This is a genomic window from Enterobacter sp. SORGH_AS_0287 (assembly GCF_031453695.1).
GTDB lineage: Bacteria > Pseudomonadota > Gammaproteobacteria > Enterobacterales > Enterobacteriaceae > Enterobacter > Enterobacter ludwigii.
In genome coordinates, this window is the sequence record NZ_JAVIZW010000001.1 from 2,814,413 (window position 1) to 3,275,785 (window position 461,373).

427 protein-coding genes, 9 tRNA genes, 3 rRNA genes, 9 pseudogenes and 1 other annotated feature (2 of these 449 only partly in view) are annotated in these 461,373 nt (G+C 54.4%); of the genes and pseudogenes, 213 read left to right on the forward strand and 235 right to left on the reverse strand.

Features of this window, described 5'->3' with window-relative positions:
• From folA to QE396_RS13370, 8 genes are all read right to left on the reverse strand, one after another.
• On the reverse strand, positions 1 to 398 hold the 5' portion of the coding sequence (gene folA / locus QE396_RS13335; protein WP_008502023.1) for a type 3 dihydrofolate reductase. It extends 82 nt beyond the left edge of the window; 398 of the gene's 480 nt are visible here — the first part of the coding sequence; it begins with the start codon at positions 396 to 398; the stop codon falls past the left edge of the window.
• A 114-nt stretch (positions 399 to 512) separates the two neighbouring features.
• Positions 513 to 2,378: a glutathione-regulated potassium-efflux system protein KefC gene (kefC, locus tag QE396_RS13340; RefSeq protein WP_279256654.1), complete on the reverse strand. Its 1,866-nt coding sequence runs from the start codon at positions 2,376 to 2,378 to the stop codon at positions 513 to 515.
• Positions 2,371 to 2,901: a glutathione-regulated potassium-efflux system oxidoreductase KefF gene (kefF, locus tag QE396_RS13345; RefSeq protein WP_020882557.1), complete on the reverse strand. Its 531-nt coding sequence runs from the start codon at positions 2,899 to 2,901 to the stop codon at positions 2,371 to 2,373. Before kefF ends, kefC begins: the two co-directional genes overlap by 8 nt.
• Before the next feature lie 105 nt (positions 2,902 to 3,006).
• Positions 3,007 to 3,240, reverse strand: a complete 234-nt coding sequence (locus tag QE396_RS13350) for a YgdI/YgdR family lipoprotein (protein WP_010427047.1) — start codon at positions 3,238 to 3,240, stop codon at positions 3,007 to 3,009.
• A gap of 138 nt (positions 3,241 to 3,378) precedes the next feature.
• Positions 3,379 to 6,603, reverse strand: coding sequence for a carbamoyl-phosphate synthase large subunit (gene carB / locus QE396_RS13355; RefSeq protein ID WP_014168589.1), 3,225 nt, complete (start codon positions 6,601 to 6,603; stop codon positions 3,379 to 3,381).
• An 18-nt stretch (positions 6,604 to 6,621) separates the two neighbouring features.
• Positions 6,622 to 7,770 carry a glutamine-hydrolyzing carbamoyl-phosphate synthase small subunit gene (gene carA, locus QE396_RS13360; protein ID WP_020882556.1) on the reverse strand — a complete coding sequence of 383 codons (1,149 nt, stop codon included), beginning with the start codon at positions 7,768 to 7,770 and terminating at the stop codon, positions 6,622 to 6,624.
• Between the two features lie 454 nt (positions 7,771 to 8,224).
• Positions 8,225 to 9,046, reverse strand: coding sequence for a 4-hydroxy-tetrahydrodipicolinate reductase (gene dapB / locus QE396_RS13365; RefSeq protein WP_279256653.1), 822 nt, complete (start codon positions 9,044 to 9,046; stop codon positions 8,225 to 8,227).
• 133 nt (positions 9,047 to 9,179) lie between these two features.
• Positions 9,180 to 10,187 (reverse strand): LacI family DNA-binding transcriptional regulator, encoded by a 1,008-nt coding sequence (locus QE396_RS13370; RefSeq protein ID WP_020882554.1) that lies wholly within the window; start codon positions 10,185 to 10,187, stop codon positions 9,180 to 9,182.
• Between the two features lie 188 nt (positions 10,188 to 10,375).
• Here QE396_RS13370 and QE396_RS13375 point away from each other — a divergent pair, with 188 nt between their 5' ends.
• Genes QE396_RS13375 through QE396_RS13395 form a run of 5 tightly spaced genes read left to right on the forward strand, consistent with a single transcriptional unit; the run spans position 10,376 to position 14,679 of the window.
• Positions 10,376 to 12,118 (forward strand): class I mannose-6-phosphate isomerase, encoded by a 1,743-nt coding sequence (locus QE396_RS13375; RefSeq protein ID WP_309951313.1) that lies wholly within the window; start codon positions 10,376 to 10,378, stop codon positions 12,116 to 12,118.
• Positions 12,119 to 12,120: 2 nt separating this feature from the next.
• Positions 12,121 to 12,549 carry a PTS sugar transporter subunit IIA gene (locus tag QE396_RS13380; RefSeq protein WP_279256651.1) on the forward strand — a complete coding sequence of 143 codons (429 nt, stop codon included), beginning with the start codon at positions 12,121 to 12,123 and terminating at the stop codon, positions 12,547 to 12,549.
• A gap of 9 nt (positions 12,550 to 12,558) precedes the next feature.
• Positions 12,559 to 13,053 (forward strand): PTS sugar transporter subunit IIB, encoded by a 495-nt coding sequence (locus QE396_RS13385; RefSeq protein ID WP_047743385.1) that lies wholly within the window; start codon positions 12,559 to 12,561, stop codon positions 13,051 to 13,053.
• Positions 13,054 to 13,063: 10 nt separating this feature from the next.
• Positions 13,064 to 13,861, forward strand: a complete 798-nt coding sequence (locus QE396_RS13390; RefSeq protein ID WP_025205460.1) for a PTS sugar transporter subunit IIC — start codon at positions 13,064 to 13,066, stop codon at positions 13,859 to 13,861.
• On the forward strand, positions 13,861 to 14,679 hold the full coding sequence (locus QE396_RS13395; RefSeq protein WP_040018597.1) for a PTS system mannose/fructose/sorbose family transporter subunit IID: 819 nt from the start codon (positions 13,861 to 13,863) through the stop codon (positions 14,677 to 14,679). The genes QE396_RS13390 and QE396_RS13395 overlap by 1 nt, the downstream gene beginning before the upstream one ends.
• Positions 14,680 to 14,705: 26 nt before the next feature.
• Here the strand turns inward: QE396_RS13395 and QE396_RS13400 are convergent, their stop codons facing one another.
• The 8 genes and pseudogenes from QE396_RS13400 to QE396_RS13435 all read right to left on the reverse strand — a co-directional run bounded on the left by QE396_RS13400 (position 14,706) and on the right by QE396_RS13435 (position 22,191).
• The gene (locus tag QE396_RS13400; RefSeq protein WP_309951318.1) at positions 14,706 to 15,476 is read right to left on the reverse strand and encodes a glucose-6-phosphate isomerase family protein; all 771 of its coding nucleotides are present in this window, start codon (positions 15,474 to 15,476) and stop codon (positions 14,706 to 14,708) included.
• Positions 15,469 to 16,023 carry a glucose-6-phosphate isomerase family protein gene (locus tag QE396_RS13405; RefSeq protein ID WP_279256649.1) on the reverse strand — a complete coding sequence of 185 codons (555 nt, stop codon included), beginning with the start codon at positions 16,021 to 16,023 and terminating at the stop codon, positions 15,469 to 15,471. Before QE396_RS13405 ends, QE396_RS13400 begins: the two co-directional genes overlap by 8 nt.
• A gap of 158 nt (positions 16,024 to 16,181) precedes the next feature.
• Positions 16,182 to 17,132, reverse strand: a complete 951-nt coding sequence (ispH, locus tag QE396_RS13410) for a 4-hydroxy-3-methylbut-2-enyl diphosphate reductase (RefSeq protein ID WP_020882547.1) — start codon at positions 17,130 to 17,132, stop codon at positions 16,182 to 16,184.
• 1 nt (position 17,133) lies between these two features.
• Positions 17,134 to 17,583, reverse strand: coding sequence for an FKBP-type peptidyl-prolyl cis-trans isomerase (gene fkpB / locus QE396_RS13415; protein ID WP_020882546.1), 450 nt, complete (start codon positions 17,581 to 17,583; stop codon positions 17,134 to 17,136).
• 92 nt (positions 17,584 to 17,675) lie between these two features.
• On the reverse strand, positions 17,676 to 18,176 hold the full coding sequence (gene lspA, locus QE396_RS13420; protein ID WP_020882545.1) for a signal peptidase II: 501 nt from the start codon (positions 18,174 to 18,176) through the stop codon (positions 17,676 to 17,678).
• The gene (ileS, locus tag QE396_RS13425; RefSeq protein WP_047955029.1) at positions 18,176 to 20,992 is read right to left on the reverse strand and encodes an isoleucine--tRNA ligase; all 2,817 of its coding nucleotides are present in this window, start codon (positions 20,990 to 20,992) and stop codon (positions 18,176 to 18,178) included. The genes lspA and ileS overlap by 1 nt, the downstream gene beginning before the upstream one ends.
• 34 nt (positions 20,993 to 21,026) lie before the next feature.
• Positions 21,027 to 21,965: a bifunctional riboflavin kinase/FAD synthetase gene (gene ribF / locus QE396_RS13430; protein WP_014168574.1), complete on the reverse strand. Its 939-nt coding sequence runs from the start codon at positions 21,963 to 21,965 to the stop codon at positions 21,027 to 21,029.
• Positions 21,966 to 21,972: 7 nt separating this feature from the next.
• Positions 21,973 to 22,191, reverse strand: a pseudogene (locus QE396_RS13435) (DUF2575 domain-containing protein).
• Between the two features lie 102 nt (positions 22,192 to 22,293).
• Here QE396_RS13435 and rpsT point away from each other — a divergent pair.
• On the forward strand, positions 22,294 to 22,557 hold the full coding sequence (gene rpsT, locus QE396_RS13440; protein WP_008502037.1) for a 30S ribosomal protein S20: 264 nt from the start codon (positions 22,294 to 22,296) through the stop codon (positions 22,555 to 22,557).
• 59 nt (positions 22,558 to 22,616) lie between these two features.
• Here rpsT and nhaR read toward each other — a convergent pair whose 3' ends face one another.
• The 4 genes from nhaR to dnaK form a co-directional block, all read right to left on the reverse strand.
• Positions 22,617 to 23,516: a transcriptional activator NhaR gene (gene nhaR / locus QE396_RS13445; RefSeq protein WP_014168572.1), complete on the reverse strand. Its 900-nt coding sequence runs from the start codon at positions 23,514 to 23,516 to the stop codon at positions 22,617 to 22,619.
• Between the two features lie 57 nt (positions 23,517 to 23,573).
• On the reverse strand, positions 23,574 to 24,749 hold the full coding sequence (nhaA, locus tag QE396_RS13450) for a Na+/H+ antiporter NhaA (protein ID WP_279256648.1): 1,176 nt from the start codon (positions 24,747 to 24,749) through the stop codon (positions 23,574 to 23,576).
• 182 nt (positions 24,750 to 24,931) lie between these two features.
• Positions 24,932 to 26,077 carry a molecular chaperone DnaJ gene (dnaJ, locus tag QE396_RS13455; RefSeq protein WP_020882543.1) on the reverse strand — a complete coding sequence of 382 codons (1,146 nt, stop codon included), beginning with the start codon at positions 26,075 to 26,077 and terminating at the stop codon, positions 24,932 to 24,934.
• A gap of 87 nt (positions 26,078 to 26,164) precedes the next feature.
• Positions 26,165 to 28,078: a molecular chaperone DnaK gene (dnaK, locus tag QE396_RS13460; RefSeq protein ID WP_014168568.1), complete on the reverse strand. Its 1,914-nt coding sequence runs from the start codon at positions 28,076 to 28,078 to the stop codon at positions 26,165 to 26,167.
• 297 nt (positions 28,079 to 28,375) lie between these two features.
• Here dnaK and satP point away from each other — a divergent pair, with 297 nt between their 5' ends.
• Positions 28,376 to 28,942: an acetate uptake transporter gene (gene satP / locus QE396_RS13465; RefSeq protein ID WP_020882542.1), complete on the forward strand. Its 567-nt coding sequence runs from the start codon at positions 28,376 to 28,378 to the stop codon at positions 28,940 to 28,942.
• On the opposite strand, the gene QE396_RS13470 is transcribed toward satP, so the two are convergent.
• The 3 genes from QE396_RS13470 to tal all read right to left on the reverse strand — a co-directional run bounded on the left by QE396_RS13470 (position 28,919) and on the right by tal (position 32,016).
• A complete protein-coding gene (locus tag QE396_RS13470; RefSeq protein WP_279260243.1) occupies positions 28,919 to 30,241 on the reverse strand; it encodes an MFS transporter in 1,323 nt (440 codons plus the stop codon). The genes satP and QE396_RS13470 overlap by 24 nt on opposite strands.
• 122 nt (positions 30,242 to 30,363) lie before the next feature.
• On the reverse strand, positions 30,364 to 30,951 hold the full coding sequence (gene mog / locus QE396_RS13475) for a molybdopterin adenylyltransferase (protein WP_020882540.1): 588 nt from the start codon (positions 30,949 to 30,951) through the stop codon (positions 30,364 to 30,366).
• A 111-nt stretch (positions 30,952 to 31,062) separates the two neighbouring features.
• Positions 31,063 to 32,016 (reverse strand): transaldolase, encoded by a 954-nt coding sequence (gene tal, locus QE396_RS13480; RefSeq protein ID WP_014168563.1) that lies wholly within the window; start codon positions 32,014 to 32,016, stop codon positions 31,063 to 31,065.
• Between the two features lie 262 nt (positions 32,017 to 32,278).
• Here tal and QE396_RS13485 point away from each other — a divergent pair, with 262 nt between their 5' ends.
• A complete protein-coding gene (locus QE396_RS13485) occupies positions 32,279 to 33,709 on the forward strand; it encodes a sodium:alanine symporter family protein (RefSeq protein ID WP_032681687.1) in 1,431 nt (476 codons plus the stop codon).
• Positions 33,710 to 33,775: 66 nt separating this feature from the next.
• Positions 33,776 to 34,549: a peroxide stress protein YaaA gene (yaaA, locus tag QE396_RS13490; RefSeq protein ID WP_014168561.1), complete on the forward strand. Its 774-nt coding sequence runs from the start codon at positions 33,776 to 33,778 to the stop codon at positions 34,547 to 34,549.
• 31 nt (positions 34,550 to 34,580) lie between these two features.
• On the opposite strand, the gene QE396_RS13495 is transcribed toward yaaA, so the two are convergent.
• From QE396_RS13495 to yjjY, 7 genes are all read right to left on the reverse strand, one after another.
• A complete protein-coding gene (locus tag QE396_RS13495; RefSeq protein ID WP_020882537.1) occupies positions 34,581 to 34,880 on the reverse strand; it encodes a DUF2502 domain-containing protein in 300 nt (99 codons plus the stop codon).
• 211 nt (positions 34,881 to 35,091) lie between these two features.
• Positions 35,092 to 36,378: a threonine synthase gene (gene thrC / locus QE396_RS13500; protein WP_014168559.1), complete on the reverse strand. Its 1,287-nt coding sequence runs from the start codon at positions 36,376 to 36,378 to the stop codon at positions 35,092 to 35,094.
• Positions 36,379 to 36,381: 3 nt separating this feature from the next.
• Positions 36,382 to 37,311, reverse strand: a complete 930-nt coding sequence (thrB, locus tag QE396_RS13505) for a homoserine kinase (protein WP_014168558.1) — start codon at positions 37,309 to 37,311, stop codon at positions 36,382 to 36,384.
• Between the two features lies 1 nt (position 37,312).
• Complete coding sequence (gene thrA / locus QE396_RS13510) at positions 37,313 to 39,775, reverse strand: bifunctional aspartate kinase/homoserine dehydrogenase I (protein ID WP_309951329.1); 2,463 nt, start codon at positions 39,773 to 39,775, stop codon at positions 37,313 to 37,315.
• Between the two features lie 24 nt (positions 39,776 to 39,799).
• Positions 39,800 to 39,917: a sequence feature (Thr leader region), on the reverse strand.
• Complete coding sequence (thrL, locus tag QE396_RS13515) at positions 39,856 to 39,924, reverse strand: thr operon leader peptide (RefSeq protein WP_015572623.1); 69 nt, start codon at positions 39,922 to 39,924, stop codon at positions 39,856 to 39,858. It overlaps the preceding feature by 62 nt.
• Positions 39,925 to 40,135: 211 nt before the next feature.
• Positions 40,136 to 40,822 (reverse strand): tRNA/rRNA methyltransferase, encoded by a 687-nt coding sequence (locus QE396_RS13520; RefSeq protein WP_020882534.1) that lies wholly within the window; start codon positions 40,820 to 40,822, stop codon positions 40,136 to 40,138.
• 399 nt (positions 40,823 to 41,221) lie between these two features.
• Entirely contained in the window at positions 41,222 to 41,362 is a 141-nt protein-coding gene (gene yjjY / locus QE396_RS13525; RefSeq protein ID WP_001541509.1) for a protein YjjY, read from the reverse strand.
• 95 nt (positions 41,363 to 41,457) lie between these two features.
• On the opposite strand from yjjY, the gene arcA (QE396_RS13530) reads away from it, so the two are divergent.
• On the forward strand, positions 41,458 to 42,174 hold the full coding sequence (gene arcA, locus QE396_RS13530; protein ID WP_003856501.1) for a two-component system response regulator ArcA: 717 nt from the start codon (positions 41,458 to 41,460) through the stop codon (positions 42,172 to 42,174).
• 42 nt (positions 42,175 to 42,216) lie between these two features.
• Here arcA (QE396_RS13530) and creD read toward each other — a convergent pair whose 3' ends face one another.
• Genes creD through creA form a run of 4 tightly spaced genes read right to left on the reverse strand, consistent with a single transcriptional unit; the run spans position 42,217 to position 46,224 of the window.
• Positions 42,217 to 43,569: a cell envelope integrity protein CreD gene (gene creD / locus QE396_RS13535; RefSeq protein WP_014168555.1), complete on the reverse strand. Its 1,353-nt coding sequence runs from the start codon at positions 43,567 to 43,569 to the stop codon at positions 42,217 to 42,219.
• 56 nt (positions 43,570 to 43,625) lie between these two features.
• The gene (gene creC, locus QE396_RS13540; protein ID WP_279256645.1) at positions 43,626 to 45,050 is read right to left on the reverse strand and encodes a two-component system sensor histidine kinase CreC; all 1,425 of its coding nucleotides are present in this window, start codon (positions 45,048 to 45,050) and stop codon (positions 43,626 to 43,628) included.
• On the reverse strand, positions 45,050 to 45,739 hold the full coding sequence (creB, locus tag QE396_RS13545; protein WP_014168553.1) for a two-component system response regulator CreB: 690 nt from the start codon (positions 45,737 to 45,739) through the stop codon (positions 45,050 to 45,052). Before creB ends, creC begins: the two co-directional genes overlap by 1 nt.
• A 14-nt stretch (positions 45,740 to 45,753) precedes the next feature.
• Entirely contained in the window at positions 45,754 to 46,224 is a 471-nt protein-coding gene (gene creA / locus QE396_RS13550) for a protein CreA (protein ID WP_014168552.1), read from the reverse strand.
• Positions 46,225 to 46,435: 211 nt separating this feature from the next.
• Between creA and robA the strand changes: the two genes are divergently transcribed.
• On the forward strand, positions 46,436 to 47,305 hold the full coding sequence (robA, locus tag QE396_RS13555) for an MDR efflux pump AcrAB transcriptional activator RobA (protein WP_279256644.1): 870 nt from the start codon (positions 46,436 to 46,438) through the stop codon (positions 47,303 to 47,305).
• Here the strand turns inward: robA and gpmB are convergent.
• Positions 47,302 to 47,949 (reverse strand): 2,3-diphosphoglycerate-dependent phosphoglycerate mutase GpmB, encoded by a 648-nt coding sequence (gpmB, locus tag QE396_RS13560; protein WP_014168550.1) that lies wholly within the window; start codon positions 47,947 to 47,949, stop codon positions 47,302 to 47,304. The two genes, robA and gpmB, sit on opposite strands and share 4 nt — an antisense overlap.
• A gap of 50 nt (positions 47,950 to 47,999) precedes the next feature.
• Between gpmB and yjjX the strand changes: the two genes are divergently transcribed.
• Positions 48,000 to 48,515, forward strand: coding sequence for an inosine/xanthosine triphosphatase (yjjX, locus tag QE396_RS13565; RefSeq protein WP_014168549.1), 516 nt, complete (start codon positions 48,000 to 48,002; stop codon positions 48,513 to 48,515).
• Here yjjX and trpR read toward each other — a convergent pair.
• On the reverse strand, positions 48,506 to 48,835 hold the full coding sequence (trpR, locus tag QE396_RS13570; RefSeq protein WP_020885267.1) for a trp operon repressor: 330 nt from the start codon (positions 48,833 to 48,835) through the stop codon (positions 48,506 to 48,508). The two genes, yjjX and trpR, sit on opposite strands and share 10 nt — an antisense overlap.
• Before the next feature lie 54 nt (positions 48,836 to 48,889).
• The gene (gene sltY / locus QE396_RS13575) at positions 48,890 to 50,827 is read right to left on the reverse strand and encodes a murein transglycosylase (protein ID WP_014168547.1); all 1,938 of its coding nucleotides are present in this window, start codon (positions 50,825 to 50,827) and stop codon (positions 48,890 to 48,892) included.
• A gap of 227 nt (positions 50,828 to 51,054) precedes the next feature.
• Here sltY and ettA point away from each other — a divergent pair, with 227 nt between their 5' ends.
• Positions 51,055 to 52,722, forward strand: a complete 1,668-nt coding sequence (gene ettA, locus QE396_RS13580; protein ID WP_014168546.1) for an energy-dependent translational throttle protein EttA — start codon at positions 51,055 to 51,057, stop codon at positions 52,720 to 52,722.
• 67 nt (positions 52,723 to 52,789) lie between these two features.
• Here ettA and QE396_RS13585 read toward each other — a convergent pair whose 3' ends face one another.
• Positions 52,790 to 53,689 (reverse strand): LysR family transcriptional regulator, encoded by a 900-nt coding sequence (locus tag QE396_RS13585; RefSeq protein WP_014168545.1) that lies wholly within the window; start codon positions 53,687 to 53,689, stop codon positions 52,790 to 52,792.
• A 107-nt stretch (positions 53,690 to 53,796) separates the two neighbouring features.
• Here QE396_RS13585 and QE396_RS13590 point away from each other — a divergent pair, with 107 nt between their 5' ends.
• Entirely contained in the window at positions 53,797 to 54,798 is a 1,002-nt protein-coding gene (locus tag QE396_RS13590; protein ID WP_020885270.1) for a zinc-binding alcohol dehydrogenase family protein, read from the forward strand.
• Positions 54,799 to 54,856: 58 nt separating this feature from the next.
• Here the strand turns inward: QE396_RS13590 and nadR are convergent, their stop codons facing one another.
• Genes nadR through serB form a run of 3 tightly spaced genes read right to left on the reverse strand, consistent with a single transcriptional unit; the run spans position 54,857 to position 58,490 of the window.
• Positions 54,857 to 56,089: a multifunctional transcriptional regulator/nicotinamide-nucleotide adenylyltransferase/ribosylnicotinamide kinase NadR gene (gene nadR, locus QE396_RS13595; RefSeq protein ID WP_014168543.1), complete on the reverse strand. Its 1,233-nt coding sequence runs from the start codon at positions 56,087 to 56,089 to the stop codon at positions 54,857 to 54,859.
• Positions 56,090 to 56,124: 35 nt separating this feature from the next.
• Positions 56,125 to 57,510 carry a DNA repair protein RadA gene (radA, locus tag QE396_RS13600; RefSeq protein WP_014168542.1) on the reverse strand — a complete coding sequence of 462 codons (1,386 nt, stop codon included), beginning with the start codon at positions 57,508 to 57,510 and terminating at the stop codon, positions 56,125 to 56,127.
• 11 nt (positions 57,511 to 57,521) lie between these two features.
• Complete coding sequence (serB, locus tag QE396_RS13605; RefSeq protein ID WP_020885272.1) at positions 57,522 to 58,490, reverse strand: phosphoserine phosphatase; 969 nt, start codon at positions 58,488 to 58,490, stop codon at positions 57,522 to 57,524.
• A gap of 117 nt (positions 58,491 to 58,607) precedes the next feature.
• Here serB and QE396_RS13610 point away from each other — a divergent pair, with 117 nt between their 5' ends.
• The 9 genes from QE396_RS13610 (at position 58,608) to QE396_RS13650 (ending at position 67,949) form a co-directional block, all read left to right on the forward strand.
• Positions 58,608 to 59,252, forward strand: coding sequence for a YtjB family periplasmic protein (locus tag QE396_RS13610; protein WP_020885273.1), 645 nt, complete (start codon positions 58,608 to 58,610; stop codon positions 59,250 to 59,252).
• A 39-nt stretch (positions 59,253 to 59,291) separates the two neighbouring features.
• A complete protein-coding gene (gene lplA / locus QE396_RS13615) occupies positions 59,292 to 60,308 on the forward strand; it encodes a lipoate--protein ligase LplA (protein WP_309951339.1) in 1,017 nt (338 codons plus the stop codon).
• 408 nt (positions 60,309 to 60,716) lie between these two features.
• Positions 60,717 to 61,409: a DUF1120 domain-containing protein gene (locus tag QE396_RS13620; protein ID WP_014168537.1), complete on the forward strand. Its 693-nt coding sequence runs from the start codon at positions 60,717 to 60,719 to the stop codon at positions 61,407 to 61,409.
• A gap of 270 nt (positions 61,410 to 61,679) precedes the next feature.
• On the forward strand, positions 61,680 to 62,390 hold the full coding sequence (locus tag QE396_RS13625) for a DUF1120 domain-containing protein (RefSeq protein ID WP_309951343.1): 711 nt from the start codon (positions 61,680 to 61,682) through the stop codon (positions 62,388 to 62,390).
• A gap of 251 nt (positions 62,391 to 62,641) precedes the next feature.
• Positions 62,642 to 63,358, forward strand: a complete 717-nt coding sequence (locus QE396_RS13630) for a DUF1120 domain-containing protein (RefSeq protein ID WP_014168534.1) — start codon at positions 62,642 to 62,644, stop codon at positions 63,356 to 63,358.
• A gap of 71 nt (positions 63,359 to 63,429) precedes the next feature.
• Positions 63,430 to 64,134: a fimbria/pilus chaperone family protein gene (locus QE396_RS13635; protein WP_044857710.1), complete on the forward strand. Its 705-nt coding sequence runs from the start codon at positions 63,430 to 63,432 to the stop codon at positions 64,132 to 64,134.
• Positions 64,135 to 64,149: 15 nt separating this feature from the next.
• Entirely contained in the window at positions 64,150 to 66,564 is a 2,415-nt protein-coding gene (locus QE396_RS13640; RefSeq protein ID WP_309951345.1) for a fimbrial biogenesis usher protein, read from the forward strand.
• Positions 66,561 to 67,130 (forward strand): hypothetical protein, encoded by a 570-nt coding sequence (locus tag QE396_RS13645; protein ID WP_223398459.1) that lies wholly within the window; start codon positions 66,561 to 66,563, stop codon positions 67,128 to 67,130. Before QE396_RS13640 ends, QE396_RS13645 begins: the two co-directional genes overlap by 4 nt.
• A gap of 117 nt (positions 67,131 to 67,247) precedes the next feature.
• Entirely contained in the window at positions 67,248 to 67,949 is a 702-nt protein-coding gene (locus QE396_RS13650; RefSeq protein ID WP_014168530.1) for a DUF1120 domain-containing protein, read from the forward strand.
• A gap of 46 nt (positions 67,950 to 67,995) precedes the next feature.
• On the opposite strand, the gene deoD is transcribed toward QE396_RS13650, so the two are convergent.
• The 4 genes from deoD to deoC all read right to left on the reverse strand — a co-directional run bounded on the left by deoD (position 67,996) and on the right by deoC (position 72,257).
• A complete protein-coding gene (deoD, locus tag QE396_RS13655) occupies positions 67,996 to 68,718 on the reverse strand; it encodes a purine-nucleoside phosphorylase (RefSeq protein WP_013095492.1) in 723 nt (240 codons plus the stop codon).
• 103 nt (positions 68,719 to 68,821) lie between these two features.
• Complete coding sequence (gene deoB, locus QE396_RS13660; RefSeq protein ID WP_020885280.1) at positions 68,822 to 70,045, reverse strand: phosphopentomutase; 1,224 nt, start codon at positions 70,043 to 70,045, stop codon at positions 68,822 to 68,824.
• Between the two features lie 53 nt (positions 70,046 to 70,098).
• Positions 70,099 to 71,421, reverse strand: a complete 1,323-nt coding sequence (gene deoA / locus QE396_RS13665; RefSeq protein ID WP_014168528.1) for a thymidine phosphorylase — start codon at positions 71,419 to 71,421, stop codon at positions 70,099 to 70,101.
• Between the two features lie 56 nt (positions 71,422 to 71,477).
• Complete coding sequence (gene deoC / locus QE396_RS13670; protein WP_020885282.1) at positions 71,478 to 72,257, reverse strand: deoxyribose-phosphate aldolase; 780 nt, start codon at positions 72,255 to 72,257, stop codon at positions 71,478 to 71,480.
• A 261-nt stretch (positions 72,258 to 72,518) separates the two neighbouring features.
• Here deoC and QE396_RS13675 point away from each other — a divergent pair, with 261 nt between their 5' ends.
• Together QE396_RS13675 and QE396_RS13680 are read left to right on the forward strand one after the other, a co-directional pair.
• The gene (locus tag QE396_RS13675) at positions 72,519 to 74,066 is read left to right on the forward strand and encodes a YjjI family glycine radical enzyme (protein ID WP_309951353.1); all 1,548 of its coding nucleotides are present in this window, start codon (positions 72,519 to 72,521) and stop codon (positions 74,064 to 74,066) included.
• Positions 74,041 to 74,902: pseudogene (locus QE396_RS13680) on the forward strand (YjjW family glycine radical enzyme activase). Before QE396_RS13675 ends, QE396_RS13680 begins: the two are co-directional and overlap by 26 nt.
• Here the strand turns inward: QE396_RS13680 and QE396_RS13685 are convergent.
• The 8 genes from QE396_RS13685 to QE396_RS13720 all read right to left on the reverse strand — a co-directional run bounded on the left by QE396_RS13685 (position 74,897) and on the right by QE396_RS13720 (position 81,264).
• The gene (locus tag QE396_RS13685) at positions 74,897 to 75,679 is read right to left on the reverse strand and encodes a TatD family hydrolase (protein ID WP_047356946.1); all 783 of its coding nucleotides are present in this window, start codon (positions 75,677 to 75,679) and stop codon (positions 74,897 to 74,899) included. The pseudogene QE396_RS13680 and the gene QE396_RS13685 sit on opposite strands and share 6 nt — an antisense overlap.
• Entirely contained in the window at positions 75,676 to 76,728 is a 1,053-nt protein-coding gene (locus tag QE396_RS13690) for a patatin family protein (protein ID WP_025205520.1), read from the reverse strand. The genes QE396_RS13685 and QE396_RS13690 overlap by 4 nt, the downstream gene beginning before the upstream one ends.
• 120 nt (positions 76,729 to 76,848) lie before the next feature.
• A complete protein-coding gene (locus QE396_RS13695; protein ID WP_003856556.1) occupies positions 76,849 to 77,010 on the reverse strand; it encodes a DUF1328 domain-containing protein in 162 nt (53 codons plus the stop codon).
• 129 nt (positions 77,011 to 77,139) lie between these two features.
• Positions 77,140 to 77,757 carry a molecular chaperone OsmY gene (gene osmY / locus QE396_RS13700; RefSeq protein ID WP_134179300.1) on the reverse strand — a complete coding sequence of 206 codons (618 nt, stop codon included), beginning with the start codon at positions 77,755 to 77,757 and terminating at the stop codon, positions 77,140 to 77,142.
• A gap of 303 nt (positions 77,758 to 78,060) precedes the next feature.
• Positions 78,061 to 79,650 carry a peptide chain release factor 3 gene (gene prfC, locus QE396_RS13705; protein ID WP_014168520.1) on the reverse strand — a complete coding sequence of 530 codons (1,590 nt, stop codon included), beginning with the start codon at positions 79,648 to 79,650 and terminating at the stop codon, positions 78,061 to 78,063.
• A gap of 91 nt (positions 79,651 to 79,741) precedes the next feature.
• Positions 79,742 to 80,419: a pyrimidine 5'-nucleotidase gene (gene yjjG / locus QE396_RS13710; RefSeq protein WP_014168519.1), complete on the reverse strand. Its 678-nt coding sequence runs from the start codon at positions 80,417 to 80,419 to the stop codon at positions 79,742 to 79,744.
• 19 nt (positions 80,420 to 80,438) lie between these two features.
• Complete coding sequence (gene rimI / locus QE396_RS13715; RefSeq protein WP_014168518.1) at positions 80,439 to 80,882, reverse strand: ribosomal protein S18-alanine N-acetyltransferase; 444 nt, start codon at positions 80,880 to 80,882, stop codon at positions 80,439 to 80,441.
• A complete protein-coding gene (locus QE396_RS13720; protein WP_279256638.1) occupies positions 80,851 to 81,264 on the reverse strand; it encodes a DNA polymerase III subunit psi in 414 nt (137 codons plus the stop codon). The genes rimI and QE396_RS13720 overlap by 32 nt, the downstream gene beginning before the upstream one ends.
• Positions 81,265 to 81,366: 102 nt before the next feature.
• On the opposite strand from QE396_RS13720, the gene rsmC reads away from it, so the two are divergent.
• The 4 genes from rsmC (at position 81,367) to QE396_RS13740 (ending at position 82,890) form a co-directional block, all read left to right on the forward strand.
• Positions 81,367 to 82,395 (forward strand): 16S rRNA (guanine(1207)-N(2))-methyltransferase RsmC, encoded by a 1,029-nt coding sequence (gene rsmC, locus QE396_RS13725; RefSeq protein ID WP_014168516.1) that lies wholly within the window; start codon positions 81,367 to 81,369, stop codon positions 82,393 to 82,395.
• 174 nt (positions 82,396 to 82,569) lie between these two features.
• Positions 82,570 to 82,656: transfer RNA gene (locus tag QE396_RS13730), tRNA-Leu, on the forward strand.
• A 28-nt stretch (positions 82,657 to 82,684) separates the two neighbouring features.
• Positions 82,685 to 82,771 (forward strand) — tRNA-Leu (locus QE396_RS13735).
• Between the two features lie 32 nt (positions 82,772 to 82,803).
• A tRNA-Leu gene (locus QE396_RS13740) sits at positions 82,804 to 82,890 on the forward strand.
• 40 nt (positions 82,891 to 82,930) lie between these two features.
• Here QE396_RS13740 and QE396_RS13745 read toward each other — a convergent pair.
• Positions 82,931 to 83,200: a DUF1435 domain-containing protein gene (locus tag QE396_RS13745; protein WP_059306528.1), complete on the reverse strand. Its 270-nt coding sequence runs from the start codon at positions 83,198 to 83,200 to the stop codon at positions 82,931 to 82,933.
• A 215-nt stretch (positions 83,201 to 83,415) separates the two neighbouring features.
• Between QE396_RS13745 and QE396_RS13750 the strand changes: the two genes are divergently transcribed.
• Together QE396_RS13750 and fhuF are read left to right on the forward strand one after the other, a co-directional pair.
• A complete protein-coding gene (locus tag QE396_RS13750; RefSeq protein ID WP_020885291.1) occupies positions 83,416 to 84,480 on the forward strand; it encodes a GGDEF domain-containing protein in 1,065 nt (354 codons plus the stop codon).
• A gap of 94 nt (positions 84,481 to 84,574) precedes the next feature.
• Positions 84,575 to 85,363 (forward strand): siderophore-iron reductase FhuF, encoded by a 789-nt coding sequence (fhuF, locus tag QE396_RS13755; protein ID WP_020885292.1) that lies wholly within the window; start codon positions 84,575 to 84,577, stop codon positions 85,361 to 85,363.
• A 47-nt stretch (positions 85,364 to 85,410) separates the two neighbouring features.
• Here the strand turns inward: fhuF and QE396_RS13760 are convergent, their stop codons facing one another.
• The gene (locus QE396_RS13760; protein ID WP_014168512.1) at positions 85,411 to 86,757 is read right to left on the reverse strand and encodes a PTS cellobiose transporter subunit IIC; all 1,347 of its coding nucleotides are present in this window, start codon (positions 86,755 to 86,757) and stop codon (positions 85,411 to 85,413) included.
• Between the two features lie 328 nt (positions 86,758 to 87,085).
• Here QE396_RS13760 and QE396_RS13765 point away from each other — a divergent pair, with 328 nt between their 5' ends.
• Positions 87,086 to 87,544, forward strand: a complete 459-nt coding sequence (locus QE396_RS13765; protein ID WP_014168511.1) for a YbaK/EbsC family protein — start codon at positions 87,086 to 87,088, stop codon at positions 87,542 to 87,544.
• Positions 87,545 to 87,582: 38 nt separating this feature from the next.
• On the opposite strand, the gene bglJ is transcribed toward QE396_RS13765, so the two are convergent.
• Both bglJ and QE396_RS13775 read right to left on the reverse strand, forming a co-directional pair.
• On the reverse strand, positions 87,583 to 88,218 hold the full coding sequence (bglJ, locus tag QE396_RS13770; protein ID WP_032670772.1) for a DNA-binding transcriptional activator BglJ: 636 nt from the start codon (positions 88,216 to 88,218) through the stop codon (positions 87,583 to 87,585).
• Positions 88,215 to 88,952, reverse strand: coding sequence for a LuxR C-terminal-related transcriptional regulator (locus QE396_RS13775; protein ID WP_014168509.1), 738 nt, complete (start codon positions 88,950 to 88,952; stop codon positions 88,215 to 88,217). Before QE396_RS13775 ends, bglJ begins: the two co-directional genes overlap by 4 nt.
• A gap of 411 nt (positions 88,953 to 89,363) precedes the next feature.
• On the opposite strand from QE396_RS13775, the gene QE396_RS13780 reads away from it, so the two are divergent.
• From QE396_RS13780 to QE396_RS13840, 13 genes are all read left to right on the forward strand, one after another.
• On the forward strand, positions 89,364 to 90,140 hold the full coding sequence (locus QE396_RS13780; RefSeq protein WP_014168508.1) for a threonine/serine exporter ThrE family protein: 777 nt from the start codon (positions 89,364 to 89,366) through the stop codon (positions 90,138 to 90,140).
• Positions 90,131 to 90,604 carry a threonine/serine exporter gene (locus QE396_RS13785; protein WP_020885295.1) on the forward strand — a complete coding sequence of 158 codons (474 nt, stop codon included), beginning with the start codon at positions 90,131 to 90,133 and terminating at the stop codon, positions 90,602 to 90,604. The genes QE396_RS13780 and QE396_RS13785 overlap by 10 nt, the downstream gene beginning before the upstream one ends.
• 67 nt (positions 90,605 to 90,671) lie before the next feature.
• Positions 90,672 to 91,313, forward strand: a complete 642-nt coding sequence (locus QE396_RS13790) for a TetR family transcriptional regulator (RefSeq protein WP_020885296.1) — start codon at positions 90,672 to 90,674, stop codon at positions 91,311 to 91,313.
• 41 nt (positions 91,314 to 91,354) lie between these two features.
• A complete protein-coding gene (locus QE396_RS13795) occupies positions 91,355 to 91,807 on the forward strand; it encodes a MarR family winged helix-turn-helix transcriptional regulator (RefSeq protein ID WP_020885297.1) in 453 nt (150 codons plus the stop codon).
• A gap of 84 nt (positions 91,808 to 91,891) precedes the next feature.
• The gene (locus tag QE396_RS13800; RefSeq protein WP_006174091.1) at positions 91,892 to 92,320 is read left to right on the forward strand and encodes an organic hydroperoxide resistance protein; all 429 of its coding nucleotides are present in this window, start codon (positions 91,892 to 91,894) and stop codon (positions 92,318 to 92,320) included.
• Between the two features lie 148 nt (positions 92,321 to 92,468).
• On the forward strand, positions 92,469 to 93,014 hold the full coding sequence (gene dnaT / locus QE396_RS13805; protein ID WP_020885298.1) for a primosomal protein DnaT: 546 nt from the start codon (positions 92,469 to 92,471) through the stop codon (positions 93,012 to 93,014).
• Complete coding sequence (gene dnaC / locus QE396_RS13810; protein WP_014168503.1) at positions 93,011 to 93,748, forward strand: DNA replication protein DnaC; 738 nt, start codon at positions 93,011 to 93,013, stop codon at positions 93,746 to 93,748. Before dnaT ends, dnaC begins: the two co-directional genes overlap by 4 nt.
• Positions 93,749 to 93,833: 85 nt before the next feature.
• On the forward strand, positions 93,834 to 94,316 hold the full coding sequence (locus tag QE396_RS13815) for a DUF2501 domain-containing protein (RefSeq protein ID WP_309951366.1): 483 nt from the start codon (positions 93,834 to 93,836) through the stop codon (positions 94,314 to 94,316).
• A 269-nt stretch (positions 94,317 to 94,585) separates the two neighbouring features.
• Positions 94,586 to 96,877, forward strand: a complete 2,292-nt coding sequence (gene opgB, locus QE396_RS13820) for a phosphatidylglycerol--membrane-oligosaccharide glycerophosphotransferase (RefSeq protein WP_014168500.1) — start codon at positions 94,586 to 94,588, stop codon at positions 96,875 to 96,877.
• Positions 96,878 to 97,138: 261 nt separating this feature from the next.
• The gene (locus QE396_RS13825; RefSeq protein WP_025205614.1) at positions 97,139 to 97,690 is read left to right on the forward strand and encodes a helix-turn-helix transcriptional regulator; all 552 of its coding nucleotides are present in this window, start codon (positions 97,139 to 97,141) and stop codon (positions 97,688 to 97,690) included.
• 258 nt (positions 97,691 to 97,948) lie between these two features.
• A complete protein-coding gene (locus tag QE396_RS13830) occupies positions 97,949 to 98,689 on the forward strand; it encodes a winged helix-turn-helix domain-containing protein (RefSeq protein ID WP_219372664.1) in 741 nt (246 codons plus the stop codon).
• Between the two features lies 1 nt (position 98,690).
• Positions 98,691 to 99,164, forward strand: coding sequence for a hypothetical protein (locus QE396_RS13835; RefSeq protein ID WP_309951370.1), 474 nt, complete (start codon positions 98,691 to 98,693; stop codon positions 99,162 to 99,164).
• 29 nt (positions 99,165 to 99,193) lie between these two features.
• The gene (locus tag QE396_RS13840; RefSeq protein ID WP_279256636.1) at positions 99,194 to 99,700 is read left to right on the forward strand and encodes a GNAT family N-acetyltransferase; all 507 of its coding nucleotides are present in this window, start codon (positions 99,194 to 99,196) and stop codon (positions 99,698 to 99,700) included.
• A gap of 68 nt (positions 99,701 to 99,768) precedes the next feature.
• On the opposite strand, the gene tsr is transcribed toward QE396_RS13840, so the two are convergent.
• Positions 99,769 to 101,433: a methyl-accepting chemotaxis protein gene (gene tsr, locus QE396_RS13845; RefSeq protein WP_309951374.1), complete on the reverse strand. Its 1,665-nt coding sequence runs from the start codon at positions 101,431 to 101,433 to the stop codon at positions 99,769 to 99,771.
• A gap of 85 nt (positions 101,434 to 101,518) precedes the next feature.
• The gene (hpaR, locus tag QE396_RS13850; RefSeq protein ID WP_014168494.1) at positions 101,519 to 101,959 is read right to left on the reverse strand and encodes a homoprotocatechuate degradation operon regulator HpaR; all 441 of its coding nucleotides are present in this window, start codon (positions 101,957 to 101,959) and stop codon (positions 101,519 to 101,521) included.
• A 269-nt stretch (positions 101,960 to 102,228) separates the two neighbouring features.
• Between hpaR and hpaG the strand changes: the two genes are divergently transcribed.
• The 14 genes from hpaG to yjiA all read left to right on the forward strand — a co-directional run bounded on the left by hpaG (position 102,229) and on the right by yjiA (position 117,161).
• Entirely contained in the window at positions 102,229 to 103,506 is a 1,278-nt protein-coding gene (gene hpaG, locus QE396_RS13855; protein ID WP_047366578.1) for a 4-hydroxyphenylacetate degradation bifunctional isomerase/decarboxylase, read from the forward strand.
• Entirely contained in the window at positions 103,503 to 104,969 is a 1,467-nt protein-coding gene (hpaE, locus tag QE396_RS13860) for a 5-carboxymethyl-2-hydroxymuconate semialdehyde dehydrogenase (protein WP_014168491.1), read from the forward strand. The genes hpaG and hpaE overlap by 4 nt, the downstream gene beginning before the upstream one ends.
• A gap of 2 nt (positions 104,970 to 104,971) precedes the next feature.
• Positions 104,972 to 105,829 carry a 3,4-dihydroxyphenylacetate 2,3-dioxygenase gene (hpaD, locus tag QE396_RS13865; protein WP_020885307.1) on the forward strand — a complete coding sequence of 286 codons (858 nt, stop codon included), beginning with the start codon at positions 104,972 to 104,974 and terminating at the stop codon, positions 105,827 to 105,829.
• Between the two features lie 9 nt (positions 105,830 to 105,838).
• On the forward strand, positions 105,839 to 106,219 hold the full coding sequence (locus tag QE396_RS13870) for a 5-carboxymethyl-2-hydroxymuconate Delta-isomerase (RefSeq protein ID WP_047366577.1): 381 nt from the start codon (positions 105,839 to 105,841) through the stop codon (positions 106,217 to 106,219).
• A gap of 78 nt (positions 106,220 to 106,297) precedes the next feature.
• Positions 106,298 to 107,101, forward strand: coding sequence for a 2-oxo-hept-4-ene-1,7-dioate hydratase (gene hpaH, locus QE396_RS13875; RefSeq protein WP_014168488.1), 804 nt, complete (start codon positions 106,298 to 106,300; stop codon positions 107,099 to 107,101).
• Between the two features lie 9 nt (positions 107,102 to 107,110).
• A complete protein-coding gene (gene hpaI / locus QE396_RS13880; protein ID WP_014168487.1) occupies positions 107,111 to 107,908 on the forward strand; it encodes a 4-hydroxy-2-oxoheptanedioate aldolase in 798 nt (265 codons plus the stop codon).
• Between the two features lie 21 nt (positions 107,909 to 107,929).
• Positions 107,930 to 109,282, forward strand: coding sequence for a 4-hydroxyphenylacetate permease (gene hpaX / locus QE396_RS13885; protein ID WP_020885310.1), 1,353 nt, complete (start codon positions 107,930 to 107,932; stop codon positions 109,280 to 109,282).
• Between the two features lie 9 nt (positions 109,283 to 109,291).
• Positions 109,292 to 110,203 carry a 4-hydroxyphenylacetate catabolism regulatory protein HpaA gene (gene hpaA / locus QE396_RS13890; protein ID WP_032681716.1) on the forward strand — a complete coding sequence of 304 codons (912 nt, stop codon included), beginning with the start codon at positions 109,292 to 109,294 and terminating at the stop codon, positions 110,201 to 110,203.
• A 164-nt stretch (positions 110,204 to 110,367) separates the two neighbouring features.
• Positions 110,368 to 111,930 (forward strand): 4-hydroxyphenylacetate 3-monooxygenase, oxygenase component, encoded by a 1,563-nt coding sequence (gene hpaB, locus QE396_RS13895; protein ID WP_014168483.1) that lies wholly within the window; start codon positions 110,368 to 110,370, stop codon positions 111,928 to 111,930.
• A gap of 17 nt (positions 111,931 to 111,947) precedes the next feature.
• Positions 111,948 to 112,457, forward strand: coding sequence for a 4-hydroxyphenylacetate 3-monooxygenase reductase subunit (locus tag QE396_RS13900; RefSeq protein WP_020885312.1), 510 nt, complete (start codon positions 111,948 to 111,950; stop codon positions 112,455 to 112,457).
• A 178-nt stretch (positions 112,458 to 112,635) separates the two neighbouring features.
• Positions 112,636 to 113,553: a YafY family protein gene (locus QE396_RS13905; RefSeq protein WP_047366576.1), complete on the forward strand. Its 918-nt coding sequence runs from the start codon at positions 112,636 to 112,638 to the stop codon at positions 113,551 to 113,553.
• 190 nt (positions 113,554 to 113,743) lie between these two features.
• Positions 113,744 to 115,897, forward strand: a complete 2,154-nt coding sequence (locus tag QE396_RS13910; RefSeq protein ID WP_020885314.1) for a carbon starvation CstA family protein — start codon at positions 113,744 to 113,746, stop codon at positions 115,895 to 115,897.
• 96 nt (positions 115,898 to 115,993) lie between these two features.
• The gene (locus QE396_RS13915; protein ID WP_003856610.1) at positions 115,994 to 116,197 is read left to right on the forward strand and encodes a YbdD/YjiX family protein; all 204 of its coding nucleotides are present in this window, start codon (positions 115,994 to 115,996) and stop codon (positions 116,195 to 116,197) included.
• A gap of 10 nt (positions 116,198 to 116,207) precedes the next feature.
• Positions 116,208 to 117,161, forward strand: coding sequence for a GTPase (yjiA, locus tag QE396_RS13920; RefSeq protein WP_047366575.1), 954 nt, complete (start codon positions 116,208 to 116,210; stop codon positions 117,159 to 117,161).
• Positions 117,162 to 117,207: 46 nt separating this feature from the next.
• On the opposite strand, the gene QE396_RS13925 is transcribed toward yjiA, so the two are convergent.
• Complete coding sequence (locus QE396_RS13925; protein ID WP_284962710.1) at positions 117,208 to 118,566, reverse strand: esterase-like activity of phytase family protein; 1,359 nt, start codon at positions 118,564 to 118,566, stop codon at positions 117,208 to 117,210.
• A 412-nt stretch (positions 118,567 to 118,978) separates the two neighbouring features.
• On the opposite strand from QE396_RS13925, the gene QE396_RS13930 reads away from it, so the two are divergent.
• Positions 118,979 to 119,524 (forward strand): YfaZ family outer membrane protein, encoded by a 546-nt coding sequence (locus QE396_RS13930; RefSeq protein ID WP_014168475.1) that lies wholly within the window; start codon positions 118,979 to 118,981, stop codon positions 119,522 to 119,524.
• The gene (locus QE396_RS13935; protein WP_020885318.1) at positions 119,524 to 119,844 is read left to right on the forward strand and encodes a hypothetical protein; all 321 of its coding nucleotides are present in this window, start codon (positions 119,524 to 119,526) and stop codon (positions 119,842 to 119,844) included. The genes QE396_RS13930 and QE396_RS13935 overlap by 1 nt, the downstream gene beginning before the upstream one ends.
• 44 nt (positions 119,845 to 119,888) lie before the next feature.
• On the opposite strand, the gene QE396_RS13940 is transcribed toward QE396_RS13935, so the two are convergent.
• Positions 119,889 to 121,256 carry an NAD-dependent succinate-semialdehyde dehydrogenase gene (locus QE396_RS13940; protein WP_309951383.1) on the reverse strand — a complete coding sequence of 456 codons (1,368 nt, stop codon included), beginning with the start codon at positions 121,254 to 121,256 and terminating at the stop codon, positions 119,889 to 119,891.
• A gap of 154 nt (positions 121,257 to 121,410) precedes the next feature.
• On the opposite strand from QE396_RS13940, the gene QE396_RS13945 reads away from it, so the two are divergent.
• From QE396_RS13945 to QE396_RS13955, 3 genes are read left to right on the forward strand one after another with little or no spacing between them, the layout of a single operon-like run.
• Entirely contained in the window at positions 121,411 to 122,163 is a 753-nt protein-coding gene (locus QE396_RS13945; RefSeq protein ID WP_020885320.1) for an AraC family transcriptional regulator, read from the forward strand.
• A gap of 39 nt (positions 122,164 to 122,202) precedes the next feature.
• Entirely contained in the window at positions 122,203 to 122,856 is a 654-nt protein-coding gene (locus tag QE396_RS13950) for a LysE family translocator (protein WP_020885321.1), read from the forward strand.
• A gap of 3 nt (positions 122,857 to 122,859) precedes the next feature.
• The gene (locus QE396_RS13955) at positions 122,860 to 124,131 is read left to right on the forward strand and encodes a DUF445 domain-containing protein (protein WP_014168469.1); all 1,272 of its coding nucleotides are present in this window, start codon (positions 122,860 to 122,862) and stop codon (positions 124,129 to 124,131) included.
• Here the strand turns inward: QE396_RS13955 and QE396_RS13960 are convergent.
• From QE396_RS13960 to QE396_RS13990, 7 genes are all read right to left on the reverse strand, one after another.
• Positions 124,128 to 125,204, reverse strand: coding sequence for a DUF2955 domain-containing protein (locus tag QE396_RS13960; protein WP_014168468.1), 1,077 nt, complete (start codon positions 125,202 to 125,204; stop codon positions 124,128 to 124,130). The two genes, QE396_RS13955 and QE396_RS13960, sit on opposite strands and share 4 nt — an antisense overlap.
• Positions 125,194 to 126,261: an HlyD family secretion protein gene (locus QE396_RS13965; RefSeq protein WP_086533213.1), complete on the reverse strand. Its 1,068-nt coding sequence runs from the start codon at positions 126,259 to 126,261 to the stop codon at positions 125,194 to 125,196. The genes QE396_RS13960 and QE396_RS13965 overlap by 11 nt, the downstream gene beginning before the upstream one ends.
• A complete protein-coding gene (locus QE396_RS13970; protein ID WP_020885323.1) occupies positions 126,258 to 126,728 on the reverse strand; it encodes a MarR family winged helix-turn-helix transcriptional regulator in 471 nt (156 codons plus the stop codon). The genes QE396_RS13965 and QE396_RS13970 overlap by 4 nt, the downstream gene beginning before the upstream one ends.
• Positions 126,729 to 126,863: 135 nt before the next feature.
• Positions 126,864 to 127,559 (reverse strand): helix-turn-helix transcriptional regulator, encoded by a 696-nt coding sequence (locus QE396_RS13975; protein ID WP_032670779.1) that lies wholly within the window; start codon positions 127,557 to 127,559, stop codon positions 126,864 to 126,866.
• On the reverse strand, positions 127,552 to 127,929 hold the full coding sequence (locus tag QE396_RS13980) for a hypothetical protein (protein WP_020885325.1): 378 nt from the start codon (positions 127,927 to 127,929) through the stop codon (positions 127,552 to 127,554). The genes QE396_RS13975 and QE396_RS13980 overlap by 8 nt, the downstream gene beginning before the upstream one ends.
• On the reverse strand, positions 127,922 to 128,245 hold the full coding sequence (locus tag QE396_RS13985; RefSeq protein ID WP_014168463.1) for an antibiotic biosynthesis monooxygenase: 324 nt from the start codon (positions 128,243 to 128,245) through the stop codon (positions 127,922 to 127,924). The genes QE396_RS13980 and QE396_RS13985 overlap by 8 nt, the downstream gene beginning before the upstream one ends.
• Positions 128,246 to 128,353: 108 nt before the next feature.
• Positions 128,354 to 129,769, reverse strand: a complete 1,416-nt coding sequence (locus QE396_RS13990) for an aldehyde dehydrogenase family protein (RefSeq protein WP_180249697.1) — start codon at positions 129,767 to 129,769, stop codon at positions 128,354 to 128,356.
• Positions 129,770 to 129,869: 100 nt separating this feature from the next.
• On the opposite strand from QE396_RS13990, the gene QE396_RS13995 reads away from it, so the two are divergent.
• Positions 129,870 to 130,772: a LysR family transcriptional regulator gene (locus tag QE396_RS13995; RefSeq protein WP_020885327.1), complete on the forward strand. Its 903-nt coding sequence runs from the start codon at positions 129,870 to 129,872 to the stop codon at positions 130,770 to 130,772.
• Here QE396_RS13995 and QE396_RS14000 read toward each other — a convergent pair.
• Positions 130,759 to 131,238 carry a carboxymuconolactone decarboxylase family protein gene (locus QE396_RS14000; RefSeq protein ID WP_020885328.1) on the reverse strand — a complete coding sequence of 160 codons (480 nt, stop codon included), beginning with the start codon at positions 131,236 to 131,238 and terminating at the stop codon, positions 130,759 to 130,761. The two genes, QE396_RS13995 and QE396_RS14000, sit on opposite strands and share 14 nt — an antisense overlap.
• A 102-nt stretch (positions 131,239 to 131,340) precedes the next feature.
• On the opposite strand from QE396_RS14000, the gene QE396_RS14005 reads away from it, so the two are divergent.
• Together QE396_RS14005 and QE396_RS14010 are read left to right on the forward strand one after the other, a co-directional pair.
• On the forward strand, positions 131,341 to 132,729 hold the full coding sequence (locus QE396_RS14005) for a PLP-dependent aminotransferase family protein (protein WP_134179313.1): 1,389 nt from the start codon (positions 131,341 to 131,343) through the stop codon (positions 132,727 to 132,729).
• An 81-nt stretch (positions 132,730 to 132,810) separates the two neighbouring features.
• Complete coding sequence (locus tag QE396_RS14010) at positions 132,811 to 133,065, forward strand: DUF4282 domain-containing protein (RefSeq protein WP_020885330.1); 255 nt, start codon at positions 132,811 to 132,813, stop codon at positions 133,063 to 133,065.
• Positions 133,066 to 133,124: 59 nt separating this feature from the next.
• Here QE396_RS14010 and QE396_RS14015 read toward each other — a convergent pair whose 3' ends face one another.
• Entirely contained in the window at positions 133,125 to 133,286 is a 162-nt protein-coding gene (locus tag QE396_RS14015) for a DUF1127 domain-containing protein (protein WP_014168457.1), read from the reverse strand.
• Between the two features lie 176 nt (positions 133,287 to 133,462).
• Here QE396_RS14015 and QE396_RS14020 point away from each other — a divergent pair, with 176 nt between their 5' ends.
• Complete coding sequence (locus QE396_RS14020; RefSeq protein ID WP_309951395.1) at positions 133,463 to 134,878, forward strand: PLP-dependent aminotransferase family protein; 1,416 nt, start codon at positions 133,463 to 133,465, stop codon at positions 134,876 to 134,878.
• A gap of 65 nt (positions 134,879 to 134,943) precedes the next feature.
• On the opposite strand, the gene foxA is transcribed toward QE396_RS14020, so the two are convergent.
• The 3 genes from foxA to QE396_RS14035 all read right to left on the reverse strand — a co-directional run bounded on the left by foxA (position 134,944) and on the right by QE396_RS14035 (position 138,499).
• Positions 134,944 to 137,052 (reverse strand): ferrioxamine B receptor FoxA, encoded by a 2,109-nt coding sequence (gene foxA / locus QE396_RS14025; protein WP_309952635.1) that lies wholly within the window; start codon positions 137,050 to 137,052, stop codon positions 134,944 to 134,946.
• A 121-nt stretch (positions 137,053 to 137,173) separates the two neighbouring features.
• The gene (locus tag QE396_RS14030) at positions 137,174 to 138,127 is read right to left on the reverse strand and encodes an AraC family transcriptional regulator (protein WP_020885333.1); all 954 of its coding nucleotides are present in this window, start codon (positions 138,125 to 138,127) and stop codon (positions 137,174 to 137,176) included.
• 138 nt (positions 138,128 to 138,265) lie between these two features.
• Entirely contained in the window at positions 138,266 to 138,499 is a 234-nt protein-coding gene (locus tag QE396_RS14035) for a DUF2171 domain-containing protein (RefSeq protein WP_020885334.1), read from the reverse strand.
• A gap of 229 nt (positions 138,500 to 138,728) precedes the next feature.
• Between QE396_RS14035 and QE396_RS14040 the strand changes: the two genes are divergently transcribed.
• A complete protein-coding gene (locus tag QE396_RS14040; protein WP_020885335.1) occupies positions 138,729 to 138,923 on the forward strand; it encodes a DUF2767 family protein in 195 nt (64 codons plus the stop codon).
• 38 nt (positions 138,924 to 138,961) lie between these two features.
• Here QE396_RS14040 and QE396_RS14045 read toward each other — a convergent pair whose 3' ends face one another.
• From QE396_RS14045 to QE396_RS14055, 3 genes are all read right to left on the reverse strand, one after another.
• The gene (locus QE396_RS14045; RefSeq protein ID WP_047366565.1) at positions 138,962 to 140,083 is read right to left on the reverse strand and encodes a cupin domain-containing protein; all 1,122 of its coding nucleotides are present in this window, start codon (positions 140,081 to 140,083) and stop codon (positions 138,962 to 138,964) included.
• Between the two features lie 115 nt (positions 140,084 to 140,198).
• Positions 140,199 to 140,801, reverse strand: coding sequence for an ATP-dependent Clp protease proteolytic subunit (locus QE396_RS14050; RefSeq protein ID WP_014168451.1), 603 nt, complete (start codon positions 140,799 to 140,801; stop codon positions 140,199 to 140,201).
• A 63-nt stretch (positions 140,802 to 140,864) separates the two neighbouring features.
• On the reverse strand, positions 140,865 to 141,635 hold the full coding sequence (locus QE396_RS14055) for a DeoR/GlpR family DNA-binding transcription regulator (RefSeq protein ID WP_020885337.1): 771 nt from the start codon (positions 141,633 to 141,635) through the stop codon (positions 140,865 to 140,867).
• 93 nt (positions 141,636 to 141,728) lie between these two features.
• Between QE396_RS14055 and QE396_RS14060 the strand changes: the two genes are divergently transcribed.
• Positions 141,729 to 142,115 carry a VOC family protein gene (locus QE396_RS14060; RefSeq protein ID WP_020885338.1) on the forward strand — a complete coding sequence of 129 codons (387 nt, stop codon included), beginning with the start codon at positions 141,729 to 141,731 and terminating at the stop codon, positions 142,113 to 142,115.
• Positions 142,116 to 142,148: 33 nt separating this feature from the next.
• On the opposite strand, the gene QE396_RS14065 is transcribed toward QE396_RS14060, so the two are convergent.
• Together QE396_RS14065 and QE396_RS14070 are read right to left on the reverse strand one after the other, a co-directional pair.
• A complete protein-coding gene (locus QE396_RS14065; protein WP_020885339.1) occupies positions 142,149 to 143,543 on the reverse strand; it encodes an MFS transporter in 1,395 nt (464 codons plus the stop codon).
• Between the two features lie 45 nt (positions 143,544 to 143,588).
• Positions 143,589 to 144,677, reverse strand: coding sequence for a cellulase family glycosylhydrolase (locus QE396_RS14070; protein WP_047366564.1), 1,089 nt, complete (start codon positions 144,675 to 144,677; stop codon positions 143,589 to 143,591).
• A 185-nt stretch (positions 144,678 to 144,862) separates the two neighbouring features.
• On the opposite strand from QE396_RS14070, the gene QE396_RS14075 reads away from it, so the two are divergent.
• Positions 144,863 to 145,870, forward strand: a complete 1,008-nt coding sequence (locus tag QE396_RS14075; RefSeq protein WP_014168446.1) for a LacI family DNA-binding transcriptional regulator — start codon at positions 144,863 to 144,865, stop codon at positions 145,868 to 145,870.
• Here QE396_RS14075 and fosA read toward each other — a convergent pair.
• Positions 145,856 to 146,281 (reverse strand): FosA/FosA2 family fosfomycin resistance glutathione transferase, encoded by a 426-nt coding sequence (fosA, locus tag QE396_RS14080; RefSeq protein ID WP_020885342.1) that lies wholly within the window; start codon positions 146,279 to 146,281, stop codon positions 145,856 to 145,858. The two genes, QE396_RS14075 and fosA, sit on opposite strands and share 15 nt — an antisense overlap.
• Positions 146,282 to 146,480: 199 nt before the next feature.
• Between fosA and trpS the strand changes: the two genes are divergently transcribed.
• The gene (gene trpS / locus QE396_RS14085; RefSeq protein ID WP_047366563.1) at positions 146,481 to 147,482 is read left to right on the forward strand and encodes a tryptophan--tRNA ligase; all 1,002 of its coding nucleotides are present in this window, start codon (positions 146,481 to 146,483) and stop codon (positions 147,480 to 147,482) included.
• A 210-nt stretch (positions 147,483 to 147,692) separates the two neighbouring features.
• Here the strand turns inward: trpS and QE396_RS14090 are convergent, their stop codons facing one another.
• The 6 genes from QE396_RS14090 to QE396_RS14115 form a co-directional block, all read right to left on the reverse strand.
• On the reverse strand, positions 147,693 to 148,643 hold the full coding sequence (locus QE396_RS14090; protein WP_020885344.1) for an aminoimidazole riboside kinase: 951 nt from the start codon (positions 148,641 to 148,643) through the stop codon (positions 147,693 to 147,695).
• 108 nt (positions 148,644 to 148,751) lie between these two features.
• Complete coding sequence (locus QE396_RS14095) at positions 148,752 to 149,765, reverse strand: OmpG porin family protein (protein WP_020885345.1); 1,014 nt, start codon at positions 149,763 to 149,765, stop codon at positions 148,752 to 148,754.
• A gap of 12 nt (positions 149,766 to 149,777) precedes the next feature.
• Positions 149,778 to 151,271 (reverse strand): glycoside hydrolase family 32 protein, encoded by a 1,494-nt coding sequence (locus QE396_RS14100; RefSeq protein WP_047366562.1) that lies wholly within the window; start codon positions 151,269 to 151,271, stop codon positions 149,778 to 149,780.
• A 14-nt stretch (positions 151,272 to 151,285) separates the two neighbouring features.
• A complete protein-coding gene (locus tag QE396_RS14105; protein WP_020885347.1) occupies positions 151,286 to 152,551 on the reverse strand; it encodes an OmpG porin family protein in 1,266 nt (421 codons plus the stop codon).
• A 92-nt stretch (positions 152,552 to 152,643) separates the two neighbouring features.
• The gene (locus QE396_RS14110; protein ID WP_020885348.1) at positions 152,644 to 154,077 is read right to left on the reverse strand and encodes a glycoside hydrolase family 32 protein; all 1,434 of its coding nucleotides are present in this window, start codon (positions 154,075 to 154,077) and stop codon (positions 152,644 to 152,646) included.
• Positions 154,078 to 154,096: 19 nt separating this feature from the next.
• Positions 154,097 to 155,335: an MFS transporter gene (locus tag QE396_RS14115; RefSeq protein ID WP_014168436.1), complete on the reverse strand. Its 1,239-nt coding sequence runs from the start codon at positions 155,333 to 155,335 to the stop codon at positions 154,097 to 154,099.
• Between the two features lie 241 nt (positions 155,336 to 155,576).
• Between QE396_RS14115 and QE396_RS14120 the strand changes: the two genes are divergently transcribed.
• The 4 genes from QE396_RS14120 (at position 155,577) to QE396_RS14135 (ending at position 158,498) form a co-directional block, all read left to right on the forward strand.
• A complete protein-coding gene (locus QE396_RS14120) occupies positions 155,577 to 156,572 on the forward strand; it encodes a LacI family DNA-binding transcriptional regulator (RefSeq protein WP_020885349.1) in 996 nt (331 codons plus the stop codon).
• 50 nt (positions 156,573 to 156,622) lie between these two features.
• Positions 156,623 to 157,195 carry a DUF1349 domain-containing protein gene (locus QE396_RS14125; RefSeq protein WP_020885350.1) on the forward strand — a complete coding sequence of 191 codons (573 nt, stop codon included), beginning with the start codon at positions 156,623 to 156,625 and terminating at the stop codon, positions 157,193 to 157,195.
• 288 nt (positions 157,196 to 157,483) lie between these two features.
• Positions 157,484 to 157,741: a YjhX family toxin gene (locus QE396_RS14130; protein WP_014168433.1), complete on the forward strand. Its 258-nt coding sequence runs from the start codon at positions 157,484 to 157,486 to the stop codon at positions 157,739 to 157,741.
• A gap of 10 nt (positions 157,742 to 157,751) precedes the next feature.
• The gene (locus QE396_RS14135; protein ID WP_020885351.1) at positions 157,752 to 158,498 is read left to right on the forward strand and encodes a cyclopropane-fatty-acyl-phospholipid synthase family protein; all 747 of its coding nucleotides are present in this window, start codon (positions 157,752 to 157,754) and stop codon (positions 158,496 to 158,498) included.
• 95 nt (positions 158,499 to 158,593) lie between these two features.
• Here the strand turns inward: QE396_RS14135 and QE396_RS14140 are convergent, their stop codons facing one another.
• Positions 158,594 to 159,046 (reverse strand): SymE family type I addiction module toxin, encoded by a 453-nt coding sequence (locus tag QE396_RS14140; protein WP_020885352.1) that lies wholly within the window; start codon positions 159,044 to 159,046, stop codon positions 158,594 to 158,596.
• Positions 159,047 to 159,570: 524 nt separating this feature from the next.
• Positions 159,571 to 160,383, reverse strand: a complete 813-nt coding sequence (locus QE396_RS14145) for a hypothetical protein (protein WP_020885353.1) — start codon at positions 160,381 to 160,383, stop codon at positions 159,571 to 159,573.
• Between the two features lie 253 nt (positions 160,384 to 160,636).
• Between QE396_RS14145 and QE396_RS14150 the strand changes: the two genes are divergently transcribed.
• On the forward strand, positions 160,637 to 161,536 hold the full coding sequence (locus tag QE396_RS14150) for a phosphorothioated DNA-binding restriction endonuclease (RefSeq protein ID WP_309951411.1): 900 nt from the start codon (positions 160,637 to 160,639) through the stop codon (positions 161,534 to 161,536).
• Between the two features lie 155 nt (positions 161,537 to 161,691).
• On the opposite strand, the gene QE396_RS14155 is transcribed toward QE396_RS14150, so the two are convergent.
• The 11 genes and pseudogenes from QE396_RS14155 to QE396_RS14205 all read right to left on the reverse strand — a co-directional run bounded on the left by QE396_RS14155 (position 161,692) and on the right by QE396_RS14205 (position 169,778).
• Entirely contained in the window at positions 161,692 to 162,699 is a 1,008-nt protein-coding gene (locus QE396_RS14155; protein WP_004216518.1) for a restriction endonuclease, read from the reverse strand.
• A 76-nt stretch (positions 162,700 to 162,775) separates the two neighbouring features.
• Positions 162,776 to 163,606 (reverse strand): DUF4942 domain-containing protein, encoded by an 831-nt coding sequence (locus QE396_RS14160; protein ID WP_309952640.1) that lies wholly within the window; start codon positions 163,604 to 163,606, stop codon positions 162,776 to 162,778.
• A gap of 113 nt (positions 163,607 to 163,719) precedes the next feature.
• The gene (locus tag QE396_RS14165) at positions 163,720 to 164,040 is read right to left on the reverse strand and encodes a TA system toxin CbtA family protein (RefSeq protein ID WP_309951414.1); all 321 of its coding nucleotides are present in this window, start codon (positions 164,038 to 164,040) and stop codon (positions 163,720 to 163,722) included.
• 20 nt (positions 164,041 to 164,060) lie between these two features.
• Positions 164,061 to 164,417, reverse strand: coding sequence for a type IV toxin-antitoxin system YeeU family antitoxin (locus QE396_RS14170; protein WP_309951416.1), 357 nt, complete (start codon positions 164,415 to 164,417; stop codon positions 164,061 to 164,063).
• Between the two features lie 75 nt (positions 164,418 to 164,492).
• Positions 164,493 to 164,807, reverse strand: a pseudogene (locus QE396_RS14175) (antirestriction protein); the annotation flags it as partial.
• Between the two features lie 31 nt (positions 164,808 to 164,838).
• Positions 164,839 to 165,660, reverse strand: a complete 822-nt coding sequence (locus QE396_RS14180) for a DUF932 domain-containing protein (RefSeq protein WP_309951419.1) — start codon at positions 165,658 to 165,660, stop codon at positions 164,839 to 164,841.
• Between the two features lie 120 nt (positions 165,661 to 165,780).
• Positions 165,781 to 166,245: a hypothetical protein gene (locus tag QE396_RS14185; RefSeq protein ID WP_309951422.1), complete on the reverse strand. Its 465-nt coding sequence runs from the start codon at positions 166,243 to 166,245 to the stop codon at positions 165,781 to 165,783.
• 25 nt (positions 166,246 to 166,270) lie between these two features.
• Positions 166,271 to 166,744: a hypothetical protein gene (locus QE396_RS14190; protein ID WP_309951425.1), complete on the reverse strand. Its 474-nt coding sequence runs from the start codon at positions 166,742 to 166,744 to the stop codon at positions 166,271 to 166,273.
• Positions 166,745 to 166,764: 20 nt separating this feature from the next.
• Entirely contained in the window at positions 166,765 to 167,454 is a 690-nt protein-coding gene (locus QE396_RS14195; RefSeq protein ID WP_309951428.1) for a WYL domain-containing protein, read from the reverse strand.
• A gap of 214 nt (positions 167,455 to 167,668) precedes the next feature.
• Positions 167,669 to 168,544, reverse strand: coding sequence for a GTPase family protein (locus tag QE396_RS14200; protein WP_309951430.1), 876 nt, complete (start codon positions 168,542 to 168,544; stop codon positions 167,669 to 167,671).
• Positions 168,545 to 168,671: 127 nt separating this feature from the next.
• Entirely contained in the window at positions 168,672 to 169,778 is a 1,107-nt protein-coding gene (locus tag QE396_RS14205) for a hypothetical protein (protein ID WP_309951433.1), read from the reverse strand.
• A 489-nt stretch (positions 169,779 to 170,267) separates the two neighbouring features.
• Between QE396_RS14205 and QE396_RS14210 the strand changes: the two genes are divergently transcribed.
• The 5 genes and pseudogenes from QE396_RS14210 to QE396_RS14230 all read left to right on the forward strand — a co-directional run.
• Complete coding sequence (locus QE396_RS14210; RefSeq protein WP_004108780.1) at positions 170,268 to 170,474, forward strand: AlpA family transcriptional regulator; 207 nt, start codon at positions 170,268 to 170,270, stop codon at positions 170,472 to 170,474.
• Between the two features lie 96 nt (positions 170,475 to 170,570).
• Complete coding sequence (locus QE396_RS14215; RefSeq protein ID WP_309951436.1) at positions 170,571 to 171,164, forward strand: hypothetical protein; 594 nt, start codon at positions 170,571 to 170,573, stop codon at positions 171,162 to 171,164.
• 359 nt (positions 171,165 to 171,523) lie between these two features.
• Entirely contained in the window at positions 171,524 to 172,177 is a 654-nt protein-coding gene (locus QE396_RS14220) for an inovirus Gp2 family protein (RefSeq protein ID WP_309951439.1), read from the forward strand.
• 454 nt (positions 172,178 to 172,631) lie between these two features.
• The gene (locus QE396_RS14225) at positions 172,632 to 173,345 is read left to right on the forward strand and encodes an MFS transporter (protein ID WP_309951442.1); all 714 of its coding nucleotides are present in this window, start codon (positions 172,632 to 172,634) and stop codon (positions 173,343 to 173,345) included.
• Positions 173,346 to 173,422: 77 nt separating this feature from the next.
• Positions 173,423 to 173,602 (forward strand): annotated as a pseudogene (locus tag QE396_RS14230) (restriction endonuclease); the annotation flags it as partial.
• A gap of 226 nt (positions 173,603 to 173,828) precedes the next feature.
• Here QE396_RS14230 and QE396_RS14235 read toward each other — a convergent pair.
• The 13 genes from QE396_RS14235 to rraB form a co-directional block, all read right to left on the reverse strand.
• The gene (locus tag QE396_RS14235) at positions 173,829 to 174,458 is read right to left on the reverse strand and encodes a hypothetical protein (protein WP_309951445.1); all 630 of its coding nucleotides are present in this window, start codon (positions 174,456 to 174,458) and stop codon (positions 173,829 to 173,831) included.
• 57 nt (positions 174,459 to 174,515) lie between these two features.
• The gene (locus tag QE396_RS14240; RefSeq protein ID WP_309951447.1) at positions 174,516 to 175,235 is read right to left on the reverse strand and encodes a SprT family zinc-dependent metalloprotease; all 720 of its coding nucleotides are present in this window, start codon (positions 175,233 to 175,235) and stop codon (positions 174,516 to 174,518) included.
• An 18-nt stretch (positions 175,236 to 175,253) separates the two neighbouring features.
• Positions 175,254 to 178,532: a type I restriction endonuclease subunit R gene (locus QE396_RS14245; protein ID WP_309951450.1), complete on the reverse strand. Its 3,279-nt coding sequence runs from the start codon at positions 178,530 to 178,532 to the stop codon at positions 175,254 to 175,256.
• Entirely contained in the window at positions 178,529 to 179,575 is a 1,047-nt protein-coding gene (locus QE396_RS14250; RefSeq protein ID WP_309951452.1) for a RhuM family protein, read from the reverse strand. The genes QE396_RS14245 and QE396_RS14250 overlap by 4 nt, the downstream gene beginning before the upstream one ends.
• A complete protein-coding gene (locus QE396_RS14255) occupies positions 179,572 to 180,816 on the reverse strand; it encodes a restriction endonuclease subunit S (protein WP_309951455.1) in 1,245 nt (414 codons plus the stop codon). The genes QE396_RS14250 and QE396_RS14255 overlap by 4 nt, the downstream gene beginning before the upstream one ends.
• Positions 180,806 to 182,329: a type I restriction-modification system subunit M gene (locus tag QE396_RS14260; protein WP_309951459.1), complete on the reverse strand. Its 1,524-nt coding sequence runs from the start codon at positions 182,327 to 182,329 to the stop codon at positions 180,806 to 180,808. Before QE396_RS14260 ends, QE396_RS14255 begins: the two co-directional genes overlap by 11 nt.
• Positions 182,330 to 182,335: 6 nt before the next feature.
• Positions 182,336 to 182,914 (reverse strand): restriction endonuclease subunit S, encoded by a 579-nt coding sequence (locus QE396_RS14265; protein ID WP_309951461.1) that lies wholly within the window; start codon positions 182,912 to 182,914, stop codon positions 182,336 to 182,338.
• A 55-nt stretch (positions 182,915 to 182,969) separates the two neighbouring features.
• A complete protein-coding gene (locus tag QE396_RS14270; RefSeq protein WP_309951463.1) occupies positions 182,970 to 183,236 on the reverse strand; it encodes a hypothetical protein in 267 nt (88 codons plus the stop codon).
• A gap of 474 nt (positions 183,237 to 183,710) precedes the next feature.
• Positions 183,711 to 184,970, reverse strand: a complete 1,260-nt coding sequence (locus QE396_RS14275) for an integrase arm-type DNA-binding domain-containing protein (RefSeq protein ID WP_309951466.1) — start codon at positions 184,968 to 184,970, stop codon at positions 183,711 to 183,713.
• A gap of 198 nt (positions 184,971 to 185,168) precedes the next feature.
• Positions 185,169 to 185,253, reverse strand: a tRNA-Leu gene (locus QE396_RS14280).
• A 104-nt stretch (positions 185,254 to 185,357) separates the two neighbouring features.
• Positions 185,358 to 186,086 carry a hypothetical protein gene (locus tag QE396_RS14285; RefSeq protein ID WP_020885380.1) on the reverse strand — a complete coding sequence of 243 codons (729 nt, stop codon included), beginning with the start codon at positions 186,084 to 186,086 and terminating at the stop codon, positions 185,358 to 185,360.
• A 30-nt stretch (positions 186,087 to 186,116) separates the two neighbouring features.
• A complete protein-coding gene (gene miaE, locus QE396_RS14290; protein WP_020885381.1) occupies positions 186,117 to 186,875 on the reverse strand; it encodes a tRNA isopentenyl-2-thiomethyl-A-37 hydroxylase MiaE in 759 nt (252 codons plus the stop codon).
• A gap of 46 nt (positions 186,876 to 186,921) precedes the next feature.
• On the reverse strand, positions 186,922 to 187,347 hold the full coding sequence (gene rraB / locus QE396_RS14295) for a ribonuclease E inhibitor RraB (RefSeq protein ID WP_014168417.1): 426 nt from the start codon (positions 187,345 to 187,347) through the stop codon (positions 186,922 to 186,924).
• Between the two features lie 120 nt (positions 187,348 to 187,467).
• On the opposite strand from rraB, the gene argL reads away from it, so the two are divergent.
• The 3 genes from argL to xynR all read left to right on the forward strand — a co-directional run bounded on the left by argL (position 187,468) and on the right by xynR (position 189,408).
• Positions 187,468 to 187,542 (forward strand): putative translational regulatory protein ArgL, encoded by a 75-nt coding sequence (argL, locus tag QE396_RS14300; protein WP_230075062.1) that lies wholly within the window; start codon positions 187,468 to 187,470, stop codon positions 187,540 to 187,542.
• A complete protein-coding gene (argF, locus tag QE396_RS14305) occupies positions 187,512 to 188,516 on the forward strand; it encodes an ornithine carbamoyltransferase (protein WP_020885382.1) in 1,005 nt (334 codons plus the stop codon). Before argL ends, argF (QE396_RS14305) begins: the two co-directional genes overlap by 31 nt.
• 133 nt (positions 188,517 to 188,649) lie before the next feature.
• Complete coding sequence (gene xynR, locus QE396_RS14310) at positions 188,650 to 189,408, forward strand: DNA-binding transcriptional repressor XynR (RefSeq protein ID WP_020885383.1); 759 nt, start codon at positions 188,650 to 188,652, stop codon at positions 189,406 to 189,408.
• 4 nt (positions 189,409 to 189,412) lie between these two features.
• Here xynR and QE396_RS14315 read toward each other — a convergent pair whose 3' ends face one another.
• The 5 genes from QE396_RS14315 to QE396_RS14335 form a co-directional block, all read right to left on the reverse strand.
• Positions 189,413 to 191,032, reverse strand: a complete 1,620-nt coding sequence (locus QE396_RS14315; protein ID WP_020885384.1) for a glycoside hydrolase family 43 protein — start codon at positions 191,030 to 191,032, stop codon at positions 189,413 to 189,415.
• 11 nt (positions 191,033 to 191,043) lie between these two features.
• A complete protein-coding gene (locus QE396_RS14320; RefSeq protein ID WP_072126504.1) occupies positions 191,044 to 192,426 on the reverse strand; it encodes an MFS transporter in 1,383 nt (460 codons plus the stop codon).
• Positions 192,427 to 192,761: 335 nt separating this feature from the next.
• Positions 192,762 to 194,729 carry a xylonate dehydratase YagF gene (gene yagF, locus QE396_RS14325; RefSeq protein WP_020885386.1) on the reverse strand — a complete coding sequence of 656 codons (1,968 nt, stop codon included), beginning with the start codon at positions 194,727 to 194,729 and terminating at the stop codon, positions 192,762 to 192,764.
• Positions 194,730 to 194,743: 14 nt separating this feature from the next.
• Entirely contained in the window at positions 194,744 to 195,652 is a 909-nt protein-coding gene (gene yagE / locus QE396_RS14330) for a 2-keto-3-deoxygluconate aldolase (RefSeq protein WP_020885387.1), read from the reverse strand.
• A 218-nt stretch (positions 195,653 to 195,870) separates the two neighbouring features.
• The gene (locus tag QE396_RS14335) at positions 195,871 to 196,323 is read right to left on the reverse strand and encodes a YhcH/YjgK/YiaL family protein (RefSeq protein ID WP_014168409.1); all 453 of its coding nucleotides are present in this window, start codon (positions 196,321 to 196,323) and stop codon (positions 195,871 to 195,873) included.
• Between the two features lie 675 nt (positions 196,324 to 196,998).
• Here QE396_RS14335 and arcA (QE396_RS14340) point away from each other — a divergent pair.
• The 5 genes from arcA (QE396_RS14340) to QE396_RS14360 all read left to right on the forward strand — a co-directional run bounded on the left by arcA (QE396_RS14340) (position 196,999) and on the right by QE396_RS14360 (position 202,246).
• Positions 196,999 to 198,219, forward strand: a complete 1,221-nt coding sequence (gene arcA, locus QE396_RS14340) for an arginine deiminase (RefSeq protein ID WP_020885388.1) — start codon at positions 196,999 to 197,001, stop codon at positions 198,217 to 198,219.
• Positions 198,220 to 198,229: 10 nt separating this feature from the next.
• Positions 198,230 to 199,141: a carbamate kinase gene (arcC, locus tag QE396_RS14345; protein ID WP_014168407.1), complete on the forward strand. Its 912-nt coding sequence runs from the start codon at positions 198,230 to 198,232 to the stop codon at positions 199,139 to 199,141.
• A 90-nt stretch (positions 199,142 to 199,231) separates the two neighbouring features.
• Positions 199,232 to 200,236, forward strand: a complete 1,005-nt coding sequence (argF, locus tag QE396_RS14350; protein WP_020885389.1) for an ornithine carbamoyltransferase — start codon at positions 199,232 to 199,234, stop codon at positions 200,234 to 200,236.
• A 46-nt stretch (positions 200,237 to 200,282) separates the two neighbouring features.
• A complete protein-coding gene (locus tag QE396_RS14355; protein ID WP_020885390.1) occupies positions 200,283 to 201,686 on the forward strand; it encodes a YfcC family protein in 1,404 nt (467 codons plus the stop codon).
• 80 nt (positions 201,687 to 201,766) lie between these two features.
• Positions 201,767 to 202,246, forward strand: a complete 480-nt coding sequence (locus QE396_RS14360; RefSeq protein ID WP_025205741.1) for an arginine repressor — start codon at positions 201,767 to 201,769, stop codon at positions 202,244 to 202,246.
• A gap of 3 nt (positions 202,247 to 202,249) precedes the next feature.
• Here QE396_RS14360 and QE396_RS23510 read toward each other — a convergent pair.
• Positions 202,250 to 202,367, reverse strand: a pseudogene (locus QE396_RS23510) (hypothetical protein).
• Here QE396_RS23510 and QE396_RS14365 point away from each other — a divergent pair.
• From QE396_RS14365 to ridA, 4 genes are all read left to right on the forward strand, one after another.
• Positions 202,347 to 202,451: a pyrBI operon leader peptide gene (locus QE396_RS14365; RefSeq protein ID WP_168769597.1), complete on the forward strand. Its 105-nt coding sequence runs from the start codon at positions 202,347 to 202,349 to the stop codon at positions 202,449 to 202,451. The pseudogene QE396_RS23510 and the gene QE396_RS14365 overlap by 21 nt on opposite strands.
• A 34-nt stretch (positions 202,452 to 202,485) precedes the next feature.
• Positions 202,486 to 203,418: an aspartate carbamoyltransferase gene (gene pyrB, locus QE396_RS14370; protein WP_014168402.1), complete on the forward strand. Its 933-nt coding sequence runs from the start codon at positions 202,486 to 202,488 to the stop codon at positions 203,416 to 203,418.
• Positions 203,419 to 203,430: 12 nt separating this feature from the next.
• A complete protein-coding gene (gene pyrI / locus QE396_RS14375) occupies positions 203,431 to 203,892 on the forward strand; it encodes an aspartate carbamoyltransferase regulatory subunit (RefSeq protein WP_020885392.1) in 462 nt (153 codons plus the stop codon).
• 74 nt (positions 203,893 to 203,966) lie between these two features.
• Complete coding sequence (ridA, locus tag QE396_RS14380; RefSeq protein WP_014168399.1) at positions 203,967 to 204,353, forward strand: 2-iminobutanoate/2-iminopropanoate deaminase; 387 nt, start codon at positions 203,967 to 203,969, stop codon at positions 204,351 to 204,353.
• Positions 204,354 to 204,419: 66 nt separating this feature from the next.
• Here the strand turns inward: ridA and QE396_RS14385 are convergent, their stop codons facing one another.
• Both QE396_RS14385 and mgtA read right to left on the reverse strand, forming a co-directional pair.
• A complete protein-coding gene (locus QE396_RS14385) occupies positions 204,420 to 206,804 on the reverse strand; it encodes a beta-N-acetylhexosaminidase (RefSeq protein ID WP_020885393.1) in 2,385 nt (794 codons plus the stop codon).
• Positions 206,805 to 206,954: 150 nt separating this feature from the next.
• Positions 206,955 to 209,663 carry a magnesium-translocating P-type ATPase gene (gene mgtA, locus QE396_RS14390; protein WP_020885394.1) on the reverse strand — a complete coding sequence of 903 codons (2,709 nt, stop codon included), beginning with the start codon at positions 209,661 to 209,663 and terminating at the stop codon, positions 206,955 to 206,957.
• A gap of 392 nt (positions 209,664 to 210,055) precedes the next feature.
• On the opposite strand from mgtA, the gene treR reads away from it, so the two are divergent.
• The 4 genes from treR to QE396_RS14410 all read left to right on the forward strand — a co-directional run bounded on the left by treR (position 210,056) and on the right by QE396_RS14410 (position 215,138).
• Positions 210,056 to 211,003, forward strand: coding sequence for a trehalose operon repressor TreR (gene treR, locus QE396_RS14395; protein ID WP_014168396.1), 948 nt, complete (start codon positions 210,056 to 210,058; stop codon positions 211,001 to 211,003).
• 128 nt (positions 211,004 to 211,131) lie between these two features.
• On the forward strand, positions 211,132 to 212,550 hold the full coding sequence (treB, locus tag QE396_RS14400; protein WP_047366582.1) for a PTS trehalose transporter subunit IIBC: 1,419 nt from the start codon (positions 211,132 to 211,134) through the stop codon (positions 212,548 to 212,550).
• Between the two features lie 51 nt (positions 212,551 to 212,601).
• Complete coding sequence (gene treC / locus QE396_RS14405) at positions 212,602 to 214,257, forward strand: alpha,alpha-phosphotrehalase (protein ID WP_044867606.1); 1,656 nt, start codon at positions 212,602 to 212,604, stop codon at positions 214,255 to 214,257.
• 134 nt (positions 214,258 to 214,391) lie between these two features.
• Positions 214,392 to 215,138 carry an oligogalacturonate-specific porin KdgM family protein gene (locus tag QE396_RS14410; protein ID WP_025205757.1) on the forward strand — a complete coding sequence of 249 codons (747 nt, stop codon included), beginning with the start codon at positions 214,392 to 214,394 and terminating at the stop codon, positions 215,136 to 215,138.
• Between the two features lie 8 nt (positions 215,139 to 215,146).
• On the opposite strand, the gene QE396_RS14415 is transcribed toward QE396_RS14410, so the two are convergent.
• Positions 215,147 to 215,806: a MurR/RpiR family transcriptional regulator gene (locus QE396_RS14415; RefSeq protein ID WP_047366509.1), complete on the reverse strand. Its 660-nt coding sequence runs from the start codon at positions 215,804 to 215,806 to the stop codon at positions 215,147 to 215,149.
• A gap of 179 nt (positions 215,807 to 215,985) precedes the next feature.
• Here QE396_RS14415 and QE396_RS14420 point away from each other — a divergent pair, with 179 nt between their 5' ends.
• The 5 genes from QE396_RS14420 to nrdG all read left to right on the forward strand — a co-directional run bounded on the left by QE396_RS14420 (position 215,986) and on the right by nrdG (position 223,674).
• Positions 215,986 to 217,383, forward strand: a complete 1,398-nt coding sequence (locus QE396_RS14420; RefSeq protein WP_071993116.1) for a PTS fructose transporter subunit IIC — start codon at positions 215,986 to 215,988, stop codon at positions 217,381 to 217,383.
• 10 nt (positions 217,384 to 217,393) lie between these two features.
• Entirely contained in the window at positions 217,394 to 219,991 is a 2,598-nt protein-coding gene (locus QE396_RS14425; protein WP_047366508.1) for a glycoside hydrolase family 38 C-terminal domain-containing protein, read from the forward strand.
• Between the two features lies 1 nt (position 219,992).
• Positions 219,993 to 220,565, forward strand: coding sequence for a PTS sugar transporter subunit IIA (locus QE396_RS14430; protein WP_032679517.1), 573 nt, complete (start codon positions 219,993 to 219,995; stop codon positions 220,563 to 220,565).
• A gap of 367 nt (positions 220,566 to 220,932) precedes the next feature.
• Positions 220,933 to 223,071 (forward strand): anaerobic ribonucleoside-triphosphate reductase, encoded by a 2,139-nt coding sequence (gene nrdD / locus QE396_RS14435; protein ID WP_309951490.1) that lies wholly within the window; start codon positions 220,933 to 220,935, stop codon positions 223,069 to 223,071.
• A gap of 138 nt (positions 223,072 to 223,209) precedes the next feature.
• Positions 223,210 to 223,674 carry an anaerobic ribonucleoside-triphosphate reductase-activating protein gene (gene nrdG, locus QE396_RS14440; RefSeq protein WP_047366507.1) on the forward strand — a complete coding sequence of 155 codons (465 nt, stop codon included), beginning with the start codon at positions 223,210 to 223,212 and terminating at the stop codon, positions 223,672 to 223,674.
• Between the two features lie 3 nt (positions 223,675 to 223,677).
• On the opposite strand, the pseudogene QE396_RS14445 reads toward nrdG, so the two are convergent.
• From QE396_RS14445 to pmbA, 14 genes and pseudogenes are all read right to left on the reverse strand, one after another.
• Positions 223,678 to 223,961 (reverse strand): annotated as a pseudogene (locus tag QE396_RS14445) (type II toxin-antitoxin system RelE/ParE family toxin).
• Entirely contained in the window at positions 223,951 to 224,193 is a 243-nt protein-coding gene (locus QE396_RS14450; protein WP_032679513.1) for a type II toxin-antitoxin system RelB/DinJ family antitoxin, read from the reverse strand. Before QE396_RS14450 ends, QE396_RS14445 begins: the two are co-directional and overlap by 11 nt.
• Before the next feature lie 77 nt (positions 224,194 to 224,270).
• A pseudogene (locus QE396_RS14455) lies at positions 224,271 to 226,183 on the reverse strand (BglG family transcription antiterminator).
• A 19-nt stretch (positions 226,184 to 226,202) separates the two neighbouring features.
• Positions 226,203 to 227,339, reverse strand: coding sequence for a lactonase family protein (locus QE396_RS14460; protein ID WP_047366506.1), 1,137 nt, complete (start codon positions 227,337 to 227,339; stop codon positions 226,203 to 226,205).
• A 119-nt stretch (positions 227,340 to 227,458) separates the two neighbouring features.
• Positions 227,459 to 228,199, reverse strand: coding sequence for a 2-dehydro-3-deoxy-phosphogluconate aldolase (locus QE396_RS14465; protein WP_014168382.1), 741 nt, complete (start codon positions 228,197 to 228,199; stop codon positions 227,459 to 227,461).
• The gene (locus QE396_RS14470) at positions 228,196 to 229,314 is read right to left on the reverse strand and encodes a DgaE family pyridoxal phosphate-dependent ammonia lyase (protein WP_047366505.1); all 1,119 of its coding nucleotides are present in this window, start codon (positions 229,312 to 229,314) and stop codon (positions 228,196 to 228,198) included. Before QE396_RS14470 ends, QE396_RS14465 begins: the two co-directional genes overlap by 4 nt.
• Positions 229,298 to 230,431, reverse strand: a complete 1,134-nt coding sequence (locus QE396_RS14475; protein ID WP_020882901.1) for an amidohydrolase/deacetylase family metallohydrolase — start codon at positions 230,429 to 230,431, stop codon at positions 229,298 to 229,300. Before QE396_RS14475 ends, QE396_RS14470 begins: the two co-directional genes overlap by 17 nt.
• Before the next feature lie 42 nt (positions 230,432 to 230,473).
• A complete protein-coding gene (locus tag QE396_RS14480) occupies positions 230,474 to 231,115 on the reverse strand; it encodes a DUF4310 family protein (RefSeq protein ID WP_014882285.1) in 642 nt (213 codons plus the stop codon).
• A gap of 13 nt (positions 231,116 to 231,128) precedes the next feature.
• Positions 231,129 to 231,905 carry a DUF4311 domain-containing protein gene (locus QE396_RS14485; RefSeq protein ID WP_014168378.1) on the reverse strand — a complete coding sequence of 259 codons (777 nt, stop codon included), beginning with the start codon at positions 231,903 to 231,905 and terminating at the stop codon, positions 231,129 to 231,131.
• Positions 231,906 to 231,927: 22 nt separating this feature from the next.
• A complete protein-coding gene (locus tag QE396_RS14490; protein WP_006810338.1) occupies positions 231,928 to 232,227 on the reverse strand; it encodes a DUF4312 family protein in 300 nt (99 codons plus the stop codon).
• A 2-nt stretch (positions 232,228 to 232,229) separates the two neighbouring features.
• A complete protein-coding gene (locus QE396_RS14495) occupies positions 232,230 to 232,592 on the reverse strand; it encodes an SFCGS family glycine-rich protein (protein WP_003830384.1) in 363 nt (120 codons plus the stop codon).
• A gap of 10 nt (positions 232,593 to 232,602) precedes the next feature.
• Entirely contained in the window at positions 232,603 to 232,941 is a 339-nt protein-coding gene (locus QE396_RS14500) for a glycine dehydrogenase (RefSeq protein ID WP_014168376.1), read from the reverse strand.
• Positions 232,942 to 233,259: 318 nt separating this feature from the next.
• Positions 233,260 to 233,646, reverse strand: a complete 387-nt coding sequence (gene cybC / locus QE396_RS14505) for a cytochrome b562 (RefSeq protein WP_047366504.1) — start codon at positions 233,644 to 233,646, stop codon at positions 233,260 to 233,262.
• 41 nt (positions 233,647 to 233,687) lie between these two features.
• Positions 233,688 to 235,040: a metalloprotease PmbA gene (gene pmbA / locus QE396_RS14510; RefSeq protein WP_020882904.1), complete on the reverse strand. Its 1,353-nt coding sequence runs from the start codon at positions 235,038 to 235,040 to the stop codon at positions 233,688 to 233,690.
• A gap of 95 nt (positions 235,041 to 235,135) precedes the next feature.
• Here pmbA and yjgA point away from each other — a divergent pair, with 95 nt between their 5' ends.
• A complete protein-coding gene (yjgA, locus tag QE396_RS14515; RefSeq protein ID WP_014168373.1) occupies positions 235,136 to 235,687 on the forward strand; it encodes a ribosome biogenesis factor YjgA in 552 nt (183 codons plus the stop codon).
• 92 nt (positions 235,688 to 235,779) lie between these two features.
• On the opposite strand, the gene mpl is transcribed toward yjgA, so the two are convergent.
• Positions 235,780 to 237,156: a UDP-N-acetylmuramate:L-alanyl-gamma-D-glutamyl-meso-diaminopimelate ligase gene (mpl, locus tag QE396_RS14520; protein WP_014168372.1), complete on the reverse strand. Its 1,377-nt coding sequence runs from the start codon at positions 237,154 to 237,156 to the stop codon at positions 235,780 to 235,782.
• 197 nt (positions 237,157 to 237,353) lie between these two features.
• Here mpl and fbp point away from each other — a divergent pair, with 197 nt between their 5' ends.
• Together fbp and QE396_RS14530 are read left to right on the forward strand one after the other, a co-directional pair.
• Positions 237,354 to 238,352: a class 1 fructose-bisphosphatase gene (gene fbp / locus QE396_RS14525; protein WP_020882906.1), complete on the forward strand. Its 999-nt coding sequence runs from the start codon at positions 237,354 to 237,356 to the stop codon at positions 238,350 to 238,352.
• Between the two features lie 148 nt (positions 238,353 to 238,500).
• Positions 238,501 to 238,857: a LysR family transcriptional regulator gene (locus QE396_RS14530; protein WP_020882907.1), complete on the forward strand. Its 357-nt coding sequence runs from the start codon at positions 238,501 to 238,503 to the stop codon at positions 238,855 to 238,857.
• On the opposite strand, the gene QE396_RS14535 is transcribed toward QE396_RS14530, so the two are convergent.
• The 5 genes from QE396_RS14535 to ytfQ all read right to left on the reverse strand — a co-directional run bounded on the left by QE396_RS14535 (position 238,829) and on the right by ytfQ (position 245,100).
• The gene (locus QE396_RS14535) at positions 238,829 to 240,400 is read right to left on the reverse strand and encodes a methyl-accepting chemotaxis protein (protein ID WP_020882908.1); all 1,572 of its coding nucleotides are present in this window, start codon (positions 240,398 to 240,400) and stop codon (positions 238,829 to 238,831) included. The two genes, QE396_RS14530 and QE396_RS14535, sit on opposite strands and share 29 nt — an antisense overlap.
• A gap of 93 nt (positions 240,401 to 240,493) precedes the next feature.
• Positions 240,494 to 241,495, reverse strand: coding sequence for a galactofuranose ABC transporter, permease protein YjfF (yjfF, locus tag QE396_RS14540; protein WP_020882909.1), 1,002 nt, complete (start codon positions 241,493 to 241,495; stop codon positions 240,494 to 240,496).
• The gene (gene ytfT, locus QE396_RS14545; RefSeq protein ID WP_025205793.1) at positions 241,482 to 242,507 is read right to left on the reverse strand and encodes a galactofuranose ABC transporter, ATP-binding protein YtfT; all 1,026 of its coding nucleotides are present in this window, start codon (positions 242,505 to 242,507) and stop codon (positions 241,482 to 241,484) included. Before ytfT ends, yjfF begins: the two co-directional genes overlap by 14 nt.
• Before the next feature lie 10 nt (positions 242,508 to 242,517).
• On the reverse strand, positions 242,518 to 244,020 hold the full coding sequence (gene ytfR, locus QE396_RS14550; protein ID WP_020882911.1) for a galactofuranose ABC transporter, ATP-binding protein YtfR: 1,503 nt from the start codon (positions 244,018 to 244,020) through the stop codon (positions 242,518 to 242,520).
• A 123-nt stretch (positions 244,021 to 244,143) separates the two neighbouring features.
• Positions 244,144 to 245,100 (reverse strand): galactofuranose ABC transporter substrate-binding protein YtfQ, encoded by a 957-nt coding sequence (gene ytfQ / locus QE396_RS14555; RefSeq protein ID WP_020882912.1) that lies wholly within the window; start codon positions 245,098 to 245,100, stop codon positions 244,144 to 244,146.
• A gap of 309 nt (positions 245,101 to 245,409) precedes the next feature.
• Here ytfQ and ppa point away from each other — a divergent pair, with 309 nt between their 5' ends.
• On the forward strand, positions 245,410 to 245,940 hold the full coding sequence (ppa, locus tag QE396_RS14560) for an inorganic diphosphatase (RefSeq protein WP_020882913.1): 531 nt from the start codon (positions 245,410 to 245,412) through the stop codon (positions 245,938 to 245,940).
• A 128-nt stretch (positions 245,941 to 246,068) separates the two neighbouring features.
• Here ppa and QE396_RS14565 read toward each other — a convergent pair whose 3' ends face one another.
• On the reverse strand, positions 246,069 to 246,215 hold the full coding sequence (locus QE396_RS14565; protein WP_174377640.1) for a hypothetical protein: 147 nt from the start codon (positions 246,213 to 246,215) through the stop codon (positions 246,069 to 246,071).
• A gap of 472 nt (positions 246,216 to 246,687) precedes the next feature.
• Between QE396_RS14565 and QE396_RS14570 the strand changes: the two genes are divergently transcribed.
• The 3 genes from QE396_RS14570 to QE396_RS14580 are packed head-to-tail and all read left to right on the forward strand — an operon-like array spanning position 246,688 to position 248,010.
• The gene (locus tag QE396_RS14570; protein WP_020882914.1) at positions 246,688 to 247,272 is read left to right on the forward strand and encodes a hypothetical protein; all 585 of its coding nucleotides are present in this window, start codon (positions 246,688 to 246,690) and stop codon (positions 247,270 to 247,272) included.
• Positions 247,269 to 247,739, forward strand: coding sequence for a hypothetical protein (locus tag QE396_RS14575; RefSeq protein WP_020882915.1), 471 nt, complete (start codon positions 247,269 to 247,271; stop codon positions 247,737 to 247,739). Before QE396_RS14570 ends, QE396_RS14575 begins: the two co-directional genes overlap by 4 nt.
• Complete coding sequence (locus QE396_RS14580) at positions 247,717 to 248,010, forward strand: hypothetical protein (RefSeq protein ID WP_032669643.1); 294 nt, start codon at positions 247,717 to 247,719, stop codon at positions 248,008 to 248,010. Before QE396_RS14575 ends, QE396_RS14580 begins: the two co-directional genes overlap by 23 nt.
• A gap of 42 nt (positions 248,011 to 248,052) precedes the next feature.
• On the opposite strand, the gene QE396_RS14585 is transcribed toward QE396_RS14580, so the two are convergent.
• From QE396_RS14585 to tamA, 3 genes are read right to left on the reverse strand one after another with little or no spacing between them, the layout of a single operon-like run.
• A complete protein-coding gene (locus tag QE396_RS14585; protein ID WP_014168360.1) occupies positions 248,053 to 248,397 on the reverse strand; it encodes a gamma-glutamylcyclotransferase in 345 nt (114 codons plus the stop codon).
• 2 nt (positions 248,398 to 248,399) lie between these two features.
• The gene (gene tamB / locus QE396_RS14590) at positions 248,400 to 252,176 is read right to left on the reverse strand and encodes an autotransporter assembly complex protein TamB (RefSeq protein ID WP_020882917.1); all 3,777 of its coding nucleotides are present in this window, start codon (positions 252,174 to 252,176) and stop codon (positions 248,400 to 248,402) included.
• Positions 252,173 to 253,906 (reverse strand): autotransporter assembly complex protein TamA, encoded by a 1,734-nt coding sequence (gene tamA / locus QE396_RS14595; protein ID WP_020882918.1) that lies wholly within the window; start codon positions 253,904 to 253,906, stop codon positions 252,173 to 252,175. The genes tamB and tamA overlap by 4 nt, the downstream gene beginning before the upstream one ends.
• A gap of 225 nt (positions 253,907 to 254,131) precedes the next feature.
• On the opposite strand from tamA, the gene msrA reads away from it, so the two are divergent.
• Positions 254,132 to 254,773, forward strand: a complete 642-nt coding sequence (gene msrA, locus QE396_RS14600; RefSeq protein WP_020882919.1) for a peptide-methionine (S)-S-oxide reductase MsrA — start codon at positions 254,132 to 254,134, stop codon at positions 254,771 to 254,773.
• Here msrA and QE396_RS14605 read toward each other — a convergent pair whose 3' ends face one another.
• Complete coding sequence (locus QE396_RS14605) at positions 254,774 to 255,832, reverse strand: LacI family DNA-binding transcriptional regulator (protein WP_014168356.1); 1,059 nt, start codon at positions 255,830 to 255,832, stop codon at positions 254,774 to 254,776.
• A gap of 193 nt (positions 255,833 to 256,025) precedes the next feature.
• Here QE396_RS14605 and QE396_RS14610 point away from each other — a divergent pair, with 193 nt between their 5' ends.
• From QE396_RS14610 to QE396_RS14635, 6 genes are all read left to right on the forward strand, one after another.
• A complete protein-coding gene (locus tag QE396_RS14610; RefSeq protein ID WP_309951511.1) occupies positions 256,026 to 257,177 on the forward strand; it encodes a Gfo/Idh/MocA family oxidoreductase in 1,152 nt (383 codons plus the stop codon).
• Positions 257,178 to 257,193: 16 nt separating this feature from the next.
• Positions 257,194 to 258,372, forward strand: a complete 1,179-nt coding sequence (locus QE396_RS14615; protein ID WP_050737589.1) for a Gfo/Idh/MocA family protein — start codon at positions 257,194 to 257,196, stop codon at positions 258,370 to 258,372.
• 2 nt (positions 258,373 to 258,374) lie between these two features.
• Entirely contained in the window at positions 258,375 to 259,442 is a 1,068-nt protein-coding gene (locus QE396_RS14620) for a Gfo/Idh/MocA family protein (RefSeq protein ID WP_244047610.1), read from the forward strand.
• Between the two features lie 12 nt (positions 259,443 to 259,454).
• On the forward strand, positions 259,455 to 260,489 hold the full coding sequence (locus QE396_RS14625) for a Gfo/Idh/MocA family protein (protein ID WP_151887303.1): 1,035 nt from the start codon (positions 259,455 to 259,457) through the stop codon (positions 260,487 to 260,489).
• A 67-nt stretch (positions 260,490 to 260,556) separates the two neighbouring features.
• Entirely contained in the window at positions 260,557 to 262,104 is a 1,548-nt protein-coding gene (locus QE396_RS14630) for an MFS transporter (protein WP_014168350.1), read from the forward strand.
• A 193-nt stretch (positions 262,105 to 262,297) separates the two neighbouring features.
• A complete protein-coding gene (locus QE396_RS14635) occupies positions 262,298 to 263,635 on the forward strand; it encodes a hemolysin family protein (protein ID WP_014168349.1) in 1,338 nt (445 codons plus the stop codon).
• A 78-nt stretch (positions 263,636 to 263,713) separates the two neighbouring features.
• On the opposite strand, the gene QE396_RS14640 is transcribed toward QE396_RS14635, so the two are convergent.
• A complete protein-coding gene (locus tag QE396_RS14640; RefSeq protein ID WP_003856054.1) occupies positions 263,714 to 263,920 on the reverse strand; it encodes a DUF1107 domain-containing protein in 207 nt (68 codons plus the stop codon).
• Between the two features lie 324 nt (positions 263,921 to 264,244).
• Here QE396_RS14640 and QE396_RS14645 point away from each other — a divergent pair, with 324 nt between their 5' ends.
• Complete coding sequence (locus QE396_RS14645) at positions 264,245 to 264,802, forward strand: YtfJ family protein (RefSeq protein WP_014168347.1); 558 nt, start codon at positions 264,245 to 264,247, stop codon at positions 264,800 to 264,802.
• Here QE396_RS14645 and cysQ read toward each other — a convergent pair.
• Complete coding sequence (gene cysQ, locus QE396_RS14650) at positions 264,796 to 265,536, reverse strand: 3'(2'),5'-bisphosphate nucleotidase CysQ (protein ID WP_014168346.1); 741 nt, start codon at positions 265,534 to 265,536, stop codon at positions 264,796 to 264,798. The two genes, QE396_RS14645 and cysQ, sit on opposite strands and share 7 nt — an antisense overlap.
• A 190-nt stretch (positions 265,537 to 265,726) precedes the next feature.
• Between cysQ and QE396_RS14655 the strand changes: the two genes are divergently transcribed.
• The gene (locus tag QE396_RS14655; RefSeq protein ID WP_309951517.1) at positions 265,727 to 267,670 is read left to right on the forward strand and encodes a bifunctional 2',3'-cyclic-nucleotide 2'-phosphodiesterase/3'-nucleotidase; all 1,944 of its coding nucleotides are present in this window, start codon (positions 265,727 to 265,729) and stop codon (positions 267,668 to 267,670) included.
• 44 nt (positions 267,671 to 267,714) lie between these two features.
• Here QE396_RS14655 and QE396_RS14660 read toward each other — a convergent pair whose 3' ends face one another.
• Positions 267,715 to 268,101, reverse strand: a complete 387-nt coding sequence (locus QE396_RS14660; RefSeq protein ID WP_014168344.1) for a helix-turn-helix domain-containing protein — start codon at positions 268,099 to 268,101, stop codon at positions 267,715 to 267,717.
• 217 nt (positions 268,102 to 268,318) lie between these two features.
• Between QE396_RS14660 and QE396_RS14665 the strand changes: the two genes are divergently transcribed.
• The 5 genes from QE396_RS14665 (at position 268,319) to QE396_RS14685 (ending at position 274,694) form a co-directional block, all read left to right on the forward strand.
• A complete protein-coding gene (locus QE396_RS14665; RefSeq protein WP_309951519.1) occupies positions 268,319 to 269,152 on the forward strand; it encodes a TnsA endonuclease N-terminal domain-containing protein in 834 nt (277 codons plus the stop codon).
• On the forward strand, positions 269,143 to 271,275 hold the full coding sequence (locus tag QE396_RS14670) for a transposase (protein WP_309951522.1): 2,133 nt from the start codon (positions 269,143 to 269,145) through the stop codon (positions 271,273 to 271,275). Before QE396_RS14665 ends, QE396_RS14670 begins: the two co-directional genes overlap by 10 nt.
• Complete coding sequence (locus QE396_RS14675) at positions 271,272 to 272,711, forward strand: ATP-binding protein (RefSeq protein ID WP_309951524.1); 1,440 nt, start codon at positions 271,272 to 271,274, stop codon at positions 272,709 to 272,711. Before QE396_RS14670 ends, QE396_RS14675 begins: the two co-directional genes overlap by 4 nt.
• A 42-nt stretch (positions 272,712 to 272,753) precedes the next feature.
• Entirely contained in the window at positions 272,754 to 273,602 is an 849-nt protein-coding gene (locus QE396_RS14680; RefSeq protein ID WP_309951527.1) for a TniQ family protein, read from the forward strand.
• A 312-nt stretch (positions 273,603 to 273,914) separates the two neighbouring features.
• Positions 273,915 to 274,694, forward strand: coding sequence for a TniQ family protein (locus QE396_RS14685; protein WP_309951529.1), 780 nt, complete (start codon positions 273,915 to 273,917; stop codon positions 274,692 to 274,694).
• Between the two features lie 322 nt (positions 274,695 to 275,016).
• On the opposite strand, the gene hha is transcribed toward QE396_RS14685, so the two are convergent.
• The 3 genes from hha to QE396_RS14700 form a co-directional block, all read right to left on the reverse strand.
• The gene (hha, locus tag QE396_RS14690; RefSeq protein WP_309951531.1) at positions 275,017 to 275,220 is read right to left on the reverse strand and encodes a hemolysin expression modulator Hha; all 204 of its coding nucleotides are present in this window, start codon (positions 275,218 to 275,220) and stop codon (positions 275,017 to 275,019) included.
• A gap of 464 nt (positions 275,221 to 275,684) precedes the next feature.
• Positions 275,685 to 276,185: a hypothetical protein gene (locus QE396_RS14695; RefSeq protein WP_309951536.1), complete on the reverse strand. Its 501-nt coding sequence runs from the start codon at positions 276,183 to 276,185 to the stop codon at positions 275,685 to 275,687.
• Positions 276,158 to 276,973, reverse strand: a complete 816-nt coding sequence (locus QE396_RS14700) for a winged helix-turn-helix domain-containing protein (protein WP_309951539.1) — start codon at positions 276,971 to 276,973, stop codon at positions 276,158 to 276,160. Before QE396_RS14700 ends, QE396_RS14695 begins: the two co-directional genes overlap by 28 nt.
• A gap of 437 nt (positions 276,974 to 277,410) precedes the next feature.
• On the opposite strand from QE396_RS14700, the gene QE396_RS14705 reads away from it, so the two are divergent.
• The 16 genes from QE396_RS14705 to QE396_RS14780 all read left to right on the forward strand — a co-directional run bounded on the left by QE396_RS14705 (position 277,411) and on the right by QE396_RS14780 (position 303,126).
• Positions 277,411 to 278,067, forward strand: a complete 657-nt coding sequence (locus QE396_RS14705; protein WP_309951541.1) for a LuxR C-terminal-related transcriptional regulator — start codon at positions 277,411 to 277,413, stop codon at positions 278,065 to 278,067.
• Between the two features lie 117 nt (positions 278,068 to 278,184).
• The gene (locus QE396_RS14710; RefSeq protein WP_309951542.1) at positions 278,185 to 284,427 is read left to right on the forward strand and encodes a hypothetical protein; all 6,243 of its coding nucleotides are present in this window, start codon (positions 278,185 to 278,187) and stop codon (positions 284,425 to 284,427) included.
• Between the two features lie 68 nt (positions 284,428 to 284,495).
• Complete coding sequence (locus QE396_RS14715; RefSeq protein ID WP_309951545.1) at positions 284,496 to 285,074, forward strand: hypothetical protein; 579 nt, start codon at positions 284,496 to 284,498, stop codon at positions 285,072 to 285,074.
• Positions 285,075 to 285,973: 899 nt separating this feature from the next.
• Positions 285,974 to 286,474, forward strand: a complete 501-nt coding sequence (locus tag QE396_RS14720; RefSeq protein ID WP_309951548.1) for a LuxR C-terminal-related transcriptional regulator — start codon at positions 285,974 to 285,976, stop codon at positions 286,472 to 286,474.
• Between the two features lie 107 nt (positions 286,475 to 286,581).
• Positions 286,582 to 287,262, forward strand: coding sequence for a DUF1120 domain-containing protein (locus tag QE396_RS14725; protein ID WP_309951551.1), 681 nt, complete (start codon positions 286,582 to 286,584; stop codon positions 287,260 to 287,262).
• A gap of 56 nt (positions 287,263 to 287,318) precedes the next feature.
• On the forward strand, positions 287,319 to 287,990 hold the full coding sequence (locus QE396_RS14730; RefSeq protein WP_309951554.1) for a fimbria/pilus chaperone family protein: 672 nt from the start codon (positions 287,319 to 287,321) through the stop codon (positions 287,988 to 287,990).
• Positions 287,991 to 288,020: 30 nt separating this feature from the next.
• Positions 288,021 to 288,980, forward strand: a complete 960-nt coding sequence (locus tag QE396_RS14735; protein WP_309951556.1) for a fimbria/pilus outer membrane usher protein — start codon at positions 288,021 to 288,023, stop codon at positions 288,978 to 288,980.
• The gene (locus QE396_RS14740; RefSeq protein ID WP_309951559.1) at positions 288,967 to 290,454 is read left to right on the forward strand and encodes a fimbria/pilus outer membrane usher protein; all 1,488 of its coding nucleotides are present in this window, start codon (positions 288,967 to 288,969) and stop codon (positions 290,452 to 290,454) included. Before QE396_RS14735 ends, QE396_RS14740 begins: the two co-directional genes overlap by 14 nt.
• Positions 290,455 to 290,520: 66 nt before the next feature.
• On the forward strand, positions 290,521 to 291,081 hold the full coding sequence (locus tag QE396_RS14745; RefSeq protein WP_309951562.1) for a hypothetical protein: 561 nt from the start codon (positions 290,521 to 290,523) through the stop codon (positions 291,079 to 291,081).
• Between the two features lie 425 nt (positions 291,082 to 291,506).
• Positions 291,507 to 292,199: a helix-turn-helix transcriptional regulator gene (locus QE396_RS14750; RefSeq protein WP_309951564.1), complete on the forward strand. Its 693-nt coding sequence runs from the start codon at positions 291,507 to 291,509 to the stop codon at positions 292,197 to 292,199.
• A gap of 108 nt (positions 292,200 to 292,307) precedes the next feature.
• Complete coding sequence (locus QE396_RS14755) at positions 292,308 to 294,623, forward strand: Orn/Lys/Arg decarboxylase N-terminal domain-containing protein (RefSeq protein ID WP_309951567.1); 2,316 nt, start codon at positions 292,308 to 292,310, stop codon at positions 294,621 to 294,623.
• 108 nt (positions 294,624 to 294,731) lie between these two features.
• Positions 294,732 to 296,081, forward strand: coding sequence for an amino acid permease (locus QE396_RS14760; protein ID WP_309951570.1), 1,350 nt, complete (start codon positions 294,732 to 294,734; stop codon positions 296,079 to 296,081).
• Positions 296,082 to 296,448: 367 nt separating this feature from the next.
• Complete coding sequence (locus QE396_RS14765; RefSeq protein WP_309951573.1) at positions 296,449 to 297,396, forward strand: omptin family outer membrane protease; 948 nt, start codon at positions 296,449 to 296,451, stop codon at positions 297,394 to 297,396.
• Positions 297,397 to 297,838: 442 nt separating this feature from the next.
• Positions 297,839 to 298,069 carry a hypothetical protein gene (locus QE396_RS14770; RefSeq protein WP_309951577.1) on the forward strand — a complete coding sequence of 77 codons (231 nt, stop codon included), beginning with the start codon at positions 297,839 to 297,841 and terminating at the stop codon, positions 298,067 to 298,069.
• 308 nt (positions 298,070 to 298,377) lie between these two features.
• Positions 298,378 to 298,758, forward strand: coding sequence for a DUF4354 family protein (locus tag QE396_RS14775; RefSeq protein ID WP_309951578.1), 381 nt, complete (start codon positions 298,378 to 298,380; stop codon positions 298,756 to 298,758).
• A gap of 561 nt (positions 298,759 to 299,319) precedes the next feature.
• Positions 299,320 to 303,126 (forward strand): pcar, encoded by a 3,807-nt coding sequence (locus QE396_RS14780; RefSeq protein WP_309951580.1) that lies wholly within the window; start codon positions 299,320 to 299,322, stop codon positions 303,124 to 303,126.
• Positions 303,127 to 303,171: 45 nt separating this feature from the next.
• Here QE396_RS14780 and QE396_RS14785 read toward each other — a convergent pair.
• A pseudogene (locus QE396_RS14785) lies at positions 303,172 to 303,476 on the reverse strand (type II toxin-antitoxin system VapC family toxin); the annotation flags it as partial.
• A 491-nt stretch (positions 303,477 to 303,967) separates the two neighbouring features.
• Here QE396_RS14785 and QE396_RS14790 point away from each other — a divergent pair.
• From QE396_RS14790 to QE396_RS14800, 3 genes are all read left to right on the forward strand, one after another.
• A complete protein-coding gene (locus tag QE396_RS14790; RefSeq protein WP_020882926.1) occupies positions 303,968 to 304,816 on the forward strand; it encodes an SDR family oxidoreductase in 849 nt (282 codons plus the stop codon).
• An 81-nt stretch (positions 304,817 to 304,897) separates the two neighbouring features.
• A complete protein-coding gene (locus tag QE396_RS14795; protein WP_014168342.1) occupies positions 304,898 to 305,722 on the forward strand; it encodes an AraC family transcriptional regulator in 825 nt (274 codons plus the stop codon).
• 75 nt (positions 305,723 to 305,797) lie between these two features.
• Positions 305,798 to 306,763: a DMT family transporter gene (locus QE396_RS14800; protein ID WP_020882928.1), complete on the forward strand. Its 966-nt coding sequence runs from the start codon at positions 305,798 to 305,800 to the stop codon at positions 306,761 to 306,763.
• On the opposite strand, the gene QE396_RS14805 is transcribed toward QE396_RS14800, so the two are convergent.
• On the reverse strand, positions 306,760 to 308,409 hold the full coding sequence (locus tag QE396_RS14805; protein WP_014168340.1) for a methyl-accepting chemotaxis protein: 1,650 nt from the start codon (positions 308,407 to 308,409) through the stop codon (positions 306,760 to 306,762). The genes QE396_RS14800 and QE396_RS14805 overlap by 4 nt on opposite strands.
• 245 nt (positions 308,410 to 308,654) lie before the next feature.
• On the opposite strand from QE396_RS14805, the gene ytfE reads away from it, so the two are divergent.
• Positions 308,655 to 309,317, forward strand: a complete 663-nt coding sequence (ytfE, locus tag QE396_RS14810) for an iron-sulfur cluster repair protein YtfE (protein ID WP_014168339.1) — start codon at positions 308,655 to 308,657, stop codon at positions 309,315 to 309,317.
• A gap of 63 nt (positions 309,318 to 309,380) precedes the next feature.
• Here ytfE and cycA read toward each other — a convergent pair whose 3' ends face one another.
• Entirely contained in the window at positions 309,381 to 310,790 is a 1,410-nt protein-coding gene (gene cycA, locus QE396_RS14815) for a D-serine/D-alanine/glycine transporter (RefSeq protein WP_014168338.1), read from the reverse strand.
• Positions 310,791 to 311,103: 313 nt separating this feature from the next.
• Positions 311,104 to 311,724, reverse strand: coding sequence for an FKBP-type peptidyl-prolyl cis-trans isomerase (gene fklB / locus QE396_RS14820; protein WP_020882929.1), 621 nt, complete (start codon positions 311,722 to 311,724; stop codon positions 311,104 to 311,106).
• 233 nt (positions 311,725 to 311,957) lie between these two features.
• On the opposite strand from fklB, the gene QE396_RS14825 reads away from it, so the two are divergent.
• A complete protein-coding gene (locus QE396_RS14825) occupies positions 311,958 to 312,602 on the forward strand; it encodes an OapA family protein (RefSeq protein WP_020882930.1) in 645 nt (214 codons plus the stop codon).
• A gap of 45 nt (positions 312,603 to 312,647) precedes the next feature.
• On the opposite strand, the gene QE396_RS14830 is transcribed toward QE396_RS14825, so the two are convergent.
• The 5 genes from QE396_RS14830 to rpsF all read right to left on the reverse strand — a co-directional run bounded on the left by QE396_RS14830 (position 312,648) and on the right by rpsF (position 315,167).
• Positions 312,648 to 313,577 carry a DMT family transporter gene (locus QE396_RS14830; RefSeq protein WP_020882931.1) on the reverse strand — a complete coding sequence of 310 codons (930 nt, stop codon included), beginning with the start codon at positions 313,575 to 313,577 and terminating at the stop codon, positions 312,648 to 312,650.
• Positions 313,578 to 313,727: 150 nt separating this feature from the next.
• Positions 313,728 to 314,177 (reverse strand): 50S ribosomal protein L9, encoded by a 450-nt coding sequence (rplI, locus tag QE396_RS14835; protein WP_014168334.1) that lies wholly within the window; start codon positions 314,175 to 314,177, stop codon positions 313,728 to 313,730.
• Positions 314,178 to 314,218: 41 nt separating this feature from the next.
• Positions 314,219 to 314,446 (reverse strand): 30S ribosomal protein S18, encoded by a 228-nt coding sequence (rpsR, locus tag QE396_RS14840; RefSeq protein WP_000135199.1) that lies wholly within the window; start codon positions 314,444 to 314,446, stop codon positions 314,219 to 314,221.
• A 4-nt stretch (positions 314,447 to 314,450) separates the two neighbouring features.
• Complete coding sequence (gene priB / locus QE396_RS14845) at positions 314,451 to 314,765, reverse strand: primosomal replication protein N (protein ID WP_003856035.1); 315 nt, start codon at positions 314,763 to 314,765, stop codon at positions 314,451 to 314,453.
• A 6-nt stretch (positions 314,766 to 314,771) separates the two neighbouring features.
• Complete coding sequence (gene rpsF / locus QE396_RS14850; protein ID WP_014068637.1) at positions 314,772 to 315,167, reverse strand: 30S ribosomal protein S6; 396 nt, start codon at positions 315,165 to 315,167, stop codon at positions 314,772 to 314,774.
• A gap of 341 nt (positions 315,168 to 315,508) precedes the next feature.
• Between rpsF and yjfY the strand changes: the two genes are divergently transcribed.
• Positions 315,509 to 315,784: a DUF1471 family protein YjfY gene (yjfY, locus tag QE396_RS14855; protein WP_020882932.1), complete on the forward strand. Its 276-nt coding sequence runs from the start codon at positions 315,509 to 315,511 to the stop codon at positions 315,782 to 315,784.
• A gap of 142 nt (positions 315,785 to 315,926) precedes the next feature.
• On the opposite strand, the gene QE396_RS14860 is transcribed toward yjfY, so the two are convergent.
• Genes QE396_RS14860 through ulaA form a run of 6 tightly spaced genes read right to left on the reverse strand, consistent with a single transcriptional unit; the run spans position 315,927 to position 320,335 of the window.
• Positions 315,927 to 316,613, reverse strand: a complete 687-nt coding sequence (locus QE396_RS14860) for an L-ribulose-5-phosphate 4-epimerase (protein WP_020882933.1) — start codon at positions 316,611 to 316,613, stop codon at positions 315,927 to 315,929.
• Entirely contained in the window at positions 316,606 to 317,466 is an 861-nt protein-coding gene (locus QE396_RS14865) for an L-ribulose-5-phosphate 3-epimerase (protein ID WP_020882934.1), read from the reverse strand. Before QE396_RS14865 ends, QE396_RS14860 begins: the two co-directional genes overlap by 8 nt.
• A 9-nt stretch (positions 317,467 to 317,475) precedes the next feature.
• The gene (gene ulaD / locus QE396_RS14870) at positions 317,476 to 318,126 is read right to left on the reverse strand and encodes a 3-keto-L-gulonate-6-phosphate decarboxylase UlaD (RefSeq protein ID WP_008502901.1); all 651 of its coding nucleotides are present in this window, start codon (positions 318,124 to 318,126) and stop codon (positions 317,476 to 317,478) included.
• Positions 318,127 to 318,139: 13 nt separating this feature from the next.
• Positions 318,140 to 318,607: a PTS ascorbate transporter subunit IIA gene (gene ulaC / locus QE396_RS14875; RefSeq protein ID WP_014168330.1), complete on the reverse strand. Its 468-nt coding sequence runs from the start codon at positions 318,605 to 318,607 to the stop codon at positions 318,140 to 318,142.
• Between the two features lie 9 nt (positions 318,608 to 318,616).
• The gene (gene ulaB / locus QE396_RS14880) at positions 318,617 to 318,922 is read right to left on the reverse strand and encodes a PTS ascorbate transporter subunit IIB (protein WP_014168329.1); all 306 of its coding nucleotides are present in this window, start codon (positions 318,920 to 318,922) and stop codon (positions 318,617 to 318,619) included.
• Positions 318,923 to 318,934: 12 nt separating this feature from the next.
• Positions 318,935 to 320,335: a PTS ascorbate transporter subunit IIC gene (gene ulaA / locus QE396_RS14885; RefSeq protein ID WP_020882935.1), complete on the reverse strand. Its 1,401-nt coding sequence runs from the start codon at positions 320,333 to 320,335 to the stop codon at positions 318,935 to 318,937.
• A 358-nt stretch (positions 320,336 to 320,693) separates the two neighbouring features.
• On the opposite strand from ulaA, the gene ulaG reads away from it, so the two are divergent.
• Positions 320,694 to 321,758, forward strand: coding sequence for an L-ascorbate 6-phosphate lactonase (gene ulaG / locus QE396_RS14890; RefSeq protein ID WP_020882936.1), 1,065 nt, complete (start codon positions 320,694 to 320,696; stop codon positions 321,756 to 321,758).
• 111 nt (positions 321,759 to 321,869) lie between these two features.
• Positions 321,870 to 322,628, forward strand: coding sequence for an HTH-type transcriptional regulator UlaR (gene ulaR / locus QE396_RS14895; protein WP_309951600.1), 759 nt, complete (start codon positions 321,870 to 321,872; stop codon positions 322,626 to 322,628).
• Here ulaR and yjfP read toward each other — a convergent pair.
• A complete protein-coding gene (gene yjfP / locus QE396_RS14900; RefSeq protein WP_047366503.1) occupies positions 322,625 to 323,347 on the reverse strand; it encodes an esterase in 723 nt (240 codons plus the stop codon). The genes ulaR and yjfP overlap by 4 nt on opposite strands.
• 137 nt (positions 323,348 to 323,484) lie before the next feature.
• On the opposite strand from yjfP, the gene bsmA reads away from it, so the two are divergent.
• From bsmA to QE396_RS14915, 3 genes are all read left to right on the forward strand, one after another.
• Complete coding sequence (bsmA, locus tag QE396_RS14905; protein ID WP_025206249.1) at positions 323,485 to 323,814, forward strand: biofilm peroxide resistance protein BsmA; 330 nt, start codon at positions 323,485 to 323,487, stop codon at positions 323,812 to 323,814.
• A 148-nt stretch (positions 323,815 to 323,962) separates the two neighbouring features.
• A complete protein-coding gene (yjfN, locus tag QE396_RS14910; RefSeq protein WP_025206250.1) occupies positions 323,963 to 324,238 on the forward strand; it encodes a DUF1471 family protease activator YjfN in 276 nt (91 codons plus the stop codon).
• Between the two features lie 171 nt (positions 324,239 to 324,409).
• On the forward strand, positions 324,410 to 326,341 hold the full coding sequence (locus QE396_RS14915) for a methyl-accepting chemotaxis protein (RefSeq protein WP_020882939.1): 1,932 nt from the start codon (positions 324,410 to 324,412) through the stop codon (positions 326,339 to 326,341).
• Here the strand turns inward: QE396_RS14915 and QE396_RS14920 are convergent.
• Positions 326,338 to 327,960, reverse strand: coding sequence for an isovaleryl-CoA dehydrogenase (locus tag QE396_RS14920; RefSeq protein WP_020882940.1), 1,623 nt, complete (start codon positions 327,958 to 327,960; stop codon positions 326,338 to 326,340). The two genes, QE396_RS14915 and QE396_RS14920, sit on opposite strands and share 4 nt — an antisense overlap.
• 195 nt (positions 327,961 to 328,155) lie before the next feature.
• Here QE396_RS14920 and QE396_RS14925 point away from each other — a divergent pair, with 195 nt between their 5' ends.
• Positions 328,156 to 329,430, forward strand: coding sequence for an MFS transporter (locus QE396_RS14925; RefSeq protein ID WP_020882941.1), 1,275 nt, complete (start codon positions 328,156 to 328,158; stop codon positions 329,428 to 329,430).
• 67 nt (positions 329,431 to 329,497) lie between these two features.
• Here QE396_RS14925 and rlmB read toward each other — a convergent pair whose 3' ends face one another.
• From rlmB to nnr, 14 genes and pseudogenes are all read right to left on the reverse strand, one after another.
• Positions 329,498 to 330,232, reverse strand: coding sequence for a 23S rRNA (guanosine(2251)-2'-O)-methyltransferase RlmB (gene rlmB / locus QE396_RS14930; protein WP_014168319.1), 735 nt, complete (start codon positions 330,230 to 330,232; stop codon positions 329,498 to 329,500).
• A gap of 69 nt (positions 330,233 to 330,301) precedes the next feature.
• Positions 330,302 to 332,743 (reverse strand): ribonuclease R, encoded by a 2,442-nt coding sequence (gene rnr, locus QE396_RS14935; RefSeq protein WP_020882942.1) that lies wholly within the window; start codon positions 332,741 to 332,743, stop codon positions 330,302 to 330,304.
• A 38-nt stretch (positions 332,744 to 332,781) separates the two neighbouring features.
• Entirely contained in the window at positions 332,782 to 333,207 is a 426-nt protein-coding gene (nsrR, locus tag QE396_RS14940; protein ID WP_014168317.1) for a nitric oxide-sensing transcriptional repressor NsrR, read from the reverse strand.
• A 192-nt stretch (positions 333,208 to 333,399) separates the two neighbouring features.
• A pseudogene (locus tag QE396_RS14945) lies at positions 333,400 to 334,699 on the reverse strand (adenylosuccinate synthase).
• A gap of 104 nt (positions 334,700 to 334,803) precedes the next feature.
• Positions 334,804 to 335,001: a DUF2065 domain-containing protein gene (locus tag QE396_RS14950; protein ID WP_014168315.1), complete on the reverse strand. Its 198-nt coding sequence runs from the start codon at positions 334,999 to 335,001 to the stop codon at positions 334,804 to 334,806.
• A gap of 71 nt (positions 335,002 to 335,072) precedes the next feature.
• Positions 335,073 to 336,077, reverse strand: coding sequence for a protease modulator HflC (hflC, locus tag QE396_RS14955; RefSeq protein ID WP_014168314.1), 1,005 nt, complete (start codon positions 336,075 to 336,077; stop codon positions 335,073 to 335,075).
• 2 nt (positions 336,078 to 336,079) lie between these two features.
• Positions 336,080 to 337,342: an FtsH protease activity modulator HflK gene (gene hflK, locus QE396_RS14960; protein ID WP_014168313.1), complete on the reverse strand. Its 1,263-nt coding sequence runs from the start codon at positions 337,340 to 337,342 to the stop codon at positions 336,080 to 336,082.
• Positions 337,343 to 337,398: 56 nt separating this feature from the next.
• Positions 337,399 to 338,679 (reverse strand): ribosome rescue GTPase HflX, encoded by a 1,281-nt coding sequence (gene hflX, locus QE396_RS14965; RefSeq protein ID WP_020882944.1) that lies wholly within the window; start codon positions 338,677 to 338,679, stop codon positions 337,399 to 337,401.
• 74 nt (positions 338,680 to 338,753) lie between these two features.
• Positions 338,754 to 339,065 carry an RNA chaperone Hfq gene (hfq, locus tag QE396_RS14970; protein WP_014168311.1) on the reverse strand — a complete coding sequence of 104 codons (312 nt, stop codon included), beginning with the start codon at positions 339,063 to 339,065 and terminating at the stop codon, positions 338,754 to 338,756.
• Between the two features lie 85 nt (positions 339,066 to 339,150).
• A complete protein-coding gene (gene miaA, locus QE396_RS14975; protein ID WP_014168310.1) occupies positions 339,151 to 340,101 on the reverse strand; it encodes a tRNA (adenosine(37)-N6)-dimethylallyltransferase MiaA in 951 nt (316 codons plus the stop codon).
• Positions 340,094 to 341,938, reverse strand: coding sequence for a DNA mismatch repair endonuclease MutL (gene mutL, locus QE396_RS14980; protein WP_020882945.1), 1,845 nt, complete (start codon positions 341,936 to 341,938; stop codon positions 340,094 to 340,096). The genes miaA and mutL overlap by 8 nt, the downstream gene beginning before the upstream one ends.
• Before the next feature lie 9 nt (positions 341,939 to 341,947).
• Positions 341,948 to 343,285, reverse strand: a complete 1,338-nt coding sequence (gene amiB, locus QE396_RS14985) for an N-acetylmuramoyl-L-alanine amidase AmiB (RefSeq protein WP_309951608.1) — start codon at positions 343,283 to 343,285, stop codon at positions 341,948 to 341,950.
• Positions 343,286 to 343,301: 16 nt separating this feature from the next.
• Positions 343,302 to 343,763 (reverse strand): tRNA (adenosine(37)-N6)-threonylcarbamoyltransferase complex ATPase subunit type 1 TsaE, encoded by a 462-nt coding sequence (gene tsaE, locus QE396_RS14990; RefSeq protein WP_020882947.1) that lies wholly within the window; start codon positions 343,761 to 343,763, stop codon positions 343,302 to 343,304.
• Positions 343,756 to 345,279 (reverse strand): bifunctional ADP-dependent NAD(P)H-hydrate dehydratase/NAD(P)H-hydrate epimerase, encoded by a 1,524-nt coding sequence (gene nnr / locus QE396_RS14995; RefSeq protein ID WP_032669653.1) that lies wholly within the window; start codon positions 345,277 to 345,279, stop codon positions 343,756 to 343,758. Before nnr ends, tsaE begins: the two co-directional genes overlap by 8 nt.
• Between nnr and queG the strand changes: the two genes are divergently transcribed.
• A complete protein-coding gene (gene queG / locus QE396_RS15000) occupies positions 345,278 to 346,417 on the forward strand; it encodes a tRNA epoxyqueuosine(34) reductase QueG (RefSeq protein ID WP_309951613.1) in 1,140 nt (379 codons plus the stop codon). The genes nnr and queG overlap by 2 nt on opposite strands.
• A 269-nt stretch (positions 346,418 to 346,686) precedes the next feature.
• Here queG and QE396_RS15005 read toward each other — a convergent pair.
• The 4 genes from QE396_RS15005 to orn form a co-directional block, all read right to left on the reverse strand.
• A tRNA-Gly gene (locus tag QE396_RS15005) sits at positions 346,687 to 346,762 on the reverse strand.
• Positions 346,763 to 346,798: 36 nt separating this feature from the next.
• Positions 346,799 to 346,874 (reverse strand) — tRNA-Gly (locus QE396_RS15010).
• Between the two features lie 36 nt (positions 346,875 to 346,910).
• Positions 346,911 to 346,986, reverse strand: a tRNA-Gly gene (locus QE396_RS15015).
• 215 nt (positions 346,987 to 347,201) lie between these two features.
• Positions 347,202 to 347,747 carry an oligoribonuclease gene (orn, locus tag QE396_RS15020; RefSeq protein WP_020882950.1) on the reverse strand — a complete coding sequence of 182 codons (546 nt, stop codon included), beginning with the start codon at positions 347,745 to 347,747 and terminating at the stop codon, positions 347,202 to 347,204.
• Between the two features lie 107 nt (positions 347,748 to 347,854).
• On the opposite strand from orn, the gene rsgA reads away from it, so the two are divergent.
• The 3 genes from rsgA to mscM all read left to right on the forward strand — a co-directional run bounded on the left by rsgA (position 347,855) and on the right by mscM (position 353,316).
• Positions 347,855 to 348,907, forward strand: coding sequence for a small ribosomal subunit biogenesis GTPase RsgA (rsgA, locus tag QE396_RS15025; protein WP_020882951.1), 1,053 nt, complete (start codon positions 347,855 to 347,857; stop codon positions 348,905 to 348,907).
• Positions 348,908 to 349,004: 97 nt separating this feature from the next.
• Positions 349,005 to 349,973, forward strand: coding sequence for an archaetidylserine decarboxylase (gene asd, locus QE396_RS15030; protein ID WP_020882952.1), 969 nt, complete (start codon positions 349,005 to 349,007; stop codon positions 349,971 to 349,973).
• A gap of 19 nt (positions 349,974 to 349,992) precedes the next feature.
• Positions 349,993 to 353,316 carry a miniconductance mechanosensitive channel MscM gene (gene mscM / locus QE396_RS15035; RefSeq protein WP_020882953.1) on the forward strand — a complete coding sequence of 1,108 codons (3,324 nt, stop codon included), beginning with the start codon at positions 349,993 to 349,995 and terminating at the stop codon, positions 353,314 to 353,316.
• A 39-nt stretch (positions 353,317 to 353,355) separates the two neighbouring features.
• Here mscM and yjeM read toward each other — a convergent pair whose 3' ends face one another.
• On the reverse strand, positions 353,356 to 354,855 hold the full coding sequence (gene yjeM / locus QE396_RS15040; RefSeq protein ID WP_020882954.1) for a glutamate/gamma-aminobutyrate family transporter YjeM: 1,500 nt from the start codon (positions 354,853 to 354,855) through the stop codon (positions 353,356 to 353,358).
• A 200-nt stretch (positions 354,856 to 355,055) separates the two neighbouring features.
• Positions 355,056 to 356,033, reverse strand: coding sequence for an elongation factor P--(R)-beta-lysine ligase (gene epmA, locus QE396_RS15045; RefSeq protein WP_020882955.1), 978 nt, complete (start codon positions 356,031 to 356,033; stop codon positions 355,056 to 355,058).
• Positions 356,034 to 356,343: 310 nt separating this feature from the next.
• Between epmA and frdA the strand changes: the two genes are divergently transcribed.
• From frdA to frdD, 4 genes are read left to right on the forward strand one after another with little or no spacing between them, the layout of a single operon-like run.
• The gene (gene frdA, locus QE396_RS15050; protein ID WP_047366502.1) at positions 356,344 to 358,134 is read left to right on the forward strand and encodes a fumarate reductase (quinol) flavoprotein subunit; all 1,791 of its coding nucleotides are present in this window, start codon (positions 356,344 to 356,346) and stop codon (positions 358,132 to 358,134) included.
• Positions 358,127 to 358,861: a fumarate reductase iron-sulfur protein gene (gene frdB, locus QE396_RS15055; protein ID WP_020882957.1), complete on the forward strand. Its 735-nt coding sequence runs from the start codon at positions 358,127 to 358,129 to the stop codon at positions 358,859 to 358,861. Before frdA ends, frdB begins: the two co-directional genes overlap by 8 nt.
• 10 nt (positions 358,862 to 358,871) lie before the next feature.
• Entirely contained in the window at positions 358,872 to 359,267 is a 396-nt protein-coding gene (frdC, locus tag QE396_RS15060) for a fumarate reductase subunit FrdC (RefSeq protein WP_020882958.1), read from the forward strand.
• 10 nt (positions 359,268 to 359,277) lie between these two features.
• Positions 359,278 to 359,637, forward strand: a complete 360-nt coding sequence (frdD, locus tag QE396_RS15065) for a fumarate reductase subunit FrdD (RefSeq protein ID WP_020882959.1) — start codon at positions 359,278 to 359,280, stop codon at positions 359,635 to 359,637.
• Positions 359,638 to 359,666: 29 nt separating this feature from the next.
• Here the strand turns inward: frdD and ampR are convergent, their stop codons facing one another.
• A complete protein-coding gene (ampR, locus tag QE396_RS15070; RefSeq protein ID WP_020882960.1) occupies positions 359,667 to 360,542 on the reverse strand; it encodes a LysR family transcriptional regulator AmpR in 876 nt (291 codons plus the stop codon).
• A 132-nt stretch (positions 360,543 to 360,674) separates the two neighbouring features.
• Here ampR and blaACT point away from each other — a divergent pair, with 132 nt between their 5' ends.
• Positions 360,675 to 361,820 (forward strand): ACT family cephalosporin-hydrolyzing class C beta-lactamase, encoded by a 1,146-nt coding sequence (blaACT, locus tag QE396_RS15075; protein ID WP_050737605.1) that lies wholly within the window; start codon positions 360,675 to 360,677, stop codon positions 361,818 to 361,820.
• 98 nt (positions 361,821 to 361,918) lie between these two features.
• Positions 361,919 to 362,449 (forward strand): lipocalin family protein, encoded by a 531-nt coding sequence (locus QE396_RS15080; RefSeq protein ID WP_014168292.1) that lies wholly within the window; start codon positions 361,919 to 361,921, stop codon positions 362,447 to 362,449.
• Here QE396_RS15080 and sugE read toward each other — a convergent pair.
• Positions 362,446 to 362,763 (reverse strand): quaternary ammonium compound efflux SMR transporter SugE, encoded by a 318-nt coding sequence (gene sugE / locus QE396_RS15085; RefSeq protein ID WP_309951625.1) that lies wholly within the window; start codon positions 362,761 to 362,763, stop codon positions 362,446 to 362,448. The genes QE396_RS15080 and sugE overlap by 4 nt on opposite strands.
• A 262-nt stretch (positions 362,764 to 363,025) precedes the next feature.
• On the opposite strand from sugE, the gene QE396_RS15090 reads away from it, so the two are divergent.
• On the forward strand, positions 363,026 to 363,625 hold the full coding sequence (locus QE396_RS15090; RefSeq protein ID WP_014168290.1) for a LuxR C-terminal-related transcriptional regulator: 600 nt from the start codon (positions 363,026 to 363,028) through the stop codon (positions 363,623 to 363,625).
• A gap of 38 nt (positions 363,626 to 363,663) precedes the next feature.
• Here the strand turns inward: QE396_RS15090 and ecnB are convergent, their stop codons facing one another.
• The 3 genes from ecnB to efp all read right to left on the reverse strand — a co-directional run bounded on the left by ecnB (position 363,664) and on the right by efp (position 364,675).
• Positions 363,664 to 363,810, reverse strand: coding sequence for a lipoprotein toxin entericidin B (gene ecnB, locus QE396_RS15095; protein WP_014168289.1), 147 nt, complete (start codon positions 363,808 to 363,810; stop codon positions 363,664 to 363,666).
• A 108-nt stretch (positions 363,811 to 363,918) separates the two neighbouring features.
• Complete coding sequence (locus QE396_RS15100) at positions 363,919 to 364,050, reverse strand: entericidin A/B family lipoprotein (protein ID WP_025206267.1); 132 nt, start codon at positions 364,048 to 364,050, stop codon at positions 363,919 to 363,921.
• 58 nt (positions 364,051 to 364,108) lie between these two features.
• Positions 364,109 to 364,675, reverse strand: a complete 567-nt coding sequence (gene efp / locus QE396_RS15105) for an elongation factor P (RefSeq protein WP_014882207.1) — start codon at positions 364,673 to 364,675, stop codon at positions 364,109 to 364,111.
• A gap of 40 nt (positions 364,676 to 364,715) precedes the next feature.
• On the opposite strand from efp, the gene epmB reads away from it, so the two are divergent.
• Positions 364,716 to 365,744: an EF-P beta-lysylation protein EpmB gene (gene epmB, locus QE396_RS15110; protein WP_047743130.1), complete on the forward strand. Its 1,029-nt coding sequence runs from the start codon at positions 364,716 to 364,718 to the stop codon at positions 365,742 to 365,744.
• A gap of 63 nt (positions 365,745 to 365,807) precedes the next feature.
• Here epmB and QE396_RS15115 read toward each other — a convergent pair whose 3' ends face one another.
• The 3 genes from QE396_RS15115 to QE396_RS15125 all read right to left on the reverse strand — a co-directional run bounded on the left by QE396_RS15115 (position 365,808) and on the right by QE396_RS15125 (position 368,268).
• Positions 365,808 to 366,161: a DUF4156 domain-containing protein gene (locus tag QE396_RS15115; protein WP_020882965.1), complete on the reverse strand. Its 354-nt coding sequence runs from the start codon at positions 366,159 to 366,161 to the stop codon at positions 365,808 to 365,810.
• 137 nt (positions 366,162 to 366,298) lie between these two features.
• Complete coding sequence (gene groL, locus QE396_RS15120) at positions 366,299 to 367,942, reverse strand: chaperonin GroEL (protein WP_014168284.1); 1,644 nt, start codon at positions 367,940 to 367,942, stop codon at positions 366,299 to 366,301.
• Positions 367,943 to 367,974: 32 nt separating this feature from the next.
• The gene (locus QE396_RS15125; protein WP_003855929.1) at positions 367,975 to 368,268 is read right to left on the reverse strand and encodes a co-chaperone GroES; all 294 of its coding nucleotides are present in this window, start codon (positions 368,266 to 368,268) and stop codon (positions 367,975 to 367,977) included.
• Positions 368,269 to 368,446: 178 nt separating this feature from the next.
• Between QE396_RS15125 and yjeH the strand changes: the two genes are divergently transcribed.
• The gene (gene yjeH, locus QE396_RS15130; RefSeq protein WP_044867014.1) at positions 368,447 to 369,685 is read left to right on the forward strand and encodes an L-methionine/branched-chain amino acid transporter; all 1,239 of its coding nucleotides are present in this window, start codon (positions 368,447 to 368,449) and stop codon (positions 369,683 to 369,685) included.
• 42 nt (positions 369,686 to 369,727) lie between these two features.
• On the opposite strand, the gene QE396_RS15135 is transcribed toward yjeH, so the two are convergent.
• Positions 369,728 to 370,192 carry an FxsA family protein gene (locus tag QE396_RS15135; RefSeq protein WP_020882967.1) on the reverse strand — a complete coding sequence of 155 codons (465 nt, stop codon included), beginning with the start codon at positions 370,190 to 370,192 and terminating at the stop codon, positions 369,728 to 369,730.
• A 335-nt stretch (positions 370,193 to 370,527) separates the two neighbouring features.
• Here QE396_RS15135 and aspA point away from each other — a divergent pair, with 335 nt between their 5' ends.
• From aspA to QE396_RS15165, 6 genes are all read left to right on the forward strand, one after another.
• Positions 370,528 to 371,964 carry an aspartate ammonia-lyase gene (aspA, locus tag QE396_RS15140; RefSeq protein ID WP_020882968.1) on the forward strand — a complete coding sequence of 479 codons (1,437 nt, stop codon included), beginning with the start codon at positions 370,528 to 370,530 and terminating at the stop codon, positions 371,962 to 371,964.
• Positions 371,965 to 372,080: 116 nt separating this feature from the next.
• Positions 372,081 to 373,382 carry an anaerobic C4-dicarboxylate transporter gene (locus QE396_RS15145; RefSeq protein WP_309951632.1) on the forward strand — a complete coding sequence of 434 codons (1,302 nt, stop codon included), beginning with the start codon at positions 372,081 to 372,083 and terminating at the stop codon, positions 373,380 to 373,382.
• Positions 373,383 to 373,495: 113 nt separating this feature from the next.
• Entirely contained in the window at positions 373,496 to 373,819 is a 324-nt protein-coding gene (gene cutA, locus QE396_RS15150; protein WP_014168278.1) for a divalent cation tolerance protein CutA, read from the forward strand.
• Positions 373,795 to 375,498 (forward strand): protein-disulfide reductase DsbD, encoded by a 1,704-nt coding sequence (locus QE396_RS15155; RefSeq protein ID WP_309951635.1) that lies wholly within the window; start codon positions 373,795 to 373,797, stop codon positions 375,496 to 375,498. The genes cutA and QE396_RS15155 overlap by 25 nt, the downstream gene beginning before the upstream one ends.
• Before the next feature lie 49 nt (positions 375,499 to 375,547).
• Complete coding sequence (locus tag QE396_RS15160; RefSeq protein WP_020882970.1) at positions 375,548 to 376,123, forward strand: transcriptional regulator; 576 nt, start codon at positions 375,548 to 375,550, stop codon at positions 376,121 to 376,123.
• A 126-nt stretch (positions 376,124 to 376,249) separates the two neighbouring features.
• Positions 376,250 to 376,325: transfer RNA gene (locus QE396_RS15165), tRNA-Phe, on the forward strand.
• Positions 376,326 to 376,639: 314 nt separating this feature from the next.
• Here the strand turns inward: QE396_RS15165 and rrf are convergent.
• The 4 genes from rrf to QE396_RS15185 form a co-directional block, all read right to left on the reverse strand.
• Positions 376,640 to 376,755, reverse strand: a 5S ribosomal RNA gene (rrf, locus tag QE396_RS15170).
• 63 nt (positions 376,756 to 376,818) lie between these two features.
• Positions 376,819 to 379,725, reverse strand: a 23S ribosomal RNA gene (locus QE396_RS15175).
• A gap of 192 nt (positions 379,726 to 379,917) precedes the next feature.
• A tRNA-Glu gene (locus QE396_RS15180) sits at positions 379,918 to 379,993 on the reverse strand.
• An 85-nt stretch (positions 379,994 to 380,078) separates the two neighbouring features.
• Positions 380,079 to 381,618: ribosomal RNA gene (locus QE396_RS15185) — 16S ribosomal RNA — on the reverse strand.
• The 16S, 23S and 5S rRNA genes sit together here with 1 tRNA gene alongside, the layout of an rRNA operon.
• A 493-nt stretch (positions 381,619 to 382,111) precedes the next feature.
• Here QE396_RS15185 and QE396_RS15190 point away from each other — a divergent pair.
• On the forward strand, positions 382,112 to 383,065 hold the full coding sequence (locus tag QE396_RS15190) for a nickel/cobalt transporter (protein WP_032669583.1): 954 nt from the start codon (positions 382,112 to 382,114) through the stop codon (positions 383,063 to 383,065).
• Between the two features lie 32 nt (positions 383,066 to 383,097).
• On the opposite strand, the gene proP is transcribed toward QE396_RS15190, so the two are convergent.
• Positions 383,098 to 384,600, reverse strand: coding sequence for a glycine betaine/L-proline transporter ProP (gene proP / locus QE396_RS15195; protein WP_020882807.1), 1,503 nt, complete (start codon positions 384,598 to 384,600; stop codon positions 383,098 to 383,100).
• A gap of 650 nt (positions 384,601 to 385,250) precedes the next feature.
• On the opposite strand from proP, the gene kdgT reads away from it, so the two are divergent.
• Positions 385,251 to 386,243 carry a 2-keto-3-deoxygluconate transporter gene (kdgT, locus tag QE396_RS15200; protein WP_014168273.1) on the forward strand — a complete coding sequence of 331 codons (993 nt, stop codon included), beginning with the start codon at positions 385,251 to 385,253 and terminating at the stop codon, positions 386,241 to 386,243.
• A gap of 31 nt (positions 386,244 to 386,274) precedes the next feature.
• On the opposite strand, the gene QE396_RS15205 is transcribed toward kdgT, so the two are convergent.
• Positions 386,275 to 387,153 (reverse strand): diguanylate cyclase regulator RdcB family protein, encoded by an 879-nt coding sequence (locus QE396_RS15205; protein WP_014168272.1) that lies wholly within the window; start codon positions 387,151 to 387,153, stop codon positions 386,275 to 386,277.
• A complete protein-coding gene (gene crfC, locus QE396_RS15210) occupies positions 387,150 to 389,504 on the reverse strand; it encodes a clamp-binding protein CrfC (protein WP_020882809.1) in 2,355 nt (784 codons plus the stop codon). The genes QE396_RS15205 and crfC overlap by 4 nt, the downstream gene beginning before the upstream one ends.
• Positions 389,505 to 390,101: 597 nt before the next feature.
• Here crfC and QE396_RS15215 point away from each other — a divergent pair.
• The 16 genes from QE396_RS15215 to phnP all read left to right on the forward strand — a co-directional run bounded on the left by QE396_RS15215 (position 390,102) and on the right by phnP (position 401,744).
• Positions 390,102 to 390,437, forward strand: a complete 336-nt coding sequence (locus QE396_RS15215; protein ID WP_020882810.1) for a zinc ribbon domain-containing protein YjdM — start codon at positions 390,102 to 390,104, stop codon at positions 390,435 to 390,437.
• Between the two features lie 80 nt (positions 390,438 to 390,517).
• Positions 390,518 to 390,955, forward strand: coding sequence for a VOC family metalloprotein YjdN (yjdN, locus tag QE396_RS15220; protein ID WP_014168269.1), 438 nt, complete (start codon positions 390,518 to 390,520; stop codon positions 390,953 to 390,955).
• A 136-nt stretch (positions 390,956 to 391,091) separates the two neighbouring features.
• A complete protein-coding gene (phnC, locus tag QE396_RS15225) occupies positions 391,092 to 391,880 on the forward strand; it encodes a phosphonate ABC transporter ATP-binding protein (RefSeq protein ID WP_020882811.1) in 789 nt (262 codons plus the stop codon).
• Positions 391,881 to 391,904: 24 nt separating this feature from the next.
• The gene (gene phnD, locus QE396_RS15230; RefSeq protein ID WP_014168267.1) at positions 391,905 to 392,921 is read left to right on the forward strand and encodes a phosphonate ABC transporter substrate-binding protein; all 1,017 of its coding nucleotides are present in this window, start codon (positions 391,905 to 391,907) and stop codon (positions 392,919 to 392,921) included.
• Positions 392,922 to 392,973: 52 nt separating this feature from the next.
• Entirely contained in the window at positions 392,974 to 393,744 is a 771-nt protein-coding gene (phnE, locus tag QE396_RS15235; RefSeq protein WP_047366141.1) for a phosphonate ABC transporter, permease protein PhnE, read from the forward strand.
• A gap of 20 nt (positions 393,745 to 393,764) precedes the next feature.
• Positions 393,765 to 394,490 carry a phosphonate metabolism transcriptional regulator PhnF gene (gene phnF / locus QE396_RS15240; RefSeq protein WP_020882813.1) on the forward strand — a complete coding sequence of 242 codons (726 nt, stop codon included), beginning with the start codon at positions 393,765 to 393,767 and terminating at the stop codon, positions 394,488 to 394,490.
• On the forward strand, positions 394,491 to 394,943 hold the full coding sequence (phnG, locus tag QE396_RS15245) for a phosphonate C-P lyase system protein PhnG (RefSeq protein ID WP_020882814.1): 453 nt from the start codon (positions 394,491 to 394,493) through the stop codon (positions 394,941 to 394,943). It abuts the gene before it with no gap.
• Positions 394,940 to 395,524, forward strand: coding sequence for a phosphonate C-P lyase system protein PhnH (gene phnH, locus QE396_RS15250; protein WP_014168263.1), 585 nt, complete (start codon positions 394,940 to 394,942; stop codon positions 395,522 to 395,524). The genes phnG and phnH overlap by 4 nt, the downstream gene beginning before the upstream one ends.
• A complete protein-coding gene (locus QE396_RS15255) occupies positions 395,524 to 396,588 on the forward strand; it encodes a carbon-phosphorus lyase complex subunit PhnI (RefSeq protein ID WP_020882815.1) in 1,065 nt (354 codons plus the stop codon). The genes phnH and QE396_RS15255 overlap by 1 nt, the downstream gene beginning before the upstream one ends.
• Positions 396,581 to 397,426, forward strand: a complete 846-nt coding sequence (gene phnJ / locus QE396_RS15260; RefSeq protein ID WP_014168261.1) for an alpha-D-ribose 1-methylphosphonate 5-phosphate C-P-lyase PhnJ — start codon at positions 396,581 to 396,583, stop codon at positions 397,424 to 397,426. Before QE396_RS15255 ends, phnJ begins: the two co-directional genes overlap by 8 nt.
• Entirely contained in the window at positions 397,423 to 398,178 is a 756-nt protein-coding gene (gene phnK, locus QE396_RS15265) for a phosphonate C-P lyase system protein PhnK (protein WP_020882816.1), read from the forward strand. The genes phnJ and phnK overlap by 4 nt, the downstream gene beginning before the upstream one ends.
• A 9-nt stretch (positions 398,179 to 398,187) precedes the next feature.
• Complete coding sequence (gene phnL / locus QE396_RS15270; RefSeq protein ID WP_020882817.1) at positions 398,188 to 398,868, forward strand: phosphonate C-P lyase system protein PhnL; 681 nt, start codon at positions 398,188 to 398,190, stop codon at positions 398,866 to 398,868.
• Positions 398,865 to 400,001 carry an alpha-D-ribose 1-methylphosphonate 5-triphosphate diphosphatase gene (gene phnM, locus QE396_RS15275; RefSeq protein ID WP_014168258.1) on the forward strand — a complete coding sequence of 379 codons (1,137 nt, stop codon included), beginning with the start codon at positions 398,865 to 398,867 and terminating at the stop codon, positions 399,999 to 400,001. Before phnL ends, phnM begins: the two co-directional genes overlap by 4 nt.
• On the forward strand, positions 399,998 to 400,549 hold the full coding sequence (gene phnN / locus QE396_RS15280; RefSeq protein WP_040018699.1) for a ribose 1,5-bisphosphokinase: 552 nt from the start codon (positions 399,998 to 400,000) through the stop codon (positions 400,547 to 400,549). Before phnM ends, phnN begins: the two co-directional genes overlap by 4 nt.
• A complete protein-coding gene (phnO, locus tag QE396_RS15285; protein ID WP_020882818.1) occupies positions 400,542 to 400,976 on the forward strand; it encodes an aminoalkylphosphonate N-acetyltransferase in 435 nt (144 codons plus the stop codon). The genes phnN and phnO overlap by 8 nt, the downstream gene beginning before the upstream one ends.
• Positions 400,977 to 400,985: 9 nt before the next feature.
• A complete protein-coding gene (phnP, locus tag QE396_RS15290; RefSeq protein ID WP_020882819.1) occupies positions 400,986 to 401,744 on the forward strand; it encodes a phosphonate metabolism protein PhnP in 759 nt (252 codons plus the stop codon).
• A 54-nt stretch (positions 401,745 to 401,798) separates the two neighbouring features.
• Here phnP and yjdP read toward each other — a convergent pair whose 3' ends face one another.
• Positions 401,799 to 402,122, reverse strand: coding sequence for a DDRRRQL repeat protein YjdP (gene yjdP / locus QE396_RS15295; protein ID WP_014168254.1), 324 nt, complete (start codon positions 402,120 to 402,122; stop codon positions 401,799 to 401,801).
• Between the two features lie 69 nt (positions 402,123 to 402,191).
• A complete protein-coding gene (rpiB, locus tag QE396_RS15300; protein WP_032681899.1) occupies positions 402,192 to 402,641 on the reverse strand; it encodes a bifunctional allose-6-phosphate isomerase/ribose-5-phosphate isomerase RpiB in 450 nt (149 codons plus the stop codon).
• Between the two features lie 351 nt (positions 402,642 to 402,992).
• Between rpiB and alsR the strand changes: the two genes are divergently transcribed.
• From alsR to alsK, 6 genes are all read left to right on the forward strand, one after another.
• The gene (alsR, locus tag QE396_RS15305; protein ID WP_014168252.1) at positions 402,993 to 403,883 is read left to right on the forward strand and encodes a D-allose utilization transcriptional regulator AlsR; all 891 of its coding nucleotides are present in this window, start codon (positions 402,993 to 402,995) and stop codon (positions 403,881 to 403,883) included.
• Positions 403,884 to 403,947: 64 nt separating this feature from the next.
• Complete coding sequence (gene alsB / locus QE396_RS15310; protein WP_014168251.1) at positions 403,948 to 404,883, forward strand: D-allose transporter substrate-binding protein; 936 nt, start codon at positions 403,948 to 403,950, stop codon at positions 404,881 to 404,883.
• 77 nt (positions 404,884 to 404,960) lie between these two features.
• A complete protein-coding gene (alsA, locus tag QE396_RS15315; RefSeq protein WP_014168250.1) occupies positions 404,961 to 406,493 on the forward strand; it encodes a D-allose ABC transporter ATP-binding protein AlsA in 1,533 nt (510 codons plus the stop codon).
• Positions 406,472 to 407,452 carry a D-allose ABC transporter permease gene (gene alsC / locus QE396_RS15320; protein WP_014168249.1) on the forward strand — a complete coding sequence of 327 codons (981 nt, stop codon included), beginning with the start codon at positions 406,472 to 406,474 and terminating at the stop codon, positions 407,450 to 407,452. The genes alsA and alsC overlap by 22 nt, the downstream gene beginning before the upstream one ends.
• Positions 407,453 to 407,462: 10 nt before the next feature.
• On the forward strand, positions 407,463 to 408,158 hold the full coding sequence (gene alsE, locus QE396_RS15325; RefSeq protein ID WP_020882821.1) for a D-allulose 6-phosphate 3-epimerase: 696 nt from the start codon (positions 407,463 to 407,465) through the stop codon (positions 408,156 to 408,158).
• Entirely contained in the window at positions 408,142 to 409,086 is a 945-nt protein-coding gene (gene alsK, locus QE396_RS15330; protein WP_020882822.1) for an allose kinase, read from the forward strand. The genes alsE and alsK overlap by 17 nt, the downstream gene beginning before the upstream one ends.
• Here the strand turns inward: alsK and QE396_RS15335 are convergent.
• Complete coding sequence (locus tag QE396_RS15335; RefSeq protein WP_020882823.1) at positions 409,031 to 411,319, reverse strand: ATP-binding protein; 2,289 nt, start codon at positions 411,317 to 411,319, stop codon at positions 409,031 to 409,033. The two genes, alsK and QE396_RS15335, sit on opposite strands and share 56 nt — an antisense overlap.
• A gap of 181 nt (positions 411,320 to 411,500) precedes the next feature.
• On the opposite strand from QE396_RS15335, the gene QE396_RS15340 reads away from it, so the two are divergent.
• The 6 genes from QE396_RS15340 to QE396_RS15365 all read left to right on the forward strand — a co-directional run bounded on the left by QE396_RS15340 (position 411,501) and on the right by QE396_RS15365 (position 417,631).
• A complete protein-coding gene (locus QE396_RS15340) occupies positions 411,501 to 413,021 on the forward strand; it encodes a sugar ABC transporter ATP-binding protein (protein WP_309951659.1) in 1,521 nt (506 codons plus the stop codon).
• On the forward strand, positions 413,018 to 414,013 hold the full coding sequence (locus QE396_RS15345) for an ABC transporter permease subunit (RefSeq protein WP_014168244.1): 996 nt from the start codon (positions 413,018 to 413,020) through the stop codon (positions 414,011 to 414,013). The genes QE396_RS15340 and QE396_RS15345 overlap by 4 nt, the downstream gene beginning before the upstream one ends.
• Positions 414,014 to 414,043: 30 nt before the next feature.
• Complete coding sequence (locus tag QE396_RS15350; RefSeq protein ID WP_309951661.1) at positions 414,044 to 414,985, forward strand: ABC transporter substrate-binding protein; 942 nt, start codon at positions 414,044 to 414,046, stop codon at positions 414,983 to 414,985.
• Between the two features lie 84 nt (positions 414,986 to 415,069).
• Positions 415,070 to 415,756, forward strand: a complete 687-nt coding sequence (locus QE396_RS15355; RefSeq protein ID WP_020882825.1) for a D-lyxose/D-mannose family sugar isomerase — start codon at positions 415,070 to 415,072, stop codon at positions 415,754 to 415,756.
• Positions 415,757 to 415,766: 10 nt separating this feature from the next.
• Positions 415,767 to 416,627: a ketose 1,6-bisphosphate aldolase gene (locus tag QE396_RS15360; RefSeq protein ID WP_020882826.1), complete on the forward strand. Its 861-nt coding sequence runs from the start codon at positions 415,767 to 415,769 to the stop codon at positions 416,625 to 416,627.
• Positions 416,624 to 417,631, forward strand: a complete 1,008-nt coding sequence (locus tag QE396_RS15365) for a carbohydrate kinase family protein (RefSeq protein ID WP_309952645.1) — start codon at positions 416,624 to 416,626, stop codon at positions 417,629 to 417,631. Before QE396_RS15360 ends, QE396_RS15365 begins: the two co-directional genes overlap by 4 nt.
• Here QE396_RS15365 and QE396_RS15370 read toward each other — a convergent pair.
• Positions 417,628 to 418,359 (reverse strand): response regulator, encoded by a 732-nt coding sequence (locus QE396_RS15370; RefSeq protein ID WP_014168239.1) that lies wholly within the window; start codon positions 418,357 to 418,359, stop codon positions 417,628 to 417,630. The two genes, QE396_RS15365 and QE396_RS15370, sit on opposite strands and share 4 nt — an antisense overlap.
• A 255-nt stretch (positions 418,360 to 418,614) precedes the next feature.
• Here QE396_RS15370 and fdhF point away from each other — a divergent pair, with 255 nt between their 5' ends.
• Positions 418,615 to 420,762 (forward strand): formate dehydrogenase subunit alpha, encoded by a 2,148-nt coding sequence (fdhF, locus tag QE396_RS15375; protein WP_080127467.1) that lies wholly within the window; start codon positions 418,615 to 418,617, stop codon positions 420,760 to 420,762.
• 324 nt (positions 420,763 to 421,086) lie between these two features.
• Positions 421,087 to 421,761, forward strand: coding sequence for a tetratricopeptide repeat protein (locus QE396_RS15380; protein ID WP_309951664.1), 675 nt, complete (start codon positions 421,087 to 421,089; stop codon positions 421,759 to 421,761).
• A gap of 74 nt (positions 421,762 to 421,835) precedes the next feature.
• Here QE396_RS15380 and gltP read toward each other — a convergent pair whose 3' ends face one another.
• The gene (gene gltP / locus QE396_RS15385; RefSeq protein WP_013095082.1) at positions 421,836 to 423,149 is read right to left on the reverse strand and encodes a glutamate/aspartate:proton symporter GltP; all 1,314 of its coding nucleotides are present in this window, start codon (positions 423,147 to 423,149) and stop codon (positions 421,836 to 421,838) included.
• 423 nt (positions 423,150 to 423,572) lie between these two features.
• On the opposite strand from gltP, the gene acs reads away from it, so the two are divergent.
• From acs to actP, 3 genes are all read left to right on the forward strand, one after another.
• Complete coding sequence (gene acs, locus QE396_RS15390) at positions 423,573 to 425,531, forward strand: acetate--CoA ligase (protein ID WP_020882831.1); 1,959 nt, start codon at positions 423,573 to 423,575, stop codon at positions 425,529 to 425,531.
• A 71-nt stretch (positions 425,532 to 425,602) separates the two neighbouring features.
• Positions 425,603 to 425,917, forward strand: coding sequence for a DUF485 domain-containing protein (locus QE396_RS15395; protein WP_014168233.1), 315 nt, complete (start codon positions 425,603 to 425,605; stop codon positions 425,915 to 425,917).
• Positions 425,914 to 427,563, forward strand: coding sequence for a cation/acetate symporter ActP (actP, locus tag QE396_RS15400; RefSeq protein ID WP_014168232.1), 1,650 nt, complete (start codon positions 425,914 to 425,916; stop codon positions 427,561 to 427,563). Before QE396_RS15395 ends, actP begins: the two co-directional genes overlap by 4 nt.
• A 32-nt stretch (positions 427,564 to 427,595) precedes the next feature.
• On the opposite strand, the gene QE396_RS15405 is transcribed toward actP, so the two are convergent.
• Both QE396_RS15405 and QE396_RS15410 read right to left on the reverse strand, forming a co-directional pair.
• Positions 427,596 to 428,285, reverse strand: a complete 690-nt coding sequence (locus QE396_RS15405) for an LrgB family protein (protein WP_020882832.1) — start codon at positions 428,283 to 428,285, stop codon at positions 427,596 to 427,598.
• Positions 428,278 to 428,688 carry a CidA/LrgA family protein gene (locus QE396_RS15410; protein ID WP_020882833.1) on the reverse strand — a complete coding sequence of 137 codons (411 nt, stop codon included), beginning with the start codon at positions 428,686 to 428,688 and terminating at the stop codon, positions 428,278 to 428,280. Before QE396_RS15410 ends, QE396_RS15405 begins: the two co-directional genes overlap by 8 nt.
• 102 nt (positions 428,689 to 428,790) lie before the next feature.
• Between QE396_RS15410 and QE396_RS15415 the strand changes: the two genes are divergently transcribed.
• On the forward strand, positions 428,791 to 429,672 hold the full coding sequence (locus QE396_RS15415; RefSeq protein WP_020882834.1) for a LysR family transcriptional regulator: 882 nt from the start codon (positions 428,791 to 428,793) through the stop codon (positions 429,670 to 429,672).
• A 48-nt stretch (positions 429,673 to 429,720) separates the two neighbouring features.
• On the opposite strand, the gene QE396_RS15420 is transcribed toward QE396_RS15415, so the two are convergent.
• The 4 genes from QE396_RS15420 to soxR all read right to left on the reverse strand — a co-directional run bounded on the left by QE396_RS15420 (position 429,721) and on the right by soxR (position 434,598).
• On the reverse strand, positions 429,721 to 431,367 hold the full coding sequence (locus QE396_RS15420; protein WP_014168228.1) for a Na+/H+ antiporter: 1,647 nt from the start codon (positions 431,365 to 431,367) through the stop codon (positions 429,721 to 429,723).
• Positions 431,368 to 431,519: 152 nt separating this feature from the next.
• Positions 431,520 to 432,869, reverse strand: coding sequence for a guanine/hypoxanthine transporter GhxP (ghxP, locus tag QE396_RS15425; protein ID WP_020882835.1), 1,350 nt, complete (start codon positions 432,867 to 432,869; stop codon positions 431,520 to 431,522).
• A gap of 296 nt (positions 432,870 to 433,165) precedes the next feature.
• Complete coding sequence (locus QE396_RS15430) at positions 433,166 to 433,837, reverse strand: glutathione S-transferase family protein (protein ID WP_020882836.1); 672 nt, start codon at positions 433,835 to 433,837, stop codon at positions 433,166 to 433,168.
• Between the two features lie 302 nt (positions 433,838 to 434,139).
• On the reverse strand, positions 434,140 to 434,598 hold the full coding sequence (gene soxR, locus QE396_RS15435; protein WP_014168225.1) for a redox-sensitive transcriptional activator SoxR: 459 nt from the start codon (positions 434,596 to 434,598) through the stop codon (positions 434,140 to 434,142).
• Between the two features lie 98 nt (positions 434,599 to 434,696).
• Between soxR and soxS the strand changes: the two genes are divergently transcribed.
• The gene (soxS, locus tag QE396_RS15440; protein WP_013095071.1) at positions 434,697 to 435,023 is read left to right on the forward strand and encodes a superoxide response transcriptional regulator SoxS; all 327 of its coding nucleotides are present in this window, start codon (positions 434,697 to 434,699) and stop codon (positions 435,021 to 435,023) included.
• 6 nt (positions 435,024 to 435,029) lie between these two features.
• Here soxS and QE396_RS15445 read toward each other — a convergent pair whose 3' ends face one another.
• The gene (locus QE396_RS15445) at positions 435,030 to 436,595 is read right to left on the reverse strand and encodes an EAL domain-containing protein (RefSeq protein ID WP_020882837.1); all 1,566 of its coding nucleotides are present in this window, start codon (positions 436,593 to 436,595) and stop codon (positions 435,030 to 435,032) included.
• 332 nt (positions 436,596 to 436,927) lie between these two features.
• Complete coding sequence (locus tag QE396_RS15450; RefSeq protein WP_020882838.1) at positions 436,928 to 438,328, reverse strand: sensor domain-containing diguanylate cyclase; 1,401 nt, start codon at positions 438,326 to 438,328, stop codon at positions 436,928 to 436,930.
• Positions 438,329 to 438,817: 489 nt separating this feature from the next.
• On the opposite strand from QE396_RS15450, the gene QE396_RS15455 reads away from it, so the two are divergent.
• Positions 438,818 to 439,099 carry a YjcB family protein gene (locus QE396_RS15455; protein ID WP_020882839.1) on the forward strand — a complete coding sequence of 94 codons (282 nt, stop codon included), beginning with the start codon at positions 438,818 to 438,820 and terminating at the stop codon, positions 439,097 to 439,099.
• Between the two features lie 63 nt (positions 439,100 to 439,162).
• Here QE396_RS15455 and ssb1 read toward each other — a convergent pair whose 3' ends face one another.
• Positions 439,163 to 439,690 (reverse strand): single-stranded DNA-binding protein SSB1, encoded by a 528-nt coding sequence (gene ssb1 / locus QE396_RS15460; RefSeq protein WP_020882840.1) that lies wholly within the window; start codon positions 439,688 to 439,690, stop codon positions 439,163 to 439,165.
• Positions 439,691 to 439,941: 251 nt separating this feature from the next.
• Here ssb1 and uvrA point away from each other — a divergent pair, with 251 nt between their 5' ends.
• Positions 439,942 to 442,764 carry an excinuclease ABC subunit UvrA gene (gene uvrA, locus QE396_RS15465; protein WP_014168220.1) on the forward strand — a complete coding sequence of 941 codons (2,823 nt, stop codon included), beginning with the start codon at positions 439,942 to 439,944 and terminating at the stop codon, positions 442,762 to 442,764.
• A 3-nt stretch (positions 442,765 to 442,767) separates the two neighbouring features.
• Here uvrA and QE396_RS15470 read toward each other — a convergent pair whose 3' ends face one another.
• The 8 genes from QE396_RS15470 to dnaB all read right to left on the reverse strand — a co-directional run bounded on the left by QE396_RS15470 (position 442,768) and on the right by dnaB (position 449,985).
• Complete coding sequence (locus QE396_RS15470; protein WP_014168219.1) at positions 442,768 to 443,121, reverse strand: MmcQ/YjbR family DNA-binding protein; 354 nt, start codon at positions 443,119 to 443,121, stop codon at positions 442,768 to 442,770.
• Positions 443,122 to 443,123: 2 nt separating this feature from the next.
• Positions 443,124 to 443,540, reverse strand: a complete 417-nt coding sequence (locus QE396_RS15475; RefSeq protein WP_014168218.1) for a secondary thiamine-phosphate synthase enzyme YjbQ — start codon at positions 443,538 to 443,540, stop codon at positions 443,124 to 443,126.
• A 113-nt stretch (positions 443,541 to 443,653) separates the two neighbouring features.
• Positions 443,654 to 444,367 carry an acid phosphatase AphA gene (aphA, locus tag QE396_RS15480; RefSeq protein ID WP_014168217.1) on the reverse strand — a complete coding sequence of 238 codons (714 nt, stop codon included), beginning with the start codon at positions 444,365 to 444,367 and terminating at the stop codon, positions 443,654 to 443,656.
• A gap of 253 nt (positions 444,368 to 444,620) precedes the next feature.
• A complete protein-coding gene (gene tyrB, locus QE396_RS15485; protein ID WP_309951673.1) occupies positions 444,621 to 445,814 on the reverse strand; it encodes an aromatic amino acid transaminase in 1,194 nt (397 codons plus the stop codon).
• A 75-nt stretch (positions 445,815 to 445,889) separates the two neighbouring features.
• The gene (locus tag QE396_RS15490; RefSeq protein ID WP_063858545.1) at positions 445,890 to 446,900 is read right to left on the reverse strand and encodes an AAA family ATPase; all 1,011 of its coding nucleotides are present in this window, start codon (positions 446,898 to 446,900) and stop codon (positions 445,890 to 445,892) included.
• The gene (pnuC, locus tag QE396_RS15495) at positions 446,897 to 447,454 is read right to left on the reverse strand and encodes a nicotinamide riboside transporter PnuC (RefSeq protein WP_014168213.1); all 558 of its coding nucleotides are present in this window, start codon (positions 447,452 to 447,454) and stop codon (positions 446,897 to 446,899) included. Before pnuC ends, QE396_RS15490 begins: the two co-directional genes overlap by 4 nt.
• Positions 447,455 to 447,476: 22 nt before the next feature.
• Positions 447,477 to 448,556 carry an alanine racemase gene (alr, locus tag QE396_RS15500; protein ID WP_050737729.1) on the reverse strand — a complete coding sequence of 360 codons (1,080 nt, stop codon included), beginning with the start codon at positions 448,554 to 448,556 and terminating at the stop codon, positions 447,477 to 447,479.
• A gap of 16 nt (positions 448,557 to 448,572) precedes the next feature.
• Positions 448,573 to 449,985 carry a replicative DNA helicase gene (gene dnaB, locus QE396_RS15505; protein WP_008503375.1) on the reverse strand — a complete coding sequence of 471 codons (1,413 nt, stop codon included), beginning with the start codon at positions 449,983 to 449,985 and terminating at the stop codon, positions 448,573 to 448,575.
• A 66-nt stretch (positions 449,986 to 450,051) separates the two neighbouring features.
• On the opposite strand from dnaB, the gene QE396_RS15510 reads away from it, so the two are divergent.
• Complete coding sequence (locus QE396_RS15510) at positions 450,052 to 451,035, forward strand: quinone oxidoreductase (protein ID WP_014168211.1); 984 nt, start codon at positions 450,052 to 450,054, stop codon at positions 451,033 to 451,035.
• Between the two features lie 184 nt (positions 451,036 to 451,219).
• Here QE396_RS15510 and pspG read toward each other — a convergent pair whose 3' ends face one another.
• The 4 genes from pspG to QE396_RS15530 form a co-directional block, all read right to left on the reverse strand.
• Complete coding sequence (gene pspG / locus QE396_RS15515; RefSeq protein WP_020882842.1) at positions 451,220 to 451,462, reverse strand: envelope stress response protein PspG; 243 nt, start codon at positions 451,460 to 451,462, stop codon at positions 451,220 to 451,222.
• 136 nt (positions 451,463 to 451,598) lie between these two features.
• A complete protein-coding gene (gene dusA / locus QE396_RS15520) occupies positions 451,599 to 452,594 on the reverse strand; it encodes a tRNA dihydrouridine(20/20a) synthase DusA (RefSeq protein ID WP_014168209.1) in 996 nt (331 codons plus the stop codon).
• A gap of 82 nt (positions 452,595 to 452,676) precedes the next feature.
• The gene (traF, locus tag QE396_RS15525) at positions 452,677 to 453,936 is read right to left on the reverse strand and encodes a conjugal transfer protein TraF (RefSeq protein WP_153853120.1); all 1,260 of its coding nucleotides are present in this window, start codon (positions 453,934 to 453,936) and stop codon (positions 452,677 to 452,679) included.
• Between the two features lie 221 nt (positions 453,937 to 454,157).
• Positions 454,158 to 454,646, reverse strand: coding sequence for a cupin domain-containing protein (locus tag QE396_RS15530; RefSeq protein ID WP_025206396.1), 489 nt, complete (start codon positions 454,644 to 454,646; stop codon positions 454,158 to 454,160).
• A 115-nt stretch (positions 454,647 to 454,761) separates the two neighbouring features.
• On the opposite strand from QE396_RS15530, the gene zur reads away from it, so the two are divergent.
• The gene (gene zur, locus QE396_RS15535; protein WP_014168206.1) at positions 454,762 to 455,274 is read left to right on the forward strand and encodes a zinc uptake transcriptional repressor Zur; all 513 of its coding nucleotides are present in this window, start codon (positions 454,762 to 454,764) and stop codon (positions 455,272 to 455,274) included.
• 48 nt (positions 455,275 to 455,322) lie between these two features.
• On the opposite strand, the gene QE396_RS15540 is transcribed toward zur, so the two are convergent.
• The 4 genes from QE396_RS15540 to QE396_RS15555 all read right to left on the reverse strand — a co-directional run bounded on the left by QE396_RS15540 (position 455,323) and on the right by QE396_RS15555 (position 458,138).
• Positions 455,323 to 455,532, reverse strand: a complete 210-nt coding sequence (locus QE396_RS15540) for a CsbD family protein (protein ID WP_014168205.1) — start codon at positions 455,530 to 455,532, stop codon at positions 455,323 to 455,325.
• Positions 455,533 to 455,651: 119 nt separating this feature from the next.
• Positions 455,652 to 456,989: an MATE family efflux transporter DinF gene (gene dinF / locus QE396_RS15545; protein ID WP_014168204.1), complete on the reverse strand. Its 1,338-nt coding sequence runs from the start codon at positions 456,987 to 456,989 to the stop codon at positions 455,652 to 455,654.
• 63 nt (positions 456,990 to 457,052) lie between these two features.
• Positions 457,053 to 457,661, reverse strand: a complete 609-nt coding sequence (gene lexA, locus QE396_RS15550; RefSeq protein WP_014168203.1) for a transcriptional repressor LexA — start codon at positions 457,659 to 457,661, stop codon at positions 457,053 to 457,055.
• A gap of 108 nt (positions 457,662 to 457,769) precedes the next feature.
• On the reverse strand, positions 457,770 to 458,138 hold the full coding sequence (locus tag QE396_RS15555; protein WP_014168202.1) for a diacylglycerol kinase: 369 nt from the start codon (positions 458,136 to 458,138) through the stop codon (positions 457,770 to 457,772).
• A gap of 154 nt (positions 458,139 to 458,292) precedes the next feature.
• On the opposite strand from QE396_RS15555, the gene plsB reads away from it, so the two are divergent.
• On the forward strand, positions 458,293 to 460,713 hold the full coding sequence (plsB, locus tag QE396_RS15560) for a glycerol-3-phosphate 1-O-acyltransferase PlsB (RefSeq protein ID WP_309951684.1): 2,421 nt from the start codon (positions 458,293 to 458,295) through the stop codon (positions 460,711 to 460,713).
• Between the two features lie 64 nt (positions 460,714 to 460,777).
• On the opposite strand, the gene ubiA is transcribed toward plsB, so the two are convergent.
• On the reverse strand, positions 460,778 to 461,373 hold the 3' portion of the coding sequence (ubiA, locus tag QE396_RS15565; protein WP_025206398.1) for a 4-hydroxybenzoate octaprenyltransferase. 274 nt of this gene lie beyond the right edge of the window; the window shows 596 of its 870 coding nt (coding positions 275-870); its start codon lies off the right edge, out of view; the stop codon is at positions 460,778 to 460,780.

Genomic DNA, 461,373 nt, shown 5'->3' on the forward strand with positions numbered 1-461,373 from the left:
CACTCATCAGGATCGTAGTCCGGGAAATGCGTATCCCCTTCCACTTCCGCATCAATGTGGGTCAGATACAGCTTCTGTGCTTTAGGCAGGAACTGTTCGTACACACGCCCACCGCCAATCACCATGATCTCCTCGGCATTACCGCATGCGGCAATGGCCTCGTCTACGGACTTCACCCATTCGACGCGATCGTCAGTGCCAGGCTGGCTACTGATAACGATATTTTTACGGCCCGGTAATGGACGACCAATCGACTCCCAGGTCAGGCGGCCCATCACTACCGGCTTGTTTAACGTAGTACGTTTAAACCATGCGAGATCGGCAGGCAGGTTCCACGGCATGGCATTTTCCATACCGATAACACGGTCCACCGCCAGCGCTGCAATCAGACTGATCATTGAAAATTTCCCGGATGCAAAAAATTGCCGCCACTATACGGAAAGCTTAATCTTTCGTCGACTGGCGGCTGAGTAAAGATAGAGAAATTTTTTAATATTGCTGGCAACTCCACTTCACGTGGAAGGTTTACTCTCCGGTTCGTCCGCCGGATCGCCGGTATGCTTGCCCTCTTCCGTGCCCTGCCAGCCGTGACGCTGGATAAGCGACAGGTGATTGCGGTCCTCGTTAATGATTTCCGTCAGCATCGCGCTGGTGCGTTTAAACACCGCTGCACGCTCGGTGGCCGTGCTGCCCGCCATCGCCGCCATCTCTTCCACCATCTCGGTGTTAAAGCGGCGGAACAGGTCCGCACGTTCACGGGCTTCATAGGCCCCTAGCCCCAGATTTTCCAGCGCCATCCGGCCAGACTTGAGCGCACCTTCGAACGTTTCACGCTCTGGCGCCTCCACCCCTGCCTGACGCAGCCGGATGTAGTGATCCACATCGCGGGCGCGAGAGATAATGGTCAGCTCGGGGAAGTGTTCCTTGACCAGCTCCACCATCTGCATGCTGGTCTCCGGATCGTCGATTGCGTTAATCAACACTTCGGCTTTCGCCGCCCCGGCGGACTCCAGCAGATCGACACGCGTTGCATCCCCGTAAAACACTTTCATGTCGAATTTCCGCAGGGTCTCAACATGGTCGGGATCGTGGTCGAGGATCACCATTTTGACCCCGCTCGACAACAGCAAACGGCCCACGATCTGCCCGAAGCGACCAAACCCGGCGATGATCACCCGTGGCTGCTCCTCGTCGATCTCGTCGGCTTCGCGTTCTTGCTCGCTCCCCGTTTTTTCCAGACGCGCCAGCACCACCAGCAGAACAGGCGTTGCGGCCATCGACAGTGCGACGGCAAGCGTCAGCGCTTTCGCCCACTCAGCATCCAGTACGTTGGCCATCTGCGCCGCGCCAAAGACCACGAATGCAAACTCACTCCCCTGCCCCAGCAGTACGGCAAACCAACGACGCTGCTTGTTGGGCACCGTTAATGGACGCGCTATCAGCCACAACATGCCCATCTTAATGACCAGGAAACCGACCAGCAGGATGAGGATCCGCAGCGGATGCGTTACCAGCGTGCCAAAGTCGATAGACATCCCCACGCCGATGAAAAACAGCCCCAGCAATAATCCCTTAAACGGCTCGATATCACTTTCCAGCGCATGGCGATATTCAGAACTGGCCAGCAGCACCCCTGCCAGGAACGCCCCCATAGCCATCGATAAGCCGGCTTCCTCGAGCAGCAAACCAAAGCCAAACACCAGGAACAGCGCAACGGCACTGAAAACTTCACGCAGGCCGGAGCGAGCGACAAAGCGCAGCAGTGGTCGGGTCACGTAGCGGCCAAGCAGAATAACCAGCGCCAGGGCACCAACCACTTTCAGCGCGGAAAGCGCAAAAGCTCCCATGGTCGTTGAGGCACCGCTTGCGGCCAGCAGCGGGATCATCGCCACCAGCGGGATGGCTGCAATATCCTGGAACAGCAGCACCGAAAACGCGCTGCGCCCCATCTGAGAGACCGTCAGGTTGCGCTCGTTCATTGCCTGCATGGCAATGGCCGTAGAAGAGAGTGCCAACGTCAGGCCGATGAGTGTCGCGACTTTCCAGTCCATGCCCAGCAGGATACAGAACCCACCCAGCAGCAGACCACAGGCCACCATCTGTAACGCTCCCCCACCAAATACCGAAGCGCGCAGTTTCCATAACCGCCGGGGATCCAGCTCCAGGCCAATTACAAACAGCATCAGCACGACGCCGATCTCAGCGAAATGGAGAATCGCCTCGGCATCAGTCACCAGACGGAAGCCCCACGGTCCAATGACACAGCCGGCAATGAGGTAACCCAGCACCGAACCCAGTCCCAGACGTACCGCCACGGGTACAATCAGCGCAGCCGCGCCGAGGTAAATCAGCGCCTGTATCAGCGTATGGCTATCCATTGTTCGCCTCCTGCCACTCAAGTAACCGTTGTTTATAATGGCGTGCCTGCGCCTGCAACGTCTCATCATCGCAAACGAACGTACAGTGCATCGCAAAAGGAGGGAGCCAGTTCAGCCCACAATAGAGCGCCGTCGCCTGCAGCGGCTGTGACAGCACCTCAAAGCCCGGGAAAGCACCAATATCGAAGTGGCTTTCTCCCCCGCCGGTGGTCACGGCCCACATCAGGCTTTTACCTTTAAGCGCGTGACCGTTGTGGCCATACGCCCAGCCGTGGGAAAAGACTTTATCGATCCACAGTTTGAGGAGCGGAGGGGTGCTGTACCATTGCATCGGATGCTGCCAGATAATTAAATCGGCACGAGAGAGCGCCTCCTGTTCGGCGGCGATATCGATATTAAAATCGGGATAAAGTTGATAGAGGGAACGTATCTCTACGTTATCAAGCGTCCTTACCTGCTCAAGCATCCGTTTATTTGCATGCGAGTGATGCGGATACGGATGTGCGTAAATTATCAGAATCATTAATTAGCCTGTTGTTTTACTGCCTTCTTTTACCAAAAGAGTGTAGTCAGTAATTCAACAGGCTAATAGTGAATATTATTGACGGGCTAACGTCAGAAATCTGAACTAGTTATCCAGTTCGCCCATGGATTTCACCTGGTCACGGTTGATCTGTTCAGTTTGACCCGTTTCGGCGTTTTTATAGGAAACCAGACCGGTGTCATCATCGACCTGCGGCTTACCGTCAGTCACTATCGTACGGCCATCCGTGGTTTTTACTGCCTGATTAGATGAACAGCCCGCAACGGTAAACATGGCGGTGGCAGCCAGAACGGACGCGATCAGTAGTTTATTTTGCATGGTGTTTTCCCCTGCTCTCAGTTGAATTTCGTTATCGACCTAACCATTTTAGGCTAACTGACTGAATGCGGTTGGAAAACCAGAAGGTTCTGAAGGTGGGAATAATACCCGGCAGCGAATACTGCCGGGTATGTTGGCTTACTTGTTAATCTGAGCGTGCATTTCCTGAACGGAAATCACCTTCTCGGTGGCATCAGCGTTCAGTGCCATCGCGGTGGCGAAACCACCGTTCAGGGTGGTGTCGTAATGCACTTTGTACTGCAGCGCGCTGCGGCGAATCAGCTTGGAGTCTTCAATCGCCTGACGACCTGCGGTGGTGTTAATGATGTAGGTGTATTCGCCATTCTTGATGCGATCCTGAATGTGCGGACGACCTTCATGCACCTTGTTCACCAGACGCGGATTAATGCCCGCTTCACCCAGCACAATGGCCGTGCCGTGGGTTGCATCCAGCTCGAAGCCCTGTTTCAGCAGCTTAGCCGCCAGGTCAACCACGCGCTCTTTATCGCCTTCGCGAACAGAGAGCAGCGCACGGCCAGATTTTTTCATGGTGGAGTTACTGCCTAACTGCGCCTTCGCAAACGCTTCTGCGAAGGTGCGGCCCACGCCCATCACTTCCCCGGTAGAACGCATTTCTGGCCCTAACAGCGGGTCGACGCCCGGGAATTTGTTGAACGGCAGTACCACTTCTTTCACCGAGTAGTACGGTGGGATAATTTCTTTCGTCACGCCCTGCTGTGCCAGCGTCTGGCCCGCCATCACGCGCGCCGCCACTTTCGCCAGCGGAACACCGGTAGCTTTAGAGACGAACGGTACGGTACGTGCTGCACGCGGGTTCACTTCAATCAGGTAGACTTCGTTGTCTTTGACAGCGAACTGGACGTTCATCAGACCGCGAACCTGCAGTTCGAAGGCCAGCTTCTGCACCTGCTGGCGCATCACGTCCTGAATTTCCTGGCTCAGGGTGTACGCTGGCAGGGAACATGCGGAGTCACCGGAGTGAACGCCTGCCTGTTCGATGTGCTCCATGATACCGCCAATCAGCACCATTTCGCCGTCACAGATGGCATCCACATCCACTTCAACGGCATCGTCGAGGAAGCGGTCGAGCAGAACCGGCGCATCGTTGGACACGCTCACTGCCGTCTGGAAGTAGCGACGCAGGTCAGCTTCGTCGTAGACGATTTCCATCGCGCGGCCGCCCAACACGTACGAAGGGCGTACCACCAGCGGGTAGCCAATCTCTTTCGCCTTCTCAACAGCCATCTCGATAGCGGTGACGGTGGCATTGGCCGGCTGTTTCAGCTTCAGACGGTCAACCGCCTGCTGGAAACGCTCACGGTCTTCTGCACGGTCGATTGCATCCGGGCTGGTACCGATTACCGGCACACCAGCGGCTTCCAGCGCGCGCGCCAGTTTCAGTGGGGTCTGGCCACCGTATTGCACGATTACGCCTTTAGGCTTCTCGATACGCACGATTTCCAGCACATCTTCAAGCGTTACCGGCTCAAAGTAGAGGCGGTCGGAGGTATCGTAGTCGGTCGACACGGTTTCCGGGTTACAGTTGACCATGATGGTCTCGTAACCGTCTTCGCGCAGTGCCAGGGAGGCGTGAACGCAGCAGTAGTCAAACTCGATGCCCTGGCCGATACGGTTAGGACCGCCGCCCAGCACCATAATCTTGTCGCGGTCGACGGACGGATTCGCTTCACACTCATCTTCATACGTGGAGTACATGTAAGCGGTGTCGGTCGCGAACTCCGCTGCACAGGTATCCACGCGTTTGTAGACCGGGTGCAGGTCATACTGGTCACGCAGCTTGCGGATTTCCGCTTCACGTACGCCCGCCAGTTTGGCCAGACGCGCATCGGCGAAGCCTTTACGCTTCAGTACGCGCAGGAAGTCAGCGTCCAGGCCATTGATACCCAGGTCCGCGACTCTTTCTTCCAGACGTACCAGCTCTTCAATCTGCACCAGGAACCAGCGGTCGATGTTGGTCAGGTTGAACACGCCATCAACAGAGAGGCCCGCACGGAACGCATCGGCGATGTACCAGATACGCTCTGCGCCTGCGTCCTTCAGCTCGCGGCGAATTTTGGTCAGCGCTTCAGGGTCTTCCAGACTCACTTTCGGGTCAAAACCCGTGGCCCCCACTTCCAGGCCACGCAGCGCTTTCTGCAGGGATTCCTGCTGAGTACGCCCAATCGCCATCACTTCGCCAACAGATTTCATCTGCGTGGTCAGACGGTCGTTTGCGCCGGCGAACTTCTCGAAGTTAAAGCGAGGGATCTTGGTCACAACGTAGTCGATGGACGGCTCGAAGGACGCTGGAGTGCGGCCACCGGTGATGTCGTTCATCAGCTCATCGAGGGTATATCCTACCGCCAGTTTCGCGGCCACTTTCGCAATCGGGAAGCCGGTGGCTTTCGAGGCCAGCGCGGAGGAGCGAGAAACACGCGGGTTCATTTCGATAACAATCAGGCGACCGTTTTTCGGGTTCACCGCAAACTGAACGTTAGAGCCACCCGTTTCTACGCCGATTTCACGCAGTACCGCCATCGAGGCGTTACGCATGATTTGATACTCTTTGTCGGTCAGCGTCTGGGCTGGCGCTACGGTGATGGAGTCGCCGGTGTGGATACCCATCGCATCGAAGTTTTCGATGGAGCAGACGATGATGCAGTTGTCGTTTTTATCACGCACCACTTCCATCTCGTACTCTTTCCAGCCAATCAGCGATTCATCAATCAGCAGCTCTTTGGTGGGGGAGAGATCCAGACCGCGTTCACAAATCTCTTCGAACTCTTCGCGGTTGTAGGCAATACCGCCGCCGGTGCCACCCATGGTGAAGGATGGACGGATAATGCACGGATAACCAACGTCAGCCGCCACGGCCAGCGCTTCTTCCATGGTATGTGCAATACCGGAACGCGCGGTGTCGAGGCCGATTTTCTTCATCGCCACGTCGAAGCGACGGCGGTCTTCAGCTTTATCAATGGCATCGGCTGTCGCACCAATCATGGTCACGCCGAACTCTTCCAGCACGCCCTGACGTTCCAGCTCCAGCGCACAGTTCAGCGCCGTCTGGCCGCCCATGGTAGGCAGAACCGCGTCCGGACGCTCTTTTTCGATGATTTTGCGTACCACTTCCCAGTGAATCGGCTCGATGTAGGTTGCATCTGCCATTTCCGGGTCGGTCATGATGGTGGCCGGGTTAGAGTTCACCAGGATAACGCGGTAACCCTCTTCGCGCAGGGCTTTACACGCCTGGGCACCGGAGTAGTCGAATTCGCAGGCCTGGCCGATCACAATCGGGCCAGCGCCAAGGATCAGGATGCTTTTTATGTCTGTACGTTTTGGCATGGTCTTCTCGGCTCCTGATTATTTAGCGGTCTTACGGTATTGCTCAATAAGTTCGATGAAGTGATCGAACAGCGGCGCGGCATCGTGCGGGCCCGGGCTGGCTTCAGGGTGACCCTGGAAGCTGAACGCTGGCTTATCGGTACGATGAATCCCCTGCAGGGTGCCATCGAACAGAGACTTGTGGGTCACGCGCAGGTTAGCCGGCATTGACGCCTCATCCACTGCGAAGCCATGGTTCTGTGCCGTAATCATTACCGTGTTGTTATCGATATCTTTCACCGGGTGGTTCCCACCGTGGTGACCGAACTTCATCTTCACGGTGTTAGCACCGCTCGCCAGCGCCAGCAGCTGATGACCCAGACAGATGCCGAATACCGGGATATCGGTTTCCAGGAAGGATTTGATGGCGTCGATAGCGTAATCGCACGGTGCCGGGTCGCCAGGACCGTTGGACAGGAAGATACCGTCCGGATTCATCTTCAGTACCTCTTCAGCAGAGGTTTTCGCCGGGACGACCGTCAGGCGGCAGCCGCGGTCGACCAGCATACGCAGGATGTTGCGCTTGGCACCAAAATCGTACGCCACCACGTGGAATGGCAGGTCGCTCTCTTTTTTCGCTTCCGGCAGGTCTCCCGCCAGCGTCCAGCTTCCCTGCGTCCAGCTGTAGGCTTCTGCTGTGGTCACTTCTTTCGCCAGGTCCATGCCGTTCAGACCCGGGAAAGCTTTCGCTTTTTCCAGCGCCAGGGCTGCATCGAGGTTATCTCCTGCGATGATACAACCGTTTTGTGCACCCTTCTCGCGCAGCAGACGCGTCAGCTTACGGGTATCGATATCAGCAATCGCCACGATGTTATGGCGCTTCAGGTAGGAAGAGAGGTCCTCGGTATTGCGGTAGTTGCTGGCAATCAGCGGCAGGTCGCGAATGACCAGGCCTTGCGCATGTACCTGAGAGGATTCTTCGTCAGCAGCATTGGTGCCGACATTGCCGATATGAGGATAAGTAAGAGTAACGATTTGGCGAGAATAGGAAGGATCAGTGAGGATTTCTTGATAACCGGTCATTGAAGTATTGAAAACGACTTCCCCAACCGCCGAACCCGTTGCCCCTATGGCCCGACCGATAAACTGGGTTCCGTCTTCCAGAACCAATAGCGCTGACTTAATCAAAACACCCTCCAGAGAATATTCACTCACTTTATTTGCATATTAATTCATAACCACGTCATGAATCAATGCAAATGTGTTGCCAGCGGATTTTTGGCAAACGGCGGCATTCTGGGGATTTGGTGGCTAAAAGTCAACTTAAAACGGAGATTTGTCATATTCTTTTGCGAGCCTGAGAGAGCCAGGAGAGCGTAAGCGGCAAAAAGATCAGGTAAATCACTGCGGAAAACGCTTGCGCGGCAAGTTTAATGGGAAAGGCCGCTTCGTGGCATCAAAAAGTGGACCAGACGGTCAAAATTTACATTCAGACAACACAAAACACGAAGAAGAGATGAACTTTAGTGTGTAAATTCATGAAATCATCATGAAATACATAAAATAAAAGGGCAATAAAATATTGCCCTATGCAATCAAAGGATTACGACTGCAATAACCACATCACGATGGGTAATAACGGTTACAAATTGTTGAGATCGAGCACATCTCGCATATCAAAAAGACCCTCTTTCTTGCCTTTTAACCACAAGGCGGAGCGTACAGCGCCATTTGCAAACGTCATCCGGCTGGATGCCTTATGCGTAATCTCGACGCGTTCCCCAATATCGGCGAACATCGCCGTATGTTCGCCGACGATATCGCCCGCGCGGACGGTAGCAAAACCAATCGTGCCGGGAACACGTTCACCGGTGTGCCCTTCACGGGTGTAGACCGCGCAGTCTTTCAAATCTTTATCCAGTGCATGAGCAATCGCTTCCCCCATCGCCAGCGCCGTACCGGATGGTGCGTCGACTTTATAACGATGGTGCGCTTCAACAATCTCAATGTCGGTATAACTGCCCATGACCTTCGCTGCCTTCTCCAGCAGCTTCAGCATGACGTTTACCCCCACGCTAAAGTTTGCGGCGAAGACAATCGCAATCTCGTGTGAGGCATCCTGAATGGCCTGCTTCCCGGCACCATCAAAACCGGTGGTGCCGATCACCATTCCTTTACCGTGCTGACGGCAAAATGCCAGATGCGTGAGCGTGCCTTCCGGACGGGTAAAATCGATGAACACATCAAAGTCATCTTTTACCGCCTCCAGGCTGCTCTGCACGGTAACGCCTGTCTTACCCGCGCCCGCCAGCTCACCCGCGTCAGCGCCAAGCAACGATGAGCCGTCACGCTCCAGCGCCGCGCCCAGTGCCACGCCATCCATCTGTAGTGCCGCCTGAATCAGCTGGCGACCCATACGTCCACCCGCGCCCGCAATGGCGACACGGATCTGTGCATCATGCATAGTTATTCTCTTACGTTAAAATGATGTAAACCGTTTTCAGATTAACCAGCCTTTGCAGATGCTGCCAACTGAAAACGACGATAATTAGAATTTAATGATAAACAGGAAGAAATATCAGCAAAAGGCATAATCTTCAGCGAAAACCGCACGATTCGCGGACCACCAGCGCGGGCGGTAAAATAATGCGTTTCGCCGGCTCCCGGTTCCCCTGTATCCGGCTGAAAAGCAGCTCGCCGGCTTTACGTCCTATCTCCTTCGCGGCAACGGAGACGGTAGTCAGTGCAGGCTGTACCAGCCCGGCCTCGGTAATATCGTCAAAGCCCACCAGGGCAAAATGGCGTCCCGGCTCGCGCCCCATTTTGCGTAAACACTGCATAACGCCAAGGGCAACAATGTCCTGATAACACACTGCCGCGGTAATCTGCGGATGGTTCATCAACAACGCTTCCGCCACGCGCGCGCCATCACTCTGGCTTGCCTGTGAGGTGACGATCCATTCGGGATTCGGCGTTACACCATACTCCAGTAATTTACTGGTAAATCCGCCAATACGCTGAGCGCGAGACCCCGAATTCAGGCTACCGCCGATAAAGGCAATCTGACGATGCCCCATCCTCAGAAGATGCTCTGTCGCCATTTGCGTGCCAAGGAAGTTATCGGTTCCCACAAAATCAAAGTCCGGATCGTTTAGCGGTCGCACGACCATAATTGCCGGAATATTGCGTCGCTTAAGACCATCGAAAAAGGCCTGCGGGGTTTCTCGCGCGGCACACAGCACCATGCCACAGACGTTGTTACGCATCAGCGAATCCACAAACTTTTGCTGTCGCTCGGACGACTCTTCGCTGTTTGCCAGAAACAGCAGAAGGTCGTGGCGTTCCATCTCATGGCTTAGACCTGCCGTCATTTCGCCATAAAAAGGGTTCGTGATGTCATGCAACAGGAGCCCCACCTGATTACTGCTGCGGTTTCGCAGGTTGGCTGCCGTCTGATTGTAAACATAGCCCGATTCATCCAGCGCCTGAAGTACGCGCTCCCGGGTCCGTTGCGAGATCCGCCCTTTATTACACAGCACCATTGATACGGTGGCGGTTGAAACCCCGGCGCGTTTTGCCACATCAGCCAGCGTGATACCCGTCATGATCGCTCCTTGTCGTTCACATCAGATTAATCGAATAACCTCAATTTTGCACTTTTGCGCGTGAGCCTCTTCACATAATGGCCGCCTTTTCGCCACTTATCGCCAGAACTGGCGGGTTAATCGCGTTAATCACCCTTCCCAAACAAGGTTAATCGAATAACCTTAAGCAACGAAGACGGAGAGAAAAGATGGCAACTTACGATAAATTCCCGGAAGTCGCAGTAGAGGGGTATGACGATTGTGCCTGGCAGGGCTGGGACGCGATTGTGCGCGAGCTTACCCGCAGAGCGGGTCAATATACACGCACCGTGCTGGTCATTGACTGCTACCCCGGCGTCAGGCTGGAGGAACTGGAGACAAAACTGCTGCCAGCATTGGGGGCCACGCTGACGCTCAATGCCGAACAGATGCGTCTCGACGAACATGCTTTAAGCGGGTTGCTGGCCCGACATCTCACTGACGACCGCGTCTTCGGCGTGCTCTCCTGCCACCAGCTCGAGGAATTCATCGACCCGGTGAAACGCGAGGCGTTGCAGGCGCAGGTCGAACGGTGCCGCGAAGGGATAATCGTTATTTACGGGCCGGGTGCCGCGCTGGTTACTGCAGGCGATATTCTGGTCTACGCCGATTTACCGCGCTGGGAGATCCAGCAGCGCATGCGCAGCGGTGAACTGGCTAACTGGGGCGCGGCGAACCAACACGAGGATATTCTGCGTCGCTACAAACGCGCCTTTTTCATTGAATGGCGCGTATTCGATCGTCACAAAACCCCGCTGCTACGGCGTACTGATTATCTCCTGGATACCACCCAGGCGGATAATCCGGCGATGGTCGGCGGCGATGCGCTGCGCGCCGGGTTGCAACACACCACTCAACGTCCTTTTCGTGTAGTGCCCTTTTTCGACCCCGGCATCTGGGGCGGACAATGGATGAAACAGAAATTCGATCTCGATCCCTCTGCGCCTAACTACGCATGGTGTTTTGACTGCGTGCCCGAGGAAAACAGCCTGTTGCTTCGTTACGGCGCGGTGCGGATCGAGATCCCCTCTCAGGATTTGGTGCTGCTGCACCCCCGGGCGCTGCTGGGTGAAAAAGTGCATGCCCGTTTTGGCGCGGAATTTCCCATCCGCTTTGACCTGCTTGATACCCTCGGCGGGCAGAACCTGAGTTTTCAGGTGCATCCGACCACGGAGTACATACAGCAGCATTTTGGTATGCATTACACCCAGGATGAGAGCTATTACATCCTTGAGGCAGAGCCAGGGGCTCAGGTGTATCTGGGGACCCGAACGGGTACCCGGCCCGAAGCGATGATGGACGACCTCAGACGGGCCAGCCGCGGTGAAAAGCCGTTCGACGACGCCCGCTTCGTCAATCATCTTGCGGCGAACAAGCACGATCATTTTTTGATCCCCGCCGGTACGGTTCACTGTTCTGGAGCAGGAACCGTGGTACTTGAGATCAGCGCCACGCCTTACATTTTTACCTTCAAGCTCTGGGACTGGGGACGGCTGGGAATGGATGGACAACCCCGCCCGGTTCATCTGGCGCATGGCGAAAAGGTGATCGACTGGCAACGCGATACGCAGTGGGTCGAACAGCATCTTGTGAATCAGTGTGAACCCCTCGGCGAAGGCACCGGCTGGCGCGAAGAGCGGACCGGGCTTCACGAACGTGAATTCATCGAAACGCGTCGCCACTGGTTCAATGAACCGGTAACGCACTCCCCCCACGGAGGCGTGAATGTCCTTAATCTTGTTGAAGGTGAAGAGGCGACGGTAGACAGCCCCGGCGGCGCATTCGCCCCGTTCGTCGTGCACTACGCAGAAACGTTTATCGTCCCCGCTGACGCAGGCGAATACCGTATTTCTCCGTCAGGACCGAGCTGCGGTAAATCCATTGCCACCATTAAAGCCTGGGTAAGAGGTTAACCATGATTCACATTATTGTGGCGACACACGGCCCGCTGGCCACCGCCCTGCTGGAAAGCGGAAAAATGGTGTATGGCGATCTCCCTCATCGACAGGCGGTATGTCTGAATGCACAGGCTGGCATAGCGGGGTTTCGCCGTGATTTCGCTGCGGCATACCACCGCGCAGGTGCGGGCGCAGACGGCATCGTCGTCCTGTGCGATATGCAGAGCGGAACACCGTGGAATGTGGCCTGTGAATACGCGTTTAATCCCCAGACGCATCCGCCGGTCGCCGTGGTGGCAGGAGTTAACCTCCCCATGCTCTTGCTCACCGACGACATCCTGATGGCCCGGGATGTCCATGCCGCCGCCGCGCAGCTCATCGCATTAACGCAGCCCACCCTGGTTCAGGCAAAACGGGTGGAATCCGCCCAGAACGACGATTTCTAAGGAGCTTATATGAGCATTTCGTTTGTACGTATTGACGACCGGGTGATCCACGGGCAGCTCGTCACACGCTGGGCCAAAGAGCTGCCCTGTGATGGCATCGTGGCAATTGACGATGCCGTCGCGGCCGATCCGCTGCTCTCGTCGGTAATGAAAGGCGCGGTGTCAGATACCAGAGTGTGGCTGTTCGATACCCTGACCGCCATCGAAAAGCTGCCGAAAGTGATTGCCAGCGATAAGCGTTACTTCGTGATTGGCAAATCGCCTGTCACCTTGCAACGTCTTGAACAGGCTGGCATAAGCCTGAAGAGCGGCAATGGCAAAATTAACGTCGGGCCAATGAGTGCCCGCGCCAACACCACCACCATTGGCCCTAATCAGTCCGTAACGCCAGAGGAGGCTGCAGCCTTTGACTGGCTGACTGAACAGGGGCATGCCATCGAGTTTCGTCTGGTGCCCGATGCCAGTTTTTACAGCTGGCAGGACGCCCGGCAAAAACTGAAATAAGGAGCGCATGATGATTTTCGAAGCTTCTCTCATCGGTCTGCTTTGCTATCTCGGTGCACTCAGTAGTCCCTGGCTGTTTGGCCTGACGGGCGGCTGGTATCTCATCTCCCGCCCGCTGGTTTCGGGGATGCTGGTGGGCCTGATTCTGGGCGACGTTAAAACCGGGATCATGATTGGTGTGGCGGTGCAGGCCGTATATATCGCGATGGTCACCCCCGGCGGTTCAATGCCTGCCGACCTCAATTTTGTCGCTTATCCTGCTATCGCGCTGGGGATTCTGTCGGGCAAAGGGCCAGAGGTGGCCGTGGCGCTGGCGGCGACCATTGGCATTGCCGGAACGATACTGTTTAACGCCATGATGGTATTGAACTCGTTCTGGAACCACCGCGCCGACGTGGCGCTTGAGCTCGGGGATGAGCGCGGAATTTATCTTAACAGCGCGGTCTGGCCGCAGGTGATGAACTTTGTTCTGCGCTTTGTGCCGACGTTTATCGCCGTCTATTTTGGCGCGCAGTACATCAGCGGGTTTATGGACAGTCTGCCCGGCATCGTGCTTTCGACCATGAACGTGCTGGGGGGCATCTTACCGGCCGTTGGGATCGCCATCCTGCTTAAGCAGATCATCAAAAGCTACAGCATGCTGATCTACTTCCTGGTGGGCTTCATATGCATTGTGTTCCTGAAGCTCAACATGGTGGCACTGGTGATTGTGGGCGCCCTGCTGGCGTTAATACATTACAACTACAAGCCGGAAGCGCCGCAGGCTGTCACGCCGGGTAGGCCCGCCGACGATGAGGATGAATTCTGATGGAAGACCGTAAACTGACCCGAAAAGATCTGCGCCGCTGCTGGCGAGCGTGGATGATGCATAACCTCTCTTCGATGAGCTTCGAGCGTCTGGAATCATTCGGCTTCTGTCTGAGCATGTTACCGGTCGCCAAAAAACTCTACCCGGATGCCGCCCAGCGCACCGAGATGCTGCGCCGCCACGCCTCGTTTTACAACACGGAGCCGCAGATCGGTGCCATCGTAAACGGTATGGCGCTTGGGCTGGAAGAGAAAAAAGCCAACGGCGAGCCCATTGATGGCGAAACGATCAATACCCTGAAGGTGGGGCTGATGGGACCAATCGCGGGGATTGGTGACTCAATGATCCCCGGCATGCTGATCCCCATTTTGCTGAGCATCGGTATGGCGCTTGCCGCCGGAGGAAATGTTCTTGGCCCGTTGTTCTACACCGTCGCCTGGCTGGCCATCATTATCCCGGGATCCTGGTTTCTGTTTCTGAAAGGCTACCAGATGGGCTCAGGGTCTGTCGAGATGCTGGTGAGCAGCAAGTCAACGCGACTGCGCGAAGCTTTGTCTCTGCTGGGTGTATTTGTGATGGGCGGCGTGGCGGCAAGCTACGTTAAGCTGGGCACCGGACTGGAATTTATCACCCGTGACGGGGTTAACATCCATGTTCAGCAGATGCTTGACGGTATCTTCCCGCAGCTATTACCGCTTCTGGTGGTTCTGGGCACCTGGTATCTGATGGCGAAACGTGGCGTCTCCCCGGTCAGGGCCATGATTGTGCTGCTTGCGCTGGCGGCGCTGGGCGTCGCATCAGGTCTGTTTGCCGGATAAGACAGCCGGGGCAATGCCCCGGTTTTTTATGGGTGGAAGTTATGCCACAGTTCGGCCACTTTATCCGGGCGAGAGATAAACTGAAAGCGAGCAGGATCGGCAATAAATTGCGTATAGACAGGCTCATCCGTCAGGCCGAATTCGCTGTAGCGACGCGGTGTGATCATCTGTAGCCGCCCCGGCAGATAATGCGTGTTGTGCTGCCAGATGATATGGCTCCCCTGCAGCAGCGGATACCAGGCCAGTCCTTTACGCGCCCGCACGGCATCATATTCAAAACCATATTCCCTGTCGCACCACGCACCGAAAGTCAGCGGTTCATCCGGCGAGGCAGAGATAGTGGCATGCCCCCAGCCAGGCGGAACCAGCACCTTTTCGCCCGGTCCGGCCAGTACGGCGAAACAGCGCCCGGGATCGTCCGCAACATACTCCTGCATATAGATAATGGCGCGCCCCTGCCAGATTTCATACAGCTCGGGCGGAGACCAGCCGCTGTGACGGCTTTTTCGGTGAACATGCCCCTGACTGCGGATCGGCTCTTCACCCAGCGTTCCCGTCGCGTAGGTCACGACCCCAAACAGCAGCATGCGTTTTTTCAGCTCCTGCCGGTCTGCCAGACGGGCGACATCCATCGCAATAGCATAAACGTCTTCCGGGCCTGAGCAGCCAGGGTCCCGTAACGACGCGCGGATCTCATCAAGCTTACGGATCTCTGGCATCGGGCCAGTGACGTCCTCACCGTAGCTGAACCCCAGCGGGTGCCGGGTGATGGTCATGTCGAGCCCAAAGTTATCCATTCTGAACCTCCCAGCCACCGTCAATGGCCAATACCCGCACGGCAAAACCGTGGGGTAACGCGGCATAGTCGTGTCCGGCGACGGCGGGCCAGACCGCGAGTGAAGAGAGCGTGGTCTCACCGGTATTGATTAAACGGTGGGCGGTAAAAGGCGCAATAATATGGACGGATCCCGGCATCACGCACTCCAGACGGGTTTCGCCGGATGTCGTCTGGAGTAAAAGCAGGCCACTTCCCCGCAGTCCAAAATAGACTTCGCCCTGTTCACGACGCTGATGAAAATGGCCGCGGGTCATAAAGAATTCCCGGCCAATTTTACCTGCATGTAAATGGGTAACGCCGACAAACAACGCCCCTTCCTGTGCAGGCGATTCCAGCATTTCGACGTCATACACCGTCTGATGCGGATCGCATTGTGCCCAGGCGTCTCGATCGGCAAACAAACCATTGAGATCGGCAAGGCGTGTGGATTTAAGAATAAGTGCGCCGCGGGCAAGTGTACCACTGGCCCAGGCCACCAGAGGCGGCAGGATAATATCTGGAGTCATCGTCTTCTCCGGCCCGAGGAGAACAACCCGCCCAGCATAACAATTTAAACGATTAACCTGCGCATCAAAGGCGCAATGTGTCAGGTGAATCACAGTTAATCAGCAATAAAAATGCCGGCCACTGACGTGGCCGGCATTCGGGTCATGCGCGAGGAAACTTACTCGACTTCGCGTGCGTCGATACGCAGCTCTTTCGGGACCTCGAAAACAATGTTCTCTTCGCGTCCTTCCAGCGGGACCGCTTCGCCGCCGCCCAGTTCCTGCAGACGGGAAATCACGTTCTGCACCAGGATATCAGGTGCCGAGGCGCCTGCGGTTACCCCGACACAGGCCACGTTTTTCACCCACGCTTCCTGGATATCGCTGGAATCATCAATCAGATAGGCCGCTTTCCCCATTCGCTGCGCAAGTTCAGCCAGACGGTTGGAGTTAGAAGAGTTTTTCGAACCGACAACCAGCACCACGTCCGCCTGTTCAGCCAGAGCACGCACCGCTTCCTGGCGATTGGTGGTGGCGTAGCAAATGTCGTCCTTACGCGGGCCGACGATTTTCGGGAAGCGCTGGCGCAGGGCGTCAATCACGTCCGACGTATCGTCAACGGAGAGCGTCGTCTGGGTCATAAACGAGAGACGCGTTTCATTTTTGACGTTCAGCGTAAACACATCTTCCGGCGACTCCACCAGGTACATCCCCCCTTCCGGGTTGCTGTACTGGCCCATGGTACCTTCGACTTCCGGGTGGCCGGCATGGCCAATCAGGATCGACTCTTCACCACGACGGCTGGCGCGCGCCACTTCCATATGCACTTTGGTCACTAATGGGCAGGTGGCGTCGAACACGGTCAGATCGCGGCTTTTCGCTTCGTTACGCACCGCCTGAGAAACCCCGTGCGCGGAGAAAATCAGGATCGCGCCGTCAGGCACTTCGCTGATCTGCTCAATGAAGATCGCGCCACGCTCGCGCAGGCTGTCGACGACATAACGGTTATGCACCACTTCGTGACGCACATAAATCGGCGCGCCGTAAATCTCGAGCGCGTTTTCAACAATGCTGATAGCGCGGTCTACACCGGCGCAAAAGCCGCGCGGGTTAGCCAACAGGATCTGCATTTCAGGCCTCCAGTACCGGATCGATCTCCAGCACTTCAATATCAAAATGGACGGTGCGCCCGGCAAGCGGATGGTTGAAGTCAACGGTGATGGAGTCACCATTGATTTCGCGGATCACGCCAGGCATTTCGCTGCCATCCATAGCGGTAAAGAGCATGATCGCCCCGATTTCCGGCTCACCTGCATCCATAAACTCGCGGCGCGAGAAGTACTGAACAAGGTCCGGGCTTGGCACGCCAAACGCGGCATCTGGCTCCAGCGAAAATGCCTTTTTCTCGCCTTCTTTCAGGCCAAGCAGCTGTTGCTCAAGACCTTCAGACAGGGAGGTGTCGCCGAGACGAAACAGGGCGGGTTTGCCGTTATTGCGGGTGGATTCAGCCGTGGAGCCATCATCCAGTTTCAGCGTGAAATGAACGAGAACCGCGCTGTTGCTCTGTACGGATTTAGACATGCAAATTGCTCGCTTGTTTTGACCCACCGGTAAGAGACGGCAGGCCAGACATTCTGTAGGCCGGGGGCGCATGCGCCACCCGGCATTTACATTTAAGCCTGTTTCTTCGCGGCCGCGTTCGGCAAGAAGCCTTCCAGCACGATTAACGCCGCGCCGATGCAAATTGCGCTGTCGGCGAGGTTAAAGGTCGCGAAGTGCCAGTCGCCGACATAGAAGTCGATCATATCGACCACAAAGCCGTGCCACAGGCGATCAAACAGGTTACCCAGCGCGCCACCGATAATCAGCGCATAGGCGATGTTATTTAGCTTTTGTGTTGCCTTCGAACGGTACATCAGCAGCGATAGCACCACGCAGATACCGATAGCGATACCTGCAAAGAACCAGCGCTGCCAGCCACCGCTGTCAGCAAGGAAACTAAACGCCGCACCGTAGTTACGTGCGTAATGCAGGTTAAGCGACGGGAACAGCGACACCGTCTCCCCCAGAGCAAAATTCTGGAGGATCAGGAACTTGCTGCCCAGATCGATAATCAGCACTACTACCACCAGCCACAGCCAGCGCAGTCCTGTTGAACAGAGAGTTTTACTCATCAGGCAAACTTACGTTTCTCGCCGTCACCGGCGACGTTGCTGACACAGCGTCCGCAGATATCTGCGTGTTCCGCCACCTGGCCGACATCAGTGGTGTAATGCCAGCAACGCGGGCATTTATCACCTTCGGCTTTGCTCAGTGCGACTTTCAGTCCTTTGAGCAGTTCGCTCTGCTGTGCATCAGCAGACGCCTGGGCATAATCCGCAACTTTCGCACCGGAGGTCAACAGGACAAATCGTAATTCATCGCCCAGCGCCGTCAGTTTCGCCGCCAGCTCTGGCTCGGCGTACAGGGTAACTGCCGCTTCCAGCGAGCCGCCGACTTTCTTGTCAGCACGCGCCTGCTCGATGACCTTGTTCACTTCGCCACGCACTTTCAGCAGCTCGTCCCAGAAGGCATCGTTCATCGCTTCGGTGCTGGAGAGATCGAACAGACCTTCATACCACTCGCCGGTGAAGACATACTTCTCACGGTCACCTGGCAGGTAACCCCAGATTTCATCTGCGGTGAAGGACATGATCGGTGCCATCCAGCGAACCAGCGCTTCTGCGATGTGGAACAGCGCAGTCTGGCAGCTACGACGCGCCACGCTGTCCGCTTTCGCGGTGTACTGGCGGTCTTTGATGATGTCGAGGTAGAACGAGCCCATCTCGATGGAGCAGAAGCGCATCAGGCGCTGCACCACTTCGTGGAAATCGTAAGATTCGTAAGCCTTCAGGATATCTTCCTGTGCCGCTTTCGCGCAGCCTACCGCCCAGCGATCCAGCACCACCATCTCTTCCGGTTTCACCATATCTTTTACCGGATCGAACCCGTTCAGGTTCGCCAGCAGGAAGCGCGCGGTGTTACGGATACGACGATAGCTGTCGGCAGCACGTTTCAGGATCTCGTCCGACACCGCCATTTCGCCGGTATAGTCGGTAGAAGCAACCCACAGACGCAGAATGTCCGCGCCCAGTTTGTTCATCACGTCCTGCGGAGAGACGGTGTTACCGATCGATTTAGACATCTTACGACCCTGACCATCCACGGTGAAACCGTGGGTCAGCACCTGGCGATACGGTGCTTTACCTTTCATGGCGGTGGAAATCATCAGCGATGACATGAACCAGCCGCGGTGTTGGTCAGAACCTTCCAGATACATATCTGCCGCGTGTCCGGCAAATTCCGGACGCACGTCAACAACAGACGCGTGCGTTGAACCGGAGTCAAACCACACGTCCAGGGTATCAGGCACTTTCTCGTAGTTGTCTGCATCAGCGCCCAGGATGTCGCGGGAATCGAGATCCCACCATGCCTGAATGCCGTCAACTTCTACACGCTTCGCGACTTCTTCCATCAGTGCCAGAGTGTTCGGGTGCAGTTCCTGTGTCTCTTTGTGCACGAACAGAGACATTGGCACGCCCCAGGTACGCTGACGGGAGATACACCAGTCAGGACGGTTAGCGACCATGGATTCGATACGCGCCTGACCCCAGTCCGGGATCCACTGCACGCCTTTGATCTCTTTCAGGGACTGCTCGCGCAGGCCTTTCTGATCCATGCTGATGAACCACTGTGGGGTCGCACGGAAGATGATCGGAGATTTGTGACGCCAGCAGCACGGATAGCTGTGCTGCATTTTCTCAACGTGCAGCAGCGCGCCGCTGGTGCGCAGCATGTCAACGATGATGTCGTTTGCTTTGAAGACGTTGATACCGTCCAGCGCCGGGTAGGTGCCTGGCAGGTAAGAACCGTCAGGACCCACCGGGTTAGCGATTTCAAGACCGTATTTCAGGCTGATGCTGTAGTCGTCAGGACCGTGGCCACCGGCGGTATGTACCGCACCGGTGCCCGCATCCAGCGTCACGTGATCGCCCAGAATCGCCGGCACATCGAAGTCCAGGAACGGGTGTTTGAAGCGCATCAGCTCCAGCGCGTCACCTTTCACGGTGCCCAGCACGGTGTAGTCGGCGATGTTCGCGCGTTTCAGCACGCTTTCGACCAGATCTTTCGCCAGGATCAGCGCCTGACCGTCAACCTGCACCAGCGCGTACTCGAACTCACCGGACAGGGAGATCGCGCGGTTTGCTGGCAGTGTCCACGGGGTGGTGGTCCAGATAACCAGCGAGATGGGGCCGTTGACAGAGGTCACGCCAAATTTGGCTTTCACCGCCTCCTGATCGACCGCGTGGAAGGCCACGTCGATAGACGGAGAGGTTTTGTCGTAATACTCCACTTCCGCTTCTGCCAGCGCAGAACGGCAGTCCACGCACCAGTGCACCGGCTTCGCGCCTTTGTGCAGATGGCCGTTACCGATGATTTTACCCAGCGCACGGATGATGTTGGCTTCGGTTTTGAAGTCCATGGTCAGGTACGGACGTGACCAGTCACCCAGCACGCCCAGGCGGATAAAGTCCTGGCGCTGACCGTCAACCTGCGTGGCCGCGTATTCGCGACATTTTGCGCGGAATTCTGCCGCGGTGAACTTCTCACCCGGCTTACCAAACTCTTGCTCAACTTTCAGTTCGATTGGCAGACCATGGCAGTCCCAGCCCGGAACGTAAGGCGAGTCATATCCCGCGAGGCCTTTGGACTTCACGATAATGTCTTTCAGAATCTTGTTTACAGAGTGACCAATATGAATGCTGCCATTCGCATATGGAGGGCCATCATGCAGAATGAAGGTTTTTTTGCCTTTTTTGGCTGCACGGATGATGCCGTACAGGTCATCATCGGTCCAACGCGCCAGCATTCCCGGTTCGCGCTTGGCGAGATCGCCGCGCATCGGGAACCCTGTTTCCGGCAAATTCAGGGTTGATTTATAGTCACTCATCAGATTCTCGGTTCCGTATTTTTCACGTAGGCATTTAAGCCGGGTTTACTCGCCCAAAAAACTCGCGGGCCGTTAATTCATCTCGCGCGATTTGCGCCTTTAGTTCATCCAGCGAAGCAAATCGCTGCTCATTGCGTATTTTTTTACGCAGTATCACATCTATATGGCGACCATAAAGGTCCATTACAACGTCCAGCAGGTGCACTTCTAATTGTTGACGGACACCGGCGACTGTAGGACGTGTGCCAATATTGGCGACACCGAAATACGGTTTATCGCCCAGACCAGCCACTTCCACCGCATATACCCCTTTAACCGGGGAGACCTGACGACGTAGCGGTATATTCGCCGTCGGGAAACCTATGGTGCGGCCCAGCGCATCGCCATGGACCACACGGCCTGAAATGCTAAACGGATGTCCCAGCAGCGTTTCCGCCGTATCCAGTTCATCGTTGGCCAGCGCCTGACGCACCGCAGTGCTGCTAACCCGGACGCCGCCTTCGCAAAAGGTCATTGCGCTGGTGACATCAAAGCCGTACTCGAGGCCAGCCTTCTGTAATAGCAAGAAATCGCCCTGACGACCAGCGCCAAAGCGGAAATCATCACCCACGGCCAGAAACTGCACGCCAAGGCGCCTGACCAGCAGGTCACTGACGAAATTTTGTGCTGTGAGCGCGGCAAAGCGGCGATCGAAACGCACGCACAATACGTAGTCCACCCCGGACTCTGCCAGGTAGCGCAACTTCTCGCGCAGGCGAGTGAGGCGAGCCGGTGATTTATCGCCGGCAAACAGCTCCAGCGGCTGCGGCTCAAAAATCATCACTACAACGGGCAGGCCACGCGCCTCCCCTTCTTTACGCAATCCCTGCAGCAGCGCCTGATGACCACGATGCACGCCGTCGAAATTACCAATGGTCAGCACGCACCCGTGCGGTGCTCTGCTGAGATTATGTATGCCGCGTATCAGCTTCATGTCTGGCTCAAAACAGTGAAAATCGCCAAAGTATACCTTGTACAGCGGTTAAGGTTAACCGGCGATTGTTCGCGCAAAACAGAAAGCCGTAATGATTTCATCAGGCTGACCTTTCACAGCAAAAAAATCTGCCCGTGAACTGCGTTTTTTGTGCCGAAAAGCTGTATTCACGAGCGACAAGCTGGTAGAATCCTGCGCCATCACTACGTAACGTAGCGTCGCCAATCAACGGCGCTTATTTGCACAAATCCATTGACAAAAGAAGGTATAGAGGGCATATTCCTCGGCCTTTGAATTGTCCACATAGATCATATTTGGGAGTTGGACCTTGGCTAATATCAAATCAGCTAAGAAACGTGCTATCCAGTCTGAAAAGGCTCGTAAGCACAATGCAAGCCGTCGCTCTATGATGCGTACTTTCATCAAGAAAGTATACGCAGCTATCGAAGCTGGCGACAAAGCTGCTGCGCAGAACGCATTTAATGAAATGCAACCAATCGTGGATCGTCAGGCTGCTAAAGGTCTGATCCACAAAAACAAAGCAGCGCGTCATAAAGCAAATCTGACCGCGCAGATCAACAAACTGGCTTAATCGCCACTTGTTGTTGCTTGTTTTAAAAGAACCCGCTTAACGCGGGTTTTTTTATATCTTCAGATTGCCGGTGGCGTAAACAGCGCCGAGTAGTCGCGGTTACAGATGCGCTGTACCGCCGGATGTTGAATCATCCTTTCTGCAAATATCGCGTGATACTCCTCCATCACGTTATCGACCCGGCCAATCTCCGTAATCTTGTTATCTGAATAGAGATCGTGCACGTACAGCGTCGGTGCAACGAAGATGGCGTTATGCGCCTCACCAAAGGCCTTCATTAGCGCAGCATCGTCAAACTCGCCGAGGATCTCCACCTTCAGTCCCTGAGAGTTAAACCAGTTCAGCAGTTTGCGCCCAAGCATGGAGCGCCGGCCTGGCACCAGCAAACGACGCTCTTCCAGACAGGCAGGAAACGGTTTTTCCGGCGGCGGGTTAATGCACCAGAAGCTGACCCCGCATTCGCCAATCTTCACCGAGAACAGCCCTTCCTGCTGCGTAGAGTCGATCGGGCAGTCCGAGATAATCATATCCAGCTTATGCTGGCTCAGTTGCTCCAGCAGCATCTCGTGCGTGGACTCAAAACAGCGCAGATGGATTTGCTCATCTTCGACCACCGCCGCATCCAGCACGCCGCTGACCAGCCGTTTTGACAACGCATCCGCCACGCCGACGTCAAAGAGCAGGTTTGACTCTTTGCGGTAGTTAACGATATCCAGCATCTCCTGACTTAAGGTGAACATCTTATCCGCGTAGCGGAAAACCAGTTCGCCCAGCTCACTTGGCTCAATCCCACGGCCCTTGCGCTTAAAGAGCTTGCCCTGCAGCCGCTCTTCCAGCGCTTTGATTTGCCCGGTGATGGTCTGCGGCGTCAGGTAGAGCGCCTCTGCCGCCCCCACGACCGAGCCCTGCTTATAGACGTGCCAGAAGTAGTAAAGGTGGTTGTAATTCAAATGAGACATCGTGTCTTCGCTCCCTGATCGTGTAGCGGGAGAAGGTATTCTTCTCCCGGTTTCCTGTTATGCCTGAACGACCGGTCCGGACAGTTTGACCTTCAATAAGGTATAGCCAGTGAATGCGGCCAGTAACGATCCGATAAGGATGCCCAGCTTCGCCCAGACGATAAGCTCAGGCGCATGGGCACCAAAAGCCAGCGTTGAGATAAAGATCGACATGGTAAACCCAATGCCGCACAGCACGCCCACCGCCATGATCTGCTTAAACGTGGTACCGTGCGGCAGTGACGCCAGCTTCAGCTTCAGCGCCAGCCAGCAGAACAGACTAATGCCCAGCGGTTTACCAATAAACAGTCCGGCAATAATGCCCAGCGGCAACATTGAGGTCAGTCCCTCAAGGGTTACCCCTTCCAGCGAAACGCCTGCATTAGCGAAAGCAAACAGCGGCAGGATCATAAAGGCGACCCACGGGTGCAGTACATGCTCCAGATGTTTAGCAGGCGATTTCCCCTCCTGCGGCTTAAGCGGAACGAAGAAGCCGACGATGACCCCGGCGAGCGTAGCGTGCACGCCTGATTTCAGTACCGCGGTCCACAGCACCATCCCCACCAGCACGTAGATCCCGATGCGGCGCACGTTGCAAATGTTCAACAGCGCCAGTACCGCAATCGCTCCTGCGGCAACGCTCAACGACAGGATCGACAGGTCGCTGGTGTAGAACAGCGCAATAATGACAATCGCGCCCAGGTCATCAATGATCGCCAGCGCCATCAGGAAGATTTTCAGTGCCACCGGCACGCGGCTTCCCAGCAAGGCCAGCACACCCAGGGCAAACGCGATATCCGTTGCCGCCGGAATGGCCCAGCCGTGACGCGATACTGGATCCTGCCAGGTGAACGCCAGGAAGAGCAACGCCGGAATGACCATCCCCCCGAATGCGGCAATCACCGGGAACGCGGCACGCTGACGGCTGGCAAGCGAGCCCAGGACCAGCTCACGCTTAACCTCCAGCCCTACCAGCAGGAAAAACACGGCCATCAGTGCATCGTTGATCCACAGCAGCATGTTCTTATTAATTTCCAGCGCCCCGACTTTCAGCTCGACGGGAGTTTCCAGAAACGCGTGGTAAAAGTCGCGTGTGAAACCCATATTGGCCAGCGCCATCGCGGCCGCAGCGGCAATAATCAGGATGATGCCGCCTGATGCTTCACTGCTAAAAAAACGGTGTATTAATTTCACGTAGGCTCTCTCTTACAGCAATACTTCGGTAAAACCATAATACCAGGCCAAACAGCTCGGCAAAAGCAGATTAATGTTGAGTATATATTCAGTTTTACCGAATGATAGCCATGAGGACAGCTACAAAAAGAAAAAGCCCGAAATCGCTTCCGGGCTTTTTGAGATGAACACCAGCTAACGGATCAGCGGGTCAAATCGTCGAAGAATTTTTTGACGCCATCGAAGAAGCTTTTGGAGCGCGGGCTGTTTTTCTCACCCGTCGGGCCGCCAAAACTTTCCTGCAGCTCTTTCAGCAGCTGTTTCTGCTTGTCGTTCAGGCCAACCGGGGTTTCAACCACCACGCGGCACAGCAGGTCGCCCTGCGCACCACCGCGAACGGATTTAACACCTTTACCACGCATGCGGAACAGCTTGCCGGTCTGGGTTTCGCCTGGAACCTTCAGATTGACGCGACCATCAAGCGTTGGCACTTCAATTTCGCCACCGAGTGCCGCCATGGCGAAGTTGATGGGCACTTCACAGTACAGGTTGTTGCCTTCACGCTCGAAGATGGCGTGCTGCTTGACCTGAACCTGAACGTACAGATCGCCTGCTGGTGCACCGTGCTCGCCGGCCTCACCTTCACCTGCCAGACGGATACGGTCGCCCGTGTCCACGCCTGCCGGGATTTTAACGGACAGCGTCTTGGTTTTCTCAACGCGACCATGACCGTGGCATTTTGTGCAGGGGTCTTTAATCAGCGTACCGCGACCATGACAGTGCGGACACGCCTGCTGCACGGCGAAGAAGCCCTGCCGCATCTGCACCTGACCGGAACCGTGACAGGTTGGACAGGTTTGCGGCTGGGTGCCTGCTTTCGCGCCGCTGCCGTGGCAAACGTCACACTCTTCCAGCGTCGGAATACGGATCTCTTTGGTGACGCCGCGTACGGCCTCTTCCAGCGTCAGATCCATGTTGTAGCGCAGGTCGGCGCCGCGCGCCGCGCGCTGACGGCCACGACCGCCGCCAAAAATGTCGCCGAAAACATCGCCAAAGATATCGCTGAAGTCAGCGCCGCCACCAAAGCCGCCGCCACCGAAACCACCGCCGCCCATGCCGCCTTGTTCGAAGGCTGCGTGGCCGTACTGGTCATAGGCCGCACGTTTCTGTGCATCGGTCAGGACTTCGTAGGCTTCTTTGATCTCTTTAAATTTGGCTTCAGCCTCTTTGTCACCCTGGTTGCGGTCCGGGTGGAATTTCATGGCCAGGCGCTTATACGCCTTTTTGATTTCACGCTCTTCCGCAGTTTTCGGAACGCCTAAAATCTCGTAATAGTCTTGCTTTGCCATTGGTTTTTTTAAGCCCCTTAACATGCGAGCACGGGCGTGGAGAGTTCTCCTACGCCCGTGCCGATTAATTACCCTGCATCAGGGCGATTATTTTTTGTCTTTCACTTCTTCGAACTCAGCGTCGACAACGTCGTCGTCTTTCGCGTTGTTCTGAGAAGCGTCAGCGCCAGCCTGCTGTTGGGCGTGCTGCTGCTGAGCGATTTCCATCAGCTTCTGAGAAGCCTGTGCCAGCTCCTGCATCTTCGCTTCGATATCCGCTTTGTCTTCGCCTTTCAGAGACGTTTCCAGCGCGCTCAGTGCAGCTTCGATAGCCGTTTTGTCTTCAGCTGGCAGTTTATCGCCGGCTTCTTCAACCTGCTTACGGGTGCTGTGCAGCAGATGGTCGCCCTGGTTGCGGGTCTGAACCAGCTCTTCGAACTTACGGTCAGACTCCGCGTTCGCTTCTGCTTCACGAACCATTTTCTGGATCTCTTCTTCGTTCAGACCGGAAGAGGCCTTAATGGTGATCTTCTGCTCTTTACCGCTGTTTTTGTCTTTCGCGGAAACGTGCAGGATACCATCAGCATCGATATCGAAGGTTACTTCGATCTGCGGCATACCGCGTGGCGCCGGGTTGATGCCATCCAGGTTGAACTGACCCAGTGACTTGTTATCCGCCGCACGCTTACGCTCACCCTGCAGCACATGGATGGTTACTGCAGACTGGTTGTCTTCAGCAGTAGAGAACACCTGGCTGTGCTTAGTAGGGATAGTGGTGTTTTTGGTGATAAGCGCCGTCATCACACCGCCCATGGTTTCGATACCCAGAGACAGCGGGGTAACGTCCAGCAGCAGAACGTCTTTCACATCACCCGTCAACACACCACCCTGAACGGCAGCACCGATAGCCACTGCTTCATCCGGGTTAACGTCTTTACGTGGCTCTTTACCAAAGAATTCAGCCACTTTCTTCTGAACCATTGGCATACGGGTCTGGCCACCGACGAGGATAACGTCGTTGATATCAGACACGGACAGGCCAGCATCCTGCAGAGCAACTTTCAGTGGCTCAATGGAACGGTTCACCAGGTCTTCTACCAGGCTTTCCAGTTTCGCACGGGTCACTTTAATGTTCATGTGTTTAGGACCGGTCGCGTCTGCAGTGATATACGGCAGGTTCACGTCGGTCTGCTGAGCGGAAGACAGTTCGATCTTCGCTTTCTCAGCGGCTTCTTTCAGGCGCTGCATTGCCAGCGGGTCGTTACGCAGGTCAATGCCCTGATCTTTCTTGAACTCGTCAACGAGGTAGTTGATCAGACGGGTATCGAAGTCTTCACCACCCAGGTGGGTATCACCGTTGGTTGCCAGAACTTCGAAGGTTTTTTCGCCATCAACTTCGTCGATTTCGATAATAGAGATATCGAAAGTACCACCACCCAGGTCGTAAACCGCGATAGTACGGTTGCCAACTTCTTTATCCAGACCGTAAGCCAGTGCCGCTGCGGTTGGTTCGTTGATGATACGTTTTACTTCCAGACCTGCAATACGGCCAGCATCTTTCGTTGCCTGACGCTGAGCATCGTTGAAGTAAGCAGGAACGGTGATAACAGCTTCAGTTACCGGTTCACCCAGGTAATCTTCTGCGGTTTTCTTCATTTTTTTCAGCACTTCAGCAGAGATCTGCGGTGGTGCCGTTTTGGTGCCTTTCACATCAAGCCATGCATCGCCGTTATCTGCTGCGATGATTTTGTAAGGCATGATAGAAACGTCACGCTGAACTTCTTCGTCCTGGAAGCGGCGGCCAATCAGGCGTTTAATCGCAAACAGGGTATTTTGCGGGTTTGTCACTGCCTGACGTTTAGCCGGCTGACCAACCAGAGTTTCACCATCCTGGGTATAAGCAATGATAGAAGGCGTGGTGCGATCGCCCTCGGCGTTCTCCAGCACGCGTGCGGTAGTGCCATCCATAATCGCTACACAAGAGTTGGTAGTACCCAGGTCGATACCAATAATTTTACCCATCTAAACGTCTCCACTTAAAATTCAGTCAACATGTGGTTGTGTACCTGTAATAAGGGCAGAACGTGCTTTTTCAACTGCCCACAATTGATTTTTTTCAGGTCCACACACTGCGGTTGACTACAAGATGGGGTCGCGCCAGCGTCCATCAAGGGGGAACGGTAAAAAAAATTTTTAATTTCACCCTGATGAGATCATAGACGGCATTGATTGCGCCCATTATGATGCCGCGCCCCGTCAGGGAGAACTGACGCGGGTTTAACCATTTCACCATATTAATGATGATTTTTTTGAGGACTTATGGGCAACACTAAGTTGGCTAATCCGGCTCCGCTGGGCCTGATGGGTTTTGGCATGACCACTATCCTGCTGAACCTGCACAACATCGGAATGTTCCCGATGGATGGCATTATCCTGGCGATGGGCATTTTTTACGGCGGTATCGCGCAAATCTTCGCGGGCCTGCTGGAATATAAGAAAGGCAACACCTTCGGCTTAACCGCATTTACCTCTTATGGTTCTTTCTGGCTGACCCTGGTCGCGATCCTGCTGATGCCTAAAATGGGCCTGGCAGACGCGGCAAACGCACATTTCCTGGGCGTTTACCTCGGTCTGTGGGGCGTCTTCACGCTGTTTATGTTCTTCGGCACCCTGAAAGGCAACCGCGCACTGCAGTTTGTTTTCCTGAGCCTGACCGTGCTGTTCGCCCTGCTGGCGATCGGCCACCTCGTGGATAACGAAAGCATCGTGCATATTGCCGGCTGGATTGGTCTGGTGTGCGGCGCAAGCGCTATCTACCTGGCAATGGGTGAAGTGCTGAACGAGCAGTTTGACCGCACCATCCTACCGATTGGTGAAAAACACTGATCCATCTGTCGTGTCCGCCTCGCGGGCACGACATCCCTGTTTCTGCCGAAGCCAAATGCCTAACACCAGCCCCATCACCGACAGCGCGAGCACATACCAGGCGGGTGCCATCGGGGATACTCCCATCAACACCGTGACCGCAATCGGCGTCAGCCCGCCAAAGATGGCGTAAGAGACGTTATAGGAAAAAGAGATCCCGGTGAAGCGGACCTCTGGCGGAAAAGCTCGCACCATCACATACGGCACTGCACCGACAACCCCCACGCACAGCCCGACCGTACCGTAGAGCAGGAACAGCTGTTCAGGATGGCTGCCTGCCAGGTGGTAAAACGCCCAGCTCGACGCAGCCAGCAGCAGACTGCCGATGATGAAAGTCAGGCCGGCACCGATACGATCAACGGCCAGCCCCGCGGCCAGACAGCCAAAGCAGAGCATAATGGTGGCGATACTGTTTGCCTGCAACGTTACCGCCGGCGCAAAACCGTACTGCTTTTGCAGCCATACCGGAGACATTAAGATAACGACCACGATGCCCGCCGACAGCAGCCAGGTGAGCAGCATCGACACCACAACCGCGCTTCGGTGGCGCACCACCACGGCTTTTACCGGTAACTCCTGCGCCAGCGCCTTGCGCTGCTGCATCTCAAGGAAAATAGGTGTCTCCTGCAGCCAGCGGCGAAGATACATCGCCACCAGGCCAAACGCCCCGCCGAGCAGGAACGGTACGCGCCATCCCCAGTCGTGAACCGCCTGTTGCGTCATGCTGGTATTCACGATAGTGGCCACCACTGAACCGAGGAGGATACCGACAGTCAGCCCCGCCGTTAAGGTTCCACAGGCGATGCCGATGCGGCGCGCCGGCACATGCTCCGCCACAAACACCCAGGCCCCCGGCACTTCGCCGCCAATCGCCGCCCCCTGAAGAATGCGCATCAGCAACAGCAGCAGCGGAGCAACAATGCCCATTGAGGCGTAAGTGGGCAGCAGACCAATGGCCAGCGTCGGCACGGCCATCAGTAAAATGCTGAGCGTGAACATCTTCTTACGCCCGACCAGGTCACCAAAGTGGGCCATCACAATGCCACCCAGCGGTCGTGCCAGATACCCGGCGGCAAAAATGCCGAAGGTTTGCACCTGGCGCAACCACTCCGGGATATCTGCCGGGAAGAAAAGCTCCCCCACCACGGCGGCGAAGAAGACGAAGATGATAAAGTCGTAAAACTCCAGCGCACCGCCTAAGGCCGCGAGCGTGAGGGTTTTATAGTCCTGTCGATTCAGAGATCGGGTGTTATGTGACATAGCGAACCATTTGGCTTGTGTTGTGGATTTATTTTTACAGCAAACGTAAAGAAAAAATTACTATACCGTAAAACCCTTACCACGCTACCGTCGCTTCAGCTAATGTCACATATTGATTAATTTCAGGAGATTGTCTCGCGACGGGCGTTTTTCGGACGAAAAGCTGCTACCACTTTCTCATCGGTTTCCACATACGGGCCGTCTAGCAACTGTATACAATACGGTACACTTGCAAAAATCCCGTGCACGATCACGCTGCCATCTTCCGCTTTCAGTCCTTCAAGCGTCTCTTTGATGGACTTCGGCTGGCCCGGCAAATTCAGAATCAATGCCTGCTTGCGGATCACCCCGACCTGACGGGAGAGGATCGCCGTCGGGACAAAGTGTAGACTGATCTGGCGCATCTGCTCACCGAAGCCAGGCATCTCACGATCGGCAACCGCCAGCGTGGCATCCGGAGTGACGTCCCGGCGCGCAGGCCCGGTGCCTCCCGTAGTCAATACCAGGTGGCAGCTCATCTCATCCACCAGCTCACAGAGTGTCTGTTCGATAATTGGCTGTTCGTCAGGGATCAGGCGGGTCTGGATCTCAAAGGGGGTTGTCAACGCACTGCCCAGCCATTCTTCCAGCGCGGGGATGCCTTTATCCTGATAAACACCGCTGGAGGCGCGGTCAGAAATCGACACTAAGCCGATGCGTAAGGTATTCATATCCATTCCATTCAAAAAAGTACTGATTAAAGGGAATGATACACGCAGAGGGGAAATTCAGACAGAGTACGAAAGAAGTAGCGTGACCGGGGACCCGGTCACGCAGAATGATTACAGCAGGTCGCCGATCATTTTTTCCAGTTTTTCCTGGTCGATAGCAAACTTACGGATACCGTCCGCCAGTTTATCTACAGCCATTGGATCCTGGTTATGCTGCCACAGGAACTCAGATTCAGTGATGCGCTCCGGACGCGCTTTCACTTCACCGGTGTAGGACAGTTTACGCTCGATAGCACCTTCGCTTTCAGCCAGCTCTTTCAGCAGTGCCGGGGCGATGGTCAGGCGGTCACAGCCAGCCAGTTCGATGATTTCACCTACGTTACGGAAGCTTGCGCCCATCACCACAGTCTCATAACCGTGCTGTTTGTAGTATTCGTAGATTTCGGTCACGGAAACGACGCCTGGATCTTCAGATGCCGCGTACTCTTTCTTATCCGTGTTGGCTTTGTACCAGTCCAGAATACGGCCAACGAATGGAGAAATCAGGTATACGCCGGCTTCCGCACATGCACGCGCCTGTGCGAAGGAGAACAGCAGCGTCAGGTTACAGTTGATACCGTCTTTTTCCAGCTGTTCAGCTGCACGAATACCCTGCCAGGTTGACGCCAGTTTGATCAGGATGCGGTCATTGCTGATGCCGGCATCGTTGTACATTTTGATCAGACGTTTTGCTTTGGCGATAGACGCTTCGGTGTCGTAGGAGAGACGTGCGTCAACTTCGGTAGAGATGCGGCCAGGAACCAGTTTCAGAATTTCCAGACCAATGTTCACGGCCAGTTTATCAGTGGCATCAACAACCTGCTGCGCGCGGTCGTTGCTCTGTGCTTTCGCCCAGGTCACTGCGTCGTCAATCAGTTTGCGATACTCAGGGATCTGTGCGGCGTTAAGGATCAGAGAAGGGTTGGTGGTGGCATCCTGCGGCTGGTACAGCTTCATTGCCGCGATATCTCCGGTGTCAGCTACGACAGTGGTGAACTGACGAAGGGAGGTCAATTTATCCGTCATGATAGTGTTTCTCTTTTAACGTGCCCTGGATAATTCACGCTACCGACAGCATGCCTGCAGCGGAAAAATGACAGGTTTACTTGTTAGGGGGATGTAACCGGTCTGCCCTGATGATAACACGACGGAGGGGTAGCGCAACCGCAGACAGTGCGCTTAGACAGAGTATGATAAACTCAGAATATTAACAGGCTGCTAAGTAATAGCATGTCCAATCAGTGGTAGCGCTTACATATTCATTTTGGCATCAACAAGAGGGACGTTAATGCCTGATTTCCTTTTCTTTATTAATGAAGTCCTTTGGGGTTCGATAATGATATACCTGCTGCTGGGTGCAGGTATTTGGTTTACGCTACGCAGCGGGTTTATCCAGTTTCGTTATATTCGCAAATTTGGCAGAAGTCTGAAAAACAGCGTCACGCCCCAGCCGGGCGGATTAACCTCTTTCCAGGCCCTCTGCACCAGCATTGCCGCACGCCTCGGCAGCGGTAATATGGCAGGGGTGGCACTGGCCATCAGCGCCGGTGGCCCGGGCGCCGTTTTCTGGATGTGGGTCACGGCGCTTATCGGGATGGCCACCTCCTTTGCCGAAAGCGCCCTCGCCCAACTCTACAAAGAAAAAGATAAAAACGGACAGTTTCGCGGCGGCCCGGCCTGGTACATGGCGCGTGGCTTAGGAATGCGCTGGATGGGCGTGCTGTTTTCGCTGTTTTTACTGCTCGCGTACGGTCTGATTTTTAATACCGTTCAGGCGAATTCTGTCGCCCATGCCTTGCGCTATGCCTTTGCGTGTCCGGAGTGGATCACCGGGCTTGTTTTAGCCCTCTGTATCCTGCTGACCATTTCGACCGGCCTAAAAGGTGTCGCCCGCCTGATGCAGTGGCTGGTGCCTGTCATGGCGCTGCTGTGGGTTGCCGCCAGCCTGTTCGTCGCCGCACGGCATATCGAGCAGGTGCCGGAAGTGATTGCAACTATCTTCAAAAGCGCATTTGGCTGGCGCGAGGCGGCATCGGGCGCACTGGGCTATACCTTCAGCCAGGCGCTGATGTCGGGCTTTCAGCGCGGAATGTTCTCCAATGAAGCCGGTATGGGGTCAACCCCCAATGCTGCAGCCGCCGCCGCGTCCTGGCCGCCTCACCCGGCGGCACAAGGCATTGTTCAGATGATTGGCGTTTTTACGGACACCATTATTATCTGTTCCGCCAGCGCCATGATCCTGCTGCTGGCCGGCCCGGTACCTCACTCATCGGAAACAGCCGGCATACAACTGCTTCAGCAGGCACTGGTGAATCTGACGGGCGGCTGGGGAGCCGGGTTTGTCTCGCTCATCCTGCTGTTATTCGCCTTCAGCTCGATTGTTGTGAATTACCTCTACGCCGAAAATAACCTTATTTTCCTGAAAGTGGACTCCCGCCGTATGATCACGCTGCTGCGCCTCGGGGTGATACTGATGGTGTTAGCAGGTTCGCTGCTCAGCATGCCGCTGGTCTGGCAACTGGCGGATGTCTTTATGGCGCTCATGGCCATCACTAACCTGACGGCGATCCTGCTGCTCTCACCCGTGGTTACGCTTATCGCACGGGACTATCTTCGTCAGCGCAAACTGGGCGTACCGCCGGTCTTTGATGCCTCGCGTTATCCCGACATCCAGGCGCAAATTGCGCCCGGCACCTGGGATGATTTGCCACGGCAATAACAGCTATCGATCAATTGAGGGCGATTTTTTGCTAAAGTCGCTCTAAATTTCCTGCAAGGACTGGATATGCTGATTCTGATTTCACCTGCTAAAACGCTCGATTACCAGAGCCCGCTCGCCACCGAGCGCTATACCCAGCCTGAACTGCTGGACTATTCGCAACAGCTGATTCACGTCGCGCGTAAGCTCTCTGCGCCACAAATTGCCTCGCTGATGAGCATCAGCGACAAACTGGCGGATCTTAACGCGACCCGTTTCCACGAGTGGCACCCGGACTTCACGCCGAACAACGCCCGCCAGGCGCTTCTGGCGTTTAAAGGTGATGTGTATACCGGCCTGCAGGCGGAAGATTTTAGCGAAGCCGATTTCGACTTCGCCCAGCAGCATCTGCGCATGTTGTCAGGTCTGTACGGCGTGCTGCGCCCGTTGGACCTGATGCAGCCGTATCGTCTGGAGATGGGTATCCGCCTGGAAAACCCTAAAGGCAAAGATCTGTACCATTTCTGGGGCGATATCATCACCGACAAACTGAACGCTGCGCTGCGTGCTCAGGGCGATAATGTGGTGATCAATCTGGCCTCCGATGAATACTACAAATCGGTGAAGCCGAAAAAGCTGGATGCGGAAATTATCAAGCCCGTTTTCCTCGATGAGAAAAACGGCAAGTTCAAGGTCATCAGCTTCTACGCCAAAAAAGCGCGTGGGTTGATGAGCCGCTACATCATTCAGAACCGCCTGACGAAGCCGGAGCAACTGACCGCCTTCAACAGCGAAGGCTACTTCTTCGATGAAGAAGCGTCAGGGAAAGGCGAACTGGTGTTTAAGCGCCACGAGCAGTAAAACAAACCCCGCCAGATGGCGGGGTTTTGCATTAATGGTGTTTCCAGTCCGGGCCAGGACGCGGGTCGTCGTGACGATCGTGATGGTGGTCATCATGATGACGATCGTGATGCTCGTCATGTGGGCGCCAGTGATTATCGCGCCAGTCATAGTGAGCCTTCCACCAGTCATGGTCGCGCCAGCGGCCACCATCCCAGTAGTGACCACGATTATCCTGATCGCCAATCTGCAGTTTTACCGCAGGGACGAGGGTGATTTCAGAGGCCTGAACCGCCATCGGAGCGACCAGCATCATTGAAAGCACCAGCAGAGCAGGTTTCAGTTTAGACATAGGTGACTCCTTATTCATTTACCCGATGTGGGCCGATGTAAGGAGAATACGTGAGGAGGACGGGGGATGTTATTCTCTGCAATCCTAATCGCTAAGTGACCGCATTTATTGGGAATTTCTGCTTTTTTACTGCTATTTTTCTCCTTAATTTCTCCATAAAAAAAGCCGGGTAAGTTTCACCTTACCCGGCCTGCATAGGGTGACAGAATCGTTATCCGCGCGTCATCATCAACTTACGCAGCGCGGCGAAATCCGCGGGCAGTTCATGCGAAAGCAGCGGCAGGTCCGCACGCTCGGCCAGCTCTTTTGGCAGCGGCAGCGTTTCACCCAGAATCACTTCCACGCTCTCTTTGAACTTCGCCGGATGAGCCGTTCCCAGGAACAGGCCATACTCCCCCGGATTCAGCTGATCGCGCAGCGCACGGTAAGCGATCGCCGCATGCGGTTCAGAGGTGTACCCCGCCGCTTTCAGCTCACGCAGGGTGGCTTTGGTGGTCTCATCCGTCACCGCGGCGTAACCCAGATCGCCCAGACGCCAGACCTTACGGCGGAAAAGCTCTTCCACACGCGGCCAGTTGTTTGGCTGGCTTACGTCCATCGCATTCGAAAGCGTCGCCTGCGTGGCGTTCGGCGCCCATTTACCGTCTTTCAGGAAGCGCGGCACGGTGTCGTTGGCGTTGGTGGCGGCGATAAAGCGTTTTACCGGCAGGCCGAGCGATTTCGCCAGCAGGCCCGCCGTCAGGTCACCAAAGTTGCCGCTTGGTACGGAGACGACCAGCTGATTGCGCGCCTCCTGTGGCAGCTGTGCAACCGCTTCGAAGTAGTAGCAGATCTGCGCCAGCAGACGGCTGATGTTAATGGAGTTCGCCGAGTTCAGACCCAGCGCCACTTTCAGCTCTTCATCATCGAAGGCCTGCTTGACCAGCGCCTGACAGGCATCGAAATCGCCGTCAATCGCCACGGTTTCAATGTTGCCCCCGAGCGTACAGAACAGTTTTTCCTGCAGCGGACTAATTTTGCCTTTCGGGTAGAGGATCACCACGCGAACGTTCTTCAGACCATAGAACGCATGGGCAACGGCCGCACCGGTATCTCCGGAGGTCGCCGTCAGAATCGTTACCGGTTTGTCGCCGCTGATGTGGGTCAGCATCTGCGCCATAAAGCGGCCACCGAAGTCTTTAAACGCCAGGGTTGGACCGTGGAACAGCTCAAGGCAGCCGACATCCGGCTCAACCTGCTTAACCGGTGCCGGGAAAGCGAATGCTGCACGCACGCGCTCTTCCAGCAGCTCCTGCGGGATTTCATCGCCGATAAAGGCAGAGAGAATTTTAGTGCTGCGGGTGACAAAGTCCTGCTTCAGCAGTTCATCAATGTCGGTCAGCTGAAATTCCGGCAGGTCATGGGGGAAGAACAGCCCCTGATTTTTGCCCAGTCCCTGAGTCACCGCCTGCGCGAAGCTGACCTGCTCGTTATGATCTTTAAGGTTGTAGAGTTTCATTCGTTATCCCAGTACTCGTGCGCCAGCCGTGTCCAGACGGCAAATATGAACAAAGCCTTCCTGATTTTGCAGGTAGTGTTTAGAGAGCCAGTCCGCCACGCGCTGCGCCGTGTCTGGCTTATCGCACAGGGCGAACAGCGTCGGGCCGGAGCCGGAGATACCGCACGCCAGGGCGCCGGTATCCATTGACGCCTGTCGCGCCTCGTTAAAGCCAGGCAGCAGCTTAGTGCGGTACGGCTCGGCGATAACGTCTTTCATTAATTTTGCTGCCAGCTGCGGCTGACGGGTGTAGCAGGCGTGAATAAAGCCGGCCAGATGACGTCCATGAGCGATACAGTCCTGACGACGATACTGCGCAGGCAGGATCGCACGCGCTTCAGCGGTGGATACCTTAATACCGGGATAGGCCAGCACCCACAGCCACTCATCAAACCCTGGCACCTGCTGGCTGATGATGCCATTTTCTTCAATCATCAGCTGCATACCGCCGAGGAAGCAAGGGGCGACGTTGTCATAATGAATGCTGCCGGAGATGCGCCCTTCCAGCTCGCCCATTAACCCGAGCAGACGGTTATTATTCAGCGGCTTGCCGCAGTGCTCATTCATGGCCACCAGTCCGGCGACCACGGAGCAGGCGCTGGAACCCAGACCAGAGCCAATCGGCATACTTTTCTCCAGCGTCATGGCGACCGGCACATTTTTGCCGATCTCCTGACAGAACCGCTCCCAGCACTGATAAACGATATTCTCGCGCGGGTCTGTCGGCAGTTTGCTGGCGAAGCGGCCCACGTTATTCAGGCTAAAGCTCTCTGCCGCTTCAACCGTTACCGTATCGCCCAGCAGCGAACCATCCACCGGCGTCACCGCCGCACCCAGCACATCAAATCCGACGCTCATATTGGCGCTGGAAGCCGGGGCATAAACTTTCACCATGTTAAACTCCTAACTTCCATGACAGGGTACGCAGCAAATCGGCAAATACACCCGCCGCGGTAACATCATTCCCTGCGCCATAGCCGCGAAGCACCAGCGGCAGTGGCTGATAATAGTGGCTGTAAAACGCGAGGGCGTTTTCGCCGTTTTTTACTTTGAACAGCGGGTCGTTGCCATCCACTTCAGCAATCTTCACGCGGCACATACCATCGTCTTCAATATTGCCAACATAGCGCAATACCTTACCTTCATCACGGGCTTTCGCAACGCGTGCGGCAAAGGCGTCGTCTAGCTGCGCTAAATTGGCCATAAAGGTGTTCACGTCACCGCTGTCGTCAAACCCGGCAGGCAGAACAGGCTCAATCACGATATCGGAAAGCTCCAGCTCACGGCCCGTTTCACGCACCAGTATGAGCAACTTACGCGCCACATCCATACCGGAGAGATCGTCTCGCGGATCCGGCTCGGTGTACCCCAGTTCACGCGCGGCACGGGTCGCTTCCGACAGGCTCATGCCCTCATCCAGCTTGCCGAAGATAAACGACAGCGAGCCGGAAAGAATGCCGGAGAAACGCTGCAGTTCATCCCCCGCGTTCAGCAGGTTTTGCAGGTTCTCGATCACCGGCAGGCCCGCGCCCACGTTGGTGTCGTAGAGGAACTTACGCCGTGACTTGCTCGCCGCCAGACGCAGCTGGTGATAGTAATCCATCGACGAGGTGTTGGCCTTTTTGTTTGGCGTCACCACGTGGAAACCTTCGCGCAGGAAATCGGCGTACTGATCGGCCACCGCCTGGTTCGAGGTACAGTCGACAATGACCGGGTTAAGCAGGTGATACTCTTTCACCAGGCGGATCAACCGGCCCAGATTAAAGGGCTCTTTGGCATCATTCAGCTCAGTCTGCCAGTTTTCCAGGTTCAGACCATGAACGTTGGTCAGCAGCGCTTTTGAGTTCGCGATACCGCACACGCGCAGATCAATGTGCTTTTTCTTCAACCACTCCTGCTGACGCTTCACCTGCTCCAGCAGCGCGCCACCCACACCGCCCACGCCAATCAGGAACAGCTCGATCACCTGATCGGTGTTGAACAGCATCTGATGAACCACACGAACGCCGGTTGTCGCATCGTCGTTGTCAACGACCACCGAGATTGAACGCTCAGATGACCCCTGGGCAATGGCCACAATGTTGATGTTGGCCCTGGCCAGCGCGGCAAAGAATTTGGCCGAGATACCGCGCAGCGTACGCATACCGTCGCCCACCACCGAGATAACCGCCAGGCGTTCCTGGATAGAAAGCGGCTCCAGCAGCTCTTCTTTCAGCTCAAGGTAAAACTCTTCTTCCAGCGCACGACGGGCGCGCAGACAATCCCCCTGCGGTACGCAGAAGCTGATACTGTATTCAGAAGAGGACTGAGTGATCAGTACAACCGAGATACCGTTGCGGGACATGGCCGCGAAAACGCGGGCCGCCATACCGACCATGCCTTTCATTCCCGGGCCGGAAACGCTGAACATGGCCATATTGTTCAGGTTAGAAATGCCTTTCACCGGCAGGCCGTCTTCATCGGTACTGGCACCAATCAGCGTGCCTGGCGCTTGCGGGTTACCGGTGTTTTTAATCAGGCAAGGGATCTGGAACTGGGCAATGGGAGAGATGGTGCGAGGGTGGAGAACTTTAGCGCCGAAGTAGGAAAGCTCCATCGCTTCCTGGTATGACATCGACTTCAGCAGCCTGGCGTCCGGCACCTGGCGCGGATCGCAGGTGTATACACCGTCGACGTCAGTCCAGATCTCACAACAGTCGGCGCGCAAACAGGCTGCCAGCACGGCAGCAGAGTAGTCGGAGCCGTTACGGCCCAGTACGACAAGTTCACCCTTCTCGTTTCCGGCGGTGAAGCCCGCCATCAGGATCATATGGTCAGACGGAATTTTGCTCGCGGCAATGCGACGGGTTGATTCGGCTATATCAACGGTAGACTCGAGGTAGTGACCCACTGCCAGCAGTTTTTCAACGGGATCGATAACCGACACATTGTGGCCACGCGCTTCCAGCAGGCCCGCCATGATGGCAATCGACAATTTTTCACCACGGCAGATTAACGCCGCGTTGATGCTGTCCGGGCACTGACCTAAAAGGCTGATACCGTGCAGCACGTGTTTGATTTGGGCGAACTCTTGATCAACAAAGGATTTCAGCTGTGCGAGCGGGAAACCCGGCTGCGCCTCCGCCAGTCCCTGCAGCAGCTCAGCGAAGATACACTCGGCGTCGCTCAAGTTCGGGAGTGCATCCTGGCCACCGATGGTCTTTTCAATCATCGCCACCAGGTGGTTGGTGATTTTTGCCGGGGCAGAGAGCACGGTCGCGACCTGCCCCTGCCTGGCGTTGCTCTCCAGGATATCGGCAACACGCAGAAAACGTTCTGCATTTGCCACTGATGTACCGCCGAACTTCAACACTCGCATGGTTCTACCTCGTTTCCTTTAGCCGAAAAAAAAGCCCGCACTGTTTGGGTGCGGGCTTTTTTCTGTTTTTCCTGTACGCGTCAGCCCGCATCATTTCCTGTGGTAATGATGATGGTTGTTGTAATGGTGGTGATGCTGATGCGTTTCATGGATGTTGTGTACTCTGTCATTATTATCTGTCTGTGCTGTATTCTTTTAGGGTTAAAGGATTGGGCACCTTAAGTCAATGAATTTTTAATTTGATCACAATTCGGGACGCTCTCACGTCCCGCTGCTTGCAGATTTATTTTCATCCGATTCCCCCAGACGCACCCCACCCAGACAGACGGATACGCCATAGTAAAAACTTATGACAGCATTTTACTCGGCCAATTTTTTTTCAATATCATGCAGCAAACGGTGCAACATTGCCGTGTCTCGCTGCTCAAGACGCCCAAGTCGCTGATGCAGCCAGTCCGCCATTTTTTGATCTTCCTCGACACCGAGTTGTAATAACAGTTGGTCAACGCGAGCGCGCAGCGCGGCCAGCTGGTTTTCATCTGCCCCTTCAGACTGGGGTTGAGGAATTTGTATTAGGGAGGCTAATTGATAGCAATACACCATTACCGCCTGGCCTAAATTTAGCGACGGATAATCCGCCACCATCGGCGCACCGGTCAGGACGTCCGCTAACGCCAGCTCCTCGTTCGTCAGACCGGAATCTTCCCGCCCAAAGACCAGCGCGGCCTTCGTCAGCCACTGGCTTTTCTCCGTTAACATCGGCACCAGTTCCGCCGGCGTGGCGTAATAGTGGAACTTTGCCCGGCTGCGTGCCGTGGTCGCCACGGTAAAAGAAATGTCGTGCAACGCAGCGGCGAGCGTGTCGTAAGTGGTTATATTATCGAGAATATCCCCTGAACCGTGCGCCACCCAACGGGCCGCGGGCTCGAGGTGCGCCTGGCTGTCCACGATGCGAAGATCGGTAAAACCCATGGTCTTCATGGCACGCGCCGCAGCGCCTATATTTTCGGCTCTGGCTGGGGCGACCAGTACAATCGACAGATGCATTTATGCTCTCTTTTTAATCAGTTAGCGGGTAAAAATGTGATGCACTTCAACATATTACGCGGCGCGAATTTACAAAAATGCAACACAAATCACCGAAATAGCGTTTCAGAACAAATTAAAAACGCTAAACTATTTTGTGGCTGAACAATCAGTTAGAATGTTAACAGAAGGCTATTATCCTTATGTTTTATAATGGTAATGACCTCATGAATACTCATTTCTGATTGGATTCGTATCGTTTATAAATCAAGGTACGCAACTAGTTGGTTTATTGAAAAATTGTGACAAAGGCTAGCATTCGGCTACGATGATTTCATCAAACTGTTAACGTGCTACAATTGAACTTGATATATGTCAACGAAGCGTAGTTTTATTGGGTGTCTGGTGTCACTTAGCCTGTTATGTTGCTGTTAAAATGGTTAGGATGACAGCCGTTTTTGACACTGTCGGGTCCAAAGGGAAAGTACCCACGACCAAGCTAATGATGTTGTTGACGTTGATGGAAAGTGCATCAAGAACGCAATTACGTACTTTAGTCACGTTAGGCCGGTCATGTTAATTTGCGACATGCATCAGGCAGGTCAGGGACTTTTGTACTTCCTGTTTCGATTTAGTTGGCAATTTAGGTAGCAAACATGCAGACCCCGCACATTCTTATCGTTGAAGACGAGTTGGTAACACGCAACACGTTAAAGAGCATTTTCGAAGCAGAAGGCTACGATGTCTTTGAAGCGACCGATGGCGCAGAGATGCATCAGATCCTTTCTGAAAATGATATCAACCTGGTGATCATGGATATCAACCTGCCGGGCAAAAACGGCCTTCTTCTGGCGCGCGAACTGCGTGAACAGGCGAACGTCGCGTTAATGTTCCTGACAGGCCGTGATAACGAAGTTGATAAAATCCTTGGCCTGGAAATCGGTGCGGATGACTACATCACTAAACCGTTTAATCCACGCGAGTTAACCATTCGTGCACGCAACCTGCTGTCCCGCACCATGAACCTGGGCACGGTCAGCGAAGAGCGTCGTAGCGTAGACAGCTACAAGTTCAACGGCTGGGAACTTGATATCAATAGCCGTTCACTGATTAGCCCGAACGGTGAGCAGTATAAACTGCCGCGCAGTGAATTCCGCGCGATGCTGCACTTCTGTGAAAATCCGGGCAAAATTCAGTCCCGTGCAGAACTGCTGAAGAAAATGACCGGCCGTGAGCTGAAGCCGCACGACCGTACCGTAGACGTGACCATCCGTCGTATCCGTAAACATTTCGAATCTACGCCTGATACGCCGGAAATTATCGCCACTATTCACGGTGAAGGTTATCGTTTCTGCGGCGACCTGCAGGAGTAATCCGGCAACTGAAGTAAAAAAACGGCGCTTTCGCGCCGTTTTTTATTTCCAGACTCGCATCGTATCCGCATCAGGTTCAACGGGGGGGACGGGACGCTTCGGCTGAGAGAGCGAATACCAGTCAAGGTGACGCGTCAGGTACATGACCGCAAACAGTGCCATCGCCAGTACGGCAGCGCCCAGCAGCAACGCGCTGTCCTCAGAACGCAGCAGGAACCACATCACGACATCCAGCCCCAGCAGCGCCAGAATAAACACCCCGCTTCGCCTCCAGCTTTTCAGTACCGCCTGCAGGTACACACCATTCATCATCGCGCCGACAAGGCTTGCAATAATCCAGGCCGGCGTAAACCCGACATGCTCAGACAGGGCAAGTAAGACGAGATAGAACAGGACCAGCGACAACCCTACCAGCAGATACTGCATTGGGTGCAGACGCAATCCGGTGAGGGTTTCGAACACGAAGAAGGCCATAAACGTCAGTGCAATCAGTAAAATAGCGTACTTGATCGCGCGGTCTGTCAGCTGGTACTGATCCGCTGGCGTGGCAACCGTCACGCTAAAGGCTGGGATTGAACTCCACTCCGGTGACTCGCCCTCGGCGAACCAGCTTTGCATGTTGTTAGCAAACCAGCTGCTCTGCCAGTTTGCCTGGAAACCAGACTCGCTAATCTGATGCTTAACAGGCAAGTAGTATCCCATAAATCCCGGGTGCGGCCAGTTACTGCTCAGCGTCATTTCGCTGTTACGCCCGACAGGCACCACCGCAAAACTGCCCGTCCCCGCCAGGTTAAACGACATATCAAGGGCGAGCGTTTTCGGCTCAAGGGCTTTATCACTCAGCGGAATATGAATACCGGCAAGTGTGCCATACACGCCGGTTCCCGGCTCTACGCTGAGCGTCTCACCGTTGATTTTTGCGACCTTCACCGTACCAATGCCCCGGGCATCACCCACGCCAATCACCAGGAATGGCTGCCCCAGCGTCATGGTTTCGCCCTTCAGCTGCGCCATTTTCTCCGTCGAAAACTGCGCTTTTATTTTGAGATCGGTGTTCCAGATTTGCCCGTCATAAATACCGATGCTTCTGGACTCCACGCGCTGATTTCCCTCAACGAGCAGAGATTCCGGCAGGATAAAGTGCAGGTAGCTTTTTTTGTATTCGACCTTTTTTTCATCTTCTAGTTTGTAAAAAACCTCGGTGACAGGAATGGCAATCAGCGGTCCTACCAGCTTTTGCGGCCCGCTGGTGCTTTGGCGAAGCGAGTGTTCAACATCGTTACGGTAGCTCTCACGCTCCGAAATCAGGTTACTGACCATAAAGAGCGGGACTAACAACAGCAGAATGCACCCCAGCAGGGTGCTTACTTTCCAGAACAGGGGGGATTTCATCATTACGTCTCCTTTGTGATGAGGAGAGCGTACCGGGGCTATGTGGGGCCAGTTTGAAGTTATGTGAAGTGACGGTGAAGTGTCAGCGTGGCTTTCACGCCGCCTTCTGGCTGGTTATGCAGAGCAATGTCCCCCTGATGCAGACGCGCCACCTCCTGCACGAATGCCAGACCCAGCCCGCTACTTTTCAACCCGTTCTCGCGGGGGAGCGAGTAAAAACGTTCAAAAATACGCGCCATGGCATAGTCCGGTATCCCGCTTCCGCTGTCGCTTACGGTAAGCCGGATCTCGGTTGGCGTCTCCTCGGCAGCCAGCTGAAGCGTCCCGCCCTGCGGGGTAAAATCGATGGCATTATCCAGCAAATTGCCCAGCGCCTGTTCAAGCAGCTCGGGGTCGCCCTGCACCTGCAGCGAAGTGGGCTGGCAGGTCAGGATGATATTTTTCGCCGTGATAACGGCGGAGCGTGAATCCGCAAGCCGTGAAAACAGCGTGCTGATACTCACGCTCACCGGCTCTATCTCTACCCGGTTTTCAAGACGCGCCTGAGAGAGCAGTTTTTCCACCAGCGACTGCATACGCGCGTTTTGCACCAGAATATTATCGATAAACCGCGCGGCCACCGCCGGCGGCGGCTGCTCATTAAGGATCTCTGCCGCGCCGCGGATTGCCGCCAGCGGGCTTTTGAGTTCGTGAGTAAGCGCATGCACATAACGCTCGATGTAATTCTTACCCTCGAGGCGAATGCGCATATTTTCCAGCGCCTGCGCCAGCTTTCGTAGCTCACTGCTGCCGGGGTTAGGCAGCGGGAGAGGCGTGTCCGTGGTCACCGCATCGGCGTAGCGCGACAATCTGCCAATGGAACGATTGATCCATCCCGCCACCAGCAGACCAATCAGCAGGGCAATGCCGAGCAGCGCCCCACCCGCCCACAGGATCCGCCGCTCGCTACGGTGAATAACCGGCGCCATGGCGCTGTTAGGTTTTCCGACCGACAGCACGCCGATAATGTTGCCCCTGTCCATTACCGGTGCGGCAACATACATCACCGTACTTTCCGGATCGTCAGGGTTGCTCTGGGTGCTGCGCGCGCCATATTCCCCGCGAAGCGTCAGCCAAACGTCATTCCAGCGGGAGTAGTCTTTTCCTACCGCCAGGCCCGCCGAATCAAACACCACCTTGCCCGTGGCATCGGTCATGTAGACGTGGTACTCGTTGCGGACTTTATGAATGCCGCCAATGTTGGCGCGAAACGGCCGCTGATGGAGCCGTGAAAAGGCCTGAGCCAGCTTGCCCTGCTGCGGATTGCCTGCGAGCAGGTCGTCTCGCCCCACTTCCGCCAGCAGGGTCGCAGTGTCAATCAGCGTGCCTTCGGTGGCTCTGCGCACGCCGGGCTTGACCTCCTGCACGAAGATAGACAGCACAAACCACGCGGCGATAGCGACAATCAGGAAATAGCCCAGCAGCAGACGCATGCCAATACGCATTAATAAAGCCCCAGACTGTAACCCATCCCGCGATGGGTACTGATGGGCGAAAGCCCGTCATTGACCGCGCGCAGCTTGGCGCGCAAGGTTTTGATATGCGTATCCACGGTACGATCGAAGCTATCGCCGTCTTCGCCCCACACTTTGTCCATAAGCTGCTGGCGAGAAAAGACCCGGCCCGGTGCCTGCAACAATGTTTTGAGCAGCAGGAACTCGTAGCGCGTGAGCGGTAAAGGCTCCCCATACCAGCTGATTCTGGCGGCGGGTTCGTTCAGCTCAAACTGCCCGATACGAACGATCTCGGCAGGGGCGGTGGATTTTTGTAACCGCCGTAGAATAGTCCTCACCCGGGCACAGACTTCACGCGGGGAGAAGGGTTTGGCGACATAATCATCCGCGCCCATCTCCAGCCCGAGCAGCTTATCCACCTCGTCACTTCGCGCCGTCAGGAACAGGATCGGCAGTGACGGATGCTGCGCCAGAAGCTGACGGCAGAGTTCAAAGCCGCTGATGTCAGGCAACCCGACATCCAGAATCGCCAGCGCGGGGACCTGCCGCCGCGCCTCTTCCAGTACCGGTAACCCACGCCCGAAAGCCTTCACCGCAAACCCCTCCTGCTGAAGCATGTAGAGTAGCGTGTCGGCGATACTGATTTCGTCCTCAACCAGCCAGACCAGAGGTTGCTGCATGATTCATCCCTGAATTAGTGCCATGGCATGATCGGCACGGCGCTGATGGCGTTTTTCGGTGAGCCTTCAACCACTTTGTCGGAATAGGCCAGATAGGCGAGCGTGTTGCGTTTGGCGTCATAAAAACGCACCACCTGCAGCTTTTTAAACACCAGCGAGGTCCGTTTCTGGAAAACCACGTCGCCCTGCGCTTTGCCGTTTTTGATTTTGTCACTCAGCTCCACAGGACCGACCTGCTGGCAGGAGATTGCCGCATCGGAGGTATCTTCAGCCAGCCCAAGCCCGCCTTTAATGCCCCCGGTTTTCGCCCGACTAACGTAGCAGGTGACGTTTTTCACGTCCGGATCGTCAAACGCCTCCACCACAATCTTGTGGTCCGGGCCGAACACTTTGAAAACGGTATCGACAGAACCAATCTGTTCCGCCTGCGCGGCGTGCCCCACCGTCAACATCAGGGCAGTGAAGATCAAAGTCTTGTATTTCATATTGTTACCATTTTTAAGAATTACGCTGAGCGATTATTCAACACTGTAGACAAAAATGTAGCAAGATCACAGGATTAGAATATATTCACCCAAAACGAGGAACAAAAGGCATTAATGCGCAAAAAAAACACTGAATGCTAAAACATCAAAAAATGCTATTATCCGCTAACCTGTTATCAGGCACCTGCTGTTTTAAGGATGAGGATAGTATATGGATCAGGCTGGAATTATTCGCGACCTGCTCACCTGGCTGGAAGGTCATCTCGACCAGCCTTTGTCACTGGATAATGTGGCGGCTAAAGCAGGCTATTCCAAGTGGCATCTGCAAAGGATGTTCAAGGATGTCACCGGTCATGCTATCGGGGCCTATATCCGCGCACGTCGTCTGTCAAAATCAGCGGTGGCATTACGCCTGACCGCGCGGCCGATTCTGGATATTGCACTGCAATATCGTTTCGACTCGCAGCAAACCTTTACCCGCGCCTTTAAAAAACAGTTCTCGTTAACGCCAGCGCTCTATCGCCGCTCGCCTGACTGGAGCTCGTTTGGCATGCGTCCGCCGCTGCGTCTGGGCGAGTTTGCAATGCCGAAATATGAATTTATCACCCTGCCAGAAACGCACCTGATTGGTACGACGCAAAGCTACTCCTGTTCGCTGGAGCAGATTTCAGAATTCCGTCATCAGATGCGCGTTCAGTTCTGGCGCGACTTCCTGAGCCATGCACCGGCGATCCCGCCCATCCTGTATGGTCTCAACGAAACGCACCCAAGCCAGGAAAAAGACGACGAGCAGGAGGTGTTCTACACCACCGCGTTAACGCCAGAGCTGGCGAATGGCTATATTCAGGGTTCAAAGCTCGTGGTGCTGGAAGGCGGCGAATACGTGATGTTCGCTTATGAAGGGCTGGGAACGGGTGTACAGGAATTTATCCTGACCGTTTACGGAACCTGCATGCCAATGCTGAACCTGAATCGCCGTAAAGGTCAGGATATTGAGCGCTACTATCCGGCAAGCGATGCTAAACCGGAAGAAGGCCCAATCAATCTGCGTATGGAATTCTTAATTCCGATACGTCGTTAACGCTGAAGTTCGTCAAGTGCAGGGGCATCAAGATGCGAAATGTCCCCTGCCATCTCTACGACCCAACCTGACGCCAGCCACGCGCTTTCCTGATAGTCGATACGGGAAATAGAGCAGTTGCGCAGACGCAAACGGCGCTCTGCATACGCAGGTAACCCCAGAATCGTGCTCACCAGGCAACCCAGCGCAATACCGTGACTCACCAGCAGCGGACGGCTCCCGGCCGGAAGCTTCAGGCATTCCGCCAGCGCGGCATGCATGCGCACGCTCAGCTCCTGCATGGATTCGCCTTCCGGAATACGGCCATCTTCGGTGCCGTTGACCAGCGTGCGACGCCAGCCCTCTTCCGTTTCCGTCAGCGTATCGATATGCCGTTTTTCCAGCACGCCCATATCCAGCTCGCGCAGACGCGGCTCGATCATGACATCACAACCACAGGCATCGGCAATGATGCGCGCCGTCTGCTGTGTGCGACCTAAGTCGCTGGTGATAACATGCGTAATGCCCAGCGTTCTGGCGCGTTCTGCCACCTGCCACGCCTGCTGCACACCCTTTTCAGTAAGAGGACTGTCTGACTGGCCTTGAATACGTCGCTCGGCGTTCCACTGCGTCTCACCGTGGCGAACAAGGTATACCTGTAACATGCTTTTTTTCCGTTATACTGCGATGAGTTTTTTTTGAATCGAGCTTAATTATGCACCATGTTGTCTCTGCTACCACCAATCCTGCCAAAATTCAGGCAATTCTAAGGGCATTCGAAGAGATTTTCGGCGAAGGATCCTGCCATATTGATGCCATCGGCGTCGAGAGCGGCGTGCCTGAACAGCCGTTTGGCAGCGAGGAAACGCGCGCTGGCGCACGAAATCGCGTGGCAAACGCCAGGGCTGCCGCACCGGATGCTGACTTCTGGGTGGCAATTGAAGCGGGTATCGACGAAGGCGCGACGTTCAGCTGGGTGGTCATCGAGAACCGTGAACAGCGTGGAGAAGCGCGTTCAGCAACTCTGCCGCTGCCAAAAATCATTCTGGAAAAAGTGTCCGCGGGTGAAGCGCTCGGGCCGGTGATGTCTCAGTACACCGGCATCGATGAAATTGGCCGCAAAGAAGGCGCGATTGGCGTCTTTACCGCTGGCGCACTAACGCGTTCAGGCGTTTACCACCAGGCGGTGATTCTGGCCCTGAGCCCGTTCCATAACGCGATTTATCGCTGAGCGCCCAGCAGCACAGACTCCAGCCACTGACGCAGCTCCACCGGCGCGGATTTCAGGCTGTTCGATCCGCGGGTGATCGTCGCGATACCCGCGCCCAGTTCATTTTTGAGCTCACGCTGGCTCATCTCACCGCGCAACAGCTCTTCGATGATCCGCACGCGTGTGCCCAGGGCTTCACGCTCATCCGGCGTCAGCATCAGCTGCAATAAAGGCAAATGCAGATCCTGGTCGTAAGACTGGCGGAGCAACTCCACAAAACGAAGCCACTCCTGATGACGTTGTTCGGCCATTGCCGAGGAATACGGGGAATGCTGGGTCATGTTATGCCGCCTGTTGTACTCATTAACGAGTACAGCATAACACAACCCGCCCCATCAGTAACGTCTCTGCCACTCAGCATCGCTCATCAGGGTATCTTTTTGTCCCATGAAATAGCGATAGTAGGCGTCATAAGCCAATACGTTCTTCACATAGCCGCGGGTTTCCGAGAACGGAATACTTTCCACAAACGCGACGGCGTCAATGCGCCCGGCGCTGTTGCCAAGCCAGGTGCGCACGCGGCCCGGACCTGCGTTATACGCCGCTGAGGAGAAGATGCGGTTATTGCCGAACTGCTGATAAACATACTGCAGGTAGCTGGTACCGATGTTGATGTTGGTCTCCGGATCCAGCAGCTGTGACGGGCTGCTGTATCCCGGGATGTTAAACATCTTCACCGTATGCGTCGCGGTTCCCGGCATCACCTGCATCAGGCCGCTGGCCCCGACCGGGGAACGGACTTTCGGGTTCCACGCACTCTCCTGACGGGCAATGGCCATGGCGTAGCTTTGCGGAATGTCTTTACCGCTGGTGTAGCGCTCAAACAGATCTTTATAGGCCAGCGGGAAACGCTCTTCGAGATGATCCCACAGCTTGCCGGCGATCGTTGCCTGCACGCTCAGATCCCACCAGTGGTTATCAAAGGCATAGCGGGCAAGCTGTGCCTTCTCATCGGTCGTACGGCTGGTCACCAGATTCGCCCATTCGCTACGGGCGGTATTGTCCATGTTCCAGTACATCAGCTCGCGAACGCGCGCCATTTCTGGCCCCTGAGTCAACGCCGGGTTGGCGTTAGCAGGGGCTTTATCAATGCGGAACGTGTACTCCTCACCCAGTCGCTGCGCGGCCGCCATCGGATAGAACCCACGCTGCTGCATCAGCGCATGGAGGATCTCTTTGGCTTCATCGTCACGCCCGCGCTCCATCAGCAGATCCGCCTGCCAGTAACGCCATTCGTCTTTCTCTTTGGCATCCATTGGCAGACGCGCAAGCCAGGTATTCAGCCCCCGGCGATCGCCCGTCCCCAGCGCCATACGCACGCGGCGCTCCACCAGCGACGTGGAGTTCGAACGCATAATCGCATCGTCTCGCCAGCGCGCCTGCTCGTCGGTTACATCGGTGCTCATCAGTCGCCACGCCACAATGTCGCGCAGCTCCTGAGTTTGATCTTCATTGAGCTGCTGCGCCTGCACCAGCTGCGGGATCATCAGCCGCGCATTTTCCACGTCGTCACGCGCCACGCTGGCAAAAGCCACCGCGGCCATCTGGCGGGTAAAATCGGTCGCGCCGGTGCTGCGGGCAAAGGTCAGTACGCTGTTCGGATCGTTCGCCAGGGCGATGACGGCGGTTGAGATCGTCTGATAATCAGACGGCATTTGCCCCGCAAGCGTGGTAACCAGCCGCGTGTTTCCGGCTTTCATCGCCAGGCGAATACGTTCAAGGTACGCCAGCGGATCCTGCTTACCTGACGCACGCCATGCGCCAAAGAGGGAATCACAGGCATTTGGCTGGCTTTTTCCGGTCAACCACAGATCCTTCGCGCCCGCCCAGGCCTCTTCCTGCTGTCCGGTAACCCACTTCGCATAGTAATAGTTACACTGGGCTTCGGTGGTATTCGGTTTTTCCGGGCTAAACGCCAGCAGCCCACGCCAGTCTTCACGACGTGCCAGCTCGTTCACAAAACGAGACTGCAGCGTCCGCGCGGGCGGCAGCGTCGGGTTCGCCTGAATAAAGTTATTCACGGTGACCGTGGGTTGATTCATGAGATCGTCAGTGATCTGCCGATACTCCAGATACGGATAGAGAGGATACGCTTTTAAGGTCGGCATCAGCGCCTGCACGGTATCCATCTGCTTATTGTCCCACGCCTGTTTAATCTGGGCGTAGCGATTACGTTGTTCATCCAGTGAATCGGCATGCACCGCCTGGCTTGCCGCCATCACGCATACGCTGGCAGCCAGCAGACGCCAGACCACCTGTTTGGCTTTTCCCACAAGCTCTTCCTCATTGTTTTTTCGTCAATTGCAGCGTCTTGCCACGTCAAAGTCTAATTAACTTATGCTAACCAGGCATCCTGCAACGCGCCACGTCGCGGACACTTTTTTACCTTTCTTGCGCGTTTTAACACTCCCGACGTTCCTGGCTGGGATTAGGACGGGAAAAAGGCTACACTTCGAGGCTGATATTCTTTCTCATCACGATAAAAGAGGCGAAGTCCAACGTGGCTCAATTCGTTTATACCATGCATCGTGTCGGCAAAGTTGTCCCGCCGAAACGTCATATTCTTAAAAATATCTCGCTGAGCTTCTTCCCGGGCGCAAAAATCGGTGTTCTGGGTCTCAACGGTGCCGGTAAGTCCACCCTGCTGCGCATCATGGCCGGCATCGATACAGACATCGAAGGTGAAGCCCGTCCGCAGCCTGGCATCAAAATTGGCTACCTGCCGCAGGAGCCTCAGCTCAACCCGGAACACACCGTTCGAGAATCCGTTGAAGAGGCGGTTTCTGACGTCGTTAACGCACTGAAAGGTCTGGATGAAGTGTATGCCAAATACGCTGAACCGGATGCGGACTTCGATAAACTGGCCGCTCAGCAAGGCAAGTTTGAAGAGATTATCCAGGCGCATGACGGCCACAACCTGAACGTGCAACTCGAGCGCGCCGCTGACGCCCTGCGTCTGCCAGACTGGGATGCGAAAATCGCGAACCTCTCCGGGGGTGAACGCCGCCGCGTGGCGCTGTGCCGTCTGCTGCTGGAAAAGCCAGACATGCTGCTGCTCGACGAACCGACCAACCACCTGGATGCGGAATCCGTGGCATGGCTGGAGCGTTTCCTGCACGACTTCGAAGGTACCGTTGTGGCGATCACCCACGACCGTTACTTCCTCGACAACGTTGCAGGCTGGATCCTGGAGCTTGACCGTGGTGAAGGCATTCCATGGGAAGGCAACTACTCCTCCTGGCTGGAGCAAAAAGACCAGCGTCTGGCGCAGGAAGCCTCTCAGGAAGCCGCGCGTCGTAAGTCTATCGAGAAAGAGCTGGAGTGGGTTCGTCAGGGCGCTAAAGGCCGTCAGTCTAAGGGCAAAGCCCGTCTGGCACGCTTTGAAGAGCTGAACAACACCGAATACCAGAAACGTAATGAGACCAACGAACTGTTTATTCCGCCTGGCGCACGTCTGGGGGATAAAGTGGTTGAAGTCACCAATCTGCGTAAGTCTTATGGCGATCGCCTGCTGATTGACGACCTGACCTTCTCCGTACCGAAAGGTGCCATCGTGGGGATCATCGGTCCGAACGGCGCGGGTAAATCCACCCTGTTCCGCATGATGTCCGGTCAGGAACAGCCAGACAGTGGTTCAATCACTCTGGGTGAAACCGTGAAACTGGCTTCCGTTGACCAGTTCCGTGACGCCATGGATAACAGCAAAACCGTGTGGGAAGAAGTCTCCGGTGGCCTGGATATCATGCGTATCGGTAACACCGAAATGCCAAGCCGCGCTTACGTTGGCCGCTTTAACTTCAAAGGCACCGACCAGGGTAAACGCGTGGGCGAGCTCTCCGGTGGTGAACGTGGTCGTCTGCACCTGGCCAAACTGCTGCAGGTTGGCGGTAACGTGCTGCTGCTCGATGAACCGACCAACGACCTGGACATTGAAACCCTGCGCGCACTGGAAAACGCCCTGCTGGAGTTCCCGGGCTGTGCAATGGTTATCTCGCACGACCGTTGGTTCCTTGATCGTATCGCAACCCACATCCTGGACTACCAGGACGAAGGGAAAGTGGAGTTCTTCGAAGGTAACTTCACCGAATACGAAGAGTACAAGAAACGTACGCTGGGCGCGGATGCGCTGGAGCCGAAACGTATTAAGTACAAACGTATCGCGAAATAAATGTAAAACGGCAACGTCAGTTGCCGTTTTTTTTGTTTGTTCCTACACCCTGTGAGTGACGCACCGTTCACCCACCCACGTAAAACCGCTTCACCTCATCACACTGCATCGCAAAGTCGATATAACGCATCAGCGCCGGCGAGTTCAGCTTGCGGCTCGGGTAAGCCAGCCACAGATCGTTCCCCTCGACGTTCCACTCCGGCAGCACCTTCACCAGCGCGCCCTTTTCAACCTTATCCTCAAGCAAAAAAGCGGGAAGCAGCGTGATCCCGGCGCCGGCGATGGCACATTCGCGCGCATACACCAGATTATCCGTCAGATGGGCGTTATCCGGCAGATAACGGTAATCCTCACTTTCGCTTTGCAGCAGCCACTCAGACCACGCCTTGTGGGTAATACAGCGGTGTTCCACCAGCTGCCGGGGATGCGTCAGCGGCTCCCGGCGCGCCAGGTAAGTCGGTGAGGCCAGCATATAACGCGGGCAATGACCGATCATACGGCCAATCAGGGAGGAGTCCTGCGGCTTACCAGTACGCAGCGCCACGTCAAAACCTGACTCGACCAGGTCGAGCACGTCGTCAGAAATGGACACGTCAAGCGAAACGTCCGGATAGCGGAGCTGGAACTCCGCATTCAAGTGCGCCAGCAGCGTCGCGCCGATCCCGGCCGGGCAGGTGATGCGCAGCCGACCGCTGGGGTTTTCACGCAGCCGCTGAATGGCGTACTCCGCCCGTTCACTTGCCGCCAGCATCTCGCGGCAGTGAACCAGATAGTGCTCGCCGGCGAACGTCAGGTTCAGCCTGCGCGTAGTACGGTTGAGCAAGCGGATCCCCACCTGCTGCTCAAGCTGACTGATTCGCTGGCTGACGCTGGATTTCGGCAGCTCAGCTTTCTGCGCCGCCGCGGTAAAGCTGCCCAACTCTGCCACCAGCGCAAACAGCGCCATATCCTGAAGCTGTTTAAACATGATTGTTCATCCTGTACGAACACTTCGTTCTCAATTGTCCATCTTATCACGCGGCTGAGCACTTAATAGACTAGTCTCAAAACACGCTTTCCCTAAAGGAGCTCACCATGTCAGTTAAAGCCATTGCCGTTAATCCAGACAGTCCTGCTGATTTCATTGAAATTACCCAACCGATGCCGCAACCCGGCGAGCACGATCTGCTGGTTGAGGTAAAAGCCGTTTCCATCAACCCGGTCGATACCAAAGTTCACGCGGGCATCGTCAGAAGCGGCCTGACAGAACCACGCGTTCTCGGCTGGGACGCCAGCGGCATTGTGAAAGCCGTGGGTGCAGGCGTTAGCGGTTTTAAACCGGGGGATGAAGTGTGGTACGCGGGCGATATTACCCGCCCGGGCAGCAATACCACCCATCAGCTGATCGATGCGCGCATTGTCGGGCATAAGCCGGTAAGCCTCGGCTGGGCTGCCGCAGCCGCCTTGCCGTTAACCGCCCTCACCGCCTGGGAAGGATTGTTTGAACGGCTGAATATCCAGGATGCTGGCCCGGACAAAACGCTGCTCATTATTGGCGGCGCGGGGGGCGTAGGATCGCTGGCGATCCCGTTTGCGAAACATCGCAGCAACGTGAAGATCGTCGCGACCGCCTCGCGGGAAGATTCTGCTCAGTGGTGTCGCGATCGCGGTGCCGATCACGTGGTGAATTACCGTGACCTGAAAGGTGAACTGGCTAAACAGGGCCTGACGTTTGTGGATTACATTTTCATTCTCAATGATACCGACGGCCACTGGGATGCCGTCAGTGAACTGATCGCACCGCAGGGGCATATCTGCTCCATCGTTGAGAACGCACATCCGTTGAACCAGGATAAGCTGAAATCCAAATCCGCCGCGCTGCACTGGGAGTTTATGTACACCCGCAGCATGTACCAGACCGCCGACATGGCGCGTCAGGGCGAGATCTTAAACGAGGTTGCGAAGCTGGTGGATAACGGCGTGGTGGAAAGCTCACTGAGCGAAACGCTGCACGGGCTGAGCGTCGAAAGCATCACCGAAGCGCACCGTAAAGTGCTGGACGGGCATATGCGTGGCAAAGTGGTGGTTGAGTATTGAGGGGGGTGTTCCCCCTCACACCGGCCCTCTCCCTCAGGAGAGGGTTAGGATGAGGGAATTACCCCTGCTCCCCCATCATCTCTTTCACCAGCTCTACGCAGCGCAGGAAACGGCTGTCGTAATCTGACTCCTCCACATGCACAAACTCCACGTTATTTTCGTGCAGCATGTCGATGAGCATGCTCTGGAACTCTTTTCTGTCGACGGAACTGCCGAGGCTGCGGATCCCGTCGGCAACCCACGGGGTGTTGTTTTCGAGCAAAATCACCAGGTCAAAGCGGTATTCGTCTATCAGCGCCTGCACAAACGGATGCTCGCGTCCCTCGTATTTTTTGCAAAACGCCTGGGTGGTGACGAAATCGGTATCAATGAAGGCCACTTTATTGGCGTATTTCACCGCGAAATCAATGTACTGCGCATGACCCAGCGCGATTTTATCGTAGTCGGAGTACTGCAACGCCATCTCGTCACCGCCCAGATGAGAGAAGACGTAATCACGCCCGTACTCCCACGCACTGGTGGTGTTAAAGATGTTGGCCAGCTTGTTGACCAGCGTCGATTTCCCGCTCGACTCGCCGCCCAGAATCGCAACGGTGCGCACAAAGAACGGTTTTACCTCGGTTGGGATGTAATCCCAGTAGCGGAACGGGTTTTCGCGGATCAGCGCCCCGCTGATGTTCATAAAGGTACGCTTTGGATCGATCAGCACGGTTTCAATGCCCAGATGCTCGCGGAACTGCGGCGCATCGGACTCTTCAGAGGTGTAGATCCAGTTCGGGGTGATCCCCTTTTCGTCCATGAACGCTTTGACGCCATTGCTCCACACATCCCAGCCGTGCGGATACGGCTCCATGCCCTCTTCATTAAAAGCATGAATACGAATGTTTTTCTGGTACTTAAAGGTCTGCAGCAGCCAGCGCAGGCGGTCCGGCACGGTTGGCTGCTGCGACATGGCGCTGTCCTCGAACAGCTGACGGTCGCGGGTTTCATCGTAACCCATGATGATATGCAGCTCGTCCACCTGGCTACAGGCACGCTGGATCAGATAGATGTGCCCGGTATGCAGCGGGTAAAACTTGCCAAATACCACGCCGACGTTCTTTTGCATACGCGGGAATTCAAGCCCCAGAAAGCGGTGCAACGCTTCCAGCTTTTGTGCGCTGGGGCTTTTGATTTTGGCGTTCAGCAGTTGGCTCAGGTAGCCTTTGGTCATGCCGCTGGCATCCGCCACCTGCTGCAGCGTGCAGCCTTTCTGGCGGATTGCGGTCTTGATGTAGTCAAATGATGACATAAATTACGGTGCCTCCTGCAAAATCGAATACGTAATTATAAGTCGTCAAAGACATTTAACGCATCTGCGAGTTTCTTCACGCCAAAGACCTGCATCCCTTCCGGGATTTTTTTCGGCACGTTGGCGGCGGGCACAATGGCGCGGCGAAAGCCGTGCTTCGCCGCCTCGGAGATGCGCTCCTGGCCGCTTGGCACCGGACGTATCTCCCCGGCCAGACCCACTTCACCAAACACCACCAGGTCCTGCGGCAACGGTCTGTCACGCAGGCTGGAGACCATTGCCAGCAGCAGCGCCAGATCCGCACTGGTCTCAGTGACTTTGACCCCGCCGACCACGTTGACGAACACGTCCTGATCCGCCATCTGCAGACCGCCGTGGCGGTGCAGTACGGCCAACAGGATCGCCAGGCGGTTTTGTTCCAGGCCAACGGCCACACGCCGTGGGTTACCCATCATTGAGTGATCCACCAGCGCCTGAATTTCCACGAGCAGCGGACGGGTCCCTTCCCAGAGCACCATCACCGAGCTACCGGAGGTCACTTCATCGCCCCGACTGAGGAAGATGGCAGACGGGTTGCTGACTTCACGCAGCCCCTGCTCGGTCATGGCAAACACACCCAACTCGTTCACCGCACCAAAACGGTTTTTGTGGCTGCGCAACGTGCGGAAACGGGAATCGGCATCGCCGTCGAGCATAACGGAGCAGTCGATACAGTGCTCCAGCACTTTCGGCCCCGCCAGCGAGCCATCTTTCGTGACGTGGCCGACCATCACAATCGCCACACCGCGCGTTTTGGCAAAGCGCGTGAGATAGGCAGCGGTTTCACGCACCTGCGCCACGCTCCCCGGTGAAGACTGGATATCCGCCATGTGCATCACCTGAATGGAGTCGATAACCATCAGCTTCGGCTGCTCTTCTTCGGCAATCATGCAGATTTGCTCGATGCTGGTTTCCGAAAGCATGTTGAGGTTGCCGGTTGGCAGGCCAAGACGGTGCGCACGCATCGCCACCTGCTGCAGGGACTCTTCACCGGTGACGTACAGGGTTTTCATCTGTTCGGCGAGCTTGCACAGCGTTTGCAACAGCAGTGTTGATTTACCCGCTCCCGGGTTACCGCCGATCAGGATCGCACTGCCCGGCACCACTCCCCCGCCGAGCACACGGTCAAACTCTTTGAAGCCGGTCGAGAAACGCGGCAGCTCTTCGAGGCTAATATCCGAGAGCTTTTGCACTTTCGCGACACCGGCGTTGCCGGCATAACCGCTCAGGCGTTCATTGCGGGCCACGCTCGGCGAAGCCGCCACACCACGCACTTCGGTGATGGTGTTCCAGGCATGACAGGCGCTACATTGCCCCTGCCAGCGCGGATAATCCGCACCACATTCATTACAGACAAATGCGCGTTTTGGAGCTTTCGCCACGGTTTACCTCGTTATTTCTGATTCACGCTGCCGGAGAGAATGCAGAACACCCCCATCAGGTCAGCATGACGGATGGTGACTTCCGTCTTTTCATTCACTTTAGGCTTGGCATGGTAGGCAATGCCAAGGCCTGCCGCTTTGATCATCGGCAGGTCGTTCGCGCCATCACCGATGGCAACGGTCTGGACGACAGGAATTTCATATTTTTCCGCCAGACGGGTCAGGGTATTGGCTTTGTACTGGGCATCCACGATATCGCCGATCACCTGGCCGGTCAGCTTGCCGTCCATGATTTCCAGCTCATTCGCCACCACGGTGGTCAGGCGCAACGTGTCGCGAAGGTAGTCGGCGAAGAAGGTGAACCCGCCCGAGGCGATAGCCACTTTCCAGCCCAGCGTTTCTAACTTCAGCACCAGCTGCGTCAGCCCCGGCATTAACGGCAGCTCATCACGCACCTGGCGCAGAATGTTCGCGTCCGCCCCTTTCAGGGTTGCCACACGCTGTCTCAGACTGGCAGTGAAATCCAACTCGCCGCGCATCGCGCGTTCGGTCACATCGGCCACCAGCTCGCCGCTGCCGGCAAGCCTGGCGATCTCGTCGATGCACTCGATCTGGATGGCGGTGGAATCCATGTCCATCACCAGCAGACCCGGCGTTTTCAGGTGTGGAATTTTGCCGAGAGGCGCCACGTCCAGGCCGGCATCATGCGCCAGGCGGGTCGCGCGCTGCGTCAGGGAACCTGCCAGGCGGATGACCTGATAATCCTCTACGCACCAGGCCGCCACGATGACCATCGCTGCACCCAGTTTGGTTTGATATTGGGTCAGGCGTTGTTTGTCCAGGCCGCGTCCGTACAGCAGCCAGCCGCTACGGCCAGCGTGGTAATCCAGAGGCATCACCTCATCACCACTTAAAGAGAGCGGCAATCCTGGCCATAAAGAGACATCCGTAGGCAGGTCGCACCAGGTAATGTTCGGCATTGAAGCTCCTGTGAATTCGTTCGCGCCGGAAGGTTCCAGAGGGAAAATAACGCATGAGGCTACCTTGTAACCATCACTTCTGGCAACATTAAGCCGTAAATTTTCAGCAGGTGGAATATGGCTCGCGCAAAACTGAAATTCCGACTTCATCGTGCCGTGATTGTCCTGATATGTCTCGCACTCTTGGTCGCGCTGATGCAAGGAGCATCGTGGTTCAGCCAGAATCACCAGCGGCAACGTAACCCGCAGTTTGAGGAACTGGCGCGAACTCTGGCGCGTCAGGTCACGCTCAACATCGCCCCGGCGATGCGCACCGAAACGCCGGACGAGAAGCGCATAGGTCAGATATTACGCCAGTTAACCGAAAACAGCCGCATTCTTGATGCCGGTGTCTATGACGAACAGGGCGACTTGATCGCCCGTGCCGGTGAGCACGTTGACGTCCGTGACAGGCTGGCGCTGGACGGCAAAAAAGCCGGCGGCTATTTCAATCAGCAGATCGTCGAACCCGTGCAGGGGAAAAATGGTCCGCTCGGGTATTTGCGCCTGACGCTCGACACCCACACCCTGCCCACCGAAGCAAAACAGGTGGACAACACCACCAATATTTTGCGCCTGATGCTGCTGCTCTCGTTGGCCATCGGTGTGGTGCTGGCACGCACGCTGCTGCAGGGTAAACGCACCCGCTGGCAGCAATCGCCTTTCCTCCTGACCGCCAGTAAATCGGTGCCCGAAGAGGACGAGGGCGATAAGAAAGAATAGTGATAAAGTAGGCTTACGATTCGGAAAAGGAACTTTGCCATGACGACGTTACGCCTGCTTATCTCTGACTCTCACGATCCCTGGTTCAATCTCGCGGTAGAAGAGTGCATCTTCCGTCAGATGCCAGCCACTCAACGGGTGTTATTTTTATGGCGCAACGCCGATACGGTGGTGATTGGCCGTGCGCAGAATCCCTGGAAAGAGTGTAATACCCGGCGTATGGAAGAGGATAACGTCCGCCTGGCGCGACGCAGCAGCGGCGGCGGCGCGGTATTTCACGACCTCGGCAATACCTGCTTTACCTTTATGGCGGGCAAACCTGAATACGATAAAACCATTTCCACCGCGATTGTGCTTAACGCCCTGACATCGCTGGGCGTGACAGCCGAAGCGTCAGGCCGCAACGATCTGGTCGTCAAAACCCCCGACGGGGATCGCAAAGTCTCCGGCTCCGCCTACCGTGAAACCCTGGACCGGGGATTCCATCACGGGACATTGTTGCTGAAAGCCGACCTCAGCCGTCTTGCGAATTACCTTAATCCCGATAAGAAAAAGCTGCAGGCCAAAGGTATCACCTCCGTGCGTGGCCGCGTCGCCAACCTGATCGAATTACTGCCGGGCATCACCCACGAACAGATTTGCGATGCCATCCGCGAAGCGTTTTTCGATCACTACGGCGAGCGGGTCGAAGCCGAAGTGATCTCCCCGGATAACACCCCTGACCTGCCAAACTTTGCGGAAACCTTTGCCCGTCAGAGCAGCTGGGAGTGGAACTTTGGTCAGGCGCCGGCCTTCTCACACCTGCTGGACGAGCGCTTCACCTGGGGCGGCGTGGAGCTTCATTTTGACGTGGAAAAAGGCCACATTACCCGGGCGCAGGTCTTTACGGACAGTCTGAACCCTGCGCCGCTGGAGGCGCTGGCCAGCCGCTTACAGGGCTGCCTGTATCGTGCCGACACGGTGCAGCTGACATGTGAGGCGTTACGTGGCGAGTTCCCCGATCAGGCAATTGAGCTGGGCGAGCTTTCTGCCTGGCTTTCGCAGGCGGTACGCTAAACTATGTTGCCCGGCGTGCTTCGCCGGGCGAGTGATGTAACCTGTTTACGCGATAACGTCTTATTCTTATTTTTTAAGCAGGCTTCAGGGATCCAGCCTGCCCCATCTTATTAAAAAATATTATATTATCGTCGAGAAGGGCATTGAATGCTTCCCGGCCTTACGGAAACCGCTAATAACTTTCAATAATAAATTGAACAATAAAAGCGGAAATATTCCCGTAAAATGCGTGAAAATATTCACACCATCTATGCTTTTATATTTTCATTACAGCCCGTTTAGAAATTCTAAATACACCATTCAGAGCAGCCACAATATACTACTGCCCGTGGTTACACCCATATATAAAACCTATTGATTACATTAATAGTCGACAGCTCTATAATTTCTCTTCGTTAAGGAACAACAATGAAAAAAATTCTTCTTGTCGCGGCCATCGCTGCGGCAACGTCCATGACCGCAGCCCATGCGGCTAACACCGCCGTCATGAAAGTGCAAGGCAAACTGACCAACGCGTCATGTACTCCTACAATGAGCAACGGTGGTGCAGTAGATTATGGCAAAATATCAATGGGCTCACTGAGCGCGACTGAGGATAACCAGCTCGGCCAGCGTGATATCACCATGACAATTACCTGTAATTCTGCGACCAAAGTCGGCTGGACAATTTACGATAACCGCAAAGACAGTCTGGCTGACGGGCCGTATATTGAAGTCTATGATTCTGCCGTTGATGGCAGCTCGACATTCAGCCACCAGTACACAAGCGGTTTAGGTTTTACCAAAGAGGGTCAGAAGATTGGCGGATGGGCAGTGTATACCGACCTGCCATATGTCACGGTAGACGGCGCACCTGCTGATGCGATTACCGCGGGAGGCACTAATCTGACTAAATGGGATAAAAATACGACGGGTCGTCTTGTTCTGGATGACTACGAAACCATGTCCGTCGCCAAACCGGGTGAACTCGTGCCGATGGCCTTTACCCAGGCCGTATTCCCAATGAAAGTTTCCATGGCAATCAGAAAAACCGACAGACTGAGCATTACCGAAGATACCGAACTGGATGGTCAGGCGACCATTACGCTGAAATACCTCTAATTAAATTATCGCTCAGGCGATAACGTATCTCTGACGGCGAATTTAATTCGCCGTTTTTATTCCTTTATTCATACTGCATCCATCATATTATTCGCAAGACGTAAATACATACATGATTGTATTTACAGCCCTTAATTAAACTCACAACCGAGTGTAGAATTTCTCATTTCACAAATAACTCTGACCATTAATAGAATTCCCACGCTTGTGAATCAATACGTTAATTACACGCCCACAAGAAAATATCCACTTTTTGGTTAAGGAATAACAGTGAAAAAACTTCTTCTCGCCACTCTGATTGCCGCGGCTTCGCACTCTGCGCTCGCCGACTCTACCGTTGTGATGAAGGTGAAAGGCAAAATGAATAATGCGTCCTGTACGCCTGAATTAAGCAATGGCGGTTCTATCGATTTTGGCACCATCGCCCTGGATCAACTTTCTCCTACCCAGACGAATCAGATGGGTCAAAAGGACATGTCGTTAACCATTAACTGCCCTTCAGCGACCAAAGTGGCCTGGAGCATCGCGGACAATAAAGAAGATACCAATGCGGCAAATGACCTGACGTCCAGCCAGTTCTACATCCGCGATGCGGCGGATAACGGAGGTGATGCCTGGGGCGCTGGCACCACCTATGGCGTTGGCACCACGGCTGCGGGCGAAAAGATTGGGGCGTATGCCATCGCAACGCGCGTGAATGAAGTTACCGCCAATGGTCTTCCGGCTCAGGCCATTTATGCCCCGGCGTACGTCAACAGCAATGGCGAATACATGTGGCGTAACCTGAGTACCGGTATTATTGCCAACGGTAACGCAGAAATTATGACGGCGACCACCCCAGGCAAATCTTCTCCGCTGGCGATTACCAACGTCGTCTTCCCGTTTAAAGTCTCGATGGCCATTGTGAATACCGATCGCCTGACCACGACCGATGAAGCTCAACTGAGCGGCGAAACCACCATTACGCTGGTTTATCTCTGATACGTTAAGGTCATGTTTTCTTTTCTCCGGCGGGATATCCCGCCGTTTTAAAGCAGAATATAAATCCATTCATATCTGATTGTAATGACTTAATAAAATCTCAATGTGCTCGTTAGAAAATCTAATTATTGCATTCTGTGAATCATTAATAGAATCAGCGGCGCTTGTTATTTAACACATGTATTCATGCAAGCACTTTGCGGACTAAAAATATCTTTTTTAGTCACTCTCTTTCAGGTTAAGGAATAACAATGAAAAAGCTTCTTCTTGCCACCGTGCTATCCATGGCGGCAACAGCCGTTTGCGCAGAACCGACCGCCATGCTCAAAGTACAGGGCTCACTGACCAGCGCAGGCTGCGTGCCGGAAATCAGCAACGGGGGTCTGGCCAACTTCGGTGAAATCGGTCTGGACTCCCTCTCCTCCAGCGTGCCATATCAGGCAGGCCATAAAGATGTCACCCTGACCATCAAGTGCCAGTCCGCCACACGCGTGGGCTGGACGCTTCACGACGATCGCGCGGACTCCAACGCCGGTGCCAGCCTGCCAGCTAACCAGTTCCACGTGGATAACGCTACCGCAAACGGTGGCCAGGCATCTGGCTCCAGCCAACTGAACGGCGTAGGTAAAACCAGCGCCGGCGAGAACATCGGTGCGTATGCCATTTCTACCTACCTGACCTCCGTTACCGCAGACGGCGCGGCGGTACAGCCTATCGCGGCTACCCTGTATACCGGCGGCACGATCAGCAGCAGAAGCTGGATGAACATGTGGACCAGCGGCATCCTCTCCAACGATGGCACCGACGTCATGACCGTTTCCAAAAGCGGCCAGCGTGCACCTTTAGCCTTCATGAGCGCGGCATTCCCGCTGAAGATTGCGCTGGCCGTAGCCCCAAGCGACAAGCTGACCCTGACCGACAAAACCGAGCTTGAAGGCCAGTCAACGATCACCCTGGTTTACCTCTAATCCAGCCCCCTGACGCAAAACTCTCCAGTTACATGGGGAGTTTTTTTCCTGACCAGCGAATGAAACCCACTATGTCTACGATCCACACATCAACACGTTTGATCTGCTCACTGTGCCTCGCCCTTCCGGCTTCGCTTTTTGCCGCCGGAATGGTGCCTGAAACCACCCTGCTGCTGATTGACGAAGCGAACCACGGCGGCGTCATGAGCGTGAAAAACACCGACAGCATTCCCACCCTGCTTTACACCTCCATCCGGGATATCGGGGGCGACCAGGGGGTAAAACTCAACGTCACCCAGCCGGTAGTGCGCCTTGAGCCAGGCCAGGAGCAACAGGTTCGCTTTATTCTTGAAACCGACAAACCGCTTAGCGTTGAACAGTACAAACGCGTGGTGTTCGAAGGTATTCCGCCCAAGAGCACGGATAAAAACGTAAAGGTCGGGATCAACCTGCGTCAGGATTTACCGGTCCTGATCCATCCCAAAGATCTGCCGGTGGTCACCGACGCCTGGAAATTACTGACCTGGTCAGTCACCGGGAAAGAGATCAAGGTGCAGAATCCGTCCGCCTACGTGGTCCGTTTCTCCACCTCTGTCACCTTACTGCCTTCGCATACGGAAGGTCTGGTCAACAAGACGTTTATCCTGCCGGGAGAGACCATGACGGTGCAGACCGACACCCCGGTTAACGGCACCGATAACGCCATTGAGTTCAATCCGGCCAGCCGCTACGGGATTGAAGTTGAGAGCTTTACCGCTTCCCTGACGCGCCAGTAAGACAGGGATGTTTTGGTGATTGAGTTCTCTTTGCGTAATCAGACGCTTCGCGCCGCCATACTGGGGGCTTTGACATTGCCCGCCCAGTCGGTATCGGCGGCCGGTATGGATTTTAATACCGATATTCTGGCGACCCGCGGTATCAGCACCAACCTCGCCCATTACTTCTCCCAGGCCCAGCGATACCTGCCGGGGCCGCATGCCGTGCAGGTAAAAATTAACGGCGTCGATAAAGGCACGCTTGCGATCCGCGTGGGAGAGGAAGGGCAACTGTGTCTGGATGATGACTTTACCCGTGCGGCAGGTCTTCTTCCGCTGAATATCGATGCAAAAGAGCCCTGCCATAATCTTCTGCAAGATTACCCGACGGCCACCGTCACGCTGCTGCCCAACGCGGAGTCGCTTGAGATTTATGTTCCCGCAGAGGCGATGGACAATGGTTTTTATGCCGCGAAATACTACGCACACGGCGGTGCGGCGGGTCTTATCAATTACAGTGCGTTCAGCAACTACAACGAGTACGGCAGCGGCGGAAACAGTACCTTTTCCCAGGGCAATATTGGCGCCGGTCTCAACGTGGCGAACTGGACACTGCGCAGCAACTTTATCCTGACCGACGATAACGGAACCCGCAGCACAGAGAATCTCTATACCTACGCGGAACACGTCTTCGAAGAACGGAAACTTCGCATTCAGGCGGGGCAGATTAACGTCAACTCGGCGCTGTTCAGTGGCGCACAAATTAATGGCGTTCAGTTCCTGCCGGAAACGGGCCTACAACCGAATATTCCGGCGACGACCATTTCCGGCATCGCCCGCACCAACCAGGCGCGCGTTGACGTTCGTCAGTCCGGGCAGGTTATCTACTCTTCGCTGGTGAATGCCGGTCCGTTTACTCTGACCGATGTCCCGGTGGTGCGTGGCAACGTGGATCTGTACATCAGCGTGGTCGAAACCGACGGTTCCACCACGACGTTTACGGTTCCCTCCTCCTCACTGAACGTGAGCGGGATGACGCGCACCGAAGGGCTCAGCGTCTCGTTGGGTAAAGTTCGCGATACCGGGGATGAACAGGGGTCGCCCTGGGTATTTAATTTTTCTGACGGAACCCGGTTTACGCCCCAGCTCACCGGCGTCACGGCGGGCGTGCTGGCAGAGCAGTATCAGGCCCTCGGGGCGATGCTGGAATGGTCGCCAGCCGAGTACTGGCTGCTTTCTCCCAGCGTTCAGATGAGCCGCGCGCAGTTCTACGGTCAACAAAATGGCCGCAAGATAGAATTGCAAAGTCACCTTTCCCTGCCCGAGCAACTCACGCTTGGGGTCAGCGCATCAACCTACAGCACCGGCTACCGGGAGTTAAACGAGGCGATGGACGCTGAATCCCAGCGCTATCAAAGCGCCTGGAATACCAGCCTCAACTGGAACAACGCGTGGGTTGGCTCGCTTTCTTTCCAGTACAGCGAGAATGCCGGCGATGAAGAGAGCAGTAGCTCCCGCTACCTGATGGTCTCCTGGGGCAAGAGTCTGGGGCACACGTCGCTCTCAGTGAACTGGCAGCACGCCCTCAGCAGCAGTGAGACGGAGAAGGGCGGCACAAGTGATGGCGACCTGCTCTATCTTAATCTGGTCATTCCGTTTGGCACTGAGCGCATCAGTACCTATATGCGCAGCCAGGGTGAAAAACAAAACCTCGGTATTCAGGACAGCGGATCGTGGGGTCAGAACACCAATTACAACCTCTCGGTCGATCGCGATAATCAGGACAAGACCCAGTCGTTTAACGGCAATGTCAGCACCAACCTGCACTATGCACAGCTGGGCATGGCCGCAGGGCTGAATGACGGGAACCAGCATAATTACAGCACCTCCCTCAGCGGCGGTATCGCCCTGCATGGTCATGGCATTACGTTTGCACCCTACCCGATTAAAGACACCTTTGGCATTGCGCGATTAAGCGAGCCGGAAAGCGGTATTCAAATCACCACGCCCGATGGAACCGTCTGGACCGATGCGTGGGGACAAGCCGTGGTGCCGGGTCTGCGCGAGTGGCAAACCTCTCAGATTGTCATTGATGCCAGCTCCCTGCCACAGGGAATGGATTTATCAAACGGGATACAGACCGTTTCCGCAGCTTACGGCTCATTCGCGCAGGTGGATTTCCACGTGCTGAACACGCGTCGTCTAATGCTGACCGTGAAACGCCCTGACGGGTCATGGCTCGCCAGAGGGCTTAGCGTGGTGGATAAAGATAGCCGTTATATCGTGAGCGTAATGGATAACGGCAGCGTGTTTATTCCCGACGCCACGGATGCGCCCGCCCTGTATGTGGTGGACGACAACATGGCAAAAATTTGCCACATCACGTATTCGCTCAGCGAAGACAAAAATACCGAGTCCTATTACGAAAAAGCAGAAGGAATGTGCCAGTGAAAACCTGTTATTCCCTTTTATTCGCGGCGTTTGCCAGCATGATTTTGCTCTTCTCCGCACGCGCGTCCAGTGAAGAGTGTCAGGTTACGTTTTCGCAGCCTGTTGTCTCGTTTGGAAAACTCAAACCGTCGGATATCGCCGCCTCGCAGAAGAACTGGAACCGGATGCCGGCCAAAGAAATTACGGCCAACGTCTTCTGCCCCGAGCCGAGAGTGATGGCCTTGTTTCTGCAGTCCACTGCCGGCGTCAACGGGGGGGTTCTCTTTGGTCAGGACGGGCGACTGGCCATTATTGCCGACAATATGGTAGTTGACGGGCATGCCTGCACGCTGGCGAAAACGACGGACCGTATCGGTTTTACGCCCTCCTCCAGCCCGACGCAACGCGCGTTTATCAAAAATAATGAAGGTCTCGTTGCCCGGCAAAATGCCGTGCCGGTGCGGGGTAAACACATGAGCTTCACCCTTAAGATTGTTCCCGTCATTAATAACAGCCAGCTTCGTCATGTTGCTGACAATACCCTTCTTGAGAGCAATATGGCCTGGGAATTGTTAACACAGGAATAACCCCATTCACGCGTCAGGTACCTGCCTGCGTGAAGCGTAGAAAAGCACTACCGTTACAAATACTGACGGGTTAATACCCCGCAATGTCATGCTTTTTATTTATGTTAAGGATTAACAATGAAAAAATGTTTACTCGTTGTCGCGCTGGCCCTGGCGGCCACATCCGCACACGCGGGCGATACCGCCGTGCTGAAAGTCAAAGCCTCGCTTGCCGGTGCCTCGTGTGTACCGGAGCTGAGCAATAATGGCGTGATCGATTTTGGCAGGATTCATATTGGCGATTTGTCGCAAACCCAGGCTACGCAGCTGGGCGAAAAAGGGGTGATGCTGACGATCAACTGCCCCACGCCAACAAAGGTGGGCTGGAGCATTGCGGATAACCGTACCGATTCCAACGCCAGCACGGGCAGCAGTAACCTGAAGGTGAAAAACGCCAATGCTAACGGCGGTGAGCTTCGCGGTGCGATGAACACCTTTGGGCTGGGCAAAACGCACGATGGTAAAAACATCGGCGCGTACTCCATCTACACCACGCCAGGCGATGTGACGGCGAACGGCAATAACGCTGAGCCTATCCGTACGGCCGTGACCGCGGGAGCGGGCGTGAGCCGCTGGCAGAAAGCCAACGGTGGTACCATCGCCAATAAAGATTTGGGTCTGATGAGCGTTGCGCCGGCGGGCAAAAACGACCCGATGGCGGTCACCAGCGTCTCTTTCCCGCTGAACGTGTCGCTGGCGGTCGAGAATCTGAAGAATCTGTCTTTAACGGAAGATACGGAGTTTGACGGTCAGGCGACCATCAGCGTGGTGTATTTGTAACCGGGAAGAGCATGCCGGGCAGCGAACGCCGCCCGGCAGTACAACATTACTCTTTGTCGCCCAGCAGAACGGATTCCAGCGCGATTTTGATCATGTCATTGAAGGTGGTCTGACGCTCAGCAGCGGTCGTCTGCTCGTGCGTACGGATATGGTCAGACACGGTGCAGATGGTCAGTGCTTTCGCGCCAAACTCAGCCGCGACACCGTAGATCCCAGCCGCTTCCATTTCCACACCCAGGATGCCGTACTTTTCCATCACGTCGAACATCTCGCCGCCGTCTGGTGCATAGAACAGGTCAGCAGAGAACAGGTTACCCACGCGTGCGTCTACGCCCAGCGCTTTTGCGGCATCAACCGCGTTACGCACCATGCCGAAGTCAGCGATGGCGGCAAAGTCATGGTCTTTGAAACGCATACGGTTAACTTTAGAGTCCGTGCACGCGCCCATGCCGATAACCACATCACGCAGCTTAACGTCCATACGTACTGCACCGCAGGAGCCTACGCGAATGATTTTCTTCACGCCGAAATCGGTGATCAGCTCTTTGGTGTAGATGGAGCAGGATGGGATACCCATACCGTGACCCATCACGGAGATTTTGCGGCCTTTGTACGTACCGGTGAAGCCCAGCATGCCGCGAACGTTGTTCACTTCACGCACGTCTTCGAGGAAAGTTTCTGCAATGTGCTTCGCGCGCAGCGGGTCGCCCGGCATCAATACGACGTCAGCGAAATCACCCATTTCGGCATTAATGTGAGGAGTTGCCATCTTCAGTTCCTTTTATCGTGTTTTTGCCGGGTGGCGGCGGCGCCTGCCCGGCCTGCATGGTGTTCTCCCTCTCCCGAAGGGAGAGGGATACGCCCGGATGTGTTTAGAACATGGCCTTGCCATATTCCATGTCGGACGTACCAAAGTATTTCGCAATAGTCTGACCGATATCGGCGAAGGTTTCACGGTGGCCCAGTGAGCCAGGTTTCACTTTTGGGCCGTACACCAGCACAGGAATGTGCTCGCGCGTGTGGTCGGTACCGGTCCAGGTTGGGTCGCAGCCGTGGTCGGCGGTCAGGATCAGAATGTCATCTTCACCCACCAGCTCCATCAGCTCCGGCAAACGGCGGTCAAACAGTTCCAGTCCCGCGGCATAACCGGCCACGTCACGACGGTGGCCCCAGGAGGAGTCGAAGTCCACGAAGTTGGTGAAGACGATAGTCTTGTCACCCGCTTCTTTCATCTCTTTGATGGTGGCGTCAAACAGCGCATCCAGACCGGTGGCTTTCACTTTTTTGGTGATACCGCAGTTGGCATAGATGTCTGCAATTTTCCCCACGGACACCACGTGGCCGTCTTTCTCGTCAACCAGCTTCTGCAGTACGGTCGGTGCCGGTGGCTCAACGGCCAGGTCATGACGGTTACCGGTGCGCTGGAAGTTACCCGCTTTATCACCGATAAACGGACGAGCAATCACGCGACCGATGTTATAGCCGCCTTCTGTCAGCTCTTCACGTGCGATTTCGCACAGCTCGTAAAGCTTATCCAGGCCAAAGGTCTCTTCGTGGCAGGCAATCTGGAACACGGAGTCGGCAGAGGTGTAGAAAATCGGCTTGCCGGTTTTCATGTGCTCTTCACCGAGTTCGTCCAGAATCACGGTACCGGAAGAGTGGCAGTTACCGAGGTAGCCCGGCAGATTGGCACGCTTGACCAGCTTGTCCAGCAGCTCCTGCGGGAAGCTGTTCTCGTGATCGGAGAAGTAACCCCAGTCGAAGAGAACCGGCACGCCGGCGATTTCCCAGTGGCCAGACGGGGTATCTTTACCGGAAGAGAGCTCGTGCGCCCAGGCGTACGCGCCTACCACTTCCGCATTGCCGTCCATACCGGCTGCAATTTTACCGGTAGAACCTTCATGGGCTTTCACCAGACCCAGACGGGTCAGGTTTGGCAGAGTCAGAGGGCCTTTACGACCATTGTCCGCTTCGCCTTTCGCACAGGCTTCAGCGATGTGACCCATGGTATCGGAACCCACGTCACCAAAACGTTCTGCATCTTCGGTTGCGCCGATGCCGAATGAGTCCAGCACCATAATAAATGCACGTTTCATAATTGTTCTCCGTACGTAGTGCTTCAAAAATTATCGATCAGATCAGTATACCGCTATTCGGTGATACGGCGATAGACAGTCGGTGTGCTTTGCGGTGCTTTATCATCAAGCGTAATGGCCGCTTTCACCGCCTTTGCCGCTTCCTGCCAGCTGGCTTCATCTTTCGCGTGGATCACGGCCAGCGGACGTTGACCATCGACGCTGTCACCCAGACGCGCCATATCGGTAAAGCCGACGCTGTAATCAATGGTGTCCGAGGCCTGACGACGACCGCCGCCCATCGACACGACCGCCATGCCGAGCGCGCGCGTATCCATCGCCGAGACAAAGCCTTCGGTATCGGCGTAGACCGCTTTGCTGAGCGTCGCCGTTGGCAGGTATTTCGCGTAGTGTTCCACGAAGTCGGTCGGGCCTTTCTGCGCCGCTACCATGCGGCCGAAGATCTCTGCCGCTTTGCCGTTATCCAGCACCGCCTGAAGTTTGGCGCGTGCGTCGGCATCATCGCTGGCGAGCTTGCCGGAGATCAGCATCTCCACGCACAGGGCCATGGTGACATCGAGCAGACGCGGGTTCCGGTATTCACCGGTGAGGAACTGCACGGCTTCACGCACTTCCACAGCGTTGCCTGCGCTGGACGCCAGCACCTGGTTCATGTCCGTCAGCAGGGCGGTAGTACGCACGCCCGCACCGTTGGAGACGCCCACAATGGCTTCTGCCAGCGCCGCGGAAAGCTCATAGGTCGGCATAAAGGCGCCGCTGCCCACTTTCACATCCATGACCAGCGCATCCAGGCCTTCCGCCAGTTTCTTGGCGAGGATAGAGGCGGTAATCAGGGGAATAGAGTCGACGGTCGCGGTGATATCGCGGGTCGCGTAGAAGCGCTTGTCTGCAGGAGCAAGAGAGCTGGTCTGGCCGATAATCGCCACACCAACGTCTTTAATAATGTCGCGGAAGCGATGGTCATCCGGGAAGATATCGAAGCCCGGGATGGCTTCCAGTTTGTCGAGCGTACCGCCGGTATGTCCCAGGCCACGCCCGGAGATCATGGGGATATAACCACCACAGGCCGCCACCATTGGGCCCAGCATCAGCGACGTCACGTCACCAACACCGCCGGTTGAGTGTTTATCCACAATTGGGCCGTTGAGGTTCAGGCTTTTCCAGTCCAGAACGGTTCCTGAATCTCGCATCGCCATGGTCAGCGATACACGCTCAGGCATCGACATATCGTGGAAGAAAATGGTCATCGCCAGAGCAGCAATCTGCCCTTCAGAGATGGTGTTATCACGAATGCCATTGATAAAGAAGCGGATCTCTTCGTCGCTTAATGCATGACCATCACGTTTTTTACGAATAATTTCTTGTGCGAGAAACACGGTAACCCCCGAGAAAACAGGTTAAATGCGGCGGATGGCCCGCCGCAGGATAAAAATTAGTAGCTGCTTGCGCTCTTACCGTCGCCGTGACCCAGCGCTTTCAGCAGGCTCGCCAGCAGGCTGGATGCACCAAAGCGATAGTGACGGGAATCCGCCCACGCCGGACCAAACAGTTCGTCGGCAATCGCCAGGAACTGCTGCGCATCTTCAGCCGTGCGCACGCCGCCCGCAGGTTTGAAGCCTACGGTTTTTTCCACGCCCATATCACGGATCACTTCCATCATGATGCGCGCGCTTTCCGGCGTTGCGTTCACCGGCACTTTACCGGTAGAGGTTTTGATGAAATCTGCACCCGCGTTGATGGAGATTTCAGACGCTTTACGGATCAGCGCTTCTTCTTTCAGCTCACCGGTTTCGATGATCACTTTCAGCAGCACGTTTGCCGCAGCACAAGCGTCTTTACACGCTTTCACCAGGTCAAAACCAACCTGCTCGTTACCGGCGATCAGCGCACGGTACGGGAATACCACGTCCACTTCGTCAGCGCCGTACGCGATGGCCGCGCGGGTTTCAGCCAGCGCAATCTCGATGTCGTCATTGCCGTGCGGGAAGTTAGTCACGGTTGCAATGCGTACATCCGGCGTGCCCTGCTCTTTCAGCGTCTTACGGGCAATGGGGATAAAGCGCGGGTAGATACAGACGGCTGCAGTGTTCCCGACGGGCGTTTTCGCCTGATGGCACAGGGCGATGACTTTCTCATTGGTGTCGTCATCATTCAGGGTGGTCAGGTCCATCAGTTTCAACGCGCGCAGGCTGCTTGCAGTTAAATCGGTCATAACATTCTCCAACGGCATCGCCGTATAAATTTCACCTTGCGGTCTGTGACTATTCTAACATCCAGCCGCACTTACACTTCGACATTCATCACAGTTAATGAAAACTGCGTACAAATTTGCATTACTGTAATGAGATGAACTTCAAATTTTACTGCTATCGCTGCTGATTAAAGCAGCGATACCCGGTGTGGGATCAAAAGTCCCCCCGGGATGACTTCCTACAATTCGGTCATCATCCGCAGAACCATAAAGGAAGCGAATATGTCCCACGCCAGCCCTCACGCACTGCAACAACGTTGCCAGCAAATTGTGACAAGCCCGGTATTGACCCCCGAGCAAAAACGTCATTTTCTGGCGCTGGAAGCGGAGAACCATCTTCCCTACCCCGCGCTGCCTCAGGCCGCTCGCACCGCGCTGGAAGAGGGATTTATCTGCGACATGTTCGAAGGCCATGCGCCTTATAAACCGCGCTATGTTCTGCCTGATTACGCCAGATTCCTCGCCAACGGCTCGGCATGGCTGGAACTGGAAGGGGCAAAGGATCTGGATGACGCGCTCTCACTGCTGACCATCCTGTACCACCATGTTCCTTCTGTCACATCGATGCCGGTCTTCCTCGGTCATCTTGATGCATTACTGCAACCGTATGTTAATATTCTAACACAAGAAGAAATCGATAGCCGAATAAAACGTTTCTGGCGCTATCTCGACAGAACGCTTCCGGATGCGTTTATGCATGCCAATATTGGTCCGGCGGACACGCCCGTTACCCGCGCGATTTTACGCGCTGATGCAGAGCTGAAGCAGGTCGCACCGAATCTGACCTTTATTTATGATCCCGATATCACACAAGATTCACTGCTGCTCAGGGTGGCCGAAAACCTCTGTGAATGCAGCAAACCCCATATTTCTAACGGCCCGGTGAATGATAAAATTTTCACAAAAAGCCGTTATGGTATCGTGAGTTGTTACAACTCCCTGCCGCTGGCAGGCGGTGGCAGCACGCTGGTGCGCCTGAACCTGAAGGCCATTGCCGAACACAGCGACTCGCCCGAAGACTTTTTTAGCCGTACGTTGCCCCACTACTGCCAGCAGCAACTGGCCGTCATCAATGCCCGCTGCGAGTTCCTGTATCAAAAATCCGGCTTCTTTGAGAATAGCTTCCTCGTCAAAGAGGGGCTGATTGATCCCGACCGCTTTGTGCCGATGTTCGGCATGTATGGCCTGGCCGAAGCGGTGAACGTACTGTGTGAGAAAGCGGGTTCACCGGGCCGTTACGGTAAAGACGACCAGGCCAACGCGCTGGGGTATCGGATCAGCGAACAGCTCGCGGCGTTTGTTGAAAGCACACCGGTAAAATACGGCTGGAAACAGCGTGCGATGCTGCATGCCCAGTCCGGAATAAGCTCTGATATCGGTACGACGCCGGGCGCGCGGTTGCCTTACGGGGAGGAGCCGGACCCGATTAGCCACCTGCTGAGCGTGGCGCCACACCACAAGCACTATCACGCCGGGATTAGCGACATCCTGACGCTGGACGAGACGGTCAAACGCAACCCGCAGGCCGTGGTGCAACTGTGTCTGGGTGCGTTCAACGCGGGAATGCGGGAGTTCACCGCCAACGTGGCCGGTAACGATCTGGTACGCGTGACCGGATATATGGTGCGGTTGTCCGACCTGGAGAAATACCGTGAAACAGGGTCACGCACTAACACCACCTGGCTTGGAGAAGAAGCCGCCCGACACACCCGCATCCTGGAGCGCCAGCCACGCGTGATAAGCCATGAACAGCAGATGCGCTTTAGTTAGTCAGGTGATCCCCTTCTCCTGCGTGGACGGGCCGGGCAGCCGCCTGGCTCTGTTTCTCCAGGGGTGCAACCTGCGCTGCAAAACCTGCCACAATCCGTGGACCATCGGACGCTGCAACGACTGCGGCGACTGCGTACCCCACTGTCCGCACGATGCGCTGAACATACAGGCCGGGCGGGTCTGGTGGCAGGAGAGTCAGTGTCAGCAGTGTGATACCTGCCTGCAGTTGTGCCAGCAGCAGGCAACGCCAATGGCGCACCGTTTTAGCGTCGACGAGATCCTCACTCAGCTCTCTAAATCCGCACCCTTTATTGAAGGTATTACCGTGAGCGGCGGTGAAGCGACAACGCAGCTACCGTTCCTGGTGGCGCTCTTCACGGCGATCAAAGCCGATCCCGGCCCTGCAACACCTGACGTGCCTGGTGGACAGCAACGGTCTGTTAGGGGAAACCGGCTGGCAAAAACTGCTGCCGGTATTCGACGGGGCAATGGTGGATTTGAAGGCCTGGGGGAACGAACACCATCGCTTCCTGACCGGACGCGAAAATCCGCAGATTAAGCACAGTATCCGCTGGCTGGCACACCACCAGCGGCTGGCGGAACTGCGATTACTGGTGATCCCGGAGCAGTGTGATTATCTGGAGCATCTCAAAGCACTGACGGCGTTTATCCACGCGTTGGGCAATGTCCCGGTACGCATTAACGCCTTTCATGCTCACGGCGTTTACGGTGAGGCGGCGTCCTGGCGCAGCGCCACGCCAGAAGATATTGAGCCGCTGGCGCGGGCGCTGGAACAACAGCAGATTGTGGTAATCCGACCGGCGCTTTATCTATAGCGTGATACCAAATACCGCGCGGGTATTCTCCAGCAGGGCATGCGCAATCACCTCTTCCGGCTCCTCGCGCAACTCACAGAGCGTGTCAAAGACCCGAGCGGCCTGCTCCGGGCGATTTGGCTGCCCCTGAAAACCGTTGAGCGGCATATCCGGTGCGTCGGTTTCCAGTAATAATGCTTCGAGCGGCAGCTGCGCCATCACATCGCGGGTTTTACTGGCGCGTGGATAGGTGATGGTACCCCCGACGCCAATTTTATAGCCCAGCGCAATAAAGCGCTGCGCCTGCTGCAGGCTCCCTGAAAAACCGTGCACAACGCCCCTTCGCGGAAGATCGATACGCTTCAGATGCATTGCCAGTTTGTCATGGGTTCGACGGGAGTGAAGGATCACCGGCAGATCGTGGCGCTTCGCCAGACGCAGCTGCGCATCAAGGATCGTCTGCTGGCGCGCAAACTGCGGATCGTCGCGATAGAGATCGAGGCCGATCTCACCGATGGCGACAAGTTTGTCGCCAGCCGTCTGCACAATGGCGTCCAGCGCGTCGATATGCTCATCAAGATGGTGTTCAATCACAATGGGATGCAGGCCGAGCGCGGCGTACAGCGCCTGGTGTCGCCTTGAGAGATCCAGTACCCGCTCAAAGTATGCCGCTTCAACCGCCGGCACAATTATCGCCTCTACGCCGGCTTGTGCAGCTCGCGTGATGCTTTGCTCTTCATCCCCCGTAAACGGTGGAAAATCAAAATGACAGTGGGTATCGATAAACCGGTACGTCACGCCAGATCCTCATTATCTAACAATGCGTCATTCGCCTGCGGAGCATCCACCAGTGGCATCGCCAGCGCATCATTCGCCACCACTGCCGGTGGGGTAATAATGGCTTTATGACGATGTATAGGCGGTTGTTCAGCCAGCAGTTTGCCTATTGTCGCCAGGAAGTAACGCCCGCACAGGCGCCCCGTTTTGTAATCGGTACGCAGCGCAGGAACGCGGCTGCCCAGCGCCATGCTGACCAGCGGTTTGGGCGGGTAAATTTCAAATATACGCAGCTTACCCGGCGGTTTTTCAATAAAGCGCTGCATGGCGCCGTAGGTCGTTTCATGCTGCTTCGCGATATTGACTAGATGTTGCAGGCTGCTGTCGCCTAACCAGCGCTCCATGCGTTTAAACCACTGCGGGGTATAGTACATTTGCGACGGGACGGTGCGGATCACCACAATGGTTTTTGCCCCGCGTCGCGCAGCTTCCTGTACCGGCACCGCGTCACTGATGCCGCCGTCCAGATAGCTGATGCCGTCCAGCAGCGCGCCGGAACGATAGAAACCGGGAATGGCGCTGGAGGCGCGAATGATATCCAGCCAGTTCTCTTTTTGAGGAGAGAAATACCCCGGCGTGTAGTCATCACCACGGCTGGCGCACATCCAGAACTCTTTTCCGCTGTCGAACAGGCGCGCCGCCGTATCCATTGCCAGCGGCATCTGGCTTGAGGTCGAATCCAGCAGCCAGTCAAGGTCAATCAGGTTCCCGCCACGCACAAAGCGCACCGGGTTGAAAAATTCTTTCGCCGTGGTGTAGCGCATGATCACTTTTCGCGCGTAGCCGGGCTGGTTACAGACATAAGCAGAGAGGTTTTGCGCCCCGGCAGAGGTCCCGAAGTACAGGTCAAACGGGTTGAATTGCGCGCGCATAAACTCGTCCAGCACACCGGCCGTAAAAATGCCGCGCTGTCCGCCACCTTCACACACCAGCGCAAGCGGGCCTGCGCGAAACGGCTTTAACGCCAGCGGCGCAATATTGCCGAGCGTAACGGGAATTCGTTGCCCCACCTCTGCTTTCCTGTTTTCATTTTTCTGTTATGACACAGTAGCGCACCCGACCAGCGACTGAAACAAGAAAAAGCCAGTCACGAGGACTGGCTTTTTTTTGTTGAAGGAATATTGCGTTTGCTACGGACGTCGACGACCCGTAAACAGGCTGACCAGGAACAGAATAATACCCACGACGAAGACAATTTTTGCTGCCCATGCCGCTGTACCTGCCAGACCACCAAAGCCCAATGCGGCGGCAATTAACGCGATAACCAGAAATATAATGCCCCAACGAAACATAAGCTTCTCCTTTACCATAGTTAATGTCGGCCGCTAAATGTGAGCGCGCTCAGGTCACTCACCGGCGATTTTCCAGAGTCATTTTTATTTCGCCCGCTGACGTTAGCCAGACGGGCGAATGGTGCAGATTTACTTCGTTTTCAGATCGTTTTTAACGCTTTTAACACCATCGATCGCTTTCGCGATGGACTCGGCGCGCTCACTTTGCGCCTGAGAATCGACCGTACCGGAAAGCTGAACCACGCCATCGGTGGTTTCCACTTTCACTTTACGAGATGGCACGATGTCATCTGCTAAAAGTTTAGCTTTGATTTCGCTGGTGGTGGCTGCATCTCCGGCATACCCTTTCACCGACGCGTTTTTGCTGTCCCGAACGTGCAGTTTGTCGCTCACGGACGCTACACCTTCAACACCCTTCGCCACTTTTACCGCCTGTTCGGCCTGGGCCTGGCTTTCTACAAAACCACTCAGGGTGACAACTTTCTTGTCAGTTTTAACGGAAATATCGGTGCTCTTGATAGCTTCATCATCCACCAGTGCGGCTTTCACTTTTGCTGTGATTGAGCTGTCATCCATGAAATTACCGACTTTATTCATAGAGCTATCGATTTTTTGCCCTGCGGTATCGGCGGTGGACTGCGCTTTATCCATAGTGCTGGTTTCAGCCAGAGCAGAACCACTTACCAGGAGGCTACCCAGTGTCACAGCCAGCAGAGTTTTAGAAATCTTCAGTCTTGTCATATTCATCGATGTATTCCTGTGTATACCCGTCATTCGGGCGACATACTTCCCTAATTGCTAGTTTTATATATTGCGAATGAACACACGGGCAAAATGGAGAACCCAAAGTCATGCATTGAACAGTTAATTCATCCACGCCCGGTGTTAAACACTGAGTTAAATATAGATCACTCTCACAGTGCCGCTTTCAGATTTGGGTAAAAAACGAGCAAAAGACGCGAAATAATGTTGAATTAAGAACATTCCGCAAGAGATTAATAAGACAGGAAATAAAGAAGAGCACGGCGATTGCCGCGCTCTGAGAGGGGATCAGTGTTCGCGCGTTTTGCGGAACTGGACATCAGGATAACGTTCCTGAGTCAGGTTCAGGTTGACCATGGTTGGAGCGATATACGTCAGGTTATCACCGCCATCCAGTGCCAGCTGCACTTCGTTCTTACGTTTAAATTCTTCGAATTTCTTCACGTCAGAACACTCTACCCAGCGCGCGGTCGCCACGTTAACCGATTCATAGATCGCTTCCACGTTGTACTCGCTCTTCAGACGCGCAACGACCACGTCGAACTGCAGCACACCGACAGCGCCTACGATCAGATCGTTGTTAGCGATTGGGCGGAACACCTGGACTGCGCCCTCTTCGGAAAGCTGAACCAGCCCTTTCAGCAGCTGTTTCTGCTTCAGCGGATCGCGCAGGCGAATACGACGGAACAGTTCCGGTGCGAAGTTCGGAATACCGGTGAACTTCATCATTTCACCCTGGGTGAAGGTATCGCCGATCTGAATCGTACCGTGGTTGTGCAGACCGATGATGTCGCCCGGATAGGCTTCTTCAACGTGCGAACGGTCGCCCGCCATAAAGGTCAGCGCATCGGAGATCACCACATCTTTACCGATACGTACCTGACGCAGCTTCATGCCCTTTTCATACTTACCGGACACCACGCGCATAAAGGCGACGCGGTCACGGTGTTTCGGGTCCATGTTGGCCTGAATTTTAAAGACGAAACCGGTGAACTTCTCTTCTTTCGCTTCCACTTCACGGGTGTCAGTTTTACGTGACATCGGTTGTGGCGCCCACTCCACCAGCCCATCAAGCATATGGTCAACGCCGAAGTTACCCAGCGCGGTACCAAAGAAGACCGGGGTGATTTCACCGCTCAGGAACAGCTCTCTGTCGAATTCGTGAGATGCACCTTGAACCAGCTCCAGCTCGTCACGCAGCTGCGCGGCCAGCTCTTCACCCACAGCCGCATCCAGCTCCGGGTTATCCAGACCTTTTACGATACGGACTTCCTGAATGGTATGGCCTTTACCGGTCTGGTAAAGATAGGTTTCGTCTTTATAAAGGTGATAGACACCCTTGAACAGCTTGCCGCAGCCAATGGGCCAGGTGATAGGCGCACAGGCAATTTTCAGCTCGTTTTCCACTTCATCCATCAGCTCCATCGGGTCGCGGATGTCACGGTCGAGTTTGTTCATAAAGGTGAGGATCGGCGTATCGCGCAGACGGGTAACTTCCATCAGCTTACGGGTACGATCTTCTACCCCTTTCGCGGCGTCGATGACCATCAGACAGCAGTCCACCGCCGTCAGCGTACGGTAGGTATCTTCCGAGAAGTCTTCGTGCCCTGGGGTATCCAGCAGGTTGACCAGGCAATCATGATACGGGAACTGCATCACGGAGGTGGTAATGGAAATACCACGCTGCTTTTCCATCTCCATCCAGTCAGATTTTGCATGCTGGTTGGAACCACGGCCTTTTACGGTACCCGCAGTCTGAATCGCCTGTCCGAACAGTAACACCTTCTCGGTGATGGTCGTTTTACCGGCATCCGGGTGAGAGATAATGGCAAAAGTACGGCGCCTGGCCACCTCTTGCAGATAAGGAGACAACGTCATAATGAAATCTTCTATATAAGCGCGGCGTCAGGCCGCGCATCATGGGATACGAAAAATGCGGCTATTTTACCCATCAATGGGGGGCAGGCAATCATTGTTTACACAGGAGCTGCTCCAGTTCGTTCAATGACGTGACGGTCCAGGTCGGCTGGATACCTTCCGGCAACGTGCGACCGTGTGCATTCAGCCAGACGGTCGACAGGCCGGCGTTCATCCCGCCACGAATATCCGACTCCGCGGTGTCCCCGACCATCAGCACTCGTTCACGATCGGGATTGCCCGCTTGTTCCAGCGCATAATCAAAAATACGCGGATCCGGCTTAGGTACGCCCACCTCTTCAGAGATCACCAGCGCGTCAAAATGATCGCGCAGGCCCGTACGCTCAAGGCGGATCTGCTGCAGGGCGGTAAACCCGTTGGTAATAATGCCCAGCTTCGCCTTGCCCTTCAGGGCGTCCAGCAGGGAAACCGCGCCCGGCAACGGCGCGCAGATATCCGCCATAGCATTAAGAAAGGCATCGTTAAGCGCACCCGGGCTGACGTTTAACCGCTCGGCCCAGACATCAAAGCGCTGGTGCTGCAGCTGTAACGCGGTGATGGCACCGTTCTGGTAATCCACCCACAGCGGTTTGTTTACCGCCTGATAGTCCTGAAAGTCTTCAGCGGTGAAGGTAACGCTATAATCGAGAAACATCCGCTGTAGGCCGCCAAACGAGTCAAACGTAAACAGCGTTTCGTCGGCATCAAAGAAAATCCAGTCCCATTTCATCGTTACAACCTTATTTTAGTTATCCAAGCGGCAGAGCCATTATGATGGCGTCTTCACGTCCCTCTGCGGTGGGGTAGTAGTTACGGCGGATAGTCGCCTCGTTAAAGCCTAAGCTTTCATAGAGTGCGATGGCGGCGACATTCGACGCGCGCACCTCCAGCCACAGGGTGAAAACGTCACGGGTTTCGAGCTCGCGAATGAGATACTCAAGCAGTTCTCTTCCCAGCCCCCGGCGCTGATACGCGGGATCAACCGCGATATTAAACAGCGTCGCTTCGTCCAGAACGACCTGCGTGATGGCAAAAGCGGCCATCGTGCCGTCGACGTCCAGACGGTAATTCAGATACCGCTCGCCCTGATTGCTGGCGAGGGTTTTTTCGCTCCATGGAAAAGCATGGGCGCGCGTTTCAATCGCGTACGCCGCGGTCAGATCAGGCGTCGTGAGGGAAGAAATCGTGTTCATATTCGCAGATTTGTTGCCATAGCGCGCTGCGCGCTTTTGGGTTGGCTTTCAGTTCGTCCAGCGCTGGCGAGCAGATCTGGCTCCCTTCCAGGGAGACCTCATCGATGTCTCCCATACGCCAGCTGTTGCAGCGGCTGTCGGATGGCAGCATGGTGACCCTATCTGGCGTAAGCTGTAAAACCTGTTCAGTGGTCAGCTTCAGGCTACGAAGGACATCACCAATAAGGGGGTCATTCAGGGCAGGCAGTTCCTCCGCCACCATCACCAGCCGGACGTGCGCAGGGATGGAGATGGCGATTTCGCCCTTCAACGCCGTCGGGCGACGCAAGGCCCACTGGGTGATGCCCAGTTGCTGCAACTGCCAGTCTCGTCGGGATGTCATAGGGAAAACTCCTGTCTCTCAGGCGCGCAAATATAGCAAATGTGTCGAAACTGCGCCATCTACCTACTATAATCCCCGCCTGAGTTAATTGAGGAACAATTCATGTCTGCATTTACCCCGGCAAGTGAAGTCTTGCTGCGTCACAGTGATGATTTCGAAGAAAGCCGTATTCTGTTTGCCGGAGATATGCAGGATGACCTGCCCGCACGTTTCGACTGTGCTGAAAGCCGTGCCCACACCCAATACTACCACCACTGGCAGGTACTGAGCCGCCAGATGGACGACCGCGCGCGCTTTAGCCTGGTCGCTGAACAGAGCGACATCGCCGACTGCGACACGCTCATCTACTACTGGCCGAAGAACAAGCCAGAAGCCCAGTTCCAGCTGATGAACCTGCTTTCTCTGCTGCCCGTTGGCTGCGATATTTTTGTGGTCGGTGAGAACCGCAGTGGCGTTCGTAGCGCAGAACAGATGCTGGAAGGCTATGCGCAGCTGAATAAAATCGACAGCGCCCGTCGCTGTGGCCTGTATCACGGCCGTCTGGAAAAACAGGCGACCTTTGATGCTGAGAAATTCTGGGATGAGTATCAGCTTGACGGTCTGACCATTAAAACTCTGCCAGGCGTCTTCAGCCGCGACGGTCTGGACGTGGGCAGCCAGCTGCTGCTCTCTACCCTGACGCCGCATACGAAAGGCAAAGTGCTGGATGTCGGCTGTGGCGCGGGTGTACTGGCGACCGTACTGGCGAGCCATTCGCCAAAAGTGCGCTTAACCCTGTGCGATGTGAGCGCCCCGGCGGTTGAAGCAAGCCGCGCAACGCTTGCTGCAAACGGCCTGGAAGGCGACGTGTTTGCCAGCAACGTCTTCTCTGATGTGAATGGCCGTTTCGACATGATCATCTCCAACCCGCCGTTCCACGATGGTATGGAAACCAGCCTTGAAGCGGCGCAAACGCTGATCCGTGGTGCAGTACGTCATCTGAACAGCGGGGGTGAACTGCGTATCGTGGCTAACGCCTTCTTGCCGTACCCGAAAGTGCTGGATGAAACCTTTGGCTTCCATGAAGTCATCGCCCAGACGGGTCGCTTTAAGGTTTACCGCACCGTGATGACGCGTCAGGCTAAGAAGTAATCCTCCTTATCTGGCAGGCCGGATACGCGTAACCGCTATCCGGCAAAACCGGGCGCTACCATCGGCCATTTTTGCAGCAATCAAAACAGCGTGCGCATTTTTCTGTTGACGTAAAGCTGAAAACATCTAGAATGCGCCTCCGTGGTTACGATACTTTTACAGTGTCGATGGTATGCGAAGGTGGCGGAATTGGTAGACGCGCTAGCTTCAGGTGTTAGTGTCCTTACGGACGTGGGGGTTCAAGTCCCCCCCCTCGCACCATAAATCACGTTGATATTGCTCGCACTGGGCGAAGGTGGCGGAATTGGTAGACGCGCTAGCTTCAGGTGTTAGTGTTCTTACGGACGTGGGGGTTCAAGTCCCCCCCCTCGCACCAACGAGGCGATATCAAAAAAGTAAGATGACTGTGCGAAGGTGGCGGAATTGGTAGACGCGCTAGCTTCAGGTGTTAGTGTCCTTACGGACGTGGGGGTTCAAGTCCCCCCCCTCGCACCAATTATCTTACATCCTTTCTGACGTTCTTCTCGCTTTCCGCTTATTTCAAACTCATCAGTATCACCAGAATTCCACTGACCAGTGCTACGCATGACGGCAGTAACACAAAGTGGCGCAGCTGTTTATGCCAGATCATCCCTGACGTCACTAACAGTCCTGACACAATGAGCGCTTTCCAGACATCAATGGAGAGATCGGCAAACATCAGACCGCCAAGAATCGCCCCCGGCAGTAACACTCCCCAACCACTTCCCAGCGCCCTGTTCAACATGGTTCGACCTTTCACATTGATAATGATAACCAATATCATATAATATCAATTATCATTTGTCAGTACGATTAATCAAAAACTCTCCCCCTTTACCTTTCCTGTAATGACAGGAAATGCCTAAGGTGATAAATTGCTCACCTGTTAACTAGACCTAAAGTTTTTCTGATAATTACTCTTTGAGTTTTTTGCATCTTTCATTGCGAAACAACACCTATTTACCTGTTTTAATTAAATATTAATAAAAACGCACTACTATGACATCACAATCCTGGCGGTCTTTGGTCCACAGTAAATATCAATTATCGTTACGTTTATTTTTATTTCTGAACGCGACCTCAGCTGTGTTCTCGGTAACAAACCCGCTCTATTCTATTCGCCTGTTATCGGTCCCTCTGATTTCTATTTTTGTTATCAGCATCGGGCTACTCGTCTGGCACTGGAAAAAGAGAACCCGCAAGGTAAATATTCCTGCCGTTTCAGCGATCTTCGGTATTTTATGGGCGTGGCAGGTGGCCTCGAAATTTTCGTTAATTACCCACGATCAGGCGACCTATTTGATCATGGCATTATTAACGGTACTGTTTATTGGTACGCTGGCCTTCGCCAGTAATATCAAAGCATTTACGCTGCACTCCTTCCCCACCTTTATTGTCTGCCTGTGGTTAAGTAATCATGATATATGGCTGAGAATGACCTATTCTTTCGCACTTCCTGTGGTAGCAATTGCGATTCATAACATTTTGCAAAGACGTAACGATCGCTTCGCGCAGGAACTGCTTTCCCGTTTGCTGGAGGAGCGTGAGACCCTCACCGATCTGAGCATGATGGACCCGCTTACCGGCCTTTATAACCGTCGCGGACTGCAAAGCCGGCTGGAGAATCTTCCGGCAGTGGAGAACGGCGAGCACTTTGTCCTGCTGATGGATATCGACCACTTTAAGGCCTACAACGACCACTACGGCCATATGATGGGCGACCAGGCGCTGATCCGGGTCTCTGCTGCCATCCGTGATGCCGTGCGTTCACGCGATATTGTGGCGCGCTTCGGCGGGGAAGAATTTATGGTTCTGCTGACCAATATTTCTCTCGAGCATGCCCGCCAGACGGCAGAGCGGATCCGCCAGAAAGTCTACGATTTAAAAATCCCGCATATGTTCAATGAAAGCGTGGCGACAAACGTCACCATCAGCATTGGGATTGCCATTTTTGAGGATGAAGACGCCGAAGGCGCACTGGAGAAAGCGGACAAAGCCCTCTACGAAGCAAAGCATATGGGGCGCAATAACATCCTGCTGAGCGAAGAGCTTCAGACCGCGTAAGCGCGGCGTCATATAACGAGGACAAAAGTCTTGCCATCGGTATGAGCAATAGTTAGGATTGGCAATCATTATCATTTAGATTTGTATCTCTACTATGGCCACTCATACCGCACAAATCGTTGAACCACTTCTCTGGAGAGCCCGCCTCCCCACCGGGAATGTTTCGCTTGCGGATGCCATCAGGGATAAGATCGCTAAAACCCGCGCCCACCTGCTGGACTTTATCAGGCTGGATGAAGCGCACCCGCACCACGCCATGACGCTGGAAGAGTGGCGACAGCCGTCGACACTGCAGTCGTTGCTGGCAACCTATTCCGACCATATCTATCGCAATCAACCGACCCTTACGCGGGAAAACAAACCCCTGCTCTCCCTCTGGGCGCAGTGGTATATCGGGCTGATGGTGCCCCCACTCATGCTGGCGCTGCTCACTCAAAAGGGCATGCTTGAACTCTCCCCGGAATATTTTCATGTCGAGTTCCACGAGACCGGCCGAGCGGCCTGTTTCTGGATTGATCTCCACGAAGACCAGAACGCGGAGCACCTCTCTGCTCAGGAACGTATGGAGCAGCTCATAACTCGCGCCCTGATCCCGGTAGTGGATGCGCTGGAAGAGACGGGGGAAATCAACGGGAAGCTTATCTGGAGCAATACCGGGTATTTAATCCACTGGTATTTGACGGAAATGAAACCTCTGCTCGGTGATGAGAAGGTCGAGGCCCTGCGCCAGTCCTGTTTCTTTGCAAAACAACTTTCCGATGGTCGCGATAACCCGTTATTCCGCACCGTGGTCCTTCGTGACGGGCTTCTGGTTCGTCGCACCTGCTGCCAGCGTTATCGCCTGCCGGACGTTCAGCAGTGTGGAGATTGTACGCTCAAGTAAGGTCAGGTGTTGCCGGGCCGCATTAACGCTGACCCGGCACCCGTTTCTCACGCTATCTGCTGATTTTCCTCTTCCGCATTACGTTGCGCTTCTTCCGCTTCCTGCTCCAGCAGTTGCTTCTCGTACACTTTAAAGAACGGGAAGTAGATGATGGCCGATACGCACGCCAGGACCACCACCAGAATGGCTGCACGGAAATCCCAGCCCAGCGCCCATGCGGCACCTACCGGTGCAGGTGCCGTCCACGGCACAACGGAGATCACGCGGCCAATCAGATCGAACTTCATCGCCGACCAGGCCAGCACGGCGTTAACCATGGGTGCCAGCAGGAACGGAATAAAGAACACCGGGTTCATGACAATCGGCGTACCGAAAATAACGGGTTCGTTGATGTTAAAGAGGCTTGGCACCACGCTCAGACGGCCGATAGAACGCAGATGAGCGGAGCGGCTACGCAGGTAGCAGAACACCAGCCCCATCGTGGCACCTGACCCCCCGATGACGATAAAGAACGTCCAGAACGCTTCCATAAAAATATGCGGCAGCGGCTGGCTGGCGGCCAGCGCGGTCTGGTTAGCGCCCAGGTTGGTCAGCCAGAACATCTGCAACATCCCGGAGACAATCGCGGCGCCGTGGATCCCGGCGAACCACAGCAAATGCCCAATCAACACCGCCAGCAGGATTGCCGGCAAGGAGTCTGCGGCGGAAACCAGCGGTTTGAAGACAGACATAATCGCCTGCGGGATCAGCATGCCAAACTCAGACTGAATCACCAGACTCAGCGGGTAAAGCGTCAACACCACCACCAGCACCGGGATCAACAGATCAAAGGAGTTTTTGATCATCGGCGGAACCTGGTCCGGCAGGCGGATCCCGATGTTATGCGCTTTGAGAAAACGCATCATCTCAACGCAGTAGATAGCCACCAGAATCGCGGTAAAAATGCCTGTCCCGCCGAGGCTGTCGACCGGAAGCGTGCCTTTGGTTTTCGGCGCCGCGACCAGCAGAAACGCCATCAGCGACAGCATGGCGCACATAAACGGATCTAACTGATGCGATTTGACATAGTGTTTGCCAAGGTTATAGGCAATGGCCGCGCAGATATACAGGGACATAACGCCCATGGTCATATCAAACGGCGTGAGGATCTGACCTTCAAATTGCTTCGCCATGTCCAGCCAGGCGCGCGCGAAACCCCAGGTGGTATCAGGCGAAAACGGTGGATACGCGAAGACGAGTAAAAATGAACCCACAATCATGAACGGCATCGCGGAGATAAAGCCATCACGAATAGCCATAACATGACGCTGGGAGGAGATCCGCCCGGCAATCGGGCTGACGTAATTTTCTACAAAACGAAATATCAGATTAAACGCAGCATGGTTGGCAGACATAGCAGATCTCCTTTCAGACGTTTATGACGGGCGCATTCACGCCATACGTTGGTCCATACATCACCTTCACAACCTTGCCGGCGCGTTTACCAGCGGTACTGCTCAGACGGAATGGTTTCATATTTAGCTCTTATTATTGGATACAGGGGACGTTACACAGTCAGTATTAATCTCTCACTCACGGTCTGCAACCGGTTACTGTAACCGGTTTCCGTGAATGTGAAGGCGATCCAGAAATCGGCCGTGTGGGATATTTGTTACTGAAGAGATATTTACAGAGCATAAATTCTTATGACAGATTACGCGGGATATTTGTCAGGAGGAAACAATGAGTTTGCAGTCTGTACAGCAGTTTTTTGCCGACAACGCTCCGGATATAGAGGTTATTGAACTTAGCCAGAGTACCGCAACCGTTGCGTTGGCTGCTGCCGCCCATCGTGTTGAGCCGGGACAAATCGCCAAAACGCTGTCGTTGAAGGTTAAAAATGACGTCATTCTGGTGGTCGCGAAAGGTGATGCGCGTCTGGATAATAAAAAACTGAAAGACACGTTTGGCGCAAAAGCACGCATGCTCAGTTGTGATGAAGTAGTCACCATCACGGGTCATCCTGTTGGCGGCGTGTGCCCGTTTGGGCTGGAAAATCCGCTCGCGGTTTATTGCGATATTTCACTGAAACAGTATGCTGAAGTGCTGCCGGCCGCGGGTGCAATTCACAGTGCCGTGCGTATTTCACCAGACAGAATGGCAGAACTGACGTCCGCAAAATGGGTAGATGTTTGCATCTGAATGAGGCGCCAGAGCCTGTCTGGCGCACAGATATCAGCTTATAAAAATGTCGGCTGGCTTAATACTGATGTTCGCGGATCCCGGGCCGGGAGATGAGTCAGAATATCTGCCGCATCAAGCAGTCCCACGTCAGAATTGACCCCAAGCTTCACCATCGCATTAAACTTGTGCGCCCGGATGGTCTTAATATTGCGCTCAAGCTGCGCGGCGATTTCAGGAATAGAAAACCCGCAGGACATATACCGCAAAATCGCCCGCTCCGTTGGGCTTAACATCCTGTTTTGACTCTTGTACCAGTGGTTGAGCATATTGTCATTGATGTGCAGCGTTTCACTCAGCAACACCAGCAGTTCCTCCTGCAGGCGGTCGAGCGACACCGATTTACTGACGACACCGTGAAGGCGTGAAGGGGAAAGATGGCTGATTAACCGCGCTTCCATTTCATCTGCCGCCAGGATGATGCGCTGAATATGATTATGCGTAAATGCGAGATCCCGCAGGGATGCCAGGCAGTTTCGACGCTCTTCTCGCGCATCAGAAAGTGAATAGATCAGCGAGAAAAAAGAGACATGAGGAAGCGCCTTCTTAAAGCAGTCAAACTCACTGAACATGTGCAGTTGATAATGGCTGAGCGTGGGCAGCGCAAACAGGTGCTCCAGCCCGACGGCACTCATCGCGCAATTTTCGATGACGGCAATATGTCTTGTTGAACCGGTTTTATCCATTCCTCGAACTCTCCATAGGCTGACATTAAACTCAGCTCTCTCAATCCCTGAGTACTGTTGATCCAGGCGTACAGATCGGCATTACTCCGTAATGACAACCGTCGCATCGCACTGTTTTTCTGTGCACTGATCGTTTTATTGCTCTTCTTGAGCAAAGTGGCAATTTGGTTAATCCCCCAGCCCTTGCCTAACAGACGCAATACCTTGCGTTCAGAGTGGGTGAGCGCAATGACGCGGTCGTCTTCATCATCGTTACAGGCAGGCTCGGGCGTTAATAACGTCTGGCTTATCCGCTCTGCCCGTTCACTGCCTGCACGGATGGCGTTAATTACGCCTTCTATCGGCTCCATATCAGAAAGCAACGTGCTTTCCGGACGCATCAGCAGCTCAACGGCAATAGGGTAAAGCGGCCGGGAGACTAAAAAAATCCAGTGAATATCCCGATATTGATTTAATAAACCGTAATATTCTTCGAGCGTGCCCCGGGGATTCCTGTATTCACCTGAAATATCAGCGATAATGACGTCTGCACGCCGTAACTGCAGCAGGGTTAATTCCTGCAGCGAACGGCAAAACGTTAAATCAAAATCGGCAAAATGGCGTGTCATCACGCCCCCCAACCCGTTTTGCATTACGGGTATCCTGCTAATGACGACGCCATGTTTACCATTCAATGACGACATAGACCCTCCGTGTCCATTTTCATATGATGAGTAACGTTAAAACGCATCAAGGTATAAGTGTATTCGTCCCTGAGTGTAAAACTGATTAATACAAGCAGAAGATGAGATGTGTGCTTCATTTAAGAAATGCCTAAAACAGCGGTAATATCTCACAAAGCACAGATAAATTTAATTATAAAGGCCTTAAAATAATTAAAATATAAACTTAGTAAAACTAAATATAAATATCTTATATTTCCCAATTAATAATTCATCATATTTATGGCCCAAAACCGCATCCCGCCGCCAGACAGCCCGCAACTGTTTGCATAAAGCTTGATCTGACCCACAGCTAGAGGCACTGCAGTTTGTGCTAAAAGTAAGCATGACGGGCCAACAGGCAAGCTATTCACCTTCTCTTCAGGACATGACATGCAGGCAGATCGATCAACGCAGCGTGCCATCACGCGGCTCTGTATTCAGTGCGGTCTTTTTCTGCTCCAGCACGGGGCGGAAAGCGCGCTGGTCGAGGAACTCTCCACCCGGTTGGGGCTGGCGCTGGGTATGGACAGCGTTGAGAGCGCCATTTCATCCAATGCTATCGTGTTGACCACCATAAAAGACGGTCAGTGCCTGACCTCCACCCGCAAAAACCACGACCGCGGCATCAATATGCACGTTGTAACCGAGGTCCAGCATATTGTCATTCTTGCTGAGCATAAGCTTCTCGACCTGCACGACATTGAAAAACGGTTCAACCAGATTAAGCCCTTACGTTATCCCCGCTGGCTGGTGGTGTTAATGGTCGGGCTGTCCTGCGCCTGTTTTTGTAAGCTCAACAAAGGCGGCTGGGACGGCGCGGTCATCACCTTTTTCGCCAGCAGTATCGCCATGTACGTGCGCCAACTCCTGACGCACCGCCAACTCCACCCGCAAATTAATTTCTGCATTACCGCTTTTGTCGCCACCACGGTGTCTGGCCTGCTGCTTCGTCTGCCGCAGTTTGCCAACACGCCGACGATTGCCATGGCGGCCAGCGTGCTTCTGCTGGTGCCCGGCTTCCCGTTGATTAACGCCGTAGCCGATATGTTTAAGGGTCACATCAATACCGGTCTGGCACGCTGGGCGATTGCCAGCCTGCTGACGCTTGCAACCTGCATTGGTGTGGTAATGGCCATGACACTCTGGGGGTTACGCGGATGGGCGTGATCGATTTTCTGCTGGCGCTGGCGCAGGATATGCTGCTGGCCGCGATCCCTGCCGTCGGTTTTGCGATGGTCTTTAACGTTCCGCAACGCGCGCTACCGTGGTGCGCGCTGTTGGGTGCTATTGGTCATGGCTCGCGAATGGTGATGATGACGGCGGGATTCAACATTGAATGGTCAACATTTATGGCCTCAATGCTGGTCGGTAGCATCGGCATTCAGTGGTCGCGCTGGTATCTGGCGCATCCCAAGGTGTTCACCGTCGCCGCCGTTATCCCGATGTTCCCCGGCATATCTGCCTATACAGCCATGATTTCCGCGGTAAAAATCAGCCATTTCGGCTACACCGAACCGCAAATGATCCTCCTTCTGAGCAACTTTCTTAAGGCTTCGTCCATTGTCGGTGCGCTCTCTATCGGACTGTCGATCCCCGGACTGTGGCTGTACCGCAAACGTCCACGGGTTTGAGATTTGTGTTATTACGCTGCCGTGAGGATAATCACTCCAATCCGTTTGGTGACGATAAGGAAAGGATGTGGCTAACCCAGGCAGCGAACTCCCCGAGCACAATGAAGAATCCAGCCTGAAAGAGAAAATCTTTCAGAGCGCTATCACGCTGTTTGCCGAATACGGGTTGAACGGTGCCCGCATGGAACAAATTGCGGAGAAAGCCGGCACCACCAAACGCATGGTTGTTTACCACTTCAAAAACAAAGAGAACCTGTATCTTCTCGTACTGGAGTATGTTTACACCCAGATCCGCGCCAGTGAACAGGCGCTCAGCCTGGCGGGAATGCCCCCTGTCGAAGCGCTGGTTCATCTGGTTGAAGCCACCTTTGACTACCATGCCGACCACCCGGATTACATCCGCATTATCTGCATGGAAAACATGCAGCGTGGCCGTTTTATGCAGCAGTCCAGCTACCTCCGCCAGGTCAACCGCAGCGCACTTGATCTGCTGGAAGCGATCCTCCGTCGCGGGAAAGAAAAGCAGTTATTCAATCAGACGGTTGAAGCCCGCGATCTGCATCGTTTGATCAGCAGTTTCAGCTTCCACTACGTTGCCAACAGCTACACCTTCACCCTGCTGTTTGAAGAGGGTGCGGACGAACAGGCACAGCGCCAGCACTACCGCAAAATGGCCGTTCAGGTGGCGCTCCGTTATACTTGCCCATAAAATAGCTTGCAATTAAATCGTACACTATCTATATTCATCTCATGAACGCGAAAACGAACGACACGACCGCTGCGCTCCTGCTGGATAACCAGCTCTGCTTTGCTCTCTATTCAGCAAATCTGGCGCTGAACAAGCTGTACCGGCAACTGCTGGCACCGCTGAACCTGACTTACCCGCAATACCTGGTGATGCTGGTGCTGTGGGAGCAGGATGACATTACGGTGTCGGACATCGGTGAACGGTTGTTCCTTGACTCTGCCACGCTGACGCCGCTGTTGAAGCGTCTGGAAAGCGCGGGGCTGATAAACCGCCACCGCTCACGTAAAGACGAGCGTCAGGTCGCCGTCACCCTGAGCGATGCGGGACGTCATCTCCAGCTGCAGGCTTCCGGGATCCCCCATGCAGTGGGATGCGCCGCCCAGTGTGATACTGAGACCATGCTGTCACTTAAGCAGCAGCTGGAACGTTTGCGACAACAGATCCAACGCGCGTAAGGCTATACTTTACGCGTATTTATTTACCCATATATATCGCACGCTATTTAATAGCGCACATTAATGTAAGATGAGGAATCTGCCATGTCTTTAGAAAAAGTTGTCTACACTGCCAAAGCAAAAGCTACCGGAGGCCGTGATGGCCGTGCGACCTCTTCCGACGGCGTACTGGACGTTAAACTCGGCGTGCCAAAAGAGATGGGCGGCATGGGCGGTGACGTCACCAACCCTGAGCAGCTGTTTGCTGCCGGCTACTCTGCCTGCTTCCTGGGTGCCATGAAGTTTGTAGCCGCGCGCGACAAATTTACCCTGCCGAAAGAGGCCTTTATTGAAGGCGAAGTGGGGATTGGGCCGCTGCCAACCGGTTTTGGTATCGAAGCAAAACTGAACATCCACGTTGAAGGTATGGATCCTGCAGAAGCCAAAAAACTGGTCGATGCAGCACACATTGTGTGTCCGTACTCTAACGCGACCCGCGGTAACATCGACGTAACGCTGAACATTATCGCCTGATAACTGCCTGATGGCGTTACGCTTATCAGGCCAGCCGTTGTCGCCCCGGCAGGCATCGCGCCGCCGGGGAAAACCCCTCCTTCCCTTCCCGCTCTCTGTGCTACCATAAGCCCATATCACGCCCGTAGTTATCAGTAGAGTAAGCGTTATGTCCTCCAGAATTCTGACCACCAGCATTGCTGGTATTGATGCCTTTATGCGCGATCCCCGCGGTGTGCTGACCCACGCCGAAGGCGGCACGGTTGCGGTATTTGCTGACAACGCTCCGGCGTTTTATGCCATCACATCGGAACGTCTGGCACAGCTTCTGGAGATTGAAGCGCAGTTGTCCCGCCCGGCGAGCGACGTAACCCTCGATAACCAGTTCTTTGACGAGCCGGTTAGCGTCCCCGTGGCCGTTCCCATGGGTAAATTTGCCCTGTATGCGGGCTGGCAACCTGATGCTGATTTTCAACGGCAGGCGGCATTGTGGGGCATAGCGTTAACGCAACCGGCTACCCCCGAAGAGCTGGCCGCGTTTACCGCGTGGTGGCAGGCGGAAGGCAAAGTATTCACTCATATTCAGTGGCAACAGAAGCTCGCGCGTCATCTGCAAATTAATCGCGCCAGCAATAACGGCCAGCCAAAACGTGATATCAACGCGTTTTCCGAACCGGATAAACAGATCCCAAATGGATTCCGAGGTGCGAAATGAAGAACGTCGGCGACCTGATGAAACGTCTGCAAAAGATGATGCCAGCCAACGTGAAGCCCGCCTTCACGACGGGTGAAGAACTCCTGGCGTGGCAAAAAGAGCAGGGTAAGATCCGCGCCGCCGCGCTGGCCCGCGAAAACCGGGCGATGAAAATGCAGCGCACCTTTAACCGTTCCGGTATTCGCCCCCTGCACCAGAACTGCTCATTTGATAACTATAAAATTGAGACCAACGGGCAGATGAATGCACTCGCTGCCGCGCGTCAGTACGTGGATGAATTCGACGGCAATATCGCCAGCTTCATTTTTAGCGGCAAGCCTGGCACGGGGAAAAACCACCTGGCGGCCGCTATCTGTAACGAGCTGCTGCTGCGCGGGAAATCGGTGCTGATCATCACCGTGGCCGATATCATGTCCGCCATGAAAGACACCTTCAGCAACCGCGAAACCAGCGAAGAGCAACTGCTTAATGACCTGAGTAATGTCGATTTACTGGTTATTGATGAGATTGGCGTCCAGACCGAATCCCGCTATGAAAAAGTGATCATTAACCAGATTGTCGATCGCCGCTCTTCCTCCAAACGCCCCACCGGCATGCTGACTAACCACAACATCGACGAAATGACCCGATTGCTGGGCGAACGCGTCATGGATCGCATGAAGCTCGGGAACAGTCTGTATGTCATCTTCGACTGGGAAAGTTACCGCAGCCGTGTCACCGGTAAAGAGTATTAAGATATTTCCAGGAAAGACCGGTGGCCCGGAGGTATATACTGACTCCACTTTCGCCCCAAAACGGACCTTTTTTGAGTAAGCCATTATGAAAAAACAGTTTCTTTTCAGCACCGTATTAGGCGCCCTGCTGGTTACCGGCGCGGCACAGGCCGCATCCTGGCAGGATTCGCTGTCCAGCGCAGCGAGCGGACTGACCAAAGAGAGCAGCAGCACCCAGGGCGGGCTGTCAGCCTCTTCCCTTACCGGCCTGCTGGGTAACAGCACCCAGAGCCTGAGCGCAGGTACAATGAACAACGCCGCGGGAATTCTGGAATATTGCGCGAAGCAAAAACTGGCCTCCGTGACCGACGCGCAAAACGTGAAAAATCAGGTGCTGGGCAAACTCGGTCTGGATACACAGGAGCAGAAACAGGACACCAACTATATGGATGGTATTCAGGGCCTGCTGAATGCGCAAAACGGTCAACAGCTCAACCTGAGCACCATCGGCAACTCCTCGCTGGCGAAACAGGTGAAAACCAAAGCCTGCGATCTGGTGCTGAAACAAGGCGTTAATTTCATCTCCTGATCCCCGCCTGTATTGCCATTACACGCCGCGTTTAAGACGTTACTCTTTTAACGCGGCGTTAAAGCCGTCTTTTTCCTGCCTGCCACCGTCTGAGCGTCCGTATGTCAGGATGCGACCCCCTTCAAAAAAACGATTTTCTAAACCAAATCCTAACAACAGCACACTTTCGTGACACTAAAATTGCAGCTACACGACAACGCAATTACATTGTATAACCCAAAAAATAATCAGTTAGCCAGCTAAGCGCCTGGCGTCATGAGGATAGACTGTTGTCAGAGTTAATGTCCCTTGTCCTTTTTCTGGCCTCTGTCGGCGTTTACGCCTGCAAAGCGGGCCGTAACACCTGGTGGTTTATCGCCACGCTGGTGGTGCTCGGCATTTTTATTATTTTAAACATTACTTTATACGCCAGCGATTACTTTACCGGTGACGGCATTAACGATGCGGTGCTCTATACGCTGACGAATAGCCTGACGGGCGCGGGCGTGGGTAAATACATCCTTCCCGGGCTTGGCCTGATTGCGGCGCTGGTGATTATTTTTGGTGCCCTGGCCTGGGTGCTGCGCCGCCGTCGACATCTTCCGCATCATGGCGGCTACAGCCTGCTGGCACTCTGTCTGGCGCTGGCGTCCGTGGATGCCAGCCCGGCGTTTCATCAGATAACCGAGCTGGTAAAGTCACAGTCGCGCGACGGCGACCCGGATTTCATGGCCTGGTATAAAGAGCCGTCCAAAAAAATAGCCAACCCGAAGCTTAACCTGGTGTATATCTACGGCGAGAGTCTGGAACGCACCTGGTTTGATAACAATGCCTTCCCGAACCTGACGCCGGAGCTGGGCGCGCTGAAAAACGAAAGTCTTGATTTCAGCCATACCGCGCAGCTGCCCGGTACGGATTACACCATCGCCGGGATGGTTGCCTCGCAGTGCGGTATCCCGCTCTTCGCCCCCTTTGAGGGTAATGCCTCGGCCTCAATGTCGAGCTTCTTCCCGCAGAACGTTTGCCTCGGCGATATCCTGAAAAACTCCGGCTACGAAAACTACTTCGTACAGGGGGCCAACCTGCGCTTTGCCGGAAAAGACGTGTTCCTGAAATCCCACGGTTTTGACCATCTGTATGGCTCAGAAGAGTTAAAAACGACCGTTGCCGACCCGCATTACCGCAACGACTGGGGCTTTTACGACGACACGGTACTGGACGAAACCTGGAAAAAGTTCGAGGAACTGTCCCGCGCCGGCAAGCGTTTCTCCCTCTTTGCCCTGACGGTAGATACCCACCATCCGGACGGGTTTGTCTCGCGCACCTGTAAGCGCAAACGCTATGAGATTGACGGCAAAAACAACACGTCGTTCAGCGCGGTAACCTGCAGCCAGGAGCATATCGCCGCTCTGGTCGAGAAAATCAAAGCCTCGCCGTATTTTAAAAACACGGTCATCGTCGTCTCATCTGACCATCTGGCGATGAAAAACAGCGCCTGGGATCAGCTCAGCAAACAGGATCGCAGCAATCTGTTCTTCATTCTGCGCGGCGACCAGCCGCAACAGGATGTGATCGCCACCAAACGCAACTCCATGGATAACGGCGCAACCGTGCTGGACATTCTGGGCGGGGATAACTTTATTGGCCTTGGCCGCAGTACGCTCTCGGGGCAGTCACTGTCGGAAGTGTTCCTCAACATGAAGGAGAAAATCCTTGCGTGGAAGCCGGACATCATCCGCCTGTGGAACTTCCCGAAAGAGATGAAAGACTTCACCATCGATCAGGATAAAAACACCATCGCCTTCTCCGGCAGCCATTTCCGTCTGCCGCTGCTGCTGCGCGTGTCGGATACGCGCGTCGAACCGCTGCCGGAAAGCGAATACTCTGCGCCGCTGCGTTTCCAGCTGGCCGACTTCGCCCCTCGCGATAATTTTGTCTGGGTCGACAGGTGCTACAAAATGGGCCAGCTCTGGTCCCAGCCACTGGCGCTCTCAACCGACTGGTGCGTTTCTCAGGGACAGCTTGGCGGGGAGCAAACCGTGCAGCATGTCGATAAAGCGCAATGGAAAGGCAAAACCGCATTCAACGATACGGTCATCGATACCGCGCGCTATCAGCGAAATGTCGACATGCTGAAGATCGTGGATAACGATATTCGCTATAAAGCAGACAGCTTTATCTTCAACGTGGCCGGGGCACCGGAAGAGGTCAAACAGTTCAGCGGCATCTCGCGTCCGGAATCCTGGGGGCGCTGGTCTAATGCGCAGCTGGGCAGTGAAGTGAAGATTGAGTACGCGCATCCTCTGCCGGAAAAATTCGACCTGGTGATCACCGCCCGGGCCTATGGTCCAAACGCGAACCGTCCCATCCCGGTGCGTGTGGGCGATAAAGAGCAAACGCTGACGCTGGGAAATGACGTCACCACCACCACGCTGCATTTTGATAATCCTTCCCGCAGCAATACGCTGGTGATTGTTCCGCCGGACCCGCAGCCGACGAATGAGGGAAATATTCTTGGCCATTCACCGCGCGAGCTCGGCATCGGGATGGTAGAGATTAAAATTGTCAGTAAAGAGAGCTGATCCCTTCTGCGCCCGGCGTTCTGTCGGGCGCTTTATGTAAATATATAATCCTATAAAACCATTAAAAATAAGACATAGACACCATATATCTCTCATTTCTATTTATAAATTCACCAGAAAGAAATCATATCTCAGAATGTGTAACTCCTTACACCCTGAGAGAGTTACCCACTTTTTATCATGCTAACCGGCCATACGTTCGAATCCACCCTGGCACAGCGCAGCGGAGTACGACCAGCGCTACCAGGGGAAAAAACCCTGATGCCGCAGACACTGAATGCCGACTATAAGGTCATCGTTTTAAGCGGCAATGCCTTCTTGTGGCTGGGCCTGAAGACGTTCATCTCGCAGAGTGTGGACCCCTGCCCTGAAATTTTCTGGATTAACGACGTGAGCCCTGAGGGGATCCTGCCCCTGCGGCAACTGATGTTGAATATCCGCGTCAAAAAAGGGTGGCTGGTATTCACCGATGCGTCCCGCGTCAACGATATTAAAATCATTCTGGGGGGTGAGCGTGTCCACGTGGTGGCGGGAAACCTGTCACTCGCGCAGCTCAGCCGCTGTTTTCAGAACACGCCGTTCGCAAGCGTAAAAAACGCCACGCTCACCTGCCAGGAGCTTCGGGTTTGCATGCTGTTCCGCAACGGGTTCAGCCCGGTTCGCATCGCGCAGATCCTGAATAAATCCCCGAAAACGATCTACACCCACAAGCGTAACGCGATGAACAAATTTCACTGCCAGAACCTGGCGGAATTCCATCGCAAACTCTTCCTGCTCGACTACCCGGCATCGTGTTTGTCACTGCACGGCTAATCACGTCGGGAAATAAGATCATGCGGCGTCATCTTCCCTGTCTCATTCTCTGGCTGTTGATGCTGGCGCTGCTGTCTCGCTATGCCCTTCCCGCCACGTTGGGATGACGTGGTAATCCGACTGCACGAGTAAATTGCCTTAAATCTTGTCTGGATCAATGTTATCGGTAACAATGGCGCTAAAATAGCCAGCGTGTTATGTCCGACAAGGCACAGCCTTATCTTCTTTTTTGTTATTTTTTCTGTATTACAATAACTTATGAAATACCTGCTTGCTGACGCCATCGTCTATAACGACGAAGACGGTTCTGTTTCTCTTATCAATGCACCCGATCTGGACAGACAAATCCTCACCTGTACCGCCAACGCCATCCTGAAGCTGCTGGTTCAGCATCACGGCAACGTCGTCGAACGTGACACCTTTCTGAGTGATGTCTGGGATCAACGTGGGCTCCAGGGGTCCAACAATTCGTTAAATCAATACATCAGTATTGTGCGCAAAATGCTGTCGAGCCTGCTGCCCGACACCCTGTTTATCGTCACCGTGCCGAAAACGGGCTTTATGCTCAGTGCTGATATCGCGGTAACGCCCCTGGAGGACGATTTTCCCGTCGTGGAGTCGGTCCCGGCCTCACGACGCATTCAGCCAGAATGGCTATTCTGCGGTGTACTCACGCTGATGGTCGTGGCGCTGTGCATCGGCGCCTGTTTGACGAAACAGGCGCACCAGTACAGTGACACTCATCTGCTCACCCACATTGGCACCTGTCCGGTCTACACCTTCTCCCCGCTGGCAGATGTGTTTCACACTAAGGCCATGGCGCTGGCGCAGACGCTTCAGCGCGAAGGTAATCTGCCCTGCCTGAAAAACTCTATTTTCTATATGCACATCCAGAGAACACTTTTCTATGGCCACGAAGGGCGGCTGGTCCTTTCCCAGTGTTCTCTCACGGACGGTAAAGCCAGCGCCTGCCGAACGCTTTACTTTTACGAGTGGTGATATGAAACAAAAAAAAGTGTGGCTTATTCTGGCGCTCAATCTGTTGCTGATTGGCGTGACGCTGGCGTGGTACGTCTACACGCCTCCGCTTTCCGCAACCTGTGCAGGAAACCTGACATTTTCAGCCCGACATGACGATCATGATTTCTCCTTTGAAGGGGAGATTACGCTGCGCTTTCAGCCCGACAACACAGGGTACCTTACGCTTAACGGCGACGTGGTTAACGAGCCACATCACTGGGATGTTTCCCGCCAGGAGATGTTTACGTGGCGGCACGTTGAGGGTTCACTCTATGAAATATTCATACAAAGCGTGGCGCGCTTTAGCCATGACACCCTGCCACCGGGGGTCTTTGAAAAGTACGTCGCCGGCCTGACGCCGGGGAACAAAAGACTTCTGAAGATTGAACGCACGCCGGAAGACGCGCTGGTGATCAGCAATTTCTATGCGCCGGTCCTGATTTGTTCAGAATAGGCACGGCTGGTCGGGGTATACTTTCCGCCATGAACATTCTCTTTCGATCGACGACGCCCAAAGATGTTGCTGCCCTGCCCGCCATCGAGCGCGCGGCTGGCGAGCGTTTTCGGGACGTCCCCGAACTGGCCTGGCTTGCAGACGGCGACGTCATTTGCGCGGAACAACATCTTGATTACGCGAAACGCGGGTTAAGCTGGCTGGCGCTGGCAAACGACCTGCCCGTCGGGTTTATCCTTGCAGAAGCCCATCCATCATCGCTGTTTATTGTCGAACTCTCGGTTCATCGGGAGTGGCAGGGAAGAGGAATAGGTCGGCGACTTATCGCCTGCGTCGCAGACCATGCCCGCACGCTGGGGCTGACATCGCTGACGCTGACCACCTTTTGCGAGGTGCCGTGGAATGCGCCGTTTTATGCGCGACTCGGGTTTGAAACGGTGACGATGCTAACGCCTGAACTGCGTCAGAAAAGAGAGGAAGAAGCGGCGCACGGTTTCGCGTATGACTCCCGCTGTGCCATGCGCCTGCCTCTGTGATATCGGCCTGCAAAACGCCCCATTACAGGCCGGGTCAGGCGTAGCCGCCCCCCGGCACTGTGGCAGGATTAAAACGTTTCCCAGTTTTCGCCCGCATCGGTGGTCGCGGCTTTATGCGCCATCATAGGGGCTGCAGCGGTTTTCGCTGAGGCCTGCTCGCGGGCTTTCATCTGCTCCTGCTGAATGCGGAACACGGCCACGGCCTGAGTCAGACGGCTCGCCTGCTCTTCCAGTGCCGCCGCCGCCGCGGCAGACTCTTCCACCAGCGAGGCGTTCTGCTGGGTCACGCGATCCATCTCAGCCACCGCCAGACCCACCTGATCGATACCGCGGCTCTGCTCATCAGACGCAGAGGCGATTTCGCCCATGATGTCCGTCACGCGGGTTACCGCATTAACGATTTCACCCATGGTTTCGCCGGCGCTTTCTACCAGGGTAGACCCGACTTCCACGCGGCCAACAGAGTCTTCAATCAGGCTCTTGATCTCACGTGCTGCCTGGGCGCTGCGCTGTGCCAGGTTACGGACTTCACCCGCAACAACGGCAAATCCGCGGCCCTGCTCGCCCGCACGTGCCGCTTCTACCGCGGCGTTCAGTGCCAGGATGTTGGTCTGGAACGCGATGCCGTCGATCACGCTGATAATGTCGGCAATTTTCTGCGAACTGCCCGCGATGTCACGCATGGTTTGCACCACGTTATCCACCACTTTACCGCCCTTCTGCGCGGTTTCGGACGCGCTCAGCGCCAGGTTGCTCGCCTGACGGGCGTTCTCGGCGTTCTGCTTAACGGTCGCCGTCAGCTGCTCCATGCTGGCAGCGGTCTCTTCCAGGGATGCGGCCTGCTGTTCCGTACGGGAAGAGAGATCGTTGTTACCCATCGCGATTTCACTCGCGCCGCTGTAGATGGCATTAGCACCGTTACGCACATCACCAACGGTACGGACCAGCTCGCCCTGCATATGACGCAGCGAGTCGGCCAGTTCACCCATCTCGTTAGCGCCCTGCACCTCAATGCGCTTCACCAGATCGCCGCTGGCGATATGACGAATGTTGTCGATAAGACGGGTAAGTGGCGAAATCAGCGCCTGCTTGATACCCAGCCACACGGCCACGATCACCACCAGCACCGCAATCAGTACGCTAATCAGCACCCAGATTGCCTGGCTGTAGGAGCTATTGCTGTTTTCCACCGCCATCTGATACAGCTTGTCGTTCTGCTGCAGATAGTTCACGTACTGCTTCTCAAAACCATCCTGATAGCTCTGGGTAGGTTGATCGAAGAAGGCGTTGATTTTGCCCGCGCCCAGCAGCTGGATCAGCTCCGCCAGTGCACCGTGGTAGATATCGTAGTTACGTTTGATCTCCGTCGCGTCGGCGTCGTTTTGACGCGGATCGCGTGGCAGGGCTTCGTATTCAGCCCAGTTTTTTTCTGCCTGTTTCAGGGAAGCCGCCGCAATTTGCATCAGATCGTTCACGGTCGCGCCGCTGCCGATATTGCTCTGATCCATCATGTAGCGGATACCCGCACGGTTCAGGGTATTACGGGTTTGCAGCAGGGCAACCCAGCTGGCGTTCAGCGTGGACTGTTGCTGGCGAATGGTTTGCAGGACGGTGAAATTCTCTTTGTCATGCTTGAGGGCATTGAAGAAAAGACCACCGGATGTGAGTTGTAAAAGGCCAAATATCGCTAATACCAGCATTAAGCTGGTGACAATCTTGATACGGTTTAACATGTTTTCGCTTTCCATCAGACAGATAACAGGATTTTCGGCCTGGAAAGGGAAAACTTTACGAAAATCATCCTTAAATTTGTGGTTTTTACTCTTCTTCGCGCGCTGTGATATGCCGGTTCCCCAGTTCAATAAACTCTTCCAGCAGCGCTGTCAGCTGTTGCATCTTCGCCGGCGTATATTCGGCCTCGATTTGCTGATACGCCTCTTCCACCTGCGCCTGGGCACGCTCGTATAGCCTGTTCCCCTCTTTGGTCAGCGATACGTACAGCTTTCGCTGATCGTTTACGGGCTTAAGGCGCAGCACCAGACCGTCACGCTCCATGCGCGTCAGAATGCCCGTCAGGCTGGGACGCAAGATACAGGTGCGAAACGCCAGATCGTGAAAATCCATCGACGGATGTTCGGCCAGCACGCGCACGATGCGCCACTGCTGCTCGGTCAGGTTATGCCGTTTCACAATCGGGCGGAAGTAAGACATCGCCGCTTCCCGCGCCTGTAACAGGGCGATAGTTAATGAATCATGCATAGCCTCTCCCGGTAATCATTAACACATGAACAATTCAGTTCTGCTGGTTTTACACACAACGCGTTTTACGACAAAAAGTCTAACAGAAACAAGCCTGATTTATTAACCCAATGATAAATATAGCCTTTAATCTCTTTATGTAAATTTATTGTTATTCATGTCACAAATTATTCACTTCTGGTTGCGAAATAAACAGCAAAGGCATACAACCAGATCATTAACATATTAATGAAATCACAGGCCGGACGTCCGGCCTGAGGAGTAAGTGAATGAAAGGTACTGTTTTTGCCGTAGCGCTGAACCACCAGAGCCAGCGCGATGCCTGGCGCGACGCGTTTGAAAAAGCCCCCTACAACACGCCACCAAAAACCGCCGTGTGGTTTATCAAACCGCATAACACCGTGATCCGCACGGGCGACCCCATTCCCTTCCCGCCGGGAGAAACCGTGTTAAGCGGTGCCACGGTTGCGCTGGTTGTGGGCAAAACGGCGCGTAACGTTCCCGTGGACGAGGCGGCGGAGTACATCGCCGGTTACGCGCTTGCCAACGAGGTGAGCCTGCCGGAAGAGAGTTTTTATCGCCCGGCGATCAAGGCCAAATGCCGCGACGGCTTTTGTCCGCTGGGAGAGCTGGCCGCCCTCGACCACGTTGATAACCTGACCATCGTCACCGAAATTAACGGCCGGGAAGCGGACCACTGGAACACCGCTGACCTGCAGCGCAATGCCGCCGAACTGCTGAGCGCCCTGAGCGAATTCGCCACCCTCAGTCCGGGCGATGCCATTCTGCTCGGCACCCCACACTCGCGCGTCCCGCTGCAGCCGGGCGATCGCGTACGCATTCTGGCGAAAGGCTTCCCGTCCCTGGAAAACCCGGTGGTTGATGAACGCGAGGTCGCCCATGCGCAAGGCCCACATCCGCACGCCACGCTGTTCGCGCTTGGTCTGAACTACGCCGATCACGCCAGTGAGCTGGCGTTTACGCCGCCAACGGAACCGCTGGTGTTTATCAAAGCCCCCAACACCGTGACCGGCGATAACCAGACCTCGGTCCGCCCGAACAACATTGAGTACATGCACTATGAGGCGGAGCTGGTGGTGGTCATCGGCAAAACGGCGCACAAGGTCAGTGAGCGCGAGGCGATGGACTATGTCGCGGGCTATACCGTCTGCAACGATTACGCCATCCGTGACTACCTGGAAAACTACTACCGCCCGAACCTGCGGGTGAAAAGCCGCGACGGGTTGACCCCCCTCAGCCCGCATATCGTGCCGAAAGAGGCCATTCCCGACCCGCATAACTTAACCCTGCGTACCTTCGTGAACGGTGAATTGCGCCAGCAAGGCACCACTGCCGATCTGATCTTCAGCATCCCGTTCCTGATTGCCTATCTCAGCGAATTTATGACCCTGCAGCCCGGCGACATGATTGCCACCGGCACGCCAAAGGGTCTGTCTGACGTACAGCCAGGCGACGAAGTGGTCGTGGAAGTGGAGGGCGTGGGCCGCCTGGTGAACCGCATTGTCAGTGAGGAGACTGCAAAATGAAAAAAATAAACCATTGGATTAACGGTAAAAACGTCGCAGGAAGTGATTACTTCCACACCACTAACCCGGCCACCGGAGAGGTGCTGGCGGAGGTCGCGTCCGGCGGTGAGGCTGAAATTCATCAGGCCGTGGCGGCGGCTAAAGAGGCATTCCCGACGTGGGCTAACCTGCCGATGAAAGAGCGCGCACGCCTGATGCGTCGCCTCGGAGATCTTATCGATCAACACGTTCCGGAGATTGCGGCCCTCGAGACCGCCGACACCGGCCTGCCGATCCACCAGACCAAAAACGTGCTTATTCCACGCGCGTCGCACAACTTCGCGTTCTTCGCCGAAGTGTGCCAGCAGATGAACGGTAAAACCTACCCGGTCGACGACAAGATGCTCAACTACACCCTGGTGCAGCCGGTGGGGGTCTGCGCGCTGGTGTCGCCGTGGAACGTGCCGTTTATGACCGCCACCTGGAAGGTTGCGCCGTGCCTGGCGCTGGGCAACACCGCGGTGCTGAAGATGTCTGAACTCTCCCCGCTGACCGCCGACCGTCTGGGCGAGCTGGCGCTGGAGGCCGGTATTCCGGCGGGTGTGCTGAACGTGGTGCAGGGCTATGGCGCAACGGCGGGCGATGCGCTGGTACGTCACCACGACGTGCGCGCCGTCTCCTTTACCGGCGGCACCGCCACCGGGCGCAACATCATGAAAAACGCCGGACTGAAGAAATACTCCATGGAGCTGGGAGGGAAATCTCCGGTGCTGATTTTTGAAGATGCGGATATCGAACGCGCGCTGGACGCCGCCCTGTTCACCATCTTTTCCATCAACGGCGAGCGTTGCACCGCTGGCTCACGCATTTTCATTCAGCAGAGCATCTACCCGGAATTCGTCAGACGCTTTGCCGAGCGCGCGAACCGTCTGCGCGTGGGTGACCCGACCGATCCGAACACTCAGGTTGGCGCGCTGATCAGCCAGCAGCACTGGGAAAAAGTCTCCGGCTATATCCGTCTTGGCATTGAAGAAGGCGCGACCCTGCTGGCGGGCGGCCCTGACAAACCCACCGATCTCCCTGCTCACCTGAAAAACGGCAACTTCCTGCGCCCGACCGTGCTGGCAGACGTCGACAACCGGATGCGCGTGGCCCAGGAAGAGATCTTCGGGCCGGTTGCGTGCCTGCTGCCGTTTAAGGACGAAGCCGAAGGGTTGCGTCTGGCTAACGACGTGGAGTACGGCCTGGCGTCATACATCTGGACCCAGGACGTCAGCAAAGTGCTGCGCCTGGCGCGCAATATCGAAGCCGGAATGGTGTTTGTAAACACCCAGAACGTGCGCGACCTGCGTCAGCCGTTTGGCGGCGTGAAGGCTTCCGGTACCGGGCGCGAAGGGGGCGAATACAGCTTCGAGGTGTTCGCTGAAATGAAAAACGTCTGCATCTCCATGGGCGACCATCCGATTCCAAAATGGGGGATCTGAGTATGGGCAAGTTAGCGTTAGCGGCAAAAATTACCCACGTTCCGTCAATGTACCTCTCTGAACTGCCGGGAAAAAACCACGGCTGCCGCCAGTCCGCCATCGACGGACATAAAGAAATCAGCAAGCGTTGTCGGGAGCTGGGCGTCGATACCATTATTGTGTTCGATACCCACTGGCTGGTGAACAGCGCCTACCACATCAACTGTGCGGATCATTTCTCCGGCATCTACACCAGCAACGAGCTGCCGCATTTTATCCGCGACATGACCTACGACTACGACGGTAACCCGGCGCTCGGCCAGCTTATCGCCGACGAAGCGGTGAAACTCGGCGTACGTGCCAAAGCGCACAACATCCCGAGCCTCAAGCTGGAGTACGGCACGCTGGTACCGATGCGCTACATGAACAGCGATAAGCACTTCAAAGTGATCTCTATCGCCGCGTTCTGCACCGTCCATGACTTCGCCGACAGCCGCAGGCTGGGCGAGGCCATCGTCAGCGCGATTCAGAAATATGACGGCACCGTGGCGGTGCTCGCCAGCGGTTCGCTGTCGCACCGTTTTATCGACGACCAGCGCGCCGAAGAGGGAATGAACAGCTACACCCGCGAGTTCGACCGTCAGATGGACGAACGCGTAGTGAAGCTGTGGCGTGAAGGCAAGTTCAGGGAGTTCTGCAGCATGCTGCCGGAGTATGCCCACTACTGCTACGGCGAGGGCAACATGCACGACACGGTGATGCTGCTGGGGATGCTCGGCTGGGACACATACGACGGCAAGGTGGAGTTCCTCACCGAGCTGTTCCCCAGCTCCGGCACCGGCCAGGTTAACGCCGTTTTCCCCCTGCCCGCGTCCGCGTAAGGAGCCACCATGCCGCACTTTATTGCTGAATGCACTGACAACATCCGCGAGCAGGCGGACCTGCCAGCACTGTTCGCCAAAGTGAACGACGCGCTTGCCGCCACGGGAATCTTCCCACTCGGCGGTATCCGTAGCCGTGCGCACTGGCTGGACACCTGGCAGATGGCCGACGGTAAGCACGATTACGCCTTTGTGCATATGACGCTGAAGATTGGCGCCGGGCGCAGTCTGGAGAGCCGGGAGGTGGTGGGAAAGGCACTGTTTGAGCTGATTAAAACCCACTTCGCCGACCTGATGGCATCGCGCTATCTGGCGCTCTCTTTTGAAATAGACGAGCTGCACCCGACGCTCAATTACAAACAAAACAACGTGCACGCTTTGTTTAAGTAGCGCCCTTACCGGGCCGACAACGGCTTTGAACGCAAGCCGGGTGAGCAGCACGCCACCCGGCAACAACAGGAAATCGCCATGCTCGATAAACACACCCATACCCTGATCGCCCATCGTCTGCATCAGGCGGAGCAGTCCCGGGAGCAGATCCGCCAGATCTCGCTCGACTACCCGACGATCACCCTTGACGACGCCTACGCCGTACAGCGCGAATGGGTGAGCCTGAAAATCGCCGAAGGTCGCGTGCTGAAAGGCCACAAGATTGGCCTCACCTCCAAAGCGATGCAGGCCAGCTCGCAAATTAGCGAGCCGGACTACGGCGCTCTGCTCGACGACATGTTCTTCCACGACGGCAGTGATATCCCTGCCGACCGCTTTATCGTCCCGCGCATCGAAGTGGAGCTGGCCTTCGTGCTGGCAAAACCCCTGCGCGGCCCAAACTGCACCCTGTTCGACGTCTACAACGCCACGGATTACGTCATCCCCGCGCTGGAGCTGATCGACGCCCGCTGCCACAACATCGATCCCGAGACCCAGCGTCCGCGCAAGGTGTTCGACACCATCTCCGATAACGCCGCCAACGCAGGTGTGATCCTTGGCGGTCGCCCGATTAAGCCCGACGAGCTGGATCTGCGCTGGATCTCCGCCCTGCTCTACCGCAACGGCGTCATAGAAGAGACCGGGGTCGCCGCGGGCGTGCTCAACCACCCGGCCAACGGTGTGGCATGGCTTGCCAATAAACTCGCGCCGTACGACGTTCAGCTGGAGCCTGGCCAAATCATCCTCGGCGGTTCGTTTACCCGCCCGGTGCCGGCCAGCAAGGGCGATACCTTCCACGTGGACTACGGCAAGATGGGCTCCATCAGCTGCCGTTTTGTCTAGGAGACCACCATGGAAAACAGATTCAAAGCGGCGCTCAGCGCCGGAAAACCGCAAATCGGCCTCTGGCTGGGGCTGACCAGCAGTTACAGCGCCGAGCTGCTGGCCGGTGCGGGGTTCGACTGGCTGCTGATCGACGCAGAGCACGCGCCCAATAACGTGCAAACCGTCCTGACCCAGCTGCAGGCGATCGCACCTTACGCCAGCCAGCCGGTGGTACGCCCGTCGTGGAACGACCCGGTCCAGATCAAACAGCTGCTGGACATCGGGGCGCAAACCCTGCTGGTGCCGATGGTACAAAACGCCGATGAAGCCCGGCTGGCGGTGCGCGCCACGCGTTATCCACCGGCGGGGATCCGCGGCGTGGGCAGCGCGCTGGCTCGCGCCTCGCGCTGGAACCGCACGCCTGATTACCTGCAGCGCGCTAACGATGCCATGTGCGTGCTGGTGCAGATTGAAACGCGCGAGGCGCTGAAAAATCTGCCGCACATCCTCGATGTGGAAGGCGTGGACGGGGTGTTTATTGGCCCGGCGGATCTGAGCGCCGACATGGGCTTTGCCGGAAATCCGCAGCACCCGGAAGTCCAGGCCGCCATCGAGAAGGCCATTGCGCAGATCCGTGCGGCAGGCAAAGCGCCCGGCATCCTGATGGCTAACGAGCCGCTGGCAAAACGCTACCTCGAGCTTGGCGCGCTGTTTGTCGCCGTCGGGGTCGACACCACCCTGCTTGCACGCAGCGCCGAGGCGCTGGCGGCACGTTTTATCGATATCCCGGTTACGTCAGTAAATAACAATAAATCCGTCTACTAAACGTACGATGTGGAGCGCAACATGACGACCTCTACCCTGCAAACCCATGATAATAAAGCTGTAGAACACCGCGTTATTCAGAAGCTGTTTCGTCGTTTGATCGTGTTTCTCTTTATCCTGTTTGTCTTCTCGTTTCTTGACCGCATTAACATCGGCTTTGCCGGGCTGACGATGGGCAAAGATCTGGGCCTCACCTCGACCATGTTTGGCCTGGCCGCCACCCTGTTTTACGTCACCTATGTGATATGTGGGATCCCCAGCAACATCATGCTGGCGAAGGTCGGCGCCCGTCGCTGGATCGCCGGGATCATGGTGGTGTGGGGCATCGCTTCCACCTGCACCATGTTCGCCACCAGCCCGCACACGCTCTATGTGCTGCGCATGCTGGTGGGCATTGCCGAGGCCGGATTCCTGCCGGGGATCCTCGTCTATCTCACCTGGTGGTTCCCTGCCTACCACCGCGCCCGCGCCAATGCGTTGTTTATGATCGCCATGCCGGTGACCATGATGCTCGGCTCGATCCTCTCCGGTTATATTCTGGCCATGGACGGGCTGTGGAACCTGAAAGGCTGGCAATGGCTGTTCCTGCTGGAGGGGCTACCGTCCGTGGTGCTCGGCGTTGTGACGTGGTTCTACCTGAACGACACGCCGGATCAGGCCAGCTGGCTGGATGACGACGAAAAGCAGGCGCTTAAAACAATGATCGCCCGCGAGCAGGAGTCGGCCATCGCCCGTCCCGTCACGCCGCGTTCGACGCTGCGCGAAGTGTTTACCCCGGCCGTGCTGCTCTATACCCTGGCCTATTTCTGCCTCACGAACACCCTGAGCGCGATTAATATCTGGACGCCGCAGATCCTGCAAAGTTTCAACACCGGCAGCAGCAACATTGTGATTGGCCTGCTGGCGGCGATCCCGCAGTTTTGCACCATCCTCGGGATGATCTGGTGGAGCCGCCGCTCCGACAGGCTGAAAGAGCGAAAAAAGCACACCATTCTGCCGTACCTCTTTGCGGCGGCAGGATGGCTGCTGGCCTCGGCGACCCACCACAGCCTGATCCAGCTGCTTGGCATCATCATGGCCTCAACCGGATCGTTTACCGCCATGGCGATCTTCTGGACCACGCCGGATCGGGTTATTAGCCTGCAGTCGCGGGCGGTCGCACTGGCGGTGATCAATGCTATCGGTAACGTCGGATCCGCCGTCAGCCCGCTGTTGATCGGCATTCTGCGTGACAGCACCGGCAGCTTCAGCTCCGGGTTGTGGTTTGTTGCCGGCTTGCTGGTGGTCGGCGCGCTGGTGCTGACACGTATCCCGATGACGCAGCGGGAGAGCCTTGAGCACGAGCCGGGTATGGCGGCGCAGAAAATCCCGTAAGGAGCGGCTATGTGCCAGAACCCGATCGCGAATATCGACATCAGCAAAGAGTACGACGAAAGTCTGGGAACGGATGATGTTCACTATCAGTCGTTCGCCCGCATGGCGGCCTTTTTTGGCCGCGACATGCAGGCTCACCGTCACGACCAGTATTTTCAGATGCACTTTCTGGATACCGGACAGATCGAACTGCAGCTCGACGATCACCGCTACTCGGTGCAGGCTCCGCTATTTGTGCTCACGCCCCCGTCGGTGCCGCACGCGTTTATTACCGAATCCGACAGCGACGGGCACGTTCTGACGGTGCGCGAGGATCTGATCTGGCCGCTGCTGGAAGTGCTCTACCCCGGCACGCGGGAAGCCTTTGGCCTGCCGGGGATCTGCCTCTCGCTGGCCGATAAGCCGGACGAACTGGCGGCACTGAAGCACTACTGGCCGCTGATTGCCCGGGAATCGACGGCGCAACTGCCCGGGCGCGAACACACGCTGGTTCTGTTAGCCCAGGCGGTGTTCACCCTGCTGCTGCGCAACGCGAAGCTCGACGATCACGCCGCCAGCGGCATGCGCGGCGAGCTGAAACTGTTCCAGCGCTTTACCCAGCTGATTGATGTCCATTTTCATGAGCACTGGACGGTACCGGAATATGCCAGCGAACTGCACCTGACCGAATCGCGTCTGACCGATATCTGCCGGCGCTTCGCCAACCGCCCGCCGAAGCGGCTGATTTTTGACCGTCAGCTGCGTGAAGCGAGGCGGATGCTGCTCTTCTCCGACAGCGCGGTCAGCGAAATCGCCTGGCAGCTGGGGTTTAAAGACCCGGCCTATTTTGCCCGGTTTTTTAATCGGTTAGTGGGGTGTTCGCCGAGCGCGTATCGGGCGCAAAAAGTACCGGTGTCGTCTGTTACCCCACCCCAGCCCTGACCCTCTCCCGGGTTCAGGGTGAGGGAAATCACACTCTGCGATCATATGCGAAAAGTACCAGCCGTTGTCCCAATCGTCCCTTCACGTTCCCCCCCGCTCAGGCTTCAATTAAACAACAAAAACAAAACATAAATTTAACATCACTATTCCGATACGAGGTCCCTATGAAGCCTGAAGATTTCCGCGCGGATGCCAAACGTCCGTTAACCGGTGAAGAGTATTTAAAAAGCCTGCAGGATGGCCGTGAGATTTATATCTACGGCGAGCGCGTCAAAGACGTGACCACTCATCCGGCGTTTCGCAATGCGGCAGCCTCCATCGCGCAGATGTACGATGCGCTGCACAAGCCTGACATGCAGGACACGCTGTGCTGGGGCACCGATACCGGCAGCGGCGGCTACACCCATAAGTTTTTCCGCGTGGCGAAAAGCGCCGACGACCTGCGTCAACAGCGTGACGCCATCGCCGAGTGGTCGCGCCTGAGCTACGGCTGGATGGGCCGCACCCCGGACTACAAGGCGGCGTTTGGCTGCGCGCTCGGTGCCAATCCGGCGTTCTACGGCCAGTTCGAACAGAACGCCCGTAACTGGTACACCCGTATTCAGGAAACCGGGCTTTACTTCAACCACGCCATCGTTAACCCCCCCATCGACCGTCACAAACCGGCGGACGAAGTAAAAGACGTCTACATCAAGCTGGAAAAAGAGACCGACGCCGGGATCATCGTTAGCGGCGCAAAAGTGGTGGCAACCAACTCGGCGCTGACTCACTACAACATGATCGGTTTTGGCTCCGCGCAGGTGATGGGCGAAAACCCGGACTTCGCGCTGATGTTCGTTGCGCCAATGGACGCCGAAGGCGTGAAGCTGATCTCTCGCGCCTCTTACGAAATGGTGGCAGGTGCGACCGGCTCTCCATACGACTACCCGCTCTCCAGCCGTTTCGACGAAAACGACGCGATCCTGGTCATGGATCATGTGTTGATCCCCTGGGAAAACGTGCTGATCTACCGCGATTTCGATCGCTGCCGTCGCTGGACCATGGAAGGCGGTTTTGCCCGCATGTACCCGCTGCAGGCCTGCGTACGTCTGGCGGTGAAGCTCGATTTCATTACCGCGCTGCTGAAGAAATCGCTGGAGTGTACCGGCACCCTGGAGTTCCGCGGCGTGCAGGCGGATCTCGGGGAAGTGGTGGCCTGGCGCAACATGTTCTGGGCGCTGAGCGACTCCATGTGTTCTGAAGCCACGCCGTGGGTGAATGGCGCGTACCTGCCGGATCACGCGGCGCTGCAGACCTACCGCGTCATGGCCCCGATGGCCTATGCGAAGATCAAGAACATCATCGAGCGTAACGTCACCAGCGGCCTGATCTATCTGCCGTCCAGCGCGCGAGACCTGAACAATCCGCAGATCGACCAGTATCTGGCGAAATACGTGCGCGGCTCCAACGGCATGGATCACGTGGAACGTATTAAGATTTTGAAACTGATGTGGGATGCCATCGGCAGCGAGTTTGGTGGTCGTCACGAGCTGTATGAGATCAACTACTCCGGCAGCCAGGACGAAATCCGTCTCCAGTGTCTGCGTCAGGCACAGAGCTCTGGCAACATGGACAAAATGATGGCAATGGTCGACCGCTGCATGTCCGAGTACGACCAGCATGGCTGGACGGTGCCGCACCTGCACAATAATTCCGATATCAACATGCTGGATAAGCTGCTGAAATAACGCAGCGGGAGGTTTCAATGCATACAGAACAACGCCTGCGTTTTCGCGATGCGATGGCCAGCCTGTCGGCGGCGGTTAACGTTGTCACCACCGAGGGCGATGCAGGACGCTGCGGTATCACCGCCACCGCCGTCTGTTCAGTCACGGACACCCCGCCATCGCTGATGGTCTGCATCAATGCCAACAGCGCCATGAACCCGGTTTTCCAGGGTAACGGTAAGCTGTGCGTCAACGTGCTGAACCATGAGCAGGAGATCATGGCCCGCCACTTCGCCGGGATGACCGGCATGGCAATGGACGATCGCTTTGCCCTCTCCTGCTGGCAGAAAGGTCCGCAGGGGCAACCGGTGCTGAAGGGCGCGCTGGCAAGCCTTGAAGGCGAGATTAGCCAGGTGCAAACCATCGGCACCCATCTGGTTTATCTCGTTGAAATTAAAAACATCATTCTGAGCGAAGCGGGACACGGCCTGATCTATTTTAAACGCCGTTTCCACCCCGTCATGATGGAGGCTGAAGCCGCAGTGTGACCCCCTCCTGCGCTGGCCGTTTCCCGGCCAGCGCCAATTTCCACAAAAATTCCTAAGGTTTCCGCTTAATCACGCCGTTATATAGCCATAAGAGAAATTTTCTGTGTCTGAATACTGACAATACATGTCAGTGCGACCCGCATCATTCAGCGCATACCCTAATATACAGGAAGACCTTATGGCTAAATCGACGCGGAGCCGCTCGGCTGAACGTCTGGTCGATATTCTGGTTGAGTTACATTTAAATGGTGTGGTAAACCGCAGTGCGCTCATGGAAAAATTTAAAATTACCGAGCGCACCGTCTACCGGGATTTAAATGCGCTTTCACCTATTGTGGAACATACCGGTAACGGGCTGTATCGTCTGATCCACTCCGCACAATCTCCCGGTGGACAAGGATTACATCACACGATTGCTAACTTCCTGAATGCCGATAGCTTTTTCCCGGAAAGAAATACGGAATTCTGGCAGAAACTTGAAACACGCGTTGACGAAAATCATATTCTTATTCTTGGCAACGAAGCAGAGCACACGGTAGAACGTGATATTCGTCGCTATTTATCGAAAATCGAGAAATCGATTAAGAATCGTAATGTATGCCAGATCGTTTATAAGGGTAAAACCCGCCTGATTAATCCCTATAAACTCATTAACAATAAAAATATATGGTATTTACAAGCCACCGAGAATAGCCGGCTAAAATCCTTCTCGTTGAGTCAGATTAGCTGGTTTGATATTCAACAAAAAACCTTCACGCCGGAAGAAAATGCGCTCGGACTGCTGGAAAAAAGCCGCGATCCGTGGGTGTCGGAAGACACTTTCGAAGTGAAAATATTCATTAAAGATACTATTTCACATTACTTTATGCGCCGCGACCTGCTGCCAGAACAAGAGCTTGTCGGTGAGCAGCACAACGGCGTCACGCTGCGCTGTCAGGCGGCACACGAGAACCAGATCCTGCCGCTGCTGTTCTACTGGCTGCCGAACATTCAAATCCTGGAGCCCAACTGGCTAAAAGAGAAGCTGCTTAAAACGCTGGAAAATTATCTGGCGGTAGAGCGCACAGCAGATAACCACGTGATCTCAATCACATAATTTCTCCCGGCGGCGGCGAGACGGAACCACTCGCCGCCCTCTTTGACCGCTCACCTGGCCCTTTCAACCGCTCATTCATTTACCTGTCTTTACACGCGCGTGGTTCTGGCACGATCGCTCCAGCATTAATCAATACCTCCTCATAACGAACCCTGACCCTTTTTCATTACATAAAAAACCAGGTCTTACTATGGATACGAAAAAACTACTGAAGCACGTGCCCTGGGCGTTACTCGGGATCCTCGGCGCTTTTTGTCTGGCGGTTGTCGCACTACGCCGGGGCGAACACGTAAGCGCCCTGTGGATCGTCGTTGCGTCTGTCTCCGTCTATCTTGTTGCTTATCGCTACTACAGCTTATACATCGCGCAGAAGGTCATGAAACTCGACCCGACGCGTGCCACTCCGGCGGTCATTAATAATGACGGCCTCAACTACGTGCCCACCAACCGCTACGTGTTGTTTGGTCACCACTTTGCCGCTATCGCCGGTGCGGGTCCGCTGGTCGGCCCGGTTCTGGCCGCGCAGATGGGCTACCTGCCTGGTACCCTGTGGCTGCTCGCGGGCGTAGTGCTGGCCGGGGCGGTGCAGGACTTTATGGTGCTGTTTATCTCTTCTCGCCGTAACGGCGCCTCTCTGGGTGAGATGGTCAAAGAGGAGATGGGCCGCGTGCCGGGGACCATCGCACTGTTCGGCTGCTTCCTGATTATGATCATCATCCTCGCGGTGCTGGCGTTAATCGTGGTGAAAGCGCTGGCCGAAAGTCCGTGGGGGGTATTCACCGTCTGCTCTACCGTGCCGATTGCGCTGTTCATGGGTATCTACATGCGCTTTATCCGCCCGGGTCGCGTGGGTGAAGTGTCGGTGATTGGGATTGTGCTGCTGGTTGCATCTATCTACTTCGGTGGCGTGATTGCGCACGACCCGTACTGGGGCCCGGCGCTGACCTTCAAGGACACCACCATCACCTTCGCGCTGATTGGGTATGCGTTTGTCTCCGCTCTGCTGCCGGTCTGGCTGATCCTGGCACCGCGTGACTACCTGGCGACCTTCCTGAAAATCGGCGTTATCGTCGGTCTGGCAATCGGCATCCTGGTGATTAACCCGGATCTGAAAATGCCGGCAGTGACCCAGTACATCGACGGTACCGGTCCTCTGTGGAAAGGTGCGCTGTTCCCGTTCCTGTTTATCACCATTGCCTGCGGTGCGGTCTCTGGCTTCCACGCCCTGATTGCTTCCGGTACCACACCGAAGCTGCTGGCTAACGAAAAAGACGCGCGTCTGATTGGCTACGGCGCAATGCTGATGGAGTCTTTCGTGGCGATCATGGCGCTGGTTGCCGCGTCCATCATCGAACCGGGTCTCTACTTCGCGATGAACACCCCTCCGGCAGGCCTGGGCATTACCATGCCAAACCTGCATGAGATGGGCGGTGATAACGCGGCGCTGATCATGGCGCAGCTGAAAGATGCGAGCGCACATGCTGCCGCAACCGTCAGCTCCTGGGGCTTCGTGATTTCGCCTGAGCAGATCATGCAGACCGCGAAAGACATTGGCGAACCGTCAGTCCTGAACCGCGCCGGTGGCGCACCGACGCTGGCAGTGGGTATCGCACACGTGTTCCACAAAGTGCTGCCGTGGGCGGACATGGGCTTCTGGTACCACTTCGGTATTCTCTTTGAAGCGCTGTTCATCCTGACCGCGCTGGACGCCGGTACCCGTGCAGGACGCTTTATGCTGCAGGACCTGCTGGGTAACTTCGTGCCGTTCCTGAAGAAAACCGACTCTCTGGTGGCGGGTATTCTGGGAACCGCGGGCTGCGTGGGTCTGTGGGGCTACCTGCTGTATCAGGGCGTTGTCGACCCGCTGGGCGGCGTGAAGAGCCTGTGGCCGCTGTTCGGTATCTCTAACCAGATGCTGGCCGCTGTCGCCCTGGTTCTTGGCACCGTTGTACTGGTGAAGATGAAACGCACCAAATACATCTGGGTCACCGTGATCCCTGCGCTGTGGCTGCTGCTCTGCACCACCTGGGCGCTTGGTCTGAAACTGTTCAGCGCCAACCCGCAGCTGGAAGGCTTCTTCTTCATGGCTAACCAGTACAAAGAGAAAATTGCCGCAGGCGGCGCGGACCTCACTGCGCAGCAGATTGCCAACATGAACCACATCGTGGTGAACAACTACACCAACGCAGGTTTGAGTATTCTGTTCCTGGTGGTGGTGTACAGCATCATCTTCTACGGCATCAAAACCTGGCTGAACGTGCGTAACGCCGAGGGTCGTACGGATAAAGAAACCCCGTATGTCCCGGTACCGGAAGGCGGCGTGAAGACCTCTTCACACCACTAATCCGCCCTCGCATCCCTCTCCCTGCGGGAGAGGGTTAGGGTGAAGGGAAACAACGCCCGGCAGCCCCAGCCGGGCTTTTTCTATCTGGAAGGCACAATGTTTGGTAACTTAGGCGAAGCGAAAAAATACCTCGGTCAGGCGGCGAAAATGCTGATTGGCATTCCGGACTATGACAACTACGTTGAGCATATGAAGACCAACCATCCGGATAAACCGTACATGACCTATACCGAATTCTTCCGCGAGCGTCAGGAAGCGCGCTACGGCGGGAGTGGAGAAGGCGGCGTACGCTGCTGCTAAAGGAGAGACCATGACCCCGATTGCCGTCACCCTGCTGACCGGTTTCCTTGGCGCCGGTAAAACCACCCTGCTGCGCCACATTCTGAACGCGCAGCACGGCTTCAAAATCGCCGTGATCGAAAACGAATTCGGCGAAGTCTCGGTCGACGATCAGCTGATTGGCGATCGCGCCACGCAGATTAAAACCCTGACTAACGGCTGTATCTGCTGCACCCGCTCGAATGAATTAGAAGATGCCCTGCTGGATCTGCTCGACAGCCGCGATCGCGGTGAAATCGATTTTGACCGCCTGGTGATTGAATGCACCGGTATGGCCGACCCCGGCCCGATTATTCAGACCTTTTTCGCCCATGAGATCCTCTGCCAGCGCTACCTGCTGGACGGCGTCATTGCGCTGGTCGACGCGGTTCATGCCGACGAACAGATGAACCAGTTCACTCTCGCCCAGTCGCAGGTGGGCTACGCCGATCGCATCCTGCTGACCAAAACCGACGTGGCGGGCGACAGCGAAAAACTGCGCGAGCGCCTGACGCGTATCAACTCGCGGGCGCCGATTTACATCGCGACGCACGGTGATATCGATCTCTCGCAGCTGTTCAACACCAATGGCTTTATGCTGGAAGAGCATGTCACCTCGACGCCGCGCTTCCACTTTATGGCAGATAAGCAAAACGACGTCTCGTCGATTGTGGTCGAGCTGGATTACCCGGTGGATATCAGCGACGTCTCCCGCGTCATGGAAAACCTGCTGCTCTCTTTTGCCGACAGGCTGCTGCGCTACAAAGGGATGCTGTGGATTGATGGCGAACCGAACCGCCTGCTGTTCCAGGGCGTACAGCGGCTGTACAGCGCGGACTGGGACAGACCGTGGGGAGATGAAACGCCGCGAAGCGTCATGGTGTTTATTGGGCTACAGCTGTCGGAAGACGAGATCCGGACAGCGTTTGCAGCACTGCGCAAATAACCGTACGAACGCAGCCCTCTCCGCAGTTGCGGAGAGGGCTGTGAGATTATTTCAGCGCGTCGGGCAGCGTCACAATCCACAGTTCGCTTTCTGACGCCGGCTTCGCCAGCGGCTTCACGGCGAGGGTGGTCGCAACCGGTTTATCATCAATCGTGAGTGCACCTTGCGAATTCACCCGATAATCCTTGAGCTTCTTGCCCTCGACCGGATTTTCCATCGCCACCTTCACGCCAAAGTCGTTATCGTTCGCGACCGCCAGCGTTTTGTTGTCAATCAGCGCTAACCCTTCGGCCTTTTCCTGCTGCCAGCCAAGCGCGCGCAAATCCACGACCTGGGTTTTAGCCGCCAGCGTAATGCCGCGCTGGGCCAGCGTCTTCTCGTCATCAAACTCCGGGTATTCGCCCGGCTTATCGAAGCGTGTCAGATCGCTCGCCTTGCTGAGGTCCACCTTGTAGATGAGGTTGCGCATGCCATCGTTTTTATCGCTGCCCTGCTCAATCAGCAGCAGCTGCTGGTTATCAAGCGCCACAATGTCACCGATTTTGGCGTCATTGTTTTTGCTGTAGGCTTCGCTGTCGATGGGATAACCGTACATCGCGGTTTTCCCGGTCGCCGGGTCGAAGCTCACCAGGCGGGTAAACAGCGCCTGTTTTTTGCTTTTGCCGTCGATATCCAGCGTGCTTTGCACCGCGGCAATGATACGCCCGTCCGGCATACGGGTCAGGCCTTCAAAGCCCCGGTTTGGTTGACGCCATTTAATAATATTCGGCAAGCCGCCCGCGATGGATTTCTCGCCTTCCGCCGCCTGCGGACCGTGAATCGCCAGGATCTTGCCTTTGCTGTCGACGTTAATCAGGAACGGACCGTATTCGTCACACAGCCAGTAACCGCCTTTACCGTCCGGCGTGATACCTTCCGTATCCAGCCCGCGATTGTCGCCCTTCAGCACCTTTAATGTGTCACTGAACGCCACTTCATTGGTCGAGCCAATCACGCCGCTTTGCAGCGGCAGACCGTTGATCTCGCCTTTATCATCATGCAGAGGGCGCGCATCGACGGCCTCCGCTTTGCCATTTTGTATGCGAATCGTCATCAGCAGCGGAGCGAAATCGGGCGTGACAAAGATTTTGGCTTCATCTTTCCCCACTTTCGGCGAATCCGCATTCGGACCGCGATCGGTCACGGTCGCAAACGTCAGGGTATCGCCCTGTTTACCGGTAAACAGCAGGCCAGAGCCAATCCCGACCGGGAGCCCCTTCGGGAACGCACCGGCAAACGCGCCGCTGTAGCTCACGCGCGTGCCTTCGGGGAAGCTGACAACATAGTGTTCGGCCGTGGGCTGCGCCGCCAGGCCAGAGAAAGAGAGCGCACAACCGATAAGCACAGGAATAATTTTTCTTTTCATATTGTTAGTATCCAGAAAGTGAAGCCAACAACGTAAAGAACAAACGTGTCAGGAAAATGACACCGCAGAGATACGCGGACAGGCAATTGCAGGCGCATGAACCGCCAGAAATGTAAAACTAAACCACAAAGTGTAAAATTTGAAATGTTTCTGGAAATTATTAGAAAGCCAATTAATTCATGTCAAACGGTTATCCTCTGTCTCGTTCAGTGTCTATTTAGTCAAAAAACTAAACCTGTCCTAAACGTCCAGGTAATACATATTGACCCAGCGATAACTAAACATGAAAGCAACATTTAAAAAGCCAGCCATTAACAAAAACAGCATAAAAACACGACCTTAATCACATTTGCAGTCATAAACATCGCTTGTTAAGGTGGCCTCAGATGAAATTAATGACGAGGCACAAAACATGAAAAAACTGAATGTTCTTCTTCTTTCTGCTCTGACCGTCCTGTCGGGTTCTGCACTGGCTATGGGCGGCACGATTGAGCAAGGTAAAAACTTTACTAACCTTAATCTGGAAATGGGTAAATCCTCATCCGGTGTGTACCTTGAAAGCAACTGGCTCAAAAACACTGACGACGGCACGCAAACAGGTGGCGTTGGCGCCGGTTACAACCTGGAAGTGGGCCCGGTGATGCTGAATGCCGGCGCTAAAGCAATCTACCTTGGCCCGAAAAAAGGCGATAACGGCGTGGCATTCCCCATCGGTGGCGGTATTAACGTTGCGCTGACCGACAGCATCCACGTGTTTGGCGAAGGGTATGCCGCACCAGAAGGTCTGAACAACAGCGTGAAAAACTACGTGGAAGCCAACGGCGGTGTGAGCTGGACGCCAATCACGCCTGTGACGCTGAAAGTGGGTTATCGTCACGTAAGCGTTGACGGCAAAGACGGTCGTCCTGGCCACACGCTGATCGACGGCGCATATGTAGGCGGTGGAGTCACCTTCTGATGAAACACCGCATTACCGCGCTTTGCGTTCTGAGCATCACGCTTCTGCTCACCGGTTGCGTCCAGTATAAATGGGTGAAACCGGGAGTCAGTGACGCTGAGATGAATAAAAAGCTCACGGAATGCGAAGCACAGGCCCTGATTGATCTGCCCCCGGACAATGTTGTGACCGGTTCGAGCTCGGAAAAAATGGACAAATCGAAAAAGAAAAAGGATATTTCCACGAGCTACACGGTTGAAGACGCGAATGAATATCGCCGGGATACCTTAGTCGACAGCTGCATGTTCAAAAGCGGCTGGGACAAGATTGAAGTGCAATAACCTCAAAAAAAACCTGCCGGATGGCAGGTTTTTTATTCGCAGAGTTATTTACGCACCACCAGCTTCTGGTTCACAAACTCTTTGATCCCCAGGTCCGACAGTTCGCGTCCGTAACCGGATCGCTTCACGCCGCCAAACGGCAGCTCTGGCGCGGTATCGGTGAGCCAGTTGATATACACCATGCCGGTCTCAATACGCGACGCCATTTTCTTCGCCCGCTCGATATCCTTGCTGAACACCGCGCCGCCCAGACCATAGTGGGAATCGTTCGCCAGTGCGACCGCTTCGTCATCATTTTTCACCACATAGATCTGCGCCACCGGGCCGAAGAACTCCTCAAAGTAGGCCGGGTTGTCGCGCGAGATATGCGTCAGGATCGTCGGCTCAAAGAAGCACCCGTCACGCTGCACCGGTTTGCCACCGTAATGCAGCGTCGCGCCGTTTTTCACCGCCTCGTTGACCTGTGTGGTCAACGTGTCCAGCGCATCCTGAGAGGACAGCGGCCCCAGGGTGGTGCTCTCGTCCAGCGGATCGCCAATCTTCACCTGCTTAAATGCCTCGGTGAATTTCGCGAGGAAGGCATCCGCAATCTTCTCATGCACGATGAAACGCTTCGCCGCCGTACAGACCTGGCCGGCGTTATTGAGTCGGGCATTCACGCCCGTCTTCACGGCCTTCTCCAGATCGGCATCATCCAGCACCACAAAGACGTCATTACCGCCCAGCTCCAGGGTCGATTTTTTGATGTGCTTCGCCGCCTGCGCCGCGACCACGCTACCCGCTTTTTCGGAACCGGTCAGCGCGGCACCCTGTACACGATCGTCGGCGATGATGTTCGCCACCTGATCCGACGAAATAAACAGGTTGGTCCATGCCCCTTCCGGTGCACCGGCCTCGCGCACCAGATGTGCAAACGTCTCTGCACAGTGCGGCACGATGCTGGCGTGTTTGGCGATCACCGGGTTACCGGCCGCCAGGTTCGGGGCGAGGACACGCATCAGCTGGTAATAAGGGAAGTTCCACGGCTCAACGGCCATCAGCACGCCAATAGGGTGGTGCTCGACCCACGCTTCCCCGAGTTCGGAGTCGTACTTCACCGGGGCGAGGAACCGTTGGGCATTATCCGCGTAGTAGCGGGCGATTTGCGCGCACAGTTTCACTTCACCGCGGCTCTGTTCAATGAGCTTACCCATCTCCTTGCTGGCAATTTTGGCCAGATCCTCCGTACGTTCGTCGATGAGGTCCGCAAGTTTACGCAGTACCGGCAGGCGCTGGTTAATGTCGCCTTTTGCCCAGTCCGAATGGTAAAGCGCATCGGCCGCCTTCAGCGCCGCTTCAACATCCGCGTCGGTATGGGATGGATATTCTTTGATGAGCTGGTTTGTGGCAGGATTTACTGTCTGGTAAGCCATGTCGAATCTCCTTGTTTTACCGCTTAGGGTATTAAGGGTAGACAATATGACTGGCGATGGACGTAAAGTTGGGTATATCCGGAAGGTTCTTAGCGTGGTACTGCAACATGTCGCGCGGGCATGGTATAAAAAACGTTCCTGACAGGAGTTCCCCATGACCGAGACCCGACACATCCGCCAGACCTTTCATCGCGCCTGCGGCCACGAGCTGCGCAGCACGTGGCAGAGCACCCAGGCGTATAAACGTCATTGTCACCCACAGCTCTCTATTGGCGCGATCCTGGAAGGCCAGACGTGCTGCACAGTCCATGACAGGGAGTATATCCTGACCCCTGGCGACATCATCGTCATCCCGGCGCATGCTCCCCACAGCTGCAACCCGGTGGCGGGACAGCCACGCAGCTACCACATGCTGTATATCGACACTGACCTTTCGCTGGCACTGCAGGTCATTCGCGACCAAACGCTGTTTAATCACTATCTTGGAGTGGTTGAGAACATGACCGCGGCCTCCCTGAACGCACTGCTTTGCGCCCTTCCCCCCTCTACAGGCCGCACAGATAAGCCCCATTCACTGAGTCAGCAGGTGCAAGAGGCGTTTCTGTCGAACCTCACCGCCCCGCCTTCCCTTGACGACCTTGCCCGGCGATTTTCACTGCGCAAAGAGACGTTAATCCGCACCTTTAAACAGGACACCGGCCTGACGCCAGGACGCTTTCTCAACATCTCTCGCGTGGAATACGCCAAAGCGCGACTGCGTGCGGGAGATGATCTCGCCGATGTCGGTTACCAGAGCGGGTTTGCCGACCAGAGCCATTTCCATAAAACCTTCGTCAGCTACACGGCCGCCACGCCTCGCCAGTACGCGACGGGCCGATCAATATCAGACAATAATCAGGATACGTAACGCCGTAAGGTGATCTCCGTTTTTGCTCTGGAGGTCACGATGGAACTGTTCTTCCCTTCCGCTTTTCTCGCCCTGGCGCTGGCGCATTTTGTAGCCCTGTTAAGCCCCGGTCCGGATTTCTTTTTGCTGGTCGGTTACGCCGCACGTTACCGGCTGCGCGGCAGTGCCGGGTTGTGCCTCGGTATCGCCGCGGGTAACGCGCTCTATATTGTGCTGGTGATTATCGGCTGGAGCGCCCTGCGCACGTTTTCGTGGCTGTTCACCCTTATCGAATTATCCGGCGCGCTCTACCTGCTCTGGATTGGATCGCGGCTGGCGCGCAGCCGCCCACAGACGCTTGCGCTCAATGAGACTCATCAGCGGTGCCCCTCATTGCGTAAGCAAATCCTGCTGGGGCTCGGTTCGGCACTGTTAAACCCGAAGAATGCGCTTTTTTATCTGGCGCTCATGACGGCGCTGTTAGGGCCGGATGTCACGCTGCTTCAGCAGTCAACCTGCGGTGTCTGGATGGTAATGGTGGTGCTGGTCTGGGATTTAGCGCTGGTGTCGCTGATGGGCTTGCCCGTGGTTCAGCGGACGCTCAGCCGTTCACTCTGGCTGATTGAGCGAACCGCTGGCGTGGTGCTGATGGCGTTTGGTGGGTGGGTCGTGTGGCGTTTTTTGCATTTTCTTCCCGCCTCCCTCTATTCTTAAGCCATGGAAAAAATAGCTGAACTTAAACGCGCCAAGCTGCTGGCGCTGTCGCTGCTGCTGATTGCCGCCGCGGCGTTTATCACCACCCTGTTCCTGCCGCAAACCTTCTGGGTGCGCGGCGTAAAGGCCATTGCCGAGGCGGCGATGGTCGGCGCGCTGGCGGACTGGTTTGCCGTCGTCGCGCTGTTTCGCCGGGTGCCTATCCCGTTTATCTCACGCCATACGGCGATCATTCCGCGCAACAAAGACCGCATTGGCGACAATCTGGGTCAGTTCGTGCAGGAAAAGTTTCTCGATACCCAGTCACTGGTGGCATTGATCCGCCGCTATGAGCCGGCACAGATGATTGGCACCTGGTTCAGCCAGCCCGACAACGCCCGGCGCGTCGGGCTGCATCTGATTCAGGTAATGAGCGGTTTTCTTGAACTGACCGACGACGGACGCATTCAGCGGCTGCTCAAACGGGCGGTGCATAAGGCCATCGACAAGGTCGACTTCACCGAAACCAGCGCGGTGATGCTGGAGAGCATGACCCGGAACAATCGCCATCAGGTGCTGCTGGACGCCATCATCAACCGCCTGATCGCGCTTATCCAGCGTGACAGCACGCGGGACTTTATCGCCGACCAGATTGTGCACTGGCTGAAGACCGAGCATCCACGCAAGGCCATGGTGCTGCCTACCGAGTGGCTCGGCGATCAGAGTGCGGAGATGGTGTCGAATGCGGTGAATACGCTGCTGGATGATATCAGCCACGACCGCACGCACCAGATCCGCCAGGCGTTTGACCGCGCCACGCTGAAGTTTATCGACAACCTGAAAAACGATCCGGAAATGGCCGCCAAAGCCGATAACATCAAGCACTACCTGAAGAACGACGAGGCGTTTAACCGTTATCTGGGCGAGATGTGGGCCGACCTGCGTCAGTGGCTGAAAGCGGATATGCAAAGCGAGGACTCGCGCGTCAGGCAGCGCATCGCCAACGCCGGACTGTGGTTTGGCGAAACGCTGTCGAACGATGCCAGCCTGCAGGCATCGCTGAACGAGCATCTGGAGCAGGCGGCGCACCGCGTGGCGCCGGATTTTGCCGCGTTCCTCACACGGCATATCAGCGACACGGTCAAGAGCTGGGATGCCAAAGATATGTCGCGCCAGATTGAGCTTAATATCGGCAAAGACCTGCAGTTCATCCGTGTGAACGGCACGCTGGTGGGTGGGACGATTGGCCTGATCCTGTTTTTACTCTCGCAATTGCCTGCCGTGCTCGCGCATTAATTCGCCTCAGGCGGCGCGATCACATAGCGCGTAGGGGCAAAGCGATTAAGGATCAAATGCACCAGGAAGACCATTGTCAGGGTCGCCACCAGCGCAAAGGTCACCGAGGTAATGCGATAGAGATCGCTGAACACCAGGTCGCTGTCCGGGTGCATGTTCTGCCCGAACATAATGCCGATGGTGGTGATGCTGGAAAACCCGACCCCGGCGCCGACCTTCTCCATCACGTGCAGCCGCGCGCCAAATGCCAGCCCAAGGCCGATAAGCGGCATCATCAGCAGCATATGGCTGCTGTGATCGTAAAGGATAAGCTGGACGACCAGAATGTAGAGGCAGCCCAGCACCACGCCGACCACGCGCCAGAGGGAACTCATCACCGCGCCGCGATAGTGCATGGGAAACAGAATCAATACCCCGGCCATCAGCGCGGAAAGTGAGTCGCTCAGGTCGCTTATCTGGAAGATGACGAAAATCAGGGTGGCAACGGTCCCGGAAAGCAGCGACTCGTGGCGCACGCGGGCGTCATCTTTTTCAATCAGCGGCGGCGGCTTGCGCGGCTCCACGTCCGGCAGCAGGTAATTCATCAGCGCGCTCAGGCACACCGCCATAACGCTCGCTTCGATATTGGAAAACAGCAACGTATGCCAGTCGGTGGTGGGATAGCTCATAAAGTTGAGCATCACGCTCTGGCAGACCACGCCCATCGAACCAAACAGAAACAGCGGTCCCTTACTCATAAAGCGAAAACGCATGACGTACAAGGCGAACACGACTAACGTCATGATCACCGGCCATTGCGACAGATAGCCGATGATAATGACCATTTCAACGCAGTTAAGCGAGGCGCTAAAGATAAATTGCTTCGCCACGTGGCGGTTAAAGACCGGTACCAGCGACAGCAGCATGATGGGGTAGACCACGAAAAACACGCCGTAGTGAGTGTTGTAAAAACTCGAAATGCTCAGCGCAATCATGCCGGCAAAGACGATGCGCAGGGTCTGGCGAAAGTCGTTTGCCGTATAGACGATGTTGCCGTGCGGGGTAAACACCCGCGCCAGAGTGTTAATAGACATAGTGCAGCAGGCTCACCAGGTGGATCTGCATCCCGGAGAAGAAGCGCGCAAACGGCCCTTCGCTGTTATAGAGCTGCACGGTGGCACGCGCACCGGTCGGAAGCTGCTTCGGCAGCGCCTCGTCCAGCGCCACGTGGATACGCATACGCTGGGCATCACGAACCCACCGGTTGGAGGTTTCTGGCTCGGACAGCTCGCCGTTCACCGCCTCCTGTCCGGCGAGGATCCCCGCATCGCTGCTGGTCACATGCGCACGGAAGACGTGTCCCGGGAAGGCGTCAAACACCACGGCGGCATCGGTTCCCTGATGGGTATGGCGCAGGCTCTTCTCGCGGAAGTCGGCCACGATATCGGCCTGATTATTCACCAGCGCCAGCGCGGCCGAACCGGAGGAGGCGTAATAGCCGGGGCTGAGCTGCAGGTTACTGACCGTGCCGTCCGCCTGGGCGTAAACCTTCGTCCAGCCAAGATTCAGTTCCGCTTCATCCAGCGCGTTGCGGTATTTTTGCAGGGTGACGTTGCGGTGTTCTTCCCGCTCACCGCGCTGAATGCGCAGGTTACGGATGTTCGCCTGCAGCGAACTGACGGACTGCTCGCTGCTCTGCCAGGTGGTCCGGACTTTATCCAGATCCGCCTGCGACACGTTCTGCAGCGTGCTGAGTTTCTGATAACGATCGTAGGTCACCTTGTCGTTACGCGCGGTCAGCACGGCGGTTTTCAGGCTGGCCTGTGCGGCCGCGATCTGCGCATCCAGCTGTTCGTTAGAAAGTCGCGCCTGCTCCAGCGCGATTTGCGCTGCTTCCACTTTATTGCGAAACGGCGTGTCATCCAGCTCAAACAGCAGGTCGCCTCGCTTCACCTGGCTGTTGTTGTGTACATGGACAGCCGCCACGTAGCCGGAGACGCGCGGAGAAACCGGTGTCACCACGCGCATGACGGTGGAGTCCGGCGTCAGCGGGATCCAGATGTCCGCGACGACAAAGTAGACAAACATCAGCAGGAAAGAGGCAATACTTACCCTTACCCAGCGGGCAAACTTTTGTTCAGGAGTCATTATTTTTCGGTCTTGTTATCTTCTTCGCGGATTTTCCGCAAATTGCAGGCGATTTGATTCAATGTGGCGCTGAAAATATCGAGATGCTCCGGCGCGATGTTTTGCGATACGCGCGCCTGAAATGTCTCGATCACCCGGGAGAGCGTCCTGAGTACGGCGTTCCCCTCCGACGTCAGCGTGAGTAGCCGGATACGCTTGTCATAAGGCGATACGGTGCGTAACAGGTAACCCTGTTTTTCCAGCTGTGTCAGCGTGCGCATCAGCGGCGGCAGTTCAATACCCTGCACCTCCGCCAGTTCACTCACCGAGACGTTATCCCCAAGCTGTTGAAGCTGCATCATCACCGTCCAGCTCGACTGGGTTAACCCGGTCTCGAGAATGGCGTCGTCAATCACGGCGCGCCACTGACGCACGATCATGGCCATCCGCATCCCCATCGGTCTGCGGCTAAACAGTTCTTCTTCACGCATGGGATATCCTCTCGTAACACGCGGTCAAGATAATAGTTACCAGGGTAAGTATCAAGAAACGAGAGACAAAAGAGCAGGAATTGCGAAAGACGAATGCCCTCTCCCGGTGGGAAAGGGCATCAAACCGCGGAGAATTTAGCGGCTAAAACGTTTTTTAATGGCAACGTTTCCCGACGCGGTGACCACCACGTCCCGATATCCCGTCACCCGCTGGATCCAGCCGTTGCTGTCCAGGTACGCGAGGAGCGCCGCGCCCGCCTCGCCCCCAAGATGAAACCGCCGCTCGCTCCAGTCAAGACAGGCATAGCAGGCCTTACGGCGCGGATTGGCGCTTAATGAAATACCGAGCGTCAGGAACTGTTCGCGTCCATACACGGTCAGGGCTGACCCGTCCGTCTCCAGCCAGCCCTGCGCCTGCATAAAATCATAGATTTGAACGGCCACCGTCCCTGCCAGATGGTCGTAACAGGTGCGGGCTTCACGCAGGGCTTTCGGGGCGGAGGTTTCCGGCGGGGTGATGCGGCTCCACGACAGCCCCATCATCTGCTCGACCAGTTCCGCCACGTCGTGTCCTGCCAGGCGGTAATAGCGATGCCGCCCCTGTGACAGGCAGGTAATCAGCTTTCCGTCCAGCAGACGGGTCAGGTGCCCGCTGGCAGTGGAGGGGGCGATATCCGCCGCCGCGCTCAGCTCGGTGGCGGTCCATGCCCGGCCATCCATCAGCGCACAGAGCATTTTCACACGCGACGGATCCGCCATGGCAGCGGCTACTGCCGCCATGGCCTGCTCCAGCAGCGTGCTGTTGTCAGGGGGTAAACGGGTCTTAAGCATTGACTGCCCATGGTCTGGTGATCTCTGCCGCCAGCTTATCATTATCCGTCAGCAGAATGAGGTGATTCGCATGGTCGCTGTACTGGGTCAGTACAGACACACCGTGAGCCGCTAACGCCGCGGCAATCTCGCCCAGCTCACCGGGGCGCGCCTGCTGCAGTTTTCTGATCAGCGGTTTACGGACTGATCGGACGTTAAACCCGCCCTCAAGCAGCACGCGATGGGCTTTTTCGCCCTCTTCCACCAGGAAATGGGCTTCGGTACCAAACACACCGCCGCCCTCCAGCCCCACACCATTACACCCCAGCAGCTGGCCAAATCGCGCCAGTTCCCCTGGCGTAGCGTCGAAAATCACATGAACGTCATACATCCGCATGCCCTCCGGTTTCTGAGGCGTATTCCCGCACCACCTGCGCCACCCGAATGCGGTAGTAGGTAAAGATGGCCTCCCGCCCCTCCCTCTGCGCCGCCTGATGAAAGACGTTCTGCTTCCAGCGGCGGACAGCTTCTTCATCCCGCCACCAGGAGAGGGAGAGAATTTTGCCGTCGGTGGTCAGGCTCTGAAAACGCTCGATATCAATAAACCCGTCGATATCCGCCAGCAGGGGCTTGAGTTCGGCTGCGAGCTGCAGGTAACGCGCCTGGTGGGCAGGCGCGGCCTGGGCTTCGAAAAGGACTGCAATCATGGTTGTCTCTCCGTTGTGAGGGTGCGAAGAGCATGCAGGAAAGAAAATGCGGATGCTTCGGTGAAGGGCGAAGTATTGTCGCCCTCTTCCCGGGAGGGCGACAAACGGTTATCCCAGAATCGACTTCGGCTCCATAAACGCGCGGATCCCCCACTCGCCCATCTCACGCCCCACGCCGGAGTGCCTGAACCCGCCAAACGGCGCTTTAGGCTCATGGGCCAGCGTGTTCACCAGCACGCGGCCCGCGACAATCTGCTGCGCCACGCGACGCGCACGTTCGACATCCCTGCCCAGCACCATCGCACTCAGGCCATACTCGGTGTCGTTGGCAATGGCGACGGCTTCGGCCTCGTCCTGATAAGGGATCACACACAGTACCGGGCCGAAGATCTCTTCCCGGGCAATCGCCATCTGATTTGTGACATCAGTAAACAGCGTCGGGCGCACAAACCAGCCGTCCTGCGTCCCTTCCGGACGCCCTTCGCCCCCCACCAGCAGGTTTGCCCCCTCGTCGAGACCTTTACGGATATAGCCCTGCACCCGCAGCCACTGTTTTTCGCTGACCATCGGGCCAATTTCTGTCGCGTTATCCCGCGGATCGCCGGATTTCACGGCCGCGACGGCCTGCGCCAGCGCAGTTTCGATTTCTGCCTTACGCGACTGCGGTACCAGAATGCGCGTTCCGGCCACGCACGCCTGCCCGCTGTTCATAAACCCGGCCTGCACCACCAGCGGGATAGCCTGCGCCAAATCGACATCATCAAGCAGGATCGTCGGCGATTTACCGCCTAACTCCAGCGTCACTCGCTTAACACTCTCCGCCGCGTTGCGCAGTATCGCTTTGCCGGTAACGGTCGAACCGGTAAACGAAATTTTCGCCACGTCCGGATGGCGGCTGAGGGTCTCACCGACCGTATCGCCCCGTCCGGTGACAATGTTAAACACGCCCGGCGGTAACCCGGCATCGCGCAGCGCCTCGGTGACAATGCGGGTTTGCAATGCGCTCATCTCGCTCGGTTTAATCACCGCCGTGCAGCCCGCCGCGAGCGCAGCCGCCAGTTTGCCGCAGATAAACCCCGCGTCGCTGTTCCACGGGGTAATAAGCCCGGCGACACCAAGCGGCGTCATCTGCACCGTTGCCGCCCCCGCTGTGGTCACAAACTCAAAGGCTTCCAGCGCCTCGATGGCCTGGGCAATGACATCTGCCGGGTAGCGGGCCATCCACGCCGAGCGCGAGGCTGGCGCGCCGTACTCTTCAATCACCGCGTCCAGCAGCGCGTCATGACGGGCGGCCACGGCGGCATGCATGCGTTTCAGCGCGGCAATACGTTCCTGTCGGGGGGTTTGCGACCATGCCGGAAATGCCGCTTTCGCGGCCGCGATGGCATGCTCAGCGTCTACCTCATCGGCCAGGCGAACCTGGCCAATCACCCGCGCCGTCGCCGGATTGTATAAATCAAAACGTTCGGTGCCGTGCGGGGTAACAAATTCGCCGTTGATAAAGATCTGTTCGATGTTGTGCATATAAACCTCCTCAGGCTGTATGGACACAGTCTGGCACGGCTTCTCCGTTGCGATAATCCACGCTATGCTGCAAGGGTTGTTTCGATTTTCAGGATAATCTATGCATCGTTCGGGTCTGACAGAGCTGGAAGTGGTTATGGCGGTGGTGCGGCGCGGCAGTTTTCGCGGTGCGGCACAGGAGCTGGGCATGTCCGCCACGGCGGTAAGTAACGCTATCGCCGGGCTGGAGAGCCGCCTGGAGACGCGCCTGTTTAACCGCACGACCCGCAGCGTGGCGCTTACCGACGCCGGGCAGCGCTACGTGGCCCGTATCGGCCCGGCACTGCAGGCGATACGCCAGGCCAGCGAAGAGATCCACAGTGATACCGGCGAACCTGCCGGCACCCTGCGCTTAAACGTACCGAACCATATCGGTGCGCTCTTTCTGGATCAATTGCTGATCGACTTTATGATCCGCTACCCGAAAATGCGCGTCGAGACGCTAAGCGAAGCACGGATGATCGACATCGTCGCAGAAGGTTACGACGCCGGGATCCGTCTTGAAGAATCCGTGCCACAGGACATGATCGCCGTGCCGCTGACCGGTGAGATCCGCCAGCTTGTCACCGCCACGCCGGATTACTTTGCCCGCCACGGCACGCCGCACACGCCGGAGGATCTGCTCTTACATCAGGGGATCGGTATGCGCATGGCGCACGGTGGGATCTACCGCTGGGAGCTGGCGCGTCACGGGGAACAGTACGCCCTGGCGGTACCGCCGCGCTTTGCCACGTCCGATCTTTTCGCCTCGATCCGGGCCGTGAAGGCGGGATTAGGGATAGGGTTTTTACCGGAACTGTATATCCGGGAAGAGCTTGAAAGCGGGGAACTGGTGAGCGTGTTAAACGACTGGACGCAGCCGTTTGCCGGGCTGCGTTTGTACTATCCGGGGCATCGCCACGTCCCGCCAGGGTTACGGGCGCTGGTGGCGATGATCCGTGAGCGCGGGGTTATTCGAGGTTAGCTTTGTTCAGCCCGTAAGCCGCGTCCAGCGAGCCCGGCTCCATGCGGGACGTGATCCCCAGACGGTTCCAGGCGTTGATCGCCACAATGGCAAAGTTCAGCTCTGAAATCTCCACGTCCGAGAAGTGCTCCGCCACGCTGCGGTAGAGCGCATCGCTCACGCCATGCACGCTAATTTGCGTCAGCGCTTCGGCGAAGGCCAGCGCCGCTTTCTCACGGGCGCTGAACAGCGGGGACTCGCGCCATGCCGCCAGATGGTACAGGCGCAGCTCGCGTTCTCCGGCGATTTTGGCCTCTTTCGAGTGCATATCCAGGCAGAAGGTACAGCCGTTCAGCTGTGAGACACGAATGTCGATCAGGTGCTTCAGCGCCGGGTCGAGAGAGGTTTTCGCCACTTCCATGCTCAGGTTGGACAGCGCGTTGGCGAGGGCAGGTGTGATCTTATGGTGGTTTACGCGGGTGCTCATTGTCTTTCCTCTTTTTTGTGCGGCATATGTCATGCGATGAGGACAATCTACGCGGATAATGACATAGTAAAAAGACACAAAAACCGTCAAACGAGGTAGGACATGAAACCGGGCTATCACGCTATTTATACCCGCTATCGCGACAACATCACGCGTGGCGTGCTAAAGCCTGGCGACAAAGTCCCCGCCATTCGCGTGCTGGCGGAAGAGCTGAAGGTGGCGCGCAAAACCGTTGAAACCGCTTACGCCATCCTGACGGGCGAAGGGTATCTGGTAAGCCAGGGGGCACGCGGCACGCGGGTCAATCCGGACCTGTTACTGCCTGCGCAGCACGCCCCTGCGGAGCAGACCACCGGCACGCTTCCGGCCTCGCTGATCGGCCAGCGCGAACGGGCAGGTTTTCTGCGCCCCGGCATTCCCTCCCTCGACAGCTTTCCCTATAAAAAATGGCTGCTGCTTTCAGGCCAGGCGACGCGCGCCATGCGCCAGGAAGAGATGCTGAATCCGCCCGTGCTGGGCTGGTATCCCCTGCGCCAGGCGATTGCCAGCTACCTTAATATTTCACGCGGGCTCGCCTGCACCGCCGAGCAGGTGCTGATCACCAGCGGCTACAGCGGTAGCCTGCGCCTGATCCTCGATACGCTGGCCAGCCGCAGCGACAAGGTGGTGTTTGAAGATCCGGGCTACTTTATGGGCCAGCAGTTGCTCAAGCGGATCGTGCCGCGCCTGCACACCGTGCCGGTCGATCGCGCCGGGATCGATACGGAATACCTGCTGCGCCACCATCGCGATGCCCGCTTCGCCATCGTCACCCCGTCGCACCAGAGCCCGCTGGCGGTCACCCTCTCTCTGCCGCGTAAACAACAGCTTCTCGACTGGGCGAGTCAGAACGAGGCCTGGATTATTGAGGATGACTACGACGGGGAATTTCACTACACCCGCAAGGTGCTGCCGTCGCTAAAAAGCCTCGACCGGCACGACCGGGTCATTTTTATGGGCACCTTCAGCAAAACCATTATGCCGTCGCTGCGCATGGGCTACGTGGTGATGCCCGCCAGCACCATCGGGGCGTTTACCGACTGCGCGGACATCGTTACCAGCGGCCAGCCGGTGCTGACGCAAAAGATCCTCACCGCCTTTCTCAACGAAGGCCATTTTTTCCGACATCTTAAGAAGATGCGGGCCCTGTATCAGACCCGGCGGGAGTGGATGATTAAGGCTTTACAGGAGGTGTATGGCGACCTGTTTTTCACCGAGCAAAACGACGGTGGGATGCACATCGTGGCATTCCTTTCGAAGGGGAGTTGTGACCGGGAAATCGCGCACTGCTGGCAAGCGCAGCAGCTACAGGTTAACGCGCTCTCGGAGTGGTATCGCGGCTCCGGCAAGCGTTACGGACTGGTGATGGGCTATAACAACGTGCGCACGTATCAGGAGGCGGTGGCACTACTTGAAAGGCCAAAACAAGAAACGCTGGAATTACTACTCTGAAATCAGATAGCTATCCACGCCATAAAAGAACGTGATAAAGATACAATCTTGAGCCTTTTTTATATTTCTAAGGAAAAGAAAATGAAAGCCATTCTGGGATTTGACTACTTATTAACGCCACGCGTGCTGGTCTTCTTCTACTGGATCGTCATGCTGGTGATTTTGATTGCCGGCGTGTATTCCATGTTTACCGATCATCTGATCACCGGATTTATCGGGATGATTTTCAGCCTGATCGGCTGTCGCGTGACGTTCGAACTGATCATGGTCGCATTTAAGAATAACGAATATCTGCGCCGCATCGCTGAAAACACCGCGGTGAAATCAGTCGAATAATCTCTCCGTTGCACCGGGTAGGGGTTTCTCCTTACCCGGCCAGCGCCGACCCTGCCTGCTTACACATCATAGCGCGACAACCCGACATCCTTAAGCTGCTCGTCACTCATCTTGCTCAGGATGCGACGCGTGCGGTGAATACGGTACCAATTGCGTAGCGTTTTGCCGATCCAGACAAAAACAATAAACGGACGTTTTGAACGGTTCTCATAAAATTCCATGATGCTCTCCTCACTGTGCCAGTAGCGTTATCATCGTGGAATTCAGGGCGTACAATACAGATTCAAAAACATCTTTTGTTTAACATACAGATCCGCTAAAACTGTATCTGCATGCCGTTTTTTGCGGCAATCTGTACTGGTTTTACAATCTGTATGGTGAAAACAAAGGATACAGCATGACGCGCTACCAACATCTCGCCAACCTTCTGGCGGAACGCATTCAACAAAGGCTGTATCGCAGCGGTGAACGTCTGCCGTCGGTGCGCGCGCTGAGCCAGGAGCATGGCGTTAGCATCAGCACCATACAGCAGGCCTACCAGATCCTCGAAAATCTGCAGCTGATCACGCCTCAGCCACGCTCCGGCTATTTTGTCTCGCAACGTAAGGCCATGCCGCCCGTACCGGCAATGACGCGTCCGGTGCAGCGTCCGGTAGACGTCACCCAGTGGGATGAAGTGATGATGCTGCTGGATGCCCGTGCCGACAAAGAGATGATCTCCTTTGGCGGCGGCTCGCCGGACGTCAATCAACCGAGCCTGAAACCGCTGTGGCGCGAAATGAGCCGCATCGCGCAGCACAATCCGGGCGAGATGCTGAGCTATGACGTGCTCGACGGTCGGCTCGAGCTGCGCGAGCAGATCGCACGGCTGATGCTGGACGGCGGCTCTACCGTGGCTGCGAATGAGATTGTCATCACCAATGGCTGCCACGGCGCGCTGTCGATTGCCCTGCTCTCGATATGCAAACCGGGCGATATTGTGGCCGTGGAATCCCCGTCGTTTCACGGCACCATGCAGATGCTGCGCGGGTTCAACATCAAAGCCATCGAAATTCCCACCGATCCCGAAACCGGGATCAGCATTGAAGCGTTAGAGCTGGCGCTGGAGCAGTGGCCCATTAAAGCGGTGATCCTGGTGCCCAACTGCAATAACCCGCTGGGTTTTATCATGCCGGAAGCGCGGAAGAAGCAGGTGCTGGCTCTCGCCCAGCGGCACGATATCGTGATCGTGGAGGATGATATTTACGGCGAGCTGGCGGCGGAATACCCGCGCCCGCGCACCATTCACTCCATGGACATTGATGGCCGCGTACTCCTGTGCAGCTCGTTTACCAAGACCGTGGCACCGGGCCTGCGCGTCGGCTGGATTGTGCCGGGGCGCTATTACGACCGGGTGATGCACATGAAATACGCTGCAGGCGGCTTTAACGTGCCGGGAACGCAGATGGCGGTGGCGGCGTTTATTCGCGACGGCCATTATCATCGTCACGTTCGCCGTATGCGCCAGATTTATCAGCAGAATATGGAAACCTATACCTGCTGGGTGCGGCAGTATTTCCCGGCGGAGATCTGCGTGACGCGCCCGCAGGGCAGTTTTTTACTGTGGGTGGAGTTACCGGAAAACGTCGACATGGTGTGCGTCAGCAAGCAGCTGTGCCGGCTGAAGATCCAGGCGGCAGCCGGGTCGCTGTTCTCTGCGTCCGGCAAGTACCGCAACTGCCTGCGGATCAACGTTGCGTTACCGCCAACGGAGAAGCATCGCGAGGCGCTGAAGAAGATGGGTGAGGCAATTGTGATTGCGATGGAGGCGTAGTGCGGCCTGATGCCTCCACCGCCAGGCCGGGCAAGGCGTCACCGCCGCCCGGCACTGTCACCGACTCAAAACGTCCATGAAACGCTGCCAACGATACTGCGTTCCGCGCCGAAATAGCAGTAGGAGAGCGAGTTACACGCCGCCACATAGCGTTTATCGGTCAGATTATTGACGTTCAGCTGCGCGCTCATACCCGTGAGCCCCACCTTCGACAGGTCATACCCCACCACCATATCCACCAGCGTATACGACGGCAGCGTATGGGTGTTCTGGCGATCGCTGGTAATGCCGTTGACGTAACGAACGCCGGAGCCGACGGTCAGGCCGTCCAGCGGGCCCGTTTTCACGTCGTAGCTGAGCCAGGCACTGGCCATATTCCGCGGCGCATAGACGGCGCGCTTGCCCTCCTCTTCCGGGCTGCTCTTCTTGTAGCGAATGTCGGTATAGGTGTACGCCGCCTGCATGCGCAGGCTGTCGGTCAGTTGACCCACCGCTTCCAGCTCAACGCCCTCGGACTCGATTTCACCGATGGAACGGTACGGATCGGTCGGCTCCTCTTTGGTGGCGATATTCTTCTGGTTGATGCGGAACACCGAGGCGCTGAACTGGCTGTTCATCCCCTCGGGTTCATACTTCACGCCCGCTTCCCACTGCTTGCCTTTCATCGGGTCCAGAATGTTGCCCTGCTCATCGGCGAAACTGGTCGGCGTAAAGGCCGTGGAGTAGCTGACGTACGGCGCGACACCGTTATCAAACAGATACAGCAACGCCGCGCGGCTGCTGACGTTGTTCTTATCCAGGTCGCTGCGGGTATGGTTAACGTTATCAACGTTCGACACGCTTACCTGGTCATAACGCCCGCCCAGCGTCAGGCGCCAGCGGTCAATGGACATCTGATCCTGCAAGTAGTACCCGGTCTGGCGCAGCTTATGTTTTTCCTTGCTGTACTGGGTGATGTAATCCGGTTTCGCACCGTAAACCGGGTGGAACGCGTCAATGGGCGGGAAACCGCCGTAGTAGCCGGTCACGTTATTGGTACGGTCCTGATAATCCAGGCCAATCAGCACACGGTGGTTAACTGCCCCGGTATCGAAACTGCCGTCGACCTGGTTATCCAGCGTGATGGCATTCATCTTCTCGTCAGAACCGGAATAGCCGCGGTTGAGCTCGGTATCGTTCAGCCAGCCCGCGGCATATACCTGATTCAGCTCCACTTTGGTGTGCAGATAGCGCAGCTTCTGGCGCACCGTCCAGCCGCTGTCGAACATGTGCTCAATGTTGTAGCCCACCATGTTTTCCCGACGATCGTACTTGTCGTAATCATCCTCACCTTCAAAGAAGGTGTTGGTGATTTTCTTACCGTTATGCGGCACCACGGTGCCGTCATAAGGCAGGCCAGAGTGGCTCCCCCCTTCCGGATCGCGGTGCAGATAGGCCATCAGATCCAGACGCGTGTTATCAGTGATGCGCCAGGTCAGGCTCGGCATCAGCGCGTAGCGCTCTTCCTTCAGCGGATCAAACTGGGAATCGGCATAGCGGGCCATCCCGCTGAGGCGCACCGCCACGCGGTCGTTATCATCGACCGGACCGGTAACGTCGAACATCGCCCCGCGCTGGTTATTGTTCCCGGCAAATAGCTTAATCTCCCCGCCCGGATCGAACGACGGCTTGCGGGAGGTCAGCGCCACGATACCGCCCGGCGATGAACGGCCGTACAGCACGGAGGCCGGGCCACGCACCACCTCGATATTGTCGAGGAACCAGGGGTCCACCACCAGCGAGCTGTGAGAGTTGGTGTCTCCCATCATCTTCAGGCCGTCGAGGTAGACGTTATCCAGACTGCCGTCGGAGAAACCGCGCAGCACCATGTAGTCGAAGCGGTTTGACGCGCCAATCTGGTTGCTGTAAACCCCCGGCGTGTAACTCACCGCCTGGCGCACGCTGGTCGCGCCCTGCTCTTCAAACTGCTCGCGGGTAACGATAGAGACCGACTGCGGAGTCTCTATATCCGGCGTTTCAAGCTTGGTGGCAGCAGATTGCATCTGTGACGTGACCACAACGGTGTCCGTTTTTTGGGCATCCTGCGCCAGCAAAGGAAAAGCGACGCTACCGGTAACCCATCCCACCAGCAGTGCCAGATGTGACTTAGCAAACATAACCCTCTCCAAAGGTATTTCTTATTGTTAATAAGAATTATTACCTTTTTGAGAGAGCAAACAGCTATGCGCGCCGCCAGGATACGTATGCGCGGTGCTAAACCGCTCGGGTTGCGTTCGCGCGAAGAGAGAAAGTAGGTTAGCGGCGTTTGCGCACGTCGCCCGGTGCAATACCGTAATGGCGACGAAACGCGGTAGCGAAATTGGTGGCGTGCTGATAGCCACACATCCACGCCGCCTGCTGCACGCTATAGCCTTCAAGCAGATAGCGACGCGCCAGCGCGAGCCGACATTCGCGCAGGTAATCGAAAAGGGTGCAGCCGTAGCGTTGACGAAACTTGCTGCGCAGGCTGCTCGGGCTCATGGCGGCGAGGGCGGCCAGCTGCGCAAGAGTATGATCCTGCTCCGGAGACTGTTCCAGCCTGCTGCGCACGCGTTCAAGACGCGCATGCTCAGGCCGGCACGGGAAGGATTGCTGGCGCTGCGCCAAACCCTGGCCCAGAAGCTGATACATCAGCCCTTCCAGCAACAGCTGACGGGATAACGCGCTTAGACCCTGCTGCTGAGCATGCTGGATCCCCGCAAGGACAAACTCAGGGACGTGCCAGACCAGAGTGGGCGCATTCAGGCTTTGCCATTCCTGGAGCAGCGACTCAAGCAGGGTCTCGCGCCTGGCATCGTGTGGGAACAGACCAAACGAGAGCGTTTTCAGCGTGCTGTCGGCATCGTGACGCGCGCACATTATCTGCTCTTCACTCAGGCGGGAGCTGAAGGCCATGCCGGATCGTACGACATATTCAACGCCATTAAGCGCGATCGTGACGCCCCCTTCCAGCACCACCAGCATATAGAGTGGGCTGCTATGGCGAGAGGTGGTTTCGTAAGGTTGTAAAACGCGAACGTTGGAGTGGGTCAGTGAAATGCCGGATGAAAGCGTCATCTCTTCCACATTCCCCTGCAGCACGGCGCGGTTGTTGACCTGCGCATCTTTTAACTGCGGGAACCGGTAGTCGATGCCGTAGCGCTCACCGAATATCTGAAAATCCTCAACAAAAAACAGGCGTTTCGCTGATCTATTTTCACGCTGGAGCATATGACGGTGCCTGCATCGGGGAAAGGACAAACGAAACAGTACCATTCATTGGTGGTGGCAGCAATCACTGGGCATAAAACGTATTACGCTCCGGTCTGAGCCGGAGCGAAGAAATATATTTCAGTTAAAGAGATATATTTATGCTTGCTGCCACTCAGCAAAAACCTCTTTATGGTTTTTGGTCAGGACAACTTTATTATCATCCACTTTGTCCACCCAACCGAGCGGTATAAAGTGGTGCTTCCCACCGGATTCCGGATCGCTTTTCGCAAGCTTGATGCGCTCACCATCCAGATGGTCCACAACACCGACGTGTGTTCCGCAGCTGGCGACAACCTGAGCGTGATCCATAATTGCGTTTTTATCTACCATAATAATTCTCCCGTTTTGGTTATTTGGCCGTTGCACGGAATTAACTGTAGCGCATAAATTTGGCTTACGGGCGCTTATTAGCATTTTGAAACATCATTGACACAACAGGATATTATGACTACCGCGAGGCATAGCGAAGCATAATGAAAAAATAAGAATAAGATGAATTATTCTCGACGTTTATTTTTTATTTCATAATTACATTATCGCAACCAACGAGGAGGCATTAATGACGATTCGTAATATTCGTAATAATCGTACAGAAATTTCACTGGCTCTTGGTGAAGCGGTTTTAGACATTGTGCAAAAAGGCCACGAGCTATCGCGTGAAAATCTGGCGCAGGCGATGAAAACAAAAGCAGAGAAGGAGCGCGACGATGAGCGGCTCCTGAATTACTGGAAAGCCTGTAATATGCTGGTCTGAACGAGGCGGCGTTTAGCCTGGCTAAACGCCGCCAGCCGTTACTCGTCGAAGAACCAGTAGCCCTGGTTAATCAGTCCGGTCAGTTCGTCAATAAACGCCGGATTGTTCAGCGCCTCGCCCAGCTCAGCCTGGCCGAGTTCCGTGTAGCGACACAGCACGTCCGCAGCCTTTGCATCTACCGTTTCCACCAGTTCGCTGTTGATGAAGACGCTGCCGTTGATATTCAACACGCGCAGACCGCTCAGGCGAGACAGCGTTTCGCCACCCTGCAATGCATCACGCACTTCTTCTGCCGTGTACGGCGGTTCTGCGGTGGCAATATCCAGCTCATGGCGCGGCGTCGAGACAAAGCTACCGAACCATTTCGTGAAATCATCAGGCTTGCTGATCATGTCGATCATCATCTGGCGAATACGATCCAGCTCGTACTGTTCCACGCGTCCAGGGTGTTCGCGGCAGGTCAGATCCGGATCGCTGTAGTGCTCGCCGCCCAGATCGTTTTCCAGCGCGTAATCGGCAAAGCTGCTGATCAGATCGCGGCCGTTCGGCCCACGGAAACCGACGGAGTAGTTGAGCGCCGTTTCGTGGGTAAAGCCGTCGTGCGGGAAGCCAGGTGGAATGTAGAGGATATCACCCGGGGCCAGATCTTCGTCGATGATCGGCTCAAACGGATCAACGTGCAGCAGTGCCGGATGCGGGCAGAACTGGCGCATTGGCAGCTTGTCACCCACGCGCCAGCGGCGGCTTCCCATCCCCTGAATGATAAACACATCGTACTGATCGATATGCGGGCCCACGCCGCCGCCAGGGACAGAGAAGGAGATCATCAGGTCATCCAGACGCCAGTCTGGCAAGACGCGGAACGGGCGCACCAGCTCCGCTGCAGGCATGTGCCAGTGGTTCACCGCCTGCGCCAGCAGCGACCAGCCGGTTTCGCCCAGGCCATCGAAGTGCTCAAACGGCCCATTGCTGGCCTGCCATTTACCGTTGGAATGGCTGACCAGACGGCTATCGACTTCAGGCTCCATCGCCAGCCCTGCCAGTTCGTCCGGGGTAATCGGGTCGACAAAATCAGGGAAGGCATTTTTCAGCACTACGGGTTGTTTCTGCCAGTATTTTTCAAGAAATTCCGGCCAGTTCAGGTTCAGTTGATACGCCATGGGTAGCACCAGTGAGAGGGTAAACAGGCGCGATTATAGGGGAGACGGTCCAGGGGGAACTTGTCATGGGTCAAACGAGAGGAGAAGGCCGGCGCAAACGTCCGGCCCTGAGGGATCAATCCAGCTTCAGATCGTCATAATGCGTAATCAGTTTACCCACAATGCCGTAGTCCAGCGCTTCTGCCGGAGACATCCAGAAGTTGCGGTCGGTGTCTTTTTTCACTTTTTCCAGCGGCTGGCCGGTGGCGTCCGCAATCAGCTTGTTCACGCGATCCAGCATGCGGATGATCTCGCGCGCTTCAATCTCAATATCCGTCGCCTGACCACGCACGCCACCCAGCGGCTGGTGGATCATAAAGCGGGTGTTGGGCAGAGAGTAGCGATGCTCTTTTTTCGCCGCCAGGAAGATGGTGATCCCGGCGCTCGCCACCCAGCCGGTACCGATGATGTGTACGTCCGGACGGATGAACTTGATGAAGTCATGGATGGTATCACCCGCTTCCACGTGGCCACCCTGGCTGTTGATGTACAGCTTGATCGGATCGTTGCTCACGCTTTGCAGCAGGATCAGTTGGGTAATGACTTTTTGCGCCAGTTCCTGGTTGATCTCACCGGAGATAACAATCGAGCGGGACTCGAGCAGTTTTTGCTGCAGCGCGCCCGCGCCGTTTGACCCTTCCGCTTTATCCTTATCGCCTTCTTTCAGTGTGTAGTGCATTGTTATGTCCTCAGCATTTAGCGCTCAAAACCAGAGTGTAGCCTGTTTTACCGGTCAAAGTCCTCAGGCGCACACAATGCGAACATCCTGCGCCGCAAACGCGTCGATAACGTCCTGTTTAATATTCGCGTCCACCACCAGCACATCAATGTCCCGGCTCTTTGCCACGACAAAGCGCGCCACGCCGGGAAGCTTGTCAGCAGTCAACGCCACGATGGTCTGGTTGCTCTGGGCGATCACCGCTTTTTTGAACGCACAGTCGGCAAAATCAAAGCCGGTCAGCCCCATCTCAGGATCCATCGCACAGCCACCGATAAAGGCCTGATCAAAGATAATCCCCTCAAGCTGGCTTGCAGCCGTGGCACCCACCGTCGCGCCGGACGCCCGCTGGATCTGCCCGCCGGTGATGATCACCTCACACAGCGGATGTTGCAGCAGCGCGGTCGCGATGGCCGGGGAGTTGGTCACCACCGTCACGCTGAGTTCGGCAGGAAGGGCTTTCGCCAGCGCCAGGTTGGTGGTGCCCGTATCCATAAAGATACAGCCACCTGCTTTTATCAGCGTTGCCGCTTTCTGCGCGATTGTGGCTTTTTGTGCACTGTTTTCCTGCTCACGGCGGCTAAATGTCCCCGCATCCGGCAGCTGAAGTACCGCGCCACCGTAGACCTTCTTACAGAAGCCCTCTTTGCTAAGCTCATGTAAATCACGGCGAATGGTGTGCTCGGAGACCTTCATTTGTGTCGCCAGTTCGGTGCACACCACCCTTCCGCTCTCCTGAAGGATCTGACGGATCAGCGCTTGTCGTTGCTCCGGAAAAGCAGCATAATCGAGCATTATAAGTCCTTTAAAATAACAAAACCGAGCATCAAAGCGCATAATGTTGCACTGCGCGTGCTCTGTCAATCAGCACTCACCGCGAGGATAACAATGAACATTGCCCATGTTGCACTCTGGACCCGACACCTTGATGCACAGGTACAGTTCTGGGAAACGGTTTTTGGCGGACGCCGTAATGAACGCTACCTCAGCAAAAATCGCCCGGGCTTTGCGTCACATTTTATTACCCTGGATGGCGGTCCAACCCTTGAACTGATGACGGTTCCGGACCTGCCCGACGCCCCGGCTCATCCGGAGTTTATTGGCTGGGCGCATATCGCCATTCACGTCGGCAGTCAGGCTGATGTGGACCGTATGGCGGCGCAGGCACAGTCAAACGGCACCCTGCTCAGCGCCCCCCGCATGACCGGGGATGGGTTTTATGAGGCGGTGATTGCGGACCCGGACGGCAACCGGATTGAGCTCACAGGAGAGTAAAAGACATAACGCCTGCTATGCAGGCGTTAATGTTTAATTCACCGTGGCCGGGCGCGCCAGATTTTCCTCGCCCTCACGTTGCTGCGCTTTCTCGTGCTGACGTTCCGCCAGCAACCGGCAAATCTCCGCATGCTTCTCCTCGGTAAAGGTAAAGCGCGACATAAACCCAAGCCGGATCAGCGAGCCGATGGCGGGCAGCAGACAGATACCAAAGAACAGCCCCGACAGCACGCCGTCACTCTGGGTTTGCGCCTGCGGGACATAGCCGATCATCGTCAGAAACACGCCGATTAGCCCACCGCCGACCGCCACCGACATCTTGCCGGTAAAGGTCTGTCCGGAGAAGGTGATCGCCGCACAGCGCTTGTGGGTGTGGTACTCCGCATACTCAATGGTGTCGGCAATCATCGACGAGGTGAGGATGTTGGACATCATCACAAACAGCGTACTCAGGCCAAGCAGGATAAACAGCATTGCCGTCTGTTGATAGCCCACAAACCACATCACCACGCGTACCGCGACATCCAGCCCGCAGAGGATCATAAACAGCTTCCGCTTCTGCATCCTGCGCGTCAGCATTGGGGCGACGAGACACACCACCGCCGCCATAATCCCCATCACGCCGATCGCCATCTGCAGGCTGCCGTCACCCATATTGTTGATAAAGAAGTAGATGTAGAGGCCGCCAGCCACGTTATGGAACACGCAGAAGAAGAACGACAGCAGAACGATAAACAGCGGCTTGTTCTGGCGCAGGTTATGGAAAGTGTCACGTATCGTCACCTTTTCCGGACTCGGCGGCACACGCTCCTTAATCTGCATAAAGCCGTTGAGCATCAGCGGCAGGCCGACCAGCATCATCACCAGCGCCGCCATAAAATAGCCTTTGTCGTTGCTGTACTGGGCGAAGAACGCCGCCAGTTTTGGGAAGAAAATATTGGCGCAGGCGATCCCGGCGTTAACCCCCAGCATGGCCGCCGTCACCGCGCGGGTGCGCTGCCCGGAGTCATTAGTCATCACCGACGACATCGACCAGAACGGGATATCAGAGATGGCGTACAGCGTTCCCCACAGAATGTACGTCACCCCGGCGTAGAGAATTTTGGTGGTCATGTCCGCTTCGATTTTATAGAACGACAGCAGCGTGACGCCGGTAATGAGTAACGGGGCGATCAGCAAGAAGTGGCGAAACTTGCCGAACCGGGTGTTAATGGTGTCCATTATGCTGGCAAAGAGCGGGTCGTGAACCGCATCCCACGCGCGGGCAATCAGGAAGATGGTACTCGCCGCCAGCGCCGAAATCCCCAGCACGTCGGTGTAAAAATAGTTAATAAACGAACCCACTAAACCAAAGCTAAAACACTGACCTAATCCATAACCAAAATAAGACCACAACTCGCGAGACGGTATTTTCATTGTCATTGCCATAGTGCGTACCTGGTTGCCCGGCGGCAGGCCGCCGGGTCGATATTATTAGCCCTGCGCTTTCGGGGCGATCTTACGGAGCTTCTTCATTAAGGCCATTTCACTGCGCGAGAACGGGATACCGTTCTCCTCAAAGACGTCGTGGAACCAGAGGCGGCAGTAGTCCGTAGACTCCTTCATCACCACCGGCCACGGCAGCCACGTCTGGGTTTTACCGCGCACCAGCCCCCACTGATACGGCGCGACCTTCGCCGTGTACATCAACGGGAGCTGCTCCTCGAGGGTGCTGCCCACGTGGCGGGCCAACCATTCGGTGCAGAAGATTGGCCGCCCAAGCGCCTGCAGCTGCTGGATAATCGCGGTCATGCGTCCGGTGTTGGTGTAAGCGTGGAAGCTCACCACGTCGGATAGCGCCAGCGCGGTTTGATCCAGCGGATGCTGATAAAACGTCTCGTCCTCCTCTTCCGCCGGCAGACGCCACGCGCAGACGGTGAGCGGCTGAGTGGGATCCTCTTCACGCACCCAACGGAACGCCAGCTTCATCAGCTCATGCGCGCAGGTCTCCAGCTTCGCGTCGTACTGCACCTCCTGCGTACCGGTCGCAAAAATGCCGCGGTTGCCCGGCTCGTTATACAGATCCCATAGCAGTACGCGCTCATCGTCGCGGAACTGACGGATAACGTCGCGGATATAGCGCTCAATCTGCGGCCAGCAGTCGGGATTGCAGACTTTATCGCGCCCCGGGCTCGCTGCCGCCTGGCTGTTGTGCTTGCCCGGCACCGGCGGCTTTTGCGGCCCCAGATACGGTTCATCGCCGGAGAAACCGCAGTCGTCCATCAGGGTCAGCATGGTGCTGAACCCGTGGCGGTCGGCCATCGCCAGAAACGCGTCGATGCGCGCCATCAGGCCGTCGCGATCGTGTTCCCAGACAATAAACGGCAGGTTGATGCGCAGGGTGTTGTAGCCCGCCTCCGCCGCCCAGCCCAGTTCGCGGTCAATGGTATCGGCATCGAAGGTCTCTTCCTGCCAGATATCGGTCCAGTTCACCGCCGTCGACGGTAAATAGTTAAACCCACACAGCCAGCCTTTTTGCTGATACCACGCCTGTGCCTGCTCCCTGCTCCACTGCTCTTTCATTACGCGTCCTCTTACTGATAATATTTAGCTAATAAATATTAGTTGCGGGATAAATGCGCAATTCATGACGCTCCGAAAAGCGACAGCCTTCACAAAGTTCATGCAGGCGCGAATAAGAAACGTGATCGACGGCGCGTAAGCGAACAGTTAGGGTATGATGCGGTGTCGCGAGAGGGAGAGGACGGATGAAGCGAAAAACAAAAGTCACGATGAACGATATTGCGCGGGCGGCGGGGGTGTCGCAGGCGACGGTATCGCTGGTGCTCAACCAGTCCCGTAACATCAAGCTCAGCGACGAGACCCGCCAGCGGGTGATCGGCGTGGCGACCGAGCTCGGTTATGACCGCCTGCCTGCCATTCACGCCCCGCGCAACCAGGAGGAAATCGCCCTGCTGGTAAGTTCCCTGCAAAGCTTTGATCCGTTTATCGATGCCATCAGTCAGGCACGGGAAGCCGCATGGCGCAACGAAGCGCTGCTGACGGTGTACGACTACGGTGATGACGTAGAGCTGGCACTGAACATTATCCGCCAGCTGGAGAAGCGCAACTGCGTGGGGATTATCCTCGCCTCCCCCGTTACCACCCTTGTCGACATGACCGCTTTTCAGGACTGCACCCGCATTCCACTGGTGCTGCTCAATCAGCGCGACCCCGGTTCGCCGCTGCTGCCGTCGTTTATTCCGGACGACTACGCCAACGCCTTCCAGGTGACCAAACACCTGATCGCCTGCGGTGCAACGCGTATCGCTCACATCACCGGCGAGAGCTGGATGGAGGCCTCCCGCCAGCGGCTGGCCGGCTATCAGGCCGCTTTACAGCAGGCCGGTTTAGCCTGTGACGAGAGTCTGGTGCGCCAGACCAACTGGCAGTTCAGCGAATCCTTTACCGCCACCACCTCTCTGCTGGCGCTGGACGAACGCCCGGACGCCATCTTCTGCGCCAGCGACTGGCTGGCGATCGGCTGCTATCAGGCGCTGGCGGTAAACGGCGTGCGCATCCCGCAGGATATGCTGCTGGCGGGCTACGACGACCAGAAGATCTCCGAGCAACTCACCCCACCGCTGACCAGTATCCAGCTCCCCTACAGCGAGCTGGGACGGCTGGCGGTGGAGTACCTGTGCAATCAGGAAGATGCCGCCACCCACGTGACGCTGGCGGGCAGGCTGAAGGTACGGACATCAAGCCTCGTCTGAGGTGAAGACCATTCCGGCATAGGGTTTCTCCCGGCACGCCGCCAGCCGCGCGGCGAGGCTGCCCACGTGCAGCTCCAGCTTGTGCCCGTCCGGGTCGAGAAAATAGAACGATGCCCCCTCGCTTTTGTTTTGCTTCCAGACGGTAACGCCCGCCTGCTCCAGCTTGTGCGAGAACGGCTCAAAATCTTCCGCCGCAACGGTAAACGCGTAATGGGTATAGTCGCTCTCCTGCGGCGGCACGTAACCGCGCGCCTCGTCATAGGACAGGCAGACCCACAGATCGCCGCAGGTAAGATAGGCCCCGGTATTCCAGCGGGAGTGCAGCGTCAGCCCCAGCAACTCGTGCCAGAAGGTAACGCTTTTTTGCAGGTCGCTGACCGCGAGGGTCAGATGGTTGAGTGATTGCAGCATGACGTGCCCTTTTGTTTTTTGCGCCAGACGTGGTACGGTAACTTCATGAACATAAACCACGCCGTGCTCACCGTAAACCGCTGGTGGCTGCCTTCTTAAAGGCGGCACGGAGTAGTTTTCCCCATTTTCAGATAGCCGCCGAAAGGCGGCTTTCACATTTCTAAGACCCCTTTCGGCACTTGCACATTAAGGAGTCTTTATGAACGTTCAAACCATCCTCACCGGCGACCGCCCAACCGGCCCGCTGCACCTGGGTCATTTCGTCGGTTCGCTGCGCCAGCGCGTGGCGCTACAGCAGACGCATAACCAGTATGTCTTGATTGCCGACCTCCAGGGGCTGACCGACAACGGCAGCAACCCGCAAAAAATCCGCGACAACATCCCTGAAGTGCTCGCCGACTACCTCGCCGCCGGCATCGACCCGAACCTGACGACACTCTGCCTGCAGTCCGCCCTGCCCGCTCTCGCCGAGCTGACAATGTTGTATATGAATATCGTCACCGTCGCCCGCGTCGAGCGTAACCCGACGGTGAAAAACGAGATTGCGCAGAAAGGCTTTGCCCGCTCGCTGCCGGTCGGTTTTATGGCCTACCCCATCAGCCAGGCGGCGGACATCACTGCGTTCAAAGCCGAGTGCGTCCCCGTCGGCGACGACCAGCTGCCGATGATTGAGCAGACCAATGAGATTGTGCACAAGATGAACAGCCTCTTGCCTGCCCCGGTGCTGCGCCACTGCAAAGCGATGCTCAGCGACACCGGCCGCCTGCCCGGTATCGACGGCAGCGCCAAGATGTCGAAATCACTGGGCAACACCCTGCACCTTTCCGCCAGTGAAGAGACGATTCACCGTGCGGTCAGCGCCATGTACACCGACCCGAACCACCTGAAGGTGAGCGACCCGGGGCAGATTGAGGGAAACGTGGTGTTTACCTACCTCGACGCGTTTCATCCGGACAAAGCCAAAGTGGCAGCGATGAAGGCGCATTATCAGGCGGGCGGACTGGGTGACCGGCCATGCAAGAACGAGCTGGAGGCGTGCCTGCAGGAGCTGATTGCACCGATGCGGGAACGGAGGGCGATGTACATGCAGGATAAAGGGGAGCTGATGGCGATGCTGAAGCGCGGCACGGAACGGGCGCAGGCGGTGACGCAGGGAACGCTGAGGGAAGTGAAGGTTGGGCTGGGGGTGCCGGTGTTTTGAACTCGCGATTACAGTCGTCTTCTCCTCAGTCGACGCCTGCATCTGTGGCCTTCACAACCAGAACCACCGCACTCTCGCAGCAGTGGCGGCGGTAGTGAGTCTGGAGGGATGGCGTCAGGGGATATCTCTACCGATGCGGCTAGCCGCCCTGCTCAATGGTCTGGACGGCGCTGATATCCAGGATGTGAACAAAACATGTTCTCACCCTGTTTAGCCCTTTTTCACCTCGTAATCCGGTAGCGAGAATCGAGTGATAAAGGTATTGAGCGCGTTGGTATCAGGTAGCGCGGTCAGCGCTCCTTTGCGCGTTGTCGCGAGGGCACCGCAGGCGCTGGCCTGAGCAATGGACTGGTGGAGTTGTTCAACATTCTGCGGCATCCCGCGATGTGCAATCCAGGCCAGCAACCCTGCGACAAACGCGTCGCCAGCCCCGGTTGTATCAATACTGTTGACGGTATAACCGTCGAAATGAATAACGCTGTCGCGCCACAGCACCATGGCACCTTGCTCACCGTAGGTCACGACTTTAAGTTGCGCGGGCAGAGCATTGAGAGCATTAAGCGCATGGGAAAAATCGTGAGAGCCTGTCATCCAGTGGCATTCTTCTTCCGAGAGTTTAAGAATGTCGGCCTGGGCGGCGAAATGACGCACCGTCTCGAGCATTTCATGCTTATCGGGCCACATTTGCTCCCGTAAATTCACGTCGAAACTCAGTAATCCCCCACGCTGTTTTACATGGCTGATGGCGGTGACGAGCGTATGACGACACGTTTCGGCGACCAGGGCCAGAGAGCAGAAGTGCAGAATATCGTCGCTAAAGTCGGGCAGCGCATCGGGTGTTAAAAATTGATCCGCGGAAGGGTTGGTTAAAAAGGTAAATCCACGCTCGCCAGCGCGGCCCAGAGAGACCAATACCGTGCTGGTTCTGTGCTGATTATCCAACTGCAGACTTTCGGTTGAAACGCCTGCGTCAGACAGCGTTTTCTTCAGAAAATAACCAAAGTCATCCTCACCGACCCGGCCAATAAAACCACTCTGGCAGCCCAGACGCGCAGCGCCAATTGCCACATTGAACGGGGCACCTCCTGCGCAGGCCTGATATTGCATGTCTGAAAGCGGTAGAAGATCCACCACTGCATCGCCAAGAGTCCAGATATTCATGACATTTCCTCAATAATAATTAACTTTTTAAATGCGACCTGCGGGAAGGTCAGTTTTTTAATAGCGCTTAAGCATGAACAGGTACCATGGATTATCCAGGCATACGGGTTAAAAGTTATAATCCAGCATCAGCTTATATTCGGTGGTAACAGCCTCACCGTGGGTCACCCAGCTTCCGTCCTGTTTTATCAACGAGCCAGTAACTTCTCCTGACACGGTAAAACGAGAGGTTAACGGATAATTTGCCGATACCTTCAGGAAGCGGTTGCGGGTATTCTGGAAGACTTCGCCATCTTCAGGCTGCGCATTGTATTTCTTATAATGGCCATACCCGCCGCTGAGCGTTGTGGATAATTTCCCCCAGTTGCGCCAGACGCCGACAGACGTGGTCCAGCTTTTTTCGTCAATATCGCCCCACTGCGCCCTGTCTAAAATGGCAGAGGCAAATTGCTGGCGGAACCAGACGCCGGTGGTGTTATTAATAATATATTGCACGCCAGGCTCAATCTGAAATGAACGCACGTCGCGGTCATTTTGCGACCCACCGCTGCGGCGGTGATCGATCTGCTGATACAAATAATTAAAGAATGAGAAATTGTCCGTAACCCGAAGATCGGTAAAGAACTTAACGCGGCCTTGCCAGCGGTCCTCGATTGAGGCGCTTCCACCCATGACATCCCAGCCATAGCGCAGACGTTTGTAAAAATATTCATGGCCGATGATCAACTGAGTCCACTGGTTTTGGCTGAGGTAAGACTGATCCTCCCACGTCCCGTTATAGTGGGTGGTTCTGCCCTCAGAAAAAGCCAGATACCAACCGGGTAACGCATCGTGTCGCATCACGCCTTGTACAAACGTCAGTGAATCATTCCCGTTGTGGAAATGGCTGTTACGCCAGTTATTGTCCTCAATGGCATATTTCATCTTCAGTTGGCCATGAACGCGGCCACCGGCAGGATTGGAGGAGCGGGCTGAGGTCCACATAACCTCTTCATCCAGATAGGACCACGGGTCCACGGCAACAACCTTTCCCGAGGGGTCCTTCATGATGCTCATGCTCGCATTCGCCAGCGCGGGAAACAGAAGAGCAAAAATAACAGACAGGGCATGATAGTTTTTCATAATAATATCCCGTTAAATCATTTCTTTTATTTTCAACGTCGCGTGAAAATGGTCGTTTTGAGGCAGGCTAATACTCCACGGCTTCTCCTGCATGGAATACATCCGGGTACTGAATGCCGTTTTATTGTTTATATAAAAGACAGCAATTGAGTTTTGAATGAGAACGCGTAACTCAATTTTTTCCCCGATCGGAACATCTACCCAGGATTCCGCGTTAGCCTGATGAATCGACGCGAGCGGCGCGTTGAAAAAATAGACTTTTCCTTTGCTCTTATTGAATACAACGTTCAGCATCGCATCACTGACTCTGTCGTCGGTCAGACCAAAGCTCATCACCATTCCGGCAGAAGGAACATCGATGGTTGCGCTCAACTCACCGCGTTCAGGCAAGGCCGGGTACAGCGCCGACTGTAAGGGGCCGAACGACGTGGCCGTTTTAAGCGTTTTAGTGCTCGTTAAGGTGGTCACCGGACCAGGATTCTCACTGATGACCTTCTGAAGCTCCTGGGGCAGGATGCTGTTGAGTTGGCCCTGATCATCTGCGGTGAGCTCATGAGCTACCAGATTCCCTGCCCAGTCAATGTTGCCGCTGTCACGGTTACCGGCTTTCGTCGGGATCCAGCCGAAAACAAACAGCCGATCGTTTTTGAGTACCAGTTTACCCGCGTAAAAACCCGAGCCGTCGACCACATAATTGCCCAGTTTCCGCCACGGCCCCTCAGGATTATCCGCAACCCGGTATTGTGTCAGGCGTAACGGCCATTGGTCGCTAAAGCTGAGATACCAGCGTCCGTTGAAGTAAACCAGTGTCGGGCATTCGAGGTTGGCATTGCTGGTGATGGTGTCGTTATCAAAAAATACGCCGCGATCTTCCCAGTGCGTTAAATCCGTTGAACTGTACCGGGCAATAACCCCACGACCGTTACTGCGCGTAGTAATTAACATCCAGTATTCTTTCTTTTCCTCAATCCAAACGACGTGAGGGTCCCGGAAATCATTACCCCGATAGTTACCGCCGGGTAAAATGGTGTCCTGCGGGTGTTTCACCCAGTGAAGGCGGTCCTTGCTGGTCGCGTGCATAATAGACTCAACCGGGAACACATTTTCATTGTGCGCGGTGTACCAGGCATGCCAGGTATCGCCGACTTTAATAATCGAACCGGTTCCCAATAACAGTTCAGGATCGTCAACGTCGTTAACGTAGGGGATCACTTCGGAATGGTTCTGATAATCATACAAGTTGGCACTCGACAAGAGATGAAAAGCATGTACCCCCAGATCGCTGCCGCCGCGGACATCATTAAGATAATAAATATCAAATTTGCCATCGTTAAACACGGGCATAGGGTCGCCCACAAATGAACCGTCAACCCGCGGGAAAAAGCCATTAATATGGGTGATACTTTTATTCTGTAATGTTTCTTTCGAAGGCTGCGCCCAGGCAGGATTATTGCCGAGTGAAAGCGCAAGCAGCGCGACAGATGCCGCAACTATTAATTTTTTCATGCTACACCTGAATGTCAGAAGTTATAATTCACGCCAACCACGGTAAACGGGTTCCATGAGTGACCGGTCGATGTCCAAAGCCCGGTTTCTTTCGTAAATTGTGCTTTGAATTCACCGTATAATCGCACTTCACCAAATACCGGATAACTCAGCGTGCCACCGATAAACTTATACCGACCGTCATAGAAAACTTCGCTGGCATTGCTGGCGTTATCTATTTTGTCCTGGCCAAATCCAACATACAGGGAGGTTAATAATGGATACCAGTTTCGCCAGAGTCCGGCCGTGACTTTCCATTCTTCTTCGACAATATCGCCCCAGCTCTGACGCTCCTGGCGGTTATGATAATAATAGGGTCGCAAATAGAGTCCGAGATCCGGATTCACGCGGTATTGAATGGCTGGCTCAATTTCGAAAATGTACTGCTCCAGATCGCCATTCCCCGGTTCGTTCCCCTGAGGCTGATATTCGCCATACGCGTATCCGGCCAGGCTCCATTTGTTGGACAGTCGCAGGTCCTGCCAGATCTTAAACCGGTTTTTCCAGCGTTTCGTTGCCGTTTCGGACCCGACCATAACTTCCGTACCGATATTCCCTCGCCAGGTTTCGAAAATATGGCCCACAAAAAATTCATTGATGGTATTGGTGCCTTGATAGTCCTGATTACTGAACTGTCCTTTATAACTGTCTTCTCTGGCATTCCAGAAACCGAAATACCAGTTAGGCAATTCATCGTGCCTTAAAAAGGCCTGAATGGTGGCGAGTTTAAACTTGCCGCTGTTTTTCTTATTATTGCTCCAGCGAACATCGTCAATTTCTATCTGAGACCCGATGTTTCCATGCAGGCCACCCACTTCCATGTTACGACCGATACTGTTCCAGTGAACCGGTGGATCTTCCTGCCTTAAACGCAACAAACTGACGTCTTCGGGGTTATCCCCTTTAGGACGCTTTTTCACTTCCACTTTTTTATTCTCCATTTGCGCCGATAACGTCACGGGCTTTGACGAGGTCGTGAGTTCAGGTTTTTGACCTGCAGCAACCGGAGAAGACGAAGCACGAAGGGACGATTGTTCATTGCCGTTATTGGCTGATGATACACTCGTACCGTTGGTGTCTGATTCATCCTGAAAATAGCTTTGATAGTTTCCTGTAACGTCTTCAGCAATGGCAGGAAATGCCGCTAATGTCACCATTAATGCCAGCGTCTGTTTTCCTGGAACAAATATGTTTTTATCTTTCGCGGTAATGCAATTTTGAGGTATTACGCTTTCATCCATTTTGCTCTCTCATTATTCCAGACAATAACATGCCAGCCAGAGACTGGCAGAAATAAAAACTCACCCTGCAAGAAACGGGTCGGAACGGAGAATTATTTATCTAAAGACCAGTATCCCGCATCGTATAATGAGGCCTTCCCCTGATTTGCAAACAATGAAATATCGCGCTTGCCCGGCTGCGGATAAATACGACTGCTTAAGCAAGCGTCACCATCGTTAACAAAAACTTCCACCGATGAGCGGTCAATAAAAATTCGCAGTGACAGAACGCTGTCTGCTGGTAGCGGAATACTGCGCGTGCCTTCCAGCGAATATTCCGGATAGCGGCGCTCCACCACCAGACGCCCGGCCTGATCATCGACGTAAATTCTCAGCCCGTCGCCCAACGCGATACCAAACTGTTCAGCCGTCGATGCGCTCAAATCCCATGCCAGCTGAACTTCGACCGCGTCGGCATCTGCCGCGACAAGGACGTTCTGATTGTTCAGGCAGCGGACGGGCGTGGGATAATAGCTGCCACGCAGCGCGGTCACTTCGGCAGCCGGTTTCATTCTCACCCGGCCATCGACAAGGCTTAATTCGCGTGGAAGCGAGAGCATTCCGGCCCAGCCATCCTGCTGTTCGGGCATCGGTGATTCCCACATATCCAGCCACCCGATGACAATGCGTCGGCCATCCGGGGTCACGAAACTCTGCGGGGCATAAAAGTCGTGACCGTGGTCCAGCTCAGTAAATTGTCCGCTGTGGGTGAACGGTTGACCTGGCTGCCAGTCCCCAAGTAAATAGCCACTCTGGAACAGGTTGCGATAGTCATACCCTTCCGCCGCCATGCCCTGTGGCGAGAACATCAGGACACGCTTCTCTCCGAGGGTGAAGAAATCCGGGCATTCCCACATAAAGCCCTTGCCTTCATCAGCCTCGGCGAAAATACCGTCGTCATGCCATTCGCGGAGATCGGTGGAACGGTACAGGCGCACCTGGCCGGTATTTTCCACGCGGGAGCCGACAACCATGTACCAGAACTCACCTTCGCGCCACACCTTCGGATCGCGAAAGTGATGCAGTCCGGGCGGTGTATCAATCACCCTGCCGTGCCGTTCAAAATGGATGCCGTCACGGCTGGTCGCCAGACACTGCACCTGGTAGAGGTTGTCGTCTGTGTCCGACGGGCCGTGAAATTTATGTCCGGTGTAGATGAGCGCCAGCGTATCGCCGTCCACCACGGCGGAGCCGGAGAAACAGCCGTCTTTGTCCGCCGGGCCTTCCGGCGCTAGCGCGACGGGCAAATGTTCCCAATGCACCAGATCTTTGCTTCGGGCGTGCCCCCAGTGCATCGGACCCCATTTCGGGGAATAGGGATGGTGTTGATAAAAGGCGTGATACCAGCCGTCAAACCATACCAGGCCATTAGGATCATTCATCCAGCCTGCGCGAGGGGCGAGGTGATAGCGCGGATACCAGCGCGGATTAATCCCGGATTGTGCTTTTTCAAGCACCTGTTCAGCCTGTTCTAATAAGGATGTCATCGTCTTTACTCTCAGTACATTACACAGCGTTTTGCTGCAGAAAAGATGGCTCAGATGAGGATTTAGTTGAGCGCAAAAGGAAAATGGAAATAAACGTGGTGCTGAACACCATGATGCCCATGATCAGATAGGATTGGGCGAAGCCAAATCTCTCATAGCTAAAGCCTGCCAGCGGGGACAAGACGGTGCCAATGACGGAGCTGGTGCAGGCAAATCCCACCAGATAAATGGTGGAGGAGAGACGTTTGTCGAAATTCAGGCTGTTGTATTTAAATATGGCGACTAACAATATTGGCAGTTCGACCGCGTGAAGCAGTTTGGTAATGGAGATAAGCAAGGGGCCTTCCACCAGCCCGGAAGCAATCATGCGCAGCGCCATCACCATACCTGCGAATATCAGGCCATTTTTAGCGCCAATGCGATTAACCAGCCATGGCGCACAAAACATACCCGCGGCCTCGAGAAAGACCTGGAAAGAGTTTAAATAGCCAAACATCTCGTTCCCTTCTCGTAATGTCGGGAACTGTGACGAGAAATAGACCGGGAATTGCTGATCGTATACGCCGTAAATGCAGGTTCCGACCACGAAGAATATCAGCGCCCAGAAGCGCGGCAGAGTAAGCAGACGCAGGGCGTCTTCCAGAGAAACTTTTTTAGCGCCAATTTCGAGTTTCTCCATGCTTGCCGGCGCGGCCACCTTTAAGCGGGCCAGCAGACAGAAGAAGATTAACCCTGAGCATGACGCCACCAGGAAGTTAAGGTCAGGGTTGATATTAAACAATAACCCGGCAAAAAACGTGGCGACCGCCCAGCCCAGAGACCCCCACATGCGTGCCCGCCCAAACTCAAACGTACTCTGACGCGCAACGCGCTCGGTATAGGACTCCAGAACGCCGATACCGCCATTAAACGTCAGCCCGATAAATAAGCCCCCGAATACGCTGCCCAGCAGAATATTAACGCTCAGCAAGTAGCTAAAAAGCAGATAAGCCGGGCCGGAGAGGATCAACAACGCGGTGATAAACCATAACAAATGTTTGCGCAGACCAAGTCGGTCCTGGATAAAGCCATAACAGACCTGCGCGAAGAGCGCGGAGACAGATAACACGGAAAAAATAATGCCGGTTTCCGATGCCTTTAGCCCCACTTCCTGGTGAAGCCAGATTGAGAGTAGTGAACTTGATGAGGACCAGGTCACAAAGAAAAAGAACAGCAGAGCGCTGAGCAGCATGTAACTTCGAGTAGGCCGTTTTTTCATCTACGTAATCTCGCAAGAAGGATATGCTAAGATGGTAACGTTAACATTTCAGGCGTACACTCGATTTTGATGTGATACTCGATGTTAATCACAAAAGTTAACGTTAACATTAATGTGTTGAGATCGCGCTCAAACTTTTGAGTGTGACTTGCGTAACCATGGGTGTCGGTGCCTAGAATAGGACATTCGCATTGGCTCACAACACCTTACCGGGTCGAATGCATTCAGATAATGGAAAGCTATGGCGTCTTTAAAAGATGTGGCCAAACTGGCCAATGTATCGCTCATGACGGTTTCCCGGGTGCTCAATGACCCGAAACGCGTAAAGCCTGAAACCCTGTCCCGGGTGCAGGAGGCGATCCTGCAGTTAAATTACGTGCCTGACCTCTCAGCCCGGCAGGTTCGTCGTGTCGGCTCCCGGAACAAAACCATCGGCGTGCTGGCGCTGGATACCGTCACCACCCCTTTTTCGGTAGAAATCACGCTATCTATCGAAGAAACCGCACGGGCGTACGGCTGGAACAGTTTCGTGGTGAATATGTTTACCGATGATAACCCTGACGATATTGTCGACCTGCTGCTCGCCCACCGGCCCGGGGGGATCATTTTCACCACCATGGGGCTGCGTGAAGTGAGCATCCCGCCCCGACTACTGGAGCACCCTTGCGTTCTGGCCAACTGCGAGAACATGGGAGAACCGGTTGCCAGCTATATACCTGACGATGAACAAGGCCAGTATACGGCCGTACAGGCCTTGCTGGCGGCGGGATACAGCCGCCCTCTCTGCCTGCATTTACCTGTCAACCATCTGGCGACGCGTCGCCGCCGTCAGGGGCTTGATCGCGCCTGCCGTGAAGCCGGTATCGATCCTGATACGCTTGAACACTGCTATATGCAATTTGGCGATGAGCACTACCGGGATATTCCGGAGATGCTGCTGGCGCATATCGTTCAGGGGAAACCGCAATTTGATTCGGTCATCTGTGGTAACGACCGTATTGCCTTCATGGTGTATCAGACGCTGTTAACGCAGGGGATCCGAATCCCACAGGATATTGCCGTTCTTGGCTACGATAATCTTGTCGGCATCGGAAATTTGTTTTTACCCCCGCTATCCACGGTCCAGCTGCCGCATTATGAGATTGGGCGCTTAAGTACCCTGCACATTATCAATGGCGACACCCACCGGGATAAGGTGCTGGTCGAGAGCCCCTGGCTCAGGCGCGAATCCTGTTGAGCAAGGGAGGCCGCATACCGACGACCTTTTGACAGTCACCTGGGGACATTATGCAAAACGAATTTTACTGGATAAACGAACCGGCCAAATGGCATAGCGAGAACAACACGTTATCGGTCGTGACCGACGACCACACCGATTTCTGGCGCCATACGTGGTACGGATTCGAGCGTTTCTCGGGCCACATCTACGCGACTGACGCGGCAGGTGATTTCACGTTTCAGACAAACATCCGCGCTGATTTCAGCACGCTCTATGACCAGGCGGGAATCATGCTGATGTCGGACGAGCAACACTGGCTCAAGGCCGGAATTGAATACAATGATGGCGCGCCGGCCATTGGCAGCGTACTGACGTTACAGGCCTCCGACTGGGCAACCGGTATCTTCCCGGGTAACCCCCGGGAGTTCTGGCTTCGCCTGACCCGCAAGGGAGACGCGTTGCGGTTACAGTACTCAGCAGACGGGCTGTCGTGGCCTTTGCTGCGTTTATGCCATTTTCCGTCGGGGCCAGTGAAAGTCGGTGTCATGTGCTGCACGCCTGAACGCAGCGGCTTAGCCGTCGAGTTTAGTGATTTCAGTCTCGCTCCGGCCATGGATAAAGCGCTGCACGATCTCAGCTGATTTACATCGCGCCATCCGGTTCTACGATCCGTTGATGGCGCTGCCTGAGCTTCCACCTGGATCACACTTTTCCCACCCGACCATTCCCTTAAAATAAACAGGTGATATTATTCACCCCGTAAATACCTCTCAACTCAACCCGAGGCTTTGATGCTGGAGAATGTCATCATCCGATAATCAGCTCCCCGACCTTTCAGGCCGGACTGATTATCAATGCGCCGAAATCGAATGCGGACACCGCGGTGTGTTTGCACGTTTTGCACATGATGATTAAACAGGTTTTCCAGTATGAATTTATCCCGTCAGGAACAACGTACCTTACACGTTCTCGCCAAAGGTGGACGTATTGCGCACGTCCGCGATAGCTCAGGCCGCGTCACCGCCGTTGAATGCTACAGCCGCGAAGGGCTGTTGCTCGCCGACTGCACGCTCGCCGTCTTCAAAAAACTCAAAACCAAAAAGCTGATCAAGTCCGTCAACGGTCAGCCCTACCGCATTAACACGACCGGGCTGAACAGCGTTCGTGCCCAGCCAGATAATCGTTAAGGAGAGGATGATGGATATCCCACGTATTTTTACCGTCAGCGAAAGCGAACACCGCATTCATAACCCGTTCACCCCGGAAAAGTACGCCACGCTGGGCCGCGTGTTACGCATGAAGCCAGGCACGCGCATTCTCGATCTCGGCAGCGGTTCGGGTGAAATGCTCTGCACCTGGGCGCGCGATCATGGCATTACCGGCACCGGCATCGACATGAGCCGACTTTTCACCGAACAGGCAACGCGCCGTGCTGACGAACTCGGCGTCAGCGATCACGTGCGTTTTATTCATGACGACGCGGCCGGATACGTTGCAGATGAAAAATGTGATGTGGCGGCCTGCGTGGGCGCCACCTGGATTGCCGGCGGCGTCGCCGGAACAATGGCGCTGCTGGCAAAAAGCCTCCGGCCTGGCGGGATGATACTCATCGGTGAACCCTACTGGCGTCAGGTTCCTGCGAGCGATGAGATAGCCCAGGCCTGCGGCGTCTCGTCCATCGCTGACTTTCTCACCCTGCCCGACCTGGTCGCCTCGTTCGACGCACAGGGCTATGACCTGGTGGAAATGGTTCTGGCAGACCAGGAAGGCTGGGACAGATACGAAGCGGCGAAATGGATGACCCTGCGTCGCTGGCTGGCGGAAAACTCTGACGATGACTTTGCACAAGAAGTTCGCGCGGAGCTGACAATTGCGCCCAAACGCCACGTCACCTACACACGAGAGTACTTTGGCTGGGGGGTGTTTGCGTTGATTGCCCGATAGCCTGAAACAGGCGGTATAGCCCTAACGACTATACCGCCTTCACGCATCAGGTATTAAGGCGGCTCAGGATAATATGAACGCGGATTCCGTCACGTTCACCCGCGTTTAATCACCGGGATATCGCCCGTATCATTTAACGCCCCCGGAAATGTTTTTAACCACTGAGCGACTTTTTGTTTATTGATATTCGCCACACTCATCCCTTCCAGGCATCCCCACAATTCTCTTGTATGCTGCGGCGTGATCACAATACAGTCTTTCATCACCCGGATTTTAACCGGCATACCGCTGATAAACCCTGCCCGGGTTAACCAGTCTCCCCCCAGCGGAAGATATTTATTATCTATCCGGGCATAGAGTTCACAGCAGGCGGAACTTGCTTCCGGCGTTTCTGCGCGGGGGTGAACAGGCGCGGCACTGGTCTGGTTGCCGTGAAGACGGCGGGTGCTGTTTTTGCGTACCAGCTCGCGGTTTTCAATCATGCCGGTGAAAGCATCTGATTCTGTTTTGCAAACCGTAAACTCTGGCATAAAATTCGGCGCAGCCATTTTCAACTCCTTTTCAGTTGCTTGTGGTTAGCGGTATGGGGGTGTTGCAGCACCTTCATATCGCGTCTCGTTGTAAATAATTCCTGTGAAACTCACTCTGCCGTTCGGCGTTATTTCTGATGCGTATTATACCAGGCTGAATATAAATACAGCGGTTTGGCGTGGGGTAAATTTGGAATTTGTGAGGGGGATTCAGGAAACATCAAAAAAACCACAAGACACATTTACGCATCAATCAGCATTGGAATCAACGCTGTCTAATTATACTTACCATATTATTCTAAAAAATTGACAACATAAAAACCACATCAATGGTTACCCTTGTAATTTACATAAACTTAACCCCCCTCTAAAAACCAATACATGCATTTGTTTAGTAAGAAAACCCACGTACTGAGTGTAATTAAGAAAATCAACATCACCGACCAATTAATAATATTAGCATAAGTGATATTGTAAACTATAAATCAAATAATTGAATTGCAGCAATTTTCTTTGCTGCAATACTTCACTATGTTATTCATCTAGAATGCGAGCGACATGCCGGAATTTTTTACAATAATCCTTTTATCGTTAATCTCCAATAAAGACGTACTACCTATCCCGGTAAAAAGAGCATCACATTTAAAGTGAGTTTGATTTTTATTTCCTGTTAGATACCTAGCCATTTCCAAGTCGCTACCTTCAAGAGTAACCGTAACATCATATTTCCGAAAACCAATATAGCTCATACTTGTATCGTTGAGAATAGGTGGCATACCAGACAGAGTAAAAAATATAAAAATTGAGAATACGACAAGAGAAATTAGATGATTTTTTTTATGGCCTCGTTTGATCCTTCGGTCTGTATAAGCATGAGGAACTAATGATATACAGATTGACATTATCATTATGGACAGGGTAACTGATAATGTGTCAATCTTTCCAGAATTAATCCCAGAAAAAATAACCAACCCGCCAGTTAAAGCAATAAAATAATGGTAAGGCATATAACTATAAATTTTCATCCTCTCTGCAATTAAATTTATGCCTTTGAATTGGCGAAGCAACCTCTTATCCTTTATTTTCCGCATCTGAAGAACGAAAATTATAAACTTCATTGCAAAATTAGAAATTACAACTGAAATGGAATACCAGCAAAGCAAGAAAAATAACAAAAACAGTGAAAAGGACATAATAACCATGAAAAAGAAAATCACATCTGAAAGTGATAAACCTGTAGGAAAAAAACCAATTCGCACACAATAATACACGAAAACAGCCACACCTGAAGAAAATAAACCATAATATATACGCTTTAGAACTTCTAACTTCAAAAAACGATTTAATAATTCCACATTATATCCCCAGTAATAATCGCACAAAAATGATATCCCTAAGATGGATAGTCAGTCTATTAATTTTAAAAGATCTACTGGGATAAATTACAGATCTTCCTCTTCAAATTTAAGGGCCATGACGGAGGTACTAAAAATGAGTGGGAAAAGCGTTCTCCGTCGACGTATTGTGGTTGATAGTGACACATTGGTGGGTTGAACAAGTGCGAATTTTCGAGCATCATCGCAATTATTTACCTTCTTCCGTAACGCGATGGCTTCCAGCAAAACACTCGAACAGGCAATTGCCAACATCACCATCTGGCGCAAGGGCGAACAACGTGCGCCACATAAGCCTTTATTGCTTCTGTACGTGCTGGCGAACTATCAGCAGGGGCATGCACGTCTGTTTGACTACGGTACCGAGGTACATGCTCAACTGCTAAGCCTGTTAGAACGCTTTGGTCCAGACAGGAAAGAACATTACCCGAACATGCCCTTCTGGCGGCTCAAAGGGGATGGATTCTGGGATCTTGAGAACAGTGAACTCTGTTCCACCACTGGCAGCAAACAGCCACCGGTAAAAGAGCTGGTTGAACATAAGGTCGCTGGCGGTTTTGATGAAGAACACTATGCGCTACTGAGAAAGAACAAGAAGCTGATCGGCTCGCTGGCACAGAAGATCCTTGAGGCGCATTTCCCGGAAAGCATCCAGGAAGAGATCGCAGATGAGATGGGTTTTGATATTCAACAGATCCGTAAGGTTCGCGATCCGTTGTTTCGCCAGCAGGTGCTTCGCGCCTATAACTATGAATGTGCAATCTGCGGATTCAACATGCGACATGATAACACCTCCGTTGCGCTTGAAGCCGCGCATATCAAATGGAAACAGTTTGGCGGGCCGTGTGAAATCCCGAACGGGCTGGCGCTGTGTGCAATTCATCATAAAGCGTTTGATAAGGGATCGATTGGGCTGGATGACAGTTTGCGGGTTCTGGTCTCTGAGGCGGTAAATGGCAACGGGAATGGGATTGTAGGAAGACTGTTCTGGGATTTCGCCGGGAAGCAGATAGCACTGCCGATGGTGAAAGGGAATTATCCAGGGGAGGGGTTTGTGGAATGGCATCGGAGGGAGGTGTATAGGGGGGAGTGCGAAGGCCGGACTCGAATTTAACACCTAACAGGCTGATATCAATGTAGTTTATAAATAGGAATAAATAGTTATACCCACACTTGTACCCACAAGTTAAAAACCGTATAAAAAATAGACATTTCGAGTGGGTATAAAGCCATACCAGTAGAACACCGATATGGCTGTCAAAGCAATATTCACGCAGGCAAGAAAGTTTTCTTCAGAGGCACCAAAAGTTTGGTCTCAATATCAACTTGCTCGTAGTTCTCAATAAGCGCCCGGACGAGATCATCAAGCGTCCAGAGCGTCAGTGGTATCGTCGAACGGTCGGCTTCATATCGAGCATCTTTCGTAAAACCCCCTGTACTGACATAAAGACCGCGATCGTCTTTATGGCGACCGCCAATAAAGCTGCGAATCTGCTGACTCCCCATTTGCTCCCTGCGATGTTTTACCTCAACAATAATACGTGGATTTTCAAAACCGAACCCATCAGGTGAAGCAATGATATCTTTACCCCGATCGGCTCCTGCAGGTGAGACCTGCGTTTTATAGCCCATACTGCGCAAAACTCCAGCAACCAGATTTTGCATCTCGTCCCAGTCAAGAGAGTTGATACGATCTTTGATACCCTCAAACGCCAGCATTTCCATATCGCGGAGCGGATCAGAAACGACCTCATCTTCATCCATCACAACTGGACTCTGAGTAATAACATCTACAGTGGGTTTCTTATCCTGCAAAAGTTCTTCTAGGGCATATTCTGGAAGCTGGAAAACTGTCAGCGTAGAACCCAACGTGTTTTTGGTAGCAACAGACAGTCTATCGCGGTCGATTTCTTGAGTATTCCATTTAACCTGCCGAGCGATACCCATCCCCTCTTCCACCCATTCAGGATGATATTGGAAGTCTGAAGTAACTTTGCCTAGCAAATAAGTACGGTTGGCTGGCGAATAGGTAATAACCCAATCACCCTTTTGGATCTCATTCACAAAACGCCAGACCTGCGATGCACCAGAACGCGCAGTTCCCAGCTTTGTTAAGGGATCTGCCTCCTGGTATAAGGCAAGTAACTGGGCTCGGGACAGGCCGGGTTTAACTAATGGAGCCAGTTGAGACCAACCGATACCCACGATTTGTTTATCACGGAAATCGTCATAGAGTTTGCCGCCGTCACCGCGAATCATCCACATTCTATTGCCCATACCCATCCCTTCATGAGGAAAAGAAATTATGCTGGATCATAAGCTTGTTAGCCGCATGCGTCAAAACTCGCAAAAATTACTTCGCTAACATTCCTGGGTAGTGTTTAGCGATAATATCGTTCATCCTCTCGACCAAATCCAGGCGCTTGAAGGTCACATGCGCTGTGCCCTTCTGAAAGTAACGAATACTGAAGAACTCATCTTCGTAAACGTCTTTAGCCGGGTTATCACGGATATGCTCCATCAACAGGGTAGTGACATCGCCCCGGTTGTCAGGGATCGGTTTACCATCAAGCAGAAATAGCATTCGCTCCAGGTCCGCCAGTTGGTCCCGCCGCCCCCCCCAGTTCAGGCTAAAGCCCCAGCGGTTATGCGTCACCAGATTGTTGATAATGATTTTCTTACCGAAACAGCAGGGGCTGTTGGTTTTGTAATCCCACGATAGTCCTTTGAACACGTTGATAATGCCACGTTCGAAAACATCCATTTTGTTCAAATGTAGCTGCTCAAAGGTACTAAGGATATTTGCCTCACTAATAGTTGGTAGATCGCCCTCCTCCAGGTTCTTATGCCACTGGTCACGAGCTTGTGCATCCATCAAAGCCATCATGCCAGACTTCAACATCAAGTCTCGCCAGATACTGCGATCTATATTGCGGGTGACGGCTGGCATTGCTTTATCTGGCATTTCTGTCAGCCAACTATCGTAGCGATGCCCGGATTTCATTGCCCAGTCTTGCGCAGTTCCACCGCCGACTGCGGCAGTTAATCGGGAGATAGTATCAAGCTGCAGAATAAGCTGCTCAATCTGTATCAATGCAGCATCACGGCCTGTGACTACACGTTCAATATTTGTCGAAAGGATGAGCTCGTTATGATCCGTTAATACATCGGTTTCTGTTTGCATCATTAATCGTCCATAAAAGCAAACACGCCTGCCGGAAGTGGTAGGCGCATTATGCAATGATTAAAATGAGGGAAAAGTGCAGAGGTAAAAATCTGGAAAGAGGCTCGAGGAATTTAAGTATTCATTAATCCGGTAGCACGTCTGGCCCTGAGAATATCGACAGCGGTCAGGAACGGTGTCTGCTCCTGCCAGCTAAATCCCCTGCGGTCGATACGAACCAGTTCGTACTTCTCTACCAGAAAATTAACGGCATCAGCCAGTGTGATACCGGCATCAATATGTTTCTGAATGGCAATCTCATCACTGAATGGCGTGTCGTTCAGTTGGAGGCCATAGTGCTGTTCAAGCAGATGGGTTAGTAGCATTTGCCAGATAGTCACGGGCGACAGGCATGGCTTCGCCGTCCGCATATTTGTTGCAGGTAGAAATTTCATTTTTTCTCTCGTGAAAGTAATTAACGTTGAGTTGGATAAATGGCGATGTATACGTAGCCGCAACTACCAAGTGTGTCAGCTTCGCAAGTGAGCCCATTGTGATATAGCGTGACGCAGTGCTGATACCGGGGATTGAGTTCGCCGCTGGTCAGCATTAGTTCCAGTTGTTTGAGTATCGGGGGAAAAGCTTGGTCCAGGCGCAACGCATCCTTGTCGCTGAAAGCACCGTTGAATCCGGCCCGGTCAGCGAGAAAATGCAGGCGGTTGCCTTCCTGCACCAGACGAGCTCCAAAACAGGGTGTGATCGTACTCTGTAGCCCCCACTGCTGGCAGGCGGGATTCTCCGGCTTGGTACCGGATTCTGAGTGATTGTTCATTATTGTTCCTGATTAAAGGCAAGGATTAATTAAGAGTAACGCTTCGAAGAATGACATAGGGACCATTGCGGTCCTGACGACGTTCATCCCTGCCGCTTCTCCGCTCATCTCCGCATCGTTGCCATTCATCGGATTGAACAACGTCCATTTCTCACCGTCGGGCTCCGGAGCCATAAATGCGCCGCCGTTGCTGAGTGTGTAAAAGCTCCAGACGCCGCCGCTGTAATCAGCGTACAGACGATCCATCCAGCCAAATATTCGGGGCTCAAGGGTTATCCATTGTGGAATGGAGCCAAAGTGCTGTGGCCAGAAGCCGATGCGTAACTCGTCAGGGACCACCGAGGCAGTAATTGCTGTCTGCTCAGATAACCGAAGGTGTTGTGTAACCATTAAACTATTTCCTTATGCCGGAACTGTTTTTTTAACGACCGAAAAACGCAAGCATGTTTTCTGCCATTACCCACAGGGCGCGATTGAGCTTCACATCGCCATCAATACCGATAACGGCACGGGTGCGGCTGTTTTTCCCCTGTGCGGTTCGCCCTGACAGACCACCTTTCATCAGGTTCTCCTGCACGCGCTGATAGACGGTCCACAGGTCATCGCTGTAGTCCTCCCGGCGGCGTGGAGTCAGCAACTGCGATACCGTGACCGGCTGGTGGTCCTCACCAAATCGATACTTCAGTGCGGCATTTGCCAGCGCGTGACGGGCCGGGGCTGGTAGCGCCAGCGACTGCATTGCATCGCGTTTCTCATCCACCCGATCAAAGACCCCGAGCACTTCGTAAGCTCCCTCAATCACCTTCTCGACAACATTACCCTTATGCGGCACCCGCACTTCGCCAAATGACTGACCGCAGACCAGTCCGTTGGTACAAACACCACGAAACAATCCCGGCAACATCTGGTAGCTTGATGAGCCGTCATGGCTATTAAGCAGAATGATTTCCGGCACCTGATGCCCGGTCAGTTGACCGGTACGGCGCAGGCGCAGCATGTGTTTGGTGTGCTCCCGCTTGCTCTGGTCCCGAACCTTTGTCTGACAGGCAAAGAACGGCTCAAAGCCTTCCCGCTGCAGACTTTCAAGGATGGTGATGGTCGGGATGTAGGTATAACGGTCTGAACGAGATTCATGCTTGTCACTCCCGAACACACTGGGGACATGACTCATCAGCTCTTCGTGTGTCAGTGGCCGGTCACGGCGTATCTGGTTGAGACGGCCAAAACGGCTGGCTAATCGCATGGTTAACTCCTTATCTGATAATGAAATAAAAACAAAAAAGGCCATGTTCCCGAAGGAGCATGGCCTGTTGCTATCTGGTGTTGGTGCGTAGCGGGCTGGAGGGACCTGAAATGTGAATAATTAATCGCCGTAGTGTGTGGTCCGACACTCACTGAGGTCAGATAGTTCTTTTTGCGTATTCTTCAGACCCGGACTAAAGGAGCCAACTTTGTTATTGTTGACGTAAACATCGAACGTTGCGGCGTCACCGATAGCATCAATAAACTGAATCCACGCATTATCCCCATTTCGCCAACCCAGCGAGGAGGGTAAATGAAACTGTCGGTCATTCATTACGACCGTTACTGCTGTTTTGTCATCATGTGAATCAACACGAGTACCGTCAGGTAAATCGATGAGTACATTATGTTGTAAAGTGTTCTGTTCATCAGGGTTTATCGTGCAGTTAAGGTTAAAAACGACACTTGCAGAGCTGGTAATCAAGTATTCTGTTATGCCTTGACCAAAGCCGCTGGTCCACATATTTGGGATAGCAGAGGCTGTCAATGGAAATAATAATGCAATTATTAATGATGACTTTTTCATATTTATTCCTTGTCTGGAAGACAATTTATTTTGAATCAGGCCATTTATAACGAAACACTTCCTTTCCGTTATATAGCCCTACCATATCCTCAAACTGGGGTCTTTTAACATTAGGGCGAAAGGTCACTTTCATGTCTGGGCTGCACATATCTCTGGTTGTTACCTTAGATGTAGCATCAGGCGTTATGGTATAACCCGTTGCAATGTAATCAGTAGCACTATTGTTGTCACCAGGGTTGATCCATCCCCAAATGCCAGCTTTGCAAGCTTTTAACGGAGCTGAACGTACCAGGATAAATCCGCCTGACGCATCAATTTCAGTAGCTTTACACAATTTCCGCACTTGATGGTAAGCATCACACCAAAATTTGTTGCCACTCTTATTATTCACTACAGCAGGTAATATCCCTTTATAAATACTGGATGCTTCCGCAAAACCTGACGTGATTAACCCAATGTAGATACCAGGTATTAATAGCACTAATTTTATTTTTTTCACTTCATTATCCTTTTATTTGGCTAAAGCGTTTTAGTACTGAAGGCAGATATAATGTCATTGATACATTGAAAGTAAGGTAAAGCTTGAAGGAAATCCGGGCGGGACAGAATGTCGCGCACGGAGGTGTCGGGGGCAAAATTGTCGGGATGGAGCGTGACCGCACGGATATCTATCAGCGGCAGCGCGATAATGCGGGCCTGATGCGTTCCTGTCAGATACCAACTGCCGTCATGCAGCACCAGACGGTAGGGGGCTATATCCGCATGACAGCATCCGTTACCGCGCAGGGTCACTTTCCTGTATTCCGAGATGCCACTTACCAGCCGGGTAAAAACTCCGCTGTCGGTGACTGGCAACGAGGAATGTTTCTGCCAGATAAGACAGGGGGACTCACCAGGTCCGCCAAGCAGGGAGGTGACCAGATGACTGTCCAGTCCCGGAAACAGGATCTCAACTCCCGACTGTCGGGCAAAGGTCATTACTGCCAGCTCCCGTTGGCGGTTGCCGGAAAGCAGACGACACCGGCCCTGTCGGTACTCCAGGTCCAGATACATCAACCGTTCACGGAAATCCCGGCGCAAGGTACGGACCGACACACCAAACTCTGCGGCTAGCTTGTGCATATCCAGCGTCTCGCCTGCCACCAGGCGACCGATAATCATCGACAACCTGACGGCAAGCCGATCATGGCGGCGTGCTGTCTGAGTCATAAGGCTTTGTTCTCCGCTGAGCTAATAGACTGAAAAGATGCGGTTTAGTGTAACAAGGACGTAAGGCAGGGTATGGACACGCCAGTACGATTTTTTAAATCGGTCGAAGTCAGGAATGGTGCGGCTTTCCAGAACATGCTGGTCGTCAGTACGATGAAAAACAGCCGCTAACGGACAGGGTATGTCCGCACGCTATTGGCATAACAGCGAAACGTCAGAAGAAAATCCAGTTCCAGACTGCGCGGGCAACCGACACGACGACATCACGTACATTGTTTATAACGTTTCGGACAGGGGGCGGAAGTAAATGCGATGATGCAACGGAATCAAACACGCTGCCCACCGCGCAACCAAAACTATCTCTGGCCTGCTTTTTTACCGGTTCAGTACAGAGCTTCTTGTGCAGTTGTGTCGTCAGTGGGCTGGTGGCCCTGTCAGGCAGGCTGCGCATCATGCACTGCACCATCGCTTCCATCCCCCAACCGGTTCGAGCCGACACGACACAGACCGGATGATGCGACAGGAACAGTTGCTGTACTGCGCTCCGCTTAGCCTCAATAGTCAACTGTTGGTCCGGAGATGGTGTATTGCTGGTGGTATTCCACTGATGACAGGGTTCAGCCTTATCAGCCTGATTCAAGACAAACAGAAACCGGCGCTGGCAGCCCACCATAACTTTTCGATAAAAATGCTCATCTACCGACAGAGCGCGATCATCCGTTTTAATAACCCACAGCACTAAATCCAGTTCAGGCAGGATACGACGATACAGTGCGGAGTATTCTTCATCGCGTTGCTCACTTTCCCCCACGCCCGGTAAATCAACAATCATCAGACTGTGGTTGCTATTATGGAGCCGGAAGCGTAGCACATCGCGGGTACAGGCCCCCACATCGCTGACCGACGTAACTTCCCCCTGGAACAGGGCATTGCATAGACTGCTCTTACCCGCACCGGTTTTGCCCATGATCCCGATCACGGGTTCGTAGTGAGTGATAGTTTGAATATGTTCAAGAATAGGTTTGACGATAGCATAGGGTAGTGATGCCAGCGGCCTTTCGATGGCCTGAAGAGCTTCAGATTTTTTCATACAAATATCTCGATGTGAAAACAACAATCCCCGCGATCCGTTGAAGAACGCGGGGGGGATTCACAGCGATAATATCTATCTGAAATTATTTGGGGTGATGCCTTGTTACTGATGCATCAAGTTATAATTACAGGGCTTTACGCTTAGCTTCATGAAAAGCTTTGTCAATCAGTTCGTTAAGAATGTCCTTTGATGTGGTTTTCTCTATGCTGGCAATAAACTCTAGTTTTTTTTGAGCCGCTCTAGTTAGTCTGGCGGCAATAGGATCCTTTGCTCTTCGGGCTCTTCTTTCCCTTTGATCCCATGCCTTTTTTAGCTCATCAAGGAGAACCGTTTTGTGTACAATTTCTTTTTTGCTCGTTCCCAGGCGATCAGAAAATAATTTATCTGGATTGCGCTTTGGATTTTTCTCCGTTAAATAATCTAGCTGTTCTATTGACCACCCTTTCCAGTTATCGAACGTCGCGATAATAAAATGCCATTGTTGACTATGATCCCGAGGTTGAAATGGAATGCCAACACAGCGCTTATGCATTTCATCCCAAAGCCACTGGCAATGTTCTTTATTTTTACTGTTAAGCCAGGAAAAAGGTGACGGGAATCTTTTGAATTGTATTCCCCACAAAGAAGTGATATCCGATATTATCTTCAATATCTCTCGATCAGAATGATATCTAAGAAGTAACTGGTCAATAACGCTAAAAAAGCTGTTGCGTATATTGATGGAATTTTTAACATTTGAGTTAGTGACGCCGTCTGCAAACATTAAATCTGCCGGTGGAAATTTGTTATTGCTTTTACTATCGCCAACAATTTTATTATCAACCAAACCAATGTTAATCTCTGTAACATCATCCGAGGTTTTTATTTTTTCGCTAGCTACTTCAATATCCAGCCCTTCATTAATCTGCCGTTCTAATTCGCTAGGTAAATCTTGAGGTGGAGAGAAAAAACTAGCGTCAGTCTGATATAAAGGGCTATCAAGCGTTAACGCAAGTGTTCCCCATCCACTTTGAGGCTCGCTTAGAGCAGTATCATTGTTATTCTGTTTAACTCTACTGCGTTCCGCCCATCCTGAAAATTCTGTAGTTAAATGGAACAAAAAAAAGTGACATGCTCTATGGTCTTTTTTTAACCATGTCATTTCTTTTTCCAACCCTTTTACCACCTTGAATTTTCTTTGATATCGATTTTCGTTCTCACTTTTATCATTAACTTCAGTTTTTTTGTTCACGATCATCACCTTTGCAAATGATTGTTATTTTCAATTGGTGATGTAATGCACTGCCTTTACCACCAAAATGTGGGTTTAGAATAAGATTTCTTGTAAAAAAATCAAACGGAATTCATAGAAAATTCAATTCAAATGCATAGAAAATACGTAGGGTAATTCAGAGGTGAATGTCTGGTTTTACGGGGTTAAGGGTAGCTTTATTGCGTTTAAGACACAATCATTGCATGTGAGTGCTTTCTATACGTACATTACCTTTTAGAAAAAACAGACTATCAATGAGGAGTAGCTTTTTGCCACGACGCCTGGTTTGCAGTGGCTCCGCCAAAGACAAAAGAAGGTAGCGCGCATCGGCAAGCATGGTTTTGGAGTGATAATGGTAGGTAAATGGTCCTCTCTTTTTTTACGTTTCCCTCGGTTGGTATGTCGGAGCAGTGGTCGTTATCAAACATCACGAATCCGGCTTACCTTTCATAACCGGAGATACAAATCATGACTACGCGTCCCTCACTTACCGAAGACCAGTTCGTTGACATGGCTTTTATCACCAGTCTGCTCCAGATGACAGACAAGTGGATTTATAAGCTCATTAAGGACGGAATCTTTCCCAAACCAATCAAGCTGGGGCGAAGCTCCCGATGGTTAAAAAGCGAAGTCGAAAACTGGCTACAGGAACGAATCGACCAGTCCCGTAAATAACCTCCCGCCAGATTAAACCCTCAGCAGAATAATGACTTTCCGGTTTCTCCGGAGGTTTTCTGCTTTCTGTAATTTAAGCCAGAAGGAATATGAACCATGAAAGATTACAAACCTCGTTACGAAGAACTATATAAATATTATCAGGTCTGGTTGACCGATTTTACGAAGCTGACGGTCAGATCGGGTATGTGCCACCAGAATATCTACCACCATCATACCCTAACGGTTGGCAGCCTTAAGTTTCCGGGAGAGGAAGAGGTTATTGCTATTGTCCCCCAATGCCTGCATCGGATTATTTATGGCAGAGCAGCAACCCCACTGACTGTTAATGATGACCTGAGCGTCAGTTTATTTACCCAGGAGCATCTGCTGGCTCACCATCCCATGCTGGAGGGGATTTTGCTGTCTGAGTGCGTGCGTTTAAAACAGCGTCCTCTGGCAAATAAGCTCATCAGTTTGTTCCGGCAATTCAGCGGTAGCGAGCTGCGTCTGACGCTGGTCTGGCTGTGCTGGTACGATTTAATGCTGGGTAATTGCCTTGATGACTGGACCGACAATCTCAGGTTCAAAAAAGACAAAGAGATAGATATCTGGGTCAATGACCGACAGGCAGAAAACCTTGCGCTGGCCAGTCTGATGGATGAGTATGTCTGCTTTGCTTGGAGGACAACTTCCGAACCACTGGGCTAATCCCCTCAGATACATTGTAGCCCACCTGACTCCATCGAAATTCATTATTTTATGAGACAGCTAACTTCGGAGTGATATTAGTCCAAAAAACAGCCACCCAAGCCATACACAGCAAGGCTTCCCGGCGTTAGCCTGCGTCGGATAGGTAATATACACTTATAATACAACCACTTAATAACACATCAGGTATGAGTAATGTTCTGTAGTCATAACAGTCACTGGTCAATCAGCCAAGAGCACCTGTGTTCTGCATGACCATCAGCATTACCTCCCTGAATCCCCCATTTAAACCACTATGTCAGCCTGTCTCACGGGGCAGCATCGTGCCTGCTGTTCCGCGACAGGCGGAGGAAACCACTATGTTTTTATTTGATGATACTAAGCCTATGAAGCTCGACCCAAGCCAGGCACCTTTCAACGTGCTTTATCTACAAAGAGTTGCTGAAGTGCTCTGTCACGCACTGCAGGACCATCCGCAAACCACAGTTATCAGGGTGGATCTGCACTTACCGGAAGACGGGGATGTGGGCGACAGCATTATCAGCGATGCTGATTTAAGCCAGGGGCTAATGTCCCGTTTTATCGACTCACTGAAAGCTCAAATAGTCGCTTACCGATACCAAAAAGCCAGAGAAGGTAAACGCTGCCATCGCACTTCAGTTCGCTATGTCTGGGTGTTGGAGCAGCCTGAACTTGATGGCAAGAAGCATTACCACCTGGCTCTCCTCGTCAACACCGACACATTCAATGCTCTCGGAACCTACGATGAACAGGGGAAAGGTCTGGCCTCCCTGATTCAGAACGCCTGGCTGAGCGCAATGAAGAAGCGAGACTGGCCTGAATATCTGACGTTAGTCCATTTCCCGGATAACCCTCTGGCATTCCTGGAGCTCAATAAGCCGGATTTCAGAGATAAACTGGATGCTCTGACATTCCGTCTGAGCTACATGGCAAAGCATCGTACTAAACGCTACAGCAGTACCGAACGCTCATTCGGCTATAGTCAGGGCTGATATTCCATACACCCTTTTTACTGGTGGCGATTTATTTACGTCCCAACCCTATAGTGTGACAACCACGGGACTGTAACAACAGCCAGCACAGGCTTATTTCCTCTTCTAACACATCTTAACTGACCCGCCATTCACACGCTGCCCGTACAGGGACGGCTGACGCCTGCGTGTCGTCTGGCGGTAAGGCACAATACTATGTTCGCCAAATCATTTATTGCTTTCGAAGGTAGCGGTCGTTTGAACGCTATTGCCTGACATGTTGTTCTGGCGACTTTAGCAAAAGTGCAGTAAGAGGTAACACTATGAGAATACTGCTTATCGCTGGCCCCACAAAACCTGCAATAATCTTTTCGATTAATGAATATCACTCATAGTCCCAGTCCTCCTGCCTGTGATTATCAACAAGCACAAACCCGTTAACATACCCCTATCTCTTCATGTCCAACGGATCACCATGCTTAATCAACAGGCGCGTACACAGTCGGCTACAGCTAAAAAAACCGGTCTCTCGTTTCTGCTAATTCTGAGCGCCCTGATGGCTGTTACCTCTTTATCAACCGACATCTATCTTCCGGCTATGCCCATGATGGCCAAAGATTTGCAGGGTGACGCAGAGTTGACAATCACAGGCTTCCTTATCAGCTTTTGCATTGCACAACTGATTTGGGGACCGATTAGCGATAGTTATGGGCGTCGACTGCCACTGTTTATCGGTTTAGGTCTATTCATCATCGGCTCCCCGTTTGTGTACATCACGTACTTCGGCGTTGATCCGCAGCACTACGGTTGGCTGTTTGCAGTAAACATTGTGGGATTAATGGCTGTGAGTATGGTCAACAGACGTCTGGTTCACCGCTATCCACTGGAAGCATTGCTCAGGAGTGCCGTATTCGTCGCCGCTATTGCAGCGATAGTGCTGGCGGTCACCACCGGCCTGGGTGAGGGTGGAATTACTATGATTGTCGGCGCTGTGTTCTTCTCTATGAATGGCATCATCGCGGCGACATCCACGGCTTGCGCTCTGCACGCAGTGCCTAATGTTGCTGGCTCCGCGTCGGCGCTAATGGGGGCATTACAATATGGCAGCGGCATCATCTCTTCACTGCTTCTCGCCCTGTTCAGTGATGGCACTGACCGTTCAGCTAAAAAAATAAAACGTCGTTATTGATGCCAGACGACACTTTCATCCAGAGATACCCACCCTTCCCTGTAACTCAGGGAGGGATGCGTTTTGCACCGTTGGTAACAATTGGGTTAGATGAAAATATGCGGGTTCAGGACTCTGAAGCTGTTAACGGGAGCGGTATCGTCGGCAGACTATTCTGGGATTTTCAGGGAAAGGTGATTTCATTGCCGCAGGTGAAAGCACACTATCCACAGGAGGGATTTGTAGATTGGCATCGGCGCGAAGTTTTTAAGAGGTGAGCTCAGGTTACATTATAAGTTGTTATATTAGCTAAAAGTCTACTAGCTCAAGCCTGAGCTGACAGTTACCGGTTATTTATTCAGGTGTCTGTCAGATTAAATCTGTTTCAGATTACCTCGTGTTTTGTATAAGGATTCGACACCTATATAAAACGGTAACTTTAAACCTTTCAAGGTCCAGTGTCAGATCAAGTCGCAACTAAGGCACATCTTGCGTAGCGGTACATTATCTTTTCCCTAAGGAAGGTAAACCGCCGGATACAACAATTCTACGCCCGCCAATGTATTGGTCCATAATGTCTCGTGACTTGGCACTTTTGTTTTTTTTACCCTTTGCCGTTACTTTCTTGTTTTTGCTAGATTTGCTTTTTGCAGCAAGTCTTTTCTTGGCATGGGCAAGCAGAATCAGCCGCCCTGACATCAAACTCTGTCTGGAAGTATCCGCCGCATCATAGCTATTCACGATGGACATTATTTCTTTTTCAATTTCAGATAACGTTTTTTCAGCAACGAATTTCTCTACTACAGCGGAGTATTTTTTATCGAGCGGTTGAGTTATCGCCCATTGATAGGAAATCGTCGTTACACTGTTTTTCTTTGAAGGATTACTACTGATGGAAGAAGAGCTTAGTCTTTCTGAATGGGCTTTATTTATATGCTTTTCTAATCTTTTCGCGTCTTTGAGAGAGACGTTACATACTGGACATTTGCAGGTTTGACGGGCAATAAGCGATGCCTCAGCTACCGGCTTAGCAAGATGAGGTACCATCTTCCAGCCATGATTGGTTAGCAAATGGCTGGACAGCACCGTCACCTCAACTGCGGTATTACACAGAGCACATATGATTTTTTCCATTTTCTCCTCCCTCAAGCGATGGATGCAGCAGGACAGAAGCATCGCACGCCATTATGTTTAGCTTGTCATTATCATCCCAGCCATCCCGTCCAAACGCTTCTTGGTCTTCTCCCAGTCAGGCATTACCTGCCCCATGAGCCGGTAGAAGCGTTCGCTATGGTTATGCTCGGCCAGATGGCAGAGTTCATGCAAGATAACGTAATCGATACACTCACGCGGGGCCTTTACCAGATTGGGATTCAGGGTCACCCTTCCATTGGGGGAACAACTTCCCCACTGAGTCTGCATGGTAAGAATGCGCAATGGTGGTGAGTCACTGACCCATAAAGCTTGCTCCAGCATAGCACTCAGCCTTTTGGCGAAGACTTCGCGGGCTCGAGCCTTATACCAGTCAGTCAGCAGTTGCAGAACCTTTTCACCGCTCTTATGGCGTAAGGTGACTTCCAGCTTGCCACGTAACATTTTTACGCCCTGAGCGTCAGAGGGAGCCACTATCACCTTAAGCATGTACTGTTTGCCCAGGTAATAGTGGCTCTCACCGCTGATATACTGTCGTGGAGTTATATATTCCAGCTGCTTACGGAAGTCCCGTAGCTGCTGATAGATCCAGCGCCCACGCTTTTCAACGGCATTCAGAACCTGTTGGTCATCGGTATCCTGCGGCGCGGATACTACAACCCGGCAGTCGGGATGAACTTTTATCAGGATGCGTCCATTCACCAACGGTCGGGGTTTACACTCGAAGGTAATACGTTCATCACCGTAAATGAAGCTCATTGCTCTTTCGCCCACAATTTAGACTCCGCTCAGTCCTACACGGGTAATCTGGACGATCATTTCCACAATCTTTTTCGCCTGATCCATTCCGCCACCTATTGCCTTACACTCTTTAAACATCATCGGCAGAAGCTTCTTGCGGATATCAGCCTCGATATTTTGCGGATTGATCGAGTTCTCAGCCACTGAGATATCAACAGCCTGGTCTACTTCAAAAGCAAGCTTCACCCACTTATCGATAACTTGAGAATCGGTAACGGCAAAAACCTCCGGCAGTACTTTTTTGTACACACCGAAGTAAGCCTGTGCATGGTGATTACCAGCAAATACGTCGGGTATTTCGTTCAGCCGCCGATCTTGTACTTGCTCCTCAAATTCACGAAATAGCATGTACTGCTTGAGAGGGTGATCAAACAGTTTTTCCGCCTCTTCAATAGCCAGACGCAGTAACTTCGAGAAGGCTTCCTGGGCATAAGGATCATCACGTAAATCCTGCTCAATCATGCGGGTTACGCGGGTTTTGATAATATCCGTTTCGTTGCGAGTTTTATCCTCGCTCCACTCTTCGGGCCGCTGTCCCATTTTGCTGACTTCATACACTCCATCAGGCTCGCGAACTTCTACGCCAACAACGTGTTTATCCAGCAGCTTTTTAACCTGTTCAGTGTACTGATCATAATCTACCGTCTCACCGGCATCCTGCTTCACCAACTGACGCAGGCTGGTAAATTGCCTTAGCGTCTCTTTGTAGTGCTGGCGATCATCTTCGCTGAAACCCTTATCCTCAAAGAAGGTAGCTGACTGCAACGCCACTTTCAGGCAGCTGGCAAATTGAGTGAGTGCCTCATAAAAATCTTCACGAACTTTAAGATGAACATCAACCATTTCGCCGTACTTTTCTTCCGTGCGCGGCACCAGCACCTGACGGAGCTGCTCAATATCGTTTTTGTTTTTTACACCAGCAAAAATCGCCCACAGATTTTTATACAGCTGGGGAAGGCGCTTGTACTCCGTACTCATCTGACCGTACAGCCCCACCAGATCATCGATGTCAAACCCGCCCTGCGTACGGGATGCCAGCTTCTGGTAATCTTCAATGGTGGTATCCAGCTCTTTGAGGATGCCCCGATAATCGATTAGCAAACCAAATTTTTTCTTAGGGTGGAGGCGGTTAACACGGGCTATTGCCTGAATCAGGTTATGCCCTTTGAGAGGCTTATCGATGTAAAGCACGGCATTTTTGGGCTCATCAAATCCGGTAAGTAACTTATCAACCACAATAAGAAGCTTCAGCGAATCATCTTTATCAAAACGCTCAATGACATTGCGCGTGTAAACCTGCTCATCCTGAGAGCCGACATTATCTTGCCACCATTTGGTTATATCAGGGATACCAGATTCATCCACCTCGGTATTCCCTTCACGCGTGTCAGGAGAACTAATGACCACTGCAGACTCAAACAGTCCGGCTTCATCAAGATACTTTTTGTATTTTATCGCTGCTGCTTTACTGTCACAGGCGAGCTGCCCCTTCAAGCCATCATCGATGTTTTTGACAAAATGGTTGGCGATATCCAGTGCAATAAGGTGGATGCGATCGTCGGCATTATAAACCTGCCCTTTATTAGCAAACTTACGCTTCAAGTCGGCTTTTTGTTTATCCGTTAACCCCTCGGTGATACGGTCAAACCAGCTATCTATAGCTCGTTCATTAACATTCAGCTCGGGTGGCCGCTCTTCGTAGAGAAGCGGAGTGACAGTCTTGTCCTCTACCGCACGCTGCATGGTGTAAGCATGAACGATCGGACCAAATTTATTAGTGGTCTTATCATCTTTCAGCAATGGCGTACCGGTGAAAGCAACAAAAGCTGCGTTGGGTAGAGCCAGCTTCATGCGTTGATGACTCTCACCGCCATGGCTACGGTGGCCTTCATCAATCAACACTATGATATCAGAGCTGGTATTCACGCACTCGGGCAAGCGGGTGGCCGTGTTAAATTTCTGAATCAACGAGAAGAGAATGCGCTCAGTCCCCTTGCCTATCTGTTCGGCTAAACGTCTGCCAGAGGTGGCAATGGCATCGGCTTTATCCCTTTTACCTGCCAGTTCCCCGGTTGAGATAAAGGTGCGACTAAGCTGGTTTTCCAAATCGACGCGATCGGTTACCACGATGATGCGGCACTGCTTGAGAGTTTCACTCAGGATCAGAGCCTTGCTGAGGAAAACCATCGTCAGCGACTTACCAGAACCCGTGGTATGCCAGATAACCCCACCGTTGCGGCTACCATCAGGATTCTTCGTTTCGATACGCTGTAGCAGTCGTTTGATACTGAATACCTGCTGATATCGGGCAATGACCTTACCGGCTCTCTTATCAAACAATGTGAAGAACCGAGCCATATCCAGCATGCGCTCGGGTAACAGCAGGCTTATAAGCAACTGATCCTGGCCCGTTAAAGCTAGCTCGCCCCCTGCGATCAGGTTCTGATACCATTCCAGGCATGAAACCGGGCGGTGACTGAAGATTGAATCTATCTGCTGCGCGGTAAGCTTACGGTTTTTGATGGCAAGCATCTCTAGATCGGAGATATCTTCTTCCCGCCATGTCGCCCAAAACTTAGTCGGTGTTCCGCAAGTCCCGTATCGCCCATCATGACCATTTATCGACAGTAAGACCTGGCTATAGGCAAACAGTCGCGGAATTTCATCATGACGCTGGTTTCGCAGGCTTTGTGAGATCCCCTCGTCAATAGTCGGTCCTTTTTTAGCATTGCCGTCCGGGCGCTTAGCCTCGATAACGACCAGCGGAATACCATTCACAAAGCAGACAATGTCGGGCCTGCGTGCCTCAATGCCGTTAGCGCGTGTCACGCTGAACTCTTCGGTGAAAACAAAGCTGTTGTTACGAGGGTTGTTCCAGTCGATCAACGAGATTGTTGGGTTCACCCGTTTGCCATCGATAAATTCCGTCACTGAAATACCGTACAACAGATGGTTGTACAAGTGTTCATTGGCGGTAATTAATCCCTGGTTTAATGCCGGGCTATTAACCTCGGCGATTAGGCTATCAATCGCTTTATCGGAAATGACATGCTCTTTACCGGCAAAGATAAACGTTCTCTTGGCTAACTGTTCACGCAAAATCTGGTTTAAAACCACCTGATCTGCCTTGCCTGCTCGCGCAGACATGGCTTGCTGAGGCGAAATATATGTCCAGCCTAAATTGCTCAAGAGAGCCAGTGCCGGGAGCTTGGCGCTGTACTCTTCCTGGAATTTTGGCGCGATCTGCATGCTCATGATGTTCCCTTATCTTTATCGGCTTTCCAGTGCAGTAGCTCGGTAATATCCTTTTCACCCTCAGCCTCTTTTAACAAACGCCGCTGCTCTGCAAATCTTGCATATTCACCCTGAGCTTTTTCATCTGCCATTTTCTTACTGATAGCCCCAGCACCCTGTAACACATTGCGGTCGTTGAACTGCAGGAATTGATCCAGCTTCTCCTGCCAGTCCTGCAAAAAAACCTGCTGACGGCGCAGCGCCTGATCTTCGGCATAGTCCAGCCACATATTCACTACACGGTTCAGCTCACTGACCTCTTTTTGGGTCAGGTAATTCTTAGCAACCGTGACATCGCCTTTTCGCACGTCATTGCCTTTATAGCTGGTGAGCCCCATATGAGGCTGGCTGGCATCTGCCCGCTGGTGGATTAGCTCAGCGGCTGTACGCCCAGTGCAGGCAAAGTGCAGTTTGTTCTGGATGGTTTGAAAGAAGAGGGTAGTCTCTTTCAGAGTCGGCTGATAATCAGCAGCCAGCGCGAAAATCTCCCGCACACGCAGATAGACGCGCCGCTCGCTGGCACGAATATCTCGGATACGTTCCAACATCTCGTCAAAGTAGTCGGGCACCACAGAAGAGCCGACAGGCGGATTCTTCAACCGCTCGTCATCCATCACAAACCCTTTAATCAGATATTCCTGTAGGGTTTGCGTGGCCCACTGACGGAACTGAGTCCCCCGAACTGAGCGAACACGATAGCCTACGGCCAGTATGGCTTCGAGACTGTAGTGCTCTATCTCTCTAGAAACCTGACGCTTTCCTTCCTGGCGAACTATCCGGAATTTCCGGATAGTTGAATTTTGACCAAGTTCGCCTTCTGAAAAGATGTTGATCAGGTGCTCGTTGATGGTACGAACGTCCTTATCATATAGCTCAGCCATGGATGCCTGAGTGAGCCAAAGCGTATCTGACTGAAAGCGACACTCAACGCGTGCGCGGCCATCTTCGCTTTGGAACAGCAGGAATTCACCTGCTGGAGGCTGAGGTAAATGTTTATCAGTCATGCGGCGTCCACCTTAACCCGGCGTCTACCGGTGAGCAGTTGCTGCATCAGGGCTTTTTTTTCTTTTTTAAGAAGACTGAGTTTCTGTCGTAACGCTTTTATTTCCTTATCGGATATAGATAACAGGTCGGCTATTCTTTTCTGTTCAGCTATCGTTGGTAAAGAAAACTGAGCCTTGCTAATTGCCCCTATAGATAGTCCGAATCTTGTTGCTCCAGTGGCTAAAGTGAAAAAATAGTATTGTATCTTCGGCATAGCAAAAAGATAGTTAAGAAAGGCACCAGAAACAGCAGATTTATTTGGTCTCACAATTGCTAGATGATACCCGCAAACAATACCATTTAGTTCCTCGGACACTAAAGAGGAAACAGCAATATCTCCCGGTGCCTCTGAGTCTTTGGTAATTATTACATCATCAATCTCAAGAGTATACCTTTCAATTTCTTTACTAGTTGCCGTTGCTTTCATGAAATTAATGGACTTTGTTATTTCATCATTGTAATAAACATCAGTATAGTTGCAAATCTCTACGGGAATCTCACCTGCTTTAGACTTTTTATCTACAGGACTGATAATGATTTCAGAGATTTCAGATAAATGATACTGTTTCCATTCACCACTAAATCCTTGCAGGCGATTCTGACCGGTTAGCAATTTTTGCATTAGCGATTTTTTCTTTCGCAGACTGTTTAAAATCAAACTTTCTGTGATTTCAATAGCCTTGTCCCAAGTAAAAAGAATTTTTGAGATTTTATTTTGCTCTTTTAATGGGGGTAAAAGAAATGAGAAATCTCTAATGTCATTAGGGCTTATATGAGGGACTGCAGTAGCAGTCTGAACTGATTTAACATGTTTTTCGAATCGATTGTCAGAGAAATACTGCTTCAAAAGAGATTGATCAAAATCAGGAAAAGCTCTTATTCTAGCCACACGCTGGACCAACAAGCAGGGCAAGTCTGAAGCTTTAACTTCAGCTACTTTTAAGCCAGAGGAAATCCATGTGCGATCCATCGCAATAACAAAATCGCCTTCCTTTAGATGAAATTTATCTAAGGCTTGGAATTCTGAAAGATCCCAATACTTTGCATTTTTCCATCTGAGTCGCCCTGGCTCAATATTATCTCCTCGAAGCAACCTTATATCATTAGGATTGGATGAGTAATTACTACTTTTAAAAGCGAAACCAGTTAGGATATCGACATGTTTACCAAAAGTACTAAGTTTCCATCCTTCAGGCACCATAACCTAACTCCTCTAAATATTTATCCATTTCAAATTCTAATTGAGCTAGCTTTAATTTTAATTGCTCTCTCTCTGCACGTACTTCGCTCAAATTCACTTCTTCATCTTCTTCAAAAGTATCGATGTAACGTGGAATGTTCAGATTGTAGTCGTTGTCTCTAATTTCCTGCAGACTGGAAAGATGAGCATATTTTTCGATATCATCTCTATCGCGGTATGCTTTTACAATATCATTGATATCTTTTTCTCTAAGTTGGTTTTGATTTTTACCGGGTTGGAAGGCATTGCTGGCATCAATGAAGAGAACATTATTGTCTACTTTATTTTTTTTAAAAATTAGGATTGCCGCAGGTATACCTGTACCGAAAAACAACTTTTCTGGCAAACCAATCACCGCATCGAGAAGATTTTCGTCTATCAACTTCTGCCGGATTTTTCCTTCGCTGGAACCACGGAACAACACGCCATGGGGAACCACCACACCCATACGTCCGGTTTTCGGCTTCATGGTTTCGATCATATGCAGGATAAACGCATAGTCGCCCTTGGTTTTAGGCGGCAGACCACGACGAAAACGGCTGAACTGGTCGTCAGAAATATCTTCAAGCCCCCATTTCTCCAGTGAGAAAGGTGGATTAGCGGTTACCACATCAAATAACATCAGGTTAGCATTTTTATCGAGTAGCTTGGGGTTACGGATCGTGTCACCCCACTCAATTTTATGGTTATCCTCGCCGTGCAGAAACATGTTCATTTTAGCCAGCGACCAGGTGGAACCAATTGCCTCCTGACCATAAAGCTCATAGTTCTTGCTATGGTGCTGTTGAGCCACCCACTTGCCACATTTCATCAAAAGCGAAGCAGAACCACAGGTTGGGTCACAGATAGATTCCCCTGGCTGTGGGTCAAGCAACGCCGCGAGCAGATCTGACACTTCAGGTGGCGTATAGTACTCTCCAGCTTTCTGCCCGCTGTTAGCAGCAAACTTGCCAATCAAATACTCATAAGCGTTACCAATTACATCTAATCCCCCCACGCGGCTGGGCTTAAGATTCAGCTCTGGATGAGTAAAATCTTCGAGTAGCTGCTTCAAAATCAGATTCTTTTGTTTTTCATCACCAAGCTTATTGGTATTAAATGAAATTTCCTGGAACACGCTCTTGCTACCATCTTTCAGCTTAGTGCCGTTAGCTTCTTCAATTGCGTGTAGAGCTACATCGATACGTTCACCGTTACCCGCCTCACTTCGACGCTTATAGAGAGCATAAAAGCTAGCATCTTTAGGTAGAACAAAGCGTTCGTTCTTCATCATCTCTTCAATGAGCTCTGGTTCATCGCCATACTGGGCTTTGTAGCCATCATAGTGATCCTGCCAGACATCCGAGATGTACTTCAGAAACAGCATAGTAAGAATGAAATCTTTGTAAGTATCAGGGCTGATGGTGCCACGGAAAGTGTCACATACGCCCCATAGCACGCGGTTGATGCGGTCCTGATCGATCATATTGCTCATAACAAGTTAATCCTTAAGTAATTTTTGTAAAATACCAAGTTCAAGCTGATGGCGATTTTTCTGTAACTTATTGATAAGTTCATCTTCTTTCTGCCATACACGCTGGAGATCGATAAGCTGTAATTGGGTTTCAAGAGGCGGAACCGGGATATCGACATCCAGCAGCGCTGATTTCGTTATTAACTGAATGTTGGTGCCACTCCGATGAAACCATTGCTGAATCATCGGATGGTTTAACAGCCAGCAAAGGTATTCGGGGACAATCTCACGCTCTTGTCTTCTGAGGCTAACAATCAGGAACTGGCTGGTAGCAACCACAGGAACCTCGCCACGATAGACAACTGCCAGATTACGATTCCCCCTAGCCGCAACAATAATCTCACCCTGTTCAAGAAATGGGGGAGCGATGCGTTGTTCCCATAAGACAGTAGGTAGTGCGTTATGATTGAACTGCCAGTCCTGATCAAGGTCTTTAATCTGTAACAGACGCACATCCCCTTCAGGGTCAGGCGTGATTGCTCCCCTTAGAGTGTGGCCTGAACGGATGCCTGCAATTTGACCTAACTTTTTTAAAGATGTTGGCATACGGGACCCTGATTTATTGCACCATCCCTGGCGCATCTATTCTTAAGCGCGGCGATTATAAGTTGTTTTTAAGCCATTGAGATATCTTGTCGGAAAGCCCATACCATGCACCGTCTCCCCGCAAACCAGTGACGAGTAAACCATCATCGTTATCCATAACGGTTTTGAGATAATCGCGAACTTGAGTTGCCGTTTGCTCGGAGACAATAATCCAGGTTGATTCCAGAGGATGACACCAGGTCCCATAAGACTTGATGCGTTCAATGAGCGAGGCATAATCTTTCTGCTTTCGCAGATCGTAAGAAATTTGATAAGCTGACACAGATTTGATCTCCTAATTTAGACGTTTGGGTTTGAGTCAACGCGACAGATTGCAGTCTGTCGCACCTCACCACTCTAATCTGTAGCTTCTGTACAGAGTTAAAAGTGATTTGGTGAAGCTATGATTGAGCAAAAAGATCAGAATGTAAACTAAAAAATAATGCAGTAGCGGGCCTACAGAGATGCATGTCCGTAAATTAGATGCAAAAAAACAAACTTCTTACGGCACAAGCGATTGATTTTAAATCAATAAAAAATAATCGAGCATGAATGAAACATGCGCAAATATTTTTATAACTTGCGCACTTTTATGCTTTTTTGTTAAATGATCTATGTAATATCATTCAACATTGACGCAAGATTATCCCATACACGTGCACCATCTCCCGTCTTCCCTCCAGATAGGCCGCATATTTATACGTGCCACAAATGGCTTTCCGTTTGGTGGATACCAAATCGTTCTCGTTTGCTAAATTTACTTAGTCTTCAACTTAGCAAAGTCAAACGGACTAATTGATTTTTCTCGATTAATATCCAGATAATCCGCCCACCACTGCAGCATCAACCTGCGCTCCCCCAGATGTTCCGCTTTATGGATGTAGGCAGCCCTAACAGAGCTACGCTCCTGATGGCTCATCTGCCGCTCTACGGCATCCCTCGACCATAGACCCGATTCAATCAATGAGCTACAGGCCATTGTCCTGAAACCATGCCCACAGACTTCCGTTTTCGTGTCATAGCCCATCACTCGTAGAGCCTTGTTCACCGTGTTCTCACTCATGGGTTTACGCGGATCGTGATCGCCCACGAAAATCAGCTCTCGGTTCCCGTTCATGCATTTGATCTTTTCCAGGATAGCTAAGGCCTGACGCGATAAGGGAACAAGATGAGGTGTCCGCATCTTTGAACCACGCTGAGAATGCTTAACACCGTCCAACGGTTCACGCTCACCGGGGATTGTCCACATGGCCGTTTCAAAATCTACTTCTGACCAACGGGCAAATCGCAGCTCGCTCGAGCGGATAAAGACTAACAAGGTAAGTTCGACAGCCAGTCGGGTTAACGGTCTGCCAGAGTAGTGATCAATGCGATGAAGTAATTCAGGAATACGATTAAGCTCCAAAGCCGCACGATGCTGTCTTTTCGCCGTAGCAACCGCACCGGCAATCTCTTGCGCAGGATTGTAGTCGATTAAACCACTCTGAACGGCAAAGCGCATAATCGCGGTAGTACGCTGCTGTAAACGGGCGGCGACTTCGAGTCGTCCAGATGACTCGACTGCTTTGATGGGTACAAGTAAGTCTCGCGTTTTCAGTTCTGCAATGTTTCGCTTACCGATAGCAATAAAGAGATTATCTTCGAGGCTTTTCAATACACGAGCGCTATGCGATGCCGACCACTTTTGATTGCTGGCGTGCCAGTCTCTGGCGACCACCTCAAACGTTATCGCCTCTTGTTCCTGCTCTACCTTAACGGCTTTCTTATTCTCACTGGGATCGACGCCATTAGCTAACAGCTTACGGGCTTCATCCCGGCGTGCCCTAGCATCCGCCAGCGAGACTTCGGGGTATTTCCCCAGCGCCAGCATCTTCTCCTTGCCGCCAAAACGATAACGTAGCCGCCAGTATTTGGAGCCGTTAGGGTGAACCAGCAAAACCATACCGTCGCCGTCAGTAAGTTTATAGGCTTTTGCTTCCGGCTTAGCCGAACGAACCTTCACATCACTCAGAGCCATGATGAGTATCCTTTCAAGGGTTCTGTGTGGGTACAAACATAATCGAACCGGGATATACCCGCAGTTGTACCCGCATCAGTAAGTTGATGTAGATTGAATCAGGTTGACTTAGGAAGAGTGAAAAAGCGAGGAAAGCCTTGCGGATACTGGATTTCAGACACAAAAAAAGACGTCCGTTGACGTCTATTGATGTTCCGATGGTGCCGAAGGCCGGACTCGAACCGGCACGTATTTCTACGGTTGATTTTGAATCAACTGCGTCTACCGATTTCGCCACTTCGGCACTGAAGGGGATGCGGAAACGTTGTGGATTATACCTGTCGCGCGCCGCCATGCAAGCGGCGACGCGCTAAACCTACGCTAAGTGCCCAAAAAACCAGCGCCCTGTCATTCTACCTCGGAAACCGCCAGCCGAATCACGCCTGCCGCCTTCTGCTCTGGCAGCGCCAGCACCTTCGCCCACATCTCCTGCACCATGTCGCAGGAGAGCTTCTCTTTGCCCACCGCCTTCTCCGGCATCTGCAGCAGCTGGATGTCCTCGCCGTACTTGTCGGCCAGCGTTTTCATAATCGGGCGGACATCCGTCACCGCGGCTTCGCGTTCTTCCGGGGTCACGGTGTGGCGGTTTTTGCCATAGGCCGCGCGCATCATGTCGGCGTCGGCCTGCATGCGCCGCGTCATCAGGTCTTTATCCAGCATGCGCATCGGGTTGACGCCCCCTTTCACCGCGGGGTAGAGGAAGCGGAAACAGGCGTCGTCGCTCACCTTCTGGATGGCGGCGGTCTGCTCCATGTTGATCGTCATATAGTTCACCACGTTAGCGTCCGGCGCGTTTTGCAGGCGCGACATCTGCAGATGCAGGATCTGCGGCTGGATGGTGTCGATAATCTTCTGCTCCGGCTCGCCGGCTTTTTGCAGGGCCGCCATCTGGTCAAGAATGCGCTGATGAAGCACAGGCTCCTGCTCTTTAATCACCTGCCAGGCGGGCATTGCGTTGAGGGTGGTATCAAGCTGCTGTTCGGGGGTGTGCTGGCGTTGTTTGTCGAAGTAGACCCAGAACGCCACGACGGCGGCCAGGAGAGTCACCACGACTATACGGATCCACGTTTTATTCATCTCGCATCCTTTTCTTTTCGCTATGCCGGTTTACACCGGCACGCCGCTGTGAAAGCGAAACTCATTGTCCGGTGTCGAGATAAGTGTGGCTTCAATTTCGCCAAAAAGCTGTATGCGCGGTGAGATATCGTCGTCGCTCACCTGTTGGGCAAGCGTCAGGTAGTCCTGATAGTGGCGCGCTTCCGAGCGCAGCAGCGAGAGATAAAACTTCTGCAGATCGTCGTCGAGGAACGGGGCCAGCGCGGCGAAACGCTCGCAGGAGCGGGCTTCGATGTAGGCACCGCAGATGAGCTTGTCGATAAGCGTCAGCGGTTCGTGCGTGCGCACCGCTTTCAGCATCCCTTTGGCGTAGCGGCTGGCGGTGATTTTGACGTACGGAATGTCGCGCGCCAGCATCGCCTCGCGCACCTGCCAGAAGTGGTGCAACTCTTCTTTGATCAGCAGCACCATGCTGTCGATAAGCGCCTGGCCCCACGGGTCGTCGGTTTTGGGCATGACGCTTTTGCTAATCTGCTTATGCAGGGCCACAAAATCCGGTTCCGGGCCTTCGCGGAAGGTGAACGCTTCGTAGGGTCTGAGCCAGTCGAGCAGCACGTCGGCACCGCTTTCATCGGCGACGTATTTGCGCACCAGCAGCAGCGCGGTCTGGGCGGCCTTGAGCTCGCACACCATGTGGTCGGTGAGCAGCAGCGGCAGGTTCGCCGGGTCGCGGGCTTTATCAATCCATGCTTGCGGGGTCGGGCACTGGAGGAAGGTAAGAACAGGGGCGAGTATCTGCGGGTAATCCATGGTTCTGCCTTGAAAAAGCGGTGGCGCGCGCCACCGCCTGAAACGCTTAGTGACGCACGCCGTCGTCGTCTTCGTCGATGAAATCTTCGTCGTCGCCTTCTTCGCCGTCTTCACCGTTCGGATCTTCGAAGTAGGTTCCCCAGCCGTCGTATTCCACTTCAAACTTCTCGGCCAGGTTCATCAGCTGTTCGACCTGAGCGTCGATCAGTTCTGCTTTCAGCGCGCCTTCGCTCAGAATATCGCAGCAGATGACGGTGTCGCCCTCTTCCACTTCCAGCTCTTCCGGCTCGGTCACTTCGTAACCCAGTTTGAAAGCCTCTACCGCCAGTTTTTCCAGCGCGTCGAAATCGTCAGCAGAGAAATGGTGCTCGATGGTGTACAGCGCGTCCGGATCGCTACCGTCTTCCAGCAGTTCTTCGATAATCAGGCGCGTCTCTTCGCGTTGCTCTTCCAGGTGTTCCGGGTTTGCCATGGCTCATTCCTCTTTAAAGTGCGGCAGATACTTCTATTTTCACACACGGACGGGTTTGCCTCCACCTTTGTTGGAAAGATTTGTGAAACGGGGTTGCAAATGAATAATTAGACATATAAAGTGAATTTTAATTCAATAAGTGGCGTTTGCCATGTGAGGATAAAATGTCTGTTCTGTACAAGAAACACTTTCTGAAATTGCTCGATTTTACCCCTGCACAGCTCAATTCCCTGCTGACCCTTGCCGCTCAGCTTAAAGCCGATAAAAAAAAGGGTAAGGAAGTACAAAAGCTTACTGGCAAAAACATCGCGCTCATCTTCGAAAAAGACTCAACCCGTACACGATGCTCTTTCGAAGTTGCCGCATTTGACCAGGGCGCGCGCGTCACGTATTTAGGGCCGAGCGGCAGCCAGATTGGGCATAAAGAATCAATTAAGGACACCGCGCGGGTACTCGGGCGGATGTACGATGGCATTCAGTATCGCGGTCACGGCCAGGACGTGGTCGAAACGCTGGCGCAGTATGCAGGCGTGCCGGTGTGGAACGGGCTGACCAACGAGTTCCATCCGACGCAGCTGCTGGCGGACCTGCTGACCATGCAGGAGCACCTGCCGGGCAAAGCGTTTAACGAGATGACGCTGGTTTATGCGGGCGATGCGCGTAACAACATGGGTAACTCGATGCTGGAAGCGGCAGCGTTAACCGGGCTGGATCTGCGTCTGGTGGCACCGAAAGCCTGCTGGCCGGAAGAGCGCCTGGTGGCGGAGTGCAGCGCGCTGGCGGAGAAGAATGGCGGGAAGATCACCCTGACGGAAGAGGTCGCGGCCGGCGTGAAAGGGGCGGACTTCATCTATACCGATGTGTGGGTGTCGATGGGCGAGGCCAAAGAGAAGTGGGCCGAGCGGATTGCCCTGCTGCGCGGGTATCAGGTGAACGCGCAGATGATGGCGCTGACCGGTAACCCGGACGTGAAGTTCCTGCACTGTCTGCCGGCATTCCATGACGACCAGACCACACTGGGTAAGCAGATGGCGAAAGAGTTCGATCTGCATGGCGGAATGGAAGTGACAGACGAGGTGTTTGAATCGGCGGCGAGCATTGTGTTTGACCAGGCGGAAAACCGGATGCATACCATTAAGGCGGTGATGGTGGCGACGCTTGGGGAGTGATCCTCTGTAGTCTTGTGCCCTCACCCCGGCCCTCTTCCACAGGGAGAGGGCGTAAACCGGCGCCGCTTCATTGATTTTTCCGCCTGAAAAAGGTACGTTTTCGCCTTAATTCCTGCGTGGACATACCAGCATTATGCCGATTATTCAGTCTGTTGAACGTGCGTTGCAGATCCTCGACCTGTTTAACGAGCAGGCCACCGAGCTTAAGATCACCGACATCAGCAAACTGATGGGGCTGAGCAAAAGTACCCTCCACTCGCTGCTGAAAACCCTGCAGCTTCACGGCTATATCGATCAGAACCCGGAAAACGGTAAATATCGCCTCGGCATGAAGCTGGTGGAGCGCGGCCATTTTGTGGTGGGCTCAATCGATATTCGCCAGAAGGCGAAAGGCTGGCTGACGGAGCTGTCGCAGCGTACCGGGCAGACCACCCATCTGGGGATCCTGGACGGCCGTGAAGGCGTTTATATCGAGAAGATTGAAGGCAAGCTGGCGGCTATCGCCTATTCACGCATTGGTCGTCGGCTGCCGGTTCACGCCACCGCCATCGGCAAGGTGTTGATTGCCTGGCTTGGCGAGGCCGAGCTGAACGCCCTGCTTGAGGGCTATCAGTACACCACCTATACCCCTTCCACCCTTGCCTCCCGCGACGCGTTGCTGGAGGCCCTCGCAGAGACCCGCGAGCAGGGTTACGCCTTCGACCGCGAAGAGAACGAGCAGGGCGTGCGCTGCGTGGCGGTACCGGTGTGGAACCATGAATCCCGCGTGATTGCCGCCCTGAGTCTGTCGACGCTGACGTCGCGGGTGGATGACGCCGAACTGGCCAGCTTCCGCGAGCAACTTCAGCAGGCCGGGCTCCAGCTCTCACGCGCGCTGGGTTACCCGGCCTGAGCCGCTATTTCGCGGCCGGTTCGTAGGTGAAATAATCAAAGTCAGCGTGGCAGCCGTCACCGCTGATGTCTTCGCAGTGCAGGCCGACAAACGCGCCGGTAAAGAAGCCGCGGCCGCCGATGTAGTCATCCGACAGTTTCCACGCTTCATACGTCACCGGCACGGTGTGCCACGTCTCACCGTCAAACGAGTAGCTGTAACGGTAAACCAGGGTGTCGACGTCAACCCGTAACCAGATGCTCTCTGCGCTGTCCGGTACCGGGATCGGCTGTTCATGCAGCGGCCACGACGGCACGTTGTGGTCAAGCTGGATCACTTTAATCGTTCTGCCCTGCCCCTCCTCGTAGTCCACAAAGCAGTAGCTCCAGTTTTTACTGTTGTAGTAGCAGGTCAGCCCGGCGCTCTGCTGGAAGTGAACCGGCGAGAACTGCATGCGCGTCTCTGCCCGGAAGGCGAAGTGCTGCCAGCGGCGTGCCACGGTCGACTGGGTAAAGGTCGAGTTGAGCGAGTCGTTGCCGTAAAGCCGCAAATACCCCGGGCGCACGCTCAGCGAGCCGAGGCTGTCGTCGAACGGAATGCGCAGGGTCTGCAGCTCCGGGTCAAGCGTGCTGCCGTCGAAATCCTCCCGCCAGCTGTCCCGGGAGGCGGCGGGCAGCTCCGCTATCTGCGGGCCGGGGACGGTCAGCTGCGCGTGTTTGCCGCCGTCAACGTACGGCCAGCCGTCGCGCCATTCGATGCGCGCAATGCCGGTCTCGCGTCCCAGCGGGCAGTAGCCGCGCCCGCCCGAGGCCAGTAGCGGTATACCCGGCAGGCGCAGCGGTCGGCTGGTGAGGTAGGCCATATACCACTCCCCGGTGTGGGTCTGCAGCAGCGAGCCGTGGCCGCTCTTCTGCAGCGGGTTCTCCGGCAGATGCCAGCTGGTCATCATCGTCACGTCCGGATGCAGCTCGTACGGCCCGTCGAGCGTTTTTGAGCGCAGCACCACCACCGCGTGTTCATAGCTGGTGCCACCTTCGGCGACCATCAGGTAGTACCAGCCCTCTTTACGATAAAGGTGCGCCCCTTCGGTGTAGCAGAGCGGCGTGCCGGTAAACAGGGTTTTGCGCTCGGGCGAAAGGGTGCCGGTCTGCGGGTCAAACTCCTGCATCACGATGGTGTTATGCGGATTGCTGTGATGGCGAGGCCCCCACGGGCGGTAGAGGTAGTATTTACGGCCATCGTCGTCGTGGAACAGCGACGGGTCAAACCCTCCGTTGCCCATCGGGATCGGTTCGCTCCACGGCCCCTCGATGGAGGGCGCAGTGACGAGGAAGTTACGGCCATTTTTCCACGGCGAATCGACAATTTTCACGTCGGTGTACAGCAGCCAGAATTGGCCATCGGCGTAGCTCAGGCACGGCGCCCAGATGCCGCCGGAGTCCGGGTTGCCCTTCATGTCCAGCATCGACACCCTGTCCAGCGGCGTGCTGACCAGCGACCAGTTCTTCATGTCGCGGGAGTGGTAGATACGCACGCCCGGAAACCATTCAAACGTCGAGGTGGCGATGTAGTAATCCTCCCCCTGACGGCACAGGGACGGGTCCGGGTTAAAGCCGGTGAGGATCGGGTTTGTTATCGTTGTCATGTTGCCTCCTGTTAATGGGATGCGGCTGTCGCAGCGTCGGGCACGGCGTCACCCTGCGTTGCACGGTGCTTAATCAGCTGCTGGCTGATGGCCGCCACGCGGGCGTCGGTGAGTTTGTAAAACGACAGCATGATGAACATGCCCACGTAGAGCACCACCGGCACCACGCAGAACAGAATTTTAATGGTGGTCAGCACTTCGACCGGCTGCACGCTGCTGCTGGCGGAGTAGTTCACATACGCCAGGATCCAGCCCACCACCGCACCGCCAATCGCCAGACCGATCTTCAGGCTGAACAGGTAGGTGGAGAACACCAGCCCGTCGAGACGGCGTCCGCTGCGGCTCTCCTCGTAATCCACCACGTCAGAGGCCATCAGCCACTGCAGAGGCGTGGTGGTGTTAAAGACGAACAGGAACAGAATGTTAAGGGCGAAAATCAGGGCGATATGTTCGGCCGGGATGAAGAAAATCAGCAGGCTGATCAGGGAGTAGGCCACGATAATCCACTTGAAGGCGGTCACCCGGTCAAAGCGCCCCAGCAGGCGGGATGAGCAGAGCGAACCAAACATGGTGGCGAGGCTGCCGTAAAGCAGAAACTGCGTCGCCATCTCCGGGTGATCCATGACGTATTTCACGAAGTAGAGCGTCGCCCCGCCGCGGACCACATTGGAGCAGGTCGCCATCATCTTGAACGCACACATAATGCGCCACTGGGTATTGCCGAACAGAAGCTTGAGGTCTTTCGACACCGACGACCCCGGCTGCACCTCAAAGGTGTAGCGCTCTTTGGTGGTGAAGAAGCAGACGTAGAGCAGCACCACGCCGCTCAGCCCCAGCACGCACATGGCGCCGAAATAGCCAACCTGCTCATCGCCTTTACCAATGATGCTCACCAGCGGCAGCGCAATGCCACTGATGGCCAGCGATCCCGCCGCCGCGAGGAAAAAGCGCCAGGACTGCAGCGCGTGACGCTCTTTCGGGTCAGCAGTGATGACGCCCGGCATGGCGCAGTAAGGGACGTTAACGAAGGTGTAGACCAGGGTCAGCAGAATGTAGGTTATGCAGGCATAGATGATTTTACCCTGCGCGGAGAAGTCCGGCGTGTAGAAGGTCAGCACGCAGACAATCCCAAACGGGATCGCGCCCCACAGCAGGAACGGGCGGAACTGGCCGTGACGCGTGCGGGTGCGGTCAACCAGCAGCCCCATCAGCGGATCGGTGACGGCATCCAGCACGCGGGAAACTAAAAACAGCGTCCCCATAATGCCTGCCGACAGGCCAAACACGTCGGTATAGAAATAGGCCAGCAGGAACATGGTGGCCTGCCAGACAAAGCCGCAGGCGGTGTCACCCAGCCCGTAGCCAATTTTATCTTTCATGGTTAATTGCATCATTACCCCCAACGGCAGTACGTGGAACAGTGCAAACGCCAGGGTCCTGATTCAGGCAAATAAATGCCCGGTGCATCATCAGGAATACACCCTTATTTCGTGTGCTGAATTCACAACATCGTGTTAATAGAGTGTAATTAAGTGTTCAATTAACCGACAATGGTCATATCTTATTTCTGAATTATGATATTTTGCTTTTGTGACGCCACTCGACATCCTGATATCATTTAAAAACCTTGTTTTTCATGTAATTAAATTATTTGCGCAATAATAAAAAACAGACATGCAAAAGCCGTCCACGGAATATTTTCCGTAGACGACAAGAGCCAGAAATATAATTAAAGACCGAGCGCTTTTTTACCGGCGTTAATTACCTCGAGGATTTTATCGGTGTCATAAATACACCCTTTCCAGGTGCCGCCACTCACCGACTGCAGAGCCGCCCACAGGCGGGTATCGTCCGGCAAAAATGCGTGGGCGTGCAGGTCAGGATGTACCGGACGCGACGCCAGCACGCGCGCCCCCTCTTCCGGCGTCAGCGGCTGTTCCGCCGTGCCGATAAAGTTAACGCTGCCCGTTAAGGACAGGCGGTCGACGCTGATCTCAATGATATCGTTGTCGCGCAGCTTGCCGATGGGGCCACCTGCGAGCGCTTCCGGCGACACATGGCCGAAGCACGCCCCGGTTGATACCCCCGAGAAGCGTGCATCGGTGATCAGCGATACCGTCTTGCCCCACGAGATATGTTTCAGCGCGGAGGTTAGCTGGTAGGTCTCTTCCATGCCGGTGCCGGACGGGCCTCCGCCAATCACCACCATAATATCGCCCTGCTGGATCGCTTCCTGCTTGATAGCCTTGATGGCCTGCGCCTCAGAGACAAACACCCGCACCCGGCCGGTATGGCGGTAAACGCCATCGTCATCCACAACAGACGGGTCGATGGCCGTGGCTTTGATCACCGACCCTTCGGGCGCGATATTGCCGGTCGGGAAGCAGACCGTCGAGGTCAGGCCTTTCGCGTGGGCGCGCTCAGGCGGCAGGATCACGTCATCCGGATCGACGCCGTCCTGCTCGCGCAGGCACTGACGAAAACGCGCCCGACGCGCTGAGTTTTCCCACCAGTCGAGGTTCTCCCCGACCGTCTGGCCGGTAACGGTCATGGCATCTTCATGCAGCAGCCCCAGCTTGCGCAGATGGAGCATCACCTCCGGCACGCCGCCCGCCAGGAAAGCACGCACCGTCGGGTGGTAGTCCGGGCCGTTTGGCAGCACGCTCACCAGACGCGGAACCTTACGGTTGATGCGTGTCCAGTGCGCCACATCCGGAATGGTGCAGCCCGCCGCATGGGCAATCGCCGGGATGTGCAGCAGCAGGTTGGTGGAGCCGCCAAACGCCGCGTGAAGCACCATGGCGTTTTCAATGGCTTTGTCGGTCAGGATATCGCGGGTCGTGATCCCACGGTTATCCAGCTCGCTCACCGCCCGCGCAGACTGACGGGCAATCTCCAGCCACACGGCCTGCCCGGACGGGGCGAGCGCAGAGTGCGGCAGCGCCAGACCCAGCGCTTCGGCCACCACCTGTGACGTTCCCGCGGTGCCGAGAAACTGACAGCCGCCGCCGGGTGATGCACAGGCGCGGCACCCCAGCTCGGCAGCCTCCTGCAGCGACAGCTCATGGTTAGCGAAACGCGCACCAATGGTCTGCACTTTTCCGGCATCTTCCCCCACGGTCGGCGGCAGCGTCGCCCCACCCGGCACCAGAATGGTCGGCAGATCATGCATGGAGGCCAGCGCAATCATGGTCGCGGGCAGCCCTTTATCGCAGGTTGCCACGCCGATCACCGCTCGCCGCGTCGGCAGGGAGCGGATCAGACGACGAAACACGATCGCCGCGTCATTACGGTACGGCAGGGAGTCGAACATGCCGTGGGTGCCCTGAGAGCGTCCGTCGCACGGATCGCTGACGAAGGCCGCAAACGGGATCCCACCATTACGGGTGATCTCCTTCGCCGCCGCCTGCATCTGCATGCCAATCTCCCAGTGCCCGGTGTGGTAGCCCAGCGCAATAGGTCGCCCGTCCCCGGCGCGAATGCCGCCCTGCGTACCGATAATCAGCACCTCTTTGCCGGTCAGCTTGTTGGCGTCCCAGCCCATACCGGCGTTTTGCGTCATGCCAAACAGGTTACCGCTGGGGGATTCCATCAGCATTTGCGGCGTCAGCGGCAGCGCCCCCTGCGGCCCGGCCGCATGGGTGATGACGGCATAAAACGCATCGTCCTGTGGGGTGAAAATTTTCTCAATGGTCATCGTCGTCTTCCGGCTCAGCAGAGCTTGAGCTGTTGCAACAGGGTTTTCAGCTGCGCCTTACGCGGTTCATCCAGTGGCGACGCGGGCGGCAGCACGTATGTGGAGATCGGGCGGCCGCACAGCACAATCGCCTCTTTAATGACGTTCACAAACGGCGTATCGAGCTGATACATCTGCGGTATTTGCAGCAGGACCTGGTGGTATTCGGCCGCCTTCGCCACCTCCTGGTCACGCCAGGCCTTCAGCAGATTCACCGACACCTGCGGAGCAAAGTTACCGCTGGCCGAGATCGCGCCATCGCCCCCCAGCAGCAACGTATTAAACAGATGATCGTCATAGCCGCACAGCACCGTGAAGTGCGGATGGGCAGATTTGACGGTGTGGATCATGCTGCGCAGATGGGCGACGGAATCGATCGTGTCTTTGATGCCGACAATATTACTCCGCGAGTCGGCCAGGGTTTTGACCAGCGCCGGAGTCAGATCCTGCCCGGTCAGCGCCGGGAAGTTATACAGCATTACCGGCAGCGTGACGCTGTCTGCCACCTGTTCGAAATAGCGGATCAGATTCGCTTCTGACACTTTCCAGTAGTACGGGTTGATCACCACGATCCCGTCGGCGCCGGCCTGCTGCGCATGCTGGCTCAGTTCAAGGGTTTCCCGGGCGTTGGTGCCACCGGTGCCAATCAGCACCGGCACCCGGCGATCGACATGATCGATAGCAAACCGGGCAATGGTTTTACGCTCTTCGGCGTTTAACTGGGAGAACTCGCCGCCGCTGCCCAAAAAGAACAGGCCATCGACGCCTGCGGCGATCAGGTCGTCGATCAACGCGGCGGTGCCGTGTTTATCAAGCTGTCCATCGGCGGTAAAGAGGGTGGAGACAGGGGGGATGATTCCCGTGAACAACGCGGTCTGCGGCATGAGATCTCCTTGCTGAATTATTTTGTTCTACATTATAGAACGGCGTTCATTAATTTAACGATCATACTATGACGCAGAAAAAGCGCAGGTAAATGGGAGGCGATGAGGGAGTGCGGAAAATATAAGCTGGATCACATAATGACGGGCTGCGGCCTGATGCTTTCACCCTCTCCCACGGGGAGAGGGAACGTTTTACCCTTCTCTTACGCTAACAGGGCTTACCCCACCAGCATTTTCACCACCACTTTACGCACCTTCGCAGGCGCGCCCACCGCGCACAGCGGCTTGTGCACTTCACCCGGATAGAACACCACAAAATCACCTTCACTTAACACCACCGTTTTCTCCTGCCCGCCCTCGGGCAAAAACGCGATGTCTTTATCCGCCAGCCAGTCGGTGTCCGGCGTACCGTGCGGCAGGGTACTGAAGGTCATCCCCTCCTGGCCTTTCATGATTATCTGAATATCCAGATAGCGGGCGTGATACTCAGCGCGGCGCTCGGCAAATGGCTGGGTCATATCTTCAGACACCAGATAAAACAGGCTGTTGCCGTCGATGTCGTGTTTGCCGCAGGGGGTAGCATCGGTAACGTGCGCCTTGACGTACTCGATAGCCTGACGCAGTTCTTCAGGCAGCCAGGACTGCAAATGATGGATGTTGCCAGCGATCATAAATAAACCCTCAATGTAAAACAGCGTTTCATTTTAATCTTTTATACGAGAATTCAGACTGTCCTACCACCGCTTTTTCGATGAGTTTTGCGCGAGCGCATGTTTATCGGGAAATGTGTTACTCCACTGTTAATCGCTCACAGGCATTTATGCAGTCTTTATGCATAACCTCAGCCCTCCGCTTTCAGGCCGTGATGCTAACTTACTGATCGTATACGCTTCATAGCAAAACTCTCTGTGACTTCACACTTTATCATTTTGGTAATTTGCTATTAAATCCCATAATTATTTATTGATTTTTCTTAAGTCAAAAATAGTTAATGGATAATAGTGCATAGTCATTCTGCGCGCCGTTTAATTATCATTAAAATCAATACCATAACTAAATATGTCAAAACATTAAATTCTACAAAATAATAACAACTCCAAATAATGCCAACGGATCCTGCTTAGCTATTCACCCGCAAATATAATCAAATTAATCATTATCTGATACGAATCATGCAAATGAAAACAAACTCCTTAATAGCCATTTTCACGTGAGCGATGTCACAATATTCATTATTTAAGCGCCTACTATAAATCTCGAAATCAATTGAGCTTAGCCGCCATGTAAATAAAGACATCACATGGCGCATGCCCTTTTTATTCTGAAAAACAGTTAAAGGAATAATTATGGAAAAGCATTACGTCGGTTCTGAAATTGGTCAATTGCGTAGCGTTATGCTGCACCGCCCAAATTTAAGTCTGAAACGTTTAACGCCATCGAACTGCCAGGAGCTGCTATTCGATGATGTGCTCTCGGTTGAGCGGGCGGGTGAAGAGCATGACATCTTCGCTAACACCCTGCGCGAACAGGGTGTGGAAGTCCTGCTGCTGACCGACCTTCTCACGCAAACGCTTGATATTGCGGAGGCCAAAACCTGGCTGCTGGAGACGCAAATCTCTGACTATCGCCTCGGGCCAACCTTTGCCGGCGACGTGCGCGGCTGGCTGGCAGATATGCCGCACCGCGAACTGGCACGCAGATTAAGCGGCGGATTAACCTACGGTGAAATTCCGGCAGCCTTTAAAAATATGGTGGTGGATACCCACACGGCAAATGATTTTATTATGAAGCCACTGCCTAACCATTTATTTACCCGCGATACCTCGTGCTGGATTTATAACGGCGTGTCAATTAACCCGATGGCCAAAGCGGCCCGCCAGCGTGAAACCAATAATCTCCGGGCCATATATCGCTGGCACCCTGCATTTGCCGATGGCGATTTTATTAAGTATTTCGGCGATGAAAATATTAATTACGACCACGCCACGTTAGAGGGCGGCGACGTATTAGTTATTGGCCGCGGCGCAGTGTTAATCGGCATGTCTGAACGCACCACGCCGCAGGGCGTTGAGTTCCTCGCCAATAGCCTGTTCAAACACCGCCAGGCCGAGCGCGTCATCGCTGTGGAACTGCCAAAACACCGCTCCTGCATGCACCTCGATACCGTCATGACCCACATCGACGTGGACACCTTCTCCGTCTACCCGGAAGTGGTGCGCAAAGACGCTCAGTGCTGGACGCTCACTCCGGACGGCCGCGGTGGCCTGCTGCGCACCCAGGAAACGGATCTGCTGCACGCCATTGAAAAAGCGCTCGGCATTAATCAGGTACGCCTGATCACCACCGGCGGCGACGCCTTTGAAGCCGAACGCGAACAGTGGAATGACGCGAATAACGTGCTGACCATCCGCCCGGGCGTGGTGATTGGCTACGAGCGTAACGTCTGGACCAACGAGAAATATGACAAAGCGGGTATCACCGTGCTGCCTATCCCGGGTGACGAACTGGGACGCGGCCGCGGCGGCGCGCGCTGCATGAGCTGCCCACTGGAACGCGACGGAATTTAAAGGAGCCATCATGGAACGAAAACCCACTCTGGTTGTGGCGCTTGGCGGTAACGCATTGCTGAAACGCGGCGAGCCGCTGGAAGCGGAGATCCAGCGCCAGAACATCGAGCTAGCGGCCCGCACTATCGCCGGGCTGACGGAACAGTGGCGCGTGGTACTGGTTCACGGCAATGGGCCACAGGTTGGGCTGCTGGCGCTGCAAAACAGCGCGTACGACAAAGTCACCCCCTACCCGCTGGACATCCTCGGCGCCGAAAGTCAGGGAATGATCGGCTACATGCTCCAGCAGGCGCTGAAAAACAATCTGCCCCAGCGTGAGGTGAGCGTCCTGCTCACCCAGGTGGAAGTGGACGCCGCCGATCCGGCATTTACTAACCCGACCAAATACATCGGCCCGGTCTACAGCGAAGCCCAGGCAAAAACGCTGCAGGCGGAGAAAGGCTGGGTGTTCAAGGCCGACGGCAGCTATTTCCGCCGGGTGGTTCCCTCTCCACAGCCGAAACGCATCGTTGAGAGCGACGCCATCACGGCACTGATACAGCGCGATCACCTGGTGATCTGCAACGGCGGCGGCGGCGTGCCAGTGGTGGAAAACGCCAATGGGTATCACGGCATTGAAGCGGTGATCGACAAAGACCTCTCTGCCGCCCTGCTGGCGCGCCAGATTGAAGCCGATGCCCTGCTGATCCTGACCGATGCCGACGCGGTGTACCTCGACTGGGGCAAACCAACCCAGCGTCCGCTGGCACAGGTCACGCCGGAACTGCTCAGGGGCATGCAGTTTGACGCCGGTTCGATGGGGCCAAAAGTGGCCGCCTGCCGCGAGTTTGTCGAGGCCTGCAACGGCATCGCCGGGATCGGCGCGCTGGCCGACGGGGCAGACATTCTGGCGGGCGAGAAAGGCACGTTGATTCGCCACTAAACCGTATTTTCCCCTCACCTTCCCTCTCTCACTGTGGGCGAGGGTCGGGGTGAGGGCACCAGACAACACCATTTTAAAAGGGACGACCCAATGACCATCAATCTGAAAAACCGTAACTTCCTCAAACTGCTGGACTACACCCCAGCAGAAATCCAGTACCTGATCGACCTGGCCATCGAACTCAAAGCCGCCAAAAAAGCCGGACGTGAAAAACAAACCCTGGTCGGGAAAAACATCGCCCTGATTTTTGAAAAAACGTCCACGCGCACCCGCTGCGCTTTTGAAGTCGGTGCCTTTGACCAGGGCGCACAGGTGACCTACCTCGGCCCAAGCGGCTCGCAGATTGGCCACAAGGAGTCGATGAAAGACACCGCCCGCGTGCTGGGGCGGATGTACGACGGCATCGAGTATCGCGGCTACGGCCAGGCCATCGTGGAAGAGCTGGGCGAGTATGCGGGCGTGCCGGTGTGGAACGGCCTGACCGACGAGTTTCACCCCACGCAGATCCTCGCCGACCTGATGACCATGCTGGAGCATGCTCCGGGCAAAACCCTGCCGGACCTGAGCTTTGCCTACCTTGGCGACGCGCGGAACAACATGGGCAACTCCCTGATGGTCGGTGCCGCCAAAATGGGGATGGATATCCGCCTCGTCGCACCGAAATCGTTCTGGCCGGAAGCCGGGCTGGTTGAGCAGTGCCGCGCCATCGCCAAAGAGACCGGCGCACGCATCACGCTCACCGACGACGTGGAAGAAGGCGTACACGGTGCCGATTTCCTCTACACCGACGTGTGGGTCTCGATGGGCGAGCCGAAAGAGGCCTGGGCCGAGCGCGTCAGCCTGATGAAGCCTTACCAGATTAACGCCCAGGTGATGAAAGCCACCGGCAACCCGAACGTCAAGTTCATGCACTGCCTGCCGGCGTTCCACAACGAACACACCAAAGTCGGCCGTGAAATCGAGATGGCCTACGGCCTGAAAGGGCTGGAGGTGACGGAAGAGGTCTTCGAATCACCGAACTCAATCGTCTTTGACGAAGCAGAGAACCGCATGCACACCATTAAAGCGGTCATGGTGGCGACACTCGGCGACTAATCACCGCCCGGCGCGCCACGGGGTGCGCCGGGTACAGGAGAACATCATGGGCAAGTTCAAGTTTCCCTCCGCTTACACCATTCTCTTTTTTCTGATTGCCGTTGTGGCGGCACTGAGCTGGGTCGTACCTGCCGGTCAGTATCAGATGGCAATGAATGAAACCCTCGGTAAAGAAGTGCCGATTGCCGGAACGTACGCGCACGTGGCGGCGCATCCGCAGGGGCTGGTTTCCGTACTGATGGCCCCCATTGCCGGGCTGTACGATCCCGTTTCCGGCCAGGCCGGGGCGATCGACGTCGCGCTGTTTATTCTGATCATCGGGGGATTTCTCGGGATCGTCACCAAAACCGGGGCGATCGACGCCGGGATCGAGCGCGTAACCACCCGCCTTCGCGGACGTGAAGAGTGGATGATCCCGATCCTGATGGCGTTGTTCGCGGCTGGCGGCACCATTTACGGCATGGCCGAAGAGTCCCTGCCCTTTTATACCCTGCTGGTCCCGGTAATGCTGGCCGCCCGTTTCGATCCGGTTGTCGCCGCATCCACCGTGCTGCTCGGGGCGGGGATCGGCACGCTCGGCTCCACCATCAACCCGTTTGCCACGGTGATCGCCGCTAACGCCGCCGGGATCCCGTTCACCAACGGTATCGCCCTGCGCGTGGCGCTGCTGGTGATCGGCTGGATCATTTGCGTGGCATGGGTGATGCGCTATGCCCGTAAAGTACGGTTGGATCCATCATGCTCCATCGTCGCAGACAAGCAGGAAGAGAACCTCGCCCACTTCCTCGGCAATAAAGGCGAGCAGTCGCTGGAATTTACCCCGGTGCGCAAAATCATTCTGCTGATCTTCGCCCTCGCCTTCGCGGTGATGATCTACGGCGTAGCGGTGCTGGGCTGGTGGATGGCGGAGATCTCGGCGGTATTTTTGGCCAGCGCCATTATCGTCGGGCTGATTGCCCGCATGAGCGAAGAGGAGCTGACCTCGACGTTTATCAACGGCGCGCGAGATTTGCTGGGCGTCGCGCTGATTATCGGCATTGCGCGCGGTATCGTAGTCATTATGGATAAGGGCATGATTACCCACACCATTTTGCACAGCGCGGAAGGGCTGGTCAGCGGGTTGTCCACGGTGGCGTTTATCAACGTGATGTACTGGCTTGAGGTCGTGCTGTCGTTTCTTGTGCCTTCTTCGTCCGGCCTGGCCGTTCTGACGATGCCGATCATGGCACCCCTTGCTGATTTCGCTAACGTCAACCGCGACCTGGTGGTTACGGCTTACCAGTCGGCCTCCGGCATCGTTAACCTGGTCACGCCGACCTCAGCGGTTGTGATGGGCGGTCTGGCGATTGCCCGTGTGCCTTACGTGCGTTACCTGAAATGGGTTGCGCCGCTGCTGGCGATCCTGACGGTGGTGATTATGGTGGCGTTAAGCCTGGGTGCCTTGTTGTAATTTGCCGGCTGGCACTGCGCCTGTCCGGCCTACGGACCGGTGCGGTGCCACCGGTTATGTCGGGAACTGATATGGGAAATATGATGGATTACGAAGACTGCTCTCCCAGAGAACAACTGCAGCTAACGGTGTGCCAGCAGCTGATCGCCGAAAAGAGTTATCTCTCCCAGGAAGAAATCCGCCGCGATTTGCAGGAGAGAGGGTTTGACAGCATCAGCCAGTCGACCGTTTCGCGTCTGCTGAAATTGCTCGGTGTCATAAAAATTCGAAATGCCAAAGGGCTAAAGATTTATTCGTTGAATCCTCAGTTGCGCCCTGCCCCCGATGCCGCGCGTACCGTTTCCGAAATGGTGGTGAGCGTGGAGCATAATAGCGAATTTATCCTTGTTCATACCGTGGCCGGATATGGCCGTGCGGTGGCGCGAATTCTGGATTATCACCAGTTACCGGAAATTTTAGGTGTGGTTGCCGGAAGCAGTATCGTCTGGGTCGCTCCCCGGGTGGTAAAGCGTACTGCGCTGGTGCATAAACAAATTAATTATTTACTCAGAACGAATTAATATTCATAAAGAACCGTTTGCATTGAGTAAAGTGTGCATTAAACCCCTTGATCCGAAAATCGAGCTGCGTATAATGCCCGACAATTTGCCGGGAGGAAGCATGGTCAAGCGTGTACGACATAACGTCTTACCGCGTCTGAAATCAGACGCTGGCCTGCCGTTTTTCTTCCCGTTGCACAATCTATTCCCAGAGCCCCTCATTTGAGGGGCTTTTTTTTGCCCGGCGTCAGGAGATAAACATGAATCCGCTTTATCAAAAACACATCATTTCCATAAACGACCTCAGCCGCGAAGAGCTGGAACTGGTTCTGGAAACCGCGGCAAAACTGAAGGCAAATCCGCAACCGGAACTGCTGAAGCACAAGGTGATTGCGAGCTGCTTCTTCGAAGCGTCGACCCGCACCCGCCTCTCCTTCGAAACCTCCATGCACCGCCTCGGCGCGAGCGTGGTGGGGTTTTCAGACAGCAGCAACACCTCGCTGGGTAAAAAAGGCGAAACGCTGGCGGATACCATTTCAGTTATCAGTACCTACGTTGATGCGATTGTGATGCGCCACCCGCAGGAAGGCGCGGCGCGTCTGGCGACCGAATTTTCCGGCGGTATTCCGGTGCTGAACGCCGGAGACGGGGCCAACCAGCATCCGACACAGACCCTGCTGGATCTGTTCACCATTCAGGAAACGCAGGGCCGTCTGGAAAACCTGAACATCGCCATGGTGGGTGACCTGAAATATGGCCGCACCGTTCACTCGCTGACCCAGGCGCTGGCGAAATTTAACGGCAACCACTTCTTCTTCATCGCGCCGGACGCGCTGGCAATGCCGCAGTACATCCTCGACATGCTGGACGAAAAAGGGATCCCGTGGAGTCTGCATGCCAGCATCGAAGAGGTGATGGGCAACGTTGATATTCTGTATATGACCCGCGTGCAAAAAGAGCGTCTGGATCCGTCTGAATACGCCAACGTGAAGGCACAGTTTGTGCTGCGCGCCAGCGACCTCGACGGCGCACGCGAGAATATGAAGGTGCTGCACCCGCTGCCGCGTATCGATGAGATCACCACCGACGTGGATAAAACGCCGCACGCCTGGTACTTCCAGCAGGCCGGAAACGGCATCTTCGCCCGCCAGGCGTTACTGGCACTGGTTCTGAATCGCGAATTGGCTCTGTAAGGGGAAATGACAATGACACACGATAACAAACTCCAGGTTGAAGCCATCAAACGTGGCACCGTGATTGACCACATCCCTGCCCAGATCGGCTTTAAGCTGCTGACGCTGTTCAAGCTGACCGAAACCGACCAGCGCATCACCATCGGCCTGAACCTGCCGTCGGGTGAAATGGGCCGCAAAGACCTGATCAAGATTGAAAACACCTTCCTGACCGACGAGCAGGTTAACCAGATCTCTCTGTACGCGCCGGATGCCACCGTGAACCGCATCGACGAGTACGAAGTGGTCGGTAAATCCCGTCCCAATCTGCCGGATCGCATTGAAAATGTGCTGGTCTGCCCGAACAGCAACTGCATCAGTCATGCTGAGCCGGTTTCGTCCAGTTTTGCAGTGAAAAAACGTGCCGATGACATCGCACTCAAATGCAAATACTGCGAAAAAGAGTTTTCTCATTATGTGGTGCTGGCCAACTAATTGAGGTTGGTAAAGGATCCCGGCCTCCCTATAATGGCCGGGAACATTTAATCAGCTGTTATTCTGGAGAAATCATGACCAAAGTACTCGCGACGGAAAATGCACCAGCGGCTATCGGCCCATACGTTCAGGGCGTTGATCTGGGTAGCATGATTATTACCTCTGGCCAGATCCCGGTGAACCCAAAAACGGGTGAAGTGCCAGAAGACGTGGCGGCGCAGGCGCGCCAGTCGCTGGAAAACGTACAGGCTATCGTGGAGTCTGCGGGTCTGAAAGTGGGCGACATCGTGAAAACCACCGTGTTCGTGAAAGATCTGAACGATTTCGCGACCGTTAACGCCACGTACGAAGCATTCTTCACTGAGCACAACGCCACTTTCCCTGCACGCTCCTGTGTGGAAGTTGCGCGTCTGCCTAAAGACGTGAAAATTGAAATCGAAGCGATCGCTGTACGTCGCTAAGTTTCAGTCAGGGGGCAGCCGACGCTGCCTTTGCGCCCGGCAGGCAATGCGCTACCGGGCGTTTTGCTACTGATTCCGCGTCGCCCGTAGCAGCGTTTCCAGCGGATACACCGCCGCAATCACCACTTCATCCTGTATTTTCGCCGCGTTATCCAGCTCGCCCTGAATAGAGGCAATCTCGTTGTCATCCAGCGTCCCCTGACGCGCCACCAGATCCGTCAGCCGCAGGCCAATCGAGGCCAGCTTATCCACCTCCTGAATAACCGGTTTAATCGCCTTCAGTGCGTAGCTGTTTTCACTTAATGCCAGCGCATCGCTGGTGTTGCTTTGCCAGCGGTTGAAGACGTGGCGCAGCGCGTCGGCGCTTTCCGTGTCTTCCGCGTCGCTGACCAGGCGGTCAGCCCATTTGTTCATCTGGCGCACCGTGGCACTTTCGGCGTTGAGCGCATCAGCAAACCGGTTAAGCGGTTCGAACTGATGGTAATTTCCGGCCTGGAACTTAAGATGCTGACGGGTGTAATACTGCGCCGGCTCGATTGCCTGCGCGAGGATTTGCAGCGGAAGGGTATCGGCGTTATTCGCCAGACGCGTGAATTGCACCTGCTGCTGAGTATGCTGCTGCAGCCCGACCGAGACCGTCGACCAGCTGTCCATCGCCTGCAGGCGGGTGTACATGTTGTCGACATCGTTAACGTCCTGCGCGGACCATAACCGCTCCGCCACCGCAAAGGTGCGCGGCCACAGGCGGATATCCAGCACCGGTGCGACCACGTTTTCCGCCCACAGCGCGGCTTCCCCGCCGAGCAGGTTCACCTGATGAGCGGCGTCCGGTACCACCGGCGGGATGCCTTTGGGGATATCGTCCAGCCGCTTGCCGCTAATGGGATAGCGGGCATTGCCCACCAGGAAATAGCCGCTCAGCTTATCGTTGTCCACCGACACCACCGGGCGCGTTTCGCCCATCCAGGTATCGACGGTAAACGTCACCTGATTGTCGTCGCGCCACGCAATATCCTGTACCGCACGACGGGATTTCCCGGCGAAATCAATAAATCCGCGCCAGCCGGAATCCCCTTTCACCAGGGTGAAACTCCCCTCCACCGGCTTGCCTTTCAGACGCGGCATGGTGAATGACCAGCTCTGGGCGCTGTCGGTGTCGCCAATCACATCCTCGCCGTTTAACCCCTGCGGCACAATTTCATTGCGGTAGTGATAGGCGGTGGACTGGGGCTGATCGAGGTAAAAGCCGGTCGAGAGAATGCCTTTATAGCCCTTCTGCGCCACCTGCCCCAGCGCGTCCTGGCCCTGCCAGGACTGGATCAAGATGCTTTTTGGCAGATCAGGATGAGCAATTTCATCCCAGCCCACCATCTGCCGGTGGTGTTTTTCGAGGATATTTTCCAGCTTGCGGTTGAAATAGGCCTGCAGGGCGTGGCTATCTGCCAGTGTGTTGTCGCGCATAAACTGCTGAATGGCGGCGTTCGCTTTCCACTGGGTGTCATCCACCTCATCGCCGCCAATATGCAGATACGGATCGGGGAAGATCGCCGCCAGTTCACTGACCATCGCCTCCGCAAACTGATAGGTCGCCGCTTTTGTCGGATCCAGGACCGGTTTCAGCACGCCCCAGTGGCGCTCCATCACATACGGTCCCGGGGCGCTCATCAGTTCCGGGTAGGCCACGGCAATCGCCGAGGCGTGGCCCGGCATGTCGATCTCCGGCACTACGCGGATGCCGCGCTCGGTGGCATAGCGCACAACGTCGCGCATCTGTTCCGGCGTGTAAAACAGCCCGTCGCTGGCGAGCTGCGTGAGCTTTGGATAGCGTGTCGAGCTGAATCGCCAGCCCTGATCGTCGCTCAAATGCCAGTGCAGCACGTTGAGTTTTGCCGCCGCCATACCGTCAATCTGCCGCTTGATATCCGGCAGCGGGATAAAGTGTCGTGCCGAGTCAAGCAGCAGCCCACGCCATGGGAAGCGGGGGGAATCCTCAATAGTGACCCACGGCAGAGAGGTGTTTTCCGCCCCGTTTTGTATCAGCTGGAGCAGGGTTTCCATGGCGCGCAGCGCGCCAAAACGGGTGTTGGCGGTGATATCCACGCCACTGGCATCGACCGTGAGCGTATAGCCCTCATCGCTGTCCGGCAGCGGCTGCGGCTTCACTTTTTTGGTAATAGCAATGCGGATGGTGGGCTTGTCCGGTTTAACGGCCTGCGGCTGTAGCGTCCAGCCGGTTTGCAGGGCGATGCGCTGGCGCAGACGGTTGACCGCGTCGCCGAGGTCGTCTCCGGTAACGCTGACGGAAAGGGTGTTGCTGAGTACCAGCGCGCCCTGCGTCGCTGGACGTTCAACCTTCGCAGGCCAGGGCATCAGGGGAAGGTCGCCTGCCGGAGCGGCAAACGCTGACGCGCCGAGCATCAGCCCGGCGGTTAAGAGACTGTACCGTAACATGAATGTTCCTTATCTGACGGGCCAAATAAAGGCAAAACATTCAGTTAACATGCGCTCATTTTGTCGTCAAGCGAATGCGCTGACGGAGATCACAGGTTGTTGAATTTGGGAGGAAACGTACCCCTCTCCCGTGCCGGGAGAGGGGGGAAATCACTGCCACCCATACCGACGGCTATAGAAGCCTTTGACCATTTGCGTCAGCACCATGTAGCCCGCGAGGATCGCCACCAGCCACGGGAAGTAGCTCAGCGGCAGCGCCTGCAGCTGGAGGTAGCTGGCCAGCGGCGAGAACGGCAGTGCAATGCCGAGCGCCATCACGATGCCGGTCATGACAATCAGCGGCCACGCGGCCCGGCTCTGAATGAACGGGATGCGACGCGTACGGATCATATGCACAATCAGCGTTTGCGACAGCAGCCCTACCACGAACCAGCCGGACTGGAACAGCGTCTGGTGTTCCGGCGTGTTGGCATGGAACACAAACCACATCAGGCAGAAGGTCAGAATGTCGAAGATGGAGCTGATCGGGCCAAAGAACAGCATAAAGCGCCCCAGATCGGACGGGTTCCAGCGCTGCGGCTTCTGGATCTGCTCGTCGTCCACGTTATCAAACGGGATGGCGACCTGAGAGACATCGTACATCAGGTTCTGTATCAGCAGGTGAAGCGGCAGCATCGGCAGGAACGGCAGAAACGCACTCGCCACCAGCACGCTGAAAACGTTACCGAAGTTGGAACTGGCGGTCATCTTGATGTACTTCAGCATGTTGGCGAAGGTACGACGTCCCTCGATAACGCCCTCCTCCAGCACCATCAGGCTCTTTTCCAGCAGAATGATATCCGCCGCTTCACGGGCAATGTCCACCGCACCGTCTACAGAGATACCAATATCCGCCGCACGCAGGGCGGGCGCATCGTTAATGCCGTCGCCCATAAAGCCCACCACATGCCCTTCGCGACGCAGCAGGGTGACAATGCGCTCCTTGTGCATGGGTGTCAGCCGGGCGAACAGCGTGGTGCGCTGCGCAAGCGTCGCCAGCGCATCATCGGAGAGGGGCTCAATATCACTTCCCACAACGACGTCACCCGCATCCAGCCCCACTTCATGACACACTTTGGCGGCCACCAGCTCGCTGTCGCCGGTAAGGATTTTCACGGTGATGCCGCTGGCCTTTAACGCTTTCAGCGCAGGCGCGGTGGTCTCTTTCGGCGGATCGAGGAATGCGATATAACCCTCGAGGATCAGATCGGATTCGTCGATACGCTGATAGTCCCCTTCGCGTGCAGGCAGGAATTTACTCGCCACCGCCACCACGCGCAGCCCCTGACGGTTCAGGTTATCGGTGACGCGCTTGATACGGCGCAGCATGGTTTCATCCAGCGGCACAATGTCGCCGTTATAGCGCACCTGGGTTGAGACATTGAGGATCTCCTGCAATGCGCCTTTGCAGATCAGCTGATGCACGTCCGGATGCTCGCTCACCACCACCGACATGCGGCGGCGCTCGAAGTCGAACGGGATCTCATCCACTTTCTGCCAGCGCCCGGAAAGCGTGCGGGCAGATTCTTCATCCACGCCTTCGAGCACGGCGACGTCGAGCAGGTTTTTCAGCCCGGTCTGGTAGTGGCTGTTCAGCCAGGCGCTGTGCAGCACGCGATCGCTGGTTTTACCGGCGATATCGGTGTGGTTCTCCAGCACAATTTTGTCCTGGGTCAGCGTGCCGGTTTTATCGGTGCAGAGAATGTCCATCGCGCCAAAGTTTTGAATGGCATCCAGGTGTTTGACGATCACTTTCTGTTTTGACAGTTTGACCGCTCCGCGCGCCAGCGTGGAGGTGACAATCATCGGCAGCATTTCAGGCGTTAACCCTACGGCGACGGAGAGCGCAAACAGCGCCGCTTCCCACCAGTCGCCTTTGGTATAGCCGTTGATCAGCAGCACAATCGGCGTCATCACCATCATAAAGCGGATCAGCAGCATGCTGACGCGGCCAATCCCCTTCTGGAAGGCATTCGGTTCGCTCTCCTGCTCGCTCACGCGCCCGGCCAGCTGTCCAAACCAGGTGTTGCCGCCGGTAGCGATGACCATTGCCTGCGCCGTGCCGCTGACCACCGTAGTGCCCATAAAGCAGAGGGTGTCACACTCGAGCGGGTTCATCTGCTGCGGGTCGCGGGTGCGCGCCACTTTTTCCACCGGCAGAGATTCACCGGTCAGCGAGGCCTGCGCCACGAACAGATCCCGCGCCTGAAGAATACGTAAATCCGCGGGGATCATGTCGCCGGCCGCCAGCTTCACCAGATCGCCCGGCACCAGCTGGTCGATAGGCAGCTCAACCCAGGCGTTCTCCCCGAGATCGTTAATGACGCGCGAGACGGTTGCGGTGTTGCTTACCATCGCTTTCAGGGCGTCTGCTGCGCGGGTAGAGCGGGCTTCCTGAATAAAGTTCAGCAGCGTGGAGATCCCCACCATCAGGGCGATAACCCCGGCGGCAAACAGATCTTCGGTGGCATAGGAGATGATGCCAAGCACGGTCAGCAGCAGGTTGAACGGGTTACGGTAGCAGGTCCACAGATGCACCCACCACGGCGCCGGTTTTTGCGCCGGAATTTGGTTATCGCCATGCACGGCACGGATTTTTTCCACTTCCGCCGCGTTCAGCCCCTCCGGATGCCCGCCAAAGGCACGCCAGACTTCGTTTTCATCCATCGCCGCCACGTTCAGGCAGCGTTGGCTCAGGGAAGCAGGGATCGCTGCAGAGGCCATATTTTTGGCATTTGGCAGCGGGTCGCGCTGAACAAGACGATGTGGCAGGTGGCGGCTCAGCATCGCCTGCAGCTGCCGGGTGATATTTTTAAACATAGTCATTCCCCCGCGCCCGCAAACGCGGACACAGTATTTCCTGCAGGCGTGGCAAGGCCGTACCTGACAGGCACTTAATGTTTTAAGCAGGAACGTGCAGGACGTTGCTGCCTCACATACCGGTGAGACAGCACAAAGGCTGGCTTACCGGAAAGAAAGAACGCTCCCGTTCAGGAGAAGCGTGGGATCGGGATCCATGTCACCTCCGGTAAGTAAAAAAGTAGGGTGCCGCCGCGCAGTATAAGGATTTAACCGTACCGTTTGCGGCGATTCGGGCGGTATTATACTCCCCCGCAAATAAACCGAACGTAAACCAGACTTTGCCCATAGCGAAAACACGCTATAGCATTAGGCTCTACTGACCACGTTGTCATTGTTACAGGGAATACAGCATGCAGAACCGCCTTACGATAAAAGACATCGCGCGTTTAAGCGGCGTGGGGAAATCCACCGTATCGCGCGTGCTCAACAATGAGAGCGGTGTCAGCGAACGCACCCGCGAGCGCGTCGAGGCGGTAATGAATCAGCACGGTTTTTCCCCTTCCCGCTCTGCGCGCGCCATGCGCGGGCAAAGTGACAAAGTGGTTGCCATTATCGTCTCGCGTCTGGATTCCCTGTCCGAGAACCTCGCCGTTCAGACCATGCTGCCCGCCTTTTATGAGCAGGGCTACGACCCAATCATGATGGAGAGCCAGTTCTCCACGCAGCTGGTTGAAGAGCATCTGGGTATGCTCCAGCGGCGCAACATTGACGGCGTGGTGCTGTTCGGTTTTACCGGCATCAAAGAGGAGATGCTGAAGCCCTGGCAGGCGTCGATGGTGATGCTGGCGCGCGATGCCCACGGTTTTGCCTCCGTCTGTTACGACGATGAGGGGGCGATTATTACCCTGATGCAGCGTCTGTACGATAAAGGCCATCGCCATATCAGCTACCTCGGCGTACCGCATGCGGACGTTACCACCGGCAAACGGCGTCACGAGGCCTACCTGACCTTCTGTAAACAGCACAACCTTTCCGCCGTCGCGTCTCTGCCGGGTCTGGGAATGAAACAGGGCTACGAGCAGGTCGCCAGCGTGCTGACCCCGCAGACCACGGCGCTGGTGTGCGCCACCGATACCCTGGCGCTGGGCGCGAGTAAATATCTCCAGGAGCAACGCATAGAGGGACTGCAGATCGCGAGCGTAGGCAGTACGCCGCTGATGAAGTTCCTGCACCCGGAGATTATCACCGTCGACCCGGGCTACGCCGAGTCAGGCAGGCAGGCCGCTGCACAGCTGATCGAGCAGATCAACGGGCGTGCTGAGCCGCGTCAGATCGTGATTCCCGCCCACCTTTCATAACCCTCGTTTATCAGTTTATTGTGATCTTCGCCTGATTTCGGGAACGTTCCCATTTTCGCCGTCACGCTGAAGGAGTAGGCTTGCGCTCAGGTCATTACCCCCCTCACCATCGGTCATGAGGTTTCATGATGAGTAAAGTCAAACAAGAAGATATCGACCAGTTGATTGTCCTGGTAGGCGGCCGTGAAAACATCGCGACCGTCAGCCATTGCATTACCCGCCTGCGCTTCGTGCTGAACGACCCGTCCAAAGCCGATCCGAAAGCCATTGAAGCGCTTTCCATGGTTAAAGGCTGCTTCACCAACGCCGGTCAGTTCCAGGTCGTCATTGGTACCGAAGTGGGCGATTACTATCAGGCTCTGCTGGCGACAACCGGGCACAGTTCAGCCGATAAAGAGCAAGCCAAGAAAGCTGCACGCCAGAATATGAAATGGCACGAGCAGTTAATTTCCCACTTCGCGGAGATTTTCTTCCCGCTGCTCCCGGCGCTGATCAGCGGCGGTCTGATTCTGGGCTTCCGCAACGTTATCGGTGATGTGCCGATGAGCGACGGCAAAACCCTGGCGCAGATGTACCCGGCGCTGAAAACCGTTTACGACTTCCTGTGGCTGATTGGCGAAGCGATCTTCTTCTATCTGCCGGTCGGGATTTGCTGGTCAGCGGTGCGCAAAATGGGCGGCACGCCGATTCTGGGTATCGTGCTGGGCGTCACGCTGGTCTCTCCGCAGTTAATGAACGCTTACTTACTTGGTCAGCAGGTGCCTGAGGTGTGGAACTTCGGTCTGTTCACCATCGCGAAAGTGGGCTATCAGGCGCAGGTGATCCCAGCCTTGCTGGCCGGTCTGACGCTGGGCTTTATTGAAACGCGCCTGAAACGCATCGTACCGGATTACCTCTATCTGGTGGTGGTGCCGGTCTGCTCCCTTATTCTGGCCGTCTTCCTCGCCCATGCGTTTATCGGTCCGTTTGGCCGCATGATTGGCGACGGCGTTGCCTTCGCGGTACGTCACCTGATGACCGGCAGTTTCGCGCCGATTGGTGCCATGCTGTTTGGCTTCCTGTACGCCCCGCTGGTGATCACCGGCGTGCACCAGACCACGCTGGCAATTGATATGCAGATGATTCAGAGCCTGGGCGGTACACCGGTCTGGCCTATCATCGCGCTGTCTAACATTGCGCAGGCCTCGGCGGTCACGGGCATTATCCTGGTCAGCCGCAAGCATAACGAGCGTGAGATTTCTGTTCCGGCCGCCATCTCCGCCTACCTCGGCGTTACCGAACCGGCGATGTACGGTATCAACCTGAAATACCGCTTCCCGATGCTGTGCGCGATGATCGGCTCCGGTCTGGCAGGCCTGGTATGCGGTCTGTACGGTGTGATGGCGAACGGGATCGGTGTCGGCGGTCTGCCTGGTATTCTCTCCATCCAGCCCGCTTTCTGGCAGGTGTTTTCCCTGGCGATGGTCATCGCGATTGTCGTTCCAATGGCTCTCACCACCATGGTTTACCAGCGTAAGTACCGTCAGGGCGCGCTGCAGATTGTTTAACTTCATCTTTCGGGGCGCAGTTGCGCCCCTTCGCATTTGCAGGAACGCATTATGAATACCCTTCCTCACTGGTGGCAGAACGGCGTTATCTACCAGATCTATCCAAAGAGTTTTCAGGACACGACGGGCTGCGGTACCGGCGATTTACGCGGCGTCACGCAGCGGCTGGACTACCTGCAAACCCTCGGCATCGACGCCATCTGGCTGACGCCGTTTTATATTTCCCCGCAGGTAGATAACGGGTACGACGTGGCGAATTACACCGCCATCGACCCGGCCTACGGCACGCTGGATGATTTTGACGAGCTGGTCGCGCAGGCCCATCAACGCGACATTCGTATCGTGCTGGATATGGTGTTCAATCACACCTCAACGCAGCACGCCTGGTTCCGGGAATCGCTGAATAAAGAGAGCCCGTATCGCCAGTTCTACATCTGGCGCGACGGTACGCCGGAACAACTGCCCAATAACTGGCGCTCCAAATTTGGCGGCAACGCCTGGCGCTGGCACGCCGAGAGCGAGCAGTACTATCTGCACCTGTTCGCCCCCGAGCAGGCGGACCTCAACTGGGAAAACCCGCAGGTGCGCGCCGAGCTGAAAAAGGTATGCGAGTTCTGGGCCGACCGTGGCGTGGACGGTTTACGCCTCGATGTGATTAACCTGATTTCCAAAGACCAGGATTTCCCGGATGACGCCGTGGGCGATGGCCGTCGCTTCTATACCGACGGACCGCGCATTCATGAGTATCTTCAGGAGATGAGCCGCGACGTCTTTACCCCGCGAAACCTGATGACGGTAGGCGAGATGTCGTCGACCTCGCTGGAAAACTGTCAGCAATACGCCTCTCTCGACGGGCGCGAGCTGTCGATGACCTTCAACTTCCACCACCTGAAAGTGGATTACCCCGGCGGCGAAAAGTGGACCCTGGCCAGGCCGGACTTCGTGGCGCTGAAAACCCTCTTCCGCCACTGGCAGCAGGGCATGCACAACAAAGCCTGGAACGCGCTGTTCTGGTGTAACCACGATCAGCCGCGCATTGTGTCGCGCTTTGGCGATGAAGGGGAGTACCGTCCCCACGCCGCGAAAATGCTCGGCATGGTGCTGCACGGAATGCAGGGCACCCCGTATATTTACCAGGGCGAAGAGCTGGGTATGACCAACCCGCACTTCAGCCGTATAACCGATTACCGCGACGTTGAAAGCCTTAATATGTTCGCTGAACTGCGGGCCAACGGTCGCGCCCCTGAAGAATTGCTGGCTATTCTGGCGAGTAAATCCCGCGATAATGGCCGCACGCCAATGCAGTGGGATGCCACACACAGTGCGGGCTTTACCGAGGGTGAGCCGTGGATTGGCGTTTGCGACAACTACGAGACGGTCAATGCCCGTGCAGCGCTGGACGATACTGATTCGGTGTTTTACACCTACCAGACGCTGATTCGCCTGCGCAAAACCCTGCCGGTGCTGACGTGGGGAGATTATGAAGACCTGCTGCCTGACCACCCTTCCCTGTGGTGCTACCGCCGGCGGTCGCAGGGCCAGACGCTGATGGTGGTGGCAAACCTGAGCCGTGAGCGCCAGCAATGGGTTCCCGCCTCAGTACAGGGAGCCTGGCGGGTCGCACTGAGCAACTATGCGGATGCTCCCCCTCAGCCCGACAACCTGCTGTTGCGCCCGTTTGAAGCCATCTGGTGGATACAGGAATAACCCTCAAGAGATACAGCCTGCTGTATCTCTTTTTTTATGTTTAGCGATACGCTAAATGTACGACGATAACTTTTACTTCACGGTGTGCCAAAATAAGAATAGCCCTGCCATTTAAATAACCTCGGCAGGACATTATGAAAAAGACAATTATTAAAGCAACATGTATTAGCGCATTATTATTAAGTACCCAGGGATGGTGCGGAAATACCTCCGTCGATCTTCGCTTTGGTCATAATACGCGCTCAGACGTAAATGATTCACGTATTAAAGTGATGCATCAGGCTGATAACGGTTTTTACTTTTCCGTCGAAGCGGCGCAAAACCATAACGATACGTTCTTTGGTGATACCGACCGATATAATCCGGACGAAAAAGGGTTAACGGAGGCAGCACAGGAAATCGAAACGCGCTGGCGTTTTGATCTGGGAAATGGGTTCGCCATCGCGCCAGGGATGGTGACCGTCTTTACCGCCAGCAATACGCATTACCGCCCCTTCATCCAGGGCTGGAAAGCATTCGATAACGGCCTGAACCTGTCTGCCCGCTACCGCTATAACACCGTTAACGACGCGCACAGTGACAAACGCCTGGACGGCAGCGGCTACACCCGCCGCGAGTCGCACCAGTTCGACCTGTGGTTCGCGTACAACATCGGGAAATTCGGCATGTCCTATAACCCGCGCTTCCGCTGGCAGGATAATGTCGATCAGGGAACCGGGGATGATACCTACTGGGAGCACACCGTAGCGTTCAACTACAAGCTCGACGACGGCTGGACGCCTTACGTCGAACTGGTGTCGCTGGATAAAACCTACCTCACTCAGGATGGCAATCATGAAAATGATTACGCCATTCGTCTGGGTATCGTGAAACAGCTCTGACGGCCTGCCTACTCCGTATCGTGCTGCAGAAGCCTGCAGCCGATACGATCGACGGCGCTTAACAGGTCCAGCTGTCCCTCTCGCTGATATAAAGAGACGGCATTTATATCAATCGACAACGGCCAGCACAGCGTAGAAAGCCCGGCCAGCGTCGAACCCTGACGGGTAATCGCAATAATCTTTAGCCCCTTACGCAGCGCGTTACGCGCCATTTCTATCAGCGACTGCGTCTCCCCGGATTTACTGATCAACACCAGCGTGCCCTTCGATACCCGGGTCAACTGGTGCATATCATTCAGAATCAGGTGCGGCAGGCTCGCCAGTGACAAAAAACGCGACAGGTAGTTGAGGCTGGTGAGAGATGCCCCGCGTGCATATAAATAGATATGGCTGGAATGGGTCAGTAACCGGGACACGTCCACCACGATATCGTCTGCCTGCGGCCCCATCGCAGGCTCGGCAGGGACAGACGTAAAATGGTCGCGTAAAAACCGATAGCGAAGCTCGGTATAACTCTTATAGCCCATTTTCTTACAGACGCGATTCACCGAGGTGGTTGTCGTAAAAGTATCACGCGCAATCTCTTTTGCCGATATATCAGAAATATTGCGTGCGTGGTGCTGAATGTATTCAAATATCAAACGTTCACTTCCCTGAAATGAATTCATTTATTACGTCCTGTTAAAACCTAACAGGATATTAGCAGAATAGCGAAATAGTGTCTGGAAGGCGCTTCACATATTGCCACATAGCGTATGACGATACGTAATTAGTATTAGCAAACCTTAAACACTGTTTTAAGTTCTCTTTATACTTTCGCTATTTTCACACCCAGGGAATTATTACAATGATGAATCAAAAAATTATCGCTGTAACGGCTTGTCCTACAGGGATCGCGCACACGTTTATGGCGGCAAGTAAAATTATTGCATGGGCAAAAGAGCATAATATTGAGGTCAAGGTCGAAACGCAGGGCAGCGACGGCGTAAAAAACAGATTAACGAAACAGGATATTGCCTCCGCCACGGCCATTATTCTTGCAACCGACGTTCCCATTCAGGATGCAGAACGTTTTGAACACGTTCCTCACCTTCAGACCCGCACGCAGGAGCTGATTAAAAATACCGACCGCTACCTGCGTCAGGCGCTTGCCATGCAGAAAAACGTCACCACTGTGGCGGACGAAGACGCCATTCAGCGTTCGGCTTACCAGATTTTTATCGGCCATATCATGGCGGCCATCAGCTATATGTTACCGGTCGTGGTAATGGGCGGCCTGATGATGGCGACGGCCAAAATTACCGGGCAGTTTATAAACATTGAGCATTCGCCGTTCAGCGTGCTGGATAAAATGGGCTTTATGACCATCAAGTTCATGTACCCGGTCTTTGCGATGTATCTGGCCTTTTCCATTGCCGGTAAACCGGCGCTGATCCCCGGACTGATCGGCGGCATCATGTCAGATGAGGTCTACAAACGCTTCTTTGATATTGAAGGCTTTATGCCCTCCGGCTTTTTCGGCGCAATTGGCATCGGCTTTTTTGTCGGCTATCTGGTGCGCTGGCTGAATGATGCGATTCACGTCCGACAGCAGCTTACCACCCTTAAAACGATGCTGGTCGTTCCGCTGATCACCGGTATTACGCTGGTGATGGTAATGGAATATCTGATCAACCCGATTTTTGGTTCGCTTAACCAGCTGATGGTGGTCTTTTTTACCTCGGCGGGTGATACCGGACGCGGCTTCTACTCGGCCATGATCGCCGCGGGTACCGCGTTCGATCTCGGCGGCCCGGTCAACAAGGCGGCAGGATCGGTCGCGCTCGGCCTGAACGGCATGAGCGAGACATTTGATTTAACCGCCCGCGAGCTCTCCATCGTGATTCCTTCTATTGGGGTAGGCCTCGCCGCGTTCCTCAATGGGCGTTTTGGCCTGCCGGACGTGTTCAGCCGTGAAGAGAAAACCGTTGGCAGCACTTCGTTATTGCTGGGCTTTATCGGTATTTCAGAAGGCGCTATCCCGTTCATTCTGAAAAACCCACGCCTGATCCCCGTGTTCATGACAGGAGCCGTCGCGGGTGCGCTGGTGGCGATTGCCCTCGGCGTGAAGCAGACGTTGCCCCTGCCGGCTATCTGGGGCTGGCCGCTGGCGACCAATGTGGTCGGGTACCTGGCAAGCGTCTTTATTGGCGCACTGATTTGCGCCCTGGGCGTGCTTTATCTCAGCCCAAAGAACGCCAGATAAGGAGAGCGCAATGAGCCAGATCCACGTCATAGCCCATACCCACTGGGATCAGGAGTGGTATTTCACCCGCCAGGACAGCATGGTGCTGGCGTCATACAACTTTGCGGAGGTCATCGAGACGCTGGAGCAGGACCCGGCCTGGCAGTGCTATCACCTTGACGGACAGATGGCGGTAGTGGATGACTTTCTCGCCATCAATCCCGATTACCGGCCCCGGCTGGAAAAACTGGTCAGGGAGAAAAGCGTGTTTGTCGGGCCGTGGTTCACCCAGACGGATACCTACAACGTTCACGGCGAATCGATTATCCGCAACCTCAAGTACGGTATCTTCGCCGCTCGGGCGCTGGGGCATGCCATGCAGGTCGGTTATCTGCCGGATACCTTTGGGCATAACGCGCAGATGCCCACGATTTTGCAGGGCTGCAATATCGATAACATCGTTTTCTGGCGCGGTATCGACCACGACAATCAGGCCAAAAACAGCCAGTTTCTCTGGCGCGCGCCCTCAGGTGCAACCATCATCGCCTGTGCAATGGCGCTGGGGTATGGTGCGGCCAAGAACATGCGCGCGGAGGCCAGCCATCTGCACGGCAAGATCTACCCGATGGTGGATCTCCTGCGTTCACGGTCGCAGATTGACGACCTGCTCCTACCCTGCGGCGGCGATCAGGTGAGCATCGACCCGGCGCTGCCGCGTATCCTGCAGGCTGCCAGCGCGCACTCTCCCACGCAGGACCGTTACGTCCTCAGCTCGCTGGAGCAGTACGTCGCACTGCTGCGCACAAAACGGGAACAGCTGGCGTTATGGGAAGGTGAGCTGAAATCGCCGCGCTACACCCGCATTCACAAAACGATCGGGTCTGTGCGTTACGATATCAAAAAGAAAAATGCCGACATCGAGCAGTTCATCCTGCGACAGCTGGAGCCCACCATCGCCATGGCGCGTCATCAGGGCATTCCGGTCATGCTCCCGATTGTGGACACCCTCTGGAAGAAGCTTCTGCGAAGCCATGCCCACGACTCCATGGGCGGCTGCAACAGCGATGCCACTAACCGCGACATTCTTCATCGACTCGAGCAGACAGAGCAGCTTTGTCACAGCCTGTGGAATCTGGTGGTGAAGTCGCTGGCCGCCGCATGCTGTCAGGAGGGTGACCTGCTCATTTTCAACCCGCTGGCCACCCCGACCCGCTGCGTGATCCACACCACCCTGTACAGTCGGGCCGACAATATCACCCTGACGTATCAGGGCCAGCCGCTGCCCTTCGACGTTCTGGAACGCGAGACGTTACCCGGAGGAACGGCCATCTCCCTCACCTGTGAGGGCGAACGCGAAACACACCTTCCGCCTTATTTCCGCTGGCATGTTGTTCTGCAGACGCCTCTCCTGCCGCCGGTGGGCTATATCACCGTCAACGTAACAGACACACCGGCTCCGTTTGCCAGGACCTGCGCCGCGAAAGGAGAGGCGATAGAGAATACGGTTTATCGACTGACGCTGGAGGCCGGTACGCTGGTGCTTGAAGACAAGCGCAACGCCAGGCGCATCACGTCGTTATTCAGTCTTGAAGACTGCGCGGATGCCGGAGACAGCTATGATTTCTCGCCGCTCGCGGGCGATGAACCGACGCGCTGCGCGCATTTCACGCTGATCGACTGCAGCAAAACCCCTCTTTGCCAAACGATGGTGCTTGAGGCGGTCATGTCGCTGCCGCCGGATCTCGCTGGACGCCGGGAAAATACCCGCACGCCGTTATCAATGCGCATAGTGTGCGAATTACGTCACGACGATCCGAACCTGCATGTTGATAGCTCGCTGGTAAACAACCACTGCGATCACCGGCTGCGTTTACTGATCAACAGCGATATTTGCACCCGTCACTCCCTCGCCTCGCAGCCGTTCTCGATAATCGAGCGTAAAACGGGGTACGACGATACTCACTGGCAGGAGCGCTATCGCGAGAAGCCCGTGGATATTGAAACCAGCGAGGGCATCATCGCTATCGCGCAAGCGGGCAAAGCGCTGGTCGTGAATAGCCGTGGCATGAAAGAGTTTCAGGTTATTGGAAGCGCTCCGGCAGTCATTGCCCTGACCTTATTCAAATCAACCGGCGTACTGGGGCGCAGCGATCTTGACTGGCGACCCGGTCGGGCGTCTGGCATTAACAATACGGTGGTCGACACGCCCGATGCGCAGCTGCTCAAACCGCTGCACTTTTCCTTCACCGTGGCGCTGGCCGATAACGCAGACCATCTGACGCTGCGCCAGCTGGAGAATCAGGCGACGGGTCACCCCTTCACCTATCAACGGCAAACGCTGCATACCCTCGATAACCGGCTTGAGCGTTTTTCGCTGCGCCTGCCCGAACGCACGTTGCCGGCAGAATTTTCGTTATTCGCCTTACCGGAACCGCTCGTTCTTTCTGCCCTGCCCCATGCGCAACGATCGCCTGGCACGATCGCCCGCGTGTTCAACGCCGGGACGCAGCCTGTCCCTGTTCCGGCTGGCCTGGCAGAGCGTCCCCAGCTCAATTATCTGGAAGAACACGTGCCATCGGTGACGATGATCCCCCCTTCTGCGACCTGTGATTTTTTGATTGAGGCTTAACATGAACTTGCTTGAACTCACGCACCCCGAACTGGTGTTTATTAACCCACCCTGCCGCACGCCTGAAGCGCTGATCCGCTGGCTCTCCGAACCGCTTGTCGGGCGAAACGTCATCACCGATAAAGACGCCTTTATCCAGAGCGTCTTACACCGCGAAAGTGAAGGTCCCACCGCGCTGGGCGAAGCGCTGGCCGTTCCGCACGGTAAATCAGACGCGGTGCAGCAGGCGGCGTTTTGCCTGGCGCTTTTTGATGAGCCGGTTATCTGGCCGGGGCTGGAAGGCGATGAAGCGGTCAGGATGGTTTTTCTGCTCGCCATCCCGCACGCCGAGGCCGGCAGTACGCATATGCAGCTGCTGACGACGCTGACCAGTTCGCTGGCGGAAGAGCGGGTTCGTAACGCGCTTCTGGCGGCGCGCACCGGCGAAGAAGCGCTGTCCGCGTTGCGCAGAGAAACGCCACAAAACGCGGACGCCGAACCCGGGCGCTCACTTGTTATCCCGCTGATACTCGGGAGTATTGCGGCGGCAGCCTTTCTCCAGGCCGGACTGAACTGGGCATGCGGGGTGAGTTAACCGACTGGCGCTCGGCACATGCTGCTGAGCGCTTGTTTTTGTTGAATAATTAATCAGAATTTTCCCTCTCGTCTTTACAAACGCTGGAGTGCCCGTCGTTTGTACTCTCGTCTTTTTACTTTGTTCTGAATCAAATAAATCGCAAACATGTTTGATGCAAATCACTATATGTAGCACTTAAAATGCACGCCGACCCAACATATTGTATTTATCGTCTACTATTCCAACAACAAGACGGCGACTCAGCTCTCCGGAATTGTGGATAACACGCGTTGGGAACGTGGGAAGTCTCTGGCCTGGCTGACAATACGCCCGGTGAATACTTCTCCACCTTTGTGGATAACCTGTTTTTAAAAATGGAGTGATCATGACACCGCATGTGATGAAACGTGATGGCTGTAAAGTGCCGTTTAAATCAGAGCGCATCCAGGAAGCCATTCTGCGTGCAGCTAAAGCAGCGGGTGTCGATGACGCAGATTACTGCGCCACCGTCGCAGAAGTCGTTAGCAGCCAGATGAACGAACGCAGCCAGGTCGATATCAATGAGATCCAGACCGCGGTTGAGAACCAGCTGATGGCGGGCCCCTACAAGCAGTTAGCCCGTGCCTATATCGAATACCGCCACGATCGGGACGTTCAGCGTGAGAAACGCGGTCGTCTTAATCAGGAGATTCGTGGCCTGGTGGAGCAGACCAACTCCGCCCTGCTGAATGAAAATGCCAACAAAGACAGCAAAGTGATCCCCACCCAGCGCGACCTGCTGGCCGGTATTGTTGCCAAACACTATGCCCGTCAGCACCTGCTGCCGCGCGACGTGGTCTCGGCGCATGAGCGCGGTGAGATCCACTACCACGATCTCGATTACTCGCCCTTCTTCCCGATGTTCAACTGTATGCTCATCGACCTGAAAGGCATGCTGACCCACGGTTTTAAAATGGGTAATGCCGAGATTGAGCCGCCAAAATCGATCTCCACGGCCACTGCGGTCACGGCGCAGATTATCGCTCAGGTCGCCAGCCATATTTACGGCGGCACCACCATTAACCGCATTGATGAAGTACTGGCACCGTTCGTCACGGCAAGCTTCAATAAACACCGTCAAACCGCTGAAGAGTGGCAAATCCCGGACGCCGAGGGCTACGCGCACTCCCGTACCGAAAAAGAGTGCTACGACGCGTTCCAGTCGCTGGAATATGAGGTGAACACCCTGCATACCGCCAATGGTCAGACGCCGTTTGTGACCTTCGGTTTTGGTCTGGGTACCAGTTGGGAATCAAGCCTGATTCAGCAGTCTATCCTGCGCAACCGTATCTCCGGGCTTGGTAAAAACCGTAAGACAGCGGTGTTCCCGAAACTGGTGTTCGCTATCCGCGACGGCCTGAACCACAAGTTTGGCGATCCTAACTACGACATCAAACAGCTGGCGCTGGAGTGTGCGAGCAAGCGCATGTACCCGGACATCCTGAACTACGACCAGGTGGTCAAAGTGACCGGCTCGTTTAAAACGCCAATGGGCTGCCGCAGCTTCCTCGGCGTGTATGAAGACGAAAACGGCGAACAGGTTCACGACGGCCGTAACAACCTCGGCGTGATCAGCCTCAACCTGCCGCGTATCGCCCTCGAAGCCAAAGGCGACGAAGCGGCCTTCTGGGCGCTACTGGACGAACGTCTGCAGCTCGCACGAAAGGCCCTCATGACCCGTATCGCGCGTCTGGAAGGGGTGAAAGCCCGCGTTGCGCCCATCCTGTATATGGAAGGGGCCTGCGGCGTGCGCCTGAAGGCGGACGATGACGTGTCGGAGATCTTCAAAAATGGTCGCGCGTCGATTTCTCTGGGCTACATCGGTATTCACGAAACGATCAACGCGCTGTTCGGCAACCAGCACATGTATGACAGCGACGCCCTGCGTGAAAAAGGTGTCGCCATTGTTCAGCGCCTGCGCGATGCGGTTGACCAGTGGAAAGACGAAACCGGCTACGGCTTCAGCCTGTACAGCACCCCGAGTGAAAACCTGTGTGACCGTTTCTGCCGCCTGGATACCGCTGAATTTGGCATTGTCGAAGGGGTAACCGACAAAGGGTACTACACCAACAGCTTCCACCTCGACGTGGAGAAGAAGGTGAACCCTTACGACAAGATCGACTTTGAAGCCGCGTATCCGCCCGTCGCGAACGGTGGCTTCATCTGCTACGGCGAGTATCCGAACATTCAGCACAACCTGAAGGCGCTGGAAGATGTCTGGGATTACAGCTATCAGCACGTGCCGTATTACGGGACCAACACCCCGATTGACGAGTGCTACGAGTGTGGCTTTACCGGTGAGTTTGAGTGCACCAGCAAAGGCTTCACCTGCCCGAAATGCGGTAACCACGATGCGGCTCGCGTCTCGGTGACCCGCCGCGTATGTGGCTATCTCGGGAGTCCCGATGCGCGTCCGTTTAACGCCGGTAAGCAGGAAGAGGTTAAGCGACGCGTGAAACATTTGGGGAATGGGCAGATCGGTTAAGGCGTCGGGGGTTTCCCCTCACCCTACCCCTCTCCCTCCGGGAGAGGGAACCGAACGCGCACCTACGTTTTCCCCTTCTCCCTGTGGGAGAGGGCTGGGGTGAGGGCACCCGCGCACACACACTCTGGACATCTTCTTATGCGATATCATCAATACTATCCCGTCGACATCGTCAACGGCCCCGGCACCCGCTGCACCCTGTTTGTCTCAGGCTGCGTCCATGAATGCCCCGGCTGTTACAACAAAAGCACCTGGCGCCTGAATTCAGGCCTGCCGTTCACCGCGGAAATGGAACAGCGGATCATCAACGATCTCAACGACACGCGCATTCCCCGCCAGGGGATTTCACTCTCCGGTGGCGACCCGCTTCACCCGCAAAACGTGCCGGACATTCTGAAGCTGATAAAACGCATTCGCCGCGAATGTGCAGGCAAGGATATCTGGGTCTGGACGGGTTATAAGCTTGAAGAACTGAATGCTGAACAGAGGGAAGTGGTGGATTTGATTAACGTACTGGTTGACGGCAAGTTTGTGCAGGATTTAAAAGACCCTGCGCTGATCTGGCGCGGCAGCAGCAACCAGGTTGTGCATCATTTGCGGTGATCGCTAAAGCCGTTTGTTTACGTCATGATAAACGGCTGATTTCTCTCTCTTACCGATAGCAATAACACATACCGTCACAACGTAGTCCTGAACCTGATAGACCAAACGATAACCCTGGGATCTGAGTTTTATCTTGTCGCAATCAGGCAGGCCATGCAGGCGAGCCGATTCAATCCTGGAGTTCATCAACACGTTCGCAAGCTTCTTCTTAAACTGATTTTTACGGTATCACCCAGCCTGGTCCACTCCTTGAACGCCCTCGGATCAAATACGAGTTCATAAGTCATCCAGCCTAACCTTAATTCCTTTTTGCGGATTAGCCAGCCGCTCCCGGACTGTGTGTATGAGTTCATCTTCACTGTCGCTGACAGTGACCGTTTTCACCGGCATACGCCCCGTCTCCGCAACGTACTGAAACAGTAACCGAACGGCTTCCGTTGGCGTGATATTGAGTTTTTCAAGCACGGCATAAGCCTCGTTTTTGAGTTTGTCATCCAGACGGACGTTCAGCGTGGCCATTATGTCTCCAGTGAAATCGAATGTGTAATGCATTTTAGCATTACATTTGCATTACATAGAATTCTGGATAACGTCTCTCAAAACCGGCTCACACTCTCCATCGCCACCGCTTTAAACCCGGCGAAATCATTGCAACTGCACAGCCGTGACATGGCGCGCTCACGCAGGAAAGTCACGAAAATATCGTAAATCGCCATCGCCTCTTCGTACTCGCGCTTGCTGATGGCGAGCAGGAAAATCACATGGGCATGTTTCATCCCCCCAGGCAATACCCTGCGGTGCCAGCACGGTGTAAACCACCGTTTTTTGTGCCAGTAGCCCGAGGGAGTGCGGTAGCGCAATGCCGTCGCCCAGCATGGTGCTGACGATGGCCTCTCGCTCCACGACCGAATCCAGAAACTCCGCGCCAACAAACCCCTCTTCTTCGAGCTGCTCGCACAGCTCCCGGAACAGCGTTTGCTGGTCAATCGGCCTGTCGATAATGCGGAAATGGGCGGCATCGAAGTATTTATCCAGCATCCACGGGCGGGTTCGGTCCACCAGCACCAGCTTACCTATCTGCTCAAGCTGGTAGTCCGTCGGGAACGGGGCGATCATCACCACCGGTTTAGACTTTTCGCTCACCCGGGCGGTCGAGATAACAAAGTCTTCGCCGATCGGTTCCGCCAGCTCATACTCGCGCAGCGTGAGCGTGCGGGTCACCTCAATTTGCGGATATTTGCGCTGCAACACCGCTTCAATCATCCGGACCATCGCATTCCCGGCATCGCAAACTAACAGCACCCGCGGCTGGCGCTGGTAGCCGATGTTGTAGTGGCGCTCCAGCCCGACACCGATATGCAGCACCAGGAAACCGATCTCGTTTTCGCTGATCACATACGGCGTGTATTTCCCCCAGCTCGACACTGCCGCGAGGGTCATATCCCATGCCATCGGGTAGTGCTGCTTGATGTTATCCAGAAGCGGATTCGGGATCATGATTTGATAGCGCACGCGGGTGATCATGGTTTTGATGTGGGTGAGCAGATCCGCATGCAGTTGCTCGTCGCTGAGCAGGTTGTAGTTATAGTGGGTATTGATGTAGCGCAGGATGTAATTGACCAGCGCTTCGTCGTCATCGGCATTGATGGCACTGGGGGCAATCTCCTGGATCTGGCGTGCCGCGATGTGAACGCAGAGCCAGCTCTCTTCTGAAGGCGAAAGCGCTTTATCCGCCAGCTGTTGAATGGTCACAGCGATGTCTTTCGCCGCCTCACGGACATTCTCGGCCACATCTTCTGCGTGAAATTCCGGCAGCGGATAGCCCTCGCTGATGCGACGCACCGACACCGCACAGTACAGGCGCAGGAACAACTCGCCCTCGTCAGTCAGACGAATGTGATGCCGCGTCAGCGCATCGTGCAGCACGGGAACCATCTGCTCCGCCACCCCCGCATTGAGCGCAACGTCGGTCACCAGCGGGTTCAGGCTATCCTGCTGTGCCAGCTCCCAGAGCAGATCGGTGAGACAGGCGCGGGTCGCCATCTCGCTGCCAAACAGCTTCATGCCGTGGCGCGGTCGGGTTTCCAGCGTCAGGTTGTAGCGGTGGAACCACTCGCGCACTTCCACCATGTCACTTTGCAGCGTCGCACGGCTGACAAACCACTCATCCGCCAGATCCTCCAGCTTGAGCGAAAACGCGGAGGTAAGAAAACGGACCACCAGATAGTGCACGCGCTCCGGCCCGGTGCGGGGAATGCGCAGCGCGCGCGGGGTGGGAGGACTGAAGCTGCTGATAGCGTTCTGCATCGTCAATTTTGAGCTGATAGCCATTGCCGCGGCTGAGAATAAACTGCGCGCCGTGGCTCGCCAGCAGCGCGTTCAGGGCAGTGATATCAGCGCGGACGGTTCGCGTGGAGACCGACAGCCGCTGCGCCAGTTCGTCCTGCGGCAGCGTCTCGTTTTGCAACAGATCGAAAAGTTGCGCTAAACGTTGGTTCGGAAATCGCACGGGGTTGTCCTCTTACGGCTTAGGGTGAAATGACCATCTGGGATGGGCTGCCGACCGGGGTATAGTCCGGCTCGGCGCTGAGTTTGCCGTCCTGCGCCACGCGAAAACGGGTAATGTTGTCGCTGCGCTGATTCATGACGTACAGCCAGCGCCCCTGTTTGTCGAGCGTCAGGGTGCGCGGGTAATCACCACGCGTCCACACATCGTCCTGATGCGTCAGCGTGCCATCCGCTGTTACGGTAAAGTGCCCGATGCTGTTATGCAAACGGTTAGCCACATACAGCTGTTTGCCATCGGCACTGAGCGCCAGCCCGGCGGCAAAGCTGGTGCCTTTATAGCCGTGTGGCAGGGCGGAGAGGGTTTTCCCCTCCTGCAGCCTGCCTCGCGCATCCAGCGTATAGTGCGTGAGCGTGGATGCCTCTTCGTTAATCAGCCATAACGCATCGCCTTTCGGCGTAAAGACGAAATGCCGCGGACCGGCCCCTTTCGAGGAGGCACTGATAAACGGCGGATCGTTCGGGGTCAGCTTGCCTGTTTGATCGTCAAAACGGTACTGGTAGATACGATCCAGACCCAGATCGGTAGAAAAAACGTATTTCCCGCGCGGATCGGCGGCGATCATGTGCGCATGGGGGCCATTGTGATCGCTAATGGCAAAACTGCCTTCCACCGCCGCCGCCGGTTTCGCCGCGCCCGGCTCTCCCCGATCCTGATGCGTGTCCGTCGCCTCCCCCAGACTGCCGTCTGCATTAACGGGCAGAACAGCAATCGAGCCGCTGACGTAGTTCGCCACCAGCAGGTGGTGACCCTTTGGCGTCAGGGAGAGATAGACCGGCCCCGCCCCGCCGGACGCCACCTGATTAAGCTCGCTCAGTTCACCGTTATCGCTCACGCGCAGCGCCTGCACCACGCCCTGCTCCACTTCGCTCGCCAGATAGAGCGTCTTACCATCCTGCGAGACGGTGAGCTGCGCGGCGTTTGGCAGCGTGCTGACCAGCGTTTTATTCGACAGCGCGCCAGTGTGAGGATCGACCGTAAAGCGGTACAGCCCCTCGCCGTTGGGGTTGTACGTCCCGACCCAGGCGTAATGGGTCTGGGCGATGGCAGTGGTAGCGAGTAACGAGAGTGAAGCGACGAGCAGATTGCGGGTGTGCATGGTGGCTCCTTTGGTTTTGTGCGGTTTGTGCCCCTCACCCTAACCCTCTCCCCAAAGGGGAGAGGGGACGATTACACCCTCTCCCCTTTGGGGAGAGGGTTAGGGGTGAGGGGTAAAGACTACTTAGCCAGCTTCTTCGTCATCTCCAGCAGCGTACGCACATCTTCCGGACGCGTGTCGCCGCTGGCTTTGTCGATAATCGAGCTGTAGATATGCGGAATGATTTTACTCACGCCCGCATCAAGGGCGATCTGCAGGATCGCTTCATAGTTCTCCAGATCGATCCCACCGGTCGGCTCCAGCCAGAAATCGTGACGGGCGCAGGCTTCCGCCACTGCCTGGTATTCGTCCCGACACGCCAGACCTCCCATCGGGAAGTATTTGATGGAGCTGCCGCCAAAATCTTTCAGCAGGGCAATCGCGGTTTCAACCGGCACAATGCCGTCCGGCGCCGTGCTGCTCAGCGGACCGGTGGAGATTTTCACCTTGCCAACGGTGCCGGTCGGAGAGACCAGGCCGTTGACCACGGATTCACTCTGCCCCAGCAGCGCACGGCTGGTTGCCACGCCGGTGAACACCTGGTTAACGTGCTGCGGCTGCACCTGACGGGCGATCTCACTGACCATCGCGGACTGGTTCGGATCGCCCGCGCCGAGGCCCACAGAGAGCGCATTATCGATAAGCTGAGCGTAGTCGCGCATATCGGCAACCGCACTGGCGACATCCGGGTAATTTTTGGAGAGCACGCCCACCAGCACGTGGCCTTCCGCCGCCTCGTAAATGGCGCTGGCGTTGGCTTTCGATCCTGCCAGCACGTTCAGGCAGACGCGGTCACGGTAAAAGTTGGGGGTCAGTTTCATGCCTTTTTCTCCTGTCCTAACACTTCACTAATGCGGCGATAAACAATGTTCAGCTGATCGGCATTCACGCTGCGCACGTCCGCTTCGATAATCCCTTCGTTGGCCTTGTAGCCACGGAAGTAAATGGCGTACTCGCCCTGCTTCAGCGCGGTCACCAGGTCGCCGGTGCCAACACCGGTGGTAGCTTCATCAAACTTAATCTCGGTACGGGCGATATCGCGACCGGCACTGTCCCAGACCACGCGTGCCGTCACGCCGTTAAGGGTATTAAGCGCGTCAATAAATGGCGTCATCTTCGCCACCATCTCTTCGCCGCTCTCTTTGGTCGCCGTCAGGTAGTGTTCGATGGCACAGGTGAGGCCGAGGATCCCCTCTTTACCCACTTTCATTGCGCGGCCAATCCCCGCCGTCTGGCGTTTCACCCACTCAACATACTGCGTTTTGCCGATCACCAGCCCGCTGGTTGGCCCTTCAATCGCTTTCGCACCGCTGTAGATAACCAGATCGGCACCGGAGCGGTAGTAAACGTGAAGATCTTCTTCCGCGGCCGCATCCACGATCAGCGGCAGATCGTGCTTACGCGCCACCACCGCCGCCTGCTCTACGCTGAGCATGCTTTTCTGCACGCAGTGGTGAGACTTGATGTAAAGAATGGCCGCGGTACGCGGCGTGATGGCCGCTGCCAGCTGATCGGCGGAGCATTCGTTCGCGTAGCCCGCTTCCACCAGCTTGCCGCCGCCCAGCACCACCATGGTGCCTACCGGTGCGCCAAAGTTAACGTTATGGCCTTTCGGCAGCACGATTTCGTTGTTCTCAATCGGGGTGACGTGCAGGTTCTCCAGCAGCCAGTCGCTGTCTTTGACCAGCACCGCCGCCACGGACTGGGCGATGCCCGCTGACGCGCAGGAGACCACCGTCGCCCCTTCCACATCCAGCAGCTTTGCGATGTATTCGCCGGTTTTGTTGACCAGATCCTTCATCTCGAAATAGTGATTCATGCCATCCATCGCCGCCTGCACCACGTCCGGGCGCGGCGTGGAAACCCCCAGCGCCGTCATACGGCCTGAGGTGTTGATGACTTGCTTTAAGTGATACTTCTCATAAATCGAAGGCATGTTCCGTGCTCCCTTGTTCGGTCATGTAGCCCTTGCCTGCGCGGATGGCGGCAAGCGGCACCAGAATGTGTTCAGCCTGCAGGCTGTCATTTTCAGCATCCACCAGCAGCGTTGGCTGGCGTTTTATCGTGAACAGCGTCAGGTCAGCATCAAGACCTGGCTGAATACGGCCTTTGTGCGTCAGACGCAGCCCGTCGGCGGCGTTCGCGGTGACGCACTCAATCACCTGCGGCAGCGACATGCCGATGGCGAGAAACTTCGACATCACGCTTGCCAGCGACCCTACCGGGCCGTTAATGCGGTTGCGGCAGTAAATATCCGAGCTGATGGTGTGTGGCAAAATGCCCATCGCAATGGCGCGTCTCGCCACCTCAAAGCTAAAGCTCGCGGTACCGTGCCCGACGTCCAGGCGCACACCGCGTTTCAGGGCGGAGGTGATGGACGCACGCAGTTCACCGGATGGCGTCAGAATGCGGTTCGGCTTGCCGTTGTAGCAGTGGGTGATGATGTCGCCTGAGCTGAGCAGGTCGGCAATTTCATCGAGGTTGGGCGGGTTGTTGCCGATGTGCACCATCAGCGGCAGGTCGCCGTTCTCTTTCTGGATGGCTTTCGCGCGCTCAAGCGGCGTTATACCGTTTTCGCCAACCACGCTGCTGCTCATGCGCGCTTTCAGGCCAACGATAAAATCCGGGTAGCGCGTAACGGCCTGCTTCACGGCCTTCGCATCAATGTTGGCCATATTGGCCAGTTCGTTCTGGGCAATCAGCCCCACGCGGGAGATGTTCAGTAAGGCATAAACGTCGGTTGAGGCTTTACGGGTGATTTCATAAAAATCGTCCACGTCATCCGCGCCGGTACTGCCGGCATCCACCACCGAGGTCACGCCGGTGGCGATGCCCACGCTGTCCGGTTCGTCGTGATAAATAGGGGAGTTCGGGTAGCAGTGAACGTGGGAGTCAATCCAGCCTGCGCTGACGAACACTTCACCGTTCAACTCAACCGTTTTACGGGCGGGCGCGGTAATGTCGCCCACCGCCGCGATTTTTCCGTCCTGAATGGCGATATCAGTCAGGGTATCGTCGGTGAGGCGCGCACGGCGCAGGAGTAAATCAAACATGAGGATCTCCTGATAAGGCGGGCGCCGGAGCGCCCGCGGGCATTAAAGGGCGACCGGGAACAGCCAGCCCAGAATCATTGCACCGAGAATGGCGCCACCGGTAATCGGCTTCTGCCAGATATAGAACAACAGCGCACCTACCAAAGAGCCGACGCCAATAGGAATGGAGGCAGTCATGGCGCTGAGGATAATCAACGGCCCGAGGAAACGACCGGAGGCGTTACCGGCGCCCATCATCACGTCCGCCCCGTAGGTGGAGTTGCTCTGATTGATGGTGAACTTACGCGCCAGAATGATGACGTAGCCAATTGCCAGGCCAATCACCAGGCCGGTGATCAGCGCGGCGATAAAGTTGGTCACCGGGAACATGATGCCCGCGCCCAGCAGCAGCGCCGGAACCCCGAGGCCCACCCCGGTCTGGATCGCCCCGCCGATATCAAGGATACCGACCAGCGACCCTTCGATAATACGGGCGAACAGGAAGCTCGCACCGAACGCCGCCACCGCGCCGTAAACGCCGGTATCCATCCCCGCTTTCAGCATCGCCACGAAGGCCACTTCGTTGAACGCGCCGATGCCGTAGAGGTAGTACATATGCGTCCCGGCGAAAACACCGGAAGAGAGCAGGCCAACGAAGATCGGGAACGACCAGTCGGCATACCAAAAACCTTTATTCTGTTCCATGTCGAGGCTCCTGTTATTTACCGCTGAGCGCGTTGTGGATCATGTCGAGCCAGTTCGGCACGGTCAGATGGAAGGATTCGATCATCTTCATGTCGAAGCCACGGAAGAAACCGCTCAGCACGAACAGCGCCACGATGGCCGCCATCATCACTTTGGTGACGTGGTTCCATCCGCTCTCTTCAACGCCCTTACCAATCAGGATACCCAGCACCAGACCCGGTACGGCGTTACCCATGATCAGCTGCGCCGCGCCGCCAAAAATGGTGGCCCAGAAGCCCGATTTTTTACCCGCATCGATGGCGGCCAGCCAGAAGATCACCGGCATCACGGTGTTGACCAGCAGGTTTGCTGCAGGTACCAGCACCTTCACGGCGGTCACCTGAAGCGCAGCCGGAACAGAAGAGGCGGTGAGGTTAAGGAAGGTGACGACAATCATGCCGATCACGCCGCAGGCAATCGCCATTTTGCGCGGATCGTGCAGCGTTTCGCCGACGTTACGGTTTTTAATCATCAGTGCTGCAGCACCCCAGTTCGGGATGATGCGGTGGTCAACGTCCTGTGTGAATGCCCCTGCAGCCACGGAAGAGGCCCAGGCGTTAAAGAAGAAGCCTAACCCGAAGGAGAAGTGAGAAGCCGGATCCCCTTCACAGGAGTTCAGTTCCCCCAACGTACGAAACGCGCCCATACCCTGAGTGGTAGGCGCATGAAACATGCGTGCAGCCCCGGCCCCCACACCGACGCCAACCAGGCCGCCAATGATGAGCGATTTTATTAATATAATTAAGAACATCAGTCTGCCCTTTTATGAATAATCAGCGTTGCGTGACGAAATCCACCTGGTCGAGATTGATGGCAGTCACGTTGACGGTCACATCCAGCTCCACGCTGTAGGTGCGTCTTTCCCGGCGCAAAAAGAAGAACAGAAAAGCTTCTTTACGCACCGCTTCTTGCGCCTGAACGACCTGCACATCCTGTGGCTCAATACGCAGTAAGATATGCGGTGAGGCTTTCATCACCGCGGCCTGAACGTGGTTGAGCGCATCAGCAAAGGCGCGCGCTTTAGCGTCGCCTTTGCCCTTCACTCTCACCGTGGTTGTGAACTGTTCTTTCATGCTTATGCGCCGTGTTTCTTCTGCCACGCCTGAACCAGACGCTCGCCCAGCTCTTCTTTATCCATAAAGCCAAAGCCCAGCACATTGCAGCCTTCATTGATGGCGGTGACGCCTTCATCCACTGAACGCATGCCGTATTTGGCTTTGTAGCCATATTTGGTTTGTGCGGTGATGGCACCCGCGCCGCCGCTGCCGCAGAAAGAGATGCCGAAGGTGGCATTTTCCGCTTTCATCACGTCACCGAGCTTCATGTCTGCCGCCACACCCGGCACGACAACCGCGCGTCCACCGGCTTTTTCAACGCCTGCCGCCACTTTCTGACCTTTACCCAGGCGATCGCCAATCACGACTGTAATCTGTTCCATGTGTTGCTCCTTAAAGGTTGTCTTTCGCGACTTCGAAGTGAACGGAGAGCAGCCAGGCCTCTTCATCAGGAAGGTTGCCAAACTGCGCGACCACTTCACGGGCAAGCCGCATTGAATCGGGAGAAATTTCGTCGAACAGCTCGGCTTCAACCTCCGGCAGCGGCTCGCCGGTCACGGACCGGTGCGCCATCGCGCGAACGTGGGAGGTGAGCATCTGTTCCTGTACTGCGTTGGGGATGATGTTGTGCCGGGCCAGCAGGGCATACACCTGCGCCAGCATAGTGTTAGCGAGCTGCTCTGTTTGCACCGCCTGATCTCCAACGTCGTTCATTACCGCTCCGTTAATCACTCGTCTTACCCCGTTAATGGCTCTGGAATAAAACTAACGTTGGGGGGGAATTGTTTGTAGCGAGTTGTTTTCCACTTCGAAGTGGAAAGGCGAGCACCGGCAGTGATCTGTGCCACATAAATATGCTGAATATAGATAAATCACTGTATTTACGTGATGAATATCACGCTATCTGACGGCAATTAAGGGGGCGTGGGAGCGAAAAAGATTATGGGCAGACGTGCAAATATGTGAGGTGGATAAGGTTTTCTTATGCCCGGAAAGCAAACATGCGGGGGCGATTAACCACCCCCGCACGGGGAAAGCGCGTACCGAGAATTAACGATACTTTTTGTGATAGGTATTACGCGTGGTCACAAACTGGTCGGCTGCCGCCTGGGCTTCCTTCACTTTGCCTTCGTTGGCAAGCTTCAGTGCACTGTCAATCTGACCGACCAGCACGTCAAAGCCGTGGCGGTAGTCTTTCATCTCAGCGCTGTCTGCCGCTTTATTTTCCAGCTTTGGCGGCGTGGATTTCTGCGCGTCCAGTGCCGCTTCACGCATTTTGGTCAATGCGCCTTTCATTTCCGCCGCATTGTCCGTTTTCTGCACCACCTTCAGGTTTTCACTGAGGATGCCCATGTCGTCTTCAAGATCGGCAGCAAACGCAGAAGAACCAAGAACCAGCGTTGACGCTGCGACGATCGCTAACAGGTGTTTACGCATTGCTCACTTCCTTTTTTATTATTAAAACGCCTTTACGGGTATTACTGCCCGGCGATTTTCATCTCCGGTAAGAGGACTGAACCACACTGTATATTGCTACGTGTTTCAATATCGTTACCGACAGTAACAATATTGCGCCACATGTCTTTCAGGTTGCCGGCGATGGTAATTTCGCTAACCGGATACTGAATTTCACCGTTCTCAACCCAGAAGCCCGCCGCGCCGCGCGAATAATCGCCGGTAATGCCGCTTACGCCCTGGCCCATTAACTCGGTGACGACCAGACCGGTGCCCATCTCTTTAAGCATCTGCTCAAAGCTCAGGCCCTGACCCGCGATTCGCCAGTTGTGAATGCCGCCCGCGTGACCGGTGCTTTTCAGCCCCAGCTTGCGCGCGGAGTAGTTGGTCAGCAGCCACTGCGTCAGAATGCCGTCTTTGATGATATCGCGGCGCTCGGTGCGCACACCTTCACTGTCGAACGGCGTCGAGGCCAGCCCTTTCAGCAAGTGCGGATGCTCTTCAATGGTCAGCCATTCCGGCAGGATCTGCTTGCCCAGCGAGTCGAGCAGGAACGTCGATTTACGGTAAACGGAGCCCCCGGCAATCGCCCCCACCAGGTGGCCAAACAGGCCGGTCGCCACTTCATTGGCAAAAATGACCGGGGCTTTCATGGTGGAGAGTTTACGTGGCGACAGACGGGACAGCGTGCGCTGCGCGCATTCTGCGCCAACCCACTCAGGAGACTGCAAATCGCCCAGCGCGCGACCGATGGTGTAGGCGTAATCACGCTCCATATCCCCATTCTCTTCAGCGATAACGCAGCTGGAGAGCGAATGACGCGTTGAGCAGTAGCCCTGCAGCATCCCGTGGCTGTTACCAAACACTTTGATACCGTAGTGGCTGTTAAAACTTCCGCCTTCGGTATTGGTGATGCGTTTATCGGCCTTCAGAGACGCCTGCTCGGCACGGGCAGCCAGTTCGATCGCTTCGTCCGGCGTCACTTCCGCCGGGTGGAAAAGATCGAGATCCGGGGCATCGAATGCCAGCAGCTCTTTGTCGGCAACGCCGGCGTAAGGATCGGGCGAGGTGTAACGCGCAATATCCAGCGCAGCCTGCACCGTACGGGCAATGGCATCCGGGCTGAGATCGGTCGATGACGCGCTGCCTTTGCGATTCTGGTGATAAACCGTGATCCCCAGGGCGCCATCGCTGTTGAATTCTACATTTTCCACTTCGCCGTAGCGGGTGCTGACGCTGATGCCGGTGGTTTTGCTTACCGCCACTTCGGCGCCATCTGATTTACCTGAAGCGAGCGTCAGCGCGGTGGAGACGGCTTCTTCCAGAATCTTACGCTGCGCTTCAACTTGTGAGGTTACTTTCATCGCAAATGCCATACTGTAAGAGAGAGTTAATTGAAGTCTAACAGAGAACCGTTTTTCAGTGCGCGTCTTAACTGGTAACATTAGCCTCTTTTTTTAAGGAGCCTGACATGACTAAGCAGCCCGAAGACTGGCTCGACGACGTTCCCGGTGATGACATCGAAGACGAAGATGATGAGATCATCTGGGTCAGTAAAAGTGAAATTAAACGTGACGCCGAAGAGTTAAAACAGCTTGGCGCGGAAATGGTAGAACTGGGTAAAAACGCGCTGGATAAACTCCCGCTCGACCAGGATCTGCGCGATGCCATTGAACTGGCACAGAAAATCAAGAAAGAAGGCCGTCGCCGTCAGCTTCAGCTTATCGGTAAAATGCTGCGTCAGCGTGACGTTGAACCGATCCGCCAGGCGCTGGACAAACTGAAAAACCGCCACAACCAGCAGGTTGCGCTGTTCCATAAGCTTGAGCAGATCCGCGATCGTCTGATTGAACAAGGTGATGATGCGGTACCGGAAGTACTGAACCTGTGGCCGGATGCCGATCGCCAGCAGCTGCGTTCGTTGATCCGCAATGCCCAGAAAGAGAAAGAAGCGAACAAGCCGCCGAAGTCTGCACGCCTGATTTTCCAGTATCTGCGTGAGCTGTCTGAAAACGAAGAGTAAGCACAGCATCGCTGAGTGCCCTCAACCCCGCCCCTCTCCCTGTGGGCGAGGGAGAAAAAGCCCGGTAAGCGTGAGCGCTACCGGGCTTTTTTTTACTCTACGACCGCCTGCGCTTTCTTCGCCAGACCGTCCAGCAGCTTCTGATGGATCCCACCAAAACCGCCGTTGCTCATCACCAGAATGTGATCGCCAGGCTGTGCGGCTTTCACCACCATATCCGCCAGCGCATCCACATCCGCACTCCAGTGCGCAGGCTGAATGCAGGCATCGGCCACTTCGGCCACCTGCCACGGAATATGCTGCGGCTGCAGCAGGAAGACTTCATCGGCACGCCCTAAGGATGGCGCAAGATCGTCTTTGCAGATGCCCATTTTCATGGTGTTCGAACGCGGTTCCAGCACTGCCAGAATGCGGGCGGTCCCGCCGACTTTGCCGCGTAAGGCCGCAAGCGTCGCCAGAATGGCGGTCGGGTGATGCGCAAAGTCGTCATACACCGTGACGCCGTGGGCTTCACCGCGCAGCTCCAGACGACGGCGGGCGTTAATGAACGAGCCTAACGCATCCGCCGCATCCGCAGGCTGAACGCCCACATGACGTGCCGCGGCAATCGCCATCAGGCCGTTGTGCATGTTGTGCTCGCCCACCAGGCCCCACTTCACCTCACCCACTTTCTCACCGTCGAGCAGCACTTCCCACTCGGAGGCATCCGCGTTGAGTTTTTTCGCCTGCCAGTGTCCCTGCTCGCCCACCAGCTCCTGCTCGCTCCAGCATCCCATCGCCAGGGTTTGCTTCAGGTTGATGTCGTTTTCCGGCAGGATGATGCGGCCCTGACCCGGAACGATGCGCACCAGATGGTGGAACTGTTTCTGAATCGCTTTCAGGTCGTCAAAAATATCCGCGTGATCGAACTCAAGGTTGTTGAGGATCAGCGTCCGCGGGCAGTAGTGCACGAACTTGGAGCGCTTGTCGAAGAACGCGCAGTCATACTCGTCGGCTTCGATCACGAAGAACGGGCTGTCACCCAGACGCGCAGAAACATCGAAATTACCCGGTACCCCCCCGATTACAAAACCTGGCTTATAACCACAGGCTTCGAGGATCCAGGTCGCCATTCCGGCGGTCGTGGTTTTGCCATGCGTTCCGGCTACGGCAACGACCCAACGGTCGCGCAGCACGAAATCATGCAGCCACTGCGGGCCAGACATGAACGGAATGTTGCGTTCCAGAACCGCCTCAACGCACGGATTACCGCGGGTCATGGCGTTGCCAATGATCACCAGATCCGGCTCAGGATCCAGCTGGCTGGCATCGTATCCCTGAATCAGAGAGATGCCCTGTTTCTCCAGAAGCGTGCTCATCGGCGGATACACATTGGCGTCCGAACCTGTCACTTCATGGCCCAGAGAGCGCGCCAGCATTGCCAGTCCGCCCATGAAAGTGCCACAAATCCCCAATATATGAATGCGCATACGTCACTATCCTTCTTCAATGTGGCGCACATTTTACTCACATGTCAGCGACAGCGAAACGCATTTCAGGTAAATCCGTATATTGCTGGCGCGATTCACCTCTGCGCTAATATTTGAATGTTTGTTAAGATTGTTGGGCTTTAGTCGTTTTAGTGAACATACAATCGCTCTACTCACAAAGATGCAGGGAAAGTGTTATGAAAACGTTAGGTGAATTTATTGTCGAAAAGCAGCACGAGTTTTCTCATGCTACGGGTGAACTCACTGCTTTGCTGTCGGCAATAAAGCTGGGCGCTAAGATCATCCACCGTGATATCAACAAGGCCGGTCTGGTCGATATCCTGGGTGCCAGCGGTGCCGAGAACGTTCAGGGCGAGGTTCAACAGAAACTCGATCTGTTCGCAAATGAAAAACTGAAAGCTGCACTGCGCGCGCGCGACATCGTGGCGGGTATCGCCTCCGAAGAAGAAGATGAAATTGTCGTTTTCGAAGGGTGTGAACACGCTAAATACGTTGTGCTGATGGATCCGCTGGACGGTTCCTCTAACATCGACGTTAACGTTTCTGTCGGTACCATTTTCTCCATCTACCGCCGCGTCACGCCTGTTGGCACGCCGGTGACAGAGGAAGATTTCCTGCAGCCGGGCAGTAACCAGGTGGCGGCCGGTTACGTCGTTTATGGCTCCTCCACCATGCTGGTGTACACCACGGGCTGCGGCGTTCACGCCTTTACTTACGATCCCTCGCTGGGCGTTTTCTGCCTGAGCCAGGAACGTATGCGCTTCCCGGAGAAGGGCAATACCTACTCCATCAACGAAGGCAACTACATCCGATTCCCGAACGGCGTGAAGAAATACATCAAGTTCTGCCAGGAAGAAGATAAAGCCACTCAGCGCCCGTACACGTCCCGCTATATCGGCTCGCTGGTTGCTGACTTCCACCGCAACCTGCTGAAAGGCGGTATCTACCTCTACCCAAGCACGGCAAGCCACCCTGACGGCAAGCTGCGTCTGCTGTATGAATGCAACCCAATGGCGTTCCTGGCCGAACAGGCTGGCGGCAAGGCGAGCGACGGTAAAGAGCGTATTCTGGACATCGTGCCGGAAAGCCTGCACCAGCGTCGTTCGTTCTTTGTCGGCAACACCCATATGGTTGATGACGTTGAACGTTTTATCCGTGAGTATCCGGACGCATAACCCATAACACGGGGAGCCCTTCAGGCTCCCCGCTTCATTTATATATTTTACCGTATAAGTGTTTATAAAAAACACGCTTTAATATTCGGTTTTGCTCCTGCATTATTTCCATAACAGTTTGACAAATATTTCCTGGAGCCTAATCGTCATGAAAAATTATTCCCGTGCTAATACCGGCATTGATTTAAATCTTATCCCTGTTTTTATTGAAGTGGTCCGTTGCGGCAGTATGGCAAAAGCCTCCGTACGTCTGGAGATGTCGCGCCCCGCGGTGAGTCTGGCATTAAAACGCTTTAATCAGCTGTTTGACGAGCCGCTATTTTTCCGCAAAGGGTTATATCTTGAGCCGACTGAAAATGCATTAGCATTAACCCAGTCTCTGGAAATATTAATGGGCGACATTCACGATAATATTGGCGCATTAATTTCCGCGACACATAAAACCCCGACACAGAATGCGCCGGGGCGGGAAAATATTATGCCGCTGTCTGAGCCGTCAGTTTAAATGATGCCATGGCGTCCATCAGCTGACGCGATTGCTCTTCCAGCGAGCGCGTCGCGGCAGAAGATTGCTGGACCAGCGCCGCATTCTGCTGCGCGGTTTCGTCCATCTGATTCACGGCAATATTCACCTGCTCAATGCCGCGACTCTGCTCCTGGGACGCGGTCGCAATCTCGCGCATCAGTTTGGTCATGCGCAGTACTTCTGTTGCGATCTCATCCATCGTTTCGCCAGCCTGCTGCGCCAGCTCGCTGCCTTCGTTTACATGGGTCTGAGAATCACTGATAAGCGAACGGATCTCTTTTGCTGCGTCAGCGCTGCGGCTGGCGAGGTTTCGCACTTCACCGGCGACAACGGCAAACCCGCGCCCCTGCTCACCCGCGCGCGCCGCTTCCACCGAGGCGTTCAGCGCCAGAATATTGGTCTGGAAGGCAATGCCGTCAATGACGCTCAGAATATCGGCGATGCGTGCCGAACTGCCGGCGATATCACGCATTTTTTCAATGACGTAGCAGACCATTTCGCTGCCGTGATCGGCGGTGTCAGACACGGATTTCGCCAGCTGGTGCGCCTGCTCGGCGTTGTCTGCATTGAGTTTCACCGTGGCGGTGATCTCTTCCATGCTGGCGGCCGTCTGCTCAAGCGATGTCGCGGTGGATTCCGTGCGCTGGGCAAGATCCATGTTCCCCGCCGTCAGCTCGCGGCTGCCGGTATCAATTTGCGAGCTGGCATCACGTACCCGTAAAACCGAGTTCATCAGAGACTGCCGCATCCCCTCAATGGCCGCGTTCAGGCGGTTAAACTCCTGGCTCGCCGGGTCATTCAGCGTATGGGTTAAATCGCCCGCCGCCACGTTCTCCAGCTGAGCAATGGAGGCCGAAAGCGGTTTGAGCAGCATGTGACGCAGTACCAGCCACGCCAGCACAATAATGCCAGCCGTCAGCAGCGCGGCCACCACGATCAGGATCAGTACCCGGTTTTTGCTCGACTGCACGGCCTTCACTTCCGCTTTCCCGCGCGCTTCGCTCCATTTCTGAAAGACCTGCATATCATTATCAAACTGCGCCGCCACCGGGATCAGCGTGTTCTCCAGCAGATCGTAATAGCTGTCTGCGCTCTGATCGTTCAGGGCTTTCAGCATCGGGTCGATCCCCTGCTGGTTATAGGTCGCCAGGCTCGCGGCCACCTTATCCAGCAATTTTTGTCCCTGCTCATCCGCCACCCCGCCGTCGATCACGCCTTTCAGCGTTTTACGGGCCTGGGCAATCTCCTGATTGATGTTTTTCACCGATTTGGCCGCGTCATCCAGCATGCCGATTTCCATCATCCGGACCGCCTGACCCGCTTCATTACGCGCGCGCAGGATCAGGGTATAGCCAGAATTAAGCTGCACCATCTGCTCACCCTGAAGGTGGTTGATGCGCTGGAGTGAAGAAGAACTCTGTGTGAGGGCATAAATGCCAATGCCGCTGACAAGCAGCAGCAGAAGGGTCATAACGGCCAGTAAAGAGAGCAAGCCGGTACGAATCGATAGCGTTTTAAGCATGATATTATTTCCGGTAGCGAGATATTTCTGGGCATAAAAAAAGAGTATCGGCCGCTACCGGAAAATGTTTAGACTTTAAGCAAATTCAGCGTGTTATGGCTCTGTTACTGAAGTGTTTACACGGGTAACAGGCGAGCTTTGTCGGTTCTCCCAGAGCACCGTCAGGCCGCGCTGCAGGGCGATAAAAATAAACAACAGAATGCCAATGGCGATCTTGGTCCACCATGAACTGAGCGTGCCGTCAAAGTTGATATAGGTCTGGATCAGTCCCTGGATCGCCACGCCGAACAGCGTCCCCAGCACCGTGCCAACGCCGCCGCTGAGCAACGTGCCGCCAATCACCACCGAGGCGATGGCATCAAGTTCCACCCCGACGCCTGCCAGGGCATAACCCGCCTGGGTATAAATCGAGAAGACGATCCCCGCCAGCGTCGCCAGTCCGGTCGAGAGCATATAGATGCGGATTGTGGTGCTGCGGGTGGAGATCCCCATCAGATTTGCCGAGGTGGCACTGCCGCCAATGGCATAGACCTGATTACCAAACCGGGTACGGTGGGCAAGGAAGATCCCCACCACCACCACGCCCAGCATCAGCAACCCCATCGCGCTCAGACGACCGCCGCCGGGGATTTTCCACGCCAGGCTGGAGAGCGTGTCGTAGACAGGATGGTTAATCGGAATCGATTCTTCCGAGACCAGGTAGCTCACGCCGCGCAGGAAGAACATGCCGGCGAGGGTGATAATAAAGGCCGGGATTTTCAGCGCGTCGATCAAAAGCCCCATAAAGGCGCCAAACGCGCAGCCCATCACCAGCACCAGCGGGAAAGCCAGCAGCGGCGAGATCCCCCAGAAACCGATCGCTTTTGCGAGAAATACGCCCGTGAAAGCGATCACCGACCCAACCGAGAGATCGATCCCGCCGGAGAGGATCACAAAGGTCATGCCAACGGCGATAATGCCTAAAAAGGCGTTATCCGTCAGAATGTTGCAAATCACCCGGGTAGAGGCAAAGCCCGGGAATTGCGTCAGGCAGTAGAGATAACCCAGCACAAACACGCCCAGGGTGATCATTAACGGTAAATTACGTTTTATCATGGCCACGGATCCCTTTAATGATGCTGACAAAGCGCGGCGACTGGACGATCAGCACGCAGAGCACGACCACCGCTTTCACCACCTGGTTGAGTTCCGGCTGAAAACCGGAGAGCAGGATCCCGGTATTCATACCCTGAATAATCAGCGCGCCGATCACCGAGAGCAGCAGATTAAACCGCCCGCCCATCAGCGATCCGCCACCGATAACCACCGCCAGGATCGCATCCAGCTCCAGCCATAACCCGGCGTTGTTGGCATCCGCACCACGGATGTCCGCCGCGACGATCACCCCGGCAATGGCGGCGCAAATTCCGCTCAGCACGTAGGTCAGCATGACCATCAGCCGTGTATTAACCCCGGCGTTTCGCGCCGCACGGATGTTAATTCCGACCGCTTCAATGAACATGCCCAGCGCCGTTTTACGGGTAAAGAGCCAGAACACCACTAATGTGACCAGCGCAATAACGATCGGCGTCGGGAAGAAGAACAGCTTACCGCTGCCAAGCCATGCCAGCCCGGGGGAGTTGAAGGTCACAATCTGACCCGAGGTGATAAGCTGTGCCACACCGCGTCCGGCCACCATCAGGATGAGAGTGGCGACAAACGGCTGAATTTTCAGGACCGCCACCAGAATGCCGTTCCACAGTCCGGCCAGCACCCCGGTACCTAATGCAGCCAGCAGCACCACCGGCAGGCTGTGCCCGGCGACGGTCATGGACGCTGCCGTGGCGCCGGCGATGGCCATCACCGCACCGACGGAGAGGTCAATCCCGCCGGTGGCGATCACCAGCGTCATACCAATGGCCAGAAGCGCCACCGGGGCGGCGCGGTTTAAAATGTCTATCGGACTGCCAAACAGCCGGCCATCCTGCACGATAATCTGAAAGAAATGCGGGGCGACCAGGCTATCGATCAGCAGCACCAGCAGCAACGCGATAATTTGCGGCGTGCCGGTAGGCCAGGTGAAGCGGCGCCTGGTTGCACCGGTTTGCGGAAGCGAACGGGGCATCACGATTAACTCCTTACGCCGCGATGGCATTCATGATTGCCGGAACGGACAGTTTATCCAGCGGGATCTCTGCCACCTGCTTACGATCGCGCATGATGATGACGCGATCGGCATACCCCACCAGCTCTTCCAGCTCGGATGAGATAACCAGCAGCGCCAGACCGTCTGCACACAGCGTTTCGATAAGCCGGATAATTTCGGCGTGCGCCCCAACGTCGATACCGCGCGTCGGTTCATCGAGGATCAGGAACTGGGGTTTAGTCAGCAGCCAGCGTGACAGCAATACCTTCTGCTGGTTGCCACCGGAGAGAAATTCAATGGGCTGTTCAGCGCTCGGCGTACGTATACCGAGCTGACGGATAAATCGCTCGGCAATGGCGTTTTGTTCTTTCCGCGGGATGGGGCGTAGCCATCCGCGCTGCGCCTGCAGAGCCAGAATGATATTTTCCCGCACCGAGGCGGCGGCAATTATGCCATCGGTTTTCCTGTCTTCCGGGCAGAAGCCCACGCCCAGGCAGGAGGCCTGATGCGGCGATCGCAGGGTCTGCGGTTTACCTTTGATCAGCGCGCTGCCGCTGTCCGCAGGTTTGATCCCGAAGATCACCTCAGCGGTTTCGGTGCGCCCGGAACCCAGCAGGCCCGCCAGCCCGACAATTTCACCGGGCCGCACGTCCAGATTAAAGGGTGAGATCACCCCTTTTTTGCCAAAATCGCTGAAGGCTGCGACCGGTTTATCGCTGAGCAGCGTGCGACCTGCACGCTGAAGCGCGTTGGTTTCCAGCTCGCGGCCCAGCATCATTTTGACCAGTTCTATCTGCGGCAGCTCGCGGGTTTCGCGGCAGCCGACAAAGCTGCCGTTGCGCAGCACCGTGATGCGATCGCTGACCTCATACACCTGATCGAGGAAGTGGGTGACGAAGATCAGGCTTACCCCCTGATCGCGCAGCTGGCGCATCAGGGTAAAGAGCATTTCAACTTCCTGGGTATCCAGGCTCGCGGTGGGTTCATCAAGGATCAGCACTTTCGCGGAGAGATCGATCGCCCGGCAAATCGCGACAATTTGCTGCATCGCGACGGAAAAACGGTTCAGCGGTTCGCGAACGTCCAGGGAGAAGCCATAGGATTCCATCAGCCTGGTGGCCCGCGCTTCCATCTCTTTGCGTCGCAGCAGGCCGAAGCGTCTTGGCTCACGGCCGATAAACAGGTTATCCGCCACCGACATATTCGGCAGCAGGTTCACTTCCTGGTAAACCGTCCCAATCCCCAGCTGCTGCGCATGGGCGGTGTTTTTTGGCGAAATGGCGTTGCCTTCTAGCCAGATTGTGCCGCGATCGGCATGGTAAACGCCGGTAAGTGCCTTAATCAGCGTCGATTTTCCCGCACCGTTCTCTCCCAGCAGCGCCATAATCTCACCGCGTCGCAGGCTAAAATCAACGTTATCCAGCGCTTTTACACCGGGGAAAAACTTGCTTAAGCCCTCTGTGCGGAGGATTTCCTGGTGTTGTGTGTCGGTCATGTTTCCCCCTCACCCTCGCCCTCTCCCGGTTGGGGAGAGGGAAATGTTCATGCCAGTCTACCCGCCCTTGTACACCCCCTCCCCTCAGGGGAGAGGAGGGGGTAAGGGGCGAGAGAAAAGGCCTTAGTAGCCCATATTTTTCTTCTTCTCTAACTCTTCTTTCGCGGTGTCAGGCAGGTAGAGCGTCGATTTGGTGATCGTCACTTTTTCAGGCAGGGTGCCGTCTTTCTTGAATTTCTCCAGCGCATCGAATGCCGGGCCAGCCATGTTTGGCGTCAGCTCCACGCTGGCGTTCGCTTCGCCGTCCATCATCGCTTTATAGATATCCGGCACGCCATCGATAGAGCCAGTGAGGATATCTTTGCCCGGCTTCAGCCCCGCTTCTTTGATGGCCTGGATAGCCCCGATCACCATGTCATCGTTGTGGGCGTAAACCATGCAAATGTTCTTGCCGTTGTTTTCAGCCTTGATAAAGCTCTCCATGACCTCTTTACCTTTACTGCGGGTAAAGTCGCCGGACTGAGAGCGGATAATCTTAATGTTTGGCGCTTTGGCGATGGCTTCCGCGAAGCCTTTCTTACGATCGATGGCCACGCTCGCCCCGACGGTCCCCTGCAACTCAACGACGTTACACGGCTTGCCATCCACCTGTTTCACCAGCCAGTCACCAATTAATTGGCCCTCGAGAACGTTGTTGGCGGTGACGGTGGTCATATAGAGAGATTTGTCTTTTACATCAATGGAACGATCGAGCAAAACAACCGGGATCTCAGCGTCTTTCGCTTCCTTCAGGACCGGCTCCCAGCCAGTGGCCACGACCGGCGCAATAAAGATGGCATCAACGCCCTGGGCGATAAATGACCGCACGGCTTTGATCTGGTTTTCCTGTTTTTGCTGCGCATCGGCGATTTTCAGGGTGATACCGCGTTTCTGGGCCTCGCTTTTCGCAACGTTGGTTTCTGCCGCTCGCCAGCCGGATTCAGAGCCGACCTGGGAAAAACCTACGGTTAAAGGGGCGGCCATCGCCATAGACGACATGGCTGCCGAAACTGCTGTGACAAGAAGTAAGCGCTTCCACATATGAACGTCCTCGTAGGGGTGTTTATTGTTGGTTAAAAGATGTTCTGCGAAATGACTATAGCCAATGAAATATGTAACGAATTGCGTTACATCACACTTCAGAAAAGTGAATAAAACGTTAATCACAAGTTTGTAATCGCTTTCATTTCACCATTAAAAAAGCGGCTGAGTTTATGGATTTTCCTGTCATGGAATCGGTCTGAAAAGTGGGGAGAACGTGGAGAGAAGACGAAAACAGGCGGAGACATTCAGCGCCAGTTGGCTATAATACCTGCCACTTGTTTACCATCCATTTTAAAGGACACAGACATGAGCTTACTCAACGTCCCTGCGGGTAAAGAACTGCCAGAAGACATCTACGTAGTTATCGAAATCCCGGCTAACGCAGATCCTATCAAATACGAAGTGGACAAAGAGAGCGGTGCGCTGTTTGTAGACCGTTTCATGTCTACCGCCATGTTCTACCCATGCAACTACGGTTACATCAACCACACCCTGTCTCTTGACGGTGACCCGGTTGACGTACTGGTCCCAACGCCATACCCGCTGCAGCCAGGCGCAGTCATTCGCTGCCGTCCTGTTGGCGTGCTGAAAATGACTGACGAATCTGGTGAAGATGCGAAACTGGTTGCTGTTCCGCACACCAAACTGAGCAAAGAGTACGATCACATCAAAGATGTGAACGACCTGCCAGAACTGCTGAAAGCGCAGATCACTCACTTCTTCGAGCACTACAAAGACCTCGAAAAAGGCAAGTGGGTTAAAGTTGACGGCTGGGAAAACGCAGAAGCAGCGAAAGCGGAAATCATCTCCTCTTTCGAACGCGCTGCGAAGAAGTAATTCTTATCGCTGAATAATAAGGCCCCGCGAGTCGGGGCTTTTTTGTGCCTTGCGTCTGCGGTTAAATTCACGATTGCCTGACACCGTAGGAGTGCATCTCCTACTGTTTCATCTGACGCCACATCAATTCACTTTTCCTGAAGTGCACCTGAATCCATCATCCGGACCTGGTTCACCAGGATGATGCCCCGAATATCCCATTCCTCACACAACAGTGGCACGCTAAATCCGGCATCGCGGGCAAAGTTTCCCCCCCACGCGTCCTGTTCACTCATGTCAGGTGTTGACAGATCTTACTGAAATAACAACTCGTCGAGTGAATATTGTTTTGTCACCGGAGTGATCACTAACTGATTATTGGTTTCACATGTCGACACCTCCGCAGTTATACAAACGATAACAACGTAGGTACAGAGGTTGTTGTACTCTTTCAGGCAGGTATGCGCCAGCATGGAGGGAAACGATGATAGAAACAGGAAGCATGTTCGAAGGAAAAAGTAATTCAGTATCAATTTCACATGTGATTGTTAACCTATTCACAAAATGCAGACAGGCAGAGCAGCGGACGTGCCGTATAAATCATCACTGGGAGACACGAGATCGTTAAGAATATTCTTATTTTTTATTAATACCGATCATTACAATACAGAGAAACCTATCATATATGGTGGGAGCCAGTTGAATGGTTTAACCATTAATAACATACTGCTATGATAAACATATGCCATCACACGCCACAGGTTCACTATGTCATCGATTAACATTGATGTTGCCCGCCCAACTGGAATTTACTTCATCATTGAAAGGCTCTATGCACGTGATGGCCTTATGCCTTCCTTTGGTGAAATAAGCCCTTCTTTGACTCAAGTCCATCGCACAGTCATTCAGTTGAAACGAAAGCAAGATATGTTTATGGATGGTGTTAAGATTGCCCCCAAAGATATAACCTTATGGCAACAGATTAAATATATTACAGGTTCAAAAGTTACGACTAAAGATACAGATTCATTAGTTTATACAACGGAATTCATCGGTTCCCTTATTGCTACAACACCTTTAGGGAACATTGAGCATAAAGATATCCCTCGTTTCCTCACTACAGAATCTATCCACTCCCTCCCGCAGGCGGTCAATTATGGACGGGATCCTATCCCACAGGTTCTACTGTATGGACGGCAAGATATTGTCTTCTTTATGGACAACGGTGGTAAAGGAACGCCAACGGCTATTGCCAAATATAATCAAAATACTCGCGACCTTGCCATAATTAAAGATCAGTTAGAAGCCAGCAAAACGATGAAAGCGCTTCTGGCTAGCGGGGCAAAATTATGAGAAAGAAACATCATATCGCTGGTATACTCGTATTAGCAATCGCAGCTTTTATCTTTGGCAGAGCAACGCATTTTGAATATTTGTCATGGTTTTATGGCAGCCATGACCTGATATTTACTAATATAAATTCAATTGTATTATCTAATTTTATTAATGGCCTGTATTTTTCCCTATCCGTTTTAATTGTTTATGCTTTACTCGCTGTATTAAAAAAATTGCCGAAGAATATAATCATTTCGTGTCTACTTCAGTTCTTTATTAATACAGGTTTGTATACCCTTTTTGTTGCAGTGCATAGAGGGTATAGTAAATGGTATACCTTGAGCTCAGGTGCAACTAGCATCACCCATAGCTATTTTTTAATCGAGTTGCTGGCCAGCACACTCCTGACCGTCGCGATCGTGAGCGTTTTACATGCTAAGTTTCTTTCTTCAAAGCATAAAGATGGGCTACATAAAGGCGTTTGACTGTTACGGCAAAGACAGCAAATGGCAGTATCTCTGCATCATGACATTCCAGCTCGCCTGGTTTTTGTTTTATTTATGGATCCCCTACCGCAGCGATTATGCCATTTTGCTGTTTTTACTGTTTTTTATTCCTGTCATTTCAAGCAATACGCGGTGCATCAACTACTACGGCTTTTCACGCGCCCTGTGCCTGATATGGCTGGTTGCTCCGTACATCATGCTTTTTGTTCCGCTGTTTTTGACCCGACGCCGAAGCACAGAAGAGAGCTAAGCCCATAAAAAACAACGCCACCTGACGGTGGCGTTGTTTTTTTCAGTACTGGTCTCTGTCTAACCAGTTACCGCTTACAATCCGCTTTAACCCCTCGACCGGACGCTGGTAGACGTACATCCACGCACTTCCATACGGCGTCTGGATCAACTGGCGAGCGTATTCACCGCCCCTGGTGCGCAAGGCATCAAGTTCGGCAAGTGTAGCATTATCAATACGATAAACTTCACCCTGTACTGTTCCTTCCCCAGGAACCGCGCCTGGATAGTGGCCCAGGCTATACAACTGGTAGTTCTCGATATTGTAATTCCCCAGCAGCAGGGCATTGGTCATCCAGTGACTGTTGCCTTGCTTGGTTCGTAAACTGCCGTAGACAAATATTCGCATTGCTAAAACTCAAACTGATAGAGCAGATCAAGTGCCTGGTCTACGCCGGACACTGCTTCCAGATATAGCTTAGGCATAAGGCGATAGCGTAACGTGAGTGTTGCCAGTGAGTCAAAGATCCCCACGCCATATTTTACCTGCAGACCCGGCAGTACATAGCCACTGACCACCACTTGCGAGGAGTCACCCACGCCCTGGGTGTCCAGTGCCAGATTGCTTACGCCGAACGTCTCGCCGATTTTACCCACAACCTGCCCACTTTGTGCAACCCCCAGACCCACTAACATCGAGGTCATCGCTGCACTGTCGCTCTGGCCGCTCTCCAGTCCTTGCCCACGCAGCAGGTAAGACAGGGCTTCCTGTTGCGACATTGCCGGGTCGGAGAAGATCTCCGCCTTCGGCTCATCAGCAGAACCGGTAACGCGAACACCCGCAATAACGTCGTTTTCGGTGGCTTCCGGGTTACGAATCGCTTCGATATTGAGCAGTGGCTGATCCGGCGGGCCGGAGAACAGCAGTTCACCTTTACGCACAATCAGATCCTGACCATAGGCATGGAAGCGCCCTTCAGGAATATTGATCTGGCCGTTCAGACCCAGTCCCTGTTTGTCCTGCGCGACTTTCAGATCCCCTGTCAGTCTCGCCTTCAGCCCAAACGCATCCAGACGCACGTTATTGCCGACGTGAACGGTGAGGTTACTGTTGATCGGAATACCGGCGCTCTTCTGCTCAACGGGTTTGAGATTTTCATTGAGCATGACTTCGTCACTGGAGACGCCCACCGCGCTCTCAGGCACCTCGTGCACCACGATGCGTGCCCACGGTACGTCCACGTTGCCGTCCAGCGTGAAGAGGCTAGGGGTGGCTTCAAAGACAATATCCGGGGATACGTCCAGACGTACCATCGGCGGTACGGTGATCCGCACCTTACTGCCTTTGGCCGCGACACGGGCCCGCCAGTTATCAAGCTGGCTCCAGTCGGCGTCGCCGCTGAGGTTGATTTGCCCCTGCTGGGTACGCACCACCCCGGCGAGGGTCGAGCTCATGCCGTTGAAGTTCATCGCAATCTGGCTTGGCTGCATATCAAACGGCATAAAGTTGCCATCGATATCCACGCCGTTAAGCTGCATCTGGCCAAACAGCTGCGGGCTTTGCGCATTGCCCGCCAGGCGCAGGTTCGCGCTGAGCATCCCCTCCGCTTTTTCTCCACGTGAGAAAATCGGGTTGGCCATCGCCAGGTTGAAATTGCGGATATTAACGTTACCGGCGAGATTACGGCGTCCTTGCGGATCGGTAATCTGTACCTGCCCGTCAAACTGACCATTGTTGGTCAGACGGATAAGCCACCCCAGCTCCGCGCGGTTGTTATGCAGATCGGCACTCAGGTTGAGGGTATCAAACGCCACCGGCAGCGGTGCGTCGTTCACCTCCTGTATCACCTTCACGTTACGACCAGAGAGCGTCACGCTACCCTGCGGCAGCCCCTCTTTGGTCGTGTCCCACGCGACATCGGCTTTCCCGCTAAAGACGCCGCTGGCCTGAGTCGTGTCCGGCATAAACGGTTTTAGCATCGCCAGGTCGAAGCGATTAAGGTTGATCTGCGCACGCCCTTCAGCCCCCGCATCAATGGTCTGCGGTACGCACAGTTCCGCATTCGGGTTGGTCCAGCAGTGCGGTCCGATACTGATCTTTTGTTCAGCGTTGCGGTAGTCCAGCGCGATAGAGCGGGACAGCGCCAGCGGCCCTACCGGGGTGTTGAAGCGGGTATTGTCCAGCGTCCCTTTCCAGCGCGCCTGTTTGCGATCAAAGCTTCCGGTCAGATGAAGCTGCCCGGATACCGGCTCGCCCTGCACCTTAAGCTGGAGATCGTGCTGCTTTTCGTTACCTTTGGCATCCAGAGTGACCAGATTAATGTTCACGTCGGGCTGAGAAATGCGCTCCACGCGCAGGTTCAGGTTACCGCCAATCTGATCGGTGGATTTCACATCCCCTTCGACGCGAACCCGCGCAACGGTCAGCGCCTGCCAGCGCAGGTTGCTGGCGGTGATATCGGCCAGCAGCTGCGGAGCCTCTACCGTGCCGCGCACCTTCACTAACCCTTTCGCCGTGCCGCCCAGCCCTGGCAGGGCGTTATCCAGATTTGGCGCATCAATGGTGGCATCGAGATTAAGATCTTTCACCCCCAGCTCGCCTTTGAGATCCGCCGTGTTACGACCCAGCGCCACGTGCAGACCCGGGATCACCCACTGCAGATAGCTGTTGCCCTTCAGCGAGCCTTCAACGTTGACCTTATTCTGCTTCACGTTACCGGTAAGCTTGATTTCCGGCACGTCCATCTGCCACGTACCGCCATACAGGCTGCCGCGGGTTTTGATCAGGCCGTCCAGTTTTGATGGCCAGTCCGGCACCTCTTTGCCCGTGTTGATCCCCGTCAGCTTCAGCTCGCCGCGCCAGCTGATCGCCTGCTGCCAGTCGAGCAGCGCGGTGAGTTCAGTTTTGCCTTCCAGCGCCGCGACGGTCAGTTTGTCGAGATTCACCTGCTGCTCGTTGCCTTTAGCATCCAGCGTAATCGTCGCAGGCGGAACACCTTGCCCCTTCACCGCCGTGCGGAATGACAGGGTGTAATCGGTCATTTTGCCGCTCAGCTTCAGCTTCAGGTCATCGGCCTGGAACTGTTTTTCGCCGGTGAACGGCCAGTAGAGCTGCTTACTGACAACCTCAAGGTTGAGCGGCAGCCCCACTTCCGCCAGCTGCGTTTGCGCGCGCAGATCCATATCCACCGGGCCGGAGAGGTTAACGCCGACATCCAATTTATCGCGCAGCGCCCCGCCCACTTTGACCTTCACTTTTTCGCCTTTCAGCGGGTCGATGTTGAGCGAACTGTTCAGGGTGATATCCACCGGCCAGTTGTCGCGCAGCAGGGCATTCCCTGACGCGTTAACCGAGCCCTGGTTGGTGTCGATATCCAGCGCGTCGAGCTTCATGTTGCCGTCGATGCTGCTGACTTTAAGCAGCATGTTGAAGACCGTCAGATCGGTATCGCCGGTGAGACGCAGCTGTTCGCCTTTGAACGCTTCGATATTCAGGTTCAGCGGCAAATGAACGTCCGTCATCTCCGGCAGCACAGGTTTAGAGAAGAGATCTTTCAGCGTTTCGCCCAGCGGTTTCTCTTCCGGCTGCGGGTTCTGGATCTTCGGTTCGACAATTTCTTCCTGCGCCACGTCCGCCACTTTCGGCAGCGCAATCAGCAGCCCCTGAAGGGAGGTTGGCGTCAGGGTGAGGTTTTTCTCCTGCCAGCGCAGGCCGGAGGTGAAATCCATGACGGAGACGGTGGTGTCGTCGATTTTGACATTGACGTTATCCAGCGCTACCCGATAGAGGGCAATCGGATACGGTGTGGAGAGATTCAGCGGGCCGCTATCCTCTTCCTCAACGGGGGCCGATTTCGGCATTTTCTTCGAATCTATCGCCACGTTCACGTCTTTCAGCGACAGATCGTTAACGCACAGCTTGCTGTCCCGCAGGCAGCCCAGCTTCACCGCGAGGTGAAATTCCCCCGCGTTTACCGCCACGCCAGGCTGCTCATAGCGGATGTTTTTCAGACGCAGATCGCGCCAGCCGCCTGTCACCTGGCCAATTTCCAGCCCGGGAACCCAGCGGTTAGCCGCGTTAAACAGCAGATGCAGGCCAGACGTCGTTCCGACCAGAAACGCCACCGTACCGAGCAGCAGTACGATAAAAATCAGCACCCCGAGGCTTATCTTCTTCCATAAACTCATAATTCAGGCCCCAGACCGATGTAAAACTGTAAACCGTGTTCTTCTTTATCACCCACCGGCACGGCGAAATCGAGCTTGATTGGCCCGACGGGAGACTGCCAGCGTACGCCCACGCCCGCGCCGGTTTTAAAGTCGCTGCGGCGGATATCGCTTACCGCTTCGCCGCCGTCGACAAACATCGCGCCCCACCATTTTCCGCTGACGTTGTACTGGTACTCCAGCGAGCCGGTAGCCAGCTTGGAGGCACCAATCAGCTTGCCGTCATCATCTTTCGGCGCGATGGATTTGTATTTGTAACCGCGAATACTGCGGTCGCCACCGGCGAAGAAGCGCAGGTCCGGCGGAACTTTGTCGAAGTCGCCGGTTTCAATCCAGCCGAGGTTGCCGCGCATCACGAAGCGGTGTTTGTCATACAGCGTGCGGATCCAGACGTTTTGCGCCTGAATCACCGAGAAATCCACATCGGAGCCCCACATGGTGTTGGAGTAATCGATGGAGTAACGCTGGGAATCGCCCCAGGTTGGCATCAGGCCGCCGCGCGAGCGGGTGCGGCTGATCATCACCCCCGGGTAGAGCAGCATGGTGGTGTTGGTGACGTTGGCCTGGGTAAAGTGGTCCAGACTCCAGCGCAGGTTAATGGCGCGCTGCCAGCCGCTGGAGAGGTCCCAGTATCGCGATACCGCAAGCGTGGTGGAATCTGCCTCGGTATCGTTCAGGTCGGTACGCTTAAAACCGCCCTGAACAAGGTAATACTGTTCAAGCGGGTTTTTCAGCAGCGGCATTTTGTAGCTGAAATCGAGCTGCTGTTCCGGCGCTGAGATACTGGCGCTGGTGGTCAGGCTGTGACCGTATGAGTTCATCCACGGCTTTTTCCACGTGGCTTTCACGCGCGGACCGACGTCGGTCGAATAACCAACACCGGTCTCAATGGTGTTCTCGGTGCGCGGCGAAACAACGCCATGCAGCGGCAACACCTTGGTTTTGCGCGATTTATCAAACTCCGGCGCGACAACCACCGAGTTAAACCACCCGGTGGCGGAGAGACGGCGGTTCAGCTCCGCCAGATCACGCGACTGGTAGTAATCGCCCTTTTTGAAAGGCACGAGGTTTTGCAGATACTCTTCACGAATTTGTGAGCCTTCGAAGGTCACATCGCCGAAACGATAACGTTCGCCGCTGTCATAATCGATATCCCAGAAGGCCTGGTGCCTGTCGAGCGCAATGCCCAGCTGGCTTTTGTCGAACTGGCTGTCAAAGTACCCCTTACGCAGGGAGACGCTCGTCAGCTCTTTTTTGAAATGGTCGTAGTCACCGTGATTCAGCACGGTACCGTTTTTCGGCCGCGTGCTGAGCAGATCCAGGTAATCCCGGTCCGTACGCGCGCCGCCGCGCAGAATGACGTTAGTGCCGCCGATCAACACCGGCTCACCCGGTGAAACGCGGGCAATAAGCACCTGCCGCCCCTTCTTTGGCGGCGGACGGAGATCGAAATCAATGGTGGGTTCGTAATAACCCAGCGCTTTCAGCCCTTCGCGGATCGCATCATCCACGCGCGCGCGAAAACGCCGGTCCGGCGTCACTTCGTCGCTCTCGATGGTCGACAGCTGCGCACGCACGTTTTTTTCCAGCGCCCCGGATAACCCCTCAACCTGCAAACGGACATTCGCCGCGCTGGCAACCCCGCTTGTCAGCAATAAACTGACCAAACATAACTGGCGGATTTTTGTCACGTTTTCTCCTGAATATCCCTTTTTCCACCCTGGAAGCAAATGAAGTGCCGCTCCGCGGCAAAATACGGCCTGTTAGCCAAAAACCCACATCACGGGTTGAAAACGGGTGTAACACCCAAATATTTCTTATGATTAAATCTAGACTCATTCAGCGCATTTATTGTGTTCAATTAAACGCTTCGTGACAACCTTAACCGAAACATCGCAGCCCGGGAGGCCCCCATCGTGAGTTTATTCGACAAAAAGCATCTTGTTTCACAAGCTGATGCATTACCGGGACGCAACACCCCTATGCCTGTGGCGACCTTACACGCCGTGAATGGCCATTCAATGACAAACGTTCCTGATGGAATGGAAATCGCCCTGTTCGCCATGGGCTGCTTCTGGGGCGTAGAACGTCTCTTCTGGCAACTCCCCGGCGTTTACAGCACCGCGGCGGGCTACACGGGGGGGTATACGCCAAACCCAACCTACCGCGAAGTGTGCTCTGGCGAGACCGGTCATGCCGAAGCCGTACGCGTGGTGTATGACCCTGCCGTCATTAGCTATGAGCAACTTCTGCAGGTGTTCTGGGAAAACCACGACCCGGCCCAGGGCATGCGTCAGGGTAACGACCACGGCACCCAGTACCGCTCGGCTATCTACCCTCTCACTCCTGAGCAGGAGACGGCCGCCCGCGCAAGCCTTGAGCGCTTCCAGAAAGCGATGCACGATGCCGGTGACAACCGCGAGGTCACCACGGAAATCGCCTCTGCCAAACCGTTCTACTATGCGGAAGACGACCACCAGCAGTACCTGCATAAAAACCCGTACGGCTACTGCGGTATCGGGGGTATCGGCGTCTGCCTGCCGCCACAGCTGGCCTGATTACTGGTCTAGCGCCACGCGAGCCGCGTGGCGCGTGGCATTACTGACCGACCCATAATTCATGACTTTTCCCTGCAACAGCAGGTTAAAAACCGGTGCCTGCGGCCTGTTAAGGCGGGTCTGCAGCAGGTGCACGGCCTCAATCCCCAGTTCGCGGCAGGGCACCGTGACCCCCGTGACCGGTTTTTCCAGCCGGTGCGCTAAATTCCAGGCAAAATCGGTGGTAATCAGAGAGATGTCTTCCGGGACGCGCAGCCCGTGGCGGGTTAATGCCCTCACCACACCTTCGGTCATGCTGGTGCTGTTCGGGAAAATCACCTCAGGCCACTGCGCTCTGTCATGACTCAGCAGCCACTCATCCAGCGCCCGCTCGGCTTCGTCTGCGGTAAACCACTCCGTCACGAGTAAATCACGCTGCGGCTCAAAGGCGACGTGAAAATGGCGATACGCCTCTTTAATGCCATCCAGACGAGCGTAAAGCGTATCTCGCCGAAGGCAGGTCAGCGTCAGGACCCGCCGGTGCCCCTGTTCAAAGAGATACTGCATGGCGGTGAAGCCAATCGCCCGGTGATCGGGTGATACCGAATCCAGTACCCGCTCCCGGTCCACGGAATTAATTAAGACGCAGGGTTTATTGAGCGTGCTGGCCAGTTTAAATATGGTGGCATCATCAGTACCAATAATAATTATCGCGTTGATGTTCTTCTGGCTGGCCTTTTCCATAAATAATTTTACATCGGCGTGCTGTTCTTCTAATCCGCAACAGCTGACCCACACATTGTGTGGCGAGCAGGCCTCAGCAATCCCTTTGGTCACCTCAAGATAAAAAATATCGCCGCGCCCCTGAAAGGTTCTTTCCGGAGCAAAAACGGCAATACCGTTAATCAACAGCCGTCCACTGGCCATGGACTCCAGCACGCCCAGCTCTCGTGCGGTGCGAACGATCGCATCCCGGGCTTTATCGCTGGTATATGACTTGCCGCTTAATACCCTCGACACCGTGCTAACGGAATATCCCGTGAGGGCCGCGATCTCCTCCATTTTTAACCTGCCCGGCATAGTGTGACCTCGCTCTCAATCAGTTTTTGCAAATATTTGCAGAAACAGCCTTTTGATTTTAAAACCAAATTTCAGAAAGCCTGGAGATTACTTATTCACCTTGCGAGTATTCTCACAAAAACACATTGTCGCTACGCCTCGCCTTTCCTATTTTCCGGTCATCACTTCTTTTCAACTGAAATTAAGGTGTGACATGGAGAAGGTACGTTTTGGCATTATTGGTATAGGTAATATCGGTACGGTCCACGCACGTTATTTACTCGCGGGTACGGTCAATGACGCCTGCCTGACGGCGGTTTGTGACAATGCACCGGAAAAACACCCGGCCATTCGCCAGCTGGTGGGGGCCATTCCCCTGTTCAGTGATGCCCAGGAGATGATCCAGAGCGGGCTTATCGACGCGGTGATTGTCGCCACGCCCCATTACGAACATCCGCGCCTGTCGATGCTGGCGATGCGTAACGGCATTCATACCCTGTGTGAAAAACCGGCAGGCGTTTATACGGCGCAGGTGCAGGAGATGAACGCCTGCGCGCGCGAGTGCGACGTGGTGTTTGGCATCATGTACAACCAGCGACCAAACCCGCTCTACCGGAAGGTTAAGGATCTTATCGACAGCGGCGAGCTGGGCGAGATCCGCCGTTCTAACTGGATAATCACCAACTGGTACCGCTCGCAGAGCTACTACAACTCCGGCGGCTGGCGCGCGACCTGGAAAGGAGAAGGCGGCGGCGTCTTGCTCAACCAGGATCCGCATCAGCTCGATCTCTGGCAGTGGCTGGTGGGCATGCCGGTCCGCCTGCGCGCGTTTTGCCAGTTCGGCAAACATCGTGACATTGAAGTGGAAGACGAGGTCACCGCCTATGCCGAGTATGCCGGTGGGGCTACCGGTGTATTTATCACTACCGTGGCAGAAACGCCGGGGACAAATCGCCTGGAGATCGTCGGGGATCGCGGCAAAGTGGTGGTCGAAGAGGGGCGGCTTCGCTACTGGCGGCTACGTGAGTCCGAAACCGACTTTAACGCCCGCTGGCAAAACGGTTTTGGGGAGCCTGAATGCTGGGAGGTCGACATTCCTGTCGCCGCCGAATGCAGCGAACATCATGTCATTACCGCAAACGTCTGCGCCGCCATCCTGCGCGGTGAACCGCTGATTGCGCCGGGCCTGGACGGGATCCACGGCCTGACGCTCTCCAATGCCATGCATCTTTCCACCTGGACTGACGACTGGGTCGAACTGCCGATCAACGAGAAACACTACTTGCGCCTGCTCCAGCAACGCATCAGCACCTCTGTTGCTAAAGAGGCCATAAACGTGACGCTTGATGCCTCAGGCACCTGGTAACTCCGGAGACGACACGATGCTAAATATCGCCATTGTAGGTACAGGCAATATCTCACATAACCATATTCAGGGTTATTTGCAGTTTGGTCAGCGCTGCCGGATTGTCGCGCTGGTGGATATCTACCCGGAAAAAGCGCACGAGAAAAAAACGCGCTACGGCCTGACGCAGGCCCGCGTGTATGAGAGCCATCAGCAGATGCTGGCATCCGAGCCAGACGTCGATATCGTCGATGTCTGCACCCCGCCGTATGTCCACGCACAGATCAGCATTGATGCACTGGAGGCCGGGTGTCATGTGCTGTGTGAAAAGCCGATGGCCGCCTCGCTTGAGGAGTGCGACGCGATGATTGCGGCTCAGCAGGCCAGCGGTAAAACGCTCTCCATCATTGCGCAAAATCGCTTTACCGATGCCTTCTGGCGCTTAAAAGCAGCGCTGGATTCCGGCCTCGCGGGCAAAATCTGCCATGCACAGGTGGATTCGTTCTGGTGGCGCGGCCACTGCTATTACGATCTGTGGTGGCGTGGCACCTGGGAAAAAGAGGGGGGCGGCTGCACGCTCAATCACGCGGTTCACCATATCGACGCTATTCAGTGGATGCTCGGGTTTCCATCCGAGGTGGTGGCGATGATGACCAACGTGGCGCATGACAATGCCGAAGTGGAAGACCTCAGCGCCGCAATATTCAAATATCCCAGCGGCGCACTCACGCAGCTTACCGCCTCGGTGGTGCATCACGGCGAAGATCAGACGATCGTCATCCAGGGCGAGCGCGCGCGCATCTCTGCCCCCTGGCAAGCCTGTGCCAGCGTGAGTGCCGATAACGGTTTTCCTCAGGAAACTCACGACCAGCAGCGGGAAGCACAGCTCAACGCTGTTTTTGCGCAGACGCCGGCACTCGCGTGGACGCTGCATACCGGGCAGATTAACGACCTGCTGCTGAGTATTGAACGCGGCACGGCCCCGCTGGTGGATGGATTACAGGGAAAACGCTCGCTGGAGTTGATTACCGCAATTTATAAATCTGCCATCACCCGCACCGTGGTCTCGCTCCCCATTCCACGTGACGATCCGTTTTACCGTACCGGCGGGATTAACACCCTCGCCCCCCGTTTTCATGAGAAATCCGCAAGCGTGGCCAACTTCAGCGAAGTGGGCGCTATCCCCCTGGGTAAAGATCTGGATCGAGGAATCTGAAGATGAATAAACATGACGGAATGAACTACGCGCCAGTCGGCAAACCTCAGCCGGTTGTCCGGGAAGGTGAATTTGTCTTTGCCGCTGCCGCGCTCGACCACGGGCATATTTATGGAATGTGTAACGGGCTGATTGAAGCCGGCGCCACGCTGAAATGGGTTTACGATCCCGATCCGTCCAGAGTGGAAAAATTTATCCAGCAGTATCCGCAGGCCAGAGTGGCGGATTCGCTGGAGGCGATCCTCGCCGATAACGAGGTGCGTCTGGTGGCAGGCGCCGCCATCCCCTCTGAACGTTGTGCGCTGGGGCTGAAATCGATGGCGGCGGGGAAGGATTACTTTACCGACAAAGCGCCGCTCACCACCCTTGAACAGCTGGCAGATGCCAAAGCGATGGTTGAAAAAACCGGTAAGAAATACGCGGTTTACTACAGCGAACGTCTGCATGTTGAGAGTGCTGTCTTTGCCGGTCAACTGGTAAAGCAAGGTGCCATCGGCGACGTGGTACAAACGCTGGGGACAGGCCCACACCGTGAAGGCGAAGGAAGGCCAGACTGGTTTTACGATCGGCGATACTTCGGCGGCATCCTGTGTGACATCGGCAGCCATCAGATTGAGCAGTTCCTTTTTTACACCGGCAACCGCGATGCCACCGTGATGGCAAGCCAGGTCCGGAACGTTAAACACCCGCAGTACCCCGCCTTTGAGGATTTTGGCGACGCAATGCTCAAAGGCGAAAACGGTGCCAGCGGCTACTTCCGCTGCGACTGGTTTACCCCGGACGGGCTGTCCACATGGGGTGACGGGCGACTGACGCTGCTCGGCACCGAGGGCTACATCGAAATCCGCAAATACGTCGATTTAACCCGCGGCGAGCAGGATGTGGTTTATCTCGTCAATAAAGAGGGGGAGTTCCGTTATCCGGTGGCAGGCCAGGTCGGATTCCCGTTCTTTGGCGAACTGATCCTCGACTGTCTCCATCGGACTGAAAATGCCATGACGCAGGCGCACGCCTTCAAGGCTGCGGAGCTCTGCGTGAAGGCTCAAATGCTCGCTAACGCGGCGGGTTAAGGGGAGCCGAAGATGACTATCCTGAATACCGCTATCATCGGCAGCGGGGCGATTCATGGCTGCCATGTCAATGCCCTGCGCCAGATACCCAACGTCGCGCTGCGTGCGCTGGTCGACATCGACAGCGTTAAAGGACTGGCGCTGGCGAAAGACTATCAATGCCGTTTTTATCAGGATTACCGGGAAATGCTGCTGGATGATGCCATCGACGTGGTACACATCTGTACGCCCCATTTCGAGCATAAAGAGATGATTCTGGCGGCACTCGCCGCCGGGAAGCATGTTTTTTGCGAAAAACCGGTGGGCATGAACACCCGTGAACTCATTGATATCACCCGTGCTGCCGATTTGGCTCAGAGCCTGCTCGGCGTGTGCTATCAGAACCGACTCAACCCCACCAGCCAGCGTATTCGGCAGGAGTTAGGCCATGGACAGCTGGGGAAAATGCTCAGCATCAGGGCAGTACTCACATGGTCACGCGCGGGCGCTTACTACACGCAAAGCCCCTGGCGCGGTCGGCTGGCGACAGAAGGCGGGAGTCTGCTGATCAACCAGGCAATCCATACGCTCGACCTGATGCAGTGGTTCGGTGAAGGCGTGACGCGAGTGAAAGGCGTGGTGGATAGCGGTGAGCTGGCAGACGTGACCGAAGGCGAAGACAGCGCAATGGCCACGCTACACTTCGCCAACGGCGCCCGCGGCCTGTTTTATGCCAGCAATTGCCACACCACGGACGCCCCTCTCCTGCTGGAGATCCACTGTGAGCACGGCTCGCTGCTGCTGAATGACAACACTCTCTGGCGCGTCACACCGGGTGAGCGGTTAAAACTGGCAAGCGATGATTCCCCCGACGGCACGGTAAAAAGCTACTGGGGGCTGGGTCATCAGCAGGCGATCCGCCGGTTTTATACTGCCGTTCATCATCCGGAAAACAGAGACTATATCGATATCCGTACCGCCGGAAAATCACTCACCCTTGTGGAGGCTATTTATCGGTCATCTCAAACAAGACAATGGATAAATATCAACAACCAGAACGTAATTTGAATTCCAGACGTTAATAAAAATACGCCCCGTAAAACGGGTTAATCATTACCCTACACTGGATATTATTATGGTCAAACCAACTGAACGTAGAGTTGGTTATGGCGTGGCGCTTGGCTACGGCATAACCGATCTGTTTGGCGGAGGCGCTTTCGCCATTATCGGCACCTGGCTGTTATTTTTTTACACGACCTATTGCGGGCTGTCTGTTATTGAAGCGGGCTCTATATTTGCTATCGCCCGCGTCATTGATGCGCTGTTAAGCCCGATCATGGGTTATATCACTGATAATTTTGCGGGTACCTGGCTCGGCCGTAAATTTGGCCGTCGCCGTTTCTTTTTATTACTGAGTTCCCCGTTAATGTTTTTGTATGCCCTGCTGTGGCTGACGGATATGGGATACTGGTATTACCTTGGAACCTATCTCTCTATTGAACTGCTGTCGGCGATGGTGTTAGTGCCGTGGGAGACGCTGGCCGCAGAAATGACGAACCGCTACGAAGAGCGCAGCCGACTTTCAGGGGTGCGCATGATCTGCTCTCAGCTTGGGGGGTTCCTTGCCGTTTCCGTCCCCGGCGTCATTATGCAGTTCACCGGGAAAGACAATCCGTTTACCTATACGCTCACCGGACTGATATTTTCCTGCGTTTTTTGCCTTGCGGTGTTTATTACGTGGTACACCACGTGGGAAGCGAAAGATGTGCATCAGGAGTCCGATTTTAAGATAGATAACCAGCGCAGCAGCGGGGTAGCCAATCATCTGAAATATCTGGTACTGGACCTCTTTTCGTCCTTTCGCATCCGCGCATTCCGCCTGCATATCATTATTTATATCTTCTCGTTTACTGCGATGGACGTCTTCGGCTCGGTCTTTACCTATTATGTCGTTTATTGTCTGAGCCAGGATGCGGCGGCCGTGTCGGGCTGGCTGAGCATTGCCGCCTTTGCTTCGGTACCAGGCACGTACGGATTTATGCTGCTTTTGAACCGGCTGAATATCACGCCGTCCGCGGCGCTGCGCCTCTCTTATGGCTGTATCTTCGCCGTGCTGGTATTCCTGTTTACGGTCTACCTCACCAAAACGCAGGTGCCAACGCTGCTGTTCTCGGGGGTCTTTATCCTGCTCGGTGCCGCCCGCTCTGGTCTTTATTACATCCCGTGGAATATCTACAGTTTCATCCCTGATATCGATGAGATTGTAACGCAGCAGCGCCGCGAAGGGATTTTTGCCGGGGTGATGGTATTGACCCGCAAAAGCACCGTGGCGATTGCCATTATGATCATCGGTCTGGTGCTGCAGGAGTCAGGGTTTGTGAAGGGCAGCGGCGCACAGCCTGAAAGCGCGCTGGGGGCCATTATCGGCCTGCTGATTTTCGCGACGGCGGCCCTTCTGGCCGTGAGCTTCTTCACGACCTATAAATTTAAACTGACCCGCGAGACGCACAAGCTGCTGCTGAAGGAGATTGCGCGCCGCAAGTTGGGCGGAGATTATCGCGACTGCGACGCCAACACCCGCGTGGTGATCAAACAGCTCACCGGCTATGAGTATGACCAGGTGTGGGGAGGGGATGCCACGCGCCGGGCGGCAGGAAACGCCAGTTTATCCGCAGTAAAATAGCCGTACGTACCGGACAGCGCTTCGCTGTCCGGCCGGTTTTATGCCAAAATGTGACCTCTGGCAGATTTACACGCCTTTACGCTATACTACCCGCTGAAATAATCAGCTCAACGCTACGAGCTGACGTTCTATGTGTCTTCACACAAATGTAATTAACTTCCCTTCCGAGGATCTGGCTGAAGCCGGATAAACTATGTTAAACAGTATTTTAGTGATACTTTGTCTCATTGCCGTCAGTGCATTTTTCTCGATATCCGAGATCTCGCTGGCCGCCTCCCGTAAAATCAAACTGAAACTGCTTGCTGACGAAGGCAACGTTAACGCATCACGCATACTCAAAATGCAGGAAAACCCGGGAATGTTTTTCACCGTGGTGCAGATTGGCCTGAACGCGGTCGCCATCCTGGGCGGTATCGTGGGGGATGCAGCATTTTCACCGGTGTTTCATGGCCTCTTCGCACGCTACTTTTCACCTGAACTCTCCGAGCAACTGAGTTTTATTCTCTCCTTCTCGCTGGTGACTGGCCTGTTCATCCTCTTCGCTGATCTGACCCCGAAACGCATCGGTATGATTGCGCCAGAAGCTGTGGCTTTGCGCATCATCAACCCGATGCGCTTCTGCCTGTTCCTGTTCCGCCCGCTGGTGTGGTTCTTCAACGGCCTGGCCAATAGCATTTTCCGCCTGTTTAAAATTCCGATGGTGCGAAAAGACGATATCACCTCTGATGATATCTATGCGGTCTTCGAAGCGGGTGCCCTGGCGGGCGTGCTGCGCAAGCAGGAGCACGAGTTAATTGAGAACGTGTTTGAGCTGGAATCCCGTACCGTACCGTCATCCATGACCGGACGTGAAAACGTGATTTGGTTCGACCTGCACGAAGACGAGCAGAGCCTGAAGCAAAAGGTGGCCGAGCACCCGCACTCCAAGTTCCTGGTCTGTAATGAAGATATCGACCACATCATCGGTTATGTGGACTCGAAAGACCTGCTGAACCGCGTGCTGGCCAACCAGAGCCTGGCGCTCAACAGCGGCGTTCAGATCCGCAATACCCTGATTGTTCCGGATACCCTCACCCTCTCTGAAGCGCTGGAAAGCTTCAAAACGGCCGGTGAAGATTTTGCCGTTATCATGAACGAATACGCGCTGGTGGTGGGCATCATCACCCTCAACGATGTGATGACCACGCTGATGGGCGACCTGGTTGGCCAGGGTCTGGAAGAGCAGATTGTTCAGCGTGATGAGAACTCATGGCTTATCGACGGCGGTACGCCGATTGACGATGTCATGCGCGTGCTGGATATCGACGAGTTCCCGCAGTCAGGTAATTACGAGACCATTGGCGGCTTTATGATGTTTATGCTGCGAAAAATCCCGAAACGTACCGACTCGGTGAAGTTCTCTGGCTACAAGTTTGAAGTGGTGGATATTGATAACTACCGCATCGACCAGCTGCTGGTGACGCGTATCGATAATAAACCGACCGTGCTGGTGCCGCGGATGCCTGACGCAGAAGAGAAAGTGTCGGCGTAAGGTCCATAAACATCAACGGCTCCCATCGGGAGCCGTTTTTTTATCAACTGCGTTTTTAACTACTGCATAGCACGTTGGTTAAGCCATCTCAGTTTGCAGACGCATAACCTGACGGTTGACTTCAGACATCACAGACAGGTGCTGCTTGTCCTTCACTTTTGGGATAAGGATCTTGCCCTTATCAAACTCAAAAGCGCCAACATCCTTGATATACAACCGTCCACGGAACAGGATCTTCACGTACTTCGCCACCTGAAGCGGGTTGTAGCGTTGGAAAATTTTCATTCTTGTATCTCCTGCGAATCATACGCTCTTGCGGTGCCACAATCGGCCCGACTGTCCTGAGCGCAAATTTTGTTGCCCAAAGACTATAGACCAGAACTACGGTGTTACCCAGTATGCATAAGTTTATTTACCGTTTGATTACAATTATTCAGAATAATCTTTGCAAAGCTTCACTCAGGGCAGTATAAGCCGTCATTTTTTCATGGATATGTGCGTTCACCCGCAAACTGGCATCGGGATTGCGGGAAAACCACATTGATCGCACTTATGATTAAAAGCGTATGACCAAGTGGTCGGATCACCTGCAAACAATAAGGAAACACCATGACCCTACGTACTATCCTTGCAGCAGCCTGCCTGCTTCTGCCCCTGTGGGCTAGCGCTCACGCGATTGAAAAAGGACAACGAGTACCACCAGTCGGCATTGCTGACCGGGGAGAATTGATTCTCGACAATGATAAGTTTAGCTACAAAGCGTGGAATAGCGCGCAGCTCGCAGGCAAAGTGAGAGTTGTACAACATATTGCCGGTCGTACATCCGCAAAAGAGAAAAATGCCAACCTGGTGGAAGCGATCAAGGCCGCAAAATTCCCACACGACCGCTACCAGACCACCACGATTGTTAATACTGACGATGCCATTCCTGGCTCCGGAATGTTTGTGCGTTCAAGCCTTGAGAGCAATAAAAAACTCTATCCGTGGTCGCAGTTTATTGTCGACAGCAACGGCGTGACGCGTAAGGCGTGGCAGCTGGAGGAAGAGAGCTCCGCAATCATCGTGCTGGATAAAGACGGCCGCGTGCAGTGGGTGAAAGACGGGGCATTAACCCAGGAAGAGGTGCAGCAGGTTGTCGCCCTGCTGCACAAACTGCTGGCTCAATAAATAGAGACGCGGAAGCCGGGGTTAAGGAAGGATTCGCGCGGGGTGTAGTCCAGCGGCTTACCCTGCCAGTCATGAACATGTGCCCCGGCGGCCGTGGCGACCGCATGCCCTGCCGCGGTATCCCAGACGTTCGTTGGCCCAAAGCGAGGGTAGAGCTGGGCATGACCTTCCGCCACCAGACAGAATTTCAGTGATGAACCAATCGAGGTCGTCTGGTGTTCACCCAGCTGTTGCAGATATTCCTGCAGTTCGCTGTCGCTGTGCGACCGGCTGATCACCACCAGCGGTGGACGCGCATCGCGCACCTGAATCTGCTTACGCACGCCGCACTCTTCCTTCCACGCCTTACCGTCTGCAGCGCTGTACATGACCTTCATCACCGGCGCGTATACCACCCCAAGCACCGCTTTGCCTTTTTCAATCAGCGCGATGTTGACGGTGAACTCACCGTTACGCTTGATAAACTCTTTGGTGCCGTCGAGGGGGTCCACCAGCCAGTAACGCTGCCAGTGCTGACGCTCGTCCCAGCTCTGCGGCGCTTCTTCTGACAGGACCGGGATATCCGGCGTTAAGGCCTGCAGTCCTTGCAGGATCACCTTGTGAGCCGCGATATCTGCCGCGGTGACCGGAGAGTCATCTGCCTTGCTGACGACCTCCATCGGTTTTGCACCGTCATACACCTGCATGATGGCATCTCCCGCATCCCGTGCGAGCTGACAAATCTTATCTAACATTCTCCACCTCTTTGTTAACGCAGTGGGGTTAACTCTTTGTTTTAGTTATATCGTAATGGGAACAATTCCGCTATCTGTGAAGCAATTCTGGTTTCATGGCGCTTTTTTCTGTCAGGATTCACATTTCTGTAAGCAACACGCTATAGATACATACTCTTTTGTGGCCTGGATCGAAAAAAGGACTCCTCTGATGATTAAGTTTAGCGCAACGCTCCTGGCGACGCTGATTGCAGTGAGCGTACAGGCGGCGACGGTAGACCTGCGAATTCTGGAAACTACCGACCTGCACAGCAACATGATGGACTTCGATTACTACAAAGATACCCCGACGGAAAAATTCGGACTGGTACGCACGGCAAGTTTGATCGCTGCCGCCCGCAATGAAGTTAAAAACAGCGTGCTGGTCGACAACGGCGATCTCATTCAGGGTAGCCCGCTCGGGGACTACATGGCGGCGAAGGGGCTGAAGAAAGGCGAGATCCACCCGGTGTATAAAGCGATGAACACCCTGGACTATACCGTCGGCAACCTGGGCAACCACGAATTTAACTACGGCCTGAAGTACCTGCACGATGCGCTGGCTGGCGCGAAATTCCCGTACGTTAACGCCAATATCATCGACGTTAAGACGCAGAAGCCGCTCTTTACCCCCTATCTGATTAAAGAGACCGAGGTTGTCGATCAGGACGGTAAAAAACAGACGCTTAAAATCGGCTATATCGGCTTTGTGCCGCCGCAAATCATGACCTGGGATAAAGCCAACCTCGACGGTAAAGTGACCGTTAACGATATTACCGAAACTGCGCGCAAATACGTGCCGGAAATGCGCGAAAAAGGCGCAGATCTGGTGGTAGTGGTTGCGCACTCTGGACTCTCCGCCGATCCGTATCAGGCTATGGCGGAAAACTCCGTTTATTATCTGAGTGAAGTCCCGGGCGTCGATGCGATCCTGTTCGGCCACGCCCACGCGGTCTTCCCGGGTAAGGACTTTGCCAACATTAAGGGGGCAGACATCGAGAAAGGGACGCTCAATGGCGTGCCGTCGGTGATGCCGGGAATGTGGGGCGACCACCTTGGTGTGGTGGATCTGGTCCTCAATAACGACGGCGGCGACTGGAAGGTCACTCAGTCAAAAGCAGAGGCGCGCCCGATTTACGACGCTGCGGCTAAAAAATCACTGGCCGCCGAAGATAAAAAACTGGTCGACGTGCTGAAGCATGACCACGACGCCACCCGCGACTTCGTCAGCAAGCCGATCGGTAAATCCGCCGATAACATGTACAGCTACCTGGCGCTGGTGCAGGATGACCCGACTGTCCAGGTGGTTAACATGGCGCAAAAAGCCTATGTCGAACACGTTATTCAGGGCGACCCGGACCTGGCAAAACTGCCGGTGCTGTCGGCCGCGGCACCGTTCAAGGTGGGCGGGCGTAAGAATGACCCGGCAAGCTACGTTGAAGTCGAAAAGGGCCAGCTGACCTTCCGTAACGCCGCCGATCTCTACCTCTATCCGAACACCCTGGTGGTGGTCAAAGCGACGGGCAAAGAGGTGAAAGCGTGGCTGGAGTGCTCCGCCGGGCAGTTTAACCAGATTGATCCGCACAGCAGCAAGCCGCAGTCGCTGATTAACTGGGACGGGTTCCGGACCTATAACTTTGACGTGATTGACGGCGTGGAGTATCAGATTGATGTTACCCAGCCTGCAAAATATGACGGCGAATGCCAGGTCATTAACCCGCAGGCCGAGCGCATCAAAAACCTGACCTTTAAGGGCAAAGCCATCGACCCGAATGCCACTTTCCTGGTGGTGACCAATAACTACCGCGCCTACGGCGGCAAGTTTGCCGGCACGGGAGATAGCCATATTGCCTTTGCCTCACCGGACGAGAACCGCTCGGTGCTGGCGGCGTGGATCAGCGCGGAGTCCAAAAAAGCGGGGGGCACTCATCCGGCAGTGGACAACAACTGGCGCCTGGCTCCCATTCATAGCGACACGCCGCTGGACATCCGTTTTGAAACTTCACCGTCCGATAAAGCGGCGGCGTTTATTAACGATAAAGCCCACTATCCGATGAAGAAAGTTGCAACGGATGATATTGGCTTCGCCATTTATCAGGTGGATTTAAGCAAGTAACGCGGTGTGTGCCGGGTAGCGGCTTCGCCTTACCCGGCCTGCCTTTACGCCGCGCGTTCTTCCCGGTTCGCCATCACCTGCGGCGTATGCACTTCTATCCAGTCCGCCAGCGCGGCCACTTTCTCACTCACCTCTGTCCCTAACGGCGTCAGGCTATACTCAACGTGCGGTGGTACAACCGGATACGAGACGCGATTAACAAACCCGTCCTGTTCCAGCGCCTGTAGCGACTGAGCCAGCATCTTTTCGCTGACGCCCCCCATTTTTCGGCGCAGGTCGCTGAAACGGTGGGTTCCCTGCCGCAGGGCCACCAGAATCAGCACGCCCCAGCGGCTGGTGACATGTTTGAGAACCTCTCTGGAAGGACACTGTTCCGCGAAGAGGTTGCCATCGCGCATTTGTTCGCTAAGTGTCGGTATCGTTGTTTTCATACTTACCTTTATGTACGTACTTACTAAAAGTTAGCTATGGTGCTAGTGTGCCACAACACCAGACAAACACGAAGAGGATGTGAAAAGACAATAAAGTTGTATATTAAGCGCCAAAGTTGTAAATCAACACGGCGGAAATGACACTAAAGTTGTATACTTAAATTTTAGTCAGGTACACTGCATGTATCTTACATAGTCTTTCGCGGTAATACGTATCATGAGTCGTCAACGAAGGCTAAGTTCCTACGAGGATTACGAAAAGGCACTGAGCAAAGGTGTGGGTTCAGGACAACTTCAGGATTACCAGCCCTGGCTTAGAGTTCAGGATGTAAAATCACATGGTAATCGTTCTGTGATTTTTGGTCTGAAAACCCAACGAAATCACCACTTCATGTCCTCTATTGAAAGCGATTTTTTCTATCAGGCTGAATTCAATGATTCCGTTATTGATATTCGCGAGCAATTCCCCCTACTGCCCCTTAATCTCACCGAACAGATAGCCGGGCACCTCGGAGTCAAGCATCCTCTCGTCAGGGGAATAAAAGGCCCTCCAGTTCTCTACGTGATGACGACCGACTTTCTTTTGACGATAAAAGATCCTGGCGGAGGCATAAAATACAAAGCCTTTGCGGTAAAACCTGACAGTACCCCTACCCTTCGGATGGCAGAAAAATTAGAAATCGAACGGCTTTTCTGGGCTCTGCATGATATTGAATTCAAGGTTTACGTTGGGTCTGAACTTAACAGGATAAGAAGTAAAAATATTGCATGGACAACATCAGCCATAAGAATCGATGCGGCACACTACGAACACCTGCCCTTCGATGACGTTGTTCAGGCATTGCAGCCAGGTGACTATGCTTTAGAAGCCCTATGCTCGTCTCAGGCCCGGAGATTGAATCTCGAAGCCAGCGACATCATGAACATGATTCAGATAGTTATCGCTAAAAAGTTCATTCTGGTTGATTTAACCACCCCCATTCCTGAACTCGGCGTTCTACGTGTGTTAAGTAACACATATCATCAGAAGGCGAATGAACGATGGGTATAACAAAAAACAGTGTCTGGGAAAGCAATAATTCTGATGAGCTGATGCGTGGCTTATACCGGGTTTTGCACATTGATGTTGATCAGGATGCCATAATTCTATTTGAGCTTCAGGAAAGACGGATAAGCAAACCCTTCATATTTTCATTCCAGCGGTTTTGCATCATGGTCAAAACGCGGACTGTCGTTCGCACCCGTTTCGTTCTTCCGGTGTACATGCTTGTTGATGAAGACGATATCGACCCGCTAAGTAAAAGAAAACGGGATGAAAATTATCAGCTGATTTTGCCTCTCATCAACGATAACAAGTTCCTCTTTGAATACACACTGTCAAAACGCTCACTGGCGCTGGTACGGTACGCATCTGACAAGGGGGTAAATTCACTTCATATCCGAATGCTACTGGTTCTTTACTGGCGTTATGGTCAGAACATTTATAGCCTGCTCCCGGCCTACTCGAAAAGTGGTGCCCCCGGAAAAGAGCGTAAAACGACAACCGTGCCTCTCGGCAGAAAGAAAAAAAATCGGGTTCTGTCGATGCAACGCGCCAGTACGTTTATAATGAGGGACACTGATAAAAAGAATATCCTTAAATCGCTCAGGAAGTACTATCTGAAGGTTAACGGATGCTCACTTGCTGAAACATATAAAAAATACACCAATGACTTTTTCAGGGACGAAACTGAAAGAGCCCGGCAGACAAACGAAGCCCCCCACATCCCGTCAACGCGGCAGTTTCAGTACTGGTCAAAAAAACTGATCACCACCGGAACGCGAATCCGCTCAAAATCTACCGAATCAAACTTCTTACAGAATCAGCGGGCCCGCACGGGTTCTGCAGCGAACACCAGCACGCTACCAGGAGACGTATTTGAAATCGACGCCACTGTCGCCGATGTGCATCTTGTCTCTGCCCTTAACAAAACAAGCGTGATTGGCCGACCTACCATTTATACGGTCGTGGACCGTGCAACAAGAATGATTACCGGCGTCCATGTCTCGCTCTATCATGCCTCATGGAGGGCAGCCAGACAGGCCCTGGCTAACTGCTTCATGCCCAAAAAGAATTTCTGCAAACTGTTCGGCATCAATATTTCTGAAAGGCAATGGCCATGCTCGCACATCCCGGTAAAGCTGATATGCGACAACGGTGAGATGATAGGTCTCCAGCCTCAGGATAAGGTCACCCCCATGACTACGCTTGAAATTGCGCCTGTCTACAGGGCTGACAGAAAAAGTGTGGTTGAGAGACGGTTCGGGATTTTGAATCAGAAGGCAATCCATCCCCTGCTGGGCTCCACCCGGGGCGGTAAAATTATCAAAGGAGAACCACTGCCAGCATCGCGAGCCTGTCTGACATTACAGGAGTTCACCAGGACAATAATTCTGGCTGTCCTTGAGCACAATCAGTCTATTTTTAAAGAACTGGCGTACATAAATCCTCTCCTGATCGAATATGACCTCGCGATGTCACCGCTGAACAGCTGGAAAATCAGCCTGAAAAAAAGCAGATTCAGTGCCCATACGATTAATGAAGATGAAGTCATTTCCCGGCTTTTGCCGCCGGAACAGGTCTGCCTCACCCCCGGCGGATTACAGTACGGTAATCTATTTTATGAGTGTGACGATGACCTGGCATCAGCTGCGCGTGTGTTTGGTCAATCCCGTTGCGATGCCCGCATTGATGATAATTGCGTTGACCATATCTATGTGCGCCTTGATAAAAACAAACCGTTTTCAAAGCACCACCTACTTGAGAAACGGAACATATTTAAAGGGATGCCTCATCTTGAATCAGATGTGCTCGCCGACTGGATTGACCTGCAATATGAAAAATCACCCGTCACACCAGTTACCCACCTCGTGAATGATTATGCTGAGAAATTAAACGAGGCAGGGCTGCAGCGTCTCAGTTCTCTCAGAGAACAAAACAGAAGCCGGACGAAGAACATTTCCAAAAATAAAAAGGAGGAGCTCGGGAGAAACACTGATGCTCCGGAGCCTGAAACTCACAAACTTCCTCTGGCTACAGTTGATAACATCACTCTGCTTCCGGGTCCAAAAGAAAAAGAAAGGTGGCTGGCAACGCAAAAAGGACGCAAGACCACTCAGGAAGATAAAAAATGAAAAAAGTCATTGCACAGTATCGTGAGGCAATTCTTCCTGAACACAGAGGTAATCCGTTAATCGAAGCATTACCCAGAGTGCTTGATGATCAGGAAATTTTGCTGGCTTTCAGCCATTTTCCTCCGCCTGATGAACATATCCGATGGAGTGGCTCAGCTTCTGTAAGGGGGCATTATGTTGACCGCATTAAAAATTTCCGTTGCCCCCAGACCTGCTATACAGAATGTTATAAATATCTTGAGAGAGTTATCCGGGACGGATACGCCGCAAGAAATCCTCTAAGAAGCAGCACTCAGCAATACCTGCACTACTACGCGGATGAACGACCGAATATCGAGCCTGAGGATGGCTATTTCCATCCCAGTGCCGATACCGTAACCATCGTCGGGAACAGTGGTTCAGGCAAAACGACGATGCTGGAACAGGTGCTTGGTTATTTTCCTCAGGTTATCGAGCATACAGAGTACAAAGGCAGTTTTCCCGGCGTCTCTCATCAAGTCATATGGATGAAGGTAAACTGTCCCTATAATGCCAGCGTCCGTGACCTCTGCGAATCCATCCTTGCGATGCTAGATAATGTTCTGGGTTTGGACACAACGAAACCTGCAACCCGAAACGGATCGCTGGCACGACAAATAGGTCAAAAGATTAAATCCTCTTTTCTGGGGGTTCTGGTTATTGATGAAATGCAACGGCTTAAATTCTCACGCACAGGAGGCGAAGCCACCCTGATTGACTTTCTGCACGAGATTGTTGATTCGCTGGGGGTATCACTTGTTTTTTGTGGCAATCACCCGTTTGAGGAAACACTCTCTAAAAAACTCAGGATAGCAAGAAGGGCTGAATCCGGCGGCTTTATGATAATTTCAGCGCCGGGCTACAATACCCCAGACTGGCAGTCTTTTATTACCTATCTCTGGCCGCTTCAGTGGACGAACGTCGAGACACCGTTAACCAGAGAACTGAACGAAGAGCTCTTTTTGCTTTCCAGAGGCAATCTTTCCGTCGCACAGCTTATTTACAGAAGGGCGCAACTGCGGGTAATTGGCAGCGGTAATGAGGTCATCAATAAAGCCGTACTCCGGGCGGCCGTTCCGCCCCTGTCAGTCCGCGCAGAGGATTTCCCGGATTTAACAGCCATTTTTTCAGTCCCTGCTTCTGTTGCCGTTAAGCCTGACGCACACAGTATAAACCCTGTTTCAGAAGCGATAAATGACGACGGCAGCGAGCCATCATACGTACTTATTGCAGGAGATTTGAGCCGCCCCCAGCATACTGAGCTGTATGATAAGACGATGGATGTGCTCAAATCATTCGAGGATAAAATCGCCTGCATAGAATACCGTTCGGTATTCCGGAACCTTTCTGCAGAACAGGGAAATTTAGGACGCTTAGCTGCTTACGGCCTGCTGTGTACCGATCCTTCGCAGGAATGACCGCTATAATGAAGACAGTCACAGGCATTTATGTGGTGCACCATGTATATTCTGCCCGCCCTGCCGGAGGAAACGCTTTTCAGCCGCTGCGTAAGAACGCGGAATGTTTATGGTCTGACGGCAGAGCATTTTTTTAGGGCTTTTCTCAACAACACCACGCGTTCTCTTCATCCGTCATTAACTACATCGCTGAACATCCTTTCTGAGCACACCGCAGAGACCGGGCCTGAGCTCTGGTTAAACCAGACGCTGATCCCGCTCTTTGCATGGGCTTTACCTGAGTACCGAACTGAGCTTAAGGACCTGACCGTTACTGCCCCAAGGTTACATACGCTTTGTAAATTAAGCCGTTTTGCGGAGCATTACCCTGCAGTATTAAAGCACTGTCCGGTGTGCGCACACTGTGATATCAGGAAATACGGTGTGGCATACTGGCACCGACAGCATCAGATAGCAGGCATAACATCCTGTCATCATCATCAGGTCAGACTAAATCATATTGCTGACTCCAGACTCTCTTCACTGCATCTGCACTTTCCTTACAACAGGGAAAAGACAATAACACTCAGTGGGCATTATGATTTTGAATTTGCGAGATTCACATCTTCTGCACTGAGTCTGATATGTCAGTCAGCGCCTGGCTTTGTCAGCCATAGTGACTCACCGCTAATTTCAGGACTTTTTCACAGACTCTCAGTAGAAAATGCCCAGGCGCTCTTTGAGGAGATTAATCATCTGGCCTGCCGGTCAGAGAATACCTGTAACGCCCTCTTTCCTGTGCGGACAAATATGGTAAGCCAGTGGAAAGCGCTGCTTTACAGCCCTTCACCACAGCCACCTGCCAGAATCTTACTCCTGTTATATTGCCTTCATCAGTTAGATATCGGCTGATGCTATCCTGGAAACCGTTACCCGCAACTGCGTAGTGTGTCTGGTTCAGTATTAACACCAACTGAAGACAGAATAAAATAAAAACGAAATCAAATACAATGGGTTACAAAAAATATAATCCTTGAATCTCCTGCCTGAAAAAATCACATATCAATATCCCCCCAGGATTTTAAAAAAATAAAAAACCACCCGTTGCAAATGTTTCACTCCCAATAATTCGTAGACAGGCAACTGGTAATGTGTAAATATTAAGATGCGTAAAAAAATTTGATATAGTCAATAACATTCCCCCGAAATAAAAAGGATGTCTAAATGTTATTAAGGACAGTCTATCAGCCAGATGAAACGCTGCACAGCTTCATCTTCAGAGTCTGTATGATCAACGGCGTCGAACAATTTGCCACTTTGACCGACAATAAGGGTAACTGGCGATTTAACTTAAAGCTCAGCACACAAATAAGAAATTTTTTTATGAGTTATAGTGACCGGGACATTCTTACGCTTGGTCGAAACTCCGGTTTAATCAAGAAAAATACGCATACCTTCGGTAACCCACTGGAATATATGTCAGTTATAAAAAATCTCTATTCCATTAAAGGAAGCTATAATATTTCCGGTAGCCATCCAGTTGGGTTCTGTATCGACTGCATCAGGGATTCGTTAAAGGTCAACGGATATGGCTATTTCAGGGCATCCTGGATGCTAAAATGGCTCAACATCTGCGATATTCATAAAAAATCCTTAACATTCTGCCCGGCACTACCGGTCAGACGCTCGCATGAACTAATTAAACAAATTTTGAGAGGAGAATATCCGATGGGAAGTTACAATTCCTGTTATCATACCGGGCTTATAGAAGAAACCCCACCTTTAAACTACGTATCGATAAATGAGATTAGTTCCGGAGAATATAATAAACCAGATTACATACACATTGCTACCTGCCTGAAGAATGCAATCAGAGAATCGATAAAAACACACCCGAATGTCATTTTTATATGTCATCTGTACTTGATTACTACCGAGACAGAAAGAGATGGAGGCCTTACCGACACCTTTATAATATGGAAGACTATGAGATTGCGGTTATGATAAAGGCTTCTTTTCGTGATAGATACTTTATATTCCTTGATTTCTGGCATAAAAATGCAAAAGCAATCACTCTTTATGGTGGTATATTTAAATACACGGAAGTGTCAGAAACGTTTTATATCTATAAGGGGATGAATCAATGCGGTTCATGTGACGACCTGGACTGTCCGGCAAAAGTCCAGCAAGACATCTTAAGCCCCGGGACGGATATCTCAGTTTAACTACTATAGACATAGCTCTCTCACAACATAATTTAAATATCAAAATCTTACATAATTCTGTCAGATCAGGGGAGTATTTGGCGCAAGAAAACTCGCTTACATTATTTTACAAATTCCCGGACACCTGGCGGTATCCGATCATACAACTTCTCCATAGTCAGTTCTGCCAGCCGGTAATTGACAGCTGCATTAAAGGGATCCAGCTCGTCGTCGGTCAGATCGTATTTGTTCTTGTCTGTCACTTTTTCAAGCGTGTCTCTGGAAGTACGGCGTCTGAGGCGTAACAGCCATTCCTGTCTCGTCATGGAATTTCTGCAATAGCATCGGGAAGCGGTTAAATTCAGCCCGTTGTGCTGAACATAATCGCTGATGCTCAGCCAGACTTGCGGATATCGTCAGAAAACTTGCGGTACTGATCTTTCAACTATTTTGGCATTCACCGGGGAGCCGCTATCCTACTGGCCACACTGTTGAGGGTACGCCCCAGCTTTTCGGCCAGCCAGAACAGATGAACATCCACTGCTTCGTCCGGTACGGATTCGAGGGCATCAGCAACATAGTCCCCTCTTCTTCCCGCCAGGTTTTGCCAGCATGTGGGGAACGAGGGTCGGGCTGACGTTCCTGCTTTTCTTCCTTTGATTTCAATGCTGCCGAAACTGTGGACGTTTTCATGCTTCCGCGCGCTTTCATGGCACCGATGGTGGCTACGGCCCGGACCAGATCCTCAATCTCGGACGGCCCGGAAAACGTGTGACCGCCTACGTTGAGGTCAAAACTCAGCGCAGTAAAAAGCCGGTGTAAAATCCTTAACAAAGATATAGCCGCCTGGTTTCTGCGCGTAGACCTGAAAACTGGTTCGGGCACCATGAACGGTATAGAAGGCGGGAAGCAGATTTTTCAGCCCCTCAGGACCCGCAGTGTCCTGGAGTGAAATGGTTGTTTTTGTATTCTCAAGAAATACTCCGTCATCTATACGTTTATAGCTGAAAAAGATGTGCCTGCTGATAAGTGCAGATGTTTTATTTCCATCATTCAGAATACCCGATAAGGTTGCCGTACCTTCCTTACCGAGAAAAGTATATCGCAGACGTACGGAGAGCAACTGACTTGCCTTGTGAACATTAATGATCGCATCACACGTCATCGTAGCCGAGTGAAGCTCTTTCCACTGTGTCCAGTTCTTCATCGCCAGAAAAAGAAAAGTCAAAAGCAGAATGGTGGCTGTAAATAATCCGGTTTTTTTTATTCCAGATAATAATCTGATTCGCATTCATCCCCCGGTAAAAAATTGCCAGTGCAGCGGATAACTGACATTCGTGGCACTGGATAGATTGATGAAAGATAGAGCGTTTCGCCTTCTTCACATTCTGGCGTGTTGTGCTTTAAAAATGCCTGCAATTCATTTTCATCTGTTTGAGTTAAATCTGCATAGACACTGCAATTCTTAACCCGGTAGGGAGTTTCAGTGTACTGACTGAAATAGTTATCTCTCTTTAACATGACATTCATGAAGAGCATGCTCAAGCATAATACAAACATACAGATATTAACAGTATGTAAATAAAAGACGGTTTTATTCTTTTTGAGTATAGCAGATGATTCCCCTGATATTTCCGTCCCTACTTTTGTGGTTTTATCGTTATCTTCCGACCAGACGTTCACTGTAAAAACAGTATCCGGATTTTCATACCTTACCCGGGAAATGTGTACCTCGTCTCCAATTGCCACACCTTTACCATAATGTGTGGTGATGAGATCGCTCCCCGCACCCACTTTCTCGAGTCCCCTCCTGAGATTAAGCATGTTCTGGTAAAAAGTATTGCTGCTCACCACCACGCCACGCTTACCCCATACCTGCTCTTTCATTTCTTTTCGGGTTACAACTCTTCCCTGCTCCTCAATCAGAATTTTGAAGCATTCCGCTGCAGTACTAAGAAGCGTCACAGTTTCACCACTGATGGCATTTTCTAAAAGATAACGATCGGGGTAAAAATTAATTACCTCCTCAATTTTAAAATAATCCAGAATCTCATGGTGCGCCGCGCCCTCATCATGCATGTTGTCCTCCTGTTAATAAAATGAAGGTCACTACCTTCACCATTCATGTATTAAGAATAATCGCGAGAAAGATCCGAATCAAGTTCATCCTTAACCTGCTGATCTGCCTGAATTCTTTAGCGGCAGTTGTAAATTCTTAAGTGCACCACTTCGCTTTCTTAAGCCCCTTAAGTTGTGTGAATGTTGCATCAAATGTCTTGATTCGAGTCTAACGACGGTAGCAGGAATTCTCAAAGTTAATCTTAAGACTTTTCTTTCATTATTCCAGGCGTGATTGCATGGGTATCATAAGAAAAATCCCGAGCAGGATTAAGAAAGATTAACTTCTGGATTAACTTCTGTGGGATCAAACGTAACGACATTAAAATGGTCGTTAATTATGTTTTCACATAGCCGGACTCCGGTACATCGTGCGGAACATCTGAAGGCTCTTATTAATGAAGATGATTGTTATCAGTGATAATATTTTTTACCGTAATGCGTTCACTGGCGTCGGTAACAGCGTTGCTGTGTCACCTGAATATGCAAGTCTTATCAACGAAACAGAGGGTTCTGACTTCTATAACGGAGTCATTGTTGTTATTCATATTGCAGAAAAAAGCCTGATGATTGATATTCTGGCTGCAATTATGAATAAAAACACGCGCGCAATATTTATTGAGCCTGCGCAGTGGCCTGCAAGAACGAGAGTATTCTACACCTGTAATGTTTTTATACTTCCGAACAGAATCAGTATTAACAATCTTATGGCTGTTGTAAAGCTGTCCCTGACATGTTCATCGGGCGTGTTCAGAATCAACCCGGATAAAGTTCGTGCATCAGAATGGAGTGTAATGCTTTATCTGTTCAATGGCATTTCCAATCGTCACCTGGCGCAAATGCTTAATACATCAGAAAAGACTATCAGCGGCAGGGTTAATTCCCTTGCCATGAAAATGGGTGTTTCCGGCCTGAATAAAGCAACTCAACTTAATGCTATGCATCTTTTTTATCTGATTTATACATTAAGAAAATCAGCGGAGGAAAGGCACTATTTCCGAAAGCAGCAGGCGTACATCTCAGCGTCAGTAAAAAGCTGGTCTGCCGCAATTTAGATTTTCTCCCGAAAGTGCCTTCAACAGGATTTAAAATTGATTGTCTCCGGATGGTCAGGTGCCCGCACGCTTTCAGTGGCGTGCCTTTTATTAAAGCAGTATAAAGGGGATAAAAATATGATTTCCGCAAACAAGAAAATACTGGCGCTGAGTATTACGCTTGCGCTCAGTTCAAATACCTATGCGTCACCTTCTGATATCACTCAGGATAAAGCCCGTCAGGACTGTCCTGCAGACCTTGGCGTGCTGAGCAGGGCTGAAATTGATGCCCTCCCTGCGCAGTGTGCCAGGGCTGATAAAAAAAGCTGGATTGACGAGCAGGCTGAATGGCTTGCCGGTCTCGTGGCGGCTGTCGGGCTGGGCGCAGGCTTTTCCGGTCTCGGAAGCCATGATGGCCACCATGCCAGCGGGACATCTGGTGACATCAATACCGGTAACGGTGGTGACAGCAATACCGGCAGCGGTGGTGACAGCAATACCGGCAACGGCGGCGACAGCAACACCGGCAACGGCGGCGACAGCAACACCGGCAACGGCGGCGACAGCAACACCGGCAACGGCGGCGACAGCAACACCGGCAACGGCGGCGACAGCAACACCGGCAACGGCGGTGACGGCAACACCGGCAACGGCGGCGACAGCAACACCGGCAACGGCGGTGACGGCAATGGCGACAAGCCGGTTATTCATGATATGGAGGTCGAAATACCCGGCAGCCTGAGTGACGGCCAGGTGGGTAACTATATTGATGCCAGAGGCGACAAACTTAATGTCACCATTGAGGGTGACTCCACCATTCGCGGCGCGGCCACCGGTACCGTGGTGGATAACGTGGTCGATTCCACCATTGAAAGCCAGGGCAATCTGGACGTGGCTGAGCAGGGTTCGACGGGCCTCATGGTTAACGGCAGCAACAACACCGTTAAGCAGCAGGGGAACAACACCGTTTCCCAGGGGGCTACAGGTAATAAGGTCACCGGCACGGGCAACACCCTCCATCAGGAAGGCAGCGCATCCGTCTCCGGTGAAGGCAGTACGGGCTCGCTCATGGAAGGTGACGGCAGCGCGATAGTCATCGATGGCGAGCTTCGCGCTGAAAACGCCGCCACCGGGGCAAAAATCAGCGGCCAGAACGGCAGTGCCACGGTAAACGGCCCTGTTCACGTGGACAACGCCAGCGGCGTTCTGATTAAGGGCGACAACGGTACCGCCACCGTTAACGGCGACATCGACGTGCGCAACGGCGGGACCGGCATAGCCATTGACGGTAAGAAGGGTACCGCCACAAATACCGGGACGCTGACGGTCGACGGGGCCGGCTCAACCGGCGTGCGCATCACGGGCGACGGCGCGAATGCCGCCCAGAACGGCGTGATGAAGGTGACCAATGCCGCCACCGGCTTTGACATCTCCGGTAATGGCGCAACCGTTAAAAACACCTCTGAAGTCAGCGTGGAAGACGCGGGCTCAATGGGCGTGCGCATGACCGGCAGCGACGGCGTGTTCAGCAACACGGGCGACTGGACCGTTCATAACCTGGGTCAGGCGGCCGACATTCAGGGGCAGAACAACACCGTCACCCTGGGCGGGAATATTAACGTGGATTTGCGCACCAGTAAGGCTGACCCAGGTGTGCTGGATGCAGCGAAGGGCGTCAGCGTGGGTGGTGAAGGCAACACCGTGAACATTACCGGCAATCTCTCCCTCACCAACTCCCCGATGACGCAGGCTATTACGGGGATTAACCATATGGCGGAAAAAAGCTGGGTGATGACGGGCCTGGAGGTGTCGGGGAGCAACAACCACGTTGTTCTTGATGGGGTGCTGAGCTCAACGTTTCTCGACCCTGACTACTATGTTCAGTTTGGATCCGATGGTGATTTTGTAAAACATAATCTCCTGAGTGTTCATGGTGACAATAACCTGATTGAACTTAAGGCAGGCATAAATATGGAAAATATGGCTGCAGGATGGAACGGTGATTCACGCATTTCGGTCTTAGGAAATAATACGCTTATTGTAAGCGGCAAAAGCTCCATTGAGTCTTTTAGCTCTGATGGTACTGGATTGCGTTTATTCAACATTGAGGGAGGGCGGATTGTTTTCTCTGAGACTTCTCATATTACAGCCAGAGCAGATTTTCCTGAGGATGTTAATGCAATGCCAATTTTTGGAAATACATTGATTGGAAGCGTTTCCGGAGGTGAGATTATAAATAATGGGGTGATTGATGCAACCGGGAGCAGGGCTGGCGTGCGGGTATATAAAGGTATCTCATCTTCTTTTATAAACAACGGAATCATCAAAGGAGATAACAATGGAAAATATGTTTATGGTATATCAGGCGCGCTTTTGTCTGCACAACGTGGCTCCATTATCAATTCCGAATCGGGAATATTACAGGCTTACGCAAATATTAATCCTGGTGACTATAGAGCAACAGCCTCTTACACGATGAGCCGCAGAAGTTCCATCCTGGCAATGGGAGTGGATGAAATCGCCATCAATAAGGGGAAAATAGAATTAAACGGCCCAGCCTTTGGCATGTTGTCAGGCTCCTCTCGTGGCAATGCGCTTAATTCAGGGGTTATCACGCTGAACGGCTACATCAATGGCGTAAACCCCCGGGAGCTGGATGGTTTCGCCGCAGACACGGACAAAATGAGGCTGGGCGTTGCTTTTATGGGGCGTAATAGCTCAACTGCCAGTGTTAACGAGGGCACCATCACCGTTACCAACAGCGGCGTCGGGATGATGGGTGCCCAGAATGCGTCACTGGTTACCAACCAGGGCACCATAATTCTGGACGTTGCGCCGGGCATCACCGACAGTCATGACCAGCTGTACGGCATGGTGGCCATTGAGGGCGGTACCGTCATCAACGGCGAAAACGGCAAAATCATCATCACTGCCGCCGCAAACGCCCTGACCGCCGATGGCTCAGGCCCGATTGCCCGCCCGTTCTACAAGGACGGCAACGCCAACAGTAAAATTGTTAACCTGGGGCAAATCTGCATCGGCGATGCGGCCTGCCAGGATGCGGCTGAGTGGAACCCGGGCAGCGATGTGCCGCTCAGTGAAGTTGTCAAAGACGACGACGTGTTGGCAGCGCAGGGTGAGTCGCGTGATTTTGAAAACGCGGCCTATATCTTTAAAGGGGCATCCATCAGCAATGCCGGTACCGTCACGGGTGGCGCGCTCGGCCTGGCGAATAACGTGCTGACCAACGACGCCACCGGCGTGATTAACAGTGCTATCACCTCGGGCGGGCAGGAATCCGTGCTGAATAACCAGGGCGTGCTGGCCGGAGCCGTTTCTCTGGGCGGTTTTGCCGACACCCTGAATAATGGTGCTGAAGGTAAGGTGACGGGTAATATCGGGGTGACGAAGTGGGGCAATCTGAATAACAGCGGACATATCAGCGGAGGGATAACCACTCTTTCAGACCACGGCCATATGCAGAATACCGGCACCATAAATGGCCGTATTGATGTCCAGTCAGGCTCCACTTTATTTAACCAGGGGAATATTAACGTGCCCTCCGGCAGCGATATGTGGGTTGATGCCGGCACCCTGCTGGTTAATCAGCAGGGCGGTACGCTTCAGACCGGAAACAAAGTGCACCTGAGCGGAACCCTGATTAACGAAAAAGGCGGTCACGTTCTGGTGAACGGCGCGGGGAGCCTGTGGCTTGAGAATAATAACACCCCACTGCTGATTAACCGCGGGGAAATTAGCGGCACCGGCAAAATCAATATGATTGGTCAGGCCGGCACAGGTACGACCGTATGGAACACCACGGACGGCGTGATTACGCTTCAGAACGGCAGCAATGGCAGCTACGCCGCCAATCCGTGGTCAACTGACTCCGTATTCATTAACGACGGCGAAATGAACGTCAGCGGTAAAGACGCCGTCGCCATTTATGTCGGAAATAACTCCCGGGCAGTCAACAACGGCACCATCAATCTGGGGGTAAGCGGCGACGGCTCATCCGGGCTTATCGCCATGAAGCTGGATAAAAACGCCACGGCCGCGGCGGTCATTGAGAACAACGGGACCATCAACATCAATGCCGGCAACTCCTTTGCGTTCAGCAAAGAGGGGGCGAACGGGCGCATCATTAACAACGGGCAGGTGGTCATTGCCGAGGGTGTGACCGGGGCCGGCATCATTAAGCAGCCGGGACTCGAAAGCGGGATTGAGCATGACGTTCACGCTGATTTTGTCCGCCCGGCGCTGCCGGATACGACCCCACACCCGAACGTGATAGTTAACGGCGGTGATGCGGGCAACGTGGTGACCTTTAACGAGGCCATTACGGCCGTTTTCCCGGGCAGCACCGGCGGCACCGTTATCAACGGCGCGCAGGGCGATATGGTGTTTGCCGGTGGTTCATCGTTCAACGGCGGCGGATTCCTGAACCAGGGGAACATTACGCGCGTCAGCGGCCAGAACAACACCCTGTTTGGTCTGGTCGGCGATGACGCCACCGTGGTGAATGACGGCACCATCGCGAACGGTGACAGCGGCGCCATGATTATGGATTCAGACCATGCGCGCGCCTCGTTCTGGAACTCAGAAGCCGGTACGCTCAGCTATACGGCCACAGGCAGTGACAATGCCGCACTCAGACTGCGCGGCACGGCGGGTCAGGCGATAAACGACGGCACGATGAATCTCTCCGGCACGGGAGCCGTCGGCATGCACGTGGGAAGCGCTGACGGTAAAGCCATCAACAACGGCACCATCAGCCTGGGGACCGCGGGCACCACGGACACCGGCATGGTGGCCATGCGCCTTGGCAGCGATGCCGGTAAAGAGGCGGTGCTGGAAAACAACGGCACCATCAGCATCTTCGCGAACGACTCCTTTGCGTTCAGCAGGGAGGGGGCGAACGGCCGCATCATCAACAACGGGAATGTCGTGATTGCCGACGGCGTGACCGGGTCGGGCATCATTAAGCAGCCGGAGCTGGCCTCCGCGATTGAAAGCGGGGTGCACACCAGCTATACCCGCCCTTCCCGTCCTGACGGCACGGTGGCGAAAAACGTTATTGAAGGCTACACCATCGGCACCACCGCCAGCGGCTATGCCGGTCGCCTGCAGGCCAGCAATGCCGTGCTGAAGGACGTCACCGTGGACACGGGCTTCACCGCCGGTAGCGCAGCCCGCGCCGTGACCTTTAATGACGTGGTCACCGGGAAAAACATCGAGGGTGCTGAAAACATCCGCTCAGAAAGCGTGGTCTGGTCGGCGAAGTCCGGCCTGAATGACCGCGGCAACGTGGACGTGACCCTGACCAAAAACAACTACGCCGACGTGGCGCAGGATAAGGGCGTGGCCAGCGTGGCTGACGCGCTGGACCGGGCATACACCAGTAACAGCCTGTTCACCAGCCTGAACCTGAAGAGCGCGCACGAGCTGAGCCGCGCCCTGCGCCAGATTTCCGGCTCGCAGGCAACGTCCGCGTTCAACGATGCCCGCATCCTGACGTCCCGCTTTGACCGCCTGTCGGAAGAGGCACCGGACATGGGCAACGGCCTGGCGTTCAACGTGATTTCCCGCAACGACACGCGCGCCGAAATGGGGAACAACGTGCGCTATGACATGTTTGCCCTGAAGCAGTCCTTCGCGCTGGACGACCACCAGTCCGTCGGCCTGGAGTACGGTATGGCCCGCCTGAACGGCAATGGCACGCGCCAGGCCGGCGATAACGGCCTGACGGGCGGCTACAGCCAGTTCATGGGCCTGAAGCACACCCTGAACCTCGGGGATGACTACAGCCTGATGAACAGCCTGCGCTATGACCGTCACGAGCTGAAGAGCAGCCGCAGCATCAGCTACGGCAATACCAGCCGCGTCGCCGATGCCAGCAACAGCCAGCAGTATATGGAGCTGCGCACGGAAGGCAGTAAGCACATTACCCTGGCGGAAGGGCTGAACCTGACCCCGTCCCTGGGGCTCAAAATGCGCCATACCGTGAACGGGGCGCTGCACGAGCGCGGGGCGGGTGACTTCAACCTGGCGCTCAGCAGCAGCACCGAGACGGCGGTTGACAGCGTGGTGGGCCTGAAGCTGGACTACGCCGGAAAAGACGGCTGGTCCGCCTCGGCGAGCCTGGAAGGCGGCCCGAACCTGAGCTTTTCTAAAAGCCAGCGTACGGGCTCTCTGCAGGGTGCGAAAGGCGTTAACTTTAACCTGGATGACGGCCAGAAGGGCGGCGGGCTGAACGGCGTGGCCGAACTGGGCGTGAATTACAGTCAGGACAATAAGGTGCTGTCGGTGAACGCCTTCCAGTGGCAGGAAGACGGCATTAAGGACAAGGGGTTCATGATGAACTACAACGTGCGCTTCTGACGGCGCGCCGTACCACCGGGGAGGCCGCCGGCCTCCCCTCTTCTGACAGACCATAATGAGCTGATGTAATGAATACCGTACTGAATACCTGCCTGGCCGCCGTGATGACCCTGAGCCTGGTCATGCTGGCGACCGGCTGCGACACGAAAGCGAATGAGATGAAAAAGGACAGCGTAATGAAAGGAATAGCCGTGATTGACACTCATAAAATTTACCGCGAGTCGGCCCCCTCTGAGGCAGGGCGCGCGCATCTTCAGAAGGTCCGCGAAAGCCTCGAGGCGGGGGCAAAGTCCCTGGATGCGGTCTACGGGGATAAGGGATCTCACCCTTCCCGCCCGGCGCTGGAGAACGGGGTGCAGCGTCTGAACCTGCAGTATCAGGCGGAAGAGCAGGCCGTCAACAAGGCCATTGGCGACGTCCTGGCGCTGACCGCGCGGGAGTGGCTGAGTGAACATCCGGGGACGGTGGTGCTTCCTTCCGCCGCCGCCATTGCCTGGCAGGAGGACGTCAACATCACGGATGACATCCTGACGCGGATGAAAAAGAAAAAGGCCACCTTCGGCACGGTGCCGGCGGTGAGTGTCACCCCGCCGGAAGCACCGGCACCGGAGAAGAAAAAAGACGCACCGTCAGGACAAAAGCACTGACGCCGGACTCTCCTTAATCAGGCCGCCAGAGCCTGTGTGATAACAGGTGCGTAGACAACACGCTTTATTCCCCTTTGCCCACTGACGTGGGCTTTTTTCATATAAGCGTGATTAGAGTGGTCAGTTATACCCCTTTAAGACGCGTCATAATGCAAGAAATAAAACGAAATTCCGTTTACCACAATCACCCCCTCCTGACATATCAATTATCCAGTGCCAGCCATACATCCTACTCGCGGGGTCAGTTGACCATATACTAATTAGCGTAAAAAAGGAGAGTCTGGTTTCATCGGAATGAACAACACAACACGTGTTAATAATTTGTTTTATTTTTGTTTCTTTATTTTCATTTAAGAGAATTATCTTATAATCTGAAAAGAAATTAATTTACCCATACCGGAACATCTGAACAAAAAATTAAGATTAATCCTTATGATTTACCGGGATTAGACACGAAAGCGTAACAGAAATCAGAAGCCAGTTTCTTTTCAGCCTGCTTTATAAAAGTTATTTATAAATTATGAAAGGCAAATGTTTTCTTGTTTTTTATCAATTTATTCAATGAGTTGAAAAATAAATGCGTCGAAAGAACATCAATTACAGCGATCAATTAAAGCGCTTCAATTGATGGTGGCTATCAATGGAAGTCATAATGATCGATATTACCGTCTTTGTGATATTCGATGAAGCATATACGATTCATTCACAGATTAACGATATTACGTGCCTATGGAGAGTGCTCTTTAGTTAGCCTCGCTTTATGAGGCCAACGGATCTGTTTAATTAAACGAAGTTTGAAAGATGCACTCATTATTTGTTCCATATCTGTCCATGGAGGGTGTGATATCTTTAATGTTAATTGCTATGGTTCTGACGAATTTTTTTTACATGGTGTATCGTTGATCTTTCAGAAAGTCAGCCGTGAATTAAGAGGGATAATTGATTCCGGAATTACGGTATCTGTATGGGTCTTTTCTGAGGAGCCATTGACACTGAAAAGTATAATGCCCATGCTGGAAAAGACATCCGGTAGCCTCCCCTGTTTTATTTTTGGAACGGAGTCATACCAGCGAGTCTTCAACAGAATACCTAATCACAACAACCTTTGTTTCATTGATGCCACAGTAAGCAGTCAGGTCGCAATGATGGTGATATGCGCCGCATTGATAAATTATGCGCTTACGGGGCGTTGTTCGGATAATGAGAAGAAAATAATGCTATCTGGTAATGAAAAGGAGATTGTTCATATGCTGAGTGATGGTATGCGTCCGAAAGAGATTGCGAATAAAACCGGGCTCAGTATAAAAACCATTAGTGCTCACAAGCGCTCTGCCATGCGAAAATTAAATGTCAGAACTAATATGGAGTTACTGGTTAAATATCGCCTCGCTCAGTTATAGCTTATTAAGATGATAGTCTTTTTTTAACAGCCCGCATGACGCTGTATTGAATTCTCAATTAAAGTCATGCGTTCACCATAAAGTAAATCAATTAAGGATGGTTTAAAATGAATAAATCTCTTGCGCATTTTTCCGCTTCAGCTCTGCTGGCTCTGGCTTCCTCTCAGGCATTTGCCAGTGATTCATTTGATATCAGTGTTGTCGGTAATATCACACCTGCAGCCTGTAAGGCGAACCTTGCCGGGGGTAATGTGTTTGATTACGGAAATATTCCTGCCTCGTCCCTGAGTAAGGATGATTTCACTGTTTTACCGTCCAAGACAACGGGTATTTCTATTATTTGTGATGCTTCCACTAAAGTCGCTCTTCAGACCACCGATAACCGTGCCGGCACTGAAAATATTCCGCTGGGTAAGGTCCTTGAGGGCATGAAAATGAATGCTGCCAGTACGCCAATGGGTCTTGGTCTTGATGCTGCCGGGAACAAAATTGGTGCTTATCACGCCTCGATTCCGGCGGATACGGTCAAACTGGATACCGATAATGCCCCTGACTCCATTTTTTCAAAGGATATGGGCGCATCCTGGGTTAAATACAACAGAACCCTGTTTACCAGCAACAAGAATCTGTTTTCCTGGGCAAAAAGTGGTTCGCTGGCTCCGGAAGCTTTCACGACCATGACGGGTACAATCAGCGTCACTCCGGCAATTTCTCCGGCGTCCAGCCTCGATCTGTCATCCCCGGTTAAGATGGATGGTTCTGTCACTGTTCAGCTGTACTACCTGTAATGTTTATGCGGGCCGCTGGCGGCCCGCTTTTACTTCCTGTTTCAAAAGGATGCCTCATGTTTTTGTTGGCTGTCAGAGCAATGTTGTTATTCCTGCTTTACTGTATAAGTATTTCATCCTTTGCCTCAGGTATGTTGCCTGATACGTCTGTCATTGTTCTGGAGGAAAATAAAGGAGAAACGTCAACGATAGTTACGAATACGGACAATAGCCCTGCACTTTTATTAACCTCTGTGGAATCTCTTCCGGAAGATAAAGAAAAAATTATCCAGATATCCCCACCGGCAATTCGGGTCGATGGTGGGAAAAAACAGATGGTACGTTTTCTGCTAACAAGTAAGACACCGCTAAAAACAGAACGGCTGCGACGTGTTATTTTCGAAGGCGTTCCTCCAAAAGATAAGGGAGATAATCGTGTCCGGTTAAGTGTGACACAAAATTTACCTGTTGTGATCCGCCCTGCTGGTCTTGCGCGCAATAATACGCCCTGGAAATTACTGAAGTGGACGTACCGGAATAATATTCTGTCAGTTTCTAACCCGTCACCGTATGTGGTCAGGCTGGCTCAGCTGGTGCAGACGCGACCGGATAACACACGCTGGAATCTTAACCGGACATATATTCTGCCTTCAGAAACGATTTCACTGAAACTGGAAAGCAAGGAAACGCCCTCTGCCCCGGGAGCTGATACATATTTCTCCGGCCACAACCTGGGGATTTACCGTTGAGAGCTGGGATGCGCCACTGGAACCATAAGTGTGAACACTAAACTGCTTAACTTATTATTTCATTTTTTCCTGGCTGCCATATTTACCCTTTTTGGTATTTTTATTGAAGGCATCGCAACTGCACAGTCCCGTAATATTATTTTTGACACTGAGGTGATCCGCAACAGGGGGTTTGACCCCCGCATCGCCACACAATTTCAGACAGACAATCGGTTTCCGGAAGGCACTACCCGTGTCGATCTGATCCTCAATGGACATCCACACGGTCAGGTAACGGCGAAATTTGGCGCGGAAGGAAACCTGTGTGTGACCGCCAGTCTGCTTCGGGAAGCAGGGCTTCGCTTACCCGGGAAATTGCCTTTTGATACATCCCGGAACTGTATTAAGTCTTCAGAACTGTGGCCCCGGAGCGAAATAACATTACACCCGGATACTAACACGCTGGAAATGCTGGTTCCGGAAAATGCAGTTGCCGATCAGACCGATTATACAGACTGGGAACATGGCGGAACGGCAGGCATGCTTAATTATACGGGACAGTACCTGGTAAGTCAGGCCTCTGCCAGCCGTTTCAGTTTCTGGCAAATGCAGACTGAAGCTGGATTTAATGCCAATGACTGGATAGTCCGCAGCAGCCAGGACTGGACCCACTCGGATGATACCGTACGCTTCCGGCATCACAGTCTTTGGGCAGAAAGAACGCTTTATGATCTTAAAACCCGATTCCGGACCGGGCTATTTACGCTGAGCGGTAACACGCTCGGTGTCGGAAGAATTTTAGGTGCTCAGTTTACCCCTGAAAATGCCCTGTACAAAAATTCGGGAGTGGCAGTAGTAACCGGCATTGCCGGAACGCCTTCTGTCGTCGAAATTCGTCAGTCTGGCGTACTACTGAACAGTACCACGGTCCCGGCCGGGCCATTCACGCTCAGTAATTTCGCCCTGCTGAATACCACACACGGATCTGCAGGTAAATATGACAGGGAGTGACGGACTGCGTCAGGAGTATTCCGTTCCCGCTCCGGCTTATATGGCTGGCGGTAGCAGGGTTACACCCGGTATGGCATGGGGCATTGGCCGCTGGGAGCAGGAAGGTTATCGTCAGCATCCCATGGTGATGACATTTTCCCGTGGCTGGCAGGCCTCTCCCCGGTTAGGCATTCAGACAGATTTTTTATATTCCCCACATTACCAGTCCGCAGGAATAACCAGCGATATTCCGTCAGGAAGACAGGCATTTTCTTTTAGCTCAGTCCTGATGACTGCAGGCGAACATCACGGCGCAATGTCATCGCTGTCATTCTCCAGAACGCTGGCAGAAAATGTTTCACTGAACCTGAACGGAGCATTGCGTAACAGCGGATACCGTGATTTCAGCGAAACCATGGTTTCGGATGAGGGCGGTACCAGAAACCACCTGCAGTATGGCTCCGCTGTCAGCTGGTATCACGCACTGGCTGGAAGTTTTTCACTGTCGTGGACCAGAAGTGAATACCGCGACGGAAGGCACAGCGATTATGCCCAGCTCGGCTGGACCAGAAAAGCCGGGAAGGGGTATCTGAGTATCACCGCCAGCAGAAATGAAGGGAGCATTAATCACCGCAGGGAGGATATGTTATATGCCTCCTGGCAGATGCCGCTGGGTGAAGCAACCTCGATAAGCACCTGGGTCAACAACCGTGGAAAAGACACCCGTTACGGAACCCGCTTAACCCGCCGTGAAACCAGAGATACATCATGGAATATTTCAGCAGACCATTCCCGTAACGACGGAGCCAGTTCGTTATCTGCTGGCGTAAATCACCTGACGTCATGGAGTCAGCTCAGTGGAAATGCGAGTTATGACTCAGAACGATACCGTAGCCTCTCCCTGCAGGGAAGTGGTGCAGCCATCCTGCACAAAAAGGGGCTAATCCTCTCTCCGTACCGCATAGAGGATACTTTTGCCGTGGTGCAGGCTGGCCGGCAGGAAGGGATCAGAATTGACACCACAAGTGGTGTCGTCAGAACAGATCGTGACGGATATGCTGTTGTACCTTCCATGGCTGCATGGAATAAGTCAGCGCTGCAGATTGATACTGTCTCGTTAAAGAACAACATGGATGTCATCAACGGGATTGAAGAAATCGCCGTGGCACGCGGCGCGGTGAGGGAGGTGAATTTCGGTATCGTTTCAACACGACGTGTCCTTGTCAAAGCTCAGGACGTTTCTGGTCAGCCATTACCCGGCAGAATGGGTGTTTATGATGATCTTAATAAATTCATAACGGTAACAGGTGATGACGGAACATTGTTTATCCCGGATGCAAGACCAGAAATGAAGCTTCTGGTCAGTTTGTCTGAAGGTCGACAATGCATGATGGCATTAACCGCTCTGCCCTCCCGTGTACAGCCTGATGCAGGATTGTATGAAACAACAGAGGCCATATGCAGACCCGTACTGTCCGGAGGAAAGGATGAATAACAGGAAGCGGGGAAAGAAGGAACGCCTAAGTAACGCACTATGCTTAATTACAGACAGGACACAGTCATGACACATGTATTTCCGGGATTGCTGGGAGGAATATTGTTGATGTGGGTTTGTGCCGCCAGCAGTACGCCACAACCTCCCCTTCCTCAGGATTGCCTGGTAACAGGAGCCCAGAACAGAATAGATTTTGGCACACGGACCCGGTCGGGATTAACCATCAATAGCCGGGGTAAATTATCGCCGGGCCAACGGAACATCAACATCAGTGTGGTATGCCGCTATCCGCAAAATATGATCATGAGCATTGCGGGTAACGCCACCGGGAGACAGTTCGCATGGGGGGCCGGGGCAGCGATTCGTATAAAAATTCAGGATACCAGACTGGACAGTAAGCCTGTTCTCCTTAATCGTCTGGAGGGGAATTATCATTCTCTGTCTGATGGTGTTACGGAATTGTCGTTAAATCCTGGAGATTATTTTACAGTATCGACCGGAGGCGGAGAGGTTACCGGCAAGCAACTGACGTTTACCCTGACAGCAGAGCCAGAAATTGATGAAAGCAGGGTAACATTCAATCGTCCGTATAACGGACAGTCACTCCTCACCCTGAGGCTGGAGTAACTGGTATGCCCGAGAAGTAAAGTCATAAAGCCGGCAGATTCCTGTAGTCCCTTCATGCTACCCTGAACCGCCAGGTTTTTAACGGGCCAGAAGGGTTACCTCGCCACTGAAAAAATCCTCCGAAGGTAACAGGCGGGGGTTCTGCGGGGGTAACACCGCCTGAATTACGCTCCGGCCCAGGCCTGCCATTCAGTACTTTACTGTGGTCAGTAAAGTACTGAATCATTCACTCTTATATATTATGTCAGTTTCTCCGGCTGTTCCTTATTTATAATGGTTAAATGTGATTATTCCAGTGTAATGAAATGACAACTGTCATAATTACATCACTCTTTATATTCTGTTTCCATTTTTTTTATGAACAGATAAAGCACTGAATTAAACTCGCCCTTATCTTGTTGATATACAATAACATAAGGGAAAGTATGCATCGTAAAATTCCAAATAAACGAACAGACACCATTACAACGCTAACCCCTTCCATTCCACAGCAAATTTTAATTAACTGGGAAAGCAGCGAAGATGCATGGTGTTTAAAAAATCTCCAGCTCCAGCCAGTTTATATGAATCCGCTTTACAGTCATCTTCTTGATAAAGGGGCGGATGGTAAAGCCTGCGCGCTCTCTCCCTTTAAACGCATGATCGCTGTGCATGACAGGCGGGTCACTACAGAAATGCGTAAAGTGGTGGCAACCGGCGTGCTTCCGCCACATACCGTTGCAACACTCAGTATTTTTGAATGCGAACGTATGCCTTTTTATGATAACCAGGCCCATCTTACAGGTATCATCAGTCACATAAAATCCATCAGGATGGTAACGCCCCGATTTTTTATCACAGGCGAACGGGGAGGCATACTGACCACCACCTGCCCTCCAGGCCCGTTTTCAGCTAAAGAATGGGAGGTTGCCTGCCTGATGATGTCCGGACTCTCTGAAAAGGAAATGGCTGATCTGCTGTGCCGGTCCCTCAGAACGATAAAATTCCATAAAAGCAATATCCTTTCCCTTACCCAGTGTGAAAATACACGTGAATTTCAGTCACTGGCCAGAAATAAAAACTGGGAAGTATACATCCCCCCTGCATTCTCCCGACCGCAGTACATCATAGGACAATAACAACTGACGAACTGTACTTCAGGTACGGGGTATTCACATTGCTCAGATCGTATGCTCCTCCGTGGTCCCCTTTCCCGGGGACAAAATCAGATACAGGAGAAGCAGTTGATGAGCAGCAAAAACAACATTCATTATCCGGTACTTATCCTTTCTGACGGGGGCGAGGAGAACCATGTCAGCGCTCTCTTTCATGATGTGATGCATGAGCTTGAGAAATATAATCTTCATTCAATGCTGGCCCATACAAAAGAAGCAGCTCTCGCCATGATCCGTCAGGAAACTGGCGCAGGTTGCATTATCATCAATGACTGCAGTGTCAACGCTCCGCTCAGCAGGACCTTATTCTTCCGGGACGTGATTCAGGCTGTACGGGCTAAAAACGGTAATATACCCATTTTCTTTTCTTCGTCTGCCCCTGCCCTCGGGCTTTTACCCACAGATATCAGCATGGAATTGCATGAGTCCATTAATGTCTGCGAAGACACGCCGGGGTTCATTGCCGGGCGGATCAATCTGGCAATAAAAAAATACATCGATAATCTTCTGCCCCCTTATTTTTCGGCACTCAGGAATTACGCGCTTGACAGCCCGTACTACTGGGACTGCCCAGGGCATCAGGGCGGGGTTGCCTACCACAGGCATCCGGTCGGTCGTGAGTTTATCAACTTTTTTGGCGAAAATCTGATGCGTGCGGATATCGGCATATCAACGCCTGAATTGGGCGACTGGCTCGAGCATAAAGGTGCGCCCGGGGAGTCGGAAAAACGCGCGGCGAGGCTGTTTGGTGCTGACAGAACGTTTTACGTGACAGGTGGATCATCACAGTCAAATCAGGTTGTCGGACATTCTGTAAATCTGAAAAATAAAACTGTCCTTGTTGACCGGAACTGTCATAAATCCGTTAATCATGAACTGACCATCACACAGGCTAATCCCGTCTATTTTCAGCCAGCCCGTAATGGGCTTGGGATTATTGGTCTGATATCACCTGACCAGTTTGCCCCGAAAACCATTAGCCAACACATAACCGACAGTATCCTTGTCAGTCAGGAACCGGAACAGGATCCTGTTTATGCCATCATCACAAACTGCACCTATGACGGACTGATTTATGATGTGGACACCCTTACCGCGATGCTTGGCAAGTCAGTGCCGCGAATAAAATTTGATGAGGCCTGGTATGCGTATGCTGCGTTCCATCCGCTTTATCAGGGACGTTTCGCTATGGGCGTCCCGCACAACCGCGAGCATGGCCCGACCCTCTATGCAGTACAGTCAACGCACAAAATGCTGGCCGCGCTCTCTTCAGCTTCAATGATACATATTCGCAGTAATGAACGGGCTCCCGTGGATTATGACACCTTTAACCAGGCATTTATGATGCACGGAACCACGTCACCATTTTATCCCATTATCGCCTCAATGGATGTGGCAACCGCGATGATGGAAGGAAATGCCGGAAAAACAATAATGAATGAGGCGATCCATGACGCCATCAGTTTCCGCAAGACAATGGTGGCCGTGGCGGACAGGATTAAATCAGAGGGCGCTGAAGACTGGTTTTTCGATATCTGGCAACCTGAGACGTGTCTTCATGAAGGTCAATCTGTACCTTTTCATGAGGCTGATGTTGAGTTGCTCGCGAGCACACCAGAATGCTGGTACCTGCGGGCGGGTGAAGCATGGCACGGCTTTGGTGATTTACCGGAGGGATATGCCATGCTTGATCCCCTCAAAGTCACGATAACGTGTCCGGGACTGGACGCGCAGGGCAGAATGACGGATTTTGGGATCCCTGCCCCCGTAGTGGTTAAATACCTCGACACACAGCGTATTGTACCGGCAAGAAACGGGGATTATACGATCCTTGTCCTTTTTGCGCTTGGCTCCACGCAGGGGAAATGGAATACCCTGATCGATATGCTGATGATGTTTAAGTATCATCATGATATCAATACGCCGCTTGCTGATGTGCTCCCTGACCTCTCAGCCCTTTCTGCGGGCTATGCAGCCATGGGACTGGGGGATTTATGCCGGGCTATTCATTGTACGAACAGAGAGCTGGATATTGCCGGACTGGCAGAGCAAGCCTGCGCGGCAGAAGCGATCCCGGTTCTTACGCCTTCACAGGCCTATGAATGTTTGATCTCAGACCGGACTGAAAGAGTCAGGGTTGAAAATATCCGTAACCGTACGCTGGGCGTGATGATCACCCCTTACCCACCGGGTATTCCTCTCATTATGCCGGGTGAAAAGATGTGCGGCGGGACGGAATCTATTATCAATTATCTCCTCGCACTACAGACTTTTGGCCAGCGCTTTCCTGGATTTGAACATGAATTACAGGGAGTGGAAGTTGATGAAAATGGTATTTACTGGGTCAGGTGTATTAAAGAAAATCCTGATCATACAAAAAATATCTGACGTTTATTTCATTACCGTCACCACTTCATAAACTGAATTCAGGCTAATTTAACGGGGGCACAGGCCCCCATGAAAAATACGGGCTGAATTTACATTACAGGAATTATTATGGTTTCCAATACTACTGGCTCAATAAAAAAAATGGGCCTGGCTGCGCTGACGCTGGTTACCGCTTCAAATATGATGGGTTCTGGCGTCTTTATGTTACCCACTAATCTGGCCGGTATAGGTTCTGTTTCCCTGTATGGCTGGATTATCACCATTATTGGCGTTATTGCCCTGGCACTTGTTTTTGCCCGGAACAGTATGATAACCCCGCGTGATGGCGGGATCATCGCCTATGCCAGTGATGCTTTTGGCCCCTTTATTGGGTTTCAGACGACAATTTGCTACTGGATCAGCGCATGGGTAGGCAATGTTGCACTGCTGGTTGCCGGGGTGGGTTACCTCAGTTATTTTTTTCCGGTCCTTAAGGATCCTCTCGTCAGCTCTCTGAGCGCGATTGTGATCCTGTGGGCTTTTATTGTTCTGGCCTCTGCAGGCGCAAAGGTTGCGGGACGGGCACAGTCATTTACTGCATGTTGTATGCTTGTTGTGGTACTGGGAACTGGTTTTATCGGATGGTTCTGGTTTAAACCGGGACTGTTCAGCGAAGTGTATAACGGCACAAACGGCAGCGACATGTCTGCGATTTTCTCCGCGGCTTCCCTGGCGTTATGGGGGTTCCTGGGGGTGGAATCTGCCGTGGTTTCAAGCGGGCAGGTCGAAAATCCGGAATCCACCGTTCCCAGGGCGACGGTGTTAGGATTACTGATTGCTGCAGTGTGTTATGTCACAAGTTGTACGGTAATTATGGGGCTGGTTCCGCACAGTGAACTCATTAACTCCGCAGCCCCCTTTGCGGATGCTGCTCGTTATATGTTTGGCGAGTTTGCCGGTGAGGTCGTATCAGCCCTCAGCATCATAGCCTGTTTCGGATCGATATCTGGCTGGCTCATACTGCAGTCGGAGGCTCCGAGGGCGGGTGCCCGACAAGGACTATTTCCGGCATTCTTTGCTAAGGTAAATAAAAATGATGTACCGATGAAAGGACTCATTTTTACCGGGGTGCTGATGACTGTCGTGTTATTTACCACGGCGTCACCCAATCTGGCCAAACAATTTCAGGTCATTATTCTGATGTCCGTTTTTGCCTCACTCCTTCCATATATTTATGCCCTGGTTGCGTTACCCGTGATTATGGTGGCAAAATCTTTAAATAAAGGGCGTGTCTTCGTCACCTACTGTCTCCTCTCCATAATTGGTGTTCTGTACAGCTTGTTTGCCCTTTTTGGTTCAGGCAGTAACGCCATGTTCTGGGGGGTTCTGATGATGATGGTTACTATTCCGTTATACGCCCTGGTAGCTGCCAGTCGCAGTAAAAACGGTGTGAAAATACTGTATCTGGATGATGATTAGCCCTGTTCAGATACGCGGAACTGAATTGTTTTTGTTATCCCCGCCATTCGGCGGGGAGCTTTTTCTTTCCCCGGATGTAAGACACATTTTGATGTGTGATACAAATGGATGAAAAATTAATTAAATATTTCAGTGTAAGACGTTCTTTTTAATTGAATGAAGTAATTTTTTTTACGATTAATTGCAGTAAAAAAGGAATCATTTTCAGGATAATTCTATTATTTCTTAAATATCTTATGTGATGGGTGTCACAATAACATACCGGACATTTAAACCAGTTATAAACAGAGGCCGGATCCTTTCTTGACAGGATTAACATAAAAGAGGAAAAAATGGCACAGGCTTTAGAACATGAATGGAATCTATTATGAAGATAAAACTTCTTGCAATAATACTCACTACCCCTGTCGTTTTCAGTGCACAGGCCACAACTGATAGTCACTCTTTTTCCACTGAAAAAATTGATGCTGAAATGAGTATGGGGACGTTAAGTGGAAAAACGAAAGAACGGGTTTACGAACCGGATGAGGGGGGACGAAAAATCAGTCAGCTCGACTGGCGATATAATAACGCGGCGATTATCAAAGGTGCAGTTAACTGGAACGTCATGGACCGGATATCAGTCGGTGCTTCCGGCTGGAGCACGCTGGACAGCCGGGGGGGCGATATGACAGACAGAGACTGGGTTGACTCGCGCAATCCGGGGCAATGGACAGATGAGAGCAGACACCCGGGTACCCGTCTTAACTATGCTAATGAATACGATCTGTTTATAAAAGGCTGGTTGCTTAATGAAACAGACTATCGCCTTGGCATGATGGCTGGCTATCAGGAAAATCGTTACAGCTTCAGTGCCTCGGGAGGCTCGTATATTTACAGTGAAGACGGTGGTTTCCGGAATGAGACAGGCACGTTCCCGACAGGAGAAAGAGTCATAGGGTACAAGCAACGGTTTAAAATGCCCTATATTGGTCTGACAGGCAGTTATCGTTATGACAGGTTTGAATTCGGCGGCTCATTTAAATACAGTGACTGGGTACGCGCCACTGACAATGATGAGCATTATGGCAGGGAAATCACATTCCGCAGTAAAATCAAAAATCAGAGCTTCTACTCTGTTTCTGCAAACGCAGGTTACTTCGTCACGCCGGAGGCGAAAGTCTACATAGAGGGGACATGGAGCCGTATCACCAATAAAAAAGGGGATGCATCCCTATATGACCGGACTGACAACACCTCAGAAAGCCACAAAAATAGTGCAGGAATTGAAAGTTATAGTTTTATGACGACTGTCGGCCTGAGGTATACGTTCTGATGCACATTAGCCGGGTTGCCCTTCCGGTGCTACCGGGTTAACTGCATACGTCCAGACGTTTCACCCGCGATACCCTGAATATAATACAGTTTTAATGAAACAGAAAAATAAGGCATCCACCTTACCCGAATTTCACGGGGACTGGATCCGTGTTTCCGTAAGCGATGCCTTCTTCTGAGACCACCGGCTATCCTGTACTGAAACATCAGGAAATATCTCTTACTCGCTTTCCAGGATAATTCTCCCTGTTTTATAAGAATGCGCCTGATTAATTCCGATGACGGTCATTTTCCTTAATAAATGTGGTATTCTCACTAAAAGAGAAGTAGTAAAAGGAATTGTGAATGTTTATTTTAACCTGTCCGGACTGTGGCAGAGAGTTCAGCGAAATTGAGCTGTCTGACTGTTCGCAAAGGGAAGATAAATCCCTGAGGTGTCATTTTTGTCGTCATACTTTCAGCGAAGAGGAAATGATAAAACAGGCCCAGGAGAAGTCGGTTTCTCTCTTTATCAGGGGGGTGTTTATAGCATGATTCTTATGCCTGTGATTGAATACCTTTTACAGGTTATCCTCTGGCGTCGTATCGCTGATATTGATACTCCGGATATGCTTTATTATCCTGCAGATGTTAATAAGACTGGTGTAGCTAGTTACTGGATAAACAACAAATGAAATGATGTATTATGGATAAAGTAAGGCGTGGTTTTACAGTAAAGAGTAACCGGGCTGTTTTCCGCAGAGCGCTGGCACACAGATATTCCTGCACGACCGATCTGATAAAGGAGTTCTGCGCATCACCTCAGAAATTCCAGGGCAGAGGCTTTGAAGCTGGAACTGAAAAAAAGCGTTCACTTTATATCTTATTCGGTCCCCTGAAGTACTGTTAATCATAGTTTAATTTGAGATTTTTATTCTTATCAGATGGCTGTTTCTTGCAAAAGCACAGTCATTCAGACAATTAACTGACAAAAGGAATTAACATGAAGGTTTCTACCGTAATTGTATCTCTTACTCTGGCCGGTTTTTGCTTTGCAGCAAACGCCTCCATTCCCCGTAATATCGCTGTATATGCCACTGAACAATCTCAGGGGTCAATATCCATTGCTGATAAAACTGCATATACTAAATCCTTTGAGGTCTCCATAGCAAAGTTATCAGCAGAAAATGTTGATTTATCAAAGCTTTGCCTGAAGGCTTACTCTCCGGACAAAAAAGAATTCAAACTCGATACTGTTGACGAGGTTTTAACCTCTGGTTTCCTGAAAGAAGGTAAACCGGTAAAAGGGATCGCTGTGTTTGCTTCTGAGAATGATGAAGTCCTCAAAGCCGCTCTGGTTAAGATCTCCGACGATTGTAAATAACCTGATAAAGCAGCCTGCGGGCTGCTTTCGAAGCAATGAACGGTATGCTATCGGCGTCCTGTACGGATGCCAGCCAGGCTGATTATCTGGTTTAACGAATATAAAAACGTCCGCCCCGGTTACATCACACTCAGTAACTGGAAACACGAACTCTCCGGCAGGCCCAGCAGCCTTCCCTCCGATCTGGCAGTTATTACATCAAGCATAGGAGGCTCGCTCCGTCAGGCCGGTCTCTAAATCGTCCTTCCCGTCCGGGCTAAAACTATTCCCCCGGTCGCTGTAGAAGTGCGCCAGTGCCGCCCGGAAGGACAGTATCCAGCGCCGCCGCACGGAGGTCTTCATCATCCGCGTTCTCATCCGGCTATTTTTACTGCCACTTCAGCATATTCCTCGCAGATCCGGAAAAAGGCAAAGTCGGATCTCGTTATCCCATGAGCTTTAAAACCACCTCCTGCAGAACTTTGCCTTTGTTATCTTTTATGTTTTGAGGCGATATAATGCCTGTTAAACAAACAATGTTGGGTGAACTACATGAGAGGACCATTCCGGGAGGAAGTGCTGATGCCGGTAGTCGGTGTTGATGATGATCAGGAAGAACAAATACAAATCGCCTATGAACCACTGACCCCCTCAGTCATTGAGGATGAAAAGGCGCAAAGTTATATTGAAGCTCTTAGTTTTGCCTGTTCCCGCCCTGATATAAGAAATATAGCCGTCACTGGCCCGTATGGGGCAGGTAAAAGCTCGGTATTACTGACGTGGGAAAAAGCAGAAAATAATGATTTCCGGGTGATGACCGTATCTCTGGCTGATTTTGAAATGCAGCAGGCATCATCCGCAGATACTGGTACGGGGGATAGCAGGGGCGACTGGAATACAGCTGAAAAAAAAGCGGCTAAAGCAGAAGAAAAAACAATCGAATACAGCATCCTGCAACAGTTACTCTACAAAGAGAAAAAAAGTGCATTACCCTATTCCCGTCTGGAGCGCATTTCCGACGTCAGCGCGCGTCAGATAGCCATGATGGCCGCCAGCCTGTTACTCATCCTGGCGTTGACGGCCACGGGCCTGCTTTTTCTTTTTCCTGATTACATCCGTGCGAAGCTGTCTTTCCCGAAAGACCTGAGTCAGTTTCTCCTGGCCTTGCCTTTCGTCCTCAGGGTTGCTGGCGCCGGGATGTTTCTTTTTTCTGGCTTATTCCTGGCACTAAAAAAACTGCATCGTACAGGGATTTTTGACCGCCGCGTCAGTATTGATAAAATTGATGTCCTTAAAGGGGCCATTTCTACACGTCCCGCGGCCCCCTCTCTTCTCAATGTGTACATTGATGAAATCGTCTATTTTTTTGAACAGACGCAATACAATGTGGTCATATTTGAGGACCTGGACCGTCATAACGACGGCGCGATTTTCATCAAACTTCGTGAGATAAATCAGCTCATCAATAACTGTCTTCCGGCAGACAAACCGGTCAGATTCATCTACGCTGTCAGGGATAATCTTTTCAGCACGCCAGAGTCACGGACTAAATTCTTTGATTTTGTCATGCCGGTGATCCCGGTGATGGACAGTGAGAATGCTTCTGAGCATTTTTTGGGGAAATTTACACCTGACGAACTCAAACATCATGGTTTCAGAGACTGCCTTACCAGGCTGGCTCTGTTCATACCTGACATGCGTGTCATGCATAATATTGCGAATGAGTTTCGACTTTACCGGAATATTGTGAATAACGGAGAAGATATCAAGCGACTGATTGCACTGATTTCTTACAAAAATCTTTGTGCAGAAGATTATCATGCAATAGATAACAAAAAAGGGATGCTTTACAGCATTGTTAACGAGTATACATCAGGGAAATTAAGAGAGGAGTACTGTAATACACTTTCTGAAATAATGAACAGGCAGCAGATTGAACTTGCCATGATACAGAATGAGAAGACTGTCTCAGAACAGGATTTAAGAAAAGAATTACTTCAGCCATATATCAGTGAGATTACAGCGCCCACATTACATTTTTTGGTGAATAACGGTGTTAGTTATACCTTTGAAGATGTGATCGAAAATGAGACTTCTTTTTATTCACTGCTGAATCATAATCTGGTCAACATCAGACCGAAAGGATATGGTGTGAACATTGCAGTAATTGATAAATCAAACATGCAGTGTATAAAGGATAATTATGAAGAAAGGATTCAGAGACTTCAGAAAAAATCAGATGGACACATCGCTCGCTTAGAGGAAAGCATTAACAAAAGCAAAAGTGAGATTCATAATTCATTCTCGTATGATCTTACTTTTTTTATAGATAAGTTGGGCAATACGGGTTTCAGCGACTGGGCCGCAGAATGCATATCATCCGATGAAAACAACGGGATTACATCTCCAGATAATGGCGGGCAAATCGATTTTCTGTATTTCCTTTTATCTAATGGTTATCTGTCAACTGACTATATGGCATACCGTTCTGTATTCATGCCAGGTAGTCTGAGCACTGAAGACAATAACTTCATCAGAGCTGTGACGGCCGGTAGAACTCCAGAGGAAACGGCTAAAATGCCACTGAGTAATTTCGATAACACCGTGGCGAAGTTGCGCGGGCTGGGCATGCTGATGCATGACAATGCCTGGCATCCTCAGGTCCTCTGGCACCTTATATACAATGATAAGGATTCGCTTAAGATTATCATGGGTATGCAGATGGAGGCTGGCGCTGAACAGCGGCTGGTAAGACTGGCAAAAGATATCTTCCCCCGATGGAACCCCACGCTACAGCTGAGATATATCAGGCTAATGGCCGAAGGTGATGACCATTTAGCCACTATCATCCACCAGATTGCAGGCATGAATGATACTGAAGCTGAACGTAGTCTTCTCCCATTATTACTGGCATTACCGGCACTACAGTGGCGTTCCGTCCCGCACGAGGGTCGCGAAGAACTACAGCGACTTATCGACATGGACTTCAATCTCGTAACAGCCATTCCTGATGATTGTGCTCAAAATTTTTGCGAAAATCTGCGGATTTCTGGCTGTCGCCTGGCTCATATTCCGCTGGTCCAAAGTACTTCCGGAAAGAAAATTCTGCAGTCGGTGGCACGGGGAAATGTGTGGTTCTACTCAACATTTAACTTGCAAAATCTCTGTTTGTCACTTACGCATGACGCAGAAAACGGCATTGAAATTTTACGCAGGAAGCCGATGGGAACGATAAGGTCGCTTCGTATTCCTGCTCTTGAAGCATTTGTTTATGAGAACTTTTCATCGTTTATTCGTGATATTTTTATTCACTCCGAAGAAGAGGCACTTATTCCTGAACTCCTTAATTTGTCATTCGTTGACTGGGATGATGCTGAGTATCTGACAGTACATATGAAGTTTGAACTGGAGGATGTATCGGTCGTTTTAAACAGAGAGGCAAATACAGGCAATGATGTTGATGATGTAACTCATCACCACCCCAGTTTATATTCGTTGCTGGCTCAGCATAATCATGTATCACCTTTGTGGCTGAATTTTATGTCCTTGCTTGATGAGAATGCAGATGTGGATAGCAATGTTCTCTGCGAATGGCTCAATAGTAATTATGCCTTGTTACCAGCTGAAACGCTGCCTTTAACCGAAGAACTTTTCTCGCAATTACTGATTAAGGTAGTAACATCGGCACATATCAGCAAAGAAGCGCTTGTCGTTTTAACCAGGACATTCAGATTATCTCTCACTAATGTTCCTGAACACTTACCGCTGAATAATGCAGCGGTACTGACCGAGCAGAAATGGCTGGCACCAACCAGCACCGTATTTGAACAACTTTATCAGGCACTATACGAAGAAGGTGACAAACTGACGCCACTGCTTTATGTGCTGCTCTGCGCTCGTCCTGAATTATTGAGTGAGCATTACGAGCTTGTTTTGTTTGCTGATGAAGAGTTTTATCGGGAGATTACCCGTTTAGTTCTTAATGGCGGTCAGTTCGCTGACGATATCTGTATCCGTATCCTGAACTGGCTCTGGGAAAAAGAGGAAGCCCTGCTATCTGAAGCACCACTGCTAAGCCAGCAAGCCCTGATTAGGTTCTCCGAGAAGCTGACCGATGACCGACAGAAGCAGGCACTGCTGATCCAGTCCCTGAAAGATGGCAGGGCATCTCCGACATTTATCAGGTCGGTGTTAAAGACGTTCCGGCATCCTGATTATGCCGCTTTCCTTACTGAAAAGAATCACCGCAGTATCGTGTATTCAGATGTTATGTGGGCGCTGGCCGACCAATTGGGAAGATGTGAATTTATCCGGCCGCCCAGACTTACTCATCAGGATACACGTATCCGTATAGAGCTATTCAGAAACAGTGAAAAGGGATACGATTAACATCGCTGAAAAACTGTCAGGCCGCCGGATGACGGCCTGACACGATTATTTCACCCAGTCTTCCAGCACCAAACCCGGCACCCGCTCAAACTCTCTTACGTTACTGGTCACCAGCACGGCACCGGCGGCGTGCCCGCCGCTCGCCGTGTCGTTCGGACCGTTCGGCGTTCCGGCGAGGCGCAGCGTCATTTAATCTCCGCGGTCGCATCCACCGCGGCGCGATCCCAGGGCAGGACGGCATCAAGTCGCTCACAGAATGCGTCAAACAGCTGAACGTGGCGCGGCAAGGCCTTCGGGCCGGTGGCGCCGAAGCGCATCTCGGAGTAGGTGATGATCGAGACCACAATACGATGAGTATTAAATCGCCACGGGTTTAACAGACATAGCGGAGTTTTTTGATATTGATAGAGAAGATTATGAATGATAATAGTTATTCATAAAGTTTATAACTTAATCCTTCAGACAGGTTGTTGATCAGATTCTTTGAGCGTATGGTCATCCCATGACCCACTGCCCACTTGTAAAAACAAATTTATTTTTTACCGTTGGAAAGGGATAAAGTTAAAGATTTCAAATGGAAGCCCAAAAGCATGAGCCCCCTTGGAACCAATTCTTTATCAGTGACATAACTCTTTATCCATCTCCACAAGCAGTGTTTTTTTAATGCATAAAGCAGCAGCTACCTAAGATTAAAAGTAATCTCACACTTCTTGTAACTGACTAATAAAAAAGACAATTAAAGATATGTTTGTACGTTTTTGTGTTCATTTAAAGTTACAACTTTATTGTCATTTTTGATACTAAATATACAATTTTATTGTTACTTTACAGAGGATTCATCATGATCGCAATTACCGGCGCAACCGGCCAGCTTGGCCAGCTCGTTATCGAACAGCTGTTAAACACCGTACCGGCAAACCAGATTGTGGCGATTGTCCGCAATCCGGCAAAAGCTGAAGCCCTGAGCCAGCAGGGCATTACCGTTCGTCAGGGGGATTACGCTGACGAAAGCACAATGACCTCCGCGCTTAAGGGCGTAGAAAAGCTGCTGCTGATCTCCTCCAGCGAAGTGGGTCAGCGCGCCACCCAACATCAGAACGTCATTAATGCTGCCAAAGCCGCAGGCGTGAAATTCATCGCCTATACCAGCCTGCTGCATGCGGATAAATCGCCGCTGGGTCTGCACGTTGAACACGTCGCGACGGAGAAGGCGCTGGCGGAGTCCGGTATCCCTTACGCCCTGCTGCGTAACGGCTGGTACACCGAAAACTATCTGGCGAGCGCACCGCCCGCGCTGGAGCACGGCGTATTTATTGGCGCGGCCGGTGAAGGCAAAATCGCCTCTGCCACCCGTGCGGATTACGCGGCTGCCGCGGCAAAAGTCATCTCCGGAGACGGCCATGCAGGCAACGTATACGAGCTGGCCGGCGACCAAGCCTGGACGCTGAGCGAACTGGCGGCCGAACTCAGCAAACAGAGCGGCAAAAACGTGGCGTATCAGAACATGAGCGAGGCGGATTTTGCCGCGGCGCTGAAGGGCGTTGGCCTGCCTGCCGGGCTGGCGGATATGCTGGCGGATTCCGATGTGGGCGCGTCAAAAGGCGGTCTGTTTGATGACAGCCATACGCTGAGCAAACTGATCGGGCGTCCAACCACACCGCTTTCAGAGAGCATTAAAGCCATCCTGTAAATGTTGCAAAATGGTTATTTTTTGTAGCATCCCCTCGGGTCATCTCTGATAATGGAGAGATGACTCATGAGGAGGTTCACCGTGCAGGGCGTACCGGAACAGTTCATTGATGAGAGAGACAGCGCGCGCTTTCGCCATCTGGCGCATTTGCCGGGCCTGGAGCTTTATCACGCGCATATTTCTGACTACGCCTTTGAGCCTCATACGCATGAAGCCTTCGGCATCGGCACCATTGAAACCGGTGCCGAACGCTTTCGCTATCGCGGTACCCAGCATCTCGCGGCGGAAAAATCCGTCGTGACCATGAACCCGGACGAGATCCACACCGGGGAGTCGGCGACGGATGGCGGCTGGCGCTACCGGATGGTTTACATTGAACCCGATCTGCTGGAAGAGGTAACCGGCCTTCGCCACTGGTGGTTTAGCGACGTAACCCGCCATGACCCGCTGCGCTCACAGCAAATCGGCAGGCTTATCTATGGCCTGTGGCATACGGACGACCCGCTGGCGCAAAAAGGCCTGCTGCTGGATCTGATCGAGACATTCCAGCCGTTAGCCCGCCACGCGCCGGTTACCCGGGAAGGTGCCCACCGGTTCGAACGGGTTCGTGAGTATATGCACGACAACTACATGCACGCCCTGACGCTGGACGAGCTGGCCAACGTGGTCTCACTCAGCCCCTACCATTTTCAGCGCCAGTTCAAGGCGCATTTCCATGTCACTCCGCATCAGATGCTGATGGCTATCCGCCTGTGGCGCGCCAAAGCGTTTCTCACGCGCGGCATGCCCGCCGCCGAAGTCGCCGCCGCGACCGGGCTGACCGATCAGTCCCATTTGACTCGCGCCTTTACCCGCCGCTATGGCATTACCCCCGTGCGCTACCAGAAACAGGTCGTTAAGCGCTGATGCGCAACCTCATACAATACGCGCGCCTTTCCCCCTCCTACACTGAACGCAGAATAAACCGATGTGGATGGAAAAATGATTAGTGGTGTGTTGTATGCCCTGCTTGCGGGTCTGATGTGGGGGCTGATTTTTGTCGGCCCGCTGATCGTGCCGGAGTACCCGGCAATACTGCAGTCGACCGGACGTTATCTGGCACTGGGGCTGATTGCTCTCCCGCTGGCGTGGCTCGGTCGTGCACGTTTGCGTCAGCTCGGCCGACAGGACTGGTTAACCGCGCTGGCGCTGACCATGATGGGCAACCTTATCTATTATGTTTGCCTGGCGAGCGCCATTCAGCGAACCGGGGCACCGGTATCTACCATGATTATCGGCACGCTGCCCGTAGTGATCCCGGTCTTCGCTAACCTGCTTTACAGCCACCGCGACGGGAAACTGGCGTGGTCAAAAATGGTACCAGCGTTGGTGTGTACCGCCGTGGGGCTGGTATGCGTCAACATTGCCGAGCTGCAGCATGGGCTGGAGGACTTCTCGCTGTTGCGTTACGGTTCTGGCATCCTGCTGGCATTCGTTTCCGTGGTGTGCTGGGCGTGGTATGCCCTGCGCAACGCGCGCTGGCTGCGGGAAAACCCGGATAAACACCCGATGATGTGGGCGACGGCTCAGGCGTTGGTCACGCTCCCGGTTTCGCTTATGGGCTATGTGGGGGCCTGTCTCTGGTTAGGCCACCAGCAACCGGATTTCGCTCAACCGTTCGGGCCGAGACCGTGGGTCTTCGTCGGGCTGATGCTGGCGATTGCGGTGCTCTGCTCATGGGTGGGCGCGCTGTGCTGGAATATCGCCAGCCAGAAGCTGCCGACGGTAATTTTAGGGCCGTTGATTGTATTCGAAACGCTGGCCGGGCTGCTTTACACCTTCCTGATGCGCCAGAGCGTACCGCCGCTGTTAACCGCCTGCGGGATTATATTGCTGGTCGTTGGGGTCGTGATGGCGGTGAGAGCAAAGCCGGAAAAACCGATGGTCGTTCCGGCTTCAGAGAGTTAAAACGTTTCCCAGTTCGCTTCAGACGTCGCCGCGACAGGTTTAGCCGCTGGAGTGTAGCTTTTCACCGGCGCGGCGTTGACCACCGGGTTGCGGGTAATTTTAAACACCGCCACCGCTTCGTTCAGGCGTGCCGCCTGATCTTCCAGCGCGGCCGCCGCTGCCGCAGACTCCTCTACCAGCGAGGCGTTCTGCTGGGTCACGCGATCCATCTCGGCCACCGCCTGACCTACCTGATCGATACCGCGGCTCTGCTCGTCAGAGGCAGAGGCAATCTCGCCCATGATGTCGGTCACGCGGGTGACCGCATTCACGATCTCCGCCATCGTCGCCCCGGCTTCGTTTACCAGCTGTGAGCCGGCATTCACGCGCTCGCCGGAATCATCGATCAGCGCTTTAATCTCTTTTGCCGCCTGAGCGCTACGCTGGGCCAGGGTACGCACCTCACCTGCGACCACCGCAAAGCCACGGCCCTGCTCGCCTGCACGCGCGGCTTCCACCGCCGCGTTCAGCGCCAGGATGTTGGTCTGGAAGGCAATGCCGTCGATTACGTTGGTAATTTGCGCAATTTTGCTGGAACTGGTCGCAATGTCGTCCATGGTGCGCACCACACCCTCCACTACGTTACCGCCCTTCTTCGCGGTTGAGGAGGCATCGAGCGCCAGACGGGAAGCCTGACGTGCGTTATCGGCGTTTTGTTTTACCGTGGCGGTCAGTTGTTCCATGCTGGCAGCCGTCTCTTCCAGAGAGGCAGCCTGCTGCTCGGTACGGGAAGAGAGGTCGTTGCTGCCCGCAGAGATTTCCCCTGCACCGGTGTAAATGGTATCTGCGCCTTCACGCACCACGCCCACCGTGTTTGCCAGCGAGGTTTGCATCTCCTGAACGTTGCGCGCCAGGATTGCCATTTCATTCTTACCCTCTGCCTGAATCGGCTGGGTCAAATCCCCTGCGGCAATGGCGCGGATATGGCCGATCACATCCTGGAGCGGCAGCAGCAGAACGCGGCGCATCGCAATCCAGCTGGAGACGATCACGGCAATCACCAGCAGCATGACCGCAGAGAGGATCCACAGGATACGTTTATAATCGTTTTCGTTGTCTTTAATTCCTCTGTCCGTGAGGACGGCCTGCGCTTCACGCCATTCACGGTACACGTTCTGCATCGCGGTCTGTTTCTGCTCCGCATTCTGCTTGAACATATCTTCCAGATTGCCCTGGCCCAGCAGGACGTTCATTTGCGTCAGCGTGGCGGAGTAAATACGGTACTGCTCTTCCAGACGGTTAGCCAGATTCTCGTCCAGACCTGGAGTATTAGGCAAAGCGTAGTATTTATCGTAATGGGACTGCGCATCCGCCAGCAGGTTCTTCGCCGTGTTCACCAGTTCATTCAACTGGCCGCCGTTAATCTGAGACGCCATGCTGCTTTGCAGACGCAGCATGCCGCGGTTCAGGGTCACGCGGGCCTGGTTGAGGCTGATCCATGCATCGGTAAACTCGGCGACATTCTGGCTTGAGAGCTGCGAGACGGTGAAGTTATCTTTGTCGTTATTCAGCGCGTTGATAAAAATGCCGGCGGAAATGACTTGCATGATGCCGAGCACAAGCAGCACCGAAATAAGAAGGGTAATGACTTTTATACGTTTAAACATGCGTTGCCTTTTTTATATGCAGGTTTGTCTGACGTGGATATATCGGCACGCACGGCGAGTTGTTTACTGTTTCCCCACGTTAAAAAACTTTCTAAAGTAATTTCCTGCATTCATTCAGCAAGTTAAAAGTCATTATTTTTTTGTGATCTGGTTCTCACTTTTCCCCTTCCCTCTAAAGGGTTATAGCGCCACCTTAAAGATGCATTTAAAATGCACTTTATATTATTGATGATGAGGTAACTGCTATGGCCTTCCGCGACCAACCCCTTGGCGAGCTGGCGCTCTCCATCCCGCGCGCGTCCGCGCTGTTTCGTAAATACGATATGGATTACTGCTGTGGCGGTAAGCAAACCCTGGCACGTGCCGCCTCGCGTAAAGAGCTGGATGTGGGGCTCATTGAAGCGGAGCTGGCGCAACTGGCTGAGCAGCCTATTGAGAAAGACTGGCGCACTGCAGCCCTTGCCGACATCATCGACCATATCATCGTGCGTTTTCACGACCGTCACCGTGAACAGCTGCCTGAACTGATCCTGCAGGCGACAAAAGTGGAGCGCGTTCACGCCGACAAACCTTCCGTACCGCGCGGTCTGGCGAAATACCTGACCCTGCTTCACGAAGAGCTTTCCAGCCACATGATGAAAGAGGAGCAAATCCTCTTCCCGATGATCAAACAGGGTATGGGCAGCCAGGCGATGGGGCCCATCAGCGTCATGGAAAGCGAACATGATGATGCAGGCGAACTGCTGGAAGTGATTAAACACACTACCCATAACGTTACACCGCCACCAGAGGCGTGCACCACGTGGAAAGCGATGTACAACGGCATTAACGAGATGATCGACGACCTGATGGAGCACATCAGTCTTGAGAACAACGTCCTGTTCCCGCGTGCCCTCGCAGGTGAATAAAAAAGGCGCCCGAGAGCGCCTTCCTGAGGTTATCATTCGGCCACAGCATCTGTGGCCTTTTTTTTAACGCATGCCTGCCATACGTTTCTTACCGATAAATAGCCATCCCAGCCCCAGCGCGATGAACCACAGCGGCGTGACGATTAACGCCTGACGGGTATCGTCTTCCAGCGTCAGCAGAACCAGCACGAAGACGAAGAACGCCATGCACACCCAGCACATCAGCTTGCCCAGCGGCATTTTGTAGATCGATTTTTCATGCAGGTGCGGACGCTGTTTGCGGTACACCAGGTAAGAACACAGGATGATGGTCCAGACGAACATGAACAGGATCGCAGAGACCGTGGTGATCATGGTAAACGCACCGATCACACTCGGGTTCACGTAGAGCATCACCACACCGCCCAGCAGGCAGATACAGGAGAAGGTCAGCCCTTTCGCCGGCACCGCACGCTTAGACAGTTTGGCAAACGCGCGTGGCGCAACCCCTTCCTGTGCCAGACCAAACAGCATACGGCTGGTAGAGAACACCCCACTGTTGGCCGAAGAGGCCGCGGAGGTCAGCACCACGAAGTTAATCAGGCTTGCGGCCGCAGGCAGTCCAACCAGTACAAACAGCTCAACGAACGGGCTCTTGGTCGGTACAACGGAGCTCCACGGCGTCACGGACATGATGATAATCAGCGCGAACACGTAGAACATAATGATACGAATCGGGATGGAGTTAATCGCGCGCGGCAGGGATTTCTCCGGATCTTTAGTTTCCGCCGCCGTGGTACCGACCAGCTCAATCCCCACAAAGGCAAACACCGCAATCTGGAAACCGGCAAAGAAGCCACTGATGCCTTTCGGGAACCAGCCGCCGTCATTCCACAGATGCGCGAACGAAGCCTGAACGCCGGTTGGAGACTGGAAGTGCGTCAGTACCATCACCAGGCCGACAACAATCAGGGCGATAATCGCCACGATTTTGATCATCGCAAACCAGAACTCCATCTCACCGAACATTTTAACGGTGGCGAGGTTAAGGCTCAGCAGCAGAACAATCACCGCCAGCGAGGCCACCCAGTCCGATAACCCCGGGAACCAGAACTGCGCGTAGGCCGTGATGGCGACCACATCCGCCATGCCGGTCACCACCCAGCAGAACCAGTAGGTCCAGCCGGTGAAGTAGCCCGCCCAGGGGCCAAGCAGGTCGGAAGCGAAATCGCTAAAGGACTTGTATTCGAGGTTCGAGAGCAGCAATTCACCCATTGCACGCATCACGAAGAAGAGCATAAAACCGATGATCATATAAACGAAAATGATCGACGGCCCGGCAAGACTGATGGTTTTACCTGACCCCATAAACAGCCCGGTACCGATGGCACCCCCGATGGCAATGAGCTGAATATGACGGTTTGTGAGATTGCGCCGTAGCGACTGTTCAGACGACGCCTCTTCGTCGGCGACGACTTTAACCTGATCTACCATGTGATATTTTCCTGTTTATGCCTGTCTGTGTTGTTAAGGCTCTTCTGGCCTTTAAATACGTCAAAAAAATAACGGTCCCCATGAAAGGACTCATCGATATTAGGTAAGAATCGGCGGGATGAATACTATGATTTGGATATTATGTTAATAATATGTTTAAAGTGAGTGTCATATCACTCATACAACGCGAAACAGCTCACAAAAATACACGCAACAGTTTCGTTTGCAAGATAAAATGTTGATTCCGTCGTAACTATAGGTTTTATCACTATATTCCTCTCCCCCGAAGGAGAGAGGAAATAAGAAAAGCTGATTACAGAATTTCCAGCAGCTCGACTTCAAACACCAGGGTGCTGAATGGCGGGATGGACGTACCAGCGCCACGCTCGCCGTACGCCAGGTTGTGCGGGATAGTCAGTTCCCATTTGGAACCCACTGGCATCAGGGTCAGCGCTTCGATCCAGCCCGCGATCACGCCGTTAACCGGGAATTCAGCCGGTTCGCCACGTGCTACAGAGCTGTCGAACACCGTACCGTCGATCAGTTTACCGGTGTAGTGCACGCGAACGTGGTCAGTACGCGCCGGGATTGCGCCGTCGCCCTGGTTGATCACGCGGAACTGCAGGCCAGACTCGGTGCTGTTCACGCCTTCACGCTCACGGTTCTCTTCCAGATATTTCACGCCTTCTGCAGCCATCTCTTCGAAACGCGCGCGACGCACGGCGTCAGCACGTTCGTGGATTTCACGCAGCGCACGGTGCACAACATCAACCGGAACCGCCGGGTTGTTGCCTTCCAGCGCATCAGCGATACCCGCCACCAGCGCTTCGGGTAACAGACCTTCCAGGCCGGATTCGCTCAGCTGCTGTCCTACCTGCAAGCCGATACCGTAACTTGCCTGCGCTTCGATAGTGTCAAAAGTCGGGGTGGTCATGGGTTTTCCTTCCATCACATTTAAAGTAGCGGGCAGCATATCAGCCATGCCCTTATGGGTAAAACTTTGTCTGAAGTTAAGGTGACAAACCGCGACGAAACAGAAACAATAGAGAGAACCAGGATTAATCCCGAACGAATGTCACGGATGTCGGGTTTGCTACGCCGTTCAGGCAGTTAGCAAACTATACTTCGGAGCACAGGATAAAAAAGACGCGGAGCAGGAGGAGAGCCATGCCCGGGCGATTTGAACTGAAACCTACCCTGGCGAAAATCTGGCAGGCGCCGGACAATTTTCGCATCATGGACCCGCTGCCGCCTCTGCATCGCAGAGGGATCATCATTGGCGCGCTGATGGTGATCGTGGGCTTCCTGCTTCCTTCCGGTGGCGATGACGCCGACACCGCGACGGTGACCCGCAATGCCCAGCTGGATATTCAGTCGCAAACGCGACCGCAGCCGGACACCCAGCCTGTGCAGACGCAACTGGTCACCCCGTCGAACGATCCGGGACAGGTTGCGCCTGTTGAACCGGAACCCATTCAGGATGAACAGCCACAGGAACAGGCAGCGGCCCCGGCAGAGCCACAGGCTCAGCAGCCAACCGGCATTGAGCAGCAGTGGCGTTCCTATCGCGTAGAGCCGGGTAAAACCCTTGCGCAGCTGTTCCGCGACCACAATCTGCCGCCAACCGATGTGTATGCCATGGCGCAGGTGGAAGGCGCAGGTAAGCCGCTCAGTAATTTGCAGAACGGCCAGCTGGTGCAGATACGTCAGAATGCCAGCGGCGTCGTCACCGGGCTCACGATTGATACGGGAAATGGCCAGCAGGTGCTGTTTACCCGCCAGCCTGACGGCAGTTTTATCAGAGCACGTTAATGTTCAGGCCGGGTAAGGCGAGCCAGCCCCCCGGCAATGCCCTTCTTAGTGACTCCGCTTATTGACCCACCAAATCCCCGAGCAGACCAGCACCAGCGCAATCGCATATTTGATGTCCAGAATGTTTTCACCGAGGAAAATGGCGGACAGCACCGTCCCGGCAACGGGGATCACAAAGTTGAACGGGGCAATCATACTTACGCGGTTCACTTTCAACAGCGCGCTCCAGAGGGCAAACGCTACCGAAGAGAGTAACGTCAGATACCCCAGCACCGCGACGGCCGTCATGCTATGCACTTCCAGCATCCCTCCCGTGAGATAGCCACCCGCCACCAGCGCCGCGCCGCCGATAGCCAGTTGCCAGCCGGTCATTACCGTCGGGTCGACGGTCTGGGAGATGCGTTTTCCGTAAAGCGTGGCGGCAGAAAGGATAAAGGCTGCCAGCACCACAAACCCGTCTCCCTTCCAGACGAAACTGAATTCGCTTAACCCGCCGTGGAAGTTAACCAGCATCACTCCGGCAAAGCCCAGAATACAGCCAAGCGTTTTGTTATAGCTGAGCTTGTCGTTGTGGTAGATGAAGTGCGCCAGCAGCACGCTGAAGAAAGTGCCGGTGGCGTTCATGATCGAGCCGTTCACGCCTGTCGTGTAGGCCAGTCCGATATAAAAGAAGGTGTACTGAATGCTCGTCTGCGTCAGCCCCAGGACGGTCAATTGCCCAAACTGCCCGGGCGTGAACCTGCCGATGGGCTTGCGCTGTGCTAACGCAAAGAGAAGCAGCAGCACACCCGCAAACAGAAAACGGTAACCGGCGAACACGACCTTTGAGGGAATATCATCGGTGGCAATCTGGAAGAGTTCATAGCCGCTTTTTATGGCCGGGTAAGAGCTACCCCAAAGCAGACAGCAGAGCGTGGCGCAGGCATAGGCCACCTTTCGACGGGCAAATACGGGCGTGGGCAGAGCGGTTTCCATGTCGAATCTCATAAATAAAATTGCGTTTCATTTTATTATCAGAGAATGCGCCAGGAATAGCGACCCTACAAGCACTAAAGCGCGAGGCTGATCCCTTAAAAAAGCAAAACGCCGGCACAAGGCCGGCGCTTCGACGTGAGCAGAGTAAAATTACTCAGCTACAACGTTAACAACCAGTTTAGCGAACACTTCGCTGTGAACCTGGAAGTCCACTTCGTGCTCACCAGTGGTACGCAGAACACCGTTCGGCAGACGAACTTCGCTCTTAGCCACTTTAACGCCAGCTGCAGTTACTGCATCAGCGATATCGCGGGTACCGATGGAACCGAACAGTTTACCTTCGTCGCCAGCTTTGGAAACGATGGTAACAGTGCCCAGTGCGTTGATTGACTCAGCGCGAGCATTAGCAGCCGCCAGAACGTCAGCCAGTTTGGCTTCCAGTTCAGCGCGACGTGCTTCGAAAAACTCTACGTTTTTCTTGGTAGCTGGAACAGCTTTACCCTGTGGAACCAGGAAGTTACGAGCGTAGCCCGCTTTAACGTTTACCTGATCACCCAGGCTGCCCAGGTTTGCTACTTTATCAAGCAGAATAACTTGCATTACCTTATCCTCTTAAAGTCGTATTAATGGACCGTGCCCGATTACTGATGACGATCAGTGTACGGCAGCAGGGACAGGTAGCGAGCGCGTTTGATAGCGCGAGCCAGCTGACGCTGGTATTTTGCACGAGTACCGGTGATACGGCTTGGGACAATCTTACCGCTTTCGGTGATGTAGTTTTTCAGCGTTGCGATATCTTTATAGTCGATCTCTTGAACGCCTTCCGCGGTGAAACGGCAGAACTTGCGACGACGGAAATAACGTGCCATATGGCTAGTCTCCAGAATCTATCAAATCAATCTGCTCGGCATGCAGAACCATTTTGCTCAGGCCGTTCTTTGCCTTGTGGCAAGAAATGAACCCCTGAACGATTACTGCGCTACCGACCGTTAAACTGTGAGTAATGGCCTGGTTTTCGTGTCCGCTAATAATAACGGGCATTTGGCACCACGCCTGCCGGTGAAAGCCGGCTTCCTCTTGCACAGAACGATGCTCAAGCACGAACTGGCAATGCGGAATTCCTGATGGACTGACCTTACGAAGGGGGGTCCTGCACACGGTACCGGACAACACCAGACGGTTGGTCATCAGAAATTACTCTTCAGAATCCCCAGCATCAGAATCATCTGCGGTTTCGTTTGCGAAATCATCGCGACGCTCACGGCGCTCGTCTTTCGCTTTAACCATCGGAGATGCTTCGGTCACTGCGTTTTTGGTACGCATAACCATGCTGCGGATAACGGCATCGTTGAAGCGGAAGGTAGTTTCCAGCTCATCGATCACTTCCTGCGGCGCTTCAACGTTCATCAGAACGTAGTGTGCTTTGTGCAGTTTGTTGATCGGGTAAGCCAGCTGACGGCGGCCCCAGTCTTCCAGACGGTGGATCGTACCTTCTGCACCAGTGATGGCAGCAGAGTAGCGCTCGATCATGCCCGGAACCTGTTCGCTCTGGTCAGGATGGACCATAAAAACGATTTCGTAATGACGCATCGAATTGCTCCTTACGGATTATTCAGCCTCCTGTCTGGGTCAGCCGAGGCCCGGGGAGGCAAGGAACGTGTTAAAGGTCGGCTGAAAAATTGACGCGTCATAATACTTGCGCGCCCCTCGAAACTCAAGCTGATTGCACAAATAATTCGCACAAAGCGTAAAGCTGGTCTAAGTGGGTGATTTAAAATTAATCACATCAGGAAGCGTTGTTTTTTTGAACAACAGCATCAGAAATGGTCACGCATCCCCGCCGGATAAGTGATTACACTTTAATCAGAGACCTTATTTATAAAAGGAGAGCAACACCCCCTTTCACAGCACGCAGTCGTGGAGCGCATATCATGAAAAAAATCGCATTTGCCGTAATGGCTGCACTTTTGCTCAGTGCAAACGCGATGGCAGCCATCAAGATAGACGGCCGGCAGGCCCAAAACATGGATGATGTGCAAAGCTTAGGCGTAATCTACATCAATCATAATTTCGCCACTGAAAGTGAAGCAGATCAGGCACTCAATCAAGAGACCGATGCTCAGGATGCACAATATTATCACGTCATACTGATGCGTGAGCCCGGCAGCAACGGCAATATGCACGCCAGTGCAGATATCTACCGATAACGCTTTAACGCTAGCACCAGGAAAGCCAACAAAGAGAACATAGCCATAGTTTAACTTGCCCCCTGCCCGGGGGCTTTTTTTTTGCTAATGGCTCTGAAATACCACCGGTTACAACTGTTTTTCGGTATTCCAGAGCACTTATTCACTTCTGCCCGTAATAGGCGTTGGGCCCATGTTTACGCATGAAATGTTTATTCATAAGGTAATCATCAATGCCCCGAAGCTGCGGATTGATGCCGCGGGCGATCCACGCCATTCGCGCCACTTCCTCCATCACCACCGCGTTATGCACGGCATCGTGAGCGTCTTTTCCCCACGAGAATGGACCGTGCTGATACACCACAATACCCGGTGTATGCAGCGGCTCACGCTCAGCCAGCGTGTCGATAATGACGCGACCGGTGTTGAGTTCATACTCCCCTTCCACTTCGGCCTGCGTTAATGCCCGCGTGCAGGGAATATCGCCAAAGAAGTAGTCTGCATGCGTGGTGCCAAGAGCCGGAATGGGCAGCCCTGCCTGCGCCCAGGCCGTGGCATGGGTCGAGTGTGTATGCACAACGCCGCCCAGGGAGGAATAACGCTGATACAATGCCAGATGGGTGGCGGTATCAGAAGAAGGCCGCCACTTTCCGTCAACCACGTTGCCATGGAGATCCACAACCACCATGTCGTCGGCGGTCATGGACTCATAGGGCACACCGCTGGGCTTAATCACGACCCGCCCCTGCTCACGGTCAATGGCGCTGACGTTACCCCAGGTAAACGTCACCAGACCGTGGCGAGGTAGATCCATATTGGCCTCAAAGACCTGCTGCTTAAGCTTATGCATGCTCAGCCTCCAGCAACCCAGCCCGCGCCATACGTTCACGAACCCAGTCCCGCGCCTTCGCCACTTCGGTTGCCGGGTCGTCCGACGTTTCACTCCACATCTCAATCAGGTAAGGCCCGCAATACCCTGTCTGTTTGAGCGTCTGGAAGCACCGTTCGAAATCCACCACCCCGGTGCCGAACGGAACATTTTTGAATACACCAGGCCGGGTATCTTTGACATGAACCGCCACGATATGACCAATACCCGCCTGCAGTTCCATCTGCACGTCGTTATCCCAGGCTGACAGATTGCCGATATCAGGGTAGAGCTGGAACCACGGATTATTCAGGTAGTGCGCGTAACCCAGCGCCTTGCTGATGGAGTTCATTAACGGATAATCCATGATCTCCATCGCCAGCGTCACCTGAGCACGGCTGGCCATGTCGACGCTCTCTTTCAGGCCGTCACGAAAACGACGGCGCGTTTCATTGTTGGCGTCCTGATAGTAAACGTCATACCCCGCCAGCTGGATCACACGGATGCCGACATCCTGGGCAAAGCGAATGGCTTTACGCATGATCTCCAGCCCCTGAGCACGCACAGCATCATCTTCACTGCCAAGCGGAAAACGACGGTGGGCGCTGAGGCACAGGGAAGGCACACGTACCCCCGTTTCAGCGATGGCGCTAACCAGTGCCAGACGCTGTTCGCGGCTCCAGTCCAGGCGAGACAGGCGTTCATCCGTCTCATCCACTGACATTTCGACAAAATCGAAACCGAGTTGTTTCGCCAGTTGCAGCCGCTCCAGCCAGCACTCCCCTGCAGGGAGTGCCTTTTCATAGATGCCGAGCGGGACTTGTTTAGACAACATACCCGCTCCTTAGCCCCAAAGCTGAGCGATTGAGCGTTTGAACTGACGCGCGGCTTCTACCGGAGAGGCGGCATCACGGATGCTACGGCCTGCGATAAAGACATGAATTGGGATACCTTTGAACAGCGGCAGATCTTCCAGCGCCAGGCCTCCGGTCACGGTCACTTTGAAGCCCATATCGGCCAGACGCTTAATCGCGCTGATATCCGCTTCCCCCCACGCTACCCCAGCGGCCTGCGCATCACGGCTGCGGTGATAAACCACCTGTTGAATGCCCGCGTCACGCCACTCCTGCGCCTGCTCCCAGGTCCAGAACCCGGTCAGCTCAATCTGCACATCACCGTTGAACTCTTTTGCCACATCCAGCGCACCTTTAGCCGTGTTGATATCCGCACAGCAAATAACGGTGACCCAGTCGGCATTGGCTTCAAAACACATACGGGAAAGAATTTTGCCCGCATCGGCAATCTTGGCATCCGCCAGCACGATTTTATGCGGATACAGCGCCTTCAGGTCGCGGACGGCGCGAACGCCTTCGCCCACGCATAGAATGGTACCGACTTCAATGATGTCCACTTCTTCCGCAATCAGGCGGGTGGTTTCGTAAGCGTGAGACAGCGTCTGGTTATCCAGCGCGACCTGCAACATTGGTAATGACATTTTCAATTCCCTCTTAAACTGCCGCCGCAGTGGCGTTATCAATTAAATCCAGCACATCCTGCTCGGTGCGGCAGGCGCGTAAACGGTCGAAGTTGGCCTCATCATCAAACAGATTCACGATCTGCATAATGCCCACCTCCTGGTGGGTGTTGGCATCAACAGCCGCCATGGTGATGAGGATGTCGACCGGGTCGTTATCTTCGTGGTTGAAAGCCAGTGGTGTTTTCAGCGTAACCAGCGCAAAGCCGGTTTTTTTAACACCCTCTTCCGGGCGGCCATGCGGCATCGCCAGCCCTGGTGCAATCACGAAGTAAGGGCCGTGCTCTGCAACGCCATCCAGAATGGCCTGGTAATAACGCGGCTCGACAACATCGGCTTTTACCAGCAGATCTACGCTAAGTTTCACCGCCTCCTGCCAGGTGCTGGCGTCGGCCTGTAAAAGGATGGAGCTGTTCTCTGCCAGCGAATCACGTAGTTTCATGTTGCGTCCTTACTTCACATCTTGTGGGAAATGCGCGTTGATCACTTCCAGCAGCTTTGGCCCAAAGTCGGCTGGCGACAGCATGTTGCGCACGCCTACCACATATTTGTTGCCTGTCACGGTGATCTCACCGGCGATGTGGGTAGAGGCGATGATGATGTCCGCGCCGTTCAGTTCACTTTTGTATTCGCCCACTGCGCAGCTGTTCACCGTGTGGTCGATGTTTGACTGGGTTAAAAACTGGTCCACTTTCATCTTCATGATCATGGAACTCCCTTGCCCATTGCCACACACAGCCAGGATACGTACGGTCATAATCGAAACTCCTTAATGAGCAGAAACTTCTGCTGTTTGTTTTTCTGCATCTTCTTCAGCCCGCAGAGTGCGACCAGCGAAGAACATATAAGCCAGAGCAATGAGGATGATGACAGCCATAAAGATCAGGCCAACGGAGGCGAAGCCCTGCATCATCGGTGGTGCCAGAATTGACCAGTCGGCCATGCCCATCCAGGCGCTCATACCGGTGAGCTTGACCGCCCACACACACCCGAAGATTTCCACCATCCCCATCACCAGGCAGATCTTGAGCGCCGCGCGCCAGCCACCAAAGTGGTTCGCAAAGACGCCGATGGTGGCGTTGGAGAAGAACATCGGGATAAAGCCAGGAATGATCAGAATGGAAGAGCCGCAGCCCACCAGGATACCCACCGCAATCAGCTGGCCGATGGTGCCCCACATGAAGCCCCAGACCACCGCGTTTGGCGCGAAGCTGTAGATAGCCGCGCAGTCAATCGCCAGTACCGCACCGGGAATCAGACGCTGAGAGATACCGTTGAAGGCTTCGGACAGCTCGGCAACGAACATACGCACGCCCTGGGTGATAATGAAAATCGCCACCGCGAAAGAGAAACCTGTTTGCAGGATATAGACAGTCCAGTGGGTTTTACCCGCCATCGCCTGTACGACGTCAATGCCAAAGGAGAGCAGAATGGCACCGAAGAAGAGGGTCATCACAATCGCCGTAGAAACGATATTGTCGTGGAAAATATTCAGCCAGCCCGGCAGTTTAAGATCTTCGACGCTCTCTTCTTTTTTGCCCAGATACGGCGCGACTTTATAGGCAATCCAGGAGGCAAACTGCTGCTGGTGGCCGATGGAGAAGCCGCAACCGTCGGTGACGTCCTGCGTGGGCTTGTACATCATGTTGGAGGTGATACCCCAGTAGAGCGAGACCAGCACCGCGGTGCAGATAATGGTCGTCCACATTGGGTAGCCAAAGATAAAGAAGGAAACCGCAATCAGCCCTGCCTGCTGGAACATGATATGGCCAGTCAGCATGATGGTGCGAATACCGGTAATGCGGCGCAACAGAACGTAAATGATGTTCAGCGCCAGCGCGAGCAGGACCGCATACCCTACCCAGCTGTAGGCATCGCCCATGCGATCGATGGTGGCCATCATCGAGGCGTAGGTGTCAGAGATGGCGCCGTTGATGCCATAGACTTCCGACATTTTGGCCACTACCGGCTTGAAGGTGCCGGTCAAAATGCCTGAACCCGCCTGCAACAGCATGAAACCGATGATGGTTTTAATGGTGCCTTTAATAATAACGCTGACGCTTTTACGCAGCAGGATATAGCCAAGGCACGTCACGATGCCCAACAACAGCGGGGCATTAGTCATTACCTGATTAAAGAACACGGTAAAGACGTTGTAGAGGATCTCCATAACTCTCTCCAGAAATGAGAACACGAGGGGCAATCCCTGTGCGGTTGGTGACAACACTCTATTAATCACAAATAATCATCACAAGATTAAATCTGATTATTTGTGACGCATCACGCAAATTATTTCCCTGGTGTTAGTAATGATTTTCACTTCGGCATGCCACATAGAATTATTTCCATATAATTCATGCAATTAATGATTAATACGGTAAAAGATAACAAGAAGCGAGAAGAGCGTCCGTGACGTCAGGCAGATAAAATTACACATTTTGATCGTTGCAATGCGCGTGAAATGGTGCCAGCATTAATCACAACAAATCACCAGTTGATTACTTTTGATTAAACCAGGAGTCAGAACGATGAGTAAAGTGAACACCATTACCCGTGAATCATGGATTCTGAGCACTTTCCCGGAATGGGGTAGCTGGCTGAATGAAGAGATTGAGCAGGAACAGGTTGCTCCTGGTACCTTTGCAATGTGGTGGCTGGGGTGTACGGGGATCTGGCTGAAATCAGAAGGTGGCGCGAATATTTGTGTCGATTTCTGGTGCGGCACCGGCAAACAGAGTCACGGTAACCCGCTGATGAAAAAAGGCCATCAGATGCAACGCATGGCGGGCGTGGAAAAACTTCAGCCAAACCTGCGTACCACACCGTTTGTTCTTGATCCGTTCGCCATTCGCCAGATCGATGCCGTTCTCTCTACGCACGATCATAACGATCATATTGATGTCAACGTGGCGGCAGCGGTCATGCAAAACTGTGCCGATGACGTACCGTTCATCGGGCCGCAAACCTGCGTGGATTTATGGATCGGCTGGGGCGTACCGAAAGAGCGCTGCATCGTCATGAAACCGGGCGATGTGGTCAAAATTAAAGACGTTGAGATCCACGCGCTGGATGCCTTTGACCGCACTGCACTGATTACCCTTCCGGCCGATCAGAAAGCCGCAGGCGTACTGCCAGACGGTATGGACGAACGTGCGGTGAACTACCTGTTTAAAACGCCCGGCGGTTCCCTGTACCACAGCGGTGACTCTCACTACTCAAACTACTATGCAAAGCACGGCAATGAGCATCAGATTGATGTGGCGCTCGGCTCATACGGGGAGAACCCACGCGGCATTACAGACAAAATGACCAGCGCCGATATGCTGCGCATGGCGGAAGCGCTGAACACCAAAGTAGTGATCCCTTTCCACCACGATATCTGGTCGAACTTCCAGGCCGACCCGCAGGAGATACGCGTACTGTGGGAAATGAAAAAAGACCGCCTGAAGTATGGCTTTAAGCCGTTCATCTGGCAGGTAGGAGGCAAGTTCACCTGGCCGCTGGACAAAGACAATCTCGAGTATCACTACCCACGTGGCTTTGATGATTGCTTTACTCTTGAGCCAGACCTGCCGTTCAAGTCATTCCTCTGATTATTAAGGCCCATCGCCAGACCCGAGTGTCTGGCGGTTTCATATTTCTTTTAGTAATTTCACGCTATTTCAAATATCATCTTTTAAAATCAATTCTTATCGGAATAGCTCATGACGGAAGCGCAACGGCATCAAATATTACTGGAACTCCTGGCGCAAACAGGGTTTGTCACCGTTGAGAAAGTGATGATCGAACGTTTAGGGATTTCCCCGGCAACAGCGCGGCGGGATATTAATAAGCTGGATGAAAGCGGTAAGCTGAAAAAAGTCCGCAACGGTGCGGAAGCGATTAGCCAGCAGCGTCCACGCTGGACGCCGATGAACATTCATCAGGCGCAAAATCATGATGAAAAAGTCCGTATTGCCAGAGCGGCATCGCAGCTGGTGAACCCCGGCGAGAGCGTGGTGATCAACTGCGGCTCCACGGCGTTTCTGTTAGGTCGGGAGATGTGCGGAAAGCCGGTACAAATCATCACGAACTATTTGCCGCTCGCCAACTATCTTATCGATCAGGAGCATGAGAGCGTGGTGATCATGGGCGGCCAGTATAACAAGAGCCAGTCCATCACACTCAGCCCGCAGGACAGCGAAAACAGTCTTTATGCCGGACACTGGATGTTTACCAGTGGCAAAGGCCTGACCGCAGATGGCCTCTACAAAACCGATATGTTGACCGCCATGGCAGAACAAAACATGCTTAACGTGGTGGGCAAGCTCGTTGTGCTGGTCGACAGCAGTAAAGTGGGCGAACGCGCAGGAATGCTGTTCAGCCGTGCTGAACAGATAGACATGGTGATCACCGGCAAAGGTGCTAACCCTGAGATCCTCCAGAAACTGAAAGATCAGGGTGTCAACGTCCTGTGCGTTTAAAGGTGCTGGCGGAAGAAGTCCACCGTGGCGTCCAGCGCCGTTGGCGTAATGCGGTGGCGAACGCCCGCTTCCCACAGGCAGGTCAGGTTGCTATCCAGCCCCTCGTGCTGTAGCGCCTGCTGAAGCCGGAACGTTTCTCCGGGTGGGACCACATCGTCCGCATCACCATGCCACAACAGCAAAGGACGATCGGCCAGACGCGGTAACGCCCGGGTAACCTCCCACTCTGCAAGCGCCGCCTCAACCTCTGTGAGTGCCTGAGGTGGAAAAAGCGTCTTCGCCAGTGAGGTGAAGTAGCCCGAGCCCATCAGACAAGCCACTGACTTCACTTCTGGATGGTGCGTCATGATCCCCAGCGCCGCCATCCCGCCCATCGATGCCCCAGCCACGGCCAGCCGATTATCAGCCACCAGCCCTGCCTGGTAAAGCGCATCGCGCAGCCCGGCAAACTCGGTCAGGCTACCGTGCAAAATGTGCCAGAACTGCCCAAGTCGCGCCTGTTCGTTGCCGGTAAAACGTGCGCCGTGGTCAGGTGCATCCGGCATGACCACACGAAAACCGGCCTGCGCGAGTGCCACCGCAAAATAGCTGTAGACCAGCTTCGATGAGGTAAATCCATGATAAAACACTATAACAGGCAGTGGTTCCTCACGTTTTCCGGCGGGTGTTGCGTGTAATATTTCACGATCACCCAGATGGCGTATTTCAATTTCAATCATTGTCGACCCTGTAATGATGAATGATTCATAATGTTGAGAACTGGGTTACGATTTCACGCTATTTTCATTCGAAAATTACGCCCCAGCTAACACTTCGGGAACATTCCCCCAAAACTAAATTCACAGACAACTACACTATGGCTATCAGGAAACGAGATATGGTTATGCGCAGGTTTGCTGCTTTATTGCTGATGTTACTGCTCAGTGGCTGTAGCGCGCTGCAGGGAACGCCACAACCCGCTCCCCCGGTCGCCGATCACCCGCAGGAAATCCGTCGAAATCAGACGGAAGGATTACAGCGTATGGGTACCGTCTCTGCGCTGGTTCGCGGCTCCCCGGATGACGCGGAAGAAGCAATAAAGGCACAAGCCGTCGCCGCCAAAGCAGATTATTACGTCATCATTATGATCGACGAAACCATCATTACGGGACAGTGGTACTCACAGGCCATTCTGTATCGTCAATGATCGTCTTCATTTGAACGACATTTACACTGCTTTGCGTCCATAGACACTTTCCTGTCCACAATAAACTCCATGCCCGCAACAATGGAAGTGAGTTTATTCGCGAAGGATTGCCCGGCGGATACCGGAGACATGTGAAATGGAGCTGACGATGAAACGAACTCTTGCTTTGACCACACTGTTGCTCTCAGCAGGTCTTGTGAGCACAACCGCGCAGTCAGCTGAATTTGCCAGTGCTGATTGTGTGACTGGCCTGAATGAAATTGGCCAGATCTCCGTGAATAATATTTCGGGGAGCCCGCAGGACGTTGAACGTGTCGTTGCATTAAAGGCCGATGAGCAGGGTGCTTCATGGTATCGCATTATCCAGATGCAGGAAGATCAGTACATCGATCACTGGCGGGTACAGGCCATTCTCTACGCGTAATCCCCCTCCGATAAAAGCCACTTACTTTTAGTGGCTTTTCGGTTTTGCAAATTTTTTATCTTTTAGCAAACCAATTAAAAACAATTAAATAACATTTTGTTACACTAAAACAGTAAACGTTATCCCTGCTCTGCCGTTGAAAAGCCATACCTTTTCAATGATGAGCAATTTATGATCAACTTTTTCCGTCGTGCAGGTCTGGGTGCAAAGCTGTCGCTGCTTACCGGTGCCAGTGTCGCCATCCTGTTTCTGTTTTTCACTTTTCTGCTCAGCCAAAAAGCCAGCCAGCAGCTTGAAGCCCTCGCGATAGAAGACCTGCATAATCAGTCCACCGGCATGGTCGATATGGTGCAGATGTTTAACACCAGCCTGAGTGAAGAGGTCGAGAGTTATACCCGGCTGTTTACCACCTTTTTGCCCCAGCCACTGAGCGTTGATAACACGCAAACCCAGACGATTAACGGGATTAACGTTCCGCTCCTGAAAGGAGGGGAAACCGGACTGCATGAAAACAATACCCTTTCAGACGATTTTCTGAGCCGGACAGGGGCAATCTCGACCCTGTTTGTGCGTAGCGGTAACGACTTTGTGCGCGTCGCCACATCGCTGCGCAAAGAGAACGGCGAGCGGGCAATGGGCACCGTTCTGGATACCACCAGCCCGGCCTTTGCCGCCGTCACCCGGGGCGAGGTTTATCGCGGTCTGGCGCTGCTGTTCGGCAAGCGCTACATCACCCAATACCAGCCGGTTAAAAACGCAGACGGCCAGGTCATTGCAATCATCTTTGTTGGTGTGGACATCACTCACTCCTGGAACGTCATGCGCGAGAAAATCCTCAACCGCCGACTGGGCGAGAGCGGTCACTTCTTTGTTCTGGACCGCAGCCATGGCAAAACGCGCGGGCAGTATCTGTTCCACACCAGCGCGGAGGGAAAAGTACCGGAGTGGGATAGCGCTATCCAGCAACAGCTGTTGAGTGATAAATCCGGCACGCTGGAGCGCGTCAGTGCCGATGGTCGCACGCTGACCATGGCGTATACGCCGCTGCCAGGCTGGAACTGGGCCATTGTCGGCGAAGTGGATAAATCGGTACTGCTCTCAAGCGTGACCGCCATGCGCGACCGCTTCCTGCTGGCAGGGGTGGTGCTGTCAGTGCTCTTCGCGGGTCTGTTTGTGGTCATTATACGACGCATACTGACGCGCCCATTGCGCAATGTGATCCACCTGGCCCGACAGTATGCCGCAGGCGATCTGCGCTCCAGCCTGCCCGTGACCCGCCAGGATGAGGTCGGTCAGCTCATCGATGCCATTAACGGTATTGGAGGGGGACTGCAGAAAATTGTTCTTCAGGTGCGCGAGGCCGCAGCGGAGATCCATATGGGCACCAACGCGCTGGCATCCGATAGCGAAGAAATCTCCGGGCAGATTAACAAGCAGGCCAGCAGTGTAGAAGAGACGTCAGCCAGCATGGAGCAACTGGCCGCGACCGTGCAGCAAAATGCCGCCAACATGGAACAAACGCAGCAGCTGGTAGGCGAAACGTCGCGCGCGATACATCAGGGTGGTGAGACGGTCACCCACGCTGTCGCTACCATGGATGATATTCGCGAAGCATCAAAGCGAATCGAAGACATCACGCGCGTGATTGAATCCATCGCTTTTCAGACCAACATTCTGGCGCTTAACGCAGCGGTTGAAGCAGCCCGCGCAGGCGAGCACGGAAAAGGTTTTGCGGTGGTGGCGCAGGAAGTACGCGCGCTGGCAGGACGCAGCGCCAACGCGGTGAAGGAGATTGAACAGCTCATCGGCGATACGCTCAGAAAAGTCAGCGAAGGCCATGCGCTGTCTGAACAAACGCGTCTGGCGATGGATTCCATCATCGTGCACATCGATAACATCAACAAGCTGGTCACGGAGATTAACCATGCGTCCCGCGAGCAATCCGCGGGAATAGGCCAGGTTAATCTGGCCATGACCCACATTGGCGAAGCGTCGCACATCAACGCCGACCGCGTCTTACGCAGCGAACAAACCGCACACACGCTACGTGAGAAAGGCTCACACCTTACCCAACTGGTGAGCCTGTTCCAGCTAAAGAGTTAGCCAACCCTGCCCGTGGCACGCAACAGCAGGTCATTTTGCACCTGCTCGCTCATCAGCGTACCGCCACGGGTATCAAGCATCATGCGGCACCACGCCTGCGCCACGGGTGGCGATGCGTGCCGCAGCATCTGACTTCCGGCCCCCAGCAGGAAAAGCTGTTGCGTGATCTCCCGTCCCTGCGCCTCCTGCGGTTTTCGCAGTTTTTGCTGAAGCTGACGCCAGCTGCGATCGAAGTGCCTGTCCTGCCCTTTTACCTGGGCAAAATCATCCACAAGCAGGTCGAGAATGCCGGATTGCTTCGTCAGTACACGCAGAACGTCCAGGCACATAATATTGCCGGACCCTTCCCAGATGCTGTTCACGGGCATCTCACGGTACAAACGGGGGAGCTCACTCTCCTCGCAGTAGCCTGTGCCGCCGAGCACTTCCATGGCTTCCGCCACAAACGGGATACCCGCTTTGCAGACGCTGTATTTCGCCGCGGGGGTGAAAAGCCGCGCCCAGGCTGCCTCCTGAGGATCGGCACGCTTGTCCCACGCCCGGGCCAGACGGAACAACAGTGCCGTCTGGCCCTCCAGCATCAGCGCCATGCGGCTCAGCACATCGCGCATGAGCGGCTGGTCGATAAGGTTTTTACCAAACGTCTGGCGTTGATGCGCATGGTAAAGCGCCACGGATAAAGCCCGACGCATCAGCCCATGGCTGCCCAGCGCGCAGTCAAACCGCGTCAGCCCACCCATTCGGAGGATCTGGCGTACCCCTTCTCCTTCTTCCCCCAGCAGCCAGCCGGACGCATCCAGGAATTCCGCTTCGCTGCTGGCGTTAGAGCGGTTGCCGAGCTTCTCTTTCAGCCGCTCCAGACGTACGGCATTGCGTTGCCCGTCAGGCAAAAAGCGTGGAACAAAAAAGCAGGACAGCCCCCCTTTCGCCTGGGCCAGCACCAGATGCGCATCGCTTTGCGGCACAGAGAAAAACCATTTATGCCCGATAAGCCGGTAGCTGCCGTCACTGCACTTTTCCGCTTTGGTGGTATTGCTGAGTACGTCCGAGCCGCCCTGTTTTTCTGTCATCCCCATGCCAATCAGCAGGCCACGCTTTTGCGCCCCCGGCGCAAGATGAGGATCGTAACGATCGCTCATTAACGGCGTGATCCAGTCACGGAACGGCTCGGGCAGCGCCTGTTGCAGCAGCGGTGTAGCAGCAAAGGTCATGGTGACAGGGCAAAGCGTGCCCGCTTCTACCTGAGCGTGCAAAACAAAACGTGCAGCTCTGGCGACAAACGCGCCTTTGCGCGCCTCCTCTTCCCACGCCAGGTTATGGACACGGTTGGCGCAAAGTCCCTGCATTAAGAGGTGCCATGCGGGATGAAAGCGAACGTCATCCAGTCGCTCCCCGGTAGCGTCATAGCGTAATAACTCCGGCGGATTAACGTTCGCCAGCCTGCCCAGTTCCAGCGATTCCGCGGTTCCTAACTGCTGGCCGATGCTGGCAAGAAGCTCGATATCCCACTCGGCACCTTCGCGAACAACCGCGTCACGCAGAGCGCAATCAGAGAGGAAAAGGTTGCTGTTTGAGAGCGGTGCAGGTTGATTAAAAACGGTATGGGTCTGCCAGTGCATGCTGTCTCCCTCCTTCAGTGGCAATGAAGATAAGTATGGACAGGCCACGTGCACGCTGCATGGGAGTGAGGTCACACGATGACGATCCGGCTGATATCATTCGTGAAATAGCTCACAGAACATAAGAATAAACTATTTCGCGCATTCGCTTTTGTTGAATAATTTATTCTTACCCCCCTTTCAGTGAGGAACGTTATGCAACCGGACGCGCACAAGCGTGCATTAATTGCAGGCTCCATTGGTAACTTTATCGAGTGGTATGAGTTTGCGGTCTATGGTTTTCTGGCAACCGTAATTGCGAAGAACTTCTTCCAGCTTGAGGGGGACGCGGGGCTGACCAGCCTGATCCTCACCTACGCTTCCTTTGCCATCGCCTTCTTCTTCCGCCCGCTGGGCGCGGTGGTGTTTGGCAGAATAGGTGACCGGATAGGCCGAAAACCGACGCTGATTATTGTACTGGTGCTGATGACGCTGTCCACCGCCGCAATCGGTATTGTGCCGGTCTATGCCAGCATCGGTATTGCCGCCCCGCTGATTATCACGCTGCTGCGCATCCTGCAGGGATTGTTCGCCGGTGGTGAGTATGGCGGCGCCGTCTCGCTGATGACGGAGTTTGCCCCACGCGGCAAGCGGGGCCTCTACGGTGCATGGCAGTCATTTACCGTCGCGCTGGGCCTGTTAGCAGGCGCTGGCATTGTCGCACTGCTCTCCGCCCTTCTGACACCGGAAGCCCTGCATGACTGGGGCTGGCGCATCCCGTTCTTCCTGGCATTACCGATGGGCGTGGTGGCGCTGTGGCTGCGGGTGAGTATGGAAGAGACGCCAAGCTTTGTGCAACAACAGGAAAAGCCGGTTGCCGCTCAGGCTGATACCGTCGCCACGCTCAACGCCATTGCGATGGGCATTGGCCGGGTGATGGTCTGGTCAGCGGCGGGTTATACCTATCTGGTGATTATGCCCACCTATCTGCAGTCGGCGCTGCATACCGGATTTAATCAGGCGCTGTTGATTGCGGTGATTTCGAACATCGGTTTTGCGCTGACGATTATTCCGTCCGGGATCCTGAGCGACAAAATCGGACGCCGCACGGTGATGATCGTCGCCACCACGTTGCTGCTGCTCCTTGCCCTGCCGCTGCTGAAGGTTTTACAGGCGGAGTCCAGCACGCTGGCCATCAAAGCGCTGGTGGTGCTGATTGCGGGTGGTCTGGTGGGGATGCTGGCAGGCCCCGGGCCGGCGATGCTCTCAGAGATGTTCCCGACGCGCGTACGGTATACCGGGCTTGGGCTGGCTTATTCCCTGTCGAACGCCCTTTTCTCGGGCTGCGCGGGGCTGATTATTACCGGGCTGATTAAAGAGACGGGCAACCTGGATATTCCGGCTTATTACGTCATGGCGACGGCGGTAGTGAGTATCTTCGCGCTGATGACGCTCAGGAAGGATGACCATTTGCGGTCACTGGAGGAGTGAGTTTTTCACCGTCTGGTGACCCTCCCACAGAAAATACGAAAAGCCGTCCTCAGGACGGCCTTGCTGTTTATTCCCCGCGCTGACGTACCGCTTCAAACAGGCAGATACCTGTTGCCACGGAGACGTTCAGAGACGACACGCTGCCCGCCATTGGAATGCTGATCAGCTCATCGCAATGCTCACGGGTCAGACGGCGCATACCTTCGCCCTCGGCACCCATCACCAGTGCCAGACGGCCGGTCATCTTGCTCTGATACAGAGTATGATCCGCTTCACCCGCGGTACCGACGATCCAGATATTCTCTTCCTGCAGCATACGCATGGTGCGCGCCAGGTTGGTGACGCGGATCAGCGGTACGTTTTCCGCTGCGCCACAGGCCACTTTCTTCGCCGTCGCGTTAAGCTGTGCAGAGCGATCCCTCGGCACGATAACCGCATGAACACCTGCCGCATCTGCGCTTCGCAGACATGCGCCAAGGTTGTGCGGGTCGGTCACGCCGTCAAGGATCAGGAAGAATGGATTTTCCAGCCCGGCGATAAGATCCGGCAGATCGTTTTCCTGATACTGACGACCTGGCTTAACGCGGGCAATAATGCCCTGGTGAACGGCACCTTCACTTTTCTCATCCAGGAACTGGCGGTTCGCCAGCTGGATCACAACACCTTGTGCTTCCAGGGCGTGGATCAGCGGCATCAGACGTTTGTCTTCACGCCCTTTCAGAATAAACACTTCCTGAAAACGCTCCGGTGCGCGCTCCAGCAGGGCCTGCACCGCGTGGATGCCGTAAATCATTTCACTCATTGATGGTTCTCGTTCTGTCTTTTCTTTTCCCTCTCTCCGCAGGAGAGAGGGTCAGGTTGAGGGGGAGAATTACTCCGCCTGCTGTTTCTTCGCTGCGCGCTTTGCCCTGGTGGCAGCCGCAATTTTCTGCGTTTTGGTGGACGGCTTTTTCGCCTTCCGGGCCTCTTTCTTCACGGCCTTCGGCTTCTGTTTCTTCTCACCACGGAACGCGCTGTCTGGCTCGAAGTTTACCTTCTTACCCGCCTGACGACGTTTGCCACCGCTGTTGCCGTTGCCCCCTTTTTTCGTCTTTTCACGCGCCGTTTTACCCACATTACGCGGGGCACGCTCGCTGGAGATCAGGCTAAAGTCGATTTTACGGTCGTCCATATTAACGGCTTCGACCTTCACTTCCACGCGATCGCCAAGACGATAGGTCTGGCCGCCAGATTCACCAATCAGGCGCTGCCCGACCTGGTCGAAACGGTAATAGTCGTTATCCAGGCTGGAGACATGCACCAGACCGTCGATAAACAGTTCATCCAGACGGACGAAGAAACCAAAGCCGGTGACGCTGGCAATCACGCCTTTAAAGACGTTACCCACCTGGTCCAGCATAAAGTCACACTTCAGCCAGTCTGCCACGTCGCGCGTCGCTTCATCTGCACGACGTTCGGCCATGGAACAGTGCTGACCGAGTTGCAGCATCTCTTCCATTGAATAATGGTAGCCACCGGTTTCGGTCGTATTACCTTTATGACCCTGCTCCTGCGCCAGCAGATACTTGATCGCGCGGTGCAGGGAAAGGTCCGGATAACGACGGATCGGCGAGGTAAAGTGGGCGTAAGACTGCAGCGCCAGACCGAAGTGACCGCGGTTTTCCGGATCGTAAATCGCCTGCTTCATGGAACGCAGCAGCATGGTCTGCAGCATTTCTGCATCCGGGCGATCGCCAATCGACTCCAGCAATTCAGCGTAATCACGCGGCTCTGGCTTGTTACCGCCAGGCAGTTCCAGACCCAGTTCAGCCAGCACGGAGCGGAACGCAGTGATGGCTTCGGTCGACGGTTTATCGTGAATACGGAACAGCGCAGGTTCTTTGGCTTTCTCAACGAAACGTGCCGCCGAGATGTTTGCCAGAATCATACACTCTTCAATCAGCTTATGGGCATCGTTACGCTGGGTCTGCTCAATACGTTCAATGCGGCGTTCAGCGTTAAATATGAACTTCGCCTCTTCGCTCTCAAACGAGATCCCGCCGCGCTCTTCACGCGCCTGATCCAGCGTTTTGTAGAGGTTATGCAGCTCTTCGATGTGTTTCACCAGCGGCGCATACTGCTCACGCAGATCCTGATCGCCCTGCAGCATATGCCAGACCTTGGTGTAGGTCAGGCGCGCATGGGAGCTCATTACCGCTTCGTAGAATTTGTAACCCGTTAAGCGCCCTTTGGTGGAGATGGTCATCTCGCAGACCATGCAAAGGCGGTCAACCTGCGGGTTCAGGGAGCACAGGCCGTTAGACAAGACTTCCGGCAGCATCGGGATTACCTGCGACGGGAAGTAGACCGACGTTCCACGGCTGCGCGCTTCGTTATCCAGCGGAGTATGCGGGCGCACGTAATAGCTTACGTCAGCGATGGCAACCCACAGACGCCAGCCGCCGCCGCGTTTTTTCTCGCAATAAACGGCATCATCGAAGTCGCGGGCATCTTCACCATCAATAGTCACCAGCGGCAGATCGCGCAAATCCACGCGGCCCACTTTGGACTCTTCCGGCACGTCTTCTTTCAGGCCGACAACCTGCTCTTCAACCGCTTTCGGCCAGACGTAAGGAATTTCATGAGTACGCAGCGCCATATCAACGGCCATGCCGGTGCCCATGTTATCGCCTAACACTTCGACGATTTTCCCGACCGCCTTGGTGCGGCGGGTAGGACGCTGGGTGAGTTCAACCACCACCACAAAGCCCATACGGGCGCCCATCACCTCTTCAGGCGGGATCAGGATATCGAAGCTCAGGCGGCTGTCGTCCGGCACCACAAAGCCCACGCCAGCGTCGGTAAAGTAGCGGCCAACAATCTGGCTGGTTTTAGGGACCAGGACACGCACCACGCGCGCTTCGCGGCGACCTTTACGGTCCGCGCCCAGCGGTTGCGCCAGGATCTGGTCACCGTGAATGCACATCTTCATCTGCTCAGAGGAAAGATAAAGATCGTCTTTACGGCCTTCTACGCGCAGGAAGCCATAGCCATCACGGTGGCCGATGACGGTGCCTTTCAGCAGGTCAAGACGTTCGGGAAGCGCATAGCACTGACGGCGGGTAAAGACCAGTTGCCCGTCGCGCTCCATCGCGCGCAGGCGGCGGCGAAGGGCTTCAATTTGCTCTTCACCTTCAATGTTTAATTCAACGGCAAGTTCTTCACGATTGGCGGGTTTTTCGCGTTTTGTTAAGTGTTCAATGATGAACTCGCGGCTGGGGATAGGATTCGCGTATTTTTCGGCTTCGCGTTCCTGGAAAGGATCATGTGACATATCGGTTCCTCCGTTGTCAGCTCCGGTGGAAATTTTCTTCATTCCACCAGCAATAATTTATAAAGTGGTTGATTCTCTTCAACCAAATCGGCCAGCGTGTAGTTATCCAGTTCCTTGAGAAAACTTTGCACGGCCAGAGAAAGTGCCTGTTTAAGGCGACAAGCGGGCGTAATGTGGCAGAACGCGCTGCTGCAGTTCACCAGAGACAACGGCTCCAGTTCACGTACCACATCCCCAACACGAATACTCTGCGCCGGTTTACCGAGACGGATCCCACCATTCTTCCCGCGGACGGCAGCAACGTATCCGGCACGACTAAGTTGATTGATTATTTTGACCATATGATTACGGGACACACCGTATACCTCTGTAACCTCAGAGATACTGGTCATTTTCCCATCGGGTAACGACGCCATGTAAATCAGCGCGCGTAAGCCGTAATCGGTGAAACTTGTTAACTGCACATCAACCTCAGGAAAAAGGGAAAACGCGGATAAACCGCACAGATATTCATTAATGATGATAAACCAGCCAGATAGTAAGCGGCTAATTTATTTGACAGACGGGGCGAAAAAGCGGAGATCGAGGAGCGTTCGCCGGATGGCGCGACGCGTATCCAGCCTGCGGGTTGTCCCGCAGGCCAGCAGTCACGAAGATTATGCGTCGAACGGGTCGCGCAGGATCATCGTTTCAGTACGATCAGGGCCGGTAGAGATAATGTCGATCGGCACTTCGGTCAGTTCTTCAATACGCTTGATGTAATTCAGTGCTGCCTGCGGCAGACCGCTACGCTCTTTCACACCGAACGTCGTTTCAGACCAGCCTGGCATGGTTTCGTAGATTGGCTCGATGCCTTTCCAGTCATCCGCAGCCAGCGGAGTGGTGGTCACTTCGCGACCATCAGGCATACGGTAGCCTACGCAGAGTTTCACCTCTTTCAGACCGTCCAGCACGTCCAGTTTGGTCAGGCAGAAGCCAGACAGGGAGTTAATCTGTACTGCGCGACGCACGGCTACCACGTCCAGCCAGCCGGTACGACGACGACGACCGGTGGTCGCGCCAAACTCGTTACCCTGCTTGCACAGGAACTCGCCGGTTTCATCAAACAGCTCAGTCGGGAATGGACCCGCACCCACGCGAGTGGAGTAAGCTTTGATGATGCCCAGAACGTAATCCACATAACGTGGACCCAGACCAGAACCCGGTCGCAACGCCACCCGCGGTGGTGTTAGAGGAGGTGACGTACGGATAGGTACCGTGGTCGATGTCCAGCAGCGTACCCTGCGCACCTTCGAACATGACGAAATCGCCACGCTTGCGCGCCTGGTCCAGCAGATCGGACACATCAACAACCATACCGGTCAGAATGTCAGCAATCGCCATGACGTCATCCAGCACTTTCTGGTAGTCAACAGCGTCAGCTTTATAGAAGTTCACCAGCTGGAAGTTGTGATATTCCATCACTTCTTTCAGTTTTTCAGCGAACGTCTCTTTATCAAACAGATCGCCCACGCGCAGACCGCGACGAGCAACTTTGTCTTCGTAAGCCGGGCCGATACCACGACCGGTCGTGCCGATCGCTTTCGCGCCACGCGCTTTCTCACGCGCTACGTCCAGCGCCACGTGATAATCAAGGATCAGCGGGCAGGCTTCGGAGAGCAGCAGACGCTCGCGAACGGGGATACCACGGTCTTCCAGACCTTTCATCTCTTTCATCAGAGCAGCCGGAGACAGCACAACGCCGTTACCGATGATACTGGTGACGTTTTCGCGAAGAATGCCTGATGGAATAAGATGGAGGACGGTTTTTTCACCGTTGATTACGAGAGTATGGCCTGCGTTGTGACCGCCCTGGTAGCGTACAACATATTTAGCCCGTTCAGTCAGAAGATCAACAATCTTCCCTTTACCTTCGTCACCCCATTGGGTGCCCAGTACGACGACGTTGTTACCCATTTTTTTCAAAATCACCGTTTGCTTAAAAATGGATTCTACCATCGCTTTTTCAGATATACAGCACTTTTTGACCTCAAAATACGCCAAACCAGATTACTTTTTGATCAGCCAATCGTTTTCCTCAACATGTAGTAGATAACGATGCCGGCAACCACAAGTCCGCCCCCAAATCGACGCAAAATATTATCCGGCAACTGGCTCAGAGAGGCTATCATCCGACGCCATGCACGCGGATAAAGCATCGGTCCAAGGCCTTCCAGCACCAGAACCAGGGCCAGCGCAAGCCAAATCGTTGAATTCATTTTTAATCCTTATAAAAGAAAACCACCGCTCCGTTGAGAGCGGTGGTTTGAATACTCAAACTGGCCTGAGTTTATCGCGTTGCGTTAGCCGGCGTCTTCATGTAACGGAAGAAATCGCTGTCCGGGCTGAGCACCATCACATCCTGGTTGCTCTGGAAGCTGTTCTCGTAAGCACGCAGGCTACGGATAAAGGCGTAGAAGTCGGGATCCTGGCTGAAGGCATCGGCAAACAGTTTTGCCGCTTCGGCATCCCCTTCACCGCGCAGAATACGGCCCTGACGCTCAGATTCTGCCAGCGTCTTGGTCACTTCGTAATCCGCTGCCGCACGCAGTTTCTCCGCCTCTTCCTGACCTTGTGAACGATGACGACGGGCTACCGCTTCACGCTCGGCGCGCATACGGTTGTAAATCGCCTCGGACACTTCCGCTGGCAGGTTGATCTGCTTGATACGGACATCGACCACTTCGATACCCAGAGCAGCCATACTGTTCGGGTTGATCACCGGCACTTTGCCGTTGGTTTCAGCCTGAACGCGTTCTGCCGCTTTGGCAATGGCATCATCCGCTGCCGGGGTGGTGACTTCGTCTTCGGTTCCTGCAGAACCGGAGTTCAGCGCATCACGCACTTCCAGCGTCAGACGACCACGGGAGTCGGTGACGATGTCTTTCACATCCAGACGACCAATCTCAGAGCGCAGACGGTCAGAGAACTTACGTTTCAACAGCACTTCCGCCTGAGAAACGTCGCCACCGCCCGTTGCCAGGTAGTAGCGGCTGAAATCACTGATACGCCATTTGATGTAGGAATCGACGATCAGGTCTTTCTTCTCTTTGGTCACGAAACGGTCGGCCTGGTTATCCATGGTCTGGATACGGGCGTCGAGCGTTTTCACCGATTCAATCAGTGGCATTTTAAAGTGCAGGCCCGGCTCAAACACCAGCGGCTTGTTCTCGCTGTCGCGCAGAACTTTACCAAAACGCAGGGTAATTCCACGCTCGCCCTCTTTCACCACAAAGATAGAGGTATAAAGCACGACCAATACGATGATGATGATCGCAATAACTGACTTACGCATCCTTATTCCCCCTGACGCTGGTAGTCGTTACGCTGCGCGTTAGCACGGCGTTGGTCCATAATGTCACCATCGTTCGAAGAAGGCGTGGTTGTGGCGCTTGAGCTACCGGATGCCGCAGGTGGCAGACGCAGCAGGTTGTTGGCACCGCTGGTATCCGCCTTTGCCGCCGGCGCCGAACCGCCTTTCAGCATCTGATCCAACGGCAGTACCATCAGGTTTCCACCTTTGCTGTCGTTAACCAGTACCTTACGCGTATGGCTCAGCACTTTTTCCATGGTCTCAATATAAAGACGTTCACGGGTAATCTCCGGAGCCGCTTTATATTCTGGCAAAATCTTCGCGAAACGCGCCACTTCACCCTGAGCTTCCAGGACGGTCTGAGTTTTATACGCACGCGCTTCTTCAAGAATACGCTGCGCCTGACCGTTAGCACGTGGCTGAACTTCGTTGGTGTACGCTTCCGCTTCACGGATGTACTGTTGTTCGTTTTCACGGGCGGCAATGGCGTCATCAAACGCGGCCTTCACCTCTTCCGGCGGACGAGCAGCCTGGAAGTTGACGTCCAGCAGGGTGATACCCATGTTGTACGGGCGAATGGTCTCTTCCAGCTCACGCTGGGTATCGCTACGAATAACGGTACGACCTTCGGTCAGAATGCGGTCCATGGTGTATTTACCGATCACACCGCGCAGCGCACTGTCTGTGGCCTGACGCAGACTGTCATCTGCACTGGTCACGCTAAACAGGTAGTGCTGCGGATCGGTGACGCGGTACTGGACGTTCATCTCAACGCGCACAACGTTCTCGTCGGAGGTCAGCATCACGCCGGAGGCCGCCAGTTCACGGACAGACTCCACGTTCACCGCGGTCACGTCGTCAATGAAAGTCGGTTTCCAGTTCAGACCTGGTTCAACCAGATGGCTGAACTTCCCGAAACGGGTGACCACACCGCGTTCCGCTTCTTTAATGGTGTAGAACCCACTGGCAGCCCAGATGATCACCACGGCAGCGGCAACAATGCCCACCACGCGGCCCCCTAACTGCGGGCGCGGCCCCTGAGTGGAACCTCCACCAGAGCCAGAACCTTTACCTCCGCCAAGGCCACCAAGCTTCTTGCTTAGCTTGCGGAAGATATCATCCAGATCCGGCGGCCCCTGCTCGCGACCACCTTTGTTGCCATTTCCCCCAGAGTTGCCGCCTTGATTATTGCTGCTTCCCCACGGGTCGCGGTCTTGTCCGTTATTACCGGGCTGATTCCACGCCATGTATATGCTCCATATTTGTTATGCAAGGGCGAATTATTCAGGCATCCCCTTTCTGATCAGACGATATAGTCGACCAGCGCAGGTTCTTGTTTACAGAGGCGACGCCAGTCAACGATCGGCAAACGCACCTGCATCCCCACGCTGCCGTCATCCTCCATCCACTCTTTTTCTATCGCCTGAAGCTGATAAAACCGGCTGCGCAGCCTGCCTTCCTGTGGCGGCAATCGCAGCGTGTGCTGGGCTACCTCACCGGAAAGACGTTCTGTCAAAGCCTGGAAAAGCAGTGGCACACCAATACCGGTCTGAGCGGAAAGCCAGACCCGAATCGGTTTGTTCTCTTCATCTCGGTCGATACGCGGCTCAAAATCCTCCAGCATATCGATCTTGTTCATCACCAACAGCGTTGGGATGTCGTCGGCGTCGATCTCGTCGAGCACCACGTTTACCGCGTCGATGTTCTCCTGCAAGCGAACGTCTGCAGCATCAATGACGTGCAGCAGCAGGGTCGCCTGACGCGTCTCCTGCAGGGTGGCTTTAAACGCAGCCACCAGGTCATGCGGCAGGTGACGGATAAACCCTACGGTATCCGCCAGCACCGTTTCACCGACGTCGGCGACGTCAATACGACGCAATGTGGGGTCCAGGGTCGCAAACAGCTGGTCTGCGGCATAAACCTGGGCCTCAGTAATCTGGTTAAACAGGGTGGATTTACCGGCGTTGGTATACCCCACCAGCGACACCGTCGGGATGTCAGCTTTTGATCGCGCCCGACGTCCTTGCTCACGCTGTTTTTCAACGCGTTCCAGACGTGAAAGGATCTGGGTAATACGGCCACGCAACAGACGGCGGTCGGTTTCAAGCTGGGTCTCACCCGGACCGCGCAAACCAATCCCGCCCTTTTGTCTTTCAAGGTGGGTCCAGCCACGCACAAGCCGCGTTGCCAGATGGCGCAACTGCGCCAGCTCAACCTGCAGCTTACCTTCGTGAGTACGCGCACGTTGAGCGAAAATATCTAAAATCAAACCCGTGCGATCGATAACACGGCATTCGCAAAGACGTTCCAGGTTACGTTCCTGAGCCGGAGACAGCGCATGATCAAACAACACGACTGACGCGCCGGTTGCTTTTACGGCATCCGCAATTTCAACTGCTTTACCTTCACCAACAAAATACTTTGGGTGCGGCGCTTTACGGCTACCGGTAATCACCTGCATTGCTTCGACACCGGCGGAAGAGACCAGAGATTCAAACTCCTGGAGGTCTTCCATATCTTTGTCTTGCGTAAAATAGATGTGTACCAGCACCGCCTGCTCACCGGCATCATAACGGTCAAACAAGCGTAAATTCCTCAAAAAAGATCAGCGGGGAACGCAGGATCCCTGGCTCCCCGTGTGGATAACAGCCCGAAACCTTATTCGGTATCTTCGCTGTCCTGCGCAGGAGAAGAAGAACCCTGCGCGCTGCTGCCATGATGGTAGTTACTACCCGTGCCGCCGCCAGTGTTATTGCTGTGATGGGATACCGGACGAGACGGAACAACTGTAGAAATAGCGTGCTTATAGACCATCTGACTGACCGTGTTTTTCAACAGGATCACGAACTGATCGAAAGATTCAATCTGACCTTGCAGCTTAATACCATTCACCAAATAAATAGAAACTGGAACACGTTCCCGACGCAATGCGTTCAGGAACGGATCTTGTAAAGATTGCCCCTTAGCCATTCTATCTTTTCCTTATATGCTTGTTTTGTACTTAGAACCTTGCGATTCTGAAAAATTGCGCACGATACGACTCAATTGTACACATTCAGTGAGCGATATCACCAACAACCTCAATCACTTCGTTTAACGCCTGTTGCGGTTTTTCACTGTCTAACCAGTGAACACCGTCCCAACCGCGCAACCAGGTGATCTGGCGCTTCGCTAACTGTCTCGTGGCGCAAACACCTCGATAAACCATTTCATCATATGAAATCTCGCCTTCAAGATATGACCACATCTGGCGGTATCCCACACAACGAACGGAAGGCATATCCGTATGCAAATCTCCACGGGCAAATAGCGCCCGCACTTCTGCTTCAAAATCTGAAGCTAACATCTGATGAAAACGCTGCTCAATTCGTTGATGGAGCAGTTCACGGCTCGCCGGGGCGATGGCGAACTGATGCACCTGATACGGCAGAGCGTCTCCTGACGTTTGCGTCAGTTCCGTTAAAGTTTTACCCGAAATGAAAAAAACTTCCAGTGCCCGGGAAAGCCTTTGCGGATCATTTGGATGGATCCGTGCTGCGGCAACCGGGTCAATCTCGGCCAGTTGCTTATGCAAAACGTCCCATCCCTGCTCTGCCGCCTGCTGCTCAATTTTTGCTCTTACTTCCGGATCCGCTGATGGCAGAGGTGAAAGCCCCTCCAGCAACGCCTTGAAATAAAGCATGGTTCCGCCAACCAACAGCGGTATACGTCCCGCCGCCGTTATCTCGGCCATCTCAGCTAACGCATCACGGCGGAAATCCGCTGCGGAGTATGCCTGAGCCGGGTCGAGAATATCCAGCAAACGATGCGGTGCCGCACGCAGTTCGTCTGCGTCAGGCTTCGCCGTGCCGATGTCCATCCCTCGGTAGATAAGGGCAGAATCGACACTAATCAACTCTACAGGCAAAACTTTACGCAACTCAATGGCCAGTGCCGTTTTGCCGGAGGCCGTGGGGCCCATTAAAAAAATCGCCTTTGGCAGGCTCGCCTTGCTTACGTCAATCATATTTCAGGGCATTCATCGCCGTTTGTAAATCAACAGGTTGTAATAACCCACCTGGCGGTGTCTTCACCAGATGCGGGCAAAGGCGTTCAACCTCCGCCAGCACGCTAATGGCCTGCGCCATACTCCACGGCGCATGTTCGCTTGCCAGATGGCGGGCGATCCACTGCGCGGTGTTGGCGGCATCAAACGACGTTTGCTGCGCCAGGTAGCCTATCAGTTCAGGAATCAAGTTTTGTAAATTTTGTTGGCGTAAGGGTAAAGGCACTGCGCGAATGGTCACATGTTGCGATTCGAGCACCATTTCAATGCCCATCTGCGCCAACAGGGCCTCTGCGCGACGCAGTACCCCTATTTCTTCAGGGGATATTTTTAGCCGAACGGGGATCAGCAGCGGTTGTGCACAGGCCGCGTTTTCACCCGGAGTAAGTTGCACTTGTTTAAGCCAGCGTTCCGCCACCGGCAATGCCAGAAGCATCACGTGGCCTTCGCGCTCCAGCAGCGCCATATCCGGTGCAATAATCGTCAGAACCCGGCCAAAACTCTGGCTGTGGCCATCCAGCGAAGGCGCTGGCACCCCGACAGGCGCTTTGCGCTCCACCGCGGGAGTTTCCAGCAATTTGCGGTACAACGCTCCCTGCTGTTTTTGATAGCCAGGCTGGGCATTCGGATAGTTCGCTCCCGTTGGGCGCGGTGTGCTACCCGCAGCAGAGAAACGCGGGGCATCCGGCTCACGCGCCACGGCAGGTTCAGCAAAATGGTTCCGGCCCGCTGCAACACGGTTTTCCGGAAACGCGCGCGGGGCGGGTTCTTCTTTTTCCAGCGGCAGCGTCGGTTCAGCCTGCTGTTGCAATACGCTCAACACGCCCTGATAGATAAAATCATGCACCAGACGTGACTGGTGGAACCGCACTTCATGCTTGGCAGGATGGACGTTAACGTCCACCTGGTGAGGATCGATTTCTAGATAAAGCACAAACGCGGGTTGCTGATCTGCGCCCAGTTTATCTTCACAGGCCTGACGAATGGCGTGGTTGATGAGGCGATCACGCATCATGCGGCCGTTCACGTAGCAATACTGGATCTCAGCGAAGGCGGCGCTGCTCGCGTTGGGGTCAGCCACCCAGCCGCGCATGGCCAGATCGCCATGCTGCCACTCAATGGCCAGCGCGTGCTCGAGGAACGGCACGCCGCAGATAGCGCCCAAGCGGCGCTCTTTTTGCCCACCTTCCGCCACGGCGCGGTACTGGCGCATGACCTTGCCGTTATGGCTAAGGTTAATGGTCACGTCAAACCGCGCCAGGGCAATGCGACGAATGATCTCATCGATATGCCCAAACTCGGTTTTTTCGGTACGCATAAACTTGCGTCGGGCGGGGGTGTTATAAAACAGATCCAGCACTTCCAGCGTCGTACCGACCGGATGCGCCGCTGGTTTAATCGTCACGTCCATATCACGCCCTTCGGCGTACGCCTGCCAGGCTTCCTGCTGTTCAGCGGTACGGGAGGTGAGCGTGAGACGGGAAACGGAGCTGATACTGGCCAGCGCTTCCCCGCGAAAACCGAGGCTAATGATCGCTTCCAGGTCATCAAGAGAGGCAATTTTACTGGTGGCATGACGCGCCAGCGCTAGCGCCAGCTCGTCTTTTTTAATTCCACAGCCGTTGTCACGAATGCGAATCAGCTTTGCGCCGCCGCGTTCGATATCAATATCAATGCGGGTGGCCCCCGCATCAAGGCTGTTTTCTACCAGCTCCTTCACCACCGATGCAGGGCGCTCCACCACCTCACCGGCGGCGATTTGGTTCGCGAGCTGCGGCGGTAGAACCTGAATCGGCATGAATTCTCCTTAATTGGTCGCGGTCATCTCACCTGGCTGCGCTGCGCTGGCCGTCTGGGCGGCACCGCCCTGTGGCGCGGACTGCAGCGGATGCGCATCAAAGTATTTACGCAGACCGTTATAGATCGCTTCGGCAATTTGCTGCTGATAGCTGTCGCTGCCCAGCAGGAGTTCTTCAGCGTTATTACTGATAAAGCCTGTTTCCACCAGAATCGATGGAATATCCGGCGATCGCAGAACGCCCAGGCTCGCATGCTCCGGACGGCGCTTGTGCAATGACCCGATGCCCTGCAGCTGATTCAATACATTTGTGGCGACATCATACCCGACGCGCTGGGAATGACCGAATTGTAAATCCAGCACCGCCTGGCTGAGATACGGATCGGCCTGGCTGTTTGCCAGCACATCACCCGCCCCACCTAACAGTTCGGACTGTTTCTCGTGCTCTTCAAGCCAGTTTGCCATTTCACTGTTCGCCCGACGGTTTGACAGCACCCACACTGAGGCTCCCGTGGCGTTACGGTTTGGCGCGGCATCCGCATGAATGGACACCAGGAAATTGGCATTTTGCTTACGTGCCACATCCGAGCGGCCCATCACCGAGATAAAGTAATCGCCGTCGCGCGTCAGCACGCCTTTAAACATAGGGTCGTCATTTAGCAGCGTCCGCAGCTTACGGGCAACCGCGATGGTGACATTTTTCTCCCGCGTACCGCCCGGGCCAATTGCGCCGGGATCCTGACCACCGTGCCCCGCATCAATGGCGATAATCACTTTATCACCGCTGACCGCGCGACGTGCGCTGGCCGCCGGCCGCGTCACGGTATTGCTGCTGGTAACGCTGGTAATGCGGTCGCTGTCCGTTTTAAACGGATTACGTGCCGGTTCAGATGGGCGCGGGGTATAAACCGGCTCTTCCACGCGTTTCGCCACCACCGGTGGAGGCGGAGGCGGCGGAGGGGCGTCAGCGTTGATGGTAAAGACCACCGTATAATTCGCACCGTTTTGCTGCTTAACCGCTCTGGTTTTACCCTTTTCGGTTAGGTCGACCACCAGACGCAATGACTGGCTATCTTTTGGCGAGCCGGAACGAATGCTTTTAACCAGATTATTGCCGCTGAACTGGAGCGGTAACCCCTGGATAACCCCGGTTTGTTTGATATCCAGCGCCACGCTGTGGCTGTCTGGCTGTGAAAAAGCATATTCCGGATCGCCCATAAAGCTGAATGTGATCCTGGCCTGGCTTTCGCCGTTCGACACCTGAATATCCGACAGGCTTGCCGCCCCGGCCTGCGCGCACAGCAGCACCGTGGCAGCCAATAACCAACCTTTAACGCGACTAATCATCCCGTCATCCCTACGCTTAACCGGCCAGACGCGCCAGTAAGGAACTACCTGATGAGGAAACAGCACTGATGCGTGCCTCACGCCCTTGTGCCTGGTAATCTAAGTGAATTTCGACATCCGGGTCAGGCAACACACCCGCACCTTGTTGCGGCCACTCCACCAGGCAGATGGCATCATTGGCAAAATAATCACGGATCCCCATAAATTCCAGCTCCTCGGGATCCGCAAGGCGGTATAAATCAAAGTGGTACACCATGAGATTTTCAAGGGTGTACGGTTCTACCAGCGTGTAGGTTGGGCTTTTCACATTGCCTTTATGGCCTAACGCCTGCAGAAAACCCCGGCTGAAGGTGGTTTTACCCGCACCTAAATCACCATACAGATAAATGACGGTTGCCCCCTGACAGGCCTGTGCCACGCGTTTGCCAAGATCTAAAGTGGCTTGTTCATCAGGTAAAGAAATCGCTCGATTAGTCATTTTCTACGTCAATCACATCCGGGTTAACAACACGCCGTAGCGTGCAAAAAAGATCGGTGGCCAGCATTCCGCGTGTGCCGTAACGTGCCGCCAGCTTATCCGCCGCGACACCATGGGCCACGCAGCCAGCGCAGGCTGCATCATAAAGGGGAAGTTTCTGTCCAAGCAATGCGCCAATGATGCCTGAAAGCACATCGCCCATTCCGCCGCTCGCCATACCCGCATTTCCGGCATCGACAATGCCCATCGCCTCGTCGCTGGCGACAACGGTTCCTGCCCCTTTCAGAACGGCAACACCTCCGTAACGTTTTACCAGACGCCGGGCAGAAAGTAAGCGATCGCTTTCAATTTCTGCCACGCTGCAGTTAAGCAGGCGCGCGGCTTCGCCGGGGTGCGGCGTCAGAATGCGATTGTGACGCTTATCAGGATTGATTGCCAGAAGGTTCAGCGCGTCGGCATCCCACAGCATCGGTTTACGAAAATTCTCGACCTTCTGCAGGGCCTGTTTCCCCCAGGCCTGCTGCCCAAGCCCCGGGCCAATGACCACGACATCCGCCCATTCGAGACTCTCTTCAAGCGACTGCGGCGTCAATTCATGCACCATCAGCTCCGGGCGGGCCGTAATAATTGGCGCACTATTTTCGATGCGCGTCAGTACCCGCACTAAACCGGCACCGCAACGCAATGCCGCTTCCCCCGTCATGCGGATAGCCCCCGCCGTACCGTGGTCACCTCCAATGATCACCAGCCTGCCGTGATCGCCTTTATGGGACGTCGGGCGGCGCGGCGGTAGCCACTGTGCCAGCAGCGAAGCATCAACGCGCGAAACGTGGGTTTCCTGCCCGGCAAGCCAGCTCTCCAGCCCCAGTGCGTTATGGTGCAACGTTCCCGTGACATCCCGCGCTTTACCGGTAAGCAGCCCCGGTTTCAGGGCGATAAAGGCAACGGTGTGCGCGGCCTGAATCACCGCGCCCGGCGTCGTGCCGGTTTGCGCCATCAAGCCAGAAGGTATATCCAGGGCCACCACCGGCGCGCTGTGGGCATTGGCACGTGCAATCAGGGTGGCAACCGGGTCGCGCGGCGCACTGCGAAGCCCGGTGCCCAGCAGGCCATCAATAATCACATCAATCTCTTCCGGCCAGACGATATCGGTGGCATGAATAACACCGCCCGCGTTCAGCCAGGCTTCCCGCGCCGCACTGGCCTCTTCTGGTAGCGGTTTATCGCTCTCCAGCGCCAGCAACGTCACGTGGATCCCGGCGGCAACCGCCAGGCGGGCGACGACATAACCGTCACCGCCGTTATTGCCGTGTCCGCATAAAATCAGCCAATGCGACGATTCAGGGTAAGCCGTGCAGGCAACGTTAAACGCCGCTTCACCCGCGCGTTGCATCAGTTCATACAGGGTAATGCCGAGGCTGTCTGCGGCCTCTTTTTCGGCGTGCCGGAGGTCATCCGCATGCCAGATGGAATGTGGTATACTTTCGGGGTTTTTCTTCACAGTATGGTCCGTCATGTCACAGCCCCTCGATCTCAATGAATTAGCGCAAAAAATTAAACAGTGGGGTGCTGAGCTTGGCTTCCAGAAGGTCGGTATCACCGATACCGACCTCTCCGCCAGCGAGCCGAAACTGCAGGCATGGCTGGATAAACAATACCATGGCGAAATGGAGTGGATGGCGCGTCATGGCATGATGCGTGCCCGCCCACACGAGCTGTTACCCGGTACATTACGCGTCATCAGCGTACGCATGAACTACCTGCCCGCCAACGCGGCGTTTGCTCGCACGTTAAAAAATCCCGCTCTCGGTTACGTAAGCCGGTATGCCCTGGGCCGTGATTACCATAAGCTTCTGCGTAACCGTTTAAAAAAACTCGGGGAAACTATTCAGCAGCACTGTGTGTCGCTGAATTTTAGACCGTTTGTAGACTCTGCGCCTGTTCTTGAGCGCCCGATAGCAGAAAAAGCCGGGCTTGGCTGGACAGGTAAGCACTCACTTATCCTTAGCCGCGACGCCGGATCGTTCTTTTTCCTCGGTGAACTGCTCATAGATTTGCCGCTGCCGGTAGATGGTCCGGTAGAGGAAGGTTGCGGGCGCTGCGTGGCCTGCATGACCATCTGCCCGACGGGTGCCATCGTTGAGCCTTATACGGTGGATGCGCGCCGCTGCATCTCCTATCTCACCATTGAACTCGAAGGGGCGATACCGGAAGAATTCCGTCCGCTTATCGGGAACCGTATCTACGGCTGCGATGACTGCCAGCTGATCTGCCCCTGGAATCGTTACTCGCAGCTTACGGATGAAGACGATTTCAGTCCTCGTAAAGCGCTTCATGCGCCTCAGCTTATCGAGCTCTTCGCCTGGAGTGAGGCCTGGTTCCTGAAAGTCACCGAAGGATCCGCCATTCGGCGTATTGGGCATCTGCGCTGGCTACGAAATGTCGCCGTTGCGCTGGGCAATGCGCCCTGGGATGAAGCCACTATTCAGGCGCTCGAAAGTCGCAGAGGTGAGCACCCACTTCTTGATGAACACATAGAATGGGCGATTGCGCAGCAAATCGAGAAGCGTAATGCCTGCGTTGTCGAGGTGCAGCTGCCGAAGAAACAACGGCTGATGAGAGTGATTGAAAAAGGGCTTGTACGGGATGCTTGATATATTCACAGCCTGTGAATAAAAATAAAAACTCAAGCGCCATCGGGGCTGGCAATGAGGTCAAGTGATCTAAATAACATTTTGAAATGAAATTTACTTAATTAAATTCAGTATGTTACGAAGATATTATTCACCCTGCTAATTTTCTTCTGGTCTGTAACTGAGTAGGGCTTCTGTGGATAACTCTGTTCACAAGAGTATTTCAGATGCAATAGAAAATGTCCCCAACGAAGCATTCCGCTGTGGATAATCTGGAGATGATAAGAATTTGGAGCGGGAAACGAGACTCGAACTCGCGACCCCGACCTTGGCAAGGTCGTGCTCTACCAACTGAGCTATTCCCGCTTGGGTGGTCCGTGCTGTGGAAGCACTTTCAAATTTTGGAGCGGGAAACGAGACTCGAACTCGCGACCCCGACCTTGGCAAGGTCGTGCTCTACCAACTGAGCTATTCCCGCTTGGGTGGTCTGTGCTTTAGAAGCACCTTCAAATTTTGGAGCGGGAAACGAGACTCGAACTCGCGACCCCGACCTTGGCAAGGTCGTGCTCTACCAACTGAGCTATTCCCGCAAATTTGCACTGCTTTTGTTGCTGTCGTAACGTGTATTTCTCTGTCGTTACGGGAGGCGCATTATACGAGAAATCCGTTTAGCTGCAACCCCCCTAAAAGCGTTTTTTGTGAAATTCAGTTCAAGTGATGGAATATTCATCGCTTTGCACGTTTTTACACCATTCATGCGTTCTGTAGGCCGGGTAACGCGCAACGCCCCCGGCAACCGCCTGAATTACAGCTTAATAAAGTTCTCGCGATAATACGCCAGTTCGGCCACGGACTCACGGATATCGTCCATGGCCTGATGCGTTCCCTGCTTTTTAAAGCCATCCAGGATTTCCGGTTTCCAGCGACGCGCCAGCTCTTTCAGGGTGCTCACATCCAGATAGCGGTAATGGAAGTAAGATTCCAGCTCCGGCATGTACTTAAACAGAAAACGGCGATCCTGACCGATGCTGTTACCGCAGATAGGTGATTTGCCCGCCGGAACCCACTGTTTCAGAAACTCAAGCGTTGCCAGCTCCGCCTCGCGATCGCCCATGGTGCTGGCCTTAACGCGCTCCACCAGCCCGCTCCCCGTATGGGTGCGCACGTTCCACTCATCCATTAACGAAAGCTGGTCGTCAGACTGATGAACCGCGATAGTCGGCCCTTCCGCCAGAATATTCAGGTTGGCATCGGTCACCAGGGTTGCAATCTCAATAATGCGATCGCGCTCGGGATCCAGCCCGGTCATTTCAAGATCGATCCAAATCAGGTTGTTTTCATCCGCGCTCATGTTATTTTCCACCCTTCTCGCATAACCGGCTGTAGCAGGTTAACTAGTATTAATTAGAGTGTATCATAGAGGTTTTGCCCCTTACGGGCGACCAGGAGCCAGCGCGATTGAGTAAAAATAAACTCTCCAAAGGGCAGCAGCGCCGTGTGAATGCCAATCACCAGCGCCGTCTTAAAACCACTTCGGAGAAGGTCGATTACGACGACAACCTGTTTGGCGAACCGATGGAAGGCATCGTCATCAGCCGTTTCGGTATGCACGCCGACGTGGAATCCGCCAACGGTGAGATTCACCGCTGCAACATCCGCCGGACGATTCGTTCTCTGGTAACCGGCGATCGTGTGGTCTGGCGCCCGGGTAAAGAAGCGGCGGAAGGCGTCACGGTAAAAGGCATCGTTGAGGCGGTCCACGCGCGTACGTCGGTACTGACCCGTCCCGATTTCTACGACGGGGTTAAACCTATCGCAGCCAACATTAACCAGATCGTTATCGTCTCGGCGATTTTGCCCGAACTTTCGCTCAATATTATCGACCGATACCTTGTCGCCTGTGAAACGCTGCAGGTTGAACCGATCATCGTACTCAACAAAATCGATCTGCTCGATGAAGACGGTATGAACTTCGTCAACGAGCAGATGGATATCTACCGTAACATTGGGTATCGCGTTCTGATGGTTTCCAGCTATACCAAAGATGGTCTGAAACCGCTTGAAGAGGCGCTTACCGATCGCATCAGCATCTTTGCGGGACAGTCCGGTGTGGGCAAATCGAGCCTGCTGAACAACCTTCTCGGCCTCCAGCAAGAGATCGTGACCAACGATGTGTCTGATGTTTCTGGCCTGGGCCAGCACACCACAACCGCGTCACGCCTGTATCACTTCCCGCACGGCGGCGATGTCATTGACTCTCCGGGCGTGCGTGAATTCGGTTTGTGGCACCTTGAGCCGGAACAAATCTTCAACGGATTTGTCGAATTCCATGATTATTTAGGTGCTTGCAAATACCGCGACTGTAAACATGACAATGACCCGGGCTGCGCTATCCGTGAAGCGGTCGAGAAAGGCGAAATAGCGGAGACCCGCTTTGAAAACTACCACCGCATTCTCGAGAGCATGGATCAGGTAAAAACGCGTAAAAACTTTTCTGATTCTGATAACTGACAACTAAGCTAAGCATCGCTAAAATCGTCCCCTTTTTTCAGGTTCCGGCGCTTTGCGGCCGGATCAGGAACGACAAAACAATGGCCTGGAGGCTACCTTGTTAAACTCATTTAAACTTTCGCTTCAATACATTCTGCCGAAACTGTGGCTCACTCGCCTGGCGGGCTGGGGCGCGAGCAAACGAGCGGGCTGGCTGACCAAACTGGTCATCGACCTTTTCGTAAAATATTACAAGGTCGACATGAAAGAGGCGCAGAAGCCGGATACCGCCAGCTACCGCACCTTCAACGAGTTTTTCGTCCGCCCACTGCGTGACGACGTGCGCCCGCTGAATACGGACCCTAACGTGCTGGTGATGCCTGCAGATGGCGTGATTAGCCAACTGGGTCACATCGAAGACGACAAAATCCTGCAGGCGAAAGGCCATAACTACAGCCTGGAAGCGTTGCTGGCAGGTAACTACCTGATGGCGGATCTGTTCCGTAACGGGACCTTCGCGACCACCTATCTCTCACCGCGCGACTATCACCGCGTGCACATGCCGTGCAACGGCATCCTGCGTGAAATGATCTACGTTCCGGGCGATCTGTTCTCCGTGAACCACCTCACGGCGCAGAACGTACCTAACCTGTTCGCCCGTAACGAACGCGTCATCTGCCTGTTTGATACTGAATTCGGCCCTATGGCGCAGATCCTGGTGGGCGCGACCATTGTCGGCAGCATTGAAACCGTCTGGGCTGGCACCATCACCCCACCACGTGAAGGCGTGATCAAGCGCTGGACCTGGCCTGCCGGTGAAGAAGAAGGCTCTGTCGCCCTGCTGAAAGGTCAGGAGATGGGTCGCTTCAAGCTGGGCTCAACCGTTATCAACCTGTTTGCACCGGGTAAAGTTAAGCTGGCCGAACAGCTTGAAAGCCTGTCGGTCACCAAACTGGGTCAGCCGCTGGCCGTCTCTACCGAAACCTTCGTAACGCCGGTGGCAGAACCTGCACCGTTGTCCCAAGAAGAGATCGACGCCGAGCACGACGCCAGCCCGCTGGTTGACGACAAAAAAGACGAAGGCTAATAACAGAAGGATCGCTGACGTGCGCCCGATTATCGTTCTACTGATGGCCTGGTGCCTCAGCATGGGGGCGTACGCAGCGACAGCCCCCGACGCAAAACAGATAACCCAGGAACTGGAGCAGGCAAAAGCGGCAAAACCCGCTCAGCCAGAGACCGTTGAGTCGCTCCAGTCCGCCCTGAACGCGCTCGCGGAGCAAAAAGGCTCCCTCGAGCGTGCGCAGCAATATCAGCAGGTTATCGACAACTTCCCCAAACTCTCGCAAACGCTGCGCTCGCAGCTCAGTAATCTGCGTGATGAACCGCGCGATATACCGGCGGACATGTCTTCTGATGCGCTGAATCAGGAGATCCTCCAGGTCAGCAGCCAGCTTCTGGAAAAGAGCCGTCTGGCTCAGCAGGAGCAGGAGCGGGCGCGTGAAATTGCCGACTCGCTCAGCCAGCTTCCCCAGCAGCAAACCGATGCCCGCCGCCAGCTTAATGAAGTTGAGCGTCGCGTTGGTACGCAAAGCGGCAACACGCCGCAAGCGCAGGCGCAGAATCTGGGGCTGCAGGCCGAATCTGCTCGCCTCAAAGCCCTTGTCGATGAACTGGAGCTGGCGCAGCTCTCCGCCAATAACCGCCAGGAGCTGTCGCGGATGCGCTCTGAGCTGGCGCAGAAGCAGAGCGAACAGCTGGATGCATATCTGCAGGCCCTGCGTAATCAGCTTAACAGCCAGCGGCAGCGCGAAGCCGAGCGTGCGCTTGAAAGCACCGAACTGCTGGCGGAAAACAGCGCGAACCTGCCCAGCGGCATCGTTGAGCAGTTTAAGGTCAACCGCGAGCTCTCTGCGGCGCTGAATCAACAGGCGCAGCGTATGGACCTGGTGGCCTCGCAACAGCGTCAGGCTACCAACCAAACCCTGCAGGTCCGCCAGGCGCTTAACACGTTGCGTGAGCAGTCCCAGTGGCTAGGGTCATCAAACCTGCTGGGTGAAGCGTTACGCGCGCAGGTCTCACGCCTGCCGGAAATGCCCAAACCGCAGCAGCTGGATACCGAAATGGCTCAGCTGCGCGTGCAGCGACTGCACTTTGAGGATCTGCTCAACAAACAGCCGCAAATCCGCCAGATCCGTCAGGCTGACGGACAGCCGCTGACCAGCGAGCAGAACCGCATTCTGGAAGCCCAGTTGCGTACCCAGCGTGAACTGCTGAACTCCCTGCTCCAGGGCGGGGATACGCTGATTCTGGAACTGACCAAGCTGAAGGTCTCTAATAGCCAACTGGAAGATGCGCTGAAAGAGGTGAATGAGGCAACGCACCGTTATCTCTTCTGGACCTCCGACGTGCGGCCGATGACCTTCTCGTGGCCGATTGAGATTGTTCAGGATCTGCGCCGCCTTATTTCGCTGGATACCTTCAGCCAGCTGGGCCAGGCCAGCGTGATGATGCTCACCAGTAAAGAGACCATTTTCCCGCTGCTGGCCGCGCTGATTCTGGTGGGCTTCAGCATTTACTCGCGCCGGTATTTCACCCGATTCCTGGAGCGCTCCAGCGCCCGGGTGGGGAAAGTTACGCAGGATCACTTCTGGCTGACGTTACGCACCGTCTTCTGGTCGATTCTCGTCGCCTCACCGCTACCGGTCCTGTGGATGACGCTTGGATATGGCCTGCGGGAAGCCTGGCCCTACCCGCTCGCGGTGGCCATTGGCGATGGCGTCACTGCCACGGTGCCACTGCTGTGGGTGGTAATGATTTGCGCCACGTTCGCGCGGCCCAACGGTTTGTTCATCGCTCACTTCGGCTGGCCGCGTAATCGCGTTGCACGCGCCATGCGTTACTACCTGATGAGCATCGGACTGATTGTGCCGCTGATTATGGCGCTGATCATGTTCGATAAACTCAACGACCGGGAATTCTCAGGGTCGCTGGGCCGCCTCTGCTTTATGCTGATATGCGGGGCGCTGGCAATTGTCACGCTCAGCCTGAAACGCGCCGGTATCCCGCTCTATCTGGATAAATCCGGTAACGGCGACAACATGTTCAACCGGCTGCTCTGGAACTTGCTGCTGAGCGCACCGCTGATTGCCATGCTGGCAGCGACGGTGGGTTACCTGGCGACCGCCAAGGCGCTGCTGGCGAGGCTTGAAACCTCGGTGGCGATCTGGTTCCTGCTTCTGGTGGTGTATCACGTGATACGCCGCTGGATGCTGATCCAGCGCCGCCGTCTGGCGTTCGACCGTGCCAAGCACCGACGGGCAGAGATCCTCGCCCAGCGTGCGCGTGGCGAGGAAGAGCCAAACCATGTCAACAGCACAGAAGGCACGACGGAAGCTGACGAAGTCGAGCTGGATCTGGATGCCATCAGTACCCAATCCCTGCGACTGGTACGCTCGATCCTGATGCTGATTGCCCTGCTGTCGGTGATCTTCCTGTGGTCGGAAATTCACTCCGCGTTTGGCTTCCTGGAAAACATCTCTCTGTGGGACGTAACGTCCACGGTACAAGGTGTGGAGAGCCTGGAGCCGATTACCTTAGGCGCGGTGTTGATTGCCATTCTGGTGTTGATCATCACCACCCAACTGGTGCGTAACTTCCCGGCGCTGCTGGAGCTGGCCCTGCTGCAGCATCTCGATTTAACCCCGGGGACGGGATACGCAATTACCACCATCACCAAATATCTGATCATGCTGTTTGGCGGGCTGGTCGGCTTCTCAATGATTGGCATTGAATGGTCGAAACTGCAGTGGCTGGTGGCGGCACTTGGTGTGGGGTTAGGGTTTGGCTTACAGGAGATCTTCGCCAACTTTATCTCTGGCCTGATTATTCTGTTCGAAAAACCGATTCGTATTGGCGATACGGTAACGATCCGCGACTTGACCGGCAGCATCACCAGGATCAACACGCGCGCCACCACGATCAGCGACTGGGACCGTAAAGAGATCATCGTGCCGAACAAGGCGTTTATTACCGAGCAGTTTATCAACTGGTCGCTGTCAGACTCCGTCACGCGTGTGGTGCTGACGGTACCTGCGCCGTCGGATGCCAACAGCGAAGAGGTCACTCAGATCCTCTACACCGCCGCGGAGCGCTGTTCATTCGTGATCGATAACCCGGCGCCGGAAGTGTTCCTCGTGGATCTACAACAGGGGATCCAGATTTTCGAACTGCGTATTTACGCCGCCGAAATGGGACACCGTATGCCACTGCGTCATGAGATCCACCAGCTGATTCTGGCAGGGTTCCGTGAGCACGGCATTGATATGCCGTTCCCACCGTTCCAGATGCGTCTGGAAAGCCTGGACGGGCGTAAAACGGGAAGAACGTTAACGTCAGCGGCGCGCACACGCCCGGCAGGAAGTCTGTAACCCTTCTCCCCTCCCTTCCGGGAGGGGAATGTTTAACCGCTACGCCACTTCCGTCAGCAACGCCACAGAACGTCGGCGGTAATTCTCATAAATCCCCATCGCCAGAAGCGAGAAGAAGACTGGACCGCCCACCATCCACAGTGCGCTACTCCAGTCATTCGCCTCAATCACCGGCTGAATAACGGTAAAGATGTTGGCGAATGCCACTACCAGCACCACCACCGTGGTTGCCAGCAGCGTGGCGGCGCGCGTTTTGAAAATCACAAACGGACGCTCAAGATCCTCCTTCGCCTTAAAGAACGGGAAGGCCAGGCTCAGAAAGAGATAAGGCAGCGTCATCGACACATTCGCCATCAGGGTCAGCTTGTTATAAAACGCTGACGCGGTATCCCCACCAAACGACACCAGCAAAATGAACACGCTGACCAGCAGGCACTGCATCCACATGGCGTTGGCGGGCATACCTGCGGTATTCAGTTGCGTCATGCGTGCAGGCCACAGCGCTTTTGGCGTGCCCTGAATTATCGCTTTCAACGGAGAGTAAATCAGCGTGAAAAACGCGCCGGTATAGGCAAGGAACATGGACAAGCCGGTGATGCGTGCAAACCAGACGCCCATCGTTGCCGCCGCTGCCGGTGTCAGATTCATCGCTTGTCCCAGCGTCATCCCCAGGCTTTTCATCAGCACATAGGTAATGTTGCCCAGGTTAGTGGTGTTGTTGCTGAGTACCTGCTGCCAGTTGGTGCTGACGCCCCAGAGGAAAATTGCCAGTGAATAACCAATGGAGATAACTATCGCGGCAAAAATAATGCCTTTCGCAAAGTTCTTTTCCGGGATCTCGGTCTTGTCGACCAGACCGCCCACCGCCTCAATACCGCCGTACGCAAAAATGGCAAACACCACAAAGGAGAGCATAGCGAGCCCGGACTGATAGCTCGGGTTGGGCGAGGAAACGAAGTTCACCTCCTGAGCGAAATGTCCGCCGTTCAGGCACAGAATGGCAATGCTGACCACCAGCAGCACCAGATTCAGGCACATCACCGAGATCCCGCCCACGGCGGTAATGCGGGCAATTTTGTTGATGCCCTTAGACGCCACCAGCGTTACAACCACCATCCAGCAGACGGCCAGAATCCCGACCACCTGCGTGGAGCTCAGACCGGCCAAAGACCAGACCTGAGTGTAATCGCTGCCGAAAACAAACGTCGAAAATGGTACCCAGACCTTGGCCGCCGTACTGACCATCCAGACCACATACGAGGAGAACCACATAAACGTGCCGATAAACGCGTAGCGCGGGCCGATGCTGTTGTTCATCCAGGAATAGATCCCGCCCTCTTCTTTGCGGTAGGCCGCCCCCATTTCCGCCATCATCAGCGCAAACGGTATGAAGAAAAACAGGGCCGAGACGATGTAGAACGGCGTTGCGCTGTAGCCCATCAGATAGAAAGCCGACGGGCTGTTGGCAAAGCCAAAGACGGAGGTAAAAATCATCAGGATGAGCCCGGTGAGGGTCATCTTTTTAAGTGACTGGGACATAGCGCCATCCAAAGGAAGTTAAACTGCGCGGATGGTAGCAGATGACCAGACTAATATTGTGGCTATTAGGGGCAAATTAAGAAAAAGACCTGCGTACAGAGAATGTGGCAGTTTTTAATGTTGTCGTGCGGAAATGGAAAGGTTAATTGACATCAGAGGTGAGCCGGGTAAGCGACAGTGCTACCCGGCAATACGGTGCGTTATGCGCGATCGACCGTAAACGCGATCACTTCGCCCAGCTGTTCTGCGCCCAGCGCCAGCATCACCAGACGATCAACGCCCAGCGCCACGCCGGAGCAGTCCGGTAGACCCGCCTTCAATGCTTCCAGCAGATGGGTATCAATCGGCTGCTGCGGCAGACCACGTGCCGCGCGCTTGCGGTTATCCTGCTCAAAACGCTGCTGCTGTTCGCGTGCGTCGGTCAGTTCGTGGAAGCCGTTCGCCAGCTCGATACCTTTGTAATAGACCTCAAAACGCTCCGCCACGCGGTGATCTTCGGTGCTGATCTGCGCCAGCGAAGCCTGGCTTGCCGGGAAGTGATATACAAACGTCGGCCGGTCTTTGCCAATTTGCGGCTCAACGCCAAAGGTGAAGAGCAGTTGCAGCAGCGTGTCGCGGTCTTCTTCGGTATCTGCCACGTTGCTCAGATCCAGTTTTGCCGCCACTTCGCGCAGCTGCGCTTTATCCGCAGAAAGCGGATCAATTTCCAGGTAACGCTGGAAAACCTGCTGATAAGAGAGCGTTTCCGCTTCTGAGCACTCCAGCACCTGCTGCAGCAGATCGTCCACCTCGTTCATCAGGCGGTACATATCATAATGCGGACGGTACCACTCCAGCATGGTGAATTCCGGATTGTGGTGACGCCCCATCTCTTCATTACGGAAACTGCGGCACAGCTGATAGACCGGGCCACACCCTGCCGCCAGCAGGCGTTTCATGTGGTATTCCGGGCTGGTCATCAGATACAAATTCATGCCCTGTGAGTGGCCAGGACCAACAAAACGGGTTTCAAACGGGACCAGATGAATATCCGTTACCGTTGCCTGACTCATGCACGGGGTTTCCACCTCAAGGACGCCGCGGTCGGCAAAGAAGCGGCGGATCTCCGCCATAATTGCAGCGCGTTTTAGCAAGTTGGGGATGGATGCGCTCGGCTGCCAGGTGGCCGTTTCGCTCATGAGTTTTTCTCCGATTTCAGACAAGGGCACGAAGTCTACTCGTTACCAGGGACGGAGACAAATTTTGCGCAGTAAAAAAGCGCATTTCATTTAGGTGAACAATTGCGCGACGAAATTCATTACTCACCGCGATAAATCGCCGCACAGAACAGCAAAAAAATCGAACACGTCAAATTTCCCTGACATCCACGCGGTTATACTGCTTTACCCATAAAGGAGCAGTGGAAACGCTTTCGCAATCGTCCTTTTGGACGGGTGAACTACCTTTAGTTTATCGCGTTGCGAAATAACAAAAATCTGGAGGAATGTCGTGCAAACTTTTCAAGCCGATCTTGCCGTTATAGGCGCTGGCGGGGCTGGATTACGTGCTGCGATTGCTGCAGCACAAGCTAATCCCAACGCTAAAATCGCATTGATTTCAAAAGTCTATCCGATGCGCAGCCATACGGTTGCCGCAGAAGGAGGATCCGCCGCCGTTGCGCAGGATCATGACAGCTTCGAATACCATTTCCACGACACGGTTGCAGGGGGCGACTGGCTTTGCGAGCAGGATGTCGTTGACTACTTTGTACACCATTGTCCTACGGAGATGACCCAGCTTGAACAGTGGGGATGTCCGTGGAGCCGTCGTCCGGACGGCAGCGTCAACGTTCGCCGCTTCGGCGGGATGAAGATCGAACGTACCTGGTTCGCCGCCGATAAAACCGGCTTCCACATGTTGCACACCCTGTTCCAGACCTCCCTTCAGTTCCCACAGATTCAGCGCTTTGACGAACATTTCGTCCTCGACATTCTGGTTGATGACGGTCAGGCGCGCGGTCTGGTGGCGATGAACATGATGGAAGGCAGCCTCGTCCAGATCCGCGCCAACGCGGTGGTCATGGCTACCGGCGGTGCGGGGCGTGTTTACCGCTACAACACCAACGGCGGTATCGTCACCGGTGACGGCATGGGCATGGCGCTCAGCCACGGCGTGCCGCTGCGGGATATGGAGTTCGTGCAGTATCACCCTACTGGCCTGCCGGGCTCCGGCATTCTGATGACGGAAGGCTGCCGTGGTGAAGGCGGGATCCTGGTCAATAAAAATGGCTATCGCTATCTGCAGGATTATGGCATGGGCCCGGAAACCCCGCTCGGCGAGCCGAAAAACAAATACATGGAACTGGGCCCGCGCGACAAAGTATCTCAGGCCTTCTGGCACGAGTGGCGCAAAGGCAACACCATCTCCACGCCACGCGGCGATGTGGTCTACCTCGACCTGCGTCATCTTGGCGAGAAGAAACTGCTGGAACGTCTGCCGTTCATTTGCGAACTGGCAAAAGCCTACGTTGGCGTCGATCCGGTGAAAGAGCCGATTCCGGTACGTCCAACGGCCCACTACACCATGGGCGGTATCGAAACCGATCAGCAGTGCGAAACCCGCATTAAAGGGCTATTTGCCGTGGGCGAGTGCTCTTCTGTCGGCCTGCACGGTGCCAACCGTCTGGGGTCAAACTCACTGGCGGAGCTGGTGGTCTTTGGCCGCATGGCGGGCGAACGCGCGATGGAGCGTGCTGCCACCGCGGGCGAGGCGAACAGCGCGGCGCTGGATGCCCAGGTCGTTGACGTCGAAAAACGGCTGAAAAACCTGGTGAACCAGGAAGGAAATGAAAACTGGTCGAAAATCCGCGACGAGATGGGCCTGTCGATGGAAGAAGGCTGCGGTATCTACCGTACCCCTGAGCTGATGCAAAAAACCGTGGATAAGCTGGCTGAGCTGCAGGAGCGCTTCAAGCGCGTGCGCATTACCGATACCTCCAGCGTGTTCAACACAGACCTGCTCTATACCATCGAGCTGGGTCACGGCCTGAACGTGGCGGAATGTATGGCGCACTCTGCGCTGGCACGTAAAGAGTCACGCGGCGCGCATCAGCGTCTTGATGAAGGCTGCACCGAACGTGATGACGTCAATTTCCTGAAACACACTCTCGCCTGGCGCGATGCGGATGGCACCACCCGTCTGGACTACAGCGACGTGAAAATCACGACGTTGCCACCGGCTAAACGCGTGTATGGCGCAGAAGCAGAAGCCGCCGAGAAGAAGGAGAAGGCGAATGGCTGAGATGCAGAAACTGAAAATCGAAGTGGTGCGCTACAATCCGGAAGTGGACACTGCACCGCACAGCGCATTCTATGAAGTCCCTTATGACGAGCAAACCTCTCTGCTGGATGCGCTCGGCTATATCAAAGATAACCTTGCGCCGGACCTGAGCTACCGCTGGTCGTGCCGTATGGCAATCTGCGGCTCCTGCGGCATGATGGTCAACAAGGTGCCGAAACTGGCCTGTAAAACTTTCCTGCGTGAATACACCAAAGGCATCAAAGTAGAAGCGTTGGGTAACTTCCCGATTGAACGCGATCTGGTGGTCGATATGACTCACTTTATCGAAAGTCTGGAAGCGATTAAGCCGTACATCATCGGCAATCCACGTACGCCGGATCAGGGGACGAACACCCAGACGCCAGCTCAGATGGCGAAATACCATCAGTTCTCCGGCTGCATCAACTGTGGTCTGTGCTACGCCGCGTGTCCACAGTTTGGCCTGAATCCAGAGTTTATTGGCCCCGCGGCCATTACCCTGGCGCACCGCTATAACGAGGACAGCCGCGACCACGGTAAAAAAGAACGTATGGCGCAGCTTAACAGCCAGAACGGCGTCTGGAGCTGTACTTTTGTGGGCTACTGCTCCGAAGTCTGTCCGAAGCACGTCGACCCGGCCGCCGCTATTCAGCAGGGTAAAGTGGAAAGCTCGAAAGACTTTCTTATCGCCACCCTGAAACCACGCTAAGGAGTGCATAATGACGACTAAACGCAAAGCCTACGTGCGGCCAATGCCGTCCACCTGGTGGAAGAAACTGCCGTTTTATCGCTTCTATATGCTGCGTGAAGGCACCGCGGTGCCGACGGTCTGGTTCAGCCTGGAGCTGATGTATGGCGTTTATGCCCTCAAACATGGCCCTGAAACCTGGGCCAGCTTTGTCGGCTTCCTGCAAAACCCCATCATCGTGATCCTGAACCTGATTGTGCTCGCGGCAGCGCTGCTTCATACCAAAACCTGGTTTGAACTGGCGCCAAAAGCGGCGAACATCATCATTAAAGACGAGAAAATGGGGCCAGAGCCGGTCATTAAAGGGCTATGGGGCGTGACGATCCTCGTCACTGTGGTCATTCTGTTTGTCGCACTGTTCTGGTAAGGAGACTACTGTGATTAATCCAAATCCAAAACGTTCTGACGAGCCGGTCTTCTGGGGACTGTTTGGCGCAGGGGGGATGTGGAGCGCCATCATCGCGCCGGTCATCATCCTGCTGGTCGGTATTATGCTGCCACTGGGGCTGTTTCCGGGCGATGCGCTGGGTTACGAGCGAGTACTGGCCTTTGCCAGCAGCTTTATTGGCCGTGTGTTCATCTTCCTGATGATCGTCCTGCCGCTGTGGTGTGGCCTGCACCGTATTCACCACGCGATGCATGACCTGAAAATCCATGTCCCGAGCGGGAAATGGGTGTTCTACGGCCTGGCAACCATCCTGACGGTGGTTACGCTGATTGCCGTGGTTACTATCTGATACATCAGGCCCGCTCCCCGGCGGGCCTGTCATTTCTGCATTTTCCCCACCAGCCACTGCGCAAACTCACGCATTGCAGGGGTTTCTGTCCGTGACTGCAATCGGGTTAACCAGTAACTGCCCAGCTCAATCTGTGTCGCAAACGGCTGAATGATACGTTCGCTGTTCAGCAGATGAGTGAACATACCCACAGGTGCGATAGCAATTCCCACGCCGGCCTGCGCGGCTTCCAGCATGGTAACGGATGAATCAAACACCATCACCCGATGCGTTGGTGACGGCGGGAGTTCGCCCGCGGCCTGCATCCACGCCGACCATTCGTCGCGTCGGTAGGAGCGCAGCAGCGTAAACTTCAGCATGTCCGCCGGTGCTTGTAGCCCGACGGCGATTTCAGGTGTGCACAGCGGAGCCAGCGGCGCAGAACACAGAAACGTCGCTTCAGTGCCATGCCACGCCCCTCCACCGTAGCGGATCGTGTAATCCAGCCCTTCGGCGGCCGGATCGACGCGATTATTATGGGTCGAAAGATGCAGATCGATATGCGGATAGCGGCGACGGAAATCATCCAGCTGCGCGAATAACACCCCGGTCGCAAAAGTCCCCACCACGCCAATTTTAAGCTTCTCCAGCGCGCGATGACTGGCAAAGCGATCCAGCATGCCGGCGATACGATCAAACGAATCGTTCAGCACCGGCAGCAGATTCTCGCCCTCTGTCGTCAGCATCAATCCGCGCGAAACCCGGACAAACAGCTGACAGTTCAGATGTTGTTCCAGCGTCTTAACGTGCTGACTGATGGCTGAATGGGTGACATTCAGCTCAATGGCAGCATTAGTAAAACTGAGGTGCCTTGCAGCGGCTTCGAAGGCACGAAGCGAATTAAGCGGTAAATAGCTGCGTGTCATCGACCCATCCGTTAGAAAAATTAACAGCTAATGCTAAATTTAACCGTTTGTCAGCCACAGTCAAATCCAACAGACTGGGTATGTCTGACGGGCCCGGACACTCCCTTGACTCGCTATTACGGAAGATAACTGATGATGAAAAAATCCCTGTGCTGCGCCCTGCTGCTCAGCACCTCCTGCGCTGCATTAGCCGCACCTCTGTCAGAAACACAGCTGGCGAAGGTCGTGGAACGTACCGTTACGCCCCTGATGAAAGCGCAGTCTATTCCGGGTATGGCGGTCGCCGTGATCTATCAGGGCCAGCCGCACTACTTCACCTTCGGCAAGGCCGATGTCGCCGCGAACACACCCGTCACTGCACAAACGCTGTTTGAGCTGGGCTCAATCAGCAAAACTTTCACCGGCGTTCTGGGTGGCGATGCTATTGCTCGCGGTGAAATTTCGCTGGGCGATCCGGTGACCAAATACTGGCCTGAGCTGACCGGCAAACAGTGGCAGGGCGTTCGCATGCTGGACCTGGCAACCTATACTGCCGGTGGCCTGCCGTTACAGGTGCCCGATGAGGTTACCGATAATGCCTCGCTGCTGCGTTTTTACCAGTCCTGGCAACCACAGTGGGCGCCAGGCACCACGCGTCTTTATGCGAATGCCAGCATCGGTCTGTTTGGGGCTCTGGCGGTGAAACCTTCTGGCATGCGCTTTGAGCAGGCCATGACGGAGCGGGTCCTGAAGCCGCTTAACCTGAACCATACGTGGATAAACGTTCCGAAGTCAGAAGAACAGCATTACGCCTGGGGTTATCGTGACGGTAAAGCGGTTCACGTTTCCCCGGGCATGCTCGACGCCGAAGCGTATGGCGTGAAAACCAACGTGAAGGATATGGCGAGCTGGGTGGTGGCTAACATGGCCCCCGATGGCGTACAGGATACCTCACTGAAGCAGGGCATGGTGCTTGCACAGTCTCGCTACTGGCGCACAGGCTCGATGTACCAGGGCCTGGGCTGGGAGATGCTCAACTGGCCGGTAGAAGCCAAAACCGTGGTGGAGGGCAGCGACAACAAAGTAGCGCTTGCACCGTTGCCCGTGGCAGAAGTGAACCCTCCTGCACCACCGGTAAAAGCGTCATGGGTACATAAAACAGGCTCGACGGGCGGATTTGGCAGCTACGTGGCATTTATCCCTGAGAAGGAACTCGGCATTGTTATGCTGGCGAACAAGAGCTACCCGAACCCGGCGCGCGTGGAAGCGGCATACCGTATTCTGAGCGCTCTGCAGTAACATCTTGCCGGGTGATGCTGATGCTCACCCGGCCTGCAAAATTCCCGCATTTTCCTTGCTGTCATCTACACTTAACAAAAAACAGTAAGGAAACTCCTATGCGCATTTTGCCTGTTATCGCCGCAGTGACAGCCGCGTTTTTAGTGGTTGCCTGCAGCTCCCCGACTCCCCCTCCCGGCGTCACCGTTGTCAGCAATTTCGACGCACAACGTTTTCTTGGAACATGGTATGAAATCGCGCGCCTTGACCACCGTTTTGAACGGGGTTTAGAGAAGGTCACGGCAAATTACAGCCCGATGGATGACGGCGGTATTCAGGTTATCAACCGGGGCTATAATCCGGACCGGGAGATGTGGCAGCAGTCGATTGGACAAGCGTACTTTACCGGCGACCCGCGACGGGCCGCGCTCAAAGTTTCCTTCTTCGGCCCGTTCTATGGCGGATATAACGTGATAGCGCTCGACAGAGAGTACCGTCACGCGCTGGTCTGCGGGCCGGATCGCAACTATCTGTGGATCCTCTCTCGCACCCCAACCCTTTCACCTGAGATGAAACAGCAGATGCTGGACGTCGCGACCCGGCAAGGGTTTGATGTGTCGAAACTCATCTGGGTAGAACAACCCCATTAATGGGTGCTGAGCTTCAACCCAATAATACCGGCCACAATCAGGGCGAGGCTGGCGATACGCGCCAGACTCGCTGACTCACCCAACAGCAGGATCCCCGTGATGGCCGCCCCCACGGCGCCAATTCCCGTCCAGACGGCATACGCTGTCCCCACCGGTAAAGAACGCATCGCACACGAGAGCAAAACGATACTCACAATCATCGCGGTGATGGTAATGACGCTGGGTGTCAGGCGGGTAAAACCGTGGGTGTACTTCAGACCTATCGCCCATACCACTTCGAGCAGGCCAGCAATAACAAGAATGATCCAGGACATTTCAGGCTCCTTAACTTAAATGCAAGTTGGGGCCGTCCCCGATGAAGGAAGCGCTTACGGGTCGTCCCGCAAGGCAAAGATTACACCTCATATTTTGGTTAGCGTGCGATTTTTTTTCAATCCTTTTGTGCTGAACATGTTAAGGCAAGAAATAGCCGCAGTATGCCGCGCAGTTCAGGCATTTATCACTCATCCGACTTCTCTATGATGATGTGCTTTCTGATGGCAGGAAGCCAAACCACTAGCCGACTGCGAATATAATATGTTCAAAATTCTTTTGATTGACCGTTGTCACTTCACCCGCACCGGGTTTGAAGCATGGCTCAATCATTCCGGTTTATTTCCGGAAAACGTCGTTGTGACCGGCCTGAATAATCTTTTCCTCGCCAGAGAGCACATTCTGCAATGGAAACCGACGCTGGTTATTGCTGACCTGCATGGGTTCAGACAGGATGTACATCCCTTTCAGTCCCTCTCATCTTTGCTGAACGCCAGCGAAAGAGTGCCCTTTATTTTGCTGCAATCGGGTGAGGATAGTGAAATGACCGCCTGGCTGAAGCAATTCCCGGTCTGGTCATCGCTGTTGAAAAATGCCCGTCTTGAACAACTGGGGACAGTTATCCACGACGCACTCATTTCGCACGCGAACAGTGAAAAGCCAAAGGTAACCGCGCCTTTGCTGACGCGCCAGGAGGAGAAAGTGCTGACGTTGTGGATGGAGGGTGCCAGCAATCAGAAAATTGCGGCTCACCTGAGTATTAACGGTAAAACGGTCTATACCTATAAACGGAATATCCGCATGAAATTGCATATGGATACGCGTTATTCACCGTTTTTATCCCTGCAGGAATCAGAAAGCTGACGGTACGAAACCCGTCTGGTTCCGTACCGTTTATTCAATTACTGCTGTGCTTTACTTGCCGCACCAGAGATTGCACTACCACCTTCAGAAATATCCTGACCAACGCCACGCGTGGTATTACAGGCTGTTAATACTGAAGAAAGTACCAGGACTGAAAAGATCGCTGCAATTGTCTTCTTAACCATAATATCTTCCTTTTATAGCCAAAGTTGTTTTGTGTATAGCAACTTAAGAATAGACAATATCCCGTCGTTTGACGGAAAAGGACGCATTTTTAGGAAAATTAGACGGGGTTAGCTGGCCGCGTGAGAAATGATATGGCCGAGATCCTGGATATCTTCCCCCATTCCACGCGTGGTGTTACAGCCGGAAAGCAACGCGCTGGACAGCGCTAACAGAAGCAGAATTTTAACGGTACGGTTCATCATCCCTGCCTGCAAAAAACAGGCGCAGCGGGCGCTGCGCCTTCAGTCTTGACGTAAATTACTTCACGCGAGATACGTATTCGCCGGAGCGGGTATCTACTTTGATCACTTCACCAGTCTGTACGAACAGTGGAACTTTAACCACTGCACCGGTGGACAGGGTAGCTGGCTTGCCGCCAGTACCTGCGGTATCACCTTTCAGACCTGGGTCGGTTTCAACGATTTCCAGCTCTACGAAGTTTGGTGGGGTAACAGCGATAGGCTGGCCGTTCCACAGGGTCACGATGCACTCAGCCTGGTCCAGCAGCCATTTTTCGCTATCGCCAATCGCTTTAGCATCCGCAGACAGCTGCTCGAACGTTTCGTTGTTCATGAAGTGCCAGAACTCACCGTCGTTGTACAGGTAAGTCAGGTTCATATCGACAACATCAGCGCCTTCAGCGGAGTCAGTAGACTTGAAGGTTTTCTCAACACGGGTACCGGTCAGCAGGCGACGCAGCTTAACGCGCGCGAATGCCTGGCCTTTACCTGGTTTAACGAATTCGCTGGCTTCAACCGCGTACGGTTCGCCGTCCATCATGATTTTAAGACCAGCACGAAAATCGTTGCTATAGTACGTTGCCATAAGGCCCTCTAAATTTGTTAACTGGTAGCTAAGCCACAAAATGGCGCATATTGTAACCCTAAACACCCCGTCCAGAGAAGATTGGTTATCGCAACTTGCCGATGTAATCACCAGTCCTGATGAATTGCTGCGTCTGTTAGACCTCGATCAGCACCCAGAGTTGCTTGCAGGCCGCGAGGCTAAGCGACTTTTTGCCCTGCGTGTTCCCCGCGCGTTTGTTGCCCGTATGGAGAAAGGAAACCCTGACGATCCATTATTAAAACAAACGCTTACTGCGCAGGAAGAGTTTATATCGGCGCCAGGATACAGCACCGATCCTCTGGAAGAGCAGAACAGTGTGGTACCGGGTTTACTGCACAAATATCTCAACCGTGCTCTTCTGCTGGTGAAAGGCGGTTGCGCGGTAAACTGCCGTTATTGTTTCCGTCGCCACTTCCCGTATGCCGAAAATCAGGGTAATAAACGCAACTGGCAGGTCGCCCTGGACTATATCGCCGCCCATCCGGAACTGGATGAGATCATTTTTTCAGGTGGCGATCCGCTGATGGCAAAAGATCATGAGCTGGACTGGCTGTTGACCCAGCTTGAAGCCATTCCACACATCAAGCGTTTGCGCATCCACAGCCGTTTACCGATTGTTATTCCGGCACGCATCACGGACGGTCTGGTCGCTCGCCTTGAGCAGTCTCGTTTACAGGTTCTGCTGGTGAACCATATCAACCATGCGAATGAAATCGATGAGGCATTCCGTGCGGCGATGGCGCGTCTGCGTAAAGCGGGTGTGACGCTGTTGAACCAGAGCGTGTTGCTACGCGGTGTGAATGATAATGCCCGGGTTCTGGCGGAGCTCAGTAATGCGTTATTCGATGCGGGCGTAATGCCCTACTACCTGCACGTACTGGATCGTGTGCAAGGCGCGGCGCATTTCATGGTCACGGATGAAGAGGCCCGGCAGATTATGCGCGAACTGTTAACGCTGGTTTCAGGCTATATGGTGCCGAAGCTGGCGCGAGAGATTGGCGGTGAGCCGAGTAAGACGCCGCTGGATTTGCAACTGCGGCAACAATAATGGCAGGTGGCGCTACGCTTATCCGCCCGGCGGGGTTGGGCGCAGCGCCATCAGCAATGTAGATCAGTTAGGGCACTTATAGACCTGGCCATTCATCTGGCTGGCCGTTGGCACGAAGCTGGACAACATCCCTTGCGACGGGCTGCTCACACCGTAAATCACGTTGCCACCCATCTCTGCAGCCTGGTTACGCAGCGCGTTAGCGGCACCGCGCATAGATCCACCTTCTTCACCGTGCTGACCCGACATCCAGTTGCTTTGCTCACCGGTTGCCGTGCCTAAAAACTGGCACTCGTTACCCGGCTTATCTTCAACAAAGCGAACGCCCTGACCTGCAGCAGACAGCTCATTGCTGGAGCTACAACCCGCCAGCAGCAATGCTGCTCCTACGATCCCTGCACAGACTTTTACGCGCATGTTATTCCTCGTTTTCAATAAGCTGGACAGCAGATGTTGTCCGTGTGTAAACCTTATACTAAAAAGATGACCAAAAGAAAAACCCCCGAGCATTTCTGCCCGGGGGTTTTTCTCATTCTAAGCGGTAAAGCGCACGATTACATCATGCCGCCCATACCACCCATGCCGCCCATACCCGCAGCACCTAAGTCAGGTGCGTCGCCTTTAGGCATGTCGGTCACCATGCACTCGGTAGTGATCATCAGACCCGCTACAGAGGCCGCGTACTGCAGTGCAGAACGGGTCACTTTGGTTGGATCCAGGATACCGAAGTCGATCATGTTGCCGTATTCTTCAGTTGCAGCGTTGTAACCGTAGTTACCTTCGCCCGCTTTCACCATGTTCGCAACCACGGACGGCTCTTCACCGGCGTTGGAAACGATCTGACGCAGTGGTGCTTCCATTGCGCGCAGCGCAACTTTGATACCCACGTTCTGATCTTCGTTCTGAGCAGTCAGGCCAGCCAGTTTAGCGGCAACACGCACCAGCGCGACACCACCACCAGCTACCACGCCTTCTTCTACTGCTGCACGGGTCGCGTGCAGAGCATCGTCAACGCGTGCTTTCTTCTCTTTCATTTCAACTTCAGTTGCCGCGCCCACTTTGATTACTGCCACGCCGCCTGCCAGTTTCGCTACGCGCTCCTGCAGTTTTTCACGGTCGTAATCAGAGGTTGCTTCTTCAATCTGCTTACGGATCTGAGCAACACGGCCCTGAATAGCCGCTTCTTCACCCACGCCATCGATGATGGTGGTGGTGTCTTTGTTGATCACAACGCGTTTAGCCTGGCCCAGGTCTTCCAGGGTCGCTTTTTCCAGCTCCATACCGATCTCTTCAGAGATTACGGTACCGCCAGTCAGGGTAGCGATATCCTGCAGCATCGCTTTACGGCGGTCGCCGAAGCCAGGTGCTTTAACCGCAGCCACTTTCACGATGCCACGCATGGTGTTAACCACCAGGGTCGCCAGTGCTTCACCTTCAACGTCTTCAGCAATGATAACCAGCGGCTTGCCTGCTTTCGCAACGGCTTCCAGCACTGGCAGCATTTCACGGATGTTGGAGATTTTCTTGTCAGCCAGCAGGATGAATGGGCTTTCCAGCTCAACAGCGCCCGTTTCTGGCTTGTTGATGAAGTATGGGGACAGGTAACCGCGGTCGAACTGCATACCTTCAACCACGTCCAGTTCGTCTTCCAGACCGGTACCGTCTTCAACGGTGATCACGCCTTCTTTACCGACTTTGTCCATCGCTTCCGCGATCAGTTTACCTACGGTTTCGTCGGAGTTAGCGGAGATAGTACCAACCTGAGCAATCGCTTTAGAGTCGGAGCATGGAACGGACAGCGCTTTCAGCTCTTCAACCGCCGCAGTAACCGCTTTGTCGATACCGCGCTTCAGATCCATTGGGTTCATACCCGCAGCAACGGCTTTCAGACCTTCGGTGATGATAGCCTGTGCCAGTACGGTTGCGGTGGTGGTACCGTCGCCTGCAGCGTCATTCGCTTTAGAGGCAACTTCTTTCACCATCTGCGCACCCATGTTTTCGAACTTGTCTTCCAGCTCGATTTCACGTGCTACAGAAACACCGTCTTTCGTGATGGTTGGCGCGCCGAAGGATTTATCCAGCACTACGTTACGGCCTTTCGGGCCCAGGGTCACTTTAACTGCATCTGCCAGTACGTTTACGCCGCGGAGCATTTTTACACGAGCGTCGTTACCGAATTTTACGTCTTTAGCTGCCATGTTCTTATTTCCTCAAATTCTCGTGCGTAAAATTACGCTTCAACAATTGCCAGAATGTCGCTTTCGGACATGATCAACACTTCTTCATTGTCGATCTTCTCGGATTTCACGCCGTAGCCATCGTTGAAAATTACGATGTCACCAACTTTAACGTCCAGTGGCTGCACAGTTCCGTTTTCCAGAATGCGGCCCTTACCGACAGCGATGATTTCGCCACGCGTTGATTTTGCTGCTGCAGAACCAGTCAGAACGATGCCGCCAGCAGACTTGGTTTCAACTTCTTTACGTTTGACGATCACACGATCATGTAACGGACGAATACTCATTGATAGCTCTCCTTTGAGAAAGTCATTATCAGTTATGGATGACGCCGGTCCGCACGCGGTTTTCCGACTAGTGCCCTGAGAGATGGGGATAGCTTTTTCCCCCTTCAAGGGGCAGACGAAAAAAAATTTGCGAAAGTGTTACCATCGCCTCTCTTTTGATCGTGGCAGGGCGATGTCAATGAGTGGACTAAAACAGGAGTTGGGACTGGCGCAGGGCGTGGGTCTGCTGTCGACCTCCTTGTTAGGTACGGGTGTGTTTGCGGTACCCGCGCTGGCAGCTCTGGTGGCCGGCAATAATAGCCTGTGGGCGTGGCCAGTGCTGATTGTGCTGGTGTTTCCGGTCGCGGTCGTGTTTGCCATCCTCGGACGGCATTTCCCCAGCGCGGGCGGCGTAGCGCACTTTGTCGGTATGGCGTTTGGTCCGCGACTGGAGCGGGTCACCGGCTGGCTGTTTCTTTCTGTTATTCCGGTCGGTCTACCGGCAGCGTTGCATATCGCGACCGGTTTTGGCCAGGCGCTGTTTGGCTGGCATAACGAGCAACTGCTGCTGGCCGAGCTGGGTACGCTGGCCATCGTCTGGTGGGTCGGCTCACGGGGTGCCAGCTCGAGTGCCAACCTGCAAACCGTCGTTGCAATACTGATTGTGGCCCTCATTGTCGCCATCTGGTGGAAAGGGGATATTACGCTGAAGGAGATCCCCTTCCCCGCGGTAAGTGACGTCAACCATTCGCAGCTGTTCGCTGCGCTGTCGGTAATGTTCTGGTGTTTTGTCGGGCTGGAGGCGTTCGCCCATCTGGCCTCTGAGTTTAAACAACCGGAACGGGATTTCCCGCGCGCCCTGATGATTGGCCTGCTGTTAGCAGGTACCGTTTACTGGGCCTGTACCGTGCTGGTACTGCATTTCAACGCGTTCGCCGCGGATAAAGCGGCCGCTGCCTCGCTGCCGGGCATTGTGGTGCAACTGTTTGGTCTGAAAGCGCTGTGGGTCGCCTGTGTTATTGGCTATCTGGCCTGTTTTGCCAGCCTCAATATCTACATCCAGAGCTTTGCGCGTCTGGTATGGTCACAGGCGCTTGGTAGACCAGAGAGCCGCCTTGCGCGCCTGTCTAAACGTCAGCTGCCGTTGAATGCGCTTAATACCGTGCTGGGCTGCTGCGTCTTGAGTTCGCTATGTATTTACGGGCTGAATATCAATCTTGATGCCCTGATCGTGTACGCCAACGGGATTTTCATCATGATCTACCTGCTGTGCATGCTGGCGGGTTGTCGTCTGCTGAAAGGTCGCTATAAAGCGCTGGCAGTGGTTGGTGGCGTGCTTTGCCTGCTGTTGCTGGCGATGGTGGGGTGGAAAAGCCTGTATGCGATTAGCATGCTGGCGGGGCTGTGGCTGTTTTTACCGAAACGCGGCACCCTGTAAAACAAAGCCCGGTAGCGATTCGCTTACCGGGCCTGGCCTCTTTTACCGATCGTCTTTATGGTCTAAACGGTCGCGCTGTTCATCTTTACGCTGATACTCCCCTTCGAAAGTATCACCCGGCCCTGTGCTGAATCCACCGCCCGGCATACGGCTAAAACGCAGATGCGGCAGTAGCTTCATGGTCAGGTGTTTTTGCACCGGCGGCAGAAGCAGCAGCAGGCCGAGGAAGTCAGTGAAGAATCCCGGCAGGATCAGCAGCAGGCCAGCAATAATCAGCGAGACGCTTTTGATCATCTCTGCGGCCGGGCTTTCGCCTGCGGCCATCTTCTGCTGCATTATCAGGAAATTTTTGAAACCCTGATTACGCACCAGCGACATGCCGATCACCGAAGTGAAAATCACCAGAATCAGCGTTAACAGGACACCCAGTACATGGGCGACCTGGATAAAAATTGAAATCTCGATGTAAACATAGAGAAAGAAAGCAATAAATGGTACCCAGCGCACTGGCATCTCCTGTGTGGCAGGTGCCCTCAGGCCCCTGTCTGAATGTGTTCGCGAAACGCGTCTGTAAGAAATGGTGACGGTTAGCCAAAATTCAATCGGTTTGCACGGATATTTTTTCTGGAAATTTTAAAGCGGTGACTCATTTCACAGATTAATAATTATCATGGAATCGGGTCGATAATAAGTGATCCAGATTACGGCAATTCGCTATCATCAGCATATGATCTCGAACATCTGGCTGATTGAGGGAATAATCGTCGGTCAGAAAATATTCAAAACCACATAAATACTGTGTGTTTAGTACAATCCATCGGCAGCTTGAAAAGAAGGTTCACATGTTAAACAACATTCGTATCGAAGAAGACTTGTTGGGTACCAGGGAAGTTCCAGCGGATGCCTACTATGGTGTTCACACTCTGAGAGCGATTGAAAACTTCTACATCAGCAACAACAAAATCAGCGACATCCCTGAATTTGTACGTGGCATGGTGATGGTGAAAAAAGCCGCAGCACTGGCCAATAAAGAGCTGCAAACCATTCCGAAAAGCGCGGCAAATGCGATTATCGCTGCCTGCGATGAAGTGCTGAACAACGGCAAATGCATGGATCAGTTCCCGGTCGATGTCTATCAGGGCGGCGCGGGCACCTCCGTCAACATGAACACCAACGAAGTACTGGCAAACATCGGCCTGGAGCTGATGGGTCATCAGAAAGGTGAATACCAGTATCTGAATCCGAACGACCACGTTAATAAATGTCAGTCCACTAACGACGCCTACCCAACCGGCTTCCGTATCGCGGTGTATGCCTCCGTGGTGAAACTGGTGGACGCCATTAATCAGCTGGGTGATGGCTTCCAGCGCAAAGCCGTTGAGTTCCAGGACATCCTGAAAATGGGTCGTACCCAGCTGCAGGACGCGGTTCCGATGACCCTCGGTCAGGAATTCCACGCGTTTAACGTGCTGCTTAACGAAGAAACTAAAAACCTGCTGCGCACCTCCGAGCTGCTGCTGGAAGTGAACCTGGGCGCAACCGCCATCGGCACGCGTCTGAATACGCCGGACGGTTACCAGCAGCTGGCGGTACAGAAGCTGGCTGAAGTCTCTAACCTGCCGGTTGTGCCTGCAGAAGATCTGATTGAAGCCACCTCCGACTGCGGCGCGTACGTTATGGTTCACAGCGCCCTGAAACGTCTGGCGGTGAAACTCTCCAAAATCTGTAATGACCTGCGCCTGCTCTCTTCCGGTCCACGCGCTGGCCTGAATGAAATCAACCTGCCAGAGCTGCAGGCCGGTTCGTCCATCATGCCGGCGAAAGTGAACCCGGTAGTGCCAGAAGTGGTAAACCAGGTCTGCTTTAAAGTCATCGGTAACGATACAACCGTGACCATGGCCTCTGAAGCCGGTCAGCTGCAGCTGAACGTCATGGAGCCGGTCATCGGCCAGGCAATGTTTGAATCCATCCACATTCTGACCAACGCCTGCTACAACCTGCTGGAGAAATGCGTTAACGGCATCACCGCAAACAAAGAAGTTTGTGAAGGGTATGTCTATAACTCCATCGGCATCGTCACCTACCTCAACCCGTTCATCGGCCACCATAACGGCGACATCGTCGGTAAGATTTGCGCCGAAACAGGTAAGAGCGTGCGTGAAGTCGTTCTGGAGCGTGGACTGTTGACCGAAGCCGAGCTGGACGATATCTTCTCGGCCCAGAACCTGATGCACCCGGCATACAAAGCGAAACGATATACCGATGAAAGCGAACAGTAGCAGTTCAGGCTAGGCTTCCTTAAGGCACGTCACTTGTGACGTGCCTTTTTTCTTTATAGGCGTTACTAAAATACAACAATTCAATATCAACTTGTTAATAAGCAAGGCAGGTCCTTATGTTTGGAGCAGAACTCGTCATCGTCCTGTTGGCGATTTATTTGGGAGCAAGACTCGGGGGTATCGGCATTGGTTTTGCCGGCGGTCTCGGGGTGCTCGTACTTACCCTTATCTTTCAGATTAAACCCGGCGCAATCCCTTTTGACGTTATCGAAATCATCATGGCGGTTATTGCCGCTATCGCAGCCATGCAGGTGGCAGGCGGTATGGACTACCTGGTGAGCCTGGCGGAGCGTATGTTACGCCGCCATCCAAAATACATTACCTTCCTTGCCCCGCTGGTGACGTGGTTTATGACCATTCTCGCCGGTACTGGCCACACCGCCTTCTCCACGCTGCCGGTCATTACCGAAGTGGCGAAAGAGCAGGGCATCCGTCCGTCTCGTCCACTCTCGATCGCCGTGGTCGCGTCCCAGATTGCGATTACCGCATCACCTATCTCCGCTGCGGTGGTCTTCTTCGCCGGTATCCTTGAGCCTATGGGCGTGAGTTACCTGACGCTGCTGGCCATCTGTATTCCGGTGACGCTGATTGCAGTGATGATCACCGCCGTGCTGTGTAACTTCCTCGGCGCCGAACTGAAAGACGATCCGGTTTATCAGGAGCGTCTGGCAAAAGGTGAAGTGAAACTGCGTGGTAGCCAGGTCTTCGAACTGAAGCCGCATGCAAAACGCTCCGTCTTGCTGTTCCTGATCGGTATCGTTGCGGTCATGTTCTACGCAACCGCCATCAGTGACACCGTGGGTCTGATCCAGAACCCGGTCCTGCCGCGTAACGAAGCGATTGTGGTATTCATGCTGACTATCGCCACGCTGATCAGCATCACCTGTAAAATCGACACCAGCGAAGTGCTCAACGCCAGCACCTTTAAATCCGGTATAAGCGCCTGCGTGTGTGTACTGGGTGTGGCCTGGCTTGGTGATACCTTCGTGAAAGCTCACATCAGCGATATCCAGACCGTTGCGGGCGACCTGCTGCACAACTATCCGTGGCTCCTGGCTGTGGTGCTGTTCTTTGCAGCAACCCTGCTTTACTCTCAGGCGGCCACCACCAAAGCCCTGATGCCTGCGGCGCTGATGCTGGGTGTTACCCCGCTGACGGCTATTGCCTCGTTTGCTGCCGTTTCTGCACTGTTCGTTTTACCCACCTACCCAACCCTGCTGGCGGCGGTTGAGATGGATGACACTGGCTCGACTCGCATCGGTAAGTACGTATTTAACCATGCGTTCCTGATCCCGGGCGTGGTGGCTATCTCGCTGTGCGTGATCCTCGGCTTTATCATTGGCGGCATCGTGCTGTAAACAATGATGGGTTGTAAAAATAGTTAAAAACGGGCCGCTCTGCGGCCCGTTTCATTAATGACCAATAGCCTTGCGTGATATAGTGAAGACTTTCGTGATGAGGAGGTCGACTTGTGAACACGCCTGATGCTGTTGTTGTCCTTTGTACCGCCCCTGATGAAGCCTCTGCCCAGGATCTCGCCGCCAAAGTGCTGGCCGAAAAACTGGCAGCCTGCGTGACGCTCCTTCCTGGCGCCACCTCCCTTTACTACTGGGAAGGTAAACTGGAACAGGAGTACGAAGTCCAGATGTTGCTCAAAACCAATCTGGCGAACCAGCAGGCACTCCTGGACTGCCTCAAATCTCATCATCCTTATCAAACCCCCGAACTGCTGGTATTGCCAGTGGTCCACGGCGACAACGATTATCTCTCATGGCTCAACGCTTCCTTACGCTGATCCTGCTGCTGTGCAGCACATCAGTTTTTGCCGGGTTATTTGACGCTCCCGGCCGTTCAAACGTTATTTCTGCCGACCAGGCATTTGTTTTCGATTTTCAACAAGACCAGCATGACCTGAATCTTACCTGGCAGATAAAAGAGGGGTATTACCTCTATCGCAAGCAGGTCAGCATCACGCCTGCTCAGGCAAAGGTAGGCCCACTTCAGATGCCTGCGGGCGAGTGGCATGAAGACGAGTTTTTCGGCAAAAGTGAAATCTATCGCCAGCGGTTAAGCGTGCCCGTGGCGGTCAATCAGGCCGATAAAGGCGCCACCGTGACCGTCACGTATCAGGGCTGTGCTGATGCAGGCTTTTGCTATCCGCCGGAAACTAAAGTCATTCCGCTGAGCGAAGTTAAAGCGGCCGACAGTATGCCTGCGCCTCACGCAGATGAGAGCACCGGGGTGAAGGGCGACGGTCACACAGCGCTGCCCTTCTCCGCCTTGTGGGCTTTACTGATTGGTATCGGCATCGCCTTCACGCCGTGCGTGCTGCCCATGTATCCGCTTATCTCCGGAATTGTCCTTGGCGGTAAGCAACGCCTTTCAACCGCACGCGCCCTGCTGCTGGCCTTTATCTACGTGCAGGGTATGGCGTTGACCTACACCACACTGGGCCTCGTGGTTGCTGCTGCCGGACTGCAGTTCCAGGCTGCACTTCAGCACCCTTATGTGCTGGCTGGCCTGTCGATCGTATTTATTCTGCTGGCGCTGTCGATGTTTGGTTTGTTCACCCTACAGCTGCCGTCCGCGTTGCAGACTCGCTTAACGCTGATGAGTAACCGTCAGCAGGGTGGCTCCCCGGGCGGCGTGTTCGTGATGGGTGCCATCGCCGGGTTGATTTGCTCACCGTGCACTACCGCGCCACTGAGCGCGATCCTGCTGTATATTGCCCAGAGCGGTAACATGTGGCTCGGCGGTGGTACGTTGTATCTCTACGCGCTGGGAATGGGTCTGCCATTGATTCTGGTAACGGTATTTGGCAACCGTCTGCTGCCCAAGAGCGGCCCGTGGATGGAGACGGTGAAAACCGCGTTTGGTTTTGTCATTCTGGCGCTGCCGGTGTTCTTGCTCGAGCGTATTATCGGCGACGTCTGGGGGATGCGCCTGTGGGCAATGCTCGGTGTTGCTTTCTTCTGTTGGGCGTTTATCACAAGCCTGGCAGCGAAAAAGCCGTGGATGCGTCTTGTGCAAATCCTCCTGCTCGCCGCCGCGCTGGTGAGCGTACGGCCACTGCAGGACTGGGCATTTGGCACACCCGCGGGACAAACGCAGGCGCATTTGAACTTCATCCAGATAAAGAACGTGGATGAACTCAACAGCGCACTGGCGCAGGCGAAAGGCAAACCGGTCATGCTGGATCTGTATGCGGACTGGTGTGTCGCCTGTAAAGAATTCGAAAAGTACACGTTTAGCGATCCGCAGGTGCAAGGTGCGCTGAAAGAGACGGTTCTGCTCCAGGCAAACGTCACCGCCAACAGTACAGCGGATAAGGCACTGCTGAAGCAACTTAACGTGCTGGGTCTGCCAACCATTCTGTTCTTCAACGAACAGGGCCAGGAGCAGCCTGCACAGCGTGTAACCGGGTTTATGGACGCGACGGCATTCAGCGCGCATTTGCGCAATCGCCAACCGTAAACAACACTTGAAACGGGACAAACCGTTGGGAATAACGGAGGAGATAACCGTGCAACGCGAAGACGTACTGGGACAAGCCCTGCAATTACTTGAGATTCAAGGGATCGCCAGCACCACGCTTGAGATGGTAGCCGACCGTATTGATTATCCTCTGGATGAACTCATGCGCTTCTGGCCGGATAAAGAGGCGCTGCTTTACGATGCCCTGCGTTATCTCAGCCAGCAGGTTGATGTCTGGCGCAGGCAGCTGATGTTAAATGAAGAACTGACTGCAGAGCAAAAGTTGCTGGCGCGTTATACCGCCCTGAGCGAATGCGTAAGCAACAACCGTTATCCGGGTTGCCTGTTTATTGCCGCCTGCACCTTCTACCCTGACCCCGGCCATCCTATCCATCAACTGGCGGATCAGCAAAAGCGGGCGGCGCATGATTTCACGCACGAACTGCTGACCACGCTCGAAGTGGATGACCCGGCGATGGTCGCTAAGCAGATGGAGCTGGTATTGGAAGGTTGCCTGAGCCGCATGCTGGTAAACCGTAGCCAGGCCGATGTGGATACAGCACACCGTCTGGCCGAAGATATCCTGCGTTTTGCGCAGTGTCGTATGGGTGGTGCGCTGACGTAATCTGTCTGAAGAATTTGACCTGTTCGGCGCGTAAACCGTCAAATTGCCGCAAAGTTAAGCAGTTGAACGGCTTTTCCCGAAATAGTGTTGACGATCAGGCGCGATTGCGGTTTAATGCGCTCCGTTGCCCGGATAGCTCAGTCGGTAGAGCAGGGGATTGAAAATCCCCGTGTCCTTGGTTCGATTCCGAGTCCGGGCACCACTATTTAAAGAACCCAGCCTATGGCTGGGTTTTTGCTTTTCTGCGTCTGATAAACTCTCCTGTAACCACTCTCCGGTCACATTCTCGTAAACCTGTTCCTGCAGTATTTCATGGCACTTAAAGTGGCCCTGTGCACGCTAAATTCCGTACTGATATGAAGTGGTTGGGGAATCCTGAAGAGAGATGATGGGGTTTGGGGTTACCGTATCGTGGCTTCACCTTGTCTGGCGGTACTATTTTGGGTGTTCAGATGTGTATTTCGGCCCCAAAGCAAAAAACCCCGCACCATACGGTACGGGGTTCTTTTAATTGATGCCTGGCAGTTCCCTACTCTCGCATGGGGAGACCCCACACTACCATCGGCGCTACGGCGTTTCACTTCTGAGTTCGGCATGGGGTCAGGTGGGACCACCGCGCTAAAGCCGCCAGGCAAATTCTGTAATCTGTATCAGCTGAAAATCGTCTCTCATCGCCAAAACATCTTCGGCGTTGTAAGGTTAAGCCTCACGGTTCATTAGTATCGGTTAGCTCAACGCATCGCTGCGCTTACACACCCGACCTATCAACGTCGTAGTCTTCAACGTTCCTTCAGGAGACTTAAAGTCTCAGGGAGAACTCATCTCGGGGCAAGTTTCGTGCTTAGATGCTTTCAGCACTTATCTCTTCCGCATTTAGCTACCGGGCAGTGCCATTGGCATGACAACCCGAACACCAGTGATGCGTCCACTCCGGTCCTCTCGTACTAGGAGCAGCCCCCCTCAATTCTCCAGCGCCCACGGCAGATAGGGACCGAACTGTCTCACGACGTTCTAAACCCAGCTCGCGTACCACTTTAAATGGCGAACAGCCATACCCTTGGGACCTACTTCAGCCCCAGGATGTGATGAGCCGACATCGAGGTGCCAAACACCGCCGTCGATATGAACTCTTGGGCGGTATCAGCCTGTTATCCCCGGAGTACCTTTTATCCGTTGAGCGATGGCCCTTCCATTCAGAACCACCGGATCACTATGACCTGCTTTCGCACCTGCTCGAGCCGTCACTCTCGCAGTCAAGCTAGCTTATGCCATTGCACTAACCTCCTGATGTCCGACCAGGATTAGCTAACCTTCGTGCTCCTCCGTTACTCTTTGGGAGGAGACCGCCCCAGTCAAACTACCCACCAGACACTGTCCGCAACCCGGATCACGGGTCTACGTTAGAACACCAGCCATTAAAGGGTGGTATTTCAAGGTTGGCTCCACGCAGACTGGCGTCCACGCTTCAAAGCCTCCCACCTATCCTACACATCAAGGACCAGTGTTCAGTGTCAAGCTATAGTAAAGGTTCACGGGGTCTTTCCGTCTTGCCGCGGGTACACTGCATCTTCACAGCGAGTTCAATTTCACTGAGTCTCGGGTGGAGACAGCCTGGCCATCATTACGCCATTCGTGCAGGTCGGAACTTACCCGACAAGGAATTTCGCTACCTTAGGACCGTTATAGTTACGGCCGCCGTTTACCGGGGCTTCGATCAAGAGCTTCGCGTTACCGCTAACCCCATCAATTAACCTTCCGGCACCGGGCAGGCGTCACACCGTATACGTCCACTTTCGTGTTTGCACAGTGCTGTGTTTTTAATAAACAGTTGCAGCCAGCTGGTATCTTCGACTGATTTCAGCTCCACCCGCAGGGGCTTCACCTACATATCAGCGTGCCTTCTCCCGAAGTTACGGCACCATTTTGCCTAGTTCCTTCACCCGAGTTCTCTCAAGCGCCTTGGTATTCTCTACCTGACCACCTGTGTCGGTTTGGGGTACGATTTGATGTTACCTGATGCTTAGAGGCTTTTCCTGGAAGCAGGGCATTTGTTACTTCAGCACCGTAGTGCCTCGTCATCACACCTCAGCGTTAATAAGGAACCGGATTTACCTGGAACCTCCGCCTACATGCTTAAACCGGGACAACCGTCGCCCGGCTAACATAGCCTTCTCCGTCCCCCCTTCGCAGTAACACCAAGTACAGGAATATTAACCTGTTTCCCATCGACTACGCCTTTCGGCCTCGCCTTAGGGGTCGACTCACCCTGCCCCGATTAACGTTGGACAGGAACCCTTGGTCTTCCGGCGAGCGGGCTTTTCACCCGCTTTATCGTTACTTATGTCAGCATTCGCACTTCTGATACCTCCAGCACCCCTCACAGGACACCTTCAACGGCTTACAGAACGCTCCCCTACCCAACAACGCATAAGCGTCGCTGCCGCAGCTTCGGTGCATGGTTTAGCCCCGTTACATCTTCCGCGCAGGCCGACTCGACCAGTGAGCTATTACGCTTTCTTTAAATGATGGCTGCTTCTAAGCCAACATCCTGGCTGTCTGTGCCTTCCCACATCGTTTCCCACTTAACCATGACTTTGGGACCTTAGCTGGCGGTCTGGGTTGTTTCCCTCTTCACGACGGACGTTAGCACCCGCCGTGTGTCTCCCGTGATAACATTCTTCGGTATTCGTAGTTTGCATCGGGTTGGTAAGCCGGGATGGCCCCCTAGCCGAAACAGTGCTCTACCCCCGAAGATGAGTTCACGAGGCGCTACCTAAATAGCTTTCGGGGAGAACCAGCTATCTCCCGGTTTGATTGGCCTTTCACCCCCAGCCACAAGTCATCCGCTAATTTTTCAACATTAGTCGGTTCGGTCCTCCAGTTAGTGTTACCCAACCTTCAACCTGCCCATGGCTAGATCACCGGGTTTCGGGTCTATACCCTGCAACTTAACGCCCAGTTAAGACTCGGTTTCCCTTCGGCTCCCCTATACGGTTAACCTTGCTACAGAATATAAGTCGCTGACCCATTATACAAAAGGTACGCAGTCACCCCATAAAAGAGGCTCCCACTGCTTGTACGTACACGGTTTCAGGTTCTTTTTCACTCCCCTCGCCGGGGTTCTTTTCGCCTTTCCCTCACGGTACTGGTTCACTATCGGTCAGTCAGGAGTATTTAGCCTTGGAGGATGGTCCCCCCATATTCAGACAGGATACCACGTGTCCCGCCCTACTCTTCGAGTTCACAGCCTGTGTGCTTTCGTGTACGGGACTTTCACCCTGTACCGTGCGACTTTCCAGACGCTTCCACTAACACACAAGCTGATTCAGACTCTGGGCTGCTCCCCGTTCGCTCGCCGCTACTGGGGGAATCTCGGTTGATTTCTTTTCCTCGGGGTACTTAGATGTTTCAGTTCCCCCGGTTCGCCTCGTTAACCTATGTATTCAGTTAACGATAGTGTGTCGGAACACACTGGGTTTCCCCATTCGGACATCGCCGGGTCAAAGGTTCATATCACCTCGCCGGCGCTTTTCGCAGATTAGCACGTCCTTCATCGCCTCTGACTGCCAGGGCATCCACCGTGTACGCTTAGTCGCTTAACCTCACAACCCGAAGATGTTTCTTTCGATTCATCACCGGCTTGCGAAAATTTGAGAGACTCGAACACACATAACATGTGTGTCGTTTCAATTTTCAGCTTGATCCAGATTTTTAAAGAGCAAATATCTCAAACGTCACCCGAAGATGAGTTTTGAGATATGTCGGCAGGTGACTTTCACTCACGAACCAGCAAGTGGCGTCCCCTAGGGGATTCGAACCCCTGTTACCGCCGTGAAAGGGCGGTGTCCTGGGCCTCTAGACGAAGGGGACACTGAAGTCTCAATCGCAAGACGCCTTGCTATTTACTTTTCATCAGACAATCTGTGTGAGCACTACAAAGGCAGGTTCTTTAAGGTAAGGAGGTGATCCAACCGCAGGTTCCCCTACGGTTACCTTGTTACGACTTCACCCCAGTCATGAATCACAAAGTGGTAAGCGCCCTCCCGAAGGTTAAGCTACCTACTTCTTTTGCAACCCACTCCCATGGTGTGACGGGCGGTGTGTACAAGGCCCGGGAACGTATTCACCGTAGCATTCTGATCTACGATTACTAGCGATTCCGACTTCATGGAGTCGAGTTGCAGACTCCAATCCGGACTACGACGCACTTTATGAGGTCCGCTTGCTCTCGCGAGTTCGCTTCTCTTTGTATGCGCCATTGTAGCACGTGTGTAGCCCTACTCGTAAGGGCCATGATGACTTGACGTCATCCCCACCTTCCTCCAGTTTATCACTGGCAGTCTCCTTTGAGTTCCCGGCCGGACCGCTGGCAACAAAGGATAAGGGTTGCGCTCGTTGCGGGACTTAACCCAACATTTCACAACACGAGCTGACGACAGCCATGCAGCACCTGTCTCAGAGTTCCCGAAGGCACCAAAGCATCTCTGCTAAGTTCTCTGGATGTCAAGAGTAGGTAAGGTTCTTCGCGTTGCATCGAATTAAACCACATGCTCCACCGCTTGTGCGGGCCCCCGTCAATTCATTTGAGTTTTAACCTTGCGGCCGTACTCCCCAGGCGGTCGACTTAACGCGTTAGCTCCGGAAGCCACGCCTCAAGGGCACAACCTCCAAGTCGACATCGTTTACGGCGTGGACTACCAGGGTATCTAATCCTGTTTGCTCCCCACGCTTTCGCACCTGAGCGTCAGTCTTTGTCCAGGGGGCCGCCTTCGCCACCGGTATTCCTCCAGATCTCTACGCATTTCACCGCTACACCTGGAATTCTACCCCCCTCTACAAGACTCTAGCCTGCCAGTTTCGAATGCAGTTCCCAGGTTGAGCCCGGGGATTTCACATCCGACTTGACAGACCGCCTGCGTGCGCTTTACGCCCAGTAATTCCGATTAACGCTTGCACCCTCCGTATTACCGCGGCTGCTGGCACGGAGTTAGCCGGTGCTTCTTCTGCGGGTAACGTCAATTGCTGCGGTTATTAACCGCAACACCTTCCTCCCCGCTGAAAGTACTTTACAACCCGAAGGCCTTCTTCATACACGCGGCATGGCTGCATCAGGCTTGCGCCCATTGTGCAATATTCCCCACTGCTGCCTCCCGTAGGAGTCTGGACCGTGTCTCAGTTCCAGTGTGGCTGGTCATCCTCTCAGACCAGCTAGGGATCGTCGCCTAGGTGAGCCATTACCCCACCTACTAGCTAATCCCATCTGGGCACATCTGATGGCAAGAGGCCCGAAGGTCCCCCTCTTTGGTCTTGCGACGTTATGCGGTATTAGCTACCGTTTCCAGTAGTTATCCCCCTCCATCAGGCAGTTTCCCAGACATTACTCACCCGTCCGCCACTCGTCACCCGAGAGCAAGCTCTCTGTGCTACCGTTCGACTTGCATGTGTTAGGCCTGCCGCCAGCGTTCAATCTGAGCCATGATCAAACTCTTCAATTTAAGTTTGATGCTCGTGAATTAAACTTCGTAATGAATTACGTATGTTCACTCAGAGACTTGGTATTCATTTTTTGTCCGAAGACATTAAGAATCCATGTCACTTTGAGTGCCCACACAGATTGTCTGATAAATTGTTAAAGAGCAGTTGCGACGCGGCTTACAGCTCACCGTCGCGAGGTGGCGTATATTACGCTTTCCTCTTTCAGAGTCAACCCTGAAATTCAGGATTTTTTCTCTTCAACCGACCGGGTTATCTGTGAAGTGATTCACATCTGCCGTGTCGATGGAGGCGCATTATAGGGAGTTCTCTGCAGGCCGCAACCTAAAAGTTGCAAAAAGATGACTGACTGCTGTATTCCCCAGCAAAACCCCGCTTTATACCCTTTTACACACAGACTTATCCACAATTGAGACGGGATCTCTGTGCGATCCTACGGATTAACAGGCAAGATCAACTATACTAGCGACAAATATTCCCCCACCAGGCCACCCCATGACCACACAACAACTGACGCGTGACTGGCGCCTTCCTACAGCAGGCATCATGTTGCTGGCGATCCTCTTAGCCGGGTTTACCCTGCATACGCACTGGAACACCTTTCTTCAGTGGTGCCTTGCCACGCAAATTACCCTGCACCGTTATCTGGTGATGTACCTGCTCCAGCTTAACAACCACCAGTACAGCGGCGGGTTATGGCTATTAACCGGCGCCTTCTTCTATGGCGTATTGCACGCCATCGGGCCGGGGCATGGGAAATTCATTGTGACGACCTACCTCACGACAAATAAAGAAAGCGAACGGGCCGCCCGGGTCGTTCCTTTTCTTGGCAGCCTGATGCAGGGCGTCAGCGCCATTCTCTTTGTCTTTATTCTGGCGGTAGGGTTTAACCTCGCATCGGGGGATATCAGTACCAGCCGCTGGTACGTCGAGAAGATAAGCGCGGTGCTCATCGGTGCATTTGGTGTATTTGTCATTTACCAGGCGCTGAAAAGCCTGCGGCCTCGCCGGATGGCTATCTCAGCCATCACGCCCCTTCATCAACATAATGAACACTGTGGTTGTGGTCATCACGGTGTAGGTGCAGATCTGGCGCAAGGCGACTGGAAAACCCGGTTGGGCGTCATACTGGCGATTAGTGCGCGTCCGTGCAGCGGGGCGATCATGATCCTGATGTTTTCAAATGCGCTGGGTATTGTTACCTGGGGGATGGCCGCGGTCATGACCATGTCGCTGGGAACGGCGTTGTCGATTATGGGCCTGTCACTGGCGGTACGTTATGCCCGAGAGCGGACGGTGGCCTGGTTTGGCGGCGGGGCTTCACTCAGCTGGCTGGTTCCGGTCTTTAAAATAGCCGGAGGAATAGTCCTGATCCTGTTCGCGACCGTGCTGTTCCTGACGGTACTCCCCATCAGCGCCAATGGCGATTACATCGCCGCAGGCTGCTAATAAAAGAAAACCCGCCAGCGGCGGGTTTTTTATTACTCGTTGATTCGTGGATGCTGGTCCACCAGGCGGGAGCGTTTTTGCTGCAGCTCTTCAATCTCTGCATCAATGTCTTCAATCTTCTGCTCTACATTATCGTAGTGTTCGCGCAGGATCTCTTTCGCTTCCTGGATATCAGACGCCGCAGGCGTGGCCCCTTTAAGAGGACGATTCGCCGTCTCCTTCATGGTAATACCGGTAATCAAACCAATCACCGCGATAACCATCAGGTAATAAGCCGGCATCATCAGGTTCTGCGTACTTTCCACCAGCGAGGCGGCAAGCGTCGGGGTCAGACCGGCAATCAGCACCGAGATGTTAAAGGCAGCCGCCAGCGCACTGTACCGAATGTGTGTCGGGAACATCGCAGGCAGCGTCGAGGCCATCACCCCGATAAAGCAGTTGAGGATCACCGCCAGCATCAGCAGACCGGCAAAAATCAGCCCCAGCACATTACTGTTAATCAGAATAAAGGCCGGGATTGCCAGGGCAAACAGCGCGACACTCCCCAGAATAATGAACGGTCGACGGCCAAAGCGGTCGCTCAACAGCCCCATAATCGGCTGCACAAACAGCATACCCACCATGATGGCGATAATAATCAGCACACCGTGGTCTTCGGAATAGTGCAGGTTATGCGACAGATAGCTCGGCATGTAGGTCAACAGCATGTAGTAGGTCACGTTCGTGGAGATGACCAGACCAATACAGGTCAGCAGGCTGCGCCAGTGCTTCGTCGCAATCTCTTTAAAGGAGACTTTCGGGCCATCCTGCAGTCCTTCGCGGTCGCCCTGCTCCAGCTTCTCAACGTGCTGCTGGAACGCCGGCGTTTCTTCAAGAGCATGACGCAGGTAAAGACCGATAATCCCTAACGGCAGCGCCAGGAAGAACGGAATACGCCAGCCCCAGGAGAGGAAGTTCTCTTCACCGACGACGGTAGAAATCAGCACCACCACGCCCGCACCCAGGACAAACCCGGCAATCGAGCCGAAGTCCAGCCAGCTTCCCATAAAGCCGCGCTTACGGTCCGGGGAATACTCCGCGACAAAGATAGAGGCACCCGTATACTCACCGCCTACGGAGAAGCCCTGGGCCATCTTACAAAGCAGCAGCAGAATCGGAGCCCAAATGCCGATGCTGGCATAGGACGGTATCAGGCCGATACAGAACGTACTGATCGACATAATGACAATGGTGATAGCAAGGATCTTCTGGCGACCATATTTATCGCCAAGCATACCGAAGAACAGACCACCCAGCGGGCGAATCAGGAAGGGGACGGAGAACGTACCCAGCGCGGCAATCATCTGCAGACTGGGGTCGGCGCCGGGGAAGAACACTTTACCTAACGCATAGGCCACAAAGCCGTAAACACCAAAATCGAACCATTCCATCGCATTACCCAGCGAGGCGGCGGTGATCGCTTTGCGCAGTTTGGCGTCATCAATAATGGTGACGTCGCGAAGCGTGATGGGTTTGATTTTTTTCCTTCTGAGCATAGCTATCCTCGTAGACTCGGCCCTGTCCGTTTCACAGTCCCGTATGCGATCTGTGAACCATGGGATCCGCTCCATGCGAATCGCCTTATTCAAGCGTAGCAGGTTTACTTACATTGACGTTTTACGTCGATACAACCGAACCTGTTGACGCCTGCCTGGGCAGTTAATGACCTTTTTACCCTACCAGCGTTTATATTTGTGATCAACTTCACACATATATTTATGTTACGTCAGCTGGCTGCAGTTTTTGTCAATTAGCGCAAATCTGCACGTTCTCAATCGCCATAAAAACACATCCTCACACACGTCATTATTTCCCGGACAACGGAAAATGAAACCCCATTACTTCACATCAGATTTACATAAATTCTAACCCTCCGACGCGTGTTTAAAACGTTTACGTCAATATGTGATGCAGATAACTAAAACACTGTTTTATTTTCATTGAATCATCATTCCAATGATCGCATGATAATTCCGAATACCACGTTCCCGGTGCTGTGGCACCGCGTTTACCAGGATCGCTTTTTTAGTTTTATTGCATGGGTAATGACACCATCGAACCCAAAGACATTCAATTCATTGAATTTATTGATTTAATTTTTAGTTTTTTGCCGCCCGCCATGCGGGATACGATTTGAGGGTTATCTATGAAGATTAAAGCCACGATTGAACGCATACCGGGCGGTATGATGCTGGTTCCGCTTGTACTGGGCGCTATCCTGAATACCCTGGCTCCTGAAACCGGCGCTTATTTTGGCGGGTTCACAAAAGGGATGATTACGGGCACCGTTCCCATTCTGGCCGTCTGGTTCTTTTGTATCGGCGCCTCAATTAATTTACGGGCAACAGGCACCGTATTACGGAAATCCGGCACGCTGGTGATTACGAAAATTGCCGTGGCCTGGGTAGTGGCAATGATCTGTGCGATGTTCATTCCGGAGAATGGAATTCAGACCGGATTCTTCGCCGGATTATCGGTTCTGGCAATTGTCTCTGCGATGGATATGACCAACGGCGGTTTGTATGCCAGCCTGATGAACCAGTACGGCACCAAAGAAGAGTCAGGTGCATTTGTCCTGATGTCTCTGGAGTCCGGTCCGCTGATGACCATGCTGATTCTGGGCTCTGCTGGCCTGGCGTCCTTTGAACCCCACCACTTTATCGGCGCGATCCTGCCCTTCCTGATCGGTTTTGCTCTGGGTAACCTGGATCACGATCTGCGTGATTTCTTCAGCAAAGCCACGCCGGTGCTGATCCCGTTCTTCGGTTTTGCGCTGGGTAATACCATCAACCTGAATGTCATCCTCGATACGGGTCTGCTGGGTATCGTGCTGGGCGTGGCGGTGATCATCATCACCGGTATTCCGCTGATTATTGCCGACCGGGTCATTGGGGGAGGAAACGGAACGGCGGGGATCGCCGCCTCTTCAGCCGCAGGTGCAGCCGTGGCCAACCCGGTGATCATTGCGCAGATTAATCCGGCTTTTGAACCGGTGGCTGCGTCCGCGACGGCACTGGTTGCAGCCAGCGTGATTGTGACCGCGATTCTGGTTCCCATCATCACCGCTCTGTACGCAAAACGCGTCGGACATGTTGCTGAGGTTCAGACAGAGCCTAAGCCTGTTGAAACACACCACTAACCGGTGCCCCCCTCCCGGTGAGAGGGGGATTTCAGCCACCAAAAATCTCTTCCACCATCCCATCCACAAGCCGTTTTGCCGAGCACAGCCTCGGCATACCCAGCGCGACAGTGTGCCAGCTTTGCGTCACCGACCAGCTCACCGGATGGTTATCCGCCTGACACCAGTCGCCCAGCCAGCCGAGCATGTCTTTATGATCTATCAGTCCCGGCGACGCGGGCGTTGTCAGCCACTGATGGTAGAAATGGCGGGTGGAAGGAGAAGCGTTGATGCCCTGCGCAAGATAGTTTGCCGCCATACTGCGTAAGTTATCCTTGAGCATCGCCGCCACATCTTCATTCGCCAGGCGACAGGCATCACCAAATGCGCCCCAGCGCAGCTCTTCCAGGACGACATAGCAACGCCCGGCCAGCGACCAGCCATCGTAGTGACCGGCTCGCCAGCGGGTAAAAATTTGTTCACTGTGCTCACCCGCCTGCACCGTCAGCCCTCGCTGGGAGAGCGCCTTCTCTTTATAGGCGGCTCGTTGCGTAAAATGAGCGGAAAGCTCAGCGTACTGCTGAATCAGGCCGGGCGACTGCTGGGCCCGCGGGTTAGTCTGCTGACGCAGCGCAATCAATTTGTCTGCCATCAGCGTCAGCGCAAGGTGCCCGGGGTCAAGCATACCGGCCAGCTTTTCCGCCAGCCCCAGGCGCAGCGCCGCATTTTCATTAAGCATACCCGCCATCGCCCAGGGCCGTAGCCGGGTATGCGTCATGATCTCCTGGGTCAAACGCTCACGAAACTGCAGCTGTTGTGGTCCCGGGTGGGGATGACGCGCCGCGTCTACCCCCTGAACCAGATCGACCATAAATTTTGGATGAATACACTCCAGCGTTCGCCCGGGGCCGTCCAGTAGTTGTGTTGTCATGGTTGTTCTGCCGCGAATAGGGTTTGAATATCATCGCGTAACAGTCGGGTATCTTCCTGTATCCACGTCGCAGTCGTGATACTTTGCTTTAACAGCTGGCTGAGCGCTCGGGTCGAATGCTCATTTTGCTGACGTACTGCGAGGCTATCACGCAAACTTTCCTGTAACCCGGTCAGGCATAACGAAAATTCCGCAAAGAACGTTGCCATCCCCGCCGTAACAGAGACATCGACCTGGGCGGTCAAAGCTTTACGGATTTGTTCACAGAACTGGTCGATATGCTGCTTGAATTTTTCATGCAGCTGTTCAATATCAATGACATAGCGTGTGCGTGCGACAACATAATCTTCCCAGCCCCAGCCCGGGTTATTCAGCCAGCGAGAGACGGTTTCACGCATGCTCGCGGCGCCCGCTGGCTGGCCTGCCGGGCGGTGGTCCTGCGCAATCGCATCGTTAAACAGCGCCCGGGTGTTGAAGTTAAGTTGATGCGCCTGAAACGCCGGGAAGCTTATCCGCGCGCGAAAACCCGCATGGCTGAGTTGTTCTTTAATACGCGTTTCGATTGGCCGCATGGCTTCATTCAGCGAGCGCGCCAGCGTCGACTCCAGTTGATCGAAGCGTAACGCCAGCTCCCGGCCGATCTTCGTCTGCGCATCCAGCATGATCAGCTCGCAGGAGGAGCGGATTTTACTCAGCGCAATTTGCGCCTGCCCTTCATCATCCAGTACCAGCTGTTTCAGCGCCTGCGGCTCGTCACGGCGAAGATCCCGCGGTTCGATGCCCGCCAGGTCGAGAACAGAGCGGGCGCTAAACACATGGCTAATCGCCTGCTGGAGTGAAGTATTCTGCGACATCATAAAGTCAGCGGTGGCGTTAAGCGCCTGCTCCACTTCATGCTTCACTTCGTCGCTCACCACGCGCTGACGCGTATGCAGCAGGGCCATGTCCTCTTCCAGGCGCGCGATATTCAATTCCAGCGCCTCAAAAGCGACCGTCAGCCCCTGGTAGCGGAAGTCGAGGTACTCCCGGGCATTTTGGGCATAGTTAAGCAGCTTATGCGACGCCGAACGCAGAGCGAAGAGCGATGCATTGGCATAGGCGGCATAAATAAGCTTGCGGATCGGCTGTTCAAATAACGAATCTTCCCACAGCAAATCGGCAGCATGACGAATATGGTCGATGTCGTCCAAATCCTCCGTACGCCAGCGGCGTCCCAGCGCGGCTTCGGCAAAATCCTGAACCCAGCGCTGCTCCTTGTGATCCGGTAGCTGACCGTGGGTAGTCATCTCATAACGGGCGCGGTTCGCCAGATACGCCCACATCGACGAAACGGGATAAATTTGCCCCGGCGAAATATTCCCTTTCATTAAGGTGCCGGAGATCATCGCTTTAACCTGTTCTTCATCGTCGCTGTTACGGTCTTTCTGATCGAATTTATTGACCAGCGCATACAGCGGCACCGATTTACCGGCAACTGAAATGGCCTGCCGGACCTCTTGATCGGAAATCGATTTGAGCTGGGTGTAATCCATCACCGCCAGCACCGCCGACGCGCGTGATAACTGCTCGCTCAGCATTTTTTGCAAATGCGGTTGCCCGGCCTCATTCGGCCCGGGGGTATCAAGCAGCGTCAGTTGCCCAAGGTGGGCATCCAGACCCGCGAGATGCACGAACTCCACTTCAATCACCGGAATGTGTTCGATGGCCGCATATTCAGAGAACGGAAACTCGACGCCCAACGCCTGTGAGAGCCTCACCAGATCGTTAAGGCTTTTCAGACAATGAAATATCGGCTGCGCACCAAGGTGATGCTTCTCGAAAGCCTCACCTTTTTCAATTCTTTCCAGCAGCGTAATCATGTCCTTATCAATTTCCAGACGCTGCGCCAGCTTCCCGCGATCGTAATCGCAGAGCTTTTTCTGTAACAGGAGGATTAATTCATCGATAGGAGAGACGTGAGCAAAATGGAGCACCGGCTCTTTCTGACCCGGCGTATGACGGATCAATGTCGGAAGCGCCGTCATCGGGCGGTTGCGGTTCGGCAACACTTCGGTTCCGACAATGGCATTAATGGTGGTCGATTTCCCCGCTTTCATGGTGCCCACAATTGCCAGCACCATTTCCAGACGGGTTATTTTCCGTAATTCATTATTCAGCATAGCCTGCTGGGCTTCGACACCCCGCGCACTAAAATGCAAAGGTAAGACGTTGTTCTTTTCACCGGTAATGGCTGCGGCGGTGCTTTCCAGCTTCGCCGTCGGCATTGATTTCAACGTATCAAGATTTTGCAGGGCGAGCTGTAACAAACGCTCTGCTTCCTGGCTTAATTCAAAAATGGTCTGTGTGTGCATGATAAAAGCCTTTCCTTAACGCAAATTTATTACTTTTATTAAGCCACTGGTTTTAATTATGTTGTTCAGGCTTATATGATCACGTGTGGAAAACATGTTCACCGAAATATAACTGATTGAAGATAATCAGAAATAAATCGCTATCCTTGCATGGCGTGTAAAGCTTCCCCTCTGGCATGACAGCCAAAAGATAAAAGCCTGGCCCATTTTTAAGAAACTTCAGGATATATCATCATTATTTACCCACCTAAAAAGAGAGGTAATGCGTCACCGCCATAAGATATGGATGACGGGGAAGTCAGGAGATAAATAACAATGTGTCGCTTCACCTTATCCGAAATGGAGGTGCGTAGCAATTTGCTGCAATAAAATATTCGATATATTTACTGCCATTTCTTTCCACCGTGTTAATGCCGTAAGCATCGCTTAACTGACTGACAGGAAATGTCACTGGCGACACGCTTTTTGCTTTTTTTTTTAAATAGAATATCACCGACAACGGTGTGGATTTGCGTTATACTTGCCCCCTTTTTCGGCACCCAGCCGTCATTTTGCTGGCACTTTCCAGCGTGTTACGCACTTTTTGAGGATACCCTTATGCAACTCCCACACTGCCCGAAATGCAATTCTGAATACACCTATGAAGATAATGGCATGTTCATCTGCCCGGAATGCGCTCACGAATGGAATGACGCCGAGCCGTCGCACGATACTGATACGCTTGTTGTAAAAGATGCGAACGGTAATCTGCTGGCTGATGGCGACAGCGTCACCGTGATTAAAGATTTGAAGGTTAAAGGCAGCTCTTCCATGCTGAAGATCGGCACTAAAGTGAAGAATATCCGTCTGGTAGAAGGCGACCATAATATTGACTGCAAAATTGACGGCTTTGGCCCGATGAAACTGAAATCAGAGTTTGTGAAAAAGAACTGATTTACCCGCCCGGTGGCGCTTCGCTTACCGGGCTGGCGAGAACTACACTTAACGGGCTCTTCTTACGTGAGGTATAGATTATGCCGTTAAGTCCCTACATCTCTTTCGCCGGTAACTGTGCCGAGGCCTCCGCCTTTTATCAGCACGCCGTCGGCGCAGAGCTCCTCTATAAAATCACCTTCGGTGAAATGCCAAAAGGCGACAGCAGCGAAGAAGGCTGTCCGTCTGGCATGCAGTTTCCGGATTCGGCGATCGCCCACTCGAATGTTCGCATTGCGGGCAGCGATATCATGATGAGTGATGGGCAGCCGCCCGGCAGCAAAGCGCAGTATGCCGGGTTCACGCTGGTGCTGGACACCCAGGACGTGGCAGAAGGCAAACGCTGGTTCGACAATCTGGCCGCGGAAGGCCATATCGAAATGGCCTGGCAGGAGACCTTCTGGGCGCACGGTTTCGGTAAAGTCACCGACAAATACGGCGTGCCGTGGATGATTAACGTCGTTAAGCAACAGCAGTGATCTTCTGGCGGTGGGCAGTCTGCCCCCGCCTGTCATCAAACTCCCCTCAACTCTTCAAACTCCCGCAACCGAGACTTAACCCAAATGTCATATTGATGCGCCAGCATGAGGCCACATTTATTGTGAGGCCCAGCATATGCAAACTGTTATCCGCGTCGAGAAACTGAGCAAGACCTTTCATCACAACAAGGCCCTGCATGCCGTTGATCTGACCGTCCTGCAGGGCGAAATGGTGGCGCTCCTGGGGCCATCCGGCTCTGGTAAATCCACCCTTATGCGTCATTTAAGCGGCCTTATCACCTGTGATAAGACCTCAGAAAGCCACGTCGAGCTGCTGGGCAACACCGTGCAGCGTGCAGGACGCCTGGCGCGGGATATCCGCAAAAGCCGCGCCCAGACGGGCTATATCTTCCAGCAGTTCAACCTGGTCAATCGCCTGACGGTACTGGAGAACGTGCTGATTGGCGCGCTCGGCAGCACCCCGTTCTGGCGTACCTGTCTGCGCTGGTTCTCCCCCTCTCAAAAGCAGGAAGCGTTGCAGGCGCTGACCCGCGTCGGAATGGCGCATTTCGCCCACCAGCGCGTCTCCACACTTTCCGGTGGACAGCAGCAGCGCGTGGCTATCGCCCGTGCCCTGATGCAAAAAGCGCAAATCATTCTTGCCGATGAACCCATCGCCTCGCTGGACCCGGAATCGGCTCGCATCGTGATGGAAACCCTGCGCGACATCAACCTCAACGACGGCATCACCGTGGTGGTGACGCTGCACCAGGTGGATTACGCCCTGCGCTATTGCGAGCGCATCGTCGCGTTGCGTCAGGGGCATGTGTTCTTTGATGGCCCAAGCCATCAGTTTGATAACGACCGTTTCGACCATCTCTACCGCAGCATTAACCGCGTCGAAGAGAACGCGCAGGCTGCTTAATTAAAACCGATCCGAGGAAAGTACATGAGCTACAAAGCCGTTGCCGCGCTGGCGTTTACCAGCATGTTCAGCATAAGCACTCTGTTAAGCCCTGCGTACGCCCAGGAGCAGGAAAAAGCGCTGAACTTTGGCATTATTTCGACGGAATCACAGCAGAACCTGAAACCTCAGTGGGAACCGTTCCTGAAAGATATGGAAACCAAACTGGGGATCAAAGTGAACGCCTTCTTCGCCCCGGACTATGCGGGCATCATTCAGGGGATGCGCTTTAACAAAGTCGACATCGCCTGGTACGGCAACCTCTCCGCCATGGAAGCGGTGGATCGCGCGAACGGCCAGGTCTTTGCCCAGACCGTTGCCGCGGATGGCTCTCCGGGTTACTGGAGCGTGCTGATCGTCAATAAAGACAGCCCCATCAACAACCTGAACGACATGCTCGCCAAACGTAAAGAGCTGACGTTTGGTAACGGCGATCCCAACTCCACCTCTGGTTTCCTGGTGCCGGGCTATTACGTCTTTGCTAAAAACAACGCCTCTGCCAGCGAGTTTAAGCGCACCGTGAACGCCAGCCATGAAACCAACGCGCTGGCCGTGGCCAATAAGCAGGTGGATGTCGCCACGAATAACACCGAGAACCTCGACAAGCTGAAAACCTCGGCACCGGACAAGCTGAAAGCGCTGAAGGTTATCTGGAAATCCCCTCTGATCCCGGGCGACCCCATCGTCTGGCGCAAAAACCTGTCTGAGACCACCAAAGACAAGGTGTACGACTTCTTTATGAATTACGGCAAAACGCCGGAAGAAAAAACGGTTCTGGAACGTCTGGGCTGGGCACCTTTCCGCCCGTCAAGCGACCTGCAGCTGGTCCCGATTCGCCAGCTGGCGCTGTTTAAAGAGATGCAGGGCGTGAAGGACAACAAGGGTCTGAAGGAGGAGGAGAAGAGCAGCAAAGTGGCTGCGATTCAGGCTCAGCTCGAAGACCTTGACCGCCTGACCGCGGCGCTCGGCGCCATGAGCAGCGTGAATAAAGCGGTGCAATAACGCTTACCGCCCTCTCCCGGTGGGAGAGGGCATTCAGACCAAAGGGGCACACATGCAAACCATCACCCTCCCACGCAGCTGGTTCTCGCTTTTTAGCTGGGCCATTTTGCTTGCGGTGCTCGTTATCTCCTGGCAGGGCGCAGAAATGGATCCGCTGCTGCTGTTTAAAGATGCCGGCAATATGGCCACTTTTGCCGCCGACTTCTTCCCGCCTGATTTCAGCCAGTGGCAGGATTACCTCAGCGAAATGGCGGTCACTCTGCAAATTGCCGTCTGGGGCACCGCCCTGGCCGTCATCCTTTCTGTTCCGTTCGGCCTGATGAGCGCCGAGAACATCGTACCGTGGTGGATTTACCAGCCGATGCGTCGCCTGATGGACGCCTGCCGCGCCATCAACGAAATGGTCTTTGCCATGCTGTTCGTGGTGGCCGTCGGCCTGGGTCCGTTCGCCGGGGTGATGGCGCTGTTTATTCATACCACCGGCGTGCTCTCCAAGCTGCTCTCCGAGGCGGTGGAAGCTATTGAGCCGGGCCCGGTCGAAGGGATCCGCGCAACGGGCGCCAACAAAATTGAAGAGATTCTCTTCGGCGTACTGCCCCAGGTGATGCCGCTGCTGATCTCCTACTCCCTGTACCGTTTCGAATCCAACGTTCGTTCCGCCACCGTCGTCGGCATGGTGGGCGCAGGCGGTATTGGCGTCACGCTGTGGGAAGCGATTCGCGGGTTCCAGTTCCAGCAAACCTGCGCCCTGATGGTGCTCATTATCATCACCGTCAGCCTGCTGGATTTTATGTCTCAACGTTTGCGTAAGCACTTCATCTGAGAAGCGAGGCTTTGATTTGTATGCACTTATCCAGACATCCGACCAGTTACCCCACCCGCTGGCAAGAGATAGCGGCAAAGCTCGAGGTGGAACTTCGCACCCACTACCGCTGCGGAGACTACCTGCCTGCCGAGCAGCAGCTTGCCGACCGCTATGAAGTGAACCGACACACGCTGCGCCGCGCCATTGATCAGCTGGTCGAGCGCGGCTGGGTGCAGCGCCGTCAGGGCGTCGGCGTGCTGGTGTTGATGCGTCCGTTTGACTATCCGCTCAATGCGCAGGCGCGTTTTAGCCAGAACCTGCTGGATCAGGGCAGCCACCCGACCAGCGAAAAACTGCTGTCGGTGCTGCGCCCGGCCTCAAGCCACGTCGCGGACGCGCTGGGCATTCAGGAGGGCGACAATGTCATCCACCTGCGTACCCTGCGTCGGGTCAACGGCGTGGCGGTGTGCCAGATAGACCACTACTTCGCCGACCTGGCGCTGTGGCCGGTGCTGCAAAATTTCTCCAGCGGCTCGCTGCATGATTTTCTTCAGGATGCCACGGGCATCGCGCTTAAACGTACCCAGACGCGCATCAGCGCCCGCCGCGCGCAGGCCAAAGAGAGCAAAGTGCTGGAGATCCCCAACATGGCTCCGCTGCTCTGCGTTCGCACCCTCAACCACCGTGACGGCGAAATAGACGCGACGGAATACTCCGTCAGCCTGACCCGCGCCGACATGATCGAATTCACCATGGAGCACTGAATGCATTTCGATACCTCCACCCGCCAGCGCTGGATGGGCGTTCTGGCGCACAGCCAGCCCGCAGCGCTTTCGGACCGCATGCAGGCGCTGAATCTGACGCCGGAATATGACCTCATCCGCGCGCCGGAAATCGGTCTGGTGCAGATCCAGGCGCGTATGGGCGGTACCGGTGAGCGCTTCTTCGCCGGCGATGCCACCCTCACCCGCGCAGTGATCCGCCTGAACAGCGGCACGCTGGGCTACAGCTACGTGCTCGGGCGCGACAAACCACACGCCGAACGCTGCGCGGTGATTGACGCCCTGTTACAGGAACAACCTCATTTCCAGACCCTGATGGAAACCCTTATTGCCCCGCTGGAAGCCGACCGTGCTGCACTGATTGCCGCCCGCCAGGCCCAGATAAACACCAGCCGGGTCGACTTCTTTACGCTCGTTCGCGGAGATAACGCATGACGCTTCAACCCGCTTTTACCCTGGCCGTCCAGGATGCCCAACAAAGTTTTCGTCGCCTGCTGAAAGCCATGAGCGAACCGGGCGTCATCGTCTCGCTGCATCAGCTCTCTCAGGGCTGGCTGCCGCTGAATCTGGCGACCACCAGCGTACTGCTGACGCTCGCCGACAACGACACCCCGGTGTGGCTTTCTGGCGCGTTATCGAATGATATCGCCAGCCAGAACCTGCGCTTTCACACCAACGCCCCGCTGGTTGAACAACCCCGGCAGGCGGTGTTTGCCGTGGCCGACGAGCAAATCAGCCACGAGCAGCTTAATGCCCTGAGCGAAGGAAGTGCGGTGGCACCGGAGACCAGCGCCACGCTGATTTTGCAGGTATCAAGCCTGAGCGGTGGCCGCATGCTGCGCCTCACGGGGGCGGGTATTGCCGAAGAGCGCATGGTCGCGCCACAGCTGCCGGAGTGCATCATTCATGAACTGACCGAACGCCCGCATCCGTTCCCACTCGGTATTGACCTGATCCTCACCTGCGGAGAACGCCTGCTGGCCATCCCTCGTACCACTCATGTGGAGGTGTGCTGATGTACGTTGCCGTCAAAGGGGGCGAGAAGGCTATCGCCGCCGCCCATGCCTTGCAGGCGCACAGACGACGGGGTGATGACGCGCTTCCCGAGCTCAGCGTCACCCAGATTGAGCAGCAGCTCAATCTGGCCGTCGACCGGGTAATGACTGAAGGCGGCGTCGCTGACCGCGAACTGGCGGCGCTGGCGCTGAAACAGGCCAGCGGCGACAACGTCGAAGCCATCTTCCTGCTGCGTGCTTATCGCACCACACTGGCGAAACTGGCGGTGAGCGAACCGATCAATACGGCAGAAATGCGTCTGGAACGTCGTATTTCGGCGGTCTATAAAGACATCCCCGGTGGCCAGCTGCTTGGGCCCACCTATGACTACACCCACCGTCTGCTGGATTTCACCCTGCTGGCGAACGGCGAAACGCCCCAGCTGAGCACCACGGATGCAGGGCAGGTTCCCTCCCCGCACGTTTTTAGCCTGCTGGCGAAACAGGGTCTGGCGAAGGCCGAAGACGATACTGGCGCGCAACCTGACGACATCACCCGCACGCCGCCGGTTTACCCCTGTTCACGCTCGTCGCGCCTGCAGCAGCTGATGCGCGGCGACGAGGGGTATTTACTGGCGCTGGCCTACTCCACCCAGCGTGGCTACGGCCGCAACCATCCGTTCGCAGCGGAAATTCGTAGCGGCTACCTTAACGTCGAGATCGTGCCCGAAGAGCTGGGTTTTGCGGTGAACGTCGGTGAACTGCTCATGACCGAATGCGAAATGGTGAATGGATTTGTCGCCCCCGAGAACGAGGCCCCGCATTTTACCCGCGGTTACGGGCTGGTGTTCGGCATGAGTGAGCGCAAGGCGATGGCGATGGCGCTGGTCGACCGTGCCCTGCAGGCACCGGACTACGGCGAAGCGGTCTCGGGCCCGGCGCAGGACGAGGAGTTCGTGCTGGCCCATGCGGATAACGTCGAGGCCGCGGGCTTCGTTTCCCACCTCAAGCTGCCGCACTACGTCGATTTCCAGGCCGAACTGGAACTGCTGAAACGCCTGCAACGGGAGCGCGCACATGACTAACTTAAGCGGCTACAACTTTGCTTATCTGGATGAACAAACTAAACGCATGATCCGCCGCGCCATTTTGAAAGCGGTGGCTATCCCCGGTTATCAGGTGCCGTTCGGCGGTCGCGAAATGCCCATGCCATACGGCTGGGGTACCGGCGGCATTCAGCTGACCGCCAGCGTCATCGGCGAGTCGGACGTGCTGAAGGTCATCGACCAGGGGGCTGATGACACCACCAACGCCGTGTCGATTCGCCAGTTCTTTCAACGCGTGACGGGCGTCAATACCACCGAAAAAACCGAAGATGCGACGCTGATCCAGACCCGTCACCGCATTCCGGAAACACCGCTGACGGAAGATCAGATTTTGATTTTCCAGGTGCCTATTCCGGAGCCCCTGCGCTTTATCGAGCCGCGTGAAACGGAAACCCGCACCATGCACGCCCTGGAAGAGTACGGCGTCATGCAGGTGAAGTTGTATGAGGATATCGCCCGCTTCGGCCATATCGCCACGACCTACGCCTATCCGGTCAAGGTCAATGGACGCTACGTGATGGACCCGTCCCCCATCCCCAAATTCGACAACCCGAAGATGGACATGATGCCTGCCCTGCAGCTGTTTGGTGCCGGGCGTGAAAAACGCATCTACGCCGTACCGCCTTACACCCGCGTGGAGAGTCTCGATTTCGACGACCACCCGTTTACGGTGCAGGAGTGGGACGAGCCGTGCGCCATTTGCGGCTCAAAACACAGCTATCTGGACGAAGTGGTGCTGGATGACACGGGCAAACGGATGTTTGTCTGCTCCGACACCGACTTCTGCCGCCAACAGAGTGAGGCGAAAAGCCAATGAAACCGCTGCTTTCGGTTAACAACCTGACTCACCTTTACGCGCCGGGCAAAGGCTTCAGCGACGTCTCGTTTGAGCTGTGGCCGGGCGAGGTGCTGGGCATTGTCGGCGAGTCCGGCTCGGGCAAAACCACCCTGCTGAAATCTATCTCTGCACGACTGACGCCGCAAAAGGGCGACATTTTATATGAGGGCCGGTCGCTGTACGGCATGAGCGAGGCCGAACGCCGTCGCCTGCTGCGCACCGAATGGGGCGTGGTGCATCAACATCCCATGGACGGCCTGCGCCGGCAGGTCTCGGCCGGAGGCAATATCGGTGAAAGGCTGATGGCCACCGGCGCACGCCATTATGGCAACATCCGCGCCACGGCACAGCAATGGCTGAGCGATGTGGAGATCCCCACCTCGCGCATTGATGACCTGCCCACCACCTTCTCCGGCGGTATGCAGCAGCGCCTGCAGATTGCCCGCAATCTCGTCACTCACCCGAAGCTGGTGTTTATGGATGAACCCACCGGTGGGCTGGACGTCTCCGTTCAGGCGCGTCTGCTCGACCTGCTGCGCGGCCTGGTGGTGGAACTGAACCTGGCCGTGGTGATTGTCACCCATGATTTAGGCGTTGCCCGCCTGCTGGCGGACCGTCTTCTGGTGATGAAGCAGGGTCAGGTGGTGGAAAGTGGGCTGACCGACCGCGTACTCGACGATCCCCATCATCCGTACACCCAGCTGCTGGTGTCATCGGTATTGCAGAATTAAGAGGCCTCCATGATCCGCGTAGAAAATGTCAGTAAGACCTTTGTACTCCACCAGCAAAACGGCGTGCGCCTGCCGGTCCTGCACAGCGCCTCTCTGGAGGTTAGCAAGGGTGAATGCGTGGTGTTGCACGGCCATTCCGGCAGCGGCAAATCGACGCTGCTGCGCTCCCTGTACGCCAACTATCTGCCGGACGAAGGCCACATCTATATTCGTCATGGCAATGAATGGGTCGATCTGGTGCAGGCGCCGGCGCGTAAGGTGCTGGACGTGCGCCGCTCGACGATCGGCTGGGTCAGCCAGTTTTTGCGGGTGATCCCACGGATCTCCGCCCTGGACGTGGTCATGCAGCCGTTGCTGGACCTGGGCGTTCCGCGCGAGACCTGCGCCGCGAAAGCCGCCGGCCTGCTCACGCGCCTGAACGTGCCGGAACACCTCTGGCACCTTGCCCCATCGACCTTTTCCGGTGGCGAGCAGCAGCGGGTGAATATCGCCCGCGGGTTTATCGTCGACTACCCGATTTTACTGCTTGATGAACCCACTGCCTCGCTCGACAGCAAGAACAGCGCGGCGGTGGTTGAACTGATCGAACAGGCCAAAGCACGCGGCGCGGCGATCGTGGGGATCTTCCACGACGACACCGTTCGCTCCCGCGTCGCAGACAGGCTGCATCCGATGGGGACGCTCGCATGATCGTGAATAACGTAAAGCTGGTGCTGGAAAATGAAGTCGTTGATGGCTCGATTGAGATCCAGGCCGGAGAGATCCGCGCCTTTGCGGAAACCCAGAGCCGCGCCCCGGAAGCGATGGACGGTGAAGGGGGCTGGCTGCTGCCGGGCCTTATCGAACTGCACACCGATAATCTGGATAAATTCTTTACCCCGCGTCCGAAAGTCGACTGGCCAGCCCATTCCGCAATGAGCAGCCATGACGCGCTGATGGTCGCCAGCGGCATCACCACCGTGCTGGACGCCGTAGCGATTGGCGACGTGCGCGACGGCGGCGACCGTCTGGAAAACCTCGAGAAGATGATCAACGCCGTGGAAGAGACGCAAAAACGCGGCCTTAACCGCGCCGAGCATCGTCTGCACCTGCGGTGTGAACTCCCGCATCACACCACTCTGCCGCTGTTTGAAAAGCTGGTGGACCGCGAACCGGTCTCACTGGTCTCGTTGATGGACCACTCGCCGGGGCAGCGTCAGTTCGCCAGAATAGAGAAATACCGCGAGTATTATCAGGGAAAATACGCGCTGACCAACGAGGAAATGGCGCGTTATGAAGAGGAACAGCGACAGCTTGCGGCACAGTGGTCTCAACCAAACCGGCTCTCCATTGCCGCCATGTGTCGGGATCGCAACATTGCCTTAGCCAGCCATGATGATGCGACGCATGAACATGTGCGCGAATCACACCAGCTTGGCAGCGTAATCGCTGAATTTCCCACCACGTTTGAGGCAGCAGAAGCCTCCCGCACCCACGGCATGAACGTCCTGATGGGGGCGCCGAATATCGTGCGCGGCGGCTCACACTCCGGCAACGTGGCGGCAAGCGCGCTCGCGTCGCTAGGTCTGCTGGATATCCTCTCGTCCGACTACTACCCCGCCAGCCTGCTGGACGCCGCCTTCCGGGTCGCGGCTGACGAAAACAATCGCTTTACGCTGCCGCAGGCGATTCGTCTGGTAACGAAAAACCCGGCAACGGCGCTTAATCTTCACGATCGTGGAGAGATAGCTGAAGGTAAACGGGCGGATCTGGTGCTGGTTCACCGTAAGGGCGAGCACATCCATATCGACCACGTCTGGCGTCAGGGAAAACGGGTGTTCTGATGGGAAGACTAATCTGGCTAATGGGGCCGTCAGGCTCTGGTAAGGACAGCCTGCTGTCCGCGTTACGGCAGCGGGAACATCCCCAGCTTCTGGTTGCGCACCGCTATATCACCCGTGCGGCGAATGCCGGGAGTGAGAACCATATCGCCCTGAGCGAGCCGGAATTTTTCACGCGCGCCGGGCAAAATCTGCTGGCGCTCAGCTGGCACGCCAACGGTTATTACTACGGGATAGGCATCGAGACAGACCTGTGGCTGCACGCCGGGTTCGACGTGCTGGTCAACGGCTCACGCGCACACCTTCAACAAGCGCGCGCTCGCTATGAAGCAGCGCTGTTGCCGGTCTGTCTGCAGGTCTCGCCTGATGTGCTGCGCAGCCGGTTGCAGAGCCGGGGTCGTGAAAACGCCAAAGAGATCGAGCAGCGGCTTGAACGTGCGGCGCGCTATACCCCATCGAACTGTCATATCCTCAATAACGACGGAAGTTTGCTACAGTCAGTCGATAACTTTTTAACGCTTATCCGTCAGAAGGAGAAACAGCATGCCTGACTGCCAGCTTCGCCCCGCCAGTGCCGACGATGCGCAGATTGTTTACGCGCTGATTTGCGAACTCAAGCAGAGTGAGTTTGATCATCAGGCGTTCCACGCCGGGTATCTTGCCAATCTGCAGGACCACAATATGCGTTACCAGCTGGCTGAATTAAACGGCCAGGTGGTGGGCATGATTGGCCTGCATATGCAGTTTCACCTGCACCACGCCAGATGGATTGGCGAGATCCAGGAGCTGGTGGTCATGCCGCAGGCGCGCGGTCTCAGGGTGGGCAGCCAGCTGTTGGCCTGGGCGGAGAACGTGGCGCGGCAGGCGGGCGCTGAACTGACAGAGCTATCCACCAGCGTGAAGCGCCTGGACGCTCACCGTTTTTATGCTCGTGAAGGGTATACGCAGAGCCATTTTCGTTTCACCAAACTGTTGTAGAGGTGCACGATGAGTCTGACGATTACGTTAACGGGAACCGGTAGCGCTCAGCTGGTGCCGGTGTTTGGCTGCGACTGCGCGGCGTGTCGCCGGGCGCGTCTGCAGGATAACCATCGCCGTCGCCCCTGTAGCGCGGTAGTCAAATTCAACGATGCGGTAACGCTGCTGGACGCCGGTATCCCGCACCTGATGGACAACTGGCCGGCAGGCAGCTTTCAGCAGTTTTTACTGACCCACTACCATATGGATCACGTCCAGGGGCTGTTCCCCCTGCGCTGGGGCGTCGGTGCCCCTGTTCCGGTGTACGGTCCGCCAGACGAGTCGGGGTGTGACGACCTGTTTAAACACCCGGGGATTCTGGATTTCAGCCATACGGTAGAGCCGTTTGTGGTGTTTGAACTGCAGGGCCTGCGGGTCACGCCGCTGCCGCTGAATCACTCGAAAATCACCTTTGGCTACCTGCTGGAGTCCGCCCACAGCCGTGTGGCCTGGCTCTCCGATACCGCCGGATTACCCGATAAAACGGTAAAATTCCTGCTCAATAACCGGCCGCAGGCGATGATCATCGACTGCAGTCACGAGCCGCGTGACGAAACGCCGCGCAACCATTGCGATCTGAATACGGTTATTGCCTTAAATGAGATCATCGGCTGTCCACAGGTGATCCTGACCCATATCAGTCATCAGTTCGACGTATGGATGATGGATAACCCGCTACCCGACGGGTTCGAGGCGGGATATGACGGAATGACGTTGTTGCTGGATTAGGTCACTCCCTCTCTGAATGAGAGGGCGAGGCGTATGGATGCTAAACCGCGCGTATCAGCGATCGTAATCGTCTTCTAACCGGCGCTCATCTTCTTCTAACTGACGTCTGTCATCATCCAGCTGGCGTTGACGCTCATCCAGACGGCGACGGCGATCCTCCAGTTGCCTGCGGCGATCGTCATACTGACGGCTGTCGGTCTGGCGGCTGCGATCGTAGCGATCGTCGTCGTCATCGCTACTGCGACTGCTGCTGGGGTTATAGGCATCGTTGATCGCCTGCTGAATATTGCCAATGGCTTCATCAATAACATCGGCGTGAGCCAGTTGGCTGGTAAGTGACAGCAGACCAAATAACAGAGCGGTAGAGTAACGTTTCATAAGACCAGACTCGCAGGTGGACTGGCCTTACGGTAATGAACAACAGCTGGCTGGGGTAGCGGAGGAATCTCATTTCTGCGCCTGTTCAATCACCCCTATCGCTTCCACTCTCACCTGATGTCTCCCGCCCTCAAATTCTGCATTGAGCCAGGCATCGACAATCATTTTTGCCAGCTCAAGGCCAACAACACGTGAGCCAAATGCCAGTATATTGGTGTTGTTATGCTGCCTTGAAAGCTGCGCAGAATAAGGCTCACTACATACCACTGCACGAATGCCGGGGTATTTGTTGGCCGTAATAGAGATCCCAACGCCGGTACCACAAATTAAGATGCCGCCATCAACCTCACCGTCGAGCAGGGACGTCGCAACAGCGCTGGCATAATGCGGGTAATCGGTGCGTTCGGGCGACCAGGTGCCCTTATCCACCACCTCTACGCCACGCCCACGCAGATGGGCCAGTATGTCCTCTTTCAGTATGAAGCCAACGTGATCGCAACCAAACGCAATCCTTTTCATGATTTGCCTCTCAGTGAGTAAACTTTACGAACGCGATGTATTTTGTGATTTAAGACCGGTTAGTTGTGCAATAAAACCACAAAAACATCGCGTTCTAAGCATGTTCTACACCCCTGAGGATCGCATTTCAACCCTGACCTGATGGTTAAGTTTGCCTGTAAGTCTTAGGCCATTAAATGCAGAAGAAATTAAATGATTGATTTACAACGAATGAAGCAACAACACACAGCCCAAAACTTCACAAGCAATAAAACTTTATGAATTTATAAATATTGTGAAGTTGACAACATATTTCCCGGGGAGGTTGTGATGATATAGTGTCGTCTTCATTTTTAAGGACAACAGAGAGCGATGAGTCAGTCAGAATTTGAAAAAGAGCTGCCTAATGGCATCGGTCTGGCACCTTACCTGCGTATGAAACAGGAAGGGATGACCGACAATGAGAGCCGTATCGTCGACTGGCTGCTTCAGCCAGGTAACCTGAGCGGTGCGCCGGCAATTAAAGATGTTGCCGAAACACTGCTGGTCTCGGAAGCGATGATCGTCAAAGTAGCCAAGCTGCTCGGGTTTAGCGGTTTTCGTACTCTGCGCGCAGCGCTTGTGGACTACTTCTCTCAATCCGAGCAGGTGCTCCCCGCTGAACTCGCCTTTGATGAAGCACCACAGGATGTGGTTAATAAAGTGTTCAACATTACGCTTCGCACCATTATGGAAGGCCAGTCGATTGTTAATGTGGATGAAATTCATCGCGCAGCACGTTTCTTCGCTCAGGCTAACCAGCGCGATCTGTACGGCGTCGGTGGCTCTAACGCCATTTGTGCCGACATCCAGCACAAGTTTTTACGTATCGGCGTGCGCTGCCAGTCTTATCAGGACGCCCATATCATGATGATGTCAGCATCGCTGCTGAAAGAGGGAGACGTAGTACTGGTGGTAACACACTCAGGACGCACCAGCGATGTGAAAGCCGCAGTAGAGTTAGCGAAAAAGAACGGTGCGAAGATTATCTGCATTACCCATAGCTATCATTCGCCCATTGCCAAACTCGCTGATTATATTATTTGCTCGCCAGCACCAGAGACCCCTTTATTAGGGCGCAACGCCTCCGCGCGTATATTACAACTCACACTATTAGATGCTTTATTTGTATCCGTTGCACAACAGAATATTCAACAGGCCACACTCAACATGCAAAAAACCGGTGCTATTGTGGATTTCTTCTCCCCTGGCGCCCTGAAGTAACGATAAAAGGTTGATCCCGTACTAGCGGGATCAACAAAATATACCCTACATTGAGAACACTGCTATGAATAAATATCTGAAATATTTCAGCGGCGCCGCTATGGGCTTAATGTTATCTACCAGCGCATTTGCTGCCGCAGAATATGCAGTAGTATTAAAAACATTGAACAATCCATTCTGGGTGGATATGAAGAAAGGGATCGAAGATGAAGCAAAAACCCTGGGGGTAAGTGTTGATATTTTTGCTTCGCCGTCAGAGGGTGATTTTCAGTCTCAACTGCAGCTTTTTGAAGACTTGAGTAATAAGAAATACAAAGGCATTGCCTTTGCCCCACTCTCCTCGGTCAACCTGGTGATGCCCGTCTCACGCGCCTGGCAGAAAGGCATTTTTCTGGTCAACCTCGATGAAAAAATCGATATGGATAACCTGAAAAAAGCCGGCGGTAACGTTGAAGGTTTTGTCACGACGGATAACGTAGCCGTTGGGGCAAAAGGGGCAGGCTTTATCATTGATAAACTCGGTGTGCAGGGCGGTGAAGTCGCGATTATTGAAGGGAAAGCCGGAAATGCATCGGGAGAGGCACGCCGCAATGGCGCTACAGAAACCTTTAAAAAAGCAAGTCAAATCAAGCTCGTTGCCAGCCAACCCGCCGACTGGGATCGCATTAAAGCCCTGGATGTCGCCACCAACGTTTTACAACGCAACCCGAATTTGAAAGCCTTCTACTGTGCAAACGACACCATGGCAATGGGCGTGGCACAGGCGGTGGCAAACGCCGGTAAAACAGGAAAAGTACTGGTCGTTGGCACGGATGGCATTCCTGAAGCACGTAAGATGGTCGATGCCGGACAAATGACCGCCACCGTCGCGCAGAACCCAGCGGATATTGGTGCCACGGGCCTGAAGTTGATGGTGGATGCGGCGAAAACCGGCAACGTGATCCCACTAGAAAAAACGCCTGAATTCAAACTGGTTGATTCGGTTCTGGTGACGAAATAACTGATATCCGGTGCGGTCAGATGCCCACGCCCCAACTCTCTCCCACAGGATGAGAGGGGAAAACATAAGGAGTAAACATGGTCACGCCATATATCTCAATGGCGGGGATCGGCAAATCCTTTGGTCCGGTTCACGCATTAACGTCGGTTGATTTAACTATTTATCCCCACGAGATTCATGCGTTATTAGGGGAGAATGGCGCCGGTAAATCAACCTTAATGAAAGTATTGTCGGGAATACATGAACCGACCAAAGGAACTATTACTATCAACGAGGTAAATTACGACAAGCTCGATCATAAACTGGCAGCACAGTTGGGCATTGGCATAATTTACCAGGAACTTAGCGTTATCGATGAATTAACTGTTCTGGAGAATTTATATATTGGCCGTCATCTGACGAAAAAAGTCTGTGGCGTCAATATCATCGACTGGAAAGAGATGCGCATTCGCGGCGCAATGATGCTTTTACGCGTGGGATTGAAAGTCGATTTAGATGAAAAGGTGGCGAATTTATCCATCAGCCACAAGCAAATGCTGGAAATTGCAAAAACATTAATGCTCAACGCTAAAGCGATCATTATGGATGAGCCCACATCGTCTTTAACCAATAAAGAGGTGGATTATCTTTTCCTGATCATGAATCAATTACGTAAAGAGGGCACAGCAATTGTGTATATCTCGCATAAGCTCGCAGAAATCCGCCGCATTTGCGACCGCTTTACCGTGATGAAAGATGGAAGCAGCGTCTGCACGGGCATGGTGAGTGATGTCACAAACGACGATATTGTGCGCCTGATGGTGGGCCGCGAGTTGCAAAACCGCTTTAACGCGATGAAAGAAAGTACCGGCAACCTCGAACGCGATACCGTGTTCGAAGTGAAAAACGTCACCAGCCGGGACAAGAAAAAAGTACGTGATATCTCGTTCAGCGTGAACCGCGGTGAAATCTTTGGCTTTGCAGGACTCGTCGGCTCAGGCCGCACCGAGCTGATGGACTGCCTCTTCGGGGTGGATAAACGCGCTAGCGGTGAAATCCGTCTCAACGGTAAAACCATCTCCCCACACTCGCCGTTGGATGCGTTGAAAAAAGGGATGGCCTACATCACTGAAAGCCGTCGGGAAAACGGCTTCTTCCCCAACTTCTCTATTGCTCAGAACATGGCGGTCAGCCAAAGCCTGAAAAATGGCGGCTACAAAGGCGCCATGGGCCTGTTTCGCGAACATGAAGAGCGCAAAACTGCTGAAACGCAGCGCCAGCTGCTGGCGTTAAAGTGCCATAGCGTGGAGCAAAACATCACTGAGCTCTCCGGCGGAAACCAGCAGAAGGTGCTGATTTCCAAATGGCTGTGCTGCAACCCGGACGTCATCATTTTTGATGAACCTACCCGCGGCATCGACGTCGGCGCAAAGGCCGAAATCTACAAAGTGATGCGCCAGTTGGCTGACGAGGGCAAGGTCATCCTGATGGTGTCATCCGAGCTACCTGAAATTATCGCCGTCTGCGACCGCATCGCCGTGTTCTGCGAAGGGCGACTGACGCAAATCCTGACCAATCGCGACGATATGGGCGAAGAGGAGATTATGGCATGGGCATTACCACAAGAGTGAAACGCGATATGGACGAAAAAAAACCGTTTAATTTCGCGCTGTTCTGGGACAAGTACGGCACCTTTTTCATCCTCGCGATCATCGTTGCCATCTTTGGCACGCTGTCGTCGGAATACTTCCTGACCACCAACAACATCACTCAAATTTTTGTCCAGAGTTCGGTGACGGTGCTGATCGGGATGGGCGAGTTCTTTGCCATTCTGGTGGCAGGTATCGATCTGTCCGTCGGGGCGATTCTGGCGCTGTCCGGGATGGTGACCGCCAAGCTCATGCTGGCCGGCGTCGACCCGTTCCTGGCAGCGCTCATTGGCGGCGTGCTGGTTGGCGGTGCGTTAGGCGCGATCAACGGCTGTCTGGTCAACTGGACCGGGCTGCATCCGTTCATTATCACCCTGGGCACTAACGCCATTTTTCGCGGCATTACGCTGGTGATTTCGGATGCCAACTCGGTATACGGCTTCTCGTTCGACTTTGTAAACTTTTTTGCCGCCAATCTCTTAGGTATTCCCGTGCCGGTGATCTTCTCGCTGGTAGTGGCGGTGATTCTCTGGTTCCTCACCACCCGTATGCGGCTGGGACGCAACATCTACGCGCTGGGCGGTAACAAGAACTCGGCGTTTTACTCCGGTATTGACGTGAAGTTTCATATCCTGGTGGTTTTCATTATCTCCGGTGTGTGTGCAGGGCTGGCAGGCGTGGTGTCAACGGCACGACTGGGGGCAGCAGAGCCGCTGGCTGGTATGGGCTTTGAAACCTACGCCATTGCCAGCGCCATTATCGGCGGAACCAGCTTCTTTGGCGGTAAAGGGCGCATCTTCTCTGTCGTGATTGGGGGGCTCATCATCGGCACCATCAATAACGGACTCAATATTTTACAAGTACAAACCTACTACCAGTTGGTGGTGATGGGCGGGTTGATTATCGCCGCTGTCGCCCTCGATAGATTGATCAGTAAGTAAGGAATTGACGATGAAAATTTCCCCCTCCCTGATGTGTATGGACCTGCTGAAATTCAAAGAGCAGATCGAATTCATAGACCAGCACGCGGACTACTTCCATATCGATATCATGGACGGTCACTTTGTGCCCAATTTGACGCTGTCACCGTTCTTTGTCAGCCAGGTGAAGAAGCTCGCCACCAAACCGCTGGACTGCCATCTGATGGTGACGCGCCCCCAGGACTACATTAGTCAACTGGCACAGGCCGGAGCGGATTTCATCACCCTGCATCCGGAAACGATTAACGGTCAGGCCTTCCGTCTGATTGACGAAATTCGCCGTCATGGCATGAGAGTCGGTCTGATCCTCAACCCTGAAACGCCCGTTGAAGCGATGAAATATTACATTCACAAGGCGGACAAAATTACGGTCATGACCGTCGATCCTGGCTTTGCCGGGCAGCCTTTCATTCCGGAAATGCTCGAAAAAATTGCCGAGCTGAAAGCCTGGCGCGAACGTGAAGGGCTGCGCTATGAGATTGAGATCGATGGCTCCTGCAATCAGTCCACCTACAAAAAACTGATGGCCGCCGGGGCTGATGTCTTTATCGTCGGGACGTCAGGACTGTTCAACCACGCAGAGAATATCGACGACGCATGGCAACTGATGGCCGGACAGATTCTGTCGGCAAAGAACGAGGCCCTTCCTCATGCAAAAACAGCCTGATGTCGTCGCCGGAGTGGATATGGGCGCTACCCATATCCGTTTTTGCCTGCTTACAGCCGACGGGGCCGTGCTGCACTGTGAAAAACACCGTACAGCAGACATTATCCGTTCAGGCGTCATGTGCGGCGTCGCAGAAATGATCGTTGCAAGGCTTCGCCACTATCAGGTTCGCTGTCGGGGTCTGGTGATGGGTTTTCCTGCACTGGTCGGCAAAGACAAACGCACCATTATCTCGACACCAAACCTGCCATTACAGGCAACAGACCGACGGGACCTGGCGGGCAAACTGGCGGACGCGCTGGGATGCCCGGTCGAATTCTACCGTGACGTTAACCTCCAGCTCTCTTTTGATGTTATGCAGCACAACTTGCAGCATCAGCAGGTTCTGGCAGCCTATCTCGGTACCGGCATGGGGTTCGCCATCTGGCTGAACGGCGCGCCCTGGACAGGTGCACACGGGGTCGCGGGCGAGCTTGGACATATTCCGCAGGGCGATATGTCACGCCATTGCGGTTGTGGTAACACAGGATGTCTGGAAACCGTCTGTTCCGGTATTGCCCTGAAACAGTGGTATGAACAACAGCCCCGTGATTACGCGATTGGCGAGATTTTTACCTCAGCGTGTCATGACCCCTTTGTCATACAGCTCTTAAATCATGCAGCCCGAGCCATTGCCACCAGCGTAAATCTCTTCGACCCGGATGCGGTGATCCTCGGCGGCGGCGTGATGGATATGGTCGATTTTCCACGCGACGCGCTGATTGCCAGAATTAAACAGCATCTGCGCCGTCCGCTGCCGTATGAGGCAGTCCGTTTCATTACAGCATCATCGTCATCCTTTAACGGTGCTCAGGGGGCGGCGACCCTGGCTCTCAGCCAGTTCCTGTCATCACCTTGCGCAACGCCTGCGCCAGCTGTACACGGGTAAAAGGCTTACGCAGTAATGCCACGTCCGGCAGTTGCGGGTTATGCGTCGGACGCAGATCCTGGCCGCTGATCAGCAACACCGGAAGCTGCGGATAATGGCTGCGCACATGGTTGATCACCTCGGCACCGCTGAGGTTGCCGGGCAGCATTAAATCGCTAATAAACATGCCAATATCCGGTGACGCGTCCAGCATCTTCAGGGCCTGTTCGCCGTTGTCCGCTTCAAGCGTCAGATAGCCCAGCTGATGCAGTTGCTCGCACAGGGTCTGGCGGACATCGGCTTCATCTTCCAGCACCAGTACCAGGCGTTCATTTTCAATGGCAGCCGCGGCGGCCTGGGTCTCATCAGCAGAACGAACAGGCAGCGTCGAGCGTGGCAGATGCAGCCGCACGGTGGTCCCCTGCCCTGGCGCGCTTTCAATCTCCACGCGCCCACCGGACTGGCGTACAAAACCGTAGACCATCGACAGGCCTAATCCGCTACCGCTTCCGGTTTGCTTGGTCGTAAAGAACGGTTCGAAGACCCGGGATTTGACCTCCTGCGACATTCCACTTCCCCGGTCAATAACCTCCAGCGCCACCATATCCTGCCTGCGTCCGTCACTGCGGGTCACGCGCTGATTCCACGTGCGGATCTTAATAACCCCCGTCTGTCCCTCCATCGCATCGCGGGCGTTCATCACCAGGTTAATAATGGCGTTTTCCAGCTGGCTGACGTCTATCCACGCCGGCCACGCCGGTGATTGCGCTTCAATTTCCAGCGTCAGGGTGGCCGGCAGCGAGTGGTACATCAACTCCCGCAGGTTCTCGAGCAGCGGTTTCATCTCTACCGCGTGCGGGGTCAGGGATTGCTTGCGGGAAAACGCCAGCAGGCGCTGGGTCAGCACCGCACCACGTTCGGCGGCCTTGAGTGCCCGGGTGATACGCGGGGCGTCATGTGAGTCAGGATCGGTGAGTTCCAGACTGCCAATGATCACCGCCAGCAGGTTGTTAAAGTCATGCGCCAGACCGCCCGTCAGCTGCCCGACGGCCTTCATCTTCTGGCTGTGCACCAACGCCTCTTCCAGCCCCTGACGCTCGATGCGGTCGATCTCCATCTGCGTGGTTTTTTCTTTCAGCAGGCGGGTGGTGTGGACAAGCGAGGCGGTGTTGCGGGCAAAAACGTTAAACGCTCGCGCCAGCTCACCCAGCTCATCACGGCGCTGCAGCCCGGGGACAGAAACATCCTGCTCGCCGTGAGCAAGGCGCGACATCGCCCGGGAGATGGCCGTCAGGTTGGAGGCCAGATTACGGTAGATATACCAACAGGCGCACCCGGTGATGATCAGCGCCAGCACGGCGAACACGCTGATAAATACGCTGATGGAGCGCAGCTCCTGGTGACTCTGGGCAGTGCGCAGCCGGGAGGCCTGCGCCACCTGTTCAACGTACTGATTGATGTCGCTGTTTAATATCGCCACCAGCGCCTTGATGTGGAACATATACCAGCTGATCGCCAGATCGCTCTCCTCCAGCTGGGTCGAGAGCGGAACAAGCTTGTGAAGCTCGGCATTAAAATCGGGCAGGATAGCGTTCACCACGGGCTGCGTCACGCTCCGGGGCAGCGTTGCTGTCACGGTATCCAGCTGCTGAACCGTGGCGCGCGGCGAGGGCGTTTCAATAGCGGCGATGATTAGCCTGTCCATTTCCATAAGCTGTTGCGCATCCGGAACGTTGCTGGCGTAACGGCGGTTGATGTCCTGCAGATGGCGCAAATAGCTCTGGCTTTGATAGAGCGCGCTGAGAAGCGCATTACGCTCCAGATGACGCCGCTGCCCGCGCTCCAGCATGCCCGTCACGCTCTGCTGTAACTCATTACTTCTCTGAATAATTCGCGCCACCAGCGCGGGCTCCTGTTGCGCCAGTGGCGCATCGGCAAGCTGTTCCAGCGAGTGACGCAGTGCCATCTGCGTCTGCTTCAGGCGCTCGGCTTCGCCCTTATATTCCAGCGCGCCTACAACTTGCGATAGCCGTACCGCCGCCGTTGCCACATTGGCGGTATCGCGGGCGAGGTTCATGCTGCCGGTCATGTCATCCAGCGTCTGCTGCTGCACCTGTTCCTGGATCTGGCTGGCATGACGAAAGCCGAGCACCGCCACGCCGCTGACCATCAGCGTCACCGCCACCACCAGCAGATTAAAAATCAGCAGGCGACCACGGGCGCTGGCAAAGAAGGGCGGACGGTGTGATGGCATACGGTAAGCTCCGGTGCAATGTGATGCCCTCACCCTGGCCCTCTCCTGCTGAGAGGGAAAAAGCGGGGAATTGTGATGTAAGTTAACTATTCATAACTATGACAAATATGAACGGCTTCTGACATTTTGCATTTACCAACCTGTGATGAAGTGCGGATATCGACATTCAAGGAGATCCGCCATGAGCAGAACCCCGGTACTGGAGATGCGCAACATTGCCAAAACGTTTGGCCATTTCCACGCGCTCAAGGGTGTGGATTTGACGATATACCCCGGTGAGATCCACGCGCTGATGGGGGAAAACGGCGCAGGAAAGAGTACCCTGATGAAGATCCTCGCGGGGGCCTATACCGCCACCAGCGGCGAGATCCTGATTGACGGACAGCCGTTTCACATCAAAGGGCCAAAGGATGCGCTGGCCGCGGGTATCACCCTCATTTATCAGGAGATGCAGCTTGCCCCCAATCTGACCGTCGCTGAAAACATTTTCCTGGGCAGCGAGCTGTCGCGCGCCGGGCTGGTACAGCGCAAAGAGATGGCCGCACAGGCGCAGGCGGTGATTGACCGTCTGGGCGCGCACTTCAAGGCGACCGACCTGGTAATGAGGCTGACCATCGCCGAGCAGCAGCAGGTTGAAATTGCCCGCGCGCTGCACCGCAACAGCCGCATTCTGGTGATGGATGAACCCACCGCCGCCCTCTCCTCACGTGAAACCCATCGCCTGTTCGAGCTGATACTGCGCCTGCGAGAGGAAGGAATGGCGATTATCTATATCAGCCACCGCATGGCGGAAGTGTATGAACTCTCCGATCGCGTCAGCGTTCTGCGTGACGGGCAGTACGTCGGTAGCCTGACGCGCGACAAACTGAACGCCTCTGAACTGGTGAAAATGATGGTCGGCCGTCCGCTAAGCGATCTGTTTAACAAAGAGCGCGATATCCCGCTCGGCAGCCCGCGTCTTAACGTGCATCACCTTACCGACGGCAAGAAAGTGCTCCCCTGCAGTCTGCAGGTGCGTTCCGGAGAAATTGTCGGGCTGGCAGGTCTGGTGGGCGCCGGACGTTCCGAACTGGCGCAGCTGATCTTCGGCGCGCGCAAAGCCACGGGCGGCATGATTGAGGTCGACGGCGAACCGGTGGTAATCCACTCCCCGCGTGCCGCCATCGACAACGGGATCGGTTTTCTCACCGAAAACCGCAAAGAACAAGGGCTGTTCCTCGAGCTGGCCGCCCAGGAGAACATCACCATGGCGACGCTGGAGCGCGACGCCACCTTCGGCATGCTGAACCGCAAAAAAGCGCAGACCATTTCTGACGATGCAATCGCCCTGCTTAACATCCGCGTGCCGCATTCACAGGTCCGCGCGGGTGGCCTGTCCGGGGGCAATCAGCAAAAGCTGCTTATCTCCCGCTGGGTGGCCATCGGCCCACGCATTCTGATTCTGGACGAACCGACGCGCGGCGTCGACGTCGGGGCGAAAAGTGAAATCTACCGCATCATGAACCAGATGGCGCGCAAGGGCGTGGCGATCCTGATGATCTCCAGCGAGCTGCCGGAAATCGTCGGCATGAGCGACCGCGTCTATGTCATGCGTGAAGGCAGCATTGCAGGTGAACTTCACGGAGCAGAAATTTCTCAGGAAAACATCATGACGCTGGCGACCGGCGTGAACGACTCTCATCATCAGGCGGTGCAACTATGACAAATTCAACCCATCCGCAGCAGGTGGCGAAGTCCGCCTCTGCCAAAAAAATGCTGATGAGCGATCTGATGCAGACGGTCGGCATTTTGCCCATCTTGATCCTGATTGTGGCGGTATTTGGTTTTATCGCGCCTAACTTCTTTACCGAAAGTAATCTGCTCAATATCACCCGCCAGGCGTCGATCAACATCGTACTGGCCGCAGGGATGACCTTCATCATTCTGACCGGCGGGATCGACCTCTCCGTCGGCTCCATTCTGGGCACCACGGCCGTGGCGGCGATGGTGGTGTCGTTAATACCTGAGTTCGCCATGCTTTCTATTCCGGCAGCGCTCATGCTCGGCCTGGTGCTGGGTTTGTTCAACGGCGCGCTGGTGGCTTTTGCCGGGCTGCCGCCGTTTATCGTGACGCTCGGTACCTATACGGCACTGCGCGGTGCGGCTTACCTGCTGGCGGACGGTACGACCGTCATTAACTCCAACATTAACTTTGAGTGGATCGGCAATAACTACCTCGGCCCCATTCCGTGGCTGGTGGTGATCGCGCTGGCGGTCATTGTGCTGTGCTGGTTTATTCTGCGCCGCACCACGCTTGGCGTTCACATTTATGCGGTTGGCGGCAACATGCAGGCGGCGCGTCTGACAGGCATTAAGGTCTGGCTGGTGCTGTTGTTTGTGTACGGCATGAGCGGGCTGCTCTCGGGCCTGGGCGGCGTGATGAGTGCCTCGCGTCTCTACAGCGCCAACGGCAACCTGGGCATGGGCTACGAGCTGGATGCGATTGCGGCGGTGATCCTCGGCGGTACCAGCTTTGTTGGCGGGATCGGCACGATCACCGGCACGCTGGTGGGGGCGCTGATCATCGCCACGCTTAACAACGGCATGACGCTGATGGGCGTCTCCTACTTCTGGCAACTGGTGATCAAAGGGGCGGTGATCATCATAGCGGTGCTGATCGACAAATACCGTACCCGACACCATCAAAGTGCATAACAACAATACCCTACAAGCGAGGAAGAGAAGATGCGTTTGAAACCGTTAGTGACCGCGCTCTGTGCTGGCGCGCTGCTTGCCGCAACGCCGTTTGCGCAGGCGAAAGATCTGAAGTCCATCGGCGTGACGGTGGGCGACCTGGCCAACCCATTCTTCGTGCAGATCACCAAAGGTGCCGAGCTGGAAGCGCGCAAACTGGCGGGGGATAACGTCAAAGTGACGCTGGTCTCCAGCGGTTACGATCTCGGCCAGCAGGTGGCGCAGATCGACAACTTTATTGCGGCCAAAGTGGACATGATCATCCTTAACGCCGCGGATTCCAAAGGGATCGGCCCGGCGGTTAAACGCGCGAAAGAGGCCGGGATCGTGGTTGTCGCGGTTGACGTCGCGGCGGAAGGGGCGAATGCCACCATCACCTCCGATAACACCCAGGCGGGGGAAATGGCCTGTAAATACATTACTGACCGCCTGAAAGGCAAAGGCAACGTGGTCATCATCAACGGGCCGCCAGTGTCCGCGGTGCAAAACCGCGTCGAAGGCTGCCAGACCGAGTTCAAAAAACATCCGGATATTAAGGTGCTCTCTGATAACCAGAACGCCAAAGGTAGCCGTGAAGGCGGTCTGGAAGTGATGACCTCACTGCTGGCGGCCAATCCGAAGATCGACGGCGTGTTCGCGATTAACGATCCGACGGCGATCGGTGCCGATCTGGCGGCAAAACAGGCCCAACGCAATGAATTCTTTATCGTTGGCGTAGACGGTAGTCCGGACGGCGAAGAAGCGCTTAAGCGTGAAAACTCCCTGTTTGTCGCGACGCCGGCTCAGGATCCGCAGGTAATGGCGGCAAAAGCGGTTGAGATCGGCTATGACATTCTGCAGGGCAAACCTGCGCCTAAAGAGCCTGTGCTGATCCCGGTGACGATGATCGATAAAAAGAACGTCGGATCCTATAAGGGGTGGACAGTGAAGTGATGTAGTGCGGTTTGATGCCCTCACCCTGATCTTCTCTTCGCGGGAGAGTTGGGGTGAGGCCTGACATAGCGTCCAGGGGGCCCCATGAAACGCTCCGAAATCAATGAAATCCTTGGCCACACGCGGCAGTTCTTCTCCATGCACGATGTGCATCTCCCTCCCTTTGCCAGTTTTCCGCCGACGAAATGGCAGCAGCTTGACCCGGCCACCTGGCAGGAAGTGTTTGATCTCAGGCTTGGCTGGGACGTAACGGCATTCGGCAGCGACCATTTTGCCGCACAGGGGCTAACGCTCTTTACCCTGCGCAATGGCTCACCGAACGGCGTGCCCTATGAAAAGTGCTATGCCGAAAAAATCATGCACGTCCGGGATGGTCAGGTGACGCCCATGCATTTTCACTGGCGTAAACGGGAAGACATCATCAACCGTGGCGGCGGAAACCTGATCGTCGAGTTATGGAATGCCGATGCACATCAAGAACCTGAAAATACCGACGTGACCGTTACCCTCGACGGCTGTCTGCAGACCCACGCGCCCGGCAGTCAGTTACGCCTGCAACCCGGGGACAGCATCTGCCTCCCCCCCGGCCTGTACCACAGTTTCTGGGGCGAACGCGGTTTTGGCGACGTACTGGTGGGGGAAGTGTCATCGGTGAATGACGATGAACACGATAACCATTTTTTACAGCCCATTGCCCGCTATAACAATATCGAAGAAGACGAACCGGCGGTGCTGGTGTTGTGCAACGAGTACAACCTGTTTCGGAAATAAGGAGTAAATAATGCCATTGATTTCTCTTGCCGACGGTCTTGAGCACGCCAGGAAACACCGCTACGCGCTCGGCGCGTTTAACGTTCTCGACTCCCATTTTTTGCGCGCGCTGTTTGCTGCCGCGAAACAGGAACGCTCGCCGTTTATCATTAATATTGCGGAAGTCCACTTTAAGTATGTCTCCCTGGAGTCGCTGGTCGAAGCGGTCAGGTTTGAAGCCGCCCGTCATGATATTCCGGTGGTGCTCAACCTCGATCACGGCCTGCATTTCGAGGCGGTGGTACGTGCGCTGCGCGTAGGCTTCAGCTCCGTGATGTTTGATGGCTCCACCCTGAGCTATGAAGAAAACATTCGTCAGACGCGGGAGGTGGTGAAGATGTGCCACGCGGTTGGCGTATCGGTAGAAGCGGAGCTGGGTGCGGTAGGCGGTGACGAAGGTGGCGCGTTGTATGGCCATGCGGATGAAGCATTGTTTACGGACCCGCTGCGGGCACGCGAGTTTGTCGATGCCACCGGCATTGATGCGCTGGCGGTCGCCATTGGCAACGCGCACGGTAAATACAAAGGCGAGCCAAAACTCGATTTCCCTCGTCTGGACGCCATTCGCCAGCAGACCGGCCTGCCGTTGGTCTTACACGGCGGCTCCGGCATCAGCGATGCCGATTTTCGTCGCGCCATCGAGCTGGGGATCCATAAAATCAACTTTTATACCGGCATGTCACAGGCCGCGCTCTCTGCCGTTGAGCAACGGATGGCAAAACGTCTGCCTCTGTACGATGAATTTGCAGAACTGTTGCTGGGCATAGAGGAGGCGATTACCGATACGGTCGCCGCGCAAATGCGCATCTTTGGCAGCGCGGGGCAGGCATAATGGAACGTAAAGGGATTATCGCCGCCGGCAATATGCTGGTGGATCACCTCCACCAGATTGTGCAATGGCCGGAACGCGGCTGGCTGGCGGAGATTACCCACAGCGAACGTTCAACCGGCGGTGCGCCGCTGAACGTCCTGCTGACGCTGGCCAAAATGCACGTTGGCCTGCCGCTGCAGGCCGTCGGCCTGATTGGCGAAGATAGCGACGGCGATTACATCCTGGCGATGCTCGATCAGTATCACGTCAACCGCCAGCGGGTGCAGCGCACGACTTTTGCGCCAACCTCTATGTCGCAGGTTATGACCGACCCCAGCGGGCAGCGCACTTTTTTCCACTCCCCGGGCGCCAACCGTCTTCTGGATCTGCCCGCCTTCGACCGCCTCGACGGCGCGATGAAGATTTTCCATCTCGGCTACCTGTTACTGCTCGACAGCCTGGATATGCCCGATGACGAGTACGGCACCCGCAGCGCACGGCTGCTGGCCCAGATGCGCGATCAGGGGTATGAAACCTCGCTCGATCTGGTCTCGCGAAAGGGTGACCCGCGCTATCAGCCGCTGGTCCTCCCTGCCCTGCGCCATCTTGATTATCTGGTCATCAACGAACTGGAAGCCGCCGAGTTTAGCGGGCTGGAAATGCGCGACGAGAACGATGCCCCGCACATTGCCCATATCGCGGAAGCCGCCTCACAGCTTCTGACGGCTGGCGTGCGTCAGCGGGTGGTGATCCACTGTCCGGAAGGGGCGTGGGGGTTAACACCGGACGATGAAGGACGCTGGATCCCCTCCTGGTTGCTGGAGCGGGAAGAGATTATCGGCAGCGTCGGAGCGGGTGATGCCTTCTGCGCAGGCTTCTTATACGGCTGCCATGAAGCGTTGCCGCTGGTCGAGAGTATTTATCTGGCCCATGCCTGCGCGCGGGCAAGCCTGCTGGCTGCGAACGCCATTGATGGGGCAAAAACGCTGGCCGAGTTGCAGCAGTTTATCAAAGAGAATATTTAAGCCGCTTTCTCGCTGTGAGACACATCGGCAGCAAAGACGTAGCCCAGCCCCCGGACGGTTTTAATGAGTGCGGGCTGATGCGGGTTGGCTTCTATTTTACGGCGCAGGCGCATGATCAACACATCGATTGTGCGGTCGAACACCTCGGCACTTTCGCTGTGCGTCAGCTCGAGCAGTTGTTCCCGGCTGAGCACCCGCCGGGCGTTCTGGGTGAGCGCCAGCAGCAGACCATATTCTCCCTGGGTCAACGGTACGGGGTTACGCTGCGGATCGCTGAGTTCACAGCGGGAGGTATCCAGCGTCCAGCCATTGAACGTCACGCCCGCCACGCGTGGCACCGGGGTGTCTGCGGCCAGCGCCCCGGTACGGCGAAGCACGGCTTTAACCCGGGCAACCACCACGCGCGGGTTAAACGGTTTGCCAATATAATCGTCGGCCCCCATCTCCAGCCCCACCACCACGTCTGACTCACTGCCCAGCCCGGTCAGCATCACCACCGGCAGCTCCGGACGTTGCTTTTGCAGGTGCAGTAATACCTGCAGGCCGTTGATATCCGGCAGCATCATATCCAGCAGGACAAGGGCGATGTGTGGCTCATGCTGAACCAGACTCAGCGCGTCCTGGCCGTTATGGCAGACAAGCACGCTAAAGACGTGCTCACTCAGCACATCCTGCAGCAGCTCGCAGACTGCGGTATCGTCATCAACCACCAGAATCGCCGGTTTCATCGCATGCTTCCATCAGGGGATTATGTTAAGTCTGAACTATTCTGCCGTCGGCTCCAGCCAATTTGACTTTTACATGACGGAATTACAACCCATGTCACATCCACTGCCCATTCGACACGTCAATTTTGACGATTCGCTGTTTTTCGTCAGGGTTTTGCCCCTCTGTTGGCCGTAAAGTCTGCGGATACCCACAATAAAAACATGGCATAGAAGCTGCATAGTGGGGCGTAAGCATTGATTAACTGGAGCAGACTGATGAAAAAAGTCGTCACGGTTTGCCCTTATTGTGCCTCGGGTTGCAAGATCAACCTGGTGGTCGATAACGGCAAAATCGTCCGGGCGGAGGCCGCCCAGGGGAAAACCAACCAGGGCAAGCTGTGCCTGAAAGGCTACTACGGCTGGGATTTTATTAACGATACCCAAATCCTTACCCCACGCCTGAAAACCCCTATGATCCGCCGCGAGCGCGGTGGCAAGCTGGAAGCCGTTTCCTGGAGCGAGGCGCTGGATTATGTCGCCACGCGCCTGAGCGCCATCAAAGCCAAGTATGGCCCGGATGCGATCCAGACTACCGGCTCTTCACGCGGTACCGGTAATGAAACCAACTATGTAATGCAAAAATTCGCGCGCGCCGTTATTGGTACCAATAACGTCGACTGCTGCGCTCGCGTCTGACACGGCCCATCGGTTGCAGGTCTGCACCAGTCGGTCGGTAACGGCGCTATGAGTAATGCGATCAACGAGATAGATAACACCGATCTCGTGTTTATTTTTGGCTATAACCCGGCGGATTCTCACCCTATCGTCGCGAACCACGTGATTCGCGCCAAACAGAATGGGGCGAAAATCATCGTCTGCGATCCGCGCAAAATTGAAACGGCACGTATTGCGGATATGCACATTGCACTGAAAAACGGCTCGAATATCGCGCTGTTGAATGCGATGGGCCACGTCATTATTGAGGAGAATCTCTACGACCAGGCGTTCGTCGCGACCCGTACGGAAGGGTTTGACGAGTATCGGAAAATTGTCGAAGGCTACACGCCGGAGTCCGTCGAAGCGATAACCGGCGTAAGCGCGCAAGAGATCCGCCAGGCAGCGCGGATGTACGCCGGTGCGAAAACCGCGGCCATTTTGTGGGGCATGGGCGTCACCCAGTTCTATCAGGGCGTGGAAACCGTACGCTCCCTGACAAGCCTCGCGATGCTGACCGGAAATCTGGGCAAACCGCATGTGGGCGTGAACCCGGTACGTGGTCAGAATAACGTGCAGGGTGCGTGTGACATGGGCGCACTGCCGGATACCTATCCGGGCTATCAGTACGTTAAATTCCCGGAAAATCGGGAGAAATTCGCGAAGGCCTGGGGCGTGGAGAGCCTGCCGGAACATACCGGGTATCGCATCAGCGAGCTGCCGCACCGTGCGGCGCACGGTGAAGTGCGTGCCGCCTACATTATGGGTGAAGATCCGCTGCAAACCGACGCCGAGCTGTCAGCGGTGCGTAAAGGCTTTGAGGATCTCGAACTGGTGATTGTCCAGGATATCTTTATGACCAAAACCGCGGCGGCGGCGGATGTGATTTTACCGTCAACGTCATGGGGCGAGCATGAAGGTGTTTATACGGCGGCAGACCGCGGCTTCCAGCGCTTCTTCAAAGCGGTGGAGCCGAAGTGGGATCTGAAAACCGACTGGCAGATCATCAGCGAAATCGCCACCCGCATGGGTTATCCGATGCACTACAACAACACTCAGGAAATCTGGGACGAGTTGCGCAAACTGTGTCCGGACTTCACCGGTGCCACCTATGAGAAAATGGGTGAACTGGGGTATATCCAGTGGCCGTGCCGCGATGAGTCAGAGGCCGATCAGGGCACGTCGTATCTCTTTAAAGAGAAGTTCGACACCACGAACGGACTGGCGCAGTTCTTCACCTGCGACTGGGTCGCGCCAATCGATAAACTCACCGATGAGTATCCGATGGTGCTCTCTACCGTGCGTGAAGTGGGCCACTACTCCTGTCGTTCGATGACCGGTAACTGCGCTGCGCTGGCGGCACTGGCGGATGAACCGGGCTATGCGCAGATCAACACCGCTGACGCAGAGCGTCTGGGCATTGAAGATGAAGCCCTGATCTGGGTGCACTCGCGTAAAGGACGCATCATTACCCGTGCGCAGGTCAGCGACCGACCTAACAAAGGGGCGGTCTATATGACCTACCAGTGGTGGATTGGTGCCTGCAACGAACTGGTGACGGAGAACTTAAGCCCGATAACCAAAACGCCGGAGTATAAGTACTGCGCCGTACGCGTGGAGCCGATTGCTGACCAGCACGCCGCGGAACAGTATGTGATTGACGAATATAGCAAGCTGAAAGCCAGACTGCGTGAAAGCGCGTTGGGTTAATGCCGTTAATTAATCGATGAATAAAAGGGGGTGACTTATTCACCCCTTTTTTATTTCTTAATAAGCTATTTATATTATCAATATATATTGTGCACGCTGCCCCGCAGCAATAATGTCATTAGCACCGAAATAAATACCCGGCTTTGTATTTTAATTCAGTGAGAGAATCTCCCCCGCGAGCATCTAATGCCCTCTTTCACAAGCATTATTGTGAGACGAAACGCGGCGGACACCGGGAAATGTTCATTCACCTTTACCGCGCCCGTTTTTTTCTTCTGCGACGACGATTATACTGCGCGGCGTGTACCCAGATGATAAGAATCCATGAAATCAATTTTTCTGATGTTGTTATTTTTTACGTCACTCGTCCACGCGGATGAGATTGGCAGCCAGTACAAGCAACAGGCGGAAGCGGGTGACGCCCGCGCCCAGTATTACCTTGCCGATACCTACTTCAGTTCCGGCGACAGCAAGCAGGCCGCGCAGTGGGCAGAGAAAGCAGCAAAAGGGGGCGATGTCGACGCCATGGCGTTGTTATCGCAAATCCAGTTTACACAGGGCGATTACGCGCAGGCCAAAGCGCTGGCGCAGCAGGCCACTATCGCCGGCAGTAAACGCGGCGCAATTATGCTGGCACGCGTGCTGGTCAACACCCAGGCAGGGAAAACTGACTACCCACAGGCCATCGCACTGCTGCAAACGGCAACCGAAGATATCGACAACGATTCCGCGGTGGATGCGCAAATGCTGCTGGGGATGATTTATGCCAACGGCGTTGAGGTGGTGCAGGACGACGTCAAAGCCGCGTCGTGGTTCAAACGCAGCTCCTCCCTTTCGCGTACGGGTTACGCGGAGTACTGGGCCGGAATGCTGTTCCATCAGGGCGAGAAAGGCTTTATAACGCCGAATAAGCAGAAAGCGCTCTACTGGCTGAACCTGAGCTGTACCGAAGGGTTTGATACGGGATGTGAAGAATTTGACGCGTTGAGTGGGGAGTAAAGCCTCTTACACGGCCCTCTCTTTTGGACAGAGAGGGAATGCGAAAAGGCCGGGTTAACCCCGGCCTTTTTATTTTACTGGTCTGCGGTCTTATCAAAACGACCCAGCACTTCGCGTTCATACGCCAGCGCTTTTTTACGGTCGAATTTGTGCTCCCACTTAGCGATAACCAGCACCGCCAGGGCGTTACCCACCACGTTCAGCGCCGTACGCGCCATGTCGAGGATACGGTCGACACCGGCGATAAACGCCAGACCTTCCAGCGGGATCCCTACGCTGCCCAGGGTGGCCAGCAGGACGACAAAGGAGACGCCAGGTACGCCTGCGATGCCTTTTGAGGTCACCATCAGGGTCAGCACCAGCACGATCTCCTGCCACAGAGACAGGTCAATGCCGTACAGCTGAGCAATAAAGATAGCCGCAATACTCTGGTACAGCGTTGAGCCGTCCAGGTTAAAGGAGTAGCCGGTTGGCACCACAAAGCTGGTAATCGACGCCGGCGCGCCGTAGGCCTCCATCTTCTCGATAATACGCGGCAGTACGCTTTCAGAGCTTGCCGTGGAGTACGCGAGAATCAACTCATCTTTGAGAATACGGATCAGGATCCAGATGCTCAGCCCACACAGGCGCGCCACAATTCCCAGCACCACCAGCGCGAAGAACAGGATGGCGAAGTGAACCAGAATCACCAGCTTCGCCAGCGGCCACAGGGAGGCGAAACCGAAGTTCGCCACGGTTACCGCGATAAGCGCAAACACCCCAACCGGCGCGTAGCGCATCACCATGTGAGTCACTTTGAACATGGTTTCAGAAATTGAGCGGAACACGGTAACCAGCGGTTCACGGTGCGTGGCAGGCAGGGAGGAGAGGCCCAGACCAAACAACACCGAGAAGAAGATGATCGGCAGCATCTCGCCCTTCGCCATGGAAGCCACGATGTTGGTCGGCACCAGCGAAAGGATGGTTCCCATCAGGCCATGCGCGTGGCTCTGTACTTCCGCGGTAGTGCTTTGATATTTCGAAATATCCACCGTCGCCAGCTGCGACATATCGATCCCGGACCCTGGCTGGAACACGTTCGCCAGTGTGATGCCCAGAATGATGGCAATCGTCGTGATCACTTCGAAATAAAGAATTGTCTTCGCGCCGATACGGCCTAACTGTTTTGCATCCCCCACACCGGCAATGCCGACGACCAGCGTTGAGATAACAATCGGTACGACAATCATCTTGATCAGATGAATAAAGATATCTCCTGCCGGGGAGAGCAGGTTCGCAATCAGCCACTCGCGGCTGTCGCTGTGATAATGCAGGTAGCTACCCAGCAGGATACCCAGCACAAGGGCTAGCAAGATTTGCCAGGCCAGGCTGACTTTAACGTTTTTCATAGAAACTGACTTCCTCAATGAAGCGCCCTATTCACATAAACTGCATGAATATGGATACATACTGAAAGGGTATGAATTGTGTTGCGTTGGTTTATGGGATTTTTTAACGCGGCGTATGAGTATCATTTGCGCGGCATGTTGCGCAAGCCTTAAAGAACGGCACATTTCGCTGCAAAAAGCGGTCATGACGTGAGTTTGTCACAATTCCCATCAATAACTTTTTGTTATAAAAAGGCTTTTTTAATCGAAATTGTGAATAATCGGCACGGTGAATTATTTTCCTTCAAAGTTTCATTCGCTCATTTTTCATACTCTTCAAACAATGCGTGATCTGTAGCCCAAATAATAAACAAAGCTTGTAAAGCCCCTACTATTAACGTTTTTGCGACATATTATTAACATCTTACAAGGAGAAAAAAAGCCATGAGCCAAGTACATAAACACGACATTCCCGCAAACATTGCGGACCGTTGCCTGATAAACCCGGAGCAGTACCACGAGAAGTATCAGCAATCCGTCTCCAGCCCGGACGTCTTCTGGGGTGAGCAGGGCCATATTCTTGACTGGATTAAACCTTATCAGAAGGTGAAGAACACCTCCTTTGCGCCCGGCAACGTCTCCATTAAATGGTACGAAGACGGCACGCTGAACCTGGCAGCAAACTGTCTTGACCGCCACCTTGCCGAACGCGGTAATGAAACGGCCATTATCTGGGAGGGCGACGACGCCTCTCAAAGCAAACACATTACATATAAAGAACTGCACCGCGACGTGTGCCGCTTTGCCAACGTTCTGCTGGAAAGGGGCATTAAAAAAGGCGACGTGGTGGCTATCTATATGCCAATGGTGCCTGAAGCGGCGGTAGCCATGCTGGCCTGCGCGCGCATCGGTGCGATTCACTCGGTGATTTTTGGCGGCTTCTCACCGGAAGCGGTAGCCGGACGTATTGTCGATTCCAGCTCGAAACTGGTGATCACGGCCGATGAAGGCGTGCGCGCTGGCCGTGGCATTCCCCTGAAGAAAAACGTCGATGAAGCGCTGAAAAATCCGAACGTGAAAACTGTCAGCAACGTCATCGTTCTCAAGCGTACCGGCGGCAAGATCGACTGGAATGAAGGACGCGACCTGTGGTGGAGCGATCTGATTGAAAAAGCCAGCGACCAACATCAGCCGGAAGAGATGAACGCGGAAGACCCGCTGTTTATTCTTTACACCTCCGGCTCAACCGGCAAACCGAAAGGCGTGTTGCACACCACCGGCGGCTATCTGGTCTATGCCGCTACCACCTTCAAGTACGTATTCGACTACCATCCGGGCGACATTTACTGGTGTACTGCCGACGTGGGTTGGGTCACCGGTCACAGCTACCTGCTTTACGGCCCGCTGGCCTGTGGTGCCACTACGCTGATGTTTGAAGGCGTACCGAACTGGCCAACGCCGGCACGCATGTGTCAGGTGGTCGACAAACACAAGGTCAATATTCTCTATACCGCCCCAACGGCGATCCGCGCATTAATGGCGGAAGGCGATAAGGCCATTGAAGGCACTGACCGCTCTTCGCTGCGCATCCTCGGTTCCGTTGGCGAGCCCATCAACCCGGAAGCCTGGGAGTGGTACTGGAAGAAAATCGGCAACGAAAAATGTCCGGTAATGGACACCTGGTGGCAGACCGAAACCGGCGGCTTTATGATCACCCCTATGCCGGGTGCGACGCAGTTAAAAGCCGGTTCAGCAACTCAACCGTTCTTCGGCGTACAACCTGCGCTGGTGGATAACGAAGGCAATCCGCTGGACGGGGCCACCGAAGGCAATCTGGTGATCACCGATTCCTGGCCGGGCCAGGCGCGTACCCTGTTCGGCGACCACGAGCGCTTTGAGCAGACCTACTTCTCGACCTTTAAAAACATGTACTTTAGCGGTGACGGCGCCCGGCGTGACGAGGACGGTTATTACTGGATAACCGGGCGCGTGGACGACGTGCTGAACGTCTCCGGCCACCGTCTGGGTACCGCGGAGATTGAATCCGCGCTGGTATCTCATCCGAAGATCGCCGAAGCCGCCGTCGTTGGGATCCCACACAACATTAAAGGCCAGGCGATTTACGCCTACGTCACGCTGAATCATGGCGAAGAGCCGTCACCAGAGCTGTATGCCGAGGTGCGCAACTGGGTACGTAAAGAGATTGGCCCGCTTGCCACGCCGGACGTGCTGCACTGGACCGACTCTCTGCCGAAAACCCGCTCAGGCAAAATTATGCGCCGCATATTGCGCAAAATCGCAGCCGGTGACACCAGCAACCTCGGTGATACCTCAACGCTTGCCGATCCTGGCGTGGTGGAAAAACTGCTCGAAGAGAAGCAGTCCATCGCAATGCCATCGTAACGCGATCTCCCCTCTCCCCCCGGGAGAGGGAATAAAAAAACCTCCCCTATAAATACTTCTGGAGACCTCTGATGAATAACGATATTTGTCAGCAGATAGAGAATAGTGCGCACTACAGGGAGCTCGTGGATAAACGGCAACGGTTTGCCTTCTTACTTTCCATCATCATGCTGATTATTTACGTCGGCTTTATTCTGCTGATTGCCTTTGCCCCACACTGGCTCGGTACGCCGCTGCACGCAGGCACCAGCGTCACGCGCGGAATTCCGATTGGGATTGGCGTAATAATCATTTCGTTTGTGCTGACCGGCGTGTACGTCTGGCGCGCCAATGGCGAATTCGATCGTCTTAACAGAGCAGTCCTGGCAGAGGTAAAAGCATCATGAAGAGAGTCCTGACGGCGCTTGCCGCCACACTTCCCTTTGCCGCCAACGCCGCTGATGCCATCACCGGCGAGGTACAGCGCCAGCCAACCAACTGGCAGGCGATTATCATGTTTCTGATTTTCGTGCTGCTGACGCTGTACATCACGTACTGGGCCTCGAAACGCGTGCGCTCCCGTAATGATTACTACACCGCAGGCGGCAACATTACCGGTTTTCAGAACGGGCTGGCGATTGCTGGCGACTTTATGTCCGCCGCCTCCTTCCTCGGCATCTCCGCGCTGGTGTACACCTCAGGCTACGATGGTCTGATTTACTCCCTCGGCTTCCTCGTGGGCTGGCCGATTATTTTGTTCCTGATCGCAGAACGCTTGCGCAACCTGGGCCGCTATACCTTCGCAGACGTGGCATCCTACCGGCTGAAGCAGGGGCCGATTCGTACCCTCTCCGCCTGCGGCTCGCTGGTGGTGGTCGCGCTGTATCTGATTGCGCAGATGGTCGGCGCGGGTAAATTGATCGAACTGCTGTTCGGCCTGAACTACCACATCGCGGTGGTGCTGGTGGGTGTGCTGATGGTGATGTACGTCCTGTTCGGCGGCATGCTGGCCACGACCTGGGTGCAAATCATCAAAGCGGTCCTGCTGCTGTTCGGCGCCAGCTTTATGGCCTTTATGGTCATGAAACACGTCGGGTTCAGCTTCAATAATCTGTTCACTGAAGCGATGGCGGTACACCCGAAAGGGGAAGCGATCATGAGCCCTGGCGGGCTGGTGAAAGACCCTATTTCTGCGCTTTCGCTCGGTCTGGGTCTGATGTTTGGTACGGCTGGCTTGCCACACATCCTGATGCGTTTCTTCACCGTGAGCGATGCGCGTGAAGCGCGCAAGAGCGTCTTCTACGCCACGGGCTTTATGGGTTACTTCTACATCCTGACCTTTATCATTGGTTTTGGCGCCATCATGCTGGTGGGGGCAAATCCCGCGTTTAAAGACGCGGCGGGCGGGCTGATTGGCGGTAACAACATGGCGGCAGTGCATCTGGCCGACGCGGTAGGCGGTAACCTGTTCCTTGGCTTTATCTCGGCCGTGGCCTTCGCCACCATCCTCGCGGTGGTTGCCGGGCTGACGCTGGCGGGCGCGTCTGCGGTATCGCACGACCTCTATGCCAACGTTATCCGCAAAGGGGCAAGCGAGCGTGATGAGTTGAAAGTCTCGAAAATCACCGTGCTGGTGCTGGGCGTGGTCGCTATTCTGCTGGGGATTTTGTTCGAGAAGCAGAACATCGCCTTTATGGTGGGGCTGGCCTTCTCCATTGCGGCAAGCTGTAACTTCCCTATCATCCTGCTCTCCATGTACTGGTCAAAACTGACCACCCGTGGGGCGATGATTGGCGGCTGGCTGGGGCTTTTGACGGCAGTGATTCTGATGGTCCTTGGCCCGACGATTTGGGTACAGATCCTCGGTCACGAAAGCGCTATCTTCCCGTATGAATACCCGGCGCTGTTCTCCATTGCCGTGGCGTTTATTGGTATCTGGGTCTTCTCCGCGACCGATAACTCGCCGGAAGGTAACCTGGAGCGTGAGAAATTCCGCGCCCAGTTTATCCGCTCACAAACGGGTCTGGGCGTCGAGCAAGGCCGCGCGCACTAACCTCGTCTCCCCGGCCTTACTGGCCGGGGAAATCAGAACATCACCCACGCCACCAGCGGTGCAATCAGTACCATCACCACGCCCGAGAGCATCATCACCAGGCTTGCCACCACCCCTTCCTGCTGCCCGAGTTCATACGAACGTGCCGTTCCCGCACCGTGCGATGCCGCGCCAAATCCCGCCCCTTTCGCCATTCCTTCACGGATCGACAGCCGCAAAAAAAGCATGTCGCCAACCGCCATCCCGAAGACACCCGTCACGACCACAAATAACGCGACCAGATCCGGCTGTCCACCGAGCGGCTTGGCCGCGGCCAGCGCAAACGGGGTGGTGACCGAACGGACGGCCAGGCTGCGCTGAATTTCATCGGGCAGCGTAAACAGCCGGGCCAGCCAGACGGAACTGCAGACCGCCACCACCGTGGCCGTGATCACGCCAGCGCTGAGCGACATCCAGTGGCGTTTGATGATCGCCAGGTTGTCATACACCGGTACCGCAAAGGCAATGGTCGCAGGCCCCAGTAGCCACAGCAGCCAGTGGGATTCCCCAATGTAGTTCTGCCAGGAGATATGCCCGACGACCAGCATCAGGACCAGCAGGATCGGCGTAAAGACCAGCGGCATCAGCGGCAGCGCGTGAAAACGGCGATACAGCCGTTTATTGGCAAAGTAGATCGCCAGGGTGGCAATCAGGCACAACACGCTTATCTGGAAGTTAGTCATGCTTTTGCCTGCTGATTTCAAACCGATACACTTTATCAACCACCCAGGCGGTGGCCCCCAGCACCATCAGCGTGCTCAGCGCAATGACCGCGAAGATGCGCCAGCCATCTACCCTCAGCAGTTGCGCATAGTTCACCACCGCGACCACGGCAGGCACAAAGAACAGCAGCATCTCCGCCAGCAGCCAGCGCGCGCCGGCGCGTACCCAGTTGAGGGGGATAACGCGGCAGAGGATAAGCGTCAGCATCAGTACCATTCCGACCAGGTTGGCAGGCAGCGGCAGATGCAACCAGTTGACAAGATATTCCGCGAAAACAAACAGTCCCGCATAAAGCAGTACCTGAACCGGTACCTGAAGTCGTTGCACAACGGCAGGCGTAACACGGCTTAACGCCATGGCCATGGGGGTTTTCCTCAAAAATGAGACGAGGCGCCAGTATAGTGAGCGCACGTAATGGACTGAAATGAATTAAAATCATCAAAGGTATAGTTCCGAGGAATAATCATGGACATAAGAACGCTGCGCTATTTTGTCGAAGTGGTTCGTCAGCAAAGTTTTACCCGCGCAGCGGAGAAGTTGTTTGTCACCCAACCTACCATCAGCAAGATGCTGAAAAACCTCGAAGATGAACTGAACTGCACCCTGCTTATCCGCGACGGACGCAAGCTGCTGCTGACCGATACCGGGCGGGTCGTCTTTGAACGCGGGCTGGCGATCCTGGCGGAGTTCCGTCAGCTGGAAGCGGAGCTTGACGATATCAATCACCTGACAAAAGGGCTGCTGCGCCTCGGCATCCCGCCGATGGTTGGGATGATGATGGCCGGCCCCATCAGCCTGTTTCGCCAGCGTTATCCCGGCGTTGAGCTGAAGATTTCCGAGTTTGGCGGCTTAACGGTTCAACAGGCGGTCACCAACGGCGAGCTGGATGTCGCCATGACCGCCCTCCCCGTGGAGGAAGAGAGCGGTCTGGCGACGCTGCCGCTCTTTAGCCACCCGCTGTGCGTGCTGGTACCCCGCTCTGGTGACTGGCTGAAGGTCGACACGGTGAAACCCGAACGGCTCGGTGAACACCCGCTGCTGATTTACAACGAAGATTTCGCCCTCAGCCGCCAGCTGATGGCGCTGTTTAATCAACACAACGTGAAGCCGCGCATTGCGGTGCGCAGCGGGCAGTGGGATTTTCTGGCCGCGATGGTGCAGGCTGGCGTCGGCATTGCGATATTGCCGCAGCCGATTTGCGAAAGGCTCGATAAAAATACCCTGCGCTGGATCCCGCTGGAAAGCGATTTGCACTGGCAGTTAGGGATGATTTGGCGCGAAGGGGTTTATTTATCGCACAGCGCGCAGGCGTGGCTGAAATGCTGTGAAGGGTTTTGGGTCCCCTGACCCTCTCCGGGCGGAGAGGGTCAGGGTGAGGGCATCAGCCCGCACGGACTACTGATTCTCTATCAGCAAGGCTTCCAGCAAATCCAGATCGTGCAGCAGTTTTTGCAGCGTCTCATTGCTGATTTGCCGCGTGGCGCGCAGATGGTACAGCTCGGCACGCTCTGAGCGCAGCGCCGCCAGACGGAACCGGCGCTCCAGGTTCTCCTCCTGCAGCGAACTTTCCACATCGTTGCGGCCATCGGCACGACGACGCAGGTTACCAATCACGCGCGAACTCACTTCAGTCAGCAGCTGGTTGTCGATGTTCTCTTCCGTGTCCGCCGCAAGACGTTCTTCCATCTTCTGAATGGCCACAATCGCCACTTCGGCGGTCGCCGCGCGGGCAATACGCTCCTCTTTATGCTGCTGAGTCGAGTCACCCGTCTCAATATGCTGCAGCAGAAGAGGCAGCATTATCACGCCGACAAACAGTGAGAACAGAATCACCCCTGCCGCCAGGAACACCAGTTCATAGCGCGCCGGGAAGACATCGCCCGTGGGCAGCAGCAGCGGAATGGACAGCACACCGGCAAGCGTAATCGCCCCGCGAACGCCAGCAAAAGAAGCAATCAGCAGCTCCCGCGTGGTCCACGAGCCGAACTCCATCGGTTTTTTCGTCAGGAAGCGCATGCTGAATTTTTTCATCGTCCACAGCCAGCCGAAACGCACCAGCATCAGCGCCATGTAGATCAGCACGATATCGGTGAACAACATCCACGTTTCGACGTTCGGGTCGGCCTCGGCCGCCACCAGCGAGGATTCCATGATGCCCGGCAACTGCAGGCCCAGGAGCAGGAACACCATCCCGTTAAAGACAAATTCCAGCATCGCCCAGGTGCTGTTTGCACGCAGGCGCATGGCCAGCGGCGCGCGGCGCATTACGCCGGAGCGGGTGATGGTCATCCCTGCCGCTACCGCCGCCAGAATGCCCGACACGCCGATATGCTCGGCAATCAGGTAAGAGGCAAACGGCAGAAGGAACAGCAGCACAATCTGTGTCGCCGGTTCATCGCCGCCCCAGCGGCTGAGGAAGCGCAGCGAACGACCATACAGCCAGCTCACCACAAACCCGGCCAGGATACCGCCAATCGCCACCTTGAAGAATTCCAGGGTCGCGCCGCCTACGGTAAAGATCATCGTGCCCATCGCGACGGCCACGGCAAATTTCAGGGCAACCAGGCCAGAGGCGTCATTCATCAGCGCCTCACCCTGTAAAATCCCCATGATTTTCTTCGGAATACGGCCTTCACCGACAATGCCGGACAACGCCACGGCATCGGTTGGTGACAGTACCGCGGCCAGCGCAAAGGCCGGAATTAACGGAATGCCCGGTACCGCCCAGTAGATCAGGAAGCCAATCCCAACCACCGTGACCACCACGAGCGCCAGCGCCAGACCTAATATCTCTCGCCCGTGTTCAAGGAATTCACGCGTGGGCGTTTTCCAGCCATCGGCAAACAGCAGCGGCGGAATAAACAACACGAGGAACAGTTCGGGGTCGAACTCCACGTGCAGGCCAAACGTCGGCCACGCCAGCAGCGCGCCGATGGCAATTTGCATTAATGGCAGGGGGACCTGAAAGGGCAGTACGCGTGTGACTACCCCGGATAGCGAGACCACAAGAGTCATGATGAGTATTGTGAAGAAGATTTCCATGCGTTCCCTGTTTGCTGTGTTTCTTAAAAGCCAAACCTAAGGCGTCGTGCCTGTTATTCTATCTTCCCCAGAGTAACGCAAAAGACAACGGGATGAGTCCTGAAAATAAAAACGGGCGGCCTGAGCCACCCGTTTTCGCATCAATGGACAACTTAGATTGCCCAGCCGCCCGCGTAAAACGCCACCAGCGCGACGGCAATCACAACGGTGCCGATGTTCAGCTTGCGCCACTCGCCGGAGACCAGACGCCCAATCACCAGCGACGCGAAACCGATCATGATGCCGGTCACGATATTACAGGTCAGCACGATAAAGACCGCCGTGATAAGGCCTGACATCGCATCCACAAAATCAGCAAAATCGATTTTCGCCACGTTGCTCAGCATCAGCAGACCAACGTACATCAGCGCAGGTGCGGTCGCGTAGGCCGGCACCAGGTAGGAGAGTGGAGAGAGGAACAGGATCAGCAGGAACAGCACGCCAACGGTAATGGCCGTCAGGCCGGTTTTACCGCCTGCCGCCGTACCCGCAGCGGACTCGATATACACCGCAGCCGGAGCCGCGCCCACCAGACCCGAGAAGACGCTGCTCAGGGAGTCGGTGGTCAGCGCTTTGCCGCCATCGATAATCTGACCGTCTTTATCCAGCAGGTTCGCCTGACCCGCGACGGCACGGATGGTACCCGTTGCATCAAACACCGCGGTCATCACCAGCGCCAGCACGCTTGGCAGGATCACCGGGTTCAACGCCCCCATGATATCCAGACTGCCAATCAGAGAGTTGCCTTTGTCATCGCTCAGCGACGGCATGGCGAAAATCCCGGAGAAGTGAACGTTAGGATCGAAAATCAGGCCAACAATGGACACCCCGATAATGGTCAGCAAAATGCCGCCCGGGACTTTCAGTTTTTCCAGACCAATAATCACCGCCAGACCGATCAGGGACATAATGACCGGGAAGCTCGCGAAATGACCCAACGCCACCGGCAGACCGTCCAGCGGGTTCTTGATCACCAGGCCGACGCCGTTTGCGGCAATCAGCAGCAGGAACAGCCCGATACCAATGCCGGTGCCATGCGCCACGCCCTGAGGCAGGTTGCGCAAAATCCAGCTACGGATGCCGGTGGCGGAGATAACGGTAAACAGTACCCCCATCAGGAACACGGCGCCGAGCGCAACCGGTACGCTGATGTGCTGACCCAGAACCAGGCTGAAAGCGGTAAAGGCGGTCAACGAGATTGCACAACCGATTGCCAGCGGCAGGTTCGCCCACAGGCCCATCACGATGGAGCCAACGCCCGCCACGAGACAGGTAGCAACAAAGACGGCCGCCGGTGGGAAGCCCGCTTTACCCAGCATACCCGGAACGACAATGACGGAGTAAACCATCGCCAGAAACGTGGTCAGACCGGCAACGATTTCCTGACGCACGGTGCTGCCGCGAGCCGAAATTTTAAAGATGGCGTCAAGCGAACCGCCAGTACGCGCAGATGGCGTAGACATAGAAAACATCCCCTGAGAGTTTTTATAGAAAGTCCGTAAGCATGGTGGAGACGCCACTGCCAGCTAAACGTCAAATCCGTGTTTTGCATTTGCGACGAAAGGGGCGTCACAGAAAAAGCAAACGTTTAGCTCCGCGCTTACAAACGGGTGGTCAAATTAAGGCAAACGATTATCTAGCCTAATCCCCGCCCTTTTCAACTGAACTTTATCGTTTTTCGCTAAAATTCCCTTATGACGCTGAAGAAATAAACAGAGGATGCGCAAACGTTATCGTCTGTGCGCAATTTGTTTACATTTCACTCCCCACCCGGAATCGATAACGGGCCACCTTGTTCCAGCGTTTTTTGCCAGCCAGGGCTGCTCTCCACTTTTTTCTTCCAGGCCTGGGTATGCGGGAGGTTATCGATGCCACCGCGCGCCAGCAGGGCAAAAATCGGGAAGCTCATCTGAATATCCGCCATGCTGAGCGTATCGCCGGCAAACCAGCTGTTATGGGCAAGATGCGACTCAATAAAGCGTGCATGGGTTTCAAGCTGGCGGTTGAGATACGCTTTTTGCACTCCCTGCCCCAGCGCTTTACCCAACGTGCGGATACCAAACGGCACGGGCGGCTTACCGAGGCTACTGAAAACCAGCTTCATCAACAGCAGCGGCATTAGCGAACCTTCGGCATAGTGCAACCAGAAGCGGTACTGCACCTTATGCGCAGGATCCAGAGGCTTAAGCCGCGACTCCGGATCGTAGGTTTCCTGAAGATATTCGAGGATGGCCCCCGACTCGGCGAGGATCAGGCCGTTATCTTCAATAACCGGCGATTTGCCCAACGGGTGCACTTTTTTGAGCGACTCAGGCGCCAGCATGCTCTTTTCGCGCTGGTAACGAACAATCTCATAGGGCAGGGAAAGTTCTTCCAGCGCCCAGATCACACGGTGTGAGCGGGACTGGTTCAGGTGGTGTACCGTGAGCATTGTGTTCTCCTTTTATTCATACTTTTTAACTATAGAAAATCGAACAACACCGCGAAAAAAATTCGCCTAAAAAATGGCCTGACCGACTGGCGAAAAGACGGGTCTTGCATAGAATTAAAGTGTCAGCACAATCCGGAACCTCCCCAACACGCTCGACATGAGGGGTGCTGATGTCGGGGGAAACCCTCCCGTGAACCAGCGGGATAGAGTGAAAGACAAAGACCGGGAAAAACTAAAGCGCCCTTTTGTGGCGCTTTAGTTCTTTATGAGGTGCGGTATGAGGTGCGGTTTTCTGCCGCATCTCAGTCTTCCTCCAGCAACCGCGCCCCTGTCCCCTGCTCACCCAGCCTGTCGCCCGGGTTACGCAACGGACAATCACTGCGCGACAAACAGCCGCAGCCAATACATCCGTCCAGTTCATCACGCAGCGCTACCAGCGTGTGAATGCGTCGATCCAGCTCTTCACGCCACTGAGAGGAAAGCTCTTTCCACTCTTTCGGGCTGAGAGAGTGCCCTTCCGGCAGCACGCCGAACGCATCGCCGATGGTGGCCAGGGGGATTCCGATTCGTTGGGCAATTTTGATAATCGCGACATAACGGAGCACGTCACGCGTGTAGCGTCGCTGGTTTCCGGCGTTTCGGATGCTTTTAATTAACCCTTTGCTTTCATAGAAGTGAAGCGCCGACACCGCAACACCGCTTCGCTTCGCCACTTCGCCGGGGGTTAACAACGCTTTAATTCGCGGCAATCTCTTTTCCATAAAACCTCTTTACCTCAAGTTAACTTGAGGAATTATACTCGCCCGCAGAGAAAACGACGAATCAACCAGGGCAGTTGTATCTACAGAGGGGCAACCTTATGTCGCATCAGCAAATTATTCAGACACTTATTGAATGGATTGATGAACATATCGACCAACCGTTGAACATTGATGTGGTCGCTAAAAAATCCGGCTATTCGAAATGGTATTTACAGAGAATGTTCCGTACCGTTATGCACCAGACGCTGGGTGAGTACATTCGTCAGCGCAGACTGCTGCTGGCGGCGCAGGCCTTACGCTCAACGCAGCGGCCCATTTTTGATATCGCGATGGATCTGGGATATGTGTCGCAACAAACCTTTTCCCGCGTGTTTCGCCGCGAGTTTGACCGCACACCGAGCGACTATCGCCACCAGTTGAATTAATGGCTCTCAATGCAAAGGTTGCTGCTGCCAGGTCATAAACTCCTGGGGCGGCATCGCTTTCGCGAAGTGCCATCCCTGACAGAACTGAACGCCACGTTTCAACAACCAGCTCACCTGTTCTGCCGTTTCCACCCCTTCCGCAATGGTTTTAAGCCGCAGGCTTTGTGCCATCTCAATAATATGCTCGGCGATAAGGTGGCTGGTGCTGTTGGTTGTTAGGGTGTCGATAAAGGATTTGTCGATTTTCAGAATATCGACATTCAGCGAATAAAGGTTGTGCAGGTTAGAGTAACCCGTTCCAAAATCATCAATCGCCACTTCGTAACCCGCCTGACGGAACGCCTGAATAACCGGAGTGGTTTTAGGGACATCAATAAAACCGCGCTCCGTGACTTCGATTTTAATTTGCTGCGCACGCACGGCGTAGTGTCGGGCCTTGTCCGAAATCATGGCGATCAGCCGTGAAGAGTGGAAATCCGTGGCCGACAGGTTAATCGAAATATAGAGATGCGGATGTGTTGCCAGGAATGTGCCCAGATCGCTGAATACCTCTTCGACAACATAATCCGTAATTCGCTCGCTCATGCCCTCTTTTTCCGCCAGCGGAATAAATTCAGCCGGGCTCATGACCGGCCCGTTAAAGCCAGGCCAGCGTAATAACGCCTCGGCTCCCACGCACTGGTTGTTCTTGATATCAATAATCGGCTGATAGTGGACACAAAGCTGGCGTTTATTGAGCGCTCGCTGCAGTAACCGCCCGGGAGAATTGAGTTCACGATGGGTGCGAGACCACACCAGCAAAATAATTATGCTGCAGATCATCCCCAGCGGTAGCGTCAACGTCGCCTGGTGATAAAGCATTTCATAAAAACGTTTATTCGACGTCGACACGATAGCGGCAATAGGCCGTTTTGGGGATTTGACGACCGTATAAAAACGGTTATCTTTTTGAAATACCGATTCCTTATCTCGAATCATCGAACTTAATAAAGTAACATTCGCGCGCTGACTGACGGAAAAGAATGCATTCGTTACCGTGTCGTATACCCCCCACGAAAGGGAATGATCTGTCGACATTACTTCGCTGTAGGAAAGCGGATTGACCACCACAACATAATTTCCGCGCTGCATATATGTCATTTTATAGCCAGTGAAAAATGGCGTATCGCGATAATAATAGATAGCAACGTCAGGTTTACGTGTGTAATTAGCAGTGGATATCAGATAAGGATTGGCGGGTGTAAAAGCGGTCGAACAAAGAAAATTCTGGCCTTCTGCATAAATTAAATCCGCAACAAACAGACGACCGCGAACAACGTTCAACATATATTGGCGATGTTCTGGTGTACAACGTTCACCCTGATATTTTTCAGCCTCGTCGCGGGCCAGATCAACCTGTTGAATTACCAGTTCTGTTTTGTCTAACGCCAGTTCAGCAAAGGTACGTAGCTGGGCGCTTGTTTCCGACACGGCTCTTATCTGGGCAAACCATAGCGCAAGCATCACCGGCAGCATAACTACCATGATGATCCCTACCACCCTGAGCATCTTGCGCCGCGCGCTACGATTCATTTCCCGCCCTATATCCCTGCATGTTGTACGCCTGTAGTAATGAAGGCCGGATGCTTTGTTTAACAGGTGATTACGTTGCATGAATCATGCGAAGTTAGCAACTGACTTTTAGTATTAAAAATCTTAATTTTCGTTATGACGATAATATTTTCCCGTAAGCTAAACTGTAAGTATTCGTTCCGTTTCAATTAAGGAAAATAATTATCCAGCGGGTACGGGAGGTTTGAAGATAACACAACAGAGGATCGTTGATTAAGCCAAACTTCTGGCAGTGTGAAAAAACAACAACGGCAACATGACATTTTATGCTATTTACTCGCGCGTATTTTGATTTATAAATAATCAGCAGCCACCACCGTTTTCCCCCGACCCGTACGCTTGGCGTCATATAATGCTTTATCGGCACGCATCAGTAATCCTGAAGTATCGCGTTGGCCCTGGCAGACCTCCACCGCCCCGGCGCTGAATGACAGCACCAGCTTTTTCTCTCCCACCACGAGCGGGTTGGTTTTGAGGGCAGTACGTAGCCTCGCCGAAAAAAGGGCACCCGCGTTGCCGTCGGTTCGCGCCAGCAGGAGTAAAAACTCCTCGCCGCCCACACGGCCAAGCGCAGCGTTCTCGGGGCTTAACTCACGGATAGCCTGGCAAAAGTGGATAAGCGCCCGATCGCCCACCTGATGCCCCCACCGATCGTTGATCTGTTTGAAAAAATCAAGGTCAAACATGAGCACGCAAAAATGGCTGTCAGCATCCTGCCTGGCATTTGCCGCCAGCGCGGATTCCAGCTGCTGTAAAATGGTTGAACGGTTAAAACACCCGGTAAGATCGTCCGTGGTCGCTTTCACTTCCAGCTGCTGTTCGGCTTTTTTACGTTCGGTAATATCAAGCCCGATATTCAGGACTGAGCTGTCCGGCAGCAGAATGTTTGACCACAAAACCGTCAACGGCGTACCGTCTTTACGCAATGGATGCCACTCGTACATATCCTTTAGCGGCGAGACATTTACCGACTCCCTGACCCGTCGCCGTTCTTCCGGGTCGGGGTAAAACAGTGAGAGCGGATCGGCATGGGCGCTGATCTCCGCCATTGTCCAGCCAAATACTTTTTCACACTCAGCATTCCACAGCACGCAGCGGTTAAATTTATCGAATGAGTTCATTAAAACAGGCGCTCGTTCAAACAGGGTTTTATATTGGGTCACCACACGCTGCATTTCCTGCGCTGTTTTTTCACGAACGATAATTTCTGAAAAATAGTCTTTTAATTTTTCGACCAGTACCGCAACAATACTTTTCAGGATGGCCAGAGAATATAACGGCTCAGCAAACGCCAGAAAGAAATAGCCGCTGCCTTGTCCGTTATGGGTTGAAAGCTTGCATAACACCCCGCTTTGCAATTGCGAATAGCCAGGATGATGAGCGGAGAATAATGCGCGGCCGATATTCTCTTTCCAGTAGACGACCCGCCACGCGCGGTGATGCTTCTCCAGCAGGGTACCGGCAAGAAAATCGGCCACCTCAAATGAGTGACAGGTCACTTCACCGGCACAGACCACGCGCTGTAGCCCGTCAGTATCAACGCTAATCCAGGCCAGGCTTGCCCCGAAGGCCCGGTTGATCGTCTCAAGCATCTCGCCCAGCGAACAATGGGCGTGAAGCTGGGGCATCAGATCTGCCAGCGCATGCAACGCCCGCAGGCTGTCATTAACAATCTCACGTCGTTTTTCTTTCATTTTTTTCGCAGATTATTAAGCGTTAAACCGGACGCAACTTTCTTCAGATTCAAAAATCGGCGAGCCAGAGCAGGATGCTGAATATCAGCACAGCTGGAGTGCGAGACGTTGTGTGTAATTAAAAACGTACAAAGAGAAAAAAACCAATAAAATTCAAAAACCTGAATTATAGAATGCGAGTAAATTTATTTATCCACTCAAGCATAATCCAAAGGGTTGTTGCTGTAAACGTTCTACAGCACACCTCAATTTGCAGAGGATTTGTTATCTCAATGAATTTATTACCTGGAAGCGATAAAAGGGGGTCATTAGCGTGCAAAGATATATTTTCCCCTCAATCCTCGTGCGACGCCTGGCTGTGATAATTCCTGCTTTTTTCACCCGTCTGAGGCTGGCGAATAAATCAACAAATGTGATATAGTTCACACATATTGTGTAACGAGAAACACTGTTTCATTCAGTTCGTCTGCTTTGTTGAGGATGGGTTTTATGGCAACCATTACTACCAGCATGGTTCTCCTGCGCTGGCCTTTGTTAAGTGCGGTGCTGATGTTCCTGGCCAGCACGCTAAACATTCAGTTTCGTAAATCTGACTATGCTGGCCTTGCTGTCATCAGCACCCTGTTGGGGTTGGGCGCAGCATGCTGGTTCGCAACGGGCCTGCTTGGCATCACCCTGCTGGATCTCGCTGCCGTCTGGGAAAATATTAAAGTGGTCATGGTGGAAGCCATGAGCCATACCCCGCCAGACTGGCCGATGGTGATTACCTGATCCCTGAGATGAATAAAAAAACCCAGACCGAGGTCTGGGTTTTTTGTTTTAAACAGTCGGATATCAGAACGGAATATCGTCGTCGAAGTCCATTGGGGGTTCGTTAGACGGTGCTGGCGCGGACTGCTGCTGTGGGCGAGACTGCGCGCCACCGCTGAACTGGTTGCCGCCCTGTGGCTGCTGAGGCTGACCCCAACCGCCCTGCTGCTGCTGACCGCCACCTGCTGGTGCGCCACCGCCCTGACGGCCACCGAGCATCTGCATGGTGCCACCCACGTTGACCACAACTTCCGTGGTGTACTTCTCAGCGCCGGCTTGATCGGTCCATTTGCGGGTACGCAGCTGGCCTTCAATATAAACCTGAGAACCTTTACGCAGATACTCACCAGCCACTTCCGCCAGTTTGCCAAACAGCACAACGCGGTGCCATTCGGTCTGCTCTTTCATCTCACCGGTCGCTTTATCACGCCAGGATTCGGAAGTAGCCAGCGTAATGTTGGCAACTGCGCCACCACTCGGCATGTAGCGTACTTCCGGGTCCTGGCCCAGATTACCGACGAGAATCACCTTGTTTACGCCTCTGCTGGCCATGTTCGTGTCTCCTGAATACGTTTCTTAATAGTGTAAACGCGCGAGTGTACCATTTCCACGCAGCAATTTGCATAGTTGCGTAGTTGGTTCCGAAATCTCTCGCGAACTCGACATTGTTACACAGTGAATCAGAAAATGCATTCCAATACTGTATATTCAAACAGGTCATTTTGTGTCATAATTAGCCGTTTCTGACAGCCGTTTGTCCTTCAAACAAACCAGGCAATCCGTGTTCCAACCGGGAAAGGTGAATGGATAAGATCGAAGTTCGGGGCGCCCGCACCCACAATCTCAAGAATATCAACCTCATAATCCCTCGCGACAAACTCATCGTCGTGACCGGGCTTTCGGGGTCTGGCAAATCCTCACTGGCTTTCGACACTTTATATGCCGAAGGACAGCGTCGTTACGTGGAGTCACTTTCTGCATACGCACGTCAGTTCCTGTCACTGATGGAAAAACCGGATGTAGACCATATTGAAGGGTTATCACCTGCTATCTCCATTGAGCAGAAATCCACCTCGCATAACCCGCGTTCAACGGTTGGTACGATTACCGAAATTCATGACTACCTGCGTCTGCTGTATGCACGCGTGGGTGAGCCGCGCTGCCCGGATCACGACGTCCCGCTGGCCGCGCAGACCGTAAGCCAGATGGTGGATAACGTGCTGTCGCAGCCGGAAGGTAAACGCCTGATGCTGCTGGCGCCCATCATTAAAGAACGTAAGGGCGAGCACACTAAAACGCTGGAGAACCTGGCAAGCCAGGGCTATATCCGCGCCCGTATCGACGGCGAAGTGTGTGACCTGTCGGATCCGCCTAAGCTGGAGCTGCAGAAGAAGCACACCATCGAAGTGGTGATTGACCGTTTCAAAGTCCGTGACGATCTGGCGACCCGCCTGGCCGAATCCTTCGAAACCGCGCTGGAACTCTCTGGCGGTACGGCCGTGGTCTCCGATATGGATAACCCGAAAGCGGAAGAGCTGCTCTTCTCCGCCAACTTTGCCTGTCCGATTTGTGGTTACAGCATGCGCGAGCTGGAGCCGCGTCTGTTCTCGTTCAACAACCCGGCGGGCGCCTGTCCGACGTGTGACGGGCTGGGCGTACAGCAATATTTTGACCCGGACCGCGTGATCCAAAACCCGGAGCTGTCGCTGGCTGGCGGTGCGATCCGCGGATGGGATCGCCGCAACTTCTACTATTTCCAGATGCTGAAGTCGCTGGCAGAGCACTACAAATTCGACGTCGAAGCCCCGTGGGCCAGCCTGAACCCGAACGTGCACAAAGTGGTGCTGTTCGGTTCCGGCAAAGAGAACATCGAGTTCAAGTACATGAACGATCGCGGTGATACCTCCGTGCGCCGTCACCCGTTTGAAGGGGTGCTGCACAATATGGAGCGCCGCTACAAAGAGACCGAATCCAGCGCGGTTCGCGAGGAGCTGGCGAAGTTTATCAGCAACCGTTCCTGTGCGACCTGTGAAGGTACGCGTCTGCGCCGTGAAGCTCGCCATGTGTTTGTTGAAAACACGGCGCTGCCGACCATCTCAGACATGAGCATCGGTCACGCGATGGACTTCTTCAACAACCTGAAGCTCTCCGGCCAGCGCGCGAAAATCGCGGAAAAAGTCCTGAAAGAGATCGGCGATCGTCTGAAGTTTCTGGTGAACGTCGGCCTGAATTACCTGACGCTTTCCCGCTCCGCAGAGACCCTCTCCGGTGGCGAAGCTCAGCGTATCCGCCTCGCGAGCCAGATTGGCGCAGGCCTCGTCGGCGTGATGTATGTGCTGGATGAACCCTCAATCGGCCTGCACCAGCGTGACAACGAGCGTCTGCTCGGCACGCTTGTCCACCTGCGTAATCTCGGTAACACGGTGATTGTGGTTGAGCATGATGAAGACGCGATCCGCGCCGCTGACCACGTTATCGATATCGGCCCGGGCGCTGGCGTACACGGCGGTCAGGTGGTCGCGGAAGGAACGTTGAAAGATATTATGGCGGTGCCGGAGTCATTGACCGGCCAGTACATGAGCGGTAAGCGCAAGATTGAAGTGCCGAAACAGCGTGTACCGGCGAACCCGGAAAAAGTGCTGAAGCTGACCGGCGCCCGCGGCAATAACCTGAAAGATGTGACGCTGACGCTGCCGGTTGGGCTGTTTACCTGTATCACCGGCGTATCCGGTTCCGGTAAGTCGACGCTGATCAACGATACGCTGTTCCCGATTGCGCAGACGCAGCTGAACGGCGCGACGCTGGCCGAACCGGCGCCGTACCGTGACATCCAGGGGCTGGAGCATTTCGATAAAGTGATCGATATCGATCAGAGTCCAATCGGGCGGACTCCGCGTTCCAACCCTGCCACCTATACGGGCGTGTTCACACCCGTACGTGAACTGTTTGCAGGTGTGCCGGAAGCGCGTTCACGCGGGTATACGCCAGGACGTTTCAGCTTTAACGTGCGCGGCGGACGCTGTGAAGCGTGCCAGGGCGACGGGGTTATCAAGGTTGAGATGCACTTCCTGCCGGATATTTACGTGCCGTGCGACCAGTGCAAAGGCAAACGCTATAACCGCGAAACGCTGGAGATTAAGTACAAAGGCAAAACCATCCACGAAGTGCTGGATATGACCATCGAAGAGGCGCGTGAGTTCTTTGACGCGGTCCCTGCGCTGGCGCGTAAGCTGCAGACGCTGATGGATGTGGGCCTGACCTATATTCGTCTGGGGCAGTCTGCCACCACGCTGTCTGGCGGTGAAGCACAGCGCGTGAAGCTGGCGCGTGAGCTCTCCAAACGCGGTACCGGCCAGACGCTGTACATTCTCGATGAGCCGACCACCGGTCTGCACTTTGCCGATATCCAGCAGCTGCTTGATGTTCTGCATCAGCTTCGCGATCAGGGCAACACGATTGTGGTCATTGAACACAACCTGGACGTGATTAAAACCGCGGACTGGATTGTCGATCTCGGCCCGGAAGGCGGCAGCGGCGGCGGTGAAATCCTCGTCTCCGGTACGCCAGAGACCGTTGCAGAGTGCGAAGCCTCGCACACCGCGCGCTTCCTCAAACCGTTGCTGTAATTGTCACACGGAGAGTTGCTGTCGGGTCGCTTCCGGCAGCAGCTCTACCGCCTGCTGATAAGACGCGTCCACCAGATAGTAAATTTGCGAACCCGGCAGTGAACCGTCGAGATAAACGGTACTCCAGTGCGCTTTGTTGAGATGCTTGCTTGGCCGGACGTCATGGTGCTGCTGGCGTAACAGCTCCGCCAGTTCCGGGCTGGTTTTCAGCGACGCCGCCGGGCGACCCTCAACCTCTTTCACCATCGCAAACAGAATATCCCCCACTTTAATCTGCGTGGCTTTCCAGTCGCTGTGAACGCTCTGCTCCGCGCCAGGTTTACTCATGCAGTACTGAAGTAGCTCCGAAATTGTCATCTTTATTCCCCTTGTAGCGTTGCGATAATTTTACGCGAACCACCGTGAATACGATGTTCTCCCAGCCAGATCCCTTGCCACGTTCCCAGCAGTAACCGACCATTGTGCACCGGCAGCATCAGCGATACGCCCAGCAGAGAGGATTTGATATGCGACGGCATGTCATCTGCTCCCTCATAGTCATGTTCATAAGGGGCGTTGTCCGGAACGGTTTTGAGAAAATGCTGCTCCATGTCAGACCGGACGGTGGGATCGCAATTTTCATTAAGCGTGAGAGAGGCTGACGTGTGCTGAAGCAGCAGATGCAGTAACCCCGTCCTGATGCGCGAGAGGTCGCGAATTTGCCCAATGACTTCATCAGTCACCAGATGAAATCCACGAGGTTTCGCGCTTAAGGTCAGGGTCTGTTGATACCACATGTGCTGCTCCGTTATGAAAGATGAATCTTTCTAAGTGTGCAGCAAGAAAGCGAAAGGTAAAACCCACAGCGACGAGATTTGATTAAAAAAGAGGCAGCCTCGCCGCCCGGCGGTTAATACTCAGAATTAACAATCACTTCTTCGCCAAACTTTCCGGCCATGGGCAACGGTCGATACGTAGAGTTTGAGGCGCGTAACACCCTGATCCCTCTGGCTCCGACGTCATGCGCGGCGGTGATATCGTTATCTGAATCGCCATAGAAGACTTTGATGTTCTTCTGTTCCAGCCATTGGGTTTTGGTGTTTTGGCCGGGTTTGTCGCCGGCAAAAATAACCGGATTCATGCTGGAAGCCGGGATCTGAAAATCATCCTGCAACGTTTTAGAGACGGTTTCGGTTTTGGTCTGGCTGCGTCCGGTCACAAAGTAAATGCTGTCACCGCGTTTAACGTGCATGGCGATAAGCGCGCGCGCCACCTCTTTAGGAATGCTGAACTCGTCCCAGCCGTTATTCATCTTTTCCCAGAACTCGGGGTTCTTCAGATACGCTTCGCTGTCCGGTGAGTAGGTTTTTTTGCCCCGCCAGAATCCCGGGCTGGAAAACAGGACCGTATCGTCGATATCAAATCCTACAGCCATTGGCGGGCGCCCTAACAGGCTATTTTCGATTTGGGCTACGGATACCCAGTGAACAGGTGCTTGCTCGGCAAGCATGGCGGCTGTTGTGCCGGTGTAAAGCGGCGTCGGTGCGGAAGCGCGCGCGACGACGGCACTATTTAGCGAGAACAATAAGCAGGCGGCGCTGAGCGCCAGTGTGATCTTGCGCATGTTTTCCCCTGAATATTCAGTTTGTTATCGTTTTATTTTGAGTGAATGGTCAAAAAACTATCCGACCATAACCCCGGGGGGAGATGAAGGGAAGGAGTTTTTACTTATGAAGCTGAATAAAAAGAAGAAGATCACAAAGCGCGGATGAGGTCTGAAGGCCCGGTAGACGCAGCGCCACCGGGCAAGATTTTTGTGCGTCCTGATGCTCTCACTCGGCCCTCTCCCGCAGGGAGAGAGGGATGATAGTGAGTGCTTACATTACTGCAGCAAACGCCTGCGCAACACGATGAACGTTGCTGGCATTAAGCCCCGCCACGCACATACGGCCGCTGGAAATCAGGTAGACACCGAACTCTTCACGCAGGCGATCGACCTGAGCCGCGCTGAGGCCGGTGTAGCTGAACATCCCGCGCTGCTTAAGCAGATAGTCAAAATTATGCCCTGGGACGGCCTCTTTCAGCACATCGACCAGCTCCTGACGCATCGTCAGGATGCGCTTGCGCATAGATTCCACTTCGGCGAGCCACGACGCTTTCAGCCGATCGTCACCCAGTATCGTGGCGACTACCTGCGCACCAAAGTTTGGCGGGCTGGAGTAAATGCGGCGCACGGTCGCCTTCAGCTGACCGAGCACACGCCCGGCCGCTTCAGCGTCCTCACAGACCACTGACAGGCCGCCGACGCGCTCACCGTACAGGGAGAAGATTTTTGAGAACGAGTTGCTGACCAGCGCAGGCAGTCCGGCGCTGGCAACGGCGCGGATAGCGTAGGCATCTTCTTCCATGCCCGCGCCAAAGCCCTGATAGGCGATGTCGAGGAAGGGGATCAGGTTACGCGTCTTCAGCACGTCGATTACCGCATCCCACTGGGCATTAGTCAGGTCTGCACCGGTCGGGTTATGGCAGCACGGATGCAGCAGAACAATACTGCGCTCCGGCAGCGTATTCAGTTTTTCCAGCAGCGCGTCAACGCGCACGTCGTTGGTTTCGCTGTCAAACCACGGATAGGTCTGCACCGTAAAGCCAGCGCCCTCAAAAATCGCCACGTGGTTTTCCCACGTCGGGTCACTGACCCACACGCCAGAATCCGGGAAGTATTTTTTCAGAAAGTCAGCGCCAACTTTTAATGCGCCCGAGCCACCCAGCGTCTGGATGGTCGCCACCCGTTTTTGTGTCAGCACGGCGTGATCGGCACCAAACAGCAGCGGCGCAATGGTATTGCGGTAGCTGTTTAACCCTTCCATTGGCAAATAGAGCGAGGCCCCGTGCGGGACGGCGTTAAGACGCGCTTCCGCTTCTGCCACGGCTTGCAGCTGAGGAATAATGCCCTCCTCGTTGTAATACAAACCAATACTGAGGTTAACTTTGTCGCTGCGAGGATCTTCTTTGAAACGCTCCATTAAGGAGAGAATGGGGTCGCCGGCATAGGCGTCAACTTTCTGAAACACGCGATGATTCTCCGGAATTCGATGAGGCAGGGATTTCAACAATAAACCGGATATGACAGAAGATCGAGAGCGATATCAGATCCGTTCCTGCAGATGTCGTCGAATCTGTTCAATGCGTTCAGCGAGCGAACCAGAAACAGACAGATAGGGGATATTTCTGTCTGTTAACGCGCGGATATACCATGCCTGTTGTCGCTGGCGGAATGCAGCCCCCTGACGGGTACCATCCTGAACAAAAGGAAACTCATCGCCACAGAGCACCACCAGAGAATATGCGCGCCCGGCTAATTCCTCTAGCTCGCGTGGCGCGCTGCCAAACTGGTCGAGCATATAAAACAGCGTGGTTAAGGGCGAGGTATCGCAAACCAGGAAGGGAGCCGTGCTGGCCATCGCTTCACGACGCACCTGCTCGCGGGCAATATGCAGCAGATCGTCGCATCCCAGCACGCCGTTCTTCTCTTCCCAGTATTCTCGGCCAAACTCGGCGACAAACGGGGCGTTGAGCGTCGTCGCCAGCGCGCGGGAAAGCGTGCTTTTCCCTGTCGATTCGCCCCCCAATAAACAAATCCGAAAGACAAAGCTACGGTAGACCTCCGGGGACATCATCGTGCGGTAGCGATGGACGTCAGAACGTATCAGGGTTCCCGAGGGCGCATCAGGCCCTTTCGGACGCTGGAGGCGGACATGCGTAACCTGCTTGCCAAAACGCTGGCTTAACACCGCCGCAAATCCGTCGCCGTAGTCTTCGGCGGTAAATACGGCCTGTGGCTGGCAGCGAAGTATTTTTTCACACAGCGTTGCCACGTAATGCCGGTGAAGATCGGCATCCGCATCATTATGCGGCAGTGGTTCAAGCGCATGGGTCGCGATGACCTCCGGCGTGAGCACAAGGTGATGACATTGCGGGAAGCGCGCGGTTAACCAGTGAAGGCGCTTGTCGGGGTCATAACCCGGAATTTCCGGACGCGAATAACTGATGATATAGACCGTCCCACACTGGGCCAGCGCAGCATTTATCAGCGCTTCATGCCCCACGTGTAATGGCGCAAATTTGCCCACAACCAGACCGTCGCGATAAGGCTTCACTGGGCGCGAATCTCCTTACGCCACTGATATAAACCGTGCCAGGCATTAAACCAAAACACCAGATATAAACCCGCGGTCAAATGCAGATCTCTCATCGCATATAACGGTACCGCCAGCGTGTTTACAGCCAGCCAGACGTACCAGTTCTCCAGGCGTCGCCCCATTAACATAAACTGTGCAAGCACGCTAAATGTCAAAATAACGGAGTCCACCCAGGGGGCCCAGGCGTTAGTGTAGCGATGCAAGATCAGGCCATAACCCGCGGCCACCAGCAGGGCGCAGGCGAGCAGGATGAAGAAATGCCTGGGCGGGGTACGCCGAACGGGCAATACCTCCCCGCGATGACCTTTGAGCCAGTGCACCCAGCCGGTGATGCTGGTGATGATGAAAAAGAGCTGCAGGGTAACGTCTGCGTAAAGCTGAACCGAATAAAAGACCCAGCCATAAAGCCCACTGCCGATGATGCCTATCCACCACGTGTGAATACTGTTTCTGGCAGCCAGCCAGACCGAGAGGGCATAAGCCAGACAAGCGGCCATTTCGGATGGTGACATTACCCCTCCCTGGAAAGGTCTGTTAGTCGATGTACTTCATCGCAACCCTTGATGTCAGGCGCGTGATAAGTTCGTAAGCACTCACTTTTGTGATTTCAGCGATGCGTTCAACAGGCAAACCCTCACCCCACATCACCACGTCATCACCCGGTTTATCCTGTGCATCTGGCCCGAGGTCAATGCAGATCATGTCCATCGCCACGCGGCCCACGATGTTCGCTTCACGGCCATTGACCAGTACCGGCGTGCCGGACGGCGCGGCACGGGGATAACCGTCGCCATAGCCCATCGCCACCACGCCAAGGCGTGTGTCGCGCTCGCTGATCCAGGTTCCGCCGTAGCCCACGGGTTCACCCGCTTTGTGATCGCGCACGGCAATCAGGTTAGACACAAGGGACATTACCGGCTGGAAACCAAAATCCGGCCCCCAGGGTCTGTTCTCCAGCGGAGAGACGCCGTAAAGAATAATGCCTGGACGCGCCCAGTCGAAGTGCGACTGCGGCCACAGCAAAATACCGCCAGACGCGGCAATGGAGCGCATTCCTGGCTTGCCTTCGCAGAAAGTATTAAAAATATCCAGCTGCTGCTCGGTCGCGCCACACTCGGGTTCATCGGCACGGGCAAAGTGGCTCACGATATTCACCGGCTGACGGACGTTTTTGCACTGACACAGACGCTGATAAAACGCGTCCGCCTTTTCCGGGCGCACGCCCAGACGGTGCATGCCGGTATCGAGCTTCATCCAGACGGTGACCGGCTCACTCAGCTCGGCGGTTTCCAGCGCCGCGAGTTGTTCTTCGTTATGTACCGCGGTGTGCAGATGCTGGTCAGCAATGGTCGGCAGATCTGCCGCTTCAAAAAAGCCTTCCAGCAGCAAAATCGGTTGAGTGATCCCACCCGCGCGCAGGCGGATGGCTTCTTCAAGACGGGCGACGCCAAAGGCGTCGGCATCGGGGAGCGTTCGCGCGGTCTCAATAAGACCGTGTCCGTAAGCGTTCGCTTTCACGACTGCAACGAGTTTACTGGCGGGAGCCAGTTCACGCAGACGTTGCAGGTTGTGTCGCAGAGCGCGGCGGTTAATGACTACAGTTGCCGCTTGCATTTGAATTCCTTAGAAATTACTCATCATCATATTGAGGACCGGCGTAGTTGTCGAAACGCGACCACTGTCCGTTAAAGGTCAGACGTACCGTACCGATAGGGCCGTTACGTTGTTTACCAATAATAATTTCGGCGATCCCTTTCAGGTCGCTGTTCTCGTGATAAACCTCATCACGGTAGATGAACATGATTAAGTCGGCATCCTGCTCGATGGAGCCCGATTCACGCAGGTCGGAGTTGACCGGGCGCTTATCAGCACGTTGTTCCAGGGAGCGGTTAAGCTGCGACAGCGCCACCACGGGCACATGCAACTCTTTGGCTAACGCCTTGAGCGAGCGGGAAATCTCCGCGATTTCCAGCGTACGGTTGTCGGACAGCGACGGCACGCGCATCAGCTGAAGGTAGTCAATCATGATAAGGCCAATACCGCCATGTTCACGGGCGATACGGCGCGCACGGGAGCGCACTTCCGTCGGCGTCAGGCCGGAGGAGTCATCGATATAAATATTCCGTTTTTCCAGCAGGATACCCATGGTGCCGGAGATACGCGCCCAGTCCTCATCGTCGAGCTGGCCGGTACGGATACGGGTCTGATCCACGCGCGACAGCGACGCCAGAGAACGCATCATGATCTGTTCTGATGGCATCTCAAGACTGAAGATAAGAACCGGCTTGTCCTGCAACATCGCCGCATTTTCGACGAGGTTCATCGCAAATGTCGTTTTACCCATGGAGGGACGCGCCGCAACGATAATCAAATCCGACGGCTGCAGACCCGCGGTTTTCTTATTGAGATCGTCATAGCCGGTGTTCACGCCGGTGACACCGTCGTGCGGCTGCTGGAACAGTTGCTCAATACGCGCGACGGTAGCATCAAGCACATCAGCGATATTTTTCGGGCCTTCGTCTTTATTTGCCCGGCTTTCCGCGATTTTAAAGACGCGGGACTCGGCGAGATCAAGCAGGTCTTCGCTGGTACGCCCCTGCGGATCAAAACCGGCTTCGGCGATCTCATTCGCCACCGAGATCATCTCACGAACAACAGCACGTTCGCGCACGATATCGGCATAAGCGCTGATATTCGCCGCACTTGGCGTGTTTTTTGACAGTTCCGCCAGGTAAGCAAACCCACCCACGCTGTCCAGTTGCCCCTGACGCTCCAGCGATTCCGCGAGCGTGATAAGGTCAATCGGGCTGCCCGACTCCTGCAGACGTGCCATTTCAGTAAAGATATGACGGTGCGGACGGGTATAGAAATCCTCGGACACCACGCGCTCGGCGACGTCGTCCCAGCGTTCGTTATCCAGCATTAAACCGCCCAACACCGACTGTTCCGCTTCAATCGAGTGCGGCGGGACTTTTAATCCTGCGACCTGGAAATCACGCTCGCGAGGTTCAGTCTGTTTGTTGAAGGGTTTGTTTCCTGCCATAGTGAATGGAGTTACCGAGATAAAGAGTAGGTCGAAAGATTACCATATTTTTCTGACGGAGGGAGCATGGCAACGCGCATTGAATTCCAGAAACATGGTGGGCCAGAAGTGTTAAACGCGGTGGAGTTTACCCCCGCAGCGCCTGGTGAAAACGAAGTACAGGTTGAAAACAAAGCCATCGGCATTAACTACATCGACACCTATATTCGCGGCGGTCTCTATCCGCCTCCCTCCATGCCAAGCGGACTGGGAACGGAAGCGGCAGGCGTCGTGCTCAAAGTGGGCAGCGCCGTTAAGCATATTAAAGAGGGCGATCGCGTGGTGTACGCGCAATCCGCGCTGGGTGCCTACAGTTCCGTGCACAACGTGCCGGCCGATAAAGCCGCCCTTCTGCCAAATGCCATCTCGTTTGAACAAGCGGCCGCCTCATTCCTGAAAGGACTCACGGTCTATTATCTGCTGCGCAAAACCTATGAGATCAAACCTGACGAGCAGTTCCTGTTTCATGCCGCGGCGGGCGGCGTGGGGCTGATCGCCTGTCAGTGGGCCAAAGCGCTCGGTGCAAAACTTATCGGCACGGTGGGCAGTGCACAAAAAGCCCAGCGCGCGCTTCAGGCCGGCGCCTGGCAGGTGATTAACTACCGTGAAGAGAGCATTGCTGAGCGCCTCAAAGAGATAACCAACGGCAAAAAGGTGCGCGTGGTTTATGACTCGGTGGGTAAAGATACCTGGGAGGCGTCGCTGGATTGTCTGCAGCGTCGCGGGCTGATGGTGAGCTTCGGCAACGCCTCGGGCGCTGTGACCGGCATTAATCTTGGCATTCTCAACCAGAAAGGGTCGCTGTATGTGACTCGCCCTTCCCTGCAGGGGTATATCACTAACCGGGAAGAGCTGATCGAGGCCAGCAACGAGCTCTTTTCGCTGATCGCCAGCGGCGTGATTAAAGTGGATGTGGCGGAGGCGCAGAAATACGCGCTAACCGATGCCAGGCGTGCACATGAGGTGCTGGAGAGCAGAGCGACACAGGGTTCAAGTCTGTTAATTCCCTGACCCCTAAAAAGAAATTGGGCTTCCCGTGGGAAGCCCTTTCTTTTTTTAGTTCGGCTGTATGTAGGGTACAGCTCGATGAATTCTTTAGCGGCAGTCATAGTGACAGATTCGATAAGTAAATCCTATTCTGTTCTAAGCAATGCTGCCGGAAAAGTTGCAGGTATGTGACGAACACCTCAATACCTTAGTAACGAAAACGGTTATTGCGCTGATAAGTGGGCAGTTTTGGTGATTTAATCGCCCGTATCACCCACACCACGGCAATGGCCAGCAGCAGCCACGGCAGGAGCTTCAGCGTCAGGGCAAATAATCCCCCGATAAACATGACCACCGTCGCCACGACGATAGCCGCCAGAATCCCGAGCAGGGAAATCCCCGTCATCATCAGCATGACAAAAAAGCCAATCACAAAAAGTAGTTCTAACATGGTGCTCTCCCACGCGTTCCCGAATGATACCGCGATCATTACAAGAATCATGCCAACCATAACCCGCTGTTCTTAAAGCAAAACGCCCCGCACGGGTGTGCGAGGCGTGGTGAATTTGACGATCTTTTAGCGAAAATTATCGCTTATCAGCGACCAGACGTAGCGCGTGTTCCAGCACCTCGATATCTGCACCGGCTTTATGCGCGTTCTCGCTAAGGTAGCGACGCCACTGGCGTGCTCCCGGGATCCCCTGGAACAGGCCCAGCATATGACGGGTGATATGACCAAGATACGTCCCGTTACTCAGCTCACGCTCAATGTAGGGATACATGGCGCGTACCACGGCCACCGGGTCGGTATCTGCGCCTTCAACGCCAAAGATTTCCCTGTCGACCGTCGCCAGAATGCCTGGATTTTGATACGCCTCGCGCCCGACCATTACGCCATCCATATGCTCCAGGTGTGTTTTGGCCTCTTCCAGCGATTTAATGCCGCCGTTGATCGACATCGTGAGCTGCGGGAAGTCACGTTTTAGCTGGTACACGCGCGGGTAGTCCAGCGGCGGGATTTCACGGTTCTCTTTCGGGCTAAGTCCGGAGAGCCAGGCTTTACGCGCATGGATGATAAACATCTCGCACTCGCCTTTTCCGGAGACCGTATTGATAAAATCGCAGAGAAATTCGTAGCTGTCCTGGTCGTCAATGCCGATACGGGTCTTGACCGTCACCGGAATGGAAACCACATCGCGCATCGCCTTGATGCAGTCTGCCACCAGGGATGCATTGCCCATCAGACACGCGCCGAACATGCCGTTCTGCACACGATCAGACGGACAGCCAACGTTAAGGTTAATCTCGTCATAGCCGCGCGCTTCTGCAAGCTTCGCACACTGCGCCAGCGCAGCAGGATCGCTACCGCCAAGCTGCAGCGCAACCGGATGCTCTTCTTCGCTGTAGGCCAGATAGTCGCCCTTTCCGTGAATAATTGCTCCGGTGGTCACCATTTCGGTGTACAGCAGCGTATGGCGGGAGAGCTGACGCAGGAAGTAGCGACAGTGTCTGTCCGTCCAGTCGAGCATCGGCGCAATGGAGAAACGGTGTGCAGGGAAAGCAGTCTGTAATTCTGACGACATGGCGAAGTTTTAAGCATCTGGTGAAAAGGGGGCGCTACTATAGCACAAAGAAAAGCCGGAGGCGCAGCGCCTCCGGTGCACTTTAGAAGGTCATGCTCAGCTGGGCGCCTGCGCCCCAGGTCTCGTCTTCACCGTACAGGCCCATCAGGTCGACATGGACCGTGTTAAACGGTGCAAAACCGACACCGCCAGTGAAGACATTGCTGTCGTTACCTTTCATGTCAGCACGGAAACCCGCACGCACCGCCAGCCAGTTCAGCGGCGTCACTTCGGCGCCTACGCCAACATACTGAGAAGTGTCTTCGCTTTTGAAGCCTTTGGTTTCCGTCAGATCGCCATCGGCGGTTAACGTCACCAGATCGTTATGCCAGGCGGCACCTGCGGTAACCAGAGGGCGGATCTGGTAGGTGTCTTTATAGCTCACCACCTCCCCCGTGCGCCCGTTGCGGATGCGAATGTCTTTGGTGTCGATATCGCGTGACATCAGGTTTTGTCCGCTCACGCCGACCGTCCAGTGCTCACCAAAATCGGCCGCGATACCGGCATCAACGTTAAAGCCGGTGTCGTCAGTACGGTAGCGACTGTCGTTCCACTTGTTGCTGTCATAATCGTAAATGGAGGTGGTGTAGTTATAGACCCAGGTCTTTTGCAGTTTTGGAGTGACGCCAACAGACACCGGAACACCGCCAAGCTCGAACTGACGCGCCACCGCGATACCATAGTCGGAGACAATTGCCGCCCGGCCAGACGCCGTTGAGTTGAGGTTTTTCGTGATTTGATCGGTGCCGTTCAGCGCAGCGTCCAGTGCAACGCCGGCAGCCACCGCATCACTGCGTTGAATACCGCGCAGGTAATCAATATCTTGCTGATCAATAGAAGAACTGACGCGTCCGTGGGCATAGCCTTTAGCCATAAAGGCCACGGAAAGGACATCGTTAGGAATACTGACGGCTATCCCCGCCCCCGCCGTGGCGCGTGCCGTTTTGCCCTTAAGATAATCCAGCTCATCGGCGAGATCTTTCGCCGCGCCCTGGAACTGGTTGATGGAACCTAACGGGTTGGTAATGATCTCAATCGGTGTAAGGTTATCAACCACGTCTTTGTAATGGTTGATTTTATCATTGATGGTATCAATCTCATCCTGAAGATTGTCTTCATCGGTCACCTGCACGCCAGCGGACGGTAAAATGACCGTCACATCGTCGTCCGGTTTCGCCTTCGCCAGTAGCGCAGGGTTGATTAACGCCCCGCTGCCATAGTTTCCGGCCGCGACACCCGTGCCCCCCATGGCGTCGCTACGTGATTCTGTCCAGGTATTGGCTGCTCCCGCCTGATTTGCCATAAACAAGGAGACAGCGATGCTAACCACCGAAAATTTAAAATGTTTTTTCACAGTATGCTCGTCTTATAGTCTGTTATTAAATAACCCCTGTCTGTTATCTCCCAAACAGGAACGAACTATTGCTGTGAATAAGTGCAAAAAGACCCGCTATTTCCTTAAGTTAAATCCCCTCCAGGCCTGTAGTTATTTGTGACGGCCCTCAATATTTATAGAAGAGGAAATTATTTTTTCCCAGGTTTTCCATCGTGCGGTCCAAAAAACTGAGGAGGGTGGTCTACCCAGCGATCTTCGCGCGTGGCGGCGTACTCCGGATTAAGCGGGTAATAGATACGGTTATGCTTCTTGTTGGCCTCACCCACCACCAGAAGCCGTACCTCTTCGTCGGTGTTGTTGATGAAGGTATGACAGACCCCGGTTCCGGCGGGAAAGCCCACGCTGTCGCCAGGTTCAAGTTTCCATAAATATCCGTTAATCCAGGCTTCAGGGTAGCCTTCAAGCACGTAGATAAACTCTTCTTCGTCGCTTTCAGCATGTGGATAAGAGGTCCGTCGGCCTGGCGGTAAACGCTCATGGTGTATACCAATGCGTCCAAGGCCGAGCTTACGCGCCAGCGGTGCGCCAATGGCAAAGCGTTCACTACTGTCGGGATAGGTTGAGTCATCTGCGCCTTCTACGTCGCGCCAGTGTCGAATACAGTCAGGTCTTTTCATCGTTTATTCCCCGGATTGCGTTGCGTCAGGTATAGCACAGCCTGGCGGATCTCGGTGTTTTTAGCAGAACATGATAAAGTGGGGGTTTTCCAGCCTATAACATCCGGGGTGCTAAATGGATAAGTCCACAAAAGAGCTGTTAGCGCAGGCAGAAAAGCTGTGCGTGCAACGCAATGTGCGCCTGACTCCGCAGCGCCTTGAAGTATTACGTTTGATGAGCCTGCAGCAGGGCGCGATCAGCGCGTACGATCTGCTTGATCTGCTGCGCGAAAGCGAGCCACAGGCTAAACCGCCAACGGTGTACCGCGCGCTGGATTTCCTGCTGGAACAGGGCTTTGTGCATAAAGTTGAATCGACAAACAGCTATGTGCTGTGCCATCTGTTCGATCAGCCAACCCATACGTCGGCCATGTTTATCTGCGATCGCTGCGGCAGCGTGAAGGAAGAAGGTGCGGAAGGCGTTGAAGATATTATGCATACGCTGGCAGCCAAAATGGGCTTTGCGTTGCGTCATAACGTGATTGAAGCGCACGGCCTGTGCTCAGCCTGCGTAGAGGTAGAAGCCTGTCGACACCAGGATGAGTGCCAGCACGACCATTCGGTACTGGTGAAGAAAAAGCCGCGTTAACGGCAAAAGAAAAGGCGGCCCGAAGCCGCCCTCAGGGGGAGTAAAGGATTACCAGCGATAATCGTTACGGGTTTCCCAGTCTTTCACTTCGTTTTCAGCACGATCTTTCTCGTAGCCGTAACGTTCCTGAATTTTACCCACCAGCTGATCGCGTTTACCTTCGATGATGGTCATATCATCATCCGTCAGCTTACCCCACTGTTCTTTCGCTTTACCTTTGAACTGCTTCCAGTTGCCGCCGATTTCGTCTTTATTCATAATCGTGTCCTCGTGTTAAGCGTCTGTAAGTTTCGTCCGCTTCGTTCTTTTCTGCTGGACGTGATTATTATTGTAGTTAAGGATCCGGCAGTTGTTTTTATATTCGGAATCTTTAACCGTCACGATATATCGTGGCGGGAAGGCAGCCAGGTGTTATTTCGCCAGTGACGATGCCAGATAAAGGCCAGCGACAGGCCACGTAACGCGAGGAAAACCGCCAGAGCCAGCCACAAACCGTGGTTGCCCAGATACGGCAGCGTCAGCAACGTCAGACCAAATCCCGCCGCAGCGACCGCCATGCTATTGCGCATCTCCGCACCTCGCGTCGCGCCAATAAACATGCCGTCCAGCAGATAACACCACACGCCCACCACCGGTAAGATTGCCTGCCAGAAGAGATAGTGACTCGCCAGTTCGCGCAGCGATGGGAGGGAGGTGAGTAAGGCAACGATCTGTTCACCCAGACAGGCGTAAATGAGTGCAAACGCCAGCGCCACCAGGCCTGACTGACGACAGGCGGCCCGCCACACCTCGCGGAGCTGGCCGCTTTCGCGTGCGCCATACGCTTGCCCGGAATGGGCTTCAACGGCATAGGCAAAGCCATCCAGCGCATACGCGGTAAAGGTGAGCAGCGTCATCAGGACCGCATTAACCGCGACGATCTCCGGCCCAAGTCGCGCCCCAAAGACCGTCAGCGCGCCAAAGCAGAGCTGAAGCAGTAACGAGCGCAGCATAATGTCGCGGTTAAGCGCCAGCAGCGTGCGGATATTACCGCGCCACGCGGTTTTGAGCATCGCAAGTGAGATACCGCGCAGGGCCAGCACGCGCCAGACCATCCACAGGCCGATGAAAAAGGTACCGTATTCTGCAATTGCCGTCGCCAGCGCGGCGCCCTGCACGTTCATATGCAGACCCATCACCAGCCAGACATCAAGCACGATGTTGAGAAGATTGCCTGCCACCAGCAGAATGACTGGCGCACGGGCATACTGCACGCCGAGTAACCAGCCAAGCAGAACCAGGTTCGCCAGTGATGCAGGCGCGCTGAGCCAGCGAATTTCAAGGAAGCGCCGCGCCTGCTCAAGTACCGCCTCGCTCCCGCCAACGACATGCAGCGCCAGATCAATTAGTGGCGTGCGCAACACCACGATCAGCGCACCCGCGCCCAGGGCAAGGATCAAGGGTTGTACCAGCGCACGCGCCAGACGCAACGGATCTTTTGCGCCGTACGCCTGAGCCGTAAGCCCGGTGGTACTCATGCGCAAAAAGAGCAGCAGCATAAAAAGGAAGCTGGTTGCCGTCGCGCCGATCGCGACGCCGCCCAGATAAACGGGGGAATCCAGATGACCAATAACAGCCGTGTCTACCAGTCCCAGCAGAGGGACGGTGATATTGGAAAAAATCATTGGCAGTGCAAGACGCCACAATGCCTTATCTGATGTCGTCAGCAGTGACATGAAAAATACCGGCAGTGGAGATTGAATCAGGCTACGGCAGGTCCGTAGCCTGTTATGACATGATTACAGCCATTCACCGTTGCGGATAACCCCAACAGCCAGCCCTTCAATAGAGAAGTTATGTTCGCGGAGATCCACCACAATCGGGGAGAACTCGTTGTTTTCAGGCAGCAACTGGACGGTGTTACCCTGCTTTTTCAGACGCTTAACGGTAACTTCATCGTCAATACGCGCGACCACAACTTGCCCGTTGCGCACGTCCTGGGTTTTATGAACTGCGAGCAGATCGCCGTCCAGAATACCGATATCTTTCATCGACATGCCGCTGACGCGCAGCAGGAAATCTGCGCTCGGTTTAAACATGCCCGGGTCAACCTGATAGTGACCTTCAATATGCTGTTGTGCCAGCAAAGGTTCACCTGCCGCGACACGGCCCACCAGCGGAATGCCTGTCTCTTCTTCCACCAGCAGACGGATGCCACGTGAAGCGCCCGATACAATCTCAATGACGCCTTTACGCGCCAGCGCTTTCAGGTGTTCTTCGGCAGCATTCGGAGAACGGAAACCCAGACGCTGAGCGATCTCCGCACGCGTGGGTGGCATACCCGTCTGGCCGATATGATCCCGGATGAGATCAAACACCTCTTGCTGCCTGGTCGTTAACGCTTTCATTCCGCCCCCTGGGTGTATATACAGTTATGCTGTGAGTATATACAGTCAAAGGCGATTTTGGAACCAAAAACTGCACAAAAAACCAGGGACTTAATTATTTCTCGAGGCTTATCGGAAATGTGACCAAAGCAGCGTGACCCAGGTGATGACCGCAGTGATAATCGCCAGCAATACGGCAGCAGACCCCATGTCTTTCGCCCGGCCGGAGAGCTCATGGAAATCAGAGCCGATACGGTCCACCACGGCCTCAATAGCGCTATTGAGAATTTCCACTATCATCACCAACAGCACGGAGCCGATCAACAAAACGCGGGTAATCGCATCAACATCAAGGAAACAGGCGATAATCACCGCGATGATAGCGGCGACGCCCTCCTGGCGAAACGCGGCTTCATTGACCCACGCGGCACGGAAACCTTTCCATGAATAGCCGGCGGCTTTGATGATTCGGGTCAACCCAGTGGTATTATTGGCCATTAAAAGAACCTTTTAATTAAAATAGCGTCAGTAACAGTAGGCGCAGCGTGTTTCGCTGCTGCCTGAAGTATGACGGGTAACAACAGAAATTTTGCGCGCTTTCTGTTATCCTTGCGCCGCAATTGCATTATTAACCAGAGGCTTTACATCGTTTATGTCCGGCTGGCCACGAATTTACTACAAATTACTTAATTTACCATTAAGCGTCCTGGTAAAAAGCAAGTCTATCCCAGCGGAACCCGCGCTGGAATTGGGGCTCGATACGTCACGCCCAATTATGTACGTTTTGCCTTATAACTCGAAGGCAGACCTACTGACGCTTCGCGCCCAGTGTCGGGCGCATGATTTACCTGACCCGCTTGAACCCCTCGAAGTCGACGGCACTCTGCTGCCGCGCTATGTGTTCATTCACGGCGGGCCGCGCGTGTTTACCTATTACACGCCAAAGGAAGAGTCCATCAAGCTTTTCCACGACTATCTCGACCTGCACCGCAGCAATCCGGGTCTGGATGTGCAGATGGTGCCGGTATCGGTGATGTTTGGTCGCCGCCCGGGCAGAGAGAAAGGTGAAGAGAACCCACCGCTGCGCATGCTTAACGGCATTCAGAAATTCTTCGCGGTCTCCTGGCTGGGACGTGACAGCTTCGTGCGTTTCTCCCCGTCCGTTTCGCTGCGCCGTATGGCGGACGAACACGGCACCGACAAGATTATCGCGCAGAAACTGGCGCGCGTGGCGCGTATGCACTTCGCCCGTCAGCGTCTGGCTGCCGTCGGCCCGCGTCTTCCTGCACGTCAGGACCTGTTCAACAAGCTGCTGGCCTCCAAAGCGATTGCCAGGGCCGTTGAAGACGAAGCGCGCAGCAAAAAGATTTCCCATGAGAAAGCACAGCAGAACGCTATTGCGCTGATGGAAGAGATTGCCGCGAACTTCTCTTACGAGATGATTCGTCTTTCCGATCGTATCCTGGGCTTTACGTGGAACCGCCTCTATCAGGGCATCAACGTTCATAACGCCGAGCGCGTACGCCAGCTGGCCCATGATGGCCATGAGATTGTCTATGTCCCCTGCCACCGCAGCCACATGGACTATCTGCTCCTCTCCTATGTGCTCTATCACCAGGGTCTGGTACCGCCGCACATCGCTGCCGGCATTAACCTGAACTTCTGGCCAGCCGGCCCGATTTTCCGCCGCCTGGGGGCGTTCTTTATCCGTCGTACCTTTAAGGGCAACAAGCTCTACTCCACCGTATTCCGTGAATATCTTGGCGAGCTGTTCAGCCGCGGTTATTCCGTTGAATACTTCGTGGAAGGGGGTCGCTCCCGTACCGGTCGTCTGCTCGATCCTAAAACCGGCACGCTGTCGATGACCATTCAGGCGATGCTGCGCGGGGGAACCCGCCCGATCACCCTGGTACCCATCTACATTGGCTACGAGCACGTGATGGAAGTGGGCACCTACGCCAAAGAGCTGCGCGGTGCGACCAAAGAGAAAGAGAGCCTGCCGCAGATGCTGCGCGGCCTGAGCAAGTTACGCAACCTTGGCCAGGGCTACGTCAACTTTGGCGAGCCGATGCCGCTGATGACCTACCTGAACAACCATGTTCCGGAGTGGCGCGAGTCTATCGACCCTATCGAAGCGATTCGCCCGGCCTGGCTGACGCCTACGGTCAACAGCATCGCCTCTGAACTGATGGTGCGCATTAACAACGCCGGTGCGGCAAACGCCATGAACCTGTGCTGTACGGCGCTTCTGGCCTCACGTCAGCGTTCACTGACCCGTGAACAGCTTACGGAGCAGCTGGATTGCTATCTCGACATGATGCGCAACGTGCCGTACTCGGTGGATTCGACCGTACCGGTAAGCACGGCAAGCGAGCTTATCGAGCATGCCCTGCAGATGAACAAGTTTGAAGTCGAAAAGGACACCATCGGCGACATCATCATTCTCCCGCGCGAGCAGGCGGTGCTGATGACTTACTATCGCAACAACATCGCGCATATGCTGATGCTGCCCTCGCTCATGGCGGCCATCATCACCCAGCATCGTCGCATCTCGCGTCAGGAGCTGTTGCGTCATGTTGAAACGCTCTATCCAATGCTGAAAGCGGAGCTGTTCCTGCGCTGGGACAAGGACGAACTGGCGACTGAGCTGGATAAACTGACCGAAGAGCTGCGTCGTCAGGGGCTGATTACCGTCACGAATGACGAGCTGCATATCAATCCGTCACGGTCCCGTACCCTGCAACTGCTGGCGGCGGGCGCGCGTGAAACGCTGCAGCGCTACGCCATCACCTTCTGGTTGCTGAGCGCGAATCCGTCCATTAACCGCGGTACGCTCGAGAAAGAGAGCCGGACGCTGGCACAGCGCCTGTCTGTTCTGCACGGGATTAACGCCCCGGAATTCTTCGACAAAGCGGTCTTCAGCTCTCTGGTGCTGACGCTGCGTGATGAAGGGTTTATCAGTGATACGGGCGATGCCGAGCCGGAAGAGACGCTGAAGGTGTACCAGATGCTGGCCGAACTGATCACGTCTGATGTGCGTTTAACGATTGAAAGTGCGACGCAAGGCGAGTGAAGCGTGCAGCGGTCTGATGACCTGCGATGAAAACAAAAACGGCAGCCTTCTGGCTGCCGTTTTTTTACGAAAAGTAGCTCATCGCCAGTCCTAAAAACAGCACCAGACCGACATAGTTGTTATTCATAAACGCCTTGAAGCAGGCTTCACGCTCACGTTTCGCAATCAGCTTCTGCTGGTAGACAAACAGCATTCCCGCCACCAGCACGGCCCAGTAAAACGCCCAGTTGAGCCCGTTCAGGTAACCCATCGTCACCATTAACGCCAGCACCGCAACCTGCAGGATACCGATGATCAGCTTGTCATGACGTCCGAAGAGGATCGCCGTCGATTTAATGCCAATCTTCAGGTCATCGTCGCGGTCTACCATCGCGTATTGCGTGTCGTATGCCACGGCCCAGAGAATGTTCGCCAGGAACATCAGCCAGCAGCTTAACGGGACGGACTCACTCACCGCCGCAAACGCCATCGGGATCGACCAGCCAAACGCCGCGCCCAGCACCACCTGAGGCAGGTGGGTGTAGCGCTTCATGAACGGATAAACCCAGGCCAGAGCCAGGGCCGCGACTGAAAGCAGAATGGTCATGGTGTTCAGGGTTAACACCAGCAGGAAAGAGAGCAGCACCAGTACGATAAACAGCGTACGGGCCTCTTTTTCGG

Excerpts from the sequence above, each read along its gene's own strand:
- ytfR (WP_020882911.1), bottom strand. The coding sequence starts at position 244,020 with ATGACCGACACACAACACCAGGAAATCCTCCGCACAGAGGGCTTAAGC.
- yagF (WP_020885386.1), bottom strand. The coding sequence starts at position 194,729 with ATGACCATTGAGAAAATTTTCACCCCACAGGACGATGCGTTTTATGCC.
- QE396_RS14660 (WP_014168344.1), bottom strand. The coding sequence starts at position 268,101 with ATGAAAACAACGATACCGACACTTAGCGAACAAATGCGCGATGGCAAC.
- QE396_RS15100 (WP_025206267.1), bottom strand. The coding sequence starts at position 364,050 with ATGAACCGTACCGTTAAAATTCTGCTTCTGTTAGCGCTGTCCAGCGCG.
- rimI (WP_014168518.1), bottom strand. The coding sequence starts at position 80,882 with ATGAACACGATTTCTTCCCTCACGACGCCTGATCTGACCGCGGCGTAC.
- hpaE (WP_014168491.1), top strand. The coding sequence starts at position 103,503 with ATGAAAAAAATAAACCATTGGATTAACGGTAAAAACGTCGCAGGAAGT.
- QE396_RS14830 (WP_020882931.1), bottom strand. The coding sequence starts at position 313,577 with ATGGAAACCGCTCTGCCCACGCCCGTATTTGCCCGTCGAAAGGTGGCC.
- QE396_RS15430 (WP_020882836.1), bottom strand. The coding sequence starts at position 433,837 with ATGCTCACGGTACACCACCTGAACCAGTCCCGCTCACACCGTGTGATC.
- QE396_RS14865 (WP_020882934.1), bottom strand. The coding sequence starts at position 317,466 with ATGTTGTCTAAACAAGTCCCGCTCGGCATCTATGAAAAGGCACTCCCT.
- epmA (WP_020882955.1), bottom strand. The coding sequence starts at position 356,033 with ATGAGCGAAACGGCCACCTGGCAGCCGAGCGCATCCATCCCCAACTTG.
- QE396_RS14680 (WP_309951527.1), top strand. The coding sequence starts at position 272,754 with ATGTATATTCTGCCCGCCCTGCCGGAGGAAACGCTTTTCAGCCGCTGC.
- hpaR (WP_014168494.1), bottom strand. The coding sequence starts at position 101,959 with ATGCATGATTCATTAACTATCGCCCTGTTACAGGCGCGGGAAGCGGCG.
- QE396_RS13620 (WP_014168537.1), top strand. The coding sequence starts at position 60,717 with ATGAAAAAAATTCTTCTTGTCGCGGCCATCGCTGCGGCAACGTCCATG.
- QE396_RS15145 (WP_309951632.1), top strand. The coding sequence starts at position 372,081 with ATGTTTGGAGCAGAACTCGTCATCGTCCTGTTGGCGATTTATTTGGGA.
- ecnB (WP_014168289.1), bottom strand. The coding sequence starts at position 363,810 with ATGGTTAAGAAGACAATTGCAGCGATCTTTTCAGTCCTGGTACTTTCT.
- QE396_RS14165 (WP_309951414.1), bottom strand. The coding sequence starts at position 164,040 with ATGAAATTTCTACCTGCAACAAATATGCGGACGGCGAAGCCATGCCTG.
- QE396_RS14575 (WP_020882915.1), top strand. The coding sequence starts at position 247,269 with ATGAGAAAGAAACATCATATCGCTGGTATACTCGTATTAGCAATCGCA.
- QE396_RS13975 (WP_032670779.1), bottom strand. The coding sequence starts at position 127,559 with ATGCTTAAGACCCGTTTACCCCCTGACAACAGCACGCTGCTGGAGCAG.
- treR (WP_014168396.1), top strand. The coding sequence starts at position 210,056 with ATGCAGAACCGCCTTACGATAAAAGACATCGCGCGTTTAAGCGGCGTG.
- QE396_RS14780 (WP_309951580.1), top strand. The coding sequence starts at position 299,320 with ATGCCGGTAGTCGGTGTTGATGATGATCAGGAAGAACAAATACAAATC.
- rnr (WP_020882942.1), bottom strand. The coding sequence starts at position 332,743 with ATGTCACATGATCCTTTCCAGGAACGCGAAGCCGAAAAATACGCGAAT.
- QE396_RS14185 (WP_309951422.1), bottom strand. The coding sequence starts at position 166,245 with ATGAAAAAGTCATCATTAATAATTGCATTATTATTTCCATTGACAGCC.
- nhaR (WP_014168572.1), bottom strand. The coding sequence starts at position 23,516 with ATGTCTCATTTGAATTACAACCACCTTTACTACTTCTGGCACGTCTAT.
- miaA (WP_014168310.1), bottom strand. The coding sequence starts at position 340,101 with ATGATTGACGTAAGCAAGGCGAGCCTGCCAAAGGCGATTTTTTTAATG.
- queG (WP_309951613.1), top strand. The coding sequence starts at position 345,278 with ATGTCACAGCCCCTCGATCTCAATGAATTAGCGCAAAAAATTAAACAG.
- alr (WP_050737729.1), bottom strand. The coding sequence starts at position 448,556 with ATGCAAGCGGCAACTGTAGTCATTAACCGCCGCGCTCTGCGACACAAC.
- uvrA (WP_014168220.1), top strand. The coding sequence starts at position 439,942 with ATGGATAAGATCGAAGTTCGGGGCGCCCGCACCCACAATCTCAAGAAT.
- pyrB (WP_014168402.1), top strand. The coding sequence starts at position 202,486 with ATGAATCCGCTTTATCAAAAACACATCATTTCCATAAACGACCTCAGC.
- QE396_RS15445 (WP_020882837.1), bottom strand. The coding sequence starts at position 436,595 with ATGAATCGTAGCGCGCGGCGCAAGATGCTCAGGGTGGTAGGGATCATC.
- QE396_RS13720 (WP_279256638.1), bottom strand. The coding sequence starts at position 81,264 with ATGACATCCCGACGAGACTGGCAGTTGCAGCAACTGGGCATCACCCAG.
- fkpB (WP_020882546.1), bottom strand. The coding sequence starts at position 17,583 with ATGTCTAAATCCGTACAGAGCAACAGCGCGGTTCTCGTTCATTTCACG.
- kdgT (WP_014168273.1), top strand. The coding sequence starts at position 385,251 with ATGAAGATTAAAGCCACGATTGAACGCATACCGGGCGGTATGATGCTG.
- ytfQ (WP_020882912.1), bottom strand. The coding sequence starts at position 245,100 with ATGTGGAAGCGCTTACTTCTTGTCACAGCAGTTTCGGCAGCCATGTCG.
- QE396_RS13980 (WP_020885325.1), bottom strand. The coding sequence starts at position 127,929 with ATGTATGACGTTCATGTGATTTTCGACGCTACGCCAGGGGAACTGGCG.
- QE396_RS14450 (WP_032679513.1), bottom strand. The coding sequence starts at position 224,193 with ATGGCCACGCTGAACGTCCGTCTGGATGACAAACTCAAAAACGAGGCT.
- phnH (WP_014168263.1), top strand. The coding sequence starts at position 394,940 with ATGACGCTTCAACCCGCTTTTACCCTGGCCGTCCAGGATGCCCAACAA.
- ulaC (WP_014168330.1), bottom strand. The coding sequence starts at position 318,607 with ATGAAACTACGTGATTCGCTGGCAGAGAACAGCTCCATCCTTTTACAG.
- QE396_RS15080 (WP_014168292.1), top strand. The coding sequence starts at position 361,919 with ATGCGCATTTTGCCTGTTATCGCCGCAGTGACAGCCGCGTTTTTAGTG.
- QE396_RS15125 (WP_003855929.1), bottom strand. The coding sequence starts at position 368,268 with ATGAGTATTCGTCCGTTACATGATCGTGTGATCGTCAAACGTAAAGAA.
- QE396_RS14740 (WP_309951559.1), top strand. The coding sequence starts at position 288,967 with ATGACAGGGAGTGACGGACTGCGTCAGGAGTATTCCGTTCCCGCTCCG.
- QE396_RS14760 (WP_309951570.1), top strand. The coding sequence starts at position 294,732 with ATGGTTTCCAATACTACTGGCTCAATAAAAAAAATGGGCCTGGCTGCG.
- ulaG (WP_020882936.1), top strand. The coding sequence starts at position 320,694 with ATGAGTAAAGTGAACACCATTACCCGTGAATCATGGATTCTGAGCACT.
- alsE (WP_020882821.1), top strand. The coding sequence starts at position 407,463 with ATGAAAATTTCCCCCTCCCTGATGTGTATGGACCTGCTGAAATTCAAA.
- QE396_RS13960 (WP_014168468.1), bottom strand. The coding sequence starts at position 125,204 with ATGTCTATTAACACTCTGGCGCGGGTGTTTACCCCGCACGGCAACATC.
- ulaD (WP_008502901.1), bottom strand. The coding sequence starts at position 318,126 with ATGTCATTACCAATGTTGCAGGTCGCGCTGGATAACCAGACGCTGTCT.
- ghxP (WP_020882835.1), bottom strand. The coding sequence starts at position 432,869 with ATGTCTACGCCATCTGCGCGTACTGGCGGTTCGCTTGACGCCATCTTT.
- QE396_RS13995 (WP_020885327.1), top strand. The coding sequence starts at position 129,870 with ATGCATCGTTCGGGTCTGACAGAGCTGGAAGTGGTTATGGCGGTGGTG.
- QE396_RS13775 (WP_014168509.1), bottom strand. The coding sequence starts at position 88,952 with ATGTCGTCATTGAATGGTAAACATGGCGTCGTCATTAGCAGGATACCC.
- QE396_RS13590 (WP_020885270.1), top strand. The coding sequence starts at position 53,797 with ATGTCAGTTAAAGCCATTGCCGTTAATCCAGACAGTCCTGCTGATTTC.
- argF (WP_020885389.1), top strand. The coding sequence starts at position 199,232 with ATGACCATCAATCTGAAAAACCGTAACTTCCTCAAACTGCTGGACTAC.
- QE396_RS14580 (WP_032669643.1), top strand. The coding sequence starts at position 247,717 with ATGGGCTACATAAAGGCGTTTGACTGTTACGGCAAAGACAGCAAATGG.
- QE396_RS14245 (WP_309951450.1), bottom strand. The coding sequence starts at position 178,532 with ATGAGCATGCAGATCGCGCCAAAATTCCAGGAAGAGTACAGCGCCAAG.
- dapB (WP_279256653.1), bottom strand. The coding sequence starts at position 9,046 with ATGCATGATGCACAGATCCGTGTCGCCATTGCGGGCGCGGGTGGACGT.
- QE396_RS14805 (WP_014168340.1), bottom strand. The coding sequence starts at position 308,409 with ATGTTTAAACGTATAAAAGTCATTACCCTTCTTATTTCGGTGCTGCTT.
- QE396_RS15205 (WP_014168272.1), bottom strand. The coding sequence starts at position 387,153 with ATGACAACACAACTACTGGACGGCCCCGGGCGAACGCTGGAGTGTATT.
- fosA (WP_020885342.1), bottom strand. The coding sequence starts at position 146,281 with ATGCTGCAATCACTCAACCATCTGACCCTCGCGGTCAGCGACCTGCAA.
- QE396_RS14095 (WP_020885345.1), bottom strand. The coding sequence starts at position 149,765 with ATGAAAAACTATCATGCCCTGTCTGTTATTTTTGCTCTTCTGTTTCCC.
- QE396_RS13955 (WP_014168469.1), top strand. The coding sequence starts at position 122,860 with ATGGAAAAAATAGCTGAACTTAAACGCGCCAAGCTGCTGGCGCTGTCG.
- QE396_RS14565 (WP_174377640.1), bottom strand. The coding sequence starts at position 246,215 with ATGAGTGAACAGGACGCGTGGGGGGGAAACTTTGCCCGCGATGCCGGA.
- QE396_RS15215 (WP_020882810.1), top strand. The coding sequence starts at position 390,102 with ATGCAACTCCCACACTGCCCGAAATGCAATTCTGAATACACCTATGAA.
- ytfE (WP_014168339.1), top strand. The coding sequence starts at position 308,655 with ATGGCCTTCCGCGACCAACCCCTTGGCGAGCTGGCGCTCTCCATCCCG.
- prfC (WP_014168520.1), bottom strand. The coding sequence starts at position 79,650 with ATGACGTTGTCTCCTTATCTGCAAGAGGTGGCCAGGCGCCGTACTTTT.
- QE396_RS15510 (WP_014168211.1), top strand. The coding sequence starts at position 450,052 with ATGGCAACGCGCATTGAATTCCAGAAACATGGTGGGCCAGAAGTGTTA.
- QE396_RS14040 (WP_020885335.1), top strand. The coding sequence starts at position 138,729 with ATGACGATTCGTAATATTCGTAATAATCGTACAGAAATTTCACTGGCT.
- QE396_RS14020 (WP_309951395.1), top strand. The coding sequence starts at position 133,463 with ATGACGCGCTACCAACATCTCGCCAACCTTCTGGCGGAACGCATTCAA.
- yjfP (WP_047366503.1), bottom strand. The coding sequence starts at position 323,347 with ATGATTGAAATTGAAATACGCCATCTGGGTGATCGTGAAATATTACAC.
- QE396_RS13745 (WP_059306528.1), bottom strand. The coding sequence starts at position 83,200 with ATGATATTGGTTATCATTATCAATGTGAAAGGTCGAACCATGTTGAAC.
- trpR (WP_020885267.1), bottom strand. The coding sequence starts at position 48,835 with ATGACCCAGCATTCCCCGTATTCCTCGGCAATGGCCGAACAACGTCAT.
- QE396_RS13395 (WP_040018597.1), top strand. The coding sequence starts at position 13,861 with ATGGAAGACCGTAAACTGACCCGAAAAGATCTGCGCCGCTGCTGGCGA.
- ulaR (WP_309951600.1), top strand. The coding sequence starts at position 321,870 with ATGACGGAAGCGCAACGGCATCAAATATTACTGGAACTCCTGGCGCAA.
- QE396_RS14530 (WP_020882907.1), top strand. The coding sequence starts at position 238,501 with ATGAAAAATTATTCCCGTGCTAATACCGGCATTGATTTAAATCTTATC.
- QE396_RS13750 (WP_020885291.1), top strand. The coding sequence starts at position 83,416 with ATGACATCACAATCCTGGCGGTCTTTGGTCCACAGTAAATATCAATTA.
- QE396_RS13835 (WP_309951370.1), top strand. The coding sequence starts at position 98,691 with ATGAAACAAAAAAAAGTGTGGCTTATTCTGGCGCTCAATCTGTTGCTG.
- QE396_RS14700 (WP_309951539.1), bottom strand. The coding sequence starts at position 276,973 with ATGCATGATGAGGGCGCGGCGCACCATGAGATTCTGGATTATTTTAAA.
- QE396_RS14255 (WP_309951455.1), bottom strand. The coding sequence starts at position 180,816 with ATGGTGCCTGAAGGATGGAAACTTAGTACTTTTGGTAAACATGTCGAT.
- QE396_RS14705 (WP_309951541.1), top strand. The coding sequence starts at position 277,411 with ATGAAGATGATTGTTATCAGTGATAATATTTTTTACCGTAATGCGTTC.
- QE396_RS13385 (WP_047743385.1), top strand. The coding sequence starts at position 12,559 with ATGAGCATTTCGTTTGTACGTATTGACGACCGGGTGATCCACGGGCAG.
- QE396_RS14570 (WP_020882914.1), top strand. The coding sequence starts at position 246,688 with ATGTCATCGATTAACATTGATGTTGCCCGCCCAACTGGAATTTACTTC.
- ulaB (WP_014168329.1), bottom strand. The coding sequence starts at position 318,922 with ATGACCGTACGTATCCTGGCTGTGTGTGGCAATGGGCAAGGGAGTTCC.
- QE396_RS14755 (WP_309951567.1), top strand. The coding sequence starts at position 292,308 with ATGAGCAGCAAAAACAACATTCATTATCCGGTACTTATCCTTTCTGAC.
- creB (WP_014168553.1), bottom strand. The coding sequence starts at position 45,739 with ATGCAGCAACCTCTGGTCTGGCTGGTTGAGGACGAAATCAGTATCGCC.
- QE396_RS14630 (WP_014168350.1), top strand. The coding sequence starts at position 260,557 with ATGGTCAAACCAACTGAACGTAGAGTTGGTTATGGCGTGGCGCTTGGC.
- QE396_RS14710 (WP_309951542.1), top strand. The coding sequence starts at position 278,185 with ATGATTTCCGCAAACAAGAAAATACTGGCGCTGAGTATTACGCTTGCG.
- treB (WP_047366582.1), top strand. The coding sequence starts at position 211,132 with ATGAGTAAAGTCAAACAAGAAGATATCGACCAGTTGATTGTCCTGGTA.
- QE396_RS15340 (WP_309951659.1), top strand. The coding sequence starts at position 411,501 with ATGAGCAGAACCCCGGTACTGGAGATGCGCAACATTGCCAAAACGTTT.
- QE396_RS14195 (WP_309951428.1), bottom strand. The coding sequence starts at position 167,454 with ATGACTCAGACAGCACGCCGCCATGATCGGCTTGCCGTCAGGTTGTCG.
- aspA (WP_020882968.1), top strand. The coding sequence starts at position 370,528 with ATGTTAAACAACATTCGTATCGAAGAAGACTTGTTGGGTACCAGGGAA.
- QE396_RS14005 (WP_134179313.1), top strand. The coding sequence starts at position 131,341 with ATGAAACCGGGCTATCACGCTATTTATACCCGCTATCGCGACAACATC.
- QE396_RS14465 (WP_014168382.1), bottom strand. The coding sequence starts at position 228,199 with ATGAAACTGACCCCCAACTTTTACCGTGACCGCGTCTGCCTGAACGTG.
- phnF (WP_020882813.1), top strand. The coding sequence starts at position 393,765 with ATGCACTTATCCAGACATCCGACCAGTTACCCCACCCGCTGGCAAGAG.
- QE396_RS13800 (WP_006174091.1), top strand. The coding sequence starts at position 91,892 with ATGTCTTTAGAAAAAGTTGTCTACACTGCCAAAGCAAAAGCTACCGGA.
- QE396_RS13935 (WP_020885318.1), top strand. The coding sequence starts at position 119,524 with ATGAAACACCGCATTACCGCGCTTTGCGTTCTGAGCATCACGCTTCTG.
- deoB (WP_020885280.1), bottom strand. The coding sequence starts at position 70,045 with ATGAAACGTGCATTTATTATGGTGCTGGACTCATTCGGCATCGGCGCA.
- QE396_RS13900 (WP_020885312.1), top strand. The coding sequence starts at position 111,948 with ATGCATACAGAACAACGCCTGCGTTTTCGCGATGCGATGGCCAGCCTG.
- soxS (WP_013095071.1), top strand. The coding sequence starts at position 434,697 with ATGTCGCATCAGCAAATTATTCAGACACTTATTGAATGGATTGATGAA.
- phnO (WP_020882818.1), top strand. The coding sequence starts at position 400,542 with ATGCCTGACTGCCAGCTTCGCCCCGCCAGTGCCGACGATGCGCAGATT.
- thrB (WP_014168558.1), bottom strand. The coding sequence starts at position 37,311 with ATGGTGAAAGTTTATGCCCCGGCTTCCAGCGCCAATATGAGCGTCGGA.
- satP (WP_020882542.1), top strand. The coding sequence starts at position 28,376 with ATGGGCAACACTAAGTTGGCTAATCCGGCTCCGCTGGGCCTGATGGGT.
- dnaB (WP_008503375.1), bottom strand. The coding sequence starts at position 449,985 with ATGGCAGGAAACAAACCCTTCAACAAACAGACTGAACCTCGCGAGCGT.
- QE396_RS14765 (WP_309951573.1), top strand. The coding sequence starts at position 296,449 with ATGAAGATAAAACTTCTTGCAATAATACTCACTACCCCTGTCGTTTTC.
- deoC (WP_020885282.1), bottom strand. The coding sequence starts at position 72,257 with ATGACCGATTTAACTGCAAGCAGCCTGCGCGCGTTGAAACTGATGGAC.
- QE396_RS15360 (WP_020882826.1), top strand. The coding sequence starts at position 415,767 with ATGCCATTGATTTCTCTTGCCGACGGTCTTGAGCACGCCAGGAAACAC.
- yjfN (WP_025206250.1), top strand. The coding sequence starts at position 323,963 with ATGAAACGAACTCTTGCTTTGACCACACTGTTGCTCTCAGCAGGTCTT.
- QE396_RS14625 (WP_151887303.1), top strand. The coding sequence starts at position 259,455 with ATGACTATCCTGAATACCGCTATCATCGGCAGCGGGGCGATTCATGGC.
- frdC (WP_020882958.1), top strand. The coding sequence starts at position 358,872 with ATGACGACTAAACGCAAAGCCTACGTGCGGCCAATGCCGTCCACCTGG.
- yjdP (WP_014168254.1), bottom strand. The coding sequence starts at position 402,122 with ATGAAACGTTACTCTACCGCTCTGTTATTTGGTCTGCTGTCACTTACC.
- rraB (WP_014168417.1), bottom strand. The coding sequence starts at position 187,347 with ATGGCAAACCCGGAACACCTGGAAGAGCAACGCGAAGAGACGCGCCTG.
- lexA (WP_014168203.1), bottom strand. The coding sequence starts at position 457,661 with ATGAAAGCGTTAACGACCAGGCAGCAAGAGGTGTTTGATCTCATCCGG.
- deoD (WP_013095492.1), bottom strand. The coding sequence starts at position 68,718 with ATGGCAACTCCTCACATTAATGCCGAAATGGGTGATTTCGCTGACGTC.
- nrdD (WP_309951490.1), top strand. The coding sequence starts at position 220,933 with ATGACACCGCATGTGATGAAACGTGATGGCTGTAAAGTGCCGTTTAAA.
- QE396_RS14800 (WP_020882928.1), top strand. The coding sequence starts at position 305,798 with ATGATTAGTGGTGTGTTGTATGCCCTGCTTGCGGGTCTGATGTGGGGG.
- fhuF (WP_020885292.1), top strand. The coding sequence starts at position 84,575 with ATGGCCACTCATACCGCACAAATCGTTGAACCACTTCTCTGGAGAGCC.
- epmB (WP_047743130.1), top strand. The coding sequence starts at position 364,716 with ATGGCGCATATTGTAACCCTAAACACCCCGTCCAGAGAAGATTGGTTA.
- QE396_RS14490 (WP_006810338.1), bottom strand. The coding sequence starts at position 232,227 with ATGAAAGAACAGTTCACAACCACGGTGAGAGTGAAGGGCAAAGGCGAC.
- tsr (WP_309951374.1), bottom strand. The coding sequence starts at position 101,433 with ATGTTAAACCGTATCAAGATTGTCACCAGCTTAATGCTGGTATTAGCG.
- QE396_RS13840 (WP_279256636.1), top strand. The coding sequence starts at position 99,194 with ATGAACATTCTCTTTCGATCGACGACGCCCAAAGATGTTGCTGCCCTG.
- QE396_RS13695 (WP_003856556.1), bottom strand. The coding sequence starts at position 77,010 with ATGTTTCGTTGGGGCATTATATTTCTGGTTATCGCGTTAATTGCCGCC.
- QE396_RS14695 (WP_309951536.1), bottom strand. The coding sequence starts at position 276,185 with ATGCGAATCAGATTATTATCTGGAATAAAAAAAACCGGATTATTTACA.
- QE396_RS14620 (WP_244047610.1), top strand. The coding sequence starts at position 258,375 with ATGAATAAACATGACGGAATGAACTACGCGCCAGTCGGCAAACCTCAG.
- zur (WP_014168206.1), top strand. The coding sequence starts at position 454,762 with ATGGATAAGTCCACAAAAGAGCTGTTAGCGCAGGCAGAAAAGCTGTGC.
- QE396_RS15450 (WP_020882838.1), bottom strand. The coding sequence starts at position 438,328 with ATGAAAGAAAAACGACGTGAGATTGTTAATGACAGCCTGCGGGCGTTG.
- QE396_RS14055 (WP_020885337.1), bottom strand. The coding sequence starts at position 141,635 with ATGCTCGATTATGCTGCTTTTCCGGAGCAACGACAAGCGCTGATCCGT.
- kefF (WP_020882557.1), bottom strand. The coding sequence starts at position 2,901 with ATGATTCTGATAATTTACGCACATCCGTATCCGCATCACTCGCATGCA.
- QE396_RS14265 (WP_309951461.1), bottom strand. The coding sequence starts at position 182,914 with ATGCCAACATCTTTAAAAAAGTTAGGTCAAATTGCAGGCATCCGTTCA.
- QE396_RS13375 (WP_309951313.1), top strand. The coding sequence starts at position 10,376 with ATGGCAACTTACGATAAATTCCCGGAAGTCGCAGTAGAGGGGTATGAC.
- yjfY (WP_020882932.1), top strand. The coding sequence starts at position 315,509 with ATGAAAAAAATCGCATTTGCCGTAATGGCTGCACTTTTGCTCAGTGCA.
- ridA (WP_014168399.1), top strand. The coding sequence starts at position 203,967 with ATGACCAAAGTACTCGCGACGGAAAATGCACCAGCGGCTATCGGCCCA.
- yjeM (WP_020882954.1), bottom strand. The coding sequence starts at position 354,855 with ATGTCCCAGTCACTTAAAAAGATGACCCTCACCGGGCTCATCCTGATG.
- QE396_RS13985 (WP_014168463.1), bottom strand. The coding sequence starts at position 128,245 with ATGATTGCAGTCCTTTTCGAAGCCCAGGCCGCGCCTGCCCACCAGGCG.
- phnJ (WP_014168261.1), top strand. The coding sequence starts at position 396,581 with ATGACTAACTTAAGCGGCTACAACTTTGCTTATCTGGATGAACAAACT.
- QE396_RS13760 (WP_014168512.1), bottom strand. The coding sequence starts at position 86,757 with ATGTCTGCCAACCATGCTGCGTTTAATCTGATATTTCGTTTTGTAGAA.
- QE396_RS13650 (WP_014168530.1), top strand. The coding sequence starts at position 67,248 with ATGAAAAAATGTTTACTCGTTGTCGCGCTGGCCCTGGCGGCCACATCC.
- priB (WP_003856035.1), bottom strand. The coding sequence starts at position 314,765 with ATGACCAACCGTCTGGTGTTGTCCGGTACCGTGTGCAGGACCCCCCTT.
- argF (WP_020885382.1), top strand. The coding sequence starts at position 187,512 with ATGTCTGTTCTGTACAAGAAACACTTTCTGAAATTGCTCGATTTTACC.
- frdB (WP_020882957.1), top strand. The coding sequence starts at position 358,127 with ATGGCTGAGATGCAGAAACTGAAAATCGAAGTGGTGCGCTACAATCCG.
- proP (WP_020882807.1), bottom strand. The coding sequence starts at position 384,600 with ATGCTCAGAAGGAAAAAAATCAAACCCATCACGCTTCGCGACGTCACC.
- QE396_RS14320 (WP_072126504.1), bottom strand. The coding sequence starts at position 192,426 with ATGATGCAATTAACCATGAAAGATAAAATTGGCTACGGGCTGGGTGAC.
- QE396_RS14180 (WP_309951419.1), bottom strand. The coding sequence starts at position 165,660 with ATGCGATTAGCCAGCCGTTTTGGCCGTCTCAACCAGATACGCCGTGAC.
- QE396_RS14215 (WP_309951436.1), top strand. The coding sequence starts at position 170,571 with ATGAAAGATTACAAACCTCGTTACGAAGAACTATATAAATATTATCAG.
- yjjX (WP_014168549.1), top strand. The coding sequence starts at position 48,000 with ATGCACCATGTTGTCTCTGCTACCACCAATCCTGCCAAAATTCAGGCA.
- QE396_RS13485 (WP_032681687.1), top strand. The coding sequence starts at position 32,279 with ATGCCTGATTTCCTTTTCTTTATTAATGAAGTCCTTTGGGGTTCGATA.
- gltP (WP_013095082.1), bottom strand. The coding sequence starts at position 423,149 with ATGAAAAACGTTAAAGTCAGCCTGGCCTGGCAAATCTTGCTAGCCCTT.
- phnC (WP_020882811.1), top strand. The coding sequence starts at position 391,092 with ATGCAAACTGTTATCCGCGTCGAGAAACTGAGCAAGACCTTTCATCAC.
- QE396_RS14045 (WP_047366565.1), bottom strand. The coding sequence starts at position 140,083 with ATGGCGTATCAACTGAACCTGAACTGGCCGGAATTTCTTGAAAAATAC.
- groL (WP_014168284.1), bottom strand. The coding sequence starts at position 367,942 with ATGGCAGCTAAAGACGTAAAATTCGGTAACGACGCTCGTGTAAAAATG.
- QE396_RS14655 (WP_309951517.1), top strand. The coding sequence starts at position 265,727 with ATGATTAAGTTTAGCGCAACGCTCCTGGCGACGCTGATTGCAGTGAGC.
- alsB (WP_014168251.1), top strand. The coding sequence starts at position 403,948 with ATGAATAAATATCTGAAATATTTCAGCGGCGCCGCTATGGGCTTAATG.
- phnM (WP_014168258.1), top strand. The coding sequence starts at position 398,865 with ATGATCGTGAATAACGTAAAGCTGGTGCTGGAAAATGAAGTCGTTGAT.
- QE396_RS14100 (WP_047366562.1), bottom strand. The coding sequence starts at position 151,271 with ATGAAAAAATTAATAGTTGCGGCATCTGTCGCGCTGCTTGCGCTTTCA.
- QE396_RS14365 (WP_168769597.1), top strand. The coding sequence starts at position 202,347 with ATGGTCAAGCGTGTACGACATAACGTCTTACCGCGTCTGAAATCAGAC.
- QE396_RS15335 (WP_020882823.1), bottom strand. The coding sequence starts at position 411,319 with ATGCCATCACACCGTCCGCCCTTCTTTGCCAGCGCCCGTGGTCGCCTG.
- cysQ (WP_014168346.1), bottom strand. The coding sequence starts at position 265,536 with ATGTTAGATAAGATTTGTCAGCTCGCACGGGATGCGGGAGATGCCATC.
- QE396_RS14260 (WP_309951459.1), bottom strand. The coding sequence starts at position 182,329 with ATGAGCAATATGATCGATCAGGACCGCATCAACCGCGTGCTATGGGGC.
- gpmB (WP_014168550.1), bottom strand. The coding sequence starts at position 47,949 with ATGTTACAGGTATACCTTGTTCGCCACGGTGAGACGCAGTGGAACGCC.
- pmbA (WP_020882904.1), bottom strand. The coding sequence starts at position 235,040 with ATGGCATTTGCGATGAAAGTAACCTCACAAGTTGAAGCGCAGCGTAAG.
- QE396_RS14140 (WP_020885352.1), bottom strand. The coding sequence starts at position 159,046 with ATGGCTGCGCCGAATTTTATGCCAGAGTTTACGGTTTGCAAAACAGAA.
- yaaA (WP_014168561.1), top strand. The coding sequence starts at position 33,776 with ATGCTGATTCTGATTTCACCTGCTAAAACGCTCGATTACCAGAGCCCG.
- pspG (WP_020882842.1), bottom strand. The coding sequence starts at position 451,462 with ATGTTAGAACTACTTTTTGTGATTGGCTTTTTTGTCATGCTGATGATG.
- yagE (WP_020885387.1), bottom strand. The coding sequence starts at position 195,652 with ATGCCGCAGACCGCGTTGTTCACGGGAATCATCCCCCCTGTCTCCACC.
- QE396_RS14130 (WP_014168433.1), top strand. The coding sequence starts at position 157,484 with ATGAATTTATCCCGTCAGGAACAACGTACCTTACACGTTCTCGCCAAA.
- alsK (WP_020882822.1), top strand. The coding sequence starts at position 408,142 with ATGCAAAAACAGCCTGATGTCGTCGCCGGAGTGGATATGGGCGCTACC.
- QE396_RS14430 (WP_032679517.1), top strand. The coding sequence starts at position 219,993 with ATGAACTTGCTTGAACTCACGCACCCCGAACTGGTGTTTATTAACCCA.
- QE396_RS13380 (WP_279256651.1), top strand. The coding sequence starts at position 12,121 with ATGATTCACATTATTGTGGCGACACACGGCCCGCTGGCCACCGCCCTG.
- QE396_RS13870 (WP_047366577.1), top strand. The coding sequence starts at position 105,839 with ATGCCGCACTTTATTGCTGAATGCACTGACAACATCCGCGAGCAGGCG.
- QE396_RS14155 (WP_004216518.1), bottom strand. The coding sequence starts at position 162,699 with ATGGGCAATAGAATGTGGATGATTCGCGGTGACGGCGGCAAACTCTAT.
- QE396_RS14220 (WP_309951439.1), top strand. The coding sequence starts at position 171,524 with ATGTTTTTATTTGATGATACTAAGCCTATGAAGCTCGACCCAAGCCAG.
- QE396_RS15090 (WP_014168290.1), top strand. The coding sequence starts at position 363,026 with ATGTTCAAAATTCTTTTGATTGACCGTTGTCACTTCACCCGCACCGGG.
- QE396_RS14160 (WP_309952640.1), bottom strand. The coding sequence starts at position 163,606 with ATGCAAACAGAAACCGATGTATTAACGGATCATAACGAGCTCATCCTT.
- traF (WP_153853120.1), bottom strand. The coding sequence starts at position 453,936 with ATGGCAAATCAGGCGGGAGCAGCCAATACCTGGACAGAATCACGTAGC.
- QE396_RS13910 (WP_020885314.1), top strand. The coding sequence starts at position 113,744 with ATGGATACGAAAAAACTACTGAAGCACGTGCCCTGGGCGTTACTCGGG.
- QE396_RS13950 (WP_020885321.1), top strand. The coding sequence starts at position 122,203 with ATGGAACTGTTCTTCCCTTCCGCTTTTCTCGCCCTGGCGCTGGCGCAT.
- QE396_RS14915 (WP_020882939.1), top strand. The coding sequence starts at position 324,410 with ATGATCAACTTTTTCCGTCGTGCAGGTCTGGGTGCAAAGCTGTCGCTG.
- ppa (WP_020882913.1), top strand. The coding sequence starts at position 245,410 with ATGAGCTTACTCAACGTCCCTGCGGGTAAAGAACTGCCAGAAGACATC.
- QE396_RS14360 (WP_025205741.1), top strand. The coding sequence starts at position 201,767 with ATGATGGATTACGAAGACTGCTCTCCCAGAGAACAACTGCAGCTAACG.
- QE396_RS15350 (WP_309951661.1), top strand. The coding sequence starts at position 414,044 with ATGCGTTTGAAACCGTTAGTGACCGCGCTCTGTGCTGGCGCGCTGCTT.
- QE396_RS15255 (WP_020882815.1), top strand. The coding sequence starts at position 395,524 with ATGTACGTTGCCGTCAAAGGGGGCGAGAAGGCTATCGCCGCCGCCCAT.
- QE396_RS13765 (WP_014168511.1), top strand. The coding sequence starts at position 87,086 with ATGAGTTTGCAGTCTGTACAGCAGTTTTTTGCCGACAACGCTCCGGAT.
- QE396_RS13815 (WP_309951366.1), top strand. The coding sequence starts at position 93,834 with ATGAAAAAACAGTTTCTTTTCAGCACCGTATTAGGCGCCCTGCTGGTT.
- QE396_RS14000 (WP_020885328.1), bottom strand. The coding sequence starts at position 131,238 with ATGAGCACCCGCGTAAACCACCATAAGATCACACCTGCCCTCGCCAAC.
- QE396_RS14170 (WP_309951416.1), bottom strand. The coding sequence starts at position 164,417 with ATGAACAATCACTCAGAATCCGGTACCAAGCCGGAGAATCCCGCCTGC.
- QE396_RS14385 (WP_020885393.1), bottom strand. The coding sequence starts at position 206,804 with ATGTTACGGTACAGTCTCTTAACCGCCGGGCTGATGCTCGGCGCGTCA.
- ssb1 (WP_020882840.1), bottom strand. The coding sequence starts at position 439,690 with ATGGCCAGCAGAGGCGTAAACAAGGTGATTCTCGTCGGTAATCTGGGC.
- phnD (WP_014168267.1), top strand. The coding sequence starts at position 391,905 with ATGAGCTACAAAGCCGTTGCCGCGCTGGCGTTTACCAGCATGTTCAGC.
- QE396_RS13390 (WP_025205460.1), top strand. The coding sequence starts at position 13,064 with ATGATTTTCGAAGCTTCTCTCATCGGTCTGCTTTGCTATCTCGGTGCA.
- ampR (WP_020882960.1), bottom strand. The coding sequence starts at position 360,542 with ATGACACGCAGCTATTTACCGCTTAATTCGCTTCGTGCCTTCGAAGCC.
- hpaX (WP_020885310.1), top strand. The coding sequence starts at position 107,930 with ATGACGACCTCTACCCTGCAAACCCATGATAATAAAGCTGTAGAACAC.
- bglJ (WP_032670772.1), bottom strand. The coding sequence starts at position 88,218 with ATGAGTGCCGTCGGGCTGGAGCACCTGTTTGCGCTGCCCACGCTCAGC.
- QE396_RS14285 (WP_020885380.1), bottom strand. The coding sequence starts at position 186,086 with ATGAATAAAACGTGGATCCGTATAGTCGTGGTGACTCTCCTGGCCGCC.
- QE396_RS14335 (WP_014168409.1), bottom strand. The coding sequence starts at position 196,323 with ATGATCGCTGGCAACATCCATCATTTGCAGTCCTGGCTGCCTGAAGAA.
- QE396_RS14665 (WP_309951519.1), top strand. The coding sequence starts at position 268,319 with ATGAGTCGTCAACGAAGGCTAAGTTCCTACGAGGATTACGAAAAGGCA.
- QE396_RS14105 (WP_020885347.1), bottom strand. The coding sequence starts at position 152,551 with ATGGATGAAAGCGTAATACCTCAAAATTGCATTACCGCGAAAGATAAA.
- pyrI (WP_020885392.1), top strand. The coding sequence starts at position 203,431 with ATGACACACGATAACAAACTCCAGGTTGAAGCCATCAAACGTGGCACC.
- QE396_RS14210 (WP_004108780.1), top strand. The coding sequence starts at position 170,268 with ATGACTACGCGTCCCTCACTTACCGAAGACCAGTTCGTTGACATGGCT.
- QE396_RS14315 (WP_020885384.1), bottom strand. The coding sequence starts at position 191,032 with ATGACAACGATAACAAACCCGATCCTCACCGGCTTTAACCCGGACCCG.
- yjdN (WP_014168269.1), top strand. The coding sequence starts at position 390,518 with ATGCCGTTAAGTCCCTACATCTCTTTCGCCGGTAACTGTGCCGAGGCC.
- QE396_RS13470 (WP_279260243.1), bottom strand. The coding sequence starts at position 30,241 with ATGTCACATAACACCCGATCTCTGAATCGACAGGACTATAAAACCCTC.
- tamB (WP_020882917.1), bottom strand. The coding sequence starts at position 252,176 with ATGAGTTTATGGAAGAAGATAAGCCTCGGGGTGCTGATTTTTATCGTA.
- kefC (WP_279256654.1), bottom strand. The coding sequence starts at position 2,378 with ATGGATAGCCATACGCTGATACAGGCGCTGATTTACCTCGGCGCGGCT.
- treC (WP_044867606.1), top strand. The coding sequence starts at position 212,602 with ATGAATACCCTTCCTCACTGGTGGCAGAACGGCGTTATCTACCAGATC.
- QE396_RS13990 (WP_180249697.1), bottom strand. The coding sequence starts at position 129,769 with ATGCACAACATCGAACAGATCTTTATCAACGGCGAATTTGTTACCCCG.
- QE396_RS14790 (WP_020882926.1), top strand. The coding sequence starts at position 303,968 with ATGATCGCAATTACCGGCGCAACCGGCCAGCTTGGCCAGCTCGTTATC.
- phnL (WP_020882817.1), top strand. The coding sequence starts at position 398,188 with ATGATCCGCGTAGAAAATGTCAGTAAGACCTTTGTACTCCACCAGCAA.
- QE396_RS15470 (WP_014168219.1), bottom strand. The coding sequence starts at position 443,121 with ATGACAATTTCGGAGCTACTTCAGTACTGCATGAGTAAACCTGGCGCG.
- cycA (WP_014168338.1), bottom strand. The coding sequence starts at position 310,790 with ATGGTAGATCAGGTTAAAGTCGTCGCCGACGAAGAGGCGTCGTCTGAA.
- QE396_RS13585 (WP_014168545.1), bottom strand. The coding sequence starts at position 53,689 with ATGTTTAAACAGCTTCAGGATATGGCGCTGTTTGCGCTGGTGGCAGAG.
- QE396_RS13830 (WP_219372664.1), top strand. The coding sequence starts at position 97,949 with ATGAAATACCTGCTTGCTGACGCCATCGTCTATAACGACGAAGACGGT.
- fbp (WP_020882906.1), top strand. The coding sequence starts at position 237,354 with ATGAAAACGTTAGGTGAATTTATTGTCGAAAAGCAGCACGAGTTTTCT.
- QE396_RS14125 (WP_020885350.1), top strand. The coding sequence starts at position 156,623 with ATGCAAAACGAATTTTACTGGATAAACGAACCGGCCAAATGGCATAGC.
- QE396_RS14615 (WP_050737589.1), top strand. The coding sequence starts at position 257,194 with ATGCTAAATATCGCCATTGTAGGTACAGGCAATATCTCACATAACCAT.
- dnaJ (WP_020882543.1), bottom strand. The coding sequence starts at position 26,077 with ATGGCAAAGCAAGACTATTACGAGATTTTAGGCGTTCCGAAAACTGCG.
- QE396_RS15370 (WP_014168239.1), bottom strand. The coding sequence starts at position 418,359 with ATGAAACCGGCGATTCTGGTGGTTGATGACGATACCGCAGTCTGCGAG.
- QE396_RS14030 (WP_020885333.1), bottom strand. The coding sequence starts at position 138,127 with ATGCTCCAGCGTGAAAATAGATCAGCGAAACGCCTGTTTTTTGTTGAG.
- rlmB (WP_014168319.1), bottom strand. The coding sequence starts at position 330,232 with ATGAGTGAAATGATTTACGGCATCCACGCGGTGCAGGCCCTGCTGGAG.
- QE396_RS14420 (WP_071993116.1), top strand. The coding sequence starts at position 215,986 with ATGATGAATCAAAAAATTATCGCTGTAACGGCTTGTCCTACAGGGATC.
- ileS (WP_047955029.1), bottom strand. The coding sequence starts at position 20,992 with ATGAGTGACTATAAATCAACCCTGAATTTGCCGGAAACAGGGTTCCCG.
- QE396_RS15475 (WP_014168218.1), bottom strand. The coding sequence starts at position 443,540 with ATGTGGTATCAACAGACCCTGACCTTAAGCGCGAAACCTCGTGGATTT.
- QE396_RS14750 (WP_309951564.1), top strand. The coding sequence starts at position 291,507 with ATGCATCGTAAAATTCCAAATAAACGAACAGACACCATTACAACGCTA.
- osmY (WP_134179300.1), bottom strand. The coding sequence starts at position 77,757 with ATGAATATGACAAGACTGAAGATTTCTAAAACTCTGCTGGCTGTGACA.
- arcC (WP_014168407.1), top strand. The coding sequence starts at position 198,230 with ATGGAACGAAAACCCACTCTGGTTGTGGCGCTTGGCGGTAACGCATTG.
- QE396_RS14460 (WP_047366506.1), bottom strand. The coding sequence starts at position 227,339 with ATGCACACCCGCAATCTGCTCGTCGCTTCACTCTCGTTACTCGCTACC.
- QE396_RS14920 (WP_020882940.1), bottom strand. The coding sequence starts at position 327,960 with ATGCACTGGCAGACCCATACCGTTTTTAATCAACCTGCACCGCTCTCA.
- QE396_RS15395 (WP_014168233.1), top strand. The coding sequence starts at position 425,603 with ATGAATAACGATATTTGTCAGCAGATAGAGAATAGTGCGCACTACAGG.
- cybC (WP_047366504.1), bottom strand. The coding sequence starts at position 233,646 with ATGCGTAAACACCTGTTAGCGATCGTCGCAGCGTCAACGCTGGTTCTT.
- QE396_RS14470 (WP_047366505.1), bottom strand. The coding sequence starts at position 229,314 with ATGCCTTCGATTTATGAGAAGTATCACTTAAAGCAAGTCATCAACACC.
- QE396_RS14825 (WP_020882930.1), top strand. The coding sequence starts at position 311,958 with ATGCCCGGGCGATTTGAACTGAAACCTACCCTGGCGAAAATCTGGCAG.
- amiB (WP_309951608.1), bottom strand. The coding sequence starts at position 343,285 with ATGATTAGTCGCGTTAAAGGTTGGTTATTGGCTGCCACGGTGCTGCTG.
- yjfF (WP_020882909.1), bottom strand. The coding sequence starts at position 241,495 with ATGATAAAACGTAATTTACCGTTAATGATCACCCTGGGCGTGTTTGTG.
- QE396_RS14745 (WP_309951562.1), top strand. The coding sequence starts at position 290,521 with ATGACACATGTATTTCCGGGATTGCTGGGAGGAATATTGTTGATGTGG.
- QE396_RS15420 (WP_014168228.1), bottom strand. The coding sequence starts at position 431,367 with ATGGAAATCTTCTTCACAATACTCATCATGACTCTTGTGGTCTCGCTA.
- QE396_RS13630 (WP_014168534.1), top strand. The coding sequence starts at position 62,642 with ATGAAAAAGCTTCTTCTTGCCACCGTGCTATCCATGGCGGCAACAGCC.
- dusA (WP_014168209.1), bottom strand. The coding sequence starts at position 452,594 with ATGTCGTCAGAATTACAGACTGCTTTCCCTGCACACCGTTTCTCCATT.
- QE396_RS14645 (WP_014168347.1), top strand. The coding sequence starts at position 264,245 with ATGACCCTACGTACTATCCTTGCAGCAGCCTGCCTGCTTCTGCCCCTG.
- xynR (WP_020885383.1), top strand. The coding sequence starts at position 188,650 with ATGCCGATTATTCAGTCTGTTGAACGTGCGTTGCAGATCCTCGACCTG.
- nadR (WP_014168543.1), bottom strand. The coding sequence starts at position 56,089 with ATGTCATCATTTGACTACATCAAGACCGCAATCCGCCAGAAAGGCTGC.
- hpaD (WP_020885307.1), top strand. The coding sequence starts at position 104,972 with ATGGGCAAGTTAGCGTTAGCGGCAAAAATTACCCACGTTCCGTCAATG.
- QE396_RS14475 (WP_020882901.1), bottom strand. The coding sequence starts at position 230,431 with ATGTTTGATTTACTCCTGCGCCGTGCGCGCCTCACCGACGATACCCTG.
- hha (WP_309951531.1), bottom strand. The coding sequence starts at position 275,220 with ATGACGAGACAGGAATGGCTGTTACGCCTCAGACGCCGTACTTCCAGA.
- thrA (WP_309951329.1), bottom strand. The coding sequence starts at position 39,775 with ATGCGAGTGTTGAAGTTCGGCGGTACATCAGTGGCAAATGCAGAACGT.
- QE396_RS13915 (WP_003856610.1), top strand. The coding sequence starts at position 115,994 with ATGTTTGGTAACTTAGGCGAAGCGAAAAAATACCTCGGTCAGGCGGCG.
- alsC (WP_014168249.1), top strand. The coding sequence starts at position 406,472 with ATGGGCATTACCACAAGAGTGAAACGCGATATGGACGAAAAAAAACCG.
- blaACT (WP_050737605.1), top strand. The coding sequence starts at position 360,675 with ATGATGAAAAAATCCCTGTGCTGCGCCCTGCTGCTCAGCACCTCCTGC.
- QE396_RS15380 (WP_309951664.1), top strand. The coding sequence starts at position 421,087 with ATGAAATCAATTTTTCTGATGTTGTTATTTTTTACGTCACTCGTCCAC.
- QE396_RS14425 (WP_047366508.1), top strand. The coding sequence starts at position 217,394 with ATGAGCCAGATCCACGTCATAGCCCATACCCACTGGGATCAGGAGTGG.
- creC (WP_279256645.1), bottom strand. The coding sequence starts at position 45,050 with ATGCGTATTGGCATGCGTCTGCTGCTGGGCTATTTCCTGATTGTCGCT.
- hpaA (WP_032681716.1), top strand. The coding sequence starts at position 109,292 with ATGTGCCAGAACCCGATCGCGAATATCGACATCAGCAAAGAGTACGAC.
- fklB (WP_020882929.1), bottom strand. The coding sequence starts at position 311,724 with ATGACCACCCCGACTTTTGACACTATCGAAGCGCAGGCAAGTTACGGT.
- QE396_RS14060 (WP_020885338.1), top strand. The coding sequence starts at position 141,729 with ATGAACATTGCCCATGTTGCACTCTGGACCCGACACCTTGATGCACAG.
- QE396_RS14275 (WP_309951466.1), bottom strand. The coding sequence starts at position 184,970 with ATGGCTCTGAGTGATGTGAAGGTTCGTTCGGCTAAGCCGGAAGCAAAA.
- mog (WP_020882540.1), bottom strand. The coding sequence starts at position 30,951 with ATGAATACCTTACGCATCGGCTTAGTGTCGATTTCTGACCGCGCCTCC.
- acs (WP_020882831.1), top strand. The coding sequence starts at position 423,573 with ATGAGCCAAGTACATAAACACGACATTCCCGCAAACATTGCGGACCGT.
- rpsF (WP_014068637.1), bottom strand. The coding sequence starts at position 315,167 with ATGCGTCATTACGAAATCGTTTTTATGGTCCATCCTGACCAGAGCGAA.
- QE396_RS14135 (WP_020885351.1), top strand. The coding sequence starts at position 157,752 with ATGGATATCCCACGTATTTTTACCGTCAGCGAAAGCGAACACCGCATT.
- QE396_RS14235 (WP_309951445.1), bottom strand. The coding sequence starts at position 174,458 with ATGGAAAAAATCATATGTGCTCTGTGTAATACCGCAGTTGAGGTGACG.
- tal (WP_014168563.1), bottom strand. The coding sequence starts at position 32,016 with ATGACGGATAAATTGACCTCCCTTCGTCAGTTCACCACTGTCGTAGCT.
- QE396_RS14035 (WP_020885334.1), bottom strand. The coding sequence starts at position 138,499 with ATGGTAGATAAAAACGCAATTATGGATCACGCTCAGGTTGTCGCCAGC.
- QE396_RS14480 (WP_014882285.1), bottom strand. The coding sequence starts at position 231,115 with ATGGAACAGAATAAAGGTTTTTGGTATGCCGACTGGTCGTTCCCGATC.
- lspA (WP_020882545.1), bottom strand. The coding sequence starts at position 18,176 with ATGAGTAAAACTCTCTGTTCAACAGGACTGCGCTGGCTGTGGCTGGTG.
- QE396_RS14685 (WP_309951529.1), top strand. The coding sequence starts at position 273,915 with ATGTTATTAAGGACAGTCTATCAGCCAGATGAAACGCTGCACAGCTTC.
- actP (WP_014168232.1), top strand. The coding sequence starts at position 425,914 with ATGAAGAGAGTCCTGACGGCGCTTGCCGCCACACTTCCCTTTGCCGCC.
- QE396_RS13675 (WP_309951353.1), top strand. The coding sequence starts at position 72,519 with ATGTCCCACGCCAGCCCTCACGCACTGCAACAACGTTGCCAGCAAATT.
- mpl (WP_014168372.1), bottom strand. The coding sequence starts at position 237,156 with ATGCGCATTCATATATTGGGGATTTGTGGCACTTTCATGGGCGGACTG.
- phnP (WP_020882819.1), top strand. The coding sequence starts at position 400,986 with ATGAGTCTGACGATTACGTTAACGGGAACCGGTAGCGCTCAGCTGGTG.
- QE396_RS14075 (WP_014168446.1), top strand. The coding sequence starts at position 144,863 with ATGAAGCGAAAAACAAAAGTCACGATGAACGATATTGCGCGGGCGGCG.
- QE396_RS14120 (WP_020885349.1), top strand. The coding sequence starts at position 155,577 with ATGGCGTCTTTAAAAGATGTGGCCAAACTGGCCAATGTATCGCTCATG.
- QE396_RS13370 (WP_020882554.1), bottom strand. The coding sequence starts at position 10,187 with ATGACGGGTATCACGCTGGCTGATGTGGCAAAACGCGCCGGGGTTTCA.
- QE396_RS14535 (WP_020882908.1), bottom strand. The coding sequence starts at position 240,400 with ATGCTTAAAACGCTATCGATTCGTACCGGCTTGCTCTCTTTACTGGCC.
- rsmC (WP_014168516.1), top strand. The coding sequence starts at position 81,367 with ATGTCTGCATTTACCCCGGCAAGTGAAGTCTTGCTGCGTCACAGTGAT.
- phnK (WP_020882816.1), top strand. The coding sequence starts at position 397,423 with ATGAAACCGCTGCTTTCGGTTAACAACCTGACTCACCTTTACGCGCCG.
- yjeH (WP_044867014.1), top strand. The coding sequence starts at position 368,447 with ATGAGTGGACTAAAACAGGAGTTGGGACTGGCGCAGGGCGTGGGTCTG.
- creA (WP_014168552.1), bottom strand. The coding sequence starts at position 46,224 with ATGAAATACAAGACTTTGATCTTCACTGCCCTGATGTTGACGGTGGGG.
- rpiB (WP_032681899.1), bottom strand. The coding sequence starts at position 402,641 with ATGAAAAGGATTGCGTTTGGTTGCGATCACGTTGGCTTCATACTGAAA.
- QE396_RS15415 (WP_020882834.1), top strand. The coding sequence starts at position 428,791 with ATGGACATAAGAACGCTGCGCTATTTTGTCGAAGTGGTTCGTCAGCAA.
- serB (WP_020885272.1), bottom strand. The coding sequence starts at position 58,490 with ATGCCGAACATTACCTGGTGCGACCTGCCTACGGATGTCTCTTTATGG.
- orn (WP_020882950.1), bottom strand. The coding sequence starts at position 347,747 with ATGAGCGCGGATGAAAACAACCTGATTTGGATCGATCTTGAAATGACC.
- QE396_RS14250 (WP_309951452.1), bottom strand. The coding sequence starts at position 179,575 with ATGACTGATAAACATTTACCTCAGCCTCCAGCAGGTGAATTCCTGCTG.
- QE396_RS15455 (WP_020882839.1), top strand. The coding sequence starts at position 438,818 with ATGGCAACCATTACTACCAGCATGGTTCTCCTGCGCTGGCCTTTGTTA.
- QE396_RS15190 (WP_032669583.1), top strand. The coding sequence starts at position 382,112 with ATGACCACACAACAACTGACGCGTGACTGGCGCCTTCCTACAGCAGGC.
- QE396_RS15555 (WP_014168202.1), bottom strand. The coding sequence starts at position 458,138 with ATGGCCAATAATACCACTGGGTTGACCCGAATCATCAAAGCCGCCGGC.
- yjgA (WP_014168373.1), top strand. The coding sequence starts at position 235,136 with ATGACTAAGCAGCCCGAAGACTGGCTCGACGACGTTCCCGGTGATGAC.
- hpaH (WP_014168488.1), top strand. The coding sequence starts at position 106,298 with ATGCTCGATAAACACACCCATACCCTGATCGCCCATCGTCTGCATCAG.
- QE396_RS14925 (WP_020882941.1), top strand. The coding sequence starts at position 328,156 with ATGCAACCGGACGCGCACAAGCGTGCATTAATTGCAGGCTCCATTGGT.
- ulaA (WP_020882935.1), bottom strand. The coding sequence starts at position 320,335 with ATGGAGATCCTCTACAACGTCTTTACCGTGTTCTTTAATCAGGTAATG.
- dnaC (WP_014168503.1), top strand. The coding sequence starts at position 93,011 with ATGAAGAACGTCGGCGACCTGATGAAACGTCTGCAAAAGATGATGCCA.
- aphA (WP_014168217.1), bottom strand. The coding sequence starts at position 444,367 with ATGCGCAAGATCACACTGGCGCTCAGCGCCGCCTGCTTATTGTTCTCG.
- dnaK (WP_014168568.1), bottom strand. The coding sequence starts at position 28,078 with ATGGGTAAAATTATTGGTATCGACCTGGGTACTACCAACTCTTGTGTA.
- crfC (WP_020882809.1), bottom strand. The coding sequence starts at position 389,504 with ATGCACACACAGACCATTTTTGAATTAAGCCAGGAAGCAGAGCGTTTG.
- QE396_RS13400 (WP_309951318.1), bottom strand. The coding sequence starts at position 15,476 with ATGGATAACTTTGGGCTCGACATGACCATCACCCGGCACCCGCTGGGG.
- QE396_RS14050 (WP_014168451.1), bottom strand. The coding sequence starts at position 140,801 with ATGCACTACACACTGAAAGAAGGCGATAAGGATAAAGCGGAAGGGTCA.
- QE396_RS14410 (WP_025205757.1), top strand. The coding sequence starts at position 214,392 with ATGAAAAAGACAATTATTAAAGCAACATGTATTAGCGCATTATTATTA.
- hflK (WP_014168313.1), bottom strand. The coding sequence starts at position 337,342 with ATGGCGTGGAATCAGCCCGGTAATAACGGACAAGACCGCGACCCGTGG.
- QE396_RS13945 (WP_020885320.1), top strand. The coding sequence starts at position 121,411 with ATGACCGAGACCCGACACATCCGCCAGACCTTTCATCGCGCCTGCGGC.
- QE396_RS13940 (WP_309951383.1), bottom strand. The coding sequence starts at position 121,256 with ATGGCTTACCAGACAGTAAATCCTGCCACAAACCAGCTCATCAAAGAA.
- sugE (WP_309951625.1), bottom strand. The coding sequence starts at position 362,763 with ATGTCCTGGATCATTCTTGTTATTGCTGGCCTGCTCGAAGTGGTATGG.
- alsA (WP_014168250.1), top strand. The coding sequence starts at position 404,961 with ATGGTCACGCCATATATCTCAATGGCGGGGATCGGCAAATCCTTTGGT.
- hfq (WP_014168311.1), bottom strand. The coding sequence starts at position 339,065 with ATGGCTAAGGGGCAATCTTTACAAGATCCGTTCCTGAACGCATTGCGT.
- mgtA (WP_020885394.1), bottom strand. The coding sequence starts at position 209,663 with ATGTTTAAAAATATCACCCGGCAGCTGCAGGCGATGCTGAGCCGCCAC.
- QE396_RS13930 (WP_014168475.1), top strand. The coding sequence starts at position 118,979 with ATGAAAAAACTGAATGTTCTTCTTCTTTCTGCTCTGACCGTCCTGTCG.
- dnaT (WP_020885298.1), top strand. The coding sequence starts at position 92,469 with ATGTCCTCCAGAATTCTGACCACCAGCATTGCTGGTATTGATGCCTTT.
- alsR (WP_014168252.1), top strand. The coding sequence starts at position 402,993 with ATGAGTCAGTCAGAATTTGAAAAAGAGCTGCCTAATGGCATCGGTCTG.
- QE396_RS14585 (WP_014168360.1), bottom strand. The coding sequence starts at position 248,397 with ATGCGAATATTTGTCTACGGCAGTTTACGAACCAAGCAAGGCAACAGT.
- QE396_RS13405 (WP_279256649.1), bottom strand. The coding sequence starts at position 16,023 with ATGACTCCAGATATTATCCTGCCGCCTCTGGTGGCCTGGGCCAGTGGT.
- QE396_RS14950 (WP_014168315.1), bottom strand. The coding sequence starts at position 335,001 with ATGAATTCAACGATTTGGCTTGCGCTGGCCCTGGTTCTGGTGCTGGAA.
- QE396_RS15540 (WP_014168205.1), bottom strand. The coding sequence starts at position 455,532 with ATGAATAAAGACGAAATCGGCGGCAACTGGAAGCAGTTCAAAGGTAAA.
- efp (WP_014882207.1), bottom strand. The coding sequence starts at position 364,675 with ATGGCAACGTACTATAGCAACGATTTTCGTGCTGGTCTTAAAATCATG.
- hpaI (WP_014168487.1), top strand. The coding sequence starts at position 107,111 with ATGGAAAACAGATTCAAAGCGGCGCTCAGCGCCGGAAAACCGCAAATC.
- rpsR (WP_000135199.1), bottom strand. The coding sequence starts at position 314,446 with ATGGCACGTTATTTCCGTCGTCGCAAGTTCTGCCGTTTCACCGCGGAA.
- bsmA (WP_025206249.1), top strand. The coding sequence starts at position 323,485 with ATGGCTATCAGGAAACGAGATATGGTTATGCGCAGGTTTGCTGCTTTA.
- tsaE (WP_020882947.1), bottom strand. The coding sequence starts at position 343,763 with ATGACTAATCGAGCGATTTCTTTACCTGATGAACAAGCCACTTTAGAT.
- QE396_RS14640 (WP_003856054.1), bottom strand. The coding sequence starts at position 263,920 with ATGAAAATTTTCCAACGCTACAACCCGCTTCAGGTGGCGAAGTACGTG.
- pnuC (WP_014168213.1), bottom strand. The coding sequence starts at position 447,454 with ATGTCACCATCCGAAATGGCCGCTTGTCTGGCTTATGCCCTCTCGGTC.
- QE396_RS14115 (WP_014168436.1), bottom strand. The coding sequence starts at position 155,335 with ATGAAAAAACGGCCTACTCGAAGTTACATGCTGCTCAGCGCTCTGCTG.
- QE396_RS14010 (WP_020885330.1), top strand. The coding sequence starts at position 132,811 with ATGAAAGCCATTCTGGGATTTGACTACTTATTAACGCCACGCGTGCTG.
- ispH (WP_020882547.1), bottom strand. The coding sequence starts at position 17,132 with ATGCAGATCCTGTTGGCTAACCCGCGCGGCTTTTGCGCCGGTGTAGAC.
- robA (WP_279256644.1), top strand. The coding sequence starts at position 46,436 with ATGGATCAGGCTGGAATTATTCGCGACCTGCTCACCTGGCTGGAAGGT.
- QE396_RS13495 (WP_020882537.1), bottom strand. The coding sequence starts at position 34,880 with ATGTCTAAACTGAAACCTGCTCTGCTGGTGCTTTCAATGATGCTGGTC.
- QE396_RS15410 (WP_020882833.1), bottom strand. The coding sequence starts at position 428,688 with ATGGCCATGGCGTTAAGCCGTGTTACGCCTGCCGTTGTGCAACGACTT.
- trpS (WP_047366563.1), top strand. The coding sequence starts at position 146,481 with ATGAACGTTCAAACCATCCTCACCGGCGACCGCCCAACCGGCCCGCTG.
- QE396_RS13350 (WP_010427047.1), bottom strand. The coding sequence starts at position 3,240 with ATGCAAAATAAACTACTGATCGCGTCCGTTCTGGCTGCCACCGCCATG.
- QE396_RS14605 (WP_014168356.1), bottom strand. The coding sequence starts at position 255,832 with ATGCCGGGCAGGTTAAAAATGGAGGAGATCGCGGCCCTCACGGGATAT.
- thrC (WP_014168559.1), bottom strand. The coding sequence starts at position 36,378 with ATGAAACTCTACAACCTTAAAGATCATAACGAGCAGGTCAGCTTCGCG.
- creD (WP_014168555.1), bottom strand. The coding sequence starts at position 43,569 with ATGATGAAATCCCCCCTGTTCTGGAAAGTAAGCACCCTGCTGGGGTGC.
- QE396_RS13925 (WP_284962710.1), bottom strand. The coding sequence starts at position 118,566 with ATGAAAAGAAAAATTATTCCTGTGCTTATCGGTTGTGCGCTCTCTTTC.
- QE396_RS14725 (WP_309951551.1), top strand. The coding sequence starts at position 286,582 with ATGAATAAATCTCTTGCGCATTTTTCCGCTTCAGCTCTGCTGGCTCTG.
- QE396_RS13795 (WP_020885297.1), top strand. The coding sequence starts at position 91,355 with ATGAACGCGAAAACGAACGACACGACCGCTGCGCTCCTGCTGGATAAC.
- QE396_RS14495 (WP_003830384.1), bottom strand. The coding sequence starts at position 232,592 with ATGGAACAGATTACAGTCGTGATTGGCGATCGCCTGGGTAAAGGTCAG.
- QE396_RS15530 (WP_025206396.1), bottom strand. The coding sequence starts at position 454,646 with ATGAAAAGACCTGACTGTATTCGACACTGGCGCGACGTAGAAGGCGCA.
- carB (WP_014168589.1), bottom strand. The coding sequence starts at position 6,603 with ATGCCAAAACGTACAGACATAAAAAGCATCCTGATCCTTGGCGCTGGC.
- yjiA (WP_047366575.1), top strand. The coding sequence starts at position 116,208 with ATGACCCCGATTGCCGTCACCCTGCTGACCGGTTTCCTTGGCGCCGGT.
- nrdG (WP_047366507.1), top strand. The coding sequence starts at position 223,210 with ATGCGATATCATCAATACTATCCCGTCGACATCGTCAACGGCCCCGGC.
- QE396_RS15355 (WP_020882825.1), top strand. The coding sequence starts at position 415,070 with ATGAAACGCTCCGAAATCAATGAAATCCTTGGCCACACGCGGCAGTTC.
- lplA (WP_309951339.1), top strand. The coding sequence starts at position 59,292 with ATGACGACGTTACGCCTGCTTATCTCTGACTCTCACGATCCCTGGTTC.
- QE396_RS14200 (WP_309951430.1), bottom strand. The coding sequence starts at position 168,544 with ATGAAAAAATCTGAAGCTCTTCAGGCCATCGAAAGGCCGCTGGCATCA.
- QE396_RS13635 (WP_044857710.1), top strand. The coding sequence starts at position 63,430 with ATGTCTACGATCCACACATCAACACGTTTGATCTGCTCACTGTGCCTC.
- hpaG (WP_047366578.1), top strand. The coding sequence starts at position 102,229 with ATGAAAGGTACTGTTTTTGCCGTAGCGCTGAACCACCAGAGCCAGCGC.
- mutL (WP_020882945.1), bottom strand. The coding sequence starts at position 341,938 with ATGCCGATTCAGGTTCTACCGCCGCAGCTCGCGAACCAAATCGCCGCC.
- QE396_RS13825 (WP_025205614.1), top strand. The coding sequence starts at position 97,139 with ATGCCGCAGACACTGAATGCCGACTATAAGGTCATCGTTTTAAGCGGC.
- QE396_RS14675 (WP_309951524.1), top strand. The coding sequence starts at position 271,272 with ATGAAAAAAGTCATTGCACAGTATCGTGAGGCAATTCTTCCTGAACAC.
- QE396_RS13520 (WP_020882534.1), bottom strand. The coding sequence starts at position 40,822 with ATGCATCTGTCGATTGTACTGGTCGCCCCAGCCAGAGCCGAAAATATA.
- yjjG (WP_014168519.1), bottom strand. The coding sequence starts at position 80,419 with ATGAAATGGGACTGGATTTTCTTTGATGCCGACGAAACGCTGTTTACG.
- QE396_RS15115 (WP_020882965.1), bottom strand. The coding sequence starts at position 366,161 with ATGCGCGTAAAAGTCTGTGCAGGGATCGTAGGAGCAGCATTGCTGCTG.
- QE396_RS13905 (WP_047366576.1), top strand. The coding sequence starts at position 112,636 with ATGGCTAAATCGACGCGGAGCCGCTCGGCTGAACGTCTGGTCGATATT.
- QE396_RS14730 (WP_309951554.1), top strand. The coding sequence starts at position 287,319 with ATGTTTTTGTTGGCTGTCAGAGCAATGTTGTTATTCCTGCTTTACTGT.
- QE396_RS14775 (WP_309951578.1), top strand. The coding sequence starts at position 298,378 with ATGAAGGTTTCTACCGTAATTGTATCTCTTACTCTGGCCGGTTTTTGC.
- QE396_RS14070 (WP_047366564.1), bottom strand. The coding sequence starts at position 144,677 with ATGAAAGAGCAGTGGAGCAGGGAGCAGGCACAGGCGTGGTATCAGCAA.
- QE396_RS14225 (WP_309951442.1), top strand. The coding sequence starts at position 172,632 with ATGCTTAATCAACAGGCGCGTACACAGTCGGCTACAGCTAAAAAAACC.
- QE396_RS14670 (WP_309951522.1), top strand. The coding sequence starts at position 269,143 with ATGGGTATAACAAAAAACAGTGTCTGGGAAAGCAATAATTCTGATGAG.
- QE396_RS14860 (WP_020882933.1), bottom strand. The coding sequence starts at position 316,613 with ATGCATAAGCTTAAGCAGCAGGTCTTTGAGGCCAATATGGATCTACCT.
- QE396_RS14715 (WP_309951545.1), top strand. The coding sequence starts at position 284,496 with ATGAATACCGTACTGAATACCTGCCTGGCCGCCGTGATGACCCTGAGC.
- QE396_RS15345 (WP_014168244.1), top strand. The coding sequence starts at position 413,018 with ATGACAAATTCAACCCATCCGCAGCAGGTGGCGAAGTCCGCCTCTGCC.
- QE396_RS14090 (WP_020885344.1), bottom strand. The coding sequence starts at position 148,643 with ATGAATATCTGGACTCTTGGCGATGCAGTGGTGGATCTTCTACCGCTT.
- rplI (WP_014168334.1), bottom strand. The coding sequence starts at position 314,177 with ATGCAAGTTATTCTGCTTGATAAAGTAGCAAACCTGGGCAGCCTGGGT.
- plsB (WP_309951684.1), top strand. The coding sequence starts at position 458,293 with ATGTCCGGCTGGCCACGAATTTACTACAAATTACTTAATTTACCATTA.
- ribF (WP_014168574.1), bottom strand. The coding sequence starts at position 21,965 with ATGAAGCTGATACGCGGCATACATAATCTCAGCAGAGCACCGCACGGG.
- QE396_RS14065 (WP_020885339.1), bottom strand. The coding sequence starts at position 143,543 with ATGGCAATGACAATGAAAATACCGTCTCGCGAGTTGTGGTCTTATTTT.
- QE396_RS14610 (WP_309951511.1), top strand. The coding sequence starts at position 256,026 with ATGGAGAAGGTACGTTTTGGCATTATTGGTATAGGTAATATCGGTACG.
- QE396_RS13780 (WP_014168508.1), top strand. The coding sequence starts at position 89,364 with ATGCAGGCAGATCGATCAACGCAGCGTGCCATCACGCGGCTCTGTATT.
- QE396_RS14355 (WP_020885390.1), top strand. The coding sequence starts at position 200,283 with ATGGGCAAGTTCAAGTTTCCCTCCGCTTACACCATTCTCTTTTTTCTG.
- arcA (WP_020885388.1), top strand. The coding sequence starts at position 196,999 with ATGGAAAAGCATTACGTCGGTTCTGAAATTGGTCAATTGCGTAGCGTT.
- phnE (WP_047366141.1), top strand. The coding sequence starts at position 392,974 with ATGCAAACCATCACCCTCCCACGCAGCTGGTTCTCGCTTTTTAGCTGG.
- hflC (WP_014168314.1), bottom strand. The coding sequence starts at position 336,077 with ATGCGTAAGTCAGTTATTGCGATCATCATCATCGTATTGGTCGTGCTT.
- QE396_RS13785 (WP_020885295.1), top strand. The coding sequence starts at position 90,131 with ATGGGCGTGATCGATTTTCTGCTGGCGCTGGCGCAGGATATGCTGCTG.
- QE396_RS15405 (WP_020882832.1), bottom strand. The coding sequence starts at position 428,285 with ATGACTAACTTCCAGATAAGCGTGTTGTGCCTGATTGCCACCCTGGCG.
- QE396_RS14240 (WP_309951447.1), bottom strand. The coding sequence starts at position 175,235 with ATGAGCTTCATTTACGGTGATGAACGTATTACCTTCGAGTGTAAACCC.
- QE396_RS14415 (WP_047366509.1), bottom strand. The coding sequence starts at position 215,806 with ATGAATTCATTTCAGGGAAGTGAACGTTTGATATTTGAATACATTCAG.
- QE396_RS14150 (WP_309951411.1), top strand. The coding sequence starts at position 160,637 with ATGGCTTCCAGCAAAACACTCGAACAGGCAATTGCCAACATCACCATC.
- QE396_RS14635 (WP_014168349.1), top strand. The coding sequence starts at position 262,298 with ATGTTAAACAGTATTTTAGTGATACTTTGTCTCATTGCCGTCAGTGCA.
- QE396_RS14110 (WP_020885348.1), bottom strand. The coding sequence starts at position 154,077 with ATGACATCCTTATTAGAACAGGCTGAACAGGTGCTTGAAAAAGCACAA.
- QE396_RS14015 (WP_014168457.1), bottom strand. The coding sequence starts at position 133,286 with ATGGAATTTTATGAGAACCGTTCAAAACGTCCGTTTATTGTTTTTGTC.
- QE396_RS15155 (WP_309951635.1), top strand. The coding sequence starts at position 373,795 with ATGGCTCAACGCTTCCTTACGCTGATCCTGCTGCTGTGCAGCACATCA.
- QE396_RS13970 (WP_020885323.1), bottom strand. The coding sequence starts at position 126,728 with ATGCGTGAAGAAGAACTGTTTAGCCGCAGACCGATGGGGATGCGGATG.
- soxR (WP_014168225.1), bottom strand. The coding sequence starts at position 434,598 with ATGGAAAAGAGATTGCCGCGAATTAAAGCGTTGTTAACCCCCGGCGAA.
- hpaB (WP_014168483.1), top strand. The coding sequence starts at position 110,368 with ATGAAGCCTGAAGATTTCCGCGCGGATGCCAAACGTCCGTTAACCGGT.
- phnG (WP_020882814.1), top strand. The coding sequence starts at position 394,491 with ATGCATTTCGATACCTCCACCCGCCAGCGCTGGATGGGCGTTCTGGCG.
- QE396_RS13610 (WP_020885273.1), top strand. The coding sequence starts at position 58,608 with ATGGCTCGCGCAAAACTGAAATTCCGACTTCATCGTGCCGTGATTGTC.
- nnr (WP_032669653.1), bottom strand. The coding sequence starts at position 345,279 with ATGACGGACCATACTGTGAAGAAAAACCCCGAAAGTATACCACATTCC.
- miaE (WP_020885381.1), bottom strand. The coding sequence starts at position 186,875 with ATGGATTACCCGCAGATACTCGCCCCTGTTCTTACCTTCCTCCAGTGC.
- dinF (WP_014168204.1), bottom strand. The coding sequence starts at position 456,989 with ATGTCACTGCTGACGACATCAGATAAGGCATTGTGGCGTCTTGCACTG.
- arcA (WP_003856501.1), top strand. The coding sequence starts at position 41,458 with ATGCAGACCCCGCACATTCTTATCGTTGAAGACGAGTTGGTAACACGC.
- QE396_RS14485 (WP_014168378.1), bottom strand. The coding sequence starts at position 231,905 with ATGTTCTTAATTATATTAATAAAATCGCTCATCATTGGCGGCCTGGTT.